General features: G+C 42.1%; 479 protein-coding genes, 23 tRNA genes, 3 rRNA genes, 1 other RNA gene, 12 pseudogenes, 4 riboswitches and 1 other annotated feature (2 of these 523 cut by a window edge). Of the genes and pseudogenes, 384 read left to right on the top strand and 134 right to left on the bottom strand.

Annotation, left to right across the window (positions count from 1 at the left end):
- Positions 1–3754, top strand: partial view of a lamin tail domain-containing metallophosphoesterase family protein gene (locus GPA07_RS03835; protein WP_157292049.1) — the 3' portion only. The gene continues 101 nt to the left of window position 1, outside the view; only the last 3754 of its 3855 coding nucleotides appear in the window; its start codon lies beyond the left edge, outside the window; its stop codon occupies positions 3752–3754.
- A gap of 30 nt (positions 3755–3784) precedes the next feature.
- On the opposite strand, the gene GPA07_RS03840 is transcribed toward GPA07_RS03835, so the two are convergent.
- From GPA07_RS03840 to nagA, 3 genes are read right to left on the bottom strand one after another with little or no spacing between them, the layout of a single operon-like run.
- Positions 3785–4510: a GntR family transcriptional regulator gene (locus GPA07_RS03840; RefSeq protein ID WP_071168516.1), complete on the bottom strand. Its 726-nt coding sequence runs from the start codon at positions 4508–4510 to the stop codon at positions 3785–3787.
- 18 nt (positions 4511–4528) lie between these two features.
- A complete protein-coding gene (gene nagB, locus GPA07_RS03845; protein WP_157292050.1) occupies positions 4529–5254 on the bottom strand; it encodes a glucosamine-6-phosphate deaminase in 726 nt (241 codons plus the stop codon).
- A complete protein-coding gene (gene nagA, locus GPA07_RS03850; protein WP_008358376.1) occupies positions 5241–6443 on the bottom strand; it encodes an N-acetylglucosamine-6-phosphate deacetylase in 1203 nt (400 codons plus the stop codon). Before nagA ends, nagB begins: the two co-directional genes overlap by 14 nt.
- Before the next feature lie 177 nt (positions 6444–6620).
- Here nagA and hprK point away from each other — a divergent pair, with 177 nt between their 5' ends.
- The 7 genes from hprK to GPA07_RS03885 all read left to right on the top strand — a co-directional run bounded on the left by hprK (position 6621) and on the right by GPA07_RS03885 (position 11744).
- Positions 6621–7553, top strand: coding sequence for an HPr(Ser) kinase/phosphatase (gene hprK, locus GPA07_RS03855; RefSeq protein WP_071168517.1), 933 nt, complete (start codon positions 6621–6623; stop codon positions 7551–7553).
- Between the two features lie 11 nt (positions 7554–7564).
- Positions 7565–8389: a prolipoprotein diacylglyceryl transferase gene (lgt, locus tag GPA07_RS03860; RefSeq protein ID WP_157292051.1), complete on the top strand. Its 825-nt coding sequence runs from the start codon at positions 7565–7567 to the stop codon at positions 8387–8389.
- 16 nt (positions 8390–8405) lie between these two features.
- Positions 8406–9350, top strand: a complete 945-nt coding sequence (locus tag GPA07_RS03865; protein ID WP_008358373.1) for a nucleoside recognition domain-containing protein — start codon at positions 8406–8408, stop codon at positions 9348–9350.
- Entirely contained in the window at positions 9347–9997 is a 651-nt protein-coding gene (ppaX, locus tag GPA07_RS03870) for a pyrophosphatase PpaX (RefSeq protein WP_157292052.1), read from the top strand. Before GPA07_RS03865 ends, ppaX begins: the two co-directional genes overlap by 4 nt.
- 1 nt (position 9998) lies before the next feature.
- Complete coding sequence (locus GPA07_RS03875) at positions 9999–10517, top strand: acyltransferase (protein ID WP_008358371.1); 519 nt, start codon at positions 9999–10001, stop codon at positions 10515–10517.
- A 69-nt stretch (positions 10518–10586) separates the two neighbouring features.
- The gene (locus tag GPA07_RS03880) at positions 10587–11015 is read left to right on the top strand and encodes an Rrf2 family transcriptional regulator (protein ID WP_071168519.1); all 429 of its coding nucleotides are present in this window, start codon (positions 10587–10589) and stop codon (positions 11013–11015) included.
- Positions 11016–11102: 87 nt separating this feature from the next.
- Positions 11103–11744 carry an NAD(P)-dependent oxidoreductase gene (locus GPA07_RS03885; protein ID WP_008358367.1) on the top strand — a complete coding sequence of 214 codons (642 nt, stop codon included), beginning with the start codon at positions 11103–11105 and terminating at the stop codon, positions 11742–11744.
- A gap of 232 nt (positions 11745–11976) precedes the next feature.
- Here the strand turns inward: GPA07_RS03885 and GPA07_RS03890 are convergent, their stop codons facing one another.
- The gene (locus GPA07_RS03890; protein ID WP_008361109.1) at positions 11977–12771 is read right to left on the bottom strand and encodes a C39 family peptidase; all 795 of its coding nucleotides are present in this window, start codon (positions 12769–12771) and stop codon (positions 11977–11979) included.
- Between the two features lie 232 nt (positions 12772–13003).
- Here GPA07_RS03890 and GPA07_RS03895 point away from each other — a divergent pair, with 232 nt between their 5' ends.
- The 17 genes from GPA07_RS03895 (at position 13004) to GPA07_RS03975 (ending at position 28714) form a co-directional block, all read left to right on the top strand.
- Entirely contained in the window at positions 13004–14179 is a 1176-nt protein-coding gene (locus GPA07_RS03895; protein WP_157292053.1) for an ATP phosphoribosyltransferase regulatory subunit, read from the top strand.
- Positions 14172–14819 (top strand): ATP phosphoribosyltransferase, encoded by a 648-nt coding sequence (gene hisG, locus GPA07_RS03900; protein WP_008361106.1) that lies wholly within the window; start codon positions 14172–14174, stop codon positions 14817–14819. Before GPA07_RS03895 ends, hisG begins: the two co-directional genes overlap by 8 nt.
- Positions 14816–16099 (top strand): histidinol dehydrogenase, encoded by a 1284-nt coding sequence (gene hisD, locus GPA07_RS03905; protein ID WP_157292054.1) that lies wholly within the window; start codon positions 14816–14818, stop codon positions 16097–16099. Before hisG ends, hisD begins: the two co-directional genes overlap by 4 nt.
- Positions 16100–16101: 2 nt before the next feature.
- On the top strand, positions 16102–16686 hold the full coding sequence (gene hisB / locus GPA07_RS03910; RefSeq protein WP_008361102.1) for an imidazoleglycerol-phosphate dehydratase HisB: 585 nt from the start codon (positions 16102–16104) through the stop codon (positions 16684–16686).
- On the top strand, positions 16686–17324 hold the full coding sequence (gene hisH / locus GPA07_RS03915; protein ID WP_157292055.1) for an imidazole glycerol phosphate synthase subunit HisH: 639 nt from the start codon (positions 16686–16688) through the stop codon (positions 17322–17324). Before hisB ends, hisH begins: the two co-directional genes overlap by 1 nt.
- Positions 17321–18058, top strand: coding sequence for a 1-(5-phosphoribosyl)-5-[(5-phosphoribosylamino)methylideneamino]imidazole-4-carboxamide isomerase (hisA, locus tag GPA07_RS03920; protein WP_157292056.1), 738 nt, complete (start codon positions 17321–17323; stop codon positions 18056–18058). Before hisH ends, hisA begins: the two co-directional genes overlap by 4 nt.
- Positions 18055–18813, top strand: coding sequence for an imidazole glycerol phosphate synthase subunit HisF (hisF, locus tag GPA07_RS03925; RefSeq protein WP_071168522.1), 759 nt, complete (start codon positions 18055–18057; stop codon positions 18811–18813). Before hisA ends, hisF begins: the two co-directional genes overlap by 4 nt.
- Complete coding sequence (gene hisIE / locus GPA07_RS03930; protein WP_008361094.1) at positions 18810–19439, top strand: bifunctional phosphoribosyl-AMP cyclohydrolase/phosphoribosyl-ATP diphosphatase HisIE; 630 nt, start codon at positions 18810–18812, stop codon at positions 19437–19439. The genes hisF and hisIE overlap by 4 nt, the downstream gene beginning before the upstream one ends.
- 130 nt (positions 19440–19569) lie before the next feature.
- Positions 19570–21030 carry a tetratricopeptide repeat protein gene (locus GPA07_RS03935; RefSeq protein WP_157292057.1) on the top strand — a complete coding sequence of 487 codons (1461 nt, stop codon included), beginning with the start codon at positions 19570–19572 and terminating at the stop codon, positions 21028–21030.
- A gap of 365 nt (positions 21031–21395) precedes the next feature.
- The gene (locus GPA07_RS03940) at positions 21396–22784 is read left to right on the top strand and encodes a C40 family peptidase (RefSeq protein WP_008361090.1); all 1389 of its coding nucleotides are present in this window, start codon (positions 21396–21398) and stop codon (positions 22782–22784) included.
- Positions 22785–23018: 234 nt separating this feature from the next.
- A complete protein-coding gene (gene trxB / locus GPA07_RS03945; protein WP_008361089.1) occupies positions 23019–23969 on the top strand; it encodes a thioredoxin-disulfide reductase in 951 nt (316 codons plus the stop codon).
- 357 nt (positions 23970–24326) lie between these two features.
- Complete coding sequence (locus GPA07_RS03950) at positions 24327–24791, top strand: 8-oxo-dGTP diphosphatase (protein WP_008361087.1); 465 nt, start codon at positions 24327–24329, stop codon at positions 24789–24791.
- A 39-nt stretch (positions 24792–24830) separates the two neighbouring features.
- Positions 24831–25718, top strand: a complete 888-nt coding sequence (rapZ, locus tag GPA07_RS03955) for an RNase adapter RapZ (RefSeq protein ID WP_198303850.1) — start codon at positions 24831–24833, stop codon at positions 25716–25718.
- On the top strand, positions 25719–26678 hold the full coding sequence (locus tag GPA07_RS03960; RefSeq protein ID WP_008361083.1) for a gluconeogenesis factor YvcK family protein: 960 nt from the start codon (positions 25719–25721) through the stop codon (positions 26676–26678).
- A gap of 17 nt (positions 26679–26695) precedes the next feature.
- Complete coding sequence (gene whiA / locus GPA07_RS03965) at positions 26696–27646, top strand: DNA-binding protein WhiA (protein WP_071168524.1); 951 nt, start codon at positions 26696–26698, stop codon at positions 27644–27646.
- Between the two features lie 26 nt (positions 27647–27672).
- Positions 27673–27930, top strand: a complete 258-nt coding sequence (locus GPA07_RS03970; RefSeq protein ID WP_008348124.1) for an HPr family phosphocarrier protein — start codon at positions 27673–27675, stop codon at positions 27928–27930.
- Positions 27931–27970: 40 nt separating this feature from the next.
- The gene (locus GPA07_RS03975; RefSeq protein WP_008361078.1) at positions 27971–28714 is read left to right on the top strand and encodes an arylamine N-acetyltransferase family protein; all 744 of its coding nucleotides are present in this window, start codon (positions 27971–27973) and stop codon (positions 28712–28714) included.
- A gap of 50 nt (positions 28715–28764) precedes the next feature.
- Here GPA07_RS03975 and GPA07_RS03980 read toward each other — a convergent pair whose 3' ends face one another.
- Positions 28765–29253 (bottom strand): ribonuclease, encoded by a 489-nt coding sequence (locus GPA07_RS03980; RefSeq protein ID WP_008361076.1) that lies wholly within the window; start codon positions 29251–29253, stop codon positions 28765–28767.
- Positions 29254–29629: 376 nt separating this feature from the next.
- Positions 29630–30607, bottom strand: a complete 978-nt coding sequence (locus tag GPA07_RS03985) for a 2-hydroxyacid dehydrogenase (protein ID WP_157292059.1) — start codon at positions 30605–30607, stop codon at positions 29630–29632.
- A 455-nt stretch (positions 30608–31062) separates the two neighbouring features.
- Here GPA07_RS03985 and GPA07_RS03990 point away from each other — a divergent pair.
- Positions 31063–31671 (top strand): annotated as a pseudogene (locus GPA07_RS03990) (SulP family inorganic anion transporter); the annotation flags it as partial.
- Between the two features lie 100 nt (positions 31672–31771).
- Here GPA07_RS03990 and GPA07_RS03995 read toward each other — a convergent pair.
- The gene (locus GPA07_RS03995) at positions 31772–32113 is read right to left on the bottom strand and encodes a MazG nucleotide pyrophosphohydrolase domain-containing protein (protein ID WP_157292060.1); all 342 of its coding nucleotides are present in this window, start codon (positions 32111–32113) and stop codon (positions 31772–31774) included.
- Positions 32114–32247: 134 nt separating this feature from the next.
- On the opposite strand from GPA07_RS03995, the pseudogene GPA07_RS04000 reads away from it, so the two are divergent.
- Positions 32248–32379 (top strand): annotated as a pseudogene (locus GPA07_RS04000) (TIGR00730 family Rossman fold protein); the annotation flags it as partial.
- A 117-nt stretch (positions 32380–32496) separates the two neighbouring features.
- Here the strand turns inward: GPA07_RS04000 and clpP are convergent.
- Positions 32497–33093, bottom strand: a complete 597-nt coding sequence (clpP, locus tag GPA07_RS04005) for an ATP-dependent Clp endopeptidase proteolytic subunit ClpP (RefSeq protein ID WP_008361979.1) — start codon at positions 33091–33093, stop codon at positions 32497–32499.
- Positions 33094–33320: 227 nt separating this feature from the next.
- Here clpP and GPA07_RS04010 point away from each other — a divergent pair, with 227 nt between their 5' ends.
- From GPA07_RS04010 to GPA07_RS04060, 11 genes are all read left to right on the top strand, one after another.
- Positions 33321–33629, top strand: a complete 309-nt coding sequence (locus GPA07_RS04010) for a TM2 domain-containing protein (RefSeq protein ID WP_008361976.1) — start codon at positions 33321–33323, stop codon at positions 33627–33629.
- A gap of 127 nt (positions 33630–33756) precedes the next feature.
- Positions 33757–35109, top strand: coding sequence for an IS1182 family transposase (locus tag GPA07_RS04015; RefSeq protein ID WP_157292061.1), 1353 nt, complete (start codon positions 33757–33759; stop codon positions 35107–35109).
- 208 nt (positions 35110–35317) lie between these two features.
- Positions 35318–35393, top strand: a tRNA-Arg gene (locus tag GPA07_RS04020).
- 300 nt (positions 35394–35693) lie between these two features.
- Positions 35694–36158, top strand: a complete 465-nt coding sequence (locus GPA07_RS04025) for a DinB family protein (RefSeq protein ID WP_008361975.1) — start codon at positions 35694–35696, stop codon at positions 36156–36158.
- 134 nt (positions 36159–36292) lie between these two features.
- Complete coding sequence (locus tag GPA07_RS18995; RefSeq protein WP_268557951.1) at positions 36293–36421, top strand: hypothetical protein; 129 nt, start codon at positions 36293–36295, stop codon at positions 36419–36421.
- A 165-nt stretch (positions 36422–36586) separates the two neighbouring features.
- Positions 36587–37756, top strand: coding sequence for a macrolide family glycosyltransferase (locus tag GPA07_RS04035; RefSeq protein WP_083381117.1), 1170 nt, complete (start codon positions 36587–36589; stop codon positions 37754–37756).
- A 320-nt stretch (positions 37757–38076) separates the two neighbouring features.
- Complete coding sequence (nikA, locus tag GPA07_RS04040; RefSeq protein ID WP_157292062.1) at positions 38077–39720, top strand: nickel ABC transporter substrate-binding protein; 1644 nt, start codon at positions 38077–38079, stop codon at positions 39718–39720.
- Between the two features lie 15 nt (positions 39721–39735).
- Positions 39736–40665 (top strand): nickel/cobalt ABC transporter permease, encoded by a 930-nt coding sequence (gene opp1B, locus GPA07_RS04045; RefSeq protein WP_157292063.1) that lies wholly within the window; start codon positions 39736–39738, stop codon positions 40663–40665.
- A gap of 6 nt (positions 40666–40671) precedes the next feature.
- Positions 40672–41559, top strand: a complete 888-nt coding sequence (opp1C, locus tag GPA07_RS04050) for a nickel/cobalt ABC transporter permease (RefSeq protein ID WP_157292064.1) — start codon at positions 40672–40674, stop codon at positions 41557–41559.
- On the top strand, positions 41522–42340 hold the full coding sequence (locus GPA07_RS04055) for an ABC transporter ATP-binding protein (protein ID WP_071168530.1): 819 nt from the start codon (positions 41522–41524) through the stop codon (positions 42338–42340). Before opp1C ends, GPA07_RS04055 begins: the two co-directional genes overlap by 38 nt.
- Entirely contained in the window at positions 42334–43098 is a 765-nt protein-coding gene (locus GPA07_RS04060; protein WP_008361781.1) for an ABC transporter ATP-binding protein, read from the top strand. The genes GPA07_RS04055 and GPA07_RS04060 overlap by 7 nt, the downstream gene beginning before the upstream one ends.
- Positions 43099–43285: 187 nt before the next feature.
- Here the strand turns inward: GPA07_RS04060 and GPA07_RS04065 are convergent, their stop codons facing one another.
- On the bottom strand, positions 43286–44695 hold the full coding sequence (locus tag GPA07_RS04065) for a polysaccharide deacetylase family protein (protein ID WP_157292065.1): 1410 nt from the start codon (positions 44693–44695) through the stop codon (positions 43286–43288).
- 417 nt (positions 44696–45112) lie between these two features.
- On the opposite strand from GPA07_RS04065, the gene GPA07_RS04070 reads away from it, so the two are divergent.
- From GPA07_RS04070 to GPA07_RS04085, 4 genes are all read left to right on the top strand, one after another.
- A complete protein-coding gene (locus GPA07_RS04070; RefSeq protein ID WP_232532143.1) occupies positions 45113–46048 on the top strand; it encodes a FecCD family ABC transporter permease in 936 nt (311 codons plus the stop codon).
- The gene (locus GPA07_RS04075) at positions 46045–47046 is read left to right on the top strand and encodes a FecCD family ABC transporter permease (protein WP_157292067.1); all 1002 of its coding nucleotides are present in this window, start codon (positions 46045–46047) and stop codon (positions 47044–47046) included. Before GPA07_RS04070 ends, GPA07_RS04075 begins: the two co-directional genes overlap by 4 nt.
- Positions 47047–47059: 13 nt before the next feature.
- Positions 47060–47959, top strand: a complete 900-nt coding sequence (locus tag GPA07_RS04080) for an iron-hydroxamate ABC transporter substrate-binding protein (protein ID WP_034739953.1) — start codon at positions 47060–47062, stop codon at positions 47957–47959.
- Positions 47960–48307: 348 nt separating this feature from the next.
- Positions 48308–48532, top strand: coding sequence for a phage holin (locus GPA07_RS04085; RefSeq protein WP_071168531.1), 225 nt, complete (start codon positions 48308–48310; stop codon positions 48530–48532).
- A gap of 290 nt (positions 48533–48822) precedes the next feature.
- On the opposite strand, the gene slrR is transcribed toward GPA07_RS04085, so the two are convergent.
- Positions 48823–49293, bottom strand: coding sequence for an HTH-type transcriptional regulator SlrR (gene slrR / locus GPA07_RS04090; RefSeq protein WP_008361196.1), 471 nt, complete (start codon positions 49291–49293; stop codon positions 48823–48825).
- A 257-nt stretch (positions 49294–49550) separates the two neighbouring features.
- On the opposite strand from slrR, the gene GPA07_RS04095 reads away from it, so the two are divergent.
- From GPA07_RS04095 to GPA07_RS04155, 13 genes are all read left to right on the top strand, one after another.
- A complete protein-coding gene (locus GPA07_RS04095; protein WP_157292068.1) occupies positions 49551–50282 on the top strand; it encodes a YveK family protein in 732 nt (243 codons plus the stop codon).
- Complete coding sequence (locus GPA07_RS04100) at positions 50272–50955, top strand: CpsD/CapB family tyrosine-protein kinase (protein ID WP_008361201.1); 684 nt, start codon at positions 50272–50274, stop codon at positions 50953–50955. The genes GPA07_RS04095 and GPA07_RS04100 overlap by 11 nt, the downstream gene beginning before the upstream one ends.
- Before the next feature lie 165 nt (positions 50956–51120).
- On the top strand, positions 51121–52995 hold the full coding sequence (locus GPA07_RS04105) for a polysaccharide biosynthesis protein (protein ID WP_008361202.1): 1875 nt from the start codon (positions 51121–51123) through the stop codon (positions 52993–52995).
- Positions 52961–54100 (top strand): glycosyltransferase family 4 protein, encoded by a 1140-nt coding sequence (locus GPA07_RS04110; RefSeq protein ID WP_071168535.1) that lies wholly within the window; start codon positions 52961–52963, stop codon positions 54098–54100. The genes GPA07_RS04105 and GPA07_RS04110 overlap by 35 nt, the downstream gene beginning before the upstream one ends.
- A gap of 2 nt (positions 54101–54102) precedes the next feature.
- On the top strand, positions 54103–54942 hold the full coding sequence (locus GPA07_RS04115) for a glycosyltransferase EpsE (protein ID WP_008361207.1): 840 nt from the start codon (positions 54103–54105) through the stop codon (positions 54940–54942).
- Entirely contained in the window at positions 54935–56065 is a 1131-nt protein-coding gene (locus GPA07_RS04120) for a glycosyltransferase family 1 protein (protein WP_157292069.1), read from the top strand. The genes GPA07_RS04115 and GPA07_RS04120 overlap by 8 nt, the downstream gene beginning before the upstream one ends.
- A 14-nt stretch (positions 56066–56079) precedes the next feature.
- On the top strand, positions 56080–57183 hold the full coding sequence (locus tag GPA07_RS04125) for an EpsG family protein (protein WP_157292070.1): 1104 nt from the start codon (positions 56080–56082) through the stop codon (positions 57181–57183).
- Positions 57184–57210: 27 nt separating this feature from the next.
- Positions 57211–58239 (top strand): glycosyltransferase family 2 protein, encoded by a 1029-nt coding sequence (locus GPA07_RS04130; protein WP_071168536.1) that lies wholly within the window; start codon positions 57211–57213, stop codon positions 58237–58239.
- Positions 58239–59267 carry a polysaccharide pyruvyl transferase family protein gene (locus GPA07_RS04135; protein WP_157292071.1) on the top strand — a complete coding sequence of 343 codons (1029 nt, stop codon included), beginning with the start codon at positions 58239–58241 and terminating at the stop codon, positions 59265–59267. The genes GPA07_RS04130 and GPA07_RS04135 overlap by 1 nt, the downstream gene beginning before the upstream one ends.
- A 28-nt stretch (positions 59268–59295) precedes the next feature.
- Positions 59296–60825, top strand: a complete 1530-nt coding sequence (locus GPA07_RS04140; protein WP_157292072.1) for an MATE family efflux transporter — start codon at positions 59296–59298, stop codon at positions 60823–60825.
- A 20-nt stretch (positions 60826–60845) separates the two neighbouring features.
- Positions 60846–61439 carry a sugar transferase gene (locus GPA07_RS04145; RefSeq protein WP_157292073.1) on the top strand — a complete coding sequence of 198 codons (594 nt, stop codon included), beginning with the start codon at positions 60846–60848 and terminating at the stop codon, positions 61437–61439.
- Positions 61402–62088: an acetyltransferase gene (locus GPA07_RS04150; RefSeq protein ID WP_157292074.1), complete on the top strand. Its 687-nt coding sequence runs from the start codon at positions 61402–61404 to the stop codon at positions 62086–62088. Before GPA07_RS04145 ends, GPA07_RS04150 begins: the two co-directional genes overlap by 38 nt.
- Complete coding sequence (locus GPA07_RS04155; protein ID WP_157292075.1) at positions 62088–63266, top strand: DegT/DnrJ/EryC1/StrS family aminotransferase; 1179 nt, start codon at positions 62088–62090, stop codon at positions 63264–63266. The genes GPA07_RS04150 and GPA07_RS04155 overlap by 1 nt, the downstream gene beginning before the upstream one ends.
- 138 nt (positions 63267–63404) lie before the next feature.
- Here GPA07_RS04155 and yvfG read toward each other — a convergent pair whose 3' ends face one another.
- On the bottom strand, positions 63405–63620 hold the full coding sequence (yvfG, locus tag GPA07_RS04160; RefSeq protein WP_157292076.1) for a protein YvfG: 216 nt from the start codon (positions 63618–63620) through the stop codon (positions 63405–63407).
- Between the two features lie 70 nt (positions 63621–63690).
- On the opposite strand from yvfG, the gene rpoN reads away from it, so the two are divergent.
- Complete coding sequence (rpoN, locus tag GPA07_RS04165; protein ID WP_008361226.1) at positions 63691–64989, top strand: RNA polymerase factor sigma-54; 1299 nt, start codon at positions 63691–63693, stop codon at positions 64987–64989.
- Positions 64990–65161: 172 nt separating this feature from the next.
- Positions 65162–65902 carry a FadR/GntR family transcriptional regulator gene (locus GPA07_RS04170; RefSeq protein WP_071168540.1) on the top strand — a complete coding sequence of 247 codons (741 nt, stop codon included), beginning with the start codon at positions 65162–65164 and terminating at the stop codon, positions 65900–65902.
- Positions 65903–66128: 226 nt separating this feature from the next.
- On the opposite strand, the gene GPA07_RS04175 is transcribed toward GPA07_RS04170, so the two are convergent.
- Positions 66129–67571: a sigma-54 interaction domain-containing protein gene (locus GPA07_RS04175; RefSeq protein ID WP_008358263.1), complete on the bottom strand. Its 1443-nt coding sequence runs from the start codon at positions 67569–67571 to the stop codon at positions 66129–66131.
- Positions 67572–67780: 209 nt separating this feature from the next.
- On the opposite strand from GPA07_RS04175, the gene GPA07_RS04180 reads away from it, so the two are divergent.
- The 13 genes from GPA07_RS04180 to GPA07_RS04240 all read left to right on the top strand — a co-directional run bounded on the left by GPA07_RS04180 (position 67781) and on the right by GPA07_RS04240 (position 81281).
- Positions 67781–68974: an ornithine--oxo-acid transaminase gene (locus tag GPA07_RS04180; RefSeq protein WP_157292077.1), complete on the top strand. Its 1194-nt coding sequence runs from the start codon at positions 67781–67783 to the stop codon at positions 68972–68974.
- Between the two features lie 137 nt (positions 68975–69111).
- A complete protein-coding gene (locus GPA07_RS04185) occupies positions 69112–70497 on the top strand; it encodes an amino acid permease (protein WP_412096183.1) in 1386 nt (461 codons plus the stop codon).
- A 287-nt stretch (positions 70498–70784) separates the two neighbouring features.
- A complete protein-coding gene (locus GPA07_RS04190) occupies positions 70785–71822 on the top strand; it encodes a sugar-binding transcriptional regulator (protein ID WP_008358269.1) in 1038 nt (345 codons plus the stop codon).
- Positions 71823–71855: 33 nt separating this feature from the next.
- Entirely contained in the window at positions 71856–72863 is a 1008-nt protein-coding gene (gene gap, locus GPA07_RS04195) for a type I glyceraldehyde-3-phosphate dehydrogenase (protein WP_007500174.1), read from the top strand.
- Between the two features lie 214 nt (positions 72864–73077).
- The gene (locus GPA07_RS04200) at positions 73078–74262 is read left to right on the top strand and encodes a phosphoglycerate kinase (protein WP_008358272.1); all 1185 of its coding nucleotides are present in this window, start codon (positions 73078–73080) and stop codon (positions 74260–74262) included.
- Between the two features lie 30 nt (positions 74263–74292).
- Positions 74293–75054 (top strand): triose-phosphate isomerase, encoded by a 762-nt coding sequence (gene tpiA / locus GPA07_RS04205; protein WP_008358274.1) that lies wholly within the window; start codon positions 74293–74295, stop codon positions 75052–75054.
- The gene (gene gpmI / locus GPA07_RS04210; RefSeq protein ID WP_157292079.1) at positions 75047–76582 is read left to right on the top strand and encodes a 2,3-bisphosphoglycerate-independent phosphoglycerate mutase; all 1536 of its coding nucleotides are present in this window, start codon (positions 75047–75049) and stop codon (positions 76580–76582) included. The genes tpiA and gpmI overlap by 8 nt, the downstream gene beginning before the upstream one ends.
- 29 nt (positions 76583–76611) lie before the next feature.
- Positions 76612–77904, top strand: a complete 1293-nt coding sequence (eno, locus tag GPA07_RS04215) for a phosphopyruvate hydratase (protein ID WP_008358278.1) — start codon at positions 76612–76614, stop codon at positions 77902–77904.
- Positions 77905–78152: 248 nt separating this feature from the next.
- Positions 78153–78419: a hypothetical protein gene (locus GPA07_RS04220; protein ID WP_008358279.1), complete on the top strand. Its 267-nt coding sequence runs from the start codon at positions 78153–78155 to the stop codon at positions 78417–78419.
- Between the two features lie 81 nt (positions 78420–78500).
- A complete protein-coding gene (locus tag GPA07_RS04225) occupies positions 78501–79268 on the top strand; it encodes an ATP-binding cassette domain-containing protein (RefSeq protein WP_157292080.1) in 768 nt (255 codons plus the stop codon).
- On the top strand, positions 79240–80637 hold the full coding sequence (locus tag GPA07_RS04230; protein WP_157292081.1) for a hypothetical protein: 1398 nt from the start codon (positions 79240–79242) through the stop codon (positions 80635–80637). The genes GPA07_RS04225 and GPA07_RS04230 overlap by 29 nt, the downstream gene beginning before the upstream one ends.
- Complete coding sequence (locus GPA07_RS04235) at positions 80634–80999, top strand: zinc metalloprotease (RefSeq protein WP_008358286.1); 366 nt, start codon at positions 80634–80636, stop codon at positions 80997–80999. The genes GPA07_RS04230 and GPA07_RS04235 overlap by 4 nt, the downstream gene beginning before the upstream one ends.
- A complete protein-coding gene (locus GPA07_RS04240; protein ID WP_008358288.1) occupies positions 81000–81281 on the top strand; it encodes a hypothetical protein in 282 nt (93 codons plus the stop codon).
- 19 nt (positions 81282–81300) lie between these two features.
- Here GPA07_RS04240 and GPA07_RS04245 read toward each other — a convergent pair whose 3' ends face one another.
- Positions 81301–81765: a GNAT family N-acetyltransferase gene (locus GPA07_RS04245; RefSeq protein ID WP_008358290.1), complete on the bottom strand. Its 465-nt coding sequence runs from the start codon at positions 81763–81765 to the stop codon at positions 81301–81303.
- A gap of 202 nt (positions 81766–81967) precedes the next feature.
- Here GPA07_RS04245 and GPA07_RS04250 point away from each other — a divergent pair, with 202 nt between their 5' ends.
- Positions 81968–82600 carry a MarC family protein gene (locus tag GPA07_RS04250; protein ID WP_008358293.1) on the top strand — a complete coding sequence of 211 codons (633 nt, stop codon included), beginning with the start codon at positions 81968–81970 and terminating at the stop codon, positions 82598–82600.
- Positions 82601–82654: 54 nt separating this feature from the next.
- On the opposite strand, the gene GPA07_RS04255 is transcribed toward GPA07_RS04250, so the two are convergent.
- Positions 82655–83191 (bottom strand): GbsR/MarR family transcriptional regulator, encoded by a 537-nt coding sequence (locus tag GPA07_RS04255; protein ID WP_008358295.1) that lies wholly within the window; start codon positions 83189–83191, stop codon positions 82655–82657.
- 269 nt (positions 83192–83460) lie between these two features.
- On the opposite strand from GPA07_RS04255, the gene GPA07_RS04260 reads away from it, so the two are divergent.
- The 4 genes from GPA07_RS04260 to GPA07_RS04275 are packed head-to-tail and all read left to right on the top strand — an operon-like array spanning position 83461 to position 86918.
- Positions 83461–84609 carry a betaine/proline/choline family ABC transporter ATP-binding protein gene (locus GPA07_RS04260; RefSeq protein ID WP_008358297.1) on the top strand — a complete coding sequence of 383 codons (1149 nt, stop codon included), beginning with the start codon at positions 83461–83463 and terminating at the stop codon, positions 84607–84609.
- A gap of 13 nt (positions 84610–84622) precedes the next feature.
- The gene (locus tag GPA07_RS04265) at positions 84623–85276 is read left to right on the top strand and encodes an ABC transporter permease (RefSeq protein WP_008358300.1); all 654 of its coding nucleotides are present in this window, start codon (positions 84623–84625) and stop codon (positions 85274–85276) included.
- A gap of 13 nt (positions 85277–85289) precedes the next feature.
- On the top strand, positions 85290–86207 hold the full coding sequence (locus tag GPA07_RS04270; RefSeq protein ID WP_008358303.1) for an osmoprotectant ABC transporter substrate-binding protein: 918 nt from the start codon (positions 85290–85292) through the stop codon (positions 86205–86207).
- Between the two features lie 21 nt (positions 86208–86228).
- Positions 86229–86918, top strand: coding sequence for an ABC transporter permease (locus GPA07_RS04275; protein WP_071168548.1), 690 nt, complete (start codon positions 86229–86231; stop codon positions 86916–86918).
- An 82-nt stretch (positions 86919–87000) separates the two neighbouring features.
- Here GPA07_RS04275 and GPA07_RS04280 read toward each other — a convergent pair whose 3' ends face one another.
- The 3 genes from GPA07_RS04280 to GPA07_RS04290 all read right to left on the bottom strand — a co-directional run bounded on the left by GPA07_RS04280 (position 87001) and on the right by GPA07_RS04290 (position 88340).
- Positions 87001–87321, bottom strand: coding sequence for a catDE operon transcriptional regulator CatR (locus GPA07_RS04280; protein ID WP_008358306.1), 321 nt, complete (start codon positions 87319–87321; stop codon positions 87001–87003).
- Positions 87322–87403: 82 nt separating this feature from the next.
- Entirely contained in the window at positions 87404–87805 is a 402-nt protein-coding gene (locus GPA07_RS04285; RefSeq protein ID WP_008358309.1) for a helix-turn-helix domain-containing protein, read from the bottom strand.
- 130 nt (positions 87806–87935) lie between these two features.
- Positions 87936–88340, bottom strand: coding sequence for a helix-turn-helix domain-containing protein (locus GPA07_RS04290; RefSeq protein ID WP_008358310.1), 405 nt, complete (start codon positions 88338–88340; stop codon positions 87936–87938).
- 154 nt (positions 88341–88494) lie between these two features.
- Here GPA07_RS04290 and GPA07_RS04295 point away from each other — a divergent pair, with 154 nt between their 5' ends.
- The 9 genes from GPA07_RS04295 (at position 88495) to GPA07_RS04335 (ending at position 95012) form a co-directional block, all read left to right on the top strand.
- A complete protein-coding gene (locus GPA07_RS04295) occupies positions 88495–88728 on the top strand; it encodes a helix-turn-helix domain-containing protein (protein WP_008347669.1) in 234 nt (77 codons plus the stop codon).
- Positions 88729–88765: 37 nt separating this feature from the next.
- Positions 88766–89056 (top strand): AbrB/MazE/SpoVT family DNA-binding domain-containing protein, encoded by a 291-nt coding sequence (locus GPA07_RS04300; RefSeq protein WP_008358314.1) that lies wholly within the window; start codon positions 88766–88768, stop codon positions 89054–89056.
- Between the two features lie 186 nt (positions 89057–89242).
- The gene (gene secG / locus GPA07_RS04305; protein WP_003212746.1) at positions 89243–89476 is read left to right on the top strand and encodes a preprotein translocase subunit SecG; all 234 of its coding nucleotides are present in this window, start codon (positions 89243–89245) and stop codon (positions 89474–89476) included.
- A 124-nt stretch (positions 89477–89600) separates the two neighbouring features.
- Entirely contained in the window at positions 89601–90347 is a 747-nt protein-coding gene (locus tag GPA07_RS04310) for an alpha/beta hydrolase (protein WP_071168550.1), read from the top strand.
- Positions 90348–90366: 19 nt separating this feature from the next.
- Entirely contained in the window at positions 90367–92709 is a 2343-nt protein-coding gene (gene rnr, locus GPA07_RS04315) for a ribonuclease R (RefSeq protein WP_008358318.1), read from the top strand.
- Between the two features lie 139 nt (positions 92710–92848).
- The gene (gene smpB / locus GPA07_RS04320; RefSeq protein WP_157292082.1) at positions 92849–93319 is read left to right on the top strand and encodes an SsrA-binding protein SmpB; all 471 of its coding nucleotides are present in this window, start codon (positions 92849–92851) and stop codon (positions 93317–93319) included.
- Between the two features lie 180 nt (positions 93320–93499).
- Positions 93500–93863, top strand: a transfer-messenger RNA (tmRNA) gene (gene ssrA, locus GPA07_RS04325).
- 353 nt (positions 93864–94216) lie between these two features.
- The gene (locus tag GPA07_RS04330) at positions 94217–94648 is read left to right on the top strand and encodes a hypothetical protein (protein WP_008358321.1); all 432 of its coding nucleotides are present in this window, start codon (positions 94217–94219) and stop codon (positions 94646–94648) included.
- A complete protein-coding gene (locus GPA07_RS04335; protein WP_008358323.1) occupies positions 94632–95012 on the top strand; it encodes a hypothetical protein in 381 nt (126 codons plus the stop codon). The genes GPA07_RS04330 and GPA07_RS04335 overlap by 17 nt, the downstream gene beginning before the upstream one ends.
- Before the next feature lie 352 nt (positions 95013–95364).
- Here the strand turns inward: GPA07_RS04335 and GPA07_RS04340 are convergent, their stop codons facing one another.
- Positions 95365–95607, bottom strand: a complete 243-nt coding sequence (locus GPA07_RS04340) for a hypothetical protein (RefSeq protein ID WP_157292083.1) — start codon at positions 95605–95607, stop codon at positions 95365–95367.
- Positions 95608–95847: 240 nt separating this feature from the next.
- On the opposite strand from GPA07_RS04340, the gene GPA07_RS04345 reads away from it, so the two are divergent.
- The 10 genes from GPA07_RS04345 (at position 95848) to GPA07_RS04390 (ending at position 106984) form a co-directional block, all read left to right on the top strand.
- Complete coding sequence (locus GPA07_RS04345; protein ID WP_157292084.1) at positions 95848–97449, top strand: histidine kinase N-terminal 7TM domain-containing diguanylate cyclase; 1602 nt, start codon at positions 95848–95850, stop codon at positions 97447–97449.
- 256 nt (positions 97450–97705) lie between these two features.
- Positions 97706–98161, top strand: coding sequence for a DUF6376 family protein (locus tag GPA07_RS04350; RefSeq protein WP_071168611.1), 456 nt, complete (start codon positions 97706–97708; stop codon positions 98159–98161).
- Positions 98162–98258: 97 nt separating this feature from the next.
- Entirely contained in the window at positions 98259–98564 is a 306-nt protein-coding gene (locus tag GPA07_RS04355; RefSeq protein ID WP_008358331.1) for a metal-sensing transcriptional repressor, read from the top strand.
- Between the two features lie 83 nt (positions 98565–98647).
- Positions 98648–98854, top strand: a complete 207-nt coding sequence (gene copZ / locus GPA07_RS04360; RefSeq protein WP_008358333.1) for a copper chaperone CopZ — start codon at positions 98648–98650, stop codon at positions 98852–98854.
- A gap of 82 nt (positions 98855–98936) precedes the next feature.
- The gene (locus GPA07_RS04365) at positions 98937–101375 is read left to right on the top strand and encodes a heavy metal translocating P-type ATPase (RefSeq protein ID WP_157292085.1); all 2439 of its coding nucleotides are present in this window, start codon (positions 98937–98939) and stop codon (positions 101373–101375) included.
- Positions 101372–101506, top strand: a complete 135-nt coding sequence (locus tag GPA07_RS19000; protein WP_269779708.1) for a hypothetical protein — start codon at positions 101372–101374, stop codon at positions 101504–101506. The genes GPA07_RS04365 and GPA07_RS19000 overlap by 4 nt, the downstream gene beginning before the upstream one ends.
- A gap of 374 nt (positions 101507–101880) precedes the next feature.
- Complete coding sequence (locus GPA07_RS04375; RefSeq protein ID WP_071168613.1) at positions 101881–103158, top strand: cation:dicarboxylate symporter family transporter; 1278 nt, start codon at positions 101881–101883, stop codon at positions 103156–103158.
- Between the two features lie 17 nt (positions 103159–103175).
- Entirely contained in the window at positions 103176–104621 is a 1446-nt protein-coding gene (aspA, locus tag GPA07_RS04380; protein ID WP_008358340.1) for an aspartate ammonia-lyase, read from the top strand.
- A 117-nt stretch (positions 104622–104738) separates the two neighbouring features.
- Positions 104739–106055, top strand: a complete 1317-nt coding sequence (locus GPA07_RS04385) for an ATP-binding protein (RefSeq protein ID WP_008358341.1) — start codon at positions 104739–104741, stop codon at positions 106053–106055.
- Positions 106052–106984: a response regulator gene (locus tag GPA07_RS04390; protein ID WP_157292086.1), complete on the top strand. Its 933-nt coding sequence runs from the start codon at positions 106052–106054 to the stop codon at positions 106982–106984. Before GPA07_RS04385 ends, GPA07_RS04390 begins: the two co-directional genes overlap by 4 nt.
- 14 nt (positions 106985–106998) lie before the next feature.
- Here GPA07_RS04390 and GPA07_RS04395 read toward each other — a convergent pair whose 3' ends face one another.
- The 5 genes from GPA07_RS04395 to GPA07_RS04410 all read right to left on the bottom strand — a co-directional run bounded on the left by GPA07_RS04395 (position 106999) and on the right by GPA07_RS04410 (position 110197).
- Positions 106999–107394, bottom strand: a complete 396-nt coding sequence (locus tag GPA07_RS04395; RefSeq protein ID WP_232532106.1) for a TetR family transcriptional regulator C-terminal domain-containing protein — start codon at positions 107392–107394, stop codon at positions 106999–107001.
- A 12-nt stretch (positions 107395–107406) separates the two neighbouring features.
- Entirely contained in the window at positions 107407–107553 is a 147-nt protein-coding gene (locus GPA07_RS18780; RefSeq protein ID WP_232532107.1) for a TetR family transcriptional regulator, read from the bottom strand.
- Between the two features lie 76 nt (positions 107554–107629).
- On the bottom strand, positions 107630–108568 hold the full coding sequence (locus GPA07_RS04400) for a metal ABC transporter substrate-binding protein (RefSeq protein ID WP_008358347.1): 939 nt from the start codon (positions 108566–108568) through the stop codon (positions 107630–107632).
- Between the two features lie 13 nt (positions 108569–108581).
- Positions 108582–109454, bottom strand: coding sequence for a metal ABC transporter permease (locus GPA07_RS04405; RefSeq protein WP_008358349.1), 873 nt, complete (start codon positions 109452–109454; stop codon positions 108582–108584).
- Positions 109454–110197 (bottom strand): metal ABC transporter ATP-binding protein, encoded by a 744-nt coding sequence (locus GPA07_RS04410; protein ID WP_071168614.1) that lies wholly within the window; start codon positions 110195–110197, stop codon positions 109454–109456. Before GPA07_RS04410 ends, GPA07_RS04405 begins: the two co-directional genes overlap by 1 nt.
- A 421-nt stretch (positions 110198–110618) precedes the next feature.
- On the opposite strand from GPA07_RS04410, the gene GPA07_RS04415 reads away from it, so the two are divergent.
- From GPA07_RS04415 to GPA07_RS04460, 10 genes are all read left to right on the top strand, one after another.
- Positions 110619–112718, top strand: a complete 2100-nt coding sequence (locus GPA07_RS04415; RefSeq protein WP_157292087.1) for a heavy metal translocating P-type ATPase — start codon at positions 110619–110621, stop codon at positions 112716–112718.
- A 117-nt stretch (positions 112719–112835) separates the two neighbouring features.
- Positions 112836–113555, top strand: coding sequence for a DsbA family protein (locus GPA07_RS04420; RefSeq protein WP_157292088.1), 720 nt, complete (start codon positions 112836–112838; stop codon positions 113553–113555).
- The gene (locus GPA07_RS04425; RefSeq protein WP_071168617.1) at positions 113552–113965 is read left to right on the top strand and encodes a disulfide oxidoreductase; all 414 of its coding nucleotides are present in this window, start codon (positions 113552–113554) and stop codon (positions 113963–113965) included. Before GPA07_RS04420 ends, GPA07_RS04425 begins: the two co-directional genes overlap by 4 nt.
- Before the next feature lie 353 nt (positions 113966–114318).
- Positions 114319–114930, top strand: a complete 612-nt coding sequence (locus GPA07_RS04430) for a trimeric intracellular cation channel family protein (RefSeq protein WP_008361601.1) — start codon at positions 114319–114321, stop codon at positions 114928–114930.
- 317 nt (positions 114931–115247) lie between these two features.
- Positions 115248–117263, top strand: coding sequence for a Na+/H+ antiporter (locus GPA07_RS04435; protein ID WP_008361603.1), 2016 nt, complete (start codon positions 115248–115250; stop codon positions 117261–117263).
- 63 nt (positions 117264–117326) lie between these two features.
- Positions 117327–118196, top strand: coding sequence for an ROK family protein (locus tag GPA07_RS04440; protein WP_157292089.1), 870 nt, complete (start codon positions 117327–117329; stop codon positions 118194–118196).
- Between the two features lie 68 nt (positions 118197–118264).
- Positions 118265–119110, top strand: a complete 846-nt coding sequence (locus GPA07_RS04445; RefSeq protein ID WP_008361606.1) for an aldo/keto reductase — start codon at positions 118265–118267, stop codon at positions 119108–119110.
- Between the two features lie 176 nt (positions 119111–119286).
- Entirely contained in the window at positions 119287–119790 is a 504-nt protein-coding gene (locus GPA07_RS04450) for a hypothetical protein (RefSeq protein WP_157292090.1), read from the top strand.
- A 108-nt stretch (positions 119791–119898) separates the two neighbouring features.
- Complete coding sequence (locus tag GPA07_RS04455) at positions 119899–120561, top strand: ATP-binding cassette domain-containing protein (protein WP_008361611.1); 663 nt, start codon at positions 119899–119901, stop codon at positions 120559–120561.
- A complete protein-coding gene (locus GPA07_RS04460) occupies positions 120536–121498 on the top strand; it encodes an ABC transporter permease (protein ID WP_157292091.1) in 963 nt (320 codons plus the stop codon). The genes GPA07_RS04455 and GPA07_RS04460 overlap by 26 nt, the downstream gene beginning before the upstream one ends.
- A gap of 30 nt (positions 121499–121528) precedes the next feature.
- Here the strand turns inward: GPA07_RS04460 and modB are convergent, their stop codons facing one another.
- From modB to GPA07_RS04480, 4 genes are all read right to left on the bottom strand, one after another.
- The gene (gene modB, locus GPA07_RS04465; protein ID WP_008361615.1) at positions 121529–122194 is read right to left on the bottom strand and encodes a molybdate ABC transporter permease subunit; all 666 of its coding nucleotides are present in this window, start codon (positions 122192–122194) and stop codon (positions 121529–121531) included.
- Positions 122194–122976 carry a molybdate ABC transporter substrate-binding protein gene (modA, locus tag GPA07_RS04470; RefSeq protein ID WP_157292092.1) on the bottom strand — a complete coding sequence of 261 codons (783 nt, stop codon included), beginning with the start codon at positions 122974–122976 and terminating at the stop codon, positions 122194–122196. The genes modB and modA overlap by 1 nt, the downstream gene beginning before the upstream one ends.
- Positions 122977–123092: 116 nt before the next feature.
- On the bottom strand, positions 123093–124943 hold the full coding sequence (locus GPA07_RS04475; RefSeq protein ID WP_008361620.1) for an LTA synthase family protein: 1851 nt from the start codon (positions 124941–124943) through the stop codon (positions 123093–123095).
- Between the two features lie 124 nt (positions 124944–125067).
- Complete coding sequence (locus GPA07_RS04480) at positions 125068–125559, bottom strand: metal-dependent hydrolase (protein ID WP_008361622.1); 492 nt, start codon at positions 125557–125559, stop codon at positions 125068–125070.
- 170 nt (positions 125560–125729) lie between these two features.
- Here GPA07_RS04480 and GPA07_RS04485 point away from each other — a divergent pair, with 170 nt between their 5' ends.
- The 3 genes from GPA07_RS04485 to GPA07_RS04495 all read left to right on the top strand — a co-directional run bounded on the left by GPA07_RS04485 (position 125730) and on the right by GPA07_RS04495 (position 128488).
- Positions 125730–126158, top strand: coding sequence for a MarR family winged helix-turn-helix transcriptional regulator (locus GPA07_RS04485; RefSeq protein WP_008361625.1), 429 nt, complete (start codon positions 125730–125732; stop codon positions 126156–126158).
- Between the two features lie 82 nt (positions 126159–126240).
- Positions 126241–126384 (top strand): small acid-soluble spore protein SspJ, encoded by a 144-nt coding sequence (gene sspJ / locus GPA07_RS04490; RefSeq protein WP_008347117.1) that lies wholly within the window; start codon positions 126241–126243, stop codon positions 126382–126384.
- Between the two features lie 323 nt (positions 126385–126707).
- Positions 126708–126886: riboswitch (Lysine riboswitch) on the top strand.
- Positions 126887–127078: 192 nt separating this feature from the next.
- Positions 127079–128488 (top strand): amino acid permease, encoded by a 1410-nt coding sequence (locus GPA07_RS04495; RefSeq protein WP_008356574.1) that lies wholly within the window; start codon positions 127079–127081, stop codon positions 128486–128488.
- 38 nt (positions 128489–128526) lie between these two features.
- Here the strand turns inward: GPA07_RS04495 and GPA07_RS04500 are convergent, their stop codons facing one another.
- Positions 128527–129465: an iron-hydroxamate ABC transporter substrate-binding protein gene (locus GPA07_RS04500; RefSeq protein WP_157292093.1), complete on the bottom strand. Its 939-nt coding sequence runs from the start codon at positions 129463–129465 to the stop codon at positions 128527–128529.
- 259 nt (positions 129466–129724) lie between these two features.
- Between GPA07_RS04500 and GPA07_RS04505 the strand changes: the two genes are divergently transcribed.
- The 20 genes from GPA07_RS04505 to pdxA all read left to right on the top strand — a co-directional run bounded on the left by GPA07_RS04505 (position 129725) and on the right by pdxA (position 155037).
- Complete coding sequence (locus tag GPA07_RS04505) at positions 129725–130777, top strand: FecCD family ABC transporter permease (protein WP_008356576.1); 1053 nt, start codon at positions 129725–129727, stop codon at positions 130775–130777.
- Complete coding sequence (locus GPA07_RS04510) at positions 130778–131800, top strand: FecCD family ABC transporter permease (protein ID WP_008356577.1); 1023 nt, start codon at positions 130778–130780, stop codon at positions 131798–131800.
- Between the two features lie 21 nt (positions 131801–131821).
- Positions 131822–132637 (top strand): ABC transporter ATP-binding protein, encoded by an 816-nt coding sequence (locus GPA07_RS04515; RefSeq protein ID WP_071168622.1) that lies wholly within the window; start codon positions 131822–131824, stop codon positions 132635–132637.
- Positions 132638–132810: 173 nt separating this feature from the next.
- The gene (locus GPA07_RS04520) at positions 132811–133533 is read left to right on the top strand and encodes a response regulator transcription factor (RefSeq protein WP_008356581.1); all 723 of its coding nucleotides are present in this window, start codon (positions 132811–132813) and stop codon (positions 133531–133533) included.
- A gap of 3 nt (positions 133534–133536) precedes the next feature.
- Entirely contained in the window at positions 133537–135291 is a 1755-nt protein-coding gene (locus GPA07_RS04525) for a HAMP domain-containing sensor histidine kinase (RefSeq protein ID WP_008356582.1), read from the top strand.
- Positions 135292–135428: 137 nt separating this feature from the next.
- Complete coding sequence (gene uxaC, locus GPA07_RS04530; RefSeq protein WP_157292094.1) at positions 135429–136865, top strand: glucuronate isomerase; 1437 nt, start codon at positions 135429–135431, stop codon at positions 136863–136865.
- A gap of 68 nt (positions 136866–136933) precedes the next feature.
- On the top strand, positions 136934–137944 hold the full coding sequence (locus GPA07_RS04535; protein ID WP_008356587.1) for a LacI family DNA-binding transcriptional regulator: 1011 nt from the start codon (positions 136934–136936) through the stop codon (positions 137942–137944).
- A gap of 58 nt (positions 137945–138002) precedes the next feature.
- Positions 138003–139460, top strand: a complete 1458-nt coding sequence (locus tag GPA07_RS04540) for a tagaturonate reductase (RefSeq protein ID WP_157292095.1) — start codon at positions 138003–138005, stop codon at positions 139458–139460.
- The gene (locus GPA07_RS04545; protein WP_071168625.1) at positions 139457–140950 is read left to right on the top strand and encodes a UxaA family hydrolase; all 1494 of its coding nucleotides are present in this window, start codon (positions 139457–139459) and stop codon (positions 140948–140950) included. The genes GPA07_RS04540 and GPA07_RS04545 overlap by 4 nt, the downstream gene beginning before the upstream one ends.
- 20 nt (positions 140951–140970) lie before the next feature.
- Entirely contained in the window at positions 140971–142362 is a 1392-nt protein-coding gene (locus tag GPA07_RS04550) for a glycoside hydrolase family 28 protein (RefSeq protein ID WP_008356594.1), read from the top strand.
- Positions 142363–142589: 227 nt separating this feature from the next.
- Positions 142590–143540, top strand: coding sequence for an ABC transporter substrate-binding protein (locus tag GPA07_RS04555; RefSeq protein WP_157292096.1), 951 nt, complete (start codon positions 142590–142592; stop codon positions 143538–143540).
- Positions 143506–144564, top strand: a complete 1059-nt coding sequence (locus GPA07_RS04560) for a FecCD family ABC transporter permease (RefSeq protein WP_157292097.1) — start codon at positions 143506–143508, stop codon at positions 144562–144564. The genes GPA07_RS04555 and GPA07_RS04560 overlap by 35 nt, the downstream gene beginning before the upstream one ends.
- Positions 144561–145847: a heme ABC transporter ATP-binding protein gene (locus tag GPA07_RS04565; protein ID WP_157292098.1), complete on the top strand. Its 1287-nt coding sequence runs from the start codon at positions 144561–144563 to the stop codon at positions 145845–145847. The genes GPA07_RS04560 and GPA07_RS04565 overlap by 4 nt, the downstream gene beginning before the upstream one ends.
- A 179-nt stretch (positions 145848–146026) precedes the next feature.
- Positions 146027–146929 carry a 4-hydroxy-tetrahydrodipicolinate synthase gene (gene dapA / locus GPA07_RS04570; protein ID WP_157292099.1) on the top strand — a complete coding sequence of 301 codons (903 nt, stop codon included), beginning with the start codon at positions 146027–146029 and terminating at the stop codon, positions 146927–146929.
- Positions 146930–146933: 4 nt separating this feature from the next.
- Positions 146934–148106, top strand: coding sequence for an iron-containing alcohol dehydrogenase (locus GPA07_RS04575; protein WP_157292100.1), 1173 nt, complete (start codon positions 146934–146936; stop codon positions 148104–148106).
- A 72-nt stretch (positions 148107–148178) separates the two neighbouring features.
- The gene (locus GPA07_RS04580; RefSeq protein WP_071168630.1) at positions 148179–149585 is read left to right on the top strand and encodes a sodium:solute symporter family protein; all 1407 of its coding nucleotides are present in this window, start codon (positions 148179–148181) and stop codon (positions 149583–149585) included.
- On the top strand, positions 149582–150757 hold the full coding sequence (locus GPA07_RS04585; RefSeq protein ID WP_071168631.1) for a sialidase family protein: 1176 nt from the start codon (positions 149582–149584) through the stop codon (positions 150755–150757). Before GPA07_RS04580 ends, GPA07_RS04585 begins: the two co-directional genes overlap by 4 nt.
- Positions 150758–150903: 146 nt before the next feature.
- Positions 150904–152688 (top strand): sigma-54-dependent Fis family transcriptional regulator, encoded by a 1785-nt coding sequence (locus tag GPA07_RS04590; protein WP_198303839.1) that lies wholly within the window; start codon positions 150904–150906, stop codon positions 152686–152688.
- 25 nt (positions 152689–152713) lie between these two features.
- Positions 152714–154057: a four-carbon acid sugar kinase family protein gene (locus tag GPA07_RS04595; RefSeq protein ID WP_008356613.1), complete on the top strand. Its 1344-nt coding sequence runs from the start codon at positions 152714–152716 to the stop codon at positions 154055–154057.
- Positions 154033–155037: a 4-hydroxythreonine-4-phosphate dehydrogenase PdxA gene (gene pdxA, locus GPA07_RS04600; protein ID WP_157292102.1), complete on the top strand. Its 1005-nt coding sequence runs from the start codon at positions 154033–154035 to the stop codon at positions 155035–155037. The genes GPA07_RS04595 and pdxA overlap by 25 nt, the downstream gene beginning before the upstream one ends.
- Positions 155038–155072: 35 nt before the next feature.
- Here pdxA and GPA07_RS04605 read toward each other — a convergent pair whose 3' ends face one another.
- The gene (locus tag GPA07_RS04605; RefSeq protein WP_157292103.1) at positions 155073–155819 is read right to left on the bottom strand and encodes an SDR family NAD(P)-dependent oxidoreductase; all 747 of its coding nucleotides are present in this window, start codon (positions 155817–155819) and stop codon (positions 155073–155075) included.
- A gap of 189 nt (positions 155820–156008) precedes the next feature.
- Between GPA07_RS04605 and GPA07_RS04610 the strand changes: the two genes are divergently transcribed.
- The 7 genes from GPA07_RS04610 (at position 156009) to GPA07_RS04640 (ending at position 161489) form a co-directional block, all read left to right on the top strand.
- The gene (locus GPA07_RS04610; RefSeq protein ID WP_157292104.1) at positions 156009–156578 is read left to right on the top strand and encodes a cob(I)yrinic acid a,c-diamide adenosyltransferase; all 570 of its coding nucleotides are present in this window, start codon (positions 156009–156011) and stop codon (positions 156576–156578) included.
- A gap of 367 nt (positions 156579–156945) precedes the next feature.
- Positions 156946–157338, top strand: coding sequence for a hypothetical protein (locus GPA07_RS04615; protein WP_157292105.1), 393 nt, complete (start codon positions 156946–156948; stop codon positions 157336–157338).
- 15 nt (positions 157339–157353) lie between these two features.
- On the top strand, positions 157354–158019 hold the full coding sequence (gene liaH, locus GPA07_RS04620) for a stress responsive protein LiaH (RefSeq protein ID WP_008356623.1): 666 nt from the start codon (positions 157354–157356) through the stop codon (positions 158017–158019).
- A gap of 111 nt (positions 158020–158130) precedes the next feature.
- Positions 158131–159000 (top strand): LiaG family protein, encoded by an 870-nt coding sequence (gene liaG, locus GPA07_RS04625; protein WP_034738503.1) that lies wholly within the window; start codon positions 158131–158133, stop codon positions 158998–159000.
- Between the two features lie 31 nt (positions 159001–159031).
- The gene (liaF, locus tag GPA07_RS04630; RefSeq protein WP_206760391.1) at positions 159032–159796 is read left to right on the top strand and encodes a cell wall-active antibiotics response protein LiaF; all 765 of its coding nucleotides are present in this window, start codon (positions 159032–159034) and stop codon (positions 159794–159796) included.
- Positions 159793–160857 (top strand): two-component system sensor histidine kinase LiaS, encoded by a 1065-nt coding sequence (liaS, locus tag GPA07_RS04635; protein WP_008356630.1) that lies wholly within the window; start codon positions 159793–159795, stop codon positions 160855–160857. The genes liaF and liaS overlap by 4 nt, the downstream gene beginning before the upstream one ends.
- The gene (locus GPA07_RS04640) at positions 160854–161489 is read left to right on the top strand and encodes a two-component system response regulator LiaR (protein WP_007500305.1); all 636 of its coding nucleotides are present in this window, start codon (positions 160854–160856) and stop codon (positions 161487–161489) included. Before liaS ends, GPA07_RS04640 begins: the two co-directional genes overlap by 4 nt.
- Before the next feature lie 43 nt (positions 161490–161532).
- Here GPA07_RS04640 and GPA07_RS04645 read toward each other — a convergent pair whose 3' ends face one another.
- From GPA07_RS04645 to GPA07_RS04660, 4 genes are read right to left on the bottom strand one after another with little or no spacing between them, the layout of a single operon-like run.
- Positions 161533–161904, bottom strand: coding sequence for a hypothetical protein (locus tag GPA07_RS04645; protein WP_008356632.1), 372 nt, complete (start codon positions 161902–161904; stop codon positions 161533–161535).
- Positions 161905–161941: 37 nt separating this feature from the next.
- On the bottom strand, positions 161942–163063 hold the full coding sequence (locus GPA07_RS04650; RefSeq protein ID WP_157292107.1) for a Ger(x)C family spore germination protein: 1122 nt from the start codon (positions 163061–163063) through the stop codon (positions 161942–161944).
- A complete protein-coding gene (locus GPA07_RS04655; RefSeq protein ID WP_008356636.1) occupies positions 163060–164154 on the bottom strand; it encodes a GerAB/ArcD/ProY family transporter in 1095 nt (364 codons plus the stop codon). The genes GPA07_RS04650 and GPA07_RS04655 overlap by 4 nt, the downstream gene beginning before the upstream one ends.
- Complete coding sequence (locus GPA07_RS04660) at positions 164141–165565, bottom strand: spore germination protein (RefSeq protein ID WP_008356639.1); 1425 nt, start codon at positions 165563–165565, stop codon at positions 164141–164143. The genes GPA07_RS04655 and GPA07_RS04660 overlap by 14 nt, the downstream gene beginning before the upstream one ends.
- Positions 165566–165677: 112 nt before the next feature.
- On the opposite strand from GPA07_RS04660, the gene GPA07_RS04665 reads away from it, so the two are divergent.
- Both GPA07_RS04665 and fumC read left to right on the top strand, forming a co-directional pair.
- Complete coding sequence (locus GPA07_RS04665; RefSeq protein WP_003213147.1) at positions 165678–165845, top strand: YvzF family protein; 168 nt, start codon at positions 165678–165680, stop codon at positions 165843–165845.
- Between the two features lie 87 nt (positions 165846–165932).
- A complete protein-coding gene (gene fumC / locus GPA07_RS04670) occupies positions 165933–167327 on the top strand; it encodes a class II fumarate hydratase (RefSeq protein ID WP_008356643.1) in 1395 nt (464 codons plus the stop codon).
- Positions 167328–167694: 367 nt separating this feature from the next.
- Here fumC and GPA07_RS04675 read toward each other — a convergent pair whose 3' ends face one another.
- Positions 167695–168573 carry a TetR/AcrR family transcriptional regulator gene (locus GPA07_RS04675; protein WP_157292108.1) on the bottom strand — a complete coding sequence of 293 codons (879 nt, stop codon included), beginning with the start codon at positions 168571–168573 and terminating at the stop codon, positions 167695–167697.
- Between the two features lie 192 nt (positions 168574–168765).
- On the opposite strand from GPA07_RS04675, the gene spxO reads away from it, so the two are divergent.
- On the top strand, positions 168766–168930 hold the full coding sequence (gene spxO, locus GPA07_RS18590; protein ID WP_008356647.1) for an anti-adapter protein SpxO: 165 nt from the start codon (positions 168766–168768) through the stop codon (positions 168928–168930).
- 21 nt (positions 168931–168951) lie between these two features.
- Here the strand turns inward: spxO and GPA07_RS04680 are convergent, their stop codons facing one another.
- Both GPA07_RS04680 and GPA07_RS04685 read right to left on the bottom strand, forming a co-directional pair.
- Entirely contained in the window at positions 168952–170283 is a 1332-nt protein-coding gene (locus tag GPA07_RS04680) for a sensor histidine kinase (protein WP_157292109.1), read from the bottom strand.
- Positions 170280–170954 (bottom strand): response regulator transcription factor, encoded by a 675-nt coding sequence (locus tag GPA07_RS04685; RefSeq protein ID WP_008356649.1) that lies wholly within the window; start codon positions 170952–170954, stop codon positions 170280–170282. The genes GPA07_RS04680 and GPA07_RS04685 overlap by 4 nt, the downstream gene beginning before the upstream one ends.
- A gap of 336 nt (positions 170955–171290) precedes the next feature.
- On the opposite strand from GPA07_RS04685, the gene GPA07_RS04690 reads away from it, so the two are divergent.
- The gene (locus GPA07_RS04690; protein WP_008356651.1) at positions 171291–172655 is read left to right on the top strand and encodes a S1C family serine protease; all 1365 of its coding nucleotides are present in this window, start codon (positions 171291–171293) and stop codon (positions 172653–172655) included.
- 40 nt (positions 172656–172695) lie between these two features.
- Here the strand turns inward: GPA07_RS04690 and GPA07_RS04695 are convergent, their stop codons facing one another.
- Positions 172696–173538: an oxidoreductase gene (locus tag GPA07_RS04695; RefSeq protein ID WP_232532108.1), complete on the bottom strand. Its 843-nt coding sequence runs from the start codon at positions 173536–173538 to the stop codon at positions 172696–172698.
- A 126-nt stretch (positions 173539–173664) separates the two neighbouring features.
- Between GPA07_RS04695 and GPA07_RS04700 the strand changes: the two genes are divergently transcribed.
- The 3 genes from GPA07_RS04700 (at position 173665) to GPA07_RS04710 (ending at position 175411) form a co-directional block, all read left to right on the top strand.
- The gene (locus GPA07_RS04700) at positions 173665–174111 is read left to right on the top strand and encodes a YusW family protein (protein ID WP_008356655.1); all 447 of its coding nucleotides are present in this window, start codon (positions 173665–173667) and stop codon (positions 174109–174111) included.
- A 145-nt stretch (positions 174112–174256) separates the two neighbouring features.
- Positions 174257–175087 carry an ABC transporter ATP-binding protein gene (locus GPA07_RS04705; RefSeq protein ID WP_008356658.1) on the top strand — a complete coding sequence of 277 codons (831 nt, stop codon included), beginning with the start codon at positions 174257–174259 and terminating at the stop codon, positions 175085–175087.
- Between the two features lie 72 nt (positions 175088–175159).
- Positions 175160–175411, top strand: coding sequence for a YusU family protein (locus tag GPA07_RS04710; RefSeq protein WP_157292111.1), 252 nt, complete (start codon positions 175160–175162; stop codon positions 175409–175411).
- A gap of 33 nt (positions 175412–175444) precedes the next feature.
- On the opposite strand, the gene GPA07_RS04715 is transcribed toward GPA07_RS04710, so the two are convergent.
- The 3 genes from GPA07_RS04715 to GPA07_RS04725 are packed head-to-tail and all read right to left on the bottom strand — an operon-like array spanning position 175445 to position 176221.
- Positions 175445–175792, bottom strand: coding sequence for a spore coat protein (locus tag GPA07_RS04715; RefSeq protein WP_008356662.1), 348 nt, complete (start codon positions 175790–175792; stop codon positions 175445–175447).
- Between the two features lie 12 nt (positions 175793–175804).
- Positions 175805–176056 (bottom strand): hypothetical protein, encoded by a 252-nt coding sequence (locus GPA07_RS04720; RefSeq protein ID WP_232532145.1) that lies wholly within the window; start codon positions 176054–176056, stop codon positions 175805–175807.
- A gap of 27 nt (positions 176057–176083) precedes the next feature.
- Positions 176084–176221 (bottom strand): YuzL family protein, encoded by a 138-nt coding sequence (locus GPA07_RS04725; protein ID WP_008356665.1) that lies wholly within the window; start codon positions 176219–176221, stop codon positions 176084–176086.
- A gap of 199 nt (positions 176222–176420) precedes the next feature.
- Here GPA07_RS04725 and GPA07_RS04730 point away from each other — a divergent pair, with 199 nt between their 5' ends.
- The 19 genes from GPA07_RS04730 (at position 176421) to sufB (ending at position 193357) form a co-directional block, all read left to right on the top strand.
- Positions 176421–178808, top strand: coding sequence for a 3-hydroxyacyl-CoA dehydrogenase/enoyl-CoA hydratase family protein (locus GPA07_RS04730; protein ID WP_157292112.1), 2388 nt, complete (start codon positions 176421–176423; stop codon positions 178806–178808).
- Positions 178809–178820: 12 nt separating this feature from the next.
- Positions 178821–179996, top strand: a complete 1176-nt coding sequence (locus tag GPA07_RS04735) for an acetyl-CoA C-acetyltransferase (protein ID WP_071168641.1) — start codon at positions 178821–178823, stop codon at positions 179994–179996.
- Positions 179997–180010: 14 nt separating this feature from the next.
- A complete protein-coding gene (locus GPA07_RS04740) occupies positions 180011–181792 on the top strand; it encodes an acyl-CoA dehydrogenase family protein (RefSeq protein ID WP_157292113.1) in 1782 nt (593 codons plus the stop codon).
- 111 nt (positions 181793–181903) lie between these two features.
- Positions 181904–182260 carry an arsenate reductase family protein gene (locus GPA07_RS04745; protein ID WP_008356673.1) on the top strand — a complete coding sequence of 119 codons (357 nt, stop codon included), beginning with the start codon at positions 181904–181906 and terminating at the stop codon, positions 182258–182260.
- A 66-nt stretch (positions 182261–182326) separates the two neighbouring features.
- Positions 182327–182710 (top strand): glycine cleavage system protein GcvH, encoded by a 384-nt coding sequence (gene gcvH, locus GPA07_RS04750; protein ID WP_008356675.1) that lies wholly within the window; start codon positions 182327–182329, stop codon positions 182708–182710.
- 44 nt (positions 182711–182754) lie between these two features.
- Positions 182755–182991: a YusG family protein gene (locus GPA07_RS04755; RefSeq protein ID WP_008356677.1), complete on the top strand. Its 237-nt coding sequence runs from the start codon at positions 182755–182757 to the stop codon at positions 182989–182991.
- Between the two features lie 130 nt (positions 182992–183121).
- Positions 183122–183466: a toprim domain-containing protein gene (locus GPA07_RS04760; RefSeq protein WP_008347035.1), complete on the top strand. Its 345-nt coding sequence runs from the start codon at positions 183122–183124 to the stop codon at positions 183464–183466.
- Between the two features lie 11 nt (positions 183467–183477).
- The gene (locus GPA07_RS04765) at positions 183478–183780 is read left to right on the top strand and encodes a thioredoxin family protein (protein ID WP_008356682.1); all 303 of its coding nucleotides are present in this window, start codon (positions 183478–183480) and stop codon (positions 183778–183780) included.
- 120 nt (positions 183781–183900) lie between these two features.
- Positions 183901–184242, top strand: a complete 342-nt coding sequence (locus GPA07_RS04770; RefSeq protein WP_008356684.1) for an SCP2 sterol-binding domain-containing protein — start codon at positions 183901–183903, stop codon at positions 184240–184242.
- Positions 184243–184344: 102 nt separating this feature from the next.
- A riboswitch (SAM riboswitch) is annotated at positions 184345–184453 on the top strand.
- Between the two features lie 155 nt (positions 184454–184608).
- Complete coding sequence (locus GPA07_RS04775) at positions 184609–185634, top strand: methionine ABC transporter ATP-binding protein (RefSeq protein ID WP_008356686.1); 1026 nt, start codon at positions 184609–184611, stop codon at positions 185632–185634.
- A complete protein-coding gene (locus GPA07_RS04780; RefSeq protein WP_008356688.1) occupies positions 185627–186295 on the top strand; it encodes a methionine ABC transporter permease in 669 nt (222 codons plus the stop codon). Before GPA07_RS04775 ends, GPA07_RS04780 begins: the two co-directional genes overlap by 8 nt.
- A 14-nt stretch (positions 186296–186309) precedes the next feature.
- The gene (gene metQ, locus GPA07_RS04785; protein WP_008356691.1) at positions 186310–187131 is read left to right on the top strand and encodes a methionine ABC transporter substrate-binding lipoprotein MetQ; all 822 of its coding nucleotides are present in this window, start codon (positions 186310–186312) and stop codon (positions 187129–187131) included.
- 104 nt (positions 187132–187235) lie between these two features.
- Positions 187236–187604, top strand: coding sequence for a carboxymuconolactone decarboxylase family protein (locus GPA07_RS04790; protein ID WP_003212803.1), 369 nt, complete (start codon positions 187236–187238; stop codon positions 187602–187604).
- A gap of 216 nt (positions 187605–187820) precedes the next feature.
- The gene (locus tag GPA07_RS18595) at positions 187821–187958 is read left to right on the top strand and encodes a YuzK family famiily protein (RefSeq protein ID WP_008356693.1); all 138 of its coding nucleotides are present in this window, start codon (positions 187821–187823) and stop codon (positions 187956–187958) included.
- Positions 187959–188168: 210 nt separating this feature from the next.
- Positions 188169–188954 (top strand): Fe-S cluster assembly ATPase SufC, encoded by a 786-nt coding sequence (sufC, locus tag GPA07_RS04795; protein ID WP_007500355.1) that lies wholly within the window; start codon positions 188169–188171, stop codon positions 188952–188954.
- A gap of 18 nt (positions 188955–188972) precedes the next feature.
- Positions 188973–190286: a Fe-S cluster assembly protein SufD gene (sufD, locus tag GPA07_RS04800; RefSeq protein ID WP_008356697.1), complete on the top strand. Its 1314-nt coding sequence runs from the start codon at positions 188973–188975 to the stop codon at positions 190284–190286.
- Positions 190286–191506: a cysteine desulfurase gene (locus GPA07_RS04805; RefSeq protein WP_008356699.1), complete on the top strand. Its 1221-nt coding sequence runs from the start codon at positions 190286–190288 to the stop codon at positions 191504–191506. The genes sufD and GPA07_RS04805 overlap by 1 nt, the downstream gene beginning before the upstream one ends.
- Positions 191496–191942, top strand: a complete 447-nt coding sequence (gene sufU / locus GPA07_RS04810) for a Fe-S cluster assembly sulfur transfer protein SufU (protein ID WP_008356701.1) — start codon at positions 191496–191498, stop codon at positions 191940–191942. The genes GPA07_RS04805 and sufU overlap by 11 nt, the downstream gene beginning before the upstream one ends.
- A 17-nt stretch (positions 191943–191959) precedes the next feature.
- Positions 191960–193357 (top strand): Fe-S cluster assembly protein SufB, encoded by a 1398-nt coding sequence (gene sufB, locus GPA07_RS04815; RefSeq protein WP_008356703.1) that lies wholly within the window; start codon positions 191960–191962, stop codon positions 193355–193357.
- 78 nt (positions 193358–193435) lie between these two features.
- On the opposite strand, the gene GPA07_RS18785 is transcribed toward sufB, so the two are convergent.
- The 4 genes from GPA07_RS18785 to GPA07_RS04825 all read right to left on the bottom strand — a co-directional run bounded on the left by GPA07_RS18785 (position 193436) and on the right by GPA07_RS04825 (position 195067).
- The gene (locus GPA07_RS18785; protein ID WP_332835462.1) at positions 193436–194014 is read right to left on the bottom strand and encodes a site-specific integrase; all 579 of its coding nucleotides are present in this window, start codon (positions 194012–194014) and stop codon (positions 193436–193438) included.
- On the bottom strand, positions 193930–194187 hold the full coding sequence (locus GPA07_RS18790; protein WP_034738519.1) for a site-specific integrase: 258 nt from the start codon (positions 194185–194187) through the stop codon (positions 193930–193932). Before GPA07_RS18790 ends, GPA07_RS18785 begins: the two co-directional genes overlap by 85 nt.
- Positions 194188–194292: 105 nt before the next feature.
- Complete coding sequence (locus tag GPA07_RS18795; RefSeq protein WP_034738522.1) at positions 194293–194589, bottom strand: Arm DNA-binding domain-containing protein; 297 nt, start codon at positions 194587–194589, stop codon at positions 194293–194295.
- A gap of 94 nt (positions 194590–194683) precedes the next feature.
- Complete coding sequence (locus tag GPA07_RS04825; protein WP_157292114.1) at positions 194684–195067, bottom strand: ImmA/IrrE family metallo-endopeptidase; 384 nt, start codon at positions 195065–195067, stop codon at positions 194684–194686.
- 34 nt (positions 195068–195101) lie between these two features.
- Here GPA07_RS04825 and GPA07_RS04830 point away from each other — a divergent pair.
- A pseudogene (locus GPA07_RS04830) lies at positions 195102–195245 on the top strand (transposase); the annotation flags it as partial.
- 102 nt (positions 195246–195347) lie between these two features.
- Here the strand turns inward: GPA07_RS04830 and GPA07_RS04835 are convergent.
- Positions 195348–195560 (bottom strand): hypothetical protein, encoded by a 213-nt coding sequence (locus tag GPA07_RS04835; RefSeq protein ID WP_008362225.1) that lies wholly within the window; start codon positions 195558–195560, stop codon positions 195348–195350.
- A gap of 83 nt (positions 195561–195643) precedes the next feature.
- On the opposite strand from GPA07_RS04835, the gene GPA07_RS04840 reads away from it, so the two are divergent.
- From GPA07_RS04840 to GPA07_RS18800, 3 genes are all read left to right on the top strand, one after another.
- On the top strand, positions 195644–196144 hold the full coding sequence (locus GPA07_RS04840; protein WP_157292115.1) for a hypothetical protein: 501 nt from the start codon (positions 195644–195646) through the stop codon (positions 196142–196144).
- 126 nt (positions 196145–196270) lie between these two features.
- Complete coding sequence (locus tag GPA07_RS04845; protein WP_232532109.1) at positions 196271–197008, top strand: response regulator aspartate phosphatase; 738 nt, start codon at positions 196271–196273, stop codon at positions 197006–197008.
- Positions 197009–197064: 56 nt separating this feature from the next.
- The gene (locus tag GPA07_RS18800) at positions 197065–197397 is read left to right on the top strand and encodes a hypothetical protein (protein WP_232532110.1); all 333 of its coding nucleotides are present in this window, start codon (positions 197065–197067) and stop codon (positions 197395–197397) included.
- Positions 197398–198117: 720 nt separating this feature from the next.
- Here GPA07_RS18800 and GPA07_RS18805 read toward each other — a convergent pair.
- Complete coding sequence (locus GPA07_RS18805; protein ID WP_232532111.1) at positions 198118–198228, bottom strand: DUF418 domain-containing protein; 111 nt, start codon at positions 198226–198228, stop codon at positions 198118–198120.
- Between the two features lie 419 nt (positions 198229–198647).
- Here GPA07_RS18805 and GPA07_RS04855 point away from each other — a divergent pair, with 419 nt between their 5' ends.
- From GPA07_RS04855 to GPA07_RS04870, 4 genes are all read left to right on the top strand, one after another.
- Positions 198648–199601, top strand: a complete 954-nt coding sequence (locus GPA07_RS04855; RefSeq protein ID WP_157292116.1) for an ABC transporter substrate-binding protein — start codon at positions 198648–198650, stop codon at positions 199599–199601.
- A 71-nt stretch (positions 199602–199672) separates the two neighbouring features.
- Positions 199673–200689, top strand: a complete 1017-nt coding sequence (locus GPA07_RS04860; RefSeq protein WP_008362053.1) for a FecCD family ABC transporter permease — start codon at positions 199673–199675, stop codon at positions 200687–200689.
- Entirely contained in the window at positions 200682–201719 is a 1038-nt protein-coding gene (locus GPA07_RS04865) for a FecCD family ABC transporter permease (protein WP_157292117.1), read from the top strand. Before GPA07_RS04860 ends, GPA07_RS04865 begins: the two co-directional genes overlap by 8 nt.
- Before the next feature lie 21 nt (positions 201720–201740).
- On the top strand, positions 201741–202484 hold the full coding sequence (locus GPA07_RS04870; RefSeq protein ID WP_157292118.1) for an IucA/IucC family C-terminal-domain containing protein: 744 nt from the start codon (positions 201741–201743) through the stop codon (positions 202482–202484).
- Positions 202485–202702: 218 nt separating this feature from the next.
- On the opposite strand, the gene GPA07_RS04875 is transcribed toward GPA07_RS04870, so the two are convergent.
- Positions 202703–203581 carry an endonuclease I family protein gene (locus GPA07_RS04875; protein WP_008360483.1) on the bottom strand — a complete coding sequence of 293 codons (879 nt, stop codon included), beginning with the start codon at positions 203579–203581 and terminating at the stop codon, positions 202703–202705.
- A 170-nt stretch (positions 203582–203751) separates the two neighbouring features.
- On the opposite strand from GPA07_RS04875, the gene GPA07_RS04880 reads away from it, so the two are divergent.
- Positions 203752–204987 (top strand): pyridoxal-phosphate-dependent aminotransferase family protein, encoded by a 1236-nt coding sequence (locus GPA07_RS04880; protein WP_157292119.1) that lies wholly within the window; start codon positions 203752–203754, stop codon positions 204985–204987.
- A 165-nt stretch (positions 204988–205152) separates the two neighbouring features.
- On the top strand, positions 205153–206346 hold the full coding sequence (locus GPA07_RS04885) for an MFS transporter (RefSeq protein WP_157292120.1): 1194 nt from the start codon (positions 205153–205155) through the stop codon (positions 206344–206346).
- 47 nt (positions 206347–206393) lie between these two features.
- Here the strand turns inward: GPA07_RS04885 and GPA07_RS04890 are convergent, their stop codons facing one another.
- Positions 206394–207551, bottom strand: coding sequence for an oxalate decarboxylase family bicupin (locus tag GPA07_RS04890; protein ID WP_071168649.1), 1158 nt, complete (start codon positions 207549–207551; stop codon positions 206394–206396).
- Positions 207552–207616: 65 nt separating this feature from the next.
- Entirely contained in the window at positions 207617–208786 is a 1170-nt protein-coding gene (locus GPA07_RS04895) for a PucR family transcriptional regulator (RefSeq protein ID WP_157292121.1), read from the bottom strand.
- A 323-nt stretch (positions 208787–209109) separates the two neighbouring features.
- On the opposite strand from GPA07_RS04895, the gene GPA07_RS04900 reads away from it, so the two are divergent.
- The 5 genes from GPA07_RS04900 (at position 209110) to GPA07_RS04920 (ending at position 213166) form a co-directional block, all read left to right on the top strand.
- Positions 209110–209961, top strand: coding sequence for a DUF72 domain-containing protein (locus GPA07_RS04900; protein ID WP_071168651.1), 852 nt, complete (start codon positions 209110–209112; stop codon positions 209959–209961).
- 63 nt (positions 209962–210024) lie between these two features.
- Positions 210025–211398, top strand: a complete 1374-nt coding sequence (locus GPA07_RS04905; protein WP_157292122.1) for a bifunctional metallophosphatase/5'-nucleotidase — start codon at positions 210025–210027, stop codon at positions 211396–211398.
- Positions 211399–211465: 67 nt separating this feature from the next.
- Positions 211466–211771: a YunC family protein gene (locus tag GPA07_RS04910; protein ID WP_008360466.1), complete on the top strand. Its 306-nt coding sequence runs from the start codon at positions 211466–211468 to the stop codon at positions 211769–211771.
- A gap of 69 nt (positions 211772–211840) precedes the next feature.
- The gene (gene yunB, locus GPA07_RS04915; protein ID WP_008360464.1) at positions 211841–212611 is read left to right on the top strand and encodes a sporulation protein YunB; all 771 of its coding nucleotides are present in this window, start codon (positions 211841–211843) and stop codon (positions 212609–212611) included.
- Positions 212612–212938: 327 nt separating this feature from the next.
- Positions 212939–213166, top strand: coding sequence for a hypothetical protein (locus GPA07_RS04920; protein ID WP_008360462.1), 228 nt, complete (start codon positions 212939–212941; stop codon positions 213164–213166).
- 89 nt (positions 213167–213255) lie between these two features.
- On the opposite strand, the gene GPA07_RS04925 is transcribed toward GPA07_RS04920, so the two are convergent.
- Positions 213256–214200 carry a M23 family metallopeptidase gene (locus GPA07_RS04925; RefSeq protein WP_232532147.1) on the bottom strand — a complete coding sequence of 315 codons (945 nt, stop codon included), beginning with the start codon at positions 214198–214200 and terminating at the stop codon, positions 213256–213258.
- Between the two features lie 159 nt (positions 214201–214359).
- Between GPA07_RS04925 and GPA07_RS04930 the strand changes: the two genes are divergently transcribed.
- Entirely contained in the window at positions 214360–214569 is a 210-nt protein-coding gene (locus GPA07_RS04930; protein ID WP_008360458.1) for a hypothetical protein, read from the top strand.
- Complete coding sequence (gene lipA / locus GPA07_RS04935; RefSeq protein ID WP_008360456.1) at positions 214526–215422, top strand: lipoyl synthase; 897 nt, start codon at positions 214526–214528, stop codon at positions 215420–215422. Before GPA07_RS04930 ends, lipA begins: the two co-directional genes overlap by 44 nt.
- Before the next feature lie 39 nt (positions 215423–215461).
- Here the strand turns inward: lipA and GPA07_RS04940 are convergent, their stop codons facing one another.
- The gene (locus tag GPA07_RS04940; protein WP_008360454.1) at positions 215462–216097 is read right to left on the bottom strand and encodes a YhcN/YlaJ family sporulation lipoprotein; all 636 of its coding nucleotides are present in this window, start codon (positions 216095–216097) and stop codon (positions 215462–215464) included.
- 120 nt (positions 216098–216217) lie between these two features.
- Here GPA07_RS04940 and GPA07_RS04945 point away from each other — a divergent pair, with 120 nt between their 5' ends.
- Genes GPA07_RS04945 through GPA07_RS04955 form a run of 3 tightly spaced genes read left to right on the top strand, consistent with a single transcriptional unit; the run spans position 216218 to position 217739 of the window.
- Complete coding sequence (locus tag GPA07_RS04945) at positions 216218–216493, top strand: YutD family protein (protein WP_024423368.1); 276 nt, start codon at positions 216218–216220, stop codon at positions 216491–216493.
- 19 nt (positions 216494–216512) lie between these two features.
- Positions 216513–216947, top strand: coding sequence for a DUF86 domain-containing protein (locus GPA07_RS04950; protein WP_008360450.1), 435 nt, complete (start codon positions 216513–216515; stop codon positions 216945–216947).
- An 18-nt stretch (positions 216948–216965) separates the two neighbouring features.
- Positions 216966–217739 carry a TIGR01457 family HAD-type hydrolase gene (locus GPA07_RS04955; protein WP_145939433.1) on the top strand — a complete coding sequence of 258 codons (774 nt, stop codon included), beginning with the start codon at positions 216966–216968 and terminating at the stop codon, positions 217737–217739.
- Positions 217740–217782: 43 nt separating this feature from the next.
- On the opposite strand, the gene GPA07_RS04960 is transcribed toward GPA07_RS04955, so the two are convergent.
- Entirely contained in the window at positions 217783–218283 is a 501-nt protein-coding gene (locus tag GPA07_RS04960; RefSeq protein ID WP_008360446.1) for a phosphatidylglycerophosphatase A family protein, read from the bottom strand.
- Positions 218284–218396: 113 nt separating this feature from the next.
- On the opposite strand from GPA07_RS04960, the gene yutH reads away from it, so the two are divergent.
- The 6 genes from yutH (at position 218397) to GPA07_RS04990 (ending at position 226063) form a co-directional block, all read left to right on the top strand.
- Positions 218397–219437, top strand: a complete 1041-nt coding sequence (gene yutH / locus GPA07_RS04965; RefSeq protein ID WP_157292123.1) for a spore coat putative kinase YutH — start codon at positions 218397–218399, stop codon at positions 219435–219437.
- A 74-nt stretch (positions 219438–219511) separates the two neighbouring features.
- Positions 219512–220480 (top strand): 2-hydroxyacid dehydrogenase, encoded by a 969-nt coding sequence (locus GPA07_RS04970; protein WP_157292124.1) that lies wholly within the window; start codon positions 219512–219514, stop codon positions 220478–220480.
- Positions 220481–220702: 222 nt separating this feature from the next.
- Positions 220703–222004, top strand: coding sequence for a homoserine dehydrogenase (locus GPA07_RS04975; protein WP_008360441.1), 1302 nt, complete (start codon positions 220703–220705; stop codon positions 222002–222004).
- Positions 222004–223065 carry a threonine synthase gene (thrC, locus tag GPA07_RS04980; protein ID WP_008360439.1) on the top strand — a complete coding sequence of 354 codons (1062 nt, stop codon included), beginning with the start codon at positions 222004–222006 and terminating at the stop codon, positions 223063–223065. The genes GPA07_RS04975 and thrC overlap by 1 nt, the downstream gene beginning before the upstream one ends.
- Positions 223062–223994 carry a homoserine kinase gene (gene thrB / locus GPA07_RS04985; RefSeq protein WP_008360437.1) on the top strand — a complete coding sequence of 311 codons (933 nt, stop codon included), beginning with the start codon at positions 223062–223064 and terminating at the stop codon, positions 223992–223994. The genes thrC and thrB overlap by 4 nt, the downstream gene beginning before the upstream one ends.
- Positions 223995–224095: 101 nt before the next feature.
- Positions 224096–226063: an alpha/beta hydrolase family protein gene (locus GPA07_RS04990; RefSeq protein WP_157292125.1), complete on the top strand. Its 1968-nt coding sequence runs from the start codon at positions 224096–224098 to the stop codon at positions 226061–226063.
- Positions 226064–226304: 241 nt separating this feature from the next.
- On the opposite strand, the pseudogene GPA07_RS04995 reads toward GPA07_RS04990, so the two are convergent.
- Positions 226305–226604, bottom strand: a pseudogene (locus GPA07_RS04995) (NifU family protein).
- Positions 226605–226725: 121 nt separating this feature from the next.
- Between GPA07_RS04995 and GPA07_RS05000 the strand changes: the two are divergent.
- Both GPA07_RS05000 and GPA07_RS05005 read left to right on the top strand, forming a co-directional pair.
- Complete coding sequence (locus tag GPA07_RS05000; RefSeq protein ID WP_071168660.1) at positions 226726–227055, top strand: YuzD family protein; 330 nt, start codon at positions 226726–226728, stop codon at positions 227053–227055.
- A gap of 101 nt (positions 227056–227156) precedes the next feature.
- On the top strand, positions 227157–227387 hold the full coding sequence (locus GPA07_RS05005) for a WYL domain-containing protein (protein WP_157292126.1): 231 nt from the start codon (positions 227157–227159) through the stop codon (positions 227385–227387).
- Positions 227388–227436: 49 nt separating this feature from the next.
- On the opposite strand, the gene GPA07_RS05010 is transcribed toward GPA07_RS05005, so the two are convergent.
- Positions 227437–228504 carry an NAD(P)/FAD-dependent oxidoreductase gene (locus GPA07_RS05010; RefSeq protein ID WP_008357258.1) on the bottom strand — a complete coding sequence of 356 codons (1068 nt, stop codon included), beginning with the start codon at positions 228502–228504 and terminating at the stop codon, positions 227437–227439.
- Between the two features lie 256 nt (positions 228505–228760).
- Between GPA07_RS05010 and GPA07_RS05015 the strand changes: the two genes are divergently transcribed.
- From GPA07_RS05015 to erpA, 3 genes are all read left to right on the top strand, one after another.
- Complete coding sequence (locus GPA07_RS05015; protein ID WP_008346813.1) at positions 228761–228997, top strand: YuzB family protein; 237 nt, start codon at positions 228761–228763, stop codon at positions 228995–228997.
- A 271-nt stretch (positions 228998–229268) separates the two neighbouring features.
- Positions 229269–230123, top strand: a complete 855-nt coding sequence (dapF, locus tag GPA07_RS05020) for a diaminopimelate epimerase (protein ID WP_157292127.1) — start codon at positions 229269–229271, stop codon at positions 230121–230123.
- A gap of 73 nt (positions 230124–230196) precedes the next feature.
- A complete protein-coding gene (gene erpA, locus GPA07_RS05025; RefSeq protein ID WP_008357254.1) occupies positions 230197–230559 on the top strand; it encodes an iron-sulfur cluster insertion protein ErpA in 363 nt (120 codons plus the stop codon).
- A 214-nt stretch (positions 230560–230773) separates the two neighbouring features.
- Here erpA and GPA07_RS05030 read toward each other — a convergent pair whose 3' ends face one another.
- Positions 230774–231091, bottom strand: a complete 318-nt coding sequence (locus GPA07_RS05030; RefSeq protein WP_034738671.1) for a DUF1433 domain-containing protein — start codon at positions 231089–231091, stop codon at positions 230774–230776.
- A gap of 53 nt (positions 231092–231144) precedes the next feature.
- Here GPA07_RS05030 and GPA07_RS05035 point away from each other — a divergent pair, with 53 nt between their 5' ends.
- Both GPA07_RS05035 and GPA07_RS05040 read left to right on the top strand, forming a co-directional pair.
- The gene (locus GPA07_RS05035) at positions 231145–232581 is read left to right on the top strand and encodes a lipase (RefSeq protein WP_157292128.1); all 1437 of its coding nucleotides are present in this window, start codon (positions 231145–231147) and stop codon (positions 232579–232581) included.
- 12 nt (positions 232582–232593) lie between these two features.
- Positions 232594–232911: a hypothetical protein gene (locus GPA07_RS05040; RefSeq protein WP_157292129.1), complete on the top strand. Its 318-nt coding sequence runs from the start codon at positions 232594–232596 to the stop codon at positions 232909–232911.
- A gap of 213 nt (positions 232912–233124) precedes the next feature.
- Here GPA07_RS05040 and GPA07_RS05045 read toward each other — a convergent pair whose 3' ends face one another.
- The 3 genes from GPA07_RS05045 to GPA07_RS05055 form a co-directional block, all read right to left on the bottom strand.
- Positions 233125–234021, bottom strand: a complete 897-nt coding sequence (locus GPA07_RS05045) for a DUF2268 domain-containing putative Zn-dependent protease (RefSeq protein WP_157292130.1) — start codon at positions 234019–234021, stop codon at positions 233125–233127.
- A complete protein-coding gene (locus GPA07_RS05050; RefSeq protein WP_198303840.1) occupies positions 234005–234772 on the bottom strand; it encodes a MerR family transcriptional regulator in 768 nt (255 codons plus the stop codon). Before GPA07_RS05050 ends, GPA07_RS05045 begins: the two co-directional genes overlap by 17 nt.
- Before the next feature lie 159 nt (positions 234773–234931).
- On the bottom strand, positions 234932–235348 hold the full coding sequence (locus GPA07_RS05055) for a hypothetical protein (RefSeq protein ID WP_157292132.1): 417 nt from the start codon (positions 235346–235348) through the stop codon (positions 234932–234934).
- 202 nt (positions 235349–235550) lie between these two features.
- On the opposite strand from GPA07_RS05055, the gene GPA07_RS05060 reads away from it, so the two are divergent.
- A complete protein-coding gene (locus GPA07_RS05060) occupies positions 235551–235757 on the top strand; it encodes a hypothetical protein (RefSeq protein WP_008346803.1) in 207 nt (68 codons plus the stop codon).
- Positions 235758–235803: 46 nt separating this feature from the next.
- On the opposite strand, the gene yumC is transcribed toward GPA07_RS05060, so the two are convergent.
- Positions 235804–236802, bottom strand: coding sequence for a ferredoxin--NADP reductase 2 (yumC, locus tag GPA07_RS05065; RefSeq protein ID WP_008357239.1), 999 nt, complete (start codon positions 236800–236802; stop codon positions 235804–235806).
- Between the two features lie 390 nt (positions 236803–237192).
- On the opposite strand from yumC, the gene GPA07_RS05070 reads away from it, so the two are divergent.
- The 4 genes from GPA07_RS05070 to GPA07_RS05080 all read left to right on the top strand — a co-directional run bounded on the left by GPA07_RS05070 (position 237193) and on the right by GPA07_RS05080 (position 239816).
- Positions 237193–238410, top strand: coding sequence for an NAD(P)/FAD-dependent oxidoreductase (locus GPA07_RS05070; protein ID WP_198303851.1), 1218 nt, complete (start codon positions 237193–237195; stop codon positions 238408–238410).
- 135 nt (positions 238411–238545) lie between these two features.
- Positions 238546–238671 (top strand): YuiA family protein, encoded by a 126-nt coding sequence (locus GPA07_RS18600; protein ID WP_167358863.1) that lies wholly within the window; start codon positions 238546–238548, stop codon positions 238669–238671.
- Between the two features lie 81 nt (positions 238672–238752).
- A complete protein-coding gene (locus tag GPA07_RS05075) occupies positions 238753–239073 on the top strand; it encodes a YuiB family protein (protein WP_008357234.1) in 321 nt (106 codons plus the stop codon).
- A gap of 98 nt (positions 239074–239171) precedes the next feature.
- Positions 239172–239816, top strand: a complete 645-nt coding sequence (locus tag GPA07_RS05080; RefSeq protein WP_071168665.1) for a 3D domain-containing protein — start codon at positions 239172–239174, stop codon at positions 239814–239816.
- Positions 239817–239856: 40 nt separating this feature from the next.
- On the opposite strand, the gene GPA07_RS05085 is transcribed toward GPA07_RS05080, so the two are convergent.
- Positions 239857–240333, bottom strand: coding sequence for a divergent PAP2 family protein (locus GPA07_RS05085; protein ID WP_008346791.1), 477 nt, complete (start codon positions 240331–240333; stop codon positions 239857–239859).
- A gap of 330 nt (positions 240334–240663) precedes the next feature.
- Here GPA07_RS05085 and GPA07_RS05090 point away from each other — a divergent pair, with 330 nt between their 5' ends.
- A complete protein-coding gene (locus GPA07_RS05090; RefSeq protein WP_008357229.1) occupies positions 240664–242154 on the top strand; it encodes a leucyl aminopeptidase in 1491 nt (496 codons plus the stop codon).
- A gap of 139 nt (positions 242155–242293) precedes the next feature.
- A complete protein-coding gene (locus GPA07_RS05095) occupies positions 242294–243622 on the top strand; it encodes a Na+/H+ antiporter family protein (protein ID WP_008357227.1) in 1329 nt (442 codons plus the stop codon).
- A gap of 41 nt (positions 243623–243663) precedes the next feature.
- Here the strand turns inward: GPA07_RS05095 and GPA07_RS05100 are convergent, their stop codons facing one another.
- From GPA07_RS05100 to GPA07_RS05110, 3 genes are all read right to left on the bottom strand, one after another.
- Positions 243664–244260, bottom strand: coding sequence for a biotin transporter BioY (locus GPA07_RS05100; RefSeq protein ID WP_008357225.1), 597 nt, complete (start codon positions 244258–244260; stop codon positions 243664–243666).
- Between the two features lie 117 nt (positions 244261–244377).
- Positions 244378–245514 carry an alanine dehydrogenase gene (gene ald, locus GPA07_RS05105; protein WP_071168666.1) on the bottom strand — a complete coding sequence of 379 codons (1137 nt, stop codon included), beginning with the start codon at positions 245512–245514 and terminating at the stop codon, positions 244378–244380.
- 110 nt (positions 245515–245624) lie between these two features.
- Positions 245625–246854 (bottom strand): sporulation transcriptional activator AdeR, encoded by a 1230-nt coding sequence (locus tag GPA07_RS05110; RefSeq protein WP_008357220.1) that lies wholly within the window; start codon positions 246852–246854, stop codon positions 245625–245627.
- Positions 246855–247259: 405 nt separating this feature from the next.
- On the opposite strand from GPA07_RS05110, the gene GPA07_RS05115 reads away from it, so the two are divergent.
- The 8 genes from GPA07_RS05115 to GPA07_RS05150 all read left to right on the top strand — a co-directional run bounded on the left by GPA07_RS05115 (position 247260) and on the right by GPA07_RS05150 (position 258839).
- Positions 247260–247553 carry a WXG100 family type VII secretion target gene (locus GPA07_RS05115; protein WP_003213769.1) on the top strand — a complete coding sequence of 98 codons (294 nt, stop codon included), beginning with the start codon at positions 247260–247262 and terminating at the stop codon, positions 247551–247553.
- A 95-nt stretch (positions 247554–247648) separates the two neighbouring features.
- Positions 247649–247888 (top strand): ESX secretion system protein YukD, encoded by a 240-nt coding sequence (locus GPA07_RS05120; RefSeq protein WP_003213579.1) that lies wholly within the window; start codon positions 247649–247651, stop codon positions 247886–247888.
- Between the two features lie 14 nt (positions 247889–247902).
- The gene (gene essB, locus GPA07_RS05125) at positions 247903–249210 is read left to right on the top strand and encodes a type VII secretion protein EssB (RefSeq protein ID WP_157292134.1); all 1308 of its coding nucleotides are present in this window, start codon (positions 247903–247905) and stop codon (positions 249208–249210) included.
- Positions 249211–249261: 51 nt separating this feature from the next.
- The gene (gene essC, locus GPA07_RS05130; RefSeq protein ID WP_157292135.1) at positions 249262–253737 is read left to right on the top strand and encodes a type VII secretion protein EssC; all 4476 of its coding nucleotides are present in this window, start codon (positions 249262–249264) and stop codon (positions 253735–253737) included.
- Positions 253734–256643, top strand: coding sequence for a type VII secretion protein EsaA (esaA, locus tag GPA07_RS05135; protein WP_157292136.1), 2910 nt, complete (start codon positions 253734–253736; stop codon positions 256641–256643). Before essC ends, esaA begins: the two co-directional genes overlap by 4 nt.
- The gene (essA, locus tag GPA07_RS05140) at positions 256633–257121 is read left to right on the top strand and encodes a type VII secretion protein EssA (RefSeq protein ID WP_071168671.1); all 489 of its coding nucleotides are present in this window, start codon (positions 256633–256635) and stop codon (positions 257119–257121) included. Before esaA ends, essA begins: the two co-directional genes overlap by 11 nt.
- Positions 257122–257213: 92 nt before the next feature.
- Positions 257214–257963, top strand: coding sequence for a (S)-benzoin forming benzil reductase (locus tag GPA07_RS05145; RefSeq protein WP_008357209.1), 750 nt, complete (start codon positions 257214–257216; stop codon positions 257961–257963).
- Positions 257964–258305: 342 nt separating this feature from the next.
- Positions 258306–258839 carry an HD domain-containing protein gene (locus GPA07_RS05150; protein WP_008357207.1) on the top strand — a complete coding sequence of 178 codons (534 nt, stop codon included), beginning with the start codon at positions 258306–258308 and terminating at the stop codon, positions 258837–258839.
- Here GPA07_RS05150 and GPA07_RS05155 read toward each other — a convergent pair.
- Complete coding sequence (locus GPA07_RS05155; RefSeq protein WP_232532112.1) at positions 258836–260326, bottom strand: esterase/lipase family protein; 1491 nt, start codon at positions 260324–260326, stop codon at positions 258836–258838. The genes GPA07_RS05150 and GPA07_RS05155 overlap by 4 nt on opposite strands.
- A 174-nt stretch (positions 260327–260500) precedes the next feature.
- Here GPA07_RS05155 and GPA07_RS05160 point away from each other — a divergent pair, with 174 nt between their 5' ends.
- From GPA07_RS05160 to GPA07_RS05200, 9 genes are all read left to right on the top strand, one after another.
- The gene (locus GPA07_RS05160) at positions 260501–260737 is read left to right on the top strand and encodes a YuzF family protein (protein WP_003213721.1); all 237 of its coding nucleotides are present in this window, start codon (positions 260501–260503) and stop codon (positions 260735–260737) included.
- A 183-nt stretch (positions 260738–260920) separates the two neighbouring features.
- Positions 260921–262024, top strand: a complete 1104-nt coding sequence (locus GPA07_RS05165) for an AI-2E family transporter (protein WP_157292137.1) — start codon at positions 260921–260923, stop codon at positions 262022–262024.
- 68 nt (positions 262025–262092) lie between these two features.
- Complete coding sequence (locus GPA07_RS05170; protein ID WP_008357200.1) at positions 262093–262314, top strand: spore germination protein; 222 nt, start codon at positions 262093–262095, stop codon at positions 262312–262314.
- 101 nt (positions 262315–262415) lie between these two features.
- Positions 262416–262637 (top strand): spore germination protein, encoded by a 222-nt coding sequence (locus GPA07_RS05175; protein ID WP_008357197.1) that lies wholly within the window; start codon positions 262416–262418, stop codon positions 262635–262637.
- 94 nt (positions 262638–262731) lie between these two features.
- Complete coding sequence (locus GPA07_RS05180; RefSeq protein WP_008357195.1) at positions 262732–262980, top strand: YueH family protein; 249 nt, start codon at positions 262732–262734, stop codon at positions 262978–262980.
- A 27-nt stretch (positions 262981–263007) separates the two neighbouring features.
- Entirely contained in the window at positions 263008–263415 is a 408-nt protein-coding gene (locus GPA07_RS05185; RefSeq protein WP_008357193.1) for a YueI family protein, read from the top strand.
- 60 nt (positions 263416–263475) lie between these two features.
- Entirely contained in the window at positions 263476–264027 is a 552-nt protein-coding gene (locus tag GPA07_RS05190) for a cysteine hydrolase family protein (protein ID WP_008357192.1), read from the top strand.
- 77 nt (positions 264028–264104) lie between these two features.
- Positions 264105–265514, top strand: coding sequence for a nicotinate phosphoribosyltransferase (locus GPA07_RS05195; protein WP_232532148.1), 1410 nt, complete (start codon positions 264105–264107; stop codon positions 265512–265514).
- Between the two features lie 138 nt (positions 265515–265652).
- Positions 265653–266879 (top strand): EAL and HDOD domain-containing protein, encoded by a 1227-nt coding sequence (locus GPA07_RS05200; protein WP_008357188.1) that lies wholly within the window; start codon positions 265653–265655, stop codon positions 266877–266879.
- 34 nt (positions 266880–266913) lie between these two features.
- Here GPA07_RS05200 and GPA07_RS05205 read toward each other — a convergent pair whose 3' ends face one another.
- On the bottom strand, positions 266914–267267 hold the full coding sequence (locus GPA07_RS05205; RefSeq protein WP_034738645.1) for a YuzC family spore coat inner layer protein: 354 nt from the start codon (positions 267265–267267) through the stop codon (positions 266914–266916).
- 505 nt (positions 267268–267772) lie between these two features.
- On the opposite strand from GPA07_RS05205, the gene degQ reads away from it, so the two are divergent.
- The 6 genes from degQ to GPA07_RS05235 all read left to right on the top strand — a co-directional run bounded on the left by degQ (position 267773) and on the right by GPA07_RS05235 (position 272657).
- Positions 267773–267913 (top strand): degradation enzyme regulation protein DegQ, encoded by a 141-nt coding sequence (gene degQ, locus GPA07_RS05210; RefSeq protein ID WP_003213123.1) that lies wholly within the window; start codon positions 267773–267775, stop codon positions 267911–267913.
- A gap of 152 nt (positions 267914–268065) precedes the next feature.
- Entirely contained in the window at positions 268066–268980 is a 915-nt protein-coding gene (locus tag GPA07_RS05215; RefSeq protein WP_008357184.1) for a polyprenyl synthetase family protein, read from the top strand.
- The gene (gene comX, locus GPA07_RS05220; protein ID WP_008357181.1) at positions 268977–269147 is read left to right on the top strand and encodes a competence pheromone ComX; all 171 of its coding nucleotides are present in this window, start codon (positions 268977–268979) and stop codon (positions 269145–269147) included. Before GPA07_RS05215 ends, comX begins: the two co-directional genes overlap by 4 nt.
- Positions 269148–269200: 53 nt before the next feature.
- Positions 269201–271522 carry an ATP-binding protein gene (locus GPA07_RS05225; protein ID WP_008357179.1) on the top strand — a complete coding sequence of 774 codons (2322 nt, stop codon included), beginning with the start codon at positions 269201–269203 and terminating at the stop codon, positions 271520–271522.
- 80 nt (positions 271523–271602) lie between these two features.
- Entirely contained in the window at positions 271603–272244 is a 642-nt protein-coding gene (locus GPA07_RS05230; protein ID WP_008357178.1) for a two-component system response regulator ComA, read from the top strand.
- 23 nt (positions 272245–272267) lie between these two features.
- Complete coding sequence (locus GPA07_RS05235; protein ID WP_008357176.1) at positions 272268–272657, top strand: hotdog fold thioesterase; 390 nt, start codon at positions 272268–272270, stop codon at positions 272655–272657.
- Between the two features lie 94 nt (positions 272658–272751).
- Here GPA07_RS05235 and mnhG read toward each other — a convergent pair whose 3' ends face one another.
- From mnhG to GPA07_RS05270, 7 genes are read right to left on the bottom strand one after another with little or no spacing between them, the layout of a single operon-like run.
- A complete protein-coding gene (gene mnhG, locus GPA07_RS05240; protein ID WP_071168673.1) occupies positions 272752–273126 on the bottom strand; it encodes a monovalent cation/H(+) antiporter subunit G in 375 nt (124 codons plus the stop codon).
- A complete protein-coding gene (locus tag GPA07_RS05245; RefSeq protein WP_157292138.1) occupies positions 273110–273391 on the bottom strand; it encodes a Na(+)/H(+) antiporter subunit F1 in 282 nt (93 codons plus the stop codon). Before GPA07_RS05245 ends, mnhG begins: the two co-directional genes overlap by 17 nt.
- Positions 273391–273870, bottom strand: a complete 480-nt coding sequence (locus GPA07_RS05250; RefSeq protein ID WP_008357170.1) for a Na+/H+ antiporter subunit E — start codon at positions 273868–273870, stop codon at positions 273391–273393. The genes GPA07_RS05245 and GPA07_RS05250 overlap by 1 nt, the downstream gene beginning before the upstream one ends.
- A gap of 6 nt (positions 273871–273876) precedes the next feature.
- Positions 273877–275355: a Na+/H+ antiporter subunit D gene (locus tag GPA07_RS05255; RefSeq protein ID WP_157292139.1), complete on the bottom strand. Its 1479-nt coding sequence runs from the start codon at positions 275353–275355 to the stop codon at positions 273877–273879.
- Positions 275348–275689 (bottom strand): Na(+)/H(+) antiporter subunit C, encoded by a 342-nt coding sequence (locus GPA07_RS05260; RefSeq protein ID WP_003213576.1) that lies wholly within the window; start codon positions 275687–275689, stop codon positions 275348–275350. Before GPA07_RS05260 ends, GPA07_RS05255 begins: the two co-directional genes overlap by 8 nt.
- Positions 275689–276120 carry a Na(+)/H(+) antiporter subunit B gene (locus tag GPA07_RS05265; RefSeq protein ID WP_008357166.1) on the bottom strand — a complete coding sequence of 144 codons (432 nt, stop codon included), beginning with the start codon at positions 276118–276120 and terminating at the stop codon, positions 275689–275691. Before GPA07_RS05265 ends, GPA07_RS05260 begins: the two co-directional genes overlap by 1 nt.
- Positions 276117–278528, bottom strand: coding sequence for a Na+/H+ antiporter subunit A (locus tag GPA07_RS05270; RefSeq protein ID WP_157292140.1), 2412 nt, complete (start codon positions 278526–278528; stop codon positions 276117–276119). The genes GPA07_RS05265 and GPA07_RS05270 overlap by 4 nt, the downstream gene beginning before the upstream one ends.
- 218 nt (positions 278529–278746) lie before the next feature.
- Here GPA07_RS05270 and GPA07_RS05275 point away from each other — a divergent pair, with 218 nt between their 5' ends.
- Entirely contained in the window at positions 278747–278956 is a 210-nt protein-coding gene (locus tag GPA07_RS05275; RefSeq protein WP_008357162.1) for a hypothetical protein, read from the top strand.
- 77 nt (positions 278957–279033) lie between these two features.
- On the opposite strand, the gene GPA07_RS05280 is transcribed toward GPA07_RS05275, so the two are convergent.
- The 7 genes from GPA07_RS05280 to malK form a co-directional block, all read right to left on the bottom strand.
- Positions 279034–280371 carry a 2-hydroxycarboxylate transporter family protein gene (locus GPA07_RS05280; protein WP_008357160.1) on the bottom strand — a complete coding sequence of 446 codons (1338 nt, stop codon included), beginning with the start codon at positions 280369–280371 and terminating at the stop codon, positions 279034–279036.
- Between the two features lie 176 nt (positions 280372–280547).
- Complete coding sequence (locus GPA07_RS05285) at positions 280548–281507, bottom strand: ABC transporter permease (protein WP_008357158.1); 960 nt, start codon at positions 281505–281507, stop codon at positions 280548–280550.
- Positions 281508–282554 (bottom strand): ABC transporter permease, encoded by a 1047-nt coding sequence (locus tag GPA07_RS05290; protein WP_008357156.1) that lies wholly within the window; start codon positions 282552–282554, stop codon positions 281508–281510.
- Complete coding sequence (locus GPA07_RS05295; protein WP_157292141.1) at positions 282547–284082, bottom strand: ABC transporter ATP-binding protein; 1536 nt, start codon at positions 284080–284082, stop codon at positions 282547–282549. Before GPA07_RS05295 ends, GPA07_RS05290 begins: the two co-directional genes overlap by 8 nt.
- Before the next feature lie 159 nt (positions 284083–284241).
- Positions 284242–285324, bottom strand: a complete 1083-nt coding sequence (locus GPA07_RS05300) for a BMP family lipoprotein (protein WP_008357152.1) — start codon at positions 285322–285324, stop codon at positions 284242–284244.
- 395 nt (positions 285325–285719) lie between these two features.
- Positions 285720–286427: a response regulator gene (locus GPA07_RS05305; RefSeq protein ID WP_008357151.1), complete on the bottom strand. Its 708-nt coding sequence runs from the start codon at positions 286425–286427 to the stop codon at positions 285720–285722.
- Positions 286420–288021 (bottom strand): malate sensor histidine kinase MalK, encoded by a 1602-nt coding sequence (gene malK, locus GPA07_RS05310; protein ID WP_008357148.1) that lies wholly within the window; start codon positions 288019–288021, stop codon positions 286420–286422. Before malK ends, GPA07_RS05305 begins: the two co-directional genes overlap by 8 nt.
- 186 nt (positions 288022–288207) lie before the next feature.
- Between malK and GPA07_RS05315 the strand changes: the two genes are divergently transcribed.
- On the top strand, positions 288208–288765 hold the full coding sequence (locus GPA07_RS05315) for a YufK family protein (protein ID WP_008357146.1): 558 nt from the start codon (positions 288208–288210) through the stop codon (positions 288763–288765).
- 442 nt (positions 288766–289207) lie between these two features.
- Here the strand turns inward: GPA07_RS05315 and GPA07_RS05320 are convergent, their stop codons facing one another.
- The 3 genes from GPA07_RS05320 to GPA07_RS05330 all read right to left on the bottom strand — a co-directional run bounded on the left by GPA07_RS05320 (position 289208) and on the right by GPA07_RS05330 (position 292826).
- Positions 289208–289618, bottom strand: a complete 411-nt coding sequence (locus tag GPA07_RS05320) for a thiol-disulfide oxidoreductase DCC family protein (protein ID WP_008358999.1) — start codon at positions 289616–289618, stop codon at positions 289208–289210.
- Between the two features lie 19 nt (positions 289619–289637).
- On the bottom strand, positions 289638–291539 hold the full coding sequence (locus GPA07_RS05325; RefSeq protein WP_071168685.1) for a transglycosylase domain-containing protein: 1902 nt from the start codon (positions 291537–291539) through the stop codon (positions 289638–289640).
- 108 nt (positions 291540–291647) lie between these two features.
- Entirely contained in the window at positions 291648–292826 is a 1179-nt protein-coding gene (locus GPA07_RS05330; RefSeq protein ID WP_008358995.1) for an MFS transporter, read from the bottom strand.
- A gap of 218 nt (positions 292827–293044) precedes the next feature.
- On the opposite strand from GPA07_RS05330, the gene kapD reads away from it, so the two are divergent.
- Positions 293045–293662 (top strand): 3'-5' exonuclease KapD, encoded by a 618-nt coding sequence (gene kapD / locus GPA07_RS05335; protein WP_008358993.1) that lies wholly within the window; start codon positions 293045–293047, stop codon positions 293660–293662.
- On the opposite strand, the gene GPA07_RS05340 is transcribed toward kapD, so the two are convergent.
- A complete protein-coding gene (locus GPA07_RS05340; RefSeq protein ID WP_157292142.1) occupies positions 293659–294051 on the bottom strand; it encodes a kinase-associated lipoprotein KapB in 393 nt (130 codons plus the stop codon). The genes kapD and GPA07_RS05340 overlap by 4 nt on opposite strands.
- A 90-nt stretch (positions 294052–294141) precedes the next feature.
- On the opposite strand from GPA07_RS05340, the gene GPA07_RS05345 reads away from it, so the two are divergent.
- Complete coding sequence (locus GPA07_RS05345) at positions 294142–294321, top strand: hypothetical protein (protein ID WP_008358989.1); 180 nt, start codon at positions 294142–294144, stop codon at positions 294319–294321.
- On the opposite strand, the gene GPA07_RS05350 is transcribed toward GPA07_RS05345, so the two are convergent.
- Together GPA07_RS05350 and GPA07_RS05355 are read right to left on the bottom strand one after the other, a co-directional pair.
- On the bottom strand, positions 294322–295614 hold the full coding sequence (locus GPA07_RS05350; protein WP_008358987.1) for an ATP-binding protein: 1293 nt from the start codon (positions 295612–295614) through the stop codon (positions 294322–294324). It abuts the gene before it with no gap.
- Between the two features lie 133 nt (positions 295615–295747).
- Positions 295748–296923: a MalY/PatB family protein gene (locus GPA07_RS05355; protein WP_157292143.1), complete on the bottom strand. Its 1176-nt coding sequence runs from the start codon at positions 296921–296923 to the stop codon at positions 295748–295750.
- A gap of 83 nt (positions 296924–297006) precedes the next feature.
- Between GPA07_RS05355 and GPA07_RS05360 the strand changes: the two genes are divergently transcribed.
- Positions 297007–297264: a DUF1871 family protein gene (locus GPA07_RS05360; RefSeq protein ID WP_157292144.1), complete on the top strand. Its 258-nt coding sequence runs from the start codon at positions 297007–297009 to the stop codon at positions 297262–297264.
- Here GPA07_RS05360 and GPA07_RS05365 read toward each other — a convergent pair.
- Complete coding sequence (locus GPA07_RS05365) at positions 297261–298085, bottom strand: alpha/beta fold hydrolase (RefSeq protein WP_008358981.1); 825 nt, start codon at positions 298083–298085, stop codon at positions 297261–297263. The genes GPA07_RS05360 and GPA07_RS05365 overlap by 4 nt on opposite strands.
- 172 nt (positions 298086–298257) lie before the next feature.
- On the opposite strand from GPA07_RS05365, the gene GPA07_RS05370 reads away from it, so the two are divergent.
- From GPA07_RS05370 to yugI, 3 genes are all read left to right on the top strand, one after another.
- Entirely contained in the window at positions 298258–298758 is a 501-nt protein-coding gene (locus GPA07_RS05370) for an Lrp/AsnC family transcriptional regulator (protein ID WP_008358978.1), read from the top strand.
- Positions 298759–299952 (top strand): aminotransferase, encoded by a 1194-nt coding sequence (locus tag GPA07_RS05375; protein ID WP_157292145.1) that lies wholly within the window; start codon positions 298759–298761, stop codon positions 299950–299952.
- Between the two features lie 199 nt (positions 299953–300151).
- Positions 300152–300544, top strand: a complete 393-nt coding sequence (gene yugI / locus GPA07_RS05380; protein ID WP_008345795.1) for a S1 domain-containing post-transcriptional regulator GSP13 — start codon at positions 300152–300154, stop codon at positions 300542–300544.
- Positions 300545–300611: 67 nt separating this feature from the next.
- On the opposite strand, the gene GPA07_RS05385 is transcribed toward yugI, so the two are convergent.
- A complete protein-coding gene (locus tag GPA07_RS05385) occupies positions 300612–300848 on the bottom strand; it encodes a DUF378 domain-containing protein (RefSeq protein WP_008345792.1) in 237 nt (78 codons plus the stop codon).
- Between the two features lie 144 nt (positions 300849–300992).
- Between GPA07_RS05385 and GPA07_RS05390 the strand changes: the two genes are divergently transcribed.
- The 5 genes from GPA07_RS05390 (at position 300993) to GPA07_RS05410 (ending at position 305892) form a co-directional block, all read left to right on the top strand.
- On the top strand, positions 300993–302156 hold the full coding sequence (locus GPA07_RS05390) for an iron-containing alcohol dehydrogenase (protein ID WP_157292146.1): 1164 nt from the start codon (positions 300993–300995) through the stop codon (positions 302154–302156).
- Between the two features lie 121 nt (positions 302157–302277).
- Positions 302278–303450: an iron-containing alcohol dehydrogenase gene (locus GPA07_RS05395; RefSeq protein ID WP_157292147.1), complete on the top strand. Its 1173-nt coding sequence runs from the start codon at positions 302278–302280 to the stop codon at positions 303448–303450.
- A 126-nt stretch (positions 303451–303576) separates the two neighbouring features.
- On the top strand, positions 303577–304932 hold the full coding sequence (locus tag GPA07_RS05400; protein ID WP_157292148.1) for a glucose-6-phosphate isomerase: 1356 nt from the start codon (positions 303577–303579) through the stop codon (positions 304930–304932).
- 310 nt (positions 304933–305242) lie between these two features.
- Positions 305243–305461, top strand: a complete 219-nt coding sequence (locus tag GPA07_RS05405; protein ID WP_008358966.1) for a spore germination protein — start codon at positions 305243–305245, stop codon at positions 305459–305461.
- 29 nt (positions 305462–305490) lie between these two features.
- Positions 305491–305892 (top strand): YugN-like family protein, encoded by a 402-nt coding sequence (locus GPA07_RS05410; protein ID WP_008358964.1) that lies wholly within the window; start codon positions 305491–305493, stop codon positions 305890–305892.
- On the opposite strand, the gene GPA07_RS05415 is transcribed toward GPA07_RS05410, so the two are convergent.
- The gene (locus tag GPA07_RS05415) at positions 305889–306875 is read right to left on the bottom strand and encodes a potassium channel family protein (RefSeq protein WP_157292149.1); all 987 of its coding nucleotides are present in this window, start codon (positions 306873–306875) and stop codon (positions 305889–305891) included. The two genes, GPA07_RS05410 and GPA07_RS05415, sit on opposite strands and share 4 nt — an antisense overlap.
- Before the next feature lie 128 nt (positions 306876–307003).
- On the opposite strand from GPA07_RS05415, the gene GPA07_RS05420 reads away from it, so the two are divergent.
- From GPA07_RS05420 to GPA07_RS05445, 6 genes are all read left to right on the top strand, one after another.
- On the top strand, positions 307004–307228 hold the full coding sequence (locus GPA07_RS05420) for a YuzI family membrane protein (protein ID WP_008358960.1): 225 nt from the start codon (positions 307004–307006) through the stop codon (positions 307226–307228).
- A gap of 81 nt (positions 307229–307309) precedes the next feature.
- Positions 307310–307984, top strand: a complete 675-nt coding sequence (locus GPA07_RS05425) for a zinc metallopeptidase (RefSeq protein WP_117733154.1) — start codon at positions 307310–307312, stop codon at positions 307982–307984.
- A gap of 48 nt (positions 307985–308032) precedes the next feature.
- On the top strand, positions 308033–309325 hold the full coding sequence (locus GPA07_RS05430) for a hemolysin family protein (RefSeq protein ID WP_008358955.1): 1293 nt from the start codon (positions 308033–308035) through the stop codon (positions 309323–309325).
- Positions 309326–309458: 133 nt separating this feature from the next.
- Positions 309459–309860 carry a secondary thiamine-phosphate synthase enzyme YjbQ gene (locus tag GPA07_RS05435; protein WP_034739193.1) on the top strand — a complete coding sequence of 134 codons (402 nt, stop codon included), beginning with the start codon at positions 309459–309461 and terminating at the stop codon, positions 309858–309860.
- A gap of 12 nt (positions 309861–309872) precedes the next feature.
- Entirely contained in the window at positions 309873–310904 is a 1032-nt protein-coding gene (locus tag GPA07_RS05440; protein WP_157292150.1) for a nitronate monooxygenase, read from the top strand.
- A gap of 23 nt (positions 310905–310927) precedes the next feature.
- Positions 310928–311176: a hypothetical protein gene (locus GPA07_RS05445; RefSeq protein ID WP_157292151.1), complete on the top strand. Its 249-nt coding sequence runs from the start codon at positions 310928–310930 to the stop codon at positions 311174–311176.
- A 21-nt stretch (positions 311177–311197) separates the two neighbouring features.
- Here GPA07_RS05445 and GPA07_RS05450 read toward each other — a convergent pair whose 3' ends face one another.
- Positions 311198–311938: a protein-glutamine gamma-glutamyltransferase gene (locus GPA07_RS05450; RefSeq protein ID WP_008358947.1), complete on the bottom strand. Its 741-nt coding sequence runs from the start codon at positions 311936–311938 to the stop codon at positions 311198–311200.
- A gap of 339 nt (positions 311939–312277) precedes the next feature.
- Here GPA07_RS05450 and GPA07_RS19100 point away from each other — a divergent pair.
- From GPA07_RS19100 to GPA07_RS05475, 8 genes and pseudogenes are all read left to right on the top strand, one after another.
- Positions 312278–313096, top strand: a pseudogene (locus tag GPA07_RS19100) (cache domain-containing protein); the annotation flags it as partial.
- A gap of 162 nt (positions 313097–313258) precedes the next feature.
- A complete protein-coding gene (locus GPA07_RS19105; RefSeq protein ID WP_406566800.1) occupies positions 313259–314086 on the top strand; it encodes a methyl-accepting chemotaxis protein in 828 nt (275 codons plus the stop codon).
- Between the two features lie 281 nt (positions 314087–314367).
- Positions 314368–315210: pseudogene (locus GPA07_RS19110) on the top strand (HAMP domain-containing protein); the annotation flags it as partial.
- 42 nt (positions 315211–315252) lie between these two features.
- On the top strand, positions 315253–316203 hold the full coding sequence (locus GPA07_RS19115) for a methyl-accepting chemotaxis protein (protein ID WP_406566801.1): 951 nt from the start codon (positions 315253–315255) through the stop codon (positions 316201–316203).
- A 391-nt stretch (positions 316204–316594) separates the two neighbouring features.
- Positions 316595–317371: pseudogene (locus GPA07_RS19120) on the top strand (cache domain-containing protein); the annotation flags it as partial.
- A 207-nt stretch (positions 317372–317578) separates the two neighbouring features.
- Positions 317579–318358 (top strand): methyl-accepting chemotaxis protein, encoded by a 780-nt coding sequence (locus GPA07_RS19125; protein ID WP_442859330.1) that lies wholly within the window; start codon positions 317579–317581, stop codon positions 318356–318358.
- Between the two features lie 167 nt (positions 318359–318525).
- Positions 318526–320514 carry a methyl-accepting chemotaxis protein gene (gene tlpB / locus GPA07_RS05470; RefSeq protein WP_157292153.1) on the top strand — a complete coding sequence of 663 codons (1989 nt, stop codon included), beginning with the start codon at positions 318526–318528 and terminating at the stop codon, positions 320512–320514.
- Positions 320515–320604: 90 nt separating this feature from the next.
- Positions 320605–321129: a type 1 glutamine amidotransferase domain-containing protein gene (locus GPA07_RS05475; protein ID WP_157292154.1), complete on the top strand. Its 525-nt coding sequence runs from the start codon at positions 320605–320607 to the stop codon at positions 321127–321129.
- A 78-nt stretch (positions 321130–321207) separates the two neighbouring features.
- On the opposite strand, the gene GPA07_RS05480 is transcribed toward GPA07_RS05475, so the two are convergent.
- Positions 321208–322191 (bottom strand): Gfo/Idh/MocA family protein, encoded by a 984-nt coding sequence (locus GPA07_RS05480; RefSeq protein WP_157292155.1) that lies wholly within the window; start codon positions 322189–322191, stop codon positions 321208–321210.
- A gap of 201 nt (positions 322192–322392) precedes the next feature.
- Between GPA07_RS05480 and GPA07_RS05485 the strand changes: the two genes are divergently transcribed.
- From GPA07_RS05485 to GPA07_RS05500, 4 genes are all read left to right on the top strand, one after another.
- Positions 322393–322776 carry a hypothetical protein gene (locus GPA07_RS05485; RefSeq protein ID WP_157292156.1) on the top strand — a complete coding sequence of 128 codons (384 nt, stop codon included), beginning with the start codon at positions 322393–322395 and terminating at the stop codon, positions 322774–322776.
- Between the two features lie 73 nt (positions 322777–322849).
- Positions 322850–323992 (top strand): AI-2E family transporter, encoded by a 1143-nt coding sequence (locus GPA07_RS05490; protein WP_008358928.1) that lies wholly within the window; start codon positions 322850–322852, stop codon positions 323990–323992.
- Between the two features lie 126 nt (positions 323993–324118).
- The gene (locus GPA07_RS05495; RefSeq protein ID WP_198303842.1) at positions 324119–324952 is read left to right on the top strand and encodes an undecaprenyl-diphosphate phosphatase; all 834 of its coding nucleotides are present in this window, start codon (positions 324119–324121) and stop codon (positions 324950–324952) included.
- 183 nt (positions 324953–325135) lie between these two features.
- Positions 325136–325609 carry a hypothetical protein gene (locus GPA07_RS05500; RefSeq protein ID WP_008361458.1) on the top strand — a complete coding sequence of 158 codons (474 nt, stop codon included), beginning with the start codon at positions 325136–325138 and terminating at the stop codon, positions 325607–325609.
- A 41-nt stretch (positions 325610–325650) separates the two neighbouring features.
- On the opposite strand, the gene bioB is transcribed toward GPA07_RS05500, so the two are convergent.
- Both bioB and GPA07_RS05510 read right to left on the bottom strand, forming a co-directional pair.
- On the bottom strand, positions 325651–326646 hold the full coding sequence (bioB, locus tag GPA07_RS05505; protein WP_008361456.1) for a biotin synthase BioB: 996 nt from the start codon (positions 326644–326646) through the stop codon (positions 325651–325653).
- 478 nt (positions 326647–327124) lie between these two features.
- Positions 327125–327502 (bottom strand): helix-turn-helix domain-containing protein, encoded by a 378-nt coding sequence (locus tag GPA07_RS05510; RefSeq protein WP_008361451.1) that lies wholly within the window; start codon positions 327500–327502, stop codon positions 327125–327127.
- Between the two features lie 393 nt (positions 327503–327895).
- On the opposite strand from GPA07_RS05510, the gene GPA07_RS18605 reads away from it, so the two are divergent.
- From GPA07_RS18605 to GPA07_RS05590, 17 genes are all read left to right on the top strand, one after another.
- A complete protein-coding gene (locus GPA07_RS18605) occupies positions 327896–328048 on the top strand; it encodes a hypothetical protein (RefSeq protein WP_197226931.1) in 153 nt (50 codons plus the stop codon).
- The gene (locus tag GPA07_RS05515) at positions 328023–328220 is read left to right on the top strand and encodes a hypothetical protein (protein WP_232532114.1); all 198 of its coding nucleotides are present in this window, start codon (positions 328023–328025) and stop codon (positions 328218–328220) included. The genes GPA07_RS18605 and GPA07_RS05515 overlap by 26 nt, the downstream gene beginning before the upstream one ends.
- Positions 328221–328322: 102 nt before the next feature.
- Positions 328323–328724, top strand: a complete 402-nt coding sequence (locus tag GPA07_RS05520) for a RusA family crossover junction endodeoxyribonuclease (RefSeq protein WP_157293136.1) — start codon at positions 328323–328325, stop codon at positions 328722–328724.
- A 50-nt stretch (positions 328725–328774) separates the two neighbouring features.
- The gene (locus GPA07_RS05525; protein WP_442859331.1) at positions 328775–328951 is read left to right on the top strand and encodes an XtrA/YqaO family protein; all 177 of its coding nucleotides are present in this window, start codon (positions 328775–328777) and stop codon (positions 328949–328951) included.
- Positions 328952–329049: 98 nt separating this feature from the next.
- Positions 329050–329568, top strand: a complete 519-nt coding sequence (locus GPA07_RS05530; RefSeq protein WP_071168703.1) for a sigma-70 family RNA polymerase sigma factor — start codon at positions 329050–329052, stop codon at positions 329566–329568.
- Positions 329569–329718: 150 nt separating this feature from the next.
- Entirely contained in the window at positions 329719–330366 is a 648-nt protein-coding gene (terS, locus tag GPA07_RS05535) for a phage terminase small subunit (RefSeq protein WP_008361441.1), read from the top strand.
- A complete protein-coding gene (locus GPA07_RS05540; RefSeq protein WP_157292158.1) occupies positions 330363–331676 on the top strand; it encodes a PBSX family phage terminase large subunit in 1314 nt (437 codons plus the stop codon). The genes terS and GPA07_RS05540 overlap by 4 nt, the downstream gene beginning before the upstream one ends.
- Positions 331673–333130: a phage portal protein gene (locus GPA07_RS05545; RefSeq protein WP_008361438.1), complete on the top strand. Its 1458-nt coding sequence runs from the start codon at positions 331673–331675 to the stop codon at positions 333128–333130. The genes GPA07_RS05540 and GPA07_RS05545 overlap by 4 nt, the downstream gene beginning before the upstream one ends.
- Positions 333131–333164: 34 nt before the next feature.
- Positions 333165–334256 (top strand): XkdF-like putative serine protease domain-containing protein, encoded by a 1092-nt coding sequence (locus GPA07_RS05550; RefSeq protein WP_157292159.1) that lies wholly within the window; start codon positions 333165–333167, stop codon positions 334254–334256.
- A gap of 21 nt (positions 334257–334277) precedes the next feature.
- Complete coding sequence (locus GPA07_RS05555; protein WP_008361434.1) at positions 334278–335201, top strand: phage major capsid protein; 924 nt, start codon at positions 334278–334280, stop codon at positions 335199–335201.
- Between the two features lie 13 nt (positions 335202–335214).
- Complete coding sequence (gene yqbG, locus GPA07_RS05560) at positions 335215–335598, top strand: protein YqbG (protein WP_157292160.1); 384 nt, start codon at positions 335215–335217, stop codon at positions 335596–335598.
- A complete protein-coding gene (locus tag GPA07_RS05565; protein ID WP_008361430.1) occupies positions 335595–335951 on the top strand; it encodes a YqbH/XkdH family protein in 357 nt (118 codons plus the stop codon). Before yqbG ends, GPA07_RS05565 begins: the two co-directional genes overlap by 4 nt.
- On the top strand, positions 335948–336445 hold the full coding sequence (locus GPA07_RS05570; protein WP_008361428.1) for an HK97 gp10 family phage protein: 498 nt from the start codon (positions 335948–335950) through the stop codon (positions 336443–336445). The genes GPA07_RS05565 and GPA07_RS05570 overlap by 4 nt, the downstream gene beginning before the upstream one ends.
- 4 nt (positions 336446–336449) lie before the next feature.
- Positions 336450–336905, top strand: a complete 456-nt coding sequence (locus GPA07_RS05575; protein WP_008361426.1) for a phage tail terminator family protein — start codon at positions 336450–336452, stop codon at positions 336903–336905.
- Positions 336892–337104, top strand: a complete 213-nt coding sequence (locus tag GPA07_RS05580) for a YqzN/YkzM domain-containing protein (protein WP_157292161.1) — start codon at positions 336892–336894, stop codon at positions 337102–337104. Before GPA07_RS05575 ends, GPA07_RS05580 begins: the two co-directional genes overlap by 14 nt.
- 3 nt (positions 337105–337107) lie before the next feature.
- Entirely contained in the window at positions 337108–338454 is a 1347-nt protein-coding gene (locus GPA07_RS05585) for a phage tail sheath family protein (protein ID WP_157292162.1), read from the top strand.
- 1 nt (position 338455) lies between these two features.
- Positions 338456–338899, top strand: coding sequence for a phage tail tube protein (locus GPA07_RS05590; protein WP_008361420.1), 444 nt, complete (start codon positions 338456–338458; stop codon positions 338897–338899).
- Positions 338900–339189: 290 nt separating this feature from the next.
- Here GPA07_RS05590 and GPA07_RS05595 read toward each other — a convergent pair whose 3' ends face one another.
- Positions 339190–339279: a putative holin-like toxin gene (locus tag GPA07_RS05595; RefSeq protein WP_072368332.1), complete on the bottom strand. Its 90-nt coding sequence runs from the start codon at positions 339277–339279 to the stop codon at positions 339190–339192.
- A gap of 149 nt (positions 339280–339428) precedes the next feature.
- Here GPA07_RS05595 and GPA07_RS05600 point away from each other — a divergent pair, with 149 nt between their 5' ends.
- From GPA07_RS05600 to GPA07_RS05700, 21 genes and pseudogenes are all read left to right on the top strand, one after another.
- Positions 339429–339869, top strand: coding sequence for a phage tail assembly chaperone (locus GPA07_RS05600; RefSeq protein ID WP_034740076.1), 441 nt, complete (start codon positions 339429–339431; stop codon positions 339867–339869).
- A gap of 41 nt (positions 339870–339910) precedes the next feature.
- On the top strand, positions 339911–340048 hold the full coding sequence (locus tag GPA07_RS05605) for a hypothetical protein (RefSeq protein WP_095410046.1): 138 nt from the start codon (positions 339911–339913) through the stop codon (positions 340046–340048).
- 1 nt (position 340049) lies between these two features.
- Positions 340050–344030, top strand: coding sequence for a transglycosylase SLT domain-containing protein (locus GPA07_RS05610; RefSeq protein ID WP_442859332.1), 3981 nt, complete (start codon positions 340050–340052; stop codon positions 344028–344030).
- Positions 344023–344691 carry a LysM peptidoglycan-binding domain-containing protein gene (locus GPA07_RS05615; protein WP_008361637.1) on the top strand — a complete coding sequence of 223 codons (669 nt, stop codon included), beginning with the start codon at positions 344023–344025 and terminating at the stop codon, positions 344689–344691. The genes GPA07_RS05610 and GPA07_RS05615 overlap by 8 nt, the downstream gene beginning before the upstream one ends.
- Positions 344692–344702: 11 nt before the next feature.
- On the top strand, positions 344703–345713 hold the full coding sequence (locus GPA07_RS05620; RefSeq protein ID WP_157292163.1) for an XkdQ/YqbQ family protein: 1011 nt from the start codon (positions 344703–344705) through the stop codon (positions 345711–345713).
- Complete coding sequence (locus tag GPA07_RS05625; RefSeq protein WP_008361642.1) at positions 345710–345976, top strand: DUF2577 family protein; 267 nt, start codon at positions 345710–345712, stop codon at positions 345974–345976. The genes GPA07_RS05620 and GPA07_RS05625 overlap by 4 nt, the downstream gene beginning before the upstream one ends.
- A 14-nt stretch (positions 345977–345990) precedes the next feature.
- Positions 345991–346413 carry a DUF2634 domain-containing protein gene (locus GPA07_RS05630; protein ID WP_071168714.1) on the top strand — a complete coding sequence of 141 codons (423 nt, stop codon included), beginning with the start codon at positions 345991–345993 and terminating at the stop codon, positions 346411–346413.
- Positions 346406–347452 carry a baseplate J/gp47 family protein gene (locus tag GPA07_RS05635; RefSeq protein ID WP_008361647.1) on the top strand — a complete coding sequence of 349 codons (1047 nt, stop codon included), beginning with the start codon at positions 346406–346408 and terminating at the stop codon, positions 347450–347452. The genes GPA07_RS05630 and GPA07_RS05635 overlap by 8 nt, the downstream gene beginning before the upstream one ends.
- Complete coding sequence (locus GPA07_RS05640; RefSeq protein WP_157292164.1) at positions 347439–348362, top strand: YmfQ family protein; 924 nt, start codon at positions 347439–347441, stop codon at positions 348360–348362. Before GPA07_RS05635 ends, GPA07_RS05640 begins: the two co-directional genes overlap by 14 nt.
- An 11-nt stretch (positions 348363–348373) precedes the next feature.
- Positions 348374–348757 carry a phage tail-collar fiber domain-containing protein gene (locus GPA07_RS05645; RefSeq protein WP_008361653.1) on the top strand — a complete coding sequence of 128 codons (384 nt, stop codon included), beginning with the start codon at positions 348374–348376 and terminating at the stop codon, positions 348755–348757.
- 15 nt (positions 348758–348772) lie between these two features.
- A complete protein-coding gene (locus GPA07_RS05650) occupies positions 348773–349651 on the top strand; it encodes a hypothetical protein (protein WP_071168717.1) in 879 nt (292 codons plus the stop codon).
- A 10-nt stretch (positions 349652–349661) separates the two neighbouring features.
- Positions 349662–349992, top strand: a pseudogene (locus GPA07_RS05655) (XkdW family protein).
- On the top strand, positions 349989–350120 hold the full coding sequence (locus GPA07_RS05660; protein WP_232532117.1) for an XkdX family protein: 132 nt from the start codon (positions 349989–349991) through the stop codon (positions 350118–350120). The pseudogene GPA07_RS05655 and the gene GPA07_RS05660 overlap by 4 nt, the downstream one beginning before the upstream one ends.
- 51 nt (positions 350121–350171) lie before the next feature.
- Positions 350172–351299, top strand: coding sequence for a pyocin knob domain-containing protein (locus tag GPA07_RS05665; RefSeq protein WP_008361663.1), 1128 nt, complete (start codon positions 350172–350174; stop codon positions 351297–351299).
- A 33-nt stretch (positions 351300–351332) separates the two neighbouring features.
- The gene (locus tag GPA07_RS05670) at positions 351333–352751 is read left to right on the top strand and encodes a hypothetical protein (RefSeq protein WP_157292165.1); all 1419 of its coding nucleotides are present in this window, start codon (positions 351333–351335) and stop codon (positions 352749–352751) included.
- Between the two features lie 2 nt (positions 352752–352753).
- The gene (locus tag GPA07_RS05675) at positions 352754–353101 is read left to right on the top strand and encodes a hypothetical protein (RefSeq protein WP_157292166.1); all 348 of its coding nucleotides are present in this window, start codon (positions 352754–352756) and stop codon (positions 353099–353101) included.
- Complete coding sequence (locus GPA07_RS05680) at positions 353102–353248, top strand: XkdX family protein (RefSeq protein ID WP_008361668.1); 147 nt, start codon at positions 353102–353104, stop codon at positions 353246–353248.
- 56 nt (positions 353249–353304) lie between these two features.
- Positions 353305–353517 carry a BhlA/UviB family holin-like peptide gene (locus GPA07_RS05685; RefSeq protein WP_034739919.1) on the top strand — a complete coding sequence of 71 codons (213 nt, stop codon included), beginning with the start codon at positions 353305–353307 and terminating at the stop codon, positions 353515–353517.
- A gap of 11 nt (positions 353518–353528) precedes the next feature.
- Positions 353529–353792 carry a phage holin gene (locus tag GPA07_RS05690; RefSeq protein ID WP_157292167.1) on the top strand — a complete coding sequence of 88 codons (264 nt, stop codon included), beginning with the start codon at positions 353529–353531 and terminating at the stop codon, positions 353790–353792.
- A 19-nt stretch (positions 353793–353811) separates the two neighbouring features.
- Entirely contained in the window at positions 353812–354633 is an 822-nt protein-coding gene (locus tag GPA07_RS05695; RefSeq protein ID WP_157292168.1) for a peptidoglycan recognition protein family protein, read from the top strand.
- 102 nt (positions 354634–354735) lie between these two features.
- Complete coding sequence (locus GPA07_RS05700) at positions 354736–355185, top strand: hypothetical protein (RefSeq protein ID WP_008361675.1); 450 nt, start codon at positions 354736–354738, stop codon at positions 355183–355185.
- A 62-nt stretch (positions 355186–355247) separates the two neighbouring features.
- Here the strand turns inward: GPA07_RS05700 and GPA07_RS05705 are convergent.
- The 3 genes and pseudogenes from GPA07_RS05705 to cudC form a co-directional block, all read right to left on the bottom strand.
- Positions 355248–355532 (bottom strand): annotated as a pseudogene (locus tag GPA07_RS05705) (transposase); the annotation flags it as partial.
- 95 nt (positions 355533–355627) lie between these two features.
- Positions 355628–355700 (bottom strand) — tRNA-Ala (locus tag GPA07_RS05710).
- Between the two features lie 72 nt (positions 355701–355772).
- Entirely contained in the window at positions 355773–356330 is a 558-nt protein-coding gene (gene cudC, locus GPA07_RS05715; RefSeq protein ID WP_008361688.1) for a transcriptional regulator GbsR, read from the bottom strand.
- 206 nt (positions 356331–356536) lie between these two features.
- Between cudC and betB the strand changes: the two genes are divergently transcribed.
- Entirely contained in the window at positions 356537–358006 is a 1470-nt protein-coding gene (betB, locus tag GPA07_RS05720) for a betaine-aldehyde dehydrogenase (protein WP_157292169.1), read from the top strand.
- A 22-nt stretch (positions 358007–358028) separates the two neighbouring features.
- Positions 358029–359238: pseudogene (locus GPA07_RS05725) on the top strand (iron-containing alcohol dehydrogenase).
- Positions 359239–359278: 40 nt separating this feature from the next.
- Here the strand turns inward: GPA07_RS05725 and GPA07_RS05730 are convergent.
- Positions 359279–359767 (bottom strand): DinB family protein, encoded by a 489-nt coding sequence (locus GPA07_RS05730; protein WP_197226907.1) that lies wholly within the window; start codon positions 359765–359767, stop codon positions 359279–359281.
- Between the two features lie 204 nt (positions 359768–359971).
- Between GPA07_RS05730 and GPA07_RS05735 the strand changes: the two genes are divergently transcribed.
- Positions 359972–360502 carry an NfeD family membrane protein gene (locus GPA07_RS05735; protein WP_008361696.1) on the top strand — a complete coding sequence of 177 codons (531 nt, stop codon included), beginning with the start codon at positions 359972–359974 and terminating at the stop codon, positions 360500–360502.
- 11 nt (positions 360503–360513) lie between these two features.
- Positions 360514–362061, top strand: a complete 1548-nt coding sequence (locus GPA07_RS05740; protein WP_008361697.1) for a flotillin lipid rafts scaffold protein FloT — start codon at positions 360514–360516, stop codon at positions 362059–362061.
- 30 nt (positions 362062–362091) lie between these two features.
- On the opposite strand, the gene ftsW is transcribed toward GPA07_RS05740, so the two are convergent.
- Genes ftsW through GPA07_RS05755 form a run of 3 tightly spaced genes read right to left on the bottom strand, consistent with a single transcriptional unit; the run spans position 362092 to position 365038 of the window.
- On the bottom strand, positions 362092–363225 hold the full coding sequence (gene ftsW, locus GPA07_RS05745; RefSeq protein WP_442859323.1) for a putative lipid II flippase FtsW: 1134 nt from the start codon (positions 363223–363225) through the stop codon (positions 362092–362094).
- Positions 363226–363230: 5 nt separating this feature from the next.
- Entirely contained in the window at positions 363231–364385 is a 1155-nt protein-coding gene (gene rodA / locus GPA07_RS05750) for a rod shape-determining protein RodA (protein ID WP_008361702.1), read from the bottom strand.
- 14 nt (positions 364386–364399) lie between these two features.
- Positions 364400–365038, bottom strand: coding sequence for a DUF1232 domain-containing protein (locus GPA07_RS05755; RefSeq protein ID WP_008361704.1), 639 nt, complete (start codon positions 365036–365038; stop codon positions 364400–364402).
- A gap of 157 nt (positions 365039–365195) precedes the next feature.
- On the opposite strand from GPA07_RS05755, the gene GPA07_RS05760 reads away from it, so the two are divergent.
- Positions 365196–365750 carry a GNAT family N-acetyltransferase gene (locus tag GPA07_RS05760; RefSeq protein WP_157292171.1) on the top strand — a complete coding sequence of 185 codons (555 nt, stop codon included), beginning with the start codon at positions 365196–365198 and terminating at the stop codon, positions 365748–365750.
- Here GPA07_RS05760 and GPA07_RS05765 read toward each other — a convergent pair.
- Together GPA07_RS05765 and thiT are read right to left on the bottom strand one after the other, a co-directional pair.
- Positions 365710–365898 carry a hypothetical protein gene (locus GPA07_RS05765; protein WP_083381128.1) on the bottom strand — a complete coding sequence of 63 codons (189 nt, stop codon included), beginning with the start codon at positions 365896–365898 and terminating at the stop codon, positions 365710–365712. The two genes, GPA07_RS05760 and GPA07_RS05765, sit on opposite strands and share 41 nt — an antisense overlap.
- 92 nt (positions 365899–365990) lie before the next feature.
- On the bottom strand, positions 365991–366566 hold the full coding sequence (gene thiT, locus GPA07_RS05770) for an energy-coupled thiamine transporter ThiT (protein ID WP_157292172.1): 576 nt from the start codon (positions 366564–366566) through the stop codon (positions 365991–365993).
- A 97-nt stretch (positions 366567–366663) separates the two neighbouring features.
- Positions 366664–366766: riboswitch (TPP riboswitch) on the bottom strand.
- 436 nt (positions 366767–367202) lie between these two features.
- On the opposite strand from thiT, the gene GPA07_RS05775 reads away from it, so the two are divergent.
- From GPA07_RS05775 to GPA07_RS05890, 24 genes are all read left to right on the top strand, one after another.
- A 16S ribosomal RNA gene (locus GPA07_RS05775) occupies positions 367203–368751 on the top strand.
- A gap of 182 nt (positions 368752–368933) precedes the next feature.
- Positions 368934–371864 (top strand): 23S ribosomal RNA (locus GPA07_RS05780).
- A gap of 60 nt (positions 371865–371924) precedes the next feature.
- Positions 371925–372040, top strand: a 5S ribosomal RNA gene (rrf, locus tag GPA07_RS05785).
- Together the 16S, 23S and 5S rRNA genes form the textbook arrangement of a ribosomal RNA operon.
- A 522-nt stretch (positions 372041–372562) precedes the next feature.
- Positions 372563–372638: transfer RNA gene (locus tag GPA07_RS05790), tRNA-Val, on the top strand.
- Between the two features lie 33 nt (positions 372639–372671).
- Positions 372672–372744 (top strand) — tRNA-Thr (locus GPA07_RS05795).
- A gap of 40 nt (positions 372745–372784) precedes the next feature.
- A tRNA-Lys gene (locus GPA07_RS05800) sits at positions 372785–372860 on the top strand.
- 7 nt (positions 372861–372867) lie between these two features.
- A tRNA-Leu gene (locus GPA07_RS05805) sits at positions 372868–372950 on the top strand.
- Positions 372951–372980: 30 nt separating this feature from the next.
- Positions 372981–373052, top strand: a tRNA-Gly gene (locus GPA07_RS05810).
- Between the two features lie 12 nt (positions 373053–373064).
- Positions 373065–373150, top strand: a tRNA-Leu gene (locus GPA07_RS05815).
- An 11-nt stretch (positions 373151–373161) separates the two neighbouring features.
- A tRNA-Arg gene (locus tag GPA07_RS05820) sits at positions 373162–373238 on the top strand.
- A 7-nt stretch (positions 373239–373245) separates the two neighbouring features.
- A tRNA-Pro gene (locus GPA07_RS05825) sits at positions 373246–373322 on the top strand.
- A gap of 9 nt (positions 373323–373331) precedes the next feature.
- Positions 373332–373404 (top strand) — tRNA-Ala (locus tag GPA07_RS05830).
- 25 nt (positions 373405–373429) lie between these two features.
- Positions 373430–373503 (top strand) — tRNA-Met (locus tag GPA07_RS05835).
- A gap of 4 nt (positions 373504–373507) precedes the next feature.
- Positions 373508–373584: transfer RNA gene (locus tag GPA07_RS05840), tRNA-Ile, on the top strand.
- Positions 373585–373591: 7 nt separating this feature from the next.
- Positions 373592–373684, top strand: a tRNA-Ser gene (locus GPA07_RS05845).
- A 21-nt stretch (positions 373685–373705) separates the two neighbouring features.
- A tRNA-Met gene (locus GPA07_RS05850) sits at positions 373706–373782 on the top strand.
- Between the two features lie 23 nt (positions 373783–373805).
- Positions 373806–373882 (top strand) — tRNA-Asp (locus GPA07_RS05855).
- A 17-nt stretch (positions 373883–373899) separates the two neighbouring features.
- Positions 373900–373972 (top strand) — tRNA-Phe (locus GPA07_RS05860).
- 27 nt (positions 373973–373999) lie between these two features.
- Positions 374000–374075: transfer RNA gene (locus GPA07_RS05865), tRNA-His, on the top strand.
- An 11-nt stretch (positions 374076–374086) separates the two neighbouring features.
- Positions 374087–374160 (top strand) — tRNA-Gly (locus tag GPA07_RS05870).
- Between the two features lie 16 nt (positions 374161–374176).
- A tRNA-Ile gene (locus GPA07_RS05875) sits at positions 374177–374253 on the top strand.
- 6 nt (positions 374254–374259) lie between these two features.
- A tRNA-Asn gene (locus tag GPA07_RS05880) sits at positions 374260–374334 on the top strand.
- A 3-nt stretch (positions 374335–374337) separates the two neighbouring features.
- Positions 374338–374428 (top strand) — tRNA-Ser (locus GPA07_RS05885).
- 7 nt (positions 374429–374435) lie between these two features.
- Positions 374436–374507, top strand: a tRNA-Glu gene (locus GPA07_RS05890).
- 203 nt (positions 374508–374710) lie between these two features.
- On the opposite strand, the gene GPA07_RS05895 is transcribed toward GPA07_RS05890, so the two are convergent.
- The 3 genes from GPA07_RS05895 to GPA07_RS05905 all read right to left on the bottom strand — a co-directional run bounded on the left by GPA07_RS05895 (position 374711) and on the right by GPA07_RS05905 (position 377064).
- Positions 374711–375187: a TspO/MBR family protein gene (locus GPA07_RS05895; RefSeq protein ID WP_157292173.1), complete on the bottom strand. Its 477-nt coding sequence runs from the start codon at positions 375185–375187 to the stop codon at positions 374711–374713.
- 86 nt (positions 375188–375273) lie between these two features.
- Positions 375274–376008 (bottom strand): TraR/DksA C4-type zinc finger protein, encoded by a 735-nt coding sequence (locus GPA07_RS05900; protein WP_157292174.1) that lies wholly within the window; start codon positions 376006–376008, stop codon positions 375274–375276.
- Between the two features lie 117 nt (positions 376009–376125).
- The gene (locus GPA07_RS05905) at positions 376126–377064 is read right to left on the bottom strand and encodes a 1,4-dihydroxy-2-naphthoate polyprenyltransferase (protein WP_008360696.1); all 939 of its coding nucleotides are present in this window, start codon (positions 377062–377064) and stop codon (positions 376126–376128) included.
- 382 nt (positions 377065–377446) lie between these two features.
- Here GPA07_RS05905 and GPA07_RS05910 point away from each other — a divergent pair, with 382 nt between their 5' ends.
- The 6 genes from GPA07_RS05910 (at position 377447) to menC (ending at position 384890) form a co-directional block, all read left to right on the top strand.
- Positions 377447–378865, top strand: a complete 1419-nt coding sequence (locus GPA07_RS05910) for an isochorismate synthase (protein WP_008360695.1) — start codon at positions 377447–377449, stop codon at positions 378863–378865.
- Positions 378858–380600, top strand: a complete 1743-nt coding sequence (menD, locus tag GPA07_RS05915; protein ID WP_157292175.1) for a 2-succinyl-5-enolpyruvyl-6-hydroxy-3-cyclohexene-1-carboxylic-acid synthase — start codon at positions 378858–378860, stop codon at positions 380598–380600. The genes GPA07_RS05910 and menD overlap by 8 nt, the downstream gene beginning before the upstream one ends.
- Positions 380585–381409 (top strand): 2-succinyl-6-hydroxy-2,4-cyclohexadiene-1-carboxylate synthase, encoded by an 825-nt coding sequence (gene menH / locus GPA07_RS05920; protein WP_157292176.1) that lies wholly within the window; start codon positions 380585–380587, stop codon positions 381407–381409. The genes menD and menH overlap by 16 nt, the downstream gene beginning before the upstream one ends.
- 20 nt (positions 381410–381429) lie before the next feature.
- Positions 381430–382248 carry a 1,4-dihydroxy-2-naphthoyl-CoA synthase gene (gene menB / locus GPA07_RS05925; protein WP_034665273.1) on the top strand — a complete coding sequence of 273 codons (819 nt, stop codon included), beginning with the start codon at positions 381430–381432 and terminating at the stop codon, positions 382246–382248.
- A 70-nt stretch (positions 382249–382318) separates the two neighbouring features.
- Complete coding sequence (locus tag GPA07_RS05930; protein WP_034739699.1) at positions 382319–383779, top strand: o-succinylbenzoate--CoA ligase; 1461 nt, start codon at positions 382319–382321, stop codon at positions 383777–383779.
- On the top strand, positions 383766–384890 hold the full coding sequence (gene menC, locus GPA07_RS05935; RefSeq protein ID WP_008360686.1) for an o-succinylbenzoate synthase: 1125 nt from the start codon (positions 383766–383768) through the stop codon (positions 384888–384890). Before GPA07_RS05930 ends, menC begins: the two co-directional genes overlap by 14 nt.
- A 106-nt stretch (positions 384891–384996) precedes the next feature.
- On the opposite strand, the gene GPA07_RS05940 is transcribed toward menC, so the two are convergent.
- The 4 genes from GPA07_RS05940 to GPA07_RS05955 all read right to left on the bottom strand — a co-directional run bounded on the left by GPA07_RS05940 (position 384997) and on the right by GPA07_RS05955 (position 387841).
- Positions 384997–385188, bottom strand: a complete 192-nt coding sequence (locus GPA07_RS05940) for a hypothetical protein (protein ID WP_008360684.1) — start codon at positions 385186–385188, stop codon at positions 384997–384999.
- A gap of 25 nt (positions 385189–385213) precedes the next feature.
- Positions 385214–385372 (bottom strand): DUF1540 domain-containing protein, encoded by a 159-nt coding sequence (locus GPA07_RS05945; protein ID WP_008360682.1) that lies wholly within the window; start codon positions 385370–385372, stop codon positions 385214–385216.
- Positions 385373–385440: 68 nt separating this feature from the next.
- The gene (locus GPA07_RS05950) at positions 385441–386487 is read right to left on the bottom strand and encodes a cytochrome d ubiquinol oxidase subunit II (RefSeq protein WP_008360680.1); all 1047 of its coding nucleotides are present in this window, start codon (positions 386485–386487) and stop codon (positions 385441–385443) included.
- Between the two features lie 22 nt (positions 386488–386509).
- Positions 386510–387841, bottom strand: a complete 1332-nt coding sequence (locus tag GPA07_RS05955; RefSeq protein WP_008360678.1) for a cytochrome ubiquinol oxidase subunit I — start codon at positions 387839–387841, stop codon at positions 386510–386512.
- Positions 387842–388017: 176 nt separating this feature from the next.
- On the opposite strand from GPA07_RS05955, the gene GPA07_RS05960 reads away from it, so the two are divergent.
- A complete protein-coding gene (locus tag GPA07_RS05960) occupies positions 388018–388260 on the top strand; it encodes a type B 50S ribosomal protein L31 (RefSeq protein ID WP_008360676.1) in 243 nt (80 codons plus the stop codon).
- Positions 388261–388336: 76 nt separating this feature from the next.
- Here the strand turns inward: GPA07_RS05960 and GPA07_RS05965 are convergent, their stop codons facing one another.
- Positions 388337–389293 (bottom strand): metal ABC transporter substrate-binding protein, encoded by a 957-nt coding sequence (locus GPA07_RS05965; RefSeq protein ID WP_157292177.1) that lies wholly within the window; start codon positions 389291–389293, stop codon positions 388337–388339.
- Positions 389294–389506: 213 nt separating this feature from the next.
- Here GPA07_RS05965 and GPA07_RS05970 point away from each other — a divergent pair, with 213 nt between their 5' ends.
- Positions 389507–390073 (top strand): beta-class carbonic anhydrase, encoded by a 567-nt coding sequence (locus tag GPA07_RS05970; RefSeq protein WP_157292178.1) that lies wholly within the window; start codon positions 389507–389509, stop codon positions 390071–390073.
- Position 390074: 1 nt separating this feature from the next.
- Here the strand turns inward: GPA07_RS05970 and yidD are convergent, their stop codons facing one another.
- Positions 390075–390299: a membrane protein insertion efficiency factor YidD gene (gene yidD / locus GPA07_RS05975; protein WP_003217666.1), complete on the bottom strand. Its 225-nt coding sequence runs from the start codon at positions 390297–390299 to the stop codon at positions 390075–390077.
- Positions 390300–390427: 128 nt separating this feature from the next.
- Between yidD and GPA07_RS05980 the strand changes: the two genes are divergently transcribed.
- Positions 390428–390901 carry an S-ribosylhomocysteine lyase gene (locus tag GPA07_RS05980; RefSeq protein WP_008360669.1) on the top strand — a complete coding sequence of 158 codons (474 nt, stop codon included), beginning with the start codon at positions 390428–390430 and terminating at the stop codon, positions 390899–390901.
- 119 nt (positions 390902–391020) lie between these two features.
- Positions 391021–391458, top strand: coding sequence for a FixH family protein (locus tag GPA07_RS05985; RefSeq protein WP_008360667.1), 438 nt, complete (start codon positions 391021–391023; stop codon positions 391456–391458).
- A gap of 8 nt (positions 391459–391466) precedes the next feature.
- Here GPA07_RS05985 and ytzI read toward each other — a convergent pair whose 3' ends face one another.
- Positions 391467–391613 carry a YtzI protein gene (gene ytzI / locus GPA07_RS05990; protein WP_157292179.1) on the bottom strand — a complete coding sequence of 49 codons (147 nt, stop codon included), beginning with the start codon at positions 391611–391613 and terminating at the stop codon, positions 391467–391469.
- A 131-nt stretch (positions 391614–391744) separates the two neighbouring features.
- On the opposite strand from ytzI, the gene GPA07_RS05995 reads away from it, so the two are divergent.
- The 5 genes from GPA07_RS05995 (at position 391745) to GPA07_RS06015 (ending at position 394678) form a co-directional block, all read left to right on the top strand.
- On the top strand, positions 391745–392182 hold the full coding sequence (locus GPA07_RS05995; RefSeq protein ID WP_008360664.1) for a Dps family protein: 438 nt from the start codon (positions 391745–391747) through the stop codon (positions 392180–392182).
- 122 nt (positions 392183–392304) lie between these two features.
- Positions 392305–392496, top strand: coding sequence for a hypothetical protein (locus GPA07_RS06000; protein WP_008342942.1), 192 nt, complete (start codon positions 392305–392307; stop codon positions 392494–392496).
- 157 nt (positions 392497–392653) lie between these two features.
- On the top strand, positions 392654–393058 hold the full coding sequence (locus GPA07_RS06005; RefSeq protein WP_157292180.1) for a phage holin family protein: 405 nt from the start codon (positions 392654–392656) through the stop codon (positions 393056–393058).
- Positions 393059–393102: 44 nt separating this feature from the next.
- Complete coding sequence (locus tag GPA07_RS06010; RefSeq protein WP_157292181.1) at positions 393103–393411, top strand: hydrolase; 309 nt, start codon at positions 393103–393105, stop codon at positions 393409–393411.
- A 113-nt stretch (positions 393412–393524) separates the two neighbouring features.
- Positions 393525–394678 (top strand): IS3 family transposase gene (locus tag GPA07_RS06015; protein ID WP_145939419.1). Its coding sequence is split into 2 segments (ribosomal slippage): positions 393525–393798 and positions 393798–394678, totalling 1155 coding nucleotides; the frame shifts between segments, so codons are not numbered across the junction.
- Between the two features lie 58 nt (positions 394679–394736).
- Here the strand turns inward: GPA07_RS06015 and GPA07_RS06020 are convergent.
- Positions 394737–395519, bottom strand: coding sequence for an AIM24 family protein (locus GPA07_RS06020; protein ID WP_008360657.1), 783 nt, complete (start codon positions 395517–395519; stop codon positions 394737–394739).
- 22 nt (positions 395520–395541) lie between these two features.
- Positions 395542–396195, bottom strand: coding sequence for a TerD family protein (locus GPA07_RS06025; RefSeq protein ID WP_157292182.1), 654 nt, complete (start codon positions 396193–396195; stop codon positions 395542–395544).
- 244 nt (positions 396196–396439) lie between these two features.
- Here GPA07_RS06025 and ytkD point away from each other — a divergent pair, with 244 nt between their 5' ends.
- Positions 396440–396916, top strand: a complete 477-nt coding sequence (ytkD, locus tag GPA07_RS06030) for an RNA deprotection pyrophosphohydrolase (RefSeq protein WP_008360652.1) — start codon at positions 396440–396442, stop codon at positions 396914–396916.
- A gap of 31 nt (positions 396917–396947) precedes the next feature.
- On the opposite strand, the gene GPA07_RS06035 is transcribed toward ytkD, so the two are convergent.
- From GPA07_RS06035 to GPA07_RS06045, 3 genes are read right to left on the bottom strand one after another with little or no spacing between them, the layout of a single operon-like run.
- Positions 396948–397694 (bottom strand): ABC transporter permease, encoded by a 747-nt coding sequence (locus GPA07_RS06035; RefSeq protein WP_412096211.1) that lies wholly within the window; start codon positions 397692–397694, stop codon positions 396948–396950.
- A gap of 34 nt (positions 397695–397728) precedes the next feature.
- The gene (locus tag GPA07_RS06040; protein WP_157292184.1) at positions 397729–398499 is read right to left on the bottom strand and encodes an ABC transporter ATP-binding protein; all 771 of its coding nucleotides are present in this window, start codon (positions 398497–398499) and stop codon (positions 397729–397731) included.
- A 15-nt stretch (positions 398500–398514) separates the two neighbouring features.
- A complete protein-coding gene (locus GPA07_RS06045; protein ID WP_157292185.1) occupies positions 398515–399516 on the bottom strand; it encodes an ABC transporter substrate-binding protein in 1002 nt (333 codons plus the stop codon).
- 173 nt (positions 399517–399689) lie between these two features.
- On the opposite strand from GPA07_RS06045, the gene GPA07_RS06050 reads away from it, so the two are divergent.
- Genes GPA07_RS06050 through GPA07_RS06075 form a run of 6 tightly spaced genes read left to right on the top strand, consistent with a single transcriptional unit; the run spans position 399690 to position 404826 of the window.
- Positions 399690–400418 carry a carotenoid biosynthesis protein gene (locus tag GPA07_RS06050; RefSeq protein WP_157292186.1) on the top strand — a complete coding sequence of 243 codons (729 nt, stop codon included), beginning with the start codon at positions 399690–399692 and terminating at the stop codon, positions 400416–400418.
- Positions 400387–401133 (top strand): lysophospholipid acyltransferase family protein, encoded by a 747-nt coding sequence (locus GPA07_RS06055; RefSeq protein WP_157292187.1) that lies wholly within the window; start codon positions 400387–400389, stop codon positions 401131–401133. Before GPA07_RS06050 ends, GPA07_RS06055 begins: the two co-directional genes overlap by 32 nt.
- A complete protein-coding gene (locus GPA07_RS06060) occupies positions 401118–402245 on the top strand; it encodes a glycosyltransferase family 2 protein (protein WP_008361923.1) in 1128 nt (375 codons plus the stop codon). Before GPA07_RS06055 ends, GPA07_RS06060 begins: the two co-directional genes overlap by 16 nt.
- Complete coding sequence (locus tag GPA07_RS06065; RefSeq protein ID WP_157292188.1) at positions 402242–403723, top strand: phytoene desaturase family protein; 1482 nt, start codon at positions 402242–402244, stop codon at positions 403721–403723. Before GPA07_RS06060 ends, GPA07_RS06065 begins: the two co-directional genes overlap by 4 nt.
- 26 nt (positions 403724–403749) lie before the next feature.
- Entirely contained in the window at positions 403750–404544 is a 795-nt protein-coding gene (locus GPA07_RS06070; protein WP_008361927.1) for an alpha/beta hydrolase family protein, read from the top strand.
- A gap of 39 nt (positions 404545–404583) precedes the next feature.
- The gene (locus GPA07_RS06075; RefSeq protein ID WP_008361929.1) at positions 404584–404826 is read left to right on the top strand and encodes a DUF2584 domain-containing protein; all 243 of its coding nucleotides are present in this window, start codon (positions 404584–404586) and stop codon (positions 404824–404826) included.
- 40 nt (positions 404827–404866) lie between these two features.
- Here GPA07_RS06075 and pckA read toward each other — a convergent pair whose 3' ends face one another.
- Positions 404867–406453, bottom strand: coding sequence for a phosphoenolpyruvate carboxykinase (ATP) (pckA, locus tag GPA07_RS06080; RefSeq protein ID WP_157292189.1), 1587 nt, complete (start codon positions 406451–406453; stop codon positions 404867–404869).
- 228 nt (positions 406454–406681) lie between these two features.
- Positions 406682–406815: riboswitch (SAM riboswitch) on the top strand.
- 195 nt (positions 406816–407010) lie between these two features.
- Here pckA and metK point away from each other — a divergent pair.
- Positions 407011–408213 carry a methionine adenosyltransferase gene (gene metK / locus GPA07_RS06085; protein WP_008361732.1) on the top strand — a complete coding sequence of 401 codons (1203 nt, stop codon included), beginning with the start codon at positions 407011–407013 and terminating at the stop codon, positions 408211–408213.
- 146 nt (positions 408214–408359) lie between these two features.
- Complete coding sequence (gene asnB / locus GPA07_RS06090) at positions 408360–410258, top strand: asparagine synthase (glutamine-hydrolyzing) (RefSeq protein ID WP_157292190.1); 1899 nt, start codon at positions 408360–408362, stop codon at positions 410256–410258.
- Between the two features lie 142 nt (positions 410259–410400).
- Here the strand turns inward: asnB and GPA07_RS06095 are convergent, their stop codons facing one another.
- Positions 410401–410916: a gamma carbonic anhydrase gene (locus GPA07_RS06095; RefSeq protein WP_008361728.1), complete on the bottom strand. Its 516-nt coding sequence runs from the start codon at positions 410914–410916 to the stop codon at positions 410401–410403.
- Between the two features lie 45 nt (positions 410917–410961).
- Between GPA07_RS06095 and GPA07_RS06100 the strand changes: the two genes are divergently transcribed.
- The 3 genes from GPA07_RS06100 (at position 410962) to GPA07_RS06110 (ending at position 413922) form a co-directional block, all read left to right on the top strand.
- A complete protein-coding gene (locus tag GPA07_RS06100) occupies positions 410962–411741 on the top strand; it encodes an alpha/beta hydrolase (RefSeq protein WP_008361725.1) in 780 nt (259 codons plus the stop codon).
- Positions 411742–411770: 29 nt separating this feature from the next.
- Positions 411771–412850 (top strand): tetraprenyl-beta-curcumene synthase family protein, encoded by a 1080-nt coding sequence (locus GPA07_RS06105; protein WP_008361724.1) that lies wholly within the window; start codon positions 411771–411773, stop codon positions 412848–412850.
- Between the two features lie 295 nt (positions 412851–413145).
- The gene (locus tag GPA07_RS06110; protein ID WP_071168743.1) at positions 413146–413922 is read left to right on the top strand and encodes a sporulation protein; all 777 of its coding nucleotides are present in this window, start codon (positions 413146–413148) and stop codon (positions 413920–413922) included.
- Positions 413923–413969: 47 nt separating this feature from the next.
- Here GPA07_RS06110 and GPA07_RS06115 read toward each other — a convergent pair whose 3' ends face one another.
- On the bottom strand, positions 413970–414545 hold the full coding sequence (locus GPA07_RS06115; RefSeq protein ID WP_157292191.1) for a tRNA 5-(aminomethyl)-2-thiouridylate-methyltransferase MnmM: 576 nt from the start codon (positions 414543–414545) through the stop codon (positions 413970–413972).
- Positions 414542–415507: a tRNA modification radical SAM protein MnmL/YtqA gene (locus GPA07_RS06120; protein WP_008361718.1), complete on the bottom strand. Its 966-nt coding sequence runs from the start codon at positions 415505–415507 to the stop codon at positions 414542–414544. The genes GPA07_RS06115 and GPA07_RS06120 overlap by 4 nt, the downstream gene beginning before the upstream one ends.
- A 152-nt stretch (positions 415508–415659) precedes the next feature.
- Here GPA07_RS06120 and GPA07_RS06125 point away from each other — a divergent pair, with 152 nt between their 5' ends.
- The 7 genes from GPA07_RS06125 (at position 415660) to GPA07_RS06155 (ending at position 420739) form a co-directional block, all read left to right on the top strand.
- Positions 415660–415935: a YtzC family protein gene (locus tag GPA07_RS06125; protein WP_008361717.1), complete on the top strand. Its 276-nt coding sequence runs from the start codon at positions 415660–415662 to the stop codon at positions 415933–415935.
- Positions 415936–416278: 343 nt separating this feature from the next.
- Positions 416279–416458 (top strand): hypothetical protein, encoded by a 180-nt coding sequence (locus GPA07_RS06130; RefSeq protein ID WP_071168744.1) that lies wholly within the window; start codon positions 416279–416281, stop codon positions 416456–416458.
- Between the two features lie 17 nt (positions 416459–416475).
- Entirely contained in the window at positions 416476–416868 is a 393-nt protein-coding gene (locus tag GPA07_RS06135; protein ID WP_008362024.1) for a GntR family transcriptional regulator, read from the top strand.
- The gene (locus GPA07_RS06140) at positions 416861–417739 is read left to right on the top strand and encodes an ATP-binding cassette domain-containing protein (RefSeq protein WP_008362023.1); all 879 of its coding nucleotides are present in this window, start codon (positions 416861–416863) and stop codon (positions 417737–417739) included. Before GPA07_RS06135 ends, GPA07_RS06140 begins: the two co-directional genes overlap by 8 nt.
- Entirely contained in the window at positions 417733–418719 is a 987-nt protein-coding gene (locus GPA07_RS06145; protein ID WP_157292192.1) for an ABC transporter permease subunit, read from the top strand. The genes GPA07_RS06140 and GPA07_RS06145 overlap by 7 nt, the downstream gene beginning before the upstream one ends.
- 21 nt (positions 418720–418740) lie before the next feature.
- On the top strand, positions 418741–419439 hold the full coding sequence (locus tag GPA07_RS06150) for an ABC transporter ATP-binding protein (RefSeq protein WP_008362020.1): 699 nt from the start codon (positions 418741–418743) through the stop codon (positions 419437–419439).
- Positions 419429–420739 (top strand): ABC transporter permease, encoded by a 1311-nt coding sequence (locus GPA07_RS06155; protein WP_008362018.1) that lies wholly within the window; start codon positions 419429–419431, stop codon positions 420737–420739. The genes GPA07_RS06150 and GPA07_RS06155 overlap by 11 nt, the downstream gene beginning before the upstream one ends.
- A gap of 60 nt (positions 420740–420799) precedes the next feature.
- Here the strand turns inward: GPA07_RS06155 and GPA07_RS06160 are convergent, their stop codons facing one another.
- Positions 420800–421501, bottom strand: coding sequence for a sunset domain-containing protein (locus GPA07_RS06160; protein ID WP_008362017.1), 702 nt, complete (start codon positions 421499–421501; stop codon positions 420800–420802).
- A gap of 286 nt (positions 421502–421787) precedes the next feature.
- Complete coding sequence (locus GPA07_RS06165; RefSeq protein ID WP_071168747.1) at positions 421788–422591, bottom strand: YtvA family blue-light photoreceptor; 804 nt, start codon at positions 422589–422591, stop codon at positions 421788–421790.
- Positions 422592–423013: 422 nt separating this feature from the next.
- On the opposite strand from GPA07_RS06165, the gene GPA07_RS06170 reads away from it, so the two are divergent.
- The 7 genes from GPA07_RS06170 to GPA07_RS06200 all read left to right on the top strand — a co-directional run bounded on the left by GPA07_RS06170 (position 423014) and on the right by GPA07_RS06200 (position 431099).
- A complete protein-coding gene (locus GPA07_RS06170) occupies positions 423014–423343 on the top strand; it encodes a DUF4257 domain-containing protein (RefSeq protein WP_223249904.1) in 330 nt (109 codons plus the stop codon).
- A gap of 103 nt (positions 423344–423446) precedes the next feature.
- Positions 423447–423668: a binding site (T-box leader), on the top strand.
- A gap of 97 nt (positions 423669–423765) precedes the next feature.
- On the top strand, positions 423766–426180 hold the full coding sequence (leuS, locus tag GPA07_RS06175; RefSeq protein ID WP_071168748.1) for a leucine--tRNA ligase: 2415 nt from the start codon (positions 423766–423768) through the stop codon (positions 426178–426180).
- A 130-nt stretch (positions 426181–426310) separates the two neighbouring features.
- On the top strand, positions 426311–427213 hold the full coding sequence (locus GPA07_RS06180) for an alpha/beta hydrolase family protein (RefSeq protein ID WP_157292193.1): 903 nt from the start codon (positions 426311–426313) through the stop codon (positions 427211–427213).
- A gap of 46 nt (positions 427214–427259) precedes the next feature.
- A complete protein-coding gene (locus GPA07_RS06185; protein WP_071168749.1) occupies positions 427260–428012 on the top strand; it encodes an NAD-dependent epimerase/dehydratase family protein in 753 nt (250 codons plus the stop codon).
- Positions 428013–428230: 218 nt separating this feature from the next.
- Positions 428231–429091: a carbohydrate ABC transporter permease gene (locus GPA07_RS06190; RefSeq protein WP_157293140.1), complete on the top strand. Its 861-nt coding sequence runs from the start codon at positions 428231–428233 to the stop codon at positions 429089–429091.
- Positions 429092–429116: 25 nt separating this feature from the next.
- Positions 429117–430613 carry an extracellular solute-binding protein gene (locus tag GPA07_RS06195; RefSeq protein ID WP_008356446.1) on the top strand — a complete coding sequence of 499 codons (1497 nt, stop codon included), beginning with the start codon at positions 429117–429119 and terminating at the stop codon, positions 430611–430613.
- Between the two features lie 114 nt (positions 430614–430727).
- A complete protein-coding gene (locus tag GPA07_RS06200) occupies positions 430728–431099 on the top strand; it encodes a winged helix-turn-helix transcriptional regulator (protein WP_157292194.1) in 372 nt (123 codons plus the stop codon).
- Between the two features lie 36 nt (positions 431100–431135).
- Here the strand turns inward: GPA07_RS06200 and GPA07_RS06205 are convergent, their stop codons facing one another.
- Complete coding sequence (locus tag GPA07_RS06205; RefSeq protein WP_008356444.1) at positions 431136–433436, bottom strand: helix-turn-helix domain-containing protein; 2301 nt, start codon at positions 433434–433436, stop codon at positions 431136–431138.
- Positions 433437–433667: 231 nt separating this feature from the next.
- On the opposite strand from GPA07_RS06205, the gene GPA07_RS06210 reads away from it, so the two are divergent.
- The 7 genes from GPA07_RS06210 to GPA07_RS06240 all read left to right on the top strand — a co-directional run bounded on the left by GPA07_RS06210 (position 433668) and on the right by GPA07_RS06240 (position 438950).
- Positions 433668–434633 carry an ABC transporter permease gene (locus tag GPA07_RS06210; RefSeq protein WP_008356442.1) on the top strand — a complete coding sequence of 322 codons (966 nt, stop codon included), beginning with the start codon at positions 433668–433670 and terminating at the stop codon, positions 434631–434633.
- Between the two features lie 18 nt (positions 434634–434651).
- Positions 434652–435764, top strand: coding sequence for a glycoside hydrolase family 88/105 protein (locus tag GPA07_RS06215; protein ID WP_157292195.1), 1113 nt, complete (start codon positions 434652–434654; stop codon positions 435762–435764).
- Positions 435761–436285: a hypothetical protein gene (locus tag GPA07_RS06220; protein ID WP_008356438.1), complete on the top strand. Its 525-nt coding sequence runs from the start codon at positions 435761–435763 to the stop codon at positions 436283–436285. Before GPA07_RS06215 ends, GPA07_RS06220 begins: the two co-directional genes overlap by 4 nt.
- A 17-nt stretch (positions 436286–436302) precedes the next feature.
- Positions 436303–437592 (top strand): Gfo/Idh/MocA family protein, encoded by a 1290-nt coding sequence (locus GPA07_RS06225; protein WP_157292196.1) that lies wholly within the window; start codon positions 436303–436305, stop codon positions 437590–437592.
- Positions 437593–437616: 24 nt separating this feature from the next.
- Entirely contained in the window at positions 437617–438300 is a 684-nt protein-coding gene (locus GPA07_RS06230; RefSeq protein ID WP_157292197.1) for a YesL family protein, read from the top strand.
- A gap of 54 nt (positions 438301–438354) precedes the next feature.
- Positions 438355–438666, top strand: a complete 312-nt coding sequence (locus GPA07_RS06235; protein ID WP_034738415.1) for a rhodanese-like domain-containing protein — start codon at positions 438355–438357, stop codon at positions 438664–438666.
- 101 nt (positions 438667–438767) lie between these two features.
- Positions 438768–438950, top strand: coding sequence for a sporulation protein Cse60 (locus GPA07_RS06240; RefSeq protein WP_008356431.1), 183 nt, complete (start codon positions 438768–438770; stop codon positions 438948–438950).
- Positions 438951–439115: 165 nt separating this feature from the next.
- Here GPA07_RS06240 and GPA07_RS06250 read toward each other — a convergent pair.
- From GPA07_RS06250 to GPA07_RS06265, 4 genes and pseudogenes are all read right to left on the bottom strand, one after another.
- Positions 439116–439229: pseudogene (locus GPA07_RS06250) on the bottom strand (BCCT family transporter); the annotation flags it as partial.
- 19 nt (positions 439230–439248) lie between these two features.
- Positions 439249–439479, bottom strand: a pseudogene (locus GPA07_RS06255) (BCCT family transporter); the annotation flags it as partial.
- Positions 439480–439616: 137 nt separating this feature from the next.
- A complete protein-coding gene (locus GPA07_RS06260; protein WP_157292198.1) occupies positions 439617–439817 on the bottom strand; it encodes a hypothetical protein in 201 nt (66 codons plus the stop codon).
- Complete coding sequence (locus GPA07_RS06265; RefSeq protein ID WP_157292199.1) at positions 439814–441085, bottom strand: BaiN/RdsA family NAD(P)/FAD-dependent oxidoreductase; 1272 nt, start codon at positions 441083–441085, stop codon at positions 439814–439816. Before GPA07_RS06265 ends, GPA07_RS06260 begins: the two co-directional genes overlap by 4 nt.
- Positions 441086–441260: 175 nt before the next feature.
- Between GPA07_RS06265 and GPA07_RS06270 the strand changes: the two genes are divergently transcribed.
- Together GPA07_RS06270 and GPA07_RS06275 are read left to right on the top strand one after the other, a co-directional pair.
- On the top strand, positions 441261–442883 hold the full coding sequence (locus GPA07_RS06270; RefSeq protein WP_008356424.1) for a putative polysaccharide biosynthesis protein: 1623 nt from the start codon (positions 441261–441263) through the stop codon (positions 442881–442883).
- Between the two features lie 16 nt (positions 442884–442899).
- Complete coding sequence (locus GPA07_RS06275; RefSeq protein ID WP_157292200.1) at positions 442900–443616, top strand: pseudouridine synthase; 717 nt, start codon at positions 442900–442902, stop codon at positions 443614–443616.
- Between the two features lie 68 nt (positions 443617–443684).
- Here the strand turns inward: GPA07_RS06275 and GPA07_RS06280 are convergent, their stop codons facing one another.
- Both GPA07_RS06280 and GPA07_RS06285 read right to left on the bottom strand, forming a co-directional pair.
- Positions 443685–443906: a DeoR family transcriptional regulator gene (locus tag GPA07_RS06280; RefSeq protein WP_008356419.1), complete on the bottom strand. Its 222-nt coding sequence runs from the start codon at positions 443904–443906 to the stop codon at positions 443685–443687.
- 368 nt (positions 443907–444274) lie between these two features.
- Entirely contained in the window at positions 444275–445573 is a 1299-nt protein-coding gene (locus GPA07_RS06285; RefSeq protein WP_157292201.1) for an NCS2 family permease, read from the bottom strand.
- 93 nt (positions 445574–445666) lie between these two features.
- Between GPA07_RS06285 and pepV the strand changes: the two genes are divergently transcribed.
- Together pepV and GPA07_RS06295 are read left to right on the top strand one after the other, a co-directional pair.
- Positions 445667–447067 carry a dipeptidase PepV gene (pepV, locus tag GPA07_RS06290; protein ID WP_157292202.1) on the top strand — a complete coding sequence of 467 codons (1401 nt, stop codon included), beginning with the start codon at positions 445667–445669 and terminating at the stop codon, positions 447065–447067.
- A gap of 29 nt (positions 447068–447096) precedes the next feature.
- Positions 447097–447714: a Type 1 glutamine amidotransferase-like domain-containing protein gene (locus GPA07_RS06295; protein ID WP_008356412.1), complete on the top strand. Its 618-nt coding sequence runs from the start codon at positions 447097–447099 to the stop codon at positions 447712–447714.
- A gap of 67 nt (positions 447715–447781) precedes the next feature.
- On the opposite strand, the gene cysK is transcribed toward GPA07_RS06295, so the two are convergent.
- Positions 447782–448711 carry a cysteine synthase A gene (gene cysK, locus GPA07_RS06300; protein WP_157292203.1) on the bottom strand — a complete coding sequence of 310 codons (930 nt, stop codon included), beginning with the start codon at positions 448709–448711 and terminating at the stop codon, positions 447782–447784.
- Positions 448712–448805: 94 nt separating this feature from the next.
- Between cysK and thpR the strand changes: the two genes are divergently transcribed.
- From thpR to GPA07_RS06320, 4 genes are all read left to right on the top strand, one after another.
- Positions 448806–449357: an RNA 2',3'-cyclic phosphodiesterase gene (gene thpR, locus GPA07_RS06305; protein ID WP_008356408.1), complete on the top strand. Its 552-nt coding sequence runs from the start codon at positions 448806–448808 to the stop codon at positions 449355–449357.
- Positions 449358–449382: 25 nt separating this feature from the next.
- Positions 449383–450318, top strand: a complete 936-nt coding sequence (locus GPA07_RS06310) for a hypothetical protein (protein WP_157292204.1) — start codon at positions 449383–449385, stop codon at positions 450316–450318.
- Positions 450319–450364: 46 nt separating this feature from the next.
- A complete protein-coding gene (locus GPA07_RS06315) occupies positions 450365–451294 on the top strand; it encodes a YegS/Rv2252/BmrU family lipid kinase (protein ID WP_157292205.1) in 930 nt (309 codons plus the stop codon).
- A gap of 283 nt (positions 451295–451577) precedes the next feature.
- A complete protein-coding gene (locus GPA07_RS06320) occupies positions 451578–452378 on the top strand; it encodes a phosphotransferase family protein (protein ID WP_008356403.1) in 801 nt (266 codons plus the stop codon).
- Here the strand turns inward: GPA07_RS06320 and GPA07_RS06325 are convergent.
- Positions 452375–452650 (bottom strand): YtzH-like family protein, encoded by a 276-nt coding sequence (locus tag GPA07_RS06325; RefSeq protein ID WP_008356401.1) that lies wholly within the window; start codon positions 452648–452650, stop codon positions 452375–452377. The two genes, GPA07_RS06320 and GPA07_RS06325, sit on opposite strands and share 4 nt — an antisense overlap.
- 188 nt (positions 452651–452838) lie before the next feature.
- Between GPA07_RS06325 and trmB the strand changes: the two genes are divergently transcribed.
- The 3 genes from trmB (at position 452839) to GPA07_RS06340 (ending at position 456206) form a co-directional block, all read left to right on the top strand.
- Positions 452839–453480 (top strand): tRNA (guanosine(46)-N7)-methyltransferase TrmB, encoded by a 642-nt coding sequence (gene trmB / locus GPA07_RS06330; RefSeq protein WP_008356399.1) that lies wholly within the window; start codon positions 452839–452841, stop codon positions 453478–453480.
- Positions 453481–453597: 117 nt separating this feature from the next.
- Positions 453598–454446 carry a YtnP family quorum-quenching lactonase gene (locus tag GPA07_RS06335; RefSeq protein ID WP_008356398.1) on the top strand — a complete coding sequence of 283 codons (849 nt, stop codon included), beginning with the start codon at positions 453598–453600 and terminating at the stop codon, positions 454444–454446.
- Positions 454447–454571: 125 nt separating this feature from the next.
- Complete coding sequence (locus GPA07_RS06340; protein ID WP_232532151.1) at positions 454572–456206, top strand: NAD-dependent malic enzyme; 1635 nt, start codon at positions 454572–454574, stop codon at positions 456204–456206.
- A 41-nt stretch (positions 456207–456247) separates the two neighbouring features.
- On the opposite strand, the gene GPA07_RS06345 is transcribed toward GPA07_RS06340, so the two are convergent.
- Entirely contained in the window at positions 456248–456562 is a 315-nt protein-coding gene (locus tag GPA07_RS06345; RefSeq protein ID WP_008356395.1) for a PepSY domain-containing protein, read from the bottom strand.
- Between the two features lie 198 nt (positions 456563–456760).
- Between GPA07_RS06345 and GPA07_RS06350 the strand changes: the two genes are divergently transcribed.
- Positions 456761–457834, top strand: a complete 1074-nt coding sequence (locus tag GPA07_RS06350; RefSeq protein ID WP_157292207.1) for a M42 family metallopeptidase — start codon at positions 456761–456763, stop codon at positions 457832–457834.
- Between the two features lie 44 nt (positions 457835–457878).
- Here the strand turns inward: GPA07_RS06350 and GPA07_RS06355 are convergent, their stop codons facing one another.
- On the bottom strand, positions 457879–458325 hold the full coding sequence (locus tag GPA07_RS06355) for a YtoQ family protein (protein WP_008356391.1): 447 nt from the start codon (positions 458323–458325) through the stop codon (positions 457879–457881).
- Positions 458326–458525: 200 nt separating this feature from the next.
- On the opposite strand from GPA07_RS06355, the gene GPA07_RS06360 reads away from it, so the two are divergent.
- The 3 genes in view from GPA07_RS06360 to GPA07_RS06370 are tightly spaced (at most 18 nt apart) and all read left to right on the top strand, a layout consistent with a single transcriptional unit that may run on beyond the window.
- Positions 458526–459554 carry a PTS sugar transporter subunit IIC gene (locus GPA07_RS06360; protein ID WP_008356388.1) on the top strand — a complete coding sequence of 343 codons (1029 nt, stop codon included), beginning with the start codon at positions 458526–458528 and terminating at the stop codon, positions 459552–459554.
- Positions 459541–459861 carry a thioredoxin family protein gene (locus GPA07_RS06365; RefSeq protein ID WP_157292208.1) on the top strand — a complete coding sequence of 107 codons (321 nt, stop codon included), beginning with the start codon at positions 459541–459543 and terminating at the stop codon, positions 459859–459861. Before GPA07_RS06360 ends, GPA07_RS06365 begins: the two co-directional genes overlap by 14 nt.
- 18 nt (positions 459862–459879) lie before the next feature.
- Positions 459880–460336: the 5' portion of a DUF1444 domain-containing protein gene (locus GPA07_RS06370; protein WP_034738405.1), read on the top strand. It continues 356 nt past the right edge of the window; only the first 457 of its 813 coding nucleotides appear in the window; the start codon lies at positions 459880–459882; the stop codon falls past the right edge of the window.

Raw genomic sequence — 460336 nt, forward strand, 5'->3', positions numbered from 1 at the left:
GAATTTACCAAACAAGCCCTTTTCACCTTTTATCTTTGACCAATTTCATGTGGATGTCCGTCCGGTTCAAGGAAAAAGCCGTGATCTTCAGTTTCGGGCATCTATTAATCAGTCAGAGCACATTTTGTCTGCAAACTTGTACTATAAACAAAGTGACGAACTTGGATACCGCTTGATTCCAATGGAACGGTTACCAGGGATGAAACCAGAATTCACAGCGAAAATCCCGTCAGATCAATTATGGAATCCAACGGTTCATTACTATACAGAATTCCTAACGCAGAAGTCTGTGATCAAAACCACAGAACAGTTTGTTCACGTAAACGGATTTGAAGAGGATCTTTCACATATTCCGGACTTATTTATCACGGAGATCGTTGCCAATTCAAAAAACAGAAAAGGCAAGGATGCATTTGAATTTATCGAGGTGTATAACACAACACATGCACCTATCTCTCTTCAGCATTATCAGCTTCGCTATCGCAATCCTGCACAAGGCTTAGAGATGGATGATATTTATTCATTTCACACCAATCCAGTCACTATCTCTCCTGGAAAACCACATGTTTTCTGGCTCAGAAAAAAAGGGCAGGAGCATTTAACGGTTGCGGACTTTAATGCAATGTACAAAAGCCATTTAAAAGAGGGCGAGCATCTATCAGTGATCGAGAGCAAAGGGCTGTCCAATTCCAAATCTCGTCTTGTCTCTATCACAACAAATATAGGGGAAGAGATTTCATCTGCCTCATATCGTTTGAAGCCTTCATTATTTAGCGAGCACAAATCTTTATTGTTCAAGTATCCAATGGATGGGACGACGCAAATGAAGCTGATTTCAAAAGTGGAGGAAGAGCCTACACCTGGAAAAGTATTAAAAGCACAAATTCCATCTGAAAAAAAAGAAATCTCACCAGATGTTCATAAACCTGTGATCGAAGATATGACAGACAAGAAACCGGTAAAACCAACTGAGGGTATTGAGGTTAAAGCAGATGTACAGGACGATCAATCCGTCAAAACCGTCAAACTGCGATATCGGACGAATCGTAAAGATGATTTTAAAGAGGTTCTACTTCAAAAGGATCATAATGACCGACTGTTTCATTACATTATTTATTCACCTGAGCTGATTGGTAAAGAACAATTGGAATACGAGCTGGAAGCGTCTGACGGTGAAAATCAAGCAATGACCATGAAAAAAACAATTGATGTCGAGCAGGTCAGCAAAGCCCATGGCCTTCGATTCAATGTAGAAGACGGAGATACGGTTTCAGGCATATTCTCCTTAAAAGCAACAGCGGATCAGAAAAAAAACATTCAATTGATGATAGATGGAAAGCGGATTCGACAAGCATTTCCTGCCCTTGAAGCAGATCCATATATTGCATTTGATGTCAAAGGAACAAATTTATATTTTAAGAATGGTGTGTCTATAGGGAAACGCTTACTTTCTATTTTTGATGATTCGACAAAAGTGTATCGCACCTATACAATGCGAATACCAGAAAATCAGTTGGAAAAGGAAGGTCCGCAGACAATCTCTTTTCATGCTGGAACAAAGTCATCTCCATTTGACCGATTTCCTGGAGAAAATCACGATGATTTTGAGTTGAAACATGTCAGGATGATTTTATCGAATGGAACTCAAATTCCCTCGACAAATGCCGATCCGCAAAAAGAATGGAAGATGGGAGACGGTGGCAATGCAAAGAAGGTCAGAGCTTTCCAATTTCAACTTCCAAAACAAGCATATGTTTCAACCTATATTCAGTGGGATACAAGAAGGCTGAAAGAAGGGACGCATTTCATTCAGGCCAACACCGCAGACGAATCTGCATCAGTACGGGTGAAAGTCGATAACACAGGTCCGAAAATCAAGACAAATATAAAGGCAAATGACCAATATAAAGGCGCCTTTACGTTAAAGGCAAAGGTGACGGATCAATGGAGTGACATAGAGGAGATGAAGGCATATTTAGATGGCAAACCAATTTCTTTGCCTTATCAGACATCCTCTAGCGAATTAAATCCAGGTCAGCATACGTTTACGATCAAAGCAAAAGATGCCGCTGGGAACATGTCTATATTGAAAAAAGAGTTTAAAACGGTACATGAACATCCTGAAACACCAGAACGAGTGGCAGATAAGACAAAAATGAAATCATCTAAGCAAACGGTGTTAACCAAAGATCCAACAAATGATCAGTTAGATTACTCATTTTATCGTGCCTATCAATATACATCGCTGCATCCATCCATGAAGATCTTTCAATATGCAGCAGAGACTGAACCGCCAAAGAGTCTTACCGAATCAGGTGAGATGCTATTTTCCGAGCAAGAAAGGAACCGAATTGCATTTGCTGATGGGAAAGCAGTCGAAACGAGGGATTTACAGCGCTTTCCTTATCATCGTTTTCAAATCAAGGTGCATCACGCTGTACGTGAAAAGGATGTCGTCGAGGCTATGTGGAAAGGAAGTTCATTAACTGGGAGAAAGGTGACAATGTACGCTTGGAATCATCAGCAGGAAAAGTGGGATAAAATCACTCATCACTTTGCTAAAGATGAAAAGGAATTTTACCTGAAAGGACTGCTGTCAGTGAGACAGTATATGAAAAATCAAACATTTGATTTGCTTGTGCAGGATGAAATCAGCAAGACGCAAAAGCCGTATAAAATGGTATGGATGTCTGACACTCAATATTATGCTAAAAGCTATCCTCATATCTTTAAACAAATGGTCGAGTGGATTAGAGATCAAAGGGATCAGCTAAATATTCAATACGTGTTCCATACAGGCGATATTGTGGATGATTCAAAGGGGAAGCAATGGAATCGTGCCGATACATTTATGCGTGTGTTAGATGAACATCAAATTCCTTACGGTGTCTTAGCTGGAAATCATGATGTCAGGCACAAAGACGGCCTTTATATGGAATATGGGAGATACTTTGGAGCGAAACGCTTTGCAGAAAAACCTTACTACGGTGAATCCTATCAAAACAATCGAGGACATTATGATCTCATCTCTGCTGGCGGTAATGATTATATGATGGTATATATGGGCTGGGGGTTGAAGCAAAATGAAATTGATTGGTTAAACCGAGTGATTTCTGAGCATCCAGATCGTATTGTCATCTTAAATTTTCATGAGTATTTGCTAGTGAGCGGCAACCGAAGCCCGATTGGAGATCTCATCTTCCATCAAGTGGTGAAACGTCATCCAAATATTGTGGCAGTATTTAGCGGTCACTACCACGGAGCGAGCCGGAAAGTAGATGAGATTGATGATGATCATGATGGAAAAGTGGACAGAAAAGTATATCAAATACTGGCAGATTATCAATCAGGTCCTGAAGGTGGTCAAGGCTTTATGCGATTGATTACAGCAGATCAAGAAAAAAATCAACTTCACTTTACAACCTACTCTCCTTATATGAATCAAGAGCATTTCTATGATCCTAAAACGTATGGAGACCAAGACGAATTTTCCATTGATGTGGATTTGACACCAAAAATGAAATCCGTCAAAACCAATTATTTTGAACTCAATGTCTACACAAATGTTCTTCTTGGGGAAGCTAAAGGTGTGAAAAGTGGTAAAAAAGCAAGCTTTGAATGGAAAGGTTTAAAACCAAACCAAGATTATTATTGGTACACTGTCGCAAAAGATCGTTTCCAAGGGAAAGCTGTTTCACCTATATGGAAAATTCATACAAAAAATGATGGTCAATCAAAATTTCTTAGGAAATAAAAAACTGTGCTTCTATTTTAGGAGCACAGTTTATCGTTCCATTGTATGAATGAGCTTATAACGATCTCCTCTATAAACGGAAATGACATACTCGAATGGAAGGTCGTTTTGAAAATAAGTCGTTCTTGCAATGGATAGAACAGGAGCGCCTGTTGCAATTGACAGCAGGTGCGCTTCTTCTTTTGAGGCAACATTGGCTTCAAGCTCCTGCTTTGCATGAGCGATCGCCAGGCCCGTGTGGTTTTCTATATATTCATATAACGATCCTGTTAAATGTTCCTTTATGAGATCCCCTGCAAATTTTTCAGGTATATAACTCGTTTCAATGGCCATCGGTTCATCATTTGCAAGCCGTATCCGTTTCAGTTCATATACAGCATCGCTGCTGGACAGTTGTAAGACTGGCAGTAAGTGCTCTGGACATGCGATTTTTTTAAAATCAATCAGCTGGCTTGAGGCTTTGAGACCCCGTTGGCGCATATCTTCTGTAAAGCTTGTTAAGCCTTGAAGCGGCTGTTCAAACTTTTTTCGGCTAACAAAGGTGCCTTTTCCTTTTTGGCGGTATAAATATCCTTCGTTCACAAGGTTCGATAAGGCTTGTCTGACAGTCATTCGACTAATACCAAAGCGTTCAGCATATTCTCTTTCAGAAGGAATAAGTGTATCAGGGGCTAACGTTCCATCCTCAATCTGCTTTTTCAAGTTCTCCATAATCTGATGGTACATGGGAATAGGTGACTGCTTATCAATAAACATGTGAAAATCCTCTCGTGTTTAGCGTAGTGAACCAGCTTCTCGATCAATAAAAATCGTCACATCTTGATGAAGTTTCAAGGCAGATGCAGGGAAGTCTGGATGAACATCCGTCTGTTCTAAATATTGTATCACTTCCGCCTTTGATTTTCCTGATGCAAGAAGCAGAATTTTTTTGCTTGAAAGAATGCTCGCAATACCCATTGTGATCGCATGTGTAGGCACTTCATCAATAGAAGAAAAGTATTTTGCATTGGCCTTGCGGGTATGTTCATCTAATTGAACAACGTGCGTTTTTGAATCGAAGGGAGTACCAGGTTCGTTAAACCCGATATGTCCATTTTGCCCAATGCCAAGAAGCTGAAGATCTATGCCCCCTAAATCTTCAATGAGCTGATCGTATCTTAAGCACTCTTCTTCCAATTGAGATGCAGCGCCATTAGGAAGGAAATACTGATCCTTTGGGAGGTCAATGTGGTCAAATAAATGACGCCTCATGTAGGTCATATAACTATTTTCATGATTTGGATCAAGTCCTACGTATTCATCCAAATTCACTGTTCTTGTTTGTTTGAAAGACAATTTTTCTGCTTGATGCAGCCGAATTAACTCTTTGTAAGTATCGATAGGAGTACCGCCAGTTGCCAGACCGAGCACCGCATCTGCTTTGGATTTAATGGTACGTGCAATGAAGGCAGCAGCTTCTTTTCCTAATTGATCTTTATCCGCAAATTCAATGATGTTCATCAGTCATTTGCCTCCTTTTTTCAAAGACAATTTGTCCTCGGCAGATCGTCATCATCAGTTCGCCAGAATCATCCCAAATGACCAAGTCTGCCAGTTTCCCAACTTCAATTGAACCGAGCTGATCTTCAAGACCTAGCTGACTGGCTGCATTTGTCGAGGTCATCTTAGCAATCTCTGTCCATCCGCAATGCGTGACCTGTCTCATCTGTTTGACTCCATCTTTCATACGTAAGATCGATCCTGCAAGTGTACCGTCTGCCAGCAATGCTTGTTCACCTCTGACTGTGACAGTTTGACCGCCAAATTCGTATGTTCCTTCTCCTAGCCCTTTTGCGCGCATGGAGTCTGTAATCATGATCAAACGTTCACTCCCTTTTGCCAGATATGCTAGCTTTACGGAAAGAGGATGTGAATGAATGCCATCTGTAATCAGCTCAGTAAAGAGTTTCTCGTTTGTAAGAGCAGCACCTGCCGCGCTTGGTTCACGATGCTGAAACGAACTCATCGCATTATAAAGATGCGTCACATGGCGTGCACCGTGCTTTGCTGCTCGTTCAATCATGGCATGATCAGCATTCGTATGTCCAATAGAAGGAATAATGTTTTTTTCTTGCAGCATGGAAAGGAAAGCAAAATCAGTATCTTCCTCAGGTGCAAATGTGACAATTTGAATCAGCTGTTCAGATGCATGAAGCCATTTTTCGAAAAGCGGGAGATCAGGCTGTTTAATCCATTGGGCAGGCTGTGCCCCAGCTTTATCTTTAGAAATAAAAGGACCTTCCAAATGAATTCCTAAACATTGTGCCTGACTTCCGGCCTGCTTCTCGTTATCGGGTTTCCACAGAGCGACATTTTTAAGAGCATGCTCAATCTCTTGATGGTTTTGTGTAATGGTTGTCGCTAAAAAGCTTGTCGTTCCCTCTGAGGGTAAGTGATCAGCAAGTGTATTCATGGCTTCTGGTGTCGCATCCATCATGTCTGCACCGTAACCGCCGTGAATGTGAATATCAATCATTCCGGGAAGTAAATAAAAGTTTTCCCGGGAAATATATACTTTTTCATAATTTCCTGTCGGTGGAGATGTTGAAATATAGTCGATCTTGCCATCGCGTAAACCGACAAAACCGCGTTCAATGATTTCTGTCTTTGTCACAATATGAATATTGGAGAGCAATAAAGAGCTGCTCATGTTTGTGCCCCCTTATTCGTTGTCTTTAGCTTTAGTGTACCCTTTTTAAGTATAGTTGTCTATACCACTCGAGCTTGTGAAACAGGATCAGGATAAAATACTGTTTTGGGTTCATCATTGAAAGTGATAAAATAGAGCTGTATTTCTGAAACGCCTGTGATAAAAGGAGGAAGAAGCGTGCCGAAAGTTCGTACGAAGGACATAATGGAACAATTTCATCTTGAGCTGATAAGTGGGGAAGAAGGGATTAATCGTCCCATTACAATCAGTGATCTTTCCAGACCAGGTATTGAAATGGCTGGATATTTTACATATTATCCAAAAGAAAGAGTTCAACTTTTAGGGAAGACAGAGCTTTCCTTTTTTGAACAACTCCCAGAACGCGAACGAAAGCAGAGAATGATGTCTCTTTGTACAGATATTACCCCTGCCATCATTTTGTCACGAGATCGTGAAGTGCCGAAGGAATTAATTGAAGCATCCAATGAAAATGGCGTGCCGGTTTTACGATCAAGCTTAAAAACGACAAGGCTTTCGAGTCGATTAACAAACTTTTTAGAAAGCAAGCTTGCACCAACGACCGCAATTCATGGTGTCCTTGTAGATGTATATGGTGTGGGTGTTTTGTTAATAGGTAAAAGCGGTGTAGGAAAAAGTGAAACAGCCTTAGAGCTTGTGAAAAGGGGACACAGGCTGGTTGCAGACGACTGCGTGGAAATCCGTCAAGAGGATCAGGATACGCTAGTTGGGAGCGCACCAGAGCTGATTGAGCACCTTCTAGAAATCCGTGGATTAGGCATTATTAATGTGATGACCTTATTTGGAGCAGGCGCTGTCAGAAGCTATAAGAGAATTACGATTGTGATGAACCTTGAACTGTGGGAACAAGGCAAACAGTATGATCGTTTAGGGCTTGAGGAAGAGAAGATGCGGATCATCGATACGGATGTACCAAAGCTGACGATCCCTGTACGTCCAGGACGAAATTTAGCGGTCATTATTGAGGTAGCTGCGATGAACTTCAGGTTGAAACGAATGGGGCATAATGCAGCGGAACAATTTACAAGTAAACTTGCCGATGTCATTGAAGACAATGGCCAGGATGAATAGGAGTTGTCTATATGAATGAAGCAATTCAACCAATTGATCCGATTGCTTTTCAGCTCGGACCTATTTCGGTTCATTGGTACGGTGTGATCATAGGGGTTGGAGCCTTGCTTGGACTCTGGCTCGCACTCAGGGAATGTGAAAAAAGAGGCATCAATAAAGATACGTTTATTGATTTAATTTTATTTGCCATTCCTATCGCCATTATTTGTGCACGAATTTATTATGTATCCTTTGAATGGGATTACTATCAGCAGCATCCAAATGAAATCATAAAGATTTGGAATGGCGGAATTGCCATACATGGCGGACTGATAGGTGCAGTGCTGACAGCGATCGTCTTTACAAGAGTGAGAAAAGTGTCCTTTTGGAAAATCGCCGATGTGGCAGCGCCTAGTATTTTACTAGGGCAGGCGATTGGACGCTGGGGGAATTTTATTAATCAAGAAGCGCATGGTGAGGCTGTTTCAAGAGGCTTTTTAGAGAATTTACACCTGCCTGAGTTTATTATTAATCAGATGTATATTGATGGAACCTACTATCACCCGACGTTCTTATACGAATCATTATGGAATCTTGCCGGCGTTGTAATTCTCATCTTATTACGCAGAACATCGCTGCGCAGAGGCGAAATGTTCTTGTCTTATTTAATCTGGTATTCAATCGGCCGTTTCTTCATTGAAGGCATGAGAACAGACAGCTTAATGCTGACAGAGCACCTTCGAATTGCGCAGATGATTTCAATTGTCATATTCGCCGTGGCCGTTTTGTTGATTGTGTATAGAAGAATCAAGGGCTACGCATCTATACCGTATAAAGAGAACAACTCATCAAATTAAGCAGGGGGGATAAGAGATGAGAGAGACATGGAAAAATGGCTTGAAAGCAGGGCTATCGACGACTTGGACACTTGGAAAAGTCATTTTTCCGGTTACCATTCTCGTCAGCATCTTGCAGCATACGCCTGTCATGGATTGGATCATCCAATTTATCCGTCCGTTTATGGGGCTATTGGGCCTTTCAGGGGAGGCAGCTATTCCGCTTGTATTAGGAAATATGCTGAACTTGTATGCGGGTATTGCAGCTATCTTGACATTAGAGCTGCCTGTGAAGGAAGTCTTCATTTTAGCGGTCATGCTATCCTTTTGTCACAACCTGATGATTGAATCGACAGTGGCGGCGAAGGTTGGACTACGGGTGTCTGTTATTTTGTTAGTCAGAATCAGTCTTGCCGTTGTTTCAGCGATTGTCATTCATCTCGTTTGGCAGGGAGGCCAGGAGCCGGCGCAATATGGTTTGCTTACAGCAGCTCAGACAGCTGATGTGCCTTCAAGCTGGCATATGATCGTTTTCCTTGCTTTACAGAAAGCCGTTCTTGGTGTGCTCCAACTGGCTTGTATTGTCATCCCTCTCATGATCATCATTCAATTGATGAGAGACTTAGGATGGCTTCATACGCTGTCTAAGTGGCTGTCTCCATTTACTAGAATGCTTGGAATGAAAGAAAATACGTCTATGACGATGGTGGCTGGTTTAACCATTGGTTTGGCCTACGGGGCAGGCGTGATGATGAAGGCAGTGGAAGAGGACGGCGTCAGCAAAAAGGATTTAACCCTTGCTTTCATTTTCCTCGTTGCTTGTCATGCGGTGGTCGAAGATACACTGATTTTCATTCCATTAGGTATTCCAGTATGGCCGCTGCTTCTGATCCGCCTGATTTCTGCTATTTTATTGACAGCTGCCATTAGCTATTTTTGGCGGAAGCGGGAACATGCAGCTGTTAGAAAGGAAGCCATATGAACGAATCAACCATCAACACCGTGCTATTTGATTTAGATGGCACGTTAATCAATACAAATGAATTAATTATTGCATCATTTCAGCATACGCTGGATCATTATTACCCTGGTCAGTACAGCCGTGAGGATATCCTTCACTTTATTGGTCCATCGCTGTTTGATACATTCTCTGCGATGGACCCGAATCTGACGGATGACATGATTCAGATGTACCGGACGTTTAATCATGAACAGCATGATCTGCTTGTGACGGAGTATGAGACGGTTTTAGATACGTTAAAAATTCTTCAGGATCGAGGATTTAAGCTCGGAATTGTGACAACGAAGATACGTGATACGGTCTTAATGGGATTGAAGCTGACAGGTTTGGAGCCATTCTTTGAGGTGATTGTCACACTTGATGATGTACAAAACGAGAAGCCGCATCCAGAACCAGTCCAGCTGGCGTTATCCAAGCTTGGCAGTGACCCGCATGAGGCCATAATGGTCGGTGATAATTATCACGACATTTTGTCTGGACAAGCGGCAGGAACGAAAACAGCAGGTGTCGCTTGGTCTATTAAGGGAGAAGAAGCCCTTTTAAAGCATCGTCCTGATTACCTGCTGCAGAAAATGAGTGATCTCTTGGCGATTGTTGGAGCTGATTAAGTTGAGAAAAACAGATCGTTATCCTGTCAAAGGGGTCAATTCACTTAGACAAGTCTATCGGACGGTCCCCTTTCTCAAGGTGATAAAAAACTTTATCTTTATTCAAATGGCACGTTATACGCCTTTTATGGGGATGAAAAATTGGATTTATCGAACCTTTCTCCGCATGAAAGTCGGAGATGATACAGCGTTTGCCTTAATGGTGATGGTCGATCTGATGTTCCCCGAGAAAATCACGGTTGGTCGAAATAGTGTGATTGGCTATAACACGACGATCTTGGCACATGAATATTTGATTAAAGAGTATAGGCTTGGGGAAGTCTATATTGGTGATGAAGTCTTAATTGGAGCAAATTCAACCATTCTGCCCGGAGTGACGATCGGTGATGGTGCTATCGTATCGGCGGGTACGCTTGTGCATCAAGACGTCCCGGCAGGCTCTTTTGTTGGAGGTAATCCAATGCGCATGATTTATACGAAAGAAGAAATGGAAGCACGTCAATCTACGTCTGCTGAGTAGCTCGGCAGACTTTTTTATTGACATTCTGACATGGTGTAACTATAATGATTACAACAGAGGTGAGAAAACATGAAAATCAGCAGCAGATTTACTGTCGCTGTCCATATTCTGGCCTTGCTATCACTTGAAAAAGGATCATTACAGACATCGGAGGATATCGCAGGAAGTGTCAATACAAATCCAGTGGTCATTCGCCGTATCATGAGTAAATTAAAAAAAGCAGGCCTGATCTCAACGAGTCTTGGCAAAGGTGGTTCACAGTTGAATCGCAGTGAAGAAGACATCACACTGCTCGATGTGTATAAAGCGGTTGAAGTTGTGGATGAGGGAGAATTGTTTCAAATTCATGAAAGCCCGAACCCTGACTGTCCGATCGGTGCAAATATTCAAGCGGTGCTTGAATTAATTCTGTGCCGTGCCCAAAGTGCGATGGAGCAAGTGCTGGCTGAGATCAAATTGAGTGAACTAACGCAGGTGTTAATCAAAAAAATTGGATGATTTATTCAATTTTTTTTACCTCTGTTGTAACTGTTTTTGTTACACCTCTAGATGTAAAAATTAAACCAGATTGTAGGAGGAATTCACATGAAAATTGGAATCATTGGCGCAACAGGTAAAGCAGGACAGGAAATTTTAAAAGAGGCTCAATCAAGAGGACACGAAGTAACTGCAATTGTTCGAGATGCACAAAAGATGACAGGTTCATCAGCAGCCGTTTTAGAGAAGGATGTGTTCCACTTGGAGGCAGAAGACATCAAAGGTTTTGATGTCATCGTGAATGCATTTGGTGCACCAGCTGGACAAGAGCACCTTCATGTAGAAGCTGGGAAAAAGCTGATTGATATATTGAAAGAGGCACCAGACACGCGTTTAATCGTGGTAGGCGGTGCTGGCAGTTTATTTGTTGATGAGGCGAAAACCACAAGACTTATGGACACACCAGAGTTTCCAAAGGAATACTTCGCTACTTCGTCAAAGCAAGGCGAAAACTTAAAAGATCTTCAAAATTCCAAAGGGTTAAAATGGACATTTCTTAGTCCAGCAGCATTCTTTAATCCAGAAGGCAAACGAACTGGTTCTTATGTGAAAGGCAAAGATCATCTCATTGTCAATTCGAAGGGTGACAGCTATGTGAGCTATGCCGACTACGCCATTGCGCTGGTTGATGAAATTGAGCAGGCTGCCCATGTTGGAGAACGATTTACGGTTGTATCTGAAGCTGAATAAGAAGAGAAAAAACCCCGCTGAAGAGCGGGGTTTTCAGCGTGAAGACAAACCCTCGCATTCTTTGTCAGTCCTGCGTGCCGGTGCTCACGAATGTCAAATTCGCTCCACGCCGGTACTCGTTCTTCCTAGACTGCAAAGGTTTTCATGTCACGCTGAAAAGAAGACAAAGGGCTAAAATCAAGATCATTTTAGCCCTTTGTCAACAATCTGAACCCCGCTGAAGAGCGGGGTTTTATGTTTTGATGATAACCGCTTGACTGCCCATCTGTTTCCAAGACTCCTCAAATTGATCGCGATCGACTTTTTGGTTCTTTTCTCCGTATGGGTTATTCAAGTAGACGTGTTCTTTGTCGTAGCCAGTGATCACTACGCTATGCATTTTAAAGCTGACATCTATTTTTCCATTTGGTGTATTCCATGTTTCGATGTTATCTGTTTTGGCAAAGGTCGATGTCGTAATGACCCAGACAGGATAGCCTTTTTCAAGTGATTCATAGATGGCTTTTTTGACTGACTTTCCCGTTAAGTCGACGGCTTGATTGCCTGCATATTTTTTCGCAAGCTGATAAATGGGTCCATGGTACACACCAAGACCTGGTCCGTTTTCCATATCTCCTACAAACCCGTCTTCAGGGTTTCCTTTTAAGCCATTCTCATAATTGAGCGGAACACGTTTGATCTCATTTGCCAATGTGTTTTTTGTCACTTCTTTATAGCCGCTGTAATGAAGCAGCATCGCTAGGCTTGTGACCTCGCATCCATTATAAAGCCTTGGTGCATCCATTTGATTGTAGAGGATGACGTCCATGGCTTTTTTGCTTCCTTTTAATGTATGGGTTGTGGAATCTGTTTTTTTCGTTGAACGTGTTTCTTTTGCTGCTAGTGCGGTATCGTTCTCTTTTTCTTTGGCTTCTTCTTGCGACGAAGTGGTTTTCTTGACTTGGTTCATTTGTGAAACATAAATAAAGCCGAAATAAACAAGGGATGCGCACAACAAGGTTAAGATTAATGTCTGGATGAATTTCACTGTAATCTCCTGTGTTATTCAATATTTTTATGTATTATAGCATGTTCCAAAAGCAAACAGACCGAAAAGATTCAGGTGTCATTTTAATGTAATATATGAACAAACTATTAACGAAAAAAGGGAAGAATAAAAATGATTGATTTAATCACTTTATTTTGTTAGCATATTATCATATTAGCGAACTAAAGGATTCGGAATTTTTTGTTTTAAAGTGTTGGAGGTGCAGAGGAACATGTTTATGTTTGAGAAACCATATGGTATGCGCGATTCATTACCAGGATTGTATGAGACGAAGAAAAAAGTGAGACATTCATTAACAGAGGTGATGTATGGTTGGGGTTATCGTTTGATGGAGACGCCAACGCTTGAATTTTACGATACAGTCGGTGTTCAATCGGCGATTACAGATACACAGCTGTTTAAGCTTCTTGATCAAAATGGTCAAACCCTTGTGCTTAGACCTGATATGACGGGGCCGATTGCGAGAGTTGCGGCTTCAAAGCTTCATGAACAGGCGTATCCCCTTCGCGTCGGTTATGCAGCCAATGTGTTTCGGGCGCAGGAAAGAGAAGGCGGAAGACCATCTGAGTTTGAGCAGGTCGGAATTGAATTAATTGGTGATGGTTCGATTAGTGCAGATGCTGAAGTTATCGCGCTTGTCGTATTTGCATTAAAAAATGCCGGGCTTCAATCCTTTAAAATAGCGATCGGTCATGTTGCTTTGGCAGAAACGTTGTTTTTAGATGTACTTGGAAATACAGAACGTGCGAACGTACTGCGCCGTTTTTTATATGAAAAGAATTATGTGGGATACAGGCAGCATGTGAAACAATTGCCACTCTCATCTATTGATAAAACGAGACTGCTGCAGCTTTTGGAGCTGCGCGGCGGGCAGGAAGTGATCCAGCGGGCAGAGGAGATCGTGGTGTCACAAGAGGGGAAAGCGGTGCTTGCAGAGTTAAAGGCGCTTTGGGAAACACTCGAGGATTACGGCTGTACAGAATATATTCGTTTGGATTTGAGTATGGTCAGTCATATGAGCTACTACACGGGGATTTTGTTTGAAGTATTTGCAGATCATGTTGGGTCTGTCATTGGAAGTGGAGGAAGGTACGATCAATTGCTTGCTCACTTTGATGCACCCGCACCAGCTACAGGGTTCGGTCTTCGTTTAGACCGTCTTCTTGAGGCCCTTGACGCCAAAGAAATGCATGAGCCGCAAGAGGCTGTGATTTTTAGTAAAGAGCAGAGACTTGAAGCATTTGCTTTTGCAGAAAAAGAGCGGTCAAAGGGCAAAAAGATCGTCCTGCAAGACTTAGCGGGTATCGAAAATATTGACGCAATGACCAAGGCATTTGAACAAGTGACTTATTTTATCGGTGCTAGAAAGGAAGAGCAGAATGGGTAAAGTGTTGACGATGGCAATGCCAAAGGGCCGGATATTTGAAGAAGCAGCAGGGCTGTTAAGACAGGCGGGGTATCAGCTGCCGGAGGAATTCGAGGATTCCAGAAAATTAATCATTGATGTACCGGAAGAAAACCTCCGCTTTATTTTAGCCAAGCCAATGGATGTGACGACATATGTAGAGCACGGTGTGGCGGATGTGGGCATTGCAGGGAAGGATGTCATGCTTGAAGAAGCTCGTGATGTGTACGAGGTGCTCGATTTAAACATCAGCAAATGTCATTTAGCTGTAGCAGGATTGCCAGGAGCCAGCTGGGGCGGAGTCGCGCCGCGTGTGGCAACGAAGTACCCAAACGTAGCCTCGTCCTATTTTAGAGAACAAGGTGAGCAGGTTGAGATCATTAAGCTAAATGGTTCCATTGAATTAGCGCCGCTCATCGGGCTTGCCGATCGAATTGTTGACATTGTTTCCACAGGTCAAACGCTTAAGGAAAATGGACTTGTGGAAACAGAGCATATTTGTGACATTACATCACGATTTATTGTCAATCCTGTGAGCTACCGAATGAAGGATGCGGTGATTGATAAAATGGCGCAGCGTCTGGCAAGAATCATCGAAGGAGAAGGGGAGGAATCATCATGAATATCACCTACATAAAAGAAGGTGAGACGAACAATCTCTCTCTTAAGCGGTCTTTAGATACAGGGACGGAAGAGCAGCGTCAGACTGTTCAGCGCATTATTGAAGAAGTGAGAAAAAACGGTGACGACGCTGTACGGTCTTTTACGAAGCAATTCGATGGTGTGTCGATTGAACATCCGCTTGTCACAGAGGTTGAAATGAAAAAAGCCTACGAGCGTTTGGACAAAGAGATGGTTCAGATTATCCAAACGGCTATCAAGCATATTCGAACTTATCACGAGCGTCAGCTGACATCCTCTTGGTTTTATCACCAAAAGGACGGCTCGATGCTCGGACAAAAGGTGACCCCGCTTGATGCGGTCGGTGTGTATGTCCCGGGCGGAACAGCTGCCTATCCGTCATCTGTCTTAATGAATGTGATCCCGGCACTTGTCGCTGGTGTTGAACGAATTGTCCTTGTGACACCACCAGGGAAAGATGGCCGTCTATCTGACGCCGTCCTAGTTGCCGCGAAGGAGCTGGGCATTTCAGAAATGTACAAAATGGGTGGTGCTCAGGCGATTGCGGCACTTGCATATGGAACGGACAACATTCAGCCTGTTGATAAAATCACAGGTCCAGGAAACATTTATGTAGCACTGGCCAAGCGGGAAGTATTTGGTCAGGTAGACATTGATATGATTGCAGGTCCAAGTGAAATTGCCGTTCTAGCTGACGAAACGGCAGCTGCACATGAGGTGGCAGCTGATTTGCTTTCACAGGCAGAGCATGATGCATTGGCATCCAGTATTTTAGTGACACCGTCTCAAGCGCTTGCTGAGGAAGTGCAAGCAGAGGTGGATGCACAGCTGGACACTTTGCCAAGAAAATCAATCGCAGCACAATCCATTCAAGATCATGGCCGTATTTATGTGACAGAATCAATGGAGCGTGCAGTAGACGTCGTGAACCAGTTAGCACCAGAGCATTTAGAGGTACTCACGGCGTATCCAGAATCACTACTAGGTCAAATCAAACATGCAGGGGCGATTTTCTTAGGGCGTTATAGCCCAGAGCCGGTGGGTGATTACTTCGCAGGGCCGAATCATGTGCTGCCAACAAACGGAACGGCTAGATTTTCTAGTCCGCTGGGCGTCACTGATTTCCAAAAGAAAACAAGCATCATTTCATATAGCAAAGAAGCCTTTGAAACACATAGGGACAGCATAGCGGCTTTTGCCAGATTAGAAGGACTTGAAGCACATGCAAGGTCGATTGAAGCGAGAAAGCGGGAGGAATGAAAATGAGACAGGCGGAAACAACGAGACAAACAAATGAAACAAACATTTCATTGGCCTTAGAGATTGATGGGGAAGGAAAAGCAGATATTCAGACAGATGTTCCTTTTATGACGCACATGCTCGACTTATTCACGAAGCACGGACATTTTAACTTAACCGTAGATGCGAAAGGAGATACGGAGGTTGATGATCACCACACAACAGAAGATATCGGCATTGTGCTTGGTCAGATGTTTAAAGAAGCGCTTGGTGATAAAAAAGGAATCAAACGGTACGGATCGAGCTTTGTTCCAATGGATGAAACACTTGCTCAGGTCGTCGTCGACTTAAGCAATCGTCCTCATTTGGAAATGAGAGCCGCTTTCCCAAGCCAAAAGGTTGGCACATTTGATACGGAGCTGGTTCATGAGTTTCTGTGGAAATTTGCTCTTGAAGCACGGATCAATCTTCATGTGATTGTACACTACGGAACCAATACTCACCATATGATTGAAGCCATTTTTAAAGCGATGGCACGTGCCTTAGATGAAGCTACAACCATTGATCCACGTGTGAAAGGGATTCCATCGACAAAGGGGATGCTCTAATGATCGGAGTCATTGACTATGGAATGGGGAATTTGTTTAGCGTATCAAAAGCACTGGAACGAGCAGGCGCCGCTTATATCGTGTCCTCTGAGGTGGAGGAGCTTAAAAAGGCAGATGCTTATATTTTGCCTGGTGTGGGGTCGTTTCGTGATGCGATGCAGCTGTTAAAACAGACAGGACTTGAAGCGTTTATTCACCAAGTCGTGCAGGAAGGAAAGCTGTTATTTGGCATTTGCCTTGGCATGCAGCTGTTGTTTGAAGAAAGCGAAGAAGGAGGGCAAACAAAAGGATTGGGTCTTTTAAAAGGACGTGTCGTTCTTTTAAAGGATCTTGATCAGGATGGGCAAAGGCTGAAGGTGCCTCATATGGGCTGGAACGAGCTCACATTTCACCAGCCGTCCCCGTTATTTGACGGAGTGCCTGAAGGCTTTGCGTATTTTGTCCACTCTTATTATGTGAGTGACATGAATCCAGAAGAACAATTGGCAAGTGCGGCGTATGGCGTACAAGTACCAGCAGTTGTTGGGAAGGGGAATGTGTTTGGAACGCAGTTTCACCCTGAAAAAAGCAGTACAACAGGAATGGCACTGCTCAAACGGTTTATTCAATTAGCAAACGAACAGAGGGTGAGCAAATGAGTGAATTTACATTATATCCAGCGATTGATATGAGAAATGGCAAATGTGTACGACTCGTGCAAGGAGATTATGATCAAGAAACCATTTATGGAGATTCACCGCTAGACATGGCCAGATTATTTGCAAAGGAAGGCGCAAAATGGATTCATCTTGTTGATTTAGATGGCGCGAAAGCAGGAAAGCGCGTCAACCATGAGCATGTGCTGGCGATTGCTTCCGCCTTAGATGTGAATGTCCAAATTGGCGGCGGCATTCGGACAGAAGAAGACGTTGCATTTTATTTAAGCAATGGTGTATCTAGAGTCATCCTTGGCAGCTCGGCTGTGTCTAACCCAGACTTTGTGAAAAAGATGCTGTCACAATATGGCGAGAAAATAGCGATTGGCATTGATGCACGAAACGGTTTTGTATCGACTGAAGGCTGGCTTGAAACGTCGGAAGTAAAAGCAGAGGAACTCGGCAAGGAATTAGCAAAGGAAGGCGCAGAGGTCTTTATTTTCACTGATATTCAAATGGATGGCATGCTGTCTGGTCCAAATGTGGAAAGTACAGTTCGCTTAGCAGAAGCGACCGGCAAACAAGTCATTGCCTCAGGTGGTGTCAGTGCTGTTCGTGATCTACAAAAGCTGTCAGCGCAAAAACAGACAGGTGTGTCTGGTGCGATTATTGGCAAGGCGCTGTACACAAAGCAATTTACGTTAGCAGAAGCGTTTGAAGGGCTTGACAGCTTATGATGACAAAACGAATCATTCCATGTCTTGATGTGAAGGAAGGGCGTGTTGTCAAAGGGATCCAATTTCTGGGCTTAAAAGATGCTGGTGATCCGGTAGAATTAGCGCAGATCTATGACGAGGAAGGTGCGGATGAACTCGTCTTTCTTGATATATCTGCCTCTCATGAAGGACGAAAAACGATGGTGGATGTGGTGAAACAAGTTGCGTCCACTCTTGCTATTCCATTCACTGTGGGCGGCGGGATTAACCACCTTGATGACATGAAGCGTATATTAAGAGCGGGGGCAGACAAGGTGTCTGTGAACACAGCGGCTGTTTTAAGACCGGAGCTAATAACAGAAGGAGCCGACTTTTTTGGTTCTCAATGTATTGTTGTGGCGATTGATGCGAAATACGATGAAAAGAAACAAGCTTACATGGTCTATACGCACGGAGGACGCCGTCAAACGGATTTAGAAGTGAGTGAGTGGGCGAAAGAAGCTGTGCTGAGAGGAGCGGGAGAGATCTTGCTGACAAGCATGGATGCCGATGGTGAGAAAACGGGCTTTGATCATCGTCTGACGAGGCTTGTGTCAGAAGCAGTCACAGTGCCAGTCATTGCTTCAGGAGGTGCTGGCAATGCGCAGCATATGCTCGAGGCATTTACAAAAGGTGCAGCTGATGCCGCACTCGCAGCCTCTATTTTCCATTATAAAGAAACCTCCATTCAAGAGGTGAAGACATACTTGAGAGAACACGGGGTGAAGGTAAGATGAAACAGGCACACGAATTAACATTTAATGACGCAGGCCTCATTCCTGCGATTGTACAGGATGTTCAAAGTAAGGAAGTATTGACGCTGGCATATATGAATCAAGAATCCTATGAAAAAACGTTAGAGACAGGTGAAACATGGTTTTATAGCCGGTCGAGAAATGAGCTTTGGCACAAAGGAGCGACATCTGGACACACCCAGAAAGTCACATCCATTCGCTACGACTGTGATCAAGACGCTCTGCTTGTGCTTGTTACACCAAGTGGGCCAGCGTGCCATACTGGCAGTTATAGCTGTTTTTCGGAAGAAGACGTGAAGCGGCAAAGGGAAGAGCAGGATCGCTTTGCCATTTTAAATGAACTTGAACAGGTCATTGCAAAGCGTCAGGCAGAAATGCCAGAAGGAGCTTATACAACCTACCTTTTTGAAAAAGGGGTCGATAAAATCCTGAAAAAGGTGGGGGAAGAAGCTTCAGAGGTCATCATTGCCGCGAAGAACCGTGATCAAGAAGAATTGAAATGGGAAACAGCTGACCTTCTGTATCACCTTCTTGTGTTATTACGTGAACAGCAGCTGCCGCTTGATGATGTATTAAAGGTATTGAAAAAGCGCCATCAAGGGGAATGAAAAGCCGGGGATATCCTCGGCTTTTTACTTTTGAATGAAAAACAAATCCTTCCTTTCCTTTTGTTCTATGTGACGACTCGTGAAGTATGTTATACTACACTCGGTACACTGTTCGAAATGGAGGGTATCGGTGAGTAAATACACTTCTCAAAATAATCACACACAAGTCGTCCAGCTATTTCAAGATGGGCATTACTTTTTTCATAAAGGTCTAAAAGCATATAGAGAAAGAAATTTATCTAGGGCAAGCAAGCTCATCCAACGGGCGATTGTACTTGAGCCTGAAAATGTAGAAATGTTGTCACAGCTTGCGATCATTTATACTGAAATGGGTCATTACCAACAATCAAATGAACTGCTTGATTTTATCCTGGAACACTTGGATGAGAACATGTCAGAGTGTCACTATTTTAAAGCAAATAACTATGCCAATCTCGGACTGTTTCAAGAAGCATATAAGTCCGCTACTGCTTATGCTGCGCTGGAAGAAGACGGGGAATTTGCAGATGAAAATGACGATCTCCTCGATCTGCTTGATATGAGTGACGATGTTGATGAAGATTTTCCTTATGATCAGGATGATCTGATTGTGAAGCAGGATCAAGCCAACCATTTGCTGGAAAGCGGCAGGCTTGATGAAGCGATTGAGATGCTAGAACAGATGATTGTTGAGTATCCAGAATTTTGGTCAGCGTATAATAATCTCGCTTTGGCCTATTTTTATTCTGGTCAGATTCATCAGGCAAAAGAGATATTGAACCGGGTCCTTCATGAAAATCCCGGTAATCTGCATGCCCTTTGTAACCAGCTTGTTTTCTATCATTATGAAAAAGAAGAAGAAAAGGTCAACATGTTAGCAAAGCAATTAACGCACGTGTATCCAATATTAAGTGAACAGCGTTATAAGCTTGGTGCAACATTTGCCCTCGTTGGAGAATTTGAATGGGCGTTTAAATGGCTATATTCTTTGTATAAAACAGGTTTCCACGGAGATAGTACGTTTTTATACTGGCTTGCAAGTGCAGCCTATCACACGGGTCACAAAACGCTGGCGCAAACCGTCTGGGATAAGATGGTGGAAGAAGATATTGATGCGGATGAAATCAAACCGTGGCAAGATAAACCAGAGGATACTGAGCCAATGGTCTCAATTGAGGAACGGCTCACTGCGTACTATGTCAGCAAACAAAAAGGTGAACGTGACGTCTTACAATCTGTTCTCGATGCCCGCGCAGCGAAAACAGCCTTTGAACAGCAGTTCATTGAGCTGCTTTTATATGAAGATCAAATGGAAGAACGATCTTTTTCAGAAGATGCGGTCTTCGCAAAACAGGCGGCATCTGCTTTGGAAGAAGCGGTGCAGCCTGATAGCCACATGCCATATTTTTGGTTATTCCATATTATTCAGCAAGCACGCGCTTCAGGCGTAGAGAAGAAAAATGCCATTGCGTGGGCAGCGGCTTCTTATTATCTATGGATGAATGAACAAGAAGAAGTAGCTGTCAGCAAAAAAGAGATCGCAGCCTCTTTTCAGATCAGTGTTCAAACACTGTCCAAATATGAGCGTGTCATTTGTACGTTCATGATTTGAATAGGTAAATAGATTCAGATAACAGCAGCATGGCCAAAAAGGTCATGCTTTTTTCTTGGATAAAAAGGTGGGATTTGCTAGGATTTGGCGAAGTATGACAATCTCGACATCTATTTGAAACATAAATGTAATAAAAATATTAGCTCATTTTGTCGATGTGTCATGTATAATGAAACTCGTGGATTAAAACAAAGACATATATTTAAATATTTTACTATACATAATGCAACACCTAGTGATAGAAACAATCTGGTCAACATCTGACTGAATCATCAGGAAGAAAGACATGGAAAGCACAGATTGGTCGCAGAGAATTTGTTGCTTTCTTATGTCACTTGGGAAATTGTCAAAGGAGGAACTTATACGTGAAAAAGTTTATGACTTTCGGTTTAGCTTCTGTGATTGGAGCGAGCGGTTTATTTATCCCATTTACTCATGAAGCAAATGCACAGAACTTTGAACAAAAGAAACAAGAACTAGACAGCAAGCAATCTGAGGTTAACAAAAATCTTCAAAAGAAAAAAGAAGAGCTTTCTAAGCTTGAAGCAAAACAAGAAGCACTTGCGCTAAAGCTAAAAGAAATTGACGAAAAAGCTTTAAAAACAAGTGATCAAATCGAAGAAAAACAAAAAGAAAACGAAAAAACAAAAAAAGAAATCAAAGCACTGAAAAAAGAAATTGCTGATACAGAAAAACGTATCGAAGAAAGAAACGAATTCTTGAAAAAGCGTGTGCGTGCGCTTCAAGAAAGCGGCGGTTCTACGAAATACATAGATGTATTACTAGGAGCAAAAAGCTTTAGCGATTTCATTAGCCGTGCAGGTGCTGTCTCTACATTAATCAACGCAGACAGCGAAATCATTAAAGAACAAGAAAGAGACAAAGCGGAGCTTCAAAAGTCGGAAAACGAACTCAACACAAAGCTTGAAAATGTTCAAACGACACTGGCAAAGCTTGAAACACTTCAATCAGACTTGAATAAACAGCTTGATGAAAAAGACAAGCTATTCAAGCAAGTGAAAAAGCAAAAAGGAAGTGCTTCTTCTGCAATCAGCGAGTTAAGCAGCGAGGCTGACAGCATTGCATCTGAAAAAGACGCAACGATTGCTGCTCAAAAACAAGCTGAAAAAGAAGCAAGAGAAGCTGCTCAAAAAGCTGCTCAAAAAGCAGCAGAAGAAAAAGTACAAAGACAACAGCAGCGTCAAGCAAGTGTTCAAACGGACGACAACAGCTCTAATAATGATAGCGGCGGCTCGTCTTCAAATAACAGTGGTCCTTCTAATAACAACAACAGCAGTTCACCAAGCAAGAAGCCATCTTCTGGCGGTGGATCACCTGTCAGCAATAACGTAGGCGGAATCGAAGGCGCAATCAGCACAGGTTCTAGCATTGTTGGACAATCTCCATATAAATGGGGTGGCGGCAGATCACAAGCTGATATCAACGCACGTCGTTTTGACTGTTCTTCATTCGTTCGCTGGGCATTCGCATCAGCAGGTATTAACCTTGGACCAGTTGGCGGTACAACAACAGATACGCTTGTAGGTAAAGGAAGAGCTGTAAGTGCATCTGATATGAAACGCGGAGACCTAGTGTTCTTTGATACGTATAAAGTAAATGGACACGTTGGTATTTACTTAGGAAACGGTACATTCTTGAACGATAACAGCTCTCGCGGTGTTTCAGTTGACTCAATGAGCAACGTATACTGGAAAAAAGCATTCAATGGCGTTGTAAGAAGAGTCGTTGAATAAATCATTACTTTTTATATAACCGTAAACAGGCTTCCTTAAACAGCAGTTTAAGGAAGCTTTTTCTTTTTTTGAAGATATGAGCAAATGATTCGCTTATTACCCGCAGATTTTATAGGATATGGGTAAGGAATAAAAGCTATGAATGGAATTGATGCTCTCTGTCATGAATGGAAGCATCACCCAAGGGCATTCTAATAAGAAATGCTAGCAGCAATTGAAGAGGGAGTGACAGTTGTGTCAGAAGAAAAAATTTACGATACGATCATCATTGGAGCGGGTCCTGCCGGAATGACAGCCGCTGTTTATACATCAAGGGGAAATCTTTCAACACTCATGATTGAAAGAGGCATTCCAGGCGGCCAAATGGCAAATACGGAAGATGTCGAGAACTATCCTGGCTTTGAAAGCATTTTAGGGCCGGAACTTTCAAATAAAATGTTTGAGCATGCGAAGAAATTCGGTGCGGAATATGCATACGGTGATATTAAAGAAATTGTTGACGGTGAAGAGTACAAAATCGTCAAAGCCGGTTCAAAAGAATACAAAGGACGCTCTGTCATTATTGCGGCAGGTGCTGAATACAAAAAAATCGGTGTACCAGGTGAAAAAGAACTTGGCGGCCGCGGCGTATCCTACTGTGCGGTATGTGATGGTGCTTTCTTTAAAAACAAAGAGCTTGTGGTCATCGGCGGCGGAGACTCTGCGGTAGAAGAGGGTGTTTACCTCACACGCTTTGCGTCAAAAGTAACGATTGTCCATAGACGCGACAAACTTCGTGCTCAAAGCATTTTACAAGCACGAGCATTTGATAATGAAAAAATCGACTTCATGTGGAATAAAACCGTCAAAGAGATCAATGAAGAAAACGGGAAAGTCGGCAGTGTGACATTAATTGATACTGTGACAGGTGAGGAAGAAGTGTTCAAAACAGATGGCGTCTTTATTTACATCGGTATGCTGCCACTGTCTAAACCATTTGAAAATCTAGGGATTACAAATGAAGAAGGCTACATCGAGACAAACGAAAGAATGGAAACAAAAGTGGAAGGCATTTTCGCAGCGGGCGATATTCGTGAAAAAACACTTCGTCAAATTGTCACAGCAACAGGTGACGGAAGTATTGCAGCACAGAGTGCACAGCATTATGTAGAAGAGCTTGCTGAAAAGCTAAAGGCAATGAAATAAACAGCTGTCGTAAATCCTTAATATTGCGTCACGGGCTTTTAACTGGAATGTAACACGGGTGAAACAATTATCCGTTATGATAAAACTAGTAATTGACCCCCTTTTATAAGGAATACATGTTTGGCACGGATGTGAATCCGTGTCCTTTTTTTTGCATAAAAACAGAAATTCACGAGATGTTCACAAATGACGCATGGAGACCCGCTAGATGTTGTAAAATAAAGAGTAGAGAAACTGCCCGTTACATCATTCAGACGAAATCCTATCTGTTTTCGGTGAAGAACGGGCATGTTCATTGTGGGAGTCAGGATGAACCTGTATAATAAGAAAAAGACATAAAAGAGTAGGTGACAGCTGATGCAACGAGTAACCAATTGTGTGCTGCATCACGAAGATCAAGTTCTCTTGCTGCAAAAGCCAAGACGCGGCTGGTGGGTAGCACCTGGCGGCAAAATGGAGAGCGGAGAATCGGTCAAGGATTCAGTCGTTCGAGAGTTTAGAGAAGAAACAGGTATTTATATTTTAAATCCGCAGCTAAAAGGTGTGTTTACCTTTATCATAAAAGAAGGCGACCAAATTGTTCAAGAGTGGATGATGTTCACCTTTATGGCAGATTCTTTTACTGGGAATAATGTGTCAGAGTCGGAGGAAGGTATTTTAAAATGGCATGACGTAAAGGATGTACCTAGTTTGCCAATGGCTCCTGGAGATTCCCATATCCTTGATTTCATGCTGAAAGGAAAAGGACTTCTTCACGGTACCTTTACGTATACACCAGATTTTGAGCTGATTGCTTATCGATTAGATCCTCAAGGAGACTAATATATGAACCGTTTTCATAAAGAAGGAGAGGGAGCAGGCATGAATACGCACAAACAAGATGATATTCAGCTTGTGATTATAACAGGGATGTCAGGTGCGGGGAAAACCGTTGCCATCCAAAGTTTTGAAGACTTAGGCTACTTCTGTGTGGATAACTTACCGCCATCACTTTTACCGAAATTTCTAGAGCTCATGAAGGAATCCAATTCAAAGATGAGCAAGGTAGCCCTTGTGATGGATTTGCGCGGACGCGAATTCTTTGATAGCTTAATTGCTGCTTTAGATGATATGAGCGATATTGGCTGGATTACACCAAGGGTTCTCTTTTTAGATGCAAACGATAAGGTGCTTGTCTCAAGATACAAAGAAACGAGACGTTCGCATCCGCTTGCGACAACAGGTCTGCCGCTTGAAGGGATTGCCATGGAGCGCGAGCTGTTAGAGGAGTTAAAGGGCCGGTCTCAAATGATTTTTGATACATCGGATTTGAAACCAAAACAGCTTCGAGAAAAGATTGTCACACACTTTGCCACGAATCAGGGGCAAGTGTTTACAGTGAATGTCATGTCATTTGGCTTTAAATATGGTCTGCCGATTGATGCTGATCTTGTATTTGATGTGAGATTCTTACCGAATCCCTACTATATCGAGAGTATGCGTCCACAGACTGGAAATGATGAAGAAGTACGCTCCTATGTCATGAAGTGGAGTGAAACGCAAAAATTCACGGAGAAATTAATCGACCTTCTCAGCTTTATGCTTCCGTCCTATAAACGAGAAGGGAAAAGCCAGCTTGTGATCGCCATTGGTTGTACAGGCGGCCAGCATCGCTCCGTAACGCTAGCCAACTATTTAGCGGAGTATTTTAAAAACGATTACTATACACATGTCACTCACCGGGACATTGAGAAGAGAAGTAGAAAATAGATGACGACACTACCAAAGGTTGTCATTCTTGGCGGCGGCACTGGCTTATCTGTTTTACTCAGAGGGCTAAAAACAAAGCCAGTGGACATTACCGCCATTGTGACGGTTGCTGATGATGGAGGCAGCTCAGGGAGACTTCGTCATGATTTGAATATTCCGCCCCCAGGCGATATTCGAAATGTACTTGCGGCACTCTCTGATGTTGAACCGCTTGTTGAAGATCTATTTCAGCACCGTTTTAATAAAGGGAATGACTTAACAGGCCACTCTCTCGGAAACCTCATTCTTGCGGCCATGACAAATATAACCGGTGATTTTTTTCATGCCGTCACTGAAATGAGCAAGGTCTTAAATGTGAGAGGGAAAGTATTGCCAGCAGCGAATTCAAGTGTTGTTCTTCATGCAGAATTAGAAAACGGGCAAGTGGTGACAGGAGAATCGAAAATTCCGACCTATGGTGAACGAATTAAACGAGTCTTTCTTACACCTGATACGATTGAACCGCTGCCCGAATCTATTCAAGTCATCCGTGAGGCTGATTTGATCGTCATCGGTCCTGGCAGCTTGTATACCAGTATTTTGCCCAACCTGCTTGTCCCGCATATTGGAGAAGAAGTGATTCGGTCTAAGGCGAAAAAAGTGTATATTTGCAATGTCATGACGCAGCCAGGGGAAACGCTTTCCTACAGTGCAGCTGATCATGTGCAGGCACTAAACGATCATATGGCCCGGCCATTTATTGATACGATTTTTGTAAACAATAAAGAAATTCCAGAAGAAATCAAAGCAAAATATGCAGAAGAGCAGGCGCAGCCTGTACAATTCGACACTGATGTACTCGAAGCCATGGGACTAGAAGTCATCCGTGGAGAAATCATTACATATGATCAGAATGTCATTCGTCACGATACGCTGAAAGTAGCCTCACTGCTCGTCGAATTGCTGCATCAGAAAAAATAGGAATGGGGGTGGCAAGGATGTCATTTGCATCCGAAACAAAAAAAGAGCTGACTAATCTGGACGTGAAGGACTGCTGCACAAAAGCAGAGCTTTCTGCCCTCATCCGTATGAACGGTTCATTATCTTTCTCTAATCGAAAATTGATTTTAGATATACAGACAGAGAACGCAGCCATTGCAAGACGTATTTATACCCTGTTGAAAAAGAAATACGATGTCACAGTCGAGCTGCTCGTTCGTAAAAAAATGAGATTAAAGAAGAATAATGTATATATTGTCAGACTGGTAGAACGAGCGAAACCGATTTTAGAGGATTTAAAAATATTAGGTGAACAATTTGTATTTGAGCGCAATATTTCAGAGGAACTTGTGAAGAAAAGATGCTGCAAGCGCTCCTATATGAGAGGTGCTTTTTTAGCAGGCGGTTCTGTGAATAACCCAGAAACTTCTTCGTATCACCTTGAGATTTTTTCACTATACAAGGAACATAATGATGCCCTTTGTGAGCTGATGAATCAATTCCATCTCAACAGTAAAACACTTGAACGCAAAAAAGGGTATATTACGTACATGAAGGAAGCTGAGAAAATTACGGAGTTTTTAAGTGTCGTAGGTGCTCATAACTCATTGCTTCGTTTTGAAGACGTGCGAATCGTCCGAGATATGAGAAATTCCGTGAACCGGCTCGTTAATTGTGAAACAGCAAACTTGAATAAAACAATCGGTGCCTCACTGCGTCAGGTCGAAAACATTCAATTCATTGATGAAAAGATTGGACTTGATGCCCTGCCGGATAAGCTGCGTGAAATTGCGAAACTGCGTATTGACTACCAAGAAGTCACACTAAAGGAACTTGGCGAAATGGTGGAAAGCGGCAAGATCAGCAAATCAGGTATTAACCACCGTCTAAGAAAGCTAGATCAAATTGCAGAACAATTAAGAAACGGACAAGCTGTTACACTCAAATAGGGAAATAAAAAAGGGAGGCAGATCATATGGTGGAAAAAACGGTCACAATTCAGCTGAAAACAGGCTTACAGGCACGTCCGGCTGCTTTGTTCGTTCAAGAAGCCAATCGCTTTGGTGCTGATATTTTTCTAGAGAAAGATGGAAAAAAGGTCAATGCAAAGAGTATTATGGGGCTTATGAGTCTTGCGATCAGCTCTGGGGTTACCGTCAAACTGATAGCAGATGGTGCAGATGAACAGGAAGCCATTGATGCGTTAACAGATTTTATCAATCAAGAAAACTGAGTCTCTTCAAAGGCTCAGTTTTTTTCAGGAGGGGATGTTGATGATCCAAACAGCTTTTTTGCAGAAAATTGGTTGCGAGGCCGAGTCTATTACGTTTGAACAGTTGCCTGATGTACTCAGGAAGATGGCCTATACCTTTCCTTTTGAAAATAGATCTGTGCTCAATAAACATTCCTATGCTTTGGATCAAGAAGGACTGAAGCAGCATCTTCTTGAAGGAAAGAGAGGCGGGCTCTGCTATGACCTTAATCCACTTTTATATTATGTGTTAAAAGAGGCAGGCCTCATTGTACAGCTCGTTCAAGGGACCGTGTATCACAAAGAAGCGGAGAAGTGGGCAATTGATGGGACGCATGTAGCCATAGTCCTTAAACAGAACCACGAGCCTTTCCTCATTGATGCAGGGTTTGGTGTGAATGTCCCCCTTCAGCCCGTGCCTTTTACAGGTGAATGGGTGGAAGCAGCGTCCATTCGTTTTCGAGTGAAAGCAGAGGAAACAGAAAAAGGCACCCACTTACTCCAATTGGACAGGGGAGCGGGCGCTGTGACAGGTTATGCTTTCACATTAAAAGAAGTCGGTGAAGGGACATTAGAGCAGCTCCGGCATGAGATTTATGAAAATGAAGCTTCGCCTTTTAACAAAAGACCACTTGCTTCAAAGCTGACACCTACAGGGCGTGTTGTCGTGACAGAAGATCATGTCACCACACATGAACAGGATGAAGTATTAAAAAAACCACTCACACAACCGTTTGAGGAGTACGTACAAAAACTGCTTCCATAAACCACATGAAAGAGACAGCCCGTTTGACTTAGGGCTGTCTCTTTCAATGATCAACGAATCCGTGTGAATGTCGCATAGTGATCGGTTGTTTTATAAATGAGCCAGTCACTTGAGTATACGAGGCGGTCAGCATTACGGAAGCCAGAGACGTAGTTGATGTCAGCCTCACGCCATGTTCGGCCGCTTGCTGAAGGAAGACGTCCCTCCCGGTTAGAAAAAACATCTCCACCGATGCTTTTTCCTGGTGCGACTTCCGCTAAATTCCCCTTCGATGCCACCCATCCGAGAGCGCTCGCTTGAGATTTTGTGATGTAATTATCAGGCAGTCGTTTATAGCTGATCAGGTAATCAGCTACACCATCAAATGTATTAATGACGGCAAGGGTGCGAAGGTCTGGTGCAAGCTGAATTGAAGCTGTTTCATTTGTGGCTGTTGGTGTAAGAGGTGTTTCTGCATGAGCTTGCTGCGGGATAAATCCAGAAAACAGAATGGCAGCGATCAGAGCAAACATGGTGAAAATCGAACTTATTTTTTTCATCTTCATCCTCCTCAAAAGGAAATGGGATGTCGTCCTCTTGTTGCTTGTCTACCTCATATTATAGCACCCGCACATGAAGGAAATGTAAAGAATCAGGAGATTGGCGAAAATGAGACTTTTCTCCCGAGTCCCTCCAGATGACATAAATAAAAAGACGCAGTTCCCTGCGTCCCAGCGTGTAGACAAACCCTCGCATTCGGTGTCAGTCCTGCGTGCTGGTGCTCACGAATGTCAAATTCGCTCCGCACCAGTACTCGTCCTTCCTAGACTGCAAAGGTTTTCAGTTCACGCTGAAAAGAAGACAAAGGGCTCAAATAAAGTTCATTTTAGCCCTTTGTCAACAATCTGAAACGCAGTTTCCTGCGTCCGTTTTCGTTTAAGATGTGGCAAGCTCCTTCACAATATCAACAGGGGCTTTGCCATCTATGCCATGAATCACATTATGAATGGCTCGTTTGAGCATGAGGTCTCTTGTCGTTTCAGTAGCAGAACCGATATGGGGGGCAAGAGTGACATTGTTCATCTCCATGAAAGGATGATTTTCCTGAAGCGGTTCTTGTTCATACACATCCAAGCCGGCTCCTTTGATCCACCCTTCCTGCAATGCTTGGATGAGGCTTTTCTCATCGACAGTTTTCCCGCGGGAGATGTTCACAAATAAAGCGGTCTGCTTCATGAATTTAAATTCCCGCTCTCCTATCAGGTGGTACGTTTCGTCAGTCAGCGGTGTGATTAACACAATGATATCCGCTTGCTTCAGCAAATCATCAAGTGCACAATACACAGCGCCGTATGCCGATTCGGCTTTCTCATTCCGGCTTCGGTTATGATAGAGGACGTTCATATCAAAACCATGAGCAGCTCGTTTGGCGACTTGCTCTCCGATTCGTCCCATCCCAATAATGCCGAGCGTTTGATGATGGACATCAATGCCGAACATATCTTCCTCCTGCACGAATTCCGTCCATTTTCCCTCGCGGATAAAACGATCAAGCTCGGCAATTCTTCTTGCAGAAGAGAGAATGAGCGAAAAGGCAAGATCAGCAACGGTATGATCGAGTGTGTAAGGCGTGTGCGTCCCAATCACCCCTCTTTGTCTCATCGCTTCTAGATCAAAATTGTCATAGCCGACTGAATGATTGCTCACCACCTTGAGTTGGGGTGCGTGATCTAATAAGTCTTGATCAATTTTCGTGCCAGATGTTAAAAGGCCATCAGCCTTCTGCAACTTCTCATATAAAACATCTCTTGGAATAGGGTCCTTTGATTGCCATACCTCGTATGTACAATGTTCCTTTAGCATGTCTTCAAAAGAGGCAGGCAGGGGTTTGGCGACAAAAATATGTGGTTTCACAGTCAATTCGCTCCTTTCACATGGGCATCTTTCTCTTTTTATTATAAAGCAACCATTTTGGCAGTACACGTTTGAATATGAGCAGTTCAATATTTAATATACTGAAATAACGGGAAAGAAGACGTTTTTTTAGTGAAAGAGTAAATTCCTCGGCCAACTGATGTCTTTTTATGATGTAGAAAAATGAGTGATTAGTAGATGTGTCATAGAAAAATGGCAGATGTTTCGAGAGATAATTTGACAAACCGGAAAGTAGATCTAGAGTTTTTGGTAGAAAATTTATTATATTTGAAGTGTATTAAACGGGATGGCCATTTTCTACTAAACCTTTTCATCGTCTTTTGGTGAGATGAGAGCTATCGTTTGAAAGCAAAAGCCACATATCGCCTGTGCTGAAGCGGTATAAAGGTCAAAATAGAGAAAATGCTTACATTTTCTCTCATCGTTTTCTCATTATGAGAGAAATCGTGGTTCATCTCGGGACCACAAATCGTCTTGCCATCATCACATCCGTCATCGGGCTTATCGTGATTTTGGCGGCACAAAAATATATTCCCAAAATACCTGGTGCTCTATTAGGACTATTAGCTTCAACATTTGTAGCCGTTCTCTTTTTCCAAGGACAAGTTGTAACCCTTGGCTCTGCATATGGCGAAATTCTTCGTCAGTTGCCAAGCTTCGCTTTTCCTGAACTAACGATTGAAAAAATGATGGACCTCTTGCCGCCGGCTATTGTCATTGCGCTTTTAGGCGGAGTGGAGTCGATCTTGTCTGCGATGGTTGCTGACAATATGAAAGGTTCTAAACATGACAGCAATAAGGAACTCGTCGGTCAAGGAATTGCCAATATGGCAGCACCGCTTTTCGGAGGGATTCCAGCAACTGGGGCGATTGCCCGAACGGCAACGAACATCAAAAATGGCGGAGCAAGTCCGATTTCAGGTGTCGTGCATGGCATCGTCGTCTTGCTGATCTTAATGTTATTTGAACCATATGCATCCATGATTCCGCTTGCTGCCATGGCACCGATTTTGATGTTTGTGGCGTTGAACCTTGCTGATCGGTCTCTCTTTCTAATGTGGCTGCCGTTTCTATTTTTGAACGAACGGATGATATCTTACCACAGCATCTATGAGACGATGAAAAAAGCACGTGACCGACAAGTCACGTGCTTTTTGCCTGCTCTGTCTCACGAGAAAACCGCTGAGTGAGTTTCTGCTGATGGGAGGAGAAGACTTCTTCTAATGAGACATCATAGAGGTCAGCTAGAACGAGTAGATTCGCTAACACGTCTCCCATTTCTTCAACAAGGTCCTTTTTTAACTCGGATGCTGCTTGTATTTGTTCATCAGGCCGATCACGCCCGATTTCTACTGCTCTGACTGCACGAGCGAGTTCTCCCGTTTCCTCCATCAGGAAACCTAGCCTGATAAACGGCCCGTATTCCGTCCAATTTCTCATGTTATAAAAATCCTTGATCCATTTCTCCATCTCAGTTGTTTGCATGCTCTTTATACATCTCCTTATATGGTGTTCACCTTTTGATTTCACACTATATATAGACGGAACGGCTGTTTCTTTACAATCAAGTATAGGAGAATGAGTGGGTGAAGAAATCATAGAGAGATGGAGCTGTTTTGATGAAAACGATTTGTGTGTTTGCTGGGTCGAATTCAGGTGTGAATGACATCTACAAACAAAAAGCTGTCGAGCTGGGGGCTTATATGGCAAAGCAAGGAATCCGTCTTGTATACGGCGGCTCACGAATTGGATGAATGGGAGCCATTGCGGATGAGGTATTGCTCTTCAGCAGAAATGGACAGAGCTGTCTTAACGTATTTGAACAACAAAAAACCGTCTGTTCAAAGAGCAGACGGTTTGTGTTGTCATTATTTTTGTTCGTCTGTATTACGGGTCAAGACTTTGTCAATGAGTCCGTATTCAAGAGCTTCTTCCGCTGTTTTGAAGTTGTCACGATCTGTATCGCGCTCAATCACTTCAATTGGCTGACCAGTACGTTCAGAAAGTACTTGGTTCAGTTTATCTCGTAAAGAAAGGATTCGTTTTGCCGCAATTTCAATTTCTGTTGCTTGACCTTGGGCACCGCCTAGTGGTTGGTGAATCATCACTTCACTATTTGGAAGGGCATAACGCTTACCTTTTTCACCAGCAGCAAGCAGGAACGCACCCATTGATGCAGCCATACCAATACAAATAGTTGATACCTTTGGTTTAATAAATTGCATCGTATCGTAAATGGCCATACCAGCTGTGATCGAACCGCCAGGGCTGTTAATGTAGATAGAAATATCTTTTTCTGGATCTTCGGCTTCTAAGAAAAGAAGCTGTGACACGATGGAGTTGGCAACATTGTCATCGATTGCAGAACCAAGCATGATAATACGGTCTTTTAAAAGACGAGAATAAATGTCGTAGGCTCTTTCCCCACGATTTGTTTGCTCAATGACTGTAGGTATTAAATTCATAATGTTCCTCCTTCACCTTTTAGGTAAGTATGTAATTCAATGATACATTTTTGGTCAATAAAGGTCAAACAAAATGCAATCAAAAAATTCGACAGCCACATGTTATTTTTCCCAAAATTAAATTTCTTAAACCATGGAAAAGTTTTAAAAAAATATGGAAAAACTTTCTGTTGTGAGGTAAAATTACCTATGGAATAATTATTTGTAGTCAGAAAGAAGGAAACAGAGTGGATAATTTGCTTTTAGAAAAAAGTGGTTTGACTGATCAGCAACGTATTGTTGTCTCAACTGAACTGCAAACCAAGAAAAAGTCGAAATTAGTTGTATTTCTTTTGTGGTGGTTCTTTGGAGCGTTTGCTATTCATCGTTTTTACCTAGATGAGAAAAAAGGGTATGCAGTGACCATGCTTCTTTTAGGATGGTTAACACTGTTCATTTGGCCGTTTATTGATGGTATCATCTGTCTTGTGAAAACAGTTGATGAAGTAAATGAAAACATGGAACGAAAAATTATTGCATCTGTGAAAATGGCATAAGAAGACATGTCTGCATCTTTTCGGTCAGGCTGTCGAGAAAATCTCGACAGCTTTAATTTTTTCCTTAAAGTTTCCATCCCCTCATTTTATAATAGAGAAAAGCCCACTAAAGGAAGGTGTTTTTCTCATGTTCCACACTAGAAATTCTTCTCAGCACGAAGCCGAATTTGTATTACTAGATCAACTGGTCGAAGAGGATCACCTGCTTCGTAAAATTGATCAGTACATTGATTTTTCATTTATCGTAGATAAAGTAAGACCGTATTATAGCGAGAATAAAGGTCGCCCTTCTCTTGATCCACTTATTTTGTTCAAAATGATGTTTATCGGATACCTGTACGGTATCCGTTCTGAAAGACAACTTGAAAAAGAAATTTACTATAACATGGCGTATAGATGGTTTTTAGGTTTGAACATCAATGACCCCGTTCCTCATCACTCGACCATTAGCTGGAATCGTCGTACTCGATTCAAAGATACAACGATTTTTCAAGACATTTTCGACGAGATCGTGCTTCAAGCTATCAATCATGATATGGTAGGAGGCCGCGTTCTTTTTACTGATTCAACTCATCTTAAAGCCAATGCCAATAAACATAAATATACGAGAAAAACGATTGAACAAGATACCCAGAACTATATAAATGATTTAGAAGAAGCGATCCAAGAAGATCGGATGGCACACGGAAAAAAGCCCTTAAAGGTAAAAGAGGAGGTGAAAACGGAAAAAGACATTCGTCAAAGTAAGACTGATCCTGAAAGTGGCTATCTTTATCGTGAAAACAAGCCAGAAGGCTTTTTCTACCTAGACCACCGTACAACAGATATGAAGTACAATATCATCACTGATGCTCATGTCACACCAGGTAATGTCCACGATTCTGTACCATATCTTGAACGACTGGATCACCAAATCGCACGATTTGGTTTTCAAGTAGAAGCTGTTGCCCTTGATTCTGGTTATTTGACAACCCCAATCTGTAAAGGTTTATCCGATCGACGTATTTTTGGTGTTATCGCACATAGACGCTTTCATCCAACAAGAGGATTATTTGAGAAGTGGAAATTTCAGTATGACTCTGAACACGATCACTACATATGCCCGAATGGTGAAAAGCTTTCATATACCACAACTGATCGAAAAGGCTATAGGTTCTACAAATCAGATCCCAAAAAATGTGCTTCGTGTCCTTTTCTTGAAAACTGTACAAGATCTAAAAATCATCAAAAGGTCATCTCAAGACATGTGTGGGAGGAACATAAAGAAAAGGTCAGACAAAATCGTCTGTCTCCCGCTGGAAAAGAGCTATACAAAAAAAGAAAAGAAAAAATAGAGCGAAGCTTTGCAGATTCAAAACAACTGCATGGGCTTCGCTACTGCCGGTTGAGGGGAAAACAAAATGTGAGTGAGCAAGTGCTTCTCACAGCTGCCTGTCAGAACATGAAGAAGATTGCCACACACCTAGCGAAGTTAGGCTAGGTGTGTGGGAGGCCTTTTTCATTCAATCTTATCCATCATACTTACGCTGAAAATAAAAAAGATTGTAGAAAAACATGAGTTTCTCTACAATCTGACATGTCTGCATCTTTTCGGTGCAGGCTTCTTTTTTGATGCTGTCAGAATATCATTGCTTTCTTGCATCATTTCCCTTATAATTTGATATGCTGACGTTCAAAAAACATATCGTGCGCTCGTAGCTCAGTTGGATAGAGCGGTGGTTTCCGGTACCACGTCTGCCGGGGGTTCGAATCCCTCCGAGCGCGTCTATAGATTCGATTTATCATTTAAAAAAAGCTGAAAATCCTTATTCTAAAGGGTTTTCAGCTTTTTTTGTGAGTGATTTGAGAGGAACTTCACCTGTTCTTCAGAATATGTTGTGAATGATGTACGGCCACTTAGTAGTAAACAGAGATTATTGTTTTACTAGCCTGAAAGAAAGACGCTATATTTAAAAGTAAGCAACACAAAAGATATAATGTATTGAATGAGTATAAAATCATTGCACATTGAAGCTTTTTTATTGTTCTACTAGCAGGGAAGAATTTTTTCATAAGGAGGGACTAATGAATTGTGAAAGTGTTTTACATCAAATTGAAGTAGCTGTTAAAACATTAATAAAAATAATAAGTAAATTAGAAGAAGATGATCTGCAAAAAAGACCAACATCTCATAAGCAGTCTATCGGAGAATTGTTGGAACACATTGCTATCATTTGTGAAGCTGACTGGCGTATTTCTAATGAGGCTACCCAAGAAGAGATGGAAAAATTTTATTCTAATGTATCATACAAAGATTTAGAATCAATAGAAAATGGCTTAATTACCAACTTTCATTCATTAAAAAATAATTATATGAATTTATCAGACAAAGAACTACTATCCCGTACCACCTCATATTGGGATGTGACATATACAAGGTATGAATGGTTGTTAGAGATATTAGCACACGTTTATCATCATAGGGGGCAATTACACGCTATGCTTGTTCACTGTTACGATAAAGACCCTAAAATTTTAATGTTTGAATAACTGTCCTCAATTCAAATAACATTCATCGTGTTTTTTTAAGTCATGTCTATTATACGTTCTACGAGCTTATGCTTGATCTATTTCCCGATAGAACAAGTGTCTCTCACAGCCTTCTCCATAAGGAGAGGGGTTTTATGGAAAAAAACAAAGCAGTGCAACAAGGACATGTTCTGTACTATTCAATCAATGAATTTATCTATGCTGATCCGACTTCAATTGAAAAACAGTCCGCGGTGTTTAAACAAATGCTGCTCAAAAAATAATAGAAAAAAGACAAAGCATGTAACAGGAGGCTTTGTCTTTTTTCTGTGATCCGCTTAAAATATTGGCCCTAAGACTCATTGCCTCCCTTTTCAGGCGTATTTGTTGAGCCAGCTGACTGTATATGATTAACATGGAAGGGAATTGACAATGAGGAGGGGATTCTGGTGGCGAAGATTTTAATAATTACGTTCCCAGCTGAAGGACATGTGAACCCAATGTTAGGAATCATAAAAGCATTGGCGGATCGAGGAGATGAAGTGCATGTGGTGACAACTGTACATTATCAGGAACGAATCAAACGCTTAGGCGCTCACGTACATATCCATCCAGATTATATTCGGACATTGAGTGTGAATGAAGGCGATTTGGAGTCCATGCAGCCATTTTTCCATGCCATGCTGCAAACGTCATTAGATATTCTAGAAGTGGTGGATACACTTTCTCAGCAGCATACATTTGATTTGGTCTATTTTGATATGTTTGGAGCAGGCGAACTGGTGCGAGATTACTTGCACATTCCTGGTATCGGATCGAATCCATCTTTTGTGCTGCAAGAGGCGCATTTTGACACACCTCTTTATCGCAAGGATGAGAAGGCTGCGCATTTACTAGAACAAATAAAGGATCGTTTTAAAGTACAGCCCAAACATTTGATGCAATTGATGAAAAATCGTGGAGAACTGAACATGGTGTATACGAGCGAATATTTTCAGCCGTCTGTTGATGCATTGAACGACTCATTTGTCTTCATTGGGCCGAGCTTTCAAAAACGGGCAGATCAGCATGATTTCCCGCTAGAAGCACTTGAACAGGAGAAGGTTATTTTTATTTCGATGGGGACAGTTCTTGGAGATACAGAGTCATTTTTTAATATGTGTATAGATGCCTTTGCAAACTTTGATGGCAAAGTGGTCATGGCAACAGGTGAAAAAATTGATATGTCCCTCCTAAAAGAAGCGCCTTCGCATGTTATCATCGAGCCTTATGTGCCGCAGCTTGAAGTCCTTGAACAGACCGATGTGTTTGTCACTCACGGCGGGATGAACAGTGTCAATGAAAGCATTCATTTTCATGTCCCGATGGTCGTCATCCCAGTGGACAAAGATCAGCCGATGGTGGCAAAAAGACTGACGGAATTGTCCGCTGCTCGTGCGCTCGATAAAGACCAGCTGACAGCAAAGCAGCTGAGAGACACTGTAGAAGAAGTACTGGGAAGTAACACGTATCTTGCCGGAATTAAAAAAATTGAAGAAAGCTTCCAAACAGCAGGGGGTACAGACAAAGCATTACGTGTCATTGATCAATTAATGCAAGCGAAACAGACTCAATCATGAGTCTGTCCAGCGTGTAGACAAACCCTCGCATTCTTTGTCAGTCCTGCGTTCCGGTGCTCACGAATCTTAAATTCGCTCCGCGCCGGTACTCGTCCTTCCTAGACTGCAAAGGTTCTCAGGTCACGCTGAAAAGAAGACAAAGGACTAAAATCAAGATCATTTTAGCCCTTTGTCAACAATCTGAACAGACTCAATCATGAGTCTGTTTTTTAATGAAAATAGACATTGTATTTCCCATTTCTGTATGCTATTATTCAATTCGTAATCATTTCGATTAATAATCGTAATGATTACGATAAAAGAATGTGGGGGAAGTACATATGAGGATTCGACGTGTTTACATAAAGCAAAAAGATGAGAAAGCCCATTCCTATGTGACATATACCTTGATGCTGTTTTCAGTCATGGCTTGCTTTCTATTGGCATCCTGCTCTGAAAATAAGACATCTTCCAGTTTACATGGAAGAGAAGATAATGAGCTGGTGTATGCAAGTACAAAAGATATCAGGGACATCAATCCCCATTTATATGGCGGGGAGATGGCCGCTCAACATATGGTGTTTGAATCACTTGTCGTGAATACTGAAAAAGGAATTCAGCCTGCCCTAGCCCAAAGCTGGGATATTTCAAAAGATGGAAAGACCTACACGTTTCACCTTCGAAAAAACGTGACTTTTTCAGATGGTGCGCCATTTAATGCGCAGGCAGTGAAGATGAATATTGATGCTGTCGTCGAAAATATTGAAAAGAACGCCTGGCTCAATCTTGTTTCAGAAATTCAATCGACAAAGGCAGTAAATGAACACACATTTGTTCTCAAATTGAAACAGCCCTATTATCCCACATTAGAGGAGCTTGGCTTAACACGTCCCTTCCGTTTTATTTCTCCTAACAGCTTCGTGGATGGCACGACAGCAAAGGGAGTTAAAGGTTATGCAGGCACTGGTCCTTATGTGTTGAAGGAACATAAAAAAAATCAATATGCCATCTTTAAAACGAATCATCGTTATTGGGGAAAGAAGCCAAAGATTTCAACAGTGAAGTGGAAAGTGATGCCGGATCATCAAACGATTTTACTCGCACTGCAAAAAGGAGAGATTGATCTCTTGTTTGGCGCAGATGGTGACATGATCGACGGAGACTCATTTCAGGTATTAAAGGAAGGGGGGCAATACGGTGTGACCGTGAGTCCTCCAGTTGGTTCTAGGTCTATCGTAATCAATTCAAATCAGCCCATCACAAAAGATCCGAAAGTGAGAGAAGCGTTTCAATACGCCGTCCAAAAAGACATGATCACAAAAGGTATTCTAAATGGAACGGAACAGGTGGCACACACACTGCTTGCCCCGTCAGTTCCTTACGCAGATATTCCGTTGAAAAAGAAAACCTATCAAAAAAAGAAAGCAGAAAAAATACTGGATGAAGCAGGCTGGAAGCTGAAAGAAGACGGCTATCGCTATCGAAATGGCACACCACTGAGCGTGACTATTTATTATAATTCCGATAATGCAGGCGAAAGAACGATAAGTGAATCGATTCAACAAGATTTCAAACAGGTTGGGGTCAAGCTTAATATTAGAGGAGAAGAAAAACAGGCATTTTTGGATCGCCAAAAAACAGGGAAATTTGATCTAATGTACTCTCTATCGTGGGGTCTTCCTTATGATCCACAAACCTACATTTCTTCATTCCGTGTGGCATCCCATGCCGATTATCAAGCCCAATTAGGATTGAAAAAGAAAAAGTGGCTGGATCAGACGATTACGAAAGTATTGGTGGAGCCAGATGAGCAAAAACGGAAACAAATGTACCGAGACATCTTCACGTATATTCATGATGAAAATGTCTACATTCCAATCTCTTATTCTGTGACAAAGGCCGTTTATAATAAACGTCTTAAAGGTGTAGGTTTTCATGTTTCACAGTATGAAATTCCCTTTGACCGGATGTATTTTTCGTCATAAAGCGGAGGCATAGACATGACACGCTATCTGTTAAAACGAATATTGCTGCTGTTTCCACTTATTATCTTCATCACCTTCTTTGCCTTTGTGCTACTGACGATACGGGCAAGTGATCCAGCTGAAGTTGCTTTGCGGGTGAATCAAGTCACCCCGACAGAAGAGATGATTGAATCGATGCGCCAGGAGCTAGGCTTAGATCAACCATTCTTCATACGGTATGCCACATGGCTTAAAGATGGATTAACAGGTGATTTTGGCAGCAGCTATGTCACACATGAGCCAGTGTTTGATCTGATCATGGAGGCGCTACCTGCAACATTAAAGCTTGCAGGAGTAGCCCTCTTTCTCATCATTGTGTCGAGTTTGTTACTCGGAATGATTTGTGCATATGCTGCTCATACGTGGGTGGACCGAGTCCTTAGAGCCTTTATATTTATCGCATCTTCAATGCCTAGTTTTTGGCTAGGCATTTTGTTTATCTGGCTTTTTTCTGTCAAATTCAACTGGGTCAATACGAGTGGAATGGAAGGAATCAAATCCATTTTTCTACCTGCTATTACTCTATCACTTGGCTACATATCAACCTATGTCAGACTGATTCGAAATCAAATTCTAAAGTTTCATCAAGAGCCCTTTGTGTTTTATGCAAGAGCTCGCGGTTTAAAGGAACGAACCATCCAATTGAAAGTTTTGAGGCATGCCCTTCAGCTCGCGATTACAGCACTTGGGATGTCGATACCAAAACTCATTGCAGGAACCGTCATTATAGAAAACCTGTTTGCTTGGCCCGGGGTTGGTCGATTGTGTGTGGAAGCTATTTTTCAAGCTGATTTCCCGATTATTCAAGCCTATTTATTTGTGATGGGGTTCTTGTTTGTTGTTTGCAATCTCATGGCTGATATCATGCAAATGATCATGAACCCGCAACTGAAAAAGGAGGTATAAGACATCATGAGAGGGTGGGATCAGTTAAGAAAAGATCGAATGGCTGTGCTGTCTATCTGGATCTTAGCACTTATCGCATTAGCTGGGCTGTTTGCACCGATGCTCGCTCCACATGACCCGGCTGACACGAATGTTTTAGACAAATATGCTAAGGCAAGCCTCACATACCCGCTCGGTACGGATCACTTGGGGAGGTGTGTGCTATCGCGTCTGCTATTTGGGATTCGGACAACAATGCTTGCGGCTGTTTTCACGATGTGTATCACAATGCTCATTGGAACTATACTTGGACTCATGGCTGGTCTTTTTAGAGGAAAGGTGGATGGCGTTTTAATGAGACTATGTGATGTCATCCTGTCATTTCCTGCTGAGGTGATGATTTTGGCCGTTGTGGGGATCATGGGACCAGGGCTTGTCAATATTATTTTGGCCAATGTCCTTGCGAAATGGGCGTGGTATACGAGGATGATCCGGTCGTCAGTCCTTCAATATACAAATGAACCATCGGTCCAGTTTGTAAAAGTATCCGGAGGTTCATCCTTTTACATTCTTCGAAAACATTTATTGCCTCGCATTTCAGGAGAAATCGCTGTCTTTGCTACACTCGATGCCGGGTGGGTCATTTTAAATATTTCCGCCCTGTCCTTCCTTGGATTGGGTGTGAGTGCACCTACACCGGAGTGGGGCATGATGCTGAATGAGGCGAAGAATGTGATGGTCACACACCCGGGTCATATGCTGGCACCTGGAATGGCGATTTTATTTGTGGTCATGGCCTTGAATTTTTTAGGAGACAGCCTTCAGCAGACCATGAACCCAGCCATGCATCCTATCAGCAAAAAAGGGGGGAGACGATTTGCCTTTTATCGACGTAAAAAGACTGTCCGTACATGATCCAGTACAGCAAAGCCATTTGGTAGCGAATATCACGTTTTCCTTACATCGACAACGCTGTTTAGCCGTAATCGGTGAAAGTGGAAGCGGAAAATCAACCATTGCAAAAACGTTAATTGGCCTGATCTCTCCTTCGCTAAAGGTGGATGGAGAGATCATCTTTGACGGTGAGAAATTGACAACTCAGACGGTAAAGGGATGGAGAGGGAAACGAATAGGCTTCATCTCACAAGATGCCATGAATGCATTTAACCCGATTGAAACGATTGGACATCAAATGATTGAAACGTTTCATCAGCATTTGGGTTTGCGTGGGAAAGAAGGGGAATTACATGCCATCGCTGGACTGGAAAGTGTCCATTTAAAAAATCCATATCAATTGATGAAAACATATCCTTATGAACTGTCTGGTGGTATGCTTCAGCGTGTCATGATTGCCATTACGATGATGCTTTCTCCTGATGTGATCATTGCCGATGAGCCAACTGCGTCGCTTGATGCATACAATCGGCGTGAAGTCATCATGCAATTACAGCGGATGAAAGAAGAAACAGGTGCCGCCTTGATCGTCATTTCGCATGATTTAGGCGTCGTTCAGGCGATCGCAGACGAGTTGCTAGTGATGCATCAAGGAGTGATGCTTGAGCATGGCTCAGCTGCGAAGATATTCACATCACCGCAACATCCCCAAACAAAGCATTTACTAGAGACGAGACTCCGTTTATCTAAGCCCCTTGAAGCATTGAGGCAGCAAAACAGAATGGAGGCAGCCCCATGTTAATCACAGTTCATCAATTACAAAAAAATGGGGAGACGAAGGGTTTTTTTTCTCATCAGAAGAAAGCAAAAGCACGAATCTCAAACGTCTCATTTCAAATTGAAAAAGGACAATGTGTTGGGGTAGTGGGAGAGAGCGGTAGTGGCAAAAGTACTTTAGCACGTATCCTGCTCGGTTTAGAAAAGAAAGATGGCGGCGAGATACAGGTTGACGGAAGGCAGGCACATACATGGCGGAAGGTGAACCGAGGAAAAATGAGTGTGGTATTTCAAGATTATCTATCTTCTGTTCATCCAGCTTTTACGGTGAAAGAGATCATTGCTGAACCTATGCGATTGTTACAGCAGGGAAAGAATGTGGATCAGAAGGTATTATCGCTGCTTGAACAAGTCAGACTGCCTTCGTCATTGCTGAATCAATATGCTCATCAGTTAAGCGGCGGTCAGCTGCAGCGAGTTTGCATAGCAAGAGCAGTATCAACGAATCCGTCCATTCTCATACTAGATGAAGTGCTGAGCTCACTAGATGTGTCTGTTCAGGTGCAAATATTGGAGCTGCTCGAAACGTTAAAACAAGAATTAGACATGACCATCCTTATGATTACCCATGATATAGAAGCAGCAGTTTATCTATGTGATCGGCTTCTTTTTTTACATGAAGGAACCGTGGTGGAAGATTGTAAAACGGACGAACTATATGAAGCGTCCCACCCATTTACGCTCAAGCTGCTGGACTCGCTCCTGCCATTTCAGCACATATGAAGAATATCAACAAAAGGAAGAAAAGCCAGCTGCTACAAGGAAAGAAGATGAGCTTTTGATCATAGGTATGCAGCTGTCTGACGTGCTCAGCCGTTTAAGTATAGAGCCTTCTCTGGAGCTGGATGAGACATTTCAAGCCTTGTTGAAAAGAAAGAAGTCGTTAGAGTCATAAAAGAAGCCCTTGTGTTTACTTCACAGGGGCCTTTTCGTTTCGTTCTTTTTTTAATTGTTCAAGTTCATTGACTGTGACAAGCTGGTAGCCCTGTTTCGTGAGTTCATGGATGATGTTCACTGCTGCTCGAGCGGAGCTGTCATAAATATCGTGCATGAGCACAGTTCGGCCATCTGCTGCATGTGAGAGAACATGGCTTGTGATCTGCTGGCTGTTACGAATTTTCCAGTCTTCAGGGTCAACGTCCCATAAAGAAACCTTCATATCAATCGCCCGATTGATATGAAGGTTTGTTCCACCATATGGCGGTCTAAAGTGTGTAGGTGTATAACCGCTGGCTTTCTCAATCATCTGCTGCGTATCTTTCACTTGTTTCACCGCTTGCTTTAGAGGCAGCCTTGTTAACAAAGGATGGTTATAAGAATGGTTTCCGATCTCATTTCCGCCTTTTAAAATGTCGGCAAGCATCAAAGGATAATATTGCACCCTGCTGCCTAAGACGAAAAAGGTAGCGTGTCCTTTATTTTTCTTCAGTGCTTCTAAGATTTTTGAAGTTGTTGCAGGATTTGGGCCATCATCAAATGTGAGTGCGATGGCTTTTTGATTGGGATCAAGCTTTGACTTTTGCGGCAGCTTCACGGCTTTTCTTTTTGGATTCGGTTCTTTGATTTCATTCTGATTTTTGATCTTATTCATATATTCCGGCTTCAATATGTCTTTTAGCAGCGTCTTTTTGATCGCGAGCGTTTGCGGTCCTAGATCTTTTGCGGCTACTTGGGAAGCTGGGAAATAAAACTCCACATAGTTCTCTTTCAAGGCAAATTGACTGAAGTTTTGATCAGTAGGGGCAGTTCCTTTTTGAAGGAGAGATAGATTCTTAGATAAGGTTTTATCCTTTTTTAGCTCCAAGTATGTAATATAGGATAATTTTTTCAAATAGTCCTTTTTTGGCTGAAATAAATCTTTTGTGTTAAGAAAGTCTTTTTTCTGAAAATCGAAATTGATCGTTACATGATGAGTGGTCCCATTTTGCTGCCCTGTATAAGTATAGGTCGTAAAATGAATGGCAGCAGATTGTTTCGCATAGTGCACCATGTCATAATCAATATTCAATTCAAATCGTTTGTTTTCATCGACGTCCTTTGCTTCACTGAATGTCTTCTTGAAATGCTCTAATGCTGAATTTGCATAGCTTTGAATCTTGTCATCTAGCTTTTTTTGATGAAAAAGAGGATAGTTGACTGCATATCTCATAAATTTCCCGTCATTTACAAGGGTCACAATTTCGACATTTTTATAATTCGTATCCTGCTTCACATTTTTCTTTTCTGTACCGCTTGCTTGCTGATTTTGAAAGAAAGCAACTGCTCCAATGACGATGGCAAGCGCAAATAGGATGATACTCCATTTTCCCTTTACTGACACAACTTTCAATTCTCCTCTCATGACGGGTCATTCTTTATTCGTTTGACATCTGTTTGTAATATTTCTATAACAATTGACTCACTTTTGTAATTTTAGGGGATGTTCATGTGGAATGTCAACTTATTTCCTATTAAACTATCAGAAAAAATGATAGGTCTTTCAGATTGAAAAACATCGTGGCGCATGACTGCTAAAGCAACATATCTTCAATCATTAAAAAATAAGCTGTACATTGCTTTTTCATAGGCTTACGGCTATAATTTTGATGATTATGATTCTCATTTTCAAAACTGATTTTAAATGAAGAAAAGGATGACACCGATTTTGCAGAATCAGCGAACCCCTCAACACAAACGCTCATCACCTATTCTGTTCTTTTTATTATTTTTTCTCGCAGTCATTGGTTTGGTGGCTGCTATGTTTTTGGCTGTTTCATACGGTGCCAAGACATTGTCTTTGCAAACGGTCTGGACAGCTGTGTTCGACTATCAGTCAGATGTGACAGAGCAGCAGATCATCCATGAATTAAGGCTCCCGCGTGTTCTAGGGGCAGCACTTGTTGGAGCGGCGTTTGCTGTCGCAGGTGCTCTCATGCAAGGCATCACGAGAAATCCGCTGGCGGATGCTGGAATATTGGGCATTAACGGCGGTGCGATGTTTGTTGTCGCTCTCTGTTTTGCTTTTTTTCCAGGAATACCATATTCAGCACTGATGTTTTTTTCTTTTTTTGGTGCTGTGCTTAGTACGCTTCTGATCTTTGCCATTGGGGCAGCTGGTGGTATGCTGACCCCGCTTCGGCTGACGATTGCAGGAGCCGTTGTGGCTGCATTGCTTCATGCGCTCAGCTCTGGTATCGCCATTTATTTTGATCTCAGTCAGGATCTGGCTTTTTGGTACGCAGGGGGTGTGGCTGGTGTGAAATGGCCGCAGCTGACGATCCTTGCTCCAGTCATTCTCATTGTTATCGGATGGGCGATGTTATTAGGGCGGTCACTTTCGTTACTATCGCTCGGTGAAGATGTAGCCGCTAATTTAGGGGTGAAAATCAGGCGAGTGCGAATACTAGGAATGGCAGCCGCTGTCTTGCTGGCAGGCGTGTCTGTATCAGCGGTTGGGTCCATTGGGTTTGTCGGGCTTGTGATTCCACATATTGCACGAAAGCTGGTTGGGATCAACTATCGCTTCGTCATTCCAATGTCAGCGATTTTAGGCGCAGTGCTGCTCGTCTGTGCTGACCTGGCCAGCCGTACAGTGAATCCGCCAAGAGAGCTTGCCATTGGCGTCATGGTAGCACTTGTCGGTGTTCCTTTCTTCTTATATATTGCCAGAAAAGAAGGGAGGAACTTGTCATGAGAGAGAAGCAGCGAGCTCTTGTCGTGACAGCGGTTCTGCTTTGCCTGAGTGCAGCTGTGGTGCTGTATAGTTTAAATACCGGCACGCTGAAACTTAGTCCCGTCGTTGTCGTTAAAACGTTATTTGGCTTTGGGGATTTTCAAAGTGAGACGGTGCTGTTTGACTATCGTCTGCCTCGTATCGTCGTGACGATATTAGCTGGAATTGGACTAGGTGTCGCAGGTGGCATCTTGCAGAATTTATCCCGCAATCCACTGGCCGATCCCGGAATTATTGGACTGAATGCAGGAGCCGCATTTGGCTTAATTCTGTTTGTTACGTATTTTCACGCACTAGAAGGTCACCCATCTTTACTCATCCCGCTCTTTACATTTGGCGGAGGACTCCTTGCGGCGGCCATCATCGTGCTCCTTGCCTATGACAGGCATGAAGGACTGGTTCCTATCCGGCTGATCCTTGTAGGAATTGCTGTTGCTGCAGGGTTTAGTGCATTGACCTTATATTTGTCATTGAAGCTTGATGAAGATACATACACATTTGCTTCAAGGTGGCTCGTCGGCAACGTATGGGGAAGAGACTGGATTCATGTGCTTGCGCTCCTGCCTTGGATTGTCTGCCTTGTGCCGCTTACGCTGATGCAGTCAAGCACACTTAATGCATTAACGTTAGGAGATGCTGTCGCCTCAAGTGTAGGTGTACGTGTGCAGCGAAAACGCCTTTTGCTGCTCACTTTAGCGGTTGGCCTAGCTAGTGCAAGTGTGTCAATGACAGGTGGTATTGGTTTTATTGGACTTGTTGCGCCTCATTTGGCGAGACGGCTTGCCGGGTCACTGCACCAATATTTTTTACCGGTTAGTGCCTTACTTGGCCTTTTGATTTTGGTTAGTGCCGATACAATTGGACGGTCCATATTTGCCCCAAATGCCATCCCTGCGGGTGTGGTTGTGGCTTTTATCGGAGCCCCTTATTTTCTATATTTATTAACAAAAACAAAATAAGAAAGAGGAACTCATCATGAAAAAATTACTTGTTTTTGCTTTAACGCTTTGTTTCTTGATTCTTGCCGCTTGCGGTCAACAGGAAACAAAGAATACGACAAATCAAGATGATAACGGAACACCTAAGATCGCTTCCTTGTCCATTCATTTAACAAATGACTTATTAGCACTTGGAATCAAGCCTGCGGGCTCTGTCGTAGGGGGAGACTTAAAAGATTTCCTTCCACATGCGAAAAAACAGCTGAGCCATACGAAAAAGCTTGGCATTGCAGCTGATCCAGATATGGAGTCCCTGCTTGCTTTAAAACCAGATGTCATCTATGTTGATGAAGAGCTGGCTGGTCAAGACTTATCGAAATACAAGAAGATTGCCAAAACAGAAGTGTTTCATTTAAATGATGGCACATGGCGTGATCATTTGAAAAAAATCGGCAAGCTCGTCAATAAGGAAAAAGAAGCGGATCAATATATCAAGGACTACAATCAAGAAGCAAAAGAAGTCAAAGCACTTATCCAGAAAAAGATTGGACATGGAAAAGTGATGGCGATTCGTGTAACAGCAAAAGAGCTTCGAGTATTTAGTATGAAGCGTCCGATGGGCCCTATTTTATACGAAGATTTAGGACTGACCCCTGCAAATGGTGTGAAAAAACTGAACAGCAAACGACCTTTTGAAGTGATTTCCCAAGAGGTTCTTCCTGACTTTGATGCAGATGCTATTTTCGTCGTCGTTAACCGTGATGACAAGGCGCAGCAGGCATTCAAACAGTTAGAACAGACTCCGATTTGGAAAGGCCTAAAAGCCGTGAAGAAAAACCAGGTGTATCCAATTGCAGATCAGCCATGGCTCGATTACTCAGCACTAGGAAATAAAATGGCAATGGATGAAGTAAAAGAGATGTTTTCTAAATAAGAAGCATATGAATCAAGACATCATTCCACACATAGGAATGATGTCTCAGCGTGTAGACAAACCCTCGCATTCTTTGTCAGTCCTGCGTGCCGGTGCTCACGAATGTCAAATTCGCTCCGCGCCGGTACTCGTCCTTCCTAGACTGCAAAGGTTTTCAGGTCACGCTGAAAAGAAGACAAAGGACTAAAATAAAGTCATTTTAGCCCTTTGTCAACAATCTAAGACATCATTCTACACATAAGAATGATGTCTTTTTTTGATCCTTTCTTCTATTCATTCGTTTCTTGCATACATATGAGAGGGAACGAGCAGTACCGCCCGCGTGAAGGGAAAAGGGAGGGTATATAGTTGAAGGTTCAAAAAATTAGTGCAGGTACGATTACAAGGCTTGTGTTGCTTTTATTGGCGCTTGTGAACAGTTCTCTCACCGCAGCTGGAAAAAGCCCGATTCCGATTGATGAAGAAGGCGTGCAGCAATTCATTTCGTTAGCCTTTCTAGGAGTGACATCACTATGGGCCTATTGGAAAAACAATGACATTACGAAAAAAGCCCGAACGAAAAAAGAAGAATAAGAGAAAACAGAGCCTTTTCATGAAAAAAGGCTCTCAGCGTGTAGACAAACCCTCGCATTCTTTGTCAGTCCTGCGTGCCGGTGCTCACGAATCTTAAATTCGCTCCGCGCCGGTACTCGTCCTTCCTAGACTGCAAAGGTTTTCATGTCACGCTGAAAAGAAGACAAAGGGCTAAAATAAAGATCATTTTAGCCCTTTGTCAACAATCTAAGAGCCTTTTCATGAAAAAAGGCTCTATTTCATCGAGGCATCAAACGCCTCTCCCCGCAAATTGGTCCTTTCTCAAAGGCTTACGCCCGGTATTCTCCCATATTCGTTAGAAACGCTTTCACTTCTTCGATGGTTAGGCCGATAGCTTTTGCTTCACTCATGAGACGCTTCCATTCTGAGATATTCGAATCGGTCAGCTTTCTATGGATAACATGTAATGTCTTTTCTTCCTGCTCCTTTCGAAAGGTTTGGAGCAGCTGATACAGATCTTCTTTAGGCATGCCGGATTGGACGGCATGCACGATATGCTCCCGCCATTCCTGTTCACCACCCTCAAAGTCATGAAACATCATTGTCTCTGCATCAAACAGCTCTTGTAAATCAATGTCTAGTGAAGAGGATACCTTTTTTAAAAACTGCACAGATGGATTCTGGTGGACACCACGCTCAATTTTACTCAAATACGATTTAGAGACATGGGCATCTTCAGCTAGCTGATGGATCGAGTATCCTTTCCTCTTTCGGTAAATGCGTATCACCTTTCCTATCATTCGATTTATGATCTCCCTTCTCCCTGGCGAATAGTTCTGCGACCTTTTCGTTCATTATAAGAAATAAATTGTTCTTTATAAAATTCAAAAACGTAAGAAACAGGAAGTAAACAAAAGAAAACGAACGATTTCGTTCTTTAAAAAGAACTATAAGACCTATTATGACATTTTTCTTTGCGGGTATTATCTTTTATAATCCAATCATTAACAAAAAGAAACCATATATAACCTTTTTATGATGAAATCGGGAGGTATCTATGAATGAGAATATAGGTTTTAAGCAGCTGTTTTCTGTCATTAAAGAGAAAACGGCCCTTCTGATCCTGATTGTCCTGATCGTAACGGGCATTTCAGCCTACTATCAGTTCTATGTCTCGACTCCTGTATATCAGGCAACAACTCAAATTCTTGTTCATAAACGAAGCAGTGACGCACAAGCGAATTTAAACGATATTCAGATGAACCTTCAATATACACGTACCTTTCAAGTCCTATTAAAAAGTCCAATCGTCATTGAAAAAGTAAAAGAAACACTCAATCTCACAGAATCGGCTGAAGGATTAAAACACAAAATTGCCACAAGTACAGAAAATGAGTCTGAGGTCATAAATATTTCTGTACAAGATGAGGACCGCGCCAAGGCAGTAGCGATTGCAAATACGGCAACAAAGGTGCTGCAAGAAGAAATTAAAAAGACCATGAATATGGATCGCATTAATGTTTTGTCTGAAGCCAAGCTGTCCAACACGATTCTCGTGAATTCACGTAAATTTGTTCATATCGTTTTGGCACTAGGCGCCTCTTTATTAGGGGGAATGACACTCATTTTCTTAATGAATCTACTCGATGATACGGTCAAACGAACACATCAAATAAGAGAAGAGGTCGGATTGCCGTCGCTCGGCAGTGTCTATCAGATGCAAGCAGACAGGAGGGCAAAAAAAGACAAGCAGTCCGTCATAACGGGAGGACAGAACATTGATTTTTAAGAGGAAAAAACGAGAAAAGAGAGATTTATCCTGTATTTCTGTATTAAATCCTCACTCTGTCATTGCGGAACAATTCCGAACGATCCGAACGAACATCGAATTCACATCCATTCAGACCCGATTGAAGTCGATATTGGTGACATCCTCCTTGCCGAAGGAAGGGAAATCATTTACGGCTGCAAACTTAGCAGCTGTTTTTGCACAGCAGAAAAAACGGGTTTTGCTCATGGATGCTGATTTACGTAAACCAGCCATTCATGAATATTTTGATCTAAGCCCGCACACCGGATTGACCAATGTGCTATTAAATAATTGCAGTTTGGAGGAAGCCATTTTGCCTACTCCGATTGAGCATTTAGAGCTGCTTCCGAGTGGGACGATTCCGCCGAATCCAGCTGAACTGCTTTCTTCCTCTGTGATGAAGCAACTATTTTATGAGATTGAGCAGCAGTATGACATGGTGATCGTTGATTCCACGCCGCTTCTGCCTGTAGCCGATGCCAAAATATTAGCGAACCGGACAGATGGAAGTATTCTTGTTGTATTAAGCGGTAAAACAAAGATCGCCGCTGTGAAAAAAGCAAAAGAAGTATTAGACGGAACAACAGGGAAACTGCTTGGGGCGATGCTAAATGGAAAGAAAGTGAAAAAGGGAAGGCACTATATGTATTAAAGAGATTGATAGGTGATGTCTCCTAATCTTTAACAACGGAGGCACTCGATCCTGCTGTGGGCATGTCTTATGCCTTAGATGCTCGTCATCGGTAGTGGGATGTGAGGACGGGTTTGATGCCCATTGTACGTAAGAATAGTGATGTTTTAAAAAGGGGGAGGAGCGTTGACTTACGCCCAAAGATTATCAATCATCGTAGCACTAGATTCATATCTCATTTTAGTTGCTGTCTTTTTTGGCTTTCAATTTGTCCAAGAGGCGGCGTTAACCGTATATACATTTGAAATGCTCGTCATTTCTTCGCTTAGTCTGCTCATTGGGCACCATTTGTTTTCGTATATTTTTCACGTGTACAAACAAGTATGGGCATATACAGGGGTAAGGGAGTTATTTTCTTTAATGAAGACCTTTGTGTGCTCTTTTTTATTTTCAATGACGGTGCTGTACCTCTTTGTGCAGACATGGCCATTTCGGTTTTTATTCATTGTCTGGCTTTTCCATGTTTTATTCATCGGAGCATCTCGTATGGCATCCAGGCTATTTCATGATGGGGCAAAGCGGCTGCAGGAAGAAAAGGAGCGGGCACTAATCGTTGGCGCCGGATCAGCCGGGACCATGATCGTTCGTCAGCTTCAACAGTCGAGTGATGTACGTATTGAGCCTGTCGCTTTTATTGATGATGACAAGACAAAGCATAGGCTTGAAATCATGGGACTGCCCGTTCTTGGGGGGAAAGAACATATTCAAAGAGCTGTTGTGATGATGGATATTCAAAAAATCATCATCGCCATTCCATCTAAAAGCAGTCACACCTTAAAGGGGCTTTATAAGGAATGTGTAGCGACTGGAGTCAAAACACAGATTATGCCGGAAATGGAGCAGATCTTAAAAGGAACCCATGCGCTGAACCAGCTGCGGGATGTACAGCCAGAGGATTTGCTAGGAAGAGAGCCGATTCAATTAGATACAAGCCGCCTATCTGTACATTTAAAGGGGAAAACGATCATGGTGACAGGAGCAGGTGGGTCCATTGGATCAGAAATCTGTCGTCAAATTTGTGTGTTTGCCCCTCGGGCCATTGTGCTTGTGGGACATGGAGAATTTAGCATTCATTCTATTTTACTTGAGCTGAAAGAATTATATGGAGACAGCATCAGCCTCTATCCGCAAATTGCGGATATTCAAGATAAACAGAAAATGAGTGAAATCATGGGTCATTTTCAGCCGGATATGATCTATCATGCTGCGGCACATAAACATGTCCCGCTCATGGAAATCAGTCCGAAAGAAGCGGTGAAAAATAATATTATTGGAACCAAAAATGTCGCAGAAGCCGCACATGAGCACGGAGTTGAAACATTCGTCCTCATTTCCTCAGACAAAGCGGTCAATCCTGCCAATGTGATGGGAGCGACAAAGCGGTTTGCTGAAATGCTGATCATGCAAATGGGGGCAAGCAGTAACACGAAATTCGTGGCTGTACGATTTGGGAATGTACTCGGAAGCAGGGGGAGCGTCATTCCGATCTTTAAAAAACAAATTGAAAAAGGCGGGCCGGTGACAGTCACGCACCCAGCTATGACAAGATATTTTATGACGATACCGGAAGCATCACGGCTAGTCATCCAAGCAGGTGCATTAGCAGAAGGCAGACAGATCTTTGTTTTAGATATGGGGGAGCCAGTCAAAATTGTCGATCTCGCAGAAAACCTCATTCACCTCTCAGGCTACACCACAGACCAAATTCCAATCACGTTTACGGGCATTCGTCCCGGAGAGAAAATGTACGAGGAGTTACTCAACCACCATGAAAAAGCACAGAAGCAAATCTTCCCCAAAATCCACATCGGCCATGCGCTGGATGGGGACCCATATGTGCTAAACCGCTTTATTCACGAATTTGACATGATGAGTGAAGATCAATTAAGACAAGCATTATTTGCAGCCATTGAGTCGCATGATTTGTTGACTGAACCGGTGCAAAGAGAGGAGGAGACGCTTGCTAATGAAGAAAAAAGTCTTGTTTTGCGCAACGGTTGATTATCATTTTAAGGCATTCCATCTCCCGTATTTTCGGTGGTTTCAGGAACAAGGATGGGAAGTGCATACAGCGGCAAATGGCCAGCTGGAGCTGCCGCACGTGGATCAGGCGCATTCCATTCCGATTCAGCGCTCTCCTTTTCATTTGCGCAACCGGCTTGCTTATGTGGAGCTGAAAAAGCTGCTTGAGAAAGAGCATTACCATTTCATTCATTGTCACACGCCGATGGGAAGTGTCATTGGCAGGCTGGCTGCCAAAGGTACACGCAAAAAAGGGACGAAGGTTCTTTACACGGCGCATGGTTTTCACTTTTGGAAGGGGGCTCCGCTTCAAAACTGGCTGTTTTATTATCCGATTGAAAGATGGCTCGTTCCATATACAGATGCGCTCATCACCATTAATGGAGAAGACTATAAAAGAGCCGATCGCCTGTCAAAAGAGAAAGTATCTGTGCATTATGTTCCCGGCATGGGTGTGGATATGAAGCGGTTTGCACCAGTTGATGATAAAGAAAAGCAGCGCCTTCGAACAGCATATGGCTTTACCCCGCAAGATTTTATCGTGCTGTGTGCTGGCGAATTAAATGACAATAAAAATCAAGGGATGCTCATCAAAGCGTGTGCTCAAGTTTACGGGCATATACCAAATGTAAAGATTGTGTTTGCGGGAGAGGGGACAAGCCGGCCGTTCTATGAAAAGCTGGTTCGGCAGTTGAATCTTGAGCCGCATGTTTATTTTGCTGGGTTTTGTCAAAAAATCGAGGAATGGATGCACATGAGTGATGTATGTGTGTCAACCAGCCTAAGAGAAGGGCTCGGCATGAATCTTCTTGAAGCGATGTCTGCTGAGAAGCCGGTCATTGCCACTGAAAATAGAGGTCACTGTGAGCTAGTCAAACATGGGGTGAATGGCTTTTTGATCAAACCGCAGGATGTAGATGTTTTAGCTGGTTATTTACAGCAGCTTTATCATAAAAAGGACCAGCTGTCCCTTATGGGAAAAGCGGGACGCTCCATGGCTCACGCATTTGCACAGGAGCAGACGGTAAGTGCCATGGAAGAGATTTATACAGCCTATATGGATCAAGTAGAGAAGGTGATGTGAGCATGCGTAAGCCGAAGGTATCTATCATCATGGGCGTCTACAATTGCCAAGAGACAGTAGAAGAAAGCATTGAATCCATTCTTCATCAAACCTATGAAAACTGGGAGCTCATCATATGTGATGACGCATCAACAGATGGCACCTATGAAAAAGTGCTTCCTTATACAAAAAGAGATCCTGAAAGAATTCGCCTCATTCGAAATGAACAGAACCAAAGACTTGCGGCCAGTTTAAATCGCTGTCTCACTGAAGCGACGGGAGAACTCATTGCAAGGCAGGATGGCGACGATGTATCAGTGCCTGTTCGTTTAGAAAAACAGGTTGATTTCCTCGATACACATCCTGAATATGATGTGGCCGGTACGGCGATGACAGTTTTTGACGAGTCGGGAACAAAGGGTGTTCGTGCCCTTGCCTCAGAGCCTGATCGAAAGGTGCTGGCAAGAGGAACACCTTTTTGTCATGGGACGATTATGATGAGGGCCTCAGCCTACAAGGCTTTAAATGGATATCGTTCTGTGAAAACAACAAGGCGAATGGAAGATATCGATCTTTGGATTCGCTTTTTTGCTGCTGGGAGGAAAGGCTTTAATTTGCAGGAGCCCTTATACATGGTGAGAGAGGATGAAGCGGCCTTTCAGCGCCGAAAATTTCGATATTCTATGGATAATGCCTGGCTCGTTTTAAAAGCATGCTGGCAATTAAAATTGTCACCGTTTGATTATCTATTTGCTCTTAAGCCAGTGGTTCGTGCCTGTATGTCACCAAAGATCATGAGGTTTTATCATCAGCGAAAGCTTGAGGTGTCGATGTTGAAAAGGAGGACGATCCGAGATGAGTGAGCCAAAGCGTGTACTGCACGTTGTGGGCGGAATGAATAGAGGCGGTGCAGAAACGATGATCATGAATATCTATCGTGCACTCGACAGGAATGTTCTTCAATTCGATTTCATCACCCACCGCAAGGACGACTGCGATTATGATGAGGAAATTCGTCAGCTTGGGGGACGAATCTTTTATGTCCCGAGTATTGGAGCGTCCTCTCCTTTGGCTTTTGTGAACACGTTGACGAAGACGATCAAGCAGACCGGCCCTTATCAGGCGGTGCATGCACATACGGACTTTCAAACTGGCTTTTCTGCCCTTGCTGCGAAACTGGCAGGTGTGAAGGTGCGCATTTGCCATTCACATAATACGGCTTGGAAACAGTCGCCAAGCTGGATTGATCACTTGATGTTCAAAGGTTTTCGACAGCTGACCTTTGCATGTTCTACCCAGCTTGCTGCCTGCGGCGAAGATGCCGGTGTTTTTTTATTTGGACAGAAGAAGATGCAAAAACGGCGAGTGGTGATTTTACCAAATGGAATTGATTTAGACCTTTTTTTTCAGTTGAAACCAGAGGCAAAGGTGGGGATGAAAAAACACCTCCATCTTGACGAAAAGAAACTGGTGATTGGTCATATTGGACGATTTCATGAGCAAAAAAATCATGTTTTTTTCATTGAACTGGCGCAGACTCTAAAGAAACAAGGGGTTTCATTTCAGCTTGTTCTTGTTGGGGATGGACCGCTCAGACAAGTCGTCGAATCGTATGCGGAAAAAGCAGGGGTAACGGAAGACATTGTGTTTACGGGTGTTGTATCGGAGGTCCCGGAGTACATGAAAGCATTTGATGTGTTTGTGATGCCTTCTTTGTTTGAAGGTCTCCCGCTCGTATTAGTGGAAGCGCAGGCATCTGGATTGCCTTGTGTGATCTCAGATCATATTACAAAGGAAGTCGATCTAGGCTGCGGGCTCGTGAAACGGCAATCACTGCGCGATTCAGCACATGAGTGGATGAAAGCAATTCTTGAAGCGTATCACGAAGAACCTCCTCTTCAAGAAACCATTACCTCTCAGCTTGGCCAAAGAGGATTTGATGTGAAACAGAACATCACTCGTGTGATGAATGTCTATGGATTGTAAGGAAGGATTGGCAGATGGCGGTTTATTTGGTGAACATGATCATGGTCTATTTATGGTCGAGCTTTGCTGCATTTTATGGCAGGCGTGATGATACCATACAAAGCGGTTGGCGGCCAAACAAGCTTCTGGTGTTTTTTCCGTTTTTATTTCTTTGTATTGTAGCGGGTATAAGGTACAAAGTAGGAACCGATTTTGTGACCTATGGGCAGATGTATGAGTACGCCGTTCATTATGAAAAGCCTTGGCATATATTTGGGTTTGGCGTAGACAAGGCTGCAACCGATCCGGGGTTTACGCTGATCTTATGGATGCTTAATCAGCTTTCACATGAGCCGCAAATCATGTATATCACAGTTGGGGGCATCACTTATTTTTTTATCATCAAGACGCTCATGCAATATGGACGGCCCTTTGAGCTTAGTATGCTGCTTTTCCTTGGCACATTTCATTATTATGCTTCGTTTAATGGTATGCGTCAGTATATGGTGGCGGCGATTCTTTTTTATGCCATCAGGTTTGTCATCAATGGTGAGTGGAAATTGTATTTTCCGCTTGTACTTGTGTGTTCGTTGTTTCATTCATCGGCACTTATGATGATCCCCGTTTATTTTATCGTCAGAACAAAGGCATGGTCATGGATGATGCTTGTTTTATGTATGATTTTTTTAGGTTTAACGGCTCTTTATGACCGCTTTGTTTCAGTATTTGTTGTGATGCTGCAAGGGAGCTCTTACGGCCATTACGAGGAATGGCTGACAACGAATACAAATGGAATGAATGTGACGAAAATTGGTGTGCTGATTCTGCCGCTTTTGCTTGCTTTCTTTTATCGAAAACGACTTCGTGAGCTGACGCCGGAGAGTGATTATATTGTGAATTTTTGCTTGCTTGGATTCTTGTTTGGCATCCTTGCAACAAAGGATGTCATTTACGCAAGATTTCATATTTACTTTGGTCTGTATCAGCTCATTTTACTGCCATATTTCACACGCATTTTTGATCAGCGGTCCAATTTCTTTATGTATGTTGGGATTGCCGTTTGCTATATTTTGTACAGCATTATGCTAATGCCGTTTGATTCTTCCGTTTTACCGTATCGAACGATTTTTACAAAGTAGATTTGAAGAAAGGTGGGGCATAAGGTAATGCCAGCTATCAGTCTATTGGTCGCAGTCTATAATACAAGTCAATATGTGGAGCAATGCCTCCAATCAATTGCAGACCAAAGCTTTTCAAATATAGAGGTCATTCTCATCAATGATGGCTCGACGGATCATAGCGGGGAATTGCTTGAAGCGTTTGCTGCGCGTGATGAGCGATTTCGGGTGATTCACCAAGCGAACCAAGGGCTAGGAGCAGTGAGAAACCGAGGCATAGAAGAAGCAAAAGGAACGTATCTCGCGTTTATTGATTCAGATGATATGCTCGCTCCTCATTATTGTGAAGCCTTGTATGAAAAAGCCGAAATGACCGGGGCAGATCTTGTTGTCAGTGAATATTGGATTCAATTTGAGCAGTCAAACAGAACCATACCGACGACGCTTTTAGCCCATCAAAAAGCAGAGAGGGCCAGCTTAATAGAATCGTTATTACATGGAGACATCACTGGATTCTCATGGAATAAGCTGTATCGGCGTGCTTTTATCGAAGAACATCAGATCCGTTTTCCGCTGAGAGGTGAGCTTGAGAATATTGAAGATCAGTATGTCACGCTGCGCTGCTTTTCTTTATCACGTGTCATGGCCTTTGTTCATGAACCGCTTTATTATTACCGGGTTCATCGATCATCCATTGTACAGCGGTATCAAAAGCAATATTTTCACCATGGACTGGCATTTTATGACACGCAGCGCTTGTTTTTAAAAGAGCATGACGAGCTGACACCATATGAGAAGGCTTTTCATGTTTTTATGGTCAATCATACGCTTCATTGTATGCTCAATGAATGGAAGAGCCAAAATTCGCTTTCATTTCAAGAAAAGCTTGATCATATGCGGGAAATGGTGACACACGAGGCGTTTCAGCATGCTGTGAAGCACGTGGAGGCATCGAAGCTGACTGTGCGAAAGCGAATGATCTTATTCCTGGCGAAACTGCAGTGGATTTATCCGCTTTCTGCGGCTGCTTCAAGCTATCAAAAATGGATAGAATATCAAACGAGAAAATCGGGGTGATGGGGTTGACATTGCAGCAATTAAAAGCACATGCCGCAGAGTGGTTGCTCTTAAAGGTCAAGTATCCGCTTGAGTATAGACTGAGCCGCCAAAGGCTCCCAGAGCTAAGCCATCAGAAGAAAATCATTCTCACTTTGCTGCCCGCACATGACAATTTAGGTGATCATGCCATTGCTTATGCGAGCTACTGCTTTTTACAAAAGTATTTTCCAGACTATCACATCATTGAAGTGGATATGCAGGAGTTGTATCGTCTCGCACGCCCGCTGAAGCAAGCGAGGCATCCTGAAGATATCGTCTGCATTATCGGCGGGGGCAATATGGGGGATTTATACCGCTATGAAGAATGGACGAGACAATTTATCATGACCGCCTTCAAGTCCTATCCTGTGATTCAGCTTCCCGCTACTGTTCATTTTACAGAAACGAAAAGAGGGAAAAGAGAAGAACGCCGCGCTATTCGAACGTATCAACAACACCCAAGGCTCCTTCTGATGGCAAGAGATCAAACCACCTATGAATGGATGAAGCAGCATTTCCCTGATAAAGAGGTATGGAAACAGCCTGATATGGTCCTGACATTAGATGAATCATCGAACAAGCAAGCACGTGAAGGTGTGCTGCTTTGTCTGCGTGAGGATAAGGAAGCCTATCTCACCCAAGAGAAGCGAAAGCAATTACAGCAGCATATCAAAGACACGTATGATCAAGTGGGGTTTATCACAACGACAATTGGAAAACGAGTGGATCGAACGACTCGTTTAGAGGAATTATCCACTTTGTGGACGCAGTTAAGACAGGCGCAAGTCGTCGTGACAGACCGGTTACATGGCATGATCTTTTGTGCGATTACACATACACCATGTATTGTCATCAGGTCCTTTGATCATAAGGTGATGGAAGGATATGAATGGGTATCGCATCTTCCGTTTGTCACCCTTTTGAAAGAACCAAATGAGGAAGCAGTGAAAAAGGCGATTCATCAGCATATGAAAACAAGCGGTGAAAAAGGAGAGGAAGCTGGATGAAGGCCCTTAAACACTGCGTGAAGACACTATGAACCGTGCGTTTCTTTACAATGTGAGTGCGAATATCATCACGTTTATCATGATGATGCTGATGTCTGTTTGTTTAACGCCTTACATTGTTCATACACTTGGAGTGGAAGCATTTGGTCTGATTCATCTGACGCAAAATATGATCAATTATTTATCGGTTATTACGGCTTCATTAAGTGCTGTGGTTGTGCGTTTTTTTTCTGTTGCGGCTCATAAAGGAGAGATGGAACAAGCGCAGCGCTATCTCGCCTCCTATTTTGTCAGTTCTATTTTTTTATCCATCAGTCTTTTTTTGCTTTGCGTTTTATTGTCTCATCAGCTCGTTGTCTGGCTTCATGTGCCCGCTTATCTCGCAAAAGACACACAGATCGCCTTTATGTTAGGGGGTCTTTTATTTATGCTCAATTTCGTCATGTCCGGTATCGGGGCTGCGCCGTTTTATGCGAATAAATTATATGTTTCAAGTGTTGGACAGGCCATCCAGATGTTTTGCAGGGCGCTTGTGATTGTGTTTTTGTTTACGGTGACGACACCCGCTATTTGGCATATTCCGCTTGCAGCCGTGATTGGGAGCTTTGCGGCTATGGGAATCGGCATCTATTATTTTAAAAAACTCATTCCTTGGTTTTCGTTTCAGTGGCGGCATGTCTCTTTATCTTCTAGTCTCACCCTTGTGCGATCAGGGGTATGGCATTCATTGGAGCAAATGGGGATTTTGTTATTTTTACAAATTGATTTATTGATGACCAACTTGCTGATTGGGGCAGAAGCGACTGGTCAGTATGCCGCCATTTTACAATTCCCATTATTATTACGCACACTTGCAGGGACACTTGCAGTTGTGTTTGCACCGACCATAACGAAATTATATTCAAATCAAGACGAGCAGGGACTCATTCGATATGCTGCCAAAGCCATAAAGTGGAGTGGTTTATTTGTGGCATTTCCCGCGGCTCTTCTAGGAGGTCTTGCCGGCCCGCTCATGCTGCTATGGCTTGGACCAGCCTTTGAGGAACTGAAATGGCTGCTCATGATTCATGCGGCTTATTTATGTTTGACATTGATGTTTTTACCGCTGACCTATGTGCCGCCAGCCTTTAACCGATTTAAAGTTCCAGCGGTTGTCACGCTCATATTAGGCGCTTCCAATGTGCTTTTTGCCTATGGATTGACTCAGCTGCTTCAGCTTGGCTTATACGGCATTGCATCAGCGGGAGCGATTGTTTTATTGATGAAAAATATCGTGTTTCTCCCATTTTATACGGCCAAAATCACAAAACAGAAAAGCACCATCTTTTACAAACATACAGTCGTTCCGCTATTAGGAGCTGTATTCATTTGGGGTTTCTGCGCTTGCATTCAGGCTGTGTATGACGTGACCTCGTGGTGGGAGCTCTTTTGTATTGGTGGAGTTGGTTTTATTCTCTACATGGGCTATTTGTATCTATTGGCAGGAACAAAACAAGAGCGGATACAGCTGATGCGTAAGGTGAAACAAGCTGCCGCTGCACGAGCTGTCTCCCGCTAGTGTGAAAAGGAGATGCAATGATGAAAAGAATAATAGATGTGGTCGTGGCACTGACTCTGCTCATCGCAGGTAGCCCTCTTTTCCTTCTCATGTATGGACTCATTAGGTGGAAAATCGGGGCTCCTGTGGTGTTTCGGCAGGAACGGCCTGGTCTGCATGGCCGGCCATTTATGCTGTATAAATTTCGAACGATGACTGATGAATGCGATGAACAGGGTGTGCTGCTTCCAGATCATCTTCGATTAACAAAAACGGGCGCCTTGATTCGCAAGCTCAGTCTTGATGAATTGCCGCAGTTGGTCAATGTGCTGAAAGGAGAGCTCAGCCTCGTTGGACCAAGACCTCTTTTAATGGAGTATTTACCGATGTACACAGAGGAGCAGGCTAAGCGTCACCTTGTGAAGCCTGGTATTACTGGATGGGCGCAGGTGAATGGAAGGAACACGCTCTCCTGGGAGGAAAAATTCACCTATGACCTCTGGTATGTTGAGCATCAATCGTTTTGGCTTGATTTGAAAATTTTATGGATGACTTTGCTGAAAGTCATCAAAACAGAGGGGGTGCAGCAGCCGCATCATGCAACAGCCGAAAAATTCAAAGGGATCGATACGTAAAGCGCAGCCCATTGGCTTAATTGGGGCTGGCGGGCATAGCAAGGTCATTCAGGATTTGATTTTTTCGCATCCTGATTACTCATTGTGTACTGTATTAGACGATCAGTTTGCTCAGGCGGTCACTCAAAGCGGCATTCTTTATGCACCGATCTCCATGAGTCAAATGCTAAGAGAGGAAATGCCCCATACGAAATGGCTGATTGCCATTGGACAAAATGAAATGAGACAGATGATCAAGGAACGTCTCTCGTTTAAAGACACGGCATTTGCCACACTGATTCATCCAGACGCCGTCATAAGTCCATCATCCAAGATTGGAAGAGGAACTGTGGTGATGACAAAGGCGGTTGTCCAAGCAGATGCAGTCATCGGTGAACATGCGATTATCAACACTGGCTCGATCGTGGAGCATGACTGCTTACTTGGAGCCTTTGTTCACCTTTCACCGGGAGCTGTGCTTACCGGCTGTGTTTCCGCGCGTGAGGGAGCCCATATTGGGGCAGGGGCTGTTGTGACACCTGGTACATCCATTGGAAGCTGGTCAATCATTGGTGCAGGAGCAGCAGTGACCCGAGATATACACGATCAGAAAGTCGCTGTAGGTGTTCCTGCAATTGAGATCAAAGATCGGAGAGAGGGCGGGAAATAATGAAAGAAAAGAACCGAATCTACTTATCTCCTCCTCATATGAGTGGAAAGGAAGGCTTGAAAATAGAGGAAGCCTTTAAGAGCAATTGGATTGCGCCTTTAGGACCGCTTGTGAATGAATTTGAGCAAATGGTCGCGAACTATGCAGGGGTGAAGAAAGGAGCAGCTTTATCTTCAGGAACAGCAGCCATTCATCTTGCCTTAAAACTCATTGGCGTTCAAAAGGGAGATGTTGTCTTTTGTTCCACCCTTACATTTGTGGCAAGTGCAAATCCTATTTTATATGAACAAGCAGTGCCTGTTTTTATTGATTCAGAAAGAGAGACATGGAATATGTGTCCGCTTGCGTTAGAGAAAGCCTTTGTTGAAACAAAACGTCTTGGGAAAAGACCTCGGGCGGTCATTGTCGTTCATTTATACGGCCAAAGTGCGAAAATGGATGAGATCATAGCGCTGTGTGAGGCATATGATGTGCCCATCATTGAAGATGCTGCTGAATCATTAGGCGCTATGTATAAAGGAAGAAAAAGCGGCTCAATGGGCAGGTTCGGTGTTTACTCTTTTAATGGAAATAAAATCATGACAACATCAGGAGGCGGAATGCTGGTGAGTGATGATGAAGCTGCCATCGAACGATGCCATTTCCTCGCCTCACAGGCAAGAGAACGTGCGATGCATTATGAGCATCAAGAGGTGGGGTACAACTATCGCATGAGCAACCTGCTCGCAGGTGTAGGGATTGCCCAAATGGACGTGTTAGACGAGCGTGTTCAGCAAAAGCGGCGCATTTTCCAGCGTTATCATGACGCTTTATCCGATGTTGAAGGCATTCATTTTATGCCGGAATATCAAGAGACGAAGTCCAACCGCTGGCTGACGACATTAACCATTGATCGTGATACGCAGATTTCTCCAGTCGAGATCATTGATGCGCTGGAAGAAGAGCAGATCGAAGCGAGGCGTGTATGGAAGCCGCTGCACAGGCAGCCGCTCTTTCATGATTGTCCTTTTTATACAGCCGCTACGGGGATTCCAGCCTCGGAATTGTTATTTGAGACAGGGCTTTGTCTGCCATCTGGAACAAGCATGACAGAGGCTGAACAGGAGCGCGTCATTGACACATTGCATGGTGCTCTGCATAAGAAAGCATGTACCTCTATCAAGGCAGCTCGTACATAAGCAGTTTGCCTTTATCCTGTGTATACTGCGGGGCGGTCCGGCTTTTTGATGATGTACAAATCAAAGCTGGATCAAAAGCGTTTCCTGCATGACAAACACCCTTTGCAATCGAGGCAAAGGGTGCTATTTTTCGCCCATTTATTCGCTGTCTTTTTTCACCTTTTGATAAGCTTCATCAAGATGCTGAATTCGTTTCAAGACAACAGCATTTTTGGTCAATTGGTCCTGAACCAGTGTAGAAACCACCGAGCGGTAGTAAGCATTCATGGCATGCACCTTGTCCTCGTGTTGATTCATGGCAATATGCTGTTTCAAGTTGTCGACAAAGTATGGAACAGAAAAAAGTTCAGACATGGAAATCACTCCTATTTCATATATACGGTCCGTCAATCTTCATGTAAAATGAGGAGAGGGAGGGGAGACAATGAGCCTTAAACTGCAACAAGAACAAGTATTAAAGCATGTGCTCACACAAGAACTCAGGCAGGCCATTACGTTGCTGCAATTGAATTGTGCAGAGCTGGGCGAGTATCTTGACCAGCTAGCGCTTGAGAACCCTCTGATTGAGCGGAAAGACACGGACAGCTATCAACCAGTTTATCATAAAAGAACGCAAGATCGAATGACAGAGCCGTATCGTTCGCACCAAAAAGAAAGCCTGCAAATGTATTTAAAGAGACAGGCCATTGATTTGAATTTAAGTGAAAAGAATCAAAGAATCTTTCACTTTATGATTGAGTCCATTGATTCCAATGGCTACCTAAATGAACCGGTTGATCAAATGGCCGCTGTTTTGGAGGCTTCTTCAGAAGAAGTAGAAGCCGTTCTTCATCAGCTTCAATCATTAGAGCCTGCCGGTATTGGCGCAAGATCATTGCAAGAATGCATTCTGCTTCAGCTTAGAAGAAAAAAGGACCGCTGGTATGAGGCCGAGCGGATCATCGAAGAGCATTTCTTTCTTTTCGCAAGAAAGGCTTGGAAGGAAATTGCTTCAAAAACAGGCATTCCAATGAAAACACTTCAAGCGGTACAAGATGAGGTGTCACTCCTTGAACCACGACCAGGCCTTCATTTTTCTTACGAGGAACAGCATGTGTATATAGAGCCCGATGTGTTTATTACTGCTATGCAAGATCACATTACATTTGAGCTGAACCAGCGTGCCTTTCCGGACATTGAAATGAATCAAGCGTACTTCGCCATGATTCAAGATCGAAAGCGGCATGAAGCATATGCGTATTTAAAGGAAAAAGAGCAGCAGTACAATTGGCTTGTTCAAGCGCTTAAACAGAGAAAACAAACGATGACAAATGTCGTTCGTGAGATTATCTTACAACAGACTGATTTTTTCCTTACCGGGAAGCATAAAATGAAACCGCTTACGATGAAGCGGATTGCAGATGTTTTACAAGTGCATGAGTCGACAGTGAGCCGAACCGTCAAAGGGAAAATGGTGCAAACCCCTTATGGATTAATGGAAATGAAACAATTTTTCCAAGCGAAACTAGAGGGGCATTCGCTAGAAGAAGCGTCCAGCTACACAGTGAAGACCCACATTGCCGAGCTGATTCAATCGGAAAATAAGAAAAAACCGTATTCGGATCAGCAAATCATGACGTTGCTTCAGCAAACCTTTGGTATTCGCGTGTCGCGCAGGACCATTGCAAAATATCGTGAACAAATGAACCTTCCGTCATCCACACAGCGGAAGCGCTATGATTAAAAAGAAGCACATGCCAGAAAAATGGCTCGTGCTTCTTTTTTGATGAGAAAAAGACCGCTTGAAGATTTCTTGAGAATTGAGAAAAGGGGAGACGTGTGATCTGAAATTTTGGGGTAAAGTATAAGATAGGGCATGAGCCGAAGGATAGACAACGGTGATGAGGTGAGACCAATTGAAATATAAACAAATCAAAACGAAAAAAATATATGAAGAAATAGCGGATGCATTAGTTGAATCCATTCGTACGGGTGAGCTTCTACCAGGGGAAAAATTAGATTCGGTTCAAGCGCTCTCTGAAAACTTTCAAGTCAGTCGTTCCGCTGTGAGAGAGGCGCTGTCCGCTCTGAAAGCGATCGGATTAATAGAGATGAAGCAAGGAGAAGGCACATATGTGAAGCAGTTCGATCCTGAACAGCTCGCATTTTGTACATCTCCTGCTTTTTTGATGAAGCAGCAAGATATAGCGCAGCTTTTTGAAGTGAGGGCAATCATTGAAGCAGGTGCTGTCAAAAAGGCGGCGCTGCTGCGAACAGACGAGGACCTTCATCGCCTGCGTGATGCACTCGAACAAATGAAGCTGGCAGAAGCTCATCAAGAAATGGGGGAAGAGGCAGACCTCACATTTCATCTTGCCTTAGCCAAAGCCTCGAAGAATGGTGTACTAGAGACATTAATGAGTCAGGTTTCAACCTTGTTAATAGAAACGATGCGAGAAACGAGAAAAGCTGTACTGTTCTCAAAGAAAGCCTCCATACGGCAGCTTTACAAAGACCATGAGCAAATTTATCAAGCCGTCATGGCCAAACAGCCAGAAGAAGCAGAGAGAGCGATGCTCACACATTTGGAAAATGTAGAAAGACGTCTCGGCGACGTGCAACAAGAACAGGGAAGAAAGCCAGATATACAACAATAGCTGTGCCCCATAAGGGCACAGCCAGCGTGTAGACAAACCCTCGCATTCTTTGTCAGTTCTGCGTGCCGGTGCTCACGAATGTCAAATTCGCTCCGCTCCGGTACTCGTCCTTCCTAGACTGCAAAGGTTTTCAGTTCACGCTGTAAAGAAGACAAAGGGCTAAAATAAAGATCTTTTTAGCCCTTTGTCAACAATCTGAGCTGTGCCCCATAAGGGCACAGCTCTATTATTGACGAGTAATATGCAGTTTTTTCATTCGATATTGCAGACTTTGCCTGCTCATGCCCAGTATCTTTGCAGTCTGTGAAATATTGTCGTCCATTTGATTTAAGTAATGGACGATATATTGTTTTTCAAAGCGTTCCATTTGGGTTTGAAAATCAGTCGTCTGTTCCGAGCTTGTGTAGATAAAGGTATCAGCTGCTGATGGTTGCTGCACAGGACTCACCTGCATGTGTTCAGCAGGACGACCTTCCCTATGCTTGAATCTGAAATGATAGGGAAGATGCTGCAAGCTTAAGTATGCTTCATCCATCATCATATTCATCCCAGCCTCAATCACATGCTCCAGCTCTCTGACATTGCCTGGCCAATCATAAGCCTGAAACAGAGCAAGCACCTCTTCATCAGCCGCCTTCACATTCATTTGAAACAGCTCATTATATTTTTGAATAAAATGCATGACAAACGTAGGGATGTCTTCTTTTCGCTCAGAAAGCGGGGGGATAAACAAGGTGACAATTCCTAATCGGTAAAATAAATCCTTTCGCATCCGTCCACTCGCAATCGCATCCACAGGGTCCTCATTCATATTGGCAATTACTCTCACATCAACGGCAATTTCTTTTGTGCTGCCTAACCTTCTCACGCGCTTCTCCTGCAAGACGCGCAATAGTTTTGCTTGAAGAGCCGGGTGTAAGGAATTGATTTCATCTAAAAGCAGTGTCCCTCCTTGTGCTTGTTCGAATAGACCGGGCTGATCTGTTGCGCCTGTAAAAGCCCCTTTTTGCGTTCCGAACAGCAGACTTTCAATAAGGTTATCAGGAAGCGCCGCACAGTTTTGGGTAATAAATGGTCCGGATGAACGACTGCTGCCATTATGAATGCTTTGTGCAAACAGTTCTTTCCCTGTCCCTGTTTCTCCAACAATCAGCACATAAGATGAGGTGCGTGTGGCTCGTTTCGCATGCTCGATGACTTCTAAAAATGCAGGACTCTCCCCAATAATTGAATCAAATGTAAAGCGTGTGTTTCCTTTTTTCTTCATATTGTGATGAATCAGCCGTTCGAGCTTGGTGACGTCATTCGAAATTTCAACTGCTCCTTGAATCAAACCGTCTCGAACGAGCGGGTATGTATGGTTAATGGTTGTGATTTCTTTTCCATTGTAGTTGTGATATGTCTGCTTTGCATGAACCGTTTGTTTTCCCGTTCGCAGCGCTTGGACAAGTGTGCTGTGCATCTCGTCTTGAAAGACAAAGAGGTCTAATACATTTTTATAAAGGACATCAGAGCGTTTTAAAGATTCGATCTCCATCATTTTTTTATTATAAACAATGGTATTGCCATTTTCGTCAATGGCGTGCACCCCGACATCAATTAAATCGAGCATTTGTTTATACAGATCAATCTCATTTTCAAGTTTTTCGACATGGTGCTCTTTTTTCATTTACGCCACCTCCAGACCTTTCCCTCTATTTTACATGAAATATTTTGCGGTTTCCTCTTAAAAATTTTGCATATGAAAAATCATTTTGCGTTAAAGGCAAGATAAAACCTAGAACGAAGCGATTACAAAGTTGGCACAATCCTTGCATAACATAAGAGTGAAGATGAACCCAATGGAAAAAGGCAAGCTTATTGAAGGAGGATAACATGATGACACAGACAAATGAATTGATTCAACAAACAGAACAATATGGTGCTGCGAACTATCATCCGCTGCCAATTGTGATTTCAGAGGCTGAGGGCGTGTGGGTGACTGACCCTGAAGGCAATCGATACATGGATATGCTTAGTGCGTATTCCGCAGTCAATCAAGGACATCGGCATCCCCGTATTATTGAGGCACTCAAAACACAAGCAGACCGTGTGACACTGACATCGAGAGCCTTCCATAATGATCAGCTTGGTCCTTGGTATGAGAAAATTTGCAAACTGACGAATAAAGATATGGCGTTGCCGATGAATACAGGAGCGGAGGCTGTGGAGACGGCTGTAAAGGCAGCAAGGCGCTGGGGCTATGATGTAAAGGGCATTGAAGAGAATCGCGCAGAAATCATTGCATGTACCGGGAATTTTCATGGCCGTACGATGACGGCTGTGTCACTTTCTTCTGAAGCAGAATATCAAAGAGGTTTTGGTCCGATGCTTCCGGGCATTAAGCTCGTCCCTTATGGAGATCTGGATGCGCTGCGTGAAGCAATCACTCCGCAAACAGCGGCTTTTCTCATTGAGCCGATTCAAGGGGAAGCGGGCATTATCATGCCGCCAGAGGGCTTCTTGAAAGAAGCAAAGGCACTATGTGAGAAGGAGAATGTTTTATTTATTGCAGATGAAATTCAAGTAGGATTAGCACGAACGGGTAAGATGTTCGCATGTGACTGGGAAGAAATTGAGCCTGATATGCTGATTCTCGGTAAAGCACTTGGCGGCGGGGTATTCCCGATCTCATGTGTTGTAGCAAACCGTGATATTTTAGGCGTGTTTAATCCGGGGTCTCATGGGTCTACATTTGGTGGAAATCCTCTCGCATGTGCAGTGTCACTTGCTGCACTGGATGTTTTAATTGACGAGAAGTTAGCAGAGCGTTCAAAGGAGCTTGGCAAATATTTCAAATACAAACTGTCACGTATTCAAAGCCCTGTCATTAAGGAAGTGCGCGGGCGCGGACTATTTATCGGCATGGAGCTGCATGAGGCAGCTAGACCATATTGTGAAAAGCTCAAGCAAGCAGGGCTGTTATGCAAGGAAACCCATGAGACAGTAATTCGATTTGCACCGCCGCTCACCATTTCAAAAGAAGACTTAGACTGGGCGATCAATCATATTGAAGCATTGTTTCAAGCATAAAGGGTGCAAGGGAGAAGCCTCAAATTCTCCCTTTCTCTTTCAATGAACGGCGAATTTTGTCAAAAGATGATGAATAGAAGAGTGAAAGTGGGGAAGCGGATTTGAAGCAAGAACAGCATAATGAACTAGAGCGTTCCATGAAAAGCAGACATCTCTTTATGATTGCCTTAGGCGGGGTCATTGGCACAGGCCTTTTCCTTGGGTCAGGACTCATTATTCATCAGGCTGGACCTGGGGGAGCGATTCTTTCATTTATCATTGGCGGCCTGTTCATGTATTTGGTCATGCTCTGTCTTGGTGAATTAGCAGTGGCGATGCCGACAGCCGGTTCCTTTCAGGCGTATGCAACCGAGTATATTGGTCCATCCACAGGCTTTATGATCGGCTGGCTCTATTGGTTTAGCTGGGCATGTACAATCGGACTTGAGTTTACATCGGCAGGTATTTTACTCCAAAGGTGGTTCCCTGATATTCCTGTGTGGCTTTGGTGTCTGGCATTTAGCATCATCTTATTTGCCATCAATGCCATCTCAGCACGAAGCTTCGCTGAGACAGAGTTTTGGTTTTCAGCCATCAAGGTTGCTGCCATCGTCTTGTTTATTATCATTGGAATTGGCGCAATTTTCGGAATGATTCACTTGAAAGACGGAGAACCAGCCCCTCTATTTCGTCATTTGACGGATCATGGCGGCCTTTTTCCGAATGGTATTTTTGCGATTTTATTAACCATGGTCACAGTTAATTTCTCCTTTCAAGGAACAGAGCTTGTAGGGATTGCAGCAGGGGAGAGTGAAAGTCCCGAAAAAACACTCCCTCGTTCTATTCGGAATATTATTTGGAGAACGATGGTCTTTTTCGTCTTATCTATTGCGGTTCTTGCCGCACTTCTTCCATGGCAGACAGCAGGCACTGTAGATAGTCCGTTTGTTGTGGTATTGGACAAGGTCGGCATACCATACGCCGCCGATATCATGAATTTTATTATCATTACAGCCGTTCTATCTGTAGCGAACTCTGGATTATATGCATCATCACGAATGCTCTGGTCGCTTTCAAAGGATGGGAAAGGACCTGTTTTTACGAAAAAATTGTCCAAGCGTAAAATTCCGATCAACGCATTATTGGTGACAATGGGTGTTTCTGCTCTATCTCTGCTCACGAGTGTTGTAGCACCAAAAACGGTCTATGTCTGGCTTATTTCAATTTCAGGTATGGTGCTTGTGGTCGTATGGATGTCCATTTGTTTATCCCAGTATTTCTTTAGAAGACAATTCATAAAAGACGGAGGAGATGTAAAGGATCTCGTCTTCCGTACACCACTTTATCCATTTGTGCCATTGGCAGGCTTTATCGCATTTGGCTTGATTCTTATCAGCTTATTCTTTATTGAGGATCAGCGGATTGGCCTTTATTGCGGTGTTCCGTTCATGGCTGCCTGCTATCTCATTTATTACCTTAAAATCAAACCGAAGGAAGATGCGAAGCGGTTTGCTGAAGAGGAAGAAGCGGTACCAAAAACATAAGCAGGCGGATCACATTCGCCTGCACCTTTTCATGCCAAATTCATTCTATATAGAAGAAAAATAATATTTTGAAAGAAATAAAATAGCGAGAAGCTAGGTGACAAGCAGGTTATCGGCGAAAATGTGTCTATTTTTTGTCTAAATGTGTTTGTAAGAGTTGAAAATGCAAGATGATCCTGTTAAAATAATGAAAGAAAGCAGGGTTTGATTTTTTTTGGCTGTGGCGGGACGTTTTTTGTCACAGTGGGACGTTTTGAGTCCAACGTGAAAAGAAAGGGTCGTTTGCCATGAATCATTTATTGGAAGCTCAAAAAAAATTATTGCCAGATCTTCTTACAGTTATGCAAAAACGCTATGACATTTTGCAGTACATCAGGTTAGCTGAACCAATTGGCCGAAGAAGCCTTGCGACAAGTCTTGGTCTCAGTGAGCGCATCTTAAGAGCTGAAGTTCAGTTCTTAAAAGAACAAAACCTGCTGGATGTTAAAACGAGCGGTATGATGCTGACAAGTGAAGGTCATGCTTTGCTAGACATGCTTGAAGGAATGATGAAAGACGTTTTAGGCTTAACCTTTTTGGAAAATACATTAAAGAGGAAGTTAGGCCTGGAAGAAGTCATTATTGTTTCTGGTGACAGTGACGAATCTCCGTGGGTGAAGCAAGAGATGGGGAGAGCTGCTGTCCAATGTATGAAAAAAAGGTTTACAGGAAATAATATCGTCGCCGTCACTGGCGGAACGACGATGGAAGCCGTTGCCGAAATGATGACCCCTGATGCCAAAAATCGCGACATGATGTTTGTCCCTGCGAGAGGCGGTCTTGGGGAGAATGTAAAAAATCAGGCAAACACCATTTGTGCCCACATGGCTGAAAAAGCTTCCGGTACTTACAAGCTGCTGTTTGTTCCAGGACAGCTGTCAGAAGGTGCGTACTCTTCCATTATTGAAGAGCCGTCCGTCAAAGAAGTGCTTCAAACGATTAAATCGTCCACGATGCTCATTCACGGGATCGGGGAAGCAAAAACAATGGCGATGAGACGAAACACACCAACTGAAGATTTAAAAAAGATTGATGAGCATGACGCCGTGACTGAGGCCTTTGGCTATTACTTTAATCGTGATGGCGAGGTCGTACACAAAGTTCACTCCGTCGGCATGCAGCTAGACGATCTAGAAAACATTCCACACATCATTGCTGTTGCAGGTGGATCATCAAAGGCAGGGGCCATTGAAGCCTATTTCAAAAAACCCCGCCGAACGGTTCTTGTTACAGACGAAGGAGCCGCAAAAGAGTTATTAAGGGAGTCAATTGATCCCTCAATATAAAACATTCTGTTACCTATAAAAGGAGGAAACATCATGGCAGTAAAAGTCGGTATTAACGGATTTGGACGTATTGGACGTAACGTATTTCGTGCAGCATTAAACAATCCTGAAGTTGAGGTAGTAGCGGTTAACGATCTAACAGACGCTAACATGCTTGCACACCTTTTACAATATGACTCTGTTCACGGAAAACTAGATGCAGAGGTTTCTGTAGACGGTACAAACTTAGTAGTGAACGGTAAAACAATCGAAGTATCAGCTGAGCGTGACCCTGCAAAATTAAGCTGGGGTAAACAAGGCGTAGAAATCGTTGTTGAATCTACTGGATTCTTCACGAAACGTGCAGACGCTGCAAAACACTTAGAAGCTGGCGCTAAAAAAGTCATCATCTCTGCTCCTGCTAACGAAGAAGATATCACAATCGTTATGGGTGTAAACGAAGACAAATACGATGCAGCTAGCCACGATGTTATCTCTAATGCATCTTGTACAACAAACTGCTTAGCTCCATTTGCAAAAGTACTTAACGATAAATTTGGTATCAAACGCGGTATGATGACAACTGTTCACTCATACACAAATGACCAACAAATTCTTGACCTTCCGCACAAAGACTACCGTCGTGCTCGTGCAGCTGCGGAAAACATCATCCCAACTTCTACAGGTGCTGCGAAAGCTGTTTCACTTGTATTGCCTGAACTTAAAGGAAAATTAAACGGTGGCGCAATGCGTGTTCCAACACCTAACGTTTCTTTAGTTGACCTTGTTGCTGAATTAAACCAAGATGTAACAGCTGAAGACGTAAATGCAGCACTGAAAGAAGCAGCTGAAGGAGAACTTAAAGGAATCCTTGGCTACAGCGAAGAGCCATTAGTGTCTGGTGACTACAATGGTAATGCAAACTCTTCTACAATCGATGCTCTTTCTACAATGGTAATGGAAGGCAGCATGGTGAAAGTCATTTCTTGGTACGATAACGAGAGTGGATATTCTCACCGCGTAGTTGACCTTGCAGCTTACATTGCAAAACAAGGTCTCTAATTTCTCATACTGAAGGAACTCACTTGGTTCTTTCCTAGAGACACGATATAATGAAGACGGACAAGGGAAGGGGAAGCATCCCTTTCCCTTTTTCTCTGTTTTTATCCGTTCTGCACGATTTCTCGTTTTGATGAGGGCAAAATGGGAAAAGGATAAAAGAGAGACTTGTCTAATGCGTAAGGAAACCAGAATAAAGGAGGATCTCCTGACGAGCATGAATAAGAAATCAGTAAAAGACATTGACGTAAAAGGTAAAGTTGTGTTCTGCCGCGTGGATTTTAACGTTCCAATGAAGGACGGAAACGTGACGGATGATACTCGTATTCGCGCAGCATTACCAACCATTAAGTATTTAACAGGGCAAGGCGCAAAGGTACTATTAGCTAGTCATTTGGGTCGTCCGAAAGGTCAAGTTACTGAAGAACTGCGTCTGACACCTGTGGCAAAACGTCTGCAAGAGCTTCTTGGACAAGAAGTGAAAAAAGCAGATGAAGCTTACGGCGACAACGTGAAAAAGCAAATCTCTGACTTAAAAGAAGGAGACGTGCTAGTGCTTGAAAACGTTCGTTTCTATCCTGGTGAAGAAAAGAACGATCCTGAATTATCAAAAGCGTTTGCTGATTTAGCGGATGTGTATGTCAATGATGCGTTTGGTGCTGCACACCGTGCACATGCATCAACAGCTGGTATTGCAGCATATCTTCCGGCTGTTGCGGGCTTCCTCATGCAAAAAGAGCTTGAGGTTCTAGGAAAGGCTATTACTAATCCTGACCGTCCTTTTACAGCGATTATCGGCGGGGCAAAAGTAAAGGATAAAATCGGTGTGATTGAAAGCCTTCTTGATAAAGTGGACAACCTCATCATCGGCGGCGGACTCGCTTATACATTTGTCAAAGCACTTGGCCACGAAGTAGGGAAATCCCTATTAGAAGAAGACAAAGTAGATTTAGCGAAATCCTTTATGGAACGTGCAAAAGAAAAAGGCGTGAACTTCCTTATTCCAACAGATGTTCTAGTAGCCGACGACTTTTCAAATGATGCGAATACAAGCATTGTGCCAATCTCTGAAATTCCAAGTGATCTAGAAGCACTTGATATTGGAACAGAGACAAGAGAGAAGTATGCTGATGTCATTAAAAACAGCAAGCTTGTTGTCTGGAACGGTCCAATGGGTGTATTTGAAATTGATGCATTCGCCAAAGGAACAAAAGCAATTGCAGAAGCACTGGCAGAAGCAAAAGATACATATTCTGTCATTGGCGGTGGAGATTCAGCAGCAGCTGTTGAGAAATTTGGACTTGCCGATCAGATGAGCCATATTTCGACAGGCGGCGGCGCTTCACTTGAGTTTATGGAAGGCAAAGAGCTTCCAGGTGTGACTGCATTAAACGATAAATAAGACCAAAACTGCTATAAGGAAGTGTCAATCATGAGAAAACCAATTATAGCTGGGAACTGGAAAATGAATAAAACACTTGGCGAAGCGGTCAGCTTCGTTGAAGAAGTAAAATCATCTATTCCATCTCCTGACAAAGTGGAATCTATTGTATGTGCACCAGCCCTTTTCCTTGAAAAGCTGAACAGCCTTTCAAACGGAACAGACCTGAAAATTGGTGCGCAAAACATGCACTTTGAAGAAAACGGTGCATTCACTGGTGAAATCAGCCCTGCTGCTCTAAAAGATCTTGGCATCGGCTACTCAGTGATCGGTCATTCAGAGCGCCGTGAATTCTTTGCTGAAACAGATGAAACAGTGAACAAAAAAGCACACGCAGCATTCAAGCATGGCATCGTTCCAATCATCTGTGTAGGTGAAACGCTTGAAGAGCGTGAAGCAGGCAAAACAAATGAACTTGTCGCTGATCAAGTGAAGAAAGCACTAGCTGGTTTAACAAAGCAGCAAGTTGCTGCATCTGTTATTGCATATGAGCCAATCTGGGCCATTGGTACAGGTAAATCTTCTACAGCGAAAGATGCAAATGATGTTTGTGCTCACATTCGCCAAACCGTTGCAAGCGAATTTGGTCAAGAAGCGGCCGACAGCCTTCGCATTCAATATGGCGGAAGCGTAAAGCCGGCGAATATTAAAGAATATATGGCAGAATCCGATATTGACGGTGCTTTGGTTGGTGGCGCAAGCCTAGAGCCTCAGTCTTTCGTTCAATTATTGGAGGAAGGTCAATATGAGTAAGAAACCAGTTGCATTAATCATCTTAGACGGGTTTGGTTTAAGAGGTGAAACAGTCGGAAACGCTGTTGCACAAGCAAAGAAACCGAACTTTGACCGCTACTGGAACGAATTCCCGCATCAAACGTTAACGGCTTCAGGTGAAGCAGTAGGTCTCCCAGAAGGTCAAATGGGGAACTCTGAAGTTGGGCATTTGAATATCGGTGCAGGACGCATTGTGTATCAAAGCTTAACAAGAGTGAATGTCGCCATTCGTGATGGGGAATTTGAAAAAAACGAAACGTTCCTAGACGCAATGACCTATGCAAAAGAGAATGACAAGGCCCTTCATTTATTTGGACTATTGTCAGATGGCGGTGTGCACAGCCACATCCAGCATCTATTTGCATTGCTGAAACTAGCGAAAAAAGAAGGCTTAACAAAAGTATACATTCATGGCTTCTTGGACGGACGTGATGTTGGTCAGAAGACAGCCAAAGTGTACTTAAAACAGCTTGAAGAACAAATCAAAGAAATTGGTGTCGGTGAAATTGCAACACTTTCTGGACGCTATTACTCAATGGATCGTGACAAACGCTGGGATCGTGTGGAAAAAGCATATCGAGCAATGGCGTATGGTGAAGGTCCAAGTTATCAAAACGTCTATGATGTCGTGGATGACTCATATGAAAATGGAATCTATGATGAATTCGTCATTCCATCTGTCATTACAAGAGAAAATGGTGAGCCAGTTGCAAAGGTAAACGACGGCGACTCTGTGATTTTCTATAACTTCCGTCCAGACCGTGCCATTCAAATTTCAAACACATTCACAAATGAAGATTTCCGCTCATTTGACCGCGGAGAAGCGTATCCGAAGCATTTACACTTCGTTTGCTTTACACACTTCAGTGAAACGGTGGATGGCTATGTCGCCTTCAAACCAGTGAATTTGGATAACACAGTAGGAGAAGTGATTTCACAAAATGGATTGAAGCAGCTGCGGATTGCTGAAACAGAGAAATATCCTCATGTGACATTCTTTATGAGTGGTGGACGTGAAGAAGAATTTCCTGGTGAAGACCGCATCTTGATTAATTCACCAAAGGTGGCAACCTATGATCTAAAGCCGGAAATGAGTGCTTACGAGGTGAAGGATGCACTTGTTGAAGACATCAATGCAGACAAGCATGATGCGATCATTCTGAACTTTGCCAACCCGGATATGGTCGGTCATTCAGGAATGCTTGAGCCAACCATTAAAGCCATTGAAGCAGTAGATGAGTGTTTAGGAGCTGTAGTCGACGCAATCCTAGCGAAAGGCGGACATGCCATCATCACGGCAGACCACGGTAACGCAGACGTGCTGATTACCGAAGAAGGAAAGCCGCATACTGCGCACACAACAAACCCTGTTCCAGTGATCGTCACGAAAAAAGGTGTGACGCTTAGAGAGGGCGGCATTTTAGCCGATCTATCGCCAACACTTTTAGACTTACTTGGTCTTGAAAAACCAAAAGAGATGACAGGAACATCATTGATTCAAAAATAACAAATTGATTCAAAAGGAGAGAAATCACAATGCCATACATTGTTGACGTATATGCACGCGAAGTATTAGACTCACGCGGTAACCCAACAGTTGAAGTAGAAGTTTACACAGAATCTGGCGGTTTTGGCCGTGCATTAGTTCCAAGTGGTGCTTCTACTGGTGAATATGAAGCAGTAGAACTACGTGACGGAGACAAAGACCGTTACCTTGGAAAAGGTGTTCTGACAGCTGTAAACAACGTAAACGAAATCATTGCACCAGAGCTTTTAGGCTTTGATGTAACAGAACAAGTAGCGATTGACAAGCTGTTAATCGAACTTGATGGAACAGAAAACAAAGGGAAATTAGGCGCAAATGCCATTCTTGGCGTATCTATCGCTGTAGCACGTGCGGCTGCTGATTTCTTGCAAATTCCACTTTACCAATACCTTGGTGGATTCAACTCCAAAACGCTTCCAGTGCCAATGATGAACATCGTCAATGGCGGAGAGCATGCGGATAACAACGTAGACATCCAAGAATTCATGATTATGCCTGTAGGTGCACCGAACTTCCGTGAAGCACTTCGCATGGGCGCACAAATCTTCCACAGCCTGAAATCTGTATTAAGCGCAAAAGGCTTAAACACAGCTGTAGGTGACGAAGGTGGATTCGCTCCAAACCTTGGTTCTAACGAAGAAGCACTTCAAACAATCGTAGAAGCGATTGAAAAAGCGGGCTTCAAACCAGGTGAAGAAGTGAAACTTGCGATGGATGCTGCATCTTCTGAGTTCTATAACAAAGAAGACGGTAAATATCATTTATCAGGCGAAGGTGTTGTGAAAACATCTGCTGAAATGGTTGACTGGTATGAAGATATGGTATCAAAATACCCAATCATCTCTATCGAAGACGGCCTTGATGAAAACGACTGGGAAGGTCACAAACTATTAACTGAGCGCCTTGGCAGCAAGGTTCAGCTAGTAGGAGATGACTTGTTCGTAACAAATACGAAGAAGCTTTCTGAAGGAATCAAAAACGGCGTTGGTAACTCAATCCTGATCAAAGTGAACCAAATCGGTACATTAACTGAAACATTTGATGCAATCGAAATGGCAAAACGCGCAGGATATACAGCTGTCATCTCTCACCGTTCTGGTGAAACTGAAGACAGCACAATTGCCGACATTGCAGTTGCAACAAATGCTGGACAAATCAAAACAGGTGCTCCGTCTCGTACGGACCGTGTGGCGAAATACAACCAATTGCTTCGCATCGAAGATCAATTGGCTGAAACAGCACAATATCATGGCATTGAAACGTTCTATAACTTGAATAAATAATGCCAGTACCGCGCTGCGTGCCGCTCTTACATAAGAGCGACACGCAGCGTTTTTTTTATGTTCATGCAACTATTCCATTTGGCATATCCTTTTTCTGTAAAAAATAATTCTTCTGTCATTGAAAATTCGGTAAAATGCCAATATATAAGAAAGAAATCATGAAAAAATTTCTAGAAATATGAATAAATTTGAACTTATGTTTTATGTATGATGGTGTTATTGTTTTACATATATTAGGAGGTGTTAAGATGCTGAATGCTTTTAGTCTTCGTTTTCCTGTAAGTGTGTACATGTATGTACTACATTTATTGGCAGCCTATGAGGAAAAGAAGCAACGAATCCTAACTTCTCAGAATACACAGAAAAACTCATTTTGGATTTATGTTCTTGCGGTTATTTTAGGTGTAGTGACATTTGCAGCACTGGTTTGGGCATGCAAAACATTTGGAAAAGGCTCTAAATTTGCAGGGCAATTCAAGTTTTTAGGCATTTACATCAAAATCAAATGCGGTTGAGTTTTTAGCAGATGTAAGGGACAGATGACGATATCGTGAGGCGAAGTCATCTGTTCTATCTGAAACAAACGGAGGGACATGATGCTGACCTTACAATTAAAAGAAAAAACGTATAGCCGCACCTTCTCTCTTCGCAATATTCAGCTAAATGTGGAGAAAGGACGTATGCTTCTTCTTTTGGGGCATAATGGTGCAGGAAAGACAACGATGATTCAATCTATGTTTGGGCTGACGCCATTTACAGGGTACGTATCTTTACATGGTCAACAGCTGAACTTTCAATCCTCAGCTCATATCTCCCTATTAAAAGAACATGTTTCCTATATTCCTGATGAACATGCTTTGTTTGATTATTTAACGCCGAGAGAATATTTTCACTTACTCCAGCTACCACATGAGCAAGATATCACGCGGGAGGAGACATTCGTTGATCTTTTTGAGCTGAGTCCGTATATGGATCAGCCAATTGCCCAGCTGTCTCATGGCAATCAAAAGAAAACGCAGATCATTTCACAGCTCCTCAGGCCTTGTGATTATTATGTATTCGACGAGCCAACGAACGGACTTGATCCAGATATGATGATCATCTTAAAAAAGGTGCTCATGAAACTGAGAGATCAAGGCGCTGGTATCCTCATTTCCACTCATCATTTAAGTTTTGGTGAGACATTGTATGATCATCTCATGATCTTAAGAAACGGTGACGTAAAGCTGGATATGTCTCGTCAAGAAACAAGCCGGACATTTCCTCAAAAAGCACTTGAGGACATTTATAAAGAAGTGAATCGAGATTACTATATACAGGTGGAGAGGTTACTCAATGATTTGGACACGACACGTTCTTCATAAAATAGAATGGGGCATGCTCATAACGAAAGTAAAGCAGATCGGCAAAAAATATCCTTTGCAGCTTCTCACAGCAGCCGCATTTTTCTTGTTGATCTATGCCACATACGTGGTCATGAGCCTGCGTTTTTTTATGCAAGCAGGGGAAAGCGAACCAACTGCTTTATACCTTCAATTTGTGAAAATGACACTTTTACTTTTAGGTGCGGGTGTTGTCTTTTCCCGCAATAAAATGAAGCGTCAAGAGTATCAATTCTTCTTTCTGAATAGTGCGATTCAAAGTGTGTCATTTGTCCTGTGTGTCTATTTCTTTCCGGTGTTGTTTTGCTTCATGATGCTTGGCCTGCTTTTTTTGCCAATTGGTTTTGGACTTTTTATTAGCGGCGTTATCCCATCTATGTATTGGATGATGGTTATTTGTGTTACTTGCTGTGTATTGGCGCTGTATGCGCTCGCTTCTTGGATGCTCATACGAATCGGAGTGAGCCATTTCATTTCAAAAACAAAAGAGCATTTACTGCTACAAACGATCGGATTTGTGACGCTCGGCGCTTTTGAGTTTTTTCTCTTTCAAAAAGCGGCTGAGATGATGCACGTATGGCCGTCTGGCTATCTCGTGTTTCTTGTGATCTTACTATGCGCCGGATGGCTTTGGCTGAAGGGTTTAGCGCCTTGTTATGTCAATCGGATGTTTTTGCAGCTGAAAGTAGAAGTAAAGGCGTTTTCTTACCAGAAAATCAGAACGGATTCTTCATTTCTGACTCAATTGCGTCAGGAATTTGTTTATTTCACGCGATCAGCTGTGTTTAAAGAACAGGGTATTCTGTTTTTATTTCTTGTCTGTTTCACGATAGGTCTCCCGTTTGTGTTTACTCCGGCAGAGACTGGCTGGCTGTATGCTTTTATTGTGCAGTTTGCATTAAAAGAGATCTTGATCATGCTTCCGCTGATGATTGGCAGGGAATATCATATGAACCATCGAGCCATCTTTATGTTAAATTCATCAAAAGGCGCTTATTTACTGTCGAGAATTTTATTTTATTACACGATCAATTTGTTGATATATTTTGTGTATATCGGGCTTGCTTATGTGGTGTTGGGCATTGAAAGTGAAGGTCACGTTTTGGCGAGTCTGTCCATTTTATTGATCACCGTCATGGCGGCATGTGTAGGCTTTGTCGTGAAAATCAGCGAGTTGAATAAACTGTTTGTGATTGTGATGATGATTGCTGTGTTCAGCATGATGGATATGATTTTATTAGAGTGGCTTTCAGCACATACCGAGCTTCTCTCAATCGCCTACATGGCCTTCTCAGCCGTATTCTTTAGCTGTATATATGCTGCCATGTTAAAGAGGCCGATTGTGCGATGATGGAACTTTTGATTTGCTTGATAGCGGTTGTGGTCATTCATGAACTCGGTCATATACTGATGGTGATGTTGTGCAACAAAATCGAAAAAAGGCCGCTTTTTGATTATGTGGTGATGATCGATTGGAAGCACGTGTCGATCGTTCATGAGACCTTTGCCCGGCCGAGCTTTAATATGATGGTGGCACTTGCAGGTCCGTTGTTTCCAGTAATCTGCTCGGCTGTGCTTTTTCTGATATGGAAGCATCCGATGACGCATCCTTTGCTGCTTTTTTCTTTACTAAACACTGTGATGCTACATCCAGCTTGCCCAGACGGGAAAAATATCACAGCCAGCTTAAAAGAGATGAAAGGAGAGAAATAGATGGTCAAAGTTTTTCATTCGTTTTCTAGCGGCTTAACGCTAGCGATGCTTTATGTATTTGCTGTGTTTATGACTCCGGTATTTTTACTGCTGCTAGAGGTCAAACATGTGGAATCAAGTCCAACTCTGTTTGGCATGCCATTTTATATCATGAAAATTGAACAGTATCAATTCAGCTCTGAGGCGACCCTCTTTGGATGCGTGGTCTGTTTTTTAGCGGGTGCCGTGCTTTATTTCTTGATTCAATATGTGATTCATGCAGTGAAAAAGAGCAGAACATAAAAAAGCAGGCTGAATGGACTCAGTCTGCTTGAAGAACGAGTGACAGCCGAACCATATCCATACACTGAATGCCATTTTCATAGATCGGTTCATCATAATGTTTAAGAAAGAAATCGTGATCAATGGACGCCATGCGAAAGCCGCATTTTTGGTAAAGGGCGAGCTGCTGAATGCTAGAGTTGCCTGTGCCAATTTCAATTGTGTGAAAGCCGGCAGCTTTGGCTTCTGAAATGGCATGGCGCACCAGCTGTTTTCCAATCCCTTTTCCTTGCCATGACTCCTTCACAGCGACATTCATGATTTCCACTGTATGCTGAGACAGAGACGTGAGAACATAGACACCTAGCATGTCCTGTTCATGAAAGGCAACATAACAAGAACCAGATTCTACATAGGCAAGGACCTTTTCTTTTGAAGGATCAGCTAATAATAAAAGATCCATAGGGACAGATTGATCAGGGGGCAACGGCCGAATCTGTATCAATTCACTTCATCCTTTCTATTTTTCAATATCTCCTTGTTTCATCCCCCAATCCCCCACTGAGAGCGAAGGGGATGTTTTTTTCATGTTCTATCCTCCTGTCTTCAAGCCTCTCTTATCAGCGGTTAAAGCCGAATAGGTTTTATCCGAACAAGGGAATATTCGCATCAGATTGGCAGACACTATGAAAAAAGGAGGGTGTCTGTTGATTTCCTTTATGATTCATGTCATTGTGTCATTATTTGCTGTATCGAACCCGATTGGAAACGTGCCTCTATTCATCACTTTAACAGAAGGCTATTCAGAGAAGGAACGCTCCCAAACAGCCAAAAAAGCCATTGTTGTGTCATTTATTATTTTGATTGCCTTTCTACTGGCAGGCAGGCTCATTTTCAAATTGTTTGGCATCGATATTCATGCACTCCGCATCGCCGGAGGTATTTTTATTTTTGGTATCGCTTACAATTTGCTGAATGCAAAAGAATCACATGTTCAAAACCCTCATTCGGATGAAAAGGCAGAAAGCAAAGAGAAGGCAGATGTCTCGGTGACCCCGCTCGCCATTCCGATCATTGCCGGACCTGGTACAATCGCTACCGTCATGAGCTTAACGCCAGGAAGCCAAGTAACGCTTCATATGCTTGCGATTCTGATTGGGATTGTGGTCGTTCTGACCATGACTTATTATGCATTTCATTACTCAAGTTTCATCATGCGAAAAATGGGGAAAACAGAGATGAATGTCGTGACACGATTAATGGGATTGATTCTTGCTGTTGTGGCAGTTGAAATGATTGGCTCAGGAATAAAAGGGATGTTTCCAATGCTGATGTCATAAGTGTATATAAAAAAGCTGTTTTTTTCTACAAAGTTGTAAAATAAAACAGCTTTTTTAAGGTTTTGGCACATGTTTAAATACTTCTTCGCTTTCGAAGAACTCAATTAAGCGGCTAATCCAATCATAGTAATCAAGGCTTTCCTTAATTTCTGAAAGAAGAAGATTGATTTTATCCTCTGTCTCTTCTGGTAAGTCATCTTGTTCGAGCAGCTCCAACAATTCCTTGCATGTCTTCTTATGTGCCTTGCGATTTTTGCTGACCACACGTGACCAATTGGCTGCAAACAATGAAATAAAGGTTTGGTAATGATCTTGCTCAACATCATACAAATCTTTACGTATTCCTTTTTCATACACCTTTTCAGCAATATTCAAATCAAGCATTTCTCGAACGACTTGACTCATTCTCGTTTTGCTCATGCCGGTCGCCTCTGAGAGCTCACCGAGCGTCATTGGTTTACGGTTCATGTGAATGATACCAAGCACTCTGCCCACTGTGGCAGAAAGACCAAAGGCATTCATGTTCTCGGCAGCTTTTTCAATATAATGATCCTGTGCTTTTTGAATGGCACCTAACGCTTGCTTGTCCACTCCCCGCTTCATCCCTTCATGACTGACAATTTGTAACACAATATATCATATACCTGTTTGTTGATGAAAACAATAAATATTGAGTATTTGCTCGTAAGTTGGAGGAAAAAGGAGGGATCGTTACATATCTGACCGTTAACTGAAAATTTTAAATAAATCTTATGCAATATAAACACATCGTAAACTTTTTATTTTATAAAGTTTGCACTATAATAAATAAGGTGTAAATTTTCTGAAAATATATATCCGACTAATTGGAGGTGTCTCATTTGCTGAAACTAGAGAATGTATCTAAGACGTATAAAGGCGGAAAAAAAGCTGTCAAAAATATTGATTTAGAAATAGCAAAAGGAGAATTTATTTGTTTTATTGGACCGAGTGGCTGTGGAAAAACGACAACCATGAAGATGATCAATCGACTCATTGAACCTTCCTCAGGAAAGATTTTGATCGAGGGAGAAAACATTATGAAAAAAGATCCAGTCCAATTAAGAAGAGAAATTGGTTATGTGATTCAGCAAATTGGGCTGTTCCCCCATATGACCATTGCACAAAACATTTCACTTGTTCCGAAGCTGCTAAAATGGCCGGAAGAAAAACGAAAAGAACGTGCACGAGAACTGCTCAAACTCGTCGACATGGGGCCGGAATATTTAGAGCGTTACCCGCATGAACTCAGTGGAGGACAGCAGCAGCGGATCGGAGTTCTTCGCGCATTAGCAGCAGAACCCCCTCTTATCCTCATGGATGAACCATTTGGAGCACTTGACCCCATCACAAGAGATTCATTGCAGGAAGAATTTAAGAAGCTACAAAAAACGCTAAATAAAACAATCGTATTCGTCACACATGACATGGATGAAGCGATCAAACTTGCTGACCGCATTGTGATCTTAAAAGATGGAGAGATTGTCCAAGTAGGAACGCCAGATGATATTTTACGTAACCCTGTCAACGAGTTCGTAGAAGAATTCATCGGGAAAGAACGCTTGCTTCAATCAAATCCGAATATGGAACGTGTGGAACAAATGATGAACACGTCACCAGTCACAATTACAGTCGAAAAAACACTGACAGATGCCATCTTTATTATGAGAGAAAAGCGGGTGGATTCCCTGCTCGTCGTTGATGAAAATCATGTGCTAAAAGGCTATATCGACATCGAAACAATTGATGCGAACCGCAGAAAAGCAGCCTTTGTTGGCGATATTTTAAATACAGAATTCTATACAGTACAAGAAGGCGCACTTCTAAGAGATACCGTCCGAAAAATTTTAATACGAGGCATTAAATATGTACCAGTTGTCGATACACAGGGTCATTTAAAAGGCATTGTGACACGTGCAAGTCTTGTGGATGTTGTATATGACTCAATTTGGGGAGAAGATACGCCGGAGGCTGTCACTGAAATGAACTAAGGGAGGTGTACACATGGATCAAATCATTGATTTTCTAGAGAAAAATGGTGGGGAACTCCTCACAAAAATGTGGGAGCATTTATATATTTCTTTGATTGCCGTTGTGTTAGGCATTATCGTTGCCGTTCCTTTAGGCGTGATTCTCACACGAATGAAAAGAGGCGCAGGTGTTGTCATCGGTGTCGTGAATATCTTTCAAACACTCCCTAGTTTAGCGATTCTTGCATTTTTTATTCCTATTTTGGGAGTCGGGAAAATACCTGCAATCGTTGCTCTATTTTTCTATTCGGTTTTGCCTATTTTGAGAAATACGTATGCAGGTGTTCAAGGTGTGAACAAAAACTTGCTTGAATCTGGTAAAGGGATCGGCATGACGACATGGGAGCAAATTCGTCTTGTTGAACTGCCGCTTGCCATTCCGATCATTATGGCAGGTGTTAGAACATCAACCATTTATTTAATTGGCTGGACAACACTTGCAGCTTTTATCGGTGGAGGCGGTCTTGGTGACTACATCTTAATTGGACTTCAGCTATACCAGCCGGAATACATTATTGCAGGTGCCATCCCAGTCACCATTTTAGCGGTCATCATCGACTTTTCATTGATGAAGCTTGAGAAAAAAGTAACACCAGAAGGCTTAAAAGGATTGAAGGAAGTTTCATAAGGAGTTGGCTCATGTGAAGAATCGAAAAACAAAATGGATCAGTGCACTGCTTGCTGGATGCTTGCTATTGATAAGTGGCTGTTCACTTCCTGGACTAGCCGGCTCCTCAGGGGGCACGCTGCGAATCGGAGCACAAAACTTTACTGAATCAGAAATTATGGCTTATATGGTTGGAGATATCATTGAGCATTACACAGATAAAAAGACAACCATTGTGAAAAACCTAGGCTCAAACACCGTACAGCAGAAAGCGATGGAAAACGGAGATGTCGACATTTCTGCGACAAGATATACAGGCACAGATTTGACAAGTACGCTCGGAATGGATGCGGTAAAAGATCCAAAACGTGCAATGGAAATCGTCCAGAAAGAATTCAAAAAACGCTACGATTACAAATGGTTTGATTCCTATGGATTTGATAATACGTATGCCTTTGCCGTGACGCAAAAGATGGCGAAGGAAAACAACCTGGAAACAGTCTCTGATTTGAAAAAGAATGCCAAGAATTATCGCTTCGGTGTGGATAATATTTGGCTGAAAAAGAAAGGCGACGGTTATGAAGGGTTTGTGAAAACATACGGAATTGAATTTGGAAGCACCTTTCCGATGCAGATCGGTCTAGTCTATGACGCATTGAAAAATGAAAAAATGGATATTGTGCTTGCCTATTCAACAGATGGCCGGATCAAAGCGTATAATCTCAAAATCTTAAAAGATGATAAACGATTCTTCCCGCCTTACGATGCATCACCAGTTGTCCCGGAGAAAGTATTAAAAGAACATCCAGGGCTCGACAAGGTCATCAACAGGCTGATTGGAAAAATCGGTACAGAACAAATGCAAGAGCTAAACTATCAAGTCGATGGAGAGCTTCAAGAACCAGCGACTGTTGCGAAAAATTTCTTAAAGAAACACAATTACTTTGAGTAAGATTGGGAGGTGTCAGGGCTGATGGACACACTGCAGCAATTATGGACATATTATCAGCAGAACGGTTCATATGTGTTAGAAGAATTTTATCGGCATTTTCTCATGTCAGCGTATGGGGTGCTATTTGCGGCGATTGTCGGAATTCCAGTAGGCATCTTTGTGGCGCATTACCGCAAATTGAGCAATTGGGTGTTCGCAATTACAAATGTCATTCAAACGATTCCAGCATTAGCGATGCTTTCAGTGTTGATGCTTGTATTAGGACTTGGCGCAAATACAGTCATCCTATCACTCTTTCTGTATTCGCTTTTGCCGATCATCCGCAACACGTACACAGGGATTGTCAGCATTGAGCATGCCTATTTAGAGTCGGGGAAAGCAATGGGTATGACGAAATGGCAAGTGCTGAGAATGGTTGAATTACCGCTTGCTTTATCGGTTATTATGGCTGGTTTAAGAACCGCACTGGTCATCGCAATCGGCATTACAGCGATTGGGACATTTGTTGGTGCTGGAGGACTTGGAGATATCATCATTAGAGGTTCAAACGCCACCAACGGAACAGCCATCATTTTAGCAGGTGCTATTCCAACTGCGCTCATGGCCATTATTGCCGACCTTGTCATGGGCTGGCTTGAACGTTATTTAAGCCCAACAAACAAGAAAAAAGAGAATAAAGCGCTAGCTGAAAAAAATATGACATCGGCTTAAGCGATGAAAAAGAAACAACCTCTCTTACAAATGGTAAGGGAGGTTGTTTTATGATCAACAGGCGGGCTCATTTGAGGAGAAATTATGATTCAAGATTGATCCATTCAGAGGACCATTTCGCAATTTCCTCAAAAACGGGTGCAAGTGAGCGTCCCATATCCGTTAAAGAATACTCAATACGCACGGGTGTTTCAGCGAAAACCTCCCGTTTTACAATGCCTGCTGCTTCAAGCTCTTTTAATCTCTCAGATAATACTCTTCCGCTTAAATTTGTCAGGGCGGCCTCAATTTCACTAAAGCGCTGCTGACCTGAGAGAAGCTGAAAAACAATCAGTGCCACCCAGCGTTTACTTAATAACTCAACTGCTTTTTCAAACCGCGGGCACATGTCAGATTGATTCATCTTTCTTCACTCCAATCTGAACCCATTATACCGTAATTCTGTCATAAATCAGCGCAAAAAGCTTGTCAATGCTCAAAACATTTTACGGCGATGAACGGCTGTTTAACAGAAACAGCAAATAGCGGTTTAGATCCTCTATTTCTTTTTTAGATAAGGTGGACCAGATGTCCCCATTGAATATTTCAAGGTCGCCAAGCCCATAGTTGTCTGCTGTTTCTCGTATTTTGGACAAAGCCATTTCTTCTTCCTTCATGACTTGGGCAGGGGTTGCTTCTTCAATATAGCCTGCAGCCTTCATCATTTCCTCATAAGGTATCTTTAATGCACCTGCCAGCTTCTTAATTGTAGGAGGTTTCGGAATGCCTCGTTTCCCATTTTCAATCCGAGAAATACCGGCAGCACTGACCTCTGAATACATCGCTAACTGGTTAACTGACAGCTTCTTTTCCTCACGCAATGCTCTTAAATATGCACCGAAGTTCATCAACTCAAAACCTCACATGGTTAAAGATTAGTTACCTCTAGTTTACTTGATTTGTTGACTATTGGCAATAAGTATACCATGAAAATATTGACATTAGTTAATGGTGGATGTATCTTAAGTTTATGCCCAACTATTTGTTCGCCTTTTTTTGGTTGATGAGCGTGAGAAAGTATTGATTCAACTGGCTGATGTCATGTGCGGTGAGCGTTTCCCATTGGTCTCCATCAAAAATGGGGAGATGTTCGACATCTTTTTGAAGCGCCGTTTGATAGATTTTTAACATGGACTCATATTTAGGTTTCATTTCGTGAACTTTTTCTTGTTCAATATAACCGGCAAGCAGCATTAAATCCTCATAAGGCACCTTCAAAGCGCGTGCTAATTTTTTTATGGTTAAAGGCTTCGGCACACCGCGCTTTCCATTTTCAATCCGAGAAATACCAGCAGCGCTAACACCTGAATACATGGCAAGCTGATTGACAGACATTTTTCTATTTTCTCTTAAAATGCGTAATTGTTCACCAAAGTGATTCATGTCATCGAACCTCACATTTCAGTATATGACTTATTTTAGTATGATCATTGACCAAAGGAAATAGCAAGGGCATAAAAGTGTTGACATAAGTAAATGAAGCTGATTGATGTGAGAGTTCTACATGTTGTACATATTGATCCTACAGGAGGTTGTAATGATGGTCGAAAAGATTCAGATCAGGCGGGCTTTTGTGATGCAGTATATGATCGAAAACGATATGTCTTTAAATCAGCTCGCAGATGAAATTGGCATCTCTCCTGCCACACTCAGCAGGGTATTAAATGGTCACAGGAAGCCAGGACAGCTTGTCATTGGCAAAATGATTCATTACTTTGATAAGAAATTTGAAGATCTATTTTACTATGAAGATGTTGACAAAAGTCAATGAATGCAATCATCGTATCATCATAAAGGAGGCAACCTCATTGAAAAGAACTGGGATGGTTAGACACATTGATTCTCTTGGTAGAATTGTTCTGCCTTCAGAAATGCGAAAGGTACTTAATATCAAAGAAGAGCAGCTGTTAGAAATTTTCATCGAAGATCAAACCATTATGCTGAAAAAATATGATGCAGACAAAAGCTGCCTTTTAACTGGAAAAATAACGAAACACAACAAAAGCTATGGAAATGGCAAAGTGGTCCTGAGTCCTGAAGGAGCTGAACAGTTGTTAGTAGAATTAAAACAGCTCTTGCAAGAAGATGCAACTCGCTAAAAACGTTTTTTAACTCAAAAATTGCATATAAAAAATGCGGCATGCAGCACATTGGAGCGAAATTGAATCAAAATGACAAATAAAGTCGACAATATATAGGAAATCTTTATTTTGATGTTTCGTGACATGTACCTTGTTTTCATGTAAAATAAAGTTATGTGTACCAGTTTGTCTGGAGGTGTTTTCATGCACGCATTTGTTATCACATTACTCGTAATTGTCAGTATCGCACTTATCATCGTTGTATTATTGCAATCAAGTAAAAGTGCTGGACTGTCAGGCGCTATTTCAGGTGGAGCCGAGCAGCTTTTCGGTAAGCAAAAAGCGAGAGGTCTTGACTTGATTCTTCACCGATTAACTGTCATTTTGTCAGTGCTTTTCTTCATCTTAACACTTGCATTGGCATATTTAGGCGTGTAAGGCGCGAGTAACAGAAGGTCTGATCTTTTTTCAGACCTTTTTTTATTATTAGCACTCTTTTGTGTTTGTTTCGTACATACAGGTGGAAAATATAAACTATATCAAAAAGAAAGGAAGTCACATCATGAAAGTTGTTACACCAAAACCATTTACGTTCAAAGGTGGAGAAAAGGCGGTGCTTCTTCTTCACGGTTTTACTGGGAATACAGCAGATGTTCGGATGCTTGGGCGCTATTTGAATGAAAGAGGGTATACATGCCATGCACCTCAATACAAAGGACACGGCGTACCGCCAGAGGAACTTGTCCATACAGGCCCGGTAGATTGGTGGAAAGATGTAGAAGAAGGTTATCAATTTTTAAAAGATGAGGGCTATGAGGAGATTGCTGTATGCGGACTATCCCTCGGAGGAGTTTTTTCATTGAAATTAGGTTACACTGTACCTGTAAAGGGAATTGTACCTATGTGTGCACCTATGTACATAAAAAGTGAAGAAGTCATGTACCAGGGTGTACTAGATTATGCCCGTAACTATAAAAAATTCGAGGGTAAGTCAGAGGATCAGATTGAACAAGAGATGGAAGAGTTCAAGAAAACACCAATGAATACGCTCAAGGCTCTTCAAGAACTGATTGCAGAAGTGAGAAACAATGTTGACATGATTTATTCACCTACTTTTGTTGTTCAGGCACGTCATGATCATATGATTAATACAGACAGTGCAAATATTATTTATAACGAAGTAGAGACAGATGAAAAACATTTGAAATGGTATGAAGAATCAGGCCATGTCATTACGCTTGATAAAGAGCGAGAGAAGGTTCATCAGGATGTATATGCATTCTTAGAATCACTCGATTGGTCAATTTAAATATATAGGGGGTTAGAGTGTGCAAAAAGAAGAATTTATGGATGAACTACTTACGTTTATGCAGGAAGAGGCGTACAAACCGTTAACGGTACAAGAATTAGAAGTCATGATGGAAATTACCAATCCGGATGATTATAAAGAGCTCGTCAAAGCACTTGTGATATTAGAGGATCAGGGACTTATCGTCCGTACCCGCAGCGACCGCTATGGTGTACCAGAAAAAATGAACTTGGTAAAAGGGAAGCTGTCTGCTCATGCAAAAGGATTTGCGTTTGTGACACCTGAAGAGTTTGGACAGGATGATATTTTCATTCCGCCTAATGAGCTGGGCACAGCGATGAATGGTGATACCGTCATGGTGCGTGTCAGCCATAAATCAAACGGCACCAAAAAAGAAGGAACTGTCATCCGTATTCTAGAGCGTAATACTCAGACGGTTGTCGGTACCTATACAGAAACGAAAAGCTTTGGTTTTGTCATTCCGGATGATAAAAAAATCACAAACGATATCTTTATTCCGAAATCAGCTAAAAACGGAGCGGTTGAAGGTCATAAGGTTGTTGTGACACTGACAAGTTATCCAGAAGGCAGAATGAGCGCAGAGGGTGAAGTGACTGAAATCTTAGGTCATAAAAATGACCCTGGCATTGATATTTTGTCGATCATTCATAAACACGGTCTGCCAGGTGAGTTCCCTGAAGAAGCACTGAAGCAGGCGGCAGACACACCTGAAACAATTGATGAAAAAGATCTGGAAGGCAGACGTGATCTGCGCAACGAGACGATTGTAACAATTGACGGTGCAGATGCAAAGGACTTAGATGATGCCGTTACTGTGCAAAAGCTGGATGATGGTAAATACAAGCTAGGGGTGCATATTGCGGATGTCTCTCATTATGTGACGGAGAATTCCCCAATTGATCGGGAAGCCTATGAGCGCGGGACGAGTGTGTATCTTGTAGACCGCGTTATCCCAATGATTCCTCATCGTCTGTCAAACGGTATTTGTTCATTAAATCCGAAAGTCGATCGTCTTACACTGTCTTGTGAAATGGTTATTGATCAAAACGGGAAGGTTGTTAAACACGAAATTTTCCAAAGTGTGATCAAAACGACAGAGAGAATGACTTATTCCGATGTGAATAAGATTTTAGTGGACCAAGACGAAGAGCTTCTAGACAAATATGAGCCGCTTGTACCGATGTTCCAAGAGATGGAGAAGCTTGCAGAAATTCTTCGCGACAAGCGGATGGAGCGTGGAGCTGTAGACTTTGATTTCAAGGAAGCAAAAGTGCTTGTAGATGATGAAGGAGTAGCGAAAGATGTGGTCATTCGTGAGCGTTCTGTCGCCGAGAAATTAATTGAAGAATTCATGCTGGTTGCAAACGAAACAGTTGCCGAGCATTTCCACTGGATGAATGTGCCGTTCATTTACCGAATTCACGAAGAACCAAATCCCGAGAAGCTTCAGCGCTTTTTAGAGTTCGTGACGACATTTGGTTACATTGTCAAAGGAACGTCAACAAATATTCACCCGCGTGCACTTCAAAGTGTACTCGATGCCGTCCGTGATCAGCCGGAAGAAGTCGTCATTCAAACTGTGATGCTTCGCTCTATGAAACAGGCGAAGTATGATCCAGAAAGCATTGGCCATTTTGGATTATCAACGGAATTCTATACACATTTCACATCGCCGATCCGCCGTTACCCGGATTTAATCGTGCATAGGCTGATCAGAACCTATTTAATAGAGAAAAAGACAGACGAAGCGACCCTTGAAAAGTGGGGACAACTGTTGCCAGAAATCGCAGATCATGCATCTACAATGGAGCGCCGCTCTGTTGATGCTGAGCGCGAAACAGATGACCTGAAAAAGGCAGAGTATATGCTTGATAAAATCGGTGAAGAGTTTGATGGTATGATTAGTTCGGTCACGAATTTCGGACTATTCGTTGAACTGCCGAATACGATAGAAGGTCTTGTCCATGTGAGCTACATGACAGACGATTATTATCGCTTTGATGAACAGCACTTTGCCATGATCGGTGAACGTACAGGAAATGTCTACCGTATCGGTGATGAAATCACTGTCAAAGTAGTTGATGTCAATAAAGATGAGCATTCGATTGATTTTGAAATCGTCGGAATGAAAGGCACTCGCCGTAAATCGCCAAAAGACTTCAAGTTCAAAAAGCGGACAGATCCACCAGCCAAAAGAGGGCGCGGAGGTCAAAAACCTTCTGGAGAAAAAGCCAAAGATGAAAAAAGCGGTGGAGAGTGGTTTACGAGCCGTAAAAAGAAGAAAAAGAAAAAACGCGTATTTGATAACGCACCGAAACAAAAGCGCAAAAAGAAAAAGTAACGTGACAAAAAGCAAATAGGGCATCACGCTCTATTTGCTTTTTGACCACGTGACGTCAGCATTGTCGAAAGCTGGATTGTTTGATAAAATAATCCGTACGATTTGGACCGTGTTTGTGTCAAAAGGAGGGTGTTCGCCAATGCCAAAGGGAGAGGGAAAAGTTGTTTCCCAAAACAAAAAAGCAAATCATGACTATTTTATAGAAGAAACCTACGAAGCCGGCCTTGTGCTACAAGGGACGGAAATCAAATCAATTCGAGCAGGAAAAGTGAATTTAAAAGATTCCTTTGCCAAAATCGAACGAGGAGAAGTGTTTCTTCACAACATGCACGTAAGCCCATACGAGCAGGGGAACCGTTATAACCATGATCCGCTGAGAACAAGAAAGCTGCTGCTTCATCGCAAGCAAATCAGCAAATTAGTTGGTGCCACTAAGGAAGAGGGCTATTCACTTGTTCCCATTAAACTCTATTTGAAAAATGGCTTTGCCAAAGTGCTAATCGGAGTCGGTAAAGGGAAAAAGAAATACGATAAGCGTGAAGATTTGAAGAAAAAAGATGCAAAACGTGAAATCGAGCGTGCCTTCCGTGATCGGCAAAAGCAATTCTAGTCCAGAGCGGATTGCTTGCTGAGGCCCGAAGCACTATGCTACAATATGATATGCAGTCATCAATCATCGTCATTTTTTACAGAAACCACCAGTTGTTTCGAGCGATGAAGTTGTTATAATAGTTATATACGGAAGCAGTTAAGCTAAAGAACGTTTCCATCCCGTATATCCCTTTTACAAGGGGACGTTACGGATTCGACAGGGATGGTTCGAGCTTAGGCTGCGAGCCGAGAGGCGATCTCGTTAACACGCACTTAAATGTAACTGGCAAAACTAAAAGTTTTAACCAAAACTTAGCACTAGCTGCCTAATAAGCGCAGCGAGCTCTTCCTGACATCGCCTATGTGTCTGTGAGGAGCCCAATGAAGTAGGCTACGCTTACGTTTTCGTCTGAGGACGTAAGAAGAGATCCATCAGACTAGCTCTCCAAGCGCCCGTCAGCAGGCATGAGGATGAGTGAACACGTAAATATGTTGACTACGCTCGTAGACGCTTAAGTAATCGATGTCTCTGGACGTGGGTTCGACTCCCACCGTCTCCATCAAAACTTTTAGAATCCAGTCGTATCAAGGGTTTGAAAGCCCTTGATGCGGGTCTGGCATCATTTTGGCAACATGTATGAGTTTCCTAAACGTTTGGTCAGCATCTAAGGATTTGTTAACAATCTTTTTATTCTTTATAAACATTACATATTTCAATAAAAAAAGACGCTATTTTCAGCGTCTTTTTTTTATTCGATAATCTAAATTTCTATTCATATTCAAATGCTTATTATTTCGAGAGCGTCTATTTTTCAAAAAAATACCTTTAAATGAATATTATCCTATCTTCATCATGATTATGTTGAAATAAACTTATAATGTTTAATATTAACATTTATAGTAGGTATTTGTAACGGTGGCGATGAATGAATTTCTCAAGAAAGTTTCAATTTTAACAGTCATTCTTTTTACAATTAGTTCATTATCGACTTTAACTAGTTTCGCAGAGACAGAGTCAGATAATGAGAAACAGCCCGTTTTAGAGGGAGTTTTAGTAGGTGAAACAGTAGATGGCATCAATTCAAAGAATGTTCAATTGAGTAAGGAGGTTTTATCTGAGGAATTCGATCTCGAAGAAGAGGTTAGAAATATGCCTTCAATAGATGAAATGACGAAAGATGAGAAGCAACTTTTTAATAAAATAGTAGAAGAACAAACAGAGCTTTCAAATGTAAATGAGAAGGAAATATTTAAACAAGAATTAACAAATTTCTTTGATAAATATTCTGATACATATAATGATTTGACTGCAGCACGCACAAAAAGAGTTAGTGGAGGGAATAAATGATGCAACACTAGAAGAAAATGATGATTTTGCATTTGCTAAAGATGTATTTGTTTCTTCTTTTGGGGTGAAAGAAATTCAAGCTGCTAAAAAGAAAAAATCATCAGGTATAAAGGTCGGTGTCTCTGTTAGATTTGCAGGTGCAGTTTTCAATGCAGTGATTGGTTTTGCTGTTGGGGGTGGTGTAGGTGTTATACAATCATTTATTATTAAAAAAGGTAAAGCGGAAGCTAAAAGAATATTTACTAAAACTGTGACAAGTAGATTAAAGGCGTGGGGAGCTAAAAAATTAGCGATCTCTATTGGTGTTGCTGTTGCAATTGCTTTAATTATTTGGATATCGGAACTCAAATTGCTAAACAGTTAGATAAGAGGGATAAGCACCCTAATAATGGTTGGGTAGATATATATTAGGAGGAATGTTGTGAAGAGGATGATGAAGTATGCTGTGATGATTTTATTTATGAGTGTATTTTTCTATTATTACAATATGTTTGTACCTAAAAATTTTCTGTACCTTTTCATTGCATTTCCAATTTGCTTTGTTGCTATAAACATAATTGATAAGCTATTTACGAATAAATGATTATAAGAATAAGCAAGCCTCATGTTTGCTTATTCTTATAATTAGATTTGTATCGGTATATCATTCTATCGGCCGATTAGAGTGATCCTTAGATATTGTTTATCCATGTTCAACTTTTATTAAAATGTTATCGTTATCTAAAATGTTTCCTCGAATAAGTCTCTAAAAACCGAACAAACAAAGGACAAACCACAATCACCGCCATCACCATCAAAAACCGATCCGACATAAACTCCACAAACGTTGTTTGAATCACATAAACGGCAATCAGCAGTAAATAACTTACCAAAAAGAACAACCCAGATCGTCTTTTTTCAAATGGCTTCTCTAAAAAAATGAGCATAAACAAACCTGCCATGAGGATCAAAAAAGTCATATTCTTTTCATGCCTCCTCCGCATTTGATCCCCAAATTGTACATATAATTCTTCTGCTGCAACATGCTTTTCCATCAATTTGAGCAAAAAGTAGTGAAATCAGAGATGTCATCACAAGTAAAATGCTCGGAACTTTACAAAAAATCTCCAATCAATTCAAAATCGCATCTTCCCATTTGTGACGTCCTCATATATAGTTATATTAGACTAGTTCTAAATAACTGAAATTGGGGCGTTTACATGAATTCGATTGTTTTACATTTTATTGTGATCATGAGTGTTTCTGGCATTCTGTCCGTGATCTTATCAATCATTGCTCATGCAAATCGCCATCGGTATATTGGCTGTCAATTGTTTATGTACATGTCTGCGGCAACTGCGATTTATATTTTTGGGCACACGTTTGAATTGTTGGCACGTACCCCTCAAGAAATCATGTTCTGGGTTAGTTTTCAATACATAGGTCTTCCGTTCATCGCACCGTTCAGCCTCATGATTGTGCTGCAATTTACGGGTTTTTATCAATATATAACAAAGCGCCGCGTGCTTTTCATCTTACTGATTCCCATTCTCACCACCATTATGGTGTTCACCAATTCTTTTCATTCACTTTTTTACCGAAGCATCACGCTGCATACTTTAGACGGGTTTTTACTGGCTGATTTTAGGATTGGGTATTGGTATATCATTCATGGCGTCTATACCTTTGGCTGTTCAATGCTCGCAGTCTTTATGCTGCTTTGGTTTTTACGTGTGACCAAAAAAGAATATTTAAAACAGATTCTGATCCTGCTCGCTGGCATGTTATTGCCGATCACGACCTCTTTTATCTATTTATTAGGTCTCACGCCTTTTCACATTGACCCAGTACCAGTGGTGATGTTTTTAACCAACGCTCTTTATTTATGGGCGATTATGTCCTTTCATCTCTTTAAGCTTTCTCCTATTGCGATGGAGCGTGTGTTTGAGCATATGTCAGAAGGCGTTCTCATTTTGGATCGTTACGGAACGCTCATCGATTATAATCCTGCGGCTGCGTCGATTATTCCGATACTTTCAAAAAAGGGAATCGGCTATAAAATCGAGGATATTTTCTCAGGGGTCATCAAAGAGTCCTCGTTTATTCAGTGGTTGCGTTCTCCGCAGGATCATTCGCATTATGATTTGATGTGGGAAAAAGAGCAGCCCTGCTATTATCATCTGACCGCTTCTTCTCTATTTAATAAGAGAGGTGAGATCGAGGGCAGGCAAATTGTGATCAGTGATGTTACGGAGCAGCGTTTGCTGCAGGAGGAGCTGGAGCGTCGCGCGTATATGGATGGTTTAACGAATATCTTCAATCGTTCTTCTTTCATTGAACGAACACAGATGATATTGGAAGAGGATGCACAGAATACCGCCATTTTACTGTTTGATATTGATTTCTTTAAACAAATCAATGATACGCACGGACATCATATTGGGGACGAGGCACTTCGTCATGTTGTCTCCATTTGTCAGCAGCATTTAAAGGTGGATGATTTATTTGGCCGATATGGTGGAGAAGAGTTTGCCATTTGTCTGCCGCAGCATTCATTTGAAGAAGCATGTCATATCGCAGAACAAATAAGACATTCCTTTGAAGTGAGCTTCTTTCAGGCTGATGAGAAAAAAGTACAAGTGACAGCGAGCTTCGGCATCGCCCATACAGCGAATGATTCCCCTATATTAGAAAAGCTTCTATTCGAGGCGGATCAAGCCTTGTATATGTCAAAACGCCACGGACGTAATCGGATTTATTCATCAACTGGTGAAGACTATATACCACATCAGAGACATGACCTGCCGCCAGCTTCTCATTGACTGTTGTCCTTCATTTAGATATGATAAACATAACATTTGAACGGTTTCCTAAAGGGGAGTAGCTTTTACGGTTTGGTCGTCATTACAGAAACATCCGCTGTTTCTCGGCCATTCCGGCATGAACATGTTAGCCAGACCTTTGCCTATGACACATAAGGCAAAGGTCTGGCTTTTTTTAAGGCCTTTTTGCATCCGTGTGGCAGGGGAGCGGGACAAATGAGTGCTTTTAACACAATAGATGAAAGGATGATGGAGTTTGAAAAAATATGTGATGACTTTCCTATTTTCCGGCACGCTGTTGTTAAGCGGATGTTCCGGCTTGCTTGACCAAGTAAACGATACAACGACGTATGTCACAGAGGCAAATGAGTATGTGACGGATATTCAGCAATTCACAGAGGCATTTCCGCAACTTGCGAAAGAAGCTGTACAAGATGCTGCAAAAAAAGCAGATTTGACGCAGCAGCTTGAATCATTGAAGGCTGACATTCAAGAATTCAATGAACTCACAGCGCCGAAAATAGCGGAAGATCTGCATGCACAAGTCATAGAGAAAAATAAAGTGCTGTCAGAGGAAATTCAAACTTATTTACAGCAATTGAAAACAGACAAATTCGATGCTGCTGCTATATTGGAGGATCAGCAAGGGCTGATCAAGCAGCTCCAGCAGTCCGTCAACCTTTTGCAGGATATTGAACAATTAACAAACTAGGACAAACGCAGCTTACGCAAGGCATATCTTTGCCTTTTCCGGTGGAGATATGCTTTAATTTAGTAAAAGACAAGTTTGATAGAAAAAAGGTGATCACATGACAGAGCATGAAGAAAGGCATATCGCTTCGCCTAGAGCCGAGAAGGAAAAAGATCAATTAATCAACCGCTTAAAACGAGTGGAAGGACAAGTTCGAGGAATTCAGCAAATGATTGAGAACGATCGTTACTGTATAGATGTCGTCAATCAAATTTCTGCTGTGAATGCGGCTTTAAAGAAGGTGAGTCTTCAATTGATGGAAAAGCATACACACCACTGCGTAGCGGATGCCATTAAGAGCGGCAATGGGGATGAAGCCATTGAGGAGTTAATGAACGTCTTCACGAAGCTGACAAAATCGTAGCACACAGCGCATCATTTATGTTTACAATGATACCCTACTAGGGTATAGTAAAAATAGAAAATGATTGATGGAGGCGATGAGAAGTGGAACAAGCAACACTTCAAGTGCAGGGCATGTCTTGCGGACATTGCGTGAAAGCAGTCGAAGAAAATGTAGGAGAATTAGCAGGTGTTGAATCTGTGAAAGTCCATTTAGACAAAGGACAGGTGAAGGTTTCGTTTCATCCTGATCAAGTCACGTTACACCGAATCTCTGATGTGATCGAAGAACAGGGATATGATGTCGTATAAATGAACAAACGTGCTGCATAAGACAGCGCGTATTTTTTTAACATCACAATACCCCCATGGTGTATATGGAGAGGTGAGATAAATGAAAAAAGAAATTGACTTTCACATTACGGGGATGACCTGTGCCGCCTGTGCAGGCCGCATTGAAAAGGGCCTGAACAGGCTGGAAGGGGTGGACGATGCCAGTGTGAATTTGGCGCTTGAAACATCGCACATTGTCTATGAAGCGGACCAGCTAACAGCAGATGATCTGAAACAAAAAATTCAATTGCTTGGCTATGATGTGGTGATGGAGCAAGCAGAATTTGAGATAGAAGGAATGACGTGTGCGGCTTGTGCAAACCGAATTGAGAAAAAAGTCAACCGGATAGACGGTGTTGATCAAGGGTCTGTGAACTTTGCGCTTGAAACCCTTCAGGTCACGTATCATCCTGGTCAAACATCTCCAAGTGACATCAAAGAGGCTGTGAAATCCATTGGGTATTCATTAATAGAACCAGCAGAAGAGCATGCAGAGGAAGGCAAAAAAGATCATCGCCAAGCAGCCATTGAGAAGCAGACGGCACGTTTTTTATTTTCAATGATCCTGTCACTGCCGCTGCTTTGGGCTATGGTCAGCCATTTTTCTTTCACATCGTTTATTTGGCTCCCAGAAGCGCTGATGAACCCGTGGGTTCAGCTTGCATTAGCAGCGCCCGTCCAGTTCATTGTCGGCTGGCCTTTTTATGTAGGCGCCTATAAAGCTTTAAAACATAAAAGTGCCAATATGGATGTCCTTGTGGCACTAGGGACATCTGCTGCCTTTTTCTATAGTTTATATGAAAGCATTCAATCAGCAGCGGTCCAAGGCACACATGAGGCGGCTCTCTATTATGAAACAAGTGCGGTGCTTATTACGTTGATTGTGCTCGGAAAGTTAATGGAAGCAAGAGCGAAAGGGAGATCATCAGCAGCGATTCAAAAACTGATGGGCTTACAAGCGAAAGAAGCAGTCATTGAACGAGACGGGAAAGAGATGACCGTTCCTATTTCCGAAGTGAAAGTGAATGATCTTGTGTTTGTAAAACCGGGTGAGAAAGTCCCGGTAGATGGAGAAATCATCGAGGGAACAACAGCGATAGACGAATCCATGATTACAGGAGAAAGTCTGCCAGTTGATAAAATCGCAGGAGATACAGTCATCGGGGCAACCATCAATAAAAATGGGTTTATCAAAGTGAAAGCAACAAAAGTAGGGAAAGAGACGGCTCTTTCACAAATCATTCGAGTGGTAGAACAAGCACAAGGCTCAAAAGCACCGATTCAAAGAATGGCGGATCAAATTTCAGGGATTTTTGTTCCCATTGTAGTCGGTATCGCTGTACTGACCTTTCTCATATGGTTTTTCTTTGTAGATCCAGGGAATGTGACATCAGCACTTGAGACTTTTATAGCGGTGATAGTCATTGCATGTCCTTGTGCGCTCGGCCTTGCTACACCGACCTCCATTATGGCAGGTAGCGGACGTGCAGCTGAGTCAGGGATTCTGTTTAAAGGCGGAGAGCATCTAGAAGTGACCCAATCACTAGACACGGTAGTTTTAGATAAAACAGGGACTGTGACAAAAGGCGAGCCGAGTCTTACAGATGTGATGGCATATGGCCATTGGACTGAAGATAAGCTACTTCAGCTAGCGGGGTCGGCAGAACAACAGTCAGAACATCCTCTTGCCAGAGCGGTGACAGAAGGCATGAAGAACCGCGGTCTTGAAGCGGTTGAGGTAGAAGCTTTCCAAGCAGACCCTGGTCATGGAATGAAAGCAAGGGCCGCTGGTCATGAGCTTTTGATTGGCACGCGGAAGCTATTAAAGAAACACCATATCGAGTACGAAAAAATAGAAGCAGCCGTTACTAAACTAGAGGAGCAAGGGAAAACGGCCATGCTCATTGCGATTGACGGCGAGGCGGCAGGTATTGCTGCGGTTGCAGATACGATGAAACCGTCTTCTCCTCAAGCGATCGCTCGGCTCAAAGAGCAGGGGATTCATGTCGTAATGATGACAGGGGATAACAAACGAACAGCAGAGGTGATTGCGAGACAGGCGGGCATTGATCATGTCATCGCTGAAGTCCTGCCTGAGGAAAAGGCGGCACATATTGCGACGCTTCAGGAACAAGGAAAGAAAGTGGCTATGGTGGGAGACGGCATCAATGATGCACCTGCCCTTGCGACAGCGAATATTGGAATGGCAGTTGGAACGGGGACAGACGTTGCCATGGAAGCAGCAGATATTACGCTCATGACAGGAGATCTTCATGCCATTGCAGATGCGCTTGAATTCAGTAAAAAAACGATGAGAAACATTAAGCAAAATCTATTTTGGGCGCTTGCTTACAACTGCATTGGGATTCCAGTAGCCGCATTTGGATTCCTTGCGCCATGGCTTGCAGGAGCGGCAATGGCCTTTAGCTCTGTGTCGGTTGTGCTGAATGCACTTAGATTACAGAGGTTGAAACCTGTCAGAGAGGGAGTGGCAGAATGAAGCTGAATGTCAAATGGGTGTGGACGTTGAGTGCTGTGATTTATGTGGCGCTTGTACTGATTGGTTATGCTGTTTATGACAAATTTTCTCCACATCAAGAGTCTCCAGTTGAACAGAAGCAGCAACATTAAGACTTCGCCAAAAGCGAAGTCTCAGCGTGTAGACAAACCCTCGCATTCTTTGTCAGTCCTGCGTGCCGGTGCTCACGAATGTCAAATTCGCTCCGCTCCGGTACTCGTCCTTCCTAGACTGCAAAGGTTTTCAGGTCACGCTGAAAGGAAGACAAAGGGCTAAAATAAAGGACATTTTAGCCCTTTGTCAACAATCTGAGACTTCGCCAAAAGCGAAGTCTTTTTTTAACAATTTTGTGGAAGAACTGACCTTTTTTAAAAAATTTCATAAAAAATTCATTTGTTTTTGTTCCTTTTTGTCGTTTTTTGTAGGTTCATCGTTAAGATGCGATTAAGCAACAAAGAAAGCGTTATCAATAAAAGGGGGTTCACGTATGAAAAAGTTAGGGTTAGCTTCTCAAATACTCATTGCACTTGTTCTGGGTGTTGTCGTAGGAGCGCTGTTTTATCAAAATGAAACTGTTATTAATGTGTTAACGCCGATTGGCGATATATTCATCCATTTAATTAAAATGATCGTTCTTCCAATTGTCATTGCTGCATTGATTGTAGCAGTAGCAGGTGTAGGCGATATGAAAACCATCGGAAGACTCGGTGGGAAAACGATTCTTTACTTCGAGATTGTGACAACGATTGCTTTAGCAGTTGGACTGCTTGCAGCAAACGTCTTCCATCCTGGTACAGGAATTGATATGAGCAACATGGAAAAAGGCGATATCTCTAAATATGAAGAGACATCTAAGGCTTCTTCCGACAAAGCGACTTTCTCTGAAACGTTGGTACATCTTGTCCCAACAAACGTTTTCCAATCAATTGCAGAAGGTGATCTATTACCAACCATCTTCTTTACAGTATTATTCGGATTAGGAATTGCCGCAGTAGGAGATAAAGGGAAACCAGTGTTAGGATTCTTTGAGGGCATACTCGAAGCGATGTTCTGGGTGACTAATAAAGTGATGAAGTTTGCTCCATTTGGTGTATTCGCACTCATCAGTGTGACGGTGATCAAATTCGGGGTCGGAGCGCTTCTTCCATTAGGTAAACTGGTCCTTGTCGTATACGGTACAATGGCATTCTTCGTATTTGTTGTCCTAGGCATTATCGCAAAAATGGCTGGAACAAGCGTCATTACACTATTTAAAATTTTAAAAGAAGAAATTATTCTTGCCTTCTCAACAGCAAGTTCAGAAGCTGTTCTGCCTAGATTAATGGACAAAATGGAGAAGTTCGGCTGTCCGAAAGCGATCACGTCGTTCGTTATCCCGACAGGCTATACATTTAACCTAGATGGAAGTGCAATCTATCAATCGATTGCCGCTATATTTGTTGCACAAATGTATGGCATGCCGCTTTCCATCTATGAGCAAATTACGTTACTATTAATCTTAATGCTGACATCAAAAGGAATGGCTGGTGTACCAGGTGCATCTATCGTTGTTGTTATCACAACACTTGGAGCAATGGGACTACCGCTTGAAGGACTTGCCTTCATCGTTGGTATCGACCGTATTCTTGACATGGTTCGTACAACAGTGAACGTCTTTGGTAACTCACTTGCAGCCATTGTCATGTCTAAGTGGGAAAAAGTATTTGATCATGAAAAATCGAAAAAGTATATTGAGGAATTAAAACAACAAACAAAAGCAGCGTAAAAAGGAGATCTTTTCAAATGACGAAGCTACAGGACAAGCAAGTTCGAATCGAACGAGACTTTCTAGGTGAAAAGGAAGTAGACACTCAAGCATATTATGGGATTCAAACATTACGTGCAGTGGAGAACTTTCCAATTACAGGCTACCGTATTCATGAGGAACTCATTAAAGCATTAGGGATTGTCAAAAAGGCAGCCGCCCTTGCCAATATGGATACACAAAGACTATATTCTGGTCTTGGAGAAAAAATTGTTCAAGCCGCAGATGAGGTCATCGAAGGAAAATGGAACAGCCAATTTATTGTCGATCCAATTCAAGGCGGGGCTGGCACTTCAATGAATATGAATGCCAATGAAGTCATTGCAAACAGAGCGCTTGAACTACTAGGAAAGGAAAAAGGCGCTTATACTGAGCTTAGTCCAAACACGCATGTGAACATGTCGCAGTCTACAAACGACGTTTTCCCAACAGCGATTCATATTTCGACATTGAATATGATTGAAAAGCTACTTTATACGATGGAAAACATGCATCAAGTCATGATTGAAAAAGCGCAGGAATTTGATCATGTCATCAAAATGGGACGTACGCATCTTCAGGACGCTGTGCCAATCAGACTTGGTCAAGAGTTTAGTGCCTATGCAAAGGTGCTCGCTCGTGATATTAAACGTATCAAGCAGTCTAGACAGCATTTATATGAAGTGAATATGGGGGCAACAGCAGTCGGAACGGGGCTGAATGCAGACCCTAAATATATTCGTCAAGTGGTGAGCTATCTTTCTGACATTAGTGGATTACCGCTAGTTGGAGCGGAAGACTTAGTTGATGCAACGCAAAACACGGATGCTTATACAGAAGTATCTGCTGCGCTTAAAGTATGTATGATGAATATGTCCAAAATGGCGAACGATATTCGACTGATGGCGTCAGGTCCTAGAGCAGGCTTTGGAGAGCTGCACTTGCCGCCTAGACAGCCAGGTTCATCGATCATGCCAGGGAAAGTCAACCCAGTCATGCCAGAGGTGATGAACCAAGTGGCGTTCCAAGTCATCGGGAATGATCATACGATTTGCCTTGCATCAGAGGCTGGTCAGCTTGAACTGAACGTAATGGAGCCAGTCCTAGTGTTCAACTTGCTTCAATCTCTCAGCATGATGAAGAATGTATTTGAGTCCTTCGTTGACAACTGCTTGCGTGATCTAAAAGCAGATGAATCTCGATTAAAAGAATATGTAGAAAAGAGTGCCGGTGTCATGACGGCGGTCAATCCGCACATTGGTTATGAAGCTGCTGCACGAATTGCTAGAGAAGCGATCCTGACAGGCGCATCTGTACGTGAGCTTTGTCTGCAAAATGATGTGTTAACAGAGGAAGAGCTTGATGTCATCTTAAATCCTTTTGAAATGACGAAACCAGGTATTGCTGGCGCATCACTTTTAGAAAAGGATCGTTTAGAAGATTAAGTGACACCATGAGAAGCGCACACCGACAAAGTTCCGGTGTGCGTTTTTTCATGGACTGTTTGTTTTTCTGAAGCTCACATAGTATACTATCGTCAATTATTAGGGATGTGACTGCGTTTGAATCTACTGAAAAAATGGCTGAATACAGAGCCTTATTTAATTGTCATGCTCATTGTACTAACACCGATTGGCGGAGAGCTGAAATTTTATCCATTTGAGGACAGCTTTCGGGTCAGCTTTGGAACCGTTGTCTTTTTCTTTATCCTGCTTCAAATGAAAAAATTCCCTTCATGGGCAAGCGGCATGATTGCGGGGGGATCTGTGTTTGCTTTCCGGGTGCTGCTTGATACAGTCGTGACAGGCCATCTCCCGCTGGAAGAGGCGGTTTCTTTAAGATTTCCTTCCCTGCTCTATTATGTCGTCTATGGCACGCTCTTTTATTTATTGCAGGTCAGACGGTTTCGTGATAAGCCTTGGTTGATTGGGGCGACGGGCATCATCATGGAACTGTGTGCAAGTGTTGTTGAAATGATTGCACTCCGGGGAGCCATTGATGAAATTTTAACAGTGAGAACGCTCTTCCAACTATTTGTATTGGCGATTTTCAGAAGCTTTTTCGTACTGGCTTGTTATACGATGATTCGATTATACGAAGAACAGGCAAGAGAGCGTCAGATGAAAAAGGAAAAGGAACATCTGCTGATGCTGCTGTCGAACCTTTATATGGAATCTACATACTTTCATAAAACACTGGCACATGCTGAGCACATTACAGCCACATCGTATCAATTGTATCAATCCCTTCATCATGCAAAGGATGCGGAATCATTAGATTTGAAAAAGCTCGGAAAAACAGCCCTGCAAATTGCAGGAGAGGTGCATGAAATCAAAAAGGATAATCAGCGGATTTTTTCTGCTTTATCAAAACTGATTCATGAGGAGAATTTTCAGGAGTATGCAAGTCCCGCTCATATTGCTGGGCTTGTCATTCGTATTCATGAAAATTACGCGGAATCACTTAAAAAACACATTGTCTTTGATTATGATGAAGAAGGACAGCATCCTGCCTATCATGTGTATACGATTCTATCTTTATTAAATAACATTGTTTCCAACGCCGTTGAAGCCATCCCAGTTGATGGAGAGGTGTCACTAGCCATTTCAAGGGAAGAAAATCATGTGATCTTTCAAATTAGTGACAACGGACCAGGCATTAAAGAGCGTAACCACCATGTGATCTTTAAACCGGGCTTTACTTTAAAATACGATCAGGCTGGAAATCCATCAAGCGGCATCGGTCTTTCCTATGTGAAGGACACAGCGGAGAAGCTGGGCGGAAGTGTTGAGATGGAGAGTATCCCAAATAAACAAACGATTTTTACGTTAAAGATACCAATTGATCAAGTCAGCAGAAAAGAGGGGAATGGGAGATGAGATTTTTTATTGTCGATGATGATGAAGCCGTTCGTTCATCACTGGCTCAGCTCATTGAAGATGAAGAGCTTGGCGTTGTGGCTGGAGAAGCAGAGGATGGTGCTGAATTAACAGCCAACTACTTAAATGATTTGCATATTGATATCTTATGTATTGATCTTTTGATGCCAGAAAGGGACGGGCTTGAAACGATCCGAGCGATCAAGGATGAGTTTCATGGGAAATATTTAATGCTTTCGCAAGTAGAAACAAAGGAATTAATCGGACAGGCATATACGCTTGGCGTCGAGTATTATGTGACAAAGCCAATCAACCGTGTAGAGGTTTTAAGTGTGCTCCATCTGATGATTGAACGTCTGCATTTAGAGCACTCGATTGAAAACATTCAGCATTCGCTAAAGTCGGTGATGCAGTTCCAGCAGCGCGGACAGACAAAAACGAAGCAGCGGGGGAAAAGTCTTGCAGAGGCAGGTCAATTCTTGCTGGCGGAGCTTGGAATTGTTGGCGAGAAGGGGTCTAAGGATTTACTAGATATGATTCTTTTCACAGATCAGTATTTAGCGCTACATGCCGATCAGCACGACTCTTTTCCTTCATTAAAGGTGATTTTTACTGGCATCACAGAGGAGAAATTAAATGAACCTTTTACATCAGCAGACATCGCAAGAGAAGCCAAAGCAGCGGAACAGCGGGTAAGGCGTGCGATCAATCAATCATTGAAACACATCGCATCGCTCGGGCTAACGGATTTTTCGCACCCAACCTTTGAAAACTACGCCTCTAAATTTTTCGATTTCACGATTGTTCGAAAGAAAATGAGTGAACTGACAAAAGAGACAAGCGGTAGAGAAGAACATACCCGCATCAATGTAAAGAAATTTGTGCAGGTGCTCTATTACGAGGCCAAACGTATCTTTATGGAAGATTAAAACAGACATGCTCTCTATGACGAGGGCATGTCTGTTTTTGTGATGGATTCAAAATGTATCTGCAGCACCGAGCGCATAAGCTGAGGCGGGAGACGGTGAGGCTGTAAGATACCGTTCAAAGCAAGCCCGTTGATGACCGCATAAAGTCGTTCAGTCTCTAGTAAAAGATCAAGATGATCTAGCAGCAGATCATCGTCTTTCAGCTTCGTTAGACAAAAATGAACGGTTTGGAAAAGCTCGTCATACATTTCCGCATTGAGCGGCTGTAGATCTGGTTCAGTCAACGATTGAATCGTAAAAGCCTGCCACACCTCCATTTCAAATCTTCGTTCCTCATCAAGCGGACGGACTTGCTCAAGTAACGTGAGGACATTTTCAGTAGTAGAACCGTTTAATGACAGTCCGGCCATTCGCTCCTTGACTCACTCTTGAATCAAATTCATAGAGAAAAGAAATAATTCCTGCTGTGTGGAAAAATAATGGCGCATGGAGCCGGCAGAAATGTCAGCTTCAACAGCTATTTTCCATACAGGCGCATTCTCTAATCCATCCTGTTTGATCACTCTCATGGCAGCTGGCCCAAAAAACATCCGCAAAATATGGCAGGCTGAAAAAAGACAGGCGGACTCACTCCACCTGTCTTTTTTAGGATGACAATCCTTTGTATATGGTGTCAATATTCCATTTCATCATTTTATAGTAGCTGTCCCCGTCTTCCCCTTTCTTGCCAATGGAATCAGTGAAGACTTTCCCCTTAATTGGAACCCCGGTTTCCTCAGAAAGGCTTTCAAGGCTCCGTTTATCTACACTTGTTTCAAGAAAAAGAGCAGGAACTTGATGATCTTTGACAAAATGAATGATGCGTTTCATTTGCCCAGGTGTTCCTTCGCTTTCTGTATTGATCTCCCAAATGTAGCCGGCCTTCAGTCCATACGCATCTGCAAAATACTTGAATGCCCCCTCACTTGTGACAAGAAGCTTTTTGTCTTTTGGCAGCTGTTCAAACTTGTCTTTTGCTTCATCATGAAGAGCCTGAAGCTTTTTGATATAGGCTTTAGCATTTTTTTCGTAATCCTCCTTATGCTCAGGGTCGGCTTGAATGAGCGCATCCCGGGCATTTTGGGCATAAAGGATACCGTTCTCGACATTCAGCCAGGCGTGAGGGTCCTGCTGGCTTTCCAGTCCTTTTGAGGACAAATGCTTTACTTTGACTCCCTTACTCAGCTCGGCTACAGGTGCATCATCTCCATTCTTACCGCTTGATTCAAGCAGCTTTTGAAACCAGCCGTTCCCTGTTTCAAGATTTAAGCCATTATAGAGAACAAGGTCTGCATCCGTTGTATGCTGAACATCCTTTGGCAGTGGGTCAAATTCGTGTGGATCTGTTCCAATTGGTACGATGCTGTGAATAGAGACATGCTGCCTGCCTACTTCCTTGACGATGTCATAAAGAATGGAGTAGGTTGTGACCACTTTTAATTTGCCATCATCTTTGCCAGCATGATTTTGTTGAGTAGAACATCCTGCGATCACCATAAGAGCAATGAATACTGCGGTCAACCGGATTGCAAATACCTTCTTCATATATGTCCTCCTTTTACATAGACGCTTCCTTTTTTAATTGCGTTCGTTTTCGTTTCGATTTTAATGATCTCCACAAAATCCCTTGCTTCGGTGAAAAGATAAATGCACTGCCGAATAAAATGGTCGCAACTAGCACGATTGAAGCACCAGACGACAAGTTATACGTAAAGCTAAGCCCAAGTCCTGCGACTGCTGAAACTGCTCCGAAAAAGGCAGATAAATAAATCATGATCCATAGCCGGTCTGTCAGTAGATAGGCGGTGGCTGCCGGCGTAATCAGCATCGCAACAACAAGTATAATACCTACGGTTTGCAGGGATGCGACGGTTACAAGGGTCAATAAGGTCATGAGAAAATAATGAATCATTCGATTCGGTAAACCGTAAACAGAAGAGATCACTGGATCAAATGAACTAATGAGCAGTTCTTTGTAGAAAACAATGACGGCCAGCAAAATAAAAATGCCGATTCCAAGCGTAATCCACATATCAGATGAGCGAACGGCTAGTACGTTTCCAAACAAGATATGATATAAATCGCTTGAACTTTTCAAAAATGTGATCAAAATGATCCCGATGGAAAAAAAAGCGGTGAATACGATGCCGATGGCAGAATCATTTTTAATGCGGCTGTTTTGACTGACATATCCGATGCCGATAGCTGTTAATACGCCGGTTAAGACGGCTCCGAAGAAAAAATTGATCCCCAGCATATAAGAGATGGCGACACCTGGCAGAACGGCGTGTGAAATCGCATCTCCCATCAGTGCCATACCTCGTAAAATGATAAAGCAGCCAATGACGCCGCAAATGATCCCCACCATGACGGATGTAAATAACGCTTTTTGTAAAAACGCATACTCAAAGAGTCCGGTTAAGAATTCCATTACACGTCTCCTCCTGCTGATTTTAAAAATGGCAACTGCGTTTCATAGGCTTCCAGCATGACCTCTGGACGAAGGATATCGTGTACAGGTCCTGCTTTGATCAGTTTTTTATTTAATAGAACGAGGTGGCTGAAGTAATCATCCGCCTTACTTAAATCATGGTGGACGACCAGAATGGTTTTCCCTTCATCTCGCAGCTCCTTCAAAATGCGAATCATCGTTTCTTCACTGGTCATATCAATTCCGACAAAAGGTTCATCTAAACAAAAGAGCTGTGCGTTTTGAGCAAGCGCTCGTGCAAGGAAGACGCGCTGCTGCTGACCGCCGGATAATTCCCCAATTTGTCTTTTGGCAAAGTCCTGCATTCCGACCTTTTCTAAGCAATGGTACGCATAGGCACGGTCTTCTTTTTTCGGTCTTTTGACCAATCCGAGCTTTGGGTATGTCCCAAGCAGAACGGTATCTAGCACATGGATTGGAAACGTCCAGTCTAAATCATTTCTCTGCGGTACATAGGCGATCTGTTTTCTCACTTGTTTAAAGGGCTGTTCAAAAAAGTGAATATCCCCTTGATCCTTTTCAATTAAATCCAAGCAAGCTTTCAATAAAGTTGATTTACCGGCACCATTTGGACCAATGATGCCTGTCATCGTTCCTTCTTGTATGGAAAGAGAGACGTTTTCTAATGCATCCTGTCCGTGGTATGAGACATATAGACGGTCGATTGTTAAAGCGTTTGACATCTCTTGAGACCCCTTTCAATCATCAATTGCGTTTCCTAAAGATATATGCGTTCATTTAATAATTTTGACTAAAGGATGAAATGATTCTCTAATGCTAATTTGTTTCCTTAGGGAAACTTTTATTTTATTCTAAGCGTATGTTCTTCTTTTGTAAAGAGAAATGCTGGAATTCCTCATCAAACGATCGTTTGTATGTTATGCAAGGAGCAGGGGACATGAGCATGGTTTATTGAAAATCTCAGTGACATCATTGGACACAAAAAAACACTTCATTTGCTCATAAACGATTGACAGTTTATAAGAACTCCTCATATAATAAGGGTAATTCAATATATGAATATGTGCTCATATATAATATTTACAGCAGCTGATAGGTTTGATTGAATCAGGGAACGCTACTTATATAGAAAAAGGTGAGAACATGAAAAAGATGAAGGATGAATACGTATTAAGCGGTCTTGATTGCGGAAACTGTGCACGTAAAATTGAAACAGGCGTCAGCAAAATTGCTGGAGTTGAAGCCTGCTCCATTAATTTTGCGACCGGTACATTAACTGTGACACATGCTGATGCACAAGAAACGATGTCAAAGCGTATTGAAAAAACCGTTCAGTCCATTGAACCTCATGTGAGTGTATCACCAAAAGAAGAAGGACATCACCACGATCACGATCATGGGACAAAAAATTTGAAAACGATTGTACTGAAATTAATCGGCGGTGCAGTCATTGGAACAGCAGCTTATTTTATACTTGACAATGGCTTACTGAAGTTCATCATGTTTTTCGCCGCATATTTACTCGTTGGCGGAGATGTTGTCTTGAAAGCACTGAAAAATATAGTGCGCGGCCAAGTATTTGATGAGAACTTCTTAATGACCATAGCGACAGCTGGTGCTTTTGTGATTCAGCAGTATCCTGAGGCACTGGCAGTCATGCTGTTTTACCAAATTGGAGAGCTTTTTCAAGGAGCGGCAGTCAATCGTTCAAGACGGTCGATTAGTGAATTAATGAATATCCGTCCTGAATACGCGAATCTCAAAGTAGGACACGAAACGAAAAAAGTAAAGCCGGAAGAAGTGAAAGCTGGTGACCGCATTGTCGTGAAACCAGGTGAAAAAATTCCTTTGGATGGACGTGTGATAGATGGCTATTCTCTTGTCGATACCTCTGCACTAACTGGGGAGTCTGTTCCAAGAGATGTGGAAGCGGGAAAAGAAGTGCTGGCTGGATTTGTGAATCAAAACGGCATTCTTGAAATTGAAGTGCAAAAAGAGCTAAGCGAATCGGCTGTTACGAAGATCTTGGATTTGGTCGAGAATGCAAGCAGCCGAAAAGCACAAACAGAAAACTTTATCACAAAGTTTGCAAAATATTATACACCTGCTGTTGTCGTGCTTGCCTTATTGCTTGCCTTTATGCCGCCGCTTTTCATTCCATCAGCTCAATTGTCTGAATGGGTGTACCGGGCGCTTGTCTTTCTCGTCATTTCTTGTCCTTGTGCACTCGTTGTCTCCATTCCATTAGGTTTCTTTGGAGGAATTGGTGCAGCATCTAAACGAGGCATTCTCGTGAAAGGCAGTAACTATTTAGAAGCCCTGAACTCTGTGCGCTATGCTGTGTTTGATAAAACAGGCACGCTCACAAAAGGGAACTTTACAGTCACTCATATCACAGCCGCTCATGAGAAATGGTCAGAAGAGGAATTGCTTTCTTTTGCGGCTTTAGCAGAAGCGCATTCCTCGCACCCGATTGCAGAATCGATTAAAGCCGCTTACGGATCAGCGCTCGATGAGAGCCAAATCGAAGCCTATGAAGATATTGCGGGACATGGAATTAAAGCGACAATACGCGGTGCAAATGTTTTAGCGGGAAACCATCGCCTCATGGAACGAGAAGGCATTGCTTTTGAAAAAGAAAAACGAAGCGGAACGGTTGTGTATTTGGCAATAGACGGTGAGTTTGCGGGATCTATCTTGATTGCTGATGAATTAAAAGATGATGCAAAGGAAGCCGTATCTGCTTTAAAAGCTTCTGGCATTCAAACTGTGATGCTTACAGGGGATGCCAAGCAAGTAGGGACTGCCGTAGCGCAGCAAATCGGTATTGACGAAGTTCACACTGAATTATTGCCGCAGGATAAAGTGACGAAAATAGAGGAAATGTATCAGAAAAAAGCACCTCAAGAAAAATTATTATTTGTTGGGGACGGCATTAATGATACGCCAGTATTAGCAAGAGCGGATATCGGCATTGCGATGGGGGGACTTGGTTCAGATGCAGCTGTAGAAGCGGCTGATATTGTAATTATGACGGATCAGCCATCAAAGGTAGCGGAAGCCATTACTGTCGCTAAAAGAACGAGAGCCATCGTATGGCAGAATATTGCGTTTGCTCTTGGGGTGAAAGCCGTTTTCCTCTTACTTGGTGCATTCGGTATTGCCACCATGTGGGAAGCAGTCTTTTCAGATGTCGGTGTCACCGTACTGGCTGTTTTAAATGCGATGAGGGTCATGAAATAAAATTGTTAGGAAAAATTCATGAATAGCGTCTTTCATAATGAACCCCCTCTTGTTAAAATAGAAGAAGTTGGATAATGGCATTTTCCTGGGCTATTATCCTTTTTCTTTTGTGAAGGAATGAATGAAAAAGATAAGGTAGGTGCTTTTGTGAGTAAAAAAAATAATCAATCTTCATCCATCAAGTTTGCTGTTATTCTAACCATCATTGCAGCTCTTCTCATCGGTATTTTCGTTGTTATTGGCGGCAACAACAACAGCCAAGAAGCACAAACAGTCGACAGTAAGCCGTCTATTAAAGGACAGCCTGTCATGGGAGATAAAAAGGCAAAAGTGCAAATTGTCGAGTTTGGGGACTACAAATGTCCATCATGTAAATTATTTGAAACAGACATTTTCCCAAAACTGAAAGCAGACTACATAGATAAAGGCGATGTAACCTTCTCATTTATTAACTTACCACTCCCTGTTCATGGAGACGGTGCAGTGTTAGCAGCACTTGCTTCTGAAGAAGTGTGGAATGAAGACCCGAAAAATTTCTGGGCATTTCATGAGGCTGTCTACAAAGCACAACCAGATAGTGAAGCGGAATGGGTAACACCCGCAAAACTCATTCAATTGGCGAAAAAGACAACCAAAATTGATACGGACAAGCTGAAAGACAATTTATCGAAGAAAACGTATCAACCTCAGCTGAGCACAGACAATGAGCTGGTGAATCAATACAAAGTAAATGCAACACCAACCATTTACATTAACAATAAACAAGTTCAAAACTTTTATGACTATGATGAAATCAAGGAATTAATAGATCAAGAGCTTAAAGGGAAAAAGTCATGAAGAATAAGCTGATTTACTTATACAGCGCTTGGATCGTCTCTATTGTAGCGACGATGAGCAGCCTGTATTTAAGTGAAGTGAAAAAGTTTATCCCATGTGATTTGTGCTGGTTTCAGCGCATTTTTATGTATCCGCTCGTCCTTTTACTTGGCATTGCGACTTTCAGGGGCGATGTCAAAGTGAAATATTACGTCCTTCCATTGGCGGTCATTGGTGCTTGTTTTTCCATCTATCATTATATGGAACAAAAGATACCTGGCTTTGCATCCATCCGCCCTTGTTTGAGCGGGATTCCTTGTTCCTTTGATTATCTCAATTGGTTTGGCTTTATCACGATTCCTTTATTAGCACTTATTGCATTTATTCTCATCATCATCAGTATGCTACTTTTAAATGCAAAAGAAGATTGAGTGGAATCACCTGCTTTCGAGCAGGTGATTTCAGCGTGTAGACAAACCCTCGCATTCGGTGTCAGTCCTGCGTGCTGGTGCTCACGAATGTCAAATTCGCTCCGCGCCAGTACTCGTCCTTCCTAGACTGCAAAGGTTTTCATGTCACGCTGAAAAGAAGACAAAGGGCTAAAATCAACAACATTTTAGCCCTTTGTCAACAATCTGGAATCACCTGCTTTCGAGCAGGTGATTTTTTATTTTCGCAAAAAGATAAAATTTAAAGAAAATTTGTATTGCTTTTCACCTTTGTCAGATATACATTAAGGGGAGAGTGTTAGATGATCAGACAAAGGTAAGGAGATAAGCGGAAAATGGCATGGGAAGTCTTAAGTATGATTGGCATTGTGGCATTCGCCATTAGCGGTGCGATTGTGGCAATGGAGGAAGAATACGATATTCTTGGTGTGTACATTTTAGGGATTGTGACAGCATTTGGCGGGGGAGCGATTCGTAATTTATTAATCGGCCTACCAGTCTCGGCTTTATGGTCACAGGGCAAGATGTTTACCATTGCCCTTGTGTCGATTACGATTGTGTTTTTATTTCCAAAGCTCTTGCTTAAGCATTGGAGTACTTGGGGGAATTTCTCGGATGCGATCGGTTTAGCTGCCTTTGCGATACAGGGTGCTTTATTTGCTGTACAAAGAGAGCTCCCGCTTAGTGCGGTCATTGTGGCAGCCATTTTGACTGGTAGCGGCGGCGGGATTGTGCGTGATCTTCTGGCAGGTCGTAAACCGCTCGTTCTAAAAGCAGAGATTTATGCCGTATGGGCGGCGCTTGGCGGCTTATTTGTAGGACTTGGTTTAGCCCAAGGGGAGATCAGCCTGTATCTGCTGTTTCTCATCCTCGTTACATGCCGGGTTTGTTCATACTTATTCAAATGGCGGCTTCCCGCTAGGTCTTATTTTTTAAATAAAGGGTAAAAAGAGAGCGGCGATTTCGCTCTTTTTTTGTTTTATTCGAGCTGGATGTCAGCAGATTACACTGTTTTCGTGTAAAATAAAAGCAGATTCTTTATTCATCATTGGAACATTACATGTAATGAAAAATTTTGTCATTTGGCTGAATATCTGCATTCAGTCTTTTTTTGCCTAGATGGATTGTCATGTGTTGGTTTCACTTTTTGCGGGATACTAAAAAAGCAATCTGTGATCGGACGAATGGATCGAAAAGAAATGAACACATCTTTGCATGTAAGCAAAACATGACGGAAAAAATGAAACAGGAGGGACATGTACTAGTGGAGATTTTTCTGGCGGTGCTTGTACTATTAGCACTCATTGCATCATCTAATATTATCAATCGTTTTCTGCCCTTTATTCCAGTTCCGTTAATCCAAGTGGGCTTAGGGATATTGGTCGCAGCTTTTCCTTCAGGTTTACATATTTCTTTAAATCCTGAGCTGTTTTTCGTTTTATTCATTGCGCCGCTGTTATTTAATGATGGGAAGCGTACCCCAAGAGATGAGCTTTGGAAATTAAGAGCTCCTATTCTTCTCTTAGCACTTGGTTTAGTGTTTGCAACAGTGGTTGTAGCAGGGTATACCATTCATTGGATGATACCAAGTATTCCGCTTCCAGCTGCATTTGCGCTTGCGGCGATCCTTTCACCAACAGATGTGGTCGCAGTGAGTGCCTTATCCAGCCGTGTGAATATGCCAAAAGGGATTATGAGGTTGCTGGAAGGCGAAGGACTGATGAACGATGCATCAGGACTTGTTGCCTTTAAATTTGCCATTGCTGCAACGGTTACTGGAGCATTTTCAATTGCTGAGGCATCCTTTAGCTTTGTTCTTATTGCTGCTGGCGGTTTATTGACTGGATTTATTCTATCCTTTTTTATCATTCGTTTCCGCTATTTCCTCCGCCGTTTAGGTATGGACGATGTCACTATGCACATCATCCTGCAAATCCTGACGCCATTTGTGATTTATTTAGCCGCAGAAGAAATGGGGGTATCCGGCATTTTAGCGGTAGTGGCGGGTGGTGTGACACATGCCATTGAGCAAGATCGAATGGAAGCGAATTTAGCAAAACTGCAAATTGCTTCTTCCAACACATGGAATATTATTTTATTTATTTTAAACGGCCTTGTTTTCGTTTTACTCGGATTACAGATTCCTGATGTGTCCACCGTCATTTTCCAGGATGAAGCTTTTAATAATATGCAGGTCATCAGCTACATTTTAATCATTACACTCTGTTTGATGGTTCTAAGATTTTTATGGGTATGGCTGTTCTGGGCAGGTAACTGGAGTGTAGCGAAAAAGAAGAATGTGAAAAAGCCGAAGCTGCGTGCTTCCATGCTGATGACATTCTCTGGTGTTCGTGGTGCTGTCACATTAGCGGGTGCTTTCTCCATCCCGTTTACGCTTGCAGACGGTTCACCCTTTCCTGAGCGGCATTTGATTATTTTCCTCGCAGCAGGCGTGATTTTATGTACACTCATTTTAGCTAGTGTGCTCCTGCCTATTTTATCTGAGAAAAAAGATAAGCAAGTCGATGTAGACTTAGATACAAAGATTCAGCACGTGAAACGGAAGCTGCTGAGAAGTGCCATTAAAACCTTAAAAGAAGGCATGAATGAGGACAATCGAGAGGTGTCACTTGCACTCATCAATGATTTCCGAATGAAGCTAAGAAATATACAGAGGGAACCGTATCAGTTCGGAATGAGAAAACAAGAGCGAAAAATCAGGCTGCACGGCATTAAAGCCGAGCAAATGAAGCTTCAGCAGCTCATTGAGGAAGAGAAAATTGACAAAGAAGAAGCCTATGAGCTTCAAGAGAGATTTCATGAGCTGGAAATGCTGTATTCCAACTCCTTTAAAATTCGTTTCTCAAAAGTGAAGTTTTTACGCTTGCTTCAATGGCTCCAATTATGGCGGCCCCAACAGCATATTTCAAGCGGCATTTTAGAAAACGAGGAATCGTATAAACAAATCCGTAAGCAAACCGCAGAAGCTGCTGTAGATTCCATCAAGCAACACATGACCGAAGACAATCGCCAAACGTGTCACCAAGTCATTGGTTTTTACAATCAAGTGATTTTCCGCTGTGAACATGGGCCTTCTTTCTTTCAGCAAAAGGATCGCGCCTTTGACCGTAAGAAAAAAGAGCTCAACTTCCAAGCGGTACAGACCATTCGTAATGAAATTCAAACTTTATATGAAGATGGCGAAATCAATCGTGATATTGCCCATCATTTAAGAGAGTATATCAATGACATGGAAGCAGTCCTATTGACCAATACATGATGTTGTCATCTTCTCCCCTTTGTTTTATGATGAAAAAAAGAGACAAGCAGGGGGAGATGCAGGATGACGTATTACGGAGCTATTGAGGCTGGGGGGACAAAGTTTTGCTGTGCCATTGGCAATGAGCATGGGGACATCATAGAGGAATGGACGATTCCAACAGAGCACCCGGAAAAAACCGTCCAAACCCTTATTCCGTTTTTTCAACAATATGAAATTGCAGCATTAGGTGTCGGTTCCTTTGGACCGATTGGTGTCCAGAAAGACGATCCTTCTTACGGGTACATCATGAATACGCCGAAAGTTGAATGGAAGCATTACCCGTTCATACCTGAGCTGGAGAAACAATTAGGCGTACCGATGTCCTTTACGACAGATGTCAATGCCGCAGCATTAGGTGAACTGACAAAAGGGGCAGCCAAAGGGCTGAGCAGCTGTATGTACATCACAGTCGGCACCGGTATTGGTGCTGGGGCTGTTGTGAAAAATGAGCTTCTTCATGGTCATTCGCATCCAGAAATGGGCCATATCCTTGTCAGGCAGCATGAATCAGACCAGTTTGCAGGTGTCTGCCCGGCGCATGGTACTTGCTTAGAAGGACTGGCAGCTGGTCCAGCTATTGAGGCAAGATGGGGAAAGCCGGCTAAAGAGCTTACTCAGGAAGAAGCGGTTTGGTCACTTGAAGCAGATTATTTGGCGCAGGCATTGATGCAATACACGCTCATTTTAAGCCCAGAGCGCATCATTATGGGTGGAGGCGTCATGAAGCAAAAGCAGTTATTTCCGCTCATTCGAGAGAAGCTGGCTGCGTATGTCAATGATTATGTCGATATGCCGCCGCTTGATACATACATTGTCTCTCCTGGACTTGAGGACAAGGCAGGTATGACAGGTGCTTTGCTGTTAGCGATTGAAGCGAAGAGAAACGCCTGATAATAGAGTTTTCAAACGCAACATGAGATAATGAAAAAGATGGAATCTATGAAAAGGTGGTTGTTAACATGGTCAAAAGCTTGAATGATACCGTAACACTAAATAACGGAGTAGAAATGCCATGGTTTGGTTTAGGTGTATTCAAAGTGGAGGACGGCAACCAAGTGGTTGATGCCGTAAAAGCAGCCATACGAAACGGTTATCGCAGCATTGATACGGCTGCCGTTTATAAAAATGAGACAGGTGTAGGAAAAGCCATTAAAGAATCTGGCGTGAAAAGAGAAGAATTATTTATTACGTCAAAAGTATGGAACACCGATCAAGGCTATGACAAGGCACTAGCTGCATTCGATGCAAGCTTAAACCGGCTTGGTCTTGATTACTTAGACCTCTATTTGATTCATTGGCCTGGTCCAAAGGCAGAGACGTTTAAAGAAACATGGCGTGCGCTCGAGAAGCTTTATAAAGATGGAAAAGTAAGAGCGATTGGTGTCAGCAACTTCTACGTACAGCATTTAGAAGAGCTGTTAAAAGATGCGGAGGTTGTTCCAGCGGTGAACCAAGTTGAGTTTCATCCAAAACTGACACTTGTAGAATTACGACAATATGCAAAAGAAAAAGGCATTCAAATTGAAGCATGGTCTCCACTAATGCAAGGGAAGCTGTTAGATCATGACGTATTGAAGGAAATTGCCGCTCGCTACAACAAATCTGTTGCTCAAGTGATCTTACGATGGGATCTACAAAGCGGTGTCGTCACCATTCCTAAATCAATCAATGAAGAACGCATTAAACAAAATGCCGACATCTTTGACTTCGAGCTTTCTCAGGAAGATATGGAAAAAATCAATGCATTAAATAATAACGAACGCGTCGGGTCTAATCCAGAGACGATGACGGTTGGGTTTGAATAATATTGAAATAGAATAACCTTAAGAACACCTTTCGATAGGCGTGGGAGTGATACACTTCTGGGACCATCGAGAAGGTGTTTTTTTATTCTTAAATCCACTTTAAATAAAAAGTAATTTATGGAATAATAGTTAATTATATGGTAATTTGTTGATTGTAAATAAAGGGAGGGAATATGATGAAAAAAGTCATTCTTAGCTTGTCGTTAACAGTAGGTATTACGCTCCTGCCTACGACATTTGCAGAAGCAATCAATGTTGATGTAAGCAAGGAGCAAAAAGAGATTCAAGAAGATTATTCTAGTAGCACAATGTATGTACAAGCAATAAAGGAAACGAATAAAGAAGAGATGTCTACAAATGCTTCGAAAGTGTATGCAAAAAGGCTCACTACCTCTAGAGGAAGTTTTCTAGCTTGGTCTAAATCATATGTTGATTGGCGATATTCTTCGGGGAAAATCAAGTCGAGTTCTGGTTCTCAAGATGCGGGCTATGTCTTTCCTAACAAAGTAGAAAAGAATGGTTCGAAAAGATACTATAAGGGATCTACCATTCATAAATGGGCACATAAAACAACGCTGAAATTTGGAGCACCTACCCCGTGGGGAGATGTTACTTTTGTAAGCAACTCTTATACAGATCGAGTGTGGGTCAATGGAAAAGGCAAACATGGTTGGGATTAACTTTATCGTTTAATAGAAAAGGCGCTACTTATGAACTATTTACAAATCATAGTAGCGTTGTTTAAATATGATAGATCATCTCAAAAAATACCAAGAGAGGTTTTAGAAATGATTCATGTAAAGGGACTGACTAAAGCATATCGACAGCAGCCTATTTTTGAAGATTTACATATTCAAATGAAACATCAAAAGATAAATTTCATCATGGGGAAGAATGGATCTGGAAAAACGACTTTTATGAAATGTCTACTCCAGTTAGAACAATATGACGGGGAGATTTTGTATAACGATCAGCCAATTGATCAAGTAAGACATGAAATCCAAGTGATGTATGATGATACGCCTCTTTATATGAATCTAAACGGGTATCAAAATATACGTTTATTATTAAATGCCCCCATCGACCAAAAAAAGTGTGAGGCGCTGGCACGTGAATATCTACCACATGAGATTCTAAAGAAGAAGGTCAAACATTACTCTTATGGTCAAAAAAAGAAGTTAAGTTTCATATTCATTGCATTAACCAAACCAACTTATTTGTTCTTAGATGAAATATCAAATGGTTTAGACTATGGAACAATGATGGAGCTAAAAGCGATGATTAAGAAGTGGTCTGAAGACATGACCATTATTGCTACAGGTCATCAATTTGAATTTTATTCGTCTATTGTCGATGAATTGTTTATTTTAAAGGACAAATCAATGATTCAAATCCATGACTTTCAGGAAAAAGGAGAGGATTTGGGTGATATGTATCAAGCATTTCTTTAAGTTAATGAAAAAAGAGTTTTTATATCAATATTATGCTAAAACATTTCTCATCTTGTTTATTCCATTAATGTTGATTTCGTTATGGAATGTGTATGCTCAATTTGAAACAACAAAGTCAAATTATGCCCAATATGTGAAAACAGAAACTGAATATAAAGAGTTAGGCATTGATATCAAAAAGGCTTTAACGATGCCAGTTAAAATAGAGGAAGGAGAACTAGCTGGTGCTGAAGGGGAAGTCGTAGAAAATGTCTTGAAGTATGATTATGAACAGTTTATTCAATCACTTCATTTGATGGAACCAACACAAGCCATCTCAACGAATTTAGAATGGATGGGGTTTATCTTCTACCCACTTGCATTTGGTTTATATGCCATTTATTTATCAACATATGATATCAAGCATAAAACGATGAAGATAAAAGCGGTTCGATATCAGTGGAATGATGTTTTATTTTCAAAGCAACTGTCACTGTATGTAATCATTCTATTGTTTATTCCTATGATCTGTCTCATTTCGTATATGGCTAGTCATCTATTTTACTCTGCCATATCACAAGATATATCTGTTCAACTGTTTACATATCAAGATAAAACCGAACATTCTATATTGCTTCAATTGATGTTTGTTGTTTGTATCAGTTGGTTATTTAGTACAATTGTTTTTTACTTAGGTAGCTTAAGCCGAAGCTTTATTTTATCTGTGGTCATCTATATGGTCTATTTTTTATTGATCCCTAACTTAGGTGTCTTTGATTTGAAAAATATGATCGCCAATCTGGCTTTGCATCTGTTTTCGTTTAAAGGAAACTACCAATTATTTGTGCCTATTCCCATTAGTATAACCGCAATTTTGATCTGTCTATCATTGCTTCTCATCTTGTTATCATTCCTGACTTATACTGTGGCAAAACGGCAAAGTAAATATGTCGTATAAATCCCCCTATTTTCACATAGAGGGATTTTTTTACGCACGGCTTCTAGGCACGGCCAGCAGCATGATAAATGACAGGATCACAATACAAATCGTCCAGGTCCATGCAAGTTCCATTCGTCCAGAATCAATCGCCACATAGATGGCTGTTGGGAGTGTTTGCGTTTTCCCAGGGATGTTGCCGGCAAACATTAAGGTTGCCCCGAATTCTCCAAGAGCTCTAGCAAAGCTTAGGACTGCACCAGAGAGCAGAGAAGGCAGTGCGAGTGGAACGGTGATATAGGCAAAGACTTGGAATGAATGAGCGCCATCTACTTTTGCAGCACCTTCAATGTCCGACTCAATCGTAGAAAACCCAGCTTTCGCCGATTGATACATGAGCGGAAATGCGACAACCGTCGAGGCAATGACCGCTGCCCACCATGTGAAGATGACAGGCTGATGGAAAATCCATTCAATCGCATGTCCAATTACGCTATGTTTCCCAAACACGACGAGCAGCAGAAATCCCACGACCGTTGGCGGGAGGACAAGGGGCATCATGAGGAACGTTTCCACGAACATTTTTCCCTTGAAAGATGTTCGTGCCATCCAAAAGCCAATGGTAGTTCCAAAAACTACTGCAAATAGCCCGCTGACAATAGCCACTTGAACAGACAGCCATATAGGAGAAAGAAAATCTTCGGTCAGCATCGGCATTATTTCACTTGAAAGCCGTACTTTTTAAAAATGGATGCGGCTGTATCTGATTGGAGATATTGGAAAAATGCTTTCGCTTCCTCTAGATGTTCTGTCTCTTTTACGATACCAACAGGATAAATGATGGGGGAATGCATGTCCTGATTTGCCTCATCTACAATTTTCACTTTTTTAGAAACGAGGGCGTCCGTCTTATACACGACACCAGCCTCCACATTTCCTGTTTCGACATAGCTTAAAACTTGACGTACATCCTTGCCATAAACCGTGTTCTTTTTCACTTGATCCCATATATTCAACTTTGTGAAAATCTCTTTTGCGTATGTACCAGCAGGAACAGATTCAGGTGTTCCAAGTGCAATCTTTCCTTTTACGTGCTGAATGTCTCGAAAGGTTTTGATAGAAGAAGAGCCTTCTTTTGGCACGATAAGAACAAGCTCATTTTGTATGGCAGCCTTGATATGATCCTGATCGATGTCTCCTGATTGAACAAGTTCATCGAAGGGCTCCTCAGCTGCTGAGAAGAAAAGGTCCGCTTTTGCTCCTTGAGCGATTTGCTGTTTCAGTGCGCCTGATGATCCGAAATTATTCGATAATGTCACATTTGGATGATCATCTACATATGCGGATTCAATCTCTTTTAATGCATCCTGCAAGCTTGCAGCTGCTGAAATGACAAGCTCTGTCTTTTTGCTATTAACTGATGACGATGACTTCGTCTCCGTTTGACACCCAGTCAGGAGTAAACAAACCGTGACGAAGGTTAAGAATAAATACTTCATGCTCACACCTCTTATGATTCAAAATCATGTTTACCTTTTATTATAATCAAACTAATCTGACCATTCATAGGGTTTCTTTCAAAAAGAAACAAAAAAAAGCTGCCGAGCAGCAGCTTTTAATGTTGATAAAAACGCAGTAAATTTCCGTTAATCACTTTATCTGATAGAGACAGCTCTTTATTGGCTTTTTCTATATAAGGCTGACACAATTCATCTTGTTCAATCGGAAGTTTGGTTTTTTGGTCATAGCAAGTATTCTTTGTATAAAGATAGTCATCCGTAATAAAGTTGCCATTTCTCAGCACAGCGAAAGGCGTCCGTTCATTTGAAAAGAGATCATTTCCAAATTGAATGGCATCCTTTGATTCAATGCCGAGTAAATGAAGGAGTGTCGGTTTTACGTCTATTTGACCGGCTGTTTCAGATATGGTCTGAGGGGCTTGATCTGTCACACCCGGAATGTAAATCAAAAAAGGCACCCGCTGTAGTTTAACAGCATCAAACGGTGTGATTTCATCCTGCTTCAGCAGTTCAGCCATTGCTTCATGATGTGCTTCTGAAATGCCATAGTGATCGCCCATGAGAACAAACATTGTATTTTCATACAGACCTTCTTCTTTCATGCGGTCAAAAAATCTTTTGATGGCTTCGTCTTGATAGCGGACGGTCGTCACATAGCGGTTTAAAATGGCGCTAGACGAATCATATTCGTCAATGAACTGGTCCTGTGGATCAATTTCAAATGGAAAGTGATTGGTCAACGTAATGAACGTGCTGTAATAAGGAGTCTTCAGCTTTTTTAAATAATCAATGGATTGTTCAAAAAAGTCGATATCCTTTAAGCCCCAGCCAGTCGAATTTCCCTCATTGACATCATAGGAATCGACATCATAAAAGCGGTCAATTCCGAGAGATTCATACATCACATCACGATTCCAAAACGTTTTATTATTCGCATGAAATTGGACGGATTGATAGTTCTCTTTTTTCAATTGCTTGTACAGTGTGTCATATTCGTTGTCACTCGCTGTGAAAAAGACAGCGCCACTGCTGGACGGATAGAGGGAGTTTGCGACGATAAATTCTGAGTCTGACGTCTTGCCTTGCTCTGTTTGCTGATAAAATTCGTCAAAATAAAAGCTCTTTTTGGCAAGTTGATTTAAAAATGGCGTGATGTATTGTCCATTCACCTTTTGGTCCATGACAAATTGCTGCGTTGATTCAAGTGAAATGAACACGACGTTTTTGCCTTTAGCAAGTCCAAAGTAGTCCTTGTTTGGTGCACTGTAATCTGCCTTTGTGTAGTTTGCTACTGTTGAAAGTGTATCTTCGTCAGCAAAGGCTTTTTGTCCAATACGCGCCGTTTGGGCCACACCGTCATACAGATGGAATTGAAACAGCCCAAGGTTTCGTACGATGACTTCTCGATCATAAGAGCTTGTCAGAAATCGAGGGTGGTCCATCAGGGCTGAGCTGACATGGAACAATAGAAAGCTGCAGCACACCACATAATATGTTTTGATCGTTTTGGATGACGCTTTTGGTGATAACGGCTTACGCTTTAAGAGCCATGCCAGTACCAAGAAATCAATCAGCATCAGCACAAACAGCGGGTGGAACAATTCAGTCATACTGCTGCCCATATCTCCCATGTTCTTTGCTTGAAATAAAACGGGAATGGTAATGAAATCAATATAAAAACCGTAAAAGATCGTATTTGATATCAAGATCGCTGTGAGAATAAAATTTGCGGTCAATAAAAAAACCTTTTGTTTCGTTTCATTTAAAAAAAGAGCAATCCCAAACAAAGGGAGCAAAAAGCTGAGTGGATTGATCAAAAGCAGCCATTCGTGAAACAAATTGGCCGTTCGTATATGAAATCCGAATTGATAAATGATGTATGTTTTCATCCACATAAAGAGGATGGAGTACACTAAAAACCAGTGATTTTTGAAGAACGCTTTCATTTATGTAGCTCCTCACCATTCTGTATTCAGCTGCAAGCCAAAAACACTTATCTTAAAACTACTAAAAAAATGAGGAATGATCAATTCATATCTTGTCTTTTTTGCAAAACTCTTTTTTCTTCTCCTAGAATTGCAATGGGATAGATATTCCGCAAATGACGGCGATGTAATAGCAGGTGACAATGGTCAGAGCAGCTAGTACGACTTGTTCCCCGGGGCTGCCTGTTTTGACATAAAAGGGGAGACGTACTTTAATGGTCGCTGGGAACAAAAATTTAATGCCGTTCACTGTTCCTGCATCGAGGATGAGATGGCTCGCCATCCCAACTAGCAACCCGGTACTTAGGCTGTCATTTGGAATGTATGTTGTCGCAATAAAATAAATGATCAGCAGAAATAATAAACTGTGTGTAAACGTGCGGTGGCCGAACACACTGCTAATCAGTGTGGAGAGCAGGGGGAACTTCCTGCCGATCTTACTTTTCGTATGACAAAGATCTGGGATGAGGGCGCCTGCTGATCCAGCAGCTGCCATAGTGACCGGGTCAAATCCATAATAGTAGGCGACGGCTGTGGAGGCGGCAATTCCGCCCATGATATGTGTTTTTCCTGTCATGATGCGTACTCCTGTTCTGTTTTTTGTTCAAGTACTCACTATATCAAGGGTGAATTCATTCAGCAAGACCTATTTCTAAAGAAAAAAGGACAAAATAGTTGGCTGATTGGAAAAACATTCTATAATAAGAAGGAAATCATGTTGACACTAACGATAAGGATGCGATTCGGATGAGTAATGCAGACATTTTAAAAGAAATTGTTCTTGTACATTATGAAGTCAGCCGTAAATTAAACCGCAAGTTACTTGAGTTAGAAAAAGACATCACGCCTCCGCAGATATATGCTCTTTCTATTTTGATACAAGGCAAAGTATCACACGCCGAAGAGCTAAAACAAAGACTTTCTCTAAACCCAGGTGCCGCCTCGATTGCACTCAATAAATTATGTGAGCAAGGCTATATTCAGAGAGAGCGGGACAAGGCGGACCAATCGCTTGTACGGTTAGAAGCCACAGAAAAAGGGCTGGCTATTTACGAAAAGCATACACGTCTTTTTGGAAGAGTGGTTCAGCATATGATGTCAGACTTCACAGAGGAAGACTTAAAGACATTTCTAGCTTATTTGCAAAAAATGAGAAAGACCTTTCATGATGAATGAGCCTTCTCCCCTTGTATAATGCTGAGTGCTGTAGCGCAAATTAAACAGGCAAAGGCATTTTATAAAAAGGGGGGAAGCAGCGATGTCATTTTTCCAAAAGGATAAAAAGGCGAAAAGTGAGAAAGACCATCAGCAGGTAGATCAGCTGTTAGAAGAAGCTAGTAAAGAACTAGCAGGCGATCCGCTTCAGGAAGCTGTACAAAAGAAGAAAAACAATCATCAATAAGCATGTAAAGGGCAGAGAAAAGCTTCTCTGCCCAGCGTGTAGACAAACCCTCGCATTCTTTGTCAGTCCTGCGTGCCGGTGCTCACGAATGTCAAATTCGCTCCGCACCGGTACTCGTCCTTCCTAGACTGCAAAGGTTTTCAGGTCACGCTGAAAAAGAAGACAAAGGGCTAAAATAAAGATCATTTTAGCCCTTTGTCCAACAATCTGGGGCAGAGAAAAGCTTCTCTGCCTTTTTTCTATGATTTTCCCTTTGACAGATGTGAGAATGTTTGATAACCTTCGTGTAGTAAAAAATGAATAGAAATCCTCACGCTATGTCTCAGTGAGGTAGAGGTTGCGCGGATGATGAGTCACTCATGGGAGAGATGGAATCGTAGATCATGAGAAAAAAGGCATCAGCGCCGAAGTGTAGAGAAAGCTCCAACTTTCTTTATGCTGGGTCTGCATTGAATAAATGCAGGACTGCCACGTCTTTGAAGCGTGGAGGGCTATCCGGAGATCAAGGTGTATGTTTTGAAAAGCATGGACTTTTGTTCAGGCTTTTTTTTATGTTCTGATTGTCTAAGAAAAGGGGATACTGCACAACAAGTGACCCCACATGAACATAAAGAATGCGAGTCATTGCTTCACAAATATATCAATGAAGATACTGCCGGGTCTGGTCCGAAGTGAATATAACGGAGGTACGAAAATGGAACAGACAAAAAAATGGGGTTTTTGGTTATTGACGGCTTTTGTCGTCGGAAATATGGTAGGGTCAGGCATCTTTATGCTGCCAAGTACACTTGCCCAGCACGCAAGTCCTTTAGGCGTGACGATGGCTTGGCTTGTCACAGGTGGCGGTGTGCTGATGATTGCATTTGTATTTGGACATTTGTCCATCCATAAGCCGCAGCTGACAGCTGGGCCACAAAGCTATGCGAGAGCGCTTTTTAAAGACCCGAAAAAAGGAAAAGCAGCCGGTTTTACAATGGTTTGGGGCTACTGGGTAGCGAGCTGGATTAGTAATGTCGCCATCATTACAAGTCTTGCCGGGTATTTAACAACCTTTTTCCCTATTCTAACCGTTAAGACGGAAATTTTGACCTTTGGGAAAGAAGCGATCACACTTGGTCAGCTCATGACTTTTATCGTATGTACCATCCTTCTATGGGGAACTCATACCATTTTAATCACAAGTTTAAGTGCAGCAAGTAAACTTAATTTTATTACGACCTTTTCAAAGGTGCTTGGATTTGTGCTTTTTATTGTAGCGGGCTTATTCGCATTCCAAACCGCATTATTTGAACATTATTACTTCCCTGTTGCAGCATCAGATGGAGAAGGAGTGCTCGGACTTGGAGGCCAAATTCACCATGCGGCTATTTCCACGCTTTGGGCATTTATCGGCATCGAATCTGCTGTGATTTTATCAGGAAGAGCGTCCTCGCAGCGTGATGTCAAACGTGCGACGATTACAGGACTTTTAATTGCACTGTCTATCTACATGATTATTACGCTGATTACGATGGGCGTCTTGCCGCATGATCAATTGCAAGGCTCAGACAAACCATTCGTAGATGTACTTCAGCTGATTATTGGGCCAGCTGGCGGGATTGTCATGGCACTTCTTGCAATCATTTGTTTATTTGGTTCGATGCTTGGCTGGATTTTACTAGGCTCTGAAGTACCGTATCAAGCAGCAAAGGCTGGCGATTTCCCAGCGGTATTTGCAAAAACAAACAAAAAGGGAAGCCCTGCCTTCGCTTTGACTGTCACAAATATCATGTCACAGCTGTTTATTTTTTCAGTCATGTCACGTACGATCAATGAAGCTTTTACCTTCTTAACAACATCAGCGACACTTGCGTATCTCATTCCGTATATCGTGTCGTCGATCTACAGCTTTAAGGTCATTATGCAAGGCGACACATATGATCTCCAAAAAGGCAATCGAGCAAGAGACGGGATCATCGCGCTTGCTGCTATGGGGTATTCAGCTTGGGTCATTATTTCAGGAACAGCTGATTTGAAAACATTTGGTCTTGGAATTGGTCTCTTCTTAGTAGGGATTTTACTGTATCCATTCATGTCAAAGAAATTTGCTAAAGAAGCAGAATAAGCAAGACGTTTCTCCGCTGTTGGAGAAACGTCTTTTTTTTATGATGCTGATGTTAATCGATCCACAATAAATTCAAGCTGACCTTCCAGTGATACAGGGTCATTAAAGAAGTAACCGATCGGATCAGTTTCGAATACGCGTTTGTTTTGGACAGCAGGAAGTGATGTCCAGATGCTGCTTTTATATACCTGCTCACCATTACTTTTTGAGCCGCTCCACGGACTGGTGAAAATATAGTCGCCTGCAAACTCTGGAAGTTTCTCAAGAGAAATGTTTGCATAACCGACACCGCTGTCGATGGCTTCTTTTTGGACGGCCTTCGGTGCTTTTAATTTCAACTCGTCATAAATAATTTCCCCGCCGCGTGCAAAGGTGTTTCCGAAAATATAAATGCCTTTATCAAATGGTGATACGATGGATACTGTTTTGTTTCCAACAGCTTTTGTTACCTTTGGTTTCACTTCTGCAATTTTGGCATCCCATTTTGTGATCCAATCTGCAGCTTTTTTTGATGTGCCTGTCATTTTACCGAATTCTTTTAGTTGATCCTTAAAAGAATATTGATTGTATTTAATTGCGACGGTTGGTGCAATTTTTTTGTATTGGTCAAATTTCTGATCTTCATCCCAAGCAATAATCATATCCGGCTTAAGTGCGGCTACCTTCTCAACAGAGGGGGCTTTCCCTAGATTTTGAACCCCATCCGTTTTTCCTTTATAGAAAGGGTTTTTAAAGATGGGCGCAGTTGCAGCAATTGGGGTTTTGCCAAGTGTTACGAGGTCCCCGTAGTAGCTTTCTGCAAGAAGCACAATTCGCTTCGGATTTTGGGGGAGTTCGACTTCACCCTTTACATCTTGATAGGTGATCGTGGCATCTTTTTTGGCGCCAGATTCTTTATTTGAAGTGCTGCCGCAAGCAGCGGTAAAAAGCATAAGGGTGATGAAGGAAATCAAAAGAAGTCCAGTTCGTTTATTCACAAAAGTTCTCTCCTATTCAGTTGTTTTTGATAATGATTCTCAATTTCGATTATATCGTAACATGATGGAAGCAAAAATGCATCGTCTATTTTAGGACCGAAATGAAAATGGTGAAATTCTCCCGGTTTTTTGGTGAAAATAAAGAAAATTATCAGAACAATGATTTCAAAAAGAAAAGAAAGTGATATACTAGACTTCGAGATTGATAATCATTATCAGTAATAAGAAATAGATATGAATGGAAAGGAAGAGACTGGTTTTGGGCTCACAATCGAATAAACAGCTGCCAGCCAAAGACGATGCAATCGATATTGTCACGAAGCCCTTTGGAACAGCAGTTGTTGTCATCATAGGAATCATTGCTTTAGCATTTGGTCTTTTTTTATCAGTATCGTTAGGAGCGGCAAACATTCATTTACACACCGTATGGGAAGCCGTCTTTTATTTTGATCCACAACAAACTTCACATCAAATCATTCGGGAATTAAGGCTGCCGCGTACAGTTGGGGCAGCACTCGTCGGTGCCTTTTTAGCCGTATCGGGTGCCATTATGCAAGGCATGACAAGAAATGCGCTTGCGTCTCCTGAAATCATGGGTGTGACAAATGGATCAGCATTTGCGATTGCCATTGCGTTTGCTTTTTTCCCAGGCCAATCTTCTTTCACATTAATTCTTTGGTCATTTGTAGGTGCGGCACTTGGTGCTTCTATTGTATTTGGTGTTGGGACTCTTTCAAAAGGGGGACTGACTCCTGTGAAGCTCGCACTAGCTGGTACGGCTGTTGGAGCACTTTTAAGCTCCATCTCCTCAGCGATTGCCATCCGCTTTGACGTCGCCCAAGATATGAGCTTTTGGTACGCTGGCGGCGTGGCTGGTGTGAATTGGAGCAATATTAAGATCATCATTCCAGTTGCGGTTGCAGGGCTAATTATCGCGATGATTCTTGCCCGCTCGATTACTGTTCTGAGCTTAGGTGATGAATTGGCCAAAGGACTTGGACAGTATACGCGAACTGTCAAGGTACTTGGAATATTGGTCGTGATTCTTTTAACAGGTGCTGCTGTGTCAGTTGCCGGTTCTATTGGCTTTATCGGGCTGGTGATTCCTCATGTTACTCGATTCTTGGTCGGAGTGGACTATCGCTGGATTATCCCATGCTCAGCTATTTTAGGAGCTGTTTTGCTCATTTATGCAGATATTGCTGCAAGGCTGGTCAATGCTCCTTTTGAAACGCCAGTTGGTGCCATTACAGCCATTATAGGCGTTCCTTTCTTCTTATATTTGGCTAGACGTGAAAGGAGCGGAATTTAAATGGAAATGGTACAGCAAGCAAAGAGAAAGAAATACAAACGAACGATGCTTATGATCTTTTTAGCGATCATGGCTGTGTTCCTGATCAGTTTAAATACCGGAGAAATTCGGATTTCTCCGATGGATACATTAAAAACATTTTTTGGATTCGGTAGTGAAATGGATGAGCTAGTGCTATTCGAGTTTAGACTTCCAAGGATGGTCATTGCTTTACTTGTTGGCGCTTCTATCGCTGTATCAGGTGCCATCTGGCAAGGCGTTTCTCAAAACGGTTTAGCTGATCCCGGCATTCTAGGTGTAAATGCGGGTGCAGGCTTTGCAGTTGTTTTGTTTATTTTTGCATTTCAAGGCTCGATGTCGAACTTAGGTGATTTCACGATATTTGTATTGCCGCTTTTCGCTTTTGCAGGTGCAGGCTTTGCTGCATTTCTCATTTATGTGCTGGCGTGGAAAAAGGGGATCACACCTGTTCGATTGATTTTAACTGGGATTGGTGTAAATGCTGCATTTTCAGCAGCCATTGTAGTGATTCAATTAAAAATGAACCCAAATGATTTTAACCAAGCCATTGTGTGGCTGTCGGGAAGCATTTGGGGCTCAAGCTGGACGTATGTCCTGTCTGTGCTGCCATGGATGCTGATTTTCTTAGTATTAGCGCTTGTAAGGGCACGCTACTTAAATATCATGAATTTAGGTGATCAACTGTCCTATGGCTTAGGGATTTCCGTTCATAAAGAAAGAAGTTTTCTCATGCTGATTGCAGTAGCATTAGCAGGTGCAAGTGTCGCTGTGGCAGGCAGTATTTCTTTCTTAGGATTAGCCGCACCACACCTTGCGAGAAAGCTTGTTGGACCGAAGCATCAAGGAATGATACCAGCTTCCGCTATGATCGGCGCACTACTATTATTACTCGCAGATACACTTGGCCGCGTCATACTTGCTCCATCAGAGGTGCCAGTAGGACTTGTCGTTTCTGCTTTAGGCGCACCGTACTTCATTTACTTATTGATGAAAACAAACTAATGAGGAAGGAGAGTACAACAGATGAAATCACTCGAAACAGAAAAGCTTTGTATTGGCTATCATGACCGTTTGATTGTCGACGATCTAAATATCAGTATCCCAAAAGGAAAGGTGACCACATTAATTGGACCGAATGGGTGCGGCAAATCAACGATTTTAAAAACCATGTCCCGTATCATGAAATCCCATCAAGGCGCTGTTTACTTAAATGGTCAGGCCATCCATCAAACGCCAACAAAAGAAATTTCAAAACAAATGGCGATTTTACCGCAGACTCCTGAAGCACCAAGTGGGCTGACAGTCTATGAGCTTGTATCATATGGGCGTTTTCCGCATCAAAATGGATTTGGACGTCTAACGAATGAGGATAAACGAATCATCAGATGGGCGCTTGAGGAGACGGGAATGATTGCCTTTCATGACCGTCCAATTGAAGCACTATCTGGTGGACAGCGTCAGCGTGTATGGATTGCAATGGCGCTCGCTCAGGAAACAGAGCTGCTACTATTAGACGAACCAACGACGTATTTGGATCTTGCTCATCAGCTCGAAATTCTTCAGTTATTAGAACGCTTAAATAAAGAGCAGGGACGAACCGTACTGATGGTGATTCATGACCTGAATCATGCAGCGCGCTTTTCACATTACATGATTGCCCTCAATCAAGGGAAAGTCATTAAAGACGGTACGCCTCATGAGGTCATGACCAAAGAGGTACTTAGTCAGGTGTTCCACATTGATGCAGAAATCGTTCTTGATCCTAGAACGAATAAGCCGATTTGTTTAACATATGATTTAATGAATCATGAAAGAAAGCTAGAAGCTGTGAACGGGTAATAGGTGGACAAAAAACTCGGTAGGGATACCGGGTTTTTTTCGTCTTCTGAAAATATGGTGCTGCTTTTTTTCAAGTCGATCTTTTTTCGCTTTTATGCAGAAAAGAGGTATTTTTTTACTTTAGACAATGGTAATATACGGTTAGAGATCATAGCTAGAAAGGAAAGAGATGCGTGGAAACAGCAAAAATATTGATTGCAGATGACGAAGAAGCAATTGTAAAAATGGTTGAACGCGTATTAAAAAAAGAAGGATTTCAACATATTTATAAAGCCTACCATGCAGATGAAGCATTAGATATTGTGAAGAACGAGGACATTCACCTTTTACTTCTAGATGTGATGATGCCCGGTAAGTCTGGCTTTGATGTTTTGCCTGAAATAAGGAAATATACGAAATCACCCATTTTCTATTTAACAGCTAGAACGTCTGATGTAGATAAATTGACTGGATTTGCACAAGGTGCAGATGATTACATCACAAAGCCTTTTAATCCGCTAGAGCTAGTGGCAAGAATTAAGGCGCACTTAAACCGAACATATATCTCCTTACAGGAGGAGCAGGAAGAGGCTCAAAGCCAATATGAATATGCCCATTTCTCCTATCATCCTCATGCAGCTGAATTGAAAGTAAGAGGAGAGGTGACGGCATGCTCTGCTCAGCTTTTGTCCTTGTTGAAGTATTTTTGTGATCATCCGAATGTGGTACTTTCAAAAGATCAAATCTATGAGAAAGTATGGGGCGTACCATCGTATGGTGATAACAACACCGTCATGGTTCATATCCGAAAGCTGAGAGAAAAGATAGAATTAGATCCAAGTCATCCCGAATATATTGTGACGATTCGTGGTATGGGCTATAAATTCATTCCGCAGCCTGTGAAGGTTCTTCATTAGTTTATGAATTTACGAACAAAACTTTTCTTTCACTTTGTCGGGCAAATGTTTATTGTCATTGCCATTTTGCTGATTGGAAATACATTCTCTGAAAATCTTTATTATAAGAAACACTATGAGAATATGACTGAAACCGGTTTAACAAAGGCAGATGGAGATACACTCATGAGCTGGCTCTATTTTAACGAGGATGGAAAAATGGAAGCCGATGATCAGCTCAAACAAGCAGTAAAAAAGCGGGACGGCTGGCTGCAAGTAATTGATTCAAAAAAACACAACGTCTATAGCTATCACCTCCCTAAAAACATTCCAACATCCTATGAAAAGGATGAAATGATCAAGATCTTTGAAAAAAGACAATTTAAAGATTATAAGATGTACTTCTGGCCAATTGAGATTGATCAAGAAAGCTTTATAGTATTATATGGATTTAAGACGAACAGTACAAAGGTAGCCAATTATCTTAAGAAGCACGAGAAAAACCTGGCTGCACTATCTCAATATTCAGTTGAAACGAAAGAATTTTTGAAAAGAATGAATGGATCGGTGCACCTGTTTAATGAAGAAGGAAAATATTTAAAAGGCATTCGAGCGAAAAGTGATTTGAAAAATAATGTAACGGATGTTGAACTGCTCAAGTATCAATCAAAGCCTTGGGAGTTTAGAAGTGACCTGTCTTACATCAAAGTGAATAAGGGTCTGTATATGATTGTTTCGGTGCCAAACAAAGTATACAGCCCAGATGAGCTTTATGATAAAGAGACAGAGGCATTAAACCAATATACAACGTTCTTGATTGCAGGTCTTGCACTCACTATTATTGTTGTGATGACATTATGGTACTCGTATCGCTACGGACTGCCGATCTATCACATTATTCGCTGGCTGATTTTCCTATCAAGAAATAAATTGCAGGAGCCAACAAACAGAAAAGGCATCCCAGTTAGTAAAAATAAAAAAGGCCGTATTAAGCGGGAGTACCGGCTGTTTGAGGATATTCTCAAAGCAATGGATCAGCTCACAAATACGTTAAAAGAGAATGAAGCAAACCGAAGAAAAATTCAAACCACAAGGGAAGAATGGATTGCAGGGCTGTCTCATGATTTGAAAACGCCTCTTAGTACGATTTATGGCTATGGTTTGATGCTTGAATCAGATCAATACCAATGGTCCAAGGAAGAAGTCATGGAAATGGGACAAGTCATTCGTGAGAAATCAGAATACATGTCGACCTTGATTGAGGATTTAAATCTCACGTATCGGTTGAAAAATGGTGCATTGCCAATTAATCGAAAACCTGTCGATCTTGGTCAATTTTTAGCATCCATTATGGACGAATTTTCAAGAAGCTCATTTTCTGAAGATTATCCGTCATCTTTTGAAGATCGAACAGAGGGTGTCACGTTTGAGATTGATAAAGCTTGGTTTCGACGAGTCATTGAGAACCTGCTGGCAAATGCCGTTAAGCATAACCAAAAAGGTACTCACATTATAGCTGTGCTATCTGAAACAAATGAAGAAGTTCGGATCGAAATGAAAGATAATGGCCGCGGAATGGCGCAAGAAACGGTTGATCACTTATTTAATCGTTACTATAGAGGAACAAATACGAATGATCCAACGAATGGAACAGGATTAGGGCTGGCGATTGCAAAAGAGCTGGTCCTGCTGCACGACGGTGATATTCTAGTTGAAAGTGAACCAGGTAAAGGAACAACTATTGCGATTATCCTTAAAAAACCACCATCTGTAAAATAGCCAAAAAACGATTTTCTTTTCTAAAGAAGATCGTTTTTTTCTGTTTTTAGGATTGAAATCAATTTTGTAAACGATTACAATAAAAATGTTAACGTGAACAAATTAATTTTCATAAATATAAGAGATGGGGGAGTTTGATGAAAGCCTTCTTAGATGAGCAGTTTTTATTGAACAGTCAAACGGCGGAAAAGCTATACCATGAGTTTGCAAAGGACCTTCCGATTATCGATTACCATTGTCATTTAAGTCCAAAAGAAATCTATGAAAATAAAACGTTTCAAAATATAACCGAAGCATGGCTTTACGGAGATCATTACAAATGGCGTGCGATGAGAGCCAATGGCGTACCCGAAACACACGTAACAGGAAATGCATCAGATGAAGAGAAATTTTTAGCATGGGCGAAGACCGTTCCGATGACCATAGGAAACCCTCTCTATCACTGGACTCATCTTGAGCTGAGGCGGTATTTTGGAGTCGAAGAACTTTTGAATGAAGAGAATGCAGACATCATCTGGCAAAAAGTAAATAAGAAGCTGCAGGGTGACGGGTTTGGTGCGAGAGATTTCATTGTGAAATCAAATGTCGAAACGGTTGTGACCACAGACGATCCGGTCGATTCGCTGCACTATCACCAAAAATTACGGGAAGAAGAATTTTCTGTGCAAGTGCTGCCAGGGTTTCGGCCAGATAAGGCACTGGATATAACGAATGATCTGTTTATCGAGTATGTTCATCAGCTGGCAGAGACATCAGCTATTCCAATTCAGTCTTATCAAGACTTCTTAAAAGCCCTTCATGTGAGAATTGACTTTTTCCATGAGCAGGGCTGTTTGATCTCAGATCATGCCATCAATGAAATGACCTATGAAGAAACGACAGAAGAAGAAGTGGACACCATCTTTCATAAAAGGCTGTCCGGCCATCCATTGACAGAAAATGAGAAGATTCAATTTAGAACGCATACATTTATTGAATTAGGCCAGGCATATAGCAAGCGGGGATGGGCAATGCAGCTTCATATTAATGCGCTTAGAAACAACAATACGAAAATGTTTGAGCGGCTTGGACCAGATACGGGATTTGATGCGATGAATGATGAGGACATAGCAAAGCCCCTTTGCCGAATATTAGATCGATTAGAACAAGAACATGCACTGCCAAAAACCATTCTCTATTCCTTGAATCCAAGGGATAATGTCGTGATTTCAACGTTAGCTGGCAGCTTTCAAGATGGGAAGACACCTGGGAAAATTCAGCATGGTACGGCCTGGTGGTTTAATGATACGAAACAAGGAATGACAGAGCAGATGATGGCTCTTTCCAGTATCGGACTGATCAGCCGTTTTATTGGGATGCTGACAGATTCACGCAGCTTTCTGTCGTATACAAGACACGAATATTTCCGCAGACTGCTTTGTGATATCATCGGAGATTGGGTAGAAAAAGGAGAAGCGCCATACGATCTCTCACTGCTAGGGGGAATTGTGAAAGGAATCAGCTATGAAAATGCAAAGCAGTATTTTCAATTTGATCGAGCCAAGGATCTGCCGCAAAAAAGCAAGATCACATGAACAATAAGGCAAGATAATGAAAGCGGTTTTATGATAAGATGATAAAAAATCATAAAAGGCGGAATCGCATGACAGTCACAATCAAAGACATAGCAAAATTGGCAAACGTCTCTCATACCACGGTATCAAGGGCTTTGAATAACAGTCCTTTTATTAAAGAGAAAACAAAACAAAAAATATTGTCGATTGCAAAACAGCTGAACTATTCACCGAATGTTCATGCCAGAGGCCTTGTCTCCCAAAAATCATTTACAATTGGTCTGTTTTTTACGAGTTTAACAGAAGGCACATCTTCGAGCTTCTTTGTTGATGCATTAAAGGGTGTTAACAGTGTGATGACAGAGCATTATCATTTGTTTGTGAGAGGAATTGATGACTTTCATGATTACACAACCATTCATAAACAACGCTATGATGGAATTTTGCTCATGAGTCAAAGTGAGCATGATGAAGCGTTTATCCATCATGTGAAAAAACAGGGCATTCCGATTATTGTACTGAATCGCCGTGTGGAAAGTAATGAAGTGATGAATATATTAGCTGATGATAGTGAAGGGGCATACCAAGCTGTACATTATTTCATTCAGCAGGGGCATCAACAAATCGCCATCATTGAAGGGAAAGAAGGCTTTAAATCGACTCAAGAAAGAAAAGCTGGTTTTCTGCAAGCATTAATTGATCATCATGTGCCAATGAAGAAGGAATATATGATCAAAGGTGACTATCACATGAAAAGCGGTTATGAATCAATGGAAGCCTTGCTGAATCTTGATGAGCCGCCAACAGCCCTTTTTTGCTCAAACGATGACATGGCCATTGGTGCGATGAATGCACTATATGCAAAAGGGAAAACGTGCCCAGGCGATATGTCGATTATCGGCTTTGATGATATTGCATTTTCATCCTATACCACACCAGCTCTCACAACAGTGAAAAAGCCGATTGAAAAAATGTGTGCGCTTGGAGCAGAAGCGATCCTTTCAGTCATAAACGGTGAAGAGAAAGAAGAAGATCATATGGAAAAAGTGTATGTACACACAGAGCTAATGATCAGAGATTCAGTCAAAAAGGTGCAGTGATCTGCATCTTTTAATCAAAAATGTTCACGTGTGCAATATATGCAGGGAGGGAAACCATTTGAAGCGATTATCCAAAGCTGTCTACCCGGTGGCAGAGTATCCAGAAACGATTTTGCAAATCGGTGAAGGGAATTTTATGCGAGGGTTTATCAATTGGCACATCCAGAAACTAAACGACTGTACAGATTTTAAAGGAAGAGCCGTTGTTGTTCCTCCTCGAAAAGGATCAGTTACGGCTTTAAATGAACAAGACGGCTTGTACACTTTATGTATTCAGGGCTTTCATGATCAAAAAGAAATGAACGAACGTATCGTCATTCAATCCATTAGCAGGGGAATCAGTACGTATACAGATTACGAGGCCTTTTTACACGTAGCGGAAAGTCCTGATCTGCGCTTCGTCTTTTCTAATACAACTGAGGCAGGACTTGTATTAAGAAAAGAGGATCGGTTAGAAGACAGACCGCAGGTAAGTTTTCCAGGAAAGCTGACAGCCTTCTTATATCATCGGTTTAAAGCATTCGCAGGAGATGAGAATAAGGGACTGATCATCCTGCCTTGTGAATTGATCGAGCAAAACGGTGATAGATTAAAAGAATACGTGACTGCTATGGCGGCTGAGTGGGATCTTCCGCCTGACTTTGTTACTTGGCTGAAGAAAGCGAACACCTTCTGTAATACGCTTGTTGATCGAATTGTCCCGGGATTTTCAAAGGAAGCAGCTGAAGCTGTGCAAAAGGAAGACGGATATATCGACGAATTGCTTGTCACGGCAGAATATTATCATCTGTTTGTCATTGAAGCACCCGCATTTGTTGAAAAAGAGCTTCCTTTTCAAGAAGCAGGGCTAAACGTGCTTTTTGTGGAGGATATCACTCCTTATCGAATGAGCAAGGTCCGTATTTTAAACGGTGCACATACAGCGATGGTGCCAATCGCGTATTCATGTGGTTTAGATACTGTAAAAAAAGCTGTGGATGATGAGCTTGTTGGTTCGTTCATCCGAAGTATGCTCGAGGAGGAAGTGCTGCCAGGTCTGCCCCTTCCTGAAGATGAGCTTCTTCTTTATACACAATCCGTTTGGGATCGTTTCTGCAACCCGTTTGTGAAACATCAATTGCTGGATATTGCATTGAATGGTGTCTCTAAGTTTCGGGCGCGTATTCTCCCATCCCTTCTTGATTATGTTGGGCTAAAAAAACAGCTGCCAATGAAGCTTGTCTTTTCACTCAGCAGTCTTATTTATTTTTATCAAGTCAATACAGATAAGGTAAAGGATGATGAGACTGTGATGGCAATCATGAAGGAAGCGCAGGAAGAAATGAATCATTCCTATGAATCCATGGCTCATCATATTCTTTCAAGTGAGGCAATATGGGGGATGGACTTAACGAGTATAGAAGGGCTGAATGATGCAGTAGCCAAGCAGCTTACCTTCATACATGAAAACGGGATGAGAGCTGCTGTTGACCGAATGCTCCATCATCAATATGAAAGTCAGGGGGAGAAGGCATGAGAGACTTTATTGTGATTCATCCTTCAGATAATGTAGGGATTGCTTTAAAAGTGCTTGAGCAAGGTGAGGAACTTCAGTACCAGGGGCATACAATCGTTTTAAAAGAAACCGTCGCCAAAGGTCATAAATTTGCACTGGCTGATATCAAGCAAAACGAGAATATCATCAAATATGGCTATCCGATTGGTCATGCAACTACACTTATTTCTAAGGGAGAATGGGTGCATACGCATAACATTAAAACGAATCTATCAGGTAAGCTCGATTACGAATATCAACCGTCTTTAACAGAAAACCCCTATGAAAAAACGAATCTGACATTTAAAGGCTATAAACGAAAAAATGGTGCAAGTGGGATACGTAATGAGCTTTGGATTGTCCCTACAGTGGGCTGCGTCAATGGCATCGCCGATCAAATCATTCAAATATTTACCGCTGAAATGGGCGGAAACATCCATCCTTTTGAAACGGCGTTAGTATTAAAGCACAATTATGGATGCTCACAGCTGGGGGACGATCATGAAAATACAAAAACCATTTTACAAAATGCTGTCAAGCATCCAAACGCTGGAGGGGTACTCGTTCTAGGGCTTGGCTGTGAAAACAATGACATTGAAGATTTTCAGGCGACATTAGGGGAGTATGACCAGACGAGAGTGAAATTTTTAAGGAGCCAAGAAGTAGGAGATGAAATAGAGACTGGAGTCGCTTTACTCAAGGAAATTTATGATGCGGCGAAAGAAGATCAACGTGAAGAGATTCCGTTATCTGAGCTGAAAATTGGCTTGAAGTGCGGAGGATCAGATGGTTTTTCTGGCATTACTGCAAATCCGCTGTTAGGCAGACTGTCCGACTTTATTGTGGCGCAGGGCGGAACAACCGTATTAACCGAAGTGCCAGAAATGTTTGGGGCTGAAACCATCTTAATGGAGAGAGCGGAATCAGAAGAGACCTTCGACAATATTGTGCAAATGATCAATGATTTTAAACAATATTTTATGGATCATCAACAGCCAGTATATGAAAATCCTTCCCCGGGAAATAAAGCAGGAGGAATTTCGACATTAGAAGATAAATCTCTCGGCTGTACACAAAAAGCGGGTACTTCCGCTATTAAGGATGTGTTGAAATACGGAGAATTGCTGAAACGAAAGGGGCTGAATGTCTTAAGTGCGCCTGGTAATGATCTAGTTGCTTCATCTGCCCTTGCAGCGTCTGGCTGTCAGCTGGTGCTCTTTACGACAGGCAGAGGGACACCGTTCGGCACGTTTGTCCCAACGATGAAAGTCTCGACGAATACTGCCTTATATGAAACAAAAAAACACTGGATTGACTTTAATGCTGGGGAATTGCTTGAGGATGTACCTGAAGAAGTGGTGCTAGAAAAATTCATTTCAACGATTATTGATGTGGCGAGTGGAAAGCAATTAAATCATGAAAAAAACAATTTTAGAGAGCTGGCTATTTTTAAAACAGGTGTCACACTTTAAGGCGACTGGGGGATGAGGAAATGTCTAAAAAACGGGATTTGATGTATATCACAGCAGGAACAGTACTAACCGGAATCGGACTCGCACGTTTAGCAAAGCAAGGAAAGAAAGACAAAGAAGCAAATGGCATGGATCATGTGTTAAAGCAAATAAAAGCGCCAATGTTCCCCGATCGTGAGTTCAATGTGATTCATTATGGTGCAGACGAAAAAGGGGAAGTGCTTTCGACAAATGCTATTCAGTCTGCAATTGATGACGCACATCGTTTGAAAGGGGGGCGTGTGGTCATTCCTAAAGGGACATTTTTGACAGGAGCTCTTGAATTGAAAAGCCATGTAGAGCTTCATCTCCATGAGAACGCCTATGTGACATTCAGTCAAGACCCACGCGATTACTTACCACTCGTATTGACAAGATATGAGGGAATTGAGCTTTATAATTATTCACCGCTTATTTATGCTCACCATGCAGAAAATATGGCCATTACAGGCAGTGGTACACTTGACGGGAGAGGTGATGAGCATCATTGGTGGCCTTGGAAGTATGGAACAAATGGTCAGCCCTCCCAGGATCGGGATCGTCAGCTTCTGTTTGAGATGGCTGAAAAAAGAATACCAGTGGAAGAAAGAGTGTTCGGAGAAGGACATTATTTAAGATCCAGTTTTATACAGCCATACCAATGCCAAAATATTCTCATTGAAGGAGTGACAGTGAAGGATTCGCCGATGTGGCAGATTCATCCGGTGTTATGTGAAAACGTCATCGTTCGCGGGGTCAATATTATCGGGCATGGACCAAATACAGACGGTGTAAATCCAGAGTCTTGCCGCAATGTGCTCATTGAAGACTGTTACTTTGATAATGGAGATGATTGTATTGCGATTAAATCTGGCAGAAACGAGGACGGCCGGAGAATCGGAGTTCCATCTGAAAACATTGTCATTCGTAGAAATGAAATGCGTGATGGACACGGTGGAGTAACGATAGGGAGCGAAATTTCTGGCGGGGTCAGATATGTTTATGCAGAGGATAATATCATGGACAGCCCAAATCTCGATCGGGCACTGCGCATCAAAACCAACTCTGTCAGGGGCGGTACCATTGAACACATTTATTTTAAAAATAATACAGTCAAAAGCTTAAAGCATGAGGTTGTCTGTATCGACATGATGTATGAGGAAGGAGATGCCGGCCCGCACAAGCCTGTCGTTCGCCATATTGAAGTCGAGGGGCTAAAAAGCAGCGGCGGACGATATGGTGTGAAAATAGCCGCATACCCACATTCTCCAGTCACGCACTTTAAAATGAAAGATTGTGTCATTGATGATGTCACGTATCCCCTCTCTTTAGAGCATGCAGTAGCTCCTTCTTTTCAGAGAGTCATCATGAATGGTGAACAAATAAACCAATAGAGGAAATGAAAACAGCCTGTTTGAAGGCTGTTTCAGATTGTTGACACAGGGCTAAAATGAACTTTATTTTAGCCCTGTGTCTTCTTTTTCCTTTTATAAGAACAGAAAAGACGCTTTTGGAAATCACATATACAACCTATCTGCACTGTAGTATAATATTCCCGAAATTAGAAAAGAATTGACGGAAGAGATGTCGTCAAGCAGTACATAAAGCAGGGGGTTTATTCATGAAGAAGTTGACAGGCATTTGGCTTTCATTATTACTTGTGATGGGTGTTTTAGCAGGATGTGCAGGTGCGGAAACAGACCAAAAAGCAAGTGATTCGCAACATAAAGAGACAGCAGCTGCGGCCTTTCCCGTCTCAATCAAAGATGCAGCTGGTAAAACAGTTGAAATCAAAGAACAGCCCAAACGGATTGTTTCGTTAATTCCAAGTAATACAGAGGTTGCCTATGCACTTGGCCTTGGAGATAAAATCGTTGGAAGATCAGATTTTGACAATTATCCAAAGGAAGTAGAAAAAGTAGAGAAGATTGGCGGTCTTGAATTTAATGTAGAGAAGATCATTTCCTTAAAGCCTGACCTCGTATTAGCACATGCATCTCAAATGGGATCAAAAGAAGGATTTAAACAGCTTGAAGATGCAGGTATTCAAGTGCTGACTGTTCAAGATGCAGCCTCCTTCAAAGATGTGTACAAGTCTATCAATATGATCGGCAAAGCAGCCGGTGTGAAAGAAGCATCAACGAAGCTTATAAATGAAATGAAATCAAAACTGAATGACCTTAAGAAACAAGCAGCGTCCATTTCCAAAGACAAACAAAAAACAGTCTTTGTCGAAGTATCAGGGACGCCTGAAATTTACACAACAGGTAAAAACACATTTATGGACGAAATGCTTTCTGTCATTCACGCAAAAAATGTTGCAGGCGATCAAACTGGCTGGGTGCAAATGACGGAAGAATCAATAATCAAACGAAATCCTGATGTCATTGTCACAATTGATGGTTCTAGCTTAGCTGATCTGCAAAAAAGAGATGGCTGGAATGCCATTAAAGCAGTAAAAGAAAAACAAGTCTTTCAATTGAATACGGATCTCGCATCAAGACCGGGGCCGCGATTGGTTGAAGGAGTCGAGGCTCTTGCGAAAAGCATCTATCCTGACACGTTCAAATAAAGTAATCATTGCATACGCACTAAGTGTTTTCCTTCTTGCGATGAGTATTGGAATGGGAATCTCATTTGGCAGTTTAGGGATTCCCATTCCTTCTATTATCCGCATATTTGTTCATGAACTATTCGGAGTTCAGATCGGGGGCATTGATGCGATCGACCGCAATATCATGATGAATATCCGGCTGCCGAGAGTGATATTAGCAGCATTAGTAGGGGCGGCTTTGGCGTTATCTGGTGCAGCCTTTCAAGGTTTATTAAAAAATCCTCTTGCAGATCCTTATACACTAGGGGTATCTCAAGGGGCATCTGTTGGAGCCGTAGCGACTTTATTTTTTAGCCTGCAGCTTCCTTTCATGGGCACTTTTACACTGCCTTTCTTGAGTATGACAACAGCGCTTGTGACGCTATGTCTCGTCCTCTTTTTTGCACGTCTTGTTCATCGAGGAATGAGCATCTCCTCTTTAATTTTGACGGGTGTGATTTTCAGTTCGTTTTTGGGGGCGCTCATTTCATTAATGATTGCTTTAACAGGTGATGATTTAAAAGAGATTATTCATTGGCTTTTAGGCAGTGTGTCCATGAGGGGCTGGCGTTATATCGTTCTTTTCCTTCCTTTCTTCCTCATTGGTACCTTTGCACTGATACTGATGGGACGAGATTTAAATGTGATGACGTACGGGGAGGAAAAGGCAAAGCTATTAGGGGTTCATGTGACAAGGAGCAAATATGTGGTTCTGCTTGCTGGTTCAATTCTGACGGGCAGTGCGGTAGCAGTGTCAGGGACGATCGGATTTGTAGGACTTGTCATCCCGCATTTTATCCGTCTTTTATCTATCACGGATCACCGGCATCTCCTCCCATTGTCTATGCTAAACGGCGCTTCTTTTCTTGTTTTAGCAGATGTGTTATCCCGTACAATCATCGAGCCGACGGAACTGCCTATTGGCATCATCACGGCATTAATTGGTGCACCTGTATTTGGCATGATCCTCATTCGCAGATATAGAGGAGGGACGCATCTATGATTCAAGTGAAGGAAGTCAGAGGTGGATATGGTGAAAAAGAGGTCATTCGCGGCGTGAGTTTTGAGGTGAATCAAGGAGAATTTCTTGGCATCCTTGGACCAAATGGGAGCGGTAAGACGACCTTGCTTAAAATGATCGCAGGTGTTTTAGCACCAAAGAGCGGTCAAGTATACCTGAACGCCCATCCAGTTCAGTCCTATCGGCCAAAGGCACTTGCGCAAAAACTGGCTGTTCTTCCGCAGAAGACCGATCAAGCCTTCTCATTTACGGTGGAAGAAACCGTCCAGTTTGGACGCTATCCTTATCAGAAAGGATGGCTGCAATCTGTCACAAAAGAAGATGTGCAGGTCGTCAGCACAGTGATGGAACAAACCGATGTGGCTCAATTTAAGGATCAATCCATCCATGAATTAAGCGGGGGAGAGCAGCAACGGGTATATTTAGCCCAAGCGTTAGCGCAGCGCCCTGAATATTTATTGCTGGATGAACCAACTAGCTTTCTTGATTTAGCCTATCAAAAAGAATTGCTCGATTTGATTAGAGAAGAGACCTCTTCCTCTAGATTAACGGTCATCGGTGTGTTTCATGATGTGAATATCGCCAGTTTGTATTGTGATCGGCTGCTTTTGCTTCACGAGGGAAAGGCGGAGATGCTAGGAGAACCGCATCACGTTTTGACCACTGAACGGATAAACCGAGTGTATGAAACCGTTGTGACGCCGCTTCAGCATCCACTGCGAGCAAACCCCCAGCTGATGATCGAGCCGGCGGCCACTTCTGACAGATCATGTGTGAAATTAGCGGAGGGCTGGAAAACACATGGATCACATGGAATGACGTTTTCCATTAAACAGCCGCTTCGCATCCTTTCCTCACATGAGAAAAACGGCGGCTTCTTTTGGAAACGGTCACTCGGAACGGGAACTGAAGCTCTCCATGAAATGCTAGATGATAGAGAAGGCATATTGTTTCTTGAACAATCGGGTGAACCAAAGGAATACGCGGCTCAAGATGATGAAGAAGATGTCCTTCTTTATGGAATGCATCAGGAAGGAGAGCTGTCCGTTTGGCTTGTGCTGAAAGAATCATTATCAGATGGAGCGTCTGTTCAAATGATGGGGCAGCTGATGCACATCATTCAACAAGAGACAAGCGTTCCCATCCATCATCTTTGTATCGCTTCTGCTCATGCGCAGCAAAAGGAACATGATGCTCTTTTGCACGAAAGGGTACGAAAGAAAGTGCAGCGTCTTCTTCATACATTGGTTGCAAGAAAAAAGTGAACCGACTGGTTCGCTTTTTTTGTTGAAAACATCAACAGATCTTTAAAGAATGCGCTGAACATTTGAAAAAATCTAAAAATATGTTGCTAAATAAATCAAATTACTTTTATAATAAGAATCATGAAAGCGTTTAAATGAATATGTGTTTAAAAATGCAACATTCAGAAGGGGAGGATCTTTTGAACATTAAGGGAATTATTCCAGCTATTTTGACACCGCTTACAAAAGAAGAGGATTTTCATCCGGAAGTGACAAAGCAACTCATTGACCGTTTGATTGATTCAGGTGTGCACGGCATCTTTGCTTTAGGAACAAATGGCGAGTTTCATTTGTTTTCAGAGGAAGAAAAGCTTCAAATTGCTGAAACTGTTGTAAATGCTGTGGCCGGACGGGTGCCGGTATTCATTGGAGCAGGTGAAAATAGCACTGAAGCAACGATCAGGCTGTCAAACAAGCTCGCAGATATAGGCGTAGATGTACTGTCAGTCATCACACCTTATTTTGTTGCGCCATCACAAGAAGAGCTGTATGAGCATTTTCGCCGCATTTCAGAAAACGTGAGGATTCCCATTCTGCTCTATAACATCCCATCAAGAACGGGTGTATCACTTGCGCCAGAGACGGTTCTGCGGCTCAGCTCACTGCCGAACGTGCTGGGCATTAAGGACAGCAGTGGAGACATTGCCAATATAAAGGCTTATCTGGATGTGACAAAGGATGAAGAGTTTGTCGTACTTGCAGGAACAGATTCACTCATTTTAGAGACATTGAAGCTCGGCGGATCAGGCGCAGTTGCGGCAACGGCAAATGTTCTTCCAAAAATTGTCGTTGGACTTTATGAATCTTTTCAACAAGGTGAGCTTGATCAAAGTGAGCAATTTCAGCAGCAGTTGCAGCCGTTAAGAGCGACATTCACTTTAGGCACATTACCAGCGCCTTTAAAAAAAGCAGCAGAGCTTTCAGGACTTCCCGTTGGTCCGCCAAAAAGCCCGGTAAAAGAGCTGTCTGGAGAGGCTTTAGAAGCTGTGACACACATGATCGAGAATTATCGCACGCAAGCAAAAGCAGCAAAGGAGCAGTGAAGAGATGACGACAACGCATTATCAGTTTCAAACGGCATCACACATTGTATCTGGGGCTCATTCTCTAGAGCTCCTTGGAGAGAAGTTAGATTTATTAAGACTTAGCGGACTGACATCGATCTTTATTTTAACGCAGCCATCCATCGTATCGCTTGGTTATGCAGACCAAATCAAACGAGAGCTTGCGAAAAAAGGGATTGCCAGTGAGATTTGCACAGAGATTAAGCCAGAACCAACAGAAGAAAATATCGAGGATGTATTCCAGACATTTTTAAAAGGGGAGCATGAGGCCATCATCGGGATTGGTGGTGGAAGTGTGCTGGATGCGGCAAAAATTTTAGCTGTTCTAAAAACGAATGATCAGCCGATTTCTGCGCTCATTGGTACAAATCTTGTGAGAAAAAGAGGGGTTCCGACGATTCTGATTCCAACAACATCTGGTACGGGATCAGAGGTGACACCAAATGCGATTGTCACCTTTCCAGAAAAGGAACTAAAAATCGGAATGGTCAGCCCGCATCTCTTGCCTGACCTTGTGATCTTGGACCCGGTACTTACGCTCAACTTACCGAAACCCATTACCGCAGCTACAGGTATGGACGCGTTTACGCATGCGCTTGAATCGTATATTTCCAATAAAGCCAATCCATTCAGTGATATGTTCGCACTCGAATCCATGAGGCTGATTTCAGGAAGTATTCAAGAAGCGTATCATCACGGGGAGAATGTGAAGGCAAGAGAGGATATGCTGGTTGGTGCAATGTATGGGGGAATGGCACTCACAAGTGCTGGGACAGCAGCAGTTCATGCAATGGCTTATCCGTTAGGGGGAAAATACAAGATTTCTCACGGTGTCGCTAATTCCATGCTTCTTCCTCACGTCACGGCATTTAATGCAGATCATATCATTGATCGTCTTGGAGATGTTGCTAGGGTGATAGGGATAGAAGAAAAAGGCTCGAAGCATACGCTTGCAGAGCATTTGATTCGTCAGATTGAAGAGTGGACAGCGGATTTACACATTCCTCAACAGCTCAAAGCCTTTGGCGTGTCAAAAGAGGATGTGCCGGCACTTGCTGAAGCAGCTTCAGCGGTGAAGAGATTAATGGACAACAACCCGAAGCCAATGTCTGTCTCTGATATTGAACAGGTCTATATGAAACTGCTCGACGCCTAACTCTTCATACGTCACTCGGGATGGGACATAAGAAGATGCTTCACACGGCTTTCACACAAAGGGGGATTTTAAGTGAATGTTTTAAGCAGTTCTGTCATCACATTTATTTTAATCGTCATTATGATCTATATCCTGTTTACGACTTGGCTGACGATGCGATTCCGCAGTAAGTCCAATTCAGAATTCAACAATGCAGCTAAGTCACTTCCAGCCATTGTGGTCGGTATTTTGTTAATGAGTGAATTCATTGGAACGAAATCCACCGTCGGAACAGCAGAATCTGCATTTACGCATGGGCTGTCCGCTTCATGGTCTGTTATCACAGTTGCGATTGCCTTTTTTATCTTTTCCTTTTTCTTAGTCGGAAAGTTTTATCGAACAGGGCAATACACCATTTCAGGTATTATTAATCAGAAGTTTGGAAAATCAACGAAGCTGGTCGTCTCTGTTATCATGATTGCAGCATTGCTCCTTGTGAATCTAGGAAACTATTTAAGTGGTTCAGCTGCCATTGCATCGATTCTTGGGCTTCCTTTAATGACCTGTGCCATCATTACGGCGGTTGTCAGTACATTTTATTTTACGTTCGGAGGAATGAAAGGGGTTGCATGGGTCACCATCCTTCATTCGATCGTGAAGTATGCGGGGATTTTAATTACACTAGGGGTAGCACTTTATTTAACGAAAGGCTTTGAGCCGATGAAACAAAGCCTGCCTGATCATTTCTTTACATGGGATGGCACAATCGGTTGGGGAACGATCGGAGCTTGGTTTATAGGAAACATGGGAGCCATTTTTGCGACGCAGTTTATCATTCAGGCCATCACCTCGTCGAAAAGTGAACGAGAGGCAAAGAAATCGACCCTGTATGCAGCACTCCTTTGTTTGCCACTGGCCATTGCGATCGGGGTCATCGGTGTCGCTGCACGTTATTTGTACCCAGACATTGATCCTATTTACGCGTTTCCTGTCTTTTTACAGCATATGAATCCGATTTTGAGCGCTGTTGTGGCGACATCTCTTGTAGCATCCATCTTTGTCGGTGTGTCAACGGTTGCGCTTGCAACAACCACGCTGATCATTGATGACTTTTATGTGCCGAAAATGAAACCATCACCTGAGCAACGAATGAAGATTACTCGGTATGTAGCTGTCATCGTTGGGATTGTGCCGCTTTTGGGGGTTGCCCTTGCGCCTGAGCTGCTGTCTCTCTCCTTCTTTACAAGAGCACTTCGAACATCAATCGCTGTTGTAGCGGCAATGGGCTTTTACTTGCCATATTTTAATTCAAATAGAGGGGCAACCATTGGTCTTGCTGCTTCAGGTATTGCTACGACGGTTTGGTATTTACTCGATAATCCATTCGGTATCGATAATATGTACGTAGCGATTATCATTCCTTTCCTAGTGCTGGTGATTGATCGATTGATCAGCCCGCCGACGAAAAAGGATCAACAACTGAAAGGAGAATTATCATGACAAATGAAGACGTCTCGATCAAAATAGATGGAATATTACGACAAAATAAACAAGACCCCGCGAGAAAAGAAGCTTTTCTCCCAACAAACTGCGTGCAAAACCATGCGGCTAATCTAATTGAGCTGGATAATGGGGATGTGCTATGTGTATGGTTTGGCGGAACACAAGAAGGAATTCCTGATATCTCTATCTATATGTCAAGGCTCAAGCAAGGAAGTGACCAATGGACAGAGGCTGTGAAGCTATCCAATGATTCTACACGATCTGAACAAAATCCAGTTCTTTTTCAAGAGAAAGGTGGCAGGCTGTGGCTGCTTTATACAGCGCAGCTATCTGGAAATCAAGATACGGCCATTGTGAGATATCGTGTATCAGAGGATAGAGGAGAGACATGGGGGGAGATTGGCACTTTATTTGATCAGCCCGGCACGTTTATTCGTCAGCCTATTGTTGTGCTGGATAATGATGATTGGCTCCTTCCCGTCTTTTATTGTAAGACGATTCCTGGTGTCAAATGGACAGGGAACCGAGATGTCAGTGCTGTGAAAATTTCCTCGGATCAAGGCAAGACGTGGGAAGAGGTCATCGTGCCAAACAGTACGGGCTGTGTTCATATGAATATTGGAAAATGTGCTGATGGTACCCTGATTGCCCTCTTTAGAAGCCGGTTTGCTGATTCGATTTATATGAGCCGCTCAGTGGATCACGGACGGACATGGTCCGAGCCAAAGGCGACAGAGCTGCCGAACAATAACTCATCCATTCAATTTACGGTGCTCCAAAATGGTCATCTCGCCCTCGTTTATAACCATATCAATGCGGATGATCAAACAGAAAGAAGAGCCTCCTTATATGACGAGATTGAGGATGAAGGCGATACACGGACGGCTGTTGATACAGAGGCACGACCAGCTTTTTGGGGAACGCCTCGTGCCCCAATGACACTTGCCATCTCTAAGGATGACGGTGCAACATGGCCCGTCAGACGTAACCTTGAAATCGGTGATGGCTATGCCATGACAAACAATTCAAAGGATAAATTGAATCGAGAGTATTCATATCCATCCATCACAGAAGGAAAAGATGGGAAGCTGCACATTGCGTTTACTTTTTATCGGCAGGCCATCAAGTATGTATGTGTGACAGAGGAATGGACACATCACACGTCTTAACCGCAAGGGAGCCCTGTTTCTGTGAATTGTAACCCTCATTTGCTTCATTTATAATTGATGTTTGGAGGGTTGTCCCAATTTGTTAACCTTTGGACTCCCTCAAGGTATGTCTCACAATGAAGAGATAAAAAATGGGGGTCCTTTTCATGAATATAAAAGTGCTAGGTATTGCGCCGTATAAAGGATTGGGAGATGTATTAATCGACCTTGCCAAAGAAGAAAAAAATATCACATTCCAGCTTGAAGTCGGAGACCTTAGGTCAGGTGTTGCACTGGCAGAACAGGCAGAGGCTCAAGGAATGGATATCATTATGAGCCGCGGAGGAACAGCTGCGCTTATTCAAAAGCATGTCAACATTCCAGTGGTGGATATCCCTGTATCAGGTTACGATCTGCTTCGTGCCCTCACGCTGATTAAAGATTACCAAGGGAAAAAAGCAGTTGTTGGTTTTGAAAATATTACACAAGGTGTACGCACCATTGGAGAGTTATACGGGATTAAAATTGATATTTACACAGTGCAGAAAGAGGAAGAAGTCTGGGATCTCTTAAAGCAATTACAGGAACAAGGAACGCAGGTTGTGCTTGGGGATGTGATTACAGATAAAGCGGCCAAGGAGCTTGGGATGCAAAGCATGCTGATTACCTCTGGCCGTGAATCTGTCAAGGAAGCGTTCCATCAAGCAAAACAAATGTACCGTTTATATAAAGAGGCTACAGCTGAGCAGCGCCTCTTACGAGAAATGATTGATCAAGAGTCAAAAGGAATGCTGATCATTGATCAAGACAATCAGCTTCATTTTATCAATCAACAATTGAAACAATGGACTGAACAAGGATTATTTCCACCGTTTACATCTCATGTCGATGTGGTGGCATGGTGTCCAGCGCTTGAACCGGCAGTGAAAGCGGTTCGAGAAGGAAAGCAAAACGGCTTCTCTCAAATATCCAATCAGCAGCACATGTGGCATGTCAAAGGCAGTTTGTTATCTAAAGGCGAGATGCTGGTGACAATTGAGAAGCCTTCTGCTGTGATCAATAGAGAGGGTCATCGTATATGGACGCTGGCAGCGCCTGTTCATTCAGCACATCCATTTGCTCTTTTTACCGAACAGAGTTCAAAAATGAAAGATGTGATCCAAAGGGCAAAGGCGTTCAGCCAAACGGATCGCTCTATTTGCCTCTATGGCGAACAAGGAACTGGTAAATCAAGCCTTGCTTTTGCGATTCATCAAATGAGCGAGAGAAAAAATGAGAGCTTTATGACGGTTCATTGCAAACGTTTGACCGAACCGGATGATGTAAAAGCCATTCCGGTGCATCAAAAAGGAACGATCTTTCTGAAGGATATTGATGGTGTCCCAATGGATATGCAGCCACTCATTGTCGAGCAGCTTTTTCATCATCGGCAGCACATTCGCTGGATGGCTGCATCTACAGTGGATTTGTTCAAATTGATGCAATCTGGAGCATTTAGTGAGGAACTATATATGTGCTTACAGGAGCTCACGATTCATGTCCCGCCGTTATCTGAACGGGCAGAAGATATTGAGGATATGAGCCGGTTATTTATTGCCGAACTGAATTCTCTTTATGGTACGCAGGTTGTCGGGCTGTCAGCAGAGGTGATAGAAGCCTTTCAAAATCAGAGATTTAGAGAAAATGTCCGGCAGTTCAAGCGGATCATGGAAGAGCTTGTGCTGACGACAAAAAGCGGATATATCACATTGAGTAAAGCGAAGACAGCAATTGATCAGCTTGCGTCTGAACATGAAGAAAAGCAGCTGTCGAGCTATTTACATGGCACGCTTGATGAAATTGAAAGACGGATTATTCGAACGGTGCTAGAAGAGGAAAATATGAATCAATCAAAAGCAGCGAAGCGGCTGAATATCAACCGTACGACGCTGTGGAGAAAGCTAAAGGAATAATATGCAATGAGACCGAGGTGTCTAAATGACAAACGATCTATTAAAAAAAGGAGCGAACCTAGAGCAAAAGGTAATCATTGTGGCGGATGATTTAACAGGCGCAAGTGATACCGGTGTTCAATTTGTGAAAGCAGGCTTAAAAGCCTCCGTACTGTTCAAGCCGTCATTTGATGACATCAGCCGGTACAAGGAGGAGGATGTACTGATTGTCGACACAGACTCACGAAGTATGCCTTCTGAAAAAGCGTACAATGAGGTCAGTCAAGTGGTGCAGCCATTTTTACAAGAGCATTTGCACCTTTTCTTTAAAAAAGTAGATTCAACGTTAAGAGGAAACATTGGGATTGAACTGCAGGCACTGATGGATCTTGGCCGGTTTGATGCAGCCGTCATTGCCCCCGCTTATCCCGATGCAAAAAGATCTACTGCTTATGGCATTCATTATGTGGAGGGTGTGCCTGTTCATCTGTCAGAGGCAGCAAAGGACCCGAAAACGCCTGTCCTGACATCCAGCATATCAGACTTAATTGCTGAGCAGACAAATGTCAGACCAAAAAATCTCACGCAGCAAGCGATCCATTCAGCGCTAACCGACACGAGTCATGAGGTCGCATCTTTATTGAAACATGGTCATCAATGGTTTGTGTGTGATGCAGAAACGAACAATGATTTAACTCAGATTGTTGAATTGTTTATGAAGATGGATCAAAGAGTGCTATGGGTCGGTTCAGCAGGACTGGCTAGTGCATTATCAGCTTATGTTGCGAAGCAACGAAGCAGCATTCGTCCTAAAAAAGAGCCTGTTCTCATCGTATCAGGAAGTGCTTCTCAAAAGACAAATGAACAGTTTGCTTACTTACGAGATCAGCATGATTGCCTTGAGGTGAAAGTGAACCCGCTAAATGTATTAAACGGCTGTGAAGCGTGGGAAAGAAAATCAGTCATGGATCAGCTGCTTATGCGTCAGGATGAAGATATTCTTCTTTATACGGACGCAAGGCCTGAAATCGTTGAACAGATGCTGGCTTACGGCAAAGCAAAAGGAATGACAAGACAAGAGGTCGGGAGTACCTTGTCTGTCTGTCTTGGAATGATCACAAAAGACATTGTTGAATTAACAGGGGTGAAACGCCTTTTTTTAACTGGCGGTGATACAGCACGTGCGATATGCCATAAGCTTGGAGCGGGGGGAATTCAGCTGCTGAAAGAAATTGAACCCGGCATCCCGCTTGGGCGGCTCGTTGATACTCATTTATATGCGGTCACCAAAGCAGGGGCATACGGTCAAAAAGATTCTGTGCTCCATGCGGTAGAAGTGCTGAAAAACATAGAGGGGGAAGACGAATGTCAAAACCAATCATTGCTGTAACGATGGGAGATGCGGCTGGCGTTGGTCCTGAAATTATTTTAAAAGCCTTCCAGCAAAGCCGTTTACATGAAGAAGCTGTTCTATTTGTGATTGGGGACACCAGTATATTAAATAGGGCGAAAGAGTTTGTGGATACAAATGTGGAGATTGTCAGTATTACAGAGCCCGAGGAAGCGGAGCAGGTAAAAGCTGGCGCAGTTCCCTGCCTTGATCTTAAGCTTTTAACTGGTGATATACCGGTAGGGGATATTTCAAAAGAAGCAGGGAATGCCGCTTTTCGATATCTTGAAAAAGCCATTACACTGGCGAATGACCGAAGAATTGATGGGATTTGTACAGCACCGTTAAACAAGGAAGCACTTCATAAGGCAGGTCATATGTACCCAGGGCATACGGAAATTTTAGCTGATCTGACGGGTACGGAGGATTATGCCATGATGCTGGCGGCTCCCAATTTAAAAGTGGTGCATGTGACGACACACATTGGATTAATGGATGCCATTTTAAAAATCAACCCAGAGCGTGTATACACAACGATTAAGCTGGCTCATGAGACACTCGTCCGTTCCGGTATCTCTGCACCTAGAATTGCTGTATGCGGCATTAATCCGCATGCTGGGGAGAATGGGCTGTTTGGGAATGGAGAAGAAGAGGAAAAGATCATCCCAGCGGTGGAACGAGCACAGGGTGAAGGGATTCAAGTATTTGGCCCGCTGCCAGCTGATACTCTGTTCTTTAGGACAACAAGAGGTGATTTTGATATCGTCGTGGCGATGTATCATGATCAAGGACATGGGCCTATTAAGGTGCTCGGCTTAGAATCAGGTGTGAACATTACGGTAGGTCTGCCTATTATCCGTACAAGTGTTGATCATGGAACGGCATTTGATATTGCAGGGACAGGAAAGGCTGATTCTGCGAGCATGGAAGAGGCCATTAGACAGGCGATCATGCTCTCTGGTACGAGAGAAAAACGATAGGAACCAAAAAGAGCCGTCATATTGAGGCTCTTTTTCTAGTTCATATACGTGCCGCCATTCATATTGATGGTTTCTCCTGTAATGAAATCAGACTGATCAGAGGCTAAAAAGGCGACCACGTTTGCGACTTGCTCCGGTGTCCCAATTGTTTTCAGCGGAATCCTTTCTAACACAGCGCTGCGGTATTCAGCACTCCACTGTTTACTCATATCGGTTTCAATAGGGCCAGGACAGACAGCATTTACATGGATGCGGTGCGCTGCTAATTCTTTTGCGAGATGCATCGTTAAATAATTGATCCCGGCCTTTGATGCCCCGTAAGCAGGTGATGCATTATGATGAGGGGTTTTGCCGGTTGTCGAGCTCATGTTAACAATTTTCCCGCCTTGCTGTTTGATCATGTCAGGTATGACAGCTTGGCACATGAGAAACGTACCGGTTAAATTAATATCGATCAACCTTTTCCATTCATCAACGGATGTATCGACTGTTGATTTTCGCAAATTGACCCCGGCGTTGTTAACCAATATATCAATCTGTCCGAAATGTGTTTTTGCTTGCAGAGCGAGGGAGGCCGCTGTCTCTGGTAAGCTAGCATCACCGGCTACATAAACAGCGCATGTCTCTTCTTTATTCAGTGCGGAGCAAGCGTCTTGCAATAGATCTTCATTCGTTCCGCTCAATACAACGCGAGCCCCCTCACGGACGAGTGCCTCTGCAATGGCACGGCCAATTCCTCTGCTTGCCCCTGTAATAATCGCTACTTTGTTTTGTAAAGTCACATACATCCCGCCCATCTTTTAAAATTAAAAAGCGCTTTCATTCTATTATAAAGTGTGGTGTTTCATCATTCAACATATATAGTGGGATTGAAGAACGTTTGAGAAAAAGTGTTTCATAATAAAACAAATACATCTTTTACAATACAGGGTATACTAAAAGGAACAAGAAATGGACAAGGGGGAACCGCAATGAAACTTTATACCAAAACCGGTGATCAAGGTCAAACCGGCTTGATTGGCGGGCGAACGGATAAAGACGACATAAGAGTAGAAGCGTACGGTACGTTAGATGAGGCAAATAGCTTTATTGGGCTTGCCCATGCAAACTTACGGCGGCATGGCAAATTGTTTCATGATATTCTGTCTGAGCTGATTGTCATTCAACATGAGCTCTTTGACTGCGGCGGCGATTTGGCAGCGGTGAAACCACCGAAAGAAGGCAAGCTAACGGAAAAATCTGTGGCAGCCCTTGAGCAAAGAATGGATGTCTATGTAGAAGAAGCTGCGCCACTCACCAAATTTATTTTACCTGGCGGCCAGGAAGGCGCTGCCCTCTTACATGTGGCGCGGACAGTTGTCAGAAGAGCCGAGCGGCATATTGTGACACTCGCGAAGCAGGAGGACATTCCAGCTGTTGCCCTCACATATGTGAACCGTCTATCTGACTATTTATTTGCAGCCGCCCGTATTGTGAATCATCGGCTCGGTGAAGCTGATGTTGAGTATGAACGAAGTGCAGATGTGTTCCGTTCTAAATAAGGGAAAGCACTCTTCTAATCGAGGAGTGCTCAGCGTGTAGACAAACCCTCGCATTCTCCCGCAGTCCTGCGTGCCGGTGATCACGAATGTCAAATTCGCTCCGCGCCGGTACTCGTCCTTCCTAGACTGCAAAGGTTTTCATGTCACGCTGAAAAGAAGACAAAGGGCTAAAATCAAGATCATTTTAGCCCTTTGTCAACAATCTTAGCACTCTTCTAATCGAGGAGTGCTTTTTTTAATGGATTCAATCGGTCAGTCTGAGCATCGTTACGACTCTGGTCGCAATCAAAGATCAATCTACGACACGTTTTGCCAGCTTTCTTTTTCGACTATAGTAAAAGCAAGGAGCAAGAAAGGAGGCATGAAGATGAAAATAACAAGTAAAACCATCATCGGTTCGATTCTAATGTTTGTCGGTTTATCCATCTTTTTTGGTGGTTCATTAGGGGGGCTGATCCCAACTCTAATTGGGGCGTGGCTCATTTACGCAGGTGTCAAAAAATATGATAAAGGCAGTAAAACAACAGGTGTCATTCTCGCTGTGATCGGTGTACTGCTCGTCGTGCAATCTCTGCCATTTTTACTCGGAATCGCATTTGCCGCAGCGCTTCTCTACTTTGGCTGGAAAATGATAAATGGTGAATCAACAAAACAATCATCAGGCAGCTCATATATGGAGCCAAACACGACGCCGAACATGGATAAACCCATTCACACGTCATTTGATCAAGAGTGGGAAGACTTTTTAAAGAAAAAATAAAGGGAGGAATATCAAATGGTATTAAGAAGAGTAAGGGATATGTTTGTTGCAACAGTGAATGAGGGCTTAGATAAAATGGAGAATCCACGTGTCATGCTCAATCAATACGTTCGTGATATGGAAGGTGATATGGCCAAAGCGAAACATGCGATCATCAAACAGCAGACCATTCAGCAAGGCTTCCTGCGAAAAGCAGAGGAAACAGAAGCACTTGCTGGTAAGCGGAAGAAGCAGGCTGAGCTGGCATTTCATGCAGGAGAAGAAGAGCTTGCACGAAAAGCGCTCACTGAAATGAAGTATTTTGAAGAAAAGCACAACGAGTATCAAGATGCCTACCAGCAATCTGTGAAACAGCTGAAAGAGCTAAAAGAACAATTGCAGCATTTAGAAACAAAGATGCGTGATATGAAAGACAAGAAGCAAGCGCTGATTGCAAGAGCAAATGCCGCACAGGCAAAGCAGTATATGAATGAATCCATTAATAAAGTAGATAGTGAAAGTGCATATAAGGAATTCTTACGAATGGAGAACCGTATCGAGGAAATGGAGACAAAAGCGGGCAGCTATGCACGATTTGCAGGTCAAGGTGCGTATGCTCATCTAGATTACGATGATGAGGTTGAAAAGGAATGGCAGAAGCTGAAGCTGGAAAAAAAGCCTGAACAACAGCAAGCAAACTAAGGAAAATGTGTCAAATCGGAAGAAAAGCAGGTTTTTTCTTCCGATATTTAATTTCTTTCTGATTCGCTTTTCCTTATAATAAAAAGGTCAAAGGGTAAAGGGATGGTATAAATGAAACGGTTAATCGGTCTAATTTGTATACTTGTTGGTGTTTTGTTAATGATTGGGATGCTTTTCAAAAATGGAGATCTCTTTCATTTGAGCTTTTCTAAAGAGCAAGCGGTGACAACAGCTTCAGCGAAAAAGGATGAGATTGATCAATTAGATATCTCTCTTTCTGGATTTCGTGTGAAAGTGAAGCCTGAGAATCGTTCTGATATTTCCGTAATGGTCGTAGGTGGAAAAGGGAAAATGTATGCGGAGCAAACAGGCGGGACATTCAAAGTTCGTGCTGAAAATAAAGGGTTTTTGTTTTTCTCTCAATTTGAAAAAGGAGAACTCTTAGTCAAAATTCCAACAGATTATCATCAAGATGTGAAGATTACAGGTGGAAGCGGCGTGAGTGAAGTAAATGGCGAAGGAAAGCTGTCTCTTCAAGATGTGACGCTCAAATCAACAAGCGGAAACCTCACAGCTGAGAATTTCTCAGCAAAACGTGTGGAAATTAAAGCAACCTCTGGCAGACTCTCAGTGTCTCATATTGATGCGAAGGAAAGTGATATTGGTGCAACTTCAGGTCGTGCCGATATTCAAGATATAAAAGGAAAGCTGCAACTAGGCATGACAAGCGGCAGGTTGACGGCAAGTTTTGATACAATTGAGTCACCGGTTGACTTTCATATGACGTCAGGCAGTGCGACACTTAACTTGCCAGATGAGGGAGATTTCAAAGTCCAAGTGAAAAAAACGAGTGGAAGCGTCGATCATTCGTATCAGTTTGATCAAGCGGATAGTGAAGGTCGAGGCTTTACAGGCACACGGGGAAATGGGGCACACTTAGTCGATATTGAGATGACAAGTGGAAACTTAAAACTACGGTAATGATACGTCATAAAGGAAGGGGGCGAGTCAACTGCGTTTTTCAAGAAATCAAATTTTAGGCATCATTGTTGTGATTTTTGGTATCAATCTTTTTCTCAAAATTATTGGGATCGGAGCTGACCTATTTTGGCCAGTGTTTTTTGCACTTGCTGGCTATTGGCTGCACTCACGATCCAAACGTTGGCTCGGTTCGGTATCCTATATTTTTGCCGGCTTTCTCTTCCTGAAGTTCCTGCTAAATATCACGTTTAGCTTAACGGGGTATTTATTTGCTGCTTTTTTGATCTATGCGGGCTATCGTTTAGTAAAGAACAAACCTGTTTTTGATGTCGATAAAAAGGAGTCGAGAGACGAGAAAAAGCCTTCATTGAAAGTCGATCTTGAAAAAAAGAGCGGTCAAAAGAAAACAAAAAGCCAGACAAAGCCACGAAAAGAACATGACTTCTTTATTGGGGAAGTCAGGCTGATGAAAAAGCCGTTTCAATTAAGTGATTTGACGATTTCAGGCTTCATTGGTGATGTCAAAATCGACTTATCAAAGGCCATCATCGCCGAGGAAGAAAGTACCATCGTCATTAGCGGACTCATCGGAGATGTGGATATTTACGTTCCGCAGGACATTGAAGTGTGTGTGAGTGCTTCGGCTGCGATTGGTGATATGAAAATCATTGATGAAAAAAGAAGCGGATTTGGCAGTAAAGTATATGTGATGACCAATGATTACGATGAGAGCAAGCGAAAAGTGAAAATCTCCATTTCTCTACTGATTGGGGATGTGGACGTGAGGTACTTATGAGAAAACTGCATTTAGGCATCCAGTGGCAATCTGTTCGTCTCGCAGTTGGTATCTCGCTTGGTGTTGTGATCATGACGACACTGCCGATGTTTTTTTATTATCAGCTTGACCCCATGATCTTGCTGTCTACACGGTGGTTCGGCATCCCGTTTTTTTGCATTTTACTCATCATTAGTCTTGTCATTGGTGTATCAGCCGGCCATGTGTTTGGCTATCAGCATAAGAAGCGCCTGGATCAGATTGTGGAGTCAATCTTGAAGTTTGAAAATGGGAATTTTGCGTACAGACTGCCGTCTTTAGGTGATGATGAAATTGGTTTGGCGGCTGATCAATTAAATGAAATGGCAAAACGGATTGAAGGGCAAGTAGCCTCTTTGCAAAAGCTTTCGAATGAGCGTGCTGAATGGCAGGTTCAAATGAAAAAATCGGTTGTTTCAGAAGAGCGTCAGCGTCTAGCCCGTGAACTGCATGACGCGGTCAGCCAGCAATTATTTGCGATTTCCATGATGACCTCTGCGATTCTTGAAGGCATGAAGGAAAAGGATGAAAAGATTCTAAAGCAAATGCGTCTTGTCGAACGAATGGCTGGCGATGCACAAAATGAGATGCGTGCACTTCTTCTGCATCTAAGACCGATCACACTTGAAGGGAAAGACTTGAAAAAAGGCTTGATCGAGCTGCTTAATGAATTTCAGGCAAAGCAGCCAATTGATATTGATTGGGAGATAGAAGATGATGTCCCGCTGTCTAAAGGAGTGGAGGATCATCTGTTCCGAATTGTGCAAGAAGCCCTTTCCAATGTGTTTAGGCATGCAAAGGCGACAAAGGTGACGGTACGTCTGCTCATTCGAAACCGTCAAGTTCAGTTGAAAATTATCGACAACGGGATCGGTTTTCAAACGGATCATGTGAAGACCGCTTCCTACGGACTTGAATCAATACGGGAAAGAACAAGTGAAGTAGGCGGTGTCGCAGAGATTATGTCATTTGAGGGAAAAGGCACACAAATAGATGTGAAGGTTCCCATTTTTGATGACGGAAAAGGAGAGAACGTTCGATGATTCGAGTGCTTTTAATTGACGATCATGAAATGGTGAGAATGGGGCTTGCTGCCTTTTTAGAGGCACAGGCTGATATTGAAGTGATCGGTGAAGCGTCAGATGGACAAAAAGGTGTAGAACTAGCGGTTGAATTAAAGCCAGACGTGATTTTAATGGATCTTGTCATGGAAGGAATGGACGGCATCGAAGCAACGAAAAGAATTTGTCAGGAAATAGAGGATGCCAGAATTATCGTGCTGACGAGCTTTATTGATGACGACAAAGTTTACCCAGTCATTGAGGCTGGTGCTTTGAGCTATTTATTAAAAACATCGAAGGCAGGGGAAATTGCTGATGCCATTCGATCTGCCAGTATTGGAGAGCCGCGGCTTGAATCAAAAGTAGCGGGAAAGGTCATGAACAAACTCCGTCATTCATCAAATGGGTCGATTCTGCACGATTCGTTAACCGCAAGAGAAATGGAAATATTAAAGCTGATTGCAGATGGGAAATCGAATAAGGTCATTGCAGAGGAACTGTTTATTACCATCAAAACAGTCAAGACGCATATTACGAACATTCTTTCCAAGCTTGATGTAGAAGACCGCACACAAGCGGCAGTGTATGCCCATCGCCATAAGCTGATTCAATAAAAAAAACAGCTTTCAAATGAAAGCTGCTAGAACATGCGTGAAATTAGTCCTTCTGTCCTGTGATTGGACGTTCGGAGAGTTGATGGAGCTCTGGAACTGGGAAAGCCTCCTCCTGCTCCTTGGCCGATTTGTCTTCCAGGGTTTTCTTCATCTCGGATAGCAGCTTTACGCTTTCCTTTGCCACTGCCGCTTTTTTCTCCTGCAAATCAATGATCTGTGAAAGTCCAACAAATAAACCGCCTCCCACAAGAAGGAGCGCAGGGGTTTGTCCATAATAAATCACGATCAAAAATGTGCTTGTAAAGCTGTCGGCTTCAATGAAGAAATCTTCTTTTGATTGCACGAATACAACGATTAACAGAAGTATTCCTAGAATCAAAAATAGAATGCCGGCCGAAAGTAAAGCTCGTTTCATGATTGACACCCTTTTTTTCTTACCATTTTAACATACTCTATAAGGATTGTGTTGCGCCCTTAGTCCCGAAGTCACGGATTTTCACATTTGCCTTGTAACGAATATCCGATTCACTAAAAATATCATCCCAATTTTTCGCTTCCTTTCGGTATTCCTTCGGATACGCAATACTTGCTTTTTGATAAAACCCACAAATATCTGCTTTGATCTCGTGCTGTAATTCTTCGATGAAATCTTTCACGTTTTCCTCTAGTCTTCGTGCCACGACTTTCTCAATCTCTTGGATGTATTTTTCATTAAATGAATTTTCTCGTTCATTCCAGTCCTCAGACAATCTTCCGTCTAGGTGAACTGATACATCGAATTCATATCTGCCACTGGCTGTTTTACGGGTCTCGATGTTGTGTTTGAGTTTAAATATTTCAAACGAATAGATGCTGTGATCATATTCAAATTCAATCACTCCGCCCTTGCCGTCCCCTGTCAGCAGATTGTATGATTGAACCGCTAAGGGAGAGATGTTGGTAAGAAACCGTCTATTCTTAATGATAGAGGCGCCGTCGATCATTAATTTCCCTTGATTGACACTGACTTTCGGAATGGCAAAGGATACGTTGTTTTGCAAAGCAGAGGAGATATCTCCTAATGAAACGGACTTAAGCATACGAACGGTCATTTTCATATTTGCAGAAATATCATATAAGGTGGAAGAGGCGGGCTGTCCGTCATCATTAATTTTCAGCATGTCTCCAGGCTTTTCGGAAGCCATAAAGACAAGGCTGCCCCTTCGTGTTTCATTGTCCCGAATGAATTGATTGATAACCAAATCAAAATTATTTTCTTGAATAAGCTCCTGAGAAAACAAATAAATTCTTAACTGCTGAGCGAAAATACGATGCGCCTTTAAAGCAGTTGTGCGAAAAATTTGATGCACTGAATCACCATTTGTTTCAATGATTTTCGTCGGATCTTTGACACTTGCTTCTTGATCAATCTTTTGCGGAACAAGCACTTGCATAGACAGTTTTAATTTATGCCCCTGATCGCCTTTATCCACTGCAAACCCAATCGCCATGTTGAGCTCCTCGATATTAGTACTATCCCAGCACCCGCTTAATAAAACAAGCGTCAGGAAAGCAAAGACCGCTTTCTTTTTCATGCTGCTTTTCGCCTCCTTTTGAAAAACACAATGATGAATAAGAGAAATGGGAGGATGCCGAATAACAAGAAAAATAAGTTGTTGACATAGGCTAAATAAACCCGAACCGTATCAACATCCTTTGGGAAAATGGCGGCAAGATAGATGACGACGGCCATTAAACCAAGCACCACTTTTTTTGGAAACTTGGTCAGTTTCGATACCCCCATTGCGGCAAAAAACGTATACCCTACAAAGCTCGTATAAAGCTGAACAAGCCATACGATCAAAAGAAAGGATTCAATCCGTTCAATAAAGATCCCTTGAATATCAAATGATTGAAACAATGCAATGGTCGGCCAGGTGAGGGTAGCCGTTTCTTTCACCGTGAGCGCACCAACTACAAGGATATAGGTGAAGATATAGATGATCGCAGGAATTAAAAAACCGACGGCCCCATAAGCAAAGGTATGTTTCTGCGACTTCATATAAGCGGGCATGAAGAGCATCATTTCAATGCCGACAAATGAAATGGCAGAAGCATTAAAGGATTGAAAGACAGGGGAGAAGCCCTCTCCAAGCACTGGCCGGAGGTTATCGAGCTCAAACTCTTGTACACTGAGTCCATAGGCCACAAATAAGATAATGAGTGTGACAATGAGAAAAAAAGGACACAGCCTCGCAAAGTCGCCTATACCGCCAATCACAAGATAAAAGCCGACCAAAATAAAGCTGAGCATCGTCACGGCTATAGGTGTGTTTTGAAGCAGAAAGAACTTCACCATTTCCGACATCGAGCGTACTTCATAGCTGGCGACGCCAAGAAAATAAATAATGATCAAGAGGTTGGCAATGGTGCCGATCCACTTCCCAAGCCCTTCGTTTGTATAATCATAGTAAGAGGAGAAAGGGACTTTTTTCATCATGAGTACATTGGCAAAAATAAAGACAATGTAAATGACGCTCATTAGTAAGAGTGCAATCCAGCCGTCAGGTGTGGACGCTGCCTGAGCCATTGATCTGGGCAGAACCAACATACTTGCGCCTAGTGTGGTATTCGAGATAATGGCACTTGCCTGATAGCTTGAAATTGACTCTTTATGATTCACCATATCGTTCTCCTTTCTTTTGACTTTTGAGCGGAAGTCGAATGATGGAATTGTCTTTGTTTTTATAACTGAACACAAAATCTGGTGAGAAGTAAGGCGTCCCAAAGCTTTTTTGCCTCGTCAAATGTGTCATCAGAACGAGCATGAATAAAACAATCCCATATAATCCAAAAGTAGCCGCAGTAAACATGGACACAAATCGGAGCACACGAAAGGACATGCCCATTCCGTATTGCGGAACCGTAAAGGATGCAAGAGCGATGACACTGACGATAATGACCATGATGGAGCTCACAATATGAGCCTGTACAGCCGCTTGTCCAATGACAACTCCGCCCACCAGTCCAATCGTTTGACCAAGTGGATTTGGTAGTCGTAAGCCGGCTTCCCGCAACAGTTCAATGGTCATTTCCATAATAAGTGCCTCGACAATAGGTGGAAAAGGGACATTCTCTCTTGTGCTTGAAATCGAAATAGCCAAAGTGGTGGGCAGAAGACCTTGATGAAAGGAGACAAGGGCAATATAGATGGCTGATAAAAACAAGGTGAGAAAGATCGAGATAAACCGCAACAATCGTATAAGAGAGGCGGAAATCCAGCGCTCATAATAATCATCAGGTGACTGCATAATCGTCGCAAGGGAAGCAGGCACAATTAATATAAAAGGTGAATGATCGACAAAGATAGCGACGCGTCCGTTGTTCAAAGCAGAGGCAACTTTATCAGGCCGTTCTGTATTTTGAATTTGCGGAAACGGCGAATACACATTGTCTTCAATGAGTTCTTCAAGGACGCCAGAGTCTTGTATGTCATCAAAGGTGACTTGTTTGAGCCGTTTTTTCACTTCTTTTAAAACAGAAGGATCTACGATATTGTCAATGTACATAATGGTCACTTGGGTGAGTTTCTTCTGACCGATTTTCATATCGACGGTTTTGAGATCAGGATTTTTCAAGCGCTGTCTGACAAGAGCTAAGTTCGTATCTAAATCTTCAATAAAGCCAATTTTCGGCCCTCTTACCACGGTTTCAGATGTAGAATCCCCTAAACTACGTTTCATCGCTCCATGTGTTTCTAGAATATAAGCATGCTGAAATCCGTTAATCAGAACGACACAATGTCCTTCGAAAATCGCCTCCAGCAATTCTTCAGAGGTTTTCACAGAACGGGTGGTCATCATTGATAAATTGGATTCCAGCTTCTCTTTTGTCAAAGAGGAATGATCTTGCAGCAGCAGCTTTAAGAAGGTTTGAATCTGCATCGTTTCGTTCATTTCTTTAATGTATAAATAGTAGACAACCTGTCCGTGAGGTAATGTTTTTTTCTCATGGATCAAATCATCCATGTCCTTTAACTGCGGGAGAATGACAGAGAGATTATCGTATAAGTGCTCTTTTAATGGAGTCTGTTTCAAAAGGATCACCCGCCTCAACATTTTTTCTTAGCATTACCTGCTTGAAAAAACAATATTCTGTGTTACATTATTTTGTGGTAAAAGAAAGAATGAGGGTTTTGGAGGACACAAGATGGCACAAATTCGTTTAGCAGGTACAAAAGAGGAGATCGACCGTATTCTACAGTCATTTGACAAGCATTATGAGGTGACCTATACATCAAAAGATTACGGAAAAACGAATCCGAAATACAAATATTCCAAAGATGTCCGCGTTTATATTGAACTAAAATTAAAATAAAGATAAAATTTTAATTGAAAACGCTTAAAGGATTTTCGTTTTTTGTATAGAATAGAGTTGAGTGATGAAGCTATGGAGGGATACATAATGACGGAATTTAGAATCGAAAAAGATACAATGGGCGAAATCAAGGTGCCAAAGGACAAGTTCTGGGGTGCACAAACACAACGAAGCAAAGAAAATTTCAAAATCGGTTCTGAGAAAATGCCAAAGGAAGTTGTGAATGCGTTTGCAATTTTGAAACGCAGCACAGCGATTGCCAATGAACGTCTTGGTAACCTTGAAAGTGAAAAAGCAGAAGCGATTGCTGCTGTATGTGATGACATCATCAGTGGAAAATATGACGAGCATTTCCCGCTGGTTGTCTGGCAAACAGGCAGTGGAACGCAAAGTAACATGAACATGAACGAAGTTGTTGCAAATAGAGCAACTGCTTTCTTGAAAGATAAAAATAGTGAACTCAGCATTCACCCGAATGATGACGTTAACCGCAGCCAAAGCTCAAACGATACATTCCCAACAGCTATGCACGTGGCAGCTGTTTTAGCTGTGCACAAAAAATTAATACCTGCTATTGACCAATTAAGAGCGACACTTGATGAGAAAGCACAAGCATATCAAGAGATCGTGAAAATCGGCCGTACGCATTTGCAAGATGCAACGCCGCTGACAGTTGGCCAAGAGATTAGCGGATGGGTGTACATGCTTGATCGTTCAAAAGAAATGATTCTAGAATCTACTGAAAAAATGAGAGAGCTTGCGATTGGTGGAACGGCTGTCGGTACAGGAATTAACGCACATCCTGAGTTCGGCAAATACGTGGCTGAAGAAATCAGCCAGCTGACAGGTCAAACATTTAATTCTTCACCAAACAAATTCCATGCGCTAACAAGCCATGATGAAATTACGTATGCACACGGTGCTCTAAAAGCACTTGCAGCTGATTTAATGAAAATTGCCAATGATGTCAGATGGCTTGCAAGTGGCCCGCGCTGTGGAATTGGCGAATTGATCATTCCTGAAAATGAGCCAGGCAGCTCCATTATGCCAGGAAAAGTCAACCCAACCCAAAGTGAAGCTTTAACAATGGTTGCAGCGCAAATCATGGGGAATGATGCAACGATCGGTTTTGCCGCAAGCCAAGGAAACTTTGAGCTGAACGTATTTAAGCCGGTCATCATCTATAACTTCCTGCAATCAGTTGAACTGCTTGCTGACGGCATGAACTCATTCCATGACAAGTGTGCCGTTGGAATCGAACCAAACCTAGAAACAATCGAGAAAAACCTGAAAAATTCATTGATGCTTGTGACGGCGCTTAATCCGCACATCGGATATGAAAATGCAGCGAAAATTGCTAAGCTTGCGCACAAAGAAGGGTTAACGCTAAAAGAAGCAGCCCTTCAATTAGAGCTATTAACAGAAGAGCAATTTGAAGAGTTTGTGAAACCAGAAGAAATGGTGACACCAAAAGCAAAATAAGACAACAGGGGCCCGCTGCCCCTGGTTTTTTTGTGGGAAAAATGATGAGATGAATGGTGGTTGAGAACGTGAAGACGAGATTGATTAGAGTGAAAAACACGTGAAGTCGAGTTTTTTCAAGCCATATCTCAGGGATACAGAGGAGTCTGCCCTTTTTGTTATAAAGTGATCAAAGGCGCCCGCAGGATGGGGATCATCTTTGATCTCTCATTTTGAGCTGTCAGAAGAATCACTTGAAGATGTTTGAAGGTAACGATATGTTTTGAAACCAAGTTGCTCTGATTGTATGAGCACACTATCAGTAAAGGGAGGATTTGAATTTGATGTTCCATTCACAACAATAAACCCAGGGGGGCTGTCCTGGGCTTTACAAATGGTCCTCTTTCAAAATACGCAAAAGTGACTCAGATATGGTTTGAAGCGGAGGGAACAATTTCAATTGGTAGAGCATACCTTTTACAATGACTTGTCTCGGTTTTTGTTTGTTTAACTCATTTTCTAAAATGCCGAGTGCTTCAAATAAGTCAGGCTCGTCCTTCACTTCATAGTGTTCTTCAGCCTGCTCTCTTAATTCTTTTAAAAGAGATTCTGTCAGCGGGTCAAATGATCGTTCATAAATAGGGCCGAACCAGTCGCTTGCTTGGTCCACAGAAATGAGCGGAAGGTCGTTTCGTTTCATCATACCGCCCATCAAATCATCAATACGGTGAATCATCGTTTTGGCAAGTTCCTCTGCTTCCAGCTGAAAATCATATAAAATCGCAAGCTCGAAATAAACATGACTCATGCCCTCAATCGTCAAACAAAGATCAGCCATATAAGGAATCGCCGCATCCCCATATACCTGCTTAATGTTATCAATGTGAAGCTGGATCGTTGCAAGCCGAATTTGTTTTGCAAGCTGCTGCGTTTCTTCATTCAATGGAAGAGCCCTGTCGCTCAGCTGCATTTTAATAAAATCCTTTTGCTGCAAAATATTATCGTAATAGACAGTGAGCTGTTTCCGGTAGGCTTCTTTTGGTGTGCCGCCCTCTGTTTGAACCTCGTGAATCCGGGTAAATACCTTATCGTAATAGTAGTGCAAGATCGAAATGAGCAGTGCTTCCTTTGATTTAAAGTAAAGATAAAAAGCACCCTTTGACATATGGCATTCATCCGCAATTTCCTGAACAGACGTTGTATTGTAGCCTTTGCTGGCAAATAACTTCATGCCGGCTTCAATGATCATTTTTTCTTTCTTTTTCAATATGAATGTCATCCTTTCTTACCGAGAGACAAATGTCTTAGGAAACGTGCGCGAAGAGATGTGACTTATCGGTCATAAACGACGAAAGTTTTCAAAAATTAATCAGATTGTAACTTGTTTTTTACAGTGTAATTCTTTATATTATAAAGTAAGGTGACCAACTGGTCAAAATATGTGAAAGGATGATGTTCCATGAGAGAAATCGATGATATGATTAGACGCTTGAAAGCAAAAGGAATTCAAGTAGAAAAAGTCAAAATGCCGAAAGAAACAACCATTGAAAAGAAATGGATGTACCAAGCTGGCAAAAAGATCAAAGCCACATACCGTGATTTCACTGGGTATTCATTCATCTAAAAAAAGACTGCGGTCAAAAACCTACAGTCTCTTCTTTGGAACAGTGATCGTATAGCGTACACCTAGATCATCATTTTCAATAGATATGGACGCTTGATGCATTGAAAGAATTCGTTTGACAATGCTTAATCCAATACCAAATTCGCCCTTTTTTCCCTTACTAAAAGGTTCGTATAGGCTGGATAGCATGTGTTCTTCAATTGGAGGGCCGTCATTACGAATGACCATGCGAATGTGATCCTCTTCCTGCTCCATATGAATGTCAATTCTACTTTTTGCGTAGCGAAGTTGATTTTCTAGTACATTTTCAAATAATTTGCTCCATTGTTCTGGATCGCCTTCAAGTGTAGCCTCATCATCTAAGTCCACGTTCCACTGTAATTCATTTTTCGACCAGCGTATGCGGTCGACTACTTCCAGCATTGTATTACTCACAAGGAAGGAAGAATGTGCGGGATTCTGTTTTGACAAATAATCAAGCTTTGTTAAATACAGCAAATCTTTGATCTTCTTCTCAAGTTTTTCTGCTTCACCTTCAATGACTTCCACCGTTTGTTCAAGATCTCCCTTAGGAAAAATCCCATCTTTAATGGACTGCGTATATCCGCGGATGACCATCACAGGTGTTTTTAAGTCATGTGATATATTTTGCAAAAGCGTTCGTTCCGTTTCATCCTTTTGAATGAGCTTTTGTCTCATTTCTTCAATCGTATGACCGAGCTTGCCGATTTCATCTTGCCTGTCAACGACCACAGGATCGTCCCAGTCCTCTTGTGCAATCCGCTTCACGTGCTTTTCAAACGCAACGATCGGACGGGATAAGTAGCGGGCAAGCCAAATAGACGGAATCCAGCTTAGTAAAATGACAGTGCCTAAGATCAATATCAGCTGTTTAAACAGCGTAAAGGACAAGTCGTCTCGATAAGAATCTGGTGCATACGACAACAGAATATATTGTGTATTGCCTGTTGAGACTTTTTTGATCACAAAAAAGATATGCTGGCCATTCACTTCTTCAGAATAGCGTTTCGTTGCGCTTTTTTGTTTTTTCACAAAGGTTTGTACTTTTTCAATAAACGCATGCGGGAAAAACTGCGCCATTTGATCTAATTCATCTGACGGGATCAGAATGTGCTGAACCGAGCGGTTTTCTGGGGTCGACTTTGGTGATCCGTCTCGATTCAAAGGGTATTCTGTTAACACCTGCTGTTCATTTTCGATGTTTTTATAAATTTCATCTGTGAAGAAGCTGCGTAATGTATTTGAAAATAAAATGATCAGGACAATCGAAATGGTCAGCAAAATGCCAGAGATGACGACCCAAATTTGAAAAGCGAGCGGTTTGTTCTTCATCCCTTTAGCATCCTATAGCCAAATCCATAAATGGTCTCGACTTTTAAGTCAGGCATTTTTTTACGCAGCCGTCTGACAAGATCATCCACGACACGATCTGTCCCAAAGTAATCATGTCCCCAGATCTTCACGAGAATATCTTCACGAGAAAAAGCGTGTCCTTGATGATGTGTAAATAAGAGCAGCAAGTCAAATTCCTTAGAAGTTAAGTTAATCAGCTGATCCCCTTCAAACACCTCTCTCACGTCCTCATGAATGGTGTAGGAGGAAACGTGTGTGATGCTTGGCTGCGGGGTCTCACTGTTTTTATACACAAGCTCCAGCAGCTTTTGCACTCGGATGATCAGCTCCCGCGGAAGAAATGGTTTCGCAATATAGTCACTGCTTCCCAGTTCTAAGCCGAGGACACGATCAATATCTGCATCACGTGCAGAAATGAAAATGACTGGTACGTCAGGTGAGGCGGCTTTGATTTCTTTAATGAGTGTGTAGCCGTCTGTATCAGGCAGCATAATATCTAAAATCCATAGATGCGGCGGCTTGTCCATTGCCGCACGTGCCGCTTCTCCGGTTAAAAAAGAGGAGACATTCCAATTTTCACTCTCTAAATATTTGGTTAAAAGTTCATTTAAGTTTTGTTCATCCTCAACTAAATAAATGGTGTACGACAAAGTCTTCCACATCCTCTCAACGTCATTATAACGGGATACAAAGGCGATATGTCAACAATCACACGCTTTTTTCATAATTTCACATATTCTTCTCATCATTATCCCATAATGTTTGATTATGATAAGCTCAAGGGAAAAAAGGGCATAGACAAAAAGCTGATGAATAGGTGTTTTCCACCAATGTGCGCACCTTGCTTTTTTTCTATGAATAAGTATTATATAATTTGGTATATTGCCATAAAGTATTTTCAATGATTTTGCCATTAAGAGGACATCGGTCCTATCTACACATATGAATGAAGCATTTCATGAAAATGATGCAAAGGAGTGCAAGCGATGGATTTCCGAAGAGAAGATGAAGAAAAAAAGATCAATCATCAAGAAGAAACACATCAAGAGAATGAGAAAGAAATAGAAGAACCAAAAAAAGAACTCGTTTTTCACCACCATGAAAATGAAGCATCCGCCTCTCAGGAGAGTGTGACAAACAGGTCACCTCAAATTGTGGATGATCGTGCTTCTAAAAAGGAGAAAAAACGGAAGGCTGCATGGCTGAGTCCGATTCTTGGAGGGATTATTGGCGGAGGTCTTGTGCTTGGAATTACACCGCTTTTACCGCAGGCACAGGACACAGCTGCCAACACGCAAACCCAAACAGCGTCAAGTGAATCGGTTACCTCTGATAATTTCTCATCAAAACAAATCACCAATGCGACGAATGTAGCCGATATGGTAGAGGATTTAGAGCCGACCATTGTAGGGGTCTCAAACTATCAATCTACACAAAACTCTTTCGGTCTTAGCGGAGAATCAACAGAAGCGGAAGCTGGAACTGGTTCCGGTGTGATCTTTAAAAAGGATGGAAAAAAAGCATACATTATTACCAATAACCACGTGGTTGAAGGTGCCAATAAATTAAAGGTCACGCTTTATGATGGAAAAACAAAAGATGCTAAGCTTGTCGGCAATGATGTGATGACAGATTTGGCTGTTCTCGAAATCAACGCTGACGGCATTGATAAAGTCGCAAGCTTTGGTGATTCGTCTAAGCTTCGTGCCGGAGACAAAGTGATCGCTATCGGGAACCCGCTTGGTGCGCAGTTCTCAGGTACTGTGACAGAAGGAATTATTAGTGGTGTCGATCGTACCGTTGAAGCGACTACGTCATCTGGTACTGTTGAGATGAATGTACTTCAAACAGATGCTGCCATTAACCCAGGAAACAGTGGAGGTCCACTGATCAATACGGACGGTCAAGTCATTGGGATCAACAGCTTGAAAATTAGCGAAAGCGGTGTAGAATCACTTGGATTCGCCATCCCAAGTAACGATGTGAAACCGATTGTAGATCAGCTATTGAAAAATGGAAAAATCGAACGCCCTTACCTTGGTGTTCAAATGATTGACTTAGAGCAAGTGCCTGAAACGTATCAGGAAAATACGCTCGGATTATTTGATAAACAAATCGGTAAAGGCATTTACGTAAAAGATGTATCGAAAGGATCACCTGCACAAAAGGCAGGTTTGAAGTCTGGAGATGTCATCATCAAGTTCAAAGGGAAAGATGTGGAGAACAGCTCACAGCTAAAAGAAATCCTTTATAAAGAAACAAAAATCGGTGATAAAACAACAATGACGGTCATCCGTGAAGGAAAGAACAAAAACCTTGATATTACCCTCGGGCAGTCTGATAACGAATAAATGAAAACAGGTGGATAAAAGATCCACCTGTTTTTTGCGCTTATTTTTTGGATGAAAGTGTCCGTAAAATGATCGTTTCCCATACATTCCAAGGCAGGAGCTGCTTTGCTAGGAATGAAAGCCGTACACCTTTCCCCACAAGGTATCTCAGCTTCTTTAGACGCTTCTTCTCTGCAAGTGAGACCACAAGCTCCGCAACTTCGCTAGGATCTCCATAGTTGTTTTTTTGCGCTTCAATATAGGACATCATCTTTTGATAAATAGCTGTGTATTTAGAATCTTCTGCGGGCTGCGTCATTTGCTCATTCATAGAGGTGTTCCAAATATTTGTTTGGAAAGAACCCGGCTCAATCAAAGCGGCCTGAATGCCAAACGAAGCCAGTTCAATTCGCAAGCTCTCTGTATAGCCCTCTAGTGCAAATTTGGACGATACATATGGAGAGAGCGCAGGCATACCCATTAACCCGCTGATACTGCTCATATTCAATATCTTTGCACCGGTTGTCATAAACGGAAGGACCGCCTGTGTCATTTCCATCACCCCAAAGACATTCACTTCGAATTGCTGGCGGTACTTGTCAACAGGCACTTCTTCAGCAAAACCAGCATAGGCTGTTCCCGCATTGTTCACAAGCAGGTGAATGGGTGCATCAGTATCGAGCCTTTTCTGAAATGCTTGAATGGACTGTGTATCCGTCACATCTAATACTTCAATATGTATCAATTCGGATAAAGCGGCTTTCTTTACTTCTTCCGCAAGCTTTTTCGCATTGGCCTCTTGTCTCACACCAGCAATTACGGTATAGCCTTGCTGAGCCAGGCGCAGCGTGATGAGCTTGCCAAAGCCGCTATTGGCACCAGTCACAATGGCTGTTTTTTTCATCATCCGTTTCTCCTTTTGACGTATATTTTTTGTTTTCATTTACCATAACACAGTGTTTAGGTGAATAACGAAAAGAAGCTTAGAGCAGAATAAAAACCGATGAAGCGAAATAGGAGGAAACACATGATGTGCTGGAAGAAGGCGGGACTGCTAGGAGTGCTGCTCTTTATGCTGTCTGGCTGTCAATCAATCGAACCAATGCAACATACAAGTGAAGCAGAAGCTGAAAGTCTGTCAGCTGTTCAAATGAAGGAGCTGCCATTTCATCATCTGCATCTACATGTTCAATATGGGCAGAAAAATGAATTATACGAAGCTACCTATCGTCAGGTGGGCGGAAAAGAAGAAGCACTGATTCGAGATCATATGAATGGTGTCCGCTATGAAGGGGAGGAAGCATTGCGCGAGATGAAGATGAAGTTAAATGATATGTCTATACCTAGTGCAAAGCTAAATGAAACGTATGTAAATGAACTATTAGCTGCCTTTAATTTAGATGACGATTATCAGCGGATTCAGGTCGATATGAAGCTCGAAGATGGGACAAATCGTACATTCGAAAAGAAAAAGTAAACGAGACTTTCTCATTTTTTAATTGAAAATGATTTTCAAAATCACTCAAATCTGATACACTAAATTGAGATAAGTGATCTTTGACGTCTACATAGACGATATTCAATATAAAAAATTTGGATGAGAAAAGGAGCGTTTGAGCGGAATGAGTGCCATTTCTACTGAAGGTTTAAGCTTAGGCTACGGAGAAACAATGATCATAGATGAACTAAATGTATCAATCCCTAAGGGTGAAATCACAGTATTTATTGGCAGCAATGGATGCGGTAAATCCACGCTACTTCGCTCATTGGCCCGTCTCATGAAGCCAATGGGTGGATCTGTCCTGCTTGAAGGTCATTCCATTGCCAAATTACCAACAAAGGAAGTGGCGAAACAGCTTGCCATTCTTCCGCAAGGACCAGAAGCGCCGGAAGGATTAACTGTCCACCAGCTAGTTAAGCAAGGGCGATACCCTTATCAAAATTGGCTGAAGCAATGGTCAAAGCAAGACGAAGAAGCGGTAAATCGCGCACTGAAGTCAACGAAGATGGAAGACCTAGCTGATCGAACGGTCGATTCATTATCAGGTGGACAAAGGCAGCGTGCATGGATTGCGATGACATTGGCGCAGGAGACGGATATTATCCTATTAGATGAGCCAACAACGTATTTAGACATGACGCACCAAATTGAAATCCTTGATCTTCTGTTTGATTTAAATGAAAAAGAGCAGCGCACGATTGTCATGGTTCTGCATGACCTCAATCTCGCTTGCAGATATGCGCATCATCTTGTTGCCATTAAAGACAAGTCGATTTATGCAGAAGGAAGACCGGAAACCGTCATTAACTGTGATCTCGTGAAAAATGTCTTTGATATGAACTGCCAAGTGACAACAGATCCTTTATTCGGAACACCATTATGTATTCCGCATGGCAGAGGACGCTGTATTGTGCAGGAGGCACAAGCAGAGACATTTCTTGCTGCAAGATAATCGTATGTGAAAAGCCTGACATCTGTTACGCGCAGAGTCAGGTTTTTTTCTGAAAAAGGGAGCGGAAGATCAATGGGAAATGAATTAGATGAAAAGCTAGAGGGCTTGCTTGATAAATATACAGAGCTGCTGCTTGGTGAAACGAATGATGAACTGAAAAGAGATGTCACGCAGTGGGTGATCTACTCTCATATTGCCAAAAGCATGCCGCCTCTAGCGAAGCATTTTAATGAAACGTATCCAGAGGCAAAGGAAGACATCAAAGAAACGATTCAGCGGATCAAACAATTAAATGAAGCTCATCGAGCCAATAAAGACCGTTAAAAAACTGCCAGCATCATCACTGGCAGTTTTTCTTTATGACATGTTTGATGGTCCATATGGAGACTGATCTGTCAGTGTTTGCTGGAACTTTTGATGTGCCTGCTGGAGCTTTTGCTGCTCAGCCGCTTCGACAGAATACCAGCCATATTTGAACATGACATCATATAAATGTCTTTGCGTTTTTTGTGTTTCCAGCGCAATTTGCTGAATATCTTGGTAAAGAGATTCATGGCTTAATTCATTCAGCGCTGTGTTATATCCGCTTGTCATATATTTTTCAGTCGACAAGAGATCTGTGATAAAATCACGATCGTTCATGTTTGTGGTTGTTGGAACCGGCGTTTGTGGATTCCCGATTTTTTGTTGGTTTTGCTGATCCATGTCTGTTACCTCCTATTGCATAAAGCCAGAAGACTGGCCTTGCCCTGAGCTGCCTAAATGCTGAAGAATTTGGGTGTAATGCTGATGGTGCATTTGACCAACTTGATTGAGTTCTTGTTTCAATGCTTGATCCTGGCAATGCTCGGCCATAAAGTGGGCTTTTTTCATGGCGATCAAATTCCAGTTCAGCATATCCTCTAAGTACAAGGAATCCTTCACTGAAATGACTTGCGGGGGCATATTCATTTGCTGATTGTTCAAGATGTGTTCCCTCCTTACGATTTTGGTTCCTTAATGTTTCTTTTTATATTGCTGATTTTGACTGGTCTTTTTCCCGCCAAGGTCTGCTTCTTGTGATGGACCTGCGTTTCCTTTTACACTTGCAGCACTTACGCCAGCTTTTGATGGATTTTTCTTCAAACGAGACATATGGACATCACCTCCATTCTTACATTTCCCTCTCGTCTTTAATTCATACGCTGTAAAGCATGGCGCATGAGAATGTGTAAATTTTTGAAATCTGCTATTGAACTGTTTCGGAAAATCTTTTAAGATAAAGAAAGAGGCATTGCTTTTTTTTGGACAAAAAATGAATGACTATTCATTCAAAATGTTTAGGGGGATATTTATGGGCAAACATATTCGCAAGGCGGCTGTCATTGGTTCAGGTGTCATGGGCTCAGGCATTGCTGCGCATCTAGCCAATATTGGGATACCGGTAACATTGCTAGATATTGTGCCAAATGAACTGACAAAGGAAGAAACGGCAAAAAAGCTAACGCTTGATCACCCTAGTGTTCGGAATCGATTAAGTCAAGAAGCGATGAAAAAGTTGTTAAAGCAAAAGCCAGCACCTCTTACGTCAGCGAAAAACCTATCATACATCACACCTGGAAATCTCACAGATCACCTTTCCTTATTACACGATGCTGACTGGATCATTGAAGTCGTCACTGAAAAGCTCAGCATCAAACAACACGTATTCTCTCTCATTGACGAACACCGCAAAGAAGGCAGCATCGTATCCAGCAATACATCCGGTATTTCTGTTGAAAAAATGGCAGAAGGCCGATCAGCTGATTTTAAACGCCACTTTTTAGGCACTCACTTTTTTAACCCAGCTCGTTATTTAAAGCTTTTAGAAGTGATTCCTATTCAAGAAACTGATCCAGAAGTACTTTCATATATGAAAACATTTGGTGAAGATGTACTTGGCAAGGGTGTTGTTGAAGCGAAAGATACGCCGAACTTTATTGCCAACCGCATTGGCACTTATGGACTCCTTGTCACAGTGCGTGAAATGCTTGAGAACAAATACACGATCGGAGAAGTCGATTCTGTCACAGGTCCACTCATTGGCAGACCGAAAAGTGCGACCTTCCGTACACTGGATGTGGTCGGACTCGACACGTTTTCTCATGTGGCCCGCAACGTATATGAACAGGTGGAAGGAAAGGAGAAGGATATTTTTCAGCTGCCTGAGTTTATGGAAAGAATGCTTGAAAAAGGGTGGATTGGCAGTAAAGCAGGGCAAGGGTTCTATCAAAAAAACGGGAAGAGCATTTTAGAGCTTGATCCTGTGACACTCACATACGGAGAACGGACAAAGCTGAAGGAACCGGGCATTGACATTGCTAAGCAGCAAAAGGGGACAAAAGCGAAATTGAAAGCGCTTATTTATCAAGACGGCCGCGCTGGGCAATTGCTCTGGAATATGACAGCACCAGTGCTTCTTTATTCAGCTCATCTAAAAGGCGACATTGCAGATGATATCGAGTCCATTGATAACGCCATGAAATGGGGATTTGGCTGGCAGCATGGCCCATTCGAGCTATGGGATGCGATTGGTGTGAAAAAAGCCGTCAGCCGAATGGAGGCAGAAGGGCACAGCATCCCGGTGTGGGTGCAAGAAATGCTGTCAGAGGGACATGACACATTCTATCAAGAGAATGCCGAAGGAGACCGTGCTTTTTATCAGAATGGCACTTATAAACAGGAAAAAAGAAACGAGAAGAATATTTCTCTAGCCAGATTGAAAAAGAAACAAGGGGTCATTTTCCACAATTCAGGTGCAAGCTTAATCGATATTGGTGATGATGTTGCCTTGCTTGAATTCCACTCGAAAAGCAATGCGATTGGTCTTGATGTCATTGATATGATCAACCGTGCTGTAGATGAAACGGAAAAGAATTATAAAGGTCTTGTCATTGGGAACCAGGGGAAGAACTTCTGTGTTGGCGCAAACCTTGCTTTAATTTTAATGGAAGCACAGGACGACAATTTCTTTGAAATTGACTTTGTCATTCGCAGGTTCCAGCAGGCAATGATGAAGGTGAAATATAGTGACCGTCCAGTTGTTGCTGCACCGTTTGGTATGACGCTCGGCGGGGGGACGGAGCTTTGTCTTCCGGCAGCCGCTATCCAAGCATCCAGTGAAACGTACATGGGGCTTGTGGAAGCAGGGGTTGGGCTGATTCCGGGCGGCGGTGGAAACAAAGAATTATATTTACGTCACCTACAAGGAGCGGCTAAGCCGTCTGCAACTGCGATACAAGATGCTGCGCTGCAAACCTTTGAAACGATTGCGATGGCGAAAGTATCGACTTCAGCAGAGGAAGCCCGTGATATGAAGATGCTCCGCATGAATGATCGGATCAGCATGAATGGTGATCATTTAATCTATGATGCGAAACAATTCGTTCTCTCTCTTGATGAAGCGGGTTATCGTGCACCGCTCAAACAAAAAGTGCCCGTCATGGGAGAAACAGGCTATGCAGCAATGGTGCTAGCTGCTGAAAATATGAGATTGTCTGGCTACATTTCAGACCATGACATGACCATTGCGAAAAAACTAGCTCATGTCATTTCCGGCGGTAAATTGCCATTTGGTACAGAGGTGGAGGAACAATACTTATTAGAGCTTGAAAGAGAAGCCTTTTTAAGTCTTGTGGGAGAAGTGAAATCACAGGCACGCATGCAGCACATGCTCGTCAAAGGCAAACCTTTACGTAACTAGGGGGGAATCAAAATGAGAGAAGCAGTGATTGTGGCTGGCGCAAGAACACCAGTTGGAAAGGCTAAAAAAGGTTCATTAAAACATGTACGGCCTGATGATATGGGCGCATTGTGTGTAAAAGAAACGCTAAAGCGTGCCGGTGAATACGACGGTCAGATTGATGATTTGATTATCGGATGTGCGACACCAGAAGCAGAGCAAGGGCTGAATGTCGCCCGGAATATTGGGGCGTTAGCAGGTTTGCCGTATACAGTACCTGCCATCACCATTAACCGCTATTGCTCTTCTGGTCTACAGTCAATCGCCTACGCAGGTGAACGAATTATGCTCGGGCAGGCAGAAACCATTTTAGCCGGAGGCGTCGAATCGATGTCGCAAGTCCCAATGATGGGTCACTCCATTCGTCCAAATGCTCTCTTGGCAGAGCAAGCGCCTGAATACTATATGAGCATGGGACACACAGCCGAGCAAGTGGCGCAAAAGTATCAGGTCACACGGCAAGATCAGGATGCGTTTGCGGTAAGAAGCCATCAAAAGGCAGCACAGGCATTGCAGGACGGGAAATTTTCAGATGAAATTGTCCCTGTTGAGGTGACAGAAAGACGGGTAGGAGAGCAGTACCAATTAGAAGAACATCCATTTACGTTCTCACAGGATGAAGGTGTGAGAGCTGGCACAACAGAGGAGATTCTCTCAACCTTACGACCTGCTTTCTCAACAAAAGGCACAGTGACCGCAGGAAACTCTTCGCAGACGAGTGACGGTGCGGCATGTGTGATGATGATGGATCGCGCGAAAGCATCCTCTCTTTCACTTCAGCCGCTCGCCAAGTTCAGGGCGTTTGCGGTTGGCGGTGTACCACCTGAAGTCATGGGAATTGGCCCGGTTGAAGCCATTCCGCGTGCGCTGAAAATGGCTGGTCTAGAGCTGAAGGACATTGGGCTGTTTGAACTAAACGAAGCATTTGCCTCTCAGGCGATTCAAGTCATTCGTCATTTAGGGATTGATGAAGAGAAGGTCAATGTCAACGGCGGAGCGATTGCATTAGGACATCCGTTAGGCTGTACAGGAACGAAACTAACGCTGTCGCTCATTCATGAAATGAAACGACGAAACGAGCAGTTTGGTATTGTGACGATGTGTATCGGCGGGGGCATGGGAGCAGCAGGCATTTTTGAATTGATCTAAAGGGGGAAAACAGAATGAAAGCAATAGAAGAGGTAAAAAAGGGTGGCAGTTTCTTAATTGATGAGACGAATTATGAGCATATCTTTACACCAGAGGATTTCTCTGATGAGCATCAAATGATTGGGAAAACAACAGAGGATTACATTTTACAAGATGTGGTCCCGCACATCGATCAAATTGAAAATCATGAGTTCGAGCATTCTGTTCGCCTCTTAAAAAAGGCTGGAGAGCTTGGATTGCTTGGAGCAGACGTTCCTGAAGAATTCGGAGGTCTTGGTTTAGATAAAATCAGCTCAGCTATCATTACTGAAAAATTCGCCAGAGCAGGCAGCTTCTCTCTTTCCTACGGCGCCCATGTCGGGATCGGTTCTCTGCCGATCGTGCTGTTCGGAAATCAAGCGCAAAAGGAAAAGTATCTGCCAGGACTCGCCTCTGGAGAAACAATTGCGGCGTATGCCTTGACAGAGCCGGGATCAGGGTCTGACGCTTTAGGCGCGAAAACAACGGCAGTCCTGAATGAAGCTGGAACACATTATGTCCTCAATGGAGAAAAACAATGGATCACAAACTCCGCATTTGCCGATGTCTTTGTTGTGTATGCGAAGATTGATGGGGAACACTTCTCTGCTTTCATCGTAGAAAAGAATTTTCCAGGTGTCAAAACAGGACCTGAAGAGAAAAAGATGGGCATTAAAGGATCATCGACAAGAACGTTAATTTTAGAAGATGCCGAAGTGCCAAAGGAGAATTTGCTTGGTGAAGCAGGCAGAGGTCATGTCATTGCCTTTAACATTTTGAACATTGGACGCTATAAGCTAGCTGTTGGCACAATTGGTGCGTCAAAACGGGTCATTCAATTATCAGCAGAATATGCCAATCAGCGAAAGCAGTTTAAAACACCGATTTCTCAATTTAGCTTAATCGGCGAAAAAGCAGCCAACATGTCGGCAAAGCTTTATGCCATGGAAAGTGCTGTATACCGCACAGTCGGCTTATTTGAACAGCGAATGGGTCTATTAAGTGACGAGGAGCAAAAGGACGGGAAACAAATTGCGCAATCCATTGCAGAATATGCAATTGAATGCTCTCTTTGTAAAGTGCTTGGCTCTGAAACTTTAGATTACATTGTGGATGAAGGGGTGCAAATTCACGGCGGATATGGTTTCATGCAAGAATACGAAGTCGAAAGAGCCTATCGTGACTCAAGAATTAACCGTATTTTTGAAGGAACGAACGAAATTAACCGTTTGCTTGTGCCGGGTACGTTCTTGAAGAAAGCCATGAAAGGGGAGCTTCCACTTCTTCAAAAAGCCCAAATCCTGCAAGAAGAGCTCATGATGATGATGCCGGAGGAGCCGGGTGATCAGCCGCTCGATCAAGAAAAATATTTACTCGCCCATGCGAAAAAAATTGCCTTGATGGTGGCAGGCATGGCCGCAATGAAATATGGTAAAGCACTAGAAAAAGAGCAGGAAATCCTTGTGAACATAGCAGACATTGTCAATGAACTGTTTGCTGCTGAGTCCGCGGTCTTGCGGACAGAAAAGGCTATCGCTGCAACAGGCGCAGAAAAGAATGCACAAAAGCTTGCCTATACACAAATTTTCACGCAGGAAGCCTTTTTAAAGATTGAAGCTCATGCGAAAGAATCGTTGATTGCAATGGAAGAAGGAGATTCACTTCGTATGAATCTGTCAGCCCTTCGCAAACTGACAAGATTCACGCCGATCAATGTCATTGCGAAAAAGCGTGAGGTGGCGAAACGAATCTTTGAAGCAGAGAAATATATCGTTTAAAAACGGTTCGAAAGGTGCGGAGTAGGCTTCGCACCTTTTTGTAAGCATACATTTAGGTTTTTAACATGTTTTGTGATAAAATGTTGTCACTATTTGCAGGAGGTGAAAATGGTGGCTTTAGATTTTTATGAATACCCATCTTGCGGTACATGCAGAAAAGCAAAGAAATGGCTGGAAGAACACAATAAAGACATCAACAGCATACATATCGTCGAAGAGACGCCTGATAAAGAAACATTAAAAGCCCTTTACGAAAAAAGCGGTTTAGAGCTGAAGAAATTCTTTAATACAAGCGGACAGAAATACCGAGAGCTGCAGCTGAAAGATAAACTTCCTGCAATGTCAGAGGACGAGCAGTTAGAATTACTTGCATCCAACGGAATGCTGATCAAGCGTCCAATTACAACAGATGGCAAACGAGTGACAGTTGGATTTAATGAAGATACATTTAAAAGCGTCTGGAAATGATGTAACTTTCATTCAGATTGTGGTATCTTCAATATAGACGGAAAGAAAAGACTGGAGGGGTATTGAATGAGCACACCAAAGGATTTACGTTATTCAGAAGAACATGAATGGGTGAAAGTAGAAGGAGATAAGGTGCGTATCGGTATTACGCATTTTGCTCAATCTGAGCTAGGCGATATCGTGTTCGTTGAGCTTCCTGAAGTAGGAGACAAAATCACAGCGGACGAGCCTTTCGGAAGCGTAGAATCAGTCAAAACAGTTTCTGAACTATATGCACCGATCAACGGCACAATCGTTGAAGTGAACGATGAGCTTGATGACAGCCCAGAGTTCGTAAATGACTCTCCATACGAAAAAGCTTGGATGATCGTTGTAGAACCAGCGGATGCATCTGAAATCGAGAACTTAATGACAGCTGAGCAATATGAAGAAATGATCAAAGAAGACTAATTCATGCGAAATTGGACACTCTACCTTTATGGGGGGTGTCCAATTTGTCTTTTCAAAAAGAACAGGTGGATATTACAGAACATGTCACTGGACGATTTAAAGAAAGCGGCATGGTGCTTTTTCATCAAAATGAAGAGATTGGCACGATGATTAGTGAAAATCAATATGAATTAAAATCGGGTTACTCCTATGATCAAAATCGTTTTTATCGTTTGTCAGATACATTGACACATGGAACTGAAAAATATGTAGACTGTGACGATGAAAATGGCTGGTGCTAATCACAAAAAGGCTGCAGTGAGTGAGTGCTGCAGTCTTTTTGTTGCCCAAGTACCCAATCTTTACAACCTGAATGAAAGATTGTAATCTAAGGAAGAAGTGAATCAACGTCAAAAGGGCCGGGTGATCGTGATGAATGTCGAGATAGAAAAGGTCATCATTGTAGAAGGTAAATCAGATAAACAGAAGCTAAAAGAAGTCATAAGTGAACCTGTTACCATCATTTGCACCAATGGCACGATCAGTACATCGAAGCTGGATCAGCTTGTGGACGATTTATTCGGGAAAGACGTTTACATATTAGCAGACAGTGACGATGCTGGCGACAAACTGCGGAAGCAATTTCGAAAAGAATTTCCTGAAGCCCTTCATCTGTTTGTCGACAGAACGTACCGCGAAGTGGCCGCTTCACCGTCAGCCCACATTGCATCTATTCTATTAGCTGCAAACATTGATGTTCATTCGAAATATTTATGAGGGTGACGTATATGAAAGAGATTGAAGAGCATGAATTCAAGGAGATAGAGGACGATTTATTTCTTTTATACTTATATACACCGTTTTGCGGAACATGCCAGCTGGCAAAGAAGATGCTGGCAGTGGTCGAGGCCATGCAGCCGGATGTTCCCTTTTACGAGAACAATTTAAACTATTCACCAGGTTTTGCGAAAGCATTTGAGATCGAGAGTGTTCCGTGCTTTCTCCTGTTTAAAAAGGGTGAGATCGTACAAAAAGGCTATGCCTTTCACTCAGTTCCATATCTTCACGAAGTGATTGAAACCGCTAAATAAAGCGTTTTTTTGTCATATTTCAAGCAATTCATTTGAAAATTTGTCGAGTTATTTATAAAGGACAAGCTGAGGTTTGTAGAGAAATGTTATGTATAACCAAATGACAGGGAGGTTATACATGTGGAAAATGTGAAAGCCCATGGAAACGTAGGGCAGCGATTGCTTTTAAAGCCGCTGCTTTCATCATCATCCTTGAAGATTACATTTGAGGCGGAAACTGATTCTTGTACTTTGATTGTGGATGAGCGTGGTGAAGTGAAGAAACTGCCTGCAATTGAGTTATCAGATCTCATCTTTTATGGTGAGAGGAAAGAAATTCTTCAATTATTAGATGGAGACATGTCCTTGCAGCAGCTTATCAGCAGGGGACAAGTGAAGGTGAAAGGCTCGTTTCGTGCGCTTCTGAGATTAGAAGCAGTCCTTTGGCTGACGAACGGTTTTTTTCGAAAAATGATAACTTAGTCGTTTACTTGGAAATTAGTGATTTACAGCGTTGACATATCTCAAATAGCATGATATTCTACGTTAGTAAAAACATGAACATCACATAAAACAACATATTTTCTCTTATTAAGAGAGGTGGAGGGACGTGCCCTATGAAACCCGGCAACCGTCAGCATAGCTGAAATTGGTGCCAATTCACTCAAAGCCGCAACGCTTTGAAAGATGAGAGAAAGGCGTATTTGAAATAAAAGGCCTTTCTGCTTGCGTTGCAGTTAGGTCTTTTTTACTGACCTGGCGTCTGGCTAGAGTCACGACAGCACGAAGAATAAATGAACGTATGTGATGGCAACCTATAGATTCAGCAAGAAAGCAGGTGAACAGACTGTGATCCATTTACAGAATGTATCAAAAACGTATCATTCAAAAAGCGGAAATGTTGATGCTGTAAAAGACGTCAACTTGGATATCGATAAAGGTGAAATATTCGGAATTATCGGGTATAGCGGCGCAGGGAAAAGTTCTCTTATTCGCCTATTAAACGGTCTGGAGCAGCCAACGGAAGGAATCGTTGAAGTGGCAGGCAACCGGATTAATGAAGTATCGAATGCGAAACTTCGGAAAGCAAGACAAGAAATCAGCATGATTTTCCAGCACTTTAACTTGCTCTGGTCAAGAACAGTGAGACAAAATATTATGTTCCCACTCGAGATCGCAGGTGTACCTGCATCAAAACGGAGAGCTCGTGCAGACGAACTCATTAAATTGGTCGGTTTAGAAGGAAAAGAACATGCATATCCGTCTCAGCTAAGCGGCGGGCAAAAGCAGCGTGTAGGGATTGCGAGAGCATTAGCGAACGATCCAAAAGTTTTACTATGTGATGAAGCCACTTCTGCGCTTGATCCGCAAACAACGGATTCCATCCTTGAGCTTTTAGCCGATATTAATAAACGACTGGGACTCACCATTGTGCTAATCACACACGAAATGCACGTCATTCGCAAAATTTGTCACCGTGTGGCGGTGATGGAGAATGGCCGTATTGTCGAAGAAGGCGAAGTATTACGTGTCTTCAGACAGCCGAAAGAAGAAATGACGAAGCGATTTGTGAAACAGCTTGCTGAACCAGAAGAAGCGAAAGAAACGATTGAGCACGTCCTAGAGCGAGTAAAAGAAGGTCAGGTCGTCCGGTTGTCCTTTATCGGAGATTCTGCCGAACAGCCGCTGATCACGGAAATCATTCGATCCTTCAAGGTCGATGTGAACATCCTGCAAGGAAAGATTTCTCAAACGCAGGAAGGCGCGTTTGGAACACTCTTTATCCATATTCATGGAGACGAGAACGAAGTTGAAAAAGCCATCGCCTATATCCAAAGCAAACAGGTTGAAATCGAGGTGATGACACATGTTTGAGAAATGGTTTCCGAACGTTGACCTAAATGTCATCTGGAGTGCAACAGGTGAAACGGTATATATGACATTCATTGCACTAGCGTTTGCTTTTGTGATCGGGATCATCCTTGGACTATTGCTTTTTCTCACAAGTAAAGGCGGTCTTTGGGAAAATAAACCGATCAATGCTGTCATCGGCGCAGTCGTCAACATTTTCAGATCGATTCCTTTTATCATTTTAATCATTCTATTATTAGGGTTTACCAAACTTATTATGGGCACGATTTTAGGCCCAAATGCAGCGTTACCAGCCCTTGTCATTGGATCAGCTCCTTTCTACGCACGTCTTGTTGAAATTGCACTGCGTGAAGTAGACAAAGGAGTCATTGAAGCAGCACGATCTATGGGAGCGAAAACGTCTACCATTATTTTCAAAGTGTTGCTGCCAGAATCACTGCCAGCCCTTATTTCAGGCATTACCGTAACAGCGATTGCTCTGATTGGCTCTACTGCGATTGCAGGTGCAATTGGAGCAGGCGGACTTGGTGACCTTGCCTATGTAGAAGGATACCAATCTGGTAATACAGATGTCACACTTGTAGCCACTGTGTTTATTCTGATCATCGTCTTTATTATTCAAATAATCGGTGATTTGATTACAAATAAAATTGATAAACGTTAAGGGAGGATTTATTCATGAAGAAATTGATTTTAAGTGCACTATTTCTAGCATTTGCAGGTATTTTAGCTGCATGCGGTTCATCTAATAACGCAAGCGAAAGCAAAACCATTACGGTTGCGGCTTCAAAAACACCACATGCCGAGATTCTTGAAGAAGCAAAACCACTTCTAAAAGAAAAAGGCTATGATCTAAAAGTAAAAGTGCTTAGCGATTATAAAATGTACAACAAAGCGTTAGCTGAAAAAGAAGTGGATGCGAACTTTTTCCAGCATATTCCTTACTTAAACGAAGAAAATAAATCAAACAAAGATTACAACCTAGTAAGTGCTGGTGCAGTTCACCTTGAGCCTTTCGGTATTTACTCTAAGAAATACAAATCAGTAAAAGATATTCCAAACGGCGGCACGATCATCATGACAAACAACGTAGCTGAGCAAGGACGTATGCTTGCCCTATTGCAAAATGCTGGTGTGATCAAGCTTGATCCAAAAGTTGATACAATCAACGCAACAATCAAAAACATCAAAGAAAACCCGAAGAACCTGAAATTCAAAAAAATCGCTCCTGAACTAACAGCGAAAGCTTATGAAAACAGTGAAGGCGATGCAGTGTTTATTAACGTAAACTATGCGATCCAAAATAAATTGAATCCGAAAAAAGATGCTATTGAACTTGAGCAAACAAAGAACAATCCATATGCAAACATCGTGGCTGTTCGCAAAGGTGACGAAAAATCTGAAAAGATCAAGGCATTAATGGAAGTTCTTCACTCTGATAAAATCAAAGAATTTATCGACAAAAAATATGACGGTGCAGTATTGCCTGTATCTGAATAACGACGTGTGAACCTCGCTTTCATGAAAGCGAGGTTTTTTTGTGTATTTTTTCAAATCTCGCTCATAATAAAAACGAACAAATGACCTGAAGGGATGGAATGAAGATGAATGAACAGCATATGAGCGGCTCGATGCAGCAATCACTGACGGATTATAAAACGGCAATGGGTGAATTTCAGAAGAAAATGCCGGTGTTTGGCAAGAAATTCAATGAATTTACGGAGCAGTGCTTCCAGAGTGATTCATTAACGCAAAAAGAAAAACAAATGATTGCCCTTGGCATCAGCATTCATGCACAGGATGAATATTGCATGATTTATCATACAAAGGGAGCGCTCGACCAAGGCGCAACAGAAGAGAATTTGCTGGAGGTTGTCAGCGTGGCGGCAGCGTTCGGCGGAGGTGCCGCACTGAGTCAAGGCATCACAGTTGTTCAGCAATGTATTGATGAATTTGGAGGACAGACGCATTAAAGGAAGAAAAACATGGTATTTTTCCATATAGGGGAGTTGAGTGCTTCTCAGCCGAGTGTGTGAGAAAATATGCCAGTATACCGCGTCATATCCTTTTTGAGTGAAGCAGCATGCATTTGATACAATGAAGCTACACTCGAAAGAAGGGAATGGTTTATTATTTGTTCGGACCAGAGTACACTGGGATTGGATTATACCGCCGAGATGGAAAAGGCCATGCATCAATCTCATGGCATGAGTTATGCAGAGTACGAAAGAGACCATGACTTACGAATGAAAGTAGAACTTAAACGAGAGCAGTCCTATCGAGATGAGAAAAGGCAGCTCGCAAAAATGAATATACGAGGCTATTGATAGCTAAAGGACGGGGAGAAGAGTTTCCCGTCCTTTCTTTATGAAAACAGTCTTTTCGACATAATTCCTTTTATCCACCTGCATTTTTTGTTAGAATTTTGAGAGCATCCTCTCACGCTTGTCGTGAATGTGTTGTATTCACTTTTAATTTGTTATAAAATTAGAATGAGAATAAATTGAGAATAATGATTATTTTGGAGGTATCGATATATGACTGCTTCGACATTAACAATTAAGGACTTGCACGTTGAGATTGAAGGGAAAGAAATCTTAAAGGGTGTAAACCTAGAGATAAAAGGTGGAGAATTCCACGCAGTAATGGGACCAAACGGTACAGGTAAATCGACTTTATCTGCTGCAATTATGGGTCATCCTAAGTATGAAGTAACAAAAGGTAGCATTTTGCTTGATGGCGAAGATGTACTTGAAATGGAAGTAGATGAGCGCGCTCAAGCGGGTCTTTTCCTTGCCATGCAATATCCATCTGAAATTAGTGGTGTGACAAATGCAGACTTCCTTCGTTCGGCTATTAACGCACGCAGAGAAGAAGGCGATGAAATCTCTCTCATGAAATTCATCCGTAAAATGGACGAAAACATGGAGTTCCTTGAAATGGACCCAGATATGGCACAGCGCTACCTAAACGAAGGTTTCTCAGGCGGGGAGAAAAAACGCAACGAAATTCTTCAATTAATGATGATTGAACCAAAGATCGCCATCCTTGACGAAATCGATTCTGGTCTTGATATCGATGCTCTGAAAGTTGTTTCTAAAGGAATTAATAAAATGCGCGGCGAAAGCTTCGGCTGCTTAATGATCACTCACTATCAGCGTCTATTGAACTACATCACACCAGATCACGTTCATGTCATGATGCAAGGACGTATCGTGAAATCTGGCGGACCAGAACTCGCGCAGCGTCTAGAAGCAGAAGGCTATGACTGGATTAAAAAAGAGTTAGGAATTGAAGACGAAACTGTTGGTCAAGAAGCGTAAGCGTTAGGAGGATTATTGATGACATTAGAAACGAAATTATCAGTAGATCAAGATTATGTCAAAAGCTTCTCCGAGAAGCATCAGGAACCGGCATGGATGAGCTCCCTTCGCTTACAGGCACTTGAAAAAGCAGAAGACCTCCCAATGCCAAAGCCTGACAAAACGAATATTTCAAAATGGAATTTAACCAATTTCAAACAGCATACAGTCGAAAGTGCGCCATATGGATCACTAGAAGAGCTTCCAGAAGAAGTGAAATCGTTAATTGATCTAGAAGACACGGATAAGACAGTTTACATTCAGCGCGACCAAACGCCAGCATACTTGTCTCTTTCTACTGAAGCAAAAGACAAAGGCGTGATCTTCACGGATATCCATACAGCGATTCGCGAGCATGGAGAGCTAGTGAAGAAATACTTCATGACAGATGCAGTGAAAGTGGATGAGCATAAACTAACAGCTTTACATGCTGCTTTAGTGAATGGTGGAGCTTTCCTCTATGTACCGAAAAACGTAGAGCTTGAAGCACCAATTCAAGCCGTTTATCTTCATGAACATGACGAAACAACTTTGTTCAACCATGTTATCGTTGTAGCAGACGATCATAGTGCTGTGACGTACGTAGAAAACTACATCAGTACAGCTAAGCCAGAAGAAGCGATCTTCAATATCGTCTCTGAAGTGTTCACAGGAGCAAATGCTCGCATCACATACGGTGCAGTGGATAATCTTGCAGAAGGTGTGACAGTCTATGTGAATAGACGCGGTATGGCAAACGGCCGTGATAGTAAAATCGAATGGGCGCTTGGCCTTATGAATGATGGAGACGTTGTGTCTGAAAACATCACAAAGCTCATGGGCGACGGCACATTTGGTGATACGAAATCGGTTGTGGTCGGCAGAGGAAACCAAACAGAAAACTTTACAACAAGCATCATTCACTTCGGTAAAAACTCTGAAGGGTATATCTTGAAGCATGGTGTGATGAAGGATCAAGCATCCTCTATCTTTAACGGAATTGGTAAAATCGAGCATGGCGCTACGAAGTCAAATGCAGAGCAAGAATCACGTGTTCTCATGTTGAGTGAGAAAGCACGCGGTGACGCAAACCCAATTCTTTTAATTGATGAGGATGATGTCACAGCAGGGCACGCTGCTTCTGTTGGACGTGTCGATCCAATTCAACTCTATTACCTCATGAGCCGCGGAATTTCCAAAGAAGAGGCAGAAAGACTTGTCATTTATGGCTTCTTAAATCCAGTTGTTAAAGAACTGCCGATTGAAGGAGTTAAAAAGCAGCTCGTTTCTGTGATTGAAAGGAAAGTAAAATAATGAATATCAAAGACGTTCGTGAGCAGTTTCCAATCCTTCATCAGCAAGTGAACGGACATGATTTGGTGTATTTGGACAGTGCAGCGACATCTCAAAAACCACGAGTTGTCATTGATGCAATGAATGAGTATTACCGGTCTTACAACTCGAACGTCCACCGGGGTGTTCATACCCTTGGCACAAGAGCAACGGACGCATACGAGGGTGCAAGAGAGAAAGTTCGAGCATTCATTGGCGCTTCTTCTGTCCAGGAGATTATTTTTACTAGAGGTACAACAACCGCACTGAATACAGTGGCGATCAGCTATGCAAGAGCAAACCTTAAAGAAGGCGATGAGATTGTCATTACGCACATGGAGCATCATGCGAATATCATCCCTTGGCAGCAGGCAGCGAAAGCAACTGGAGCCACGCTGAAATATATTCCGTTACAGGAAGACGGCACGCTATCGCTTGAAGATGTGAAGCAAACGATCACACATCAAACGAAAATCGTCGCTGTCACACATGTTTCAAACGTACTAGGAACCATCAACCCGATTAAAGACATCGCAAAGATTGCCCACGATCACGGTGCAATTATCGTCGTCGATGGTGCGCAAAGCACCCCGCACATGAAAATTGATGTTCAGGATCTAGATTGTGACTTTTTCGCCTTCTCTGGGCATAAAATGTGTGGACCGACTGGCATCGGTGTTCTTTACGGGAAGAAGGACCTTTTGAATAATATGGAGCCTGCTGAGTTTGGCGGTGAAATGATCGACTTTGTGGATCTGTATGATTCTACATGGAAAGAGCTGCCGTGGAAATTTGAAGCGGGAACACCGATTATTGCAGGAGCAGTTGGACTAGGAAAGGCGATTGATTTCTTAAATGACATCGGAATGGACGAAGTCAGCCGCTACGAGCATCAGCTTGCAACTTACGCGCTTGAGCGCTTTAAGGAGCTTGAAGGTGCAACGGTTTATGGACCGCAGCACCGAGCTGGACTTGTGACGTTTAACTTAGACGACGTCCATCCACATGATGCGTCAACTGTTCTGGATACGGAAGGTGTCGCCATTCGTGCTGGACATCACTGTGCACAGCCGCTTATGAAATGGCTAGGTGTATCAGCGACTGCAAGAGCAAGCTTCTATCTGTACAATACAGAAGAGGAGATTGACGGGCTCATTGCAGCGCTCCGTAAGACAAAGGAGTATTTTACGAATGTCTTTTAATGTAAACTTAGACACACTGTACAGACAAGTGATTATGGATCATTATAAAAATCCGAGAAACAAAGGTGTGTTAAACGACAGCATTGTCGTCGATATGAACAACCCAACGTGTGGTGACCGCATTCGTCTTACGATGAAAATCGAAGACAAAAAAGTCACTGATGCGAAATTTGAAGGAGAAGGATGCTCTATTTCAATGGCATCTGCCTCGATGATGACGCAGGCGATTAAAGGGAAAGATATTGAAACAGCTTTGAAAATGTCTCGGATTTTCTCCGATATGATGCAAGGAAAAGAATACGACGATTCCATTGATCTTGGTGACATTGAGGCGCTGCAGGGAGTCGCAAAATTCCCAGCACGTATCAAATGTGCAACATTATCCTGGAAGGCGCTTGAAAAAGGCGCATCTGCCGAAGATAACGGCAAATCATAAGATTGGAGTGAAAATGGATGGCTAAAAAAATGCCAGATGTTGGTGAATATAAATACGGCTTTTCTGATAAAGACGTTTCCATTTTCCGTTCAGAGCGCGGACTGACAAAAGAGATCGTTGAAGAAATTTCTCGTATGAAAGAAGAGCCTCAGTGGATGCTCGACTTCCGTTTGAAATCTCTTGAGCACTTTTACAACATGCCGATGCCACAATGGGGCGGAGATTTAAATGCATTAAACTTTGATGAAATTACGTACTACGTAAAGCCATCAGAACGCTCTGAGCGTTCTTGGGATGAAGTACCAGAAGAAATCAAACAAACCTTTGATAAGCTTGGGATCCCAGAAGCAGAGCAAAAATATTTAGCGGGTGTATCGGCTCAGTATGAATCTGAAGTGGTTTACCACAACATGAAGCAAGACCTTGAAGATCAAGGAATTGTCTTTAAAGATACAGACAGCGCATTAAAAGAGAACGAAGACATCTTCCGCGAGCACTGGGCAAAAGTCATTCCTCCGACTGACAACAAATTTGCTGCGCTCAACTCGGCTGTATGGTCCGGTGGTTCATTTATCTACGTACCAAAAGGCGTAAAAGTAGATACACCACTTCAAGCATACTTCCGTATCAACTCTGAAAACATGGGTCAGTTTGAGCGTACACTCATCATCGTTGATGAAGGCGCACATGTGCATTACGTAGAAGGCTGTACAGCTCCAGTTTACACAACGAACTCACTTCATAGTGCGGTTGTTGAAATCATCGTCAAAAAAGGCGGTTACTGCCGTTATACAACGATTCAAAACTGGGCAAACAACGTCTTCAACCTTGTCACAAAACGTACGGTATGTGAAGAGAATGCGACAATGGAATGGATTGATGGAAACATCGGTTCTAAGCTGACAATGAAATACCCAGCGGTCATCCTAAAAGGTGAAGGCGCACGTGGTATGACATTAAGTATTGCCCTAGCAGGTAAAGGTCAGCACCAAGATGCAGGTGCAAAAATGATTCACCTTGCACCAAACACATCTTCAACGATCGTATCGAAATCGATTTCCAAACAAGGCGGTAAAGTCACATACCGTGGAATCGTACACTTCGGACGCAAAGCAGAGGGCGCACGCTCAAACATCGAGTGTGACACACTCATCATGGATAACAAATCAACATCTGATACGATCCCTTACAATGAAATCTTAAACGACAACATTTCATTAGAGCACGAAGCGAAAGTATCAAAAGTATCAGAAGAACAGCTATTCTACTTGATGAGCCGCGGAATTTCTGAAGAAGAAGCAACAGAAATGATCGTCATGGGCTTCATCGAACCATTCACAAAAGAACTGCCAATGGAGTATGCCGTTGAAATGAACCGTTTGATTAAGTTTGAAATGGAAGGTAGTATAGGTTAACCGTTGATATACCGGGGATTGAAGGTGTTTAGGCATTACATTTTCATCAAGCACCCACAAAACACCCACAAAATTTAATTATTGAACATACCGCAGATACATTTCCATTGCTTGGTCCTCAATTTTTTTGGTGACATGGAGATACTTATCTGCGGTTGTTTTTATACTAGAATGCCCTAACCGTTCTGATACATATTTAATATTCACGCCAGCTTCTAAAAGGTGTACAGCATGGCTATGTCTTAAAGCATGAGGAGACAGAACGGGAAGATTTGCCCTTTTACAGGCCTCTTTAAAATACTCTCTCACAACATTTGTTTTTAACCATTTGCCCTCATGTTGAAAGAACACAATGTTATTTTCCGGCTGAACATAATTGGTGTACATCAAAACGATTTCGTGTCTGTTAACTCGGTGTTTTTTCAATAACGATACTGTGTGATCATCAAGTTTTATTGTTCTGTAACTAGATTGTGTTTTAGGTGTTGAAATGTAAGGTTGAGTATTCAAGGGATATATAAGAGTTTTATCAACTGTTAACTCTCCATCTTTTAAATTTATATCATCCCATGTTAATGCGAGAGAGCCTCTCCAATCCGTAAACCTGTTCTTGCAATTAAAGTGAAAAGGACGTAATACTGAATTGAATGTGAATATTTTGCATTCTTAACAGGTGTTTTTACTTGATTTAAAAATCTTTCAGTTTGTGAAAGAGTGAAGAATTTTAATGCTTTTTTCTCCTCCTTCTTTTTAGGTATTTTTATATTGATTAACGGGTTTTCTCGAAGGATTCTAAAATCATGTACAGCTTCATTTAAAGCTGAATTCATTATACTGTGGATTCTTCTTATAGTTCTTTCGCTATATTTTTCAATCAATTCATTTAGCCATTTTTGATATTCATTTCGTTCAATATCTCTTAAACGATAATGTTCTCATCTAGGTAGAATATTGATTCTGATAGTTCTTTCTTGTAAAGAGTAGGTAGTTTTTTTTACGGATGGTTTTTTATATACTTCTAACCAAACGGGAAAGTACCCCCCGACTGTTTCGTTTGTTGAATCAAAACCAACATATGCAAGATTGTTTGCCGTTTTTTTCGCAGCGATCCTAGCTTCTTTTTTTGTTTTAAATCCCCTTTTTGATTTCTCTTTATACTTTTCCGTTCTTTTATCTTTATATCTAATTCTATATTCCCACGTACCGTTTTCGTGTTGTCTGAAACTAGCCAAGATAGTTCACTCCCTACTTTTATTTTCAGATCCTTTCAAGAACGTTTGTTCGGTCTTTACTTAAAAAAATACTGCGGTAATTTTGTACAAGTTCTTACGGAATGCCATATTCTTTGAATTCACAATAAGTAATACCCTTTTGAACGGAAGAAAACAGTAAATGCATGGCGGAAAAGTTTGCTTCCAGTTCAATTTTTTCAGTTGAAAAGAAAGTGTTTCTTTTTAAAAAAGGAGTATTAGATTCACTATGAAGTAAAGCATGCCCTAGTTCGTGGGCGCAAACAAAGTAATCACATTTTTCACTTACTTTTCCATTGATATGAATAAATTTTGTGCGAAAATGTTTGCTGTAATATCCCAGGGTATTCCCTAAATCTTCATGAATTGTAATGATGTTAAGTTTGTTTGCAATGAAAAAAGGATCAGATGACTTAAATTTACTTTTTAATTTTGAAACAGTTTTAGTAATATCGCCCATGATGTAAAATATCATCCCTTATCTATATTTTTAGCGAAGCTTTGCAGATTCAAAACAACTGCATGGGCTTCGCTACTGCCGGTTAAGGGGAAAACAAAATGTGAGTGAGCAAGTGCTTCTCACAGCTGCCTGTCAGAACATGAAGAAGATTGCCACACACCTAGCGAAGCTAGGCTAGGTGTGTGGGAGGCCTTTTTCATTCAATCTCATCCATCATCATTACGATGAAAACAAAAAAGATTGTAGAAAAACATGAGTTTCTCTACAATCTGGGCAGGCGTTATGCCTGCTCATTTTTTAAGTCATTTTCAAGAAATTCTATATCTTTTTTGTATCTCTCAATTGTTTCTTCAATAGCTGCTTTAATTACACCAGGATACCCTTTTTCTTCTTCTTGTGATTGTTCCTTTTTCAATTCTTTTATATCTTCATGCAGCAACTTTATTGCATGTTGCTTCTGTTCCTTATCCATATAATTATAGATTTTTCTCATGACAATCATCCTTTTCATTGAATTTAATATACAAATATTTATAAATTTAGTATATAATACCATTCTAGAAGGGTGATGGTAAAATGAATAAATTTGTATCTAAATTACTTATTGTTTCGTTAACAACTTTACTATTAGTATCAACATTGTTACCGACTGTATCAAGAGCCGCAACTCCTATTAATGATAATGAGACTATGGCATCACAACAGATTCAAGTGAAAATACAGTCGTTAAAGAGTCTAGCAGATGAAACAGAAATAGAAGATCCTGTCATCCAAACTCAAGGCTTTAGAGGATACCTAGTAAAGTTAGCTGCTGAAATAGTAGCAGAAGGTGTAAGGTATGGCGGTAAAGCAGCAGGTCTTGTTTTAAAAAAGGCTGACAAACAAGCTGCTAAAGCATTTAAAGAGAATTCTAATTTCATAGCTAAAAAAATTGAAGAATTCGCAAATATACCTGATGTTACTGCAAACATCATAAAGAAAAAGCTGTATGCTGCTTTAAAACCGAAAATTGGTGGAGGATCAGCGCAAGTGATTGCTGATGGTGTCTACTATGCAATAAACTTTTTCTTGTTCTAAATGAAAAGCCCTTCCGGTTGGAGGGGCTATTTTTTTGTTCTTTTTGCGATTTCTTTTCGGTGTTGAATTATTCAGAAAATGATAATTATGTAATTATAAGGGATGAAAAGGAAGGGGATGATAGGAGTGGAGAAAGTTCTTTCTTCTCAAGTTGGTATCTTGATAAATGACTGGTATAGATTTATAAGGACATTCAGCGTGCCGGATGCAGAGATTTTAAAAGAACAGGTTGAAAGAGAAATAGAGAACATGGAAGAGGATCAAGATTTACTGCTATATTATCAATTAATGGAGTTTAGGCATAGACTCATGCTTGAGAGTCTTGAGCCTATTGAAATGAATCAGCAACGCCCCACTTTACCCAATTTACTCAAAGAAATAGAGAACAAACAACCCCACGTCAAAGGAACGCTTGACTACTATTCAAACTTCTTTAGAGGTATGCACGAATTCCATCACAAAAATTATGTTGCTGCTATAAATTTTTATAAGGCTGCTGAAGAACATTTAAAGAATGTTCCCGATGATATAGAAAGAGACGAATTCCATTATAAATTAGCTGATGCATATTATCGCATTGATCAACATTTCGTTTCATTAAATCATTTGGAAAAAGCAAAAGAAATGTATTCAACAAGCGAGTTTTACAAAGCAAAAGTAGTAGGTTGTAATATCAAATATGGAGCGAATATGTACGACTTATACCGTTTAGATGAAGCCGAATTTTATTATAGGGAGGCCTTAAGCTTGGCTCAAGAGCTTAATGAGGAAACAGCCCAACGAATTATTGGTGTAATACATCATAATTTAGGTTTAGTCAAAAAAGAGCCGGAGAAATTGAAACCGCAGAAAATGAATTTCTAAATTCAATTCAAATAAAAGAACATGCCGAAACGATTTCAGGAATTAGAACACTTTATATGTTGTCCAGGGTATTCTACGAACAAGATAAAAAAGATAGAGGAAATCAATATTTCAACATTGGCTTAAATAGAGCTAACTTTGCAGACGATCAAGAATATATAGCTAAATTAAAAATCATTTATGCGCTTTTTGAAGAATATAATGAATCGGATGTAAAAGAAAGCCTCGGTTATTTAGAAAACAAAAGATTGTGGCAAGATGTAGCGGAGTTATCAAAGAAACTTGCAGATTATCATTATCAAAAAGGGAATTTTGAATTGAATAGAGAATATCTAAAAAAGACCATTAAAGCACAACAACAAATACTAAAAATGGCGGAGGCGTTATGATGAAAAAGTTATGTTATTTATCAGTCTAACGATTTTTTCTGTGTTATTCGCTACCGGTTGGTCACTTGATAAAATCATTACTTCTAACACTTATCATGTAACAGAAAAGGCAATTACAATTTAAAAAGCCCTTTTAAGGGGGCTTTTTTTATTTGAATATCTTTTTCATTAGCTTGCCGGATGCTTTACCCGCAGCACGTCGCATGATACGTTTTCCGATAGTACCCTTTTGAACGGCGTTAACGTCACCCAAGTATTTTGATGTTTTATAAAGGAATGATCTTAGTTTATTTATGTTCATGTATTTCACTTCCTTCATTAATATATATTTATGTGGGTACACCCACAAAACACTCACAAACATATGACGGCTTATTATTTTATATGACGTAAAACAAATATAAACCGCAGGAATCACGCCAACTAGAGAACGTATGTTTGTGTGTGATTCCCAAAAATAATTAAGTTTGAAATGGAAGGTTCTATTGGTTAATAAAAAACATTGATGCACAACGCTTTTTGAGGGCATTTATTTTCGAGTGATAGCGTTATGATATCACTTGATAATCAAATGCCTTCAGCGTTGTGTTTTCTTTTGTTTTTTTATCGAGGTGTGTTACTTCGCCGCAGCAATGCAATGGATTTGTTTTCGGTTTATCATGGACTTTTACATACGTCAGCTGACGCGAAGTAAACGCCATTGAACCATATTAAATCACTTTAACCTAACGTACTGAAGAGAGCTCTGTCCTTCAGAAATAGCATTGTTCCAATGATGGAATTGAGCAGATAGCAAGGCAGCGACATCCGGCCGACTTTGGTGAATACCATTAAAGCACGTCTCAGCTCATGAGTATGAAGAAGTAAAATGAGGAAAAAAGAAGACGAGTGGTCATCATTCGTCTTCTTTTTTGTGTTCTCCTTACTCTTATGCTCACTCAATAAAACGCTGTGTGCCGAACATGTAACAAGTACCCTTTTGTGTGATCACGAACTAATTGTGCGTGCGTGTTTACTTGATGACACGTATATCGATACAATTTTCATAGGCTCATTTGTCCATTTTACTAGCATCGGTCGCACCATCCAAATGTGCAAAAATTCCATTTAACATGAACAAATAGTCAACACTCTCCCATTTTCTTAAAAAATTCCATTGACACCACCCTTTTCTATGATAAAATCATAGTGTGATAATGAGAATCGTTATCAAACGATATGACTACATATAGAATGGATAGGTGAGGTACATGTTCAAAAAATCTTTTTGGTCGCTATTAGTTGTGCTCTCCATCGTTTTACTTGCAGCTTGTGGCAGCAATAGCAGTGAAGGCAAGTCAGATAGTAAAGAAAAAACAAGAACCGTTGAAAGCGCTATCGGTTCAACTGAAATAAAAGGGTCGCCGAAACGTGTGGTGACGCTGTACCAAGGAGCAACGGATGCAGCAGTCGCTATGGGCATTAAACCAGTTGGTGTTGTAGAATCATGGCTTGAAACACCTACTTATAAATATTTAAGAGATGATTTAAAGGGTGTCAAAATAGTTGGGCAGGAAACACAGCCAAACTTAGAGGAAATTGAAAAGCTCAAGCCAGATTTGATCATTGCATCAAAAGTTCGTCACGAGCAAATTTTTGATCAGCTGAAAGAAATCGCTCCAACTGTTGCAACAGAAACAGTGTTCACTTTTAAAGATACAGTGAAATTGATGGGTGAAGCGTTAAATAAGCAAGATAAATCAAAAGAATTGCTGACGAAGTGGGATGACCGTGTCGCTGACTTCAAAGAAAAAGCGAAAAAGAATATTAAAAACTGGCCGATGAATGTAGCGGTTGTCAATTTCCGTGCTGATCATGCGAGAATCTATCAAACGGGATTCGCGGGTTCGATTTTAACAGAACTAGGATTTGAAGGTCCAAAGAATGTCAAAGATAAAAAGCAAGATATCGTGACACTTACAGATAAAGAAAGCATTCCACAGATGAATGCAGATGTGATCTATTACTTTATGGATGATCAAGATCAGGCGGTTGAGAAAGCATATAAAGAGTGGACAAGTCATCCTTTATGGAAGCAGCTTGACGCAGTCAAAGCGAAGCAAGTGCATAAAGTGGATGAAATCACTTGGAACATGGCAGGCGGTATCATTGCTGCAAACATGATGCTTGATGATATTTATGATCGTCTAGGAATTGATCAATAAGGATAACGGAGGAGAAAATGTGAAAAGACCATTTTCTCCTTTTTCCATAACAGATTGAAAGCGGGAATCAAATGAGAAGTCTATTAAAAAAGGATTCAAGCAAGGCACTGCTTTTTGCTGGATTCATCGTGTTGATGTTGGTCTTTTTTATGCTCAGTATTTCCCTTGGGCAAACCTCCATTTCCCTCAAAGCCACCATCCATGCTTTTCTTCATTTCGATGAATCAGATCCGAACAGTGTGATTGTCATGACATCCAGATTATCAAGAGCTTTAATCGCAACAGTCGTTGGGTCAAGTCTAGCGATTTCAGGTGCACTCATGCAGGCATTAACAAGAAATCCGCTTGCTGCGCCTGATTTATTAGGTATTAATGCAGGTGGACTATTTTTTATCGTCATTTCCATTATATTCTTTTCTACAGAGTCGTTAACAGGCTATATGTGGACCGCCTTTTTAGGTGCTGCGATAGCAGGGATGCTCGTTTTTTTACTGGGCTCTATTGGAAGAGATGGGCTGACACCGGTCAAAATTGTGCTCGCAGGTGCTGCGATATCCGCCCTGTTTGCATCTTTTACTCAAGGACTTTTAATCGTGAATGAACAGTCGATTCAAAGTATCCTGTTTTGGATGGCGGGTTCAGTGTCAGGAAGAAGTATTGATATGCTGCTGCCTGTTTTGCCTTATATTCTAGGTGCGACTGTGGTGGCGCTTTTACTTGGCCGTTCGATCAATGTCCTTTTGTCGGGGGATGATATTGCCAAAGGGCTTGGCCAGCGTACGCTGCTTTTGAAGATGACGATGGGGGTACTCGTCGTCTTTTTAGCAGGTGGTTCCGTCGCTGTTGCAGGCTCGATTGGTTTTGTCGGTTTTCTTGTGCCGCATATTGTGAAAAAGATTGTCGGACCAGACCACCGCTGGGTACTGCCGTATTGTGCCGTTGTGGGGGCGTCGCTTTTACTTGTCGCAGATCTTGCGGCTCGTTTTCTGATCATGCCGCAGGAAGTGCCAATTGGCGTCATGACAGCAATAGCAGGAGCGCCTCTATTTGTTTATCTCGTGCGCAAGGGGTTGAAGACAGGTGGCTAAAACATATACAGTGCGTTCAAAGGGCGGGCGCATTTCATTTCAATTTTCAAAGCGGACATGTTTGATCTTACTTTTATTGACGGCTATTGCCTTTGGCTTATTTATTTTGAGTCTCTGTATGGGTAGCCGGTTCATTCCGCCGCAAGATGTGCTGCTTCATTTAATTGGGCAGGGAGAAGGAAATACGTTTGTATTAAATACACTGAGGATTCCACGGACGCTACTTGCGGTTTTAGTAGGAGCGGCACTTGCGGTATCAGGACTTATTTTACAAGGTCTCATTCGAAATCCGCTTGCATCGCCTGACATCATAGGAATTACGAGCGGTGCTTCATTTGGTGCCATTATGTTTATCGTCTTTTGGATGGGCACTGTACCCATTGCTTATCAGTCATTGTGGGCGATTGCAGGCGCTTTTGGGGTGTCTTGCCTGATCTATTTGCTTTCATGGAAAAAAGGCGTCAAACCGATCACGCTTGTCCTGATGGGTATTGGGATTTCCGCCATTATGAAGGCGTGTGTGACGTTTACTTTAGTTCTCAGTGATACGATGACCACGACCAAGTCTTACATCTGGCTGACGGGAAGTTTATATGGCTCTACGATGAAGGACGTTACCGCAATGCTTCCTTGGGTGATGATCATTTTACCAATTGTCATGGTGTTAGCAAGAACGATGAATGTGAAGGAGCTTGGGGATGATCTTGCAACAGGTCTTGGGGTCAAGGTACAGGCGAAGCGGTTATTCTTTCTGCTGATGAGTGTGACACTAGCCGGTATTGCCGTTGCATTTGCAGGTGGTATTGAATTTGTCGGACTCATGGCACCGCATGTGGCTAGAATGATCATCGGTCGTTCATTCATTGCGCTTGTCCCGGCATCTGCGCTTGTTGGAAGTATTCTCGTGATGCTGGCAGATCTAGTTGCGAGAACGGCTTTTCTTCCATTAGATGTGCCAGCAGGTGTCTTTACGGCGGCAATTGGTGCACCGTTCTTTATCTATTTGTTATATCAACAGCGAAATCGCTAAACGAAAGATGGGGGTTTTGATATGAGGCCAGAGTGGGTTGAGAGAGAATTACTTGATTTCGGGGTACACATCACAAATGGACCGATGACATCTGATCGCACACTGGCTGCGCTTTTTTCAGAAGCATCTGTAAGACGTTTATTGGAAGCGGAAAAGGAAGCGATGCATGCACCGAATCTAGCAGTGGCGGCGTCCATGTTCTCAAAGCGCTATGCATACTTAGCGGTTAGTTCTACTTTGTACTTGATGACGATGTATGATGCTGTCTACCGGTTTTCACCAGAGGCGTGTGTCTTTAGAGAAGATCGTAAAATTGAGCTAGATGAAACGCTCTGTTCATTTGTTCAGTTAGAAGGAGATCGTCATGAGTGGAGAGAGCAGGTCGTCCGCACGCTATTTACGGAGTGTGTCACACCTCTTTTAGATGTGCTGAAGCGAACATCAAGACTCCCGCATTCTATTCTATGGGAGAATGTAGCGGTTCGTATCAATTCTCTTTATCGCAGTATGATGCGGGAAACAGAGGAGTCTGCGGTGAAGCAGCGCGTGCGGGAGGATTATCTTTTTCTGAAGCAAGCGGCGGGGGATGTATTTGGAGCGAAGCAAAATCCATTTGAGCACAGTTTAAACTTAGATGAGGGTTTACTGGAAGCATCCAACCGGAAGACTTGCTGTATGTACTATAAGCTTGAGAAAAAATCGGAGAGTCTTGATTATTGTCTTGTCTGTCCGCTTGAAAAAAAGAAAGGCACTGCTTGCTCTTAGCAGTGCCTTAGATTGTTGACAAAGGGCTAAAATGAACTTGATTTTAGCCCTTTGTCTTCTTTCCAGCGTGACCTGAAAACCTTTGCAGTCTAGGAAGGACGAGTACCGGAGCGGAGCGAATTTGACATTCGTGAGCACCGGCGCGCAGGACTGACACCGAATGCGAGGGTTTGTCTACACGCTGAGGCACTGCTTGTTCTTAGCAGTGCCTTTTCGTTTTACTCCCAAATATCGCTTGCCCATTCAGGATGATCGATGAAAGGGTTGCGGTTGTGCTGATACGTTTGATAGATGATCTCGTTGCGATTCCGCTCGATTTGATCGACTGGATCTTGCTTGTGCCATTTCAAAAGAATGGACATTTTGCCGTGCAGAGGGGCGCTTCCATTATTCACATTGTTGTTCAATTCTAAATCTGGAAAGCTGTCATCGCCTTCATATCGTACCGCCATATAAAAGAGCATTCTCGCCACATCCCCTTTCACTCGGTTGTGTGGTTCAAAGGAGTCATTATCATAGAAGTTTCCTGGTGCGCCTTTATATTCATTTCCGCCGATGTCAAAATCTAAATTTCCACGTGTGCTATTCGTTTGCACATCTGTTGCACGAAGATGATGGAGATCTGTTCCAGGTCCCTTACTTGTCCCAAAATTGCCATGAGACTTTGCCCAGACATGCTCCCTGTTCCATTGACCGACATTCCCGCCATTGGCTTGCTTTGAGCGTGAGATCCCGCTATAAAGCAAAAGCACATTGTTTGCATTATTTGGATCTTCATCTGTTGTCTTTAACGCATCCCATACATCACTGTAGGATAGCTGCGTATGATCATCAATTATATCGTGTAAAGCTTTCTTAAGAGCGGGCCCTGATTTGCCAGCAGCAGACTGGTAATAGGAATCAATTTGACTTGTGGCGGCTGTTTGCGTTTGTTGTGCAGATGTTTCGGTTTGAAGCTGTAACGGGGAAAAGGTGATCGCTTGGCTAGGTTCATGTAGGGAGAAGCTTTGAGCATGCGCAGGTGGAGGCAGAGGGGCGGCAAATATGCCGAACATCATCATGCCGGCGGCTACAGGACCAAATAATTTTCTTTTCATTCTATTTCCTCCTTAATCGAGAATGTCGTCTCTTTATTTCTATCATATTGCCATAAAGAAATAAATGGATTGATCGTAAATTTTATGTAATCAATGTGTGAGAAAAGAGATTGCTATTTTAGACGTATTGCTGTATAAGTGGGCATATAAAGAGGGCAGCAAGGGAGAGGATGGATCGCATGAAAGAACTGCAAACACCTTCGAGAACGATTATGACACCAGGACCTGTTGAAGTAGACCCGAGAGTGCTAAGGGTCATGAGCACACCGATTCTTGGTCAATTTGACCCTGCATTTACAGAGATCATGAATGAAACGATGATCTTATTACGATCACTCTTTCAAACAGAAAATAAATGGGCGTATCCGATTGATGGTACGTCACGTTCAGGGCTTGAAGCTGTTCTTGCCAGTGTGATCGAGCCAGGAGATGTGATGCTTGTTCCTATCTTTGGACGCTTCGGTCATTTGCTGATGGAAATAGGACAGCGTTACGGTGCTGAGGTACATACAATGGAATGTGAATGGGGAACGGTTTTTGAACAAGATGACATCATTGCTGAAATGCACCAGGTCAAGCCTAAAATCGTTGCATTGGTTCACGGTGAAACATCTACAGGGAGATTGCAGCCGCTTGAGAAAATGGGTGAAGCGTGCCGAGCACTTGATGCGCTTTTTATTGTAGATGCTGTGGCAACAATAGGCGGTGTCGAGGTGAAGGTAGATGACTGGAAGATTGATGCGGCCATTGGGGGCACGCAGAAATGCTTGTCTGTTCCATCAGGCATGTCGCCGATCACCTATAATGACCGGGTGGCGGCTGTTATTGAATCGAGAAAGAAAGTAGAAAGAGGGATTGCTACAGAGGACGAACTGCAAGAGCAGATAGATATGTCTCCTATCAAAAGCAATTATTTTGATCTAAGCCAGCTCCAAGATTATTGGAGCCCAAGGCGGTTAAATCACCATACAGAAGCGACAACGATGCTTTATGCACTGAGAGAAGGGGGTCGTCTTGTACTGGAAGAAGGTCTAGAGGAACGTTTTCAGCGTCACTTGTTTCATGAACAAGCTTTAATGAAAGGTCTTGAAGCGATGGGGCTTGAATTATTTGGGGATCCAGATTGTAAAATGCCAGTAGTGACGTGCATTGTCATTCCAAGTGGTATTGACGGAGAAGCGGTGCGTGCCGATCTGCTCCATCATTTTGGGATTGAGATTGCGAGTTCATTTGGACCCCTTGCAGGACGTATATGGAGAATCGGCACAATGGGCTATAGCTGCCGAAAGGAAAATGTTTTGTTTGTTTTAGCAGGGCTTGAAGCCATACTGATGAAATACGGTGCAGCCATTACATGCGGAGCGGGACTGCAGGCGGCTCTTTCATTCTATGAACAAGCTGAATAAGTAAAGGGACACTCAAAATACTCGTCATCTGCGGGTATTTTTTATTTAGGAAAAACACTCTTTTTTTAAAAACTAGACTTATAGGCCATGATATCGCATACTGAAGAAGTTCTTATCATTTTTGTCATTATCTTCATTTATTTTGCAGAAAGAGGTTTTTTTGATATGAAAAAGATGGGCAGATTATACATTTTGATGCTGAATATTTTTATTGCCATGCTCGGCTTTGGCCTCATTGTTCCAGTGATGCCAAGTTATATTGAAGCCTTTGGTGCAACTGGGAAAACACTTGGTTTTCTCGTTGCTGCAACCGGCCTCACGCAATTTGTTTTATCACCGGTCGCAGGTGCGTTGACCGATCGATTTGGCCGCAGAAAATGGATCATTGCCGGAATTGCCGGCTTTGCGATTGCACAATTTATTTTTGCTTTCGCCGATCAGCTTTGGATGTTATTTTTGTCTCGGTTTTTAGGCGGGGCTGCCGGTGCGCTGCTGATGCCGGCCATGTTTGCATACATTGCGGATATCACCAGTGAAAAGGACCGAGGGAAAGGAATGGGGCTTTTTAGTGCAGCGATGACGCTAGGTTTTGTCATTGGACCGGGCGTGGGCGGTTATTTGGTAGAGTTTGGGATTTCTTTTCCTTTTCTCATCGCAGGCTCTTTTGCAGCCCTTTCGACTCTGCTATCCTTCATGTTCTTGCCTGAAACCTTAACAAAGGAAAAGCAGAAAGAAGCAAGGGGGAACAAAGAGCTTCACTTCAATCCTTTTACACAAATGATTCAAGCTTTAAAGACATCATACGGCTTTTTGTTTATCTTGGCCTTTGTCCTGAATTTTGGGATTATCCATTTTGAATCGATCTTTGGGTTATATGTGGACCAAAAACATGCCTTTACACCGAAGGATATTGCGTTTGTGATTACGGCGGCTGGGCTTGCTGGTGTCATTGTTCAAGGTGCCTTAGTGAATATCTTTGTGAAACGATTTGGCGAGATGCGTGTGGTGCGTTATGCGCTGCTGGGGGCGGCTTTTATGCTGATCGTATGCCGCTTTGCCCCCTCTTTTTGGCTGATCTTTACAGGCTCGATTTTATTTTTATCAGCTACCTCATTTGTTCGCCCAGCTCTCAATACTTTGCTATCGAAACTGGCTGGGAATCAGCAAGGGTTGGCAGGCGGTCTCAATACATCCTTTATGAGCCTTGCCAATATCGTCGGGCCGAGTCTTGCAGGTATTTTATTTGATGTGAATATTGAGTTTCCTTTTATGTTTGGGACACTGGTGCTCTGTTTAAGTTTCATTGCTTCTATCCTATGGGCAAAAAATAGTCAGCCGCATTCTCATGCCGTTTCTTAATGAAAAAAACCGATCAGCACGGATTGATCGGTTTTTTATTATCAGCCTCATCGCTCATACTTCACGACAGGTGATTTTTCTTTATGCAGCGCACGAATTAATGCATCATCTACATGTAAATGCTCCTTCACTAATTGAGGAGGGGTTAAGGCCATCCATTGGTTCAATGAAATATCTGCAAATTGGTCACTTTTAAATATTTCTAGAAACCAAAGGCTTGTGTGGCCGATATTTTGTATGTAGTGCCCCATTCCAAAAGGAACATAGCCGACATCACCTGCTCTGTAATTAAAGGTGCGAGCTGTACCGCCCGCTCCGAAAACTGTCATTTTGGCTGAACCGGTTAAATAGTATTGCCACTCATCATTATTAGGGTGCCAGTGCATTTCTCTCATGCCCCCAGGTTTTACCTCGACAAGCGCAGCGGCAATGGTTTTAGAAACTGGAAAATTGCGTGAATCAACGATTCGCACCGTTCCGCCAGAGGTCACGATTGGTTTTTGGCGAAGAAGCTGGTGCGTAAATGGCGGCTTTATCCTGCCGTATGGATCAGGAACCGTTTGGCTTTCCAAAGATGCCGGCGGAGAGCCTTGAAACATATAGCGCTGCTGATTCGGAATGCGGTCAAACAGCTTGACTGGAACGCCGAAATTGGCGGAGAGAATGTCTTTTGGTGTATGAGCAAACCAGTCTGTGATGGTGAACGTATCAAATTCAGAAAAAGTGCCATCATCAAAAACAAGAAGAAACTCACAGCCATCCTCAAGACCTTGGATCGAGTGAGGGATACCGGGCGGGAAATACCACAAATCTCCTTCTTCCACATCAGCGATCATATTCCGCCCTTCTGCGTCTACAGAGGTGATCCGGGCTTTCCCTAAAATCATATACGCCCATTCCGCCTGCTTATGCCAATGAAGCTCACGAACGCCCCCGCGCGTAAGCCGCATGTTCACACCGGCAATAGTTGTTGAAACAGGCAGCTCTCGCTCCGTGATTTCCCGCGACCAGCCGCCATGATTCAAATGCATATGTGTATCAGAATATGAAAATTTTAAATTAGGGATCGTCCCCGCATCCGTTTTAGGAGGAACCAGCATATCTGGGTTCTCCATATCTCGAAGTACGTTTCGCGGGCCTAAATCAGTTGCACCGGCGCCATCTTCTCGAATCGGCTGCGGGATATGACGTAGCTCCTCATCCATTTGTCACCACTCCTCGTATTTCACTTTTCCCCCTCCAAAATATATGAAGCATCAGATAAAAAGATTCAATTGGAATGGGATGAAAGGTACATTTGAATACGTAAGGCTAAGCGCAGCGGCAATGTTGCATTAGGATCTTTTAGGCTGATGCGAAGTAGTTCTTCACATTTCTCTAGTCGATAAATCACAGTGTTACGATGCACACATAAACGCTTGGCTGTTTCTGAAATGTGGCAATGCGTTTCTAAATATACAGATAAGGTGTGGAGAAGACTTGGATCGGCTTGTGATTGTTCATATAATGGATGAAGGTGCAACTCATAGAAAGTGGTTAAATCCTTTCTTGGAATGAGCTTCAGTAAATCTGACACATCCTTTGCCTGATAGAACTGGATATATTCAGACCGTGATGAGAGGTGGCCTGATTGAAGTGCATCGCTTGCTTCACTGTAACCCTCATGCAGATGGCTGATCAAACAACCAGTTAAGCTCACACCAAAGGAAATGGTGCGATGCACATACTGTTTAATAAGAACCTGCATCTGTTTCAAAAAAGAGCGGATTGATTCGCTTAATTCAGCCCAATTGCCTGTCTCTTCTATCAAGAATATGCCGATATCTCCTTTCACAAAAAGAAAGGCGGGAAATGGACAGTGCGAAATGGTGCTTTCAAGTAAATCAAACACTTGATCTAAAACGATTTGCTGTTCAATCAAACAAGTAAAGTGATGAGGCTGATCGAGCTGACAGGCGATACATATATAGGAGATCTTTGCGTCTAATCCAAACATCTGTGCAAGGCGGGCGACATCTTGCCCGGAGGAAATGGTCCCCTCCATCCATCTGCGAAACCATTCATTTCTGGCACGCTGTGTAGATTGCTTTGTGAGATGCTGTTTTATATTTGCAATGGACATTGCATTCACTGCTTGCTCAATTGCTGCATGCAGCTCTTGATCATGCGGATGGATGAAAGAAGGGATCACTAAATAATCACATGCTTGCTCGTGTATATAAACAGGAAAGACAGAAAAGCTTTGCTTTGAATGGATCATTGAAAAATAATGATTTGTCGTGTTTTGAAAAAAGCGGAGCACATGAAACAATTCTGGGTTTGTGTTTATGCTGTGCGAGGTGTATAGGATACGTCCATGATGATTCATCAGATAGGCAGGCTTGTGAATCCTTTGAGCCATTTTTTGCAATTCTTCCACATGGTGATCGGCAATGTTCATATCCACTCAATCTCCTTTATTTAGAACCAAAGCTGTTGGTGAAGATGAATAAAAAAATGGACAATGGCTGTCAAAGTCTCTGATATGCATTTTATGTTATCAGCTAAAATCATTTTAGATAGAAAGTTGTCATTTAATATGACAAACAAACAGGGCAGCATGACAAAATCGCGTGCCAGCAGTCATCTTCATTCAGAATGACAAGTAAATATGATATGTTGTACACAGAAGAATTTCTTTCGGAAATCTGGGAATCCCAAGAAACAACAAAGGCTTTGAGTAAGGAAGCCGTTTATATCAGCTAGTGGCAAGAGGTGAGATACATGATTTATATCGGATTAACTGGCTGGGGAGATCATGACAGTCTTTACCCGCCGAAAATAGGAAGTGCTCAAAAGCTGTTTCACTACGCATCAACCTTTCCTATTGTGGAGCTGGATGCAAGCTTTTATGCTGTACAGCCTGAGCGCAACCATGAAAAATGGATAAAAGATACACCAGACGCCTTCCAATTTATTGTGAAAGCCTACCAAGGAATGACCGGACATCAAAGAGGCGAAATTCCGTTTGCTTCGAAAGATGAAATGTTTGATGCATTTATTCTTTCACTGACTCCGCTCATTCGTGAAGGGAAGTTGGCCATGGTTCTGTTTCAATTTCCTCCATGGTTTGATTGCAAAAAGGAGCACGTCCACTATTTAAGATGGTGTAAGGAGAAGATGGGTGACATTCCTTGTGCACTCGAATTTCGAAATCGGACTTGGTTCTCACAGGAATTTTATGAGCAAACGCTGTCCTTTATGGAGACCGAAGGCTGGATTCATTCCGTCTGTGATGAACCACAAGTCGGAGAAGGATCCATTCCGCCAGTCATACAAGCCACACATCGTGACAAAACATTAGTCCGTTTTCACGGAAGAAATAAACAAGGCTGGCTTCATCCGGCAGATCATGAGAACTGGCGTGAAGTTCGATACTTATATTTATATAATGAAGCTGAATTAAAGGAATGGAAAAAGAACCTCGACATCCTGCATCAGCAATCGAAAGATGTATATGTCGTATTTAACAATAACTCCGGCGGAGATGCAGCGACGAATGGCCAGCAAATGATTGATTTGCTGGATATTACGTATTCAAGCTTATCCCCGAAGCAGTTAGATTTATTTAGCTAAAAGAAAGCTGCGCCTTTCAACGTGAATGAGACGGTTCAGTGACAACTTGAGGGAGAGATCAACATGCTGCAAAAGCTATGGTTATATCATACAAACGACTTGCACAGCCACTTTGAGAACTGGCCCAAAATCGCAGCTTATATTGAAGAAAAGCGTCAAGTTCACGATCAGATGCTTTTATTTGATATTGGTGACCATATGGACCGAGTGAACCTCGTGTCAGAAGCTGATTATGGAAAAGTAAACGTTAAACTTCTGAATCAGCTTGGCTATGATGGAGTGACGATTGGCAATAATGAAGGCATTACACTGCCTCATGATCAACTGGATCAATTGTACGAAGAGGCGCAATTTCCAGTGATTGTATCTAATTTATTTGAAAAAGGCAAAAGACCATCGTGGGCTAAGCCCTATGATGTAATCACGTTAGAAAATGGACTGAAGATAGGCATCCTAGGGGTGACGATTGCTTATATCCCTGTATATGAAAAGCTGGGTTGGAACATTACAGACCCGTTTGAGAGCATACGGGACATGCTCCACGAAGTGAAAGGCCAAGCGGATGTGATTGTGCTTCTTTCCCATCTTGGCATCATCCATGATCGAGAGGTAGCCGATATCTTCCCCGACATCGACATCATCTTAGGTTCACACACGCATCATCTGTTAGAACAGGGTGAAATGGACAATGGGGTCCTCCTTGCATGTGCTGAAAAATATGGACATTATATTGGCTGTGTCGAGCTGACCATTGACACAACCAGTAAGGAGCTCGTAGAGAAAAAAGCGACGGTGCAATCAGTCGATCAGCTCATCAGTGAATCGGAAGAAGCCATCACAACCTTACAGAAAGCAGAAAGAAGAGCCAAAGCACTGATGCAGGAAGAAGTAACATCAATCAAAGCGAAGCTTGAAACGAAGTGGTTCGATGAATCGCCGCTTCCCCAGCTCCTAACAGATGCCATTAAAGAATGGTGCGGAGCAGATATTGGCATGATGAATGCAGGCATGGTGCTTGATTCATTAGAGGCGGGTATCGTCACAAGAGAAGACATTCACCGGATATGCCCGCATCCAATTAATCCGATTCGGGTGACGCTTACCGGGAAGCAATTGATCGAAACTGTTTCTCGTGCTTGTGAAGAAAAAATAGAACAGCTGCGCATCAAAGGCTTTGGCTTTAGAGGTGAGCTCATGGGGAAAATGCTGTACAGCGGACTCACTTATACAGTAGAAGAAGGCGAAGCCAAACGCGTAAAGGATGTCTTTGTAAACGGTCAGCTCATCAAAGAGGATGAGTCCTATACGGTTGGCACAGTGGATATGTATACACTCGGTTCCCTTTTTCCTCATATACGTGACCATGAACACATTGAATATTTCATGCCGGAATTTTTACGTGATGTGCTAAGCTGGCGCCTGAAAGACGCAAGATGAAATCCGCACCCGCCTAACAACACCCGCCCTCCCTTCACATAGATTGTGATGAAGGGAGTGAAGGGATATGGTGAATTTAACACCGATTACAATTGATGGCCATTCCTTTACAGCCGTCACCGTCAAACTGCCAAAGACCAATTTCATGGCAGTGACAAATGAGCATGGATATATTATGTGCGGTGCACTTGATGTCGGGCTCTTAAATGAAAAGCTGGCAGATAGAGGAATCATCGCAGGAAGAGCGGTCGGTGTGAGAACCATCGAGCAATTGCTCGATGCACCTTTAGAATCTGTAACCTATGCCGCAGAGGCGCTCGGCATTCATGCTGGCACAATTGGAAGAGACGCATTATTAAAAATGGTGAAATAAAATAGAGAGATGATTCCTATCCCCCCGCCTGTCTGCATACACTTGTAATGGAGAAGGGGGGATTTTTTAATGAGAATGAACCGCCGTTATCGCCCCTACAAAAAGGGCCCTCTGCCATTTCGTTATGTCATGCTGCTTGCGATATTATTTTTTGTGCTCTCAACCGTCATTAGCCTATTCTTCATCAATCGTTCCATGAAACCAACCTTAATTCACATTGCTGAACTAGAAACAGAACGAATCGCCAATCACCTCATCCAATATTCTGTTCAGGATTTTGCAGATGATCAGAAGAATATGAAGGATATGGTCGTGATGAATACAAGTGAGAATGGAAAAGTAACAACCATCGACTTCAATGCGCAGGCAACATCGAAAGCAATGGCTGACCTGTCACGTCACCTTCAAAAAAACCTAGAGGAGATTGAAAAGGGGAATTTTCAAAAGGAAGCAAAAGAAGCATTAAAAGATCAAACAGACGGACATGACGGCATTATATATAATATTCCGCTCGGTCAAGTGTCCGGTAACGCACTCATTGCGAACCTAGGGCCAAAAGTACCTGTACGATTTAGTGTCATTGGTGATCCGCATACGGACGTTGAAAAAAACATCAAGCCATATGGCATTAACAATGCCTTGATAGATATTAGTGTGCTCATTGAGGTGAAGGTGAGAGTCATCATCCCGTTTGCATCTGAAACGATCGTTGTTAAAAATTCTGTTCCTGTCTCTATTCAAGCCGTTCAAGGAGATGTCCCAGATTATTATAATGGCAGCGGAACGAACTCGGGTGCTCCATCGATTGTTCTGCCAGAGAAAAAGGAGAAGGAAGATTAAAAGCCCAATGAACGAAAGCCCAATGAACGAATTGGGCTTTTTTTTGATTGATTCCATATAGGAAAGGATGTTTATGACGAAAGTTTTGTCCCTGCATCAAATCTGCATTCTTGTATAAGCATTCAATTGCCGACAGTTTGTTAATAATCACCTAATGAACCACTTGATTCCATATGGAAAACTGTGCCATGATAAATTTTAATCGTTACAGTGTCTCGCTTTTCTTGGATTGTACATCTATTTTGTATACTGATTTCTGACGACATCAATAGTAGGATTGGCTGTTCAATGACTATTGTCTGTAATGAATGTGTGAGGGGGATTTATATGAAGAAACTTTATGTGAGTGGTTGTTGTTTTTTGGTGTTTGCCATTGTATTTAGTGCTAAATATATTTCAGCATCGATATTATTAGCCAGGAGTGACAGTGTGAGTGTCGATTTATTTAGAGGTATGTTAGACATGATTCCACTGGAAGTAACAGTTGTATATCTCCTTTTTTTAATCATGGGCATTCTTTTTTTAGTTTTAGGATTGAAAGAAAAGCATAAGTAGTAACTGCTTGAGCCTGATTGTTTCTGGGGAAATTTTTATAAATAATCAAAAGGAGAAGCATGCGAAATCCGCTAAACTTCTCCTTTTACTCAACGACGTTTCCGCTCGGCTCTTTCCCATGCCCTTAAATGAGGGTAAGGATCAAACGACCATTCAGTTCGTCCGTTGTCCTTATACATGCCGTAATGTAAGTGTGGCGGGAACTTTCCTGCTGTGCCGGGAGGACCGTAACCGGAGCTTCCAACTGATCCAATAACTTGCCCGGGTTCCACAATTTGCCCAGCTTTCAGCCCTTTTGCAAAGCCATTTAAGTGAGCGAAATAATGATAATGATTATGAATATCTCGAATGCCTATCCGCCAGCCGCCAAAACGGTTCCAGCCTTTCATTTCAATCACGCCATATGATGTCGCCCGAACAGGAAGACCGTAATGAGCAAATAAATCAGTCCCTTCATGGATTCTTCTGCCTCCAAAGCCTCTCGCATCACCCCATGTACTCCTGTAGCTGTAATCAGCTCCGACTGGAAGTGGAAACGCATGCTTTCCGAGGTCAAGATGGCCGTAGTGCTTATATAGCTTCATAAAAGATGAAATGATTCCAACAGTTTGATCACGTCCATAATAGTCCCATAACGCAATTTTTAATTGGTCGATGCTACTGCCATAGTGAAGCAAATATTGAGCAAATGTGAACAGGACATCTTCATCGTTATCAATTTCAGCTTTCCCATCTCCATTTCCATCAAGCCCAATGCCGTCAAACACTTTGATGCTTAAGGGAGAGGAGTCCTGCTTATTTGGGTTTTCTGGTCCAATCCACATTTCCCGGGGAATGTAGATGCCAATGATGCCTTTTTGTTTCGGTAAATCTTTTCTGCTTTTTCGTATATTCTGTTCATATTGATCAACGGCAGCAAGTACATACCAAGGAACCTGTGTTGTGATGGCGACCTTTTCGTATAATGCCATTCGCTGTTTCAGTTCATCTGTATGCTTGTTTGTCCCATGTGCATGAACTGGCATTGGATTCATTGAAAGAGCGATGATGATAGCTAAAAAGACTTTCACAAACGTCCATCTCCTTTCTTCGAGCATCATCTTCTACCGTTTAGTGTGGTTAGATCGCTATAATTCATAAGAAGAAAATGTTAGTAATTTTCTTCAGTTATTTTAGGAGGCTTATGGGTATTTTTGAAGCTCATTCCCTTGTTGTTCAATCTGTACTATGTTAAAGTGTCTAAAGAAAAGGCTTTAGGCCGAAGATTCAATTTTTTGCAGCTGCTGGCTGCATCCATCGTATATAGCAGGAAGATTTTTGTATATGCACCTTTAACGAATTCATATGGAGATGATGGAATTGGCAAAGAAGGAAGAGCACGTAAGAAAACCGGACTGGCTTAAAATTAAGCTGAATACGAATGAAAACTATACCGGTTTGAAAAAAATGATGCGGGAAAACAACCTGCATACCGTTTGTGAGGAAGCGAAATGTCCGAATATTCACGAATGCTGGGCAGTGAGAAGAACCGCTACATTTATGATCCTAGGATCAGTTTGTACGCGCGCATGCCGTTTCTGTGCGGTGAAAACCGGACTTCCAACTGAGTTAGACTTGCAAGAGCCTGAACGCGTTGCAGATTCAGTGGCTTTGATGAACCTAAAGCACGCGGTGATAACAGCGGTTGCAAGGGATGACCAAAAAGATGGCGGAGCAGGCGTATTCGCTGAAACTGTTCGTGCCATTAGAAGAAAAAGTCCATTCACAACAATTGAAGTTCTCCCTTCAGACATGGGTGGCAATTATGATAATTTGAAAACGTTAATGGATACACGCCCTGATATTTTAAATCACAATATTGAAACAGTACGCAGGTTAACGCCAAGGGTTCGTGCACGGGCTACATACGACCGTTCATTAGAATTCTTGCGTCGTGCAAAAGAAATGCAACCCGACATTCCAACGAAATCGAGCATTATGATTGGACTCGGTGAAACGAAGGAAGAAATCATTGAAGTCATGGATGATCTTCTTGCCAATAATGTCGACATCATGGCGATTGGTCAGTATTTACAGCCTTCGAAAAAGCATTTAAAAGTGCAAAAATACTACCATCCAGATGAGTTTGCAGAGCTAAAGGAAATTGCGATGTCAAAAGGCTTTAGCCACTGTGAAGCAGGGCCGCTGGTTCGATCTTCATACCATGCAGACGAACAAGTAAACGAAGCGTCTAAGAAGCGTCAGGCGCAAGCATAACAAAGAAAACGCCAGAGCTCTCTGGCGTTTTTTCTCATGTTAATTTTGGCCGTAAGGTGCGTTTCGTCTCATGGTCCGATCGGAATTCGTCATGCCATTGGCATCTTCTTTTGTTGAAATATCTCCGCCTTGAGGAGAGTATTTCATTTGTTGAATCGTTTTGGTTAAAATTTGATCAAAATCACGTGAATTGGTTTGAAGACGTGAAAAATTGGCAATGGATTGAAAGTGCTCTGGGTTATCAGAGACGTACACGTGATAATAACGAGGGAGAACAGATACCGCTGTTTTTTTCACTTGATCGGCTGATTCATTTCGGTTTTTGTTCCCTGTTCGATACACAATGAGTGCATCCTCATCTGTGACAAGTGTGGCTGCATCTTTTATATTTGGCAGCTGTACGGCCAAACTTGTTATCACGTGGGCAAGATGCTCACGATTTAAAGCAGGTGTTTTTTCTTTCTGATCTGTTACTTGCTGCCGCTGATAACGAACATATCCGGCTCTGTTTGTGTCTGCTGCTGGCATGTTGGAATTATTTCCTTCATGACGATCAGACAGGCGGATGGTTTTACTTGAAGAATCTTCATCCACTTGCCGGTTCATGCCTGATTGAAAGCCGCACCCGCCTAAAAGCATGCAGAGGAGAATAGTGGCTGTCAGTTGTTTCATCATAAATGTGACCTCCTTTTTTCTTTAGCTTCGGCTAAATCGGAAAAAACATGCTTTAGCAATTGATGGAGTTGTTCCAATGAATTATCATTAAAGATGGATCGTTTAAAAAGAGGTGAGAAGATGATCGTCGTTCAGAATGCTACCTTTGATCTTGTAAGAGATATCAAAGACGGCTTTAATGAGGAAGCGTTTAAAGCAAGGTACTCAGATATTTTAAATAAGTATGATTATATTGTGGGGGATTGGGGCTATAACCAGCTGAGACTGAAGGGGTTCTTTGATGACCAAAACCAAAAGGCCACATTCGATACAAAAATCAGCACACTCGATGAATACATTTATGAATACTGTAATTTTGGCTGTGCCTATTTTGTCTTAAAACGAATCAGAAAATAACGCAAAGGGGAGCGTCATGATGTATTTCGTAGACAGAAAGAAGATTGAAGAGACATTACGTTTTTTCGAGGAGCAATATGATTTGATGAGAAGTCATCAAACATGGACAAGTCCTTTAGAAAAAAAAGCGCTGGAACGAATCGTTCATTTGCTCGTCGAATGTATTCTTGATACAGGAAATGATATGATTGACGGCTTTATCATGCGGGATCCAGGAAGCTATGATGACATCATGGATATTCTTGTTGATGAAAAGGTCGTACCAACAGAAGAAGGCACTCAGCTGAAAAAGCTTGTCTCGTGCCGCAAAACACTTGTTCAGCAATATCAGGAAGTGGTTCATCACGACTTGTTGCAGGTGATCAGCGAGGTAGAACAGTCGCTTCAAGTTTTCCCACGCCGAATTCGTACCTATTTGGAGCAGGAGCTTGGACCAGTATCAGCGTTTAAATAAATCATTGGAGTTGTGAACATCATGAAATACAAAGGCTATTTAATTGATTTAGACGGAACGATGTATAAAGGAACAGAAAAAATCGAAGAGGCGGGTCAATTTGTTCATAAGTTAAATGAGCTGAACATCCCTTATTTGTTTGTAACAAATAACTCTTCACGCACCCCAAAGCAGGTAGCAGAAAAACTTGTTTCATTCGATATTCCAGCAACGGAAGAACAAGTCTTTACAACAAGTATGGCGACGGCAAATTATATTGCAGAACAAAAGAAAGATGCCTCGGTGTATGTGATCGGCGAAGAAGGGATCAAGCAGGCCATTGAAGAAAAAGGCCTGTCGTTTGCTCAAGAAGATGCTGATTTCGTTGTCGTTGGAATAGACCGCGGCATTACATATGAAAAACTAGCGGTAGGCGCTATTGCAATCCGTCAAGGCGCACAATTTGTCTCGACAAATGGAGATATTGCCATTCCAACAGAAAGAGGGCTGTTACCTGGAAATGGCTCATTAACCTCTGTGCTGACGGTTACAACAACGGTTCAGCCAACATTTATCGGAAAACCAGAGTCTATCATTATGGAGCAAGCTATGCGGGTGCTCGGGACAGATGTGTCTGAGACGCTCATGGTAGGCGATAATTATGATACCGATATTATGGCAGGAATGAATGCAGGGATGGATACACTCCTCGTCCATACAGGCGTGACGACAAAAGAGCTGCTTCAGCAGGTTGAAAGGCAGCCAACCTATGTGATTGATTCATTATCTGAGTGGATCGAGCGATTATCATAATGCAAAAGAGGACAAGCGTTAGACGCGCGTCCTCTTTTTTCTTTTACTCTGCATTTCTCGCACTATGTGCCAATCTGCTTGATGCTGCCGCTGCGATGGCGCCGACAATGTCATCTAAAAACGTGTGGCATTCGCCGGTGGACTTATCATTGAGCTTGCCGAGAATCCCTGGTTTTTCTTTATCGATATATCCGTAATTCGTAAAGCCGATGGATCCATAAATATTAACGATGGCAAAGGACAAAATTTCATCAACCCCGTATAGACTTTCATCTGTTGCAAGAATGGATTGCAGCGGCTCCGTCAGCTTTTTTTGTTCAGCGAGAACATCTAATTCCACACCTGTTAAAATGGCATTTTGGACTTCACGTTTTGCGATGACACGTTCCACATTGTGGATACACTCTGTCATGTCTAAGCCAGGATGATACTTTTCCTGTAAAAAGAAGACAAGGTCTGCTATATCTTGAATGGTTACGCCTCGTTCTTGTAAACGGCGTCTTGCTGTTTTTTCTACTTCGTTCATCTCATGATGATGCGGCATGTTCCTCACCCAATCCTCGTAATTTGTCCACAACGTGTGAAAAAGCTTTGGATAGTAAATAGTATTCATAAATCCCTCAACCTGCGACTACGATATGATAAGAGACTGATCATATGAACGCAGGTGAAAACATGAAAGAAACCATTTATCACACATTTGGTATTGATGTTCGTCAATTTATGCCATATGGCAGTTATCAGAGCTTTCAAACGGCGAACGCTCTCTTCCTCATTGTTCCCGTGTCTCATTTGCGAGAAGAAGAACTCACAGAGCTTTATCATATCAGTCAGTATTTACTGAATAACGGTGACCCATACGTCGCCGTGTTTGAATTAACGAATGAAGAAAAACCGACCTTTACCCATGGAAAAGAGCTGTACGCTTTATTAAAGGCCGCGCCGCCGATCACAAGCCGCTCGTTTCAGCCTGCGTCAGAGCTGGCGGCCTTTCATGTGAGGGGAAGAGGGTTTCCCTATGAGGTATCTGAAACAAAACGTGTGGGGGCCTGGAAGGAATTGTGGGCAAAACGGTTAGATCAGCTTGAAGGCTTCTGGATGCAGCAAATGCATCACAAGCCGCTGGAACGATTTGAGAAAAAATTCATTGAATCCTTTCCGTATTATCTTGGATTAACGGAAAATGCCATTCAATATTTAGTGGATACAGAGCTTGATGATGAACCGAAAGAATGTGACTCGGGTACTGTTTGTCACCAGCGCTTTTCACGTATGACATGGCCGAATGAGCAGCCGCTTCGGTTACCTGTTGATTGGGTATTTGACCATCCAACAAGAGATATCGCAGAATATTTGAGAGAGACCTTTGTACAGCATAAAGAGGATTTAATTGAAGAGGGATTTTCCTTTTTGCAGCAATATGAGCAGGTCACCCCACTTTCATCATTTTCAAAGCGTTTATTATATAGTCGCCTCTTGTTCCCGCTTCACTATTTCGAAATTGTTGAGGGCTACTATATGTCAGGCGAAAATGAGAAATCCTATTATGAGCAGCGATTAGATTATGTCTTAAATGATGCCAGCCGCTATGAATATTTTCTCAAGGTCTTTCAAGAAATGAGTGCTATGAGAAGCGGCGGCAATCTCATTCCGCCTGTTGGATGGATTCATCAATCCGCTGAGTTGAAGTTTCAGTGAACAGACGAAACGTCTCTTTTCTCTTGAGGCGTTTTTCGTTATGCTTAAAGAAATCAATCAAAGGAGTGTTCTTCTTGTCTAAACCTTATGTCTATATCACAAGAAAGCTAGATGAAACAACACTTACACCATTAAAAGAAGCCGCTCATATCGAGATGTGGCCGCGCGACGATGAGCCATGTCCAAGAGAAGAGTTAGTGAAACAAGCCGCAAAGGCCGATGGGCTTTTAACCATGCTATCAGATCAAGTTGATGAGGCGCTTTTATCACATGCTCCAAACCTAAAAGTGGTCGCGAATCTTGCTGTTGGCTACGACAATATTGATCTTGAAGCAGCTAAAAAGCGCGGGATCACTGTATGTCATACACCGGATGTATTAACAGAATCCACGGCCGATTTAGCCTTTGCTCTTCTGATGGCATCAGCTAGACGGATTGTCGAGGCGAGTGATTGGATTAAGGAAGGAAAATGGACAGGCTGGGGACCGCTTCTTCTTGCCGGTGCGGATGTTCATCACAAAACCCTCGGAATTGTCGGAATGGGAAGCATTGGAACAGCTCTTGCCAAACGGGCCGCAGGCTTTGAGATGAAGGTACTTTATCATAATCGTTCAAGAAAGCCAGAAGCAGAAGCGCGGCTAGGTGTGACCTATGCCACATTTGATGAGCTGCTGACGCAGTCTGATTTCATCGTTTGCCTGACGCCTTTAACCCCGGAAACAAAAGAAATGTTCAATAAGAAAGCATTTGATCAGATGAAGAACACAGCTTACTTCATCAACGTTTCCAGAGGGCAGACTGTGGAGGAGGATGCTTTATATGAAGCTGTTACGACAGGAAAAATTGCAGGAGCAGGTCTGGATGTATTTAGCAAGGAGCCTGTCAGCCCTGATCACCCGTTAACGACATTACCAAACGTTACGGTCCTTCCTCATATCGGAAGCGCAAGTGTCGAAACGAGAAAAAAGATGATGCATTTATGTGCTGAAAACATAGCGCTTGTCCTGCAAAATCAACAAGCCAAAACGCCGGTTCAGGCGTAATGGAAAGCTTCTCTGCTTCGGAAGCTTTTCTCACAAAAATATTTCGAAAATATAGAATCTTGATATAAATAGCTGTTAAGCGGTTTCATTCTCATATTCTCTTATTTTATTACCTTGTCAAAATGAGGATACCCCTTTATAATGTGTGTACATTGAATGTCTGTGTTAGGTTAACAAATGTCCTCTGTAAGAGGACATTTACGAGGAAAGGTGGAATTTCAGGTGAAGGCAATTCGAGTGGGACTACTAGGATTAGGAACAGTGGGGAGCGGTGTCGTTAAGATTATTCAAGATCATCAGGATAAATTAATGCACCAGATCGGCTGTCCGGTATTAATACAAAAAGTGCTTGTGAGCAATCCCGATAAAAAAAGAGATGTGGATGTCGCAAGAGAGGTCTTCACAACTGAAGTATACGATGTGATTCGAGATCCAGAGATCGACGTCATTATTGAAGTGATGGGCGGCATTGAAGAGACAAAACAATATTTAATAGATGCGTTAAATGAGAAAAAACATGTCATTACAGCCAATAAAGATTTAATGGCGCTATATGGCACAGAGCTTTTACATGTAGCAAAAGAAAACGGCTGTGACCTTTACTATGAAGCAAGTGTGGCAGGTGGGATTCCCATTTTGCGTACACTGGAGGAAGGATTAGCCTCTGACCGCATCACAAAGATGATGGGCATCGTGAACGGCACAACCAATTTTATTTTAACGAAAATGAATGTCGATAAAAGTGCATATGAGGATGTCTTAAAAGAAGCGCAAGAGCTTGGCTTTGCAGAATCAGACCCGACAGCTGATGTAGAAGGGCTGGATGCAGCAAGGAAGATGGCCATCCTGGCAAGACTCGGTTTTTCCATGAATGTGGATTTAGAGGATGTGAAGGTCAAAGGTATTTCTGACATCTCTGATGAGGACATTAGTTTCAGTAAACGATTTGGCTATACAATGAAGCTGATTGGTATTGCCCAGCGGGACGGAGAGAAAGTGGAGGTCAGTGTACAGCCAACCTTACTCCCTGATCATCATCCACTATCATCCGTCAACAATGAATTTAATGCCGTGTATGTCTACGGAAGTGCTGTCGGAGAAACGATGTTTTACGGACCTGGGGCAGGAAGCCTGCCAACGGCAACAGCTGTTGTATCTGACTTAGTCGCAGTCATGAAAAACATGCGTCTTGGCGTAAATGGCAGTGGCTTTATTGCACCACAATTTGAGAAGAAAATTAAGGCATCATCTGAAGTATTTGCTCAGCAATTTTTAAGAATTCATGTGAGAGATCAAGTCGGTGCTTTCTCCCGCATTACATCTATTTTTTCTGAAAGAGGCATCAGCTTTGAAAAGATCCTTCAGCTTCCTGTGAAAGGGCATGATGAGCTGGCTGAAATCGTCATTATTACACATCAGACGTCAGAAGAAGATTTCGCGAATATCCTGCAAACATTAAACGATCTCGACGTGGTGGTTCAAGTGAAAAGCACGTACCGAGTAGAAGGGAACGGTTTAAGCTGATGAAGTGGAATGGACTCATTGAAGAATTTCAAGAATTCTTACCAGTAAACGAACACACACCAAAACTAACATTAAATGAAGGGAATACACCGCTGATCCACCTCGCCAAGCTTTCGGAAAAGCTGGGGATTGAGCTGCATGTGAAAACAGAAGGCGTCAATCCAACGGGTTCTTTTAAGGACCGCGGGATGGTCATGGCTGTTGCCAAGGCAAAAGAAGAAGGCAATGATACGGTTATGTGTGCTTCAACAGGGAATACGTCTGCAGCAGCGGCGGCTTATGCAGCTCGCGCTGATATGAAATGTATCGTCATCATTCCAGATGGGAAAATTGCCTTTGGTAAGCTGGCACAGGCGGTCATGTACGGAGCAGAAATCATTGCCATTGACGGCAACTTTGATGATGCGCTGAAAATTGTTCGCAGCATCTGTGAAAAAGCACCTATCGCCCTCGTTAACTCCGTCAATCCATACCGTATTGAAGGACAAAAGACAGCAGCATTTGAAATTTGTGAGCAGCTAGGCTCTGCGCCAGACGTATTAGCGATTCCTGTTGGAAATGCAGGGAATATCACAGCGTACTGGAAAGGCTTCAAAGAATATCATGAGAAAAAAGGCACTGGACTGCCAGTCATGCGCGGTTTTGAAGCAGAAGGTGCAGCAGCCATCGTTCGAAATGAAGTGATCGAGCAGCCAGAAACAGTCGCAACGGCCATTCGTATCGGAAATCCAGCGAGCTGGAAGCAAGCTGTAGCAGCGGCAAATGAATCAAACGGAAAAATTGATGAAGTAACAGACGAGGAAATTCTTCATGCGTATCAATTGATCGCACGTGAAGAAGGTGTGTTTGCAGAGCCGGGATCATGTGCATCAATTGCGGGCGTACTCAAGCAAGTGAAATCTGGAGAAATTAAGCCAGGTAGTAAAGTCGTCGCTGTACTGACAGGAAACGGATTAAAAGATCCGAATACGGCGATTGATATTTCGCACATCAAGCCGGTCACACTGGATGCAGATGAAGATCAAATTCTCGAACATTTAGAAAAGGCCGCACGCGTATGAGTGGAGCCTCCATGCTTTTTTCCATCACAGTACCGGGAAGCACTGCCAATTTAGGACCAGGCTTTGATTCAGTCGGAATGGCGCTCAGCCGCTATTTAAAGCTATCGGTCTATGACCATGATAGCTGGCTGTTTGAAGCAGAAACAGATGTCGTGTCTGGTATTCCATCAGGCACCGATAACCTGATTTATCAAACAGCCAAAAAGGTTGCAGATGACTTTGGAAAAACACTCCCGTCTGTTCATGTCAAAGTGTGGAGTGATATTCCATTGGCAAGGGGGCTGGGCAGCAGTGCTGCCGCCATCGTGGCCGCCATTGAGCTTGCCAATCAGCTGCTTGAATTAAATATGACCGATGATCAGAAGCTCTTTTTTGCAAGTGAGGTAGAAGGTCATCCAGATAATGCTGGTGCCTCATTATTCGGTGGTTTACTCATTGGCCTTCATGAAGAAGACAAGACCCATGCCGTTAAAGTGCAGCATGTGGATGTAGATGTTGTCGTTGTGATTCCTTTTTACGAGGTGCTCACAAAGGATGCCCGTGATGTCCTGCCAGAGGATTTTTCTTATAAACAGGCTGTGAGCGCGAGTGCTGTAAGTAACGTCCTTGTCGCCGCCTTAATGACGCAGAACTGGCCGCTTGTAGGGGAAATGATGAACAAAGATTTATTTCATCAGCCTTACCGCACAATGCTTGTTCCAGAACTGTCAAAGGTGGAGCACGTTGCTTCATTAAAAGGAGCGTATGGAACCGCACTAAGCGGTGCTGGGCCGACCATTTTAACATTAGTGGAAAAAGGGAAGGGAGAAGCACTGAAAAAGCAGCTTGCCCAAAATTTCCCGCATTGCGAAGTAGATGTGCTGACGGTGCCGGCAGAAGGTGTCGTCGTGGAGCATCACTCTGTGAATCAAGTAAAGAACGTGCTGTGAAGACGCACGTTCTTTTTTATCCTTGTTTTTCAGAAGAAAAGCAGGGATGATTATTTAGAGAAGCGAACTATTTTTTATACATAAAAGGGGGAGATGTATTGATGAAGAAATTGATCACAGCCGAGGACTTAACGAAAATCGTGTCCGTTTCTCATCCGGTCTATTCACCAGACGGCAAAAAGGCTGTGTTTACAAAGGTAACGGTGAATGAAAAAAAGGATGATTACAATATTCATTTATGGGTGCGAGATGAAGAGACAGGGGAGCTGTCTCAATGGACATTTGATGATGGAAAGCACCATCAGCCGGCATGGTCAAAAGACGGGAAGCAGCTAGCCTTTATTTTGCAGAAGCCAAAAGAAGTCCCTCAGCTCGCACTCATCAACAGCCGAGGGGGCGGCGTGCGCACATTGACGAAGATTCCATACGGGGTATCACATCCTGTATTTTCGCCTGACGGGGATTTTATTTATGCGGCAGTATCATTAAAACAAACAGAATCAGTTTATGATGAAAAAATGGAAGAGCGAGATGACTTTGCTCCGGCGGTATATGATGATTTGACTTATAAAGCAGATGGAAGAGGCTTTTTAGATGGACGTCTGACGCAAATTGTACAAGTCGATGTGCGTTCAGGAGAGGTAGAGACTGTCACGAGTGAGCCGTATCATCATGTGAATCATGTCGTCTCTCCGTGCGGGAAGTGGCTCGCCTATATTCAATCAAACCCTCAGACGTTTTACATCAGTGACATCTGTCTCCTTTCATTAGAGGAAGGTACATCCAAGAAAATCACCCAATCAACAGGTGTTTACTCGACCGTATCATTTTCTCCAAATGGAGAAAGCCTTTTGTACATTGGACACGAACGTGAATTCCAAAATGCAACCTTCCCATCATTGTGGCTGCATGACCTGAAGGAGAAAAAGACCGTTCAATTGTCAGAAATGCTCGATATGTATGTAGGAAACTGTATGGCAGGGGATAGTGTCATGGGTGAAGCCAATCAGCTTCCGCAGTGGACAAAGGATAGTCAGGGGTTTTATGCGCTTGTTTCTGATCAAGGAAGTACCGGGATTTATTATTTCTCCACTGAAGGCTTAGCCTATCCAGTTCGGCTAGAGGCAGAACACATCACGAACTTCAGTCTTCATCCAAATGAATCAAAAATGCTGATCAGCCGCCTTTCATCTGTCTCACCTAGTGAGCTATATGAGCTGACTTTGGGGGAGTCTTCACTCAAGCAAATCACGTTTGAGCATGATGACTTTCTAAAGGAACATGTCATATCCGAACCAGAACCATTTTCTTTCCAATCGAAAGAGGGAGATGATGTACATGGCTGGTTCATGAAGCCTTCACAGATGGAAGATGGAAAGAAATATCCACTTATTTTAGAAATTCATGGCGGGCCGCATGCGATGTACGGTCATACATATTTTCATGAATTTCAAATGCTCGCTGCTGAAGGGTATGCGATTGTGTACATCAATCCTCATGGGAGTCATGGGTACGGACAGATGTTTACTGATCGTGTGAGAGGCAGCTATGGTGACGTTGATTATGAGGATGTCATGCTCGCTGTTGATGATGTGCTCGAAGCCTATGATTTCCTTGATGAAACAAGGCTCGGGGTGACAGGCGGCAGCTATGGCGGTTTTATGACCAACTGGATTGTCGGACAGACCGACCGCTTCCGTGCAGCCGTCACACAGCGGTCCATCTCGAATTGGATTAGCTTTTATGGTATTAGTGATATCGGCTATTTCTTTACAAAATGGCAAGTTGATGGGGATATTTATGATTCGGTTGATAAGCTATGGGATCGTTCGCCGCTAAAGTATGTGAAACAGGTGAAGACACCGCTTCTGATCCTGCACAGTGACGAAGATTATCGCTGCCCAGTCGACCAAGGAGAACAGCTTTTTGTGGCATTGAAGGAGCTAGGGAAAGACACGAGGTTAGTCAAATTCCCGAAGGCATCCCATGATTTATCCAGAAGCGGCCATCCGGGTCAGCGTATCCAAAGACTGACCTTTATCAAGGAATGGTTTAGAGAGAAGTTATAAGAAAAACGACCCAAATCGGGTCGTTTCAGCGTGAAGACAAACCCTCGCATTCTTTGTCAGTCCTGCGTGCCGGTGCTCACGAATGTTAAATTCGCTCCGCGCCGGTACTCGTCCTTCCTAGACTGCAAAGGTTTTCAGGTCACGCTGAAAAGAAGACAAAGGGCTAAAATAAAGATCATTTTAGCCCTTTGTCAACAATCTGAAACGACCCAAATCGGGTCGTTTTCATGTCATATATAAATTAGAAAACCTGTTCAACTTCTACAACGCCAGGTACTTCTTCTAATAATGCGCGCTCAATACCGGCTTTTAATGTAATGGTTGAACTTGGGCAGCTGCCGCATGCACCAAGAAGACGTAATTTCACAATGCCATCTTCAATGTCTACAAGCTCACAGTCTCCACCATCACGTAATAGAAATGGACGAAGTTTGTCCAGTACTTCCTGTACTTGGTCTTTCATTTCGACTTCAGTCATTAGATATAATCGCTCCTTTCACAACATATCACCATTATATTCATCTGGACGATAAAAATCTATTGATTGGTTTCAAAGTTTCCTTCTCATTATAGCACAATCTCATCTTGAAACAAAAAGTGATTTTGACTTTTTTCATACAGAAAATTCAGCTAAAATAAAGAAAGAATAGGGGGCTTGTCAAATGAAACAAATCGTTGATCTTTATGTATATGGAAGAGATGTACTGTGCGCTAGCTGCGTAAATATGCCTTCGTCAAAAGAGACATTTGAGTGGTTAGATGCAGCATTAAAACGAAAATATCCGAATCAGCCGTTTCGCATCACATATATTGATATTGAGCACCCGCCAGAAAATGAACGCCAAAAAGAATGGTCTGAACGAATTCTTGATGATGAATTCTTTTATCCGCTTGTCCTAGTGGAGGATCAAATTGTTGGAGAAGGCAATCCGAAATTAAAAGACATTTATCAAGAAATGGAGAAATACGGGTACAAAGAGAGCAGTGAATAAGCTGTTCTTTTTTTGAGAAAATAAATAGAACAAACGTTCCTTTTTGTGTTGAAAAAAGAACGCTTGTTCGTTTATAATAAAATGAAAGGAGCGTGAGCATCATGAATTATTTACTGAACCAATCTCTTCATCAGCAAATACCAATTGATATGATTTATATGAAAAAAAACGGAGAATGCACGAAACGAAAAATCATTGTACACCGTAAAACGGACCAGCTCATACAAGCGTATTGTTTATCGAAGAAAACCATGAGAACTTTTCGTAAAGACTGTATTCTTGCTCTTGCTCCGATCAAAAGAACCCATCGACCGGCATATGCCGTTTCATAGAAAAAGCTCCTTCGCTTGGAAGGAGCTTTGAGAAAAAATTCACAAAAGTTTAGCCATTATGATGTTTGTACATCCAAAGAAGCCCGGATTTTAAGAGTCGTGGAACACGGCCAACAAGCGGACGATCTGCTACTAAGCCAAAGCCAGCTTTTTTTCCTAAAGAGCCGAGTACCCCTTTTAGCTTAAACTGCGGGTAAGCTTCAGGAAGCGGCTCGTTTTTCCAGCGTTTTTGCAGGGATTGAACAATTTGTTCTGCCTGTGCCTCGGCTAGCTGTGCACTTGGGGCGTGCGGCAAGCTTGCGCAGTCACCTACGACATATACATGCTCATCTCCAGGGAGATTGTGATGAGGAGTTAAGACGACACGGCCTTGTGCGTCTTTTTCAACATCCATATCTCGAACCACTTTACTTGGCTGAATTCCTGCTGTCCACACAATGGCATCTGCTTCAATCGCATCGTCATGGTTGTAAACAACCCCTTCTTCAACCTTCGTAATATTGGCACAGTTAATGATCTTCACATCATTTTCTTCGAACCATTTTTGTACATATAAACTTAATCTTTTTGGGAAGCTTGATAGAATCAGCTCTCCTCGGTCAAAAAGAATAATGTTTAAATCAGATCGGCTTTCTCGCAGTTCACTGGCTAGCTCTACCCCGCTTAGTCCAGCACCGACAATACCAACCGTTGCGCCAGCACTTAAATTGTTTAATTTGTTATACGCAAGCCTTGACTGATCAATGGTTTGAATGCTGTATGTATGCTCTTTCGCACCTGGGACATTATGATACTTGTCCTCACAGCCGAGTCCAATCACCGTATCATCATATGAAATAGGTTCTCGGTCGCTGAATAAGATCTGTTTGTTTTCAAGATCAATTTTTTCTACTTCCCCGTATTGAATATCCAGCTTCGGATGCTCTGGAAAAGATACTCGAATGTGATGATCAGAGATCGTTCCAGCAGCAAGTGCATAATATTCTGTTTTTAAACAGTGGTAAGGATTTCGATCAATTAATGTGATAGTGACATCATCAGGTAATTGATTTGGCAATAAGCGGTGGAGAACCCGCATATTCCCGTAACCTCCGCCGATCAAGACTAAATTTTTCATGACGATTCTCCTTTTCCCCCTAGACATTGAAAAACACTTATACTAAAAAACTTTAAGTTAAAATACCAAATAAAATTATATCGAATTTACTGTGAAACCACAATAATTGTTTCAAAATAACCTACATATTCATTAGTTAGTCCTAAATAGTAAAACATTTTACGAGGAATAGGCGTAACGATTTATTTGATGCTCATGTTTTGACTAATAGAAGGAATTTCGGTAGGATGGTAAGGCAAATGTGAGGTGAAGCACAGTGTTTCCACTGATCGAATTTTGTGTAAGTAATCTTGCACAAGGGTCTCAAGAAGCAAAAGAGAAGCTTGAAAAAGACCCAAACCTAGATGTCATGGAATACGGCTGTTTAAGCTACTGCGGCAAATGCATGGACTCCCCATTTGCGCTTGTGAATGGAGAATTTGTTTCAGGAGAAAATGCAGAGCAGCTAGTCGAGCGTATTTATGCTTTTATAGAGGAAAACGACATGTTTTAAATGCACCACATAGGTCATGAGGTGCATTTTTTTTCATATATTCAGTTTCCATTTTTCAGGAGAAAATGTAGAAAGCGCATTCAATATGTTATGCTAATAAAATATCATCAAAATGAAGCATCACACGAGAGAAAAAGAGGCATATGCATAATAAAAGCCCTTTGCCATGGCAGCAAAGAGCTTCTATGTATGAAAAACGGGGGATGATAAGATTGTCTCCTGAATCGACTCCTTTTATACTATAAAGAAACAACATTTTTGGAGGACGCTCATGACATCATTTCAATTCACGAAAATGCACGGACTAGGAAATAATTATATATACGTCAATCAGATGAAGGAACAGCTTCCAGAGGAGCAACTGTCAGAGATAGCGACCCGCGTTTCTTCTGTTTATACAGGAATCGGTTCTGACGGAATGATCCTCATTTGCCCATCAGAGGTTGCACCTGTGAAGATGCGTATTTTCAACAATGATGGATCAGAGGGGAAAAACTGTGGCAACGGGCTTCGCTGCGTGGCGAAATATGTGTATGAGCATCAGATGGTGACAGACACGACGTTCCAAATTGAGACATTGTCAGGACTCGTTGAAGCCACTGTTCATGTCAAGGATGGTCATGTTCATCTAGTCACAGTAGATATGGGAAAACCACGTTTTGAAAAAGAAGCGATGCCGATGCTTGGTGAACCGGCTAGCACAACCATCAATGAGGCACTTGATTTTGGCACGGCGACATTACATGGAACGGCCGTTTCAATGGGGAACCCTCACATCGTTTTCTATTTAGAAGACATTGAACAGGCTCCGCTTGAATCACTTGGACCCATCATTGAAAAGCATGGCATGTTTCCAGAAGGCGTCAATGTAGAATTTGTTGAACGCGTCAGTGAAACGGAACTGCATTTTCGCGTGTGGGAAAGAGGTTCAGGGATTACGCAAGCGTGCGGAACAGGAGCGTGTGCTGCGGCTGTATCAACGATTGTGAATGGACATGCGAAAAAAGAAACGGACATGACGGTTCATCTAGCTGGCGGAGACCTCATCATTCGCTGGAAAGACAATGACCATGTGCTGATGACAGGGCCTGCTGAAACGATTTGTGACGGCACATTTTATCTCTAAACCATTTATTTGAGAAAAGGCATCATCACGTTTATAATTGAAAAGAAACATCCAGTCAAAAGGAGGGATGATCATGAGTACACCAGTAACGATTACAGAAGCTGCTGCATTGCAGATTAAAGATATGATGAAAGAACATGAAGAAGAAAACGCGTTCCTTCGAGTGGGCGTAAAAGGCGGCGGCTGCAGCGGACTTTCATACGGCATGGGCTTTGACCATGAAGTTTCAGAGAAAGACACGCAGTTCGAACAGCACGGCATCAAGGTCCTTGTCGACTCCGAAAGCCTTGATATCATGAACGGCACCATCATTGATTTCAAACAATCACTAATGGGCGGCGGTTTCACGATTGACAATCCGAACGCGATTGCGTCATGTGGGTGTGGTTCTTCTTTTAGAACGGCGACGAATACCGGTACGCCGGAAGAGTGTTAAGAAAGAGCGTCTAATATGATGAACCTCCACGAATAAATGAGCTATTCGTGGAGGTTTTTTGTTGTTTTAAATAGATGTCTATTTTTCATTACTACAACTTTGCCATTCTAAATATATTAGGTAATATTATTCTTGCGAGTTATGTAATAAGAAGTTTGAGTTTAATTTACCCAACATACACTCAATTGAGAATTAGTGCTTCGTGTGAATCATTTTAGAACTTTTCTTCTGCATCAACAGAAGAGCTTCCTATTTTATCATTAACAGGATCATATAGACCATCAAATTTTTTTGTTTTATCGCCATTAAGATAACCCTCCACAGTCACTCCTCCAGTTGGATCAATAAAATAGTCATCGTAATAAGAAATTTCCTGAATACCTTTGTATTCACTTTTAAGGTATTCCGTCATTTTACTTTTTGCTTTTTCAAAAATTTCATTTTCTTCTTTATTGACATCATATTGATGCTTCATAATCAGTCCTCCAAAAGTTATAATTAACAATAATAGAATAATAAGGTTTTTTTTCAAAAGATCATCCCTTTCCCTTCTATATTTACATGACATGAAAGGTGCTGCAAATATTGAGTAAACAAATTAGTACTTCTAGCCTTACAGATGAAACATATTTTAGATTGAGTCAAAGAGCCTATAATTATAATTATCTTAAGCGAAAATTACAGAATAACGAATATTTTCGAATTAATTCTTCCAAAACAAATTCAACTTATTGGTACGTTGAGAAAATAAAGACTGACGTAGATACTGGTTTGGATGCAGTTGTATTATCACAAGCGAAAAAGTCGGAAAATGGTAAGTGGATTAAGTCGAAGAATCCAGAAAATGTTGTCGTATCTTTTGCTGGAACAGATCTTGGAAAAGACCCAATCACCGATGGTGTAAAAGCTGATGGTAGTAACATTGTTCTGGGAAGTGATCCAAAAAAGGAGTCTCACTACATCGTTAAAAAAGATACAAAAGATACATCTAAAACGCTAGGAAAGTATAATGGAACTCCTTCACAAGATGCAATGCTCACTACAGGAAATTATAAACTGATTACTAAAACATCTCAAATCGATCAAGCAGATCAGCTCGTGAAGGAGATTAAAAGGAAATATAATGGAACATCGACCATTGTTTCGACAACTGGTCATTCTTTAGGTGGTGCAGAAGCTGAGTACAGTGCGGTAAATAATGATATTTATGCTGTCGCATTTAACAGCCCTTCAATCGTTAAACTACACACAAGTGAAAAACAAAAAGAAATAAACGATGGATTGTACGATCCATACGTAAGGTCTATCATCAATCCTGATGATATGGTCGGTGCTGGTTATTGGAATGAGTATGAACGTCATAATGGGACTACAATATACACAAAAGAGCCTTCCTTGTCGAGATTCAATCGAAATCAAAGGTTGAATGGTTCATTAGGAGACCAAATTGAGAAAAATCTTGCCTATTTTATAAGTACTGTTATTTTACAAAATCCAGATTCACATGGACTAAATGAAGCTAATTTTATTTTCGATGAAAATGGTCAAGTTAAAAATATAGATGGCAAAAAACTAGTATATGATAAAAATCTGGACGCCATGTTGCCCGCTGGTGTAATTGGTGGAGGAGAGGAAATAAAAGTAAACCCTAAAAGCGCAAAAAAACTGGCAGAAAAGATTGAAACAATGATTCAAGAACTGAGAAAAATAAAAAAAGAAGCCCAAAACGCCTATCAAGAACACGATGAAAAAGTGTCTGAACTTCAGACTGAATTTTTGGGTCAAGTCGGGAGTGGATTATATGATCAACTTAACGCTCAAGATGTTTCTAATACAATAGAAGATCTGTACCAATCTTTTGATAAGGGTCCTATTTTTTACGATATATATGCCGAACAATCATTCATAGATTCAATACAATTAGCAATCTCAGATCTTGAAGAAATAGGCGGGTTCTTAGATAAAATTGCAAATGATTTCGAGAAAAAAGATCAAATGCTGGCTAAATGGTTGAGATTATAGGAGGCATAAATCATGCAAACATTAAATGACCTGTTAGAGCATAAAGATGACCCAATGCGTAAGAAGATGCAACTTCAAATGTTAAAGGTTGATATGACACAAACAACAAACTCTAAACTACAAGTTGTGCAAAAGAATCTTAAAACAAAAATGGAAATGAGTACACTACAGACAGAACTAAATGAAGTATATTCAGCTCTTTTATATAGCTTTAAAGGAAAAGCCCAAAAAGCACTCGCGCAACGCATCAGTGAAAGTGCCAAACTAATCGTTAAGACCGAGCAGGATGGGGAGACGTTTATTAATAGCTTTAAAACAAGGAATACGTAAAATTTACGATTATGAAAAAATCTGTTAAGACGCCAATTATATTTGGCGTCTTTTTTGAACAACAAAAAGCTCCACGAATCAAATTCGCGGAGCTTAACTGGTTTTATAATAATTAGGTGTTCTCTTTTAACAATCTTCCGGCGTACCTGTATTTCTCGATATTCGGAAAAAAGAGCCGCATCCGCATTGTAATTCCTTCTCATCATTAAACAGTTATTTAGAAAAGAGTCCACAATTTCTAATGATGTCATCTGTGTTCAATAATGTCGCTTCTGCAATCCCTAGATTATTCAATTTCATGAAAGATTGTACAGCTTGATAGCCTACTGCATATCCTGCAAAAGGGGATAATCCGACAGGCTTATAGCCTTGTTCTTTTGCTATGGTATCACCAAACATATAACTACTGACCTCGGCAAACCCTTTGGTGTATAAAGCGTCTTTCATCACTTCTTTTGAATATTCTAAGTCCTGTTTATCAAATGAAGTGACCCAAGGTCCTAACATGCGTTCACCATAAAGTTCTTTTGCAAATGATTCAGCTAATCCTTCTATAATTAAATAATCTCCAACTGTCACGTTTCCGTAATCCCATTCAAAATATGAAAAGCGAATATTATGATGGAATTCATGTGCTATGAGAGCAGGGATACGTGGGATGTTATAAGAGTTTGAATAAATTGATACTTGGATAAATCCTGGAATTCCTCCAAAGCCACAATACCCTTTTTGTTGTTCAAGTTTTTTCGGATCAGCTATATATAGACCCAATCTCAATTCATCAGCATTTATATGGAGGTTATGTTTTTTAATAAAATTCCTACATTGATTCAAGGCGGTATTTGCCGTTTGGAGAGCTTGGATTTCTTGTAGTTTTTGTAATGCCTTTCTCCCAGTTTGTGAATCTGATACATCAAGGTAGCCAAGCATATTGGTTGCTAAGATGACATCATAGCCATTGGGCTGTTTAGCTTTTAACGGAACATTTATCATATTCCACATCTTTTCAAAAGGTTTCATCATGTTGTATCGAAAAAAATGTTCTTTATTTTCTTTCAACGAAAACAACTTTTCGTATTGGTCGATTGTATCCTCAATCATAATGTTCATTGATGTGACCTCTTTTCTGTTGAACAGCAAAGACTTTCATCGCTTCACTCATGAATGAAGCCAAGCCCTCGCCATATTGATCTATATTTTTTGTGAAACGTTCATCTTGAATATAGAGTTGACCTAATCCATAAAATGACTTCAGGGAGTATTGACTGAAGTTATCATTTAAAAAGTCATACCATTCTTTGATGGCGGCTTGTACCTCTTTGGATTGAGGAGTGCGATTGCGCAGGGACGCTAGGTTATGAAAAATCCTATCCCATCTCCCAGATAAATCATGTTGTTCCTCTGTGGACAATCGACTTAATTTGAAGTTCACGTTATCAATGGAATCATTCCCCCAGCGATAGCGAGCTTCTTCTTCATATTCATTGAATTTCATGTTCATTCCCTCAAACCTCTCTTTATTTGTCAGGTGAATTTCTCCCGTTATATGTTTTAATGTCTTATCAATATTTTCAATCATTTTATCAAGCTTATTTCGTTTCTCCATCAACATTTTTCGTTGTAAGATAAATGCTTCATGTTTATCAAATGAAGGATTGTTTATGATTTTTTTTATTTCCTTTAAGTTAAATCCCAGTTCTCTGAAAAATAATATTTGCAGTAGTGTTTCAAGGTTTTCTTCTGAATAGAGCCGGTAACCAGCATCCGTGACTTCTTTTGGGGTCAACAAACCAATTTGATCGTAATGATGAAGCGTACGAATACTAATATCAAACAATTCAACGACTTCTTTTACTTTCATATTCAACACATCTCCTTGTGATATTCACGATAAAGTATGACGTTACGTGAGGGTCAATAGAAAGGGATCAATGAATAGAAATTCGTTTTTGCAATATGATAGCATGTGATGTTGAAGATGGAAAAAATAAAAAAGAGACGCTCATCCAGCGTCTTCTTCTCATATTTCTTCTTCTATTTTTAAAAGCTCTTTATCGAGGATATAAACCAATTCATTTGTACTAGATAAATAAATCTCGACCTCTTTATTGACATCTTCCACATGGACTTCCGCCTCAACTCGAATCTTTGCTGGTTCTCCGCGATATACCACTTCAAACGTACCAATTTCCTTCGTTTGATTGTCTTTTTGCATGTTTTTCACTACAGTATGTATCTGTTTCATTTCTTGATCACTCAAACCAGAATCCAAAATCGAAGTGGACACATGTTTTAAAAAAGGTTCTAATTGATCATAATCAATATTCAATCCTGCAGCGAATTCAGCATCACGTTTGTTAAAGTCTTTTGCAAACAGTTCAACTGAGCCGCCAATCATCAGTAACAAGCTCAAACTAATCATGAAACGCTTTATCATCTTTCCACCTATCCTTCATTATGATCTTCTACTTTCTATATCGGTTGAACAGATCAAACCTTCATTGATTCGATTCCTTCTTAAACAATTGATAAATCGCTCAATTTTGTTACAGCTTGTCCTCACATCTGGCTATTTCCACTCGAAAAGAGTATCATGAGAACCAAACATAAACTGTCATCAGAAAAGAGGTTGCTGAGGTTTGAGTGAACAAATCAATTGCAGGAACTGTCATGAACTGATTCCGTATCGTTCAAAAACGTGTCCATCTTGCGGGATAGACAAGCCGCTTCCGAAAAAGGAACGTGTGAAGGATCGGGTGATTTTGGTTGTGGCGGGGATTGTTGTGGTGCTGCTTGCTGCAATGGTACTTGGAATGGCGAATGCCTATATTGGGATTTTTAAATAAACAAAAAAGGAGTTCCGCAGATGGAACTCCTTTTTTTGATCCGTTCTTATTTGTTTTCAAATAAGCTTGTGGAATGAAGTGGCTGTACACGGGCTTTCGGGTCCATGTACGCTTTTGCGTTGTTCACAGCAGTTGGTGCTTCACCAAATCCGCTTGCGATCAATTTGACTTTTCCTTCATACGTACAAATGTCCCCTGCCGCATAGAAGCCTTCGATGTTTGTTTCCATTGTGGATTTGACCACGATAGAGTTCTTTTCGATTTCAAGACCCCATTGTTTGATTGGTCCAAGGGAGGAAACAAAACCAAAGTTAACGATCACATCGTCCACATCAAGCACTTGTTTTTTATCACCTTTGACTTCTTCAAGCACAATTTGTTCAATGCGGTCTTCACCGATGAGCTCAGTTGGGACAAATGGTGTCAGCACATTGACTTTCGAGTTGTGCAAGTTTTCTACACTGTGCTCATGTGCACGGAATTTGTCACGGCGGTGAATGATGGATACTTCTTTTGCGATTGGCTCAAGCATCAGTGCCCAGTCCACCGCAGAGTCTCCGCCGCCAAGAACAGCGACACGTCTGCCAGCAAATTGGTTCAAATCATTGATGAAGTAATGCAGGTTGCTTCCTTCAAATGATTCTGCTGCGTCAAGTTCAAGCTTTCTCGGTTGGAATGCACCGTTACCAGCTGTAATGATGATCGTTTTAGAATAATGAACCTCTTGATTTGTGACGAGTTTGAAGATACCGTCTGCTTGTTTTTCAACCGTTTCCACTGCTTGCTCTAAGCAAATGGTTTGATCAAATTTATCCATTTGTTCCTTTAAATTATCAACTAATTCTTGTGCGCGGATTTTTGGGAAACCAGCCACATCATAAATGTATTTTTCAGGGTAAAGAGCAGATAGTTGACCGCCAAGCTGAGGAAGGCTTTCAATGATTTTCACACTTGCCTGTCTCATGCCTCCGTAAAACGCAGTAAACAATCCAACTGGGCCGCCCCCGATAACGGTAATGTCATATACCTTAGAATCTTCTTGCATTCCTTAATCCTCCCAAATGAAAATTGTTATCACTATATCATATCATACCACATATCGTCGTTTGACTTGTTTTGAAAAACTTGTCGTTTTTTGATGTCGGTGCTATGAAAAAGAGAAAAAAGTGAGAAAGACCGTTTATCATAAGGATTTTCAGTTTAAAGCCTTGAAAAAAGGAGCAGAACTCGCTATTATTGTTTAGGGAACTAATTATTAATTTTTTATGAATTTTTGTCGGATACGGTCAAATGCTTTCGTTTTTTGTAGGTGAAAGTTCAGATTTTCACATACTTATTTTTTTGTTTAAATTTCATAAAATGCCGCAAAGCGGTTGAGAATAACGATATGTAATTCTTCATCCGTTTTACAGCAAATTTAAAAAAGGTGGATGTGATTCCAGTGAATAAACCGAAAATCGTTGTATTAGGTGCAGGTTATGGCGGATTAATGACTGTAACAAGATTAACAAAGCAGCTTGGCACAAATGATGCGGACATTACTCTTGTGAACAAGCATAATTATCATTACGAAACAACATGGCTACATGAAGCAAGTGCAGGTACACTTCATCATGACCGTTGTCGTTATCAAATCAAAGATGTGATTAACAGTTCCCGTGTCAATTTTGTTCAAGCGACAGTTGAGAGCATTGATAAGGAAGCAAAGAAAGTTGTGACATCAGATGGGGAACTTTCTTATGACTATCTTGTTGTAGCGCTTGGTGCTGTTCCTGAAACATTTGGTATTGCAGGACTGAAAGAACATGCATTCTCAATCTCTAACATCAACTCTGCTCGGCAGCTTCGTGAGCACATTGAGCTTCAATTTGCGACGTACAATAATGAAGCTGAAAAGCGTCCAGAGCGTCTAACCATCGTTGTTGGCGGTGCGGGCTTTACAGGTATTGAGTTCCTTGGTGAGCTTGGTAACCGTGTGCCTGAGCTTTGCAAAGAGTATGATATTGATCAAAAAGACGTGCGTATTATCTGTGTAGAAGCTGCACCAACAGCTCTTCCAGGGTTTGATCCGGAATTAATTGATTATGCAATGAACTACCTTCAAGGTAAAGGTGTTGAGTTCAAAATCGGTACAGCGATCAAAGAATGTACGCCTGAAGGCATCATTGTTGGAAAAGACGATGATACAGAAGAAATCAAAGCAGCAACAGTTGTTTGGGCTGCAGGTGTACGTGGTAACCCAATCGTTGAAGAAGCTGGTTTTGAAAACATGCGCGGCCGCGTAAAAGTATCTCCAGATCTTCGTGTACCAGAAAATGAGGATGTGTTCATCATTGGTGACTGTTCATTAATCATCAATGAAGAAATTAACCGTCCATACCCACCAACTGCACAAATTGCAATGCAGCAAGGTGAGACAGTAGCGAAAAACCTTGCAGCACTAATAAAAGGCGGTACGCTTGAAAGCTTTAAGCCAGACATCAAAGGAACAGTTGCTTCTCTTGGTGAACACGACGCTGTAGGTGTTGCGTTTGGTAAAAAACTTCAAGGAACAAAAGCTTCTGCAATGAAGAAAATCATCGACAACCGTTCTTTATTCATGGTTGGCGGACCTGGACTTGTTCTGAAAAAAGGAAAGTTCAAGTTCTTCTAAACACCAATAGACGAAAACGTGTATCTTCGTGATACACGTTTTTTTATGTTATACGGAATATTTTCTCACTTGGTACTGGACAGAAAAATATGTTATGATGAATTATCAGAAAATTTAGATTAAGGAGTGGGCAATATGAATGCACAAGCAAAAGAAAAAAAAGCAACCTGTCAATATTGTTCAGGTAAAGGATATTTTCAGTTATTGCTCGGCGGATCAGAAACATGTGAGGAATGTAAGGGGACAGGAGAGCAGCATTAATCTCACTGCTTTTTCCATTGATTGACTTCATCTCTCTTTCCAAGTTAAACTAATGATGGGATATTTGGGGGTGGAGATGAAGTGATCAGTTTACCAGTCGTTATCATTTCAGTTATTTTATTTTTCGTGTTATTCTTCGGCATTGGATTTTTGCTGAATATGCTGCTGAGAATGTCATGGATTATGGCGATTTTATATCCAATTGTATGCCTTTTCATTATCAATAATCAAAAGATGATCGCTTATATAAGAGAACCAGGTATCGCTTTTTCAGGGATAGGAGACCGCATCGTCTCACTCGCTGCGGCAGATATCATCATTTTATTAAGCGGTTTAATTGGTGCCATTGCCTCAGGCTTTGTCATCAAGGCACTTCGAAAAAGAGGTTATCAAATGTTTTAACTCACTTGTTTACACGCAAGTGGGTTTTTTGTTTCTCCTTTGCATAGATTCCATTTGGTTTGGAAACAAATAGATGGGTAGAGGAGTGACAAATAGAAATGAAAACATGGATGAAACGATTGTTCATGACAGCCCTATTTATGCTTGCTTTGATGACGAGCTTTACGGGCATATCTGGCGTAGAAGCAAGCGACTTAGCAACATGGGTGAAAAAGACCAATGCGGGCAAGCAAGTATCTTCTTTTTTTCAACATCCAAAAAGGCAAACGATGGCGGTTAAAAGTGACGACTTGCGAGCGGTGTCTCTCGAAGAAGCATTTAATTGGAATGATTATCCGAAGCAAAAGGTTGTCGCCACAGGCTATACAGCGGGTGTAGAATCAACAGGTAAGACGAAGGAACACCATGCATATGGCATTACATATTCAGGCGTCAAAGTAAAACGTGATTTATATTCAACCGTGGCAGCGGACCCATCTGTCTTTCCGATTGGAACTGTCCTGTTTATCCCAAACTATGGCTATGGAGTGGTCGCAGATACCGGTAAAGCGATTAAAGGTCATAAACTGGATTTATATTATGAAACGGTTGATGATGTGTATAGAGAATGGGGTAAAAAAGTGCTGGACGTGTATGTGATTAAAAAGGGAGAAGGAAGGCTAACGGAAAAAGACTTAAATCAGCTGAATGAAGCAGAATCGATGCAAGTGTTCCGGCAGCAGTTTCAAGCCAATAAAGAATAAAAAAGCTTTGGATCTCAAAAGGTCCAAAGCTTTTTCGTTTCTACATGAAGTAATAGTCTAAGATGAGTGTGAGCAAGATTCCAGTTAGGCCACCGAAGAAAACCTCAATCGGCTTATGCCCAAGAAGCTCTTTCAATTTCTTTTGCTTCTCTTTTTCTTCCGCATTTGGGAAGTTCTTTGCCTCGGCAACAAACCGGTTAAAATCCGTGACCAGTTTGTTTAGGACAGTTGCCTGTTCTCCTGCCTGTCTGCGAACACCTGTCGCATCAAACATTGTAATAATAGCAAAGATGGCGGAAATGGCAAAAATAGATGTTCCTAGCCCGTGCTCTAAAGCAACTGCTGTTGAGAGTGCTGTTACTGCTGCGGAGTGTGAACTTGGCATTCCGCCTGTGCTTGTGATGAGCGACCAATCTAGGCGTCTAGAAATGATAAATTGAATAGGTACTTTTACAAATTGTGCAAAAAAGATGGCTGCAAGACTGGCAAGCAGCGGAAAATTCGTCAGTACGCTCATGAACAAGAAACATCCTCTCTTTAAGAAAAATCGTGTGAAAAAATGAAGTGTTAACCCTAGTAAGATAAAAAATGATGGCAGTAAGAACTGTTGCCAAGTCCATGTTTATTATAACATTAAAGAAAGTAGAAGTGGAGAACGAGGAGAACGAGGAGAACATGAACAGGCGGCTATCGAAGGCCGTCACGTTTTCATCATGCCCTTCCGTGAGTCAAAATATAAATGTTCATGAAGAGAAGACAGGCTGGCAATGATCGTATAGGTACGCAAATTTTGATATAATGGAAGTTCCAATGTGAAATATGGAGTTCATTGAAGGAGCGTGTGATAATGTTTTTCTCAACAAATGAGTTGCAACATAAAGATACACTGGCCATCGGACTTTTTCAAAAGAGCCAATTATCAGGAAAAGCAAAAGAAATGGATGAATTACATGGAGGAAGAATCACTGAATTATTAAAAGAAGGCGATATTTCTTCCAAACGAAATCAGCTTTCGAAATTTTTCCCATCCCCTGAAACAGGCATTAAACGCATTTATTTTGTCGGTCTTGGGAAGGAATCAGATTATACGTTTGAAGAGGCAAAAGAAGTCTTTGCACATTTATTTAAAAAGCTTCATCAAGATAAAAAGCAAGCGGTTTCGGTCTTGCTTGATACGTTCATAGGAAAGGATCTGCCTGTTCAAGATGCAGCCCATGCCCTTTCTGAAAGCTGCCTCTTAGCTACATATGAATTACAAGATTTTAAACATAAAACGAATGAACCCGATCGCTTTATCGAGTTTGTCTATGCTACGACAGATCATGATACGGCTGAAATTCAGGCTAGTCTGAAAGTAGGCGAAGTCTACGGACAATCCGTCAATTCGGCTCGTACCCTTGTGAATATGCCGCCGAACATGCTCACGTCCTCTGACCTTGCTTCCTATGCGGCAGAGCTTGCTTATAAATATGAATTCGAGATTGAAATTTTAGATAAAGAACAAATGGAAGAGCTCGGGATGGGTGGTATTTTAGCCGTCAATAGAGGCTCGACGGAACCACCAAAGCTGATTGTATTGAAATATCAAGGCAAGGAAGAATGGACAGACGTCATTGGGCTTGTTGGGAAAGGCATTACGTATGATACAGGCGGATATTCATTAAAGCCAAGAGCAAGTATGGTCGGCATGAAAACAGATATGGGCGGATCAGCTTCTGTTTTAGGCGCAATGGAAATTATCGGTGAACTTCGTCCAGAGCAAAATGTGATTGCTGTTATTGCGTCAACAGATAATATGATTTCAGCAGACGCCATGAAGCCAGATGATGTGATTGTGTCATTGAGCGGTAAAACAATCGAAGTGCTCAACACGGATGCAGAAGGACGTCTTGTTTTAGCAGATGGTGTGACATATGCGAAACAGCATGGTGCCTCTGTACTTGTGGACGTGGCGACATTAACAGGCGGTGTCATTGTAGCACTTGGGAATGAGATAACAGGCGTGATGACCAATAATGATGAACTGTATGGACAGTTTAAAGAAGCATCAGAAGAATGTGGTGAAATGATTTGGCAGCTGCCAATCACTGAAAAAGATAAAAAGCGAGTGCGAAACAGCAAAATGGCTGACCTCAATAACTCACCAGGCCGTGATGGTCATGCGATCATGGCAGGTGCATTTATTGGGGAATTCGCTGAAGACACCCCTTGGGTTCACTTAGATATTGCAGGAACAGCCACGACAGAAAAACCTTCATGCTTTGGGCCAACAGGAGCAACAGGCGTGATGGTGAGATCAATAGCGACATTTGTAGAACGATTTGAAGCAAAGAAATAAAGACTGAAGCTCTGCCAGACGGCAGAGCTTTTTATATAGGACATACGCCATTTGACGAAGTAAATTTTGTATGGTAACATACGTTGGTACTTTAATTATCTACTACATTAGTAAACTAAAGGATTTCGGGGGTTTCACCATGAATGCAGTTGTTTTAGCGGTTGTTTTAATGTTGGTATTGAGCTTGCTTCGAGTCAATGTCGTGATTGCGCTGGCACTTGGCGCTTTAGCGGGTGGACTTGCAGGTGGATTAGGTCTAGGAGGAACAGTTGAAGCCTTTACTGACGGACTTGGCGGAAATGCGACAGTGGCAATTAGTTACGCTCTTTTAGGGGCATTTGCAGCGGCGCTGACCAAAACGGGTCTTCCTGATGCCATGGTCGAAGGAGCAGTAAAGCTTCTAGGAAAAGAAGGCGATTCAAGAAGAAAAACATTATCAAAAGTGCTCATTATTCTGGTCATTTTGATCGTATCTTGTTTTTCTCAAAACGTCGTTCCTGTTCATATTGCTTTTATTCCGGTCTTAATCCCGCCATTATTAAAGGTGTTTAATGAGCTTCAAATCGACCGCAGACTGCTGGCGTGTGTTATTACCTTCGGACTCACTGCACCATATATATTACTTCCGGTCGGTTTTGGTCAGATTTTCCACGGGATGCTTCGTGACAATATGAAGGAAGCTGGTTTGACAGTGAACTTAGCCGATATTCCATATGCGATGCTGATTCCTGTAGGTGGCATGGTTCTCGGATTGATCGTTTCACTTTTGGTGTATCGTAAGCCAAAAGTATATGAGGATCGTGACATTACGGATGTAGAAAAATCAGCGTATACGAAGAAAAGTCTGCTCTATGCTGTACTTGCTATCCTTGTTTCATTAATTGTCCAGCTATATCTCTCTCAAAGCCTGGGAGTAGAAGGAATGATTTTCGGTGCACTTGCAGGATTGCTTGTCTTGTTTGTAACCGGCATGATGAAACGTGATGAAGCAGACGAGCTGATTACATCTGGAATGAACATGATGGCATTTATCGGCTTTGTCATGCTTGTCGCAGCTGGATTTGCCAATGTGTTAACGAAAACGGGAGATATTGAATCTCTCGTCAAGGCATCTTCTCAATTTATCGGAAACAACCAAAGCTTAGCAGCCATTTTGATGCTGCTAGTTGGCCTGTTAGTCACAATGGGCATCGGGTCATCATTTGCAACGATTCCGATTATTACGACCATCTTTGTTCCACTTTGTTTACACTTAGGGTTTAGCCCAATGGCAACCATTGCAATTATTGGTTCAGCTGCGGCTGTAGGAGATGCAGGGTCACCTGCAAGTGACAGTACCCTTGGACCGACATCTGGGCTGAATATGGATGGACAGCATCACCACATTTGGGGTACATGTGTCCCAACATTTATCTACTATAATATCCCGCTTGTTGTGTTCGGCTGGCTTGCGGCAATTATCCTATAATATGAAAAGGTTCCTCTATATGAAGGAACCTTTTTTGATCTTTAAGAGACTGTTTGTTCTTTTCGAAAGGATGTGGCTTTTGAAACAGAACGATAAATTTTAGGTGCCAGCATGGCAAGGACAATCGTCAAAGCGTAGTCTTTGACCATAAACCAGATCATGAAGAACCACGTTGTTTGATAAGAGATTGGTGCATGTAACCAAACATTTAACGCGATGTACATATAGGTTGTTCCGACCACATACATCACAGTCGTGCCAGCAATGGCTGCAAGCAAAAAGCGGCCAAAGCCAGGGTGTTGTCTCTTTTCAAGAATGAATCCGGCAAGCCAGGCAGCAGGAATGTACGATAACACAAAGCCGCCGCTTTTACCTAAAATGACACCAAGGCCCGCAGAGAATTGTGCGAATACAGGTGCGCCAGCCATTCCAACTAAGGCATAGACAATCATGGCTAATGCACCAAGACGTCTGCCTAGCAAAAGACCAGCAAGCACACAAAAAAACGGCTGCATGGTGAGCGGGATACCGCCGACCTGTAAAAACGGTACGATTGATGTAATATTGGCTCCTATAGCCATCAGTGCAGCAAACATTCCGACTAGCACAAAGTCAGCCGTTCTTGTCTTCTTTTGCATGATGTTTCCCCCTGTCTTATCTGTACAAATAGATTAAGGGGAAGAAGGTCTTTTGTCAACTTTTTTTTATTTCAGGTTAACAATAAAGCCCGCTCCTGAAAAGGGCGGGCTAGGATATTAAGCTTCAGTCATAGAAGATGTATCAAGGACTTTACTGACAGGCACATATTCATAGCCGAGATCACGAGCGACGGCTTCATAGGTGATATGTCCGTTCATCACATTGACGCCTGCTGCGATCGCATTGTTTTCTTTAATGGCTTTTATAGCACCTTTATTTGCAATTTGCAGTGCATAAGGAACGGTGACATTTGTTAAAGCAACAGTCGATGTTCTCGGAACTGCGCCTGGCATATTGGCGACAGCATAATGTAAAATACCGTGTTTTTCATAAGTAGGCTGATCATGTGTTGTGATATGATCGACTGTTTCTACAATCCCGCCTTGGTCAATGGCTACATCGACAATAACAGAACCAGGCTTCATTTGTTTCACCATTTCTTCTGTTACAAGGGTCGGTGCTTTGGCACCTGGAATGAGAACCGCACAAATGAGAAGGTCTGCCTCCCGCACTGAATCTGCAATGTTGACAGGATTAGACATCAACGTTTTCATTTGATGACCAAACTGATCGTCCAGCTGACGTAATCGCTCCGCGTTTAAATCAATGAGTGTTACATCTGCACCAAGTCCGATGGCCATTTTCGCTGCATTTGTTCCAACAACACCGCCACCTATAATGGTGACTTTACCTCTTGATACCCCTGGCACGCCTGCGAGCAAAATGCCTTTCCCGCCTTTTGGCTTTTCTAAAAATTGGGCACCAATCTGAGCGGCCATTCTGCCCGCCACTTCAGACATTGGCGTTAATAGAGGAAGTGATTTTCCATCTGTTACCGTTTCATAAGCAATGGCTGTCACGCCTTTTTGTTTTAATGCTTCAGCCAAGGAGGGCTCTGCCGCAAGATGCAGGTACGTAAATAAGATAAGGCCTTCTCTAAAATACGGATATTCTTCTGGTAATGGTTCTTTTACCTTCATAATCATATCAGAAGATGCCCACACATCTTTCGCTTGATCAAGGATCTTTGCACCAACAGATACATAATCGTCATCAGTGAATCCGCTTCCAGAACCAGCGTTTGTTTCAATCAAAATCTGGTGTCCAGCAGAAAGCAATTGAGAAGCTGCTCCTGGTGTTAATGCCACTCGGTTTTCATTGTTCTTAATCTCTTTCGGAATGCCGATGATCATGTTTATTCCTCCTATGCTTATCTATTGATATTGTATGTCTAGTGTATCCTGAAAGTTTAGAAAATTCTTCGGTTGAATGAAAAAATTAAAAAACGCCTCTTTGTGAAATTTCACAAATGGACGTTTTTTAGCTTCATATCAAGATAAATGGTCATTTTCTCATTCATGTTTTTTAAATCAATTTCTGCAATGTCTGTAATCCGCTTCAGCCTGTAATTCAGTGTGTTGATATGAATATTTAATTGCTTTGCGGCGATATTGGCGTTGCTGTCACAATCAATAAACCGTTCCAGGGTCTCAACTAGGTTGGAATGGTGCCTTATGTCGTAATCCTCCAGCTTTGATAAAGAGTAACTGGAATAAGACGAGCCCTTTCGCTTTTCAGCAAGTACATCTAAATATTGATAAATCCCAAGTTCAGAAAAACTGTTTAAACGCTCCGTTTCAACAGGAAAGCGTTCTTTTGTTTTTAATACAGCAAGTGCTTCTTTATAGGATGGCTGTATATGCGTGATATGGTCGTAAATTCCACCAATGGCCGCTTGAACGTGATGGATGTGATACCGATCAGACAGCTGTTGTAGCATGCTGTTTGTGAATTGTTTGATATCCTGAAGCGGGTGTTCCGTTTTTGGTGAGACAAGAATAATGAATTCGTGAAAATCAACAGTCGTTAAGAGCACCTGCACTTGCTGCGTTGTTTCAAGCAGATAGGAGAGTTTCTTTTCCGTTTCCTCTGTGAGCTCGTCACGTAGGCGAAAGATGATAATGGCATACGTATCCGGACATCTTATGCCGAGCCTCAAAAAGAGATCAAGTATCTCATCCTTTTCATGAATATGACCTGTGAGCATCTTCCAAAAAAGCTCCTGATTGCGTTCCTCTGTTTTCGTTTTTCGAATTTGTAAATTAAGTAATTTGTTTTTCACGGCATGTGCTGCCATTTTGAGCAGGTCCATGTCCTCATCTGAGAAAGGCTGCTCGGATTCAATTGCCCAAATAAATCCGAGCACTTCTTGGTCCTTCCATATCGAAATGGCGACCCTGCTAGATAAACCCACCTCTGCAATTTGAGGGACACGAAGCGGTTCATCTGTTTTCAGGAGTGTAGGAATAATGCCGTCCTTCCAAAGCCGATTAATGACTTTTTCCGGTACACGGCGGGAGATAATGGTTGAAGTTCTGGCGGGATCAGTGAAATCATTGTGTGTGCTATAGGCTAGTAATCGATGATGAGTATCTTCTATAGTAATAGGGCAATTGAGCACATCACTAATTTGGTCTGCCACATCCTCTAAACGATCAAGGCTATACTTAAACGGATCTGTCTTTTTTGTCATAAAAACCCCTGCTTTTTTCGAATATTTCACGTACTTACATTATGAAGAAAAACAGGTGCGTAAATCAATAAAAAAAATGCCATAAACTTAAAAAACAGAAAGCTCTAGAAGAGAGTACACTGGAGGTCAGTGGGGATGAAAAAGAATAGTACAATAATAACGTAGTAAAAAATCAATAGACGAAAAGATTCATCGAATCTGCCCAACGCTTATTAAGGATATATGACCAATAAAATGTTAAATACTAGATAAAGAGCGAAAAAACAGTAATTCTATAGACTCATTTTGTAAAATAAAAACAGATTTGTTTGACTGTGTATCATTTCTGTTTTTATAATAATAACGTCAAAAAATAAGTGGATTAGCCCATTATATGGCGGCTATGCACGGGAGGTAATGAGGAATATGTCAGGAATTATTCGCGTAACCCCAGAAGAACTAAGAGCGACCGCTAAGCAATATGGTGTTGAAAGTCAAGAAGTGTTAAACCAAGTTGATCGTCTAAATAGAATGATCTCTGATCTTAAAGGAATGTGGGAAGGTGCTTCTAGTGAAGCATTCGCTGATCAATACGAACAGCTAAAGCCTTCATTCATCAAAATGTCTGATCTATTAACAGATGTCAGCAATCAGCTTGATCAAACTGCAAATACACTTGAAAGCACTGACCAAGACATCGCAAGCCAAATCCGCGGCTAATCAAAGTGATTTCCTTTCTAAGTGTGAAAAGCAGAAAAAGCGCCGAGTCTGTCAGTTGATGCCGGCGCTCTTTCTATTTTGTGAGGTGGAAATTTGTGTATATCGATATTACCATCGACTTAAAAAATTATGATGGCAGTGTGTTTGATTTGAGACTATCAAATTATTTACATATTAAGCAAGTCATTCATATCGCCTGGCAGGCCAAACAAATCTCACTGCCAAAGCGAGAAGGCGGATGGGTGCGTGTAGTTAATAAGAAAGCTGTGTTTTCAGGCGAATATAAGCTGTCAGACTGTGGGATCACCACAGGAGACAGGCTGGAAATACTATGAAAGGACTTTTGTAAATGGCAGATAAAAAGAGTTCCTATTTAGAAGAACAATTAGAAGCAGTCATGAAAAAAGAGGAAGGCACTTACACCTTCATTTTTCAAAGAGAGACAATTAAACTCTTAGACGGTTTAGAAGCGGCGCCAATTAAAGACATCAATCCTTCGTTTAAAAAAGACATTCAATTAACCGAAGGTGAGGTCATCATTTCGATTCAACCGCCTCCTGCCTATCAGGAATTTCGTTTCATCCATGCAAAGGATGAAAAAAGCAAATGGATTTTTTCATACCAGCTTGTCGATGCAGTGTGCAAACACGATGTGAAGCGGCTGCATCCTATTGTTTCTCCTGAAAACATTGTTTTTCATCAAGGGTTAGCGCCAGCATTTTTGCATTACGGGGTCAAAGAAAGCATCCCGCCATATGAAACCGATGAGCATCGCCTCTTAAAAGAGGTCAAAGCCGTCATTCTTCGAGTGGTTGACCATCAATATCAGTTTCAAGAATATTTGGCTTATCATGATACGTTGAAATTATCCGAGCTGGCAAAGGAAATCAGTGATACAAAGTCTCTTGAAGAATTGTCCGCCTTGATTCAACAAAAAATCAAAGCGATCGAAGCAAAAGAAAAGACGCTGGTAACCATTCCAAAAAAGAAATGGAAGCTCGAACGATATATTGGACTTGGTCTTCTGGTCCTGTTGATTCCTGCATTGGTGTATACCATTTACACGTTCTTTTTCGCCATGCCGAAACAAGAAGCGTATGTGGAAGCAAACAAATATTATCTCAACAAACAGTACAGCCAAGTGGTGGATACGCTCGAAAAATACAAAGCTGATCAAATGCCAGTCTCTCTTCAATATGAACTGGCCATTTCGTATGTGCAGACGAACCAAGGCAATCTATTACTCGATCAGCACAAAAAAGAAATCACGGAAACATATACATTGCAGACAGATCCGCAATACTTCCTTTTCTGGATTCACATTGGACAAGGCAATAGCAAGGAAGCTCTTGATATAGCAAGGGTACTCGGGGACGACCGATACATATTCACAGCACTTGTCGCCTACCGTAATGACATTCAAAACGATGACAGCCTTTCTGCTGAAGAAAAACAAAAACAGCTAGATCCAATCATTAAAGAAATGGCGAAATATGAAGAAGAAACAACGGAGACAAGCACCAATGACTCCTCAGAAACGAGCCAAACAGATGATTCAGCTGAACAAGAGCAGTCAAAAGCCGATCAGGAGAAAAAAGAGAAAGAATCTGATTCAAATAAGAAAACCTCTCAGACGAAAAAAGATGAGAAAAAATAATTCTTTCGATACAACTGACAGTTGGTGCTGTCCGATGAGGAGGTGGAGCGTTTGAGTCTTCTTTGGGTTTTTTATGAGGAGAATTATCAAACCGTCCGTTTAGATGAGCAGTTCAATCGTGAAGCCGTGATTGGACCTGAAATAGAGCATACCGTAACGATCCCTTCCCTTTCATTTGATGAAGGGACGATTCGTTTATCTCCAGAAGAATCAAATGACGGTTTTTCAATATACCAAGGAGAAACGAAGAAAGGAACATTACGTCCAAATGAGCCGTGTCAGATTGGAACACTCACTCTCGTGTTAATGGAGGCACATCATGATCAGCACATTTATTACCTAGGAAATAGAGTTGAGGTGTCTTTTTCACGTGAGGAGAAAGATGAGGTTGATGTGTGGAAAGAACAAGCTCATGCGATGTTTCAAGATGCCAAACAGTTTACTTTAGAACAAGTTGAAGGAACTTGGTATGTCATGCCTGAGGATGAGACGATTTATGTGAATGGGAAACAAATTCACGGTCCAGAGAAGGTTCATGCCGGAGACGAGCTGTTCTGGAACTTTTTGACGGTTAGATTTCAAGATGATGATTTATTGCAAGTGACAGCATTCGAACCATTTCAAACACGTTTAGAAAAAACAAGACCACCGAGTACCGAAACGAAACAAAGATACCCTTTATACAGACGAACACCGCGTTTGATTTACGATCTGCCAGATGACCGGGTTTCATTTAGCTTTCCTTCACAGGAAACTGAACATAACGGCAGAGGGCTTTGGCTTGTGGTCCTCCCGCCGCTTGTCATGCTGCTTGTCATGGGGATCGTTGCCCTTATACAGCCGCGTGGAATCTTTATTGTCGTGTCGATGGCGATGTTTATTATGACGTTAATTACATCGTCTGTTCAATACTTTAAAGAGAAGTCACAGCGTAAAAGACGGGAAGAGAAACGACAGCGGGTTTACTCGCTTTACTTAGAAAATAAGCGAAAAGAACTGCAGGAGTTATATGACCGTCAACAATTTATTCTCACGTATCATTATCCATCATTCGAACAAATGAAGTACTTGACGTCAGAAATCAGTGGGCGGATTTGGGAAAAGACCCTTGTCAGTGATGATTTTTTACAGCTGCGTCTTGGGACAGGTGCAGTTCCCTCAAGCTATGAATTATCGACAAGCGGCGGCGATATGGCCAATCGTGACATTGATGACTTAATGGAGCAAACGCAGCACATGCAAAATGTCTATCGAGAGGTAAAGGATGTACCGATTACATTCGGTCTTGCGGACGGCCCAACCGGATTAATAGGAAAACCGGCAATTGTCAAAAATGAGCTTCATCAGCTTGTTGGCCAGCTGGCTTTCTCGCACAGTTATCATGATTTGAGGTTTGTTTTTATCTTTAATGAACAGGAGTATGAGCATTGGGAATGGATGAAATGGCTGCCGCACTTCCAACTGCCTCATACATACGGTAAAGGATTTATTTACAACGAACAAACACGCGATCAGCTTTTATCTTCTATTTATGAAATTTTACGTGAGCGTGATTTAGAGGAAGAGAAAGAGAAGAAAATCTTTACGCCTCACTTTGTGTTCATCGTGACAAACCATGAACTCATTGCGGAACATGTCATTTTAGAATACTTAGAAGGCAGCCGAACAGATTTAGGCATCTCGATTATCTTTGCGGCAGAAACAAAGGAAAGCTTAGCTGAAAATATCTCAACGCTTGTCCGTTACATTAACGAAGAAGAAGGAGATATTCTCATCCAACATAAGAAGGCTGTCCGGATTCCATTTCAGCTTGATACACATCAGCGTGAGGATAATGAGCTGTTTGCCAGAACACTAAGAACATTAGATCATCAAGTCGGAATGACCAACTCGATTCCAGAAACAGTCTCATTCCTTGATTTATTTCATGCCAAACAGGTAGAGGACATTGGCATTCGTGAAAAGTGGCTGACATCTGAAACAGCAAAATCATTATCTGTGCCAATCGGTTATAAAGGAAAAAACGATATTGTCGATTTGAACCTGCATGAAAAAGCACATGGTCCGCACGGTCTGTTAGCTGGGACAACCGGATCAGGGAAAAGTGAATTTTTACAGACGTATATTTTATCTTTGGCTGTACACTTTCACCCACATGAGGTTGCTTTCCTGCTCATTGATTACAAAGGAGGCGGAATGGCGCAGCCGTTCCGAAATATTCCGCATTTACTTGGTACCATCACAAACATTGAAGGCAGCAAGAACTTTAGTGAAAGAGCGCTTGTCTCTATTAAAAGTGAACTGAAAAAACGTCAGCGATTGTTTGATCAGTATCATGTGAATCACATCAATGATTATACGAAGCTCTATAAAGAGAAAAAGGCTGAACAGGCGATGCCTCATTTGTTCTTAATCTCTGATGAGTTTGCTGAACTAAAAAGTGAAGAGCCTGACTTTATTAGAGAGCTTGTCAGTGCCGCACGTATCGGGCGAAGCCTCGGTGTCCATCTCATTTTGGCCACACAGAAGCCTGGCGGGGTCATTGATGATCAAATTTGGAGTAACTCCCGCTTTAAGGTGGCATTAAAGGTACAAGATGCGTCAGACAGTAAGGAAATTTTGAAAAATAGTGATGCGGCGTCGATTACCGTCACAGGTCGGGGATATTTACAAGTTGGAAACAATGAGATCTATGAATTATTCCAATCGGCTTGGAGCGGTGCACCGTATATGGAGGATGGCTACGGGTCAGAAGATGACATTGCGATTGTGACCGACACTGGACTGATTCCGTTATCAGGGGTCAGCACAGAGCCAGCAGTGAAAAAAGAGACAGTGACGGAAATTTCCGCTGTTGTGGATGAAATTGAAAGAATGCAGCAGGAGCTTGGAATTGAGAAACTCCCAAGTCCATGGCTTCCACCGCTTGGAGAGCGTATTCCGAAAACGCGTTATGCGTCGAGTGAAGAGCATGTCTTCCATTTCGCACTTGTCGATGAGCCAGATCAGCAAAGCCAGCATCCACTTTCGTATCAAATGATGGAGGATGGGAATATTGGCATCTTCGGGTCATCCGGCTACGGCAAATCACTTGCGGCCACAACACTGCTCATGAGCTTTGCTGAGAGGTATTCACCTGAAGAATGGCATGCGTATATTTATGACTTCGGTAACGGTACGTTGCTTCCGCTCGCCAAACTGCCGCACACGGCGGATTATTTCTTAATGGATCAAATGAGAAAGATTCAAAAGTCGATGAAGCGTCTTCGTGAAGAGGTTGAATATCGCAAGCGTTTATTCAGACAGCAGGAAATGAGTCATATCAAAATGTACAACGCTTTGAATGAGAAAAAGCTTCCGTTCATCTTTATCGTGATTGACAACTTTGACATTGTCAAAGACGAAATGCATGAACTCGAATCTGAATTTATCCAGCTGAGCCGGGATGGACAGTCATTAGGCATTTACTTCTTGATCACAGCAACTCGTGTAAACGCAGTACGCCAATCGCTCATGAACAACTTGAAAACAAAGATTGTTCATTACTTAATGGATCAAGGAGAGGCATATTCCATTATTGGCAGACCGAAATTCAGCTTAGAGCCGATTCCAGGTAGAGTCATTATCAACAAGGAAGAGCTTTACTTTGCGCAAATGTTCCTGCCAGTTGAAGGAGAGAACGATCTCGAATTGTTTGAACATCTGAAGCAAGAGATCCAGCTTCTTCATGACCGCTTCCAAGACGCTGAAAAACCAAAGCCTGTGCCAATGCTGCCTGATAAGCTGACCGTTTGGGAGCTTGAGAGTCGTTTAGATGATCAAAAACAGCCTTATGACATTCCAGTAGGATTAGATGAGGAATCTGTGGCACCAGTATACTTTGATTTGAAAAAGAATAAACACTGCCTCATTATTGGGCAAACGCAGCGTGGGAAAACAAATGTAACAAAACTGCTGCTTGATCAGCTGTTAGCGGCAAAGCCAGAAAAGCTGGCTGTCTTTGATTCGATTGATCGTGGACTTTCTTACTATGCAAAAGAAGAGAACATTGATTATCTTGAGACCAAGGATGATATCTCCAAATGGGCAGAGGAAATGGACCGTTTATTCAAGGTGCGTGAAGAGATGTATGTCGAAGCTGTGCGCCGGGGAGAAACTGATCAGCTGTCATTTGCTCAAGTTGTGCTCGTGATCGACGGCATCACACGTTTTCAGCAAACTATCGATCCGCGCCTTCAAGATCAATTGGCTGATTTCATGAAGTCTTATGCACACCTAGGCTTTAGCCTGATCGCATCAGGAAATCATACCGAATTCAGTAAGGGCTATGATGCACTCACAAACGAAATCAAACAAGTTCGTCATGCCATGTTACTCATGAAAAAATCAGAGCAAAACATCATACCGCTTCCGTATGCAAGACAAGAACCAGAGATTCAGCCAGGCTTCGGCTATTTGGTTGAAAACGGAAAAGAGAAGAAAATCCAGGTTCCTTTATGTGCGGTAGAAAGGAAGAGTGTTCAATGACAGAGCAGCAAAAAAGCTCCATCAAAATCGTGTCCACCATGATACTGATTCTCGTTTTGCCGGTTTTATTTTTCCATCTCATTGGAGATGATCCGGCAAAACAAAAGAAGAATGCTACGCGTAATATTGCAGTGGTCAATGAGGATATGGGAGCGAGCGAAAGTGAAAACACCGCTCGTTTCGGACAGGATGTGGTGGCAGCATTATCAGAGCGTCCAGATTACACATGGACGGTCGTCAATCGCAGTGCGGCGGAAAATGGACTGAAAAATAGAAAGTACGATGCTGTCCTCTATATTCCGTCTGACTTCTCTAAAAATGTGCTGAGCTATGATAAAGAACATCCTGAAAAGGCATCCATTCAATTTTCGATTCAAGATCAGCTCAATGCAGTGAATAAAGAAAAAGTGCAAAGAGAGCTGGAAAATGCTCAAAAGAAAATGAACGAACAGATGTCGACCTTATACTGGAGTTTTGTATCACAGGAAATCGGCAATGTCAGAGAAGAATTTGAGAATATTGTCGGCAAAGAAGTCGAATTCCAAAACACGATGTATAACTTCTATAAGCCCAACTCAAACAAACTATCTGATGCCGTCCAGCAGCAGAAGAAACAAATAGAAGACTTAAAAAAGGCGATGGCCGATTCACAAAAACAGTATAAAGACGGCTTAAGTACAACAGAAGAAGCGAAGAGTCAGCTAAAGGATTTTGTGAAAGTAGTGGACCAATATAAGCAGTATCAGGAGAAACAAAAGGATCTCCTGATCAAAGCGCAATCTACAAGCAAAAAACAAATCCAGCAAGGACTCAAACAGCTTGCGGAGATTCAAAATCTAAATGCCCGCAGCTTTAGCGAGCAAATGGGCGGACTAAAAACAGATATCAACGGGGTGCAAAGTCAGCTGAAAACAACTGACAGTGCAATTCAATCTGTTCAGAAGTCGAGGGAAGACGCAATTCCTAAGCAATCGACGGGATTAACTAAGCTTGTTCAGGAGTCTCAGGAAGAATTGATTAAAAACTATGAAGATCAATATCTTTCATATATGGGCGATACAATTACTCCGTTGCAAGAGCAATTGAAAGCTTCAAGAAAGGCATTGCTTGAAGCAGAGAAACCGAAAGAGGATCCGAATGAGGATTCGAATAATCAAGATGAGGACCAAAAAGATTCGTCAGACGGTTTGAAAATCGATCTTGAAGAAGAGACGAAGGAATTAACTGAAATCTCAACAGAAATAAATCAAGTGGCAGATGAGTTGTCAGGAAATGAAGAAACGACACCTACTCCTGAAAATGGTGGAGAAAATCCAGACCAAACTGGGGAAACCAAATCAACGTCAGTTCAATCAAGAGAGCAACTAAAAGCACTGTCCCTAAAATTAGAAGAAGTGAAAAAGAATATCGAGGAGAAAACCAAAGCTCATAACGATCAATTACAAGGAAAAGTCGATCTTTTGAGTAAAGAACTAAAATCTTTAACAGATAAAATAGAAAAACTAGAAGAAAAAATAATAAGAATAGAAACTAGTAACAATAAAAACATAAGTGATATAAAGAAATCCATTATCAAACAAGAGTCTTCTATTACAAGAAAATTAGAACGAATAGAAACAACTCAATCTCCATTAAATCAATATACATCAAAAATGGATAAACTTGGGGGCTTCGATACAAATTCAGAAAATGCATCAGAATTATTAAAGTATTCAAATGAATTAGCACAGTATGAAGCATTACTTAACAGCTTCTACACACAGAAGAATACATCTTCTTTGATTGACACGAAACCAGATGAAATCCAGTCCATCCTTTCCATCAAAAAAGAAGAAACGGAAAACTGGGATACACTCAAAAATCAAATGCTCACGTCAAACGATGATGTGTCTACTTTTATTGATGAGATGCAAAAATTTTCGGACGGCTATGCGGCATACATTTCGACTCAGCAGGCAAGCATGGAACAGGAATTAAATGCAATTTCTGAAAGTGCGGACCATGTAGCTGAGCAAATGGCTGATCAAGGAGATGCGGTGTATACGGCAGACCTTGCAGGCAGTTCGATTGTTGTGAGTGCACAGGATTCAATTGGTCAGGAAGTGCTTCGTCTTTCTGAAAATATGAGTTCGTTAACTGACCGTCAAAAAGGGGTGGCAGATTATACGAATAACATTGAAGAGAGTGTCACAACGGTTCAAGAAAAAGCGGACACACTGAACGAAAACTGGAGCAAGAATGTCCACTCTACGAAACTTGTTCAGCAAGATTTAAATGGTATTTTAGGTAATACATTAAGCGACCAAGGCGACAGCAACTATGTGTATAACCACTTAGCGAACCCGTTGAAGATTAGCGGAGACGTCCCTGAAGAAAAAGCGCAGACTGTACCGCCAGTGGTGATTTTGGTCATTGTGATGATCAGCAGTTTGTTGATTGGCTTTTTTAGCTCGTATTATGCCGCGGCTCCAATGCTGGTGAAAGGTGCTCTGTTTGGCATTTTGAATCTTTTAGTCGGGCTGATGATCAGCCTGTTTGGACTCAACATTTACAAACTTGCAGATGATCAAGCCATTCAATGGTCGATCTTCACGATTCTGCTGCTAGTGGCGTGCTCTGCCTTTATTCGCACGGCCTTCCTTTTCGGTTCCATTGCCGGATGGATGGCAGCAACGGCGCTTATTTTCTTCTTTGTCGCACCGTTAATTGATTTGGTCATGCCGAATTTCTACTTTACAAATCCCGTGACCGACGTGTATTTGTCCATCCAATATGGAAATGGAGATAACTTCGGCATAGGCATCACAGGGCTGTTGATTTTAACTGTCTTGTTAATGGTCATACCACTTGTGAAAAGGCTATGGAAAGATCAAACAGAGGAACGTGATGTGACTCATGAGGCTTAACCTATACGTCAAAGGGATGGCACTTGGTGTCATATCCCTTTTTCTCCTCATCCCTGCTGCTTTTGCTGCTACAGGTGAAGATACGGATACGAATGTCAAGCCGAATGAATATCAAGAAAAGGATCTCAATATTAACTCAAGTATATTGAGAGATCAAACGAAATACGAACAAAGCAAAACAACATCAAAAGTCAAAACAGACATTCATTTTGCTGAACCGCCTAAAACCTCTGGCGGCCAGCTTTCGCCGCAGCTGTTCAGTGATCTGAAAGAAAATCCGCCTAAAACGCCAGCTCGTATGATGAAAGAGATCAACATCTCTTTTAGTGATTCGGCTGTATCAGCACCTATTGCCGATGATCATGAAAAGCAGAGATCGGCGCTTCTTCCGACCATTTTTGGGATCTTGATAGCATGCGGCATCATAGTGATGGTTATCCTCATTCCAAAGGTGAATGTGAAGACGGAAAAGAAATAGCCTGCCTCTTTAAAAGGGGCAGGCTTTTCTTTATGCAGATTGCTTGATGTCATGCTGAATCACTACGTAAAATAGGAGTATTAAGGGAGGAGATGACCATTCGAATTTCAATCGTTACAGGAGGATCAAAAGGATTTGGACTAGCACTTGTGAAAAGGCTTCTTTCACGAGGGGACCACGTGTTCACATCTGCAAGAAGTGCGGCTCCGATATCTCATCCGCACCTCACACATACACAGGTCGACCTCACAGATGAGGAAGCGGCTGCCAAGTGGCTTCAGGATATATTGTCATCACAAACACTTGAAAAGGCTGATGACATCTTGTTTGTCAATAATGCAGGAATGGTGACCCCTATAAAACGGGTAGGGCAAGGAGGACAGGATACGCTTCATCGGCATTATACGCTGAATCTTATGATGCCTGTCTTACTGAGTCATATGTTTGTTAGAGAGACACAATCCTTTAAAGGGAAGAAAACAATCGTTCATCTTTCCTCTGGAGCGGCTAAAAATCCGTACAAAGGCTGGAGCGCCTATTGCAGCTCAAAAGCAGGGCTTGATATGTTTATGAGAACTTTACATGAGGAACAGCAAGACGAAGCGCATCCTATCACCACATTTTCCTTTTCACCTGGGACGATTGATACGGATATGCAAGGAGAGATTCGGAAAGCCTCCAAGCAGGACTTCGAACAAATTGAACGGTTTCAGCAATTATATGAAACAGGTACGCTAAAGAGCCCGGATGAAGTCGCCGGTATTTTGCTCGACCTTCTAGCGGATGAGCCTGCTGGCGGTTGTGTATACGATGCGCGTGAGTATGGAAAAAAGCAGTCATAACGACTGCTTTAGCGTGTAGACAAACCCTCGCATTCTGTGTCAGTCCTGCGTGCTGGTGCTCACGAATGTCAAATTCGCTCCGCGCCAGTACTCGTCCTTCCTAGACTGCAAAGGTTTTCATGTCACGCTGAAAAGAAGACAAAGGGCTAAAATAAAGATCATTTTAGCCCTTTGTCAACAATCTGAAAGCAGTCATAACGACTGCTTTTTTCGTATTGTACAAGCAAAGACAGCTTGTATCGCATAAGCTAATCTTGAAGCTCATAGGAAATATGACAGAACATTTGAGTTTCTTTTCGGAATATGTTAGGATGCTAAAAATATAGATAAGGAGGGGTTTCCATGAGAAAGGTTACGTTAATGGATGTTTATACCCATCCAGTCGCTCAAAAATATTTAAATCGTTCAGGGAAAGCCCATGCGATAGCTTGTGCTTATCACGCATTCAAATTGGCGATGAAGGCTGGAATTAACCCAGATCTTGCTGTGAAAGCAGCACTCTTGCATGACATCGGCCACTATGAATGGTATACAGCGGGCGGAGAATGGGATTACGAGACATATAGACGGAATGATATTCATGCCATTAAAGGCGCAGAGCGGGCACATAAACTGCTGATACGGCTCGGTGAGGAACCAAAAGCAGCCAAAGATATTGCGCTGGCCATTCTGCTTCATACGGATTCCTATTTGCCAGAGGGCGACCTGCATAAGGACACACTCCAGCAAATAGTGAAAAAAGCAGATGAAATGGATGAAGAGCCTGGCGGACACCATCATTACAGACAAATAGATGAATCACTCGCACTACAAAAAATTGCTGAATTGGATGAGAAGGTGCAGCAGGCGCTTCAGCCCATGAAACGATCTGTTTAATATGGAATGTCTCCATGAATCGTTCCATGCTGATCGACATACAATGTGCGAATAACAGTACGGTTAAACGCAGAATTCCCTGACGCAGTGAGACCTGTGTAATGAACCGTGACGGAATAAGCACCTTGTTTTTTCAATTGAACGGCTGATGAAGAGCTCGTTTTCAGTGGATGATCCTCTTGTGCATCCTGAACATAAACGGTCTCTACTGTCTTACTGATCCGTTTAATCAGGCTGCTCGAATGTGTCGATGCATCTCCTGATTTCGCTGCAGCTATTTTGATCTCTTCATTTAACGGTGAGTCAAAGGACACAAGCAGCAAATAAGGTGCCTTTTTCCCTGAATTCGATCGAATCGTCCATTTTCCAGGAACGGGTTTATTGATTTGTACATGGTGTGAATATGCGCCTTCATATGGAAATGATGCATCTGATGTCGTAAGGTTCGTTAAGACATCTCCATTTGGGGCGACAATTTCAAGACTTGATTCTTTCTGTTCATTTAACCACTGGATCGATAAGCCATTCGTTCCTTCCTCTACATAGAACGCTTCTGTTTTCTCCTTTTCGCTTTCCCCGCCTTTTACATAAATGTCTGTATTCAGCTCATCAGAGACAGGCTCTTGATTCACTTCCTCTTCAAGATCATCACTTGTGGTACTTGCCAGCAGCTGATGCTCGAATACGGGGAACATGCTTGTGCCGTTTTTGATCGAAAAGTGATCCCATTTTCCTGTTAGAATATTGTTTGCATACGAGAGCCTTGTGCTGCTGACCGTAACAGCGCCATCGTTTGCACCAAAGCTCTTTAAATACATGCCGCCTAAATAAAGCACGCCTCCAAAAGTTCCCCATTCTGAACCAGAATAGGTCACATATTTATTGGGGAACGTCTCCAGCCGGTCGGTTTCACTTCGAAAAGCCGCCATAAGACCGGTTTGCAGAGAATAGAGCGCCTCGCTTTTTTGTCCAAGGATTTGCGCAAGCCAGCTCCCGCCCTTGCTATAGGCTAAATCCGCAAGCGGCGTTCCATAATGAGGGGAGCCGAGTGTGATGACCTTATCTACATATGGATGGGCATTGTAATACACAAGTGCGGCCTGCGTATCCACTCCGCCTTTACTATGACCGATCACAATAAGCTTTCTACCAAAAAAATCATAGATTTCTTTTAGTTTTTCTGCTAATAGTTTGCCATTCGTTTTCATGTCCTGATCTGGATACAAATCTATGAATGCGCTTTCGTATCCATTCAGAACAGCTTGTTTTGCCATATCATTTTTATCAGACCATGTGGAGGAAGAGCTGTTGATGCCATGAACAAAAACAAGCGGGGGTTTTGACGTGTCTGTTTGAGCCGGCTCTTCTCCTTTAAACCACTTCCCTGGTGTACCAGGTGCATCTCCAATTGTGCCTGCGTGCGCATAACTTGCAGAGGATAGTAAGAGCATGACAGCAACGATACAGATTAATTTTTTCAAGATCATTCACCTCTTCAAATGATTTAAGATGTTGGCAGCACCAGTCTATTATACTTCTAAAAAATGTAAAAGAATATAATTTGTAAAAATATGGTATTAATGTTGTGGGTTTGCCGAGTGACACTCACATGGGTCATTGCATACGCTGTGGGTAAATACACAAGTAAAGGGGCAGGTAGGATGGCACAACAAGGAAGTCCACAGCTCGTTTCATTAGTTGATCCATATGTTTATCAAACATTGCAGAAAGTAGTCGGTATGAGATTGATTGTTCAAACAGTGAAAGATACAGTACGTGGAAAGTTGAAGGAAGTCATGCCGGATCATATTGTAATTGAGGCGGGGGCAAAATCAGTTTTTTATGTGCGGATCCAGCAAATCGTGTCGGTGATGCCTGATCACAGTGAAAGAGTGTAACAAGCAGACGCATAGGTGTCTGCTTTTTTCATGCTTATAGAATGTATATCTAGAAAAAGTGCATGATATACCAATTGTTCTTTTTTTTTCAAAAAATGTGGTTCTAAAACAAGAAGCAGTTGACAGAAGGTGGGTTGAATAGTAGTTTTTTAATAAGATCAATACGTAACAGGAGGAGCATCTTTGTTAAAATCTAAAGTTCATTTTTGGACATTCCAAATACTACTGGTTTTACTTATTGTGTATGTATCAACAAAGGTTTCGTTTTTATTTCAGCCGATCATTTTATTTGCATCAACCTTGTTTGTCCCTATCTTACTGGCAGGCATTCTCTTTTTCATTTTCAATCCAATTGTTCGGTTCTTATCGAAGAAGATTCCTAGGACGCTCGCCATTCTGATCATTTATCTCCTGTTCATCGGGCTCATCACATTCATTGTCAATGCTGTCGGCCCTGTCATTGTCACCCAGGTGGGTGGACTTGTTAAAAGCTTCCCTGGTTATGTGACGGATTTGCAGAAATTTATTAATGACTTTTCGCACTCCAAAACATTTACTTGGATGATGAACCAAGATTATGTGTCAGTTTCAAAGTTTGAACAGACGATCGTTTCGACATTAAAAGATTTACCGGAAAATATTGCTTCAAGTATGTCTGCGGTGTTTGGCGTGATTGCAAATATTGCCCTTGCCGTGATTACAGTTCCGTTCATTTTGTTTTATATGCTAAAAGACGGACATAAGTTTCCGGACAAGCTCGTTCAATTCTTGCCAGTGCCTTACCGCAAGGAAGGACTGAAAATCTTCAAAGAATTAAACGACACGCTTGCAGCTTACATACAGGGGCAGATTGTTGTATGTTTATTTGTCGGAGTTGCTTGTTTTATCGGATACTTATTGATTGGTGTAAAGTATGCGCTTATTCTCGGCATCATCATTGCGGTCACAAACGTGATTCCGTATCTTGGGCCATATCTTGGCGCGGCACCAGCTGTGCTCATTGCCTTTCTGGATTCCCCGGGAAAAGCGGTTGTAACAGTGATTGTGATACTTGTCGTCCAGCAAATTGATGGAAACGTGATTTCTCCATTGGTGATTGGGAAACGTCTGAACACACATCCATTGACGATTATCCTGCTATTAATTGGTGCAGGCAGCTTTGGTGGAATACTTGGCATGATCTTTGCTGTCCCTGTTTATGCTCTACTTAAAGCCATTACACTGAATATTGTCAGATTGGTTCAGCTGCGTCAGCGTTCTCGAAAAGAGCAGCATTTAAACGTCTAGGACAGATGCACAACTTTCCCCTATGTGCATAAGATGACTCACATAAGCAGATAGGGAGGAGAAGGAAGATGCCAGCAATTGTTGGACCCATTCATATTGAAGCTTTAGGCGGGAACGGTTCGGCTACTTTTGGTGATGTTCTAGCCATTGCCCCTTTGGCTGTAGATCACTCGACCGGCGGAGCGGGAGCTTTTAATTCAGGTGATTATATGTCCCTGACAAGTGATCCGAATGCCACCATGCTTTGGGACTTTACACTGTTTGGCCAGCCTCAATCATTTAATGCATAGAAAGACAGCTGATCATAAGACAGATCAGCTGTCTTTTTATGTTGGATAGACACGTATTGTTCCGCTAGGCATATGATGAGGGTAGTAAAGGTGGTGGGAAGATGCCAGCAATTGTTGGGCCTATTCATATTGACCGTGTTATTGGAAATGGTTCTGCACATTTCGGTGATGTGTTTGCCATTTCGCCCAAAAGTGTTGATCACTCTGCCGGCGGTTCAGGCACCTATAATGCAGGAGACTTTGTCCAGTTCTTCAACAGTCCAAATGTCACATTTGTTTGGGATTCAAACCTGATCAGCCAGCCAAAAAGCTTTAACGCATAGCCAGCTTTGAAAGGGATTCCTTTTCAGAAGCTGTCTTTTTTTATGGTACAATGGATATGAAAGGAAGAAGAAAAAGAGGTGTAAAAAGAGTCAAATGAAAATAAGAAAAGCACATATCACAAGCGGACAACCAAAGACCTACAATGTATATTTACATGAAAATAAAAAAGAATATAAAACACTTGTCGCTGTACCTGATATTGAATGGAGTATGTCCATTGCGTATGAGGACGAAAAAGCGCAGCTTGAGCAAACACTTGAACAATCCTTAAACCAAAGGGTAGAAATAAACGAAGCACGAGAAATCGCACAAAAAATTGTGCACTGGGTCACAGAAATGTAAATGTTGAAATCAGGAGTGAAAACCGCAATGAAAGAAGAATCCGTAGACTTTTATTTGCAGCAAGGAATATTTGGACATGCTGAAACAAAGCCCGATGAACGAAGAATGTTTCTCGGGTCATTAAGGGAACGCGCTCTTCTCGCTCTGACAAAGGGGCAAGTATCAAGAAATAAACCGTATCAAGAGGTCGAGCAAGTATTGAAGGCAAACCGCGAAGCCACTGTTCTTTTAAATGGTGAATTGTCTTATGCTTCTTATTCTCCATATGTCAAAATGGCAAATGCTGCTGGGTGTTCTTTTAAAGTGGTCAACCATCACGAGTCACATTCTCCTTTCGGTCTTGTCATAGAGATGCCGCACGCGATCAATCAAGAGCGCATCTATATAGAAGATGAGCTGTTTCAAAAAGCTTTTTCTCGTGAATCTGTTGAATAGGTTTCCCTAGTGAAATGAATAGGCTATAATGATTCAAAAGAGTATATGGGAGAGATGCGGATGGGCAAAGCACTGATTTGTATTGATTATACAGTTGATTTTGTTGCAGACGATGGCAAGCTGACGTGCGGAAAGCCTGGACAGGCAATTGAATCAAAGATCACAGAGATCACTTCTACATTTATTGATGAAGGACACTTTGTTGTCTTTGCCGTCGATCATCATGAAGAACAAGACCCTTATCATCCTGAGACTAAGTTATTTCCGCCCCATAATATTCGCGGAACAGAAGGAATTGAACTTTACGGAAAACTAAGTTCACTATTTCACACGTCAAAACATGTAAAGCATGTCTATTATATGGAAAAAACAAGATACTCTGCTTTTGCAGGCACTCAATTAGAAATGAAACTGCGCGAGCGTGGCATCACTGAACTTCATTTAGCCGGAGTGTGTACCGATATTTGTGTACTTCATACAGCTGTTGATGCGTACAATAAAGGCTTTGAACTTGTGATTCATGAGAATGCGGTGGCAAGTTTTAATGAAGCGGGGCACAAGTGGGCACTTTCTCACTTTGAGCATACGCTCGGAGCGAAAGTGGTTAAGTAAGGGAAGGAGAATGGAAGTTGGAGCATCGGTTTACTGACGACAGTTTATCACTACATACAGATCTTTATCAAATTAACATGGCAGAAACATATTGGAGAGACGGCATTCATGAGAAGAAGGCAGTGTTTGAACTCTTCTTTAGAAAGCTTCCATTTGACAATGGCTTTGCTGTATTTGCTGGTTTAGAAAAAGCGATTGAATATTTATCGGACTTCTCCTTCACCGAAAGCGATCTTGCTTATTTAAAAGATGAACTCGGTTATAAAAGCGATTTCATTGAATACTTAAGCGGGTTGACCTTTACAGGTACACTTCATTCAATGCGAGAAGGGGAAATTGTCTTTGCGAATGAACCAATTATGCGCATCGAGGCAACGCTTGTTGAAGCGCAGTTGATCGAAACGGCACTGCTTAATATTGTGAACTTCCAGACGCTGATCGCAACAAAAGCGGCTCGGATTAAAGGCATCATTGAAGATGAGACAGCATTAGAATTCGGAACAAGACGTGCGCATGAAATGGATGCTGCCATGTGGGGAGCAAGAGCGGCACTGATCGGCGGATTCCAAGCAACAAGTAATGTCCGTGCAGGGAAACGCTTCAATATCCCTGTATCTGGAACACATGCCCATGCGCTAGTACAAGCATATCGCGACGAATATACAGCATTTAGAAAATATGCTGAAACACATACAGACTGTGTCTTTTTAGTGGATACATATGATACTGTCAGATCAGGCATTCCAAATGCGATTAAGGTAGCGAAGGAATTCGGAGACAAAATCAACTTTATTGGGATCAGACTGGATAGCGGAGATCTTGCATACTTGTCTAAAAAGGCTAGAGCGATGCTGGATGAAGCAGGATTCCATGACGCAAAAGTCATTGCATCAAGCGATCTTGATGAACATACCATTATGAACTTAAAAGCACAAGGCGCAAAAATTGATGTGTGGGGTGTTGGAACGAAACTGATTACTGCATTTGATCAGCCAGCCCTCGGTGCCGTATATAAGCTCGTATCAATTGAAGAAAACGGCAAAATGAATGACACCATCAAAATCTCATCCAACCCAGAGAAAGTCACAACACCAGGCCGTAAACGAGTGTATCGCATTATTAATCAATTGAATCATCACTCTGAGGGAGACTACATTGCCCTTGAAGACGAAGATGTACAAAGTGCAGAGAAACTAAAAATGTTCCATCCAGTCCATACATTTATCAGCAAATTTGTGACAAACTTTGTGGCGAAGGACCTTCACGTCCCCATTTTCGAACAAGGAAAGCTTGTATATAATAATCCTGATATTCAAACGATTCAAGCGTATGTTCAGGATAGTCTCGGACTCTTCTGGGAGGAATACAAACGAATCAGCAAACCAGAAGAATATCCAGTCGATTTAAGTCAAAAATGCTGGGATAATAAGATGCAATTTATCCATGATGTGAAAAACAAAATCAAAAAAGAGCTTTATGAAAGCTGATGCCAGCGGAAAAGGAGATCATCCAGTCAGGTGGTCTCTTTTTTTGTTTTGACCGATTCAAAATGAACCATAGGGGCAATCATTTGGTATACTGAAAGCACATCTTGTTTGTCATTGCATAAAGGAGGACTGGAGCAGTTGAGGGTGTTTGTTGCGAGACAGCCTATTTTTAATAGAAAAGAACAAGTCGTATCATATGAGCTTCTTTATAGAGATAGTGAAACCAATACATATCATGCTGAAGATGGTGATCAAGCGACAACGGACCTCATTATTAATAGTTTTTTAAACATTGGCATCGAAACACTGACAGAAGGAAAACGATGCTACATTAATTTTACGGAAAGCTTGCTTTCGTCTGATCTGCTCACTTATTTTGATCCACATCAGCTTGTGATTGAGATATTAGAAAATGTGCCGATTACCCCGGCACTTATCATGAGATGTAAGCAATTAAAAAAATGGGGTTACACGATTGCACTCGATGATTTCTTTCTGAACGGAACCCATTTTCATGACAAATTACTTGACGAACTCCTCGATTGCATTGATATTTTAAAAATTGACTTTCTAAAAACAACATGTGAAGAACGAAGAGCCATTTTACATACATATAAAAAGTATCGACTTCGTTTCCTTGCTGAAAAGGTAGAAACGCGAAAAGAATATGAAGAAGCGTTAGAAGCTGGCTTCCATTTGTTTCAAGGATATTTCTTTAGTGAACCGCACGTCATTTCGGGACGAGCCTTGTCGACTAGCTTTCATGCGTACCATCAGCTATTGAATGAGCTGAGCAAGGAACAACCGAATATCCAGACCGTGACGCATTTTATAGAGAGTGATCTTTCGCTTTCATATCAATTATTAAAAATGCTGAATTCGGGCGGCATGAGACGCCTTTATCAAATCAAGAGTATTCGGCAGGCAATTATCCTGCTTGGATTTAACGAGATTCGGCGATGGATCTTTATTCTTTCATTTAAAGAACTCAATGTGCAAGCCAACTCAAGTCAAAAAGAAATCATCAAAATGTCGTTCATTCGGGCCAAAACGTGTGAACTCATTGCCCATCGAACCGAACGAGAGCATCCCGCTTCTTATATGCTGACAGGCATGTTTTCACTCATTGATACGCTTGTTAGGGCAGACATTACTGAACTTGTGAAGGAGCTGCCGCTTTCTGATGAAGTGGGTGAGGCGCTGCTTGGTTATGAAAATGACTATTCCTTTGTTTTAGACGTCGCCAAACGTATTGAACGAAATGAATGGGATGATGAGATGTTAGAAGGACGTCTTCCGAAGCAAGAAGCCTACGGCTGTTATATAGAAGCCATTGAATGGTGTCATAAAATGTTTGAATCTTAACAAAAGCCGCTCTGACGTGAGCGGCTTTTCTTTGTCATCCCCACTGTAAAAGCAGAAAAAGCCTGCTTGAAGTTAGGGATAAGTAGATGCGAATGCCTTCTGGACTAAAGCGGATATCGATATTGCTTTTTACCCCGATTTGTCTTAGCATTCGAATCACACTTGCGGTGTCAGCGCGCTCACCAGCCTCCATGATTCGCTGTCCAAACGAAAGCGATCCGGAAATTTGCTGTGTAATGAGTGATGCATCAGCAACGAGCCGGGTTGATTCTTTTGCAGCTCTTTGAAACGCGTGGGCATCCACCGGGGGGAAGGTCATAGGCGTTCGTGGGTATGCGCTCCTCATTGCGGGAACCTGCAAAGGGGGATAAGGAACATAGTAAAACACATGGTCACCTCTTCTCTCATTGAAGTGAATTTGGACGGATATCTGTTCTAAATGTATGAAGAAAATCAGAATAAAGAATCAAAATGATCTTTCTACCTTTGCACATTCATCATAAAAATAGGTACTTTTGCGGTCAATTTCGGTGAATGTCGCCAAAAAATTGCGGTGTCTACAGTAGAGCCTGTCGTCTGACCTATGACATGAAAAACCGTGAGAACAGAAGGGATCGTATGTTCTGTTGTGTGAGAATCGTGCCGAATCGTGCCTGTTCTTGTCGGAAAAATGACGCGGTTCCTTTGAAATTGAGATAAAAGTATCATTTGAAAAGTCTGAAAATGATGAAGAAAGACCTATTGAATTTTGCGGTATCACGCACACATTTTGTGCATACTTTTCGGTGAAAAAATACTCAATAGCATTTACACTGTTAGTAACAGATCAAATACTTATGACCCAATCACCATACACAAATACATTGATCTTCCAAAAAAGGAGAGTGGAATCGATGGAAAAGTATGAAATCGAAGAACTGAAACAACTATTATGGAAACTCGAAAACGAAATTAGAGAAACAACGGCTTCTCTTCATAACATTAACAAAAGCATTGATCAATACGACAAATATGAATATGTGAAAATTTCTTAAAGACTTGATGGCCATCAAGTCTTTTTTTTTATCCAAATACATACAAAAAAAGGATATATTATTATATAATTGTTAAATAGTGATGTCAGTGGACATTTGTTTATTTCTTTTTAGTAAAATAAGATGCGAGAGGGTGAGGATCAAGACCGAGTATGCTAAACTATCTAGAGAATAAAAAAATCAAGCAGAAAATGTCTGATTTGATTCAACATGCAGTCAGGCAGAATGATTTACAAAAGCTGCTTCTTGAATTTACAGATATAAAGAAAGAATGTCATTTTGGTCAATTGGCTTACCAGCATTATGAGGCATTTGGCGGACAAGACAAGCAAGCGATTACAGAATTGGCAGCAGGGATTGAACTTCTCATCTTATCTGCCGATATATTAGATGATGTTGAAGATCAGGATAATGATTCGTATCCTTGGATGAACATAAACCAAGGAGTGGCCATCAATGCTTCTACGTATTTGTATACGGTGAGTATCCAATTCATCACATCAATTTGTGAAAATAATTCTCAACTAATAGAGAAACTGTTCCACTTCATCAAAATGTCTATGGAAGGGCAGCATGAGGATTTGAGTCATTTGTATGGAACAGAAGAAGAGTGTGTAGAGGTTTTAAGGAAAAAATCTGGATCTTTAACAGCTCTTTCTAGCGTACTGGGTGTTTATTTAGCGACAAGAAAAATGAATGCCACTGTAGAATCTTATTCGATTTATTATGGTGTTGCTGAACAAATCAGTAACGATTTTTTTGCGTTATTTTCAAAAACAAACGGAGATTTTCAAAAAAAACAAACGCTGGCATTTAGTTATTTACAAAGACATTTTAACGATGTCAGTCTAGAGCTTCTTTCCTTCTTTTCTAACCGGCTGGATGAGTCAGAGCAAAAGCCGTTTCAACTGAAGCAAAAGTTACTTGAAGCTGGTTTGACTCAGTACATGGTATCGATGAGAGAGATTATGATGTTAAAAATGAAGCAAGGAATTGCACAACTTGATTTGCCTAAAACGAAAAAGGAACAATTATATGCATATATGACAAAGGAGGGCAATGATTGAACATTCAAAATGTTATTGCATATTTAGTGGAAAATCCTAATGTTGTGAATGAATTGGACTTAGGGAATGCAAGTTTAATTCACACAGATGAGGAAACGATGAAAGCAATCATTCAAGGCATAAAAAAAGGGCAAATGTCTGCAGATTATATATGGTACTATAAATGATACTATTCATTTAAAAATGATCTAAAAGTTCTCCAGTTAAGGATGTTTTATACATGAAGATAACTTATACGAAACTATCTGCTTTTTTGGTTTTTCTGTCTTTTTTATTTGTGATCTATGTTTCATATATTTATGTATTTGATATTTTTAATGGAGCACGTGTTGCGGAGAACAAGAATGGTCAAGCAGAAGTTGTCAAAGTCGAATATCTTTCTTTAGCCTACACATCAGGATTAGAAGAAGGAGATATTATACTTAAAATCAATGGAGAACCTGCTAACAATAAAGATCATTTGATCAATGGTGAGCTTAGGAATGTGCAAAGAATTGATATTCAAAGAGGCAACCAAATGATCACCCTAAAAAATAAGACATTGATTGGTCAAGAAAGTTTATTTGTCTATATAATTCCTCTCATCCTGTATTCAATATGTTTATTTTGTATCTTCTTTATCATTCGTATTAACAAAGAGGTCCAACGAAAATCAGCATTTCTTTTAGTTTTATTTTTATTAACGATTTGTATCGGATATCTTAGTGCAGGTACTTCAGGTATTGGTGATAGATTTAGCCATTATGTCATCACATTTTGTTTATCAAGTGTATTTATCTTTTATATTCATTTCATTTATCAATATTTTAAAGAGTTTGACCTGCATATAACGACTCGAAAAACAATTTATATTTTATATAGTCTTCCTATAACTAATCTAGTAATAGAGCTGTTTGTTCCAATTGATTCGGTGATAGCCAGATACATGCCGAGTTTAAATCTTTTATTCTTTTTTGCTTCTATTATCATGTCATTCAAAGTCATTATTAATGGAATGCAGAAATATAAAGAGACAGAGCAGGGGTCTGTTTTAAAGTTTTTTGTCATGATTAATATCATAGCATTTTGTCCGTTTATATTTTTATTTGCAATTCCATATGTTTTGTTTCGTATTTATGTTGTAGATCCCTTTTTCTTAACTTCTTTTGTATTGCTCATTCCTTTTTCACTCGTGTATCAATTCATGACGAACAAACTTTACAATATGGATTTCTTGATTAGTAGACTTAAATACTATGGATTTATTGCCATTACACCGACCATTTTAGTTGTTGTCACGTTTTATATTCTGCAAAAACCAGAAGATTTAAAGTACACACTGAAGCTCACATTCATCACATATACACTCATGTTGGCTGTTTTCTATTTTAAAGAAATTTTAGATTTCCGTTTTCGTTTGAAACGTTTTTCAGAGAAGCATAATTATCAGGATAGTGTATTTAAATTTACACAGCTTATTCGTGAGGCGTCATCACTTCATCAAGTACTGTATCATTTGAAATACACCATTTTAGAAGTGCTCGTTGTGAATAAAGCCTTTGTGCTAGAGGTGAAGGCTGATGGAGAAATTGTTGAAATTGATGAAATTGATGAATCAATAGAAGAAAGCCAGCTATGGAAAGATTATGTGGATCAATTTCAAGATATTTTAGGTGAAGTTGGTAAAATCATCGGACTGGATAAAGGATTCATGATGAAAATTGGCGAGCGGGGCGGTCACTCGTTTGTGATTTGCTGTTTATCCAATTTAAAGACACCGAAGCTGACCCGCGATGAAATTTCATGGCTGAAAACATTGGCATTTTACACAAGTGTCAGTTTAGAAAATGTCGTCAAGATTGAAGAATTGATGGAGCATCTTGAAGATTTGAAACAGCGTGAATCCAATCCTGCTTGGCTGAAAAAGATCATGTTTGCGATGGAAGAGAAGCAGCGCTCAGATTTAGCGAGGGATCTCCATGATTCTGTGCTGCAGGATTTGATTTCGCTGAAAAGACAGTCTGAAATGTTTTTAACCAATTTTCATAATGAACAATGCACAACGTCTATTGAAAATTCGCTTATCTCATGGAATGAACAAATGTCTAAGGTGATTCAAACCACAAGAGAAACATGCCATGAACTTCGGCCACAACTCCTTTATGATTTAGGGTTAGTGAAGGCGATTTCGAAGCTGGTTTCTCAAATCCAAGAGGAAGCACCATTTCATATTAGGCTGAATACGACCCGCTTTGATAAAGAACTGGACATTGATATTGACTCACAGCTGAATATTTACCGGATTGTGCAGGAGCTGTTATCCAATGCGTTGAAGCATTCTAAGGCCAGCCAAGTCTTAGTGATGCTCATTTGTATTAAAGATCAAGTTGTTCTCCATTATGAGGACGATGGAGTCGGATTTGATGCAAGCCAGCTTGATCAGCACACGATGAGCATGGGACTCTCAGGTATAAGGGAGCGAGTCAAAGCGTTAAATGGGAAGCTTCAAATTCACACAGCACCTGAAAAAGGGCTCAAGGTGAAAATTGAAATGGAATTGTAACGATTTCTTAAGGAATAAGACTTGGCATCTGCCAAGTCTTTTATATAAAATGGAAGTGAGTGATTTAAAGGGAGGAAGACATGAAGAAGATATTGGTCATTGATGATCATCCGGCTGTCATGGAAGGGACAAAAAGCATATTAGAATCAGATCAGCAGCTATCAGTCGATTGTTTAAGTCCTGATGCAGAAGCCGCCTTTTTAAAGACGCATGACTTCTCCATCTATGATGTGATCTTGATGGATTTAAATCTCGGGGATATCAATGGAATGGACATTGCGAAAAAAATTCTAGAAACGAATCAACAAGTGAAAATTATTATTTATACAGGATATGAAGTAGATGATTATTTCGAAGAGGCCATTCGAGCTGGATTGCATGGTGCAATAAGTAAAACAGAGACAAAAGACAAAATTATTGAATACATACACCGCACATTGCAAGGAGAAGTGGTCATTCAGCTATCCTATTTAAAGAAATTAATTTCACAGCAGCAAGAGAAGCCAGAACAGGCGCAGCAGACGGATCATGAGCTGTTAACAGAGCGTGAATGTTTAATCTTAAGAGAAGTGGAAAAAGGCTACACAAACCAAGAGATCGCCGATGTGCTTCATTTGAGCAAACGCTCGATTGAATACAGTTTGACATCCATCTTTAATAAGCTGAATGTAGGATCTCGAACAGAAGCGGTGTTAATTGCAAAATCTGAAAGTGTGCTGTAAACGTGTGAAGGGAGAGGGCCTTGATGGATGTAAGTGGATCAAATACACTGCTTGAGGCACTGGGTATTGAAATTGTGGAATGCAATCAGTCACGCTGCGTGGCGACAATGCCAGTCGATCACCGAACAAAACAGCCATTTGGATTACTGCACGGAGGCGCGTCAGCTGCTCTAGCAGAAACAGTGGCGAGCATGGGGGCTGCTGCTCATTTAGATGTAACTCAGCAGGTTTGCTCAGGTATTGAGATCAATGCCAATCATTTAAAATCTGTACGTGATGGAGTGGTGACAGCTACAGCTGTTCCTGTACATGTAGGACGGCGTACAATGGTATTCCAAGTCGATATAAAAGATGATCGAGACCGTCATATCTGTACGTCAAGATGTACACTTGCTGTCATTGATCGCATATAAAAAAGCTCCCGATGCGGAAGCTTTTTTTATATTCTTTTAGGAACATCTAATCATGAACATGAAGTGAACAGGACCTGAATGTCTGGTTCTTCATTTATAAATAAGAGTCTTCTTTTCGCTTAATGACAAAGTTACGGAAACCGCCATAATCATCTTGGACACTTCGTTTATCCATTTTCACACCAGTATTGTAAGCAGCTCTTCCGATTAAATGAGCGCCAACTGGTGCAGTCAGGAAGATAAAAACAATCCCGAGCAAAATTTTTGCAGAGATGACCCCTGCCAGAAACCACTCGTGAAAGAACACACCAACTAAAATGAGGACAACGCCAAGTGTCGAAGCTTTTGATGCAGCATGCATACGTGTGTAAACATCAGGCAGGCGAAGGACACCAATGGCTGCGATCAGACAAAGGATTGCCCCAAGCAGGATAAAGAAAATGACGATGGCTTTAGCGATGACGATCATTTTCAATCACTTCCCCTTTCTCAAGGAATTTGGAAAAAGCGACAGTGCCGATAAAGGCAAGGATACCGAGCAGTAAAATAATTTCAAAGAACGTAGTGGTTCTCAGTAAAATGGACACGATAGCTGTCATTCCAATTAAATTGATACCTATCGCATCAAGCGCACTAACGCGATCAGGAATAGAAGGTCCTTTGATAACCCGTATAACAAAAAGCAAAGTAGACAGCGCAAGAATGCCAAGTGAAATTTGCAATATAAGGTCCATTACTTACCGCTCACCTCCTGAATTGCTTTTTCAAATGAAACCCGAATATCGTGAATGGCTTTTTCAGCATCTTCAATATCCATGGCATGAATGTATAAAATCGACCGATCATCCGAAATATCAATGACCAGTGTACCGGGTGTTAATGTAATCATATTCGCTAGTATGGTGATTTCCCAATCTGTTTTTAAGTCTGTACGAAAGGCGAAGATACCAGGCTTGATCTGCAGCTTTGGAGATAACACCGTCTTTAGTACACTCAAATTGGCAAGAAGCAGCTCCCGGACAAAAATGATCACAAGCTTGAAAATCGCATAAAGGGCATAGCCGTAAAAACGTTGCGGGAAGAAGCGCCGTAGCATAAAAATGGCGATCATCCCTAATGCAAAGCCTGATACAAAGTCAGCAGCTCTGTATGTATCATTCATAAACATCCATGTAAAGGCGAGGAGAGCATTTAATAATATTTGAAAGGCCATGTTCATCTACTCCTTCAGCACAGCTTGAATATATTTTTCTGGTGTTGAAAGCATTTCCGCAGCTTGATTGATATAAGGTGCAATGAATTCTGTCCCTAATCCAATCGCAAGCGATAAGACTACAAGCAGTACTCCAGGGTACACCATTCCTCTAATGGATGGCTTTCTTCTTGGCATATCCTGTTCCTTGCCCCAAAATGCGAGCATGAAAATCCTCATAATAGAATAAAGGACAAGAAGACTGGACAGTAAAACAAGAATAGAAAACGTCATGTATCCAGCAGAGAATCCACCTTCCACAATTTTTAGCTTGCCAACAAATCCACTAAGCGGCGGGATACCTGCAAGAGATAAAGCCGATAGGAAGAACATCCAGCCGAGCAGAGGCTGGGATTGAATCAGTCCGCCCATTTTTTTTAAGTGATTGGTACCAGCATACACAAACAGTGCCCCTGCCAGCATAAATAAAGCGCCTTTGATCACCATATCGTGAATGAGATAATAAATGGCACCTTGGAGTGATGCCGGTGTATTGGCTGCAATTCCAAACAAAATGACGCCAACAGCTGTGACAATGTTATAAATTACGATTTTTTGCACATCAGCATAGGCGATAGACCCAATGACACCGAATATAACCGTTAGTGCGGCAAGCCAAGCCATGATTGTATGTGTAAAACCTGTATCATGTATAAAAATGAGCGTAAAGACTCTGGCAATTGCATATAAACCGACCTTTGTCAGCAGTGCGCCAAACAAAGCCGAAATCGCTGCTGGCGGTGCATGATAGGATCCTGGCAGCCAGAAATAAAGCGGGAAGACCCCAGCTTTTAAGCCAAATACAATCAGGAACAGAATAGAAATAACGGTGATTAACCCCGTTTGCCCTGATTCAGCTATTTTTAAACTTAAATCAGCCATATTCAGTGTGCCTGTGACTGCATATAAACAAGCGACACCAACAATAAATAACGCCGATGAAATGATATTAAACACGATGTATTTCAGTGATTCACGGAGCTGAGGCTTTGATCCCCCCAGCACAATGAGCATATAAGACGCCATCAGCAGTAATTCAAAGAAGACAAATAGGTTGAAAATATCCCCTGTTAAAAAGGCACCACTGACGCCAGCTAACAAGAATTGGACACCAGAATAATAGAACAGCCGCTCTCTTTCTTTCCCAATCGTTTGAAAGGAAAAAAGAACTGTGACAAGACCCACGAGCGAAGCGGTCAGCACGAGAAGTGCGGCAAACTGATCTGCCACAAGGGCAATGCCAAATGGCGCTTTCCAGCCGCCCAAATAAAGGGTTTGTATGCCGTTTGTGAAAATCGTTTGCACCAAATAGATATTACACATCACAGCTGAAAGAGATGCAAAGACACTAAAGCCTCTCGACAGCATGATGTTTTTATTCATAAAGATTAATAATGTAGCGGCTAGTAATGGAATTAATATAGGCAGGATCACGAGATTATTCATGCTGATCATTTCCTCTCATTTGATCCATGTCATCTGTTCTCAGCTCTTGGAAGGCACGGAAGGCCATCACGAGCAAAAAGGATGTTACACCAAAAGCAATGACAATGGCTGTTAAAATTAATGCTTGTGGCAATGGATCTACATAGGATGTGAGCCCCTCTTTCAAAATAGGAGGTGCTCCCTTTTTCAAGCCGCCCATTGTTAATAAAAGCAAATGGACGCCGTGACTTAAAACGGCCGTACCGACGATGACCCGCAGAAGGCTTTTTGAAAGCATTAAATAGGTCGCCGCCATAAAGATAATTCCGACGATAATAGACATTAGAAATTCCATTATTCCTTCTCTCCAATCGTTTGAATAATGGTCATGGTAACACCAACAACAACCAAATACACACCGATATCAAACAGTACAGCTGTCGCCAGCTCTGTTTTCCCTAGAAACGGCAGTTGGAAATAATCAAATGCATGGGATAGAAAAGGTGCTCCGAACAGAAAAGATCCCATACCTGTTAGGATGGCAACGAGCAAACCGGCACCAGCCACATAAATAAAGTCAAATGGTAAAATGCGTCTGACTGTTTTAAGATCATAGGCTAAAAGCAGAAGGACGACAGCACCAGCACTCATCAAACCGCCAATGAATCCTCCGCCAGGATTGTTATGTCCTGCAAGAAAGAGGTGAAGTGAGAAAAGCAAGATGATGAATGCTGTGATTTTTGTTGTGACTTGTAAGAGCATATCATTCGTATCAATCTTTCTCATCGCCGTACGCCTCTCTTCCGTTTTCCTTGTGCTTTTACCTTCAATAATCCATAAATACCGAGTGCCGCAATGGCCAGCACTGTAATCTCAAAGAGTGTATCAAAGCCCCTGAAATCGACAAGAATGACATTGACAATATTGTCTCCGCCAGCCAGTTTGTAGCTGTTTTCAATGAAGTACGTTGAAATTGTGTCAAGAGACTGCTGGCTTGTTGAAGCGAAAGCAAGACAGGTGACAACGACTCCAACACCTAATGAGATGATCAAATTTGTTAATTTAAATCTTCGTGTTTTTTGTTTCAGACTCAGCTTCGGCAAATGATAGAAGCAAAGTAAAAACAGTGCAACAGAAATCGTTTCAATAATGAGTTGTGTCAGCGCAAGATCAGGTGCTCTGAAAATCACGAAGAATAATGACAGGGTGTATCCCATGACACCTAGAGCAATAATAGCTGTTAAGCGTGAACGAGCGAATACCGTAGTGACAGTTGCCGCCACCATCACAAGTGAAAGGATGGCTTCGTACGTACCGATCGGTGCAGCTTGATCCGGTTGAAATGAGAAGGCTTGCTGGTAAAACATGACGCTTCCAAGCAGAATCACCATGAAACCAAACACATAGACAAGGTAGTCACGAAGGAAACCTGTCATGTAACCGCTTGTCAGGCGATATGAGCCTTTTTCTATTCCTATCAGCGAACGATCATATAAAGCGTTCAATGACCATTTTTCCTTAAAGATGTTGTACATCGGACGCCACTTTGACATCGTCAAATAACCGATTGTGCCGAGTGCAACAACACCTATTGTCATATAAAGCTCTGGCTGGAATCCATGCCATGCTTCAATTTTCACAGCAAAACGACTTCCTGTATCAATGGCTTCAGGAATAATTGCTTGAATAGCAGGTTCAATGACAGAATAGGCAAGGATATTAGGGAAAAAGAAGAAAGTGACCACAAGTGCAGCGAGAATCATTGGCGGAATAAGCATACCAATCGGTGCTTCATGCGGTTTTTTCTCCAATTGATCGACCTTTAGACGACCTCTGAATGTTTTAAAGAGGAGCATCATACTGTAAATGAACGTAAACACACTAGCAAGCCAAGCGATGGCAGGGAAGATAGCACCCCATGTGGATACATCGGTAAAGCTGATGTCAGAGATACGGATCATACTTGTGAAAAATAATTCTTTACTTAAGAAACCATTAAATGGCGGAAGTCCGGCCATCGAGAATGTACCAATTAACATAATCGTAAAGGTAATAGGCATGATGGTCATTAATCCGCCTAATTTACGAATATCACGTGTACCTGTTTCGTGATCAACTATTCCAGCTGCCATAAAGAGACTGCCTTTAAAGGTAGCATGGTTAATGAGATGAAAAATAGCAGCAAGTACGGCTGCGCCAAAAAAGGCAGGATTGTTTTCATGAATCGCAGCTGCACCTACTCCAAGCATGAGCATGATCATGCCGAGCTGACTAACGGTAGAAAAGGCCAAAATGGCTTTTAAATCGTTTTGCCGGACAGCATGGAATGATCCCCAGAATAATGTGACAAGTCCAACGATTGAAATCGTCCAAAACCAAACTTCTGATATAGCAAAGATTGGGCTAAAGCGGGCAACGAGATAAATGCCGGCTTTCACCATAGTGGCAGAATGCAAATAACTGCTCACAGGGGTTGGTGCTTCCATCGCATCAGGCAGCCAAATGTAAAATGGGAATTGTGCTGATTTCGTAAAGGCACCTAATAAGATCAGGATCATGGCAGGAATAAAATAAGGCGATGCCATCAGGAGCTGAAGCTGATTGACTGCTTCTCGAATACTGAATGAATCAGTGATGAGATAAATGAGAATGAAGCCGCCGAGCATAGCTAATCCGCCAAAAACAGTAATAAGCAGTGATTTGGTTGCTCCGTAACGAGAGCGGTCCCGCTGATACCAATACCCAATTAAGAGAAAGGAAGAGATGCTCGTTAGCTCCCAAAACAAGTAAAGAACGACCATGTTGTCTGAAAGAACCACACCAAGCATAGCAGTCATAAACATCAATAAATACGTATAAAAAGAGCCAAGCTGTTCTTTTTCCTTTGATAAGTAGAAAATACTGTACAAGACGACAAGTGCGCCAATTCCTGTAATCAATAACGTAAATAACAAACTAAGGCCGTCTACATATACAGTGAAATTCATTCCAAGGGAAGGAATCCATTCGGCCTGTGAGAACAACGTTCGTCCATTTGATGTCATCGTGATCATCTGGACAAAATAGATAAATAATAGAATTGGCAGGATAAGAACAAACCATCCCGTATGTATACGCTTTACATATTTAAAAAGAAAAGGCACAACAAACGCAAGCAAAAAAGGCGATAGGATGGCGAAGTGAATAAGCTGCAAGAAAATAAACCTCCTTTGATCAATGTAAATTCACGTTCTAAAGAACTGGTAATTAAAATTATAGCGTAAACACAGCTATAGCGCATTGGTTTGAACTGATTTACGGCAAATTGAATTCATTTTAAGTTCTTTTGACCATAAAATAATTTTATCAAAAATAAAACTCATTGTATATTGTTTTGTATTTCGTACATGCTTTTCTTAAAGGAGCTGATTACATGAAACTAAAAGCGGGCATCAGCTTAAGTATATTCTGCACGATTTTAGGAGGAGCATTCTTCATAGAACGAAATGATCAAAAAAGGTGGCAGGCTGGGAGTGAATGGCCGCTATTTTCTGAGCACCTCATTCATATGACCTACCAAGAGACCAAACAATATCCTTTTCAGCCCCGTGAATATTTACGAATTGTATTAGCTGATGAATAAGGTCTTATAGGAGAAAAGAAATATAAAAAAAGCATGGCCCCTTCATAAGGGCTCATGCTTTTTAGTGGTTGTATGGATTAAGTAAACATTCTGAGTAAGATCGTTGCGCAAATAACAGTTGCTGCGCCGCCAAGACGTGTAGATACTTGAGCGAACGGCATAAGACCCATTCTTCCAGAAGCTGAAAGAATCGCAACGTCACCCGTACCGCCGAGTCCACTGTGGCAGCCAGTCACAATCGCAGATTCTACTGGATACATGTTCATTAATTTACCAACAAAGTAACCAGAACCAACCATTCCTAGAACAACTGCGATACATACACAAATGAAAGGAATTGAGATAACAGTTGCTACATCATCAAGTGGAATGTAGAGAATCCCTAAACCAACCATAAGCGGCCAAGTAAAGCTTTTCGATACAAATTTGTAAAACTGCTGTGAACCATTTTGCAGATGCTGAGGCATCACGTTTAAGTATTTGATTAATGCTGCAAGAACAATCATTAAGATTGGCCCAGGAATATGAATAAAGCTTTCTAACAAACCACCAAAGATGAAGGTTGTACAAGCAACGAGTACACCTGCACCCATTAAACCGAAATCAACTTTCGTATCCATTTCAGGCTGTTCGAAAATGTCGTTTGCTTCTTTCGATTTAACAAGTCGTCCATTTCCGTTTAGTTCAGGACGTTTTTCACCAAGCTTTTTCATTGCACCAGCACAGATGATGGCAATCACGTTCCCAATGACAGCAGCAGGAATTAATTGAGAAATTAATGACTCTGCTGATACACCAAGAATTTGTGAATAAGCAATAGATAATGGCAATATCCCTTCACCAACACCACCGGCAATAATCGGTACAATAATATAGAAGAACGAATGATGCGGTGTGTAACCAACTAAAAGACCAACAAGAATTCCGGCAGCTACAGCTGTAATTGTACCTGCAACAAGAGGAACAAACATACGAATAAGGCCTTGTACTAAAACAGTTCTTTGCATCCCAAGAATACTACCTACTACAAGAGCAGAAATATAGAAGTAAAGGAAGTTCGACGTTTTCATCAGAGACGTAACCGCTTCCAACGAATTCGGATTCAGAACATGAAAAAAGACCAGGAACGATGGTACGAATAAAGAAAGAATCGCCGGTCCACCAATATCTTTTAAGATTGGAATACGTTGTCCTATATCCCCAAGGAAAATCCCCAAAATCATAATAACAGCGAAACCACCAAGCATATTTGCTGGAATTTTATTGAAATAAGCGGCAGTTAAAATAATCGCTGCAAGTACTAAATACACAGGAAGATCAATAACACCAATTTTCCAAGACAGAATCTTTTGGAAAACGCTTTTATTATTGTCAGAATCATTTGTAATCGATTTCAATTGTTGTGCATTAGCCACATAAACACCCCCAAATGCTATTTGACTCAATTGTAGAAGATTCAATGTCACTCTTCTATTTATTAAACTAAATTAAGTGTAATAAAAGTAAAATAAATGGAGGGATTTTTCGTTTTTATCATACAAAAATCCCCTGAGGATAGTTTGTCCTTCAGGGGATTGAACATACATTGTATTTATCGTTTTCCTTTTAAATAAGGCGTACCAAGTGCTTTTGGTGCATCTGCACGTCCGATGAACCCAGTGAGGGCCAAAATTGTAAGCACATATGGTGCAATGAGCATATACACATTCGGTATATCTTGAAACAGCGGCAAGAGAGAGCCGATGATGCTTAAACTTTGTGCAAATCCAAAGAATAATGCAGCGCCCATTGCGCCAAATGGATGCCATTTACCGAATACAAGCGCAGCTAAAGCAATGAAGCCTTGACCAGTAATGGTGGCGTGAGAGAAATCAAGAGCGATGGTTGACGCATATACAGCTCCGCCAAGACCGCCAAACAGTCCACTAATGAAGACGCCGATATAGCGCATCCGGTACACGTTGATTCCCATTGTATCAGCAGCCATTGGGTGCTCCCCAACTGCACGAAGGCGCAAGCCAAATGGCATTTTAAATAAGACAAACCAAGCGACAACTGCAAGAGCTAATGCGAGTATCGACGTATAATACACATCTTTAAAGAAAATATCACCAATGATTGGAATATCACTTAAAAGGGGAATATCTCCTTTATAGAAAGGCTCTGTAATTTTATCTGTCTGTGCTTTACCATAAATCAGCTTCACAACAAACAGTGTAGCGCCGAGGGCAAGCATGTTAATCGCTACACCACTGACCGTTTGATCTGCTCGAAACGTAATGGTGGCAACAGCGTGAATGAGTGAGAACAACCCGCCAATGGCCATTCCGACAAGAAGACCAAGCCACGGGGTCAAGGCACCAAACGTATCAGCAAAAAATAAGTTAAAGATAATACTAGAAAATGCTCCGACGACCATCAACCCTTCAAGACCGATATTGACTACACCTGATCTTTCTGAAAAGACGCCTCCAAGAGCGGTTAAAATAAGTGGTGCAGCATAAACAAGTGTAGCTGGGACGATGATTTCAAGAATTTGCAGAAATCCCACTTATTTTCCCCCCTTTTTCTTCATTTGTTGAATCACAAGACGGATAACATAGCTTGAGGCGACGAAAAGAATAATGATCGCAATGACAATATCAACGACCTCAGTCGGTACGCCAGATTCAAGCGGCATATTTAAAGCACCGACCTTCAATCCACCAAGCAATAAGGCAGCAAGAACGACACCAATGGCCGTGTTTCCGCCTAATAAGGCAACGGCGATTCCATCAAAGCCGACGCCAGTGAACGAGCCTTTAATAGAGGCATATTCAAAGGTTCCAAGCCCCTCCATAGCGCCTGCAAGACCTGCAAAGGCACCAGAAATCAGCATTGCGTAAATGATATTGCGGCGAACGTTCATCCCGGCATAATGGGAGGCGTGCTGGTTCATACCAACAGCTCGCAATTCAAACCCTTTAGAGGTTTTCTGAATAATGACCCACATCACAACGGCCGCAATAATGGCAATAAAAATTCCATTATGCATTCTAGAGAAATCGGTGATCTGCTCAAAAAATCCAGAGCGAAGCGAAGCTGTTGCATCAATTTTTTCCGTTTTATCTTTATTGCTTGTTAAGACATTTGAGATCAAATAGTTTGTCACATGAAGGGCAATATAGTTCATCATAATGGTGACAATCACTTCATGAACATAAAAACGAGCTTTTAAAAATCCAGGAATAAAGCCCCATAATGCACCAGCAGCAGCGGCTGTGATCAGTGCAAGAGGAAGATGGATATACATAGGTGCATGGACGGTTGTTCCGATCCATACAGATGCAATCCAGCCAATGAGCAATTGACCTTCTACTCCGATATTAAAGAGACCTGTCCGAAATGCAAAGGCAACAGCAAGTCCCGATAAAATATAAGGTGTGACTTGTCTGATGGTTTCTCCCATATAATATGTTTCACCGAAGACGCCATTCCAAAGGGCGCTATAGCCTTCGATGACACTATAACCGCTTGCCAGCATGATAATGGCCCCAACGAAAAGACCAAGTACAATGGCTATAAGCGGAATCAGCAGATTTGTTAAGCGATTAGACATTTGCTTCTTTCCCCACTTCCTGTTGCGTACTTCCAGCCATCAATAGACCAAGTTCTTGCTCTGTTGTATCTTTTGGATCAACAATGGCAATAATGCTGCCTTCAAAAATGACAGCGATCTTATCACTGACATTGATAATTTCATCAAGCTCAAAGGAGATGAGCAGAACGGCTTTGCCCGCATCTCTTTGTTCAATGAGACGCTTATGAACAAATTCAATTGCCCCAACATCGAGACCGCGTGTCGGCTGAGCGGCAATTAATAAATCCGGATTGCGGTCAACTTCACGGCCAATAATGGCTTTTTGCTGGTTACCGCCTGATAGCGCACGTGCTTCTGTATATTCACTAGGTGCCCGCACGTCATATTCAGTCATGATTCGTTTTGCTTTTTGATAAATGTTTTTCATATTCAGCAAACCAAACTTTGAATAAGGGCGCTGATAATACGTTTGTAAGGAAATATTTTCTCCAATTGAAAAATCAAGCACAAGTCCATGCTTATGACGATCCTGTGGAATATGTCCAATTCCAGATTCGGTCACCTTGCGTGGCGGGAGATTTTGAATGGGTTTCCCGTTTAGCAAGATCGTGCCAGATTCCGTTTTTTTCAGACCTGTAATGGCTTCAATCAATTCAGATTGACCATTTCCGTCGACACCAGCAATTCCGACAATCTCGCCAGCCCTCACGGATAGGTTCAGCTGTTTAACTGCTTCAATTCCTCGGGCGTCTTTGACAGTGAGGTCTTGAATTTGCAGTACTTCTTCAGCAGGGGAGGCTGCTTTTTTGTCTGTCTTAAATGAGACTTCCCGGCCGACCATTAAGCTGGCAAGCTCGTCTTTGTTTGTGCTTTCCACATCAAGTGTACGAATGCCTTGTCCTTTTCGGATAATGGTGACGCGATGACAGGAATCCATAATTTCTTTCAACTTGTGGGTAATTAAAATAATGGATTTGCCTTCATGAATTAAGTTTTTCATAATTTGTATGAGCTCTTTTATTTCTTGAGGTGTTAAGACGGCTGTTGGTTCATCGAAGATTAAGATGTCAGCGCCGCGGTAAAGTGTTTTTAAGATTTCTGCTCGCTGCTGCATACCGACCGAGATGTCAGATACTTTTGCGGAAGGGTCTATTTTCAGCCCATAGCGGTCAGAAAGCTCCTGAACTTGCTGAATGGCTTGTTCTTTGTCAATCTTTCCAAGCTTCTTTGGCTCTTTTCCTAAAATGATGTTTTCAGCAACAGTGAATGTATCGACTAGCATAAAGTGCTGATGAACCATTCCGATGCCTAAATCACTGGCATCATTTGGGCTTGAGATCGTAACAGGTTTTCCGTGTACCTTGATTTCACCTTTTTCAGGCTGATAAAGGCCGAAAAGCACGTTCATGAGCGTTGATTTTCCAGCGCCGTTTTCACCAAGCAGCGCATGAATTTCGCCCTTCTTTAGCTGCAGCGTGATGTTATCGTTTGCTACAATACCAGGGAATTCTTTGCGTATATTCAACATTTCAATGACATAATCCACAGGTTTAACCGCTCCTTTTTTAGGGTGCTGATGAAGATAAAAACTAGCAAAAGAAAAGCTGCAAAACAAGGCTGCAGCTTTTCTTTTACCACCTTTTACGAATAAAGAGGAGGTAAAGGAGAGGCAAGGGGATAAGACGTGCTTATCCCGATGCTCAAATTAAGCTTTAAAATCTTTTAGTTCATCACGTGTTGCAGGGATTTTGACTTCTCCCTTGATGATTTTTTGTTTCCATTCTTCAACTTTCTTCAATACATCTTTGTCAAGGTTGTCCTGAGATGGAGAGATGTCAACGCCGCCTTCTTTCAGACCGTATGTGATCACTTCACCGCCAGGGAAATTGCCTTCTTTTGCTTTTGTTGTTAAGTCTTGAACCGCAGTGTCAACTTTCTTAATCATAGAAGTAAGGGTGACACTTTGATCTGTTCCAGGTACTTTTCCTTCGTCATACTGATCTTTATCAACACCGATAACCCATACTTTACGGTCAGGATCAGCTTTTTTCAGGTTTTTCGCTTCAGTGAACACACCTGTTCCAGTGCCGCCTGCTGCGTGATAAATGATATCTACGCCAGATTTGTACATACTTTCAGCTGTTGCTTTACCGATGTCTGCTTTATCGAATGCACCAGCATATTTCACTTCAACTTTTGCTTTCGGGTTAGCTGCTTCAACGCCTGCACGGAAACCAACTTCGAATTTTCTGATTAATTCAGAGTCAACACCGCCAACAAAACCGATTTTGTTCGATTTTGTCGTAAGAGCCGCTGCAACACCTACAAGGAATGATCCTTCGTTTTCGTTAAATGTAATACTTGCTACGTTGTCTTTTTTCACGACTGCATCAACGATAGCAAAGTGGTTTTTCTTGCGTTGATCTGCAATTTCAGTAATCGCATCTTGCATTAAGAAACCAATGCCGTAAATCAAGTCGAATTTTTCACGAGCAAGTGTGTTTAAGTTTGTTGTATAGTCAGCGTCTGATTTAGATTGTAAGTAATCAAAGCCGTTTTTGCCTTTTGTTAAATTGTTATCTTTCCCAAATGCTTGTAGACCTTCCCAAGCTGATTGGTTAAACGATTTGTCATCGACACCACCGACATCAGTTACCATTGCAACAGTGAATTGATCTTTATCTTTTTTGCTTTCACCGCTGTTTGAGCCAGAGTTGCCGCATGCTCCAAGGATGGTTCCTGTTGCTACGACTAAGGACAATGCTAGTCCAATTTTGCGCTTCTTCAAAACATAACCCCCTATAAAATTTAAAAGTTTCAGAAAAGTCTCGCGAAAAAAGACCGACTCTTGTCTTCTCTTATCCTTTTGGAAAGGGTAATTTATCCTGTTTTCTCTTAAAATTGATAGAGACAGAAGAGAAGATGTAAGACATCAGACTTATATCTCGTTGAACTAATCAATCATAATTTATCATTTCCGATCGAATAAATAAATAGAAATTTGTTTTATTTTTAAAAAAATGTTAAAAGGCTTAATTCAATGTCTTTTTATCTGCTGAAATATGATATAATGCCGCTTTTGTGATGTGCTCTACTACAGTGAAAGCACTGATATCAAGGGGTTTGTTACATCTTATGCCATAAAAAAACATCTGGCCTTTGGTCAAGGTCAGATGTGTCAAATTATAGATATTGTTGAATCAAATTCATATTGCTCGTATTCAATTTATATTGGAAAACAGGGCGGCCAATTGTCCCGTATGCCATCTCCACATCAACCACCTCGATATCCTCAAGGAATTTCAAATATTTTCTAATAGAAACCTGGGAGATTTCTGTATGGTTGGCTAGGTCTTCGGTCGTGAAAGCCTGCTGGCCGAATGATTGAATGCTTGTCCAGATGAGTTTGAGTGTGCTCTTGGTCAGGCCTTTTGGCAGAAGAACCTTTTCGGCTTCTGCTTTTTTATGAAAGATCTTCGCATCTAAATCATTTTGCGAGATGCTGTTCATCGTTTGATACAGGGCATGTTTTCGTTTATACTCTGCCAGTGCTGACTGGAACCGTTCGAATTCAAAAGGTTTGATTAAATAATCAACAGCGCCGTTACGCATGGTTTGCTGCACCACATCGACTTCATTGGCAGCAGATATCACGATGACATCCACGGAATGATTTTGCTGACGAATTTCTGATAATAGGGCGAGCCCATTTTGTCCAGGCATATAAATATCAAGAAGGACAAGGTGAATGATGTCTGTCTTCAAACATTCTAGTGCCTGCTGAAACGAGGTGGCAATCCCCTTTAATTCAAAACCATCTATTTGGGTCAGGTAGCGTTTATTCAGCTCCCCAACCATTGGATCATCTTCTACGATCAACACATTAATCATGTGAATCCTCCTTTTGTTTATACGGAATGCGGAGACTAAAAGTCGTTCCTTCTCCTTTTTCACTCGTAACAATCAAATGTCCGTTCAATTTTTTGATACTTTGGTCAACAAAGTAGAGGCCGAATCCTCTGTCTTCTCCTTTTGTTGAGAAGCCTTGCTCAAACATCATTTCCTGTTCTTCCTTTGTCAGACCAACGCCTGTATCTGTGATTTCAATATGAAGCTGCTCCTGGACATATCTGAATGAGATCGAGATGTTTTTGTTCTTTGTATGAGAAACGGCATCGAGTGCGTTGTTTAACAAGTTCCCAATGACGGTAATAAGATCGTGCGTCACAGATGGGTCCTCTGAATTAGGGACCTGGGTGCTGCAAATGACTTCTAAAGTAGCACCTTGTTCGCGAATGTAGCTTTGTTTCCCTAGTAAAAAGCCTGCTAAGACCGAGTTTTTCACATGGTTGATGATTTCATTTGTTTCTGTCTGCTGATAAATCGCAATATCTTTGATATAGGTGCCAAGGTCATCATAATTCTTCAGCTGTACCAATCCTAAAATGACATGCAGCTTGTTCATGAATTCATGGGACTGGGCACGAAGGGCATTGGCGTACATTTTCACCCCGCTCAGCTGCTCAGCTAGGTGTTTGACTTCTGTTTTGTCACGGAAGGTTGCAATTGCCCCAACAATTTCTCCTTTTACCGTGATTGGCACCTCGTTAAAGACGAGCTCCAGTCCGTTCATTCTGACATCACGATCAAGCAGCGGTTTACGTGTTTCAATCACTTGTTTTAAGCCGCTTGAAGGGAGCAGAGCCTGAACATCCTGTTCTCTAGGATCAACCATAATGCCCATATTATGAAAGAGCCGTTTGGCTTCTGCATTGGCCAGCTTGATTTTACCGTGCTGATCGACGGCAAGAATTCCTTCTTTTGTTGATTCTAGCATGGCGCTTCGTTCTTTTAATAATGTCGCAATTTCGTCTGGCTCAAGTCCAAACATAATCTTCTTCACTTTTCGTGCAACAATGAGTGCACCGATAATGCCAGATAGAAGGCTAAGTGATGTGACGAAGTAGAGCGGGATCAAGTTTTGATGAATAATCAAATCAATTTCCTTTAACGTAATCCCTACTGCCACTGCCCCGAGCTGTTTGCCGTCTTTGTTATAAACAGGAACAAAAGCACGCATGGACCTGCCAAGTGTTCCAGATGCCGTACTAATATGTTCTTTCCCATGTAATGCTGGCTTTTCATCACCACCAGCAAAGCGCTTCCCAATCTTTTGCGGATTCGGATGTGTTTTGCGGATACCGTTCATATCCATAACGACAACGAATTCGGTTTTGGTGATACGCTGAACATTGGTTGTATATTTACGCAGTGCTGAATATGAATGATCGTCTTCTAGTGATTTCGCTGTGATCGGCGCCTCTGCGACCATCTTGGCGGTGGAGAGGGCAATGTCACGCTCCTGCTGGTGGATATTTTTGGCTGTTTCCGACCATATCGTAAAGAATGTGATACAGAGGGATATGAGGACAACAATACAGACAAAGATCGTCAGCCGTGTTTGCAGTCTTAAAGTTTTTTTCACGAGTATACCCCTAACGCGCAATTTTTTCGTAATAGTAATACTTTAACGGGAAAATGTAAGTTTGTGAAGGAATGTACGTGCAAAAATCACAAATTTGATGTTAATTCCAGTTTACTTGGAAAGCATCTTGTCAATCCGTTTTAAGTGAGCCATAATAAATAGGAGCTTATGAGAAAGGATTTATTTATGAAAAATACATATTTGACTGGATATTTTCCGCTAATTTCGATTTTACTATTCAGCTCTGCTTTTTCGATTTTCACAGTAGGCATCACGACTGATTTCTTGACGCAAGCAGGGGTCTTAAAAGGAATGCTGGAATTCTTTTCAGAACAGGGCATCCGTCTTGCTTTATTTGCCGCATTTGCACTTGTTTATTTTATGGTTTTATCTGCTTTAAAACTCATTGCGGATACAGTGTTAGAGTTGGCGCTGCTCTTTTTTGCAAAGGACCCTGAAGGGGAAAACTTAAAGAAAATTAGAATCGCATCGGTTGTTTATTTGTTTGCCAGCTTACTTGCATTTCTATTGACGCAGCAGCTCATTTTGCTGGTGGGACTCTTTGTTTTAGCAAGTCTTATTTATTTTATCTGGGTTGTGGTACGCATTTATCAATCGCTATCCATGCTGAATTTAATTGGATTTATGATGTTTATTCTGCTGTTTTGGGCCACATTTTTGATCGGTATTTTGTACTTATTTATTAAGCTTTATAACAGTGTCATGGCAAGTCTGCCTGCTTAAACAGATGAAAGAAAGCATCCTCCATCATTGGAGGATGCTCAGCGTGTAGACAAACCCTCGCATTCTTTGTCAGTCCTGCATGCCGGTGCTCACGAATGTCAAATTCGCTCCGCGCCGGTACTCGTCCTTCCTAGACTGCAAAGGTTTTCAAGTCACGCTGAAAAGAAGACAAAGGGCTAAAATAAAAATCATTTTAGCCCTTTGTCAACAATCTGACATCCTCCATTATTGGAGGATGTCAGCATGTAGACAAACCCTCGCATTCGGTGTCAGTCCTGCGTGCTGGTGCTCACGAATGTCAAATTCGCTCCGCGCCAGTACTCGTCCTTCCTAGACTGCAAAGGTTTTCTATCACGCTGAAAAGAATACAAAGGGCTAAAATAAAGATCATTTTAGCCCTTTGTCAACAATCTAAGCATCCTCCATTATTGGAGGATGTTTTTTATGGAAGAAACCGTTTTTGAATATCGGGTGTCGGCACCATACAGGATGTTTTTTGACCAAACCATTTGTAGCGGTTTTTCGCGATGAGCTGATAACACCAATCACGGATTGGGCGGGGAATGATAAGGAGCAAATAGCTCCACCTGTAGATTCCTTTTAAATGCCGTGCAGCTCTTAAGATGCCAGTCGATTTCATGTAAAGTGTGCCTTCTTCAATATAAATAAATGAATTGAACTCATCTAAAGGCAAGCCGTTTTCTTTTAAAATACGCTGTCCTGTATTTGATTGTAAAGAAGCAAACATCATCTGCTCGTGTGGATCACGCTTCATGACAAACTGAACAGCGCCGCTGCACACGTTGCAGACACCATCAAATAAAATTAAATGAGAAGGCTGAGGTGTATGCATGACAGTTAAACCTCCTGTTTTATCTGGCATATTGCATTGTGTTTTTCCAAATACGTAAGTGCGGGCTTGAGCTATAAATAGATTCAACGGTTCCTCTATCTCTTCCGACCCATACACCCATTGTGTATTGATCCGTGAGTCCGACAAACCAAATATCTTTGTAGTCGTTAGATGTTCCTGTTTTACCACCGATGTATGGAGAATTGAAATTCGCTTTTTTCCCTGTTCCACTTTTCACAACGGAGGCAAGCAGTTTGCGCATCGTTTCATTTGTCCGCTGCGAATAGACCTGCTTCGGCGATTCTTTCCACTTATAAAGGGTTTTGCCATTTAAGTCTGTGACCTTTGTAATGGAGTGATTTCGCGTATAGGCACCTTGATTGCCAAACACGGTATACGCATCGGTCATTTCTAACGGCGAGAAGCCTTTTGTAAATCCTCCAAGTGCAGAAGGGAGGCGGTAATCATCCGCTACAATATGTTCGAATGAGAACTTTTCTAAATAGCTGAAGCCTTTATTGACACCGACTGTATCAAGCATTCGAATCGCTGGTGTATTGTAAGAATTCTTAAAGGCGGTTTCAAGAGTCACCGTTCCATACGTTTTATGGTTGTAGTTTTGCGGGCAGTATCCGCTGCTGCAAAACTTGCCGGCACTGATTTTACTTGATGCGGTCGCACCGGTTTGATCAATATAAGGGCCATAATCTAACAGCGGCTTAATTGCGGAACCTGGTTGTCTTTGCGCTTGATAAGCGTAATTGAAATCAAACTTTTTATAATTCTTCCCGCCAGCAAGTGCGACGATTTGATGGGTTTGGTGGTTAATGACTGCTGAACCGCCTTCCACACCTTGATAAGGCAATTGAGCATTGAGCTGATAAACCGCTCTTTGCTGCAAGGAAGGATCGAGTGCTGTATAAATCTTCACGCCATTCTGAAGCAGGGCACTGACCTTTTCGGATAATTCCTTTTGAATCGCCTTTTTTGCTCCTGCTGTTTTGGCCTTCTTCAATCGTTTTGTAAAGCCTTCCTGATCAGACACAAGGTCGGTAAATTCCTCATTAGCGTACGTCACATAGTCAGGATAAAGATTTTTCTTTTCACTTACGGACAAGCTGATTTTTTCTTTGACTGCTTTGTTGTACTGCTTCTTGGTGATGACGCCATCTTTTTTCAAGATACCGAGCAGCCGTTCTTGGCGTTTCTTTGTGTGCTTGAATTGTTTCAATGGGTCATACAGCGTTGGATTGTTTGGAATAGCAGAGATAAATGCCATCTGTGCAAGCGATAAAGAGCTAAGCGGCTTGTCAAAATAGTAACTAGCCGCAGAACCCACACCGTAAACACCATTGCTAAAATAAATCGTATTTAAATAGCTTTCGAGAATTTCATCTTTTGTGAATTTCCGCTCTAGTTCATAAGAATAGAGCAGTTCTGTAAACTTTCGGCTGAACGAACGTTCATGGCTTAAATAGAGGTTGCGGGATAACTGCTGTGTGATCGTACTGGCGCCTTGGCTAATGCCATGGTTTTTGACATTTGCGGCAAGTGCACGAACAACCCCCATAAAGTCAATGCCTTTATGGTCATAAAAATTGCGGTCCTCTGAGCGGAGGAACAGTTCCTTCACGGAATCAGGAATTTTGTCGTATTTCACGAAAACACGGTTCTCATCATTCGATACGATCTCGGAGATAAGAGAACCATCTCGATCATACATATAACTGTTTTGGGAAAAATCTATCTTTTCCAGCTTGATTTTTTGATCAAGCACTTCGTTAACAGGCTTTACACTTGCAGCTTCTTCCTTTGATAGATAAAAAGTCAGAACAAATAATGGGATGAGGGCAGCAAGTAATAACCAACCAATGATTGCACGAAACATGAGGTCACTCACTTTCTTCAGATTTCTAGCCATATCGTACCATTCTTTTGCGAATACGAGAAGGTTATTTTTAGAAAAGAATGGATGTGAAGTCTAGTAAACTAGGCATCTAGAGATGAAAAAAGAGTATCTGATGACAGATCAGACACTCCTCTCTCTTGTCTTTGATTGTGAGCGGACCACCCATAAAAATAATGCCCCAAAAAGGAAAATGCCGGCGGTGACATAAAAGACAGCTGGAATCCCGTAATGACTTGCGACAATGCCGCCGATCACTGGACCAACGACATTTCCGAGAAAACGGAAGCTGACATTGTAACCGAGCACTTCCCCTTGCATAGAGGCAGGTGCTTTGATGCGAATATACGCCGTCGTACACGGGATAATCCCGCCTAGTGCCATCCCGTATAAGAAACGGAAGATCACTAACATCCCGTAGGAATCCGCCATCGCTTGTGGGATGAATAAAATGGAGGAGAGGATGAGAAGGGCAAGCAGCACCTTATCGTGACCGATTCGATCCCCAAGATCTCCCCATTTCCGCGTAAACAGCAAATTGCCAAGTCCTGTTGCAGAAAACGCCAGCCCCGCATAAAAGGCTAGATTGACCGGTCCATGTAAATCGTGAATGTATAAAGCTAAAAGCGGCTGAATGCTAAAGTTCCCTACTTGCGTAATAAACGTTAACAGCATGGTAACCACAAGCAAAGGCTGTTTGAACATATGGACAAGGACTTCCTTCCGTGAGTAAGAAACACGCTTTGCTCCTTTTGAACGGATTGGCTGTTCTTTCACACCGAAAATAATGACAATTGCAGACACATAAATGACAGCGGCTGTTAAGAAAAATGTATAAATGAATCCGACACTGTCTGCCATGAATCCGCCCATCAATGGACCGAATAATCCGCCAGCCACATTACTCATTTGCATTGTTCCAAGGGTTTTACCGGCTGTTGCCTTTTCAGTTTGAGCAGAAATCAGCGCCATCGAAGTTGAGATAAAACCAGTCACAAGCCCCATGAAGAGCCGAAGTGCGAATAGCTGATAAACGGTTTGAACAAGCCCCATTAATAAAATGCTTGTGGCAATCCCGATGCCGTTAATGAGCAAAATCTTTTTATAGCCATGGCGGTCACCAATTCGCCCCCAAATAGGAGAAATGAGAAAGGCCGTTAAAAACGTGATCCCAAAGACATAGCCGCTCCATCTTTGAACAAATTCATTCGAGTAGCTGCTATCAAGAGATTCTATGTAAAGTGATAAAAAAGGGACGATCATCGTAATGCTGGCAGATACAAAAAAGTTCACAAACCACATGATGTACAAGTTTCTCTTCCTGTTTGTGATAGGGACCACCTTCTTTATTTATTTCGTGTTCCTTAATAATTATAAAGGAAAATAAACGATCTTTCATCTGATGAATAGGTTGGGCATAGTGAATCTGCATTATTTTCGCAAAAATGAAGTGATTTCAAAGTCCGTCTTAATATAATGGTAGCAGGATGAAAAACAGACGAAAAAGTGAGGTGAGACTGATGGAACAGAAGACGCTGCTTGTGGTCGATTTTGAATTTACGATGCCTGATGGAAAATATCATCCACAAAATTTTTTCCCTGAAATCATTGAAGCTGGAGTAGTGAAAGCATCAAATGAAACGATCATAGACACATTCTCAAGCTACGTCAAACCGAAAAAGTTTCCGAAGCTAACAAAGCGCTGTAAATCGTTCCTCGGCATTACGCAGCAAGACGTAGAGAACGGGGTTTCATTTGAGACGTTTATTGAGAAGCTCGTGTCACTTGATGGGGGAGAAGGCTGTGAGATTATCACTTGGGGAAATATGGACATGAAGGTGCTGAAGCAAAACTGCATGCTCAATCATATTGCTTTTCCTTTTAAGGGAAAGCTGCGGGATCTCGCCTTTGAATATAAAACCTTCTTTGGTGATAGAACTCTCACAGGACTTCGAAAAGCGGCAAAGGAATACGGCAGTGATGGAGCTGGTCAGCATCATAAAGCACTTGATGATGCCATGACCACTTACCAGCTATTCACCCTTTTTGAAAAAGACCGATCCTATGTGGAAAATCCGCAAACAACCAAAATTGGTGAACTCATTGACTTCTCTCACTTTTTTGATTCGACAGACTAGCGGGCGTCTTCTGGAAAATAATCTTTTTCAAGAGAAGAGAGGCACGCTCTTGATTTTTCAGCCCATTTGGAATCATCCGCACTGAGCCCTTTTTTCAATTTGTCTACGGCTTCTTTCAGTGACACTTGATAATCAGGGATGTCACCATCATAAGGCTTCACCATATGATGAGGGATATTCGTCTGTTCCCTAAAGGCCAAAGCTCGCCTCTCCTGAAAAAAAGGCACGTCCGCTTCTTTAGGCTGATGCAGGTCTCCTTGAGTTGGATGCGTTAAAACCGCTTTTACTTGAACGAGATAAGTGGATGGTTTAACGGCTGTCACTTCCCCAATATAAACACCTGTTTTGTAAAAACCTTTCACCGTTTGTCCAATCTGAATGTCTGTCATGTGAAATTCCTCCATTTCCTTCATATAAGAAGGTATTTCCTTTCTTTTAGCCAATATAGTGAAGTAAACGAGCAAAAGGGGGAATGGCGAATGATGTCGTTCATCGCACTCTTTCTACTGTATTTTCCTGAAGATAAAAGGGAGTACATCCCAGCGGCGATTACCACGGTGCTTTTCTTTATGGCTGCATTTATTTGTTTTCGTCTGATCGTTCGTGCTTCTAAGAAGCAGGAGCAGATAGATGAAAAAAGGACAAAAAAAATGGATTGATCATTTTCTTCTTGTATCTTCAGGAAACTTCACGGTGACCGTTGTACCAGACTGAAGCGAGCTTTTGAAACGAATCGTTCCATGGTGATTTTCGATGATGGAAAATGTCACGGTCAGCCCAAGCCCAGTTCCTTTATTTTTCAACGTGTAATAAGGTTCGCCAAGCTTTTTCATTTGGCTTTCTGTCATACCTACACCGTTATCAACGAAATAAAGGCAGATTCGATGATTCTCTTTTGAAGCAAAAAGTTCAACTTTTCCTTCGTGTTCGGGTGCTGCTTCAATCGCATTTTTGATTAAATTAATCATCACTTGCTTGATCTTCGTTTCATCACCTTGAATGTATAGGTCTGGTTCAATGGATTGATGAATGGTGACCGATTTAAAATTGGCGTAGGATGTCATCAGCGAAGCACATTCTTCAAGTAATTTAGATAAATTGAGAGATTCAATTTGATAATAATTTTGTTTCGCAATATCAAGATAACTCGTGATAATATCTTGCGCGCGGTCTAGTTCAGATAAAACGAGATTTTTATAATCTTTATTGGTCGACGGCTCTTTCGCATTGTCACTTGAAAAGAGCAGCTGAATAAACCCTCTCACAACTGTCAGTGGATTGCGTACTTCATGGGCGACGCTTGCCGCAAGCTCACTTACAATCGTCAGCTTCTCTGATTGGACGAGCTGTGTTCTCATTTGTGCATTTTCTTTTACGAATTCAATGCAATAAATGCTTAGCACAAGAAAGAATATGTAGTAAAGAGTTGAGAAAAATAACTCAAGGAACTTTTGCTGCATAATAAAAGCCGGGCTGTACTCCAGTAAGCTGACTACAAGCAGCCCAATGTAAATAAACACCCCTTTTGATAAACCAATAAGTGCTCCGTATAGCAGCTTTTTCGGCTTCGGATATTGGCGCCATTTCCGGTAAAGTAGGAAAGGAACGAAAAAGTAAATCGGTACAACAATCAGTCCAACCCATAAAAAAGAACCATACATCACGAACTTTACGGTTGAACTGGCCAAGATGGCGACGATTCCAGCGGTGTATCCTCCATATAAAATGGCTAGTACAAGGGGAATCGATTGAAGCCCAGTCTGCAAATCTAAAATCGAACCAACTGGATACATAATACATAGTGCTGATGAAATGGATGCAAATATTGTGATGAGCAGTTTATTCGTTTTAGGGAAATGAGCAGGGGTCCGGCTTAGCCATAGTGCATGATATAAAAAGATTGGAAATAGAATAAAAGATACATGGAGCAGAAAATCCTTGAACATTTCCATTTAAATGCTCTCCTCGTAAATAATTGTAATTCCTCTCATTATATCATTTCATGTACAAAGTAGATATGATAATAGGAGGGTTTTTTTCTTTAAAAAGAACACCCGCTAGGATGTTCTTTTGATAGAAATGGTTTTATTTGGAATCTGGGGTGAACGCTTGATGAAGGCGTTTCAGACCTTCTTTCACCGTTCCGGCAGGACAGCCGAGATTCATTCGAATAAAGCCGTCTCCTTCATGCCCATACACGTGCCCAAGCTCTAGTATCACCTTGCCCTTTTTTAGCAAATTCCGTTTCAATTCCGCCTGAGTGAATTGATAATCACGAATGTCCAGCCAAAGCAAATAAGAAGCATCTGGTTTCATATAACGCATATTAGGAAGATGTTCGTCAATATACTCCATTGCGATCTTCATATTCTTTTCGAGATAAAGAACAAGTGAATCAAGCCACTCATCCCCGTGGCGATAGGCCGCTTCCATCGCAGGGATTGCAAATGCATTCAGTTTGGATAATCCGTTTCTTTGCAATTCACTGGTAAAAAGGGTTCTTTTTTCTTCATCAGAAATGATAATGGCAGATGCTTGAAGTCCAGCTAAATTAAAAGTTTTACTTGGTGCAATACACGTGACTGTGATGCCTGCTATCTCATCAGAAAGACTGGCAAATGGCACATGCGGCTTCCCGTAAAGCATCAAATCAGAGTGAATCTCATCTGAAACGACCGTTACACCATGCTGCACACACAAGTCTCCTACACGTTTTAATTCCTCTTTAGACCAAGCTCTCCCTGAAGGATTATGGGGATGACAAAGGAACATCAGCTTCGCCTCTGGTCTGCTTAATTTTTTCTCTAAATCATCAAAATCCATCATGTAGCGGTTGTTTTCTATTTTTAAAGGATTGGTTGAGACAATACGTCCATTTCTTTCAATCATTTGATAGAAGGGTGTATACACGGGTGACTGAATGACCACTTCATCATTCGGAGCTGTAAAAGCTTGTACAGCAAAACTAAGAGCTGTAACGATACCTGGTGTGAAGGTGACAGCATCTGTTTGAATGGTCCACCCATGTCTTCTTTTGAGCCAGTCAGCCACTGCCTGCTGCGTCTCCTGATCCTGAAAGGCATAGCCGAATACGCCATGATCAAGTCGTTCTTTTAAAGCATCAAGAACGACTTGGGGCGCTTTAAAATCCATATCTGCTACCCACATCGGCAGCGCATCTGTTGTCAGGAACAATGACTCTGCTTGATCCCATTTGACTGATTTTGAACCTTTACGTATGATCTGTTCGTCGAAATTCATGAAACCCACCTCTAGCCATTTTTCAACCACTCTTGGTTGTGCTAAAATAAACATCACAAAATTTATTATAAGCGGTGATACCGATGAAAGATAGTCAAGCTGTAGAAGAGATGATTCAATCCATTAAGGCATGGGATCCTTTTCATTATGGAGAGGACTTTTATGAAACGGAGCCTGCTGACGTCATCAGTGCCTTATACGACGCAGAGGACCCATTATCTTTAGCAAAAGAGATTCAAGCCATTTACCATCACTCATTTGAGCAGCTTCTTCCGATAGAGAGCTGTCAAGATATAGCGAAACAGCTTTTTGTCCTAAGAGACAGCTCCTGCTCTCGTTAAGAGAGGCTGAAGCTGCCAATTTGATCAGACACAAAGACCGGATTTTCCTCAGGAAGGAGATGCCCGGTTTTTTTTAGTGCATGTAAGGTCGAATGCGGCAAATCCTTGTGTAGCCTTTCGCCAATTTGAATCGGAACAATTCGGTCTTCCACGCCCCAAATAAGCAGGACGGGTGTCTCCATTTTCTTTAGCACATCTGACGTCAAATCGCCTTCCCTGTGCCGTATCAAGCGAAATATGCCTCTAAAAATTTGATCATCTGAAAAAGGCTTTAAATATCCGTCCACCATTTCTTGATCAATAATCGAATGATCATGCACAACAGCGGTTAAATTTTTCATAATGCCTTGCTTTAAGAGCTTTCTTTTGAGATATAGATAAAAATAAGGAATATATGTGCTGTAAACAAGCGATCTTTTGGACTTATTCATATACCCTGAACTGCACAAAAGAACGGCCTTTTCAAATAGGTCTGGACGCTCAGATGCAGCATATAAGGCAATTTGTCCGCCCATGGAATGACCGACGAGAATCGCATGCCGAATCTGCAAGTAACCAGCTAGCTCAATAATGATTTTCGCCATGTTGCGATAGCTGTAAATGAACGTATTCGACTTTTCGGACTGCCCAAATGGAGGCAGATCAATTGCAATTAAATTGAAATCTTGTTTCAGAAGCGGGATGAGCTTTCGATAGCTGAAGGTAGATGAGAAGAGACCATGAATCAAAATCAATGTCTTCTTTCCCTCATTTGGATAGTGCTCGTAATAGATATCTAAACCGAATTTACTTTTCATATAAGCTGGCTGAACAATGTCCACACTCATCAACTCCGATACTTGACTGTCTGTTAGGTGACTGTATTGTACCCTAAAAAGTGGGTTTTAAGCTACGATTAGAATCTTTTCCCTGCTTAGCATAATGGGAAAAACGTGCTATAATGTTCAGAAGATTTTTTAAAACTAGCTTTTACATTCAGAGGTGTGAAATCAAATGAAACTAAGTGAAAAAGAAACTGAAATATTAGAGATTTTAGATGAGAACAGCCGTGCCGATTTAAATACAATTGCCAAAATGGCAGGCGTCACAACAGAAGAAGCCGAAGCCATTATTCAAAAACTTGAAGATCAAAAAGTCATTATTGATTATTCGACCATGATTGACTGGCGTAAAGTGGATGGCCACGAAGGCGTTACAGCGATGATTGATGTGAAAGTGACCCCGAAAAGAGGCGTCGGTTTTGATGAAATTGCTGAACGTATCTACAGATTTCAGGAAGTGGAGTCCGTGTATTTAATGTCAGGTGTATATGATCTATCTGTTGTGATTAGAGGAAGATCCATGTCTGATATCGCTCGCTTCGTATCTGAAAAATTATCGACACTTGATTCCGTTGTTTCAACAACTACCCACTTTATTTTGAAAAAATATAAGCATGATGGGAAAGTATTTGAAACAGGGGACGATGACAAAAGAATCGTGGTGTCTCCTTAAATGAAAAAGTCTTATTTATCTGAAACGGTACAAAGCATTCAGCCGTCAGGTATTCGAAAATTCTTTGATTTGGCAGCCACAATGGAAGGAGTCATCTCCCTCGGTGTCGGTGAACCGGATTTCGTGACCGCTTGGAATGTGAGAGAAGCAAGTATTATGTCATTAGAGCAAGGACTTACCTCCTATACGGCAAATGCTGGGCTGCTTTCTTTGCGAAAAGAATTAAGCCAGTATTTATATAAGCGGTTTCATGTTGATTACAGTCCTGAAGAAGAACTCATCATTACTGTTGGCGGAAGCCAGGCGCTTGATTTGGCCTTTCGCGCCATTCTAAACAGCGGTGATGAAGTGATCATCCCAGAGCCTTGTTTCGTAGCCTACGGGGCACTTACGACACTTGCGGGCGGTGAACCGGTGTATTTAAGTACATCAGCTGAAAAAGATTTCAAAGCCGATTCCGCTGATCTTCGCACGAAGCTGACGCCGAAGACAAAAGCCATCTTGCTATGCTCTCCGTCAAATCCAACAGGGTCTGTCTATTCGAAAGAAGAGCTTGAAGATATTGCTCAGTTTGCAAAGGAGCATGACCTTTTAATCATCACGGATGAGATTTATGCAGAGCTAACGTACGATGAAGCTTTTACGAGCGTGGCGGCGATTCAAGATATGAAGGAAAGAACGATTTTGATTTCAGGTTTTTCAAAAGGATTTGCTATGACAGGCTGGCGCTTAGGATATGTGGCAGCACCGCCTGTACTCCGTGAGGCTATGCTGAAAATACATCAATATTCTATGATGTGTGCACCGGCTATGGCACAATATGCCGCTGAAGAAGCATTAAAAAACGGACTTGAAGATGTGGAGAAAATGAAGAAAAGCTACAGAAGGCGCCGTAATTTGTTTGTTGGATCCCTCAATGAACTTGGACTCAAATGTCATCAGCCAAACGGAGCGTTTTACGCTTTCCCGTCCATTAAAAGCACGGGCATGACATCAGAACAATTTGCCGAGGAGCTGCTGCTTAGCGAAAAAGTAGCGGTTGTCCCTGGAAATGTATTCGGTCCAAGCGGTGAAGGGCATATTCGCTGTTCATATGCATCGTCACTCGATCACCTGCAGGAATCACTTTCAAGAATCCAGCGGTTTTTGCAAAGTAGACAAGTGAAAGAAGAGGCACCTGCTATCTTAAAATAAAAAAAGGCATCAATCCATCTGGACTCATGCCTCTCAAATTAGGGGGGGAATACTAGAAAGCATTCTTGTTTTCAGGTATTCCCCCTTTTCATATGATCTAAACCCTTTTAAAAAATATTTTGCGAAACTGTCCGTTCTGTGATATAGTTTTTAATTGCGTATAAACGAATATTAAAACATTTATTTAGGAGTTGTTATCATGGCGACAAAGTTTGAAGTAGGCAGTGTTTACACTGGTAAAGTAACAGGATTACAAGCGTATGGTGCGTTTGTTGCATTAGATGAAGAAACTCAAGGACTTGTGCACATTTCAGAAGTGACACATGGCTTTGTAAAAGACATCAACGAGCACCTTTCAATTGGTGACGAAGTACAAGTGAAAGTTCTTTCTGTTGATGAAAATGCTGGTAAAATCAGCCTTTCTATCCGTGCAACGCAAGAAGCACCTGAAAGAAAAGAAAGCAAACCAAAGAAACAAAGACCACAGCAAGTGAAAGAAGAAGCTGCTGCACCACAAGGTTTCAATACACTTAAAGATAAACTTGAAGAGTGGATTGAGCAATCTAACCGTAAAGACCTAATCAAGAAATAAAAAAAGCACCGCTTCAAACGGTGCCTTAGGCTGCCCCATGTAGGCAGCCTTTTTTATGTCTTTTTGTTTAGCGAACCTCTGGATTCGGCTCGTCACGGCGGACAGCTTCTTCGCTTGGCTTGAATAATAGACCAAGGTTAACAAGACCTGCAATTCCAACAAGACCATAAATAATACGTGATAATGCAGCACCTTGACCGCCAAAGATCGCTGCTACTAAGTCAAATTGAAAAAAGCCGATTAGTCCCCAGTTAATAGCACCGATAATCGTGAGCACGAGGGCAATACGCTGAATAGCACTCATCGTGATTCCTCCTTTCGCTACAGTATCAATACATTTATATTTTGCAGATTTTTAGCCAAACTATGCGTAAGAAAATGGATGAAAGCAAATTACTTTACTTTTGGAAGGAAAGAAGCGCATAATGTAGCGCGAGGAGGAGATCACATGGATCGATTTACTTATTGGAACCCAACGAAATTAATCTTTGGAAAGGGAGAAGTATCAGCCCTTTCAGATGAACTCAAACGCTACGGAAAAAACGTATTGCTTGTATATGGTGGAGGTAGCATTAAACGAAATGGCCTTTATGACCAAGTTGTCAGCATTTTAAAAGAATCAGGAGCTACCACTACTGAGCTTGCTGGTGTTGAGCCAAACCCGCGTTTAACAACGGTCAGAAAAGGGGTTGAGCTTTGCAAAGAGAACCAAATTGATTTCATTTTAGCAGTCGGCGGCGGTAGTGTCATTGATGCGACCAAAGCGATCGCAGCAGGTGCGAAGTACGATGGAGATGCTTGGGACATTGTGACTCGTAAGCATGTTCCAATGGAAGCCATCCCATTTGGTACGGTGTTAACACTTGCGGCAACAGGTTCTGAAATGAACTCTGGATCAGTAATTACGAACTGGGAAACAAATGAGAAATATGGCTGGGGCAGTCCAGCAGTCTTCCCTAAATTCTCGATTCTTGATCCAGTGAACACATTCACTGTGCCAAAAAACCATACGATTTATGGCATGGTGGACATGATGTCACACGTGTTCGAACAATATTTCCATCACACAGAAAATACACCTTACCAAGATCGTATGTGTGAAGGACTTCTTCGTACCGTCATTGAAACGGCACCGAAGCTGATCAACGATCTGGAAAATTACGAACTCCGTGAAACCATCTTATTTACGGGTACAATTGCGCTAAATGGAATGCTTTCTATGGGCGCACGCGGTGACTGGGCATCTCACAATATTGAGCATGCGGTATCCGCTGTCTATGACATCCCTCATGCAGGCGGACTTGCGATCTTGTTCCCGAACTGGATGAAGCATGTCATTCAAGAAAACCCTGGCCGCTTCAAACAATTAGCGGTGCGTGTATTTGATGTAGACCCTGCGGGGAAAACAGATGAAGAAGTTGGCTTAGAAGGAATCGACAAACTGTCTGCTTTCTGGACAAGCCTAGGAGCACCAAGTCGTTTAGCTGATTATGACATTAACGATGAGAAAATTGATTTAATTGCAGACCGTGCAATGGCACGCGGTGAATTTGGTCAATTTAAAAAGCTGAACAAAGAAGACGTTCTAGCTATTTTAAACGCTTCTCTATAATCGAATGTCAAAAAGATAGCTGCTTTCGAGCAGTTATCTTTTTTTTGAGTTCAGTGTGTACATATGTTACAGTAGTCTTTCATGTTTTTGGATATATTCGTTGTAAGGAGATGTTGAACAGATGGAGAACTTTATTTACTATAATCCAACCAAATTAATGTTTGGAAAAGGACAACTAGAAGGACTCAAAAACGAACTCGCTCGTTATGGGAAACGAGTGTTACTTGTATACGGCGGAGGCAGTATTAAGAAAAATGGTCTTTATGATCACGTGATCAGTGCTTTAAATGAAGCAGAGGCTGAAGTATATGAGCTGTCTGGTGTTGAACCGAACCCTCGCCTCACGACAGTGAAAAAGGGAATCGAGATCTGCCAAGCTGAAAAAATTGATTTCTTATTAGCCGTTGGCGGTGGAAGTGTCATCGACTGTACAAAAGCGATTGCAGCTGGAGCAGCATATGACGGGGATGTTTGGGATATTATTTCAAAGAAAACAACCGCTCAAAAAGCATTGCCATTTGGCACAGTATTGACACTTGCAGCGACCGGCTCAGAAATGAACCCGGACTCTGTGATCACAAACTGGGAAACAAATGAAAAATACGTGTGGGGAAGTTCAGTGACGCACCCTGCCTTTTCTATTTTAGACCCTGAACATACGTATTCTGTACCAGAAAACCAGACGGTATATGGCATGGTCGATATGATGAGCCACGTATTTGAACAATACTTCCATCATGTCAAAAATACGCCTCTACAAGATCGGATGTGTTTTGCCGTTCTTCAAACGGTCATCGAGACAGCACCAAAACTGCTTGAAGACTTACAAAACTATGAGCACCGCGAAACAATTCTTTATGCTGGAACGATTGCTTTAAATGGCACACTGCAAATGGGCTATTTTGGCGACTGGGCATCTCATACGATTGAGCATGCGGTATCCGCTGTTTATGACATTCCGCATGCGGGTGGACTTGCGATCATTTTCCCAAATTGGATGCGTCATACACTTGATCATAATGTAGAACGTTTTAAACACCTCATGCTGAACATGTTTGACATTGAAACAGAAGGAAAAACAGATCATGATATCGCATTAGAAGGAATCGACAAGCTGTCAGCCTTCTGGACTAGCCTAGGTGCACCAAACCGTTTAGCGGATTATGACATCGGCGAAGATCAACTAGACAAAATTGCTGATATTGCGGCAAAAGAAATGGAATATGGCGGCTTTGGTAACTTTATGAAACTAAACCGTGATGACATTCTGTCTATTTTAAAGGCCTCTTTATAATCTTGATAGCCGCTTTTCTTCATGAGGAGCGGCTTTATGCTGCATCAATGACGATCACTTGATTTCAATAGCTAGTTCCGCTAAAGTGAAAGGGACAGAACTAACGTAATGGAGGGCTTATAAGCGATGACACATATTCAATTTGACTACTCGAAAGCGTTACCTTTCTTTCAAGAACATGAGCTTACATATTTAAAAGATTTTGTGAAGGTGGCCCATCATCATATTCATGAGCAAACGGGTACTGGCAGTGATTATTTAGGCTGGGTTGATTTACCGAAGCAATATGATCGTGAAGAATTTGCCCGTATTAAAAAAAGTGCAGAGAAGATTAAGTCTGATTCTGATGTATTACTCGTTGTAGGAATCGGCGGGTCTTATCTTGGCGCACGTGCGGCCATTGAGTTTTTAAACCATTCTTTCTATAATGCGCTGCCAAAGGCCAAACGCAAGACACCGCAAATCATTTTTATTGGAAACAATATCAGTTCCTCTTATTTAACCGATGTCATGGATTTGCTGGAGGATGCCGATTTCTCCATTAACGTGATTTCAAAATCTGGAACAACAACAGAGCCAGCCATTGCGTTCCGCATCTTTAAAAAGCTTCTTATCGAAAAATATGGTGCTGAAGAAGCGAAAAAACGTATCTATGCGACAACTGACAAGGCGCGCGGAGCTCTTAAAACTTTAGCAACAGAAGAAGGCTATGAATCATTTATCATCCCTGATGATGTCGGTGGACGCTATTCCGTTTTAACAGCAGTCGGTCTATTGCCAATCGCTGTGAGCGGTGCAGACATTGATCAAATGATGGAAGGTGCTGCGAAAGCAAGCGAAGACTTCGCTTCATCTGAGCTCACAGAAAATGCGGCTTATCAATATGCAGTTGTCCGTCATGTTCTTTACAATAAAGGCCGGACAATTGAAATGCTGATTAACTATGAGCCAGGATTACAATACTTTGCAGAATGGTGGAAGCAATTATTCGGCGAAAGTGAAGGAAAAGATGAAAAAGGAATCTATCCTTCATCTGCCAACTTCTCAACTGATCTTCATTCACTTGGTCAGTATGTGCAAGAGGGAAGAAGAGACTTGTTTGAAACAATTGTGAATGTAGACAAGCCTCGTCATGAGCTGGTCATTGAAGCAGAAGAACAAGACCTTGATGGCTTAAACTATTTAGCAGGAAAAACAGTCGATTTCGTCAATAAAAAAGCATTTGAAGGGACAATGCTTGCCCATACTGATGGGAAAGTACCGAACCTGATTGTCACCATTCCTGAGATGGATGCTTATACATTCGGATATCTCGTGTACTTCTTCGAGAAAGCATGTGCGATGTCTGGTTACTTACTAGGCGTCAACCCATTCGATCAGCCAGGAGTAGAAGCGTATAAAGTGAATATGTTTGCTTTATTAGGAAAACCGGGCTTCGAAGAGAAAAAGGCAGAACTTGAAAGCCGTCTCAAACAATCTTAAGAACGAAAAAGCACACTTGTTAAAAGGTGTGCCGAGCGTGTAGACAAACCCTCGCATTCGGTGTCAGTCCTGCGTGCCGGTGCTCACGAATGTTAAATTCGCTCCGGTACTCGTCCTTCATAGACTGCAAAGGTTTTCAGATCACGCTGAAAAGAAGACAAAGGGCTAAAATAAAAATCATTTTAGCCCTTTGTCCACAATCTGAGCACACCTGTTAAAAGGTGTGCCTTTTTTTGTTTTCTCATGGATTCAGTGCAAGCCTTCCGATGTTTTGAACATAGAATAATCAATGGAGGAGGTTGAAGAAGCGATGAGAACAAATCATATTTATATTCATGATATTTCTGGGCAGGCCATTGTTAACTTTGGCAATGTCGGGCGAATCTGTCCAATGAGTGCTGTGAAGGACACATCAGGAGCGGGCAGTGCGAATGAGACAAATGCATCATCCAGCCAGAGCTTGTTGGATGCCGCTTTTACAAACAATGTACAAATCACGAGGGGCAGATGTATGAATTCCTCTCTTTAACGAACCCTATACAAAAAGGAGGGTTCTGTATGATTCATGTACCATCCAGGCTGACTGGTGAAAGCTTCACACTATACCATCTAGAAGAAACCATGAAGCCGCTCGGATACGTCATCAATGGCAATTGGGATTATGATCACGGCTATTTCGATTATAAAATTGACAACCGTGACGGCTACACCTTTCTGAGAGTCCCATTTACAGCCGAGAAAGGGCAGCTGGATCAGCCCGGCGTTGTCGTAAAAATGGGACATCCATTTCTCTTAAAGCATGTGTATCAAGACAAATTAGATGACCATGCAATGGTTGGAAATGTGGGGGCATCATTTAACCAATTCCAAGAGCCAAAAGAGAAAGATGGAGATGTGTCAAAGGCTTATACCGACATTGGCTTTTCACTCGTTAAGGAATTAGAAGACGCGCTGCTTTAAAGGCTGATTAGCTCATCCTCTGGGTGAAGCTCATATCCAAAGGGAGGATTCATCATGGGTCCTTCTTTTTTTTGTACACCTATAATGATCACATGATGCTCTAGAAAGTGATGGAGCGCTGTTAAGAATGTCTCTCCAGCTAATGAAGCCGGTACCGGAATGATGGTGATGTGTTTATGCAGTGTCATATGTCGTTTTTTCTTTAACGCCAGGAGCTGTTCTTTTAAAAGAAAATGTTCCACCATTAAATGATTGACGGCATCAGACGTGTGGATGACTTGATTGGCTCCAGCCCGCTCAGCATTTTTCACATAACGATCTGTTAAGATTTCAATTAAACAATATAACGAAGGATTTAACCCTTTTGCTGCGAGCAAGGTTAAGACGCTTTGCATATCGGCTGTCACTTCATTTTCATGCTGGTCTGCGGTAATCATTAGTGTATCTGCGCCGGTAATATTGGCTTTGCGCAGAGTCACATCTTCGGTACCATGTCCTTTAATAAAATGAACATTTTCTAAAAGAGGCCCTTCCTTTAAGGAGTCATCAATCAGCACAATCGGTATGGCGGGATCAATCGTTTGAAACGATTGAAGCAGTTTGTTTGTTTTCTCATTCCACCCGACGATGATCAGATGTCCTTTCCCTTTGAACGCAACCTTCCCCTCTACATAATGATGCTGTTTGCTAAACACAGCGGCGGCAAGCGTGGCAAAGTAAGCAGTGACAAAGCTTGCTCCGATAAAAATGAGCGCCATGCCTGCTACTTGCCCGGGCGTGGTTTGCGGCACAAAATCACCGTATCCAACAGTAGAAACTGTAATGAGTGCCCACCAAATCCCATCAAAGATCGTATGATACTGCTTTGGTTCAAGTAACACGATTAATTGTCCAAAAAAGAGAAGTATGAAACAAATAATGATGGCAATGCGAAGATAAAGAGGCCATCTTAGCCAAGCGATAAAGATACGGTTTGATTTCATCGGACTCGTCCTTTCAGGGAGACTGCTCATGTTCAGTATGCCCGATTGAGGAAACAAATTTTCATCTTCGTCATGTATTGAAACAGAAACCATATCTTAAAATAAGAGAGAAGAAGGAGGGAATGCGAATGTCGTTTGTTCAAAAGACCATACTTCTTTTTATCGGCGCACATTTTTTATCATCAGCTGTGATCTTGCTTGTATTTGACTTAAATGCGGTCAATCATTTTATGAATGATTTCTCATGGCTGCGCTTCTTTCAAGACCTATATGGAACGGTGACATTTTATACAGCATGCTTAGGAATGTTCTTTTTTTTCATTGGCGCAGTCATCCCCCTTAAAAAGACCTAGTGCTTTTTGCTGTACACGTTACATAAAAGTCATTAAAATTGTAAATAAATATATAAAATAAAAAGGAAGCTGATGAGCATGCTGTTTTTTTATTTTTTAACATTTGCCGCATTGGGATTGTCATTTTGGGCACAATTTAAAGTGAAGAATAATTTTGAAAAGTATTCAAAGGTTGAAGCAGCCAGTATGAAAACAGGTGCTGAAACTGCTCGATATATTTTAGATCGCAACGGGTTATATGACGTACCTGTTGAACCGGTAAGAGGAACTTTGACTGATCATTACGACCCGACGCAGCGTGTGGTTCGTTTATCTGAACCTGTGTATTATGGCCATTCGATTTCGGCCATTTCAGTTGCATCACACGAGGTTGGACATGCCTTGCAGCATCAGGAATCTTATGGTGCGCTTGTCTTGAGACATAAGATCTTCCCTGTCGTGAACTTTGCATCTGGTGTTGCCCCGCTCCTTTTCCTTGGTGGAATTTTGCTCGGCAGCCTTAACTTAATCGGGCTTGGGATCATTTTGTTCTCAGCTGCTGTGTTCTTTCAGCTAGTGACATTGCCTGTCGAGTTTAACGCAAGTTCTCGTGCAAAAGATATTATTGTTTCAGAAGGAATCATTAGAAGCAGTGAAGAAAGAGGCGTGAACAAGGTATTAAATGCTGCAGCTCTTACGTACGTAGCGGCGGCCCTTGTCTCCCTGTTTGAATTGCTTCGGTTTGTAATGATCTTCCTAAATGGCCGTAATGATTAATTGACGCCAGAGGAGGTGAGCCCTTACCAGTGTTAGGTAAGGGTTTTTTTGTATATTTTAAACGTATTTTTAGTCCTATTACTCATTGCTGCGACGGCATTTTTTGTTGTCACTGAATTTGCGATTGTGAAAATTAGAGGCTCTAAAATCAATCAGTTGATTGAAAGCGGTGATAAGCGAGCCATTCATGTTCAAAAGCTGACATCAAACCTTGATGAATATTTATCTGCCTGTCAGCTTGGCATCACCATCACGGCATTAGGCTTAGGGTGGTTAGGAGAGCCGACGGTAGAGCATTTCCTGCATCCGCTGTTTGAAAATTTAGGGCTTCATTCCGCGTTGATAGATATCATATCGTTTATCATCGCATTTGTGATCATTACGTTTTTACATGTCGTCGTTGGAGAACTAGCGCCCAAAACGATTGCCATTCAAAAAGCAGAGGCTGTCAGCCTTGTGACGGCAAAACCCCTTATTTTTTTCTATAAAGTCATGTACCCGTTTATTAAAGCATTAAATGGGGCTGCGCGAGGCATTGTGAAATTATTTGGTTTTCATTCTGTCAAAGAACATGAAGTGGCGATCAGTGAGGAAGAATTGCGTCTGATCCTGTCTGAAAGCTACGAAAAGGGCGAGATTAACCAATCTGAATACAAATATGTGAATAAAATATTTGAATTTGATAACCGAGTGGCGAGAGAGATCATGATTCCGCGCACCGAAATCTCAGCCATTGATATTGAGCAGACGCTAGAAGATGTGACGCATTATATGCTAAACGAAAGGTACACACGCTATCCTGTGATTAAAGAAGACAAAGATCATGTCATTGGTGTGATCAATAGCAAAGATGTGTTTAAAGCAAGCTTCCTCCATCAAGAGGTGTCCATTGAAGATTTAATGCGTCCTGTCATTCGTGTGATTGAAAGTACACCCATTCAGGAATTGCTTATTTTGATGCAGAAGGAACGGATTCATATGTCAGTGCTTGTGGATGAATACGGCGGAACAGCCGGGCTCGTCACAGTAGAAGACATATTAGAGGAAATTGTCGGAGAAATTCGGGATGAGTATGACCAAGATGAGACGCCGCATATTGTGAAAAAGGGCGACTTTCACTATGTGATGGACGGGAAAGCCCTGATTGATGAAGTCAATGATTTATTGGATTTAGCGATTGAGAATGATGATGTCGATACGATTGCAGGCTGGATGATGACGCATAAAATCGATTTTGACATTGGAGATATCATTGAAGCAGAAGGCTGTGAATTTAAAATCATAGATGCAGAAGATCATCATATTCGAACCATCGAAGTAAAAAAGGTTCACTTTTCCTAAAAACCTCGGAGCTATTGACGAGGTTTTTTTGCTTGGTAAACTTTAGGTGTGAGGATATTTGTGCCGATTGGTCGTGATTTGTTTCACAGCAAAAGGGTATGGTCTTATAGAAACGACAAAAAGGAGCAGTCATATGAAAAAAATCAATCTACAAACAGACAGACGAGATGACATGATAGACGTGACCCATGAAGTCCATCAGTATGTGAGGGAAACAGGTATTCAAAACGGAACCGTCATTGTCTATTGTCCACATACGACAGCAGGCATCACCATTAATGAAAATGCGGACCCAGATGTCAAACGAGATATGCTGCGCCGGCTTGACGAAGTCTTTCCATGGGAACATCCAAAGGACCGTCATATGGAAGGAAATACAGCAGCACACATGAAGGCTAGTTATATGGGCGCATCTCAGCATGTTCTTGTTCATAACGGTGATCTTGTGCTTGGAACGTGGCAGGGAATCTATTTCTGTGAGTTTGACGGACCGAGATATCGCCACTTTTATGTTCAGGTGTCATCAAACGAGTAGGAGAGGGGAAAAATGGGGGAATTCACAGCTTTACTTCAAATCAAACATGGGATCATCCAAGCGCCAATGGCAGGAGGAGCCGTGACGCCGCAGCTTGCCGCAGCTGTTTCACAATATGGAGGTCTTGGCAGCTTAGCAAGTGGTTATGTACAGCCTGAACATATGCGGCAGCAAATCAGGCAGGTCAAACAGCTTACATCTCGCCCATTTCAAGTCAATGTGTTTGTACCTGAGCCAATTTCAGACATAAAAGCAGAAGATGTGTCATTTTGGGAGAAACGGCTGCCTCTATTACCAGAAGCACATAAGATGCCAAGCGAGGAGGAATTATGGGATGATTTTGAACAAAAAATCAACATTCTTCAAGAAGAAAACGTCCCTATTCTTTCATTTACATTTGCCTGTCCGAATGAACAAACCATTCATCACTTAAAACAAAAAGGGATCTTTTTAATTGGAACGGCGACAACAAAAGCAGAAGCGCTTCTTTTAGAGGAAAAGGGAATGGATGCCATTGTCCTTCAGGGAAGTGAAGCAGGAGGGCATCGAGGCACCTTTTTACCTTCAAAGGGCGATGCTTTGCAGGGACTCTTTAGTCTGATCTGTGAGGTTAGACCAGTATGTCATGTCCCATTGATCGCCGCTGGTGGTATCACAGATCGAGCCAGTATGAAAGCATCACTAGCGCTTGGAGCGGATGCAGTGCAAATAGGCACACGGTTTTTAGCCAGTCAAGAAAGCGCTGCGGCAGAGGTGTACAAAAAAGCCATTTTACAGGCCGAGGGCAGTGAAACAGCGATTACAAGGCTTTTTTCTGGCAAAAGGGCAAGAGGCATTGTGAATCAGTGGATGGAGACAGAAAGGCTGAATGAGGAGAGGGTGCTTCCCTATCCAGTACAGCATGTATGGACAACACCAATGCGAAAAGCGGCAGCCGCTGCAGGAAGCGCTGATCAAATGGCTCTTTGGGCCGGACAGGGCACTGGCCGCATTCACTCGATTTTAACTGTTGAAGACATCATGCGTGACCTGACCCAAACATAAATTCATGAGGGGGGTGTGATAGGGTGGAAATCTTAAACCATTCATACCGAAAAAAAGGACAAATCGAATGTCTATTTGATGATTTTCCGCACTCTCCAGCCGTCCTTACCCCCATTCGCCATTACTATTTCGTTCGTTACGTGAAATGGAGCCAGCACGATCCTCCGGTCACAAGAAACGATTTAGAGGAAATGGAAATCCTTGTGAACACAATGCTTGGCACGCTTCCAGACTATCGCAAACGTAAAGCATATAAAGGCCCCTGGTCATAACCTATAGACAAGAGGCCTTTTTTAGCTGCCAAACATTTGCCTGAGATAAATGACATCCATCCTGGTGGTCTGCGGCAATAAATAAGCGGACTGAACAGCACCTGGCCGCCTTCTGCTATTTAATTTGTCGATAATTTCGGCTGCTGTTAAAATCCCAAGTCCATGTCCGTAATATTGATCTTCTCCTAAGTAAATGACGTTTTCACCGCGCCACTGGGACTGCTGATAACTAAACTCCGGATTCTCGAAATATAAACAGTCCCCATAAATAAAGTCATTTCCACGCTCTGTATAAATCGACAATGTATCATAGTGCCAGTCATACAGTGTTAAACTCCGAAGCCTTCGATTGAATTTCTCGTCTCCTACTGTTTGCAGCACCCCCATATAAAACACAATGACAATCGCCGTTGCACATTCAAAGGCATACTTTGAGCCGTTTTCAAAAATGTCTTTAATCCCTGTAGATGGTTCGACTTGATAGCGCAGTTCTAATGCGCCTGCCTCTGATACCCGCCAAAATGCGTCATTTGCACGAGACCTTTGAAAGATCGCAAATGAGGCACCGCTTTTATTCAGATCTCTAGCTGCATTCATAATGTTCGATCTTAAAGTCACCTCAAATAACAAATCAGATGCTTGCCTATAGCGGAACGTATCATTTGAGGATTGTAACTGCATCAAGATGATCCGTTTTTGACCCTCTAGCTGAAACGATGCCAGCTGCTCATTTGTCACTGGCTGTCCTGAAAGGATAATCATATGAAAAGCGCCCCCTTTTGTATTAGCGTATGCGGGATGCTTGGGCAAGGAATCAATTTGTGAAAATAAACAAAAAAGCATCCTTTTTATTTGAAAAACATGAAAATAATATAAAGATGTCCGATATAAAATGTAACGCTTAAAAGGAGGAAAATCATGAAAAGTGCAATAAAATGGTTGAAAAAACCATCGATTTCAAAGAGATTGATTATCTCATTCACACTTGTTCTCGTCCTGCCGATCATTATACTCAGTACGATTTCATATCAAATTGCCAAGCAAAAATTAGATGATGAAATCATGTATGGCGCAAAGGCAAGAGTCAATGAGTTGAATGACATGATCGAGCAAAAGCTTTTGAACAAAGAAAATGCAGTAAAACTGTTTACCGAAGCATCCACTGCTGCCGATTTCAAAAAGAATAACCAGCATGAACTTTCTGAGCATTTTGAGATATATAGCAAAATCAATGAAGATGATGTGGTTGGATTTTATGCAGCAAGTAAAAAAGGCGACTTCATTCAGTTTCCTAAAGTAGATATGCCAAAAGGCTATGACCCAACGACACGCGACTGGTATAAAGCTGCGATGAAGGACGAAAACGGTGAGCCTGTTATCACCAATCCATACGTCTCTGCCACAACCGAAGGCATGGTCGTGACAATCGCTCAACGTCTGAAGGACGGGTCAGGTGTAATTGGGATTGATATTGATGTGCAGGATATTGTCGATAAAATCAAAGACATTAAAATTGGACGAGAAGGCTATCCCATTATTGCAAATAAAAACAAACAAATTGTGGCCCATCCAGAAATAAAATCAGGCTCTAAGGTCACAGGTAATATTTCATCTATCCTTTACGGCGGCAAAGAAGGAACAGCAACTTATGAGAATAAAGGAGAACAGAAGCGTCTCGTTTTTGTGACGAATGATTTAACAGGCTGGAAAATCGCTGGAACGATGTTTGTATCGGAAGCAGAAGAAGCAGCACAGCCAGTTTGGAATTCTGCCATTATTCTTTTAATTTCTTCATTTATTCTTGGCGGCATCGCAATCTTCTTCATCGTTCGGTCGATTACCATTGGACTGAGAAAGCTTGTTCATTTCTCAAATAAAGTGAGTGAAGGGGATTTAACAGAAACCCTTGAAACCAAATCGAAGGATGAAATAGGGGATTTGACAAGAAGCTTTAGCAAAATGAGTGAATCCCTTCGTGAAGTCATTCAAGCTGTCCAGCAATCTGTCGACAATGTGGCTTCGGCTTCAGAGGAGCTGACTGCAAGTGCCAGCCAGACGAGTCAAGCAACAGAACATATCACGATGTCGATTGAACAATTCTCAAATGGAAATGAAGCACAAAACGAGAAAGTCGAATCTAGTACGAATCAGCTTGTGCAAATGAATGAAGGATTACAAGGGATGTCACATACTTCATCTGAAGTTGCTGCTGTCTCGGTTCAATCGACAGAGGCTGCTGGACAAGGCGGACGTATCGTTGAAAGCACAGCCAATCAAATGAAACATATTGATACATCTGTGCAAGAAGCAGAACAAGTCATGAAAGAATTAGAATACAAGTCTAAAGATATTACGAGTATTTTAAATGTCATTAACGGAATCGCAGATCAAACGAATTTACTTGCACTAAATGCAGCCATTGAAGCAGCAAGAGCAGGTGAATCAGGACGAGGCTTCTCTGTCGTAGCGGAGGAAGTCAGAAAACTAGCCGTCCAATCCGCAGATTCAGCGAAAGAAATTGAAAAGCTGATCCAAGAAATTGTGTTAGAAATTGCTAAATCTCAAGATATGTTCAAAGCTGTCAATCGAGAAGTAAATGCAGGACTCGGCATGACAGAAGAAGCAAAAGAAAGCTTCCAGAACATTTATGAGGCGGCAGAAGGTATGTCGAAAAAGCTGACTCAATTAAATGATACAGCGATTGATTTATCAAGCGGTTCAAAGCTTGTCTCACAAGCCATGCAGGAGATGCGTCAAGTTTCAAGAGAAAGTGCAGCAAACATTCAAGACATTGCGGCATCTGCTGAACAGCAGCTGGCATCAATGGAAGAAATTACGTCATCTTCTGTGACACTTGCCAATATGGCAGAGGAACTAAAAGAGCTGACAAGTCAATTTAAAATCAATTAAAAAACGATGAAAAAATATCCAGAATTGTCTGGGTATTTTTTTTATTTTTAATTGTCATTTCCAGTCTCTAAAAATAAACCTTTTATCCGATAATAACTTTAGAGAATTAAAGGGGGAAAGAGAAAACGGGGAAAATGATCCAATGGTTTCAAAAACCATCCATTTCTAAAAAGTTAATTATTGCGTTTTTGGTCGTCCTCATACTGCCAACTGCTGCACTGACAATTAGTGCGTTTTTCACATCAAAGACAGAGCTGGACAATCAGATTATGGGAAGTGCCATGAGCCAGGTCAATGCATTTGATACCTTAATCAATGAGAATATTGGAAACAAAGCAGAGGCTGTGACACTGTTTGCAGATACTCTCAAGGCTTCTGATCTTCAAGAAAAAAATAGAAAAGCTACCATTAAAGAATTGCAGCAATATGGAAAAATTAATAACAAAGACGTATCTGCTTTCTATGCAGGTTCTGAAAAGGGCTTGTTCATGCAATACCCAGTCCAAAAAATGCCTGATGGCTATGACCCAAGAAAGCGTCCATGGTATCAAGAGGCAATGAGTGCTGAAAATGGTAAACAAATCATCACTAAGCCTTACGTAGCAGCATCCACAGGCAAAATGGTCATCACCATTGCCCAAAAAATGAAAGATGGCTCAGGTGTCATTGGTCTTGATATGGAAATTGACAGCCTGCTTCAAAAATTAAAAGAAATCAAAATTGGACAAAAAGGCTATGCCTTCATGATGGAGAAGGATAAAACGGTCCTAGCAGATCCAACCCAAAAGCCAGGAAGTCAAGTCAATGAAAATCTGGCGAACATCATATTTAAAAACAAAGAAGGAAGCGGCAGTTACACACTCAAAGGAACAGATAAAAAGGTTGCGTATGTGACCAATGAATTAACCGGATGGAAAATCGGCGGAACAATGCTCGTATCAGAAGTAGAAGATGCAGCAAAGCCTGTTTTTAATACAGCCATTATCGTGTTCAGTGTGACACTGATTGTAGCAGGAATCCTCATCTTCTTTATCGTCCGCTCTATTTCAAAAAGATTATCCAATCTTGCCAGCTTCTCCAAAAAGGTCAGCAATGGTGATTTGCGTGATAAACTTCAGATTCAATCAGATGATGAAATTGGACAAGTTGGTAAAGGCTTTAATGCGATGATTGACTCATTAAGATCCCTCATTGGTGCTGTTCAAACTTCTGTCGAAAATGTCGCTTCGTCATCAGAAGAACTGACCGCCAGCGCAGGACAAACAAGTAAAGCAACTGAGCATATTACATTAGCCATTGAACAATTCTCCAGTGGGAATGAAAGCCAGAATGATAAAGTGGAATCAAGCTCAGACGAATTAGAGGAAATGAACCGAGGTCTTCAGCATATGAATGAAGCGGCTGAATCCATTACCGCTTCATCAATCAAATCAACAGAGATTGCAGGGGAAGGCGGCCAGCTGGTTGAAAAAACAGCTTCCCAAATGAACGTGATTGATCAATCAGTGAAAAAAGCAGAGCATGTCATCAGTGCACTCGAAAGTAAATCAAAAGACATTACCCAAATTCTCGGTGTCATCAATGGCATTGCCGATCAAACGAATTTACTGGCGCTAAATGCAGCGATTGAAGCAGCGAGAGCTGGAGAATCCGGTCGAGGCTTCTCCGTTGTAGCAGAAGAAGTAAGAAAACTTGCTGTTCAATCGTCCAATTCAGCGAAAGAAATTGAGCATTTAATTAATGAAATCGTTCAAGATATTGATGTATCACAGGAAGTATTCACAGCAGTGAATCAAGAAGTTCAATCAGGCTTAAGCTTCACTGAACAAACGAAAGTGAGCTTCCACAACATTTTCGACATGACCAAAGAAATTTCAGATAAGCTCCAAACAATGAACGAAACGGTTGTCAAGCTGTCAAAAGGCTCTGCTCATGTTTCAGAAGCTGTCCGTGAGATTGCAGACGTATCACGTGAAAGCTCCGCAAATATTCAAGACATTGCTGCTTCAGCTGAAGAACAACTGGCATCAATGGAAGAAATCAGCTCATCTTCTGCCACACTCTCATCTATGGCAGAAGAATTACGCGATTTGATCAGCAAATTTAAAGTGGAATAGACAAAATGAGAAGAACCTCCAGCCCAGCCAGGAGGTTCTTTTGAATGAGTAAATCAAAAGAAATGGGTAAAATTACTCAAATCGCTTATCGCTTGAACATTAGACCTTGAAAAATAATTCATATTACCTAAGAATAGAAGGGAAAGACCACAAATCATAAATCAAAAGGAGTAGAATGATGAAAAAAATCAACTTTTTTAAGCACTTTACGATGTCAAAGAAATTAGTGACTGCATTCTTAGCGATTCTTCTAGTGCCAATTCTTGTATTGGCCGCATTTTCTTATGAAGTGGCTTCCAAGTCTCTCAATAATGAGATTATGTCTAGTGCTGCAAACGGGGTTAATCAATTAAACGAACTGATTAATAAAGATATACAGCCGAAGGTTGATATGGTTTCATACTTATCCAAATCGATAAATAAGAAGGAAGTGACATCTAAGAACAAAGATTTACTCAAGGTGAAATTAGAGCAATTATCAGAAATAGATGACGATGTAGTGGAAGTATTTGTTGCAGATCAAAATGGTAAACTAACTGAATATTCCGAGATTCACAAAGGGAGTGGAAAGAACGCAAAAAACGAAACATGGTTTCAACAATCCATGAAAGATGAAAATCTCATCATTTCAGATCCTTTTACGGAAAAATCATCTGATGACCTGCTCATCACAATATCAGAACAATTAGCGGACGGCTCTGGTGTGATTGGGATCAATATGCGAGTGAACACTGTCGTGAAAGATACAAACAGCATCAAAATTGGCCAAGAAGGTTATGCGTTTGTGGCTACGTCAGACAAACGTTATATTGCTCATAGAACGGCCAAGGCTGGGACGAAATTGACAGGTGACGCCAGCAAAAAGATGTATCTTAATAAAAAGGGCAATTTTGAATATGAATATGAGGGACAGCCGAAGCAAATGTTTTATGACACAAATGAAGTGACAGGCTGGAAGATCGCCGGGACGATGTATGTCAACGAAGTGAAGGAAGCAGCACAGCCAGTGCTTGATTTAACAATGATGATCCTTGCAGCTTCAATTATATTAGGTGGAATCGCCATTTATTTTATTATTAAATCCATTCGAAAACCACTGATAGAGCTCTCTGAATCGGCTGAGAAAATTAGTCAGGGAGATCTTACCCAGCATATTGAGGTGCGTACTCACGATGAAATCGGCAAGCTTGCACAGAGCTTCAACGATATGTCAGCAAAACTGAAACAAGTCATTCAAGCCGTCCAGAATTCGATTGAGAATGTAGCTGCCTCATCTGAAGAATTAACGGCAAGCGCGGGACAGACAGCCCAAGCGACCGAGCATATTACATCATCTATTGAACAGTTCTCAAACAGCACTGAACATCAAAATGATATGATCGAAAAAAGCTCTGTCCAGCTGAACGAAATGGATCGTAGCTTATCGCATATGGTCGACACGACCTCTCATATGATGGAATCGTCTATCGAATCTAGTAACACCGCTCAGGCTGGAGGAGAACTCGTTCAAAAAACAGCAGGCCAAATGAAAACCATTGAGCAGGCAGTGAAAGAAGCAGAGCTGGTCATTGCAGGACTAGAGCAGAAATCAAAGGACATCACAAACATTCTTGGCGTCATCAACGGCATCGCAGACCAGACGAATCTTCTCGCCTTAAATGCCGCGATCGAAGCAGCACGTGCAGGTGAGGCGGGAAGAGGCTTCTCTGTTGTCGCAGAAGAGGTTCGCAAGCTGGCAGAGCAATCAGGCAGCTCTTCAAAAGAAATTGAAAGCTTGACGAACGAAATAGTAGAGGAAATTGAAAAATCACAGAATATGTTTAAACAAGTAGCAGGTGAAGTGCAATCTGGATTAAACATTACAGATGAAACGAAAGTAAGTTTTGAGAAAATCACCCATAAAACATCAGAAATGACAGAACAAATGAAACAAATGAACGGATCAGCCAAAGAACTTGCACATGGCTCGAACGATATTTCACAAGCCGTCAATCAAATCAAAGAGCTTTCAAGAGAAAGCGCCGCAGGTTTCCAAGATATTGCGGCATCAGCAGAGGAACAGCTGGCAAGCATGGAAGAAATCAGCTCATCTTCCGCCACTTTGTCTCAGATGGCAGAAGAACTGAGAGAACTCATTAAACAATTTAAAATATAGGAACTATAGTGAAACACCTGACGCCAAAACGTCAGGTGTTTTTTTCCGTTCATTGCATATAATTTGGGTATTTTGAACTTATGTAGACTTTAATAAGTTAAAAAAGTAAAGAACATAGTAGTACTTCCGATATATATACTATCTCACTAAAAGGAGTTATCTTTTTTATGAAATTCATACAGTATTTCAAGAAGCCATCGATTTCAAAAAAACTTATTTTTTCTTTCTTATTTATTCTTTTATGTCCAATGATTGTATTGGCATTCTCTTCATATCATACGGCGAGCACCTCCTTAAATGATCAAATCATGGAAAGCGCAAAGGAAAATGTCGAGCAGCTAGATAAAAATATTACGAAGGTAGTAGAAGTGAAAACAGATGCAGCTGATTTCTTTAGCAAATGGATCACGGAGAAAAAGCTCAAGCAAAAAGGGACGACTGATATTCAAGGACGCTTTGAACAATTCATGAGTATGAATCATGACACAGAAGGCATCTTTGTTGCTTCAAGTGATGGCAAAGTGTTCTCAAGATATCCTAATAAACAAATGCCTGCTGATTATGTGGCAACGGAACGGGATTGGTATAAAGACGGCTGGGCGAAAAATGGTGAGCTGTCAGTATCAGCACCTTATCCAACAGCGTCAACTGGTACACTTGTAGTTACGATTTCTAAAAAATTAGAGGACGGGTCTGGTGTCATTGCGATGAACCTAGACATTGCGAATCTAGTAAAAGAGTCAAATAGTATTAACATTGGTAAAAAAGGATATGCCTTTATCGGAAGTCCTGATCATACGTTTGTTGCTCACCCAACGAAAAAGGCTGGTACCAAAATGTCGGGCGAATGGATAGACAAGCTCTATTCACAAGATAAAGGGTCGATAAGCTATGAGTTTGAAGGCAAACAAAAGCAAATGGTGTTCATCACAAACAAGCTGACGGGCTGGAAGATTGCAGGTACGATGTTTGTGAGTGAAGTAGAAGATGCTGCGCAGCCAGTCTTTAACATGGCAGCCATTATATTAGTCGGCGCTCTCATCATTGGCGGTATTCTGATCTTCTTGATCATCCGTTCCATTACAAAACCACTCTCTATGCTTGTTTCATCTTCTAAGAAGATTAGTGAGGGAGATTTAACAGAAAGAATTGCTGTCCGGTCAAAAGATGAAATTGGACAACTCGGTACAAGCTTTAATGAAATGAGCGGGTCACTAAGAGATGTGATCCAAGCTGTTCAGACATCTGTTGAGAACGTGGCTTCATCGTCTGAAGAACTGACGGCAAGTGCAGGTCAAACGACAAAAGCAACCGAACATATTACATCATCTATTGAAGCATTCTCGAACGGTAACGAAAATCAAAGCGAAATGGTTGAACAAAGTGCAACCCACTTGAAACAAATGAACGAGGGACTAAATGAAGTCGCACAAACCTCTGATGTCATTACAGCATCATCTGTTCAATCAAAGACAGTAGCCGAAACAGGCGGACAGCTTGTTGAACAGACAGTTGGCCAAATGAAAACAATTGATCATTCAGTGAAAGAAGCTGAAAGTGTGATCAACGGATTAGAGCATAAATCAAAAGATATCACCAACATTTTAGGTGTCATTAACGGCATTGCAGATCAAACGAATTTACTCGCACTGAATGCAGCGATCGAAGCAGCACGTGCAGGCGAATCCGGGCGAGGCTTCTCCGTTGTAGCGGAAGAAGTACGTAAACTTGCGGTTCAATCATCGGATTCAGCAAAAGAGATTGAAAAACTTGTTAAAGAAATTGTATCTGAAATTGAAACGTCTCAAAATATGTTCAAATCTGTGAATGAAGAAGTAAAAAATGGCCTATCAATTACAGACCAAACAAAAGAAAGCTTCTCACAAATCAATCAGCAAACGGCAGAAATTGCGACAAGAATCAATGAAATGAATACGACAGTTCGTGAGCTTTCAAAAGGATCTGAACAAATTTCTAAAGCAGTGAATGAAATTGCAGATGTATCCAGAGAGAGTTCAGCAAGTATTCAAGATATCGCGGCATCAGCAGAAGAACAGCTGGCATCAATGGAAGAGATTAGTTCTTCTTCGACGACGCTTTCCCAAATGGCGGAAGAATTGCGTGACTTAATTAAAAAATTCAAGATCAGTGAATAATGGAAAGTGGTTCTCCTCAAGGGGAACCGCTTTTCTTTTTAAGAGATGATCTCGTACAATAGAGGAAATCCGAAGAAAAGGAGAGATGTTATGCGTTTATCAAATAAGAAGGTCATTGCGTTAGTCAGTGATGATTTTGAAGATTTAGAGCTATGGTATCCCGTTTTGCGATTAAGAGAAGAGGGGGCAACTGTCCATCTCGTAGGCCAAAAAGCAGATCATGAATATATCGGGAAGTACGGAGTGCCAGCTGTATCAGATGCAGACTTCTATTCCATTCAAGCAGATGATTATGATGCGGTTCTCGTTCCTGGGGGATGGGCACCGGATAAACTGCGCCGATATCCAGAAGTATTAGACATCGTTCGTACGTTTGATGCAAAGGGCAAACCGATCGGACAAATCTGTCATGCCGGATGGGTGCTCATTTCAGCTGGTATCCTGAAAGGTAAAAAAGTGACGAGTACACCTGGTATTAAAGATGATATGACGAATGCTGGAGCGGAATGGTTTGATGAAGCCGTTGTGACAGATGGTCATATTGTATCAAGCAGACGCCCGCCGGACCTTCCGCCATATGTGAAAGCATTTGCCGATGTATTAGCGGCAAAATAAATGGAATCACACAGAAAAAAACAAAGGGCTAAAATAAAGATCACTTTAGCCCTTTGTTCATCAAATGCCTCATGACCTTTATCTGTCGGCAGGATATATAATGCCGATTTGTCTTCTCGCCTCGTCCATGACGGACATGGTTTGAACAGATAAGGCGAATGTATTGACCGGGGACTGCCACGTTTCTTGCAGGATACATTGAATAAAGTGAGCAAGTTCATAATACATGGCAGGCTGATCATCTTTGAGGGAGATGTCGGTTTCTTGCCCCTTTCGATCATGGATCGTGATACGAGAAGGGCGATGGAATTGATCAATCACCATCGTGGCATCCTCTCCTTGGATTTCAGCAGATAAATGAGATGTTGAGATTTTTGAATGAAAAAGAAGTGTTTGCTGCCCTTCATACTGTAAAAGTAACGAGCCGCTCCCATCCACACCAGAAGAAAGGGTATACCCTCTGGCAGTGATCTGATTTGGCAGTCCGAATAAATAGATGATGGGAAAGACGAGATACACCCCAATATCCATTAAAGAGCCATTGGATAATTCCGGCTTAAAGGCGTTTGGAATCTCACCGTTTCGGTAGGCATCATATCTTGAGGAATACTTACAGTAATGGGCGACCACTTGTCGAATAGGGCCTAGTTGATCAAGATGCTGTTTAATTTGAAGAAAATTTGGCAGAAATGTGGTTTTCATCGCCTCCATTAAGCAAACCTGATGTTTTTTTGCTGTGGCAATCATCTCTTCAGCCTCTTTTCGATGAGAGGCCAATGGTTTTTCACATAATACATGTTTTTGATGCTCCATCATCAATATGGCTTGCTCTTTGTGAAGGGCATTTGGGCTTGCGATATACACTGCATCAAATGCATCGCTTGCCGCCATTTGATGTAAGTTAGTAAAGACGGTATCAATTCCATATTTTTCGGCAAATGCCTGTCTTTTTTCAGCAGATCGCGAATAGACGGCCGTACAGGTAAAATCCGCTATTCCTTCACCAGCCTGTAAGAATCGATCTGTAACCCAATTCGTTCCAATGACAGCAAATCGAATCATGTGATTCCCTCCTTCTGCTTTTCTCTGATTATACATGCTTTGAAAGCGTTTGTATGAAAGAATATTCTTTTTAATGAAAAGCGGATGAAACCTTTATCTAGGCTGATGCGTCTTACATAAAGGATATAAATGTACGAAAAGTGGGTAGTTTCTTCCTTCATTCGGGTAATACTCAGAAAGAAGGGAGAGGAGGAACCGAACATGAAGCGCATCCTGCATATAGGAAGTACATACGTCTTTGCGCTTTTATTCATAGCAGCCGGTGTTTTTCATGTGATAGAGCCGAGCGGCTTTGCCCGCATGATGATTGGATGGCCATTTCCATATGGAATCGTCTATGCGACCGCATGCCTGGAATGGCTGGTGGGAGTTTTGCTGCTTTTGCCAAACGTAAGGGTTGTGGCAGCAAAAGTGATCGCTGTCTATCTTGTGCTCATTTTCCCAGCAAATCTATTTGCTGCAAGAGAGGGGATTCCATTTCCAGGTCAAGAGAGCACAGAACAAGCGTTGCTATGGATGAGATTGATTGGACAGCCAATTTTAATTGTATGGGCTATGTCCATTGCGAAACTGGCAAAAAGCTGAAACAATCATCACCCTATGAAGATCAAGTAGTGTACAATTTACTAATAAAATAGCCCGTGTTTGGAGGAACGATATGAATTCTATGCAAATGTGGAGCAGTCGGTTTAAAAAATTTTTTCTTGATAACAAGTTTGTTCTCTTTTTACTCATCCTGTTATTAATAGGGTTGAATATTCTTGTTTTCACGAAAACATCTTTTATTTTCACGCCGCTCATTGTACTCGTCAAAACCATTGCCTTACCGATTATTTTAACAGGGGTTGTGTATTATTTATTAAATCCGATTGTCAACTTGTTAGAAAGATTTAGAGTGAAACGGATCTATTCGATTCTGCTTTTATATATTGTCATTATTGGGATTATTACAGTGACCATCGTGTCTATTATTCCTTTTTTACAAGCACAAACGATGAGTCTGTTTCATAATCTGCCCAAATACGTTGACACGGTAGAAGAACAGATTAGACAATTAACAGGAAGCAACTTTATTAATCAAGTACAGAAGACGATGAACTTTAATGTATCTGAACTAGTCAGTAAAGCATCAAGTCAAGCAACGAAGATTTTGGAAAGCACTTTTACTGGGGTCGGAAATTTCTTAGGTGCGCTCACTGAAATTATCATCTCAATCATCACAGTGCCGTTCATTCTGTTCTATCTATTAAAAGATGGCAAAAAACTGCCAGACTATTTCTTGAAATTTATTCCGAATAAGTTAAGAGACCATACACATATCGTCCTCCACGAAATGAACCATCGCCTGAGTTCATATATACGCGGACAGATCATTGTCAGCTTCTGTATCGGTATTCTTCTCTTAATCGGTTATATGATTATTGGACTAGACTATGCCTTGCTGCTCGCCATCATTGCGGCATGTACAAGTGTGGTACCTTACCTTGGTCCAACGATTGCCATTACACCAGCGATTGTGATTGCACTTGTTACGTCACCAGTGATGCTGCTGAAACTTATCATTGTCTGGACAGTTGTTCAGTTGATTGAAGGGAAATTTATTTCTCCGCAAGTCATGGGGAAAAACCTTCATATTCATCCGATCACCATCATTTTTGTTCTTTTAACAGCGGGTAAACTGTTCAGCGTAGTCGGCGTCATTGTCGCCATTCCGACGTATGCCGTTCTGAAAGTCATCACGACCCACCTATTTGATTGGTTCAAAAAGCAATCCAATCTGTATAAAGAAGAAAACGTTTGATGGCATAATCTTTTTAGAAAAAAATATAGTATCATAAAGACGAGCTTTCGAAAAAGGAAGCTTGTCTTTATGTGGACATAGATGTTTGGCCTATTCAAAAGATCAGAATTGAAAGGAAAGAAAATCATGAATCTATGGGATTTATTCGTGGCACTGGTTTTAGGAATTGTCGAAGGACTAACAGAGTATGCACCTGTCTCGTCTACAGGACACATGATCATTGTCGATGATCTTTGGTTAAAATCAAAGGAAATCATTACGCCAGAGGCGGCAAACACATTTAAAGTCGTGATTCAGTTAGGCTCTATTCTAGCTGTAATGATCGTGTTCAAAGATCGTATTTTGAACTTGTTAGGCTTAAAGAAGAATATCACAGAAGAACAAAAGCGCAGCGGACATAAGCTGACCATTGCTCAAATTGCTGTTGGACTCGTCCCAGCCGTCATTTTAGGATTCATATTTGAAGATTATATTGATAAATATTTGTTTGACGTCAGAACGGTCGCTGTCGGGTTGATTTTAGGAGCTGTGCTGATGCTTGTCGCTGACTGGATCAATAAACGTAAAGCAGAAACAAGCTCTGTGGATAACATGACGTACAGACAGGCACTTTATATCGGGCTGTTTCAATGTTTGGCGCTATGGCCAGGCTTCTCGCGTTCAGGCTCTACAATTGCAGGTGGTGTAATTCTTGGTCTGAATCACCGTGCTGCGGCTGACTTTACATTTATCATGGCCATGCCAATTATGGCGGGAGCAAGTCTCTTAACTCTTGTGAAAAATGCCCAATATTTAACACCAGACATGCTTCCATTCTTTATTGTCGGCTTTGTGAGTGCGTTTATTGTCGCCCTCTTTGTTGTTCGCTTCTTCCTAAAATTGATCAATAAAATCAAACTCGTGCCTTTTGCAATATACCGAATCATCCTAGGTCTGATTTTATTTGTCCTGTTTATGTAATGATAAAAACTACTCTTTCAAACTACTCTTTCAAAAGAGTAGTTTTTTGTTGTTTCATCCCTTTTAAACAGTAAAATACCCCTCTTAATTGGTAGAAAATGAACTTTTTTCTTAATTTAGTGTTTAAGAGACAAGTAAAAGGGTAGTACATCAACATACCATTTAAAGGAGGAGTTAGAAATAATGAGAAAAACAAGCAAATTTTTTGTTAGTTCGATGATTGCTACTTCAATGGTTGCTGTCCCTCTATCTCTTACGACTTTTGGTCAAAAGGCTGAAGCTGCTACGACAACAGGTGTCGATGGAAGTGTCTCGATTGATCCAGTAGCCATTGCCGATAAAATTGAAGAAGCAGTGAAAACATCTCAAAATCGTGATGGATTTGTCAAAAATGCAGCGTACAGTGCATTCTATGAAGCAGATCAAAACTATAATGTGGTTGTCCAAAACTTAAGCCAAGACCATGACTTTAGTGGACTGAACAATGTAGTCTATTATGATAGTGTCGTTTATGATGGGATTACGTTTGGTATTTGGGTGTTTGAAGATGGTACGTTTGTCAACAATGGTGACGGCGGTTATATTAACTGGACCTTTATTGGCAGCTTTGATCGCGAAGAAGGCAGCGGCACGGTTGATTTCCATAAAAGATTCTAATCTCAACGTCAGAAGTCTGCCGATTCATCGGCAGACTTTTTTTACAGCGCACATTCTTCTATTTCAAATCCTAGATCTTCAATGATGTGATGGTCGGTTTGGACTTGTTGGCCTTTTGTGGTTAAATAATCACCGACAAAAATAGAGTTTGCCGCATATAATGCGAGGGGCTGCAGCGTTCGTAAATTAAACTCTCTTCCCCCAGATACTCGAATTTCCTTCGTTGGATTGATGAATCGCATCAGTGCCAAAACCTTCAACGCTTTTATTGGGTGGGTGCGTCCCTGATGTTCAAGAGGTGTTCCTTTGATTGCATGGAGAAAGTTGATGGGAATCGAATCCGCATCAAGGGCTCTGAGCGCAAAAGCCATTTCAACAATTTGCTGATTGGTTTCGCCCATGCCGATAATGACACCGGAGCATGGCGACATACCTGACTGTTTAACCTGCTCAATGGTCGACACACGGTCATCATATGTATGGGTCGTTGTGATTTGAGCATGATGATCTTGATGTGTATTGATATTGTGATTATAACGATGAACGCCTGCTTCCTTCAGACGCTTTGCTTTTTCTTCATTTAATAATCCAAGGCATGCACAAATCTTCAAAGGCATCGTCGCAGTAATTTCCTTAACTGCTGCGGTTACCTCATCTAATTCACGATGCGAGGGTGCTCTCCCGCTTGCCACAATACAAAAAGTACCCGCTTTTCGTTTTAATGCCTCACGCGCACCGGCCACAATGGTTTTTTGATCAAGCATTGTGTATCTCTCAACAGGCGCTTTTGACATGACCGACTGTGAACAATACCCGCAGTTCTCAGGACAATAACCGCTTTTGGCGTTCAAAATCATATTTAACTTCACCTTGTTTTGAAAAAAATGAAATCTCACTTGATAGGCTGCATGCATAATAGGTAACAATTCTCCGTCGTCTGCTTCAAGAATATCTAGACCTGCTTCCATGGTGATCGGTTCATTTTTCATCGCCTGCTCCGCTATCGCTTCCCAGGACAAAGACGTTTGTTTTCCCATAATAAGCCCCTCTCAATATGTTAACTTTATTTTATTAGAAGTTAACATATTGGATGAATATTGGCAACCACTGATCAGAGGATGGCAGTCCGAAACACTAAAAGGGGATGACTTCATCTCATCGCCTTTTGATATGTAAAGCTAGATTGCTTATCGAACAGCTATATAGTGAATCACAAGCTCACCTAGTGAATGATAGTAAGAAACAGTCACAGAACCGCGTTGCATGGCACGAATCCAAGTGGAATTCGGAGCAGTTTGATCTAATTGAATCGCATACGCTGCAACAGACACAGAAATTTGATGGCTGGACGAGAGACGGCGATTGAATAATCTACAGAAAGTGTACGGTTCACTGTCATCACTTTATTCATAGGTCATTCTTTTTTTAGAGGAAAAAGAGGCATTAAAAAAAGCTGGGTATATCCCCAGCTATGTGATGCTGTATAAAAAGAGGTCATGAAAGAGCAGATTTCTTTTATTTGTCGTCTGACTGCTTTGGCTGACGGCCTTTTTGCTTTTCTTTCTCTCTAATGTAATTAATAAAGTCGATGGTTTGTCTTCGTGCTTCTTCAGAAAAGTCGGAGGCAGCTTTAAACGCAATTTGCAAATCAGGATCATCTGCAAGGTCGTAATCGGAGGTGCCTTTGTCCTTACCTGTGAGGAGATAATCTGTTGAGACCCCATATAACTCGGCGATTTTCACAATCATTTCACCATCGGGCTTTCTCAATCCATATTCCCAGTTTGCATAGGTCGACATCGCTTTTAATCCGAGTTTTTTAGCAACGGTTGACTTACTCCATCCATGCTTCTCTCTTAATTCAGTTAGAATCTTTCCAGTCAAATTATCCATTGGAAACACCTTTTTTCATATTATGTGTAAATTTTATCATGAATTACACGGAAAAGATAAATAAATACACAAAAAGAATAAAAATATGATTGACTTACTCGTTTTGTGTATATTATCATAATGAGTATAACTTACACATATTGAGTAAGAGGCATTTGCGAGAAGAACGAATCTTACAAGGGAAAACACAAACGTATATGGCGAAAAAATTGCATATAAGGACACGAGTGAGGATGCGAATATAGAAAAAGCCGCACAAAGCCCAGTGCAGAATGAGCAAAGCATATTGCTGAGCTGTTCAATATCAGTGTTCAAGCGCTTTTTTTTAGCTAAAAGTTACACAAAAAGAGTAATTTGAAAAGAGACCGCTCTGAAAAAGGAGAGACAAACAGAATGAATATTGAACATCCGATCGTGACACAAATCAATGACTTTGGATATCCAAAAAGTTACTGGCCGTATGAGATCAAGCGATATGGCTATCAAGTAGACGGCGATGACAACGAGGAGGGAGCTGACGATGATGAGACATCAGTTGACGTTTGATGATCGAAAAGAAGCCCAGCTTTGTTTAGAACAAGCTGGCGGTTGGATGACTTTTCATCAAAAGGAACCAATGTTTGCTTTCGCCACGGCAGAAGCGAAGCGCACCTATATGACCCTCATGGCAGAAAAAACGATGGATGCAAAGCAGAAGGAAGGAATCAGAGCGATATGAATCGATTGAAGCAAATCGTGACGCTCTTGACATGTTTGCTCAAAGCGAGTCAAAACGAACAAGACATCCGGCAGTGGAGCAAGGATGATGGGAGATCGTAACATGGTGATCCACTTCATCATTGAGACAGAGCATTTATTCACAAAAGAGCCGTTGATGAAAAGAATTCGAGCAGCCGCAAAAGCGCAATGCTCAAAAAGAATAAAAGGCACACTATCACTGGACATTCGTTTATTTTACAATATGCCAATTGATCTAGCTGCCGGCAAAGACAAGCGTACATATGCTGAAAAAGGCTTGATACGTCCAGTGCACATCAGCATCCTCCAGCCAAGTTTGGAGCATATTCTAGAAGCACTTCACTCCATTGCCGATGACGCCCCTTTGCAGATTGTGGATTTAAGAGTTTCACAGTTTTATAGCATGCGTCCAAGAGTGGAAATCATTTTAAATACTGTCGGTGACGGCATGAGGTCATCACCAAAAAAGGAGACAAGCATATGAACGAGCCAAAACAGCTCATCATTCAAGAAAACCAGACATTTGTCGGTGAAATGGAAAAAGGAAAGATTCAAGTCATTGTGTTAGATGGAAATGTAGGAACGGCCTATAAGATGGATGTGCCTGAACATGGAAAAACAATTATTCAAACAGCAAAGGGGCATTTTGCAAGAGTGGATCATGAGATTGGTTTTAAAATCAGCGAGCATGATAAATACACAACATCATAAGTCCAAGACGGAAAGCCTGCGGACACTGATCAAGACCCTACTGAAAGGGACTTGATTGGTGTCCGTTTTTTATTTTCTAAAAAAGGGAGAGAGCACATATGCAAGATTTACTGATCGAATATAAAAGAGCATTAAAAGATGCTAGAAAACGATATGAACGATTGAGAGAAACAGAGGAGAAGCAGTTGTCAGATCAAGATAAGCATGACAAAAAAATGATCGCCAGTATGGTCAGTGATCTAGAATACGTTGTGGACTGGCTTCAAATCGGCAGAGAGCCAGGCGCGCGCAGGGGATTGGACAGACGTTCTGTTTATCAGCGCACGATCCTTGCCAATCCAGAAGTATTAGAGGCCTTATCACATGAATATACCCTTATTCAAGAGAAAGAAAGAGAGGTAAGTGAGCGGGACAAAAGACGAATTGACGAAGCTTTGTCCGTTTTAACAGATCGAGAAAAAGACGTCTTCTTTATGCACACAACGCAGGGACTTTCATTTAGTGAGATTGCGATGATGCTAGATGTAAAGAAAGGAACTGTCCAAAAGCATATGGAAAGAGCTCGGATCAAAATGTCCAAAAAAGTACAAGAACGCCTATTCAAAGCGGCTGAATAGGCGTTTTTTCTTTAAAAAGAATTCATTCAGAGCTTGTCTTACAGTTGCCACCTATATGTAGAAAGACCAAACGAATGTTTGCTAGCCCGGCACAAATGATTCCTTTTTAGGGAATCGTTCGAACTAAAAGGAGGCGGCAGGTGAATGTAAATGAAAGATAAACAGATAGAGGCTAAGCAGGATTATATGAAAGGGATGACGTACCAGCAGCTAGCTGATCGTTACGACGTCTCCATCCATACCGTCAAATCATGGAAAAGGCGATACGGCTGGCAAAGACAGAAAATGTCGTCAAAGACAGCGCATTCGATTTTCAATCAATTTCTCTCGGATGAAACGATTGAAATCATGGAGAAAATGGGCGGGCGCACCTCACTTGATTTAATTTGGGACCAAATCCAAATTCAATACGCAGCCATTATTCGTGCGCAGCGAATCATGCATGTAGCAGCTCAAGATGACATGATCAAAGAGCTGAAAAAGGTGACATACATGCCTTCTTCATTAGAGGAAGACACGATAGAAGGCATTCAGCCAGAACCAGACATTACAGCAGAAGAATTTTCGTTTCAATTTTCATGGGACCGGCATGCCACTTTTTTAAATGCCCAATCTCGTGCAATGGGAGAGCTAAGACGTCTTATAAAACAGTTTGAAGAGCTCGCTCATGCGAAAGACGAACGAAGATTAAGGCTGAAGCAAATTGAACTGACAATCGAAAAAACAAAAAAAGCAGTGCGAGAGGAAAAAGAAGAAGACCTTCACATCATGATCAAGCGAAAAGAGGACGACTCATGACGTCGTTGATTGAAAAAGAAGTCAACCCTCACTTTGAACACTTTCTATTCGATTGGAATCAAAAGTTTCAATTTTTAGTAGGCGGCTATGGCTCTTCCAAAAGCTATCACATTGCGTTAAAGCTCATCTTAAAGCTGCTCGAGGAAAAGCGGACAGCACTTGTCATACGAGAGGTGTATGATACGCACCGAGAGTCGACTTTTTCTCTTTTGCAAGAAATCGTCACCGATCTTGGCATTGATCATATTGTGAAGTGCCGCAGTTCGGCGCTTGCCCTCACTTTTCGAAACGGCAGCAGCATCTTATTTAAAGGGCTGGATAAACCTGAGAAATTGAAGTCGATCAACAATATCTCGATCATTTGGATTGAGGAGTGCTCCGAGGTTTCTTATGAAGGTTTTAAAGAACTGCTTGGAAGGCTGAGGCACCCGGCTTTACCTCTTTATATGATGTTATCGACCAACCCTGTTGGTCAGGATAATTGGACGTACAGACATTTCTTTCGAGATGAGCAGCTGAAGCGATTTGTTCTGGATGACGAGACTTTATACAAAAAGCGAACTGTCGTCATCAAGGATACGTACTATCATCATTCGACAGCAGCAGATAACCTCTTTCTTCCTAAAAGCTATGTGAAGCAGCTGGATGAGCTGAAAGAATATGACCCAGACCTTTATCGAATTGCGAGGAAGGGATATTTCGGGATCAATGGCACAAAGGTTTTTCCTCAATTTGAAGTGAGAAATCATGCTGACGTATTAGAAGCGATTCACGAGATTGACAGACCGCTGAAACGAGCGGGCATGGATTTTGGCTTTGTGGAATCCTATAATGCGTTAATTCGATTAGCCGTCGATCATGAAAAAAAGTACTTATATATTTATTGGGAATATTACGACCGCGGAAAAACAGATGATGAAACAGCCGTTGACCTGAAAGAGTTTGCGGAATCAAAGGAACTTATTAAGGCAGACGCAGCAGAGCCTAAAACCATTCATTATTTTCGGCAGCGCGGATTTCAAATGGTGGCAGCGCATAAGTTCCAAGGCTCACGCTTGCAATATACAAAGAAAATCAAACGGTTTAAGAAAATCATTTGCTCTGATGCGTGTCCTTATACTATTTATGAACTTCAATCACTGACCTATAAGGCAGATAAGAACGGCCGCTTAGCGGAAGATGAATTTCAAATTGACCCGCACACATTGTCCGCCATTTGGTATGCACTGGATGATTATGAGGTGACGGATTTGAAACAGACTGCTTCTGACCGTGTCCGTCCAAACAGAGAGAGGAGGTCCATACAATGAAACAATTGAAGGCAACAATTATGAAAGCAAACATGTCTGATCACACAAAACAAATGTATGAAGATGAATTTTCCTACGAAAAAGATGACATTGTTCCCCCGCCTTACAACATCAATGAACTAAAAAGCATGGCAGAATACTCGACGATTCTTCAGCAGTGTATTGATGCGTATAGAACCAACATTTTAGGCTTTGGTTTTGGGGTGGAATATGCGTTTGATTTTAATGCAGAAGGTGTGAAATCGGCAAAAAAGAAGACAGCAGAGAAGGAATGGACAAGACTGGAAGAGTTTACGAAATACATGAACTACGATGAGTCTGCCGATGTGATTCTTGGCTATGTCCTAGAAGACCGAGAGAAAACGGGCAATGGGTTTTTAGAGGTGCTGCGAGATGGACAAGGAAAGCCAGCAGGAATCGAGTATTTAGATGCACTCCATATCCGCATTTGTAAGCTGAGTGAGCCAGTCGACGTCGAATTCCGATTCACAGAAGACGGAGAATTGAAGACGATGAATCGACAGAAACGATTCCGAAAATATGTACAGGTCATCAATGAAAAGAAAGTCTTTTTCAAGGAGTATGGTGATCCCCGCATCTTAAATTATGAAACAGGCAAATACGATGACACGACACCAGAACCGCTTAGAGCAACAGAAGTGATTCATTTTAAAATTGGTAGCGGTACGTATGGGATTCCCCGCTGGATTGGCAATATCGTCAATATGTATGGAGCACGCAAGGCAGAAGAGCTGAATTATCTTTATTTTAAGCAAGGGCGGCATGTACCAGGTGCCATTATTGTTGAAAATGGGATGCTGTCAGAGGCTTCATATCAGCAGCTTCAGGATTATATGGACGATATTGAAGGCTCTGATCATGCGCATAAATTTTTATTGCTTGAAGTAGAAGGGCTTCCGACAGAAAAGGGATTAACAGGTGAAGAAGAGGTATCAAATGTCAAAGTGAACTTTAAATCCTTGGCGGAAATCCTGCAAGAGGATGCGCTCTTTTTAGAATACGATGAAAAGACGAGAAACAAAATCCGCTCCGCTTTTCGTCTGCCGCCTATTTACACAGGTGAGTCACAAGATTATAACAAGGCCACAGCAGATACCGCACGTAAAACGACGGAGGAGCAGGTATTTCAGCCGGAGAGGCATCTCATTACTGGGAAACTCAATACCCTTTTCCTTCCTGATCTGGATATATGGCATGTCCGCTTTTTATTAAATGGTCCTGATTTCAGAGATCCATTAGAGATTGCGAAGGTTCTGACACCATTTATTCAGGCTGGAGCAGTATCGCCAAACGATTTACGAGATCTGGCGGGACGCATTCTTGGCAAAACGTTAGAGGAATGGCCGGAAGATCTCTATCACAGGCCTTTAGAAAGCCGCGTAGCATCAGCTGATGGACAGTCACAGTCAGCGCCGGCACAGCTGGAGAAATAGAAGAACGTGAGCTTTTTTGAAGGGGGGTGAACATATGCCAAGAGAATTAAAAAACGCAAAAATTACGCATGTTTCCTATGTCGACAGGGCAGCAAACCAAAAGAAATTCTTTTTCATGAAAGCAAAGAAACAACAGCCTGACTTTCAAAAGGAAGTTAGCGTCCTGACAAAGGCAGAAGATGCTCATCGCCTTGTGTATGGCGTCGTGTATGAACCGAATACACCCGATGCACATCAAGACTTTATGTCAGCCAAGGAAATTGAAAGAGCAGCACACGGCTTTATGAAGGATGCCCGTCACATTGACAAGCAGCATGATTTTCAAGAGGGTGTTGGCGAAGTCGTCGAATCATATATTGCTCCAGCGGATTTTGAAGTAGGCGGAGAGCTGATTCGAAAAGGATCATGGGTGCTTGTGACAAAGGCCTCCGAAGAAATTTGGGATCAGATTCAAAAAGGCCACATTACAGGCTATTCCATGGCAGGGACAGCAGACATCGTTGCAATAGAAGAGCAGGAACAGCTCCTATCTCAAGAAGCGAATGAGAGAGGGCTTTTTTCTTTGCTGAAAAATTTCTTTTTGAAAGAGGAAGGTGCAAATATGCCACAACAATTTTGGAGCGTTTTAGATCATCTGCTGGAAACGTTACAGTCAAGTGATGGTGATGAGTCTAGCGTAAGAGCTGCGCTTGAACAATTGATACCAATTGTGCAGGACGTGTTGAAGACAACAGACGTCCTGCAAGCGATTGGCGAAAGACCAGCATCCGTTCAAAAGCAAGATGCCGGATTGACGACCGATCAAGTAAGCGAGCTTGAAAAAGCAAAGACGGCAATCGAAAACGTCTTACAGCAAGCAGAAACACAGAGGGCAGATCAAGCAGGGGAAGAAGAACCTGTTCAAAAAGTGCTGGAGCAAGTGGTTGCGCCGATTCGTCATCAACTCTCTTCATTAGAGAAATCCACCAGCAGAGAAAAATCAGCTATTCAGCAAGTGCTTCAGCAGCAGCTACTGCCTATTTCAGAACGGATTCACATGCTTGAAAAAGCGCGGGGTATTTCAAAACAAACAATTCACGATACACAAAACGACAGTACAAAACCCATATGGGATGGCTTACTATAAGCCAAATAAGGAGGAAAAAGTGTGAGAAATCAAGAGTTGATTCGTAAGGCAGAAATGACACTTGCCAGCTTAAAAACCGGCGGTCTCATGAACGCAGCCCAATCCAATACATTCATTAGAATGATGCAAAACACACCAACCGTTTTAAATGATGCACGTATCATACCAATGGAAAGTGATTCACAAAAAATCGAAAAAATTGGCTTCGGCCAGCGTATTTTGCGCCCAGCAGAAGAAGGCAAAGCGCTTAATGCAAAAGATCGTGTTGTCCCAGCGACAAGCACTGTCCAGCTTAATGCCAAAGAGGTCATTGCAGAGATTCATATGACCTACGACAGCATTGAAAACAATATTGAAAAAGACGGGATTCAGCAGACGATTATGCAAATGCTGGCGGAACGAGCGGCAGTCGATATTGAAGAGCTGATTGTCAACGGAGATACAACAGCAGAAGATCCATTTTTAGCTCAAATAGATGGCGTACGAAAACAGGCAGTCTCTCATATTGTCGATGCAAATGGAGCAGAAATTAGCCGTCAAATGTTCAAACAAGCCTATAAAGCGATGCCGTCAAAATATTTACGTGTTCCTCAGGATTTCCGGTTCTACACATCTCCAAGCTTAGAGGTTGAGTGGAAGGATCAAGTAGCAAACCGTCAAACAGGCTTAGGAGATTCAGCACTTCAAGGCGGACTTTCCTCTGCGTTCGGTGTTCCGGTCAAAGGTCTTGCCAACATGCAGCCGTATGATGAAGCAGGAACGGACGTATCAGATATTTTGCTGACACACCCTAAAAACATCATCGTAGGTTTTTCTCGCAATATTCGTATTGAAGTAGAAAAAGATATTCGCAGTCGTAAGTTTATCATTGTGCTGACAGCAAAGCTCGACAGCAAATTTGAGGAAGAGGATGCTGTAGCCAAAGTAATGAAAGTGAAAGAGTAGGTGACGGCAGATCATGATCATTTCTGCTGAGGAATTACAAGCCTATTCTGTATTTGATCGCGTGAAAAATCGTTCTGTAGAGAGACTAGCGGCAGATATTATCGAAGCAGAAGCTGCGGTATTTCAGATCGTCGGGCACGATTTTACGCACGAAAAATATCAGCCCATACCTAAAAAAGCAAGGATCGCCTTATTAAAAATGGCCCAGTATTTTGCCATGCTGAATGATGATGAATCCATGATGAAAGGCTTGACGTCAGAAAAAATGGGTGATTATTCATATGCCAAGGCAGCGGATCAAGTGAAAGGCAAACCATATGTGTATGCCCTGCTTGTTGATTATATTGAACCATCGTTAACTTGCGGCAGTGCCAATTTAAAGGTGAGATCGTTATGAGCTATGAGTCTCTCTTAACGGATCGCTGTGATCTTTTTCATCTGGAGAACGAGGAGCCAGTCCGCGGTAAATATGGTATTCCAGCAGGAGATATGCAAATGACACCCGCCTATCCTGATGCACCAAGTATAAGAGATTTGGCTTGCTATGTCGTAGAAAAAAACCAGTCACTCGTGCAAGAAGAACCAAATACAGTGATTTATCAGTCCTATCTTGTCCATTTCCCTATAGCAAGTGATATTCGCTTGCATGACAAAATGGTGTGGAACGGCATTTCACTCAAGTTGCAGCAGCCGAAAAGAGTGAAACAGCATCATATTGAAGTGATGGCTGTCAGAAAGGAAAATCTATGAAAATTGATGGACTTGACCGGCTGCTGTCACAGCTCCAAAAGGCGAATAGTGGCGACTTGACGGAGCAGTACCAAAATTGGTTACAGGAAATGGGCTTACAGCTTTTAGACATCATTCAAGATGAATTAATCAAGGAAAAGGCTGTCGATACAGGCCGTCTTCTCAATTCCTTTCAAAAAGGTGATAGGGAGAATCATTTTCTCACTTCACGAGGTGGGCTCACGCTTGAAGTTGGAACGCAGCTTGAATATGCTTCTTACGTCAATGATGGACATGCCGTTTCTTCAAATGGAGAACGAAGGTGGGTGCCTGGCAGATGGGCTGGCAGCCGCTTTGAATATGATCCGAGCGCGAGTACAGGCATGATGCTTTCAACTCAATGGATCGATGGAAATGGTTACTGGGATCATGCTGTCATGCTCTATGAACAAATGTTTGAACATTCACTAGATCGGAAGCTTCAAAGCTGGATCGATCGACATTTTGGGAGGTGATGGAATGAATCAAGAAGTCGGGGCAATCATGCATTATATATACACACACTTTCCTGTGAAAATGTATGATCGTCTTCTGCCAGAGCGCTTTCAAGTGCCATCTGTTTATGTGCCGCCAGTGACTATCATTAGTGGTCCAGATACAGTGTCTACTTTTATGAAATCTTATTCGCTGCAAGTGAAAGTGTTTCATATCGATACTGAGAAAGCACATGATGCGGCAGAAACTGTCGTTGATGCATTACTTGCTGATCGTCAAATGATTCAGATGATCAGTGAAGATGGCAAAGTGCTTGATGATTATGTCCGCATCAAAAGGGTGGAAACAAGAATCATAGATCAAGGTGTAGCAGCGATTGTCCTGACGTGGGATAGCAGCTATTGGTACTATCGAGACAAACAGCCAAGCCTAGAGGATATCAACTTTTCAGATGGGGTGATCAAACGTGAGCAAGACTAAAAAAGCACAGCTCGATCAAGCAGCTGGCGAAGAAAAAGAATTTGGCTTTTCATTTGAAGCCTTAAAAGAGCACAGTAAGGATCTTTTTGGGGTAAAACCAGAAATCCTTGAAGGTGCTCTTTTTTATATCAAACATCAACCAATTACAAAAACAGAAGCAAAGAAGCACATGGATGCTTTTTTGTCCAAGGAGGTTTAAAGGATGAACGGAGGCACTTTTACACCAGGTACAGAGAAAAAGCGTCCTGGCATTTACTTTAATTTTAAAACAACAGCAGAGCAGCGAATTACTTTAGGCGATCGAGGCACGGTGGCACTTCCTCTTGTGATGAGCTGGGGAGAACCAAAAACCTTTATTTCCGTTTCCAATATGGAAGACTTAAATAAAAAGGTCGGACTCAACATTGATGATAAGTCACTTCTTCTTTTCCGCGAAGCGAAGAAAAAAGCGCAAACGGTCTTACTTTACCGTTTAAACGAAGGAGAGTCAGCCAAAGCTGAAATCGCAGAAAGCTTTGTGGTCACAGCAAATTATGGCGGTCAAAAAGGAAATGAGATCACCATTCAAGTTGCAGAGAATGTACTGGATAGCACAAAACGTGACGTCATCACCTATCTTGGAACAGATATTGTCGATAAGCAGGTTGTCACAGATGTCAAAGAGCTTGTGAAAAACAAATATGTTCAATTTTCTGGTGAAGGTGAAGCGGTCATTACAGCTGGCACGGCTCTAAGCGGCGGGAAAAATGGCGTGGCAAGTGTCGCAGATTATACAACTTTCCTAGAAGCAGCAGAAACAGAATACTTTGATGTCATTGCCCTTCCAGTCAATAATAGTGAGCAATTAAAAGCAACCTTTGCCTCGTTTATCGAACGGTTACGCGATAAACAAGGACGTAAGGTGCAAGGGGTTGTCGCCAATTATGCAGCGGACCAAGAAGGAATCATCAATGTCACAAGTGGTGTTGTTCTAGAAGATGGAACAGAACTGACGCCTGCTCAAACAACAGCTTGGGTCGCAGGTGCAAGTGCAGGAGCGAATTTTAATCAGTCACTTACCTTTGTTGAATACGAGGGAGCAGTAGACACACTAGAGCGCCTTGACAATGATCAAGTAGAATACCGATTATCACAAGGGGAGTTTCTTTTCACCTTTGATGCGAGAGACCGTACAGTGAGTGTTGAAAAAGATATTAACTCCTTGACAAGCTTCACAGCTGAAAAGAACCAGCAAATGGCGAAAAACAAAATCATTCGTGTGCTTGATGCAATCAACAATGATTTAACATTTGAATTGAAAAATATGATCAAATTACGCAAAGCCAATGGAAATGACATTCCAGCATCAGATGACGGTATGCAGCTTGTGAAAACACTGATTACGCAGTATCTCACGCAACTTCAAGACGGAAGCGGCATTACAGGCTTTAACTCAGAAACAGATATCGTCATTGGTCTCAATGAGGATCGTGATGGATTTATTATTGATTTAGCGGTTCAACCAGTAGACGCAGCAGAAAAATTCTATTTCAATGTGGAGGTGAAGTAAGATGGCTTTTAAAGCGCAAAATACAATTTCAGGTAAAGAGGGTCGTCTTTTCTTAGAAGGTGAGGAGCTTGCATTTATCAAAACCTTCGAAGCAAACGTGGAGAAAAACAAATCCGAAGTCAACGTCATGGGACGCCGAATGACTGGTCATAAAACAACAGGGGCAAACGGAACAGGAACGGCAACATTCTATAAAGTCACTTCACGTTTTGTTCAATTAATGCTCAACTATGTGAAAAAAGGGGAAGACCCTTATTTCACTCTTCAAGCGGTGCTTGATGATAAGTCATCAGGCCGAGGCGCTGAGCGTGTGACGTTATTTGATGTCAACTTTGATTCAGCTAAAATTGCTGGATTGGATGTCGATTCAGAGGCACTTGAAGAAGAAGTTCCATTTACATTTGAAGACTTTGATCTGCCTGAAAAACTGAAGAATTCTTTCTAAATTACAATAGAAAAGACATGACGAATGACGAAAAATAGATGTTGTTTTTATTTTATTCAACGATATGGTATAATTTTTCGTAGTGACAGAGTAGCTATAAAAGAGTTGCTGTGTAACCCTCAAGAGTTTCTTAGAAATATGTTTACATGCAAAGCACTTTGCATAAAATAAAAAGAAGCCAGGATGCGTCAACATCCCGGCAATGTACAATTTGGCCCTCAAGGGGCTGGCTTATCGAATAGGTTCTTTAGGTAGACTTTCCCTTCAACCTTCCACAGCTCAAGGGGAGTCTATTTTTTGTCTATATATGTCAACAGGGCAATGATAAATGACCCGAAAGCAAGCATTAACATCAGTGCTTGGAATGTTGACATGAGCATCACCCCCTTCCTATCGGGGATGAGCCAGACGCCCTTGAGCAAGCCGTTCAATTGTACGTTCTCAATTATACATGAAAAGATTGGAAAGCACATTCAAAAATGGATGTGCTTTTTTGTATTCAAAAACATAACAAAGGGAGTTTTTAAACATGAGCGAAAAACAAACATTTGATCTTTCATTTTTTATGCCAGGACAAACAGTAGAAGCAGAAGAAGTCAAAGTACCGATTTCCAAGCGTTTTGTTGATAAAAAAGGAAATGTCATCCCTTTTGTTTTCAAAGCGATTACCACTGAGCGTATTGATGAACTAGAAAAAGAAAACACAACGTTCAAAAATATCAAAGGCAGAGGCCGCGTGAAAGACTTAGACAGCCAGCGCTTCTATGCACGAATTGCGATTGAATCGACTATTTATCCAGATTTCCGCTCAAAGGAATTAAGAGAAGCCTACAGCACACAAGATCCAGTTGAAGTCGCAAAACGTGTTTTATCTGTCGGCGGTGAATACGCAAACTGGTTAAACAAAGCCATTGAAATTAACGGATTCGAAGACGAAATTGAAGATTTAGAAGACGCAGCAAAAAACTAATAAAAGATGGGGATAAAGAAGCCGTGTTTCTATATTACGCCATGCACGAGCTTCACTATTCCCCATCAGAACTGCTTGATTTATACGAAGCACCAAGACCATTCAAAGCATTCCTTTTCGGACTCATCAGCTACAAACTCGACATGCTAGAAAAAGAAGCAAAGAAAGGAGGAAAATAAACTGGCGAAACTCACTGCACGATTTGAATTAGAAGACAAAGTATCAAAGAAGCTACTGCGCATTCAAAAACGATTTCAAGCGTTTGAGAAGCAGCTTAAACCATTTAGAAAACCGGTGGAAATAAACCTGGAAATAGATGAAAAGAAGCTAAGAAACTTCAGTTTATCACTTCGGAAAATTTCAGTGATTCCCATGAGACTCGATCAGGGAATCTATCGTGATCTAAAAGTATTAAACGATCAGTTAAATATGATCCCAAATCATATGGTCATATCCATTCAAGCAAAAGGATTAGATGTCATTAAATCCAGCATAAATCGTTTGAAACAAGTGGGAACAAGTCCCATTCTGCTGACGTTTAAATTAAACGATCAGTTGTCAGGTAAAATGTCAATGATCAAAAAATCTATTCTCCAGCTCATGAACAGAACGTACTATATGAGAGTAAACATGATTGATCAAGCCACCGCTGCGATTCAACGAATCAAAAAGACACTCAAAAGCTTGACGATGGCTAAACACGAAATCAGAGTATCTGTTCAAGACAATGCAAAGAGTAAGTTGAAAAAACGAGATCAGGCAGAGTCAGTTGTGAAAGAACAAAATATAAAAAAAGAACCTGAGGCTGGTAGTCCGTCGGTTAAAACGGATGACACTAAACAGAGTTGGCTCCAGAACGTTGCCAATAAAGGATTAAATGAAATTCAAAAATATGCAGGTGACGTTGCAGAAAAAGTGAAAGAAAAATTAAGTCCTAGAAAGTTTTGGGATGAAAAGGCACTTCCTTGGGTTGAAAATAAAATGGAAGAGTACAAGCAAGATGTGATCGGAAGAATAAAAGAGAAGATTAAATTGAATCCTGAAAAAAAACTAGATCAATTGGTGAATAACGTACTAGATCGTTTCTTAGGTGCAAGTGATCAATCAAGTGAAAACAACAGTACCACTCCGGCACCAACAACAGCTCCAACAACTTCACCAACACCATCTAATCCAGCTCCCAATACGAAACCTCAGCCGCAAGGTGGAAAAGGTTTGTTTCGCAATAGTTGTTGTCCCTGTTGTGCAAGAGGTTTAACCAGGGGAGGCTCTACTAAAACGAAAAATCGAAATGGTCAATCACGAAGACAGCCTAGAAATCCAAATGCCACAACAAGAACCGAAATGAATAGAAGACCTCCAAGTAAATTAGGAAAACTGAAAACAAATGCAGGTAAATTATTTGGGAAAATCCCTAGTGGACTAAAGAAAGGTGCCGGTATCGCAGCTTCAGTTGGTGGACTTACGGGTTTGGTAAAAGGCAGCAAGGGGTTAAGTGGATTAGGGAATGCGGTGAAAAATATCGGTAAAGGGAGCGGTAAATTATTAAAGAAAGTACCTATTCTAGGAAGTGTACTTAGTGCAACAAATCTAATTGGCATAAACAAAAAGAATGCTGGTGAAAAAATCGGTACGACTGGAGGCGGAATCGCCGGCGGGATGGCAGGTGCTGCAGCAGGTGCTGCGATTGGAAGTGTAGTTCCAGGAGTAGGTACAGCCATCGGTGGTCTAGTAGGCGGAATCGCTGGAAGTATGGGCGGAGAATCTATCGGTGAAACGATCGGAAAATGGTTTGATGGTGGCGGATTTGACAAGATTGGCCAAAAAGCCATCGAAATCAAAGATCAAATTGTTGAAGTTTGGTCAACAGTCGCTAGTTGGTTCACTGAAAACGTCTGGACCCCGCTAAGCGGTACAGTCATTACAGTAGCAACCACGATTTGGTCAAGTCTAGTCAATGCATGGACATGGATTCAAGAAACATTCAGTACAGTAGCAGGGTGGTTTATCGAAAACGTCTGGACCCCGCTAAGCGGTACAGTCGTTACAGTAGCAACCACGATTTGGTCAAGTCTAGTCAATGCATGGACATGGATTCAAGAAACATTCAGTACAGTAGCAGGGTGGTTTATCGAAAACGTCTGGACCCCGCTAAGCAGCACAGTTGTTACAGTAGCTACAGGAATTTGGACAGCATTATCAAATGCATGGAAAACCATTCAATCCATTTTTGGAGCAGTATCCTCTTGGTTTATGAACAACGTCTGGACCCCGCTTGTAGAAACCGTCGGAACCATTAAAGATAGCATTGGAAAGAAGTTTGAAGAAGCGTATAAAGTAGTGACAGATATATGGGATGGATTATCCAAATGGTTTGAAGATAATATTCAGACACCGATCCTAAAAGTGGCAGGTGCCATAAGTGATGGTTTTTCTAAGGCATTTGGCTGGGTCAAAGAGATTTTTGACAAGGCTGGCGATGGGATTAATTTTGTAATAAAGCATTTATTTGGAGATCCTGATAAAAGAGCCACAGGCGGCTATATCACTCAGCCTACCCTATCATGGGTTGGTGAAGCTGGTAACGAATTTGTCATTCCAACTCAAAATAACCGTGGACGGGGGAAAATGCTGCTTGCACAGGCTGCTTCTCACCTTGGAATGTCTGTTGTGCCAAGCAGCGGCGGTGCAGCAAACCCAGTTTCCAGCTCTCCAGCTCAAGCAGCTCCAAATGCTTCTGTCGGTTCAATTGGTGGATCGGTTTCATTGGATGGAAACATTCAAGCTGCAAGCATAGGTGAGCAATTTAATCATGATTTTGAACAAGGACTAAATCAAAAGGTGGTTTCGCTGGATCAATGGAAACAAAAAAATATTCAGCAGCCATTTGATCACTTGACATCAGATTCAGGAAAGTACGGCCAACAAGTGGTTTCTGCCTTTGCGACGGGCCAGCAGATGACACCAACAGGAACAGACAGCTTTTTGCAAAGTCGTGTAAAAGCACCATACCAACAAGTGATGACAGCGTCACCGAGTTGGGGTTCTGGAACGGTTAGTGGTTTTGCAACAGGTCAAAATGCCACATCATCTAGCACAAGCCAATACGTAGATCAGCACATCAAACAACCATTCCTGCAAACAAAACAAGAATCACCAGGCTGGGGTTCAGGAATGATGGATGCCTTCAATAGCGGGATGCGTTCGAAAGCAAGTGAAGTCACGCAGGCAGCTAAAGAAATGGCGAAGAAAGTAGAGCAGGCATTTAGAGAGGAATTAGACATTCATTCCCCTTCACGTGTCATGATGAGTCTTGGGAAATTTGCATCGATTGGTGTCGTCAAAGGTCTTGATTCGGTTGACGTGAAGAAATTTGCAGAGAATCAAGCCGGTTCCTTAATCGCTGCATTTAGTGGCATGGGTGCATCTAACATGACTGTTCAACAATGGCTCATGGCTGCATTAATGGCAACCGGCACATCTATGAGCTGGCTACCTGGTTTGATGACGATTGCGCAGAATGAGTCACGTGGAAACCCGAAAGCGATCAACCTATGGGATTCAAACGCCAAGAGAGGAACGCCGTCTAAAGGATTGATGCAGACCATTGATCCGACGTTTAACTCCAATAAAGGCAAGGGCATGAATGATATTTGGAACCCAATTCATAATGCCGTAGCAGCCATTAACTACATTAAGGGCAGATATGGCACAGTCTTTAATACACCGGGATTACGGAGTATAAGAAGAGGCGGTCCTTATAAAGGCTACGCAAATGGCGGATTGATTACTCAGGAGCAGGTAGCTAGAGTCGGTGAAGGAAACAAACGTGAATGGATTATTCCAGAAGAAAGAGGCATTCGTGGAAGATATTTATTGACGCAGGCAGCCAAGGCACTTGGGATGCAAGTCTATGATCCATCAAATGCATCTGCTCCTTTACCAGAATCCCAGATGCAGCAAGTGACCTCAGCTCAATCATCAGCTGGCGGTTCTACATCATCGGGAACGAAACAAATCACCATCCAGTTCAATGGAGATCAGCATTTCCACAATGGACAAGATCAACAGTCTCTTGTCGAAAAAATAAGACAAATGCTCGTAGACGAACTGGAAGTAGAGCTTCATACAGGAACGAAGGGAGTCGTGATCGATGGGTAAATCAGTGTATCAATTGTGGATTTCCCAAGGAAAGGACAAGCTGCGATTCCCTGTCCTTCCATCCGAACTCGAAATCACAAATCATGTACAAAATGAAACAGTGAAGGTCGCCTCTTTTGGAGAACTGACCTTTATTGATGTGCCATCGGCTAAACAAGTATCATTCACCTCATTATTTCCTAAGAAATATTCGCCGATTGCTGAATATAAAAGCATTCCATCACCAGAGAATGCAATAGCGAAAATTGAACGAATGATGCGGTCGAAGAAGTCCGTGCGATTGATTGTTACAGGGACTAAAATCAATATGACGTGCAGCATTGAAAGCTTTACCCACAAGGAAGGGTCATATGATATTGGTGATCGTGAATTTACAATTGAGCTAAAGGAATATAAAACAGCATCGCCTAGGAAAATCAAACAAAAGAAAAAAGCGAAACAAACCAAAAAGAAAAGACCCTCAGCATCACCACCAAAATTGTACACCGTCAAAAAAGGCGATACTTTGTGGGCCATTTCAGGCCGGTTTTATGGCGATAGTACAAAATGGCGGCGTATTTGGAATGCCAATAAAGCAGCGATGATTAAACGAAGTAAACGCAATATTAAGCAGCCGGGACATTGGATTTTTCCTGGACAAAAACTAAAAATACCACAATAGGGGGGCTGACATTGATTGAGCTTTTTGCCATTAGAAGCGGCACTATGTATGAGCTTGTTACAGAAAGTGTGACACTTCAGGGGCAAAGGTATCAAGCCCCTCGCTCTATTCAGGCGAATATTATCACAAAGCAAGGCAGTCAAACATATTACCGTGTCTCAGAAGGAGACACGGTTCTTTTTAAATGGAAAGGAAAAGAGCTGTTCAGAGGCATCGTTTTTTCTAGGATGCCTGTTGATGGGAAACTGACCTTTACCGCATACGATATGCTCCAATATTTAGTGAAAAACCAAGATGTATATGTGTTTTCAAATCAAAGAGCAGATCAAATTTTGAAGCGAATTGGAACTGACTTTCAAATCCCTATGACCTCCATCGCCAATACAGGACATGTCATGAAGTCTCTTGTTTTTAAAAATGACACGAGTTTGTATGACATCATTCTGAAAGCACTCAAGGAAACGAAGCGGCAAACCGGTAGAAATTATCAAATTTATTCTGCTAAAGGCAAGATGGGACTGCGAGCTTGGCCTGATCCAGAGGACATCTGGGTCATTGAATCAGGCGTCAATCTTATTGATTATCAGTACAGCACCTCTATTGAAGAGACAGCAACACGTGTGAAGATGCGTACGTCTGTAGATGAACAGGGGAAGAATAAGAAAAAAGGAAGCAAATCAGATATTGTGGTGATCGAACAGGATAAAGCGGGTCAAAGTAAGTATGGCATTTTACAGCATGTTGAGACAGTGACTGGACAAATGAATCAGCCGCAGCTCCAGCAAAGAGCCAAAGTTCGTCTGGCAGAGAAAAAAGGCGTCAAACAAGAAGTGAAAAGCATACAAGCACTCGGAATTCCTGAACTGCAAAGCGGTCTGCCAATCTATTTGAAAATCCCAGAAATCAACGTAAAAAAAACCTACTGGATTGATCAAGACAAGCATGAATTCAATGGAGTGAAACACACCATGACCATTGACGTTGTTGAGAAAAATGTTATGCCAAAGGGTGATCAAGCGTGAGATTAAGTGAAGCGATTAAACGACTCGCTGTCAATGCAGTAGACGCAGCCTCTCCAATTGATCTGGTCATTGGAGAAGTCACGGCGGTTTCGCCTCTCAATATCAGATTAAATGAAAATAGTAAGTTGATCATTCCAGAAGAACTGCTTATTTGGCCAAAGCGCTTAAATAAGGGGGAGGATGATGAATTAAAAGCGGGAGACAGTATTATGGTGCTCGCAATGGCGGGAGGACAGTCCTTCTACATCATCGACAAATTGTAAGGGAGGTGATGAACGTGGCACTTTCACCAGAGGAAGAAATCGAGGAAACAGAAGAAGACGACGAGGTAGAAACCTCGATGACGTATCGCATAGATGTTGAAAATGGCAGGCTGACAAATGAAGCCATTTCGGGGATTGAGGCGATCAGGCAATTCATTTATATGACATTGCGAACAGAGCGGTATGCACATCCTATCTACAGCCACGACATTGGCACTGAAATTCAGGAACTATTGACAGACACAGAAGCAACGGACGAATACAAAGAAATGGAGATTCCAAGATTGCTAGAAGAAGCACTAATCGTTGACGAGCGTATTGATCATATTGAAGAAATAGAGGTCACGAAGCAAAATGACACGTTTCAAGTCAGACTAGCCGTCGTCACAGATGAGGGCACATTAGAAATAGAGGAGGTGATGGAGGCCGATGTTTGAGGAGCAAACGTATGAAGCATTGATGGAAAGAATGCTGGACAGGCTGCCAGATGACATAGATAAAAGAGAAAACAGCATCATTTGGAATGCCCTGGCACCTGCTGCCGCTGAACTGGCTCAGTCGTATATTTGGCTTGATCAAGTATTTGATCTTGTGTTTGCTGATACAGCGCAGGGCGAATTTTTAGATCGACGAGCGGCTGAAGTAGGAATTGAACGAAAGCCGGCCACCACAGCGGTCTGGTCCGCAGCCATTCAACCGGAGAATGTAAACATCCCTATAGGCTCAAGGTTTTTTATTGAAGATGTTTATTTTCAATATTCGAAGGATGGCACATTGGAATGCGAGACAACTGGTACAGCCGGCAATGGGCAATTAACAGGTCAACCGCTGCTATCACTTGATACAATCCCAGGCCTTGAATCGATGATCATGAAAGAACTCGTGATACCGGGGCAAGAGGAGGAAGATGACGCTTCATTATATGATCGATATTTAATACGTGCAAGGAGAGAGGCTGTCAGTGCCAACAGAGCCCATTACAAAAAGTGGGCCGAGGAAGTGGTTGGTGTCGGCAGAGCGAAAGTGTTCCCGCTTTGGAATGGAGAGGGAACGGTCAAAATTGTCATCACTGACGGCAATCTAGATGTAGCCTCTGATCTACTTGTCAAAAGGGTACAGGAGTATATCGACCCTGTGCCAGGAGAAGGGGAAGGACAATCTCCTATTGGTGCAAAAGCAACCGTTGAAAGCGCCAAATGGCTGGATATTGACATAGAAATGGCCGTCGAACTTCAAATGGACTGGACACTTGAAGGGGCGCAAAAAGAAATAGAAGAAAAGATCAAAGCGTTGTTAAAATCAATCGCATTTGAAAAAAGTACGATCCGCATGTCCGCCTTAAATGATATTTTGTATCATTCAGAAAGTGTGTCAGATTATGCAAACGTCTTACTGAATGGTGAGTCGAAAAACTTAGTATTACAGGACATTGAAATACCGCGTCTTAGGCAGGTGAAGGTTATTGAGCAAACATGATGAAATGAAAAACTACTTGCCGCCATATTTCACGGAAATTTATGATGTGGACCATTTACTAAGGACAGAGGCGCCAGAGTTTGAGCAATTGGACGAATCCATTTTTGATGTAACGGATCAGTTCTTTCCATTAACAGCGACGTGGGGATTGAATAGGTGGGAAAGAATGCTCAAGGTGCAGCGAGAATCAGATGATTCGATTGAGCTGCGCAGGGCACGCTTACTCAATATGATGTCAAACATTCCGCCAATCACGTATCTTTCTTTAGAGAAATCGGTGAATCGCTTTCTTAAAAATCCAAGTGCGATCATCCGCCTCACAGCCAATCGCTATCATTTTGCGTTACGTGTAAATCTGGATGACCTGCAAAACACAAGATATATTGTCGAAATACTCGAAACGTTAAAGCCTGCACATTTGGCGTATACGTTCACCGCTAATCATCATACCGATGTTCATGAAAAAAACGATCATCATCAGCGGCTCACACTGCGAAGCAGGGTGGGTTTTTTCGATCATATCCCGATTTTACTCAATGGTGAATTTGTATTAAATGGTACGTTCTACCTGAGCGGGACACGAGGTACAACGGATGTCCCTGCTCGTTTTAGGCATTCGTTGAAGATGATGATGCCGCTTCAACAAGAGAAGGAAACAACATACCGCATGCATTATGTCATGACCGGAGCAGTGCATGAAACGAAGCAGGCCGCGGCACTGACTTTGCACGCAAAGAACCAGCTCCCGCACTATACGAAAAAGAGGATGACGTTCCGCCTGCCAGTGCATGTTCAAAATGAACAGGGCGGCAGCTTACTGATTAAGGATCATTACTGGATTCTAGATGGATCCGTTCCGCTTGACGGATCAAAAATGCTGGCAGCAACTTCTACAAAAATAGAGCTATAAGGAGGATCACAATGGCTGATCAATTAACCGTAACAACACTTTATGCACGTCAACAAATGGCAAAGGCAAGAGCAGAAGGAACAAAACTCACAAAAGTCGTCAAAATGGCGTTCGGAAATGGAGGAACAAAGGATGGAAAACCTCTCTCTCTTGACGGTACTGAACAAGCACTCAAAAAAGAATTAGTTCAAAAAGATATCGATTCATTTACCTTCATGGAACCAGCAAAAATCCGCTACACCTGCACGATCGCCGAAGGAGAACTCGCAGGAGAAGTCATCAATGAACTAGCCCTTGTCGACGAAGCCGGCAAATTCACCGCCGTCCGCACCATGACAGACAAACAAAAAGACGGCGACATCGAATTCGTATTTGAGATTGATGATATTTATTAATGGAGGGGAAAAGAAGTGGACATAAAATCACCTTTACCGTTTGAAACCTCTGACAAAGCCCATGCGAACTTATTTAACCGAATGGTCAACACACTTGTGGAGAATGACAATGCGCTCAGTCATCAAATAGCAGGAATCACGAATGAAAGCTTGTTTATTTTAACAGGCGACCAAGCCATTCAAGATGCATCAGTCAGCGGTGAGGAATATCCAATTGGCATTACGTTTATGGATATTGGCCAAGCCAATGATAAGGGATATCCGACGAGATATGGCTTTGTGAAGAATGAGAAGATCAGTAATTTTCGATTTGTACAATACTATTATGGTACTGGAAACGAAGCTGGTAATTATTTTGATAGTACTGGAATTTGGTGCAGGCATTGGTGGACGGGATCGGGGTGGACAGACTGGCATAAACTCTCTGGTTTTCTTCATACGAATATTGGCACAACTGGTAAGCAGCTGCTTAATAATGCAGAGCGACAAAAAATCCTTTTTAATCGAAAAATAAAAGATAGTCACAATCATTTTGATATAAAAAATAGTCGTTTTATTTGTCCGGAAAACGGTATGTATCTAGTAAACGCTGGAGTCTATATTGAGACGGTTCAAATGTATGCAAATTTTGAGCTGTCTATTTTTTTAAATGGTAAAAATTATAAAAATATATCTCATTATAGACATCTCCCTGCCACACCCTCTGAAACGGCAAAACTTGATATAGGTTTATATGGGGCTGCGAATGTGCCAGCGAATAAAGGAGATTACATTGAAATTTACATGTATATAGGATATGCGGGAAATTCCGATCGTTATATATCTGATAATTCAGGCTGGTACAACTATTTCGATATTACGGAATTAGGCGGACGAAATTTCCCGAGAGTGTAGGAGGATTCTGATGATTTTATATGAAGCCATTAAGTATAAATACCCCGATGCGGGATCCGCAAAAGGATTTTGAGCTTAGAAATGACGGCGACGGTTCGTATATAAACGAATGGCATCTAGATGTGCCAAAGCCAACGGCAGAAGAATTGAAGGAATGGTGGGAGGCATCTCAAATCAATCCTCGATATCAACCACCTCTGCCGCTTGAATTTCTAGCGCAGGAAGTAGCGAAAGAAAAGCTGATGAGAAAACAACTTGAACATCAATGTGATCATCTAACAAACGAACTAAAGGCGTTAAAAAGAGAGATCCTTTTATATAAAGGAGAGAGTGAAACATGAATTATTGGGTAATGGCTTTATATTTTAAATGGGTGACTCCTGAAATGGTCAAGCAAGCAATCGAGCTAGGTGACTGTTCAATTGAAGAACTAAATGTAGGCTGTCAGCAAAGGGTGCTCTCACGGTAGAGCAGCTACAAGAGATCGATCCAAGCTTCAAAGCGAAGGAGTGAAAGCTAAATGGAAATAAAAGAACCAAAACCTTTTGAAGTAAACGATAAAGCGCATGCTGATTTGTTTAATGACATGGTCAAAGTACTTCTTGAAAATGATACTGGGCTATTAGGACAACTCACAAACCATACACATGATACGAAATCACATACAACTGAAGCAGAAAAGAAGAAATGGAATGAGTCGCAGAGCTATAAAATTACAGCAGATAATGGAAGTCAGTTAATTAATGTGCCAGCTGATGCGAGAATTTTTGATGCGATAAAAAATAAAGGAACATGTACATTTTTTGCAGCTGCTGGCGTCGAGGATTCTCCTGCACCAACTAATGTCTCGATAAGAGGGCTGCAGACAGCAGGTGAGGGAAATATTGGTTCTGGCTTTGCGATTGATAGTACAGGAAATGCTTATTTTTTCAGTTATAATGCCGGACATACATCTATGACATGGACAAAACTGCCTTCTGAAAGTGATAAGATAAGATGGGACAACGGTCAGCTAATAAAAATTACACAAGATAATGGAAAGCCCTTTTATCATGGAGTTGCTAGTGAGACAGACTATAATAGCCTTACTCAGACAGGCATGTATCTCATTTATAATCCTGGAGTAAACGGTCCACCATCCGTTAATCGAGTGTTTTTACTGGTCATGAGTTACGGAAATACATTAATACAAATAGCATACGAATCTGTTTATGGGAAAAACACGTACTTTAGAGTTCGTAAACAGGATGCAGAAACATGGACACCATGGGAGAAGCAAATCACGTTTTCAGATTTATTAGAAGGTACTTGGAAAAAACCTGAAAAAATTATAAATGGTTGGAAGGAATATGATCCTATTAATTTGCCAGTAAAATATCGCAAGAACCTGTTAGGAGAAGTTGAAATAGTAGGTGCGATAAAAGGTGGAACTTTAGGAAATAATGAAGTGTTTAATTTGTCTGAAGAATATCGGCCGAAGCAGGCGATCCATTTTATAGGAGTCGCTTCAAGTATAGGAACACCAGGAGTACCTCAATTCCATCGTACATTAATAGATAAGAATGGAAATGTATGTGTACAGTCTTCTTCAAATAATGCCAATCCCACTGAGTTTATTACATTTGGTTTTAAGTTCACTACCAGATAATTCAATACAACTGAAATATGAAAGGAGAATCACATGGAAATAAAGACACCTCGTAGTTTCAAAACCAGTGACAAAGCCCATGCGGAACTGTTTAATGACATGGTTAAAGTTATTCTTGAAAATGATGTTGGACTATTAGATCAAATCAATCAGCACAAAAGTGATACAACATCTCATGCATCTGAAACAGAAAAGCAGAAATGGAATCAATCTCAGCTATATAAAATGACAAATGATAGCGGGTCCCAGTTGGTCAATATTCCTGCCGGCGGTAGTATTTATAATGGGATTAAATCGTTAGGTGCCTGCTCGTTCTATGCTCCAGGCGGTTCGGGTGTAGTTGATTCTCCTGCTATAGGCAATGCAGCATTAAGAGGCTTTCAGTTAGTAGGTCAAAATAATATAGGCATAGGCGTCGCCATTGACACTTCAGGCAATGCATTTTGTTTTTCCTATCACGTAAATGACGTTGGAATCAACTGGCTTCAATTACCTACTCAAAATGAAAAAAATAAATGGGATGCAGGACAATTATCTAAAATTACTGCTGACGACGGAAAGGCTTACGAAAGAATTAATGCAAATGATCCTAGTATTTTAGATAAGCTCTTAAAATTACCAGGCGTGCATTCGTGGTATATTCATGAAGCACACCCTGATCTGCCGACAAGAAGTTCTATGAGAGCCTTATCTGTTTTTAGTGAAAACATTTATGGTTGGATTATTGGGGCAAATAATACAGGCGATGTGTACATCAATCGATCAACAACTGATGTTACGGGTACTCAGCAAGAATGGAGTGGCTGGAAGAGATTGAACGAGCATCCGTTATTGAAAGCGAATGGAACTAGAATGCTTATTTCTAGTGGCACAGATATTTTAAGCCTACCGTCTGGTTTTTATTACGTGTCTGGAACGAATGCTATTAATATGCCTACAACCAATGATGCATCTTGGTTTAATGTGGATATTATAGAAGCAGCCGGTAAACGTAAGACTCTTCATATTATTAGAAGTTATGATAATATGCATTGGTTTGGAACAGTGCATAATGAGGGTGTTTTTTCTGGTTGGAAACGATTGTTAACTGATACAGAGAAAATAGAATGGAAGTCCCCAACCACTCTATTAAACGGATGGAAACAATACGGCACTCAAAAAGTGCAATTTTATAAGAATGCATTTGGAGAGGTGGAGTTAATTGGATCTATTGCAGGAGGTACTATCGGTTTTGAGGTACCTGCTTTTACATTGCCAAGTGGTTATCGTCCTATACAGGGTATGCATTTTATAGGGGTAGCATCGAGTATTGGCGCTGGTTCAACACCGCAAACACACAGGACATATATTCATACTGACGGTAATGTGTATATACAAAGCGTCTCCAATACGACAAATCCAAATGAATTTATCACTTTTGGCTTTAAATTCATATCCGCACAGGAGGGATAAAAGTGAAATGGATATATAGATACGATGAAAAATTCAATTACATTCCAGGAGGAGAAATAGAAATTGAAGAAGATGCAGATATCCCAGAAGGGTATACAGATGTAAGACCTCGAGATGGCTTGTATAAAGGTAAATACAATGAAGAGAAAAGGGCTTGGTATGAGTCGGCAACAGAAGAATACATTGATCACTTTCAGGCAAAGCCGCTGCCTCCATCAGATATTGATCTATTAAAAAAGCAAAACGCCGATTTGCTTCAGCAGCTGGCAGAGTCAGAAAAGAGAGTAAAAGAACAATCAAAAATAACATCAGAACTTGTCATGTTGCTCAATGAAAAGGGGGGCATTTAATTGGATTGGTTTCGTAGTATTTCATTGTTCTATCAATGGAAGTGTTATGAAAATGAAGATGTAGCAAAATTTGTTCGTTTCGAAAAGATTACGCCGGAACAATACAAAGAAATAACAAAAGAAGAATATCCAACAAACGCTGAATAGGCGTTTTTATTTTGCCTTCTTTAAGGATACGCAAAGTGAGGGAGTAGGTGAGTGTAGTGGAAATGGATTTGACTCAATATTTAATGACACAAGGCCCATTTGCTGTGCTCTTTTGCTGGATTTTGTTTTATGTTCTCAACACAACAAAGGAACGAGAAAACAAGCTCAATGAGCAAATCGAGGCGCAAAATGATGTGTTAGCGAAGTTTAGTGAGAAGTATGACGTCGTCATCGACAAACTCGATAAAATTGAACGGAATTTAAAATAGGAGGAAAAATCATGAAAACATTCGACAAAGGCACTGTGATTCGCACAGTGCTTCTTTTTATTGCGCTCATCAATCAAACGCTTGTGATGTTTGGACAAACGGTGCTGCCGATTATTGAGGAGCAAGTGCAAACCGTAGGAGAGGCACTATATGTTGCAGGTTCCACGATTTTCACTATGGTCACTGCGGTGATCGCTTGGTTTAAAAACAATTATGTGACCTATAAAGGTCAATTGCAAAAAGATGCCCTGAAACAAAGAGGGTTAACAAAATAATTCTTGAAGGAGACACAATATGGTTAAAATCATTCAAGCGATCATCCCAAAACAAAATCGCAACAGACCAGGAAACATGATGAAGCCGCTCTATATTACGGTGCATAATACATCGAACACTGGACGGGGGGCCGATGCTGCGAATCATGCAGCGTTTGTTGCTCATGCAAGTACCGGGGTTAGCTGGCATTACACTGTCGATGATCAGGTCATCTATCAGCATTTACCGTTAAACGAAAACGGCTGGCACGCAGGGGATGGCAGAGGAACCGGCAATATGAAATCAATTGGAATTGAGATTTGTGAAAATGAAGGTGGTAACTTTGAGCAAGCCGTTGAAAACGCCCAATGGCTCATTCGAAAACTGATGGGAGATTTAGGAATTCCTTTATCAAACGTGGTGCCGCATAAGCATTGGAGCGGGAAAGAATGTCCGCGTAAGCTGCTAAATCGGTGGGATGGCTTCAAAGCTGGTATTGCATCAGCACCTACAAGTCAAATGACAACAGCTAAACCTGTGAAAGAAACATCTAACAAAAACATATCAACGACATCAACATCTAAAAGCAACAAGGTCAAAAAAACATACAGTTTGCCTGCAGGTATTTTAAAAGTGACGAAGCCTCTTACAAAAGGGTCAGCCGTAGTAGCAGTACAACAAGCCTTAGCATCGATTTATTTCTATCCTGATAAGGGGGCAAAAAATAATGGGGTTGATGGATACTACGGCCCCAAGACTGCGAATGCAGTGTCTCGATTTCAAATGATGCATGGGTTAATCCCTGATGGCATATATGGTCCAAAGACAAAAGAGAAATTAAGTAAAGCCATAGAAGTTTAAAACACGAGAATGAATAATGAATTCTTATTTATTATCAAAAAGTGAAAAAATCCCCTCTTAAACCCTTATTAATTGTATAATAATGTAAAAGGAGGTTTTTTTATGAATAGAATATTATTAATAATGTCTCTTTGTTTCATTGTCATGTTCCATTTTAATATGGAAAAGGTTGCAGCTAAGACCATTTATCGAGAAGTAGAAGTCGATTTCATCATGACGGAACAGGAAAAAGATCTGTGGGTACCAGGAGGTCAAAATAATCCTGAACAATATCCATCTACACACGGTTACCAATTTTCTATACTAAATGCAGAGGGCTGTACTTTAGAGGTGACACTCTACAGAACATCCTTATCAGGAACGGATTTTCCGTCATCAGTGAAAGAGTATGTGGGTAATCAATATGATCTAAGTGCAACAGACCAAATTTTATCAAGTGGGCGCTACATTTATAGACCTCATGGTATTAAACTGACCAAAAAAGAAGGCTGTGGGAATGATGTTGAGATAAAAGGAGTCTTCGGTTATCAAATTCAAGAACCAGACAGATAAGCTTTTTTATTTTCATCGTAATGATGGTGGATAAGATTTAATGAAAAAGGCCTCCCACACACCTAGCCTAGCTTCGCTAGGTGTGTGGCAATCTTCTTCATGTTCTGACAGGCAGCTGTGAGAAGCACTTGCTCACTCACATTTTGTTTTCCCCTCAACCGGCAGTAGCGAAGCCCATGCAGTTGTTTTGAATCTGCAAAGCTTCGCTCTATTTTTTCTTTTCTTTTTTTGTATAGCTCTTTTCCAGCGGGAGACAGACGATTTTGTCTGACCTTTTCTTTATGTTCCTCCCACACATGTCTTGAGATGACCTTTTGATGATTTTTAGATCTTGTACAGTTTTCAAGAAAATGAGGGGATGGAAACTTTAAGGAAAAAATTAAAGCTGTCGAGATTTTCTCGACAGCCTGAACCTATCCATCTTTGGATAGGCTTTTGATAATGGAGCATAGCGGGATCGAACCGCTGACCTCTACGCTGCCAGCGTAGCGCTCTCCCAGCTGAGCTAATGCCCCGAAGTGTTACGACATAACTTATTATAATCAATCCTTCTGTAAACTTCAAGCTGTAAAATGCAATCATATTGTCTATTTTTCTTTCTGATCGATCGGAATATAATCAAAGATTTCCCCGGAATGAACAGAATGGGCTAATCTTCTAAGCCAGTCATAATAGGCTTTTGAGCTCTCAAGCTGTTCAAGGAGCTGCTGGGCTTCCTCTTTTTCGTGTTCCTCCGCCTGCTCATCAAGAGCCACATCTTGAAGGCGCTCTTGCGCTTCTTCAATAGCCGCTAGATTGACCTCGACCTCTCGTTCCCATTTTTGCGGGAAAAAGTTCATGAAAAACTTAAAAAAATCTTTTTCAGCAACAAAGCTGTGTTTTCTTCGGCCGCGGTGAAAGGTCTTTTTGACAATATTCATGTCTTGCAGTTTTTTCACACCTGTACTCATACTAGGCTTACTCATTTGCAGCTCTTCACGCATTTCATCCAGCGTCATTTCCTCATTTAAATACATCGTCCCATACAGAATACCCGCACTTCTAGTAATGCCATAGAGATCCATTGTTTCAGCGATGGAATCAATGACTAGATCTTTCGCCGCTAAAATACGATCTTCTGCTTGTGGCTGTTCCTGCTTTTTCATCTTGTCCCTGCTTTCTATTAAGAGAATTCAATACGTTCAAAAAAATCTTTATGGACTATATGTTAACGAAAGAATGCAAAATGTCAAAATAAATGAAGCATATCTCCCTTTGACAGAAAAATTTGAACATGTTAAGTTAATTATGTTCAAAACGTTAAATTTTTATTTAACAAACTTACCAAAGAGAATCAGAGGAGGTTCCTTCTATGAGTCAAACACTATTTATAGATGGACAATGGGTTGGCGCTAAGAGTGGCGACACAAGAGATATCATCAATCCATTTAATCAAGAAGTGATCGCGACAGTCAGTGAAGGATCAAGAAATGACGCGCAGCTAGCCATCAAAGCAGCAAGAAAAGCCTTCGATCAAGGAGATTGGGCAAATCTTCCTGGACTTGAAAGAGGAAATATTGTCTTTAAGATTGCTGAATTGATTAGACGAGACCTTGATGAATTAGCCAGATTAGAATCACTTGATACTGGCAAAACATTAGAAGAAAGTAAAGCAGATATGGACGATATTGCAAATGTGTTCCAATATTACGCAGGGCTTGCTGATAAGGATGGCGGGGAAATCATTGCATCGCCTATTCCAAATTCAAAAAGTGAATTAGTCAGAGAGCCTGTCGGTGTATGCGGTCAAATCACTCCTTGGAACTATCCGTTGCTTCAAGCGAGCTGGAAAATCGCTCCTGCGCTTGCAGCCGGAAATACAATCGTATTAAAGCCAAGTGAAATTACACCACTAACCACGATTAAAGTTTTCAAACTCATGGAAGAAGCAGGCGTTCCGGCAGGTGTTGCAAACCTAGTCCTTGGACCAGGGGCAACAGTTGGCGATGAACTTGCTGTTAACGACCAAGTCGACTTAATTTCGTTCACCGGCGGTATTGAAACTGGCAAGAAAATCATGCAGGGAGCCAGTGGGAATGTGAAAAAAATAGCTCTTGAGCTTGGCGGGAAAAATCCGAATATTGTGTTTCAAGATGCTGATTTAGACGTAGCGGTTGACCAGGCAATGAATGCTGTGTTCTTCCATGCAGGGCAAGTGTGTTCAGCGGGTTCACGCTTGTTAGTCGAAGAATCCATTCATGATGAATTTTTAGAAGAACTGGTGAAGCGTACGAAAAAAATCAAGCTAGGCAACGGCTTTGATGAAGGAACCCAGAGCGGACCGCTCATCTCAGCTGAGCATCGAGAAAAAGTAGAAAAATACGTCAGCATCGGTCTAGAAGAAGGCGCAAGATTAGAAACAGGCGGAAAACGACCTGATGCAGAGGAGCTTCAAAATGGATTTTTCTACTTGCCAACGATTTTCTCAGGCTGTACATCAGATATGCGGATTGTACAGGAAGAAATTTTTGGCCCAGTACTGACCGTCGAATCCTTCCGATCAGAAGAAGAAGTGATCGAGCTTGCAAATGATACAATCTATGGATTAGCAGGAGCAGTATGGTCTTCAGATATCGCAAAAGCGGAAAGGGTCGCTCGTCAGCTACGATTAGGCACTGTTTGGATTAACGACTTCCATCCTTATTTTGCTCAAGCACCGTGGGGTGGATATAAGCAATCAGGTCTTGGACGTGAGTTAGGACGTACGGGTCTTGAAGAATATACCGAATTGAAACATGTATATAGAAACACAAAACCAGAAGCAGTTCATTGGTTTAAATAAAATGATTTGGAGGAGATTGAACATGACATTAAATATGAAAATTGAAAGCATGCAAAAATTCCATACATTTGAAATCCCGACTGTGATCAAGCATGGTATTGGTGCGGTGAAACATGTTGGAGAAGAAGTGAAAGCATACGGCGTTTCAAAGGTCTTGCTTGTAACGGACCCTGGTATTTATCAAGCGGGCGTTGTAGATCCAGTGATTGCTTCATTAAAAGAGGCACAAATTGATGTGGGTCCTATTTGATAAAGTAGAGCCAAACCCGCCAGTACGCCTAGTGAATGAAGGATCTGCGTTATATGAAAAAGAAGGCTGTAATGGATTAGTCGCAGTTGGTGGCGGAAGCTCAATGGATACAGCGAAGGCCATCGGTGTAGAAGCGACTCATGAAGGTTCAGTTCTTGATTACGAAGCGGCAGAGGGGAAAAAACCGCTTGAAAATAGAATTCCTCCATTAACAACAATCCCGACAACGGCAGGTACAGGTTCAGAGGTCACGCAGTGGGCAGTAATTACAGATGAAGAAAGGGAGTTCAAATTCAATACAGGTGGACCACTTATTGCCGCTCACCTCACAGTGATTGATCCAGAGCTTCATGTATCCATGCCGCCTCATGTGACGGCAATGACCGGAATTGATGCGCTTGCACACGCTATCGAATGCTATACAATGAAATTTGCTCAGCCGATTACGGATGCTGTGGCACTTATGGCCATTGAATATGCTGCTCATTACATTCGCCGTGCCTTTGCGGATGGAGAGGATTTAGAAGCAAGATACGGAATGGCACAAGCTGCAATGCTTGCAGGACTTTCCTATGGAAGTGAATCAGCTGGCGCTGCCCATGCGATGAGTCAAACACTCGGAGGCATTATTCCTGTAGCGCATGGTCAATGTGTAGCGGCGATGATGGGACCTGTTATGGAGTATAACTGGAAAGGCTACCCAGAGAAATTCGCTCGAATTGCGCAAGCATTCGGTATTGATACAAGCAGAATGTCAACAGAGGAAGCAGCTAAAGCAGCAGTGAACTGGATGTATGATTTAGTGGAAGACCTAGAAGTTCCTTCATTAGAAGAACAAGGTGTATCAAAAGATATGATCGACCGTTTATCTAAAGAAGCAATGAAAGATCCGCAAACCGTTGGAAATCCAAGAGATCTAAACGAAAAAGCATACAACTGGATTTATGCTCGCTGCTTTAACCTAACACCTAAAACAGTGTAACAATGAAAAAAGGCTCCCAAAAGGGAGTCTTTTTTACATCTTATAGCTGTTCTTTAATTTCTTTAATTTCTTTGATTTGATGAATATGGCGTTTTTCGTGTGCGCCGATAAAATCAAGATATTGCTTCAGTGAAAGCTCTTCAAACACAGGATGTGCAATCACTCGTTTGAAATCTTCCTCCGTAAACGTTGATAAAATTTGATTTAATTTCTCACGTGCTGTATCAAGTTCATCCTTTAATTGTGTAGGCGTCACATGCTTACGCTCAGGTGCGACAATACTAGGTGCAGTGGCCTTTCTTGAACGATCTTCTGCCATTTCTACTGGTTTTGGCTCATATTCTTTGATCGGTGCTTTTTTTCCCTCGGCAGCTAGATGCTTTGCTGCAACTAAATCCATTTTCTTTAAATGATCTGCCACCTCTTGAATACTCCAGGTATCATCAGATAATTTTTGGTTTAATTGTTCTTCGTTTAACCCTTGCAGTTCTTGCCACAATTCTTGTCTTGCATCATGTAATAAACTCATTTCCATCACCTCAAGATCAAATTTTATCATAATGGTACATGACAATCATTCTTTAGCTTCCCGAGAATTCCTTTGAGGAATTGTGATGAAATATGAAACCTTTACAAAAGTGGTTCGTATTACCTGTTAGAAGCAATACACTGGAGGTGAGTGTCATCTACATGAAACAAAGGCTGTTCATTTCATAAAGAAAGGGTGAGGAAGATGGATATATTCGGGCTGCCTCTTCAGACGCTGTACTTATACATATTGATGATATCAGGAATCCTGACACTTGTTTTCGTCTTTTTCGGTGATGTATTTGATGGCTTGTTTGAAGCGATCCCTGTTCCATTCCTTCAACCGACATTGATCCTCGCATTTCTTACATTTTTCTCGGCTGGTGGTTTTATCTCTGAGAAAACAGCAATCGTAGGAAGCGGTTTTGGAGCAGTATTATCTGCCATTCTCGCAGTGGTCCTTGTGACCTGTTTACATGTATTTGTGTTAGTCCCGCTTTCCTCTGCTGAAGAATCTCTTTCATATACTGAAGCCGATTTAAAAGGAAGAACTGGGGAGATCATTGTATCAGTCCCAAAAGACGGGTTTGGAGAAGTGCTGTTAATTAGTAATAGCGGGAAAATCTCAAAGCCGGCCATCAGTTTCGACCAAGAGGAGATTCCATATGGAACCCGCGTGCTTGTGGTCGAAGTGAACAAAGGCGTTTTATCTGTCATACCAAATGAAGAAATCTAGGAGGGAATGCTATGCCAGGAACAACCATTTTAATTATTATTGGAATTGTCCTTGTGATTCTGATTGCACTTATTGGCGTATTTGTAACAAAATATCGGACGGCAGGTCCTGATGAAGCGTTGATCGTCACAGGGAGTTATCTAGGAAGTAAAAATGTCCATGTGGATGAAGGTGGAAATAAGATTAAGATTGTCAGAGGCGGCGGTACTTTTGTACTTCCTGTTTTTCAACAAGCAGAGCCGCTCAGCTTACTATCTAGCAAACTAGATGTTTCCACTCCTGAAGTATATACAGAGCAAGGTGTACCTGTGATGGCCGACGGAACGGCAATCATCAAAATTGGCGGATCAATTGAAGAAATCGCCACTGCTGCAGAGCAGTTTTTAGGTAAAACAAAAGAAGACCGTGAAAATGAAGCAAGAGAAGTTCTAGAAGGTCATCTGCGTTCGATCCTAGGATCAATGACAGTTGAAGAGATTTATAAGAACAGAGAGAAATTTTCTCAAGAAGTACAACGTGTCGCTTCTCAAGATTTAGCGAAAATGGGTCTTGTCATTGTCTCCTTTACGATCAAAGATGTCCGAGATAAAAATGGCTATTTAGAATCCCTAGGTAAGCCAAGAATTGCCCAAGTGAAGCGAGATGCAGATATTGCAACAGCCGAAGCAGATAAAGAAACACGTATCAAACGTGCTGAAGCAGATAAAGATGCGAAGAAGTCTGAGCTTGAGCGTGCGACCGAAATCGCAGAGGCGGAAAAAATCAATGAATTGAAACGAGCGGAATTTAGACGTGAACAAGATACAGCGAAAGCAAGCGCTGACCAAGCTTACGATCTAGAAACAGCTCGCAACCGTCAGCACGTAACGGAACAAGAAATGCAAGTCAAAATCATCGAACGTCAGAAGCAAATTGAATTGGAAGAAAAAGAGATTCAGCGTCGTGAACGTCAATATGATTCCGAAGTGAAAAAGAAAGCCGATGCAGATCGTTATGCTGTTGAACAATCAGCTGCTGCTGAAAAAGCAAAGCGTCTTGCGGAAGCAGATGCGAAGAAATACAGCATTGAAGCAATGGCGAAAGCAGAAGCTGAGAAAGTTCGTATTGATGGGCTTGCCAAAGCGGAAGCAGATCGTGCAAAAGGGGAAACAGAAGCAGAAGTCATTAGGTTAAAAGGACTTGCAGAAGCCGAAGCGAAAGAGAAAATTGCTGAAGCATTCGAACAGTATGGTCAGGCAGCGATCCTTGATATGATTGTGAAAATGCTTCCTGAATATGCGAAGCAAGTATCTGCACCACTTTCTAACATTGATAAAATTACAGTTGTTGATACGGGCGGTAACGGGGAAGGCAGCGGCGCCAATAAAGTCACAGGCTATGCCACAAACCTCATGTCCAGTCTGCAAGAAAGCCTGAAAGCATCCTCTGGGATTGATGTCAAAGAAATTATTGAGAACTTCTCTGGCAAAGGGAATGTGAAGCAAAGCATTCAGGAACTGACAAATGAAATCAAGCAGCCAAGAAAAAAAGAAGCAGCTGATCGTCAAATAGAAGAATAAAATGAATAGACACCTTCTGATAGAAGGTGTCTATTTTGCTTGAGCCTGTTGTTTTGGTCTTTTTATATAAGAAGAAAGATTCACAAGAATGCCTGCGGTTATCATCATGAACACTAATGAGGACCCGCCATAGCTAATGAAGGGAAGGGGGATGCCTGTAATGGGGAGAAGTCCAAATACAGCCCCTAGATTAAAGCCTGCTTGAAGCATGATTTGAAAAGTGAGACCGACCGTTAACAACTTTCCAAACGGATCCTGCAATGATCGAACGATTCGGACGGCGCGATACATAATGAGAAGATATGCGCCAATCACAAACGATACCCCCATGAATCCCAGCTCTTCACTGATGACGGCCATAATGAAATCTGTGTGGGCTTCAGGAAGAAAACCTAATTTTTGAATGCTCCCGCCTAAGCCATTCCCGGTCAGCCCGCCTGAATCCATGGCGAGATATGAATGAATCAGCTGATAGCCATCCCCATCCTCATATTGAAAAGGATCACGAAATGAGGTGAGCCGTTTCAAACGATAAGGAGCTGTCACAGCAAAAAAGGTAATCCCTGCCGCAGCGGTCGTTCCTAGAAAAATGAGGTGGCGCATGTTTAGCCCAGCGCATAATAAGACGATGCCACAGCTTAATAAAATAGATACCGCCGTACCTAAATCAGGCTGCTTTAAGATCAATAAAAAAACTAGACCTAACAGAATGAGCGGAGGCAGCACCCCTTTTCTAAAGGATGTGATGTATGCTTGTTTCCTTGCATACACATAGGCAAAATAGAGGATCATCACTAATTTCACAGCCTCAGACGGCTGGATCATAAGAGAACCAATATGAATCCACCGCTGTGAATTATTTTTGACAACGCCGATCCCTGGAAGCAGGACAATGATGAGACATAACATTGACAGCATGACAAGCCATCGTATCCATTTACGATAAGCGTGATAAGGAAAAAGAGCGGCAATGATAAAAAAGAATAACCCAATCAAGAGCCATTGCCATTGTTTCATGAAAAAATAGCTGCCTTGCTCATACTTCATTTCACCTAAAGGATAACTCGCACTGTAAACCATGAGTAAACCAAATAAACAAAGACAAACGATCGTCCCAGCAAGAATGTGGTCGATTTTTTTGAGGTGAGAAAGAATCAATGACATCACCCTCAATCCCAGTTGCGTCCAAACATATAGGATGACGACCTCAGATTGACACTAAATACAAGCCCAATGGCCATCATATTGGTCAAAAGCGCACTGCCGCCGTAGCTGATAAATGGAAGTGCAAGACCCGTCACAGGCATTAAACCTACTGTCATTCCTACGTTTTGGAAGACTTGAAAGACGATCAGTCCAACCACACCAGCACATATGTACAGCCCATAAAGGGTATTCGCATGCATAGCCACATGAATCATTCGATAGACCATCATAAGATACAAACAAATCAATAGGGAAGCGCCGATAAAACCAAACTCCTCACCAATGACTGCAAATATAAAATCTGTATGGGCCTCAGGAATATTTCCACCTTGTACTTGATTTCCTTTCGTATACCCGCTTCCTGATAATTGCCCTGACCCAATGCCGAGCATCGCTTGATTCAACTGATATCCATAAGTTGAATCAAATTCATCTGGAGAGAGCCACCCATAAATGCGGTCAAGCTGATGAGGTTTAATTACTTTTGTAAAGTGCTCAAAATGTTCATTGTGCAAGTAGGTCAAAAATGCAAGAAGCGCGAGAAAAGCGGCCATTAATGCAGCGATCATCTTACTTGAAATTCCTGAAACAAGTATCAGTGTAAAAGCGATAGACAAGATCACAAGTGCAGTCCCTAAATCTGGCTGAATTAAAATCAGGAAAAAAGGGACAGCGGTCCAGCAGATGACTTTACTTGTAGGAATCATGCTCTCCTTAAATGTAAAGCGCTCATGTTTGTATCGATTTAAAACAGCCGCTAACAGGAGAATGACAAAAATTTTCATAAATTCTGATGGCTGAATTTTAATGGAGCCAAAACTGATCCACCTTTGGGAGCCATTTTGATTCGTTCCAAAAAAATGTACGAGAATGATGAGGAAGAGACCACCTGCAAATAGTCGAAAAGATAAACGCTCAAGCAGCTCGTAATCAAAGTAAGCAACTGCCGCCATGAGGCCAAAACCGACGATATACCAGAAAATTTGTCTTTTGACGAAATAAAACATATCTTGCGTTTCATACTGTCCCGATCCGCTATACACAGCCAGCAGGCTGATCACAAAGAAACAAATGACAGTGAATAATAATACGAAGTCAATGCCGTTCTGTTTTTTCATGTCTCCGTCACCTGCTATGACCTATTTGTCAGCTGGTTTAATACGACCTGCACTGCTGCAGCGTCATCAATATAGCCGATCGGAAAAATATAATCTGGTATTAAATCAACGGGCATAATGAAATAAAGCAGGGCGCCTCCCATCAACATCAATTCACGAGAAGTACCCCGGCCGCTCATGAAAGAGTTGTACATGCTTTTCAATTGATCAAGAAATGGCCCAACGCCGCTTATTGAGTCCATCTTTTTTTCAAACTTTGCTGAGATCGTTTCTTTTCCCTCGACTGATTGACTGTAGGTCTCGTATGCATTTAGCTTCTGTTTCAATTTCTCCTCGCTGAATGTACCGTCATAGACATCATGATCTTTCAGTGTTCTTTCGATCTCTTCTACCGCTTGAATGAACGTATCACCGTGAACTTTCTCATTTTTAATGGGAAATCCAGCAGCGGCCAATAGTCGATCTAAAGAAATGTTTAGAGCATCTGAAAGCCGCTGTAAATGGTTCAAAGTCGGTTTTCTTTTGCCATTCATTATTCTAGAAAGTGTCGCTTTATCAATGTCTGTTTGTGTGCTGAGTTCTCTTAATGAGAGAGAACGTAGTTGTAGTTGTTCCTTTAAGAGCTGCCGAAGCTCGGTTGTCTTACACTCCATCTTTTATTTCACCCTTTCATATGTATCAACTTTTTAATAGAAGAAGTCGTACCCAATATAAAGGTGTGTTGACAAATTGTCAATGAATTGAATTTTATACATTAGAAACTTATTATAATGAATATAGAATAGGAAACTGCTAGAAGGGGTGGCGTAGATGAAGGTGAGACATGCAGTACATAGTGATATTCCTAAAATCGCCGAGATTCATGTGAAAAGCTGGCAAACGACTTATCACGGCATTATTTCGCAGGCGTATTTGGATGCTTTAAATGTAGAGGAGCGGGAAGAGAGCTGGAGAAGCAGATCGCTTGAAGGCACATTTGTCGCAGAAGATGCGGACGGAGTATTTGGTTTTGCTTCCTTTGGAAAACAGCGTGATGAGCGCTATTCAATATATGATGGTGAGCTTTATGCCATCTATTTGTTGCAGCAAAAACAGAAATCAGGAGCGGGCATGGCTCTGATTGCAAAAGGTGTGGATTATTTAATAAAGAAAGGCTATCAAAATATGCTGCTTTGGGTATTTGATCAGAATTCAGCGAAGCAATTTTATCAAAAGCTTCAACCTAGTTTTGTCGTCACCAGCCAATTCGAGCTGGCTGGTGAGAACCATGAGGAAATTGGGTATGGATGGGAGTTGTCTGTACTAAATGATCATGTACACCGAATTATATCGTCAGCTTCCAGTAATAATGAGAGAAAAAAGTAAAAAGTGTGGCGAGTAAAATATAAGAGATAAAAGGAGCAGCCTCTACTTTTCCTTTCACAGCTGCTATTTTTAATGCCTCATAGAAACTGGCCAAAAAGTAGGCAAGACTAAGAATATAGCAGCACAGCATAATGGAGTAAGAATTCATTGGCGCACCTCCAGCTTAAAATCTTCTACTATTAATAGATTCAATAGAGCAGAAAATTATGCATAAAAAAATAACCTGCTGAAAAAGCCAGGTTATTTTTGTTGAGGAAAAACCAAACGAGACGCACTAGGGATGAGTAAACAAAGAACAATACTACAAATGATAAATGAAGGAACCATATATGTGCTGTTATATAATAAAGAGTATAGCCATCCTGGCGTTCCTTTTGGTGCATTGTGAGAAAAGAAAACAACGCCAGAAATAAAGAACGTCAGCAGCCTGAAGAAACTGGCGGTAAAGACAGATAGAGTAATATAGAAGAATTGTTTCTTTCGTTTTTTATCCTGAATGGCTTTTTTAATTGATCCTGAGAATAGCCCACTTAAACAAATCACTACAGATGCGACAAAGTAATCGAGGAATCCTTGTACAGGTGTGGCGATGATAGGACTATTCATCAGCTGTAGTCCAGCGATTAACACCCCGATGATAAACCCAGTAGACACTCCCCATCTAATAGACATGAGAATAACAGGAATCATGATCAGCGCAATTGACCCGCCGTTCGGCATTCTTAAAAAGAGACCTGATAAATAATCTAATACAAGTGCAAGAGAAGTCATGATGGCGATCTCCATCAGTCGTACTAATTGATTTGATTTCTGCATAAAAAAATCCCCTTTTCACGAATTGTGCAAGGAGAGACCATGTCAGGATGAGTATGTGATTCATAGAAAAACATATCGGCTTGGATACAGTGCATGTATGCAAGTGATTCCACATTCCTACTTCAGTATTAACTGACAGGTTCAAAGGGTCAGAACAACGAATTGTTCACTCTCAGCACAAAGCTCCCCCTGCGGTTATTTAGTTTCAATCTATTATAAATATACTAAAGACCTACAGGATCAACAATAGTGAATTACTGAGAGAACCACTTTTTATATCTATATATAGAAAGAAATGAGGAAAAATAAATTATTTAGAGAAAATACTTGTTTCTTATTTCAAAAGGTGTTATATTTGTATTCGACGCTGAAACAGCGCGGTTGAGAAATAACATTCGAGAAAAAAGTTATTGACTTCATCTTGATAGAATGTTATATTAATAAAGTCGCCTCTGAGCGATAACGAAAATGATCTTTGAAAACTAAACAAGACAAAACGTACCTGTTAATTCGAGTTTTAATAAAAAAATCCTATGAAACATCATAGGTAGTCAGTCAAACTGACGAGGCAGGAAATGATCACATGCTAAGTTCGCTACATCGTGTAGCAACGCATGTGTGATATGCATCCTGCATACCTCGGAGAGTTTGATCCTGGCTCAGGACGAACGCTGGCGGCGTGCCTAATACATGCAAGTCGAGCGGACAGAAGGGAGCTTGCTCCCGGATGTTAGCGGCGGACGGGTGAGTAACACGTGGGTAACCTGCCTGTAAGACTGGGATAACTCCGGGAAACCGGAGCTAATACCGGATAGTTCCTTGAACCGCATGGTTCAAGGATGAAAGACGGTTTCGGCTGTCACTTACAGATGGACCCGCGGCGCATTAGCTAGTTGGTGAGGTAACGGCTCACCAAGGCGACGATGCGTAGCCGACCTGAGAGGGTGATCGGCCACACTGGGACTGAGACACGGCCCAGACTCCTACGGGAGGCAGCAGTAGGGAATCTTCCGCAATGGACGAAAGTCTGACGGAGCAACGCCGCGTGAGTGATGAAGGTTTTCGGATCGTAAAGCTCTGTTGTTAGGGAAGAACAAGTGCAAGAGTAACTGCTTGCACCATGACGGTACCTAACCAGAAAGCCACGGCTAACTACGTGCCAGCAGCCGCGGTAATACGTAGGTGGCAAGCGTTGTCCGGAATTATTGGGCGTAAAGGGCTCGCAGGCGGTTTCTTAAGTCTGATGTGAAAGCCCCCGGCTCAACCGGGGAGGGTCATTGGAAACTGGGAAACTTGAGTGCAGAAGAGGAGAGTGGAATTCCACGTGTAGCGGTGAAATGCGTAGAGATGTGGAGGAACACCAGTGGCGAAGGCGACTCTCTGGTCTGTAACTGACGCTGAGGAGCGAAAGCGTGGGGAGCGAACAGGATTAGATACCCTGGTAGTCCACGCCGTAAACGATGAGTGCTAAGTGTTAGGGGGTTTCCGCCCCTTAGTGCTGCAGCTAACGCATTAAGCACTCCGCCTGGGGAGTACGGTCGCAAGACTGAAACTCAAAGGAATTGACGGGGGCCCGCACAAGCGGTGGAGCATGTGGTTTAATTCGAAGCAACGCGAAGAACCTTACCAGGTCTTGACATCCTCTGACAACCCTAGAGATAGGGCTTTCCCTTCGGGGACAGAGTGACAGGTGGTGCATGGTTGTCGTCAGCTCGTGTCGTGAGATGTTGGGTTAAGTCCCGCAACGAGCGCAACCCTTGATCTTAGTTGCCAGCATTCAGTTGGGCACTCTAAGGTGACTGCCGGTGACAAACCGGAGGAAGGTGGGGATGACGTCAAATCATCATGCCCCTTATGACCTGGGCTACACACGTGCTACAATGGACAGAACAAAGGGCTGCGAGACCGCAAGGTTTAGCCAATCCCACAAATCTGTTCTCAGTTCGGATCGCAGTCTGCAACTCGACTGCGTGAAGCTGGAATCGCTAGTAATCGCGGATCAGCATGCCGCGGTGAATACGTTCCCGGGCCTTGTACACACCGCCCGTCACACCACGAGAGTTTGCAACACCCGAAGTCGGTGAGGTAACCTTTATGGAGCCAGCCGCCGAAGGTGGGGCAGATGATTGGGGTGAAGTCGTAACAAGGTAGCCGTATCGGAAGGTGCGGCTGGATCACCTCCTTTCTAAGGATATATGGAGCAGTGTGCGTTTTGGTCTTGTTTAGTTTTGAAGGATCATTCCTTCAAAACATGTCTCTAGCGAGACAGGATTGTTCTTTGAAAACTAGATAACAATAAGTAATACATTCACATTGAATGCAATGCAAAGTTCATCACACATAGTGATTCTTTCTAAAGTAAGAAATGGTTAAGTTAGAAAGGGCGCACGGTGGATGCCTTGGCACTAGGAGCCGATGAAGGACGGGACGAACACCGATATGCTTCGGGGAGCTGTAAGCAAGCTTTGATCCGGAGATTTCCGAATGGGGAAACCCACTGCTCGTAATGGAGTAGTATCCATACTTGAATACATAGAGTATGAGAAGGCATACCCGGGGAACTGAAACATCTAAGTACCCGGAGGAAGAGAAAGCAAATGCGATTCCCTGAGTAGCGGCGAGCGAAACGGGAACAGCCCAAACCAAGAGGCTTGCCTCTTGGGGTTGTAGGACACTCTATACGGAGTTACAAAGGAATGATATAAGCGAAGAGGTCTGGAAAGGCCCGCCAGAGAAGGTAACAGCCCTGTAACTGAAATGTCATTCTCTCCAGAGTGGATCCTGAGTACGGCGGAACACGTGAAATTCCGTCGGAATCCGGGAGGACCATCTCCCAAGGCTAAATACTCCCTAGTGACCGATAGTGAACCAGTACCGTGAGGGAAAGGTGAAAAGCACCCCGGAAGGGGAGTGAAATAGATCCTGAAACCGTGTGCCTACAAGTAGTCAGAGCCCGTTAACGGGTGATGGCGTGCCTTTTGTAGAATGAACCGGCGAGTTACGATCCCGTGCAAGGTTAAGCAGAAGATGCGGAGCCGCAGCGAAAGCGAGTCTGAATAGGGCGCATGAGTACGTGGTCGTAGACCCGAAACCAGGTGATCTACCCATGTCCAGGGTGAAGTTCAGGTAACACTGAATGGAGGCCCGAACCCACGCACGTTGAAAAGTGCGGGGATGAGGTGTGGGTAGGGGTGAAATGCCAATCGAACCTGGAGATAGCTGGTTCTCTCCGAAATAGCTTTAGGGCTAGCCTCAAGGTAAGAGTCTCGGAGGTAGAGCACTGATTGGACTAGGGGCCCCTACCGGGTTACCGAATTCAGTCAAACTCCGAATGCCGATGACTTATCCTTGGGAGTCAGACTGCGAGTGATAAGATCCGTAGTCGAAAGGGAAACAGCCCAGACCGCCAGCTAAGGTCCCAAAGTATACGTTAAGTGGAAAAGGATGTGGAGTTGCTTAGACAACCAGGATGTTGGCTTAGAAGCAGCCACCATTTAAAGAGTGCGTAATAGCTCACTGGTCGAGTGACTCTGCGCCGAAAATGTACCGGGGCTAAACGTATCACCGAAGCTGCGGACTGTTCTTACGAACAGTGGTAGGAGAGCGTTCTAAGGGCTGTGAAGCCAGACCGGAAGGACTGGTGGAGCGCTTAGAAGTGAGAATGCCGGTATGAGTAGCGAAAGACGGGTGAGAATCCCGTCCACCGAATGCCTAAGGTTTCCTGAGGAAGGCTCGTCCGCTCAGGGTTAGTCGGGACCTAAGCCGAGGCCGAAAGGCGTAGGCGATGGACAACAGGTTGATATTCCTGTACCACCTCCTCACCATTTGAGCAATGGGGGGACGCAGGAGGATAGGGTAAGCGCGGTAATGGATATCCGCGTCCAAGCAGTTAGGCTGGGAAATAGGCAAATCCGTTTCCCATAAAGGCTGAGCTGTGATGGCGAGCGAAATTTAGTAGCGAAGTTCCTGATTCCACACTGCCAAGAAAAGCCTCTAGCGAGGTGAGAGGTGCCCGTACCGCAAACCGACACAGGTAGGCGAGGAGAGAATCCTAAGGTGATCGAGAGAACTCTCGTTAAGGAACTCGGCAAAATGACCCCGTAACTTCGGGAGAAGGGGTGCTTCTTAGGGTGTTAAAGCCCCGAGAAGCCGCAGTGAATAGGCCCAGGCGACTGTTTAGCAAAAACACAGGTCTCTGCGAAGCCGTAAGGCGAAGTATAGGGGCTGACGCCTGCCCGGTGCTGGAAGGTTAAGAGGAGCGCTTAGCGTAAGCGAAGGTGCGAATTGAAGCCCCAGTAAACGGCGGCCGTAACTATAACGGTCCTAAGGTAGCGAAATTCCTTGTCGGGTAAGTTCCGACCCGCACGAAAGGCGCAACGATCTGGGCACTGTCTCAACGAGAGACTCGGTGAAATTATAGTACCTGTGAAGATGCAGGTTACCCGCGACAGGACGGAAAGACCCCGTGGAGCTTTACTGCAGCCTGATATTGAATGTTGGTACAGCTTGTACAGGATAGGTAGGAGCCTTGGAAACCGGAGCGCTAGCTTCGGTGGAGGCATCGGTGGGATACTACCCTGGCTGTATTGACCTTCTAACCCGCTGCCCTTATCGGGCAGGGAGACAGTGTCAGGTGGGCAGTTTGACTGGGGCGGTCGCCTCCTAAAATGTAACGGAGGCGCCCAAAGGTTCCCTCAGAATGGTTGGAAATCATTCGCAGAGTGTAAAGGCACAAGGGAGCTTGACTGCGAGACCTACAAGTCGAGCAGGGACGAAAGTCGGGCTTAGTGATCCGGTGGTTCCGCATGGAAGGGCCATCGCTCAACGGATAAAAGCTACCCCGGGGATAACAGGCTTATCTCCCCCAAGAGTCCACATCGACGGGGAGGTTTGGCACCTCGATGTCGGCTCATCGCATCCTGGGGCTGTAGTCGGTCCCAAGGGTTGGGCTGTTCGCCCATTAAAGCGGTACGCGAGCTGGGTTCAGAACGTCGTGAGACAGTTCGGTCCCTATCCGTCGCGGGCGCAGGAAATTTGAGAGGAGCTGTCCTTAGTACGAGAGGACCGGGATGGACGCACCGCTGGTGTACCAGTTGTTCTGCCAAGGGCATCGCTGGGTAGCTATGTGCGGACGGGATAAGTGCTGAAAGCATCTAAGCATGAAGCCCCCCTCAAGATGAGATTTCCCATTCCGCAAGGAAGTAAGATCCCTGAAAGATGATCAGGTTGATAGGTCTGAGGTGGAAGCGTGGTGACACGTGGAGCTGACAGATACTAATAGATCGAGGACTTAACCTATATTTAATGTGAAGCATGAACATTGTTATCTAGTTTTGAGAGAACATTCTCTCCATCAGGTTTGGTGGCGATAGCGAAGAGGTCACACCCGTTCCCATACCGAACACGGAAGTTAAGCTCTTCAGCGCCGATGGTAGTTGGGGGTTTCCCCCTGTGAGAGTAGGACGCCGCCAAGCTTTTCTAAGGATCAGTTCCATTTGGAACTGGTCTTTTTTGTACTTGTTTGACAAGAAAGCTACTTGATTCATATGTTTTATGAATGATTTCATTTCTATACGATTTACTACAAGAGTGTCAGGTGTCTAAAAGCAAGAAGAAAGCCTGGTAAGCATGTTTTTGAACCTCTGACTATGAAAAAAGCAATAGAATAGTAGAGTAGGGTGTATAAGTCTATTTTTTTTGAAATAAATAGACAGTGTATCTATCTGCTAAATCTAAGGAATATCTATATCATTAAAGTATAAAGATGATAGGTTGCTCATATTTTGAAGGAATTGCATGTATTTAAAGAGAATATAGAGGAGAGAAGTATAGCTGTTAAACGTTGAATTGAAGCAGTTTTGACAGGGTGAATTAATATCATTTGTTAAAAGAAATACGTAATGAAAAATGAAATAAAATTTTTTTAATATAGCCTTTACAAATGTGTGAAACCTGTATATAATAATCTTTGTCGGATCGAGAGATTCCTACATAGTGGAGGATTAGCTCAGCTGGGAGAGCATCTGCCTTACAAGCAGAGGGTCGGCGGTTCGAGCCCGTCATCCTCCACCATATTTATTCTTACATAATGTTAGGATAGATAAAGCCGGTGTAGCTCAACTGGTAGAGCAACTGACTTGTAATCAGTAGGTTGGGGGTTCAAGTCCTCTTGCCGGCATCACTTTCATATGGTAAGATAGACAAGTCGCTTTAAAAGCGAGCCATTAGCTCAGTTGGTAGAGCATCTGACTTTTAATCAGAGGGTCGAAGGTTCGAGTCCTTCATGGCTCACCATGTTCATGCGGGTGTGGCGGAATTGGCAGACGCGCTAGACTTAGGATCTAGTGTCTTTATGACGTGGGGGTTCAAGTCCCTTCACCCGCATAGCCAAATAACATAAAGAAATCCTGTAATGCGGAAGTAGTTCAGTGGTAGAACACCACCTTGCCAAGGTGGGGGTCGCGGGTTCGAATCCCGTCTTCCGCTTATACCATCCACGCCGGGGTGGTGGAATTGGCAGACACACAGGACTTAAAATCCTGCGGTAGGTGACTACCGTGCCGGTTCAAGTCCGGCCCTCGGCATTATGAAATAAGCGCCCGTAGCTCAATTGGATAGAGCGTTTGACTACGGATCAAAAGGTTAGGGGTTCGACTCCTCTCGGGCGCGCCATTAAGATCGGGAAGTAGCTCAGCTTGGTAGAGCACTTGGTTTGGGACCAAGGGGTCGCAGGTTCGAATCCTGTCTTCCCGACCATCTTTTTATGGGGCCTTAGCTCAGCTGGGAGAGCGCCTGCCTTGCACGCAGGAGGTCAGCGGTTCGATCCCGCTAGGCTCCACTTTCTAAAAAAATATTTTGATCATGGCGGTGTAGCTCAGCTGGCTAGAGCGTACGGTTCATACCCGTGAGGTCGGGGGTTCGATCCCCTCCGCCGCTATAAAGGACCTTTAGCTCAGTTGGTTAGAGCAGACGGCTCATAACCGTCCGGTCGTAGGTTCGAGTCCTACAAGGTCCACCATCTATACGGAGGAATACCCAAGTCCGGCTGAAGGGATCGGTCTTGAAAACCGACAGGGGTGTCAAAGCCCGCGGGGGTTCGAATCCCTCTTCCTCCGCCATATTTTTAAAAACCATATCATCGCGGGGTGGAGCAGTTCGGTAGCTCGTCGGGCTCATAACCCGAAGGTCGCAGGTTCAAATCCTGCCCCCGCAACCAAATTTTATTCTTATGTCTATACTGGTCCGGTAGTTCAGTTGGTTAGAATGCCTGCCTGTCACGCAGGAGGTCGCGGGTTCGAGTCCCGTCCGGACCGCCATTTTTAAATGAATACATGGCTCGGTAGCTCAGTTGGTAGAGCAACGGACTGAAAATCCGTGTGTCGGCGGTTCGATTCCGTCCCGAGCCACTTTTACAAATAAATATTGACAGTATGGCGGTTGTGGCGAAGTGGTTAACGCACCAGATTGTGGCTCTGGCACTCGTGGGTTCGATTCCCATCAATCGCCCCATACATATTTTTGCGGGTGTAGTTTAGTGGTAAAACCTCAGCCTTCCAAGCTGATGTCGTGGGTTCGATTCCCATCACCCGCTCCATTTGTATATCGTTCATGGGCCTGTAGCTCAGCTGGTTAGAGCGCACGCCTGATAAGCGTGAGGTCGGTGGTTCGAGTCCACTCAGGCCCACCATGACCTTCCGCAGTAGCTCAGTGGTAGAGCTATCGGCTGTTAACCGATCGGTCGTAGGTTCGAATCCTACCTGCGGAGCCAAATGGAGAAGTACTCAAGTGGCTGAAGAGGCGCCCCTGCTAAGGGTGTAGGTCGCGCGAGCGGCGCGAGGGTTCAAATCCCTCCTTCTCCGCCATTTTTATGGCCCGTTGGTCAAGCGGTTAAGACACCGCCCTTTCACGGCGGTAACACGGGTTCGAATCCCGTACGGGTCATTTTTAAAAGAGATCTTGTGATAGATCTCTTTTTTATTTTAGCCCTTTGTCTTCTTGACAGCGTGAACTGAAAACCTTGGCAGTCTAGGAAGGACAAGTACCGGCGCGGAGCGAATGTAACATTCGTGAGCACCGGCACGCAGGACTGACAAAGAATGCGAGGGTTTGTCTACACGCTGAAAGACCGCTCTAGCGGTCTTTTTCTACATATTCATGGAGTAGATCGTATAAGACAAGTATGTCGCAAAGAATCCCCATAAAACATAAGGAATCAATAAAATTGGAACGATTTTGCTTAGTTTTCGTGAAACGATCACCAGTGCAAGTGCTGTCAGTGCAACAAGCAGGCAGTCAATTGTAGCGGCGAACAAATCCTTTTGTGTAAATTGAAAAAAACTAAAGGCCTGATTGAAAACGTAATTTAAAAGAAAGAGTATCCAGAAGGGGAAAGTGATTTTCTGAAATCCATACTTTCCATATATCATTGCAGCAGATAATGAAATGAGGGCGAATAAGACAGCCCAAACTGCTCCTATCACACCACCACTAGGTGTCCATTCAGGTTTATTTAATGCTTCATACCATTCTCTGTCAATGGGGAACAGGAACCCTGCAATAGAAAATAATGCGTATGTAATAAAGAAGACGATAACCGCCCAAATGATACTTTTTTTTGCCATCAAGAATCTCCTCCCAATCCATTCATTCTTCAATTTATTTCCCAATTATTACATGATATAAACATATAGCCCCCAATATGAGGGGACTAATGCTTTTTTTCGGTATAAGGATCTTCTTCGTACGGCTTCAAGTCACCAAACACCGTCATGACGCCTTCTTCATCTAATGCTTCTTCATAGGCTTCATGTGCTTTATTCGGGTATACCTTGCTTGCTTTGCCTTCAATATCAGCAGATGCGAATCCTTCATAGGTTTCCACATCATCTTCATCTTCTGATTGTGTATACACATCATCGTATGTCAGTGGTGGAAATTCCATATCGGACGGAGTATCAGAGTTGCCATAGCGTTCTAGATCCTGATAGGCATCCTCTCCATCGTAGGCGGCACTTTGTTCATTTTCGAATTGCCCTGATGGCGGATTTAATAAATCCTCCTCAATCGGACGGTTTTGTGAAACAGTTTGTTCTTTTGAATGTTCTGTGCATGTGACGGCTGAAGGAAGGGCTTCTAAACGTTCTTTAGGAATAGGAGCGCCACATACCTTACATAGACCATAAGAGCCGTCATCCATTGCTTGAAGTGCTTCGTTGATATCTGACAGATGTTCATGTTCCAAACTGTTTAAGGCAATGTCTTTTCCTCTCTCAAATAGTTCTGTCCCTTGATCACCTGGGTGGTTATCATAGGCTGACAGTTCACCGACTGCATCATAAGGAAATGATACGTTCTGTTCATCGTCATGGCTTTTGGCTTCAATTTCTTGTTTATCCTCAAGAAGGCGCTGCTTCAAATGTTGTAATTCGTCTTTTGACAACAAAGCGATCATCCTTTCATATCAAACATATTGTTAGTATGAGCAATTTTGTATGTAAGACTTGTTCCAATTTGAAGCAATTTCTCATTAAAAAACGCCTGCGGCTGCAGGCGTTTGATGTTATGCGAGATAGTATTGTAAGATCAATGCGATCGTTAACAAGAAACCAAAAAATGTATTGGTTTGTGCTGTCGACTTCATGGCATTCATTAATTCAATCGGTTTTTCTTTTTGCTTAAATTCTTTAATGGCTGTATAAGCTTTTGGCACACTGAGTAAAACAAGAAGACTCCAAAGGCCAACGATATCTGTGAAGATATAAACAAAAATGAGTACATATGATATCAAAAACATGGAAAGAAGAATATTGACTGCAGCTTTACGTCCAGCCAGGATAGCAAGTGTTTTTCGTCCATTTTCCTTATCACCGTCTAAATCGCGGATATTGTTCGACAGCAAGATGGCACCAACTAAAATGGAGATTGGTAATGAAATGAGCACAGCTTTTGATGTCAGTGTTCCTGTTTGGATATAGAAACTAATTAAAATGATGCCTAACCCCATAAAAGCACCTGACACAAGTTCTCCAAATGGTGTATAAGCAATTGGTACAGGGCCGCCGGTATAAAAATAACCTGCTGCCATACAAATCAGTCCTATGAGTGCAATCCACCAGCTAGACATCATGCAAATATACACCCCAAGTAATAAAGAAAGCGCGAATAATGCATAAGCGAGGCCTAAGACTGTTTTTGGCTTTACACCGTTTCTAACAATTGCTCCGCCGATGCCGACAGATTCCTCATTGTCTAATCCGCGAACATAATCAAAGTACTCATTAAACATGTTCGTTGCAATTTGGATAAACATCGATGCAAATAGCATCGCTAAAAATAGCCCAACATGTATTTGACCACTAGGAAGTGCGAGAACAGTTCCTAACGTAACGGGAATAAATGCCGCTGTTAATGTATGCGGTCGTAGTAAATTCCACCAAATCCGCCAGTTCTTATCAGGCTTCATTGGTGAAAGCTGATCTGATATCGATTGATGCTGCATAAAATATACTCCTTTAAATAAGAAAATACGTACACGTCCAAATTCCAGTTTAGCAAAGTTCAAAAAGGTGTCAATATATTGATGCGATGAAACCTGAAAAAGATGTTTGCTAATCGTTCCCATATAGAGAGAAAGCTTGAACTTAGAACAGGTCTTACCATTTTTCGTTAGATGTTCTCGTTTCAATGAGCGGGAGCGAAAAAAACTTGAAAGCGTGATATAATAAGGATTCGAGGTTTTAAAAGCTGTTTTCTTTACTAAGTTCATCTGTTAAGGTTTATAATAGAAAAGCAGGTCATTCGACATACTCGAATGTTCATGTATTTTTTACATGATGATTTTATTTTTATATGTTATTTCATGGATTTTGGAGGAATGTATCATGGTGACAACAGTGCAACGTACTTTCCGGCAGGAAGCGCTTGCGACATTAGAAGAAGCGAATAACGTCAACCATGCTGTTTTGATAAGCTACTCCAGAAGAGTTGACGATCTGGATCCTCTTGCCTTTTTCCAAAGCGGTGAAGCGGATTTTTTAGGTGAGCGGTTTTTTTGGTCTGATCCAGAAAGCCAAATGATATTTTCTGGACTGGGCAGAGCGGCCGTCATTAAATCATCAGAGCAAGGCAAAGAACGATTCGATATCGTTCATCAAGAATGGGAACAATTGAAGCAGCACATGTTCCATTTTCATGATGAGAAGGAGTTAAAGCAAGCGGCAGTTGGCCCGCTTTTATTTGGAGGGTTTTCATTTGATCCATATGAAGAGAAGGCGCGTCACTGGGAAGCATTTGGCGAGGCTCATTTTTTTGTGCCTTCGATGATGCTGACTGTTTCCAAAGAAGGTACGTTTCTAACGATCAATGAATGGAACGAGGTGGACGGGAATGTTCATCAGCTCATTCAAGAGTTAGAACAGAAAGCTTCTAATTTTGATGCATTGCCTGTACGACATGATGGACAAGCAGAGCTTGTTCACATGGAAGAGCTGGATGTCAAGGAATGGATGAAAGCGATCCATGAAGCGACAGCACACATTCGTGCGAACGAATATGAAAAGGTTGTTTTAGCAAGAGAAGTCTTGCTTCACTATAAAAATCAAATTGAACTTGCACCATTATTAGCAGAATTGCTAAAACATCAAACCACGAGTTATGTATTTGCTATAGAGCAAGGAAGACAAGCGTTTGTCGGGGCGACACCTGAACGTTTAGTGAAAAAAAGCGGTGGAGAAGTCTTTTCATCTTGTTTAGCTGGTTCCATTGTGCGTGGTCAAGATGAAATCGAAGATCAAGCATTGGGTGAAGAACTGCTTCATGATGAGAAGAATTTGATTGAACATCAAATTGTCGTCAATATGATTGAGCAAGCATTTGAAGCAAACTGCCATCATGTGCATAAGCCTCATCAACCAAGTCTTTATAAAACCAAAAACATTCAGCATTTATTTACACCAATTGTAGGAGAAATCAAAAGTAGCTGTTCTCTCTTCTCATTAATTGAGCAGCTCCATCCAACGCCAGCACTTGGAGGATATCCAAAGGAAAAAGCGGTTGAGGTCATCCGGGAAATTGAACCTTTGAAACGTGGATGGTATGCCGCACCGGTTGGTTGGATCGATTCTCAGGATAATGGAGAGTTTGCTGTAGCCATTCGGTCAGGCCTGATTGAGGAAGATCATGTGCGTTTGTTTGCTGGCTGCGGAATTGTAGAGGATTCCCTTGCAACACAGGAATATGAGGAAACGCAAGTGAAATTAAGACCGATGCTGTCTGCTCTTGGAGGCCGTCCGAATGAATAATCAAATCATGACAACATATATTGGTAGATTGATGGATGAATTTGTACAAGGTGGTGTGAAGGAGGCAGTTGTCTGTCCTGGTTCCCGTTCAACCCCGCTTGCCATGTTGGCTCTTGCCCATCAAGAGATCAATGTCCATGTGTTAGTAGACGAACGGTCTGCTGCTTTTTATGCACTGGGTCTTGCAAAAGCGAGTCAAACACCAGTGCTGCTCATTTGTACATCAGGTACGGCAGGTGCTAACTTTTACCCAGCCGTTGTAGAGGCTCATTATTCCAGGGTACCACTGATTGTCTTAACTGCTGATCGGCCGCACGAATTGAGGGAAGTCGGGGCACCTCAAGCGATTGATCAGCAATTCTTATTCGGTAAGTTTGTTAAATGGTTCACAGACTTAGCCTTACCAGAAGAAGGTCAAATGATGCTTCGGTATGTACAGACTGCTGCCGCTAGAGCGGCTCACATCTCAATGCAGGAGCCAAAGGGACCAGTTCAGATCAATGTACCGCTGAGAGAACCATTGCTGCCTGATCTGTCCATCGATCCTTTTGATAGAGAAGAAGGAGCTGTGAAAAAAGTATTGGCAGCAGGTCAGGCTCTACCAAATGATCATGTCATGTCAGAATTAGTGTCCATTATGAATAAATCAACAAGAGGTCTGATTGTGGCCGGTGAACTTCATTCGCAGGAAGAGAAAGAGTCAGTGTTACGTCTTGCAAGAGCCATGCATTTGCCGATTTTAGCTGACCCGCTCTCTCTTTTGCGAAATGGACATGAAAGTGAAGAGTACATCATAGATGCATATGACTCTTTGCTGAAGGATGAAGCATTACAGCAGCATTTATTGCCTGATATGGTCATACGTTTTGGACCGATGCCTGTGTCTAAGCCGTTATTTAAGTGGCTGGAAAAGCATGTGGAAGTGAAGCAAATTGTCGTCGATGCTGCAGGAGGTTTTCGAGATCCTGGATTAAGCGCGTCATACGTGATTGAAAGTCATGTGTCTGCTTTTGTAAATGAAGTGTTGAATAGGGCAAATCAACAAGAGAATACAAATTACTTACATCGCTGGCAGAGTGTCAATTCTTCTTTTAGACTGCATGCAAATCAATATTCTGATGAGGACCTTACATTTGAGGGAAATGTGTATCGTCAGCTGCAGCACCTCTTGCCAAAAGAGAGTGTGCTCTTTATTGGAAATAGTATGCCAATTCGAGATGTAGATACATTTTTTGAAACGCAGTCAAAACCGTTTCGAATGATGGCCAATCGCGGAGCAAATGGCATTGATGGGGTTGTGTCAACAGCTCTTGGAACATATGCGGCCTTGAAACAACCAATTACTTTAGTGATCGGAGATTTGTCTTTTTACCATGATATGAACGGTCTTCTTGCTGCTAAGCTGATGGACATTCCGCTCACGGTTGTTTTGTTAAACAATGATGGGGGAGGAATCTTTTCTTTCCTTCCACAGGCTTCTGATGAACCGTATTATGAAAAACTCTTCGGTACGCCGACAGGGCTGAATTTTGAGTATGCATCGAAGTTATATGGGGGAACCTATTCGAAGCCGGCAACAAAACAAGAATTACATGAAGTGTACTCGGCGCATATACATGAGCCTGGGCTTCATTTAATCGAGATTGAAACAGACCGGCATTCTCGTGTAGACAAACATCGTCAAATGATGAGCGAGATATTGATGGAAGTGAAAAAAGAATGCCTTCACTCATAATACGAATGCATGATGGTGTGGCGTATGAGGTAATAGACGATCATCCATCTGCTGAAAATGCCACGTTATGTTTACACGGCTTTACAGGGAGTGCAGCTTCCTGGTCGTTTTTAAATACTTATACAGAAAAACATACAAGATTGATTCAGGTCAGCTTGCTTGGACATGGCCGCACGGACTCTCCAAAGAGTATAAGAAGATATGCGATGTCACAGCAGCTGACAGATCTTGCTGAGATATTAGATCAATTAAAGCTTCACAAAGTGAACATTCTCGGATATTCTATGGGAGGGCGTATTGCTTTATCGTTTGCCTCCCGTTATCCAGAACGTGTCAACAAACTGATTCTTGAGAGTACATCTCCAGGGCTTCGCTCTTTCAAGGAGCGGATGGCAAGGCTTCATCATGATCACCAGCTTGCTCAAAAGATCAGACATGAAGGGTTAGCGCAGTTTGTGGATTTTTGGGAGAACATTCCGCTGTTTGCTTCGCAGAAATCCTTACCCGCTGACAGGCTGGCTCAGCTGAGAGAGGGAAGGTTAAAAGCCAATCCCTATGGACTGGCTCGCAGCTTAGAAGGCATAGGAACAGGTTCACAGCCGTCTATGTGGGCGTCATTAAACGAGATTAAATTGCCTGTTTTGCTCATTTGCGGAACGCTTGATGAAAAGTTCTGCAATATCGCCAAACGTATGCAGCAGGAGCTTGAAGACAGTCATTTGACATTGGCGGAGCATGCCGGGCATACAGTTCATGTGGAACAACCACATTTTTTTGGTAAAATAGTAAGTGAGTTTATTTTAGCGTAAGATTAGAGGAGGAAATATTGATGGCTATTGAATGGCAAACTGAGCGTCAGTATGACGAAATTTTATATGAAACGTACAATGGGATTGCAAAAATCACCATTAATCGTCCACATGTACATAACGCGTTTACGCCAAAGACTGTGAGTGAATTGATTGATGCATTTTCACGTGCTCGTGACAATTCAAATGTTGGTGTGATTGTACTTGCAGGTGCTGGAGGAAAAGCATTCTGTTCTGGTGGAGACCAGAAAGTACGCGGTCATGGCGGCTATGTAGGAGACGATCAAATTCCGCGTCTAAATGTACTAGATTTACAGCGTTTAATTCGGGTTATTCCAAAACCAGTTATTGCGATGGTTGCGGGTTACGCGATTGGCGGCGGACATGTACTTCATGTCGTGTGTGACCTGACAATTGCAGCAGATAATGCGATTTTCGGACAAACAGGACCAAAAGTAGGCAGCTTTGATGCCGGTTATGGTTCAGGCTATCTTGCACGTATTGTTGGTCATAAGAAAGCGAGAGAAATTTGGTACTTATGCCGTCAATACAATGCACAGGAAGCGCTTGATATGGGGCTTGTCAATACAGTTGTACCATTAGAGCAGCTTGAAGAAGAAACAGTGAAGTGGTGTGAGGAAATGCTAGAGAAGAGCCCGACTGCTTTACGATTCTTGAAGGCTGCATTTAATGCAGACACTGATGGATTAGCTGGAATTCAGCAATTTGCAGGAGACGCGACTCTTCTTTATTACACAACAGATGAAGCAAAAGAAGGACGCGATTCCTTTAAGGAAAAACGGAAGCCGGACTTCGGTCAGTTCCCGCGTTTCCCTTGATTCAATGATATGGACGAAAACAGCTTAGTGCATCAGACTGAGCTGTTTTCTTTTATGAAAAGGAGGTGTCATGATGAAGCAACCAAATTGGCTGCTGCACCGTGCCTATTTAACGCCAGATCGGGTCGCGCTCATATATCAAGACCAAGAATGGACATTTCGTGATTTAGCTTTCGAAGTGAACAGGCTTGCGAATAGATTGTCACGTGCCTCCCTTAAAAAAGGGGAGACGGTCGCAATATTGATGAACAATCATCCTGACATGGTGATGCTTGTTCACGCTTGTTTTTTATTAGGAGTAAAGATCGTGTTATTGAACAATAAGCTGACAAAAGCTGAGAGGCTCTATCAGCTTGAAGATGCAAAAGCCAAGGCTTTATTAACAGAACCTTTTTATGCAAAGGATCATGACGGTGATTTACCTGTGTATACAATGGAGACTTTACCTGTAGCAGGTCAAGATGATGAAAAGAAAATAGAGAATGACGTTGATTTGAATGAGACCGCGACCATTATGTATACATCTGGAACGACAGGGCGGCCAAAAGGGGTGGAGCAAACGTTTGGCAATCATTTTCATAGTGCTGTTTCATCTGCACTGAATTTAGGCATCAGAGAGGAAGATCGATGGCTCATTGCGCTGCCCCTTTTTCATATAAGCGGTTTATCTGCTTTATTTAAATCTGTCATATACGGTATGGCAGTCGTGCTGCACCAGAAGTTTGATGTGGATGAAGTAAAGGATTCTATTGAACGCCATCATGTGACGATGATTTCAGTTGTTCAAACGATGCTGTCTCGTTTATTAAGTAGGCTTGAAGAATGTCCGTCTTCTTTACGCTGCCTGTTATTAGGCGGAGGCCCTGCGCCTTATACGCTGCTTCAAGAAAGTAAAGAGAAGGGATTTCCTGTGTTTCAATCGTACGGTATGACGGAAACGTGTTCACAAATTGTGACACTTGCGCCCGAATTTAGTATGGAGAAGCTTGGATCAGCGGGGAAACCACTTTTTGGGTGTGAACTGAAGATTCAAGATGGTGAACGTATTTGCCGTCCTTTTGAGCATGGCGAAATCATGGTGAAAGGTGCAAATGTTATGAAAGGATACCTTCATCGTCAAGAAGCAACTGCTGCTGCCTTTGAACAAGGCTGGCTGAAAACGGGTGATATTGGATATGTGGATGAGGAAGGGTTCTTATTTGTACTTGACCGGCGTTCAGATTTAATTATTTCTGGTGGAGAGAATATTTATCCAGCGGAAATTGAAGCGGTTCTTTTAACACATCCGCATGTAAAGGAAGCCGGAGTGACGGGGATGTATCATGAAAGATGGGGAGAGGTACCTGCCGCCTTTCTTGTGGCAGACCGTCAGATATCGGAGAGTGAGCTCTATGCTTTATGCGAGTCGCAATTAGCCAAGTATAAATGGCCAGCCGCTTTTCATTTTGTGGATGAGCTTCCAAGGAATGCGTCGAATAAATTACAGAGGCACAGACTCAAATCAAAGGGGTTTTTAGATGATTCAAATTGAACGTGTGATCTTATATCATGTCACGATGAAACTCAAGCAGCCATTTACAACAAGTCTTGGAACCATTTCAGAGCGTGAGTTTATTATTGTTGAGGTCAAAGACCAAACAGGATTAACTGGATGGGGAGAGGTGTCTGCCTTTTCTTCCCCATGGTATACAGAAGAAACCATTGAGACCTGCTATCACATGCTGAGAGCTTTCTTTATCCCTAACGTGCTGACCCGATCTTTTACACATCCTTCAGAAATACCCGACAGCTTGTACCACTTTAAAGGCAATAGAATGGCCAAAGCAGGGATTGAAGCGGCTGTGTGGGATATTTATGCGAAGCGTGAAAATAAGTCCTTACGTGACGTATTAGGCGGCACAAAAGACAGAATCCCATCTGGCGTTGTGGCGGGTTTAGGGCCTGTTGACGAAATGATTCAGCAAATCCAGCAATATGTAGATCAAGGTTATCAGCGTGTGAAGGTGAAGATTAAGCCGGGACAAGATATTGGACTGCTTCAAAAGATAAGGGAGTCTTTCCCTGACCTTCCGTTAATGGCAGATGCAAACTCTGCCTATGAATTAAAGGACATTAGCAAACTGAAGCAGCTCGATGACATTCGTTTATTAATGATTGAACAGCCTTTAGCTGCAGATGATATTGTCGATCATCGTCATTTGCAAAAGCATTTAAAAACACCGATTTGTTTGGATGAAAGTATTTGTTCTTTAGACGATGCTCGAAAAGCTGTAGAACTTGGCAGCTGTCAGATGATCAATGTGAAGCCTTCCCGAGTTGGAGGGCTGACTGAAGCCCTTAAAATTCATGCGTTTTGCAAGGAGCATCAGATTCCGTTATGGTGCGGGGGGATGATTGAAACAGGTATTTCCCGCGCACAGAATGTGGCACTTGCATCACTGCCGCAATTTACGATTCCGGGGGATATTTCAGCATCGTCAAAATACTGGGAGCAGGATATCATTTTTCCTGAAATCAAAGTTGAAAATGGGTTTATTGAGGTGCCTCGTTCTAAAGGGATGGGGGTAGAAGTTGATTATCAAGCGCTTCGTTCGTTCTCAGATAAAATTGACGTGTTTACAAAACATGATTTTGTGAAATGAAAACGAAAAAATGGCCTTTTGCACAACCAATAGAACATATGTATAGTTGAGAAAAGTTTTTCCTTCCTGTCTGAATCAAAAAGAAAGAGCGGTCATCCGCTCTTTCTTACTCTTCTACCAGCTCGCTGTCGTAAGCAAGTTGTCCAATATACTGATGCATTTCATTGGGCATGCCGGTTACATGTCCATATTCATAATCCCAAAGATTTAAAAAGGAGTGAGCGGCTTGATAAAATGCGGCTTCGTCCGCGTCCTGAATTTCGTCAAAAAACGTTTGAGCAAGCCGATCGTTTTTCAAAGTGAAGCGCCTCCTTTAATGAGACTTAAAGATCTTGCGGTTTAAATGTTTTACAATCAGTTTCTTCACTTTTTTCAGCCGTATTTCCTGTATGGCTGACTACATAGATTGCATCTGCACCGCAGCGGTTTCCAGCATTCCAGTAAGAACAGTTGTTTACTTCACAAAGGATTTTTTGACTCATACAGATGACCTCCTTTTGAGTGTGTCTTTCATTTATAATGTAACCGAAATGAACGTCGCCCATTCATGTCAATCTTCCTGGCGAATATAGCGCTTATCCTTCATAAACAATTTCCAGAAGTAATAGAACCCAGGAAACAAGATGATAAAGCCTACAATATACGTAATGAATAATGCCCTAAATGTAACAGGGTCTGTAAACCCTGACATGATGGTGATATCTGGATAGGCCATATAGGGCAGATGGGCATGTCCATACACATAGCTTGCTAAGAAATATTGGATCGTAATGGCAATGACGGCTAAACGTGGCTTCCCTTTCCGATGCTTAAATCGGCTGTTTGGTAAAAAGAGAGCCAATCCTGCAAGTAAAAACATGAGCAGAGAAACAAGGAGAATGGGGATGTTCTGCATCATTTTCGTGAATAACCAATTGGCTTCACTTCGCAGTGTGAGCATGATAAAGAAGGCCATCATGAGAGAAAGAGGTCCTGTCATGAGCGCTCCCCTTCTATAAATGTGATAAGCCTCATCTTCACCTGCAACATTAGAAAAATCAGCTAGCAGCAAAGATGAGAGGAAAAGGGTGCTGAAAATTGCAAAACCTACAAATGAATAGACGTTTGCACTTGTAAAGACCAATCCTAAATCTAACGAGTAGACGTGATTCTCCTGAAAAATAAATCCACCATGGGTAATGGGGAGAACCATAATGAGAATGGACGGAATAATAAAGCCGCTAATTCCTGAAATATATGTAACGGCTTTTCTATATTTTTTAGGCAGTGAATGCGAAAAGACGAGAAATCCGCTGCGCAGTGCAAGAAGCAATAAAATAATGCTGCCTGGTATTAATAGAACAGTACCAAGTACAAATGTTGCACCTGGAAACAGGCTAAACAATGCAACGACGATGGCCACAATGAAGACGTTTGTCACTTCCCAAGTGGGAGAGAGATACTTGTTTGCGATATTAGCGGCCTTAGTTTGCTCTTTATTCATATATATCATCGACCAAAACCCTGCTCCGAAATCCATTGATGCCATCACTGCATAGATAAACACGAATCCCCATAAGATGGTGATTGCTATGAGTGCATCAGTTGTTATATCCATCTGCATCAAAATCGCTCCCTTTTTAAGATTCTGTTAACCGTAGGTCTTCTTCAATTGAATGTTTTCTAAAGTAGTACGTCAGCACAATCACTGTTGCGATGCCTAAAATGAGATAGACAATGGCAAACAGGATGAAAAGTGTGCCGATAGAGCCTGATGACGTGACGACCTCGGAGGTTTTGAGCATTCGATAAATGACCCATGGCTGACGGCCTGTACATGCAAAGATCCAGCCGAATTCAATGGCCAAGAGACTAAGAGGCCCGCCGAATAAGTAAAGAAAAAGCAACCACTTCGGATAATGTTCACGTTTTAATATTTTGCGGTAGAGCAGGGCCAACACAGCAAATAGAATGAGCACTGATCCAATTATAACCATCCCGTTAAATAACGTGTGAATAAATAAGGGCGGCCACTCGTCTCTAGGGAAATCATTTAAGCCTTTTACGACAGTATCAAAGCTATTTCCAGCTAGAAAACTAAGGGCCCAAGGAATTTCGATCGCCCCTTTTATTTCCTGCGTATTTGGGTCTGTAAAACCGCCAATTGCAAGAGGCGCGTGTGACTGCGTTTCAAATAAGCCTTCTGCACCCGCTAATTTTTCAGGCTGATATTCATACAGTAGCTGAGCTGATTCGTGACCATTTAAGGCTGTAAGAAAAGAGAAAAGTCCACCTACAATCAGTCCAAGAAAAAGGGCTTTTCGATGAAAGGTATAGAGCTTCTCATTTTTCCTTGTTTTCAGCATTTTGAAAGCAGCTACAGAGGCAATCACAAAAGCGCCTGTTGTAAAAGCAGACAGCACGACATGAGTAGCGGTCACAACGAAACTTGGGTTGAAAAAGGCCTTCCAAGGCTCGATATTCGTGATTTCTCCGTTGACCATCTGAAAGCCGGCAGGTGTTCCTTCAAAAGCATGTACGTTTGTAATCAGAATCGCTGAAGCTGCTGCGCCAATCACAACAAAAATAACGGTAATGATGCGCATAGCTGGGGATAGGCGATCCGCTGCGTACACATAAATAGACATAAATAATGCTTCAATAAAGAAAGCATAAATTTCTATTTGAAACGGCAGTGACATGACTTTTCCGATGACCTCCATAAAACCAGGCCATAGAAGAGCGAGCTGAGTACCTGCAATCGTGCCAGTTGGAATGGCGACGCCTAACAAAACAGCCTGTGCTTTCGTCCAGCGCTTGGCCATGATGGCATAATGTGGGTCCTTCGTTTTTTGAAAGATGAGTTCAGCTAACAAAATCATTAGCGGGATGCCGACGCCAAGCGAGGCGTAAATAATGTGAAAGCCCATTGTTGTACCGAACAGGCTTCTAGCTAAAACGAGATCAGTCAATTTTTTCTCCGCCTTTCTTATCGCTTCTCTTTTTCATGCTGTTTATTATTCGCCACCATTTTTAGATTATTCTTCCTGACTAAGAAAGCTTGTTTTTTGACAAGTTGTCAAAGAGGGAGTAGAATATAATTATAAAACGTAATGATTACGTTTTGATAATGAAAGGAGTTTTGACATTGAAAAAAGGTATTCACCCAACCTCACATGAAGTTGTATTTATGGACGTAAACAGCGGTTATCGCTTCTTGAGTAGATCAACTAAGACATCTAATGAGACAATAGAGTGGGAGGATGGAAAAACATATCCTGTCATTAAGGTAGAAACAAGCTCGGACACGCATCCTTTTTATACAGGGCGCCAGAAATTCGGGGAAAAAGGCGGCAGAGCCGAGCTGTTTAAGAAAAAATACCAAATGTAAAAAAGAAGCACACCCTATCAAGGTGTGTTTTTTTACGAAGAAAAAAACCCCGGCTGACCGCACGGGGTTTAACGCATTAATCATTTAAGGCTGTTTTTAAGGTGTTTAAATTTTGTTTCATTAAGCTGACGTAGCTTTCGCCATTTTTAGCGTCCTCTTCTGTAATGGATTCTAGATTTTTAAGTGTCAGGCTTTTAGCGCCAATTTCACTGCGAATCGTATCTGATACTTTACTGCTGACGTTATTTTCAAAAATGACATACTTGATGTGATGCTTTTCCGCCTGTTTTACAATATTTTCGAGCTGTTTTTGTGATGGCTCTTCAGAAGCGGATAGTCCAAGGACACTGATTTGCTCAATGCCATAGCGCTTTTCCCAGTAACCGTAAGCTGCGTGAGAAACAAGAATTTCTTTATGTTGTGCTTTAGATAACGTTGTTTTAAATTCCTGATCTAATGATTGTAATTCTTTTTTTAGAGATTCGTAGTTTTTTGTATATTCGTCTTTATGATCTGGATCTAATGAGACGAGTGTGTCTTTAATGTTCTTCGCCATTTGCTGTGCATAAACAGGGTCTAGCCATGCATGTGGATCTTTATCTCCGTGCTCGTGTCCATCATGATCTTCATCTTCTTCATGTGCATGTTCTTCTTTTGTTGATAATAGTTTGATGCCTTGAGCAGCTTTAACCGTTCTTACACCTTGGTCTTTTAACGTAGCAGCTGTTTTGTCAGCGAATGCTTCTGCTCCAGTACCGCTGTAAATAAAGGCATCTCCTTCCGCCATTTCAACCATTGTTTTTGAACTTGGTTCAAAGCTGTGTGCATCAGCATTGGCAGGGTACACACTTTGAGCGTTAACGTGAGAGCCGCCAATTTTTTCAGTGAAATCTTGAATTGGAAAGATCGTGGTGTAAATGGTTAATTTCCTGTCCGCCTTTCCTTTTGAAGCATTTGTCCCCGCACTGCTTGAGCAAGCGGCAAGGCCGATCGTTAATAAAGCCGTTATTAAAATAAAAAAGATTTTTTTCATCTAAAAAATGTCTCCTCTCAACCTATTAGATAGAAATGATTACGATTTAATGTCCTGAGTTATTGTATCGTAATAATTACGATTTGAAAAGAGGAAAATAAAAAATTTTCGTCAAGCAGATGTTTCCTCTAAAAAATAGGTTTCAAAACGTGACGAAATTTAAAACATTGTGCTATATTTATTTTTAAAAAAGAAAAAGGAATGGACAAACTTATGAAACTTTTAGACGAAATCATTGAATATAATCAACAGTTTATTGAAGAAAAGCGATACGAAGAGTTTACAACAACGAAGTTTCCACAGAAAAAAGCCGTTATTTTATCTTGTATGGATACAAGACTTGTTGAACTGCTTCCGCGTGCAATGAACATGAAAAATGGAGATATTAAGATTGTCAAAAGCGCTGGCGCTCTTGTTTCTCATCCATTTGGAAGTATTATGCGAAGCATTTTAGTGGCTGTTTATGAATTAAATGCTGATGAGGTGTACGTCATCGGGCATCATGATTGCGGTATGAGCAAAATAGATAGCCGAACACTTCTAAATAAAGCCGTTGAGCGCGGTATTCCAGAAAAACGAATTGAAGTACTGGAATACTCAGGAATCGATTTTACACAGTGGCTTAAAAGCTTTAACTCAGTTGAAGAAAGTGTGAGAGACAGTGTGTCTGTTGTTAAAAATCACCCGCTTCTTCCATCTGATGTGCCTGTACACGGCCTTGTAATTGATCCAGGGACAGGTAAGCTTGACTTAGTTGTCAATGGCTATGAAGAAAAATAATTTATTTCTCCTTTTTAGGCGGGACCGGGTCGATGCCGCCAGGATGCAGCGGATGACATTTTAATATCCGTTTGATTGTGAGCCAGCCGCCCTTTAAAGCGCCATGCGTTTTGATTGCCTCTAGCCCATAGTTTGAGCAGGTGGGATAAAATCGGCAGCTAGGCGGTGTAAGCGGGGAAATACATTTTTGATAAAAGCGGATGATGCCGATAAAAATCTGTTTCATAGAGGTTCCTCCTTGTCTGTCTTTCACAGTATAAGAAAAAAGGACAAGGAAGGAAAGTTTTATAAACTAAACAGGTCGGATCAATATGCTATAATATAGGAAATTGCAATTATAGGAGTGGTGATTTTATGCCTTCAGTTGAAAGCTTTGAACTTGACCATAATGCTGTAAAAGCGCCTTACGTTCGTCATTGCGGCGTTCATAAAGTGGGATCAGATGGTGAAGTGAATAAATTTGATATTCGTTTTTGTCAGCCGAACAAGCAGGCGATGAAACCTGATACAATTCATACATTAGAGCATTTACTTGCGTTTAATATTAGAACACACTCAGAGAAATACGATCATTTTGATATCATTGATATTTCTCCTATGGGCTGCCAGACTGGTTACTATTTAGTCGTCAGTGGTGCACCAACACCAAAAGAGATTGTTGAACTGCTTGATGCAACATTCAAGGATGCAGTTGAGGTAACAGAAATCCCTGCTGCAAATGAAAAACAATGCGGTCAAGCGAAGCTACATGATCTTGAAGGAGCAAAACGTCTCATGCGTTTCTGGCTGTCTCAGGATCAAGAAGACCTATTAAAAGTATTTGGTTAATGGATGGATGAACCGGACATATCGAATGTCCGGTTTTTTATATGAAATCAATCATGAGATGTCAAAATAGGGGATATTTGTTAAAATGGACATGTCGATAAAAGAAGGGGGACATTCGGATGCGAAAGATGATGGGGATCATTCTAATGCTCGCGTTACTTAGTGCATGTGGAAACTCCGCAGCGAGCAATGACAAAGGGGAAGTGCCTGAGCTATTAGAAGTTAAGCTCACAGGGCCAGAGCAAGTGGAGAAAAATGAAAGCGTTATAGTAAAAGCAGCTGTCACATATGGTGATACGCCTGTTGATGATGCAGATGATGTGCAATTTGAAGTGTGGAAAGATGGCGACAAGGATAACAGCAAGATGATTCAGCCAAAGAAAGAGGAGAAAGGTGTATATGAATTGCATACAGCTTTCAAAAAAGATGGCCTTTATATCATACAAGTCCATGTGACAGCTAAACAGCAGCATAATATGCCGAAGACAAATATCCAAGTAGGTGATGTGAAAAAAGAGAGTTCATCTACTGAAGAAGAAGATAGTTCACATCATTGAAAGCGGTTTTATTTTGGGTTAGAATGTTGATTTGGTTCAGCATCCTGTGGTGAATCGACTTTATGCTTGTAATCATACGCCTTTGATGTCGTCCACAGTGATAAAAAGACAACGATCGAGATAATGATAAAGCTGATAATCCCAAGTAACAGCATCTAGCTCCCTCCTTATTTCCATATTAACATATATATCATGCGGTCAAAATAGAAGAAAAAGATGGCAGGTTTCAGTATAATAAAAAAAGGGTAATCCCATACTAAACGCAACTACATAAGGAGGAATCAACATGTCTGAAAAATTATTAAACGTCGTCAATAAACAAGTAGCAGATTGGACTGTGCTTTACGTAAAATTACATAACTATCACTGGTATGTAAAGGGAAAAGACTTCTTTACACTCCATGAAAAATTCGAGGAATTATATACAGAAACAGCCACATATATTGATGATTTGGCTGAGCGTATGCTTGCATTAAATGGACAACCTGTTGCGACAATGAAAGAGTGCTTAGAAATCTCAAGCATTCAAGAAGCGGAAGGAAATGAAACAGCCGAGCAAATGGTGAAAAATCTATATGAGGATTTCTCAAATATTGCAGAAGAGTTAAAGCAAGGAATGGAGCTGGCTGCAGAGGTTGGCGATGAAACAACAGGTGATATGCTGCTTGCCATTCATCAATCCATTGAAAAACACAACTGGATGCTAAAAGCATATTTAGGATAAGAGGGATGGAAGGAATGTTGATCATGAATAGATCGGCATTCTTTTTTAGTGGAATTGTGACAGACAGCCCATTGAAATCATAGGGCTTTAAGCCGAAGAGAAAAGAGAAGGGAGGGGAAAAGATGTCCTCAATTGCAGGAATGATGAGTCAGCAAGTGGCGAGTATTCAAAAAACACTTAATATCAGTTTATTGAATTCACAGCTTGCCACGAACACAGCCCAAGCCATGGTGATGCTGGATCAAGTGCAGCAGCAGCCTCAAGCTGTTCAGCCCAAAGATTCAGATGCTACGTTTATTGATGTCAGAGTTTAACCAAGAAAGCCGCCGTCACAGGCGGCCCTTTTTATGAGCTTTACGAGTTTTTTGAGCAGCTGACTATGCCTTTATTTTTTGTCGTCCAAGCTATTCATCAGATGCGGCATATACTATTGAGGTAAGAAGTTCCACTATGAAAGGATGTTGATGCCAAGTGAGCAAGGATTTAGGCATCTTTTCGTTGTTTACAGTCTGTTTGTCGGCAATGGGCTTTCTGTTTGGTGGAGCAGGGTATTTACTAATGATATTAGTGACACTGATGGCCATTGAATTCATTTGTTCAAGCCTAAGAGAATCTTTGACTGGACAGCTCACACTGAAACGGTTGTTTACAAGGCTTGTTCGAAAGGTTGTGACGATCTCTTTAATCACTATGGCACATTTCTTCGATGTCATGCTGAAGACTGGCGGGACGATGAAGGATTTAGCGATCATCTTTTATATCATTTATGAATCTTACCAAATTGTCTCGACCGCTAAAGCTCTCGGAATTCCCATTCCGCAGTTGTTTATTGATGTGTTAGACATGATGAAAAATAAATTGCGTAAAAAGCCGTAATTTCTCGGTATCTGGTCATACTAAAGGAAAAAAGGATGAATCAGATGGCAAGACACACATACTATGTATCCGTTCAAGACGGGTCGATCTCACAGTATAGAGATACGGCTGCTTGGCAATTTCAAATAGAAGCAGATGATGATCAAATTTTGCAGCTAAGAGAGTATTTCGATGAACAGTATATGTCCGATTGGAAAGGCTTCTTTCGGGCGCATGTCCCATTTCTTGAATATCATTATGATAGCCCAAATGACGAAATGGACAGGAAAAGAAAAGAGATTTACACCATGATTTATGATCTTGGAAACGAAGAGACAAAGAACTTCATTGAGACAAATGGATTAATGAATTGAAAAAAGCATGTAGAGATTGGTACTGACCCCATCAGATGAGACAAATAAAAAACACCTTCAAGTTTGAAAATGGATCGTTGTGATCCGAAATAAAACATGGAGGTGTTTTTTCTATGGGGACAAGAGTGAGTTATCCGGTTGAAGTCAAACAGAAGGCTGTAGAAATGAGATTGGCAGGCGTACCTATGAAAGAGATTATGCAAAAATTGAATATCAAGAATAAGACGCAGGTTCAGACATGGGTGAGGTGGCATAAGGCTGGGGATACACACCGGTTTGAACAGCCTGTTGGAAAACAATATACCTATGGAAAGGGTCCTGAGTACTCTTCCGAATTAGAGAGACTTCAGGCAGAAAATCGCTATTTGAGTCAACAGAATGAAGTTTTAAAAAAGTACAACGAATTGGAAAGGAAGTTGATAAGGAAACGTCAATCAAACTGGTAGAAGAATTGTGCGAAACGATGACGATACAGGACACCTGTTTCCATTTAGGTATCTCACGCACTTCGTACTATAGATGGAAAAAGGATCTGACTCAGAATCACTCTAAAAGACAACTAGAGAAACAGGTCGGCACGTTGTGCCGAGAGCACAAGTATCGATATGGTTATCGAAAAATCACCGCCATACTAAAAATGAGCATGCGTATTAACCATAAAACTGTTCAACGTATCATGCAGAAAAACCAGTGGCAGTGCCGAGTTAAAATGAAAAAGCGTAAGAAGAATGGGCAGCCCTATGCCGTGGCTGGTAATATACTGGATCGGAACTTTCAGTCTGATCGCCCTCTTGAAAAACTAGTAACGGACATCACGTATTTGCCTTATGGACAGAAACAATTGTACCTTTCCAGTATATTGGATTTATATAATGGAGAAGTGATTGCTTTTAATATTGGTGATAAGCAGGACACAGACTTTATCTTAAACACACTTAATCAGCTCCCATCACTGCCTGAGAATTGCGTGTTACATAGCGACCAAGGTTCTGTGTATACATCTTACGAGTATCAGAAAGCTGTTCATAAGAAAGGCATTACCATGAGCATGTCCCGTAAAGGGACGCCCGCTGATAATGCCTCCATCGAATCGTTTCATTCCTCACTAAAGTCTGAAACGTTCTATCTTAACAGGATTGATCGAACTACGAACACCATTGTAGAACGCACTGTCAAAGAATACATTTATTATTATAACAACATTCGTATTCAAACGAAACTAAACAACCAATCACCGATAAACTATCGGCAACTGGCTGTTTCGTAAAGGTGTTTTGATCCCTGTCTCAAAAACGGGGGTCAGTCCCATTTTTTTCTACATGCTTTTATTTTCGAGGATGTAAGATGCCTCCGATTAAATCACTGATTCCGCCTCTATTTTCCTGCTGTGAATTGGTGAATTCGTGTGAGGTGCTCTGGTTCTGAGGTTTGTAGCGGTTATCGTCTAAACCGATCCGCATTCCGGATGTGCGCTCAAATGGCTGGATAATGACAATTTGGTCCTGCTCTTGGAATTCAAATAAGTACGATTCGCCAGATGTTTGTCCAATCAAGGTTTTCCAGTTTACATCGAATTTGATCTTCGGTGCTTTGCCCGTCCAAGCGACAAGGGCGTCAGGATCTACACGGCAAGGTGCTTTTAAAATCAGCGGGTTTCCATTCGTTTTAATGGCAACCTGCGCTCCGTGACCTTGATAGGAGAGCTTTGAAGTAAATAACCCCTTCTGTGATAAAATACCAACGCCTACTGGTGTCACGCCATAGTGACATTCTTCAGTAAAGGCTAGTAAATCTTCACTTTCTACGCTCACATGCTGCCAAGGACCGCTTGGCTCAAGATTGATCACGGTCACATGCTCGCTTGAATCAGCCAAATAACACGTACCTTGTCCACTCACTTCCATCATCTCAAGGTTTTCACCTGTCAATTTTCTGCTGATATGGTTAAATACTTGACTGACCACATTTCCTTTATTTGTTCCAAGTAATCGTTTACGGTATTGAAATGTGCCTTGATCGGCAATCATAGTGCCTTTTTTGGCAAAAAAGATTCCGCTGCCTTCTGCTTGTAAGGTGAGTTCTTCTATTGTGTTGAAATGAAATCCCATTGGTGCCAGCTCCTTTCCTTCGTCAAGGTGTGAATCCGTAGATGCGGCATAAGTCGTTTAAATCCAGGGTCGTACCTTGTCCGGTAGCGGTGATTTTCCATTCGTTTTGAGCTCTCGTTAGTTCAGCGCAAATGATAGATGTACAATACGAATAATCCTCTGTTAACTGAAAGGTACAAATTTCTTGCTGGGTGATCTGATCAGAAAGGCGTACGTAGGCATTGGTGACCTGTCCGAAATGATGTGCCCGCTCGTGGGCATCATGTATAGTGGCGGTTACGACGATTTTATGAATATCGGGTGAGACTCTGCTTAGCTGCATAATGATGATCTCATGATCTCGTTGGCCTCCGCCGACCTGATGATCACCTAGATGGCGAACAGCTCCGTCTATGCTTTGCTGCTGCTGATAATAGATCAGGTGCTTTGGAGACAAAAGCTTGTCTTCCTCATTTAAGAGAAATACTTGCGTATCTAAATCAATTGGCTGACCAGATAAATCCCAGCCAAGTCCGATATGAATTTGGTCTACACTTGGATGGTCTTTCGTTAAATCAAGATTTTGTCCTTTCATGAGGTGGGTCTTCACTGCCTCATGAGCAGCATCTTCGTTCTCATGTTGCCTAATCGGGAGTGCGTTGTTTTGTTCTTGTTCTGATCCATTTGTGTTGTTCATGTTGGTTTCCTCCTCGCCTGTATCAAACAAACACTTATTGATTTACGTCATCATGGATAAAAGGTTTCATGATTAAAATGGAATGAGGATGGAGATGATAAAAAGGTTTTAGCAAGAATACTTATTACATACAGACGAGATGGAAGCACTCGTTTGTTTCACTTTTCATAAAAATTCTTCAGAGAAATGTGATCTGTGGTATGATGTTTTACAAGAAGCAAGGACAGGATATGAGGGATTTCACATGCATGTATTTAAAGACTATTATCATAATACGGTCAAGCTCTCTTTTGAAAAGCAGCCTTTTTCGAGTCATCCTAAGCATGTTTGGGCCATTTGCCGCTATCAGGGAAAATGGCTGCTCACTGAACATGAGGATCGCGGCTATGAGTTTCCAGGAGGGAAAGTTGAGCCAAATGAAGAAGCAGACCAAGCCGCTATACGGGAGATTCAGGAAGAGACGGGTGCTGTTGTTCGTGAATTAACGTATATTGGTCAATATCAGGTGCTTGGCAGAGAGAAGGTCATTGTCAAAAATATTTATTTCGCTGATATTGAAAAGCTCGTCAAGCAGGACACGTATTTTGAAACGAAAGGGCCGGTTCTTTTCGCAGACCTGCCAAGATCCATCGCAAGAAATAAAAATTTCAGTTTTATTATGAAAGATGATGTCTTAAGGAAAAGTCTTGCTTATTTAGAAAAGAACGGTTTGATTCGTTAAAAAAAGCGCAGGGAAATACTCCCTGTGCTTTTTATTTTTGAAGAAAACGGCGTTCAAGCCATTCTACAAGCTGGTACATGATGGTAGCGAAGACGGCGATAATGAAAAGACTTAAGAACACGAGTGTAAAGTTGAAGACTTGAAAACCGTAAATGATCATGTAGCCGAGCCCTTTTGAGGAAACAAGGAATTCTCCCACAATCACCCCAACCCAAGAAAGACCAACATTGACCTTAATGGCAGAGATCATCGTTGGAATACTTGCTGGCAAAATGACCTCACGAAAGACCACTCTTTTTTCCGCACCAAAGGTTTTCATGACCTTTAAATAATTTTCATCGACTTCTTGAAAGGCCGTATAAATGACGATCGTTGTAATGATCACACTAATGATTGCGCCCATCGCGACAATGCTGATCATGCCAGGCCCAAGGGCAACAATTAAAATCGGGGCTAAAGCGACTTTCGGCATCGCATTTAAAATGACCAAATAAGGATCAAGTACGTTCGCCAGCCGGGTGGACCACCATAAGGCGGCGGCTAACAAAATGCCGCAAAACGTACCAAGAAGAAACCCAAGCACCGTTTCAAACAACGTAATACTCATATGATTCACTAAAGAGCCATCTGATATTTTTTGTATAAACAATTGGCAGACTGCAGATGGTGAACTGAAAATGAGCGGATCAATGAGCCTAAAATGACTGGCAAGCTCCCAAAGTGAAAAGAAACTGGCGAAAATGATCAGCTGATAGACTCGTGTGATGCGTTTTTCCATTCGAACTTTTTTTCGATAGGCTTCATGTAAAAGGTCACTGTGTTTCAACTGTTTTCAGCTCCTTCCAAATCGTTTGAAAGAGCTCTTGAAAGCTTGGTGTCTGTCTCGCTTCAAAGGGAGAGAGGGCTTTCAGGTCATCTGGAACGGTAAAGATCCGCTGAATAGAGCCGGGATGTTTTGAGAATAAGAAAATCCGATCGCTCATGGCAATGGCTTCACCAATATCATGCGTGACAAGGACGGCTGTTTTTTGATAGTTTTTTAATGTGTGAAAGACGAGATCTTCTAATGTCAGTTTGGTCTGGTAGTCTAGTGCTGAAAATGGCTCATCTAGTAGAAGCAGGCCGGGATCAACCGCAAGTGTTCGGGCGAGTGCTGCACGCTGCCTCATGCCGCCTGACAGCTCCTTCGGATACTTTTCCTCCACATCATGCAGTCCAAGCTTTGGCAGTAAGCTAAGGGCAGCTGAGGAGGCCTCATGTGAATCTTGTTTTGCAATTTTCAACCCGAGAATGACATTTTCCTTGATCGTTTTCCACGGGAACAAATAATCTTGCTGGAGCATGTAGCCGATTTGGTGCTCCTTTTGATTCGGCTCTTTTCCTTCGATTAAGATTCGACCTTCAGAGGGTGGCGTAATGCCTGCGATGATGGACAGCAGGGTTGTTTTCCCGCAGCCGCTGGGACCAATAAATGAGATGAATTCACCTTGGTCTATCTCCATATTGATGTGCTGTATGGCCGTTGTTTTTTCTTTTAAAGAGAAGTACGTGTGGGTCACATGGTCAATTTGAAGGAAAGACATGTGCTACCTCCTATTCTATTTGTGATCTGTGACCTTCTTTGCAATGGATGAATCGACAAGTTGTTTGTACGGGATAAATTCCGGCAGTTCACCGCTCGCCTTCATGATTTCCTGTAGTTTGTTCCATTCTTCTTCATTTAGAAGGGGATCTGTTGCATATGAGTGCTGCTGCTTGTAGCGTTTGATGGCATTTGATAAGACGTCAACATCCGTATCAGGAAAATGCGATTGGATTGTCTTGGCAATCTCCTCTGGACGCTTCGTTTCTACCCACTTCTGTGCTTTATAAATGGCACGAGTAAAGGCTTCGGCTGTTTCTTTGTTTTTTTCTAAGTAACTCTTCTTTGCCATAAAAGTGGTATAAGGCACCTTGCCAGAAGCCTCTCCAAAGGAGGCGGTAATGTACCCTTTGCCTTCTTTTTCGATTAAGGATGCAGTCGGCTCAAATAACTGGACAAAATCGCCAGTTCCAGAGGAAAAAGCGCCTGAAATGTTGGCAAAATCAATATTTTGAATCATCCGAAGATCCTTTTTCAAATCAATGCCTTCTTTTTTTAGGACATATTCACCGACCATTTGCGGCATACCGCCTTTCCGCTGTCCGAGAAAGTCTTTTCCTTTTAATTGATCCCAAGAGAATTCGTCGATTTTCTCCCTTGAGACAAGAAAGGTGCCGTCTGTTTGAGTCAGCTGCGCAAAGTTCATGACAGAGTCTTTTGTCCCTTGGGCTTCCACATAGATAGAGGATTCAGATCCGGTCAGGGCGATATCGGCACCGCCGGATAAAAGAGCTGTCATCGTTTTATCGCCGCCCCAAGTGGTTTTTAATTCAACCTCTAAGCCTTCATCTTTGAAAAATCCTTCGGATAAGGCGACATAAAGCGGAGCATAAAAGACCGAATGGGTCACCTCTGCAACTTGTACGGTCTGCTCTTGTTCTTTTTTACAGGCGACAAATGGAATAAAGAGCAAGACAACGAATATGAATGCCAGTCTGACTTTAATGGAACGATTCAAGAGTAATTCGCCTCCTTTGTTCTAGATCACTAATTAAAGTATGTCAAAAGGGATTTTTGGTGAGTGCCTAGATGAAATAAGAAGCGCATTGTTTATTTATAGATCGTGCCTTTTTTTCTATACTAGAAGCATGAATGCTTTCTTGAATTTGGCAAAAATAAAGGAGCGGTTTCGTGTATAGATTGAGTTGGATATTTGTTGGATGGTATTTGGTAGGACTCATATTAATGGTTTTTTTCGAAGTGCCGGCATGGCTTCAGTTTGCAAATGGAATCTTCCTTGTGCTGTACGCCTGCTGCGTGATGGAGCTGGGCCGACATATGTATGGATCATGGCGCTTTGTGATCAAACGAGCGGCCATTGTGGGAGCTCTTACGTTTACGATTGAATGGGTCGGAATCACAACGGGCTTTCCATTCGGGGCCTATGATTATTACCCGGCCTTAGGTTTTCTTGTGGCGGGTGTGCCCTTAACGATCGCTTTTGCATGGGTTGGCGTGTTTTTAAATAGTCTTTTTTTATCCGGACAACAATCAAAGTGGGTGCGAGCCGCCGAAACGGGGCTATGGATTGTACTGCTTGATCTCATATTAGATCCAGTAGCGGCTGACCGTAAGTTTTGGGTGTGGTATGACGGTGACGGTTTTTTTGGTATTCCTTTTGAGAATTTTGTGAGCTGGGGTATGATTGGAGCAGGGCTTTCATTTCTTTTTCCGCTCGTCTCGATTGATCAGCAGGTATTGCGCTGGAATGGCCGTATTTATCAAGCGATGGTGATGTTCTTTGGTCTTCTGGCATTAAAGGGCGGGCTGGATGTGATTTTTTATTTAGCACTGATCATTGTCATCTTGTGTGAAGGAAGGGTTCAATTTGAAAGAAAGCGACAAAAGCCGAGCGTTTAGCCGATTATTTTATCTTTATCTTGAACGATATTTACTGAATAAACATTTCCACTGTGTGATGATGCAAGGTACGGTGGACCCAAAAGAGAAGTTACCTGTTCTTTATCTTGCGAATCACAGTTCATGGTGGGATGGACTGATCATCTTTCTATTAACAGAAAAAACATCTGAACGAGATCATTACATGATGATGGAGGAGAAGCAGCTAAAGCAATATGCTTTTTTTCGTAAGCTAGGTGCATTTCCAGTCCATAAAGAGAAGTTGACAAGTGTAAAACAAGCATTGATGACGGCAAAAGCAAATATGCAGAAAGGCGCGGCAGTTTGGCTTTTTCCGCAGGGGAAAATCATGCATCAGGATACAAGGCCGCTTGAACTGGAGGGCGGAGCTTCTTTTTTGGTGAGACAATTTGAGCAGGTCATCGTCAAGCCGGTGTCGCTGCATTATACATTTAATCAATTTCAAAAACCGACGGTATCGGTCGTGTTTGGAGAAGACGTTGTACTATCTGGCGGCTCACTTCGAAGCAAGGAAGTAACAAGTATACTTGGAGACCTGCTTGAAACACAGTTAAACGAACATCAAGCGCAGGTCATCGCTGATCCTGATTTTACAGCAAAGGAACAATTTAGACAGATGACAAGGACAAGCCGGTCAACAAGTGATGCGTTTGATTCCTTTAAGAAGTGGGTGAAAACATGGCGGTCTTTTTAACGGTGATCAGTGCTTTGCTGCTCTGTCAATTGATGTTTACCATCTGGAATATGAAGCAAATCCCTGTGCTTAAGCCTGCGTCTCTTTCGCCTGATGAACCGATTTCATTATCGATCCTCATTCCAGCGAGAAATGAGGAAAAACGTCTGGAAGCGTGTCTTCAGTCGATTGTTGATCAGCATCTTTATCCGAAGGAGCTGATTGTGCTGGATGATCATTCGACAGATCAGACGAGAGCAATTGCTGAGGGCTTCGCAGAGAAATATCCGTGGATTCGTGTGCAGTCAGGTCAAGTGTTGAAGCGAGGCTGGCTTGGTAAATCCTATGCTTGCTCTCAGCTAGCTGAGGCAGCATCTTCTGACTGGCTGTTATTTTTAGATGCAGATGTCCGGTTAAAACAAGGAGCCATCGAGGCGGTGTACAAGCAGTTATGCACGCAAAAAACGGGAATGCTGTCAGGCTTCCCAGAGCAAAAAACAGGGACACCGTTTGAGCATCTTGTGGTCCCTATGATGATGTTTACGATTGGGTGTCATCTGCCAGTGAAATGGGTCAGAAAATCTCAAAACCCGGCTTTTGCCGCAGCTCATGGCGGCTTTATTGCGATTGAAAAGAACTGTTATCACGAAATAGGTGGTCATGAAGCGATCAAGGATTCGCTCGTTGATGATATGGCCTTGGCGAAACGAGTGAAAGCGAAGGGCTTTCCGTTCACACTTGCGAGTATTCATCCGTTTGTCTATATGAGAATGTATGAGAGCGGACAGGAAGTGTGGGAAGGCTATCGAAAAAATTTGTTTCCTGGAGTAAATCGGAGCATTGCTTTGTTAAGCGGTGTCTTTTGTTTATATACAATGCTTTATTTGGTTCCCGTTATTTGTTTCATTATCGCCCTCATTCAGTTTGATGTGGTCAATCTCTGTTTAGCCATTCTTTGCTACGGGCTAGGTGTATCTATTAAAGCGGTCATTGATATCGAAAATGGAAGAACGTCTACGATGGCCTTTTTATTGCCGGTAAGTATCATGAGCCTGATCGCCATTGGTTTTGCTTCTATGAAAATTGGACTGAAAAAAGAAGGGTATGAATGGAAAGGAAGAAGGTACGAATGAAAAAAGTGATCATCATTGGCGGCGGACTTGGCGGGTTGTCAGCGGCAATTCGCTTACAGTCACGCGGGGTTCAGGTCACCATTTTAGAAAAAGAAGCTGCTTTAGGCGGGAAATTACAGCGTCATCAAGGGGCTGGCTACTCTTTTGACCTAGGACCGAGCACCATTACAATGAAGGCGTATTTTGAAGAAGTGTTTACCTCTTGTCAGAGACGGATGGAGGATTATGTCACATTTTATCCGATCTCTCCCCTGACCAAAAATGTATTCTCTGATGGTCATACGGTCGAGTTTACGCCGAATATCGAGCAAATGGAAGCGCAAATTGCCGCATTTAGCCCTGAGGATGCGCAGCAATACCGAGCCTTTTTACAGAATTCAAAAAAGCTTTTCCAAATGGCGGAGGATCAGTTTTTAAATCGTTTGTTATTGACCTGGAAGGATAAAGCGGATCTTAAGCTGGTGAAAGCACTTCTTGCTGTCAAACCGTTTACATCCGTTCAGCGCCTGCTTCGTCAGTATTTTCGTCATCCTCATACATTGGCGATGTTTGGGCGGTATGCAACATACATTGGCTCTTCACCCTACGAGGCTCCCGCTATTTTTAATATGATGGCGTATTTAGAAGGGGAAAAAGGCATTTATGGAATAAAGGGCGGTACGTATCGTTTAGTTGAGGCGTTTGAGACACTCGCAAAGGAATTGGGCGTCCAGATTCATCTCAATGAACAAGTAAATAAAATTCATGTGAGGAATAAACGAATCCAAGGGGTTGAAACAGATCAGCAGGTGTATGAGGCAGATCAAGTCATTGCAGGAGCGGATGCACTGACTGTCTATCGCCATTTGATTGATGAAAAAGACCGTCCTGGCTTTTTAAATCAAAAGCTTTCAAATATCGAACCATCGTTATCTGGCTTTGTTCTTTTACTTGGAATACCTAAAGTCTATGAACAGTTGTCTCATCATAATGTATTTTTTCCAGAGAATTATGAGCAAGAATTCAAGGATATTTTTCAGAAAAAAAAGCTCCCTCAGGACCCGGCGCTTTACATATGTTATTCAGGCCATTCAGAGCCAGCCTTGAGCGGAGGACCGGGAAGAAGCAACCTGTTTGTCCTGGCCAATGCACCTTATGTGACAAAAGAGCAAAATTGGGACATGCTAAAGGAGACGTATCGTCAGCATATCAAAACGAAACTAAAAGAAAAGGGTCTCTTTGATATCGATCAGGTTGTCGAATATGAAGCGGTTCAAACCCCGCTTGATTTGCAGCAAAAAACGGGAGCATATCACGGAGCCATTTATGGCATGTCTTCGAATTCGTTCAAGCAGGCATTTTTCCGTATCAATAATCAATCAAAGGATATTGAAGGGCTTTGGTTTGTTGGAGGCACCAGTCATCCAGGCGGCGGTACTCCGATGGTGACAAAATCAGGTCAGCTTGTTGCAGAAGCGATCATCAAGCAATTGACGTAACACCGAATGAAAAGGAGAGAATTCAAGTGATTGTGGAAAAAAGAAGGTTCCCGTCGCCCCATCCGCATATTCACTTATATACAGTGACATATGAGGCCGATGGACTTCGGATGAAAGGGCTGCTCGCTGAACCGGCCGGAGAAGGTCTCTATGACGGTTTTTTGTATTTACGCGGCGGCATTAAAAATGTGGGGATGGTCAGACCTGGCCGAATTGTGCAATTTGCAGCGCAAGGCTTTGTCGTCTTTGCTCCTTTTTACCGAGGGAATCAAGGAGGCGAAGGGAACGAGGACTTTGCCGGAGAGGATCGGAAAGATGCATTTGCGGCTTTTAATCTGTTAAAAAATCATCAAAAGGTGAAGCAGGATCGCATTCATATCTTTGGTTTTTCCCGTGGCGGTATTATGGGCATTTGGACCGCTGTTGAAATGAAACAGGAAGCCGCCTCCTTTGTGACTTGGGGCGGTGTAAGTGATATGAAGCTCACCTACGAAGAACGTGTGGATATGAGAAGAATGATGAAGCGCGTGATAGGCGGTCCGCCGCACAAGGTGCCAGAAGCATATGAGGCGCGAACCCCTTTGAATGATGTGGACAAAATCGAAGCCCCTGTCTTAATCATCCATGGAGAGCAGGATCAGAATGTATCCATTGAGCATGCATATTTATTAGAAGATGCGCTGCGTCAGCATGGCAAGTCTGTGGAAACATGGTATTTTCATGGCTACAATCATTATTTCCCGCCGCAGCATAATCGGGAGATTGTCAGACGGCTGACGACATGGATGCACAGCCGTAAAGGCGGAAATGTGGTAAAATAAACAGTAGAAAGAAATTTAGAAAGTAGGGGGATTTTCATTATGGGAATGCCTGTTGAATTTAATACAATGATTGTCACAAAAGGAAAAGAGACAAGAATTGAAGAAAATGTGTTTGAGCTCATGAAGGAAGGGTACCGCATTTATCCATTAAATATTCCGCTTGAGGTGCGCAAAACGAAAGACGGGGAAAAAACAGGGACAGCACATGTAGAAAAGCTCGAGCTGTCAGACGATGTCACGAAGGTGACTTACCGTCTTGTATCATTGCATTCAACGAATTAAAAAAGCTGAGGGAATGATCCCCTCAGCTTTTGTCTTTTGATTAGACGAGTGGTCCGCCTTTTGCTTCGATGTCACTTGCTGCATGGCTGAATTTTTTGAAATTCTTTTTAAATTCGTTTGCAAGGAAGTAGGCTTTTTCTCGGTAAGCCTCTTGATCAGCCCATGTTTTAGCAGGCTGAAGGACTTCATCTGGCATCCCTGGAATATGAAGCGGGATGTGTAATCCAAAGATGTCGTCAGTGATTATTTCAGCATTGTCAAGATCGCCTTCGATGGCTGCCTGCACCATCGCTCTTGTATGAGCCAGGTTCATTCGTTTGCCCGTACCATAGCCGCCGCCAGTCCAGCCTGTGTTCACAAGGAATACTTTTGCGCCATGCTCATCAATTTTTTTGCCAAGCATTTCAGCATAGACGTGAGCAGGAAGTGGCAAGAACGGTGAACCGAAGCAAGTAGAGAATGTCGTTTCTGGTGATGTCACACCGCGCTCAGTTCCTGCTAATTTACTTGTGTAGCCGCTAAGGAAGTGATACATGGCCTGTTCTTTCGTTAAACGGCTGATTGGAGGTAAAACACCAAAAGCATCCGCTGTTAAAAAGACGATGGCAGATGGATGACCTGCGATACTTGGTTTCACGATGTTATCAATCATTTCGATTGGGTAAGCCGCCCGTGTATTTTCAGTAAAGAATGTGTCATCATAATCCGCTTCACGTGTTTCTTCATCCAGCACCACGTTTTCAAGCACGGATCCGAAGCTGATGGCTTTGTAAATTTGCGGCTCTTTTTCCTCACTTAAGTTCACACATTTCGCATAGCATCCGCCCTCAATATTGAAGACACCAGTGCTAGACCAGCCGTGTTCATCGTCTCCAATCAGCTTGCGGCTTGCACTTGCAGAAAGCGTCGTTTTCCCAGTCCCTGAAAGGCCGAAAAATAATGCGACATCGCCTTCTTGACCAACGTTAGCTGAGCAGTGCATGGATAAAATATCTTGTTCAGGGAGAAGGTAGTTCATGACAGAGAAAATGGATTTCTTCATCTCTCCTGCATACTCTGTTCCACCGATCAGAATTGTACGCTTTTCAAAAGAAACGATAATAAACGTTTCAGAGTTTGTGCCATCTGTTTCAGGATCTGCTTTAAAGTGAGGAGCAGATAAGATGGTAAAAGGCTTTTCATTTGATGATGGTGTTGATCCGTCAGGTCTAATGAATAGCTGCTTTGCAAAGAGATTGTGCCATGCGAATTCGTTTACCACTGTAATGGGTATACGGTATCTTTCGTCAGCACCCGCAAATCCTTCAAAGACAAATAGTTCATCACGTTCTTTTAAGTATGACACAACTTTTGTATATAAACGATCAAATGCGTCTTTTGAGATCGGCTGATTCACTGTGCCCCAATCAATGTTATGCGCAGAGCTTTCTTCTTTTACAATAAATTTATCTTTAGGCGAACGTCCAGTGTAGGCACCAGTTGTCGCGCGGACAGCACCTGTTGAAGTTAAAACGCCTTCATGACGTGCCAAAATCTTTTCAACAAGTTTCGGAACAGATAAATTTTGGTGCGTATTTTCTAATGAGAGCAATGACTGCAAATCTTCTTTTAAATCCACTGAGTTCATAAAAAACCCTTCCTTTACCGTTGAATTTGTTTTTGTTTCGATTAGTATAACACATTGATAATAATAGTCTATACTATTTAAATATTTTTGTGTGTGTTTTTTCATTTCTGCTATGAAAATATGCTTTTTGGTGATGTGAAAGATGAGGTAAAAAAAGAGGGGAGATAATTCCTATGAAGCATTGACATGACGCAAGGGTTTAAGATAAGATATCTTATTGAACGGATACTCTTATCCCGAGCTGGTGGAGGGACAGGCCCGACGAAGCCCAGCAACCGGTTTCTTATGAAAAAGGCATGAACATGCTGAGAAACCAAGGTGCTAACCTGATGCAAGGTACAAAACACCTTGAGCGATAAGAGTGAAAGGCATGCGATCTCAGACCCTTTCCTCGCAATGAAGGAAATGGTTTTTTTATTTTTGGGATATCATATGAACAAATTGCCAATAACATCTCTAATATAAACGTTTTGAAATATAAGAGGGAACGAGTTCCGTATCATATTGGAGGCCTCATCTTGGGATGGTGTGGTCTTGTACAGGAGGAAATAGCCATTATGAGTCAAAATCGTCGTTTATTTACTTCAGAATCAGTGACGGAAGGACATCCGGATAAAATCTGTGATCAAATTTCAGACAGCATTTTGGATGAAATTTTAAAGAAAGATCCTAATGCACGTGTTGCCTGTGAAACTTCTGTAACAACCGGTCTCGTATTAGTAAGCGGTGAGATTACAACGTCTACTTATGTCGACATTCCAAAGACAGTACGTGACACGATTAAGGAAATTGGCTATACACGTGCGAAATATGGGTTTGATGCGGAAACATGCGCGGTTCTTACATCAATTGATGAACAGTCTGCTGATATTGCACAAGGTGTAGACCAAGCGCTTGAAGCACGTGAAGGTACAATGACTGAAGAAGAACTTGATGCAATCGGTGCAGGTGACCAAGGCCTTATGTTTGGTTTTGCAAACAACGAAACAGAAGAGCTGATGCCGCTGCCGATTTCACTAGCGCATAAATTATCTCGTCGTTTAACAGAAGTACGCAAGAATGAAACACTTGCATACCTTCGTCCTGACGGAAAAACACAAGTAACCGTTGAATATGATGAACAAAACAAACCGGTTCGTATTGACACAGTCGTTATTTCTACACAGCATGCACCAGAAGTGACGCTTGAACAAATTCAAAGCGACTTAAAAGAGCATGTCATTCGTCCTGTCGTTCCAAGTGAACTTATTGATGAAGAGACAAAGTACTTCATTAACCCAACAGGCCGTTTCGTGATTGGTGGACCTCAAGGGGATGCTGGTTTAACTGGACGTAAAATTATTGTTGATACGTACGGAGGCTATGCTCGTCACGGAGGCGGTGCTTTCTCTGGGAAGGATGCAACGAAGGTTGACCGTTCAGCAGCATATGCGGCTCGCTATGTAGCGAAAAACATCGTAGCAGCAGGTCTTGCAGATTCTTGTGAAGTACAGCTTGCTTATGCAATTGGTGTTGCACAGCCAGTCTCAATTTCAATTGATACGTTTGGAACAGGAAAAGCGTCTGAAGAAAAATTAATTGAAGTGGTTCGTGCAAACTTTGATCTTCGTCCGGCCGGCATTATTAAAATGCTTGACTTGCGTCGTCCAATCTATAAACAAACAGCTGCATACGGACACTTTGGCCGTCATGACTTGGATCTTCCATGGGAAAAAACAGATAAAGCCGACTTGCTTCGTCAGGAAGCCTTAGGACAATAACAACATACAAAACCGCTTATTTTAAGCGGTTTTCCTTTTGATTAAAAAAATTCTACAAAAAGCTAAAAATGTGAAACGAAATTAGACAAAATACGGTCTAATTATAGGTCTACTTTTAAGAAATAACATAACGTGGAGGCAATAATATGTGTGGGTTTGTTGGTGTATTTAATCACCGTCCATTGTCCGAAACTACTGAGCAGGAAGAGTTAATTAAACAAATGAATCGTCTCATCGTTCATCGTGGTCCGGATGATGAGGGTTACTTTCATGATGAGCATGTAGGATTTGGATTTAGACGTTTAAGTATTATAGATGTGGAGCACGGAAAGCAGCCGCTTTCTTATGAAAATGAAAAATATTGGATTATTTTCAATGGAGAAATTTATAACTATGTGGAGCTGAAGGAAGAGCTTGTGAAAAAAGGCTATACGTTCAGCACAGATTCTGATACGGAAGTACTTCTTGCCACATATTGTAACTATAAAGAAGAAGCAGCATCTAAGCTTCGCGGAATGTTTGCCTTTTTAATTTGGGATAAAGAAGCGCAGTTATTATACGGCGCAAGAGATCCTTTTGGAATTAAACCGCTCTATTTTACACAAATGGATGAGCAAGTGTACTTTGCTTCTGAACGCAAAAGCTTAATGGCTGTGAAGGAGGACATCCTATTTGATGAGACCGCTTTGCAGCAATATATGTCCTTCCAGTTCGTTCCTGAGCCAAATACACTTGATCAAAAGGTGCACAAAGTGGAGCCGGGTCACCAGTTTACACTGCGCCCTGGCCAAGACATTGAATTTAAGACATACTGGAAAGTCCAATTCAAGCCTGAACAAACACAAGAGCAGAAACTAATCGAAGAAGTACGTGATGCCATCTATGATTCTGTAAAAGTACACATGAGAAGTGATGTGCCTGTTGGTTCATTCCTATCAGGCGGGATTGATTCTTCTTTCATCGTGTCGGTCGCAAAGGAATTTCATCCTGAGCTGAAGACATTCTCTGTTGGCTTCCAGCAGGACGGTTTCAGTGAAGTGGATGTGGCAAAGGAGACAGCTGATAAGCTGGGCTTACAAAACTTTAGCGCTGTCATTTCCCCTGAGGAATATATGAACGAGCTTCCGAAGATCGTCTGGCATTTAGATGATCCTTTGGCTGATCCAGCGGCGATTCCATTGTATTTCGTGGCAAAAGAAGCGAAAAAACAAGTGACAGTTGTTCTTTCTGGTGAAGGAGCAGACGAGCTGTTCGGTGGATATAATATTTATCGTGAGCCTCTTTCTTTAAAGCCATTCGAATCGGTTCCAACCATGTTGAAAAAGTTTCTTCTTCGTCTGGCTCGTATCATGCCAGAAGGAATGAAAGGGAAGAGCTTTATCGTTCGGGGCTGTACGCCGTTAGAGGAACGCTATATTGGTAATGCGAAAATCTTTGAAGAGCCAGTGAAGAAAAACCTCTTAAAACAGTATGATCCGAACATCACGTATCGTGACGTAACGAAAACATACTTCGAGGAAAGTGCAGGCTACAGTGATATTAACAAAATGCAATATGTTGATATTCATACGTGGATGCGCGGGGATATCTTGCTGAAAGCAGATAAGATGACGATGGCGAACTCTCTAGAGCTTCGTGTCCCATTCCTTGATAAGGTTGTATTTGAAGCGGCTTCTAAAATTCCAGAAGAGCTGAAAACAAAAGATGGCACAACGAAATATCTGTTGCGTAAAGCAGCAGAAGGCATTGTACCAGACCATGTGTTGAATCGTAAAAAGCTAGGATTCCCTGTTCCGATTCGCCATTGGCTGAAAAATGAGATGAACGCTTGGGCGAAGGATATCATTCAAAACAGTCAAACAGATGAATACATTAACAAGGCATATGTTCTTGAGTTATTAAATGACCATTGTGCGGGGAAAGCAGATCATAGCCGTAAGATTTGGACAGTCCTCGTCTTTATGATCTGGCATAGTATTTATGTGGAACGCAGTATTGAGCCAGAGCAGTTGAATCATCAACCGAAAGAAGTGATCTTTAGTTAATGAAAAAAGGTTTTCAGCTTTGTGCTGAAAACCTTTTTTGTCATGATAGAAAGTGGTGTAAACGGGTAAAATAACAAGCGCTTCACAGTTATTGCTTAATATCCTGAAAAAAACATGATAAAGTGAAGATACACGTATGATGTTAACGCGATAAAAGGGAACGATAGTATTGTCCTTTTTCTACATATTCTCTACGGATACGATCCATGTCTTGGATATCTTCATCTGTTAGCAGTCGAACAACCTTGGCTGGACGGCCAAAAGCGAGTGTGCCTTTTGGGATGACTTTTCCTTGCGGGACAAGACTGCCGGCACCGATAAAGGCACCTTCGCCAATTTCCGCACCATCGAGAATAATGGACCCCATGCCAATGAGGGCATGTTGTCGAATGATAGAGCTATGTAATGTCACTTGGTGTCCAATGGTAGCACCATCTTCAATAAGAAGTGTTTTTCCAGGACTTTGATGCAGACAGGACAAGTCTTGAATGTTGACGTTTTTTCCAATTCTTACAGGAGCTACATCGCCTCTAATGACGGTTTGGAACCAAATGCTCGAATATTCTCCAATGGTGACATCGCCCGTAATGGTGGCGTTATCTGCGACAAAGACCGAGTCATGAATCTCAGGTGTAAACTGATGATATGGATAAATCACTTTTTCGACTTCCTTTCCTAATACAACAAATGTGAGGTGTTTACTTTGTGGACTTGGCATGCTGAAAGACCAGTTGGTACAATTGTGATTGTACATGGTGCTAGTGAATATCATGGCCGATATAAATGGCTGATCGAAATGTGGCGAAATGCAGGCTATCACGTTGTCATGGGTGACCTGCCTGGACAAGGGACATCGACACGTGCGCGAGGCCACATTCGCTCTTTTCAAGAATACATTGATACAGTAGATGAATGGATTGAACATGCGAAGTCGTTCAGACTTCCGACATTTTTACTTGGGCATAGCATGGGTGGGCTCATTTCAATTGAGTGGTTCAAGCAGTATACCCATACGAAGATTGATGGCCTTATTTTATCATCACCTTGTTTAGGTCTGCAATTTAAACCGAAGAAGCTGATGGATTTTGCGTCAAAAGGGCTAAATGTGCTGGCGCCGTCGTTTAAAGTCGAGTCTGGGCTGTCAATTGAACTAGCCACACGGAATCAGGATGTCATTGAGGCAGATTCCAATGATTCACTTTATGTGACAAAGGTGTCGGTTCGCTGGTATCGAGAGCTTGTGAAAAATATTGATGCGGCGATGCAGCCAACGAATGTCTTTCGGTCGATTCCCCTCCTCTTAATGCAGGCAGGCGATGACAAGATCGTAGATAAAACGAGGGTAATCAAATGGTTCAACGGCATTGAATCATATAATAAATCATATCGTGAATGGGAAGGGCTGTATCATGAAATTTTTAATGAGCCCGAACGTGAAGATGTGTTTAAGGCAGCAAGAGCCTTTACAGATCAGTATATTTGATTGTGAGCTTAAGTTGGGGGTGGATTGAATTGTCAGTACCAGAACGTCCTTTTGCACTGATGACGAAGGTGTATAAAGAGATTTTTCCGCTAGTTCATCAGGAGCTTAAAAAGTGGCGGGCTCATGCAGAAAAGATTGAAAACGAAGAACTGAGAACGCAGGCACTAGCGAGCATATCCAGTAAAACCTTTCACTGTGAAGGCGGGGGGATTTTATCTCTTCTAGCAGGTGAAGCGAAAGAAACATGTATTGAATTCATTGTGGCGTACCAAACAATTAGTGATTACTTAGATAACCTCTGCGACCGCAGTACGTCGCTTGATCCAAAAGATTTTCATATGCTGCATCAAGCAATGAGGGATGCGCTTGATATTCATGCGGAACTCAAGCCGTATTATCAATTCCGTGATGAGCAAGAGGATCACGGGTATCTGCATGCGCTTGTCAAAACCTGTCAGGACGTGCTGTCACGCTTAGCGCATTATCCGATCATTCAGCCGTATCTGCACACGCTGTGTGATTACTATAGTGATTTACAAGTACATAAGCATGTGGTTCCTCATGAACGTGTGCCTCGACTAGAGTCATGGTTCCGCCAATATGAAAAGGATTTGCCGGAAATGGAATGGTATGAGTTTTCCGCATGTGCAGGATCAACGCTGGGCATTTTCTGTCTTGTGGCTTATGCACTGCAGCCTGATTTTACAGAGAAACAAGCGAAGCAAATTTACGAAAGCTATTTCCCTTATATCCAAGGGCTGCACATTTTATTGGACTATTTAATTGATCAAGAAGAGGACCGGCTTGAGGGCGATCTGAATTTTTGCTCATACTACAATTCTCATCATGAGATGATGGACAGACTTCAGCATTTTATTGAAAAAGCGGATGAACAGCTGAAAGGCATTCCGCATGAGAACTTTCATAAACTAATCAATAGAGGGTTACTGGCGGTCTATTTGTCTGATGAAAAAGTGACAGCTCAAAAAGAGATGAACAAGCTGGCAAAGCGGCTCATTAAATCGAGCGGGAAAACGTCCTTCTTTTTCTATATCAACGGCAGAGCCTATCGGACCTATCAGAAAATGCCTTGGATGAAATCGTCATAAATAAGTTTAAATTCAGCAGGGTGTGAGCTCGGCTTGTAGGGAAAACAATGTTTTTCTCTACAAGCTTTTTTGTTTTGTACGGTCTAGCAACAGGCGCTCGTGAGTAACATTTGTTCATTTTACACGAGGTGATGGACAGCTAACTAGTCAAACTTTCCCTAGTACAATCCTCTCATTTGCTGCCGATATAATTCTTAGTGTACGAATAGTAGGAAAAAAGTATCGATTAAATGAGTCCTTTTTCCTCCTTCTTACGTATATTTGTTGAAAAATATGAAAAAGGGGAAGATCGAGCATGTCATTCTTTAAAAAGTTTGCAGCAAGTGTAGGAATTGGTGCGGCGAAAGTAGATACTATTTTGGAGAAAGAGGCATATGAACCGGGAGAAGAAGTAAGGGGAACAGTCCATGTAAAGGGCGGGAAAGTCTCTCAAGATATCCGCTTTATTGATGTAAAGCTTAATACATGGTACAGCATTGTAAAAGATGATGAAGAGCAGCGAAAAGACACGACCCTTCATTCTGTAAGGGTGACTGAATCATTTACCATTCAGCCAGGGGAAGAGCATCAATTTCCGTTCTCGTTTATCCTCCCTATTGATACACCAATCACAGTAGGAAAAGTAGAGGTTGCTGTAGTGACAGACCTTGATATCCAAGGGGGTATTGATAAATCAGATCACGACCGCATTTTCGTGCAAGCACATCCTTGGATGAAACGTGTGCTGGAAGCTGTCGAAAATCTAGGCTTTCGTCTTCATGAAGCAGACTGTGAACAAGCGCCTTACTTCAGCCGCCGCCTTCCGTTTGTCCAAGAATTTGAGTTCATACCGGTATCAGACTATTATGGCGAATTACTTGATGAATTAGAGCTTATTTTCCTTATGGACGAAGAGGGCTTAGACATTATCCTCGAAGTCGACCGCAGAGCAAGAGGACTGCGAGGCTGGCTGGAAGAGATGTATAATGACGGAGAACAGCTTGTACGCGTCCGCTTCAGCCAATCAGAGCTTGAAGGTGCACAAGAGCTTGAATCGGTGCTGGAAGAGATCATCGACCAATACGCTGAGTAATTCAAGATTGGCTCTTTCCTTTGAGAAAATAAAAAGCTCGAATCCATTTAGGATTTGAGCTTTTTTTCAATAGCTACCACAAAGGGCGGGTCGTTATGAATATTCATGTATTGATAAGATAACACTTGTACTTCTTCATGATGGAGTGATCTGCAATAATCAAGAAGTACTTCTTTTTCTTTTTTTCCTTCAGGATGACCGTGGTAAATCACAAGAACGATCAGACCGCCGGGTTTCAGCCAGTCAAGGAGCTGTTTGATGGCTTCAATGGTCGTATGAGCCTGAGTCGTGACGGTTTTATCGCCTCCTGGTAAGTACCCAAGATTGAATACTGCAGCGGATACTTGACCATAAGCATCTGCTGGCAGATGGGCAGCCATTTTTTCGTGTCCGTCGTGGATAAGGTGAACGTAAGGATATTGCTCACCAAGCCTGTTGCTTGTTTGCTCAATGGCTTCCTTCTGAACATCGAATGCGAAAACTTGTCCATCTTTTCCGACAAGGTCAGCTAAATAGCGTGTATCATGGCCATTTCCCATCGTTGCATCAATGACAATATCACCTTTTTGGCATGCGCGTTCTAACAGCTCTTTACTAAAAGGGAGCATCCGTTTTAAAATCATTTTGCCGCTTCTTCCAATCTGACGAAACGTTTGCCTTGGTAGCTGTTACGTCTTTCAAGCTCAGCATTAATGGCATTAAGCACTTCCCACTTATTTACACTCCACATTGGACCCACCATTAATTCAATAGGACCATCGCCTGTAATACGATGAATAATCATTTCTGGCGGCAGAATCTCCAGCTGATCACAAACAAGCTGAACATATTCCTCTTGGCTTAAAAACTCCAGCTTGCCTTTCTCGTATTGCTTCACCATAGGTGTTCCTTTTAAAAGGTGAAGCAGATGAATTTTAATTCCCTGCACATCTAAATCAGCGACAGCTTTTGCTGTTTCCATCATCATGTCCCGGTTTTCAAGAGGCAGGCCGTTGATGATATGCGAGCAGACACGAATCCCGTGTTTTCGAAGTTTTTGTACACCTTCTACGTAGCATTCATAATCATGGGCACGGTTGATGAGCATAGCTGTTCGCTCATGTACAGTTTGTAGACCAAGTTCAACCCATAGGTACGTTCGTTCGTTTAATTCAGCTAAATATTCCACCACGTCATCTGGCAGACAATCGGGTCTTGTGGCAATGGATAAGCCAACGACTCCATCCAGATTCATGACGGTTTCGTATTTTTCTTTTAGAACAGGAAGCGGCGCATGTGTGTTTGTATAGGCTTGGAAATACGCCATGTATTTTCCGTCTTTCCATTTGGTATGCATCCGGTCCTTGATTTCATTAAATTGAGTGATGAGATCATCTGCCCGATTTCCTGCAAAATCACCAGACCCCGCGGCACTGCAAAATGTACAGCCGCCATGTGCGACAGTACCATCACGGTTTGGGCAGTCAAAGCCGCCGTCTAAAGCGACTTTGAACACTTTATGACCAAAGTGTTCACGCAAATGATAATTCCATGTGTGATAACGTTTTTCGCTGTTTGAATATAAAAAAGGGTTATGCTGATCCAAGTCAGTAACCTCCTTGCATAATAATAGGCATCCTAAAAGTTTAACAAAAATCACGAAAGAGAACAATTGAATCTGTCCAACATTTTCTTTAGTGAAAAAGCTTTACGTGGGCAAAATAGGCGGGAGCGATGATGAAATGGAGGGATTGCAAGATGGCAACAAGAAAATCAATTGATGAATTTGTGCAAAAAAGCACTGAGACTCTTGAGTTTGCAAGTGAACAATTTGATTTGAGCTCTCGCCAAGAGCATTATAACGAAGAAGAATTTTCGAAAGCGCAGCTCATGCTTGAGGATGCGGTGAATGAATTAGAAAAATTAAAAGATGTCGCCAATGATCAACAAAGAGAGCGTTTGGACAGGACACGTGTTCAAATTCAAAGTCTGCAAAATCAAATGATTTTAGGTATTTCATACGATAACGAATGAGAACAGATCCTTCTTTTAAGGATCTGTTCAGCGTGTAGACAAACCCTCGCATTCTTTGTCAGTCCTGCGTGCTGGTGCTCACGAATGTCAAATTCGCTCCGCGCCGGTACTCGTCCTTCCTAGACTGCAAAGGTTCTCAAGTCACGCTGAAAAGAAGACAAAGGACTAAAATAAAGGTCATTTTAGCCCATTGTCAACAATCTGACAGATCCTTCTTTTAAGGATCTGTTTTTTATTTTTTCGAAAGGTGATTGACTTTTCGATCGAGTGTCTATATTGTATTAAGTGTACTACATCAACTAATACACTTTAGACACTTAAAAGTGAAGAAAGGTGTTTAACCATGAAAAAAGAAAAAAAACCAATCAATTTGAAGTGGATGGTGCTGGCTGTTGTGTTAGCATGTACATTTTTTTTCGTTCTCGTTTTCATTGGTTTTGAAGTTCAAAACGATTTAATTAAAAATTCGGTCCCTTTAATGCAAGGACAGGATCAAACGATAGGACTGCAAAAGCATGAATGAGGAAAGAGGGAGCCATCATGATTCAAATAGATCCACGAAGCGCTGCACCCATATATGAACAAATCATTGAGCAGATGAAAATTTTGTGCTTAAAAGGCGTGGTGAAGCCAGGTGACAAACTGCCCTCTGTGAGAGAGCTGGCCACCATTATTATCGCCAACCCAAACACCGTTAGCAAAGCGTATAAAGAGCTGGAGCGGGAAGGGATTATTGAAACGTTAAGAGGCCGCGGAACGTATGTGACAGAAGGTGCGCAGTCAAAGCTGAATGAAGGGAAGGTGGTAGAGATGAAGGAGCAATTAAGGCAGCTCATGATTGAGGCTCATTATGCCGGTATTGATATTCATCAACTCAAGGTGTGGTTAGAAGAGATCGGCTCAAGTCTAAAAGGAGGGAAACAAGTTGATTGAGGTTAGAAATGTATCAAAGAAATTAAATGGACGTGAAGTACTCAGCGATGTTTCCTTCAAGATAGGCGAAGGAGAGATCTTCGGTTTGCTCGGCCGTAACGGGTCAGGCAAAACAACACTTCTCAGATTGATTCAGCAAATTCTTCTTCCAGATGAAGGAGAGATTTATTTCAAAGATGTACTCGTCAAAGACCACCCGTTAGTCAAGCAAAATATTGTGTATATGCCGGTCGTAAATCCTTACTTTGACAGGTACAATTATGGACAGCTTGTGAAGCTGTTAAAACAACTGTATCCAAAGTTTGACGTGACATATGCCAATGAGCTTGTGAACCGATATGAGATTCCGGAGAAAGTGAAATACCGTGAGTTATCGACAGGTTTAAAGAAACAGCTGTCCCTCATTTTAAGTTTTGCCATCAAACCAGCGGTCATTTTGTTAGATGAGCCGACAGATGGGATTGATGCGGTCACGAGAAATGACGTTCTTCAGCTGATGATTGATGAAGTGGCAGATCGACGAACGACGATTTTAATTACATCTCACCGCTTAGAGGATATTGAGCGTATGTGCAATCGAATCGGGTTTTTAGAAGGAAATCAGCTCACAAGTGTCATGGATTTAGATGAATTAAAGAATGACTATGTCAAAATCCAAATGGCATTTGAAGAGGATATGAACTTAAGTATTCGAAAAAAAGGCGTTGCGATTTTAGATCAAGCGGGTGTGTTCTATACAGCACTTGTACTCAAAACAGATGAAGAGGCAAAAGAGTATTTGAAATCGCTTGAACCAAAAGTCTGGCATGAACTGCCTGTGAATTTAGAAGAAGTATTCATTGCGAAGTTTGGAGGGAAACGCAGATGGTAAAGCGGCCATTGTTATATAAGGAATGGAAGCAGTCTGAGCTGACATTCATTTTAGTGATGCTTGTTGCAACGCTTGCGACGCCCTTTTTATTCTTAATGGAGTATTCGTCTTTTGAAACATGTCTAAAGGATACAACCTGTATCGTTGATTCACCACGTTTTTCTTATATCTTTAAAACAGATGCGTTTCTCTCCCTTTCTTGGTTAATGGGGCTCTTTTTTGCTGTGATTCAGCTAGGAGTTGAGAGAAATAAAGGGCAAATGGATTTTACCTTATCATTGCCGTTTAGCAGAAGTACAATTTATCACACAAAGTTTTTCTTAGGCACTGGAATCATTGTAGTTGTTCATGCTGTCTCATATGTTCTCACTTATTTACTTATTTTAGGACTTAATCCACTAGAGACACCAGGATTGCATAGCGGTTATTTCGTTTCCCTTGTGTCTTCCTTGATGTTTTATAGTCTATTTTTTGCAGCTGGTACTTTAACCGGAAGTTCCATTTCTCAAGCAATCGTTGGGTTCAGCACAGCTATCTTACCCTTTTTAGTTTTTGGATTACCGATGGTTCATTTAGAGTTTATCTTGAAGACAAGCGGTAGCTGGGTAGATAAAAGCTTTACTTATTTGATTTCGCCCATGTCTCCAATTACTTACATTACAACTGACCCTTTCCAATCGGATTATCCTCTTTGGTTTACGGGTGAAGAATTCATTATACCTATTGTCATGATGGTGTTGTTTTATCTAATTGGCTTATTGAGCTTTATGAAACATCCAATCGAACGAAATGGTCGCTTCTTTCTTTATCGAACGATCGACCGGCCCATTCAGATATTGGTCATTGTCTTCGGTGTTCTAGGATTTGGCTGGGTTGGATTTTCTTCAGACAATTCCATGTTTGGTTATATCGCCGGCATGGTAATCGGTGGAGTTGTAGGTGCGCTTACGAGTTATTTCTTAATCTATAGAAAAAGATAAACAGAGAGCAGGGGAGCAGAGATGATTCAAATTCAATCGTTAGATCATGTGTTTAAAATTGGTAAAAAGGGCAGAGAGAACGAAATTCCTGTGCTCAAAGACATTGACTTGTCTATTAAAAGAGGCGATATTGCTTGTATCGTTGGGCGAAGCGGTTCGGGGAAATCGACTTTATTGAATTTAATATCTGGATATATTTCACCAACGAGGGGACAAATTATCGTTGATGGCACCAATGTGACCGGCTTTAATGAAAAAGAGTGGGCAGACTTTCGGTTAGATCATTTTGGCTTTATCTTTCAAAGCTTTCAATTGATCGGAAGTTTGACAACGTTTGAAAATGTGGAACTTCCGCTCACTTTAAAAGGTGTGAAGTCGTCTGAGCGAAAAGTGAAAGTAAAGGAAATGCTGAAACGAGTTGGTCTTGAACATCACGCTGGACATTATCCCAATGAACTGTCAGGTGGACAGCAGCAGCGTGTGAGTATTGCAAGAGCCTTGATCCTTAATCCATCTATTATTTTAGCTGATGAACCGACAGGCAGTCTCGATTCAGAAACAGAAGGGCAAATACTAGCCTTTATCCAGCAGCTCAATCGTGAAAAAGGGATTACATTTGTCATCATTACACATGACGATGAAGTTGCTTCTATCGCAGACACAACGTTCCAGCTTCATGATGGTGTATTAAAGAAAGGGGAACAGTCCATTGAAGTTTAGAGATCAGGTCAAATTCATCAGAAGAAATATGAAGAAAAATAGATTGCGTGTGTTTATGACCATTCTTGCAACGACAATGGCATGCTCTTTCTTAATCGTACTTGCATCTGTCGGTTTTGGTCTGCAAAAATCGGCTCAAGATGAAATCATGAAACAACAAATCATTACAGAAATTAAAGTGTTAGGCAAAGAAAAAGGCGACGTCAAGGTTGATGATTTAAAGACATATGATCATGTGAAATCTGTCGTCGCCAGAACGGCAATCAATCCATCGGTTAACGTCGAGCTCGATGACCGCTCAACTGAAACGCAGGCAGCTCTGACAGATATGAAAGAAGAAAAAGAAGCAGGTCTTGAGCTAGACCGAGGGAAAGTCCCAACATCAGCAAACGAAATTGTCGTTGGGTATCATATGGCAGAGCAGCTGTGGACGGAAAAAGAACGTGCAGCCTATGAAAAAGAAATGAATCAGACGTCAAATGGTGAAGAATCACCGAAAGAGCCAAAAGGCTATACGAAGGAGATTTTAAACAAAGTCATTCAAATCAAAGTGCCAAAGCTTAATGAAGAAAATGAAGTTGTGGAAGAAAAGACGTTTGATTTCCGTGTAGTCGGCGTGTTGAAAAAACCGAATTTAGAGTGGCAGCAGGATCATAAAATTCTTATTCCGAATGCTTATGAAAAAGAATTTGGTCAAATACTCGACCTGTCTCCTGAAGCAGGAAATGTTGAGAAAATGACTTCTGTTTATGCAGACAAATTCGACAATGTTGGTGCACTGACGGATAAGCTGACAGATGACGGCTATCAAGTCATTTCTGTGACGAACCAGCTTGAAGGAATGGATATGTTCTTTACGGTCTTCAAAATTGGACTTATTTTTGTCGGATGTATTGCGGTCATTATTTCTGCGATCGGCATTTTCAATACGATGACAATGGCGGTAACAGAGAGGACACAAGAAATTGGGATCATGAAAGCCATTGGTGCGAATCCTTCTATTATTAAGAGGATGTTCCTCATGGAAAGTGCTTATATTGGGGTGATTGGATCGATCATCGGGATTATCATCTCGTATGTGATTAGTTTTGCAGTGAACTTCATCATTCCAGCCATTTTGTCTTCCATGTCTGAGGGAGGGGCAAGCGATCAATTCTCGATTACCTTCTCCTATATTCCGCTAAGCCTTGTGATCACTGCAACAGTGATTAGCGCAGGGGTAGCGATTATCTCTGGACTCAACCCAGCACGTAAGGCAACGAAAACGAATGTATTAACAGCATTAAGAAGAGAAAATTAAAAAAAGAACCTCCTGTGCCTTTAGCTGGCTGACAGGAGGTTTTTGCTCTTAGAAAAATGGCTATTGCTTAGGTGCTCGGTATCCTGCACGCTCTGCTTCTTCTACGGAGCAGAACATTTTGGTCACATGTTTTGTTCGTGTGTAGTATCTGCTGCTCGGCGTGTGATATATGCCGTTGACACTTCCTTTAATGTTACAGGCAGCCGATTCATTTTTTGTTTCTTTTTGTGACTCATGACCGCCAGTATTCGATCCATCATCCTTAGGCGCAGAGCGCTGGACGGCCGAGGACTGAGTGTCTTTGTTTCCGTTCTTGTTTTCTTTTTTGAGTGTTTCGTTGGTGGAGGTGAGTTTGTCTATTTTCTTTTCAAGCGCTTGAATGGTTTTTTCTTGTTGTTTGACTGTTTTCTTTTCTGAGGTGATGTTTTCTAGTTTCTTGGACAGCTCTTCTTTTTCGTTTGTCACGTCTTTTAAAGTGGCCGTAAGTGTCTCTTTATCTTCCTTTAGACGAGAAATGTCAGATGCTAATTGTTTTTGATCCTTGAGCAGCTGTTCAGAAGATGGATCTGCTTGTGCTTTCTGAGCACCTGTGACGGCAAACGGTAATGACATCATCGACAAAACAAGACCAATGATCAAAAAAGGATAAAAGAGTTTCTTTGAAAAAATTGGTTGGTTTTGCTGTTTGAGTAAGAAGAAATTGACGGCATATCCTATGGCGAAACAAACACATAAAAGACCTATGATGAGTAACATCATCATCTAGCAGCCCCCCCTAAATCGCTATTTACCCCTATCATACCTCATTTTTCCATTTTGGGGAGCGATTCAACTAAAAAAACCTGTTTACACAGGGTTTTCCAGCGTGTAGACAAACCCTCGCATTCTCCCGCAGTCCTGCGTGCCGGTGCTCACGAATGTCAAATTCGCTCCGCGCCGGTACTCGTCCTTCCTAGACTGCAAAGGTTTTCAGTTCACGCTGTAAAGAAGACAAAGGGCTAAAATAAAGTTCATTTTAGCCCTTTGTCAACAATCTGAAAAACCCTGTTTACACAGGGTTTTCAGCTAATGGCAATTCTTTAATTGCTTCTTTGACTGTCAAATAAGTAATCGTATTCTGTAAATTTGTATCCAAGTCTTTCATTTTCATCGCGAGCTGTGGTTTGATCCCAGTGATGATCAGTTCCGTTCCAGTTAAGTTCAGAAGGTGATGCAGCTTGAAAATTCGTGCTGCAACGGAATCATCGACATCGATTAAACCAGAAAGATCGACAATTAAATAATCATCCTTTGAATCATCTAATATACAAGTTAACTTCGCGACAATGGCATCAAAGCGTTCTTCAGATAATGTTCCGATGAGTGGAAGGGCGGACACACCATTTTTGATTGGGACGATTGGCGTCGAAAGAGAGGTGACTTCCTTTAACGAATCTTCTAGGAGCTGTTCATATTCTTTCTGTTTCGTAATATCCTTTTGAAAGCCAACGAAAAATGTTTTGTCATCTTGTTCAATGTATAGAGGATCTATATTGAGTTCATTCCAGAAAAAAGTGCCGTCTTTTTTATAATTTTTGAGCTGTGTGGTAATAGGTGTTTTGTGTTGTATTCCATGACGTATTAGAGCAAGCTGCTCTTGATCTGTGTCTTTCCCCTGGAGGAATCGACAATTACGCCCAAGAATCTCATCTGGTTTGTATCCAGTCATTTGTGTAAAGCCATGATTCACATAAACGATAGGGTTATCCTCTAAAGAAGGGTCTGTGATGACAACACCAATCCGCGCATGATCTAGCGCTTTTTTTATGAGTTCAAGCTGTTTTTGCAAGCCGAAGATATTCGAGCTGACCATATTACCCTCCTTTGCTGCTACTATCAGACATGTAGAATGGTTTTTTCAACCAAACCAATTCCTTATAAACGTAACATAACATATGTTCTGTTTCAATGATTGCAAACGCTTTGTTAAATTTGTCATCATAGTTTGTCCTCCATTAGAATAGAATAAGTAAGGAGACTTTTCATTAGAAAAAGAAGGGATCAATTACTCATAATTCATAAAATGACAGAAATAGTTAATATGAATTAGGTAAAAATGATTCCAATGCATCAAGTTGTTTTTGGGTCATTCACATATAATGGAAGAAACAAGCTTTTTTTCTTCGTTAGAGAGAATAGACCTTTTACATGGATTATGACGGAACAGCAGAATGGCATTACAGGGGGCTGGACAGCCTGAAGTCGCTTTACTATTCTAAGGGCTTTAGGAAGGTGATGAAAATGCTGCAACAAGTCATTATTGCTTGCGCCATTGGAGGGGTCATGGGCATTCTCGGTCACGTAAAGAAAAAAGGCAGGCTAGAGAAGCCCAGAATGACAAAAAAGTTTATTTATCTAGGGTTTATTGAAGATTGGCTCGTTGGGATGATTGCCGCTACGCTGCTTGTCTTATCCTCAAATCCCGATTCTAGTCTGCACTTGGTCATCTTATCAATTATTTCAGGTTACGGAGGAGAAGCAGTTCTGCGAAGCTTCGATTTTGTCAGAGAACAGCGTTCACAGGATGCAGACTCCAACCGTCATAACCGATCTCCACACGAATAATATCCTCTACTTTACCCTAGTCTAGGGTACATTCCCATTGTATACAAACCTGCTTGCACTTATGATCATAATTCTATAAAATACTACTTAGATGACGGTTACGATAAGAACAGTGAAGAGGAGTAGTAGGAAAGCAGTATTTGTCTTTAGAGAATTGACGGCTGGTGAAAGTCAATCAAATCTGCTTCTGAACTCGCCTCAGAGTTGCAGTTGCGTTAAAGCTTCTGTCGCATGTCTGCGTTAAAGATATTAAGTGAGCGTATGAACAGTAAGTTACGCTAACAAGGGTGGTACCGCGGGAAACAAAAAATCTCTCGTCCCTTTTCAGGGATGAGGGTTTTTTGTTGATTTTAGAAAAATCTGAATTCTTGCAGTGGTCATCTAAGCAGATAAAGCCGTACATATTAAAGGAGGTTTTCACATTGAGTTTTCAGCATCGGGAAATTGAAAAGAAGTGGCAGGATTATTGGCTGACACATAAAACATTCGCCACATCTGACTCGGAAGATAAACCAAAGTTTTATGCGCTTGATATGTTTCCATATCCATCAGGAGCAGGGCTTCATGTTGGGCATCCTGAGGGCTACACAGCAACGGATATTTTATCACGTATGAAACGTATGCAGGGGTATGATGTTCTTCATCCAATGGGATGGGACGCATTTGGTCTTCCAGCAGAACAATATGCACTGGATACAGGAAATGACCCGGCTGCATTTACAGAAGAGAACATCAATAATTTCCGCCGCCAAATTCAATCACTAGGGTTCTCGTATGATTGGGATCGGGAAATCAACACGACAGATCCGAATTATTACAAATGGACACAGTGGATTTTCTTGAAATTGTACGAAAAAGGGCTGGCGTATATTGATGAAGTACCAGTGAACTGGTGCCCAGCACTCGGCACAGTTCTTGCAAATGAAGAAGTCATTGACGGGAAAAGTGAACGCGGAGGACATCCTGTTGAAAGACGTCCAATGAAGCAATGGATGCTAAAGATTACAGCATATGCGGACAGGCTGTTAGAAGATTTAGAAGACATTGATTGGCCTGAAAGCATCAAAGATATGCAGCGTAACTGGATCGGACGTTCTGAAGGTGCACATGTTCACTTCGAAGTCGAAGGACATGACGAACAATTTACCGTTTTTACAACGCGTCCTGATACACTTTTTGGTGCAACATATGCGGTTCTTGCACCAGAGCATGCCCTTGTTGAAAAAATAACAACAGCTGCTCAAAAAGAAGCAGTGGAAGCATATATCAAAGAGATTCAATCTAAGAGTGACTTAGAGCGGACAGATCTTGCTAAAACGAAAACGGGCATTTTCACAGGTGCGTATGCGATCAATCCTATAAATGGTGAAAAGATGCCGATTTGGATTGCAGATTACGTGTTAGCTACATATGGCACAGGAGCGATTATGGCAGTACCTGCCCATGATGAGCGTGATTATGAATTCGCCAAAACATTTGATCTTCCAATCAAAGAGGTTGTAGAAGGCGGAGACATTGAAAAAGAAGCCTACACAGGTGATGGAACACACATTAACTCTGATTTCTTAAATGGCTTAGGGAAAGAAGAAGCGATTGAAAAAGCCATTGCATGGCTTGAAGAACATCAGAAAGGTGAAAAGAAGGTCACGTACCGTTTAAGAGACTGGCTGTTCAGCCGTCAGCGCTACTGGGGTGAGCCGATTCCAATCATTCATTGGGAGGACGGAACATCTTCAGCTGTTTCGGAGGAGGAGCTTCCACTGATTTTGCCTAAGACGACTGAAATTAAGCCAAGCGGAACAGGTGAATCACCTTTAGCCAATATCAAAGAGTGGGTTGAAGTTGTAGATCCGGTTACAGGTAAAAAAGGCCGCCGTGAAACCAATACAATGCCACAATGGGCAGGAAGCTGCTGGTACTTCTTACGTTACATTGATCCACATAACACAGAAGAGCTTGCTTCTCCTGAAAAGCTAAAAAAATGGCTTCCAGTTGATGTGTATATTGGTGGAGCGGAACATGCCGTACTGCATCTGTTATATGCGCGCTTCTGGCATAAATTCTTGTATGATATCGGCGTTGTCCCAACAAAAGAACCTTTCATGAAGTTGTTCAACCAAGGGATGATTCTTGGTGAAAATAATGAAAAAATGAGTAAATCCAAAGGAAATGTTGTCAATCCAGATGACATCGTAGAATCTCATGGAGCGGATACATTAAGACTTTATGAAATGTTCATGGGGCCTTTAGATGCGTCAATCGCCTGGTCTGAAACAGGACTTGATGGTGCTCGTCGTTTCCTTGATCGTGTATGGCGTCTATTCACAAATGAAGATGGCTCACTTAGTGATAAAGTGACAGAGCAATCAGGCGGCGAATTAGAACGCAGCTATCATGAAACAGTGATGAAAGTGACGGATCATTATGAAGGTTTACGCTTCAATACAGGAATTTCACAGCTCATGGTGTTTATCAATGATGCGTATAAGGCTGACACATTACCGAAAGAATATGCTGAAGGCTTTGTGAAACTTCTTTCTCCAATTGCCCCTCACTTAGCGGAAGAGCTTTGGAATAAACTTGGTCATGAAGGGTCCATTTCTTATGAAGCATGGCCACAATATGACGAGTCGAAGCTTGTCGATGACGAAGTGGAAATTGTCGTACAGCTGAATGGTAAAGTAAAGGCGAAATTAACCGTTCCTGCTGATGCAACAAGAGAGCAGCTAGAAGAACTTGCGAAAAATGATGCACGAGTCAAAGAACAGCTTGAAGGGAAAACAATCCGTAAAGTGATTGCGGTTCCTGGAAAGCTTGTCAATATTGTTGCGAACTAATGATCACACCCATCGGTATCAACCGGTGGGTGTCCTTTATTTCCCGGGACATAATTTTGTCGAAAACAAGGTGATTTCCCCATCAATCTCGTATTTAAAAAGTTGATCAAGAAAATGAGGAGTGACGTCAATGGAAAAGGAAAGCAAACGTGAACAACTGCTCAACTTATTAGGAGAAATGCCAGAGCGCCATCGTGTAGAGGCGTATACGTTAAAAATTGAGGAACGTGAATCGTACTTGGTTGAAACACTCATTCTCTCTATTCATGGAGTGGAGGAAGTTCCGGCTTATTTTGTGAAGCCAAAGGATACAGTCAAAAAAAGACCTGTGGTATTGTTCCAGCACTCCCATGGCGGGAATTATACGGATGGAAAAGATGAGTTATTAAAGGGTGCTCATTATTTGCAGGCGCCTTCTTATGCGAAAGAATTTACTTCAAAAGGATATAGTGTACTGGCAATAGATCATGCAGGCTTTGGGGAAAGAAGGGGCAGAACGGAAAGTGAAATTTTCAAGGAAATGCTGTTAACAGGAAAAGTGATGTGGGGCATGATGCTGTATGAAAGCATGTGTGCGATTGATTATTTGCTGTCTCGTTCCGATGTGCTCTCAGAGAGATTAGCAGTTTTTGGGATGTCAATGGGTGGCCTTCTTTCATGGTGGACGGCTGCACTTGATGAGAGGGTCAGTGTGTGTATTGATCTTTGCGCGCAGGTTGATCATCACACGTTGATTGAAACGAACAATTTAGACAGACATGGCTTTTACTACTATGTACCGAGCTTAGCCAAACATTTTACAGCAGCTGACATCCAGGAAATGATCTTTCCAAGACCTCATTTAAGCTTAGTCGGGAAACACGATCAGCTCACACCCGCTGCGGGTGTTGGGCGGATTCAGCAGACATTAAGTCAAATCTATCAAGCGGCCTCATTAAAGGAACGGTATCAGCTTGTTGGTCTTCATGCAGGTCATTTTGAAACCGCTGCTATGCGGCACGAGGCGACACGTTTTTTGAAAAAGTGGCTGTAATCAATAGAAGGCTTGGACATACTACGTCAAAAGAAGGAGGAGACAGATGAAAAAAATCACCATGATTGGCGGATGTGGTATCATCGGACGTCTATTAACAAAAGAGCTCTCTTCTGAGTATGACGTGACCATCATTGATCAAACAAGATGTGCAGAAAAAGTTCTTATAGCAGATGCGAATGATGAAGAGGAGTTGTATCAAACCATTCCCCAAGATACAGATGCCATCATTCACCTTCTGAACATGGAAATGACGCATGATGTGATGAATGCAGAGGAATTTGCAAAAATGAATGATGTTTTTTGGAGAAGCACCTATCATATGTTTCGTTCAGCGGCCCGGTTAAGCATTCCAAAAGTCATTTTTGCAAGCAGTAACCACGTGACAGATCGATATGAAAAGGATGGGCGCTCCTTATTAGGGCGAGAGATTACGACGGATGATGTACCTTCAACAAAAAATGTGTATGGCATATTAAAATTTGCCTCCGAACAGCTAGGACGTTTGTTTCATGATCAAACTGGGATATCTGTCATTAATTTGCGTATTGGAACTGTCGCAGCAGATGAGAAGGAGGAATTACACAAGAAAAAAAGAACGAAAAGAACACTGCTTTCACATGAAGATCTCTTTGGCATGACGAAGGCAGCCATTGAAACGGATATTCCGTTTGGGACATATTATGCTGTATCAGAAAACGAAGAAAAGCCTTGGTCTACTCATAAAACGAGGGAGGAGCTAGGCTACAGGCCAGATGTGAATACAACAGAGATCCTTGAAGAAGATGATCAGGCATAGGGCATAATCATGACATTAGCTCATGAACTTATTCTTTTGTTTCCTAAGCACAAAAGCACGAATGGCATGATCACCTGTGGGGTCTGTCAAGATGATTATAGACGCTTTCTTCCTTCGTTTGGTACATTTTAATCACGATATCGTCAAAGGCTGCAGCTTATTTCCAGACGAAATGATAACGCTTACAAAGAAAGGGCGTGATGAACATAGATCGTTCTATTAAAGGCCGATTGTTCAATTTATTTAATTACTCTTTTCTACTCACGTTCGCATTAATATGTGTGCTCCCGTTCATCCATGTCATTGCCGCTTCTTTTGCTACAGTAGAAGAGGTCATCTCAAAGAAGTTTATTTTGTTTCCGACGACGTTTTCTCTTGAGGCCTATCGCTATATTTTTTCTACAGATATTGTATATCGCAGCCTCATCGTTTCCATTCTTGTCACGGTCGTTGGAACAGCTGTCAGCATGTTTTTGTCCTCACTCATGGCATACGGGCTGTCTCGTCAGGAGCTAAAAGGCCGGAGAACACTCATGTTTCTCGTTGTCTTCACGATGCTGTTTAGCGGGGGAATGATCCCGACGTTTATTGTCGTGAAAACACTTGGTCTGCTTGATACTTACTGGTCACTTATTCTACCAGTAGCCATCAATGCGTTCAATTTGATCATTCTGAAAAACTTCTTTCAAAACATTCCGGCAAGCCTTGAAGAGTCAGCGAAGATGGATGGCTGTAATGATTTAAGGATCTTCTTTAAAATTGTGCTGCCACTTTCTTTGCCAGCAATTGCGACGATTTCACTTTTTTATGCCGTGACGTATTGGAACACTTACATGACTGCCATCCTGTATTTAAATGATTCAGTGAAATGGCCGATTCAGGTACTCCTGAGACAAATCGTCATTGTATCAAGCGGAATGCAGGGAGATATGTCGGATATGGGATCATCTACGCCGCCGCCAGACCAAACCATTAAAATGGCTGTTATTGTTGTGGCGACCATTCCGGTGCTGCTTGTCTATCCATTTATTCAAAAGCATTTCAACAAAGGGGCATTACTCGGTTCTGTAAAGGGTTAAAAAGATGGAACAACGGAGGGATCATATGGGGAGAAAGAAATTATGGCTGATTGCGTTTGTTTTGTTATTTGCTGCAAGCGGCATTTTGTCAGCATGTTCAAGTAAGGGAGCAAGCTCATCAGATGAAAAGGTTGATTTAGACAAAAAGGTGAAGCTGACATGGATGGCCATTTTGTATCACCAGCAGCCGCCGAAAGATACGGTATTAAAAGAGATTGAGAAGCTCACAAATACAGAGCTTGATATTACATGGGTGCCTGATGCGGTGAAGGAAGACCGTTTAAATTCAGCACTTGCCGCCGGGAATCTCCCACAAATTGTGACGATTCAAGACATTAAGAATTCGTCGGCGATTAATGCGTTCAGATCAGGCATGTTCTGGGAAATCGGTCCGTACTTAAAGGATTATCCAAATTTAAGTAAGATGAACGAACTGATTAATAAAAACGCCTCTATAGACGGTAAGCTTTATGGTATTTATAGAGAGAGACCGCTTTCAAGACAAGGGATTGTCATTCGAAAGGATTGGCTTGAAAATTTAAATTTGGATACACCAAAAACGTTGGATGATCTTTATGAAGTAGCCAAGGCATTTACTGAAAAAGACCCAAATCAAAATGGAAAAGCCGATACAATTGGCTTTACAGATCGAAACGATTTGATTTATGGGGCATTTAAAACACTTGGTTCGTATGAAGGAATGCCGACAGATTGGAAAGAAGAAAACGGCAAATTCACACCAGACTTTATGACAGATGAGTATATGAATACAATGAAATACATGAAAAAGCTGCGTGACAATGGCTATATTAACAAAGATTTCCCTGTCACAAGTAAAACACAGCAGCAGGAATTGTTCTCACAAGGAAAAGCGGGCATTTATGTTGGAAATATGGTCGATGCGGTGAACCTAAGAGATGACGCTACCGATAAAAACATGGAAGTGGACATTATCAACCGAATCAAAGGCCCAGATGGCAAAGAACGTGTATGGGCATCAGGCGGTCATAATGGTATCTTCGCATTCCCTAAAACAAGCGTCAAAACAGAGGCGGAGTTAAAGCGAATTTTGGCCTTCTTTGACCGCATTGCTGAAGAAGATGTGTATGGTCTCATGACTTACGGGATTGATGGAAAGCATTATAACAAGCAAGATGGAAATACATTTGTGAGAGAAGAAAGCCAAGTGAAAAGCTGGCAGACAGATGTACAGCCGCTTGTCAGCCTTGTAGGGATTGATAAACGTTACTTGAAAAATAAAGGAGACCCAGTTCGAACAAAATACGAAGAGCTGGAAGAAGACAATAAAAAAATCATCGTCGCCAACCCTGCTGAAAGCCTGTATTCAGAAACAGCATCAGAGCGTGGAAACGAATTGAAAAAAATCATTGATGATGCCACCTATAAGTTCATTCTTGGAGATATAAACGAAGAGCAATTTAAGAAAGATATAGAGAAGTGGAAATCAAATGGTGGAAATAAAATCATCGAGGAATATGAAGCGTCCTTTAAAAAATCATAAACAAAACGCCCCGCTTAGCAAAAAAGCGGGGTGTTTTCTTTAAAAGTCAAACTTATCTGGATCAGGACCAATTCGTTAAAGTGCCTGTTCAGAACAATAAGGAGTGAAGAAACGATGGAAAAGAAGAAATATAATATTTCTGTGGAGGCAACGCTTGAGTTCATTGGCGGGAAATGGAAGTGCGTCATTTTATGCCATTTGACACATGGGAAAAAGCGGACGAGTGAATTAAAGCGGCTCATGCCAAACATCACACAGAAAATGCTCACACAGCAGCTCAGAGAGCTTGAAAGTGACGGGGTGATTAACCGCATTGTGTATGAACAAGTGCCGCCTAAAGTGGAATATGAATTAAGTGAATACGGACAGTCACTCGAAAGAATTTTGAATGCATTATGTGATTGGGGAGCAGCCCATATTGAACGAGTGTATGGTGAGCCGCTTTCAGTGCTGGAAGACAGTATTCTCAATGAACAGTTTAAATAAATAAAGTCCCGCTTCTTGTGAGAGCGGGACTTTGCTTTATATGCCTTTTTTCTGATCGCGATATTTACCAGGTGTCGTTCCTTCCAGCTTTTTAAAGGAGCGAATGAAATTTTGCGGGTTTTTATATTTTAGCTTTTCGGAAATTTCTTTCACGGACATATCCGTTTCGACAAGCCAGTTTTTGGCGACATGATGTCTGTAGGACGAAAGATATTCACTAAAGGAGATATCCATTTCCTTTCTGAAAATACTGCTTAAATAATTTGGATTGTAATGCAGGCGTGTGGCGATTTCATCCAAGGTGAGATCTGAGTCAAATTCTTGATGAATGATATGGATGATTTTCTCTGAAATATTTTTGTACTGCGAGTCTTCACGTGCACCAAGCTGATCAATGATCGGCCGAATGATCTCATGCTTCAGCCATGCCTCTGTGTCTTCAAAGGTTTTAAATTCAAAGATCGTATCATAGAGCATTTTATTGTCTTCCACCTCAAATAATTCAATGCCAAGCAAATGCATCAGCTCGATCAAATTATTTAAAAAGCGGGCGAGGGCGATATGGTATTCGTGCGGTCCAGCATTTTTAGAAAAAATGGATTGCAGGAGCACATGTAAGTAGTGATCCGCCTTGCCTTGATCGCCAGCTTTGATCGCATCAAATAAATCATGCTGTAGCTGCTTGGGAAAGTGGGTTTTAAAGGTCTTTCCTGGCTGGATATGCTCATATAAGATAATGGACTTTTTCTCTGCTTTGAGTCTATATTTTAAGGCTTCTTTCCCTTCAATATACGCATGTTTTGCCATGGTGAGCTCTTTAAACTGGCGGCTAATACCGATGCTGATTGACAAACCAAGCTCTTCCTCGATACGCTGCTGAATGATTTCAGCTAATTGGTTTAAATATTCAGTAAATTCTTCCTCTGACTTTGATTGGTTGAGGATGATCGTTGTTTGATGCTGATTGACAACGGTTGGCTGAAGGTGCTCATCTTGCGGAATAATTTGCTCGATCAGTCCATTGATCGCAAACAAAAGCAAGTCAGCATCCTTTTTTTCATACGGCGTTCCTTTCAGCGTATCAATTTGGGTCACAAGCATGGATAAATGGGACCATTCACGAGGGAAGCCTAAACTTTGGAATCGATTGTTAATCTCTTCTTCCGTCAGCTTTCCGAGCAAAAGCCGCACCATAAAGTATTGCTGTAAATGGGTCACTTGCTGCTCAATGCGTTCCTCTAAATCATTGTTTTGATCTTTCATTTGTTTAATGCTCGACTCGATTAATTCAAACTCATTTTGGAAAGGCTGCTTATGCAAAAAGGATTCATTGCGTGCAAAGGATTCGTATAATAAGCGGATCGGTTTATAAAAGTGTCTGGAACCAAACCATGAAAATAATAATGAAAGCGCTAACAAAATAGAGCAAATAATAAAGGTAATCCATCCAATTGATTTCGTTTGCTGTTTGAGTTCTGGAATGGAGACAAAGGATAGGTACGTCCATTCGTTATAGTCTGATTTTTGAAATGTAATTTGATAGTTGAGTTCATCAATCTTCGTATCAAATTGTCCTGATCGTTCTTCAAGTGACAGCACACGCTTGACGAAATCCTGGTTTTTCAAAGATTCACCGATTTGTTCTTTGCGATTATGTAGCAGCACTTTTCCGTTTGTATCAATGACCATCATACTATCAGATTGAGAGAAGTCAGGCATGTTGTCAGCAATCGTGCAGCTTGGAATGCTGGCGACGGCGACTCCCTTTTTTTGAACACTGTTCATAGGAAGTTGTTTAATTAAGTTCACATTGTATTTGCAAAAGGACGTTTTTCCTTCTTTTGTTGCGACAAGTGGATTATTTTCTTCAAGTGCCCAGCTAGAGTGACTCGGAATATTGAGGTAAGAAGTTAACGCTTTTTCTTGGTCTCCATTCGTTAGATGATAAAGACCGGAATTGTTCATGTACCAATCCTCCATCTTACTAACAAGTGTAATATTGGAGAGGTCGGTATCGAAGGTTTGCAGGTAATTTAGTTCTTGCTGTACTTGATTATAAAGCTGGAATTGGTCTGGATGTAAAGGTTCAGCCAGTGTTTGAAGGAGAGGCGGCGAACTGACATAGTGAGTGAGAGAATGATCTACTGTCTTTAAAATATGCTCAATATTGGATTGTGTTTGTTTAATGCTGTCCAGCTTTTCATTTGAGATATTTTCAAGTGCAGTTTTTTGCGAATGCTGATAAGAGAAAATACCGACAATGATTACAGGAATTGTACTAAGCATGAAAAAAAACGTCACAAGCTTGTAATAAAATTTATATTGCCTTCTTTTCATAAAACCCCCCATTTCAAACGAAGCAACTTTTCCCCTTAATTTATTAATCCAAAAATCTGGTAGGTTTGTCAATAATCATTTTCTGAGATTAGGATCATTTTCTCATGTTTTATGTAACGTTTTGAGTAGCACCCCCTAAGGAAATATGATCTGATGATATGATTGTAGACGGATTTTTCATCCTTAAGATACAGTTAACACATGCATCAGCATGAGGGGGAGGCTTTATCAATGAAAACACAGGATGTCACTGCCAAGGGTGTGCCTGCGGCAGCTTTGAAAAAAGAAAAGAGAAAGCGCTTACTTAATCAATTACTTAGTCAAAAGTTTTTGTATTTAATGATTTTGCCGGGGTTCATCTATTTTATTGTCTTTAAATATGTACCGATGTGGGGACTGATTATTGCCTTTCAAGATTATCAGCCGTTTCTCGGCATTCTTGGGAGTGAGTGGGTTGGATTCAAACACTTTATTCGATTGTTTACAGAACCAACATTTTTCATCTTATTAAAAAATACGTTAATTCTATTCGCCATGAATGTCGTGATTTTTTTTCCAATTCCGATTTTATTAGCTCTTTTGTTAAACGAAGTGAGATTGGCATTGTTTAAGAAATTTGTTCAGACGATGATTTATATCCCTCACTTCATGTCATGGGTCATTGTTGTGTCCTTATCTTTTGTTTTGTTAACGGTAGATGGTGGGTTAATTAATGAATTGATTGCGTTCTTTGGAGGAGAGAAGATTAACTTTCTCCTTAGTCAAGAATGGTTTAGACCGATGTACATTTTACAGGTGATTTGGAGAGAAGCAGGTTGGTCGACAATCATTTATCTTGCGGCGATTACGGCGGTAGATCCACAGTTATATGAAGCAGCGAAAATGGATGGAGCCGGCAGGCTGAGACAAATGTGGCATATTACCCTTCCTGCGATTAAGAGCGTCATTGTCGTTCTGCTGATTTTAAAAATCGGTGATACATTAGAGCTTGGCTTTGAGCATGTTTATCTATTGCTGAATGCAACGAACCGGGAAGTAGCAGAGATTTTTGATACGTACGTCTATACAGCTGGTCTTAAGCAAGGACAATTCAGCTATAGTACCGCTGTTGGTTTATTTAAAGCAGCCGTTGGACTTATTTTGGTCATGATGGCGAATCGTTTAGCGAAGAAGTTTGGGGAAGAAGGTATTTACTAAAAAGGGAGATGAAGATCAATGACAGTATCGACTGAACAGCTATCACCGCTTGAGCAAGCAGAGAAATTAGCACAGACAATAATGAAAGCGTATACACCGATTGAACTTCCGCCAGCGGGAAGATGGCACTATCACCAAGGGGTGTTCCTTTGCGGTGTGATGAAGCTTTACGAAGCAACCGGGAACGAGGCGTATGTCGATTATGTGAAAAACTATGCGGACGCACTCATTGATGATCATGGAAATCTGTTATTTCGCAGAGATGAACTTGATGCGATCCAAGCAGGTCTCATTTTATTTCCGTTAATTGAAAGAACAGGAGAGCAGCGGTATGTGCGGGCAGCAGAAAAGCTGCGCGGTCTTTATCACACGCTCAATCGCACGTCTGAGGGCGGATTTTGGCATAAAGACCATTATGCCTATCAAATGTGGCTTGATGGTCTCTATATGGGTGGTCCTTTTGCTTTAAAGTATGCTCAGTTGAAAGGAGAGGAGGAGCTTGTGGAGATGGTCATCCACCAGGAGCACCTCATGAGAAAGCATACAAAAGATGAAAAAACCGGCCTTTACTATCACGCATGGGATGAACGGAAAGTGATGCCATGGGCAGATGAAAAAACCGGCTGTTCCCCGGAATTTTGGGCAAGATCCTTTGGCTGGTATGTCCTTGCATTAGCCGATATGATCGAGGATCTGCCAGAAGGGCATGAAGCGCGAAAGGTGTGGAAGGATACACTGACAGATATGCTGGAAAGTGTGGCTAAGTATCAGGATGATGAGACTGGTCTTTGGTATCAAATCATTGATAAAGGCAACCAGAGCGACAATTGGCTTGAAAGCTCAGGGTCTTGTCTATTTATGTATGCAATGGCTAAAGCCATGAATGAGGGATATGTCAGTCTTCGATATGTTGATCACGTTGTCAAAGCGTATCAAGGCTTGATTCAGTATAAGACGGCGGAAAAAGAGAACGGTGATTTTGTTGTAAACGATATCTGCATTGGAACATCTGCGGGATTTTATGATTATTACGTTGGAAGAGAGCGGAGTACAAATGATTTGCATGGAGCAGGCGCTTTTATTATGGCGTTAACTGAGCTAGAAAAGCTGTCTGTGTTTCAAAAGGCATGAGGCGGCGTCAAAGGGCTGCTGCATGGCTTTTGAGTTTCATCGCTGCCTTTTGTTTGTCAGCCTGTCAGGGGAAAACAGAAGGGATCGATGTCCTGATTTTTTCTGACATGTCAAAGGGAATGAAAGATCAATTAGTGAAAAAGGCTTTTCAGCCGAATCAGGAGACATATGACGTTCACATCTTCCCGGCAATTCCTGAGAAGCTTCTTGTTGAAATTACCGCAAAAGAGGGGGACGTGATGCTTGTCCCAGAAGAAATGTTTAGAACGTATGATGATCCTGAAAGCTTTCAGCTGCTCGAAGAGATGGGGATAGATGGTGAAGGGGCGGGACCGTACACGGTTGAAGATCCAAAGACGGGGCATACAATCGATTATGCGGTCCAAATCAATAAAGGAACGAAGCAGCTAAACGGCTATACCTTTCGATTACATCGAGATATGGTCGCCTTCATTCCTATATATGCGGAGAAATCAGAAGAGGCGCTGTCTCTTATGAAACAGCTTCGTGAAAATCGTTAGTCAAAGGGGTGGGGAATGTGAAAAGGGTCGTCGTTTGCGGGCTTAGTCACCGTGCTTTCAATATGTTTATCAAACCGCTCACCGAGGATTTCAATGAGCACTATAGAATTACAGGGCTCTTAGATGTAGATGTGAAGCGGTATACACTTTGTCAGGAACGTTTTCCAGCACTAAGGGGTGTCTCATTTTTTCATGAGGATGCCTTTGATGAGATGGTGAAGGAAGCACAGCCAGATATCGTTATTGTAGCGGGACGGGATGATACGCATGTCACGTATATTATGCAGGCACTTGACCATGATCTCGATGTCATCACTGAAAAGCCAATGGTCACAACAGCAAAAGATGCCAAAAAAGTGATGGATAAAGAGGCAGAGAGCAAAGGGAAGGTCACAGTCACCTTTAATTATCGCTACAATCCATTTCATCGGAAGATAAAAGAGCTTATTTTAGACGGAAAGATTGGAAGGGTCACATCTGTTGAGTTGAGCTGGCTCATTGATACGTATCACGGAGCGAGTTATTTCAAAAGGTGGAACCGCTCGCGTCAATTTTCTGGCGGACTTTCTATTCATAAATCAACCCATCATTTTGATTTGGTCAACTGGTGGATTGATCAAAAGCCGAAGCAAGTCTTTGCCTATGGCGCCCTGAACTATTATGGGGATGAAAGTCCTTGGAATCCTATGCAGAGTGAAGAAAATAGATATTGCGGAACATGCCATGTGAAAGATGCATGTCATTATGAAGCAAGGTGGAATCCGCGGTTAGAGCGTTCGAAGGTGGAGGACGACCATATTGAATCAGGTCAGGAGCAGTCAGAACTGTACTCAAATTACCGCCCTGATGCCTGTATTTTTGATCAGGAAATTGATATTGAGGATACATATGTGGCGTCAGTCGCTTATGACCAAGGGGCTCTGTTAAGCTATTCGATTCAATTCTCAGCACCATATGAAGGCTACCGGCTTGCGATTAACGGGACAAAGGGACGTATTGAAACAAATGAGTTTCATGTGCCATCGAGAATTCCCTTTCAATTTCCGGAACAGACGATTTTCTACTACCCGATGTTTGGTGGAAAAGAGACAATTGAAGTCGTGAAACAGTCAGGTGGACATGGCGGAGGAGATCCGCTGTTATTAGCAGATTTATTTTTAGGAAAAGACCCGCTCATTCCTTATGACATTTCGGCAGGAGCAGAGGCGGGTGCTTATTCGATTGCACTTGGAGAAGGCATGTGGCGCTCAGTAGCAGAAAAACGCCCAATTGAAATAGAAGAATTGTTTCAAAAAGAGACGGTGTAACGAGAAAGAGAGGAGGGAACAGAGATGGATCATGATGGATCAATGAGCAGAATGCTGCGGATGTGTGAGTGGGTAATGAGACTCGCCTATACGAATTTGCTATGGCTTTTGTTCACCTTATTAGGGCTTGGAATCTTTGGCTTTATGCCTGCAACAACAGCGTTATTTTCAGTGATGAGAAAGTGGATACAAGGGCACGATCAAGTCAAGGTATTCCGCACTTTTTGGAAGGTATACCGCGAAGAATTTGTACGCTCTAATGTCATTGGAGCGGTGCTAGTCATCATTGGGACAATTATTTATGTGGACCTTGCTTATATTTATCCAACGAGCTGGTTATTACATGTACTTCGTTTTGCAATCTATATCTTTGGTTTTCTGTTTATTGTCAGCCTGTTTTATATTTTTCCGCTGCTGGCTCATTATGATTGGAAAAAACGACTTTATTTAAAGTTTTCCCTTCTACTCGGTATCTCGTATTTACAATATACGCTCTCTATGCTCGTTTTCTCGGCGGTTCTCTTTATCCTATTTGCTTATTTGCCGGGCATCGTGCCGTTTTTTAGCATCAGTATTCTTGCATATGGACACATGTGGCTAGCCTATCAAGTATTTAAAAAGATAGAGTTTGAAAGTGAGCAGCAGGCAGTAGATATGAAGAAGCGATTGCCGTCTTTCCTGCAATCAAAGCGGGTGAATACGCAGTGATGTGAATGATTTGTTATAATGGTGTCACTGTGAATAAAAGGAGAGATGAGCATCGTGGCAGTAAAAGAAATTTCAATAGAAGAATTACAGCAAAAGCTAGAGCAAGAAGAAGCCATTCAGCTAATTGATGTGCGTGAGGATGAAGAGGTAGCAGAAGGTATGATTCCAGAAGCAGTCCACATTCGCATGGGCGATATCCCAGAGAAACTGGATGCGTTCGATAAATCGCAAGAGTATTACATTATTTGCCGTTCGGGTAAACGCAGTGAGAATGTCTGCTATTTCTTAGAAGACCAAGGCTATCAAGCAACCAATGTCGTTGGTGGCATGCTTGCATGGACAGGAGAAACAAAACCGAAGCTGTAAAATGAAGTCCTTTCATCGACGAGATGGAAGGCTTTTTTTGTTCATATGCCCGCCCTTATATGCATAGAGATAGAGTAGCAAGAGAAGGGAGAGTGGCATATGTGCTGAAGGTAGCTGTATTTGATGAAGAACACGAGAAAGATTTACAAAGCGAAATCAATCTCTTTTTAAGAGGAATGGACGACGACCAAATTATTGACATCAAATACAATGTAGCGGTGATCTGTGAGCAAGGGGGAGAACAGCTCTACTGTTTTTCTGCGCTCATTTTATATAAAAAATAGACGGCATCCAAAAAGGACCTATTTGGAAGGTCCTTTTCGTTTAACTAGCGTCAATATGCAGCCGATGCTTCTTACAGTGAACACATTGAAAGAGGTAGCCTTGTAAGTCTCCTCCGTTAACGAGCCATTGTTTAAGGTTCTCTTTTGTGACATTTCCGCCGCTGCTAAAAATTCTCGAATGGTTCGTCCGCGTGATACACGTGCAATGAAAATGCCAACAAATGGAGACCAAGAGATCCACCATGCCCAATAGAAGATGGTCCATCCATTAATCCATTTACAGACCAAATTCAGGCTATTCTCCCGGTTTTCCGAGCGTTATTTTTCCGATAGGGCTAAAGATAAAGAATAGACAAAAGCCGACAAGCAGTGATACCACTAATAAATAATACCAGCCAAAGTCATTTGTAATATATGTTTGAATTTGATCTGTCACATTTTGCAATGTTTCTGGAGAAAAGGCTCCCCATAGAACAGCAACAAATGTGATAGCAATCACAATCCAAAATACACTTGATACGTTTTTCACATCATCTCACTCTCCTGTTGTTCTACACGTTTAAGCAGAGGATTTTATTTTAATTCCCCTCTCTCCACTATTTTCAAACAAAAAGGAGGCGAGTTTCTCACTCGACCTCCTTTTTACGTTCACATGTTTCCTTCCGTTTAACGATCATTGATATGTGATGACGATTTTTCCTCAATTCGTTTACGAAGACGGTAGACATATTCTTTTAAGCAAACAGCGAAAATGGTAAACGCCAAAACAATCGCGAATTTTAACGGGGAAATCGACAGCTTCATGATGACAGCCGCTGTCAAGCTAATGACGACTGCAAGGACAATTGGAAGTGCGCGTCTAATCATTGAACTCTCTCCTTTACTTCTAGTGCCGCATTCATACCAGCCAGCCTGCCTGTCACAAGTGCTGACGTAATATTGTAGCCGCCTGTGTAACCGTGAATATCTAATATCTCTCCGCAGAAATAAAGACCACGCATTTTTTTAGATGCCATTTTCTTCGGTTCAATCTCTTTGACAGAAACGCCGCCACCTGTGACAAATGCTTTATCCAGAGATAACGTTCCATTCGCATGAACGATGAAATGCTTGCAATCATGGGCAAACGCACGCAGTTTATCTTTGGCGAGGCCAGAGAACGTATCTTGCGGATCAATGCCATTCCGCTCTAAAAGGAATAATAAGTAGCGTTCTTGCATCCAAGACTTTAGTACATTTTTAATGGCTTTTTTTGGTTCATCTTTTAAATCGCGATGAAGCTTTTGGAACAGCTCCTCGTCATTGAGCTTCGGATATAAGTCAATTTGCAGACGGACGGTCGGCTGTTTTTTCAGCTCCTTTACAACAAATCCGCTGCATCTGAGAACTGCTGGGCCTGATAACCCGAAGTGCGTAAAGATCATATCCATGACATGGGTGACAACAGGTTTTCCTTTTTTATTTAATACACTCACCGCCACACTTCGCAACGAAAGACCTTGAAGCACTTTCTCCTTAATAAAACGTTCATCTGATGTAACGGGTACTTCTGTTGGAAAGAGCTCTGTAATGGTATGACCAGCGGCTTCTGCCCATGCATAGCCATCGCCGGTAGAGCCTGTATGCGGCACACTTTTTCCTCCTACGGCAATGACAACGGCGTTACTTGAAATTTTTTCATCATTATTTGTAACAATTCCCGCCGCTTGTCCGTCTTGATACAGAACTGTTTTAATCTTTTCATTCGTTCGAATGGTGACATTGAGCGCACGGAGCCTGTCTAATAGGGCATCCACAACAGATTGTGCCTTGTTTGAGACAGGGAACATACGTCCATGGTCTTCTTCTTTTAGTTCAATACCTAGCTGTTCAAAGAATGAAATAATATCTTCGTTATTGAACTCAGAAAATGCACTATATAGAAAACGGCCGTTTCCGGGGATATGCTTGATGATTTCTTCTACTGGAAGGCGATTGGTCACATTGCAGCGTCCGCCGCCAGAAATGGCCAGCTTTCTGCCAAGTTTGTTTCCTTTGTCAATTAACAGAACAGTTGCACCGTGCTCTGCTGATGCAATCGCGGCCATCAGTCCAGAAGGTCCGCCGCCAATGACAATGACATCATAATGTTTCATGTTACATTCCTCTTTCTACTTTCAGTCATTTCTCTATTATAACGAAGATCAGGGAAGGCTGAAATATGAATTGATTGGTTTTGTGACTTCTGTATTGGAATTGTTACCTGTGCGATGAAATGATGTGGTAAAATAGTTAAGTTGAATATTCATTAGAAAAATGGTGGTTAAGCGCATGTCTAATAAACTGCTTCGTGGTACGTTGGTTTTAACGATTGGGACTTATCTCTCTCGTATTCTCGGTATGATTTACTTAATTCCATTTAGCGCAATGGTCGGAGCGACTGGTGGTGCGCTATTCCAATATGGATACAATCAGTATACGATCTTTTTAAGTATTGCTACACTTGGTTTTCCAACAGCGGTATCGAAATTTGTCTCCAAATATAATGCAATCGGCGATTATGAGACAACAAGAAAAATGTTCAGGGCGGGTATGTCGGTCATGCTTGTCACCGGTATTATCGCCTTTTCTATTTTATATTTGACCGCCCCGATTTTTGCCAAAATTCAGCTTGGCGGATCGAATGAAACAGGCGGTTTGACGGTCGATCAAGTGGTCTATGTGATTCGAATGGTCAGTTTAGGTCTTTTGGTTGTACCAATTATGAGTCTTGTGCGGGGGTTCTTCCAAGGGCACTCGATGATGGGACCGACAGCTGTTTCCCAAGTCATCGAACAACTTGTCAGAATCATCTTCCTATTAACAGCGACGTTTATTATTTTAAAGGTGCTTGACGGCGGGCTTGTCATTGCGGTCGGTTATGCCACATTTGCGGCACTCATCGGTGCGTTTGGCGGACTATTTACGCTGTATGTGTATTGGCTGAAGCGGAAGGATCGGCTTTTGGCAATGCAGCCGAATACAGGCGCTTATTCTAATTTATCTTATAAGCAAATGTTTACAGAGCTGTTCAGCTATGCAGCACCATATGTGTTTGTTGGACTTGCGATTCCAATCTATTCTTATATTGATACAAATACAATTAACAGGGCCATGATTGCATCAGGGCATCAGGACATTAGTACAGCGGTTCTGTCTATTGTGACGCTTTATTTACCAAAGCTCGTCATGATCCCTGTGTCACTTGCAACCGCATTTGGCTTAACACTGATTCCGACGATTACGGAATCCTTTACATCGCGTAATTACAAGCTGCTAAATCGGCAAATTGATCAAACGATGCAGGTGATTTTATTCTTCGTTCTGCCTGCGTCATTTGGAATCTCGGCATTGGCTGGACCGGTTTATTGGTTTTTCTATCCGTCTGTGCATCCTGAGATTGGGATTTCTATTTTGTTCTGGTATGCACCAGTTGCGTTATTGTTTTCTTTATTCACGATTAACGCAGCAATTTTGCAGGGGATTAACAAACAAAAATTTGCGATTGTCAGTCTTATGTTAGGGATTATCATTAAAACGGTTCTGAATATCCCGCTGATTAGCTGGCTGCAAGGAAACGGTTCTGTGCTCGCAACTGCACTAGGCTACAGTGCATCGATCTTGTATATGTTCATCATGATCAAGCGCCATGCAGGCTATTCGTTCCGCAGGATTTTTAAACGTTTTATTCTCATTAGTATTTTAACGGCGATCATGGCTGTAGTGGCTTATGTGACGAGTCAGCTTGTGAGTCAAGTGATCTCTTATGAAGGCGGAATTGTACAAGCTGGTATTGTCATTTTGATTTCAATGATCACTGGCGGTGGTGTGTACATGTTCCTATCTTACAAAGTTGGATTATTAGAGCGTGTACTTGGCAGACGTATGCCGTCATTTTTAAAACAAAAGAGTTAAGAAGAGGTGGATCATCATGAGGCTGGATAAATTGCTTGCCAATAGCGGCTTTGGTTCAAGAAAAGATGTGAAGAAGCTGGTCAAGGCAAGGGCTGTCACAGTGAATGGAGAAGTGGCGAAGCAGGTGAAAGATCATGTCGATCCATCAAATGATGAAGTGCTCGTGCACGGAGAGCGTGTAGAGTATAAAGAATTCATTTATTTAATGATGAACAAGCCGTATGGCGTCATTTCAGCAACAGAGGATCTGCGAGATGAGACGGTTGTCGATCTACTGGAGCCGGAGGATATCGCAAGGGAGCCGTTCCCTGTGGGGAGACTGGATAAGGACACAGTTGGTCTTCTCCTCCTGACAAATGATGGACAGCTCGCACATCAATTACTTTCTCCAAAAAAGCATGTCCCGAAAACGTATGAAGTTCATCTGAAATATCCGCTCGGAGATCAAGACATGAAACGTCTTGAAGAGGGGGTTGTGATTTTAGACGACTACCAAACGAAGCCGGCAAAGGTTGAAGTGGATGCGAATCAAGAGGCGGATACACGAATTCGTTTAACGATTACTGAAGGGAAATACCATCAAGTGAAGCTGATGGCACAAGCCGTGGGCAATGAAGTGATATTTCTAAAACGACTGTCAATGGGCCCTGTCTCATTAGACGAGGAGTTAGCACCCGGAGAGTACCGTGAATTGACAGACGAGGAGTTAGACAGCTTAATCCATCGTGATTAAAATAGAGCAAAAGAAAAGAACCGACATCTCGCCGGTTCTTTTTGTTATATGGACAATTCATTATTCGCCTAAGATGATATTTTTACTTTTTTTCTCGTTGTTTCCCATTTGCCTCGGCTTGGACTATGAACAAGATCGTTATAGGCAAGCACGTTTAAGTCTCTTTGAATGGTTCTAGGTGTGATCCCGAATTCATCAACCAGCTCTTGTGTCGTCACAAGACCTTTCTCTTGAATGAACATATAGACTGATTTTATTCGAGTCATCATACGGTTTGTTGAAGGTTTCAAAAAACCACTCCCTATCAATAAGATCGGATGGACTTGACTAACCACAACTTACTACACTAAAACTGCGAAATAAGGACATGCAACAATGGTAAATGTTCGTGTTTCTTAATGTTTTATTCTATTATACACGTTATTATGCATCTAGTTCCACCAAAAAGTCAACTTTACGTGTTTTTAAACTTGTCTTCATGAATGGACATGTGTTATATATCATGAATTGAATTCGGTTACAACCCAATAAACACAAGGGGTAAGAAGTGAATTGTCACCTGAGAAAAGAATAAAAATAAACATTGGAAATTTACAAAATAAAAAAATCAATCAAATGAAAAAGGGACATTCAAACGAGGAATGTCCCTTTTTTCAATTTATCCTTCTAAGAAAAAGAGCTGCACGAAAAATAAGATGGCAAAAATGAGAACAAGAATATGCACTTCTTTCCATTTCCCTTTCGCCAATTTCACTAGTGGATATGAAATAAATCCAAGTGAAATCCCAGTAGAGATACTAGATGTCAGCGGCATGGAAAGGATCACAAGAAAAGCAGGAAATGCTTCGTCAAGCTCGTTCCAGCGAATGCGTGACACTGAGTTCATCATCAAGCAGCCGACAATAATTAAAACAGGTGATGTGATGGATGGTAAGGAAGAAATGGCTTGAACGAGTGGGCCAAAAAACAATGCGACAATAAACAAAGCAGCAACCGTTAAAGAGGTCAGTCCAGTTCTTCCGCCAGCAGCAACCCCTGATGATGATTCAATATAAGCTGTGGTTGGGCTTGTTCCAAACATAGAACCAATCGTCGTCGCAGCAGAGTCAGCAAGCAAGGCTCTGCGGACCTTTGGCAACTGGCCATTTTTCATTAATCCTGCTTGTTCCGCAACTCCGATCATCGTTCCTGTTGTATCAAAAATCGTCACAAGTAAGAATGAGAATACGACGGCATACAAATGATGTGTGAATACATCACCAAACGCAGCGAATGGATTTGTAATTAGCATCCCTTCAGGCAATGCAGGAATGTCTACCGGCACTTTAGGCAAGTGAAGCTGACCAGTTGCAAGTGCAATTAAAGTGGTCGCTAACATGCCGATAAACAGCGCTCCATTGACTTGAAGAACCATTAAAATAACCGAAATCATTAAGCCAACGAGTGTCAAAATCACAACTGGTGAGCTTAAATGACCGAGTTTCACAAGATTTTGCGGATCAGCGGCAATCATGCCAGACTGTCTTAGACCAATGAATGCAATGAAAAGGCCGATTCCTGCTGTAATGCCGTACTTTAAATTATCTGGAATGGCTTCAATCAGTTGTTTTCTAAGGGATGTTAACGATAAAATAATAAAGAGTATACCAGCAACAAATACCGCACTGAACGCTGTTTGATAGCTGAGACCGCCGCCGCCGACAACAGTGACGGTGAAATAGACATTCAGCCCCATACCCGGTGCAATGGCAATCGGATAGTTGGCAAAGAGTGCCATCCAGAGCGTGCCGACAACAGCAGCGATAATTGTTGCAGTAAAGACTTGGTCAAAAGGAATGCCTGTATCTGAAAGAATTCCTGGATTGACGGCAACAATATATACCATAGTAAAGAATGTCGTCATACCCGCGAGCAATTCTTTCTTTATGTTGGTTTGATTTTCTTTTAAGTGAAACATAAAATCCTCCATTTACGAACATTATTACAAAACACTTAATATAATATTCGTTTTAAGGGTGGATTGCAACCTTTTTTCAAGGAGGAATGGAAAATGAATTGGGAAGCTGAAGTCATACGAAAGAAAGAAGACTTGATAAAGGACACACAATCTTTTTTACAAATTGAAAGTGTTCTTGATGAAGAAGGTGGAACAGAAGGGAAGCCATTTGGAGAAAAAGTAGATCAGGCCCTTCAGTATATGCTGAAAAAAGGGCAAGACGAAGGCTTTACAGTGAAAAATGTTGATGGCTATGCCGGTCATATTGAATATGGAGAAGGCGAAGACATCGTCGGTGTGTTATGTCATGTGGATGTCGTGCCTGCTGGTGAAGGCTGGACAACCCCGCCATTTTCAGCCGACATAAGAGAAAATAAACTATTTGCAAGAGGGGCCATTGATGATAAAGGGCCAACCATGGCGGCTTTTTACGCACTGAAGATATTAAAAGACGCAGGGCTGAAGCTGTCTAAAAAAATTCGAATGATCATCGGAACAGATGAAGAAAGCGATTGGCGCTGTGTGGATCACTATTTCAAGCATGAGGCAATGCCGCAAATTGGCTTTGCGCCAGATGCAGATTTCCCCATCATTCATGCTGAAAAAGGGATCATTGATGCCATCGTCTCCTTTACATACGAACAATCAGAAGAAAATAAGCGTTATACCCTCAAGCAATTCACATCAGGCATGAGACTCAATATGGTGCCAGATGAAGCCAAAGCGATTGTGGCAGCAACAAACGAACACGATGCTGAAGCATTGAAAACAGCTTTTGAAGCCTATCTCGCAGAAAATCAATTAACCGGTGAGGTAAAGATGACAGCGGATGGACTGACCTTCACATTAAAAGGTGTATCGGTTCATGCAATGGAGCCGGCGCATGGTACAAATGCGGGCATTCATTTGGCAAATTTCTTATGTGAGCATGAATTAGATGAACAAGGGCTTGCTTTTACATCACAAATAAATGCGTTATTTGATCAAGACACACGAGGACAAAAGCTGGGCATTGCTTGTAAGGATGACATTAGCGGCGACTTGACCTTGAATGTGGGGACGATCCGCTATACGCAAAACGAGGAAGCAAAGCTTGGGCTAAATGTCCGGTATCCAGTGACAGCGGACGGGAAGGAAGTCAGAAAAGGAATGGAACGTATCAAAGGAGCAGTCATTGAGAAATTTGACGACAGCCCTCCGCATCACGTCTCAAAAGATCATCCACTTGTGAAAACATTGCAGCGGGTATATGAAGAACAAACTGGAGATCCTGCGACCCTCATTGCGATTGGGGGAGGAACGTATGCGAGGTCATTAGAGGCAGGAGTTGCCTTTGGCCCGCTATTCCCAGGAAGACCAGATTGTGCACACCAAAAAGATGAATATATCGAAATTGATGACTTACTAAGAGCAACAGCTCTATATGCACAAGCCATGTATGAATTGGCAAAATAGAAAAAGGAAAGAGAAGAGGGGATTTCGCAGTGAAAAAAATGTTCTTATGCTCTTCGTTTAAAGATACCTATTCTCTCTTGTCTGACTTTGCGGGTGAATCATTAAAAGGAAAAAGCGTGACATTCATTCCAACAGCCAGTGAGGTGGAGGAGGTCACGCACTATGTGGAGGCAGCAAAAGAGGCCTTTCATCAATTAGACATGCACATAGAGACTGTGCAGATGGCTGAGCATACGGCTGAAGAAATGACACGTATGATCGAAAAAAATGATGTCATCTATGTGTCGGGCGGCAATAGCTTTTATTTGTTACAGGAATTAAGAAAGCATGGACTTGATCACGTGTTGAAGGAAGAAATGAGCAAAGGCAAGCTGTACATCGGAGAATCCGCAGGGAGTATCATCATGGCGCCAAACATTGAATATATATCACTGATGGATGATCAGGAGAAAGCGCCAGAATTACTTTCGTTTGAAGGATTCAATGACATGAGCAGCTATCCTGTTCCGCACATGCATCATGCCTATTTAGGTGAAGCCGCACAGCAAATCATTAAGAAATATCAAGAAACGCTCTCTTTGTTCCCGCTGACAGATGAACAGGTTTTACTCATTACAGGGGAGCAGGCTGAGGTGAAGTCGGTTTGATAGGGTTCACTCAATGTGAAATAAAGAAAAAGGAACAGGGGCTCATCCCCCTGTTCCTTTTTTAATCCTAATCCTGAAAAACATCACTTGATAAATAGCGTTCACCCGTATCTGCTGTCATACAGACGACCATGTGATCCTTTGGGAGCTGTTTGGCTGTTTCAATGGCTGCATAGCACGCCGCCCCAGACGATGGACCGACTAAAATGCCTTCAAGGCGGGCAAGCTGCCGCGTGATGTGATACGCATCTTCATCGCTTACTTGCACAATGTCATCATAGACCTGTTCGTTTAAAATATTTGGGATAAATCCTGGACTTGTGCCAACGAGCTTATGCTTGCCAGGTTTCCCCCCTGATAAAACAGGCGATCCCTTCGGCTCTGCCACACGTATGGTCAATTCAGGAAATGCTTTCTTTAATTCCTCTCCAGTGCCTGTAATGGTACCGCCAGTTCCAGCAGTTGCGACAAAAGCGCCTAGCGGCTGACCGAGCTGTTTCACCGCATCCATTATTTCTACAGCGGTCGTCCTTCTGTGAGCATCAGGGTTCGCTCCGTTGTCAAATTGCATGGGAATAAAGCTGTGAGGAATTTGAGCAGCTAGTTCCTCTGCCTTCTGAATACAGCCCGGCATTTTTTCCTCCCCTGGGGTTAAGACGACCTGTGCACCATATGCCTTTAAAATATTGATTCTTTCCTGTGTCATCGTATCAGGCATAACAAGAATGGCTTTGTAGCCTCTTGCAGCAGCATTCATCGCTAAACCAATTCCTGTATTCCCGCTTGTTGGTTCAATAATTGTAGCCCCTTTTGTGAGCTTCCCTTGCTTCTCTGCCTCAACGATCATATTGTAAGCAGCACGATCCTTTACACTTCCACTCGGATTAAATGATTCCAGCTTTAAATAAACAGCCGCCGCATTGTCTGGCTGAAGCCGCTGTAATTTTACAAGCGGAGTGTCGCCGATCAGCTCAGCGATATTGTGTGCAACCTTCATTATATGACACCCTTTCTTCTCATTACGCATTACTTTAGTTATACTATCATCAATGGGGATTCGTAAAGTTTGTTAAAAAAGGACAGGTGATGATATGGCAGAAAGCCGTCATTATTTTATCGGGATTCAAATCCCTGAACAACTTGCGCATCAAATAAAAGCGGATATAGACAAGAGGAGCGAACTGTCTTTTCAAAAATGGACAGCACCCATTGATTATCATGTCACCCTTGTGTTTTTAGGCGCAATTCCAGAGGACCGTTTAAACAAGATATCTGAGCTACTTGAACAGCTGTCTCATGAGATGTCTGCTTTCCCGCTGAAGCTGAATGAGATAGGGGTATTTGGTCAAATTGAGCGACCGAGAGTCTTTTTTGCAAAGCCTAGTGAAAGTAAACCTTTGATGGATGTAAGAGAAAAGGTGAAAGAAGCCGTATTGTCAGCAGATCACCCTGTAGAAAAAAGACCATTTCATCCGCATATGACGATTGCGCGAAAATGGAATGCGGATCAGCCCTATATAGAACAAGCGCCCTTACGTAAAGAGCCATATTCGATGGAGGTTTCTAGTATCGCTTTATTTGAAATTCGTCTCAAAGAAACCCCGCGTTATCACGTAATTAAACAATTTACCCTACATAAATGATTCTAGAAGTTGGAGTGATCAGCAGATGGCGCAAATCATTAAAATCCAAGATTATATATCACGATATGAACAAGACCCGCATCATTACATCAATCAGTTTATTCGATTGAAAAAGCAAAGATGGGACGAGTTAAAAAGAGCTTCAAAAGAAGAGGCGCAGCAGCAAGTTGACCAATTCCTTAGACAAGCACCTGAACAAGAGGAAGAAAAGAGAAAGAAATTCTCCTTAAAGAGAAAGCAAAAAGAAGCCGATATGAAAAAGGAACAGGACCTGAGTCTCTTTAACGAGCCGACAGATATAGAGCAAGGTGTCTTTACAAACGTTCCGACCGATGAAACGAAGCTGATTCACTTTTTTAAGGATCATCTTTACGATGTACAATTAAAGTGGGCCAGCTCGACGATCTCTCACATTTCAACTGTCTCCCATCACATTCGATATGATGAAAAACTGCGAATGCTTGCAAGGCAGCTGCCCGATTCTTATTTTGTCATGTACAAGCCGGTGCTGCTCATTCAAAAAGCAGAGATGGAATTATGTCCAGTGATCATTACGCCGCTTGAAGTGATCTGTTTATCTTTTCTAGAGGCAGAGCCAGACAGCGTATATATCGGATCGAAGGAACGTTTTTGGGAAAAGCGCGCGACTGGAAAAGCTGTTCAGTCCGTCTTGAACCCTTGCGCAAGCCTTCTTCGTTCTGGAACCGTCGTGTCAAAAATTTTACAGCAAAGCGGTGTAGAGCTTCCTGTGAAAAAAATCCTCATCAGCCGTACCTCTTATATTGACTTACCTGAAGTTCCGTATGGGATGGAGGTTGTCGATAAGAAGAAGGCTGAGGAATGGTTTGACAAGCAGCGGAAAAACACGGCGCCGACAAAACACCAGCAATTTAAGGCGACAAAGGCATTGCTCGCCTATGGTGAATCAGACAGCAAAAGAAGGCAGGAATGGCTCGATTAAAGGCAGATGAAGGTCACCAAAAACGAGACCTGAGTGGAGCTAATATATGAATGAATGGTACTTTATCGTCAATCCAGAAGCAGGACATGGAAAAGGACTCCGCACATGGAGGAGCATAGAGAAAGAATTACAAAAGATGGAGATCTCATACCGATCGTTTCTCACCCAGCATGAAGGACATGCTGAAGTTTTGGCAAGACAGATCAGCGCCATGCAAGACGATAGATTGAAACGTCTAATCGTTATTGGCGGTGACGGCACCATTCATGAAGTGCTGAATGGCTTAAAAGAAATCGAACATGTGCAGCTGAGCTTTGTCCCGGCGGGTCATTGGAATGACGCTGCGAAGGGGCTTGGTATCCAGCGTCACGATGTGATCAAAGAAGTGAGAAAGCAAAAGAGAATGCTCACAAAAACATTTGCTCTCGGTTCCTTTCAAGAGCATGCAGAAAGTCCGCAATCCGTTCTTTTTCTCAATCATATTGGTGTTGGGTTTGACGCGCATGTTTTGAGGAAAACGGTGCATTTCAGAGGGAGAAAGTGGCTGAAGCGGCTCAAGCTGGGGTTTATCATGTACCCGCTGTCATTCCTTCATTCTTTATGGTCATTCAAACCGTTTGACCTTGCTCTTTTTATTGAAAATGAGAGAAAGGTCTTTCGCCAAGTGTGGTTTGTATTGGTCTGCAATCATCCGTATTATGGCGGAGGGCTGGAAGCAGCGCCAGAAGCGAGCGCAAGGCAGCCCGGCTTTCAAACAATTGTTGTGACGGATTTGAATCCATTCAAGGTCCTCTTGTTTTTAAGTGCAATGGTTTTTCGAAAGCACCTTGGAATGGAGGGAGTCACCCTTTTTCAGCATGAGGAAGCCTATTTGGAGGCAGATGAAAAAATCTTATTTCATGCAGATGGAGAAGTGATAGGCGCAACGCCTGTTTTTGTCAAGACGAGTGAACACTCCTTAAAATTACGTGCTTAAACTACTGCCGCTGTATGCGCAGGCAAATAGACCATGAAAAAAGCCTTCTTTTTCATCAGGTTCTTGTCCTGATTTTTTAGTTTTGCTTGACGAGTATAAGAAGGTAGCGATAAAATCTATAGGGACGGCTATTGTTTAGCATCTCATTCTCAATAGCTGTCCTTTTTGTTTTTATGATCATATAAATAAAAAAAAACAGCCAATTGATCTCAATCGGCTGAATTTTGTCGACTAAAAAAGCACGATTTAAAATATTTTAAGAAATGATGGGTTGAAAATTGATATGAACTGGTTGGGACAAATATTAGGTAGCGAATGGCACATCTCTCCTGCTGGAGGCGCTACGGGAGATGCGTACTTCGCAACACACAATGACCAAAAGCTATTTTTAAAACGCAATACGTCACCGTTTCTTGCGGTTTTGTCAGCTGAAGGCATTGTGCCGAAGCTTGTCTGGACAAAACGGATGGAAAATGGGGATGTGATCACTGCGCAGCACTGGCTGAGCGGCCGAGAGCTGAAGCCAAAGGACATGAATGACCGTCCTGTTGCGGAGCAGCTTAGAAAAATTCATACATCGAAAGAGCTGCTTGATATGCTGAAACGATTAGAAAAGCACTCGCTTGACCCTGAATCCATTCTGATGCATCTCAAGCAGTCCATCTTAAAAGAGCAGATTGAATCACATGATATCGCGCGTGCTATCCAGTATTTAGAGCAGCATGTGGAGGCAGTCCAATTCGAGGACAAGGTCGTATGTCATTGTGACCTCAATCATAATAATTGGCTGCTCACAGATGAAAATCAGCTCTATTTGATTGATTGGGATGGGGCGATGATTGCGGATCCAGCGATTGATCTTGGACCGCTCCTCTATCATTATGTTGAAGAAGAGAACTGGGAAAGCTGGCTCTCGATGTATGGTGCCCCGCTGACAGACAACCTGCGAAAACGCATGGCATGGTATGTGCTCGCAGAAACCGTATCGTTTGTCGTTTGGCATAAAAGAAAAGGCAATGAAAAGGCGCAAAAAGAAGTGCAAGCGGAGCTAAGCGCATTGTTAAAACGGTTAAACATCCATTAAGACAGTGGAATGTTCTCGACCCACTCCGACAGATGAGATTGATGCTCCTCGATATGTGCATCAATTGAACTGACAGAAGTGCCCTTTTGGCTGTAATCATAAATATCTGTCAGCAGCTGACGAATATCAGGATCAAGATCTTCTTTTGCCAGCATTAATTGAATCACGCGTCCCACCTGTTCATATTCTGCAATAGTACCACAGCAATCCAGCTGGTGATCAGTTAAAATATCTTTGATTAATTGAAGCTGATGTTGGCTGTTTAATCCCATGTGAATGCTCCTTTCAAGCATGTCATTTATGTGGTTAAACTGTGCATTCAGCATTGATTTTATACATGAAAAAGACCAGCCCAAATAGGAACTGGTCTTTTTCATATGGGCATATGAGATGCTGTCTTGCGGGTCTTTATGTTTCGTGGTATCTTGATAAAATGTAAAGAAAATAGAGGTGTATCAAATTGAGAATGCGACATAAACCGTGGGCGGATGATTACTTAGCTGAAAATGCTCATATTGCTTTAGCAAACCCCGAGCAGTATAAAGGGAAATGGCATGAGCTGTTTGGAAATGATCATCCAATCCATATTGAAGTCGGTACAGGAAAAGGGAGCTTTATTGCTGGAATGGGCAAGCTTCATCCTGATATCAACTATATTGGTATTGAATTATTTAAAAGTGTCATTGTGACGGCAGTTGATAAAATCAAAGAAACAGATGTTGAGAACGTAAAGCTTTTGAACATCAACGCTGAGACATTGACAGATGTGTTTGAGGAAAATGAGATTGACCGGGTGTATTTGAATTTCTCTGATCCGTGGCCAAAATCAAGGCATGAAAAACGCAGATTGACATTTAAAGCTTTTTTAGAGCGATATGAACAAATCCTCCGCCCAGGCGGTGAATTACATTTTAAAACAGATAACCGCGGGTTATTTGAATATTCTTTAAAGAGCTTTTCTGCCTACGGACTCCTTTTAACGTATGTGAGCCTTGATTTACATGAGGATGGTCTAGAAGGAAATGTGATGACAGAATATGAAGAGAAATTCTCTTCTATGGGACAGCCCATCTATCGATCAGAAGTGAAATTCCCAGAATAACAAGTGAAGAAAAAGCTGGCTGCAACGAACGATTGCGGGCAGCTTTTTTTGATGAAAAGATTAGCACATGCGATTTTCGGCTGTATTTGCTACGATAGAAAAAGGAGGGATGACAGCATGGAGACAATGAAAATAGGTGACATGGAACTATTTTGGTTAAACGGGGGAGATACCCACATGGACGGCGGTGCAATGTTTGGCGTGGTGCCAAAGCCATTATGGTCAAAAAAATACCCTGTGAATGATCGCAATCAAATTGAATTACGGTGTGATCCAATTCTCATACGGTGGAACGGTCTTCATCTGTTAGTAGATTCCGGTATCGGTTCAGGGAAGCTGACAGAGAAACAAAAACGCAATTATGGCGTCACAGAGGAAACGAAAATAGAAGAATCACTTGCCGCTCTCGGTCTACGCCCAGCCGATATAGATTACGTATTAATGACTCATCTGCACTTTGATCATGCAAGCGGGCTGACAAAACGTGAAGGCGATGAGCTCGTGTCTGTTTTTCAGCAGGCAAAAATTATCACGTCCAAAATTGAATGGGACGAAATGAGACATCCGAACATTCGCTCACGAAATACATATTGGCAAGAAAACTGGGAGCCAGTAGTTGATCAAGTGGTCACATTTGAAGAAAGCATTGAAGTCACAGAGGGCATTCAGCTGCATCATACAGGCGGCCATAGCGAAGGGCACAGCATCTTAACACTCACAAGTCAGGGCGAAACAGCAATTCATTTAGCTGATATCATGCCGACACACGCTCATAAAAATCCACTTTGGGTTCTGGCATATGATGATTATCCAATGACCTCGATCCCAGCTAAGCAAAAATGGCAGGCATTCGCAGAAGAAAAAAATGCATGGTACTTGTTTTATCATGATGCCATTTACCGAGCTGTGAAGTGGGACCCAGACGGGACAATCACGCATGAAGTCAAAAGAGAAACCGGAAGATAGTATGTTTTTTCGCCTTTCACACAAAATAACGACAAAATGAACTTGTGAAAGGAAGAGTGCAGGTGAACCAATTTTATCGTGTACACGGTGATGTCATCGAGACACCATTAAGAGGGATAGAAGTCATGTCTATCCCTTATTTAAACAAAGGGGTTGCATTTACGAAGGAAGAGCGGGAAGAACTTGGTTTAAAGGGATTTCTCCCACCTAAGGTCTTAACATTAGAAGATCAGGCAAAGCGTGCATATGAGCAGTTCCAAGCACAGCCGGACGCGCTTGGAAAAAATGTGTATTTAACAGCGCTTCATGACAGAAACGAAGTGCTCTTTTATAAATTATTAAATGAGCATTTGGCGGAAATGCTGCCGATTGTATACACCCCGACCGTAGGAACGGCGATTCAACGTTACAGCCACGAGTATAGAAAACCAAGAGGACTTTATTTATCCATTGATGACTTAGAAGGCATGGCAGAGATTTTTGCCTCTTACGGAGTCGATGAATCAATTGATTTAATCGTTGCGACGGATGCAGAAGGTATTTTAGGCATCGGAGACTGGGGCGTTGGCGGAATTGCCATTTCAGTCGGGAAGCTGGCTGTTTATACAGCGGCGGCAGGTATTGACCCTAGCCGTGTGCTGGCAGTGGTGCTTGATGCCGGGACGAACCAAGAAAGCCTCTTAAATGATCCGCTTTATGTCGGCAATCAGCACTCCCGCGTTCGAGGAGAGCGGTATGATCAGTTCATTGATCAATATGTTGAGCTTGCCCGCGCCACCTTTCCAAATGCACTCCTTCACTGGGAAGACTTTGGTACAAAAAATGCCCGCGCCATTTTGGAAAAGTATAAGGACCGTATTTGTACGTTCAATGATGATATTCAAGGAACAGGAGCGGTTTCACTTGCTGCGGTTTTGGCATGTGCAAAAGCATCAAAGGTTCCGCTGAAAGACCACCGAATCGTCATCTTTGGAGCAGGTACAGCAGGTATTGGAATAGCTGAGCAAATTCGTGATGCCATTGTAAGAGATGGAGTCAAAGAAGAAGCATCATATGACCAGTTCTGGTGTATTGATAAAACGGGATTGCTTACAGATGATTCACCAGACATTCAGCCATTTCAAAAGCCATATGCAAGACGTTCTGATGAAGTAAAGGATTATGCCCGTAATGGCCCAAAGCACTCCATTGATTTATTAGAGGTCGTGAAGCAGGCCAAACCAACAATTTTAATTGGTACGTCGACCGTAGGAGGCGCATTTACTGAGGAAATTGTCAAAGAAATGGCGTCACATGTAGAGCGCCCAGCGATTTTACCGATGTCTAACCCAACACCTCTTTCAGAGGCAAAACCGGAGGATCTGATCGAGTGGACAGAAGGACGTGCGCTTGTGACAACAGGAAGCCCATTTGATCCTGTGGAATACAATGGGGTGACCTATGAAATTGGGCAGGCAAATAACGCCCTCGTCTTTCCTGGTCTTGGTCTTGGAACGATTGTGTCTAAAGCCCGGCTGATGACAGACAGCATGTTTGTAGCAAGTGCTGAAGCCATTGCGAGCATGGTCAATGTCGGAAAACCGGGTGCGGCGATGCTTCCAAGTGTCGATCAGCTCCGAACGGTTTCAGCGACAGTGGCTGTCCGCGTGGCACAAGCGGCGATTGACGAAGGGGTTGCTGAAGAAACGCCTGATGATCTCATACAGGCCGTGCAAGATGCCATGTGGCACCCTGTGTACAAAAAAATCAAAGCCGTATAAAAAAGGCTTCGCAAGGACACGTCTTTGCGAAGCTTTCTTATTTAAGCAACAGAATCAATGACATCAACAATCATACCTGTTTTTGCATCAATCATGACTTCGTACTGTTCAAGCTCGCCAAAGGCAGAGCGTGTAATGCCAGATTTGTACACATCAATTGTTTCACCGTTTACGGTATAAGGTTCTGGTACAGTGTAAATCCAAGAGCCATCAATCGGGCCGCGTTGTTTAAAAGCAGATTTTACAATTTTCAATGCTTTTTCAGACGAGATGTACGCAGGGAAAAAGATTTTTTTGGCAACAATTGCAGCGGCTACGCCAATACTTGCACCAATCAGAACATGTTTTAACTTCAACGTGCTGCACCTCCGTATTGCTGTTTTTTCCATTATACAAAACTTGTCCTGTGATGTTAAGAAATCCGAATACTTGAAAGCATATTCAAAATTTCTGGAGAGATACTTGGAAAACCGAAAGAATTCTTATAGTATAAAGGGAGTGTATGTTTATAGGAATTTATATGGTCATTACATAGAAACGAGGGTAACTGTCGAATGAACAACGAAACATTGTCGCTTTTCCGAAATTTAACAGAATTACAGGGAACTCCAGGTAATGAGCACCATGTGCGTGCTTTTATGAAAAAAGAACTTGAGAAATATTCCGATGAGCTCATACAGGACCGCCTTGGCGGGGTGTTTGGCGTACGTAAGGGTTCGGAAAAGGGACCGAAAATCATGGTGGCTGGTCATATGGATGAAGTCGGCTTCATGGTCTCATCAATTACGAAAAACGGGATGATTCGTTTTCAAACACTTGGCGGCTGGTGGAGTCAAGTGATGCTCGCGCAGCGTGTGGATGTACATACCGATCACGGACCAATCCCTGGTGTCGTGTCAAGCACACCTCCCCACCTTCTGACACCAGAACAAAAAAATAGACCAGTGAAGCCGTCAGATATGCTGATTGATATTGGTGCAGATAGTGAGGAAGAGGCGAAAGAGCTTGGCGTTCGCCCAGGACAGCAAATCGTTCCTGCGACGGTCTTTACCCCAATGGCCAATCCTAAAAAGATTTTAGCCAAGGCTTGGGATAACCGCTACGGGTGCGGACTTGCCATTGAATTATTAAAAGAATTAAAAGACGAAACCCTTTCATGTCAGCTGTATTCAGGTGCAACAGTTCAAGAGGAAGTAGGGCTAAGAGGGGCAGCGGTAGCAGCGAATATGATTCAGCCTGATCTATTTTTTGCTTTAGATGCAAGCCCTGCAAATGATGTGACGGGTGATCACACACAATTCGGCCAGCTTGGAAAAGGTGCACTTCTTCGTATTGTTGATCGAACGATGATTACGCACCGGGGCATGAGAGACTTTGTTCTCGATACAGCTGAAACAAACAATATCCCATATCAATACTTTGTATCGCCGGGCGGAACGGATGCTGGACGTGTTCACATTTCGAACCAAGGTGTACCGTCTGCTGTGATTGGTGTGTGCGCGCGTTACATTCATACAAGTCATTCTGTCTTGCATGTAGATGATTATGCTGCCGCAAAAGAATTAATTGTCCAACTTGTCAAAAACTGTGATCAAAGCACGGTGGATTCGATTTATCAACAGGTGTAAAAAATAAGAAAAGGCTGCCCTTTTCATGAGAGCAGCCTTTTTTCCTATTCCTGTTCAAACACGTAAGATAACGCCTTAATGGCTTGATTGACTGTTTCCACAGTAACATTTGCTTTGTTGGATAGTTCTTTTAATGGATGGTGTAATTCCTTAGGGCGAATCAAAATAAGAGGTTTTCCTTTAGCGATGGCGGAAGAAGCATCCATTGCAGTGTTCCACTGTTTATATTTCTCACCAAACCGCGCAATGACGACGTCCGCTTTATTCAATAAAATTTCGGTCCGGAAATTGTTCAAATCAGAAGCCGCATCGTCTTTAAAAATGGCATCTGGCTGCTCACCTAAAATATCTTCCCCGATGTGATCCGAGCGGTCATGATTCTCCATTGGGCCCACAAATGTCACTGGTAACTTTAACGATTGGCTTTTCTCCTTGATTTCATCACGCCACTGGCTATGTATTTCTCCAGCTAAATAAACCGTTAATTGCATAACGATCTCCTCCTTGTGCACAAACTTAGTAAAGGTTTGCCCTGTTTCTTTTCATGTTACACAAGAAGTGCTTGATAAAGCAAAAAAAATATGATTATGATATTCATGGTAGAGACTATTTTTCATCGTAAGAATACTACATATAATAGGAAGGACAGGCCTCTTCGTCTTTCCTATGAGAAGGCAGGAAGACGACATTGATGACTTATTTGAAAAGAAAGGGTCTTTCCCTTTCGCCAAAGGTGTATTTTATTGATGCACTCTCTTATATGGCTTTAGGTCTATTTGCTACATTAGTGGTAGGGCTGATCTTAAAAACAGCAGGCGGTCTGTTATCACTGCCGCTTATCATCAAAATGGGAACGCTTGCCATGGGGCTCATGGGACCGGCAATCGGTGTAGCCGTTGCCTATCGCTTAAATGCGTCTCCTTTGATCATTTTTGCAAGTGTTGTCTCAGGTGCCGCTGGAGCAGAGCTTGGGGGACCTGCTGGAAGTTTTGTGGCTGCTCTCATTGGTGTAGAATTAGGCAAACTTGTTAGTGGTGAGACGAGAATTGATATTATTTTAACGCCGCTTGTGACCATTATGACAGGCTTTCTCACCGCTGCTTTCATCGGCCCTGGGATTCAGGCGGTGATGACAGGGCTAGGCAGGCTCATCGTATGGGGGACTGACCAAAGTCCACTGATGATGGGCATGCTGGTCGCAACCATTGTTGGACTTGCGCTCAGCTCACCGATTTCAAGTGCTGCGCTTGCGCTGATGCTTGATTTGACCGGGACAGCGGCCGGTGCTGCAACGATTGGCTGCTGCGCGCAGATGGTCGGTTTTGCCGCTGCAGGTTTTAGAGAAAATCGCTTTGGCGGTCTTGTTGCTGTTGGTATTGGGACGTCAAAACTACAGCTGCCGAACATTGTGAAAAATCCCCTCATTCTCATTCCGCCGACCATTGCGGGCCTGATTCTTGCGCCAATTGGTATTATTGGCTTTGGGATGGTCAATAATGCGGCAGGAGCGGGGATGGGAACGAGCGGTCTTGTCGGTCAGCTCATGACACTGACAGTCATGGGGTTTCATCCATCCGTTTTCCTCGCGATTGCACTCTTGCATATCGTTGGCCCGGCAGTGATTAGTTTGGTAGTATCAGAATGGATGAGAAAGAAAGGCTATATACAATTCGGAGATTTAACCATACAAACTGGAGGAATCAAACATGAAAAAAATTGAATCAAACGAAGAATTACAAAAAGTCATTCAAGACGACTTAGCCGTATTGCTATTTTCAGCTGACTGGTGTCCTGACTGCACATTTATTGAACCGTTCTTGCCAGAGCTTGAAGCAAACTATCCAGAATTTGAATACTTCTATGTGGATAGAGATCAGTTCATCGACACTTGTGCAGAGTGGGACATTTACGGCATTCCAAGCTTTTTAGTTTTTAAAAACGGACAAGAGATCAACCGTTTTGTCAGCAAAGATCGTAAGACAAAGGAAGAGATTGAAGCATTTTTAACAGATTCTCTTTCTAAATAACAAAAGGAGAGTCTTATTATGGCAAAAATGACATCCAGACAGCTTGCCAATCAATTGAAAAGCCGTCTGACGAGTGACAGCTGGACACACCAGTTTGACCGGGAAAAAGATACGCTTCGTATTGAAGATAAACAAACAGGGAAAGGCATCACACTTGAGCTTCCGCCGATTATTGCGAAGTGGGAAGTAAAGCCTGATGAAACCCTGGATGAGATCGTCTATTATGTGAAAGAGGCACTAAGTGCAATGAAAGGCGAAGCGCAGCACATAACAGGCAAAGAGAAGCAGATTTATCCGGTCATTCGTTCAACCTCCTTTCCAGAGACATCAAGTGATGAGACGCCGCTCGTTTTTGATGAGCATACAGCTGAAACAAGAATCTACTATGCACTTGACCTTGGGAGCACCTACAGATTAATTGACGAGAAGATGCTTCAAAAGGAAAACTGGACAAAAGAGCGAATCAGGGAAACCG

The sequence above is a fragment of the Bacillus sp. ms-22 genome, from assembly GCF_009759805.1.
Classification (GTDB): Bacteria; Bacillota; Bacilli; order Bacillales; family Bacillaceae; genus Bacillus; species Bacillus xiamenensis.

Excerpts from the sequence above, each read along its gene's own strand:
- secG (WP_003212746.1), top strand. The coding sequence starts at position 89,243 with ATGCACGCATTTGTTATCACATTACTCGTAATTGTCAGTATCGCACTT.
- GPA07_RS04015 (WP_157292061.1), top strand. The coding sequence starts at position 33,757 with ATGTTCCACACTAGAAATTCTTCTCAGCACGAAGCCGAATTTGTATTA.
- GPA07_RS05275 (WP_008357162.1), top strand. The coding sequence starts at position 278,747 with ATGAAACTAAAAGCGGGCATCAGCTTAAGTATATTCTGCACGATTTTA.
- GPA07_RS05415 (WP_157292149.1), bottom strand. The coding sequence starts at position 306,875 with ATGAAATCAAACCGTATCTTTATCGCTTGGCTAAGATGGCCTCTTTAT.
- GPA07_RS04150 (WP_157292074.1), top strand. The coding sequence starts at position 61,402 with ATGCAACAGCCGAAAAATTCAAAGGGATCGATACGTAAAGCGCAGCCC.
- GPA07_RS05150 (WP_008357207.1), top strand. The coding sequence starts at position 258,306 with ATGAGAAAGGTTACGTTAATGGATGTTTATACCCATCCAGTCGCTCAA.
- GPA07_RS05665 (WP_008361663.1), top strand. The coding sequence starts at position 350,172 with ATGGAAATAAAAGAACCAAAACCTTTTGAAGTAAACGATAAAGCGCAT.
- GPA07_RS03960 (WP_008361083.1), top strand. The coding sequence starts at position 25,719 with ATGACGACACTACCAAAGGTTGTCATTCTTGGCGGCGGCACTGGCTTA.
- GPA07_RS18600 (WP_167358863.1), top strand. The coding sequence starts at position 238,546 with ATGAATGCACAAGCAAAAGAAAAAAAAGCAACCTGTCAATATTGTTCA.
- GPA07_RS06310 (WP_157292204.1), top strand. The coding sequence starts at position 449,383 with ATGGCGCAAATCATTAAAATCCAAGATTATATATCACGATATGAACAA.
- hisB (WP_008361102.1), top strand. The coding sequence starts at position 16,102 with ATGAGACAGGCGGAAACAACGAGACAAACAAATGAAACAAACATTTCA.
- GPA07_RS04405 (WP_008358349.1), bottom strand. The coding sequence starts at position 109,454 with ATGGAATTCTTAACCGGACTCTTTGAGTATGCGTTTTTACAAAAAGCG.
- GPA07_RS05360 (WP_157292144.1), top strand. The coding sequence starts at position 297,007 with ATGAAAGATAGTCAAGCTGTAGAAGAGATGATTCAATCCATTAAGGCA.
- hisD (WP_157292054.1), top strand. The coding sequence starts at position 14,816 with ATGAATATCACCTACATAAAAGAAGGTGAGACGAACAATCTCTCTCTT.
- aspA (WP_008358340.1), top strand. The coding sequence starts at position 103,176 with ATGACGAAGCTACAGGACAAGCAAGTTCGAATCGAACGAGACTTTCTA.
- tpiA (WP_008358274.1), top strand. The coding sequence starts at position 74,293 with ATGAGAAAACCAATTATAGCTGGGAACTGGAAAATGAATAAAACACTT.
- GPA07_RS06220 (WP_008356438.1), top strand. The coding sequence starts at position 435,761 with ATGAGGCGGCGTCAAAGGGCTGCTGCATGGCTTTTGAGTTTCATCGCT.
- GPA07_RS05730 (WP_197226907.1), bottom strand. The coding sequence starts at position 359,767 with ATGAGTTTATTACATGATGCAAGACAAGAATTGTGGCAAGAACTGCAA.
- liaG (WP_034738503.1), top strand. The coding sequence starts at position 158,131 with ATGAAACGGTTAATCGGTCTAATTTGTATACTTGTTGGTGTTTTGTTA.
- GPA07_RS05095 (WP_008357227.1), top strand. The coding sequence starts at position 242,294 with ATGAATGCAGTTGTTTTAGCGGTTGTTTTAATGTTGGTATTGAGCTTG.
- GPA07_RS06165 (WP_071168747.1), bottom strand. The coding sequence starts at position 422,591 with ATGGTCAGCTCGAATATCTTCGGCTTGCAAAAACAGCTTGAACTCATA.
- GPA07_RS04265 (WP_008358300.1), top strand. The coding sequence starts at position 84,623 with ATGGATCAAATCATTGATTTTCTAGAGAAAAATGGTGGGGAACTCCTC.
- GPA07_RS04880 (WP_157292119.1), top strand. The coding sequence starts at position 203,752 with ATGGATCGCATGAAAGAACTGCAAACACCTTCGAGAACGATTATGACA.
- GPA07_RS05510 (WP_008361451.1), bottom strand. The coding sequence starts at position 327,502 with ATGGATAATTTGACTGGAAAGATTCTAACTGAATTAAGAGAGAAGCAT.
- liaH (WP_008356623.1), top strand. The coding sequence starts at position 157,354 with ATGGTATTAAGAAGAGTAAGGGATATGTTTGTTGCAACAGTGAATGAG.
- GPA07_RS04285 (WP_008358309.1), bottom strand. The coding sequence starts at position 87,805 with ATGAACTTCGGTGCATATTTAAGAGCATTGCGTGAGGAAAAGAAGCTG.
- GPA07_RS04950 (WP_008360450.1), top strand. The coding sequence starts at position 216,513 with ATGTATTTCGTAGACAGAAAGAAGATTGAAGAGACATTACGTTTTTTC.
- GPA07_RS05965 (WP_157292177.1), bottom strand. The coding sequence starts at position 389,293 with ATGAAAAAAATCTTTTTTATTTTAATAACGGCTTTATTAACGATCGGC.
- GPA07_RS18790 (WP_034738519.1), bottom strand. The coding sequence starts at position 194,187 with ATGAATTCAGCTTTAAATGAAGCTGTACATGATTTTAGAATCCTTCGA.
- GPA07_RS04875 (WP_008360483.1), bottom strand. The coding sequence starts at position 203,581 with ATGAAAAGAAAATTATTTGGTCCTGTAGCCGCCGGCATGATGATGTTC.
- GPA07_RS05355 (WP_157292143.1), bottom strand. The coding sequence starts at position 296,923 with ATGAATTTCGACGAACAGATCATACGTAAAGGTTCAAAATCAGTCAAA.
- GPA07_RS05440 (WP_157292150.1), top strand. The coding sequence starts at position 309,873 with ATGGGGGAATTCACAGCTTTACTTCAAATCAAACATGGGATCATCCAA.
- GPA07_RS19105 (WP_406566800.1), top strand. The coding sequence starts at position 313,259 with ATGTCGATTGAACAATTCTCAAATGGAAATGAAGCACAAAACGAGAAA.
- GPA07_RS04280 (WP_008358306.1), bottom strand. The coding sequence starts at position 87,321 with ATGAATCAATCTGACATGTGCCCGCGGTTTGAAAAAGCAGTTGAGTTA.
- GPA07_RS04220 (WP_008358279.1), top strand. The coding sequence starts at position 78,153 with ATGCTGAATGCTTTTAGTCTTCGTTTTCCTGTAAGTGTGTACATGTAT.
- GPA07_RS05225 (WP_008357179.1), top strand. The coding sequence starts at position 269,201 with ATGAAGATAACTTATACGAAACTATCTGCTTTTTTGGTTTTTCTGTCT.
- slrR (WP_008361196.1), bottom strand. The coding sequence starts at position 49,293 with ATGATAGGAAAGGTGATACGCATTTACCGAAAGAGGAAAGGATACTCG.
- GPA07_RS05385 (WP_008345792.1), bottom strand. The coding sequence starts at position 300,848 with ATGAGTGCTATTCAGCGTATTGCCCTCGTGCTCACGATTATCGGTGCT.
- GPA07_RS05575 (WP_008361426.1), top strand. The coding sequence starts at position 336,450 with ATGAATCAAGAAGTCGGGGCAATCATGCATTATATATACACACACTTT.
- GPA07_RS05180 (WP_008357195.1), top strand. The coding sequence starts at position 262,732 with ATGAAAATAAGAAAAGCACATATCACAAGCGGACAACCAAAGACCTAC.
- GPA07_RS05235 (WP_008357176.1), top strand. The coding sequence starts at position 272,268 with ATGGATGTAAGTGGATCAAATACACTGCTTGAGGCACTGGGTATTGAA.
- GPA07_RS04640 (WP_007500305.1), top strand. The coding sequence starts at position 160,854 with ATGATTCGAGTGCTTTTAATTGACGATCATGAAATGGTGAGAATGGGG.
- hisG (WP_008361106.1), top strand. The coding sequence starts at position 14,172 with ATGGGTAAAGTGTTGACGATGGCAATGCCAAAGGGCCGGATATTTGAA.
- kapD (WP_008358993.1), top strand. The coding sequence starts at position 293,045 with ATGGAACAGAAGACGCTGCTTGTGGTCGATTTTGAATTTACGATGCCT.
- GPA07_RS04870 (WP_157292118.1), top strand. The coding sequence starts at position 201,741 with ATGAGGCCAGAGTGGGTTGAGAGAGAATTACTTGATTTCGGGGTACAC.
- GPA07_RS06350 (WP_157292207.1), top strand. The coding sequence starts at position 456,761 with ATGAACAACGAAACATTGTCGCTTTTCCGAAATTTAACAGAATTACAG.
- GPA07_RS06040 (WP_157292184.1), bottom strand. The coding sequence starts at position 398,499 with ATGTCTTTCCTTCAAATTGACCATGTGACCCACACGTACTTCTCTTTA.
- GPA07_RS06065 (WP_157292188.1), top strand. The coding sequence starts at position 402,242 with ATGAAAAAAGTGATCATCATTGGCGGCGGACTTGGCGGGTTGTCAGCG.
- GPA07_RS05930 (WP_034739699.1), top strand. The coding sequence starts at position 382,319 with ATGATGAAGCAACCAAATTGGCTGCTGCACCGTGCCTATTTAACGCCA.
- GPA07_RS06215 (WP_157292195.1), top strand. The coding sequence starts at position 434,652 with ATGACAGTATCGACTGAACAGCTATCACCGCTTGAGCAAGCAGAGAAA.
- clpP (WP_008361979.1), bottom strand. The coding sequence starts at position 33,093 with ATGAATTTAATACCTACAGTCATTGAGCAAACAAATCGTGGGGAAAGA.
- GPA07_RS06275 (WP_157292200.1), top strand. The coding sequence starts at position 442,900 with ATGAGGCTGGATAAATTGCTTGCCAATAGCGGCTTTGGTTCAAGAAAA.
- GPA07_RS04990 (WP_157292125.1), top strand. The coding sequence starts at position 224,096 with ATGAAGAAATTGATCACAGCCGAGGACTTAACGAAAATCGTGTCCGTT.
- GPA07_RS04310 (WP_071168550.1), top strand. The coding sequence starts at position 89,601 with ATGAAAGTTGTTACACCAAAACCATTTACGTTCAAAGGTGGAGAAAAG.
- GPA07_RS05540 (WP_157292158.1), top strand. The coding sequence starts at position 330,363 with ATGACGTCGTTGATTGAAAAAGAAGTCAACCCTCACTTTGAACACTTT.
- esaA (WP_157292136.1), top strand. The coding sequence starts at position 253,734 with ATGACAGAGCAGCAAAAAAGCTCCATCAAAATCGTGTCCACCATGATA.
- GPA07_RS05320 (WP_008358999.1), bottom strand. The coding sequence starts at position 289,618 with ATGCATACACCTCAGCCTTCTCATTTAATTTTATTTGATGGTGTCTGC.
- GPA07_RS06205 (WP_008356444.1), bottom strand. The coding sequence starts at position 433,436 with ATGAAAAGAAGGCAATATAAATTTTATTACAAGCTTGTGACGTTTTTT.
- GPA07_RS04940 (WP_008360454.1), bottom strand. The coding sequence starts at position 216,097 with ATGATGAAACAACTGACAGCCACTATTCTCCTCTGCATGCTTTTAGGC.
- GPA07_RS05755 (WP_008361704.1), bottom strand. The coding sequence starts at position 365,038 with ATGGAGTGTAAGACAACCGAGCTTCGGCAGCTCTTAAAGGAACAACTA.
- GPA07_RS04765 (WP_008356682.1), top strand. The coding sequence starts at position 183,478 with ATGAAAGAGATTGAAGAGCATGAATTCAAGGAGATAGAGGACGATTTA.
- GPA07_RS05345 (WP_008358989.1), top strand. The coding sequence starts at position 294,142 with ATGATGTCGTTCATCGCACTCTTTCTACTGTATTTTCCTGAAGATAAA.
- GPA07_RS05985 (WP_008360667.1), top strand. The coding sequence starts at position 391,021 with ATGCGAAAGATGATGGGGATCATTCTAATGCTCGCGTTACTTAGTGCA.
- GPA07_RS05185 (WP_008357193.1), top strand. The coding sequence starts at position 263,008 with ATGAAAGAAGAATCCGTAGACTTTTATTTGCAGCAAGGAATATTTGGA.
- GPA07_RS05435 (WP_034739193.1), top strand. The coding sequence starts at position 309,459 with ATGAAAAAAATCAATCTACAAACAGACAGACGAGATGACATGATAGAC.
- GPA07_RS04835 (WP_008362225.1), bottom strand. The coding sequence starts at position 195,560 with ATGAGAAAAATCTATAATTATATGGATAAGGAACAGAAGCAACATGCA.
- GPA07_RS06125 (WP_008361717.1), top strand. The coding sequence starts at position 415,660 with ATGGCAACAAGAAAATCAATTGATGAATTTGTGCAAAAAAGCACTGAG.
- GPA07_RS04475 (WP_008361620.1), bottom strand. The coding sequence starts at position 124,943 with ATGAAAGCGTTCTTCAAAAATCACTGGTTTTTAGTGTACTCCATCCTC.
- GPA07_RS04650 (WP_157292107.1), bottom strand. The coding sequence starts at position 163,063 with ATGAAAAAGAAAGCGGTCTTTGCTTTCCTGACGCTTGTTTTATTAAGC.
- GPA07_RS04145 (WP_157292073.1), top strand. The coding sequence starts at position 60,846 with ATGAAAAGAATAATAGATGTGGTCGTGGCACTGACTCTGCTCATCGCA.
- GPA07_RS04700 (WP_008356655.1), top strand. The coding sequence starts at position 173,665 with ATGTGCTGGAAGAAGGCGGGACTGCTAGGAGTGCTGCTCTTTATGCTG.
- GPA07_RS04920 (WP_008360462.1), top strand. The coding sequence starts at position 212,939 with ATGAAGAAACTTTATGTGAGTGGTTGTTGTTTTTTGGTGTTTGCCATT.
- sufD (WP_008356697.1), top strand. The coding sequence starts at position 188,973 with ATGACATTAGAAACGAAATTATCAGTAGATCAAGATTATGTCAAAAGC.
- GPA07_RS04510 (WP_008356577.1), top strand. The coding sequence starts at position 130,778 with ATGGAAATGGTACAGCAAGCAAAGAGAAAGAAATACAAACGAACGATG.
- GPA07_RS06195 (WP_008356446.1), top strand. The coding sequence starts at position 429,117 with ATGGGGAGAAAGAAATTATGGCTGATTGCGTTTGTTTTGTTATTTGCT.
- GPA07_RS04545 (WP_071168625.1), top strand. The coding sequence starts at position 139,457 with ATGAGAGACTTTATTGTGATTCATCCTTCAGATAATGTAGGGATTGCT.
- GPA07_RS06075 (WP_008361929.1), top strand. The coding sequence starts at position 404,584 with ATGGGAATGCCTGTTGAATTTAATACAATGATTGTCACAAAAGGAAAA.
- nikA (WP_157292062.1), top strand. The coding sequence starts at position 38,077 with ATGAGGATTCGACGTGTTTACATAAAGCAAAAAGATGAGAAAGCCCAT.
- GPA07_RS05970 (WP_157292178.1), top strand. The coding sequence starts at position 389,507 with ATGAAACTTTTAGACGAAATCATTGAATATAATCAACAGTTTATTGAA.
- GPA07_RS05350 (WP_008358987.1), bottom strand. The coding sequence starts at position 295,614 with ATGGAAATGTTCAAGGATTTTCTGCTCCATGTATCTTTTATTCTATTT.
- GPA07_RS05605 (WP_095410046.1), top strand. The coding sequence starts at position 339,911 with ATGCACGAGCTTCACTATTCCCCATCAGAACTGCTTGATTTATACGAA.
- spxO (WP_008356647.1), top strand. The coding sequence starts at position 168,766 with ATGAGAGAAATCGATGATATGATTAGACGCTTGAAAGCAAAAGGAATT.
- menH (WP_157292176.1), top strand. The coding sequence starts at position 380,585 with ATGCCTTCACTCATAATACGAATGCATGATGGTGTGGCGTATGAGGTA.
- GPA07_RS04525 (WP_008356582.1), top strand. The coding sequence starts at position 133,537 with ATGAATTTACGAACAAAACTTTTCTTTCACTTTGTCGGGCAAATGTTT.
- erpA (WP_008357254.1), top strand. The coding sequence starts at position 230,197 with ATGAGTACACCAGTAACGATTACAGAAGCTGCTGCATTGCAGATTAAA.
- GPA07_RS04960 (WP_008360446.1), bottom strand. The coding sequence starts at position 218,283 with ATGCCGCATCATCATGAGATGAACGAAGTAGAAAAAACAGCAAGACGC.
- GPA07_RS04885 (WP_157292120.1), top strand. The coding sequence starts at position 205,153 with ATGAAAAAGATGGGCAGATTATACATTTTGATGCTGAATATTTTTATT.
- hisF (WP_071168522.1), top strand. The coding sequence starts at position 18,055 with ATGATGACAAAACGAATCATTCCATGTCTTGATGTGAAGGAAGGGCGT.
- GPA07_RS05155 (WP_232532112.1), bottom strand. The coding sequence starts at position 260,326 with ATGATCTTGAAAAAATTAATCTGTATCGTTGCTGTCATGCTCTTACTA.
- GPA07_RS04365 (WP_157292085.1), top strand. The coding sequence starts at position 98,937 with ATGAAAAAAGAAATTGACTTTCACATTACGGGGATGACCTGTGCCGCC.
- GPA07_RS06010 (WP_157292181.1), top strand. The coding sequence starts at position 393,103 with ATGGCAAGACACACATACTATGTATCCGTTCAAGACGGGTCGATCTCA.
- GPA07_RS04590 (WP_198303839.1), top strand. The coding sequence starts at position 150,904 with ATGAATATAAAAGTGCTAGGTATTGCGCCGTATAAAGGATTGGGAGAT.
- GPA07_RS04375 (WP_071168613.1), top strand. The coding sequence starts at position 101,881 with ATGAAAAAGTTAGGGTTAGCTTCTCAAATACTCATTGCACTTGTTCTG.
- GPA07_RS04910 (WP_008360466.1), top strand. The coding sequence starts at position 211,466 with ATGGTGAATTTAACACCGATTACAATTGATGGCCATTCCTTTACAGCC.
- GPA07_RS05450 (WP_008358947.1), bottom strand. The coding sequence starts at position 311,938 with ATGATTATCCTTTCAGGACAGCCAGTGACAAATGAGCAGCTGGCATCG.
- rpoN (WP_008361226.1), top strand. The coding sequence starts at position 63,691 with ATGAGCCTTAAACTGCAACAAGAACAAGTATTAAAGCATGTGCTCACA.
- metQ (WP_008356691.1), top strand. The coding sequence starts at position 186,310 with ATGAAGAAATTGATTTTAAGTGCACTATTTCTAGCATTTGCAGGTATT.
- pckA (WP_157292189.1), bottom strand. The coding sequence starts at position 406,453 with ATGAACTCAGTGGATTTAAAAGAAGATTTGCAGTCATTGCTCTCATTA.
- thrC (WP_008360439.1), top strand. The coding sequence starts at position 222,004 with ATGAAGTGGAATGGACTCATTGAAGAATTTCAAGAATTCTTACCAGTA.
- GPA07_RS03995 (WP_157292060.1), bottom strand. The coding sequence starts at position 32,113 with ATGCAAACAACTGAGATGGAGAAATGGATCAAGGATTTTTATAACATG.
- GPA07_RS05740 (WP_008361697.1), top strand. The coding sequence starts at position 360,514 with ATGCCAGGAACAACCATTTTAATTATTATTGGAATTGTCCTTGTGATT.
- GPA07_RS05190 (WP_008357192.1), top strand. The coding sequence starts at position 263,476 with ATGGGCAAAGCACTGATTTGTATTGATTATACAGTTGATTTTGTTGCA.
- GPA07_RS05910 (WP_008360695.1), top strand. The coding sequence starts at position 377,447 with ATGGTGACAACAGTGCAACGTACTTTCCGGCAGGAAGCGCTTGCGACA.
- GPA07_RS05245 (WP_157292138.1), bottom strand. The coding sequence starts at position 273,391 with ATGGACCTTATATTGCAAATTTCACTTGGCATTCTTGCGCTGTCTACT.
- GPA07_RS04120 (WP_157292069.1), top strand. The coding sequence starts at position 54,935 with ATGAGTGAGCCAAAGCGTGTACTGCACGTTGTGGGCGGAATGAATAGA.
- smpB (WP_157292082.1), top strand. The coding sequence starts at position 92,849 with ATGCCAAAGGGAGAGGGAAAAGTTGTTTCCCAAAACAAAAAAGCAAAT.
- GPA07_RS05585 (WP_157292162.1), top strand. The coding sequence starts at position 337,108 with ATGAACGGAGGCACTTTTACACCAGGTACAGAGAAAAAGCGTCCTGGC.
- GPA07_RS06110 (WP_071168743.1), top strand. The coding sequence starts at position 413,146 with ATGTCATTCTTTAAAAAGTTTGCAGCAAGTGTAGGAATTGGTGCGGCG.
- mnhG (WP_071168673.1), bottom strand. The coding sequence starts at position 273,126 with ATGATCGTCATCGCTAAAGCCATCGTCATTTTCTTTATCCTGCTTGGG.
- dapF (WP_157292127.1), top strand. The coding sequence starts at position 229,269 with ATGACATCATTTCAATTCACGAAAATGCACGGACTAGGAAATAATTAT.
- GPA07_RS04230 (WP_157292081.1), top strand. The coding sequence starts at position 79,240 with ATGATTTGGACACGACACGTTCTTCATAAAATAGAATGGGGCATGCTC.
- GPA07_RS05255 (WP_157292139.1), bottom strand. The coding sequence starts at position 275,355 with ATGAATAATCTCGTGATCCTGCCTATATTAATTCCATTACTAGCCGCT.
- GPA07_RS05500 (WP_008361458.1), top strand. The coding sequence starts at position 325,136 with ATGAGAAAAACAAGCAAATTTTTTGTTAGTTCGATGATTGCTACTTCA.
- pdxA (WP_157292102.1), top strand. The coding sequence starts at position 154,033 with ATGTCAAAACCAATCATTGCTGTAACGATGGGAGATGCGGCTGGCGTT.
- GPA07_RS06360 (WP_008356388.1), top strand. The coding sequence starts at position 458,526 with ATGACTTATTTGAAAAGAAAGGGTCTTTCCCTTTCGCCAAAGGTGTAT.
- GPA07_RS04275 (WP_071168548.1), top strand. The coding sequence starts at position 86,229 with ATGGACACACTGCAGCAATTATGGACATATTATCAGCAGAACGGTTCA.
- GPA07_RS05735 (WP_008361696.1), top strand. The coding sequence starts at position 359,972 with ATGGATATATTCGGGCTGCCTCTTCAGACGCTGTACTTATACATATTG.
- GPA07_RS04945 (WP_024423368.1), top strand. The coding sequence starts at position 216,218 with ATGATCGTCGTTCAGAATGCTACCTTTGATCTTGTAAGAGATATCAAA.
- GPA07_RS06270 (WP_008356424.1), top strand. The coding sequence starts at position 441,261 with ATGTCTAATAAACTGCTTCGTGGTACGTTGGTTTTAACGATTGGGACT.
- thpR (WP_008356408.1), top strand. The coding sequence starts at position 448,806 with ATGGCAGAAAGCCGTCATTATTTTATCGGGATTCAAATCCCTGAACAA.
- GPA07_RS05490 (WP_008358928.1), top strand. The coding sequence starts at position 322,850 with ATGAATTCTATGCAAATGTGGAGCAGTCGGTTTAAAAAATTTTTTCTT.
- GPA07_RS04565 (WP_157292098.1), top strand. The coding sequence starts at position 144,561 with ATGATTCAAGTGAAGGAAGTCAGAGGTGGATATGGTGAAAAAGAGGTC.
- GPA07_RS05045 (WP_157292130.1), bottom strand. The coding sequence starts at position 234,021 with ATGAACATTATGATTGAGGATACAATCGACCAATACGAAAAGTTGTTT.
- GPA07_RS04060 (WP_008361781.1), top strand. The coding sequence starts at position 42,334 with ATGTTAATCACAGTTCATCAATTACAAAAAAATGGGGAGACGAAGGGT.
- GPA07_RS05660 (WP_232532117.1), top strand. The coding sequence starts at position 349,989 with ATGAATTATTGGGTAATGGCTTTATATTTTAAATGGGTGACTCCTGAA.
- ytzI (WP_157292179.1), bottom strand. The coding sequence starts at position 391,613 with ATGCTGTTACTTGGGATTATCAGCTTTATCATTATCTCGATCGTTGTC.
- GPA07_RS06135 (WP_008362024.1), top strand. The coding sequence starts at position 416,476 with ATGATTCAAATAGATCCACGAAGCGCTGCACCCATATATGAACAAATC.
- GPA07_RS05040 (WP_157292129.1), top strand. The coding sequence starts at position 232,594 with ATGCAAACATTAAATGACCTGTTAGAGCATAAAGATGACCCAATGCGT.
- GPA07_RS05000 (WP_071168660.1), top strand. The coding sequence starts at position 226,726 with ATGAAACAAATCGTTGATCTTTATGTATATGGAAGAGATGTACTGTGC.
- GPA07_RS05290 (WP_008357156.1), bottom strand. The coding sequence starts at position 282,554 with ATGTCTAATCGCTTAACAAATCTGCTGATTCCGCTTATAGCCATTGTA.
- GPA07_RS05265 (WP_008357166.1), bottom strand. The coding sequence starts at position 276,120 with ATGAGAAAGATTGATACGAATGATATGCTCTTACAAGTCACAACAAAA.
- yidD (WP_003217666.1), bottom strand. The coding sequence starts at position 390,299 with ATGAAACAGATTTTTATCGGCATCATCCGCTTTTATCAAAAATGTATT.
- GPA07_RS06265 (WP_157292199.1), bottom strand. The coding sequence starts at position 441,085 with ATGAAACATTATGATGTCATTGTCATTGGCGGCGGACCTTCTGGACTG.
- terS (WP_008361441.1), top strand. The coding sequence starts at position 329,719 with ATGAAAGATAAACAGATAGAGGCTAAGCAGGATTATATGAAAGGGATG.
- GPA07_RS19000 (WP_269779708.1), top strand. The coding sequence starts at position 101,372 with ATGAAGCTGAATGTCAAATGGGTGTGGACGTTGAGTGCTGTGATTTAT.
- GPA07_RS06325 (WP_008356401.1), bottom strand. The coding sequence starts at position 452,650 with ATGGGATTAAACAGCCAACATCAGCTTCAATTAATCAAAGATATTTTA.
- GPA07_RS04740 (WP_157292113.1), top strand. The coding sequence starts at position 180,011 with ATGAAAGCAATAGAAGAGGTAAAAAAGGGTGGCAGTTTCTTAATTGAT.
- GPA07_RS05600 (WP_034740076.1), top strand. The coding sequence starts at position 339,429 with ATGAGCGAAAAACAAACATTTGATCTTTCATTTTTTATGCCAGGACAA.
- GPA07_RS05260 (WP_003213576.1), bottom strand. The coding sequence starts at position 275,689 with ATGGAATTTCTAATGTCTATTATCGTCGGAATTATCTTTATGGCGGCG.
- GPA07_RS05325 (WP_071168685.1), bottom strand. The coding sequence starts at position 291,539 with ATGGCTAGAAATCTGAAGAAAGTGAGTGACCTCATGTTTCGTGCAATC.
- GPA07_RS05765 (WP_083381128.1), bottom strand. The coding sequence starts at position 365,898 with ATGAATTCTTACTCCATTATGCTGTGCTGCTATATTCTTAGTCTTGCC.
- GPA07_RS04175 (WP_008358263.1), bottom strand. The coding sequence starts at position 67,571 with ATGAAAAAAGAGCACCATGTCGAAAAACTTGAAAATGAGATTGATCTG.
- sufC (WP_007500355.1), top strand. The coding sequence starts at position 188,169 with ATGACTGCTTCGACATTAACAATTAAGGACTTGCACGTTGAGATTGAA.
- GPA07_RS06130 (WP_071168744.1), top strand. The coding sequence starts at position 416,279 with ATGAAAAAAGAAAAAAAACCAATCAATTTGAAGTGGATGGTGCTGGCT.
- GPA07_RS05145 (WP_008357209.1), top strand. The coding sequence starts at position 257,214 with ATGACCATTCGAATTTCAATCGTTACAGGAGGATCAAAAGGATTTGGA.
- GPA07_RS05570 (WP_008361428.1), top strand. The coding sequence starts at position 335,948 with ATGAAAATTGATGGACTTGACCGGCTGCTGTCACAGCTCCAAAAGGCG.
- GPA07_RS03980 (WP_008361076.1), bottom strand. The coding sequence starts at position 29,253 with ATGAAAAAAATAAGTTCGATTTTCACCATGTTTGCTCTGATCGCTGCC.
- GPA07_RS04200 (WP_008358272.1), top strand. The coding sequence starts at position 73,078 with ATGAATAAGAAATCAGTAAAAGACATTGACGTAAAAGGTAAAGTTGTG.
- GPA07_RS05160 (WP_003213721.1), top strand. The coding sequence starts at position 260,501 with ATGGCACAACAAGGAAGTCCACAGCTCGTTTCATTAGTTGATCCATAT.
- gap (WP_007500174.1), top strand. The coding sequence starts at position 71,856 with ATGGCAGTAAAAGTCGGTATTAACGGATTTGGACGTATTGGACGTAAC.
- GPA07_RS03865 (WP_008358373.1), top strand. The coding sequence starts at position 8,406 with ATGAGAGAGACATGGAAAAATGGCTTGAAAGCAGGGCTATCGACGACT.
- GPA07_RS18805 (WP_232532111.1), bottom strand. The coding sequence starts at position 198,228 with ATGGTATTCACCAAAGTCGGCCGGATGTCGCTGCCTTGCTATCTGCTC.
- GPA07_RS06355 (WP_008356391.1), bottom strand. The coding sequence starts at position 458,325 with ATGCAATTAACGGTTTATTTAGCTGGAGAAATACATAGCCAGTGGCGT.
- GPA07_RS05390 (WP_157292146.1), top strand. The coding sequence starts at position 300,993 with ATGGATCGATTTACTTATTGGAACCCAACGAAATTAATCTTTGGAAAG.
- GPA07_RS05695 (WP_157292168.1), top strand. The coding sequence starts at position 353,812 with ATGGTTAAAATCATTCAAGCGATCATCCCAAAACAAAATCGCAACAGA.
- GPA07_RS06230 (WP_157292197.1), top strand. The coding sequence starts at position 437,617 with ATGGATCATGATGGATCAATGAGCAGAATGCTGCGGATGTGTGAGTGG.
- hisA (WP_157292056.1), top strand. The coding sequence starts at position 17,321 with ATGAGTGAATTTACATTATATCCAGCGATTGATATGAGAAATGGCAAA.
- ytkD (WP_008360652.1), top strand. The coding sequence starts at position 396,440 with ATGCATGTATTTAAAGACTATTATCATAATACGGTCAAGCTCTCTTTT.
- GPA07_RS04450 (WP_157292090.1), top strand. The coding sequence starts at position 119,287 with ATGAAAAAAGTCATTCTTAGCTTGTCGTTAACAGTAGGTATTACGCTC.
- GPA07_RS04070 (WP_232532143.1), top strand. The coding sequence starts at position 45,113 with ATGTTTTTGGCTGTTTCATACGGTGCCAAGACATTGTCTTTGCAAACG.
- GPA07_RS04290 (WP_008358310.1), bottom strand. The coding sequence starts at position 88,340 with ATGAATCACTTTGGTGAACAATTACGCATTTTAAGAGAAAATAGAAAA.
- GPA07_RS05475 (WP_157292154.1), top strand. The coding sequence starts at position 320,605 with ATGCGTTTATCAAATAAGAAGGTCATTGCGTTAGTCAGTGATGATTTT.
- GPA07_RS06320 (WP_008356403.1), top strand. The coding sequence starts at position 451,578 with ATGAACTGGTTGGGACAAATATTAGGTAGCGAATGGCACATCTCTCCT.
- GPA07_RS04855 (WP_157292116.1), top strand. The coding sequence starts at position 198,648 with ATGTTCAAAAAATCTTTTTGGTCGCTATTAGTTGTGCTCTCCATCGTT.
- sspJ (WP_008347117.1), top strand. The coding sequence starts at position 126,241 with ATGTCATTTTTCCAAAAGGATAAAAAGGCGAAAAGTGAGAAAGACCAT.
- GPA07_RS04340 (WP_157292083.1), bottom strand. The coding sequence starts at position 95,607 with ATGACTTTTTTGATCCTCATGGCAGGTTTGTTTATGCTCATTTTTTTA.
- GPA07_RS04130 (WP_071168536.1), top strand. The coding sequence starts at position 57,211 with ATGCCAGCTATCAGTCTATTGGTCGCAGTCTATAATACAAGTCAATAT.
- GPA07_RS05520 (WP_157293136.1), top strand. The coding sequence starts at position 328,323 with ATGGTGATCCACTTCATCATTGAGACAGAGCATTTATTCACAAAAGAG.
- ppaX (WP_157292052.1), top strand. The coding sequence starts at position 9,347 with ATGAACGAATCAACCATCAACACCGTGCTATTTGATTTAGATGGCACG.
- GPA07_RS06180 (WP_157292193.1), top strand. The coding sequence starts at position 426,311 with ATGGAAAAGGAAAGCAAACGTGAACAACTGCTCAACTTATTAGGAGAA.
- GPA07_RS03895 (WP_157292053.1), top strand. The coding sequence starts at position 13,004 with ATGTTTATGTTTGAGAAACCATATGGTATGCGCGATTCATTACCAGGA.
- GPA07_RS06000 (WP_008342942.1), top strand. The coding sequence starts at position 392,305 with ATGTCCTCAATTGCAGGAATGATGAGTCAGCAAGTGGCGAGTATTCAA.
- GPA07_RS05530 (WP_071168703.1), top strand. The coding sequence starts at position 329,050 with ATGCAAGATTTACTGATCGAATATAAAAGAGCATTAAAAGATGCTAGA.
- GPA07_RS04725 (WP_008356665.1), bottom strand. The coding sequence starts at position 176,221 with ATGTCTCGTTTGAAGAAAAATCCATCAAAAGCTGGCGTAAGTGCTGCA.
- GPA07_RS04735 (WP_071168641.1), top strand. The coding sequence starts at position 178,821 with ATGAGAGAAGCAGTGATTGTGGCTGGCGCAAGAACACCAGTTGGAAAG.
- GPA07_RS05950 (WP_008360680.1), bottom strand. The coding sequence starts at position 386,487 with ATGGATATAACAACTGATGCACTCATAGCAATCACCATCTTATGGGGA.
- GPA07_RS18595 (WP_008356693.1), top strand. The coding sequence starts at position 187,821 with ATGCATCAATCTCATGGCATGAGTTATGCAGAGTACGAAAGAGACCAT.
- GPA07_RS04805 (WP_008356699.1), top strand. The coding sequence starts at position 190,286 with ATGAATATCAAAGACGTTCGTGAGCAGTTTCCAATCCTTCATCAGCAA.
- GPA07_RS06200 (WP_157292194.1), top strand. The coding sequence starts at position 430,728 with ATGGAAAAGAAGAAATATAATATTTCTGTGGAGGCAACGCTTGAGTTC.
- asnB (WP_157292190.1), top strand. The coding sequence starts at position 408,360 with ATGTGTGGGTTTGTTGGTGTATTTAATCACCGTCCATTGTCCGAAACT.
- GPA07_RS04095 (WP_157292068.1), top strand. The coding sequence starts at position 49,551 with ATGAATGAGAATATAGGTTTTAAGCAGCTGTTTTCTGTCATTAAAGAG.
- pepV (WP_157292202.1), top strand. The coding sequence starts at position 445,667 with ATGAATTGGGAAGCTGAAGTCATACGAAAGAAAGAAGACTTGATAAAG.
- GPA07_RS05690 (WP_157292167.1), top strand. The coding sequence starts at position 353,529 with ATGAAAACATTCGACAAAGGCACTGTGATTCGCACAGTGCTTCTTTTT.
- betB (WP_157292169.1), top strand. The coding sequence starts at position 356,537 with ATGAGTCAAACACTATTTATAGATGGACAATGGGTTGGCGCTAAGAGT.
- GPA07_RS05375 (WP_157292145.1), top strand. The coding sequence starts at position 298,759 with ATGAAAAAGTCTTATTTATCTGAAACGGTACAAAGCATTCAGCCGTCA.
- GPA07_RS05195 (WP_232532148.1), top strand. The coding sequence starts at position 264,105 with ATGGCAGAAACATATTGGAGAGACGGCATTCATGAGAAGAAGGCAGTG.
- GPA07_RS05405 (WP_008358966.1), top strand. The coding sequence starts at position 305,243 with ATGAGAACAAATCATATTTATATTCATGATATTTCTGGGCAGGCCATT.
- GPA07_RS05760 (WP_157292171.1), top strand. The coding sequence starts at position 365,196 with ATGAAGGTGAGACATGCAGTACATAGTGATATTCCTAAAATCGCCGAG.
- GPA07_RS04615 (WP_157292105.1), top strand. The coding sequence starts at position 156,946 with ATGAAAATAACAAGTAAAACCATCATCGGTTCGATTCTAATGTTTGTC.
- GPA07_RS05525 (WP_442859331.1), top strand. The coding sequence starts at position 328,775 with ATGGAAAAAGGAAAGATTCAAGTCATTGTGTTAGATGGAAATGTAGGA.
- eno (WP_008358278.1), top strand. The coding sequence starts at position 76,612 with ATGCCATACATTGTTGACGTATATGCACGCGAAGTATTAGACTCACGC.
- nagB (WP_157292050.1), bottom strand. The coding sequence starts at position 5,254 with ATGAACATCATTGAATTTGCGGATAAAGATCAATTAGGAAAAGAAGCT.
- yugI (WP_008345795.1), top strand. The coding sequence starts at position 300,152 with ATGGCGACAAAGTTTGAAGTAGGCAGTGTTTACACTGGTAAAGTAACA.
- gcvH (WP_008356675.1), top strand. The coding sequence starts at position 182,327 with ATGAGCACACCAAAGGATTTACGTTATTCAGAAGAACATGAATGGGTG.
- GPA07_RS05055 (WP_157292132.1), bottom strand. The coding sequence starts at position 235,348 with ATGATAAAGCGTTTCATGATTAGTTTGAGCTTGTTACTGATGATTGGC.
- GPA07_RS18605 (WP_197226931.1), top strand. The coding sequence starts at position 327,896 with ATGAATATTGAACATCCGATCGTGACACAAATCAATGACTTTGGATAT.
- GPA07_RS06145 (WP_157292192.1), top strand. The coding sequence starts at position 417,733 with ATGGTAAAGCGGCCATTGTTATATAAGGAATGGAAGCAGTCTGAGCTG.
- GPA07_RS05400 (WP_157292148.1), top strand. The coding sequence starts at position 303,577 with ATGACACATATTCAATTTGACTACTCGAAAGCGTTACCTTTCTTTCAA.
- GPA07_RS04550 (WP_008356594.1), top strand. The coding sequence starts at position 140,971 with ATGTCTAAAAAACGGGATTTGATGTATATCACAGCAGGAACAGTACTA.
- GPA07_RS05395 (WP_157292147.1), top strand. The coding sequence starts at position 302,278 with ATGGAGAACTTTATTTACTATAATCCAACCAAATTAATGTTTGGAAAA.
- yumC (WP_008357239.1), bottom strand. The coding sequence starts at position 236,802 with ATGCAAGAAGATTCTAAGGTATATGACATTACCGTTATCGGGGGCGGC.
- bioB (WP_008361456.1), bottom strand. The coding sequence starts at position 326,646 with ATGGGAAAACAAACGTCTTTGTCCTGGGAAGCGATAGCGGAGCAGGCG.
- GPA07_RS19115 (WP_406566801.1), top strand. The coding sequence starts at position 315,253 with ATGATTGACTCATTAAGATCCCTCATTGGTGCTGTTCAAACTTCTGTC.
- GPA07_RS04925 (WP_232532147.1), bottom strand. The coding sequence starts at position 214,200 with ATGAATCCAATGCCAGTTCATGCACATGGGACAAACAAGCATACAGAT.
- GPA07_RS05615 (WP_008361637.1), top strand. The coding sequence starts at position 344,023 with ATGGGTAAATCAGTGTATCAATTGTGGATTTCCCAAGGAAAGGACAAG.
- GPA07_RS05480 (WP_157292155.1), bottom strand. The coding sequence starts at position 322,191 with ATGATTCGATTTGCTGTCATTGGAACGAATTGGGTTACAGATCGATTC.
- GPA07_RS03880 (WP_071168519.1), top strand. The coding sequence starts at position 10,587 with ATGAAAATCAGCAGCAGATTTACTGTCGCTGTCCATATTCTGGCCTTG.
- GPA07_RS05085 (WP_008346791.1), bottom strand. The coding sequence starts at position 240,333 with ATGAGCGTACTGACGAATTTTCCGCTGCTTGCCAGTCTTGCAGCCATC.
- GPA07_RS05515 (WP_232532114.1), top strand. The coding sequence starts at position 328,023 with ATGATGAGACATCAGTTGACGTTTGATGATCGAAAAGAAGCCCAGCTT.
- GPA07_RS05170 (WP_008357200.1), top strand. The coding sequence starts at position 262,093 with ATGCCAGCAATTGTTGGACCCATTCATATTGAAGCTTTAGGCGGGAAC.
- GPA07_RS05670 (WP_157292165.1), top strand. The coding sequence starts at position 351,333 with ATGGAAATAAAGACACCTCGTAGTTTCAAAACCAGTGACAAAGCCCAT.
- liaS (WP_008356630.1), top strand. The coding sequence starts at position 159,793 with ATGAGAAAACTGCATTTAGGCATCCAGTGGCAATCTGTTCGTCTCGCA.
- GPA07_RS04840 (WP_157292115.1), top strand. The coding sequence starts at position 195,644 with ATGAATAAATTTGTATCTAAATTACTTATTGTTTCGTTAACAACTTTA.
- GPA07_RS04240 (WP_008358288.1), top strand. The coding sequence starts at position 81,000 with ATGGTCAAAGTTTTTCATTCGTTTTCTAGCGGCTTAACGCTAGCGATG.
- GPA07_RS05545 (WP_008361438.1), top strand. The coding sequence starts at position 331,673 with ATGAAACAATTGAAGGCAACAATTATGAAAGCAAACATGTCTGATCAC.
- ftsW (WP_442859323.1), bottom strand. The coding sequence starts at position 363,225 with ATGTCATTGATTCTTTCTCACCTCAAAAAAATCGACCACATTCTTGCT.
- GPA07_RS04295 (WP_008347669.1), top strand. The coding sequence starts at position 88,495 with ATGATGGTCGAAAAGATTCAGATCAGGCGGGCTTTTGTGATGCAGTAT.
- GPA07_RS04780 (WP_008356688.1), top strand. The coding sequence starts at position 185,627 with ATGTTTGAGAAATGGTTTCCGAACGTTGACCTAAATGTCATCTGGAGT.
- GPA07_RS05305 (WP_008357151.1), bottom strand. The coding sequence starts at position 286,427 with ATGATTAATGTGTTGATCGTAGAAGATGATCCAATGGTTGGGGAGCTG.
- GPA07_RS04555 (WP_157292096.1), top strand. The coding sequence starts at position 142,590 with ATGAAGAAGTTGACAGGCATTTGGCTTTCATTATTACTTGTGATGGGT.
- GPA07_RS06185 (WP_071168749.1), top strand. The coding sequence starts at position 427,260 with ATGAAAAAAATCACCATGATTGGCGGATGTGGTATCATCGGACGTCTA.
- thiT (WP_157292172.1), bottom strand. The coding sequence starts at position 366,566 with ATGCAGAAATCAAATCAATTAGTACGACTGATGGAGATCGCCATCATG.
- GPA07_RS04655 (WP_008356636.1), bottom strand. The coding sequence starts at position 164,154 with ATGGTGAATCATAAAGAGTCAATTTCAAGCTATCAGGCAAGTGCCATT.
- GPA07_RS05565 (WP_008361430.1), top strand. The coding sequence starts at position 335,595 with ATGAGCTATGAGTCTCTCTTAACGGATCGCTGTGATCTTTTTCATCTG.
- GPA07_RS05550 (WP_157292159.1), top strand. The coding sequence starts at position 333,165 with ATGCCAAGAGAATTAAAAAACGCAAAAATTACGCATGTTTCCTATGTC.
- GPA07_RS05485 (WP_157292156.1), top strand. The coding sequence starts at position 322,393 with ATGAAGCGCATCCTGCATATAGGAAGTACATACGTCTTTGCGCTTTTA.
- GPA07_RS05595 (WP_072368332.1), bottom strand. The coding sequence starts at position 339,279 with ATGCTCATGTCAACATTCCAAGCACTGATGTTAATGCTTGCTTTCGGG.
- opp1C (WP_157292064.1), top strand. The coding sequence starts at position 40,672 with ATGAGAGGGTGGGATCAGTTAAGAAAAGATCGAATGGCTGTGCTGTCT.
- degQ (WP_003213123.1), top strand. The coding sequence starts at position 267,773 with ATGGAAAAGTATGAAATCGAAGAACTGAAACAACTATTATGGAAACTC.
- tlpB (WP_157292153.1), top strand. The coding sequence starts at position 318,526 with ATGAAATTCATACAGTATTTCAAGAAGCCATCGATTTCAAAAAAACTT.
- essA (WP_071168671.1), top strand. The coding sequence starts at position 256,633 with ATGAGGCTTAACCTATACGTCAAAGGGATGGCACTTGGTGTCATATCC.
- GPA07_RS05370 (WP_008358978.1), top strand. The coding sequence starts at position 298,258 with ATGAAACTAAGTGAAAAAGAAACTGAAATATTAGAGATTTTAGATGAG.
- GPA07_RS05010 (WP_008357258.1), bottom strand. The coding sequence starts at position 228,504 with ATGAAAAATTTAGTCTTGATCGGCGGAGGTTACGGGAATATGCGGGTT.
- GPA07_RS06210 (WP_008356442.1), top strand. The coding sequence starts at position 433,668 with ATGAAAACACAGGATGTCACTGCCAAGGGTGTGCCTGCGGCAGCTTTG.
- rapZ (WP_198303850.1), top strand. The coding sequence starts at position 24,831 with ATGAATACGCACAAACAAGATGATATTCAGCTTGTGATTATAACAGGG.
- nagA (WP_008358376.1), bottom strand. The coding sequence starts at position 6,443 with ATGAGCAGCTCTTTATTGCTCTCCAATATTCATATTGTGACAAAGACA.
- GPA07_RS06285 (WP_157292201.1), bottom strand. The coding sequence starts at position 445,573 with ATGTTTCACTTAAAAGAAAATCAAACCAACATAAAGAAAGAATTGCTC.
- GPA07_RS06025 (WP_157292182.1), bottom strand. The coding sequence starts at position 396,195 with ATGAACAACACAAATGGATCAGAACAAGAACAAAACAACGCACTCCCG.
- menC (WP_008360686.1), top strand. The coding sequence starts at position 383,766 with ATGATTCAAATTGAACGTGTGATCTTATATCATGTCACGATGAAACTC.
- GPA07_RS05645 (WP_008361653.1), top strand. The coding sequence starts at position 348,374 with ATGGCTGATCAATTAACCGTAACAACACTTTATGCACGTCAACAAATG.
- GPA07_RS04075 (WP_157292067.1), top strand. The coding sequence starts at position 46,045 with ATGAGAGAGAAGCAGCGAGCTCTTGTCGTGACAGCGGTTCTGCTTTGC.
- GPA07_RS05115 (WP_003213769.1), top strand. The coding sequence starts at position 247,260 with ATGTCAGGAATTATTCGCGTAACCCCAGAAGAACTAAGAGCGACCGCT.
- hisH (WP_157292055.1), top strand. The coding sequence starts at position 16,686 with ATGATCGGAGTCATTGACTATGGAATGGGGAATTTGTTTAGCGTATCA.
- GPA07_RS05005 (WP_157292126.1), top strand. The coding sequence starts at position 227,157 with ATGAATTATTTACTGAACCAATCTCTTCATCAGCAAATACCAATTGAT.
- GPA07_RS04400 (WP_008358347.1), bottom strand. The coding sequence starts at position 108,568 with ATGAAGAAGGTATTTGCAATCCGGTTGACCGCAGTATTCATTGCTCTT.
- GPA07_RS06260 (WP_157292198.1), bottom strand. The coding sequence starts at position 439,817 with ATGATTAGACGCGCACTTCCAATTGTCCTTGCAGTCGTCATTAGCTTG.
- GPA07_RS04410 (WP_071168614.1), bottom strand. The coding sequence starts at position 110,197 with ATGTCAAACGCTTTAACAATCGACCGTCTATATGTCTCATACCACGGA.
- yvfG (WP_157292076.1), bottom strand. The coding sequence starts at position 63,620 with ATGTCTGAACTTTTTTCTGTTCCATACTTTGTCGACAACTTGAAACAG.
- GPA07_RS05050 (WP_198303840.1), bottom strand. The coding sequence starts at position 234,772 with ATGAAAGTAAAAGAAGTCGTTGAATTGTTTGATATTAGTATTCGTACG.
- GPA07_RS03885 (WP_008358367.1), top strand. The coding sequence starts at position 11,103 with ATGAAAATTGGAATCATTGGCGCAACAGGTAAAGCAGGACAGGAAATT.
- GPA07_RS06060 (WP_008361923.1), top strand. The coding sequence starts at position 401,118 with ATGGCGGTCTTTTTAACGGTGATCAGTGCTTTGCTGCTCTGTCAATTG.
- GPA07_RS06115 (WP_157292191.1), bottom strand. The coding sequence starts at position 414,545 with ATGATTTTAAAACGGATGCTCCCTTTTAGTAAAGAGCTGTTAGAACGC.
- GPA07_RS04440 (WP_157292089.1), top strand. The coding sequence starts at position 117,327 with ATGACGTATTACGGAGCTATTGAGGCTGGGGGGACAAAGTTTTGCTGT.
- GPA07_RS06035 (WP_412096211.1), bottom strand. The coding sequence starts at position 397,694 with ATGGAAAAACGCATCACACGAGTCTATCAGCTGATCATTTTCGCCAGT.
- fumC (WP_008356643.1), top strand. The coding sequence starts at position 165,933 with ATGACGGAATTTAGAATCGAAAAAGATACAATGGGCGAAATCAAGGTG.
- GPA07_RS04155 (WP_157292075.1), top strand. The coding sequence starts at position 62,088 with ATGAAAGAAAAGAACCGAATCTACTTATCTCCTCCTCATATGAGTGGA.
- GPA07_RS04790 (WP_003212803.1), top strand. The coding sequence starts at position 187,236 with ATGAATGAACAGCATATGAGCGGCTCGATGCAGCAATCACTGACGGAT.
- GPA07_RS04430 (WP_008361601.1), top strand. The coding sequence starts at position 114,319 with ATGGCATGGGAAGTCTTAAGTATGATTGGCATTGTGGCATTCGCCATT.
- sufB (WP_008356703.1), top strand. The coding sequence starts at position 191,960 with ATGGCTAAAAAAATGCCAGATGTTGGTGAATATAAATACGGCTTTTCT.
- cysK (WP_157292203.1), bottom strand. The coding sequence starts at position 448,711 with ATGAAGGTTGCACACAATATCGCTGAGCTGATCGGCGACACTCCGCTT.
- menB (WP_034665273.1), top strand. The coding sequence starts at position 381,430 with ATGGCTATTGAATGGCAAACTGAGCGTCAGTATGACGAAATTTTATAT.
- GPA07_RS04110 (WP_071168535.1), top strand. The coding sequence starts at position 52,961 with ATGAAGAAAAAAGTCTTGTTTTGCGCAACGGTTGATTATCATTTTAAG.
- gpmI (WP_157292079.1), top strand. The coding sequence starts at position 75,047 with ATGAGTAAGAAACCAGTTGCATTAATCATCTTAGACGGGTTTGGTTTA.
- GPA07_RS05495 (WP_198303842.1), top strand. The coding sequence starts at position 324,119 with ATGAATCTATGGGATTTATTCGTGGCACTGGTTTTAGGAATTGTCGAA.
- GPA07_RS05340 (WP_157292142.1), bottom strand. The coding sequence starts at position 294,051 with ATGACAGACATTCAGATTGGACAAACGGTGAAAGGTTTTTACAAAACA.
- GPA07_RS05175 (WP_008357197.1), top strand. The coding sequence starts at position 262,416 with ATGCCAGCAATTGTTGGGCCTATTCATATTGACCGTGTTATTGGAAAT.
- ald (WP_071168666.1), bottom strand. The coding sequence starts at position 245,514 with ATGATCATCGGCATTCCGAAAGAGATTAAGAACAATGAAAACCGAGTG.
- GPA07_RS18780 (WP_232532107.1), bottom strand. The coding sequence starts at position 107,553 with ATGAGAGTGATCAAACAGGATGGATTAGAGAATGCGCCTGTATGGAAA.
- GPA07_RS03970 (WP_008348124.1), top strand. The coding sequence starts at position 27,673 with ATGGTGGAAAAAACGGTCACAATTCAGCTGAAAACAGGCTTACAGGCA.
- GPA07_RS06020 (WP_008360657.1), bottom strand. The coding sequence starts at position 395,519 with ATGGGATTTCATTTCAACACAATAGAAGAACTCACCTTACAAGCAGAA.
- GPA07_RS04355 (WP_008358331.1), top strand. The coding sequence starts at position 98,259 with ATGACAGAGCATGAAGAAAGGCATATCGCTTCGCCTAGAGCCGAGAAG.
- GPA07_RS04345 (WP_157292084.1), top strand. The coding sequence starts at position 95,848 with ATGAATTCGATTGTTTTACATTTTATTGTGATCATGAGTGTTTCTGGC.
- metK (WP_008361732.1), top strand. The coding sequence starts at position 407,011 with ATGAGTCAAAATCGTCGTTTATTTACTTCAGAATCAGTGACGGAAGGA.
- GPA07_RS04695 (WP_232532108.1), bottom strand. The coding sequence starts at position 173,538 with ATGAAAAAAACAGCCATTGTGACTGGTGCCAATAGCGGCTTTGGCAAG.
- GPA07_RS04710 (WP_157292111.1), top strand. The coding sequence starts at position 175,160 with ATGGGAAATGAATTAGATGAAAAGCTAGAGGGCTTGCTTGATAAATAT.
- GPA07_RS05100 (WP_008357225.1), bottom strand. The coding sequence starts at position 244,260 with ATGCAAAAGAAGACAAGAACGGCTGACTTTGTGCTAGTCGGAATGTTT.
- GPA07_RS06315 (WP_157292205.1), top strand. The coding sequence starts at position 450,365 with ATGAATGAATGGTACTTTATCGTCAATCCAGAAGCAGGACATGGAAAA.
- GPA07_RS04225 (WP_157292080.1), top strand. The coding sequence starts at position 78,501 with ATGCTGACCTTACAATTAAAAGAAAAAACGTATAGCCGCACCTTCTCT.
- GPA07_RS04890 (WP_071168649.1), bottom strand. The coding sequence starts at position 207,551 with ATGGATGAGGAGCTACGTCATATCCCGCAGCCGATTCGAGAAGATGGC.
- GPA07_RS05330 (WP_008358995.1), bottom strand. The coding sequence starts at position 292,826 with ATGTGGTTTGTGAACTTTTTTGTATCTGCCAGCATTACGATGATCGTC.
- GPA07_RS05110 (WP_008357220.1), bottom strand. The coding sequence starts at position 246,854 with ATGACAAAAAAGACAGATCCGTTTAAGTATAGCCTTGATCGTTTAGAG.
- GPA07_RS04190 (WP_008358269.1), top strand. The coding sequence starts at position 70,785 with ATGAATCATTTATTGGAAGCTCAAAAAAAATTATTGCCAGATCTTCTT.
- essB (WP_157292134.1), top strand. The coding sequence starts at position 247,903 with ATGGCAGATAAAAAGAGTTCCTATTTAGAAGAACAATTAGAAGCAGTC.
- yunB (WP_008360464.1), top strand. The coding sequence starts at position 211,841 with ATGAGAATGAACCGCCGTTATCGCCCCTACAAAAAGGGCCCTCTGCCA.
- GPA07_RS06160 (WP_008362017.1), bottom strand. The coding sequence starts at position 421,501 with ATGATGATGTTACTCATCATAGGTCTTTTATGTGTTTGTTTCGCCATA.
- GPA07_RS04705 (WP_008356658.1), top strand. The coding sequence starts at position 174,257 with ATGAGTGCCATTTCTACTGAAGGTTTAAGCTTAGGCTACGGAGAAACA.
- lgt (WP_157292051.1), top strand. The coding sequence starts at position 7,565 with ATGAATGAAGCAATTCAACCAATTGATCCGATTGCTTTTCAGCTCGGA.
- yqbG (WP_157292160.1), top strand. The coding sequence starts at position 335,215 with ATGATCATTTCTGCTGAGGAATTACAAGCCTATTCTGTATTTGATCGC.
- GPA07_RS04730 (WP_157292112.1), top strand. The coding sequence starts at position 176,421 with ATGGGCAAACATATTCGCAAGGCGGCTGTCATTGGTTCAGGTGTCATG.
- GPA07_RS04415 (WP_157292087.1), top strand. The coding sequence starts at position 110,619 with ATGAAAAAGATGAAGGATGAATACGTATTAAGCGGTCTTGATTGCGGA.
- GPA07_RS04595 (WP_008356613.1), top strand. The coding sequence starts at position 152,714 with ATGACAAACGATCTATTAAAAAAAGGAGCGAACCTAGAGCAAAAGGTA.
- GPA07_RS04115 (WP_008361207.1), top strand. The coding sequence starts at position 54,103 with ATGCGTAAGCCGAAGGTATCTATCATCATGGGCGTCTACAATTGCCAA.
- GPA07_RS04585 (WP_071168631.1), top strand. The coding sequence starts at position 149,582 with ATGACAAATGAAGACGTCTCGATCAAAATAGATGGAATATTACGACAA.
- whiA (WP_071168524.1), top strand. The coding sequence starts at position 26,696 with ATGTCATTTGCATCCGAAACAAAAAAAGAGCTGACTAATCTGGACGTG.
- GPA07_RS06365 (WP_157292208.1), top strand. The coding sequence starts at position 459,541 with ATGAAAAAAATTGAATCAAACGAAGAATTACAAAAAGTCATTCAAGAC.
- GPA07_RS05980 (WP_008360669.1), top strand. The coding sequence starts at position 390,428 with ATGCCTTCAGTTGAAAGCTTTGAACTTGACCATAATGCTGTAAAAGCG.
- GPA07_RS06170 (WP_223249904.1), top strand. The coding sequence starts at position 423,014 with ATGAAAATGCTGCAACAAGTCATTATTGCTTGCGCCATTGGAGGGGTC.
- GPA07_RS04900 (WP_071168651.1), top strand. The coding sequence starts at position 209,110 with ATGATTTATATCGGATTAACTGGCTGGGGAGATCATGACAGTCTTTAC.
- GPA07_RS05420 (WP_008358960.1), top strand. The coding sequence starts at position 307,004 with ATGTCGTTTGTTCAAAAGACCATACTTCTTTTTATCGGCGCACATTTT.
- GPA07_RS05230 (WP_008357178.1), top strand. The coding sequence starts at position 271,603 with ATGAAGAAGATATTGGTCATTGATGATCATCCGGCTGTCATGGAAGGG.
- hisIE (WP_008361094.1), top strand. The coding sequence starts at position 18,810 with ATGAAACAGGCACACGAATTAACATTTAATGACGCAGGCCTCATTCCT.
- sufU (WP_008356701.1), top strand. The coding sequence starts at position 191,496 with ATGTCTTTTAATGTAAACTTAGACACACTGTACAGACAAGTGATTATG.
- GPA07_RS05945 (WP_008360682.1), bottom strand. The coding sequence starts at position 385,372 with ATGAGTCAAAAAATCCTTTGTGAAGTAAACAACTGTTCTTACTGGAAT.
- GPA07_RS05895 (WP_157292173.1), bottom strand. The coding sequence starts at position 375,187 with ATGGCAAAAAAAAGTATCATTTGGGCGGTTATCGTCTTCTTTATTACA.
- GPA07_RS04665 (WP_003213147.1), top strand. The coding sequence starts at position 165,678 with ATGGCACAAATTCGTTTAGCAGGTACAAAAGAGGAGATCGACCGTATT.
- GPA07_RS18800 (WP_232532110.1), top strand. The coding sequence starts at position 197,065 with ATGTTGTCCAGGGTATTCTACGAACAAGATAAAAAAGATAGAGGAAAT.
- GPA07_RS04395 (WP_232532106.1), bottom strand. The coding sequence starts at position 107,394 with ATGGCCGGACTGTCATTAAACGGTTCTACTACTGAAAATGTCCTCACG.
- GPA07_RS04495 (WP_008356574.1), top strand. The coding sequence starts at position 127,079 with ATGGAACAGACAAAAAAATGGGGTTTTTGGTTATTGACGGCTTTTGTC.
- GPA07_RS04515 (WP_071168622.1), top strand. The coding sequence starts at position 131,822 with ATGAAATCACTCGAAACAGAAAAGCTTTGTATTGGCTATCATGACCGT.
- GPA07_RS04135 (WP_157292071.1), top strand. The coding sequence starts at position 58,239 with ATGGGGTTGACATTGCAGCAATTAAAAGCACATGCCGCAGAGTGGTTG.
- modA (WP_157292092.1), bottom strand. The coding sequence starts at position 122,976 with ATGAAGTATTTATTCTTAACCTTCGTCACGGTTTGTTTACTCCTGACT.
- GPA07_RS03975 (WP_008361078.1), top strand. The coding sequence starts at position 27,971 with ATGATCCAAACAGCTTTTTTGCAGAAAATTGGTTGCGAGGCCGAGTCT.
- GPA07_RS04760 (WP_008347035.1), top strand. The coding sequence starts at position 183,122 with ATGAATGTCGAGATAGAAAAGGTCATCATTGTAGAAGGTAAATCAGAT.
- GPA07_RS04425 (WP_071168617.1), top strand. The coding sequence starts at position 113,552 with ATGAAGAATAAGCTGATTTACTTATACAGCGCTTGGATCGTCTCTATT.
- GPA07_RS04125 (WP_157292070.1), top strand. The coding sequence starts at position 56,080 with ATGGCGGTTTATTTGGTGAACATGATCATGGTCTATTTATGGTCGAGC.
- GPA07_RS06335 (WP_008356398.1), top strand. The coding sequence starts at position 453,598 with ATGGAGACAATGAAAATAGGTGACATGGAACTATTTTGGTTAAACGGG.
- GPA07_RS04235 (WP_008358286.1), top strand. The coding sequence starts at position 80,634 with ATGATGGAACTTTTGATTTGCTTGATAGCGGTTGTGGTCATTCATGAA.
- GPA07_RS19125 (WP_442859330.1), top strand. The coding sequence starts at position 317,579 with ATGATCGAAAAAAGCTCTGTCCAGCTGAACGAAATGGATCGTAGCTTA.
- GPA07_RS05905 (WP_008360696.1), bottom strand. The coding sequence starts at position 377,064 with ATGCAGCATCAATCGATATCAGATCAGCTTTCACCAATGAAGCCTGAT.
- GPA07_RS05700 (WP_008361675.1), top strand. The coding sequence starts at position 354,736 with ATGAATAGAATATTATTAATAATGTCTCTTTGTTTCATTGTCATGTTC.
- GPA07_RS04610 (WP_157292104.1), top strand. The coding sequence starts at position 156,009 with ATGAAACTTTATACCAAAACCGGTGATCAAGGTCAAACCGGCTTGATT.
- opp1B (WP_157292063.1), top strand. The coding sequence starts at position 39,736 with ATGACACGCTATCTGTTAAAACGAATATTGCTGCTGTTTCCACTTATT.
- GPA07_RS05080 (WP_071168665.1), top strand. The coding sequence starts at position 239,172 with ATGAAAACATGGATGAAACGATTGTTCATGACAGCCCTATTTATGCTT.
- GPA07_RS04420 (WP_157292088.1), top strand. The coding sequence starts at position 112,836 with ATGAATGAAAAAGATAAGGTAGGTGCTTTTGTGAGTAAAAAAAATAAT.
- GPA07_RS05090 (WP_008357229.1), top strand. The coding sequence starts at position 240,664 with ATGTTTTTCTCAACAAATGAGTTGCAACATAAAGATACACTGGCCATC.
- GPA07_RS04140 (WP_157292072.1), top strand. The coding sequence starts at position 59,296 with ATGAACCGTGCGTTTCTTTACAATGTGAGTGCGAATATCATCACGTTT.
- GPA07_RS04825 (WP_157292114.1), bottom strand. The coding sequence starts at position 195,067 with ATGGGCGATATTACTAAAACTGTTTCAAAATTAAAAAGTAAATTTAAG.
- GPA07_RS05995 (WP_008360664.1), top strand. The coding sequence starts at position 391,745 with ATGTCTGAAAAATTATTAAACGTCGTCAATAAACAAGTAGCAGATTGG.
- GPA07_RS06150 (WP_008362020.1), top strand. The coding sequence starts at position 418,741 with ATGATTCAAATTCAATCGTTAGATCATGTGTTTAAAATTGGTAAAAAG.
- GPA07_RS05410 (WP_008358964.1), top strand. The coding sequence starts at position 305,491 with ATGATTCATGTACCATCCAGGCTGACTGGTGAAAGCTTCACACTATAC.
- GPA07_RS04680 (WP_157292109.1), bottom strand. The coding sequence starts at position 170,283 with ATGAAGAACAAACCGCTCGCTTTTCAAATTTGGGTCGTCATCTCTGGC.
- modB (WP_008361615.1), bottom strand. The coding sequence starts at position 122,194 with ATGCCGATGCTGACCGAAGATTTTCTTTCTCCTATATGGCTGTCTGTT.
- GPA07_RS04860 (WP_008362053.1), top strand. The coding sequence starts at position 199,673 with ATGAGAAGTCTATTAAAAAAGGATTCAAGCAAGGCACTGCTTTTTGCT.
- cudC (WP_008361688.1), bottom strand. The coding sequence starts at position 356,330 with ATGAAAAAGCAGGAACAGCCACAAGCAGAAGATCGTATTTTAGCGGCG.
- GPA07_RS04445 (WP_008361606.1), top strand. The coding sequence starts at position 118,265 with ATGGTCAAAAGCTTGAATGATACCGTAACACTAAATAACGGAGTAGAA.
- rodA (WP_008361702.1), bottom strand. The coding sequence starts at position 364,385 with ATGAAAAAACAGAACGGCATTGACTTCGTATTATTATTCACTGTCATT.
- GPA07_RS04185 (WP_412096183.1), top strand. The coding sequence starts at position 69,112 with ATGAAAAGCAGACATCTCTTTATGATTGCCTTAGGCGGGGTCATTGGC.
- GPA07_RS05250 (WP_008357170.1), bottom strand. The coding sequence starts at position 273,870 with ATGGCCTTTCAAATATTATTAAATGCTCTCCTCGCCTTTACATGGATG.
- GPA07_RS04715 (WP_008356662.1), bottom strand. The coding sequence starts at position 175,792 with ATGGATCAGCAAAACCAACAAAAAATCGGGAATCCACAAACGCCGGTT.
- yutH (WP_157292123.1), top strand. The coding sequence starts at position 218,397 with ATGAACGCAGGTGAAAACATGAAAGAAACCATTTATCACACATTTGGT.
- GPA07_RS04485 (WP_008361625.1), top strand. The coding sequence starts at position 125,730 with ATGAGTAATGCAGACATTTTAAAAGAAATTGTTCTTGTACATTATGAA.
- GPA07_RS04390 (WP_157292086.1), top strand. The coding sequence starts at position 106,052 with ATGAGATTTTTTATTGTCGATGATGATGAAGCCGTTCGTTCATCACTG.
- GPA07_RS18995 (WP_268557951.1), top strand. The coding sequence starts at position 36,293 with ATGGAAAAAAACAAAGCAGTGCAACAAGGACATGTTCTGTACTATTCA.
- GPA07_RS04575 (WP_157292100.1), top strand. The coding sequence starts at position 146,934 with ATGACGACAACGCATTATCAGTTTCAAACGGCATCACACATTGTATCT.
- GPA07_RS05635 (WP_008361647.1), top strand. The coding sequence starts at position 346,406 with ATGTTTGAGGAGCAAACGTATGAAGCATTGATGGAAAGAATGCTGGAC.
- GPA07_RS04025 (WP_008361975.1), top strand. The coding sequence starts at position 35,694 with ATGAATTGTGAAAGTGTTTTACATCAAATTGAAGTAGCTGTTAAAACA.
- GPA07_RS04895 (WP_157292121.1), bottom strand. The coding sequence starts at position 208,786 with ATGAACATTGCCGATCACCATGTGGAAGAATTGCAAAAAATGGCTCAA.
- GPA07_RS03840 (WP_071168516.1), bottom strand. The coding sequence starts at position 4,510 with ATGTTTATTGATAAGCAGTCACCTATTCCCATGTACCATCAGATTATG.
- GPA07_RS05315 (WP_008357146.1), top strand. The coding sequence starts at position 288,208 with ATGAAAAATACATATTTGACTGGATATTTTCCGCTAATTTCGATTTTA.
- GPA07_RS04645 (WP_008356632.1), bottom strand. The coding sequence starts at position 161,904 with ATGAAACGAGCTTTACTTTCGGCCGGCATTCTATTTTTGATTCTAGGA.
- GPA07_RS04905 (WP_157292122.1), top strand. The coding sequence starts at position 210,025 with ATGCTGCAAAAGCTATGGTTATATCATACAAACGACTTGCACAGCCAC.
- GPA07_RS05590 (WP_008361420.1), top strand. The coding sequence starts at position 338,456 with ATGGCTTTTAAAGCGCAAAATACAATTTCAGGTAAAGAGGGTCGTCTT.
- GPA07_RS03950 (WP_008361087.1), top strand. The coding sequence starts at position 24,327 with ATGCAACGAGTAACCAATTGTGTGCTGCATCACGAAGATCAAGTTCTC.
- GPA07_RS05215 (WP_008357184.1), top strand. The coding sequence starts at position 268,066 with ATGCTAAACTATCTAGAGAATAAAAAAATCAAGCAGAAAATGTCTGAT.
- GPA07_RS06340 (WP_232532151.1), top strand. The coding sequence starts at position 454,572 with ATGTCTATCCCTTATTTAAACAAAGGGGTTGCATTTACGAAGGAAGAG.
- GPA07_RS04690 (WP_008356651.1), top strand. The coding sequence starts at position 171,291 with ATGGATTTCCGAAGAGAAGATGAAGAAAAAAAGATCAATCATCAAGAA.
- uxaC (WP_157292094.1), top strand. The coding sequence starts at position 135,429 with ATGAAAGCCTTCTTAGATGAGCAGTTTTTATTGAACAGTCAAACGGCG.
- GPA07_RS04535 (WP_008356587.1), top strand. The coding sequence starts at position 136,934 with ATGACAGTCACAATCAAAGACATAGCAAAATTGGCAAACGTCTCTCAT.
- GPA07_RS04180 (WP_157292077.1), top strand. The coding sequence starts at position 67,781 with ATGACACAGACAAATGAATTGATTCAACAAACAGAACAATATGGTGCT.
- thrB (WP_008360437.1), top strand. The coding sequence starts at position 223,062 with ATGAGTGGAGCCTCCATGCTTTTTTCCATCACAGTACCGGGAAGCACT.
- menD (WP_157292175.1), top strand. The coding sequence starts at position 378,858 with ATGAATAATCAAATCATGACAACATATATTGGTAGATTGATGGATGAA.
- GPA07_RS04480 (WP_008361622.1), bottom strand. The coding sequence starts at position 125,559 with ATGACAGGAAAAACACATATCATGGGCGGAATTGCCGCCTCCACAGCC.
- GPA07_RS04455 (WP_008361611.1), top strand. The coding sequence starts at position 119,899 with ATGATTCATGTAAAGGGACTGACTAAAGCATATCGACAGCAGCCTATT.